Genomic DNA, 461,373 nt, shown 5'->3' with positions numbered 1-461,373 from the left:
CAGCGTCACCCGGACGATCTCCAGCTCCCGGCCGCTGAGCAGGGTCAGCGTGGCCCCGCAGGCGGGGCACCACAGCACCGGAGGCATCCCGGTCGGCGCCTCGCGGCCGCAGCCGTCGCAGTGCGCCCGTGCCTCGACAGTCTCGATCAGCAGGCGCGCCCCCGCCAGCGCGGTGCCCTCCGTCGCCAGGCCGAACGAGAAGTCCAGCGCCTCGGGCACCACCCCCGCGAGCTCGCCGATCCGCAGGGTCAGTGACGCGACCGTGCCGCCCTGCTCCCGCACGGCCTCCTCGACCTGTTCGACGACCGCCACGGCGATGGACAGCTCATGCACGGCCCTCACCTCCCGCCGCCGGGCCCTCGTGGGGCCGTCCGGCGCCCAGGTGTGGGGTTCGCGCATGACTGGTTACTCTGAGAAGACGATGACTGGCCACGAGGTCGAGCGACGCGCTCTGCTCACCCCGGTGCTGCTCCTGCTGCTGGCCGAACGCCAAGGGCACGGTTACGAGCTGGTGCAGCGCCTGGGTGCTTTCGGCTGTGCCGACGCCGATCAGGCGCATGTGTACCGGCTGCTGCGGGGCATGGAGAGCAGCGGTGAGGTCACGTCGCACTGGCACGCCTCCGAGAGCGGCCCCGCGCGCCGCGTCTACGCGATCACCCAGCAGGGCGCCATGAACCTCGCCCTGTGGTTCGTCCGCCTGGGCGAGCTCCACGGCACCCTGCATCTCTTCCTCGAGCGGTACGTGCAGCTCGAGGACGTCGGTGGCCGCGCGGGGCGCTCGGGCGACGGCCCGGGCGCCGACGCGCGTGCGCCGGATCATGCGCGTACGCCGGATCACATGCGCCGCATGCGCAAGTAGCGGCGGATGTCCGACAGGTTCCTGGCGACTCCGTAGGCCAGTACGAGGCCCGCGGCCACGCCCACCCATTGCCATTCCATCCTTGCCTCCATCGTGGTCAGCTCCTCTGGGGTACAGAGGCAGCGCGGCGTACCAGGTCGAGCACGAGGTCGGCGGCGGCCTCCACGGCGTCGGCCACCGGGGGTGTCAGGCCCATGCCCTCGTCCGTGTCGCGGGGTTCGCAGCCGATGACGTAGACCTCCTCGGGGAGAGTGCCGCCCGCGCCGGCGTGCAGATCGTGCAGCAGGGCCAGCACGGTGGCGGGGTCCATGGCGTGAGTGTCCATCGGCCCCGGCTCGGGCCGCGCCGCGGGGGGCTCGGGGCCGACGTCGATCGTGTAGAGCGTGCCCGGCGGGCCTCCCCGGCTGACGATGTCCACCAGCACGAGGGTCCGATAGCCCTCCAGCAGTCGGTAGGCGAGGTGCACCCCGCGGATGCCGGCGTCCATCAGCTCGACGCCGGGCGGCAGTTCGGGTGTGCGGACGGCGAGGCGCTGTACGGTCTCCACCCCGAATCCGTCGTCCTGGAGGAACACGTTGCCGACCCCGGCGACCAGGACCCGGCGGGTCCCGTCGGGTTCCGCCGTACCGGAGGCGTCGGTGGGATCGGGTCCGGTCATGTCGCCTCCTCCTTCAGCGGAGCCACCTCGTCGGGCTTGAAGTACAGGAAGCGGCCCTGGGCGCGGCGTACGTCGGTGCCGGGATCGTCGTCCACGACGACGGCGAGGTGCGTCTCGCCGTCGAGGTCGCCGACCACGGCCTCGACCGTGGCGTGCCGGCCGAAGAGGAACGCGTCCTGGGCGTCGGAACGCCGGGCGCCCGGTCTGAGCAGGACTCTGCTGCCGGCCCGTACGCTCTCGCCGTCGATGACGACGACGGCCGGTACCTCGGTTGCCCCGGGGTCCTGCGCCGGGTCCCACCAGGGGTGCCCGGGGCCCTCGGGCAGGGTCAGTCCGGTGTCGGGAGCGGCAGGGCGTGCCGTGCCCGGAAGGTCGTCGCCGGTGATCTCGCGCAGCCCCCGGATCGCTCCGTGCAGCCGCTCGCGGACCGCCTCCGGCATGTCGTCCACCAGGTCGATGACCTCGGCGGCACGGGCGTCCGTGCCCCGCGCCTCGCGCTTCTCCCGTTCGGTGAGCGCGGCCGTGCGCAGCGAGAGGATCTCGTCGATCTCGGTGGCGTCGTAGAGGGGCCCCGGGCTCTCCTCGGCGACGGCCGGATGGTCCTCCAGGATGATCGGCGAGGACAGCATGACGTCCTCCGTACCGGGCGGTCCCGCGAGTACGGGCCAGGTGTGGTCGTTGTGGCAGCTCGCGGCGGCCGGGCGGGCCCACTCGGGCGGGTCGGTCAGCGACAGGAACCGTCCGCCGGGCACGCCGAACAGCAGATGGGTGCCGATCATGCTGTGGGCGAGGGCGGTCTCGCGGTCGGTGCCGGCCTCCTTCGGGGCGACGGTGGTGTTGTGCACGCTCACCGTGAGCCGCAGCACCCGGTAGGGTCCCGGCAACTCCTCGATGCGCGGGCGCAGTTCGCCCGTAAGTCGTTTCCTGCGCCGCACGAGACGGCCCAGCGTCCGGCCCTTCGCGTCGGTCACCGGTTCGTACTCGACGGAATCGGGCAGGTCGAACCGTACGGCGTGGACGGCCGCCTGATCACCCATCAGTTCGGCGAGCGACTCATGGATCAGTACGCGCTCCTCGTGACCCTCGTCCCACGGCACCAGCACCCGGTCGGGAAGGTCGAGTTCGGGCACCTCCGTGTAACCGCCGTCGGCGTCGAGCCGTTCGACCGTGCGCCGGCGGACGTGCAGGAAGCGCAGTTCGGTGTGGAGCCGGTCGCCGGCGCGGGGCTCCAGCAGGCACTCGGTGCGCTGGACGGCGTGTTCCCCGGTCGTCGCGGTCCAGGCGGGCGGCACCAGGACGCCGAACTGCCAGCGCAGTTGGTTCTTCGCGGCCGAGGCGCGGTAGGGGTAGAGGACATAGCCCTCGAACAGGACGGCGTCCGCCACCGTGCGGGCCTGCTCGAAGCCGCTCTCCAGGGGATTGCTCATCTCAGTCGGCCCCCTTCGCGTCGGCGGTGGCGAGGAGTTCCTCGAAGACCCGCTCCCAGGACGGCAGGGCGTGGGCGGAGCGGTAGCGGCGCAGCGCGTCCAGAACGTCCAGCCGGACGCGCAGCCAGCCCGAGTTGGGGAAGTACTGCTCGATCATGTTCCGCCAGACGTCCACCGGCATCCGGTACGACGTCTCCTTGTGCCAGGGCACCGGCTCGGCCCGGAAGCCGTCCCGGCCCGTGAACACCGTGCCGGAGAAGAGCAGGAGCAGCGGGACCTCGCCGCGGGACAGCGCCCGGAAGTACGACGCGGACGCGACCTCCGTGTCGTAGGTGCAGGGGACCGGGAGATCGACCTCGGTCGAACCGGTGAACCCCGGGACCGTGATGGAGGCGTGGGCGAACTGCAACGGCTTGAGCGTGCTGTTCCAGCGGCTCGGTTCGCCGAACAGGTCACCCAGCATGCCGACCTCCTCCGGCTCGTACGATCGCCCGGCGGGCTCGATACGGATCTGGCAGCGCAGCGCGACGGCGTGCACCGGCTGATGATCGGCCTCCTCGATGCGCAGCCCGAACAGCAACGTGGGCCCGGCTCCGTACGGTTCGGGGCGCACACCGGTACAGGTGAACTGGAGATCGGTCACGGGGCGCCCCCGGAGTGCGTGGCCGGACTCCCGGATTCCGGGGGAGCGGCGGGATTCCCGGGATCCGGGGGAGCGGCGGGGGTTCCGGGTTCCGCGGATGCGGCGGTGGGCCCGGGGTGCGCCGATGCGGCGGTGGGCCCGGTCTCCGATTCCAGCGGGCGGGCGGCCGCCGTGATCCGTTCGAAGAACTCCGCGATGTCCGCGCGTGCCTCGGCGCCGCCGTCGAAGCCCTTCCAGTGCAGCCGCATCCGGCCGACCAGTTCGTAGCAGACGTCGACCGGGACGAGCGTGCAGGTAACCGAGTCGCCGCGTCCGCGGTGCAGCAGCAGCGCCTCCACATCGGGTTCGAGCAGCTCCGCGAGCCGGCTGCGTCCGAGGACCGCGTCCCAGGTCTGCGGATCGAGTTCGCTCTCGGTGGCGCCCGCCGGGCTCGGGTAGAAGGCCGCGAGCCGGTCGAGTTCGGAGTTGCGGAAGAAGAAGGCGAGCGCGACCGGGATCTGCAGCCGGTTCCAGTCCGCCTCGTCCAGCTCGAACCCGGGATCGGTCAGATACCGGTCCGGGACGGCCCGGAAGCGGCCCTGCCCCGCGCCCGGCCGGGTGAAGAGCAGATGGCAGGGCGGGCAGGCGCATTTGAGGGACCGTCGCGAGGTGTCCACGAGATGCCGGTGCTCGGCGGGCAGCGGCTCCCCGCACAGGTCGCAGCGCTCACCGACGGGCGGCGGCCTCCGGGTGAACTGCTTGAGGACGTCGGTGGTCATGGCCCCGCCCCCAGCAGCTCACCGGGCAGGGCCACCCGTACGGATCCGTCCTCCTCCAGCAGCGGTACGGGCTCCAGGTGAGCCCGTTCGCCCCGGCCCGCCCGGTGCACGTCGAACTCGGCGGCGCATCCCGAGCACCGCAGCAGTTCGCCGTCCAGGACCGCCGGTGCGAGGCTCACGGCACAGACCGGGCAGCGGTCGCGGTAGGCGTACAGCTGTCCCGGCAGGCGGACGAGCAGCAGGGTGCGGCCGGCGACGTCGGTGACGCCGGTGGCCCGTTCGCCCAGGGGCAGCGCGCGGGGAGCGAGGGTGTACCAGCGGGCCGGGTCGCCCGGTCCTCCGGACGCGGCCGGGTCACCCGGAACGTCGTCCGGGCGGTGCGGCAGGATCTGGAGCAGTGCGGGCCCCGGGTTCTCCTCGGCCATTCCCTCGACCTCGATGTGCTCGACCTCGGGGGCGATCCGGGCGACCGCCTCCTCGATGGTCCAGCGCACGGTCTGGGTGGAGGACGGACAGCCGTCGCAGCTGCCGCGCAGCCTGAGCCGTAGTGTCGGGCCGTCGGCGGCCTCCATGTCGAGCCCGGCCACCTCGACGTCGCCCGCGTGCGAGCCGAGGTAGGGACGGACCTTGTCGAGGGCCCGGCCCACCCGGGTCGCGGTGTCCTCCGGATGCAGATCGTGCAGGATCAGCAGATCGCTGACGAGTTCGTCGGCGGTCAGGACGGCGAGGGGGTCCGCGCCGTCCGGGGCCGCGCGCAGCAGCCGTACGGCCCGGGCCAGGCCCTCGCCGTAGAACTCCACGAGGCAGCGCACGAGTTCGTCCGCCGTGTCGCGTGCCCGCGGTCCCGCCTGCTGCGCCAGCTCGTCGAGCAGCGCGCCTATCCGCTCACCCGTCTCCTGTCCGGCCATCGGCAAGCCCCTCTCCTGAGGAAGTCAGACCGCCAGTCCGCTCAGCCCCGTCGGCATGTGCGTCTGCTGGATGGTCCGCCCGCCGCCGACGTACATGTGCACGCCGCACGGCAGACACGGGTCGAAGCTGCGGACGGCCCGCATGATGTCGATGCCCTTGAAGTTCTCGGGCGGGTTCTCCTCGAAGATGGGGGTGTTCTGCACCGCGTCCTCGTACGGGCCCGGTGTGCCGTAGCTGTCGCGCACGCTGCCGTTCCACGGCGTCGGCGGATACGGGTGGTAGTTGGCGATCTTGCCGTCCCTGATCACCATGTGGTGGGACAGCACGCCCCGGACCGCCTCGGTGAAGCCGCAGCCGATCGACTCGTCCGGCACGTCGAACTTCTCCCAGGTCTGGGTGCGTCCGGCGCGTACCTCCTCCATCGCCTGCTCGGCGAAGTGGAGGGCGGCCGCGGCGGCGTACGCCTGGAAGTAGGTCCGGGCCCTGTTGCGTTCGAGGGCGTTGCTCCACTGCGGGATCTTCCACTCCAGCGCCATCTCCGGCTTGGTCATCGTGCGCGGCAGGTTGATCTGCACGCTGTGCCCGGTGGCCTTGATGTAGCCGATGTCGACGAGTCCGGACAGCGCCGTGGACCACAGCCGGGCGATCGGGCCGCCGCCGGTGTCCAGGGCCAGATGGTCGGTGCCGTCGAACCAGCGCGGCGACATGACCCAGCTGTACTTGTCGTCGAAGTCCCGCTTCTGCGGGGCCGGGATGGTGTGCTGGTTCCAGGGGTGCCGTTCGTCGACGGGGTTCCCGAGCGGGTCCTGCTCGACGAACTTCTCCATGCCCGACCAGTCCTCGTAGTACGAGCTGCCGAGCAGGATGCGGATGCCGAGGTTGATGTCGACGAGGCTGTTGGTGACCAGCTTGCCGTCCACGATGACACCCGGGGTGACGAACATCCGCCGGCCCCAGTTCTCCATGTTGGCGTACTGGAAGTCGCAGTACTCCGGGTCGTTCAGCGCGCCCCAGCACCCCAGCAGCACACGGCGCCTGCCCACTTCCTCGTAGCCGGGCAGTGCCTCGTAGAAGAAGTCGAAGAGGTCGTCGTGGAGCGGGACGACCCGCTTCATGAACTCCACGTAGCGGGTGAGCCGGGTCAGGTAGTCGGTGAAGAGCTGGATGGTCGCGACCGTGCCGACACCGCCCGGGTAGAGCGTGGAGGGGTGCACATGGCGGCCCTCCATCAGACAGAACATCTCCCGTGTGTAGCGGCTGACCTGGAGCGCCTCGCGGTAGAACTCGCCCTCCAGCGGGTTGAGCGAGCGCATGATGTCGGCGATCGTGCGGTAGCCGTGGTCGGCCGCGTGCGGGGCCTCGGTGCGCTCGGCGAGCTCCAGCACCCCGGGGTTGGTCTCGCGGACCATCCGCTCGCAGTAGTCCACCCCGACCAGGTTCTCCTGGAAGATGTTGTGGTCGAACATGTACTCCGCGGCCTCGCCGAGGTTGATGATCCACTCGCCGAGGTGCGGGGGTGCCACGCCGTACGCCATGTTCTGGGCGTACACCGAGCAGGTGGCGTGGTTGTCGCCGCAGATACCGCAGATGCGGCTGGTGATGAAGTGCGCGTCGCGCGGGTCCTTGCCGCGCATGAACACGCTGTACCCGCGGAAGACGGACGAGGTGCTGTAGCACTCCGCGACCCGCTTCGCCTTGAAGTCGATCTTGGTGTGGATGCCGAGACTGCCCACGATGCGGGTGATCGGGTCCCACGACATCTCCGTGAGGCCGTCACCGGCCGGCTTGTTCGTCGCCGTCGCCATGGTGCCGCGCCACCTTCCTGTCGAGTGTCCTGCTCAGCGGGTAACCGTGGTCACCACGGGGCCTTGTAGCCGGTCGTGAGCTTCTCGCCCTTGCCGCGCCACTTCGGTTCCTTGTCGACGGTCTTCGCGGTGATGTTCCGCAGTCGTCGGATGACGGATCCGTAGATGCCGCTCGCCGTCGCGGACACATGGCCGCCCGGCGGCTCGTCCATGAACGGCATGAACTTGTCGGGGAAGCCCGGCATGGTGCAGGCGATGCAGATGCCGCCGACGTTCGGACAGCCGCCCACACCGTTGATCCAGCCGCGCTTGGGCACGTTGCACTTCACCACCGGGCCCCAGCAGCCGAGCTTGACCAGACACTCCGGCGATCCGTACTCGGTCGCGAACTGTCCCTGCTCGTAGTAACCGGCACGGTCGCAGCCCTCGTGAACCGTGGCGCCGAACAGCCAGGTCGGCCGCAGCTCCTCGTCCAGCGGGATCATGGGTGCCGCGCCCGCCGCCTGGTACAGCAGGTAGAGCAGGGTCTCGGAAGCGTTGTCCGGGTGCACGGGGCAGCCCGGGATGCAGACGATCGGGATGCCCGCCTTGGACTTCCACTCCCAGCCCAGATAGTCCGGCACTCCCATCGCGCCGGTCGGGTTCCCGGCCATCGCGTGGATACCGCCGTACGTCGCACAGGTGCCGATGGCGACGACGGCGAGCGCCTTGGGGGTGAGCCGGTCGAGCCACTCACTGGTGGTGATCGGCTGACCCGTCTCCGGATCGTCCCCGAAACCGCACCAGTAGCCCTCCGGCTTGACCCGCTCGTTCGGAATGGACCCCTCGACGACCAGCACGAAGGGCTCCAGCTCGCCCCTGTCGGCCTTGAAGAACCACTCGACGAAATTGTCCGCGCCCTGCACGGGCCCGCACTCGAAGTCGATCAGGGGCCAGTGGACCGCCACCTTGGGCAGCCCTGGCAGGGCACCGAGTGCCAGCTCCTCGATGCTCGGCTGGGTCGCGGCGGTCAGCGACACCGAATCCCCGTCGCAGCTCAGCCCCGCGTTGATCCAGAGAATGTGGACGGTCGGATCGTCCTGCGCTTCGTCCTGCGCGACGGGGTCGGCCGTCGTCGCGGTCGGGGCGTCCATGAGCCCTCCTGGGAATCAGCTCATTCCGGTCATCAATGCACAAACAGCCTTTCCTATGGTTACCGACCGGAAGTGTCGTGGGTAAGTGCGAACGGGCCCTATCGTCGGGGCGCACTGTCGTCCCGTGCGCGCGGGTGGGCCGGAGCCGCTCGAGGTCCGGTCATCCTCCGCGACCAGGGGGCTGCTCAGCGTCGGCGAGAGCCTGCCGTGCCGCCCTGGGCATCGAGGCCCTCCTCCGCAGGCCCCGGGAGGCAGGGCGAGGCCACGGTGAGCCGCCGGTCGCGGACACTCGGTCTGTCCGCACGCGCGGACGGACTCGACGCTCCTCAGGGCTGGGCGGCCGGATCCAGGCCCTCGACCGCCGCTGCCGCGGCGGCGGAGTCCTGGCCGTAGAAGATGTCGATGTCGACCTCCTCGCCGCCCATGGTGAGTGTGTCCCAGGCGCCGCTGAGCACCAGCATGCGGAGCGTTATGCCCTCCAGGGTCCCCAGCCGTTCCAGGATCGCCTGGTCGTCCGGCATACCGGGCATGCGCGTCGCCAGTCGGGAGCGGATTCCGTGCAGTCGCTCCAACAGCGTCGCGGTGTCCGCCTCGCGATCCGGCTCCTCGGAGATTCCTTCGATGCCGTGGGCGATGATGTCCTTGATGGCCCACGTGGTGCCCTGGTCGTCGGTGGTCACCATCGCCTTCCAGGCGCGGCTCTTGTGCCGGTACTGGAGCATCGACATGGCGGCCTCGTGGCGCAGGAAGTCCGCGTCCCGGAAGGGCTTGCCCTTCCACGCTCCGTTGAGGGACCGTGCGAGCGAGATCGCGGAGGACAGACCGCTGTTGAGTCCCCGTCCCGGCCAGAAGTGGATGGCGTTTGCGGCGTCGCCCAGCAAAAAGCCGTACGTGCCGATGGAGTTGGCCGTGGGCGGCAGCAACTCGGCGGTGAAGCGCGGGCGTTGCACCATGTCCAGGCGGAAGGACGTGACCGCACTCAGTTCGTCCGGCTCGACACCGAACAGGCGCAGCCCTTCACCCACCCGCTTCCACAGGGCCGAGCCCCTGATGAGGGCCGGCAGGAACAGCGTGCTGTGCGTGGAACACCGGAAGTCGCCGTGCTCGTCGCGCCCCATCAGGCAGGGGCGAGAGGCGATGCACTCCTCGAAGACGCGGCGGACCGGATCGATACCGACGACCTCGGCGGCCTCCGCGTCCGTCAGACGCATGTTGAGGAAACCCTCGCCCCGCAAGGAGTTCAGCAGGAACCGGTTCTGCCCCACGGTCAGCAGCACCGCCATGGGGTCGGGCAGAGCCGATTTCACGCGCAGTCCGAGGATCACGTCCTGGAGATGGCGGTTCTTCAGCGAGTAGATGGAGGCGTCCGCCGTGCCGAACTTGGCGGCGAAGTGCTCGCGGGTGCGTGACCGTCCGCCGTCGCAGATCGCCAGTACGTGCTGGTCCGCGAGGGCGTCCTGCTGCTCATCGATGCCGAACCGGGCGGGGACGAGGCGGATTCGGCTCGGCTTCTCGTTCGCCACCTCCAGAAGCCGGTCCTCGATGTAGGCGATGCGCATGTTGCGCGGGTGGTGATCGCCGATGGAGTCGGGACCCGACGGCCACATCTCCGTGTAGCTGTCCGGGTCGAAGAGCCGGGCCTGCACCTCATCGGGCAGGCTGAGGTACTGGCGGCTCTGTACGGTCACCACCTGCTGGCGCCGAACATTGCCCTGACTCGCGTCCTTCCAGACGATCTTGCGGCCCTGCTTACGCCAACGGCCGTCATAGACGGTGATGTTCACCTGGGCGCCGAGGAAGTGCTCCAGCAGCAACGCGAGCGACAGGCCGACCGGGCCGCCGCCCGCGATGGTGACCCGCAGTACCGGCCCGTGCTCGACCTCCTCGTCGGCATGGGTCAGGGACCTGGGCAAGGAGAGCGCCATGATCGTCTCCATGGCGTCGGGAACCTCGAAACGGAACTCCTGGTCGCCGATGGTGATGTCGTCCCCGGGCTTGAGGAGCTGGGAGTCGATCTCCTCACCGTTGACCAGCGTTCCGTTGCTGCTCCCACAGTCGCGCAGCACGTAGCCCTGGGTGTCGTCGAGGACGATCTCCGCGTGGAAGCGCGAAACGCTCAAGCTGGAGATGACGACGCTGTTCTCCGGATTGCGCCCGAAGGTGACCCGGGTGCCGATCACCGGTATGCGCTCGCCGACCAGCAGTCCTTCGCGTCCAACGAGCACCGGCGCCACGGTACTTCCTTTCGAGGATGACGACATCGCTGTCGCCGCGGTGCCACTGGACCGCACCGTTGCGCGGGCGTGACCGGCAGCGTGGAAGGGGAGGGCGGAGTGGCTTCACTCGACGTGTGTGAGCGGCGACTGGTTCAGTTCCGACGGCAAGGCGGCGTTCATCGACCGGTGCAGATGATGCATCATGCCCGATTCCGAAGTCGTCCGGGAGAGGCCCTTCAGCGATGGAGCCCTGTGGAGCCCCGCGGCCGGTGCCGGTGCCCCGCGTGGGGCGCAGATCATGAGTGTCATCGATGGTGCGCCGTGCCGTGCCGGCTGGTGACGCCACGGTCTCGGGGCGGCGGGGCGGCGGGGCGGCGGGGCGGCGGGGTGGATGGTGGAGGGGTGGAGGGGCGGCGCGGTCCGGTCGTGGGCACGGCCGGGCAGGACGGGCGAGATCCGCAGCAGCTGCCCGGCAGGGGTGGACGCCAGGGTGTTCCGGTGCCCGCCGACCGCGCACACCTGGGCCCCGGCCCGTGAGTGACCGCACCGGTCGGGCGCCCGCCCGACGGCGACCTGCCGCCGGCACCGACGCACGGCCGACCGCCGGCTCACTGAACGTCAGACCCTCCAGCACCCCGCAATTCAACCCGTATGCCCGAATTATCCCTGGCGTGTCGGACGTCACTGAATCCGGCTCGAGTTGGCCAACTCGCTTGCACGGCAAGAATTTCCACGGCTCATAGGCATGTTTCGGCGTCGGTCAAGCACTTGCGGATCGAGTTCGCCTCGCGCAGAGTCCATGACCATTCAGTCCGCCACTGTTCACCTATTGATCATGGCCCGACTGTCGCATGGGGGGCGAAAGGTCACGCGTACATGCCAATGAATTGCACAACTGATATGCCGAAACACCGTCGTCCTCGCGCTGCGCGAACAAAGCTGGGAGCACTTGCGCTCGCCACTGCCGCAGTCGCCGGAGGCGTCCTTACGCAAACGGACCAGGCGGAAGCCGCCACCACCAACGTCGTGGTCGATTCCCTGTCCGTGTCGGCGCCCACGGACGGACAGATCAAAGCCACTGCCACGGTCCATGGCACCAGGACGGTCAAACTGCAGGCGCTGACTGTCGCCGTGCGATCCGCCAATGGTGGTCACTACGACTTTCCCGGAGCCACCGCGACCACCCTGGGGACCAAGCCCACCAAATACACCTCGGGCTCCCGCGCATTCCCGGCGGGCACCTATACCTATTTCGTCGCGTACAAGTCTCACGACACCTGGCGCAGTCTCTCTCCGGTGAAATCCTTCACCTCCGGCACCGGCTCCACCGCGACGCCGACACCGACCCCGACGGCTTCAACTCCTGCGCCCACCCCCACGCAAACCGCGTCCCCTGCTCCGACAGCGACGCCGACCCCCAGCGCGACGTCCTCTGCGCCGCCCACGAGCGCCGCTGCGCCTGTCGGTATTGCCGGCTCATGGCGCCCTGTGTTCAGCGACGAATTCAACGGCACCGGTCTTGACGGTTCCAAGTGGAACCCGAACTGGTTCGGTTGTTCCGGGTGTGACACCAAGCCGCCCAACTCCGCTGAAGGGTCCGCCTATTCCCCGTCGCAGGTCACTGTCAGCGACGGATCCCTCCACCTCAAGCTCATCCAAAAGCCGACCACCGTCAGTGGCAAGACGTATCCCAACGTTTCCGGCCTGGTGACCAGCAACGGAAAGGCCCAGTTCACTTACGGCGCTTTCGAGGCCCGCATCTACACGCCCTCGTCCGGGACGCAGATGGCCAACTGGCCCTCCTTCTGGCTGGACGGGCAGAACTGGCCGACGGACGGTGAGCTGGACGTCCTGGAGGGCCTGGGCGGCTCGGCCTGCTATCACTTCCATTCCACGGCAGGCGGTCCGGGAGGCTGCGCTTCCGGCAATTACTCCGGCGGCTGGCACACTTTCGGCGCCGAATGGAAGCAGGGTTCCGTCACGTACTACTACGACGGCAAGCAGGTCGGTCAGATCACCTCCGGGATCACGTCCGCCCCGATGTATCTGATCCTCAACAACGCCATCAACCCCAGTCACAGCGGAACCAACGTGGTCCCCGCGGACATGATGGTCGACTACGTGAGGGCCTGGCAGCACTGACCCCATCGACGCCCCCGGGCGCCGGGCGGCTCACGCCCCCGGCGCCCTTTGGGCGTCGGCCCCCGAAGCGCCGATCTCCATGTGGCCGGGCGGTGTGCGAGGCGAGTCGTCGTACGTCATGACGGCCCAGCCACGGCGGCCTGCTCCGGCGCCCGCACGAAGGTCTGTGCCTCGGCCGCGAACCAGTCGACGGTGTGCCGCAGCCCCTCTTCCAGAGGCACCCACGGCTGCCAGCCGAGCCCCTCGCGGGCCCGGGTTATGACAGGGCATCGACGGACGGGGTCGTCGACGGGCAGCGGAAGATAGCGCAGCGCGCTGCTCGATCCGGTGATCCCCGTCACCATCTCCGCCAGTTCCCGCACCGTGCGCTCCTCCGGATTGCCCAGATTGAACGGGCCCGGCTCGGCGGAGTCGAGCATGGCCAGCAGGCCACGGACCAGGTCGTCGACGTAGCAGAAGCTCCGCGTCTGGGTACCGTCGCCGAATATCGTCAGCGACTCCCCCTCCAGTGCCTGCCTGATGAAGCTCGAGATCACGCGGCCGTCATGCGGACGCATGTGAGGGCCGTACGTATTGAAGATCCGGACGATCCCGACATCGACCCCCCGGCTGCGCCGGTACGCCATGGAGAGAGCCTCCGCGAAACGCTTGGCCTCGTCGTAGACGCTGCGGGGGCCTATGGGATTGACGTGCCCCCAGTAGTCCTCGTCCTGCGGATGCACCGCGGGATCTCCGTAGACCTCGCTGGTGGATGCCAGGAGGAAGCGCGCTTCATGGCGCTCGGCCAGCCGCAGCATGTTCTCCGTTCCCCGGCTGCCGACCGCCAGCGTCTCGAGCGGATGGTGATGGTAGTCGGCGGGCGACGCGGGAGACGCGAGGTGCACGACGGCGTCGACCGCCCCGGAGACGCGGAACCGCTCCGTGACGTCGCACGGGGAGCAGTGGAAGCCCGGCTCGCGCAGCAGGCGGGCGATGTTGGCCTTTCGGCCCGAGGAGAAGTTGTCCAGGCAGCAGACACTGTCACCTCTGCGGAGCAGTTCCTCGCACAGATGCGACCCCAGAAAGCCGCTGCCACCGGACACCAGCACGCGCATGAGATTCTCCTGTCGCTCAGCCGAGCCGCGGACGGCCCGGAGCGCTCAGCCGCCAGCCCGCCGAGTGCCAGGCTTGGGCGTCAAGGGTGTTGCGGGCGTCGACCATGGCCGGGCTGCGCACCACAGTGGCGAGCGCGGCGGGATCGAGTTCCTGGTATTGGGGCCACTCGGTGAGGTGCAGGACGACATCGGCCTGCTCGCACGCCTTGGTCACGTCCAGGGCGTACTGCAGATCGGGGTACGCGGCTCGGGCGTTGTCGACCGCTTCCGGGTCGTGCACCCGGACCCGGGCCCCGCGTCGGCGCACCGCCTCCGCGACCGCGAGCGCCGGAGAGTCCCGTACGTCGTCGCTGCCGGGTTTGAAGGCGGCACCCAGAACCGCCACGTCGCGGTCCTCGAAGTTCCCGCCGACGAACCGCTCGGCGAGTTGGACGGTGCGCCGGCGCTGCCGTGTGTTGATCTCGTCGACCTGGCGGAGGAACGCCACCGACTCGCCTCGGCCGATTTCCTCCGCCCGGGCGGCGAAGGCTCGGATGTCCTTGGGCAGGCAGCTGCCGCCGAAGCCGAGGCCGGGGGCCAGGAAACTGGGGCCGATGCGGGAGTCGGTGCCCATCGCCTCGGCGAGAGTGAGCACGTCGGCGCCCATGACGTCACAGATCTCGGCCATGGCGTTGATGAAGGAGATCTTGGTGGCGAGGAAGGAGTTCGAGGCCACCTTGACGAGTTCGGCGGTGACGGTGCTGGTGGCGATGAACGGCGCGCCGGCCGCCACGAGGGGCGCGTAGACCGCGCGCAGCCTCGCCTCGGCCTGCGCCGAGCGAACGCCCGCCACGATGCGTTCCGGCCGCAGGGTGTCCTGGACCGCGGATCCCTCGCGCAGGAACTCCGGGTTCCAGGCGATGTCGGCCCCGGTCCCGCACAGCCGTGCGGCCAGCTGGTCAGCCGTACCGACCGGCACGGTGGACTTTCCGACGACCAGTGCCCCGTCGTGGCCCGCACCGCTCAGAGCCGCCGCCAGTCCGTCCACCACCGCCTCGACATGGCGCAGGTCGGCGGCGCCCGAGTCGGGCCGCTGCGGGGTGCCGACGCAGACGAAGTGCGTGTCGGCGAACAGGGCGGCCTCGTCCAGCGATGTGGTGAAGCGCAGCCGGCCTGCGGCCACCGTCCGCCGGAGCATCGCGGACAGACCGGGTTCATGGAACGGGGGGCGCCCGGCGGCGAGCGCCGCGACCCGCTCCTCGTCGACGTCGACGCCGAGGACCTCATGGCCTGTCTCCGCCATGCAGGCGGCGTGGACCGCTCCGACGTACCCGGTGCCGATGACTGTGAGGCGCATGTCACTCTCCGAGAAGTCCGTATATTTACGACGTATACGTACATAGTCACCCCATGTTGGGCTGAGGTCAACGCGCATCGTGGGGAGGAACATGAATCAGCGGCCTCACGGCCCGCCGGCCACGGAGGGAAACGCGCCGTCGGCACGACGTCGAGGGGTGCCGGTGGACCCTTCGGTCAACGGCACCCGGCGCGGCCGGAGCGCTCCGCCCGCAGCAGGCGCCATGTCACCAGCGCTGTGAACCGGATCGCCTCGGCCGCGGACGGCAGGGGATCGTCCCAGCAGAGCCAGGCCCGCTCGGTGGGTCGCTCGCTCAGGAGGCCGGGTGGCAGCCGGCGCTCGTGGCGCAGCCACGCCGCCGCCGACGCGAAGTCCAGCTGGCCGGCGACGAAGACCCGCCCCTCGACCTGAGCGCCCCCCGGCACGTCCCGGCCGGTCAGGTCGAGGTGCATGGCGCGGACGACATCGACTCCGTGGACATTCTCGAAGAGGCGGAACTGGGCGCCGGTACGCGGGTTGAAGTCGACGAGCTTGTACTGCCCGTCCCGCCGGTCGAAACGCCAGTCGAGATCCGCCAGTCCGCTGTAACCGATGCGACGGCAAAGCCGCTCCGCAAGGCCGGCCAGTTCGGGGTTGCGCAGCGCCACCGCTCTGGCGGTCATGCCCGCGTACGGAGGCCAGGAGCGCAGTTTCAAGCCGGTGAACAGGACGCGCGGCACACCGCCCGCACCGCAGTAGATATGGGTGATCCAGTCCTCCGCCTGCTGTCTGGGGATGTACTCCTGCACGAGGACGGGAGGCGGCGCGGCCTTCGGGAAGCGGTCGAGCAGCTCTCGCTCGTCGAGCACCACGGTGGTGGTGCCGCTGACGGCCGGGGTGCGGAGCCGGCTGAACGGTGCCAGGTTCTTGAGCACCAGCGGATAGCCGAGTTCGCGGCCCGCGTCGACCAGTTCGTCACGGCTCTCCGGTGCCCGTGACCGCGGCGAGGGCACGTCGGCCTCGGCGCAGATCCGGTGCAGGCCGGCCTTGCAGGCCAGCAGACGCGGCAGGTGGGCCGGTACGGGCGGAATCAGGAAACACTCCCGCAGCCGGTCGGCGTACTCCGCGAGCAGGATCGCCGCCTCGTCGTCGGTCGGCACCGCCACGCACCGGGTGCCGATCGTCCGGCCGATGGACAGCAGGCCGTCCGCGAGCCGCTCCGGTTCCTCGCAGCCGGTCGTCGGCCACACGATTCTGCTCGTCAGATGGCGTGAGACGGCGACCGGTGTGAAGCGGTCCTCGACAACGGCGTGGACAGGGACGCCCAGCCGCCCGACCGTGCGCACCACGCCCAGGCTGCCGTGGTGCAGCGGGTAGTTGCCGATTCTGGCGAGGAGCACGGGCACCTCGTTGTCCAGCAAGACGACCACCCGGCCCATTCCGGGAATCTTGTCCCGAAAGGTACTAATATGTACGGAGGTTCCAGAGCTATTCAATAGCTTCAATGGCTGCATATCGACCATGTTCATTGTCCCCCGCATGCGCGGGTCGTGCAGCGGAAGGCCCGGCAAGGTCTGGTATGAAGACTCCCGCCAAGATGTCCTCGATCTCCGGTTTGCTGCCCCTCTACTTCCCGCGCGCGCTGGCAGGGCTCGACGACCGTCTCCGGGCTCACTGGCTCATGCGCGGCGCCGGTCGCGGGGACATCACCGTGGTCCGGCGGCCCTCACTGCCCGAGGCGGGCCTGCTGGTGTTCGAGCTGCGACGCGGCGCGGGAAGCCTGGTGGTCAAACACCCCAGGAACGAGGCCGGGGCCGACGTCACGGCGCGGGAGCGGGACGTCCTGCAAGAGCTCGAGGCCGACAGCCGGCTCGCTCCCTGGCGTCCTCTCCTGCCCCGAGTCGTCGGCTCGTCCCAACCCGCGGGGACCCTTGCCCAGAGCCGGCTCCCGGGCGTCCCGGCGGAGCGACTGATCCTGGACACCCCTGAGGACCCATCTGCCGTCGCAGCTCCCGCCATGCAACTGCTGGCGGATCTGCGGGCCGCCACCGGGCGTCGCCGTAAGGCGGCCGACCGGGTCCCTGCCTGGTGCGAGTCGCAGCTGACGGCTCTCTCCGCAGGAATGCCCCGATACCGGTCCGGTCGGCGAGCGGCCGAATTCGAGGCCCTGCGCCACCGGCTGGACGCGGCCCTGGCCGGTGCCGTGCTGACCGAGGGCTGGACCCATGGCGACTACCACCCCGGCAACGTGCTGCTCGGCGGTGACCCCCTCCAGGTCACCGGTGTCTTCGACTGGAGCAGCGGCCGCGCCGACGGGCCGTGCGAGATCGACGCCTACTCCTTCGTACTGGCCCTGCGCAGTACCCTCACCGGCCGCCCCCTGGGTGGCCTGGTCGCCGAGACGCTGCGCGCCGGCCGGGTACCGGACGCCGACCGCGCACTGCTCGCGCTGGCCGGGCTGGACCCGGACCACGGTGTCGCCGATCCGGTGGCGATTCCCCTGCTGAGCTGGCTATGGCACGTGGCGAACAATGTCCGCAAATCTCCGAGGTTCGGCCGCAGTTACGGCTGGCTCACGCACACGGTCGCACCCGTGCTCGACGAATGCGCCCGCTGGGCCGGTGCGCGGCCGTGACCGCCTCGGCGCCGCGCGAGACCAACGAGATCAAAGGGAGTGACCATGCCCGCGAACACCGGCTTCGGCGCCCGGCGCAAAGCGGCCAGGAACGGGGGCACCCATGACTCCCGGCAGCGGCCGCCCACGGTCGTCATCGGGGCGGGCCCCTACGGGCTCGCCACGGCCGCCTGGCTGAGTGCGGCAGGAGCGCCACGGCGTGTGTTCGGTGAACCCATGGAGTCCTGGCACACCAACATGCCCACAGGTATGTTTCTGAAGTCTGTCCCCGCCGCCTCCTGCCTCTCCGCGCCGGAGCCCGGATACCGGCTGGAGGACTTCCGTGCCGCGCGGGGACTCGGACCCGTCGGCGACCGGTACCCCATCCCCGTCGAGGAGATGATCGCCTACGGGCGGTGGTTCCAGGAGCGCCGCGTGCCGGAAGTGGAGCGCCGGAAGGTCCGCACCGTCGAGCATGTGGACGGGCTGTTCGCCGTCACCCTGGACTCCGGGGAGGAGTTCCTCGCCGAGAACGTGGTGATGGCCACCGGACAGGTCCCGTTCGCCCACGAGCCCGCCGAACTGGCCGGCACCCTCCCCGGGGAACGGCTCTCCCACACCAGTCGGCACCGTGATCTGACCCGGTTCTCGGGGCAGCGGGTCGCCGTCCTCGGCGGTGGGCAGTCGGCTCTGGAGAGCGCCGCGCTGTTGCACGAGGCCGGGGCCCTTCCCACGGTGATCGCCCGCGCGGCGTCCGTCGCGTTCGGCAACCCGCCCGACACCGACCGTCCTTCCGACCGGCCGCGTCCGGTACGGATCGTCAAGCCGGGTTCGCCGCTCGGACCGGGCTGGTCGCTGCTGGCGTGCAGCTACGGCGGTGGCGCCTTTCGCCATCTGCCGGAGGGGCTGCGGATGCGGCTGCTGCACAGCGTGCTCGGTCCGTCCGGTGGGTGGTGGCTGAAAGACCGCGTCGACGGCCGGCTCCCGGTGCTGTGCGGCCGCACGGTCCGCTCCGCGGGGGTCGAGGACGGCATGGTGCGTCTTGAGGTCGGGGTCATGGACACCGGAGGACGTACGGAGACCTTGAGGGCCGACCATCTGCTGCTGGCCACGGGGTACCGGGTGGACGTCGACCGGCTCGGGCTGCTGGCACCCGAACTCCGTCGCGAGGTAGAGACGTTCCACGGAGCCCCCCGGCTGTCGTCCGGGTTCGAGTCCTCCGTGCCGGGGCTCTTCTTCACCGGACTGGCCGCCGCTCCCACCTTCGGCCCCGTGTTGCGGTTCGTCGCCGGCACCGGATTCGCCGCGCGCCGGGTGGCCGGCTCCGTCGCGGCCGGGATGCGCACCCGCCCATGACGTCACGGGGCGTGGTGCTCGGTGTGCTCATGTTGTTGCTGGTGGCATGCGGTGGCTGCGGTTCGACGCCCGGAACGGGGGCGCCGCGGCCTCCGGTACGCGGCGACTGGCGCATGGTGTTCCACGACGAGTTCGACGGCTCCCGTCTCGCCAAGGACCGCTGGACCACGTGCTACGACTGGAACGACCGCGGCTGCACCATCAGCTCCAACAACGAACTGGAGTGGTACCAGCCCGGTCAGGTCGCCGTGGGCGGGGGGAAACTGACCCTCACCGCCCAGCGCCGGGCCACTCGAGGCAGCGACGGAAAGGTCTACCCCTGGGTTTCCGGCATGATCTCCACCGGCCGGGACAACTGGTACGCCCAGCCACGAAAGACCTTCACCTACGGCTACTTCGAGGCGGCGATCCGCATCCCGGCGCAGGGCGGGATGGCACCGGAGTTCTGGATGATGCCCGCTAGCCGCTACACCCCGCCCGAGATCGACATCATGGAGTTCCTCGGCACCACGCGTGAACTGGCGATGTTCGTGCACTGGCGGAACGCCGAGGGCGCCAAGAGGAAGCAGAAGGGGACCTTCACCGCGTCCGGTTTTCCCGACGGCTACCACGTCTTCGGGCTGCTCTGGGAGAAGGACAGACTCGTCTGGTACGTCGACGGGATCGAACGGTTCCGAGTGACCGCCCCCGAGCGCATTCCGCACGTGCCCATGGAAGTCATCCTCAACCTGGCCGTCGGCCTCCCCTACACCCCGCCGCCGGGCACCGACTCGGCGCGCATGCTCGTGGACTGGGTCCGGGTCTGGCAGAGTTGACGGGCCTTCAGCGGTCCGGGCGACGGTGGCACCCGGACGGCGGGGTCACGCGGGGATCGCCCGGTACGGTCGCCCCGTCACCGCTCGCGCCCGGCGGTAGGCCCGCCAGCCCCTGGTCCGAAGTCCCTCGGGGAACGGCGCCACGGGGGCCCCCTCACCGCGCGTCCAGAGCGCGAAGCGGTCCCGTCCGGTGTCGGCCCGGACCATGAGCCGGGCGAACCACAGCGGGTCGTCCCTCTCCGAACTGAAGGCCGAGGCAGCGCGGATGGCGGCGGCCGAGGTCCAGCCTGCCTCCCGCACCAGCGCGCGGACGCCGCGGCTGGAATAGCCGTGCGGGTAGGCGAAGGAGTCGACACGGTGCCCGAGCTCGTCCTCGATCCGCTGCTTGCAGCCGGCCACTTCCTCCCGCACCGATGTCCGGGGCAGCGTGTCCAGTTGCGGATGGTTCACGGTGTGACCGCCGATCTCGACCCCGGCCGCGTCCAGCTCCCTGACCTGGGCCCAGCTGAGCGTCGCCACGGACGGGAACGGTCCGCCGCCCGACGGCCGGCCCGCGGCGCTCAGGGCGCCCGTGGTCACGTACAACGTCGAGCCAAGTCCCCGTGCGGCGAGCAGTGGAGCCACCGTGGAGGCGAAGTCCGCGTATCCGTCGTCGAAGGTCAGCACCGCACACCGCGGTGGCACCGGAGGGCCGCCGAGCAGTGCCGCGACGAGCCGGCGCAAGGGGATCACGCGCAGTCCGCTGTCGGCGATCATGTCCAGGTGCTCCATGAACGTGCGGGGACTCACCGTGAACTGCGCCAGCCACGACGGTGAGTCGTCCGACACCGCGTGATAGAGGAAGACGGGTACGACGCTCATGACGGGGCCGTCGTCGTCGGCTTCGCCACTCCGTGCCGACGCCGGGAGAAGCCCTGGGAACCCAACGGCCGGATCGATCCGACGAGGTAACCGGTGACGGTCGCGCACACACCCCCGGACAGCGCACCGATCGTGCGCAGCGCGCCGGGGCGCCGGATCCGGGTCACATTGCGGGAGAGGGCCCGCGGGATGGTCGACCGCACGTACACGCGCTCGTTGGCCAGCGCCGGTCCGCTGCCGCAGCGTCGTGCCACCAGTGCCTTGGACAGTCCTTCGATGTAGCAGCGGTTGCGGAAGTAGGACCAGCTGGTACGGGACTCGGGGACCCGGTGCCGTATCTCGGCGGCCGGCTCGTACAGCAGGACGGCCTCCGGGTCGCGGGCGGCGAGCCGCAGACACAGGTCCGTCTCGTCGCAGCTCGCCGCCGGTCGGCTGCCCACACGTCCGAGGGCGTCGAGAAAGCCGCCGACGGCGAGCAGTTCGCTTCTGCGGAAGGACATGTTGGCGCCGATGAAGTTGCGGACGGGGGCGGCCTGCCGGGGCTGTCCCCGGTAGGAGCAGCCGACCACCCAGTCGAACTCCGGCGGAAACCACACCGGTCGCTCGGTCGCCCACCACGGCCGGACGAACCCGCCGACGCCCACCACGCGGGGGTCGCGGTAGGGCGCCAGCAGACGGCCCGTCCATCCCGGTTCCGCGGTGGCATCGTCGTCGAGGAAGGCGACCACGTCGGTCCGCGACACCGACACTCCGGTGTTGCGGCCCCCCGACAGACCGCGGCGTCGCTGGTTGGGCACCACGTGGACGCCGGACAGTTCGCGTTCGGCGCGCTCCAGGAGGGCCTGGTTGTGGTCGACCACCAGCACGACCTCGTCGGCCGGCGGGTCCTGGACCAGTACCGACGCGATCGCGGCGCGCAGGTCCTCCCAACGGTCGAGGGTGTAGGCGCAGATGACGACCGACAGGGTGGGGACGGTGCGTTCGGGGGAGAGTGCGCTGTTCATGATGACCCTTCAGCGACGGGGGCGAGCCAGCGGGACCAGGACACGACCAGGAAGACGGCGATCACGCATTGGGTGACGAGCCAGGCGATGCCCGCGCCCGCGACACCGAACTCCGGCAGCAGCAGACGGGTGAGCCCGAGCACCAGGACGCACATCGCCACCTGCAGCCACACCGCCCAGTGCAGACGACGCCGCGCCCGGGCCACGTCGATGGCCACGCTCAGCACCAGGTTCGGCAGCGCGGACAGGGCCAGCAGCCGCAGCAGCGTGGTTCCTTCGGCGGCGTACGAGGCACCGAAGATCGACAGGATCTGCGGGGCCGCGGCGACCAGGACGACCGTGACGCCGCCCAGCAGCAGACCCGAGTGGCGCAGGACGCGCAGGGAGTGCTCCACGAGTCGTTCCGGTCCGCGCATCGACTCCGCGAGCAGGGAGGTTCCCATGTTGCGGGCGATCAGGTAGGGCACGTACGCGACGCCCCAGGCAACCGAGTAGAAGGCGCTCGCCTCGGCACCGCAGGTGTTCAGCACGATCAGCGGGACCAGGGTGTAGCCGGCGACCCGGAACAGGGAACCGACCCAGTCGGCCACGGCGTACCCGAGCATGCGGGGCGGTGGCGGCGTGGTCGTCGCTGCCTGCTCGTGCCGGGGAATGCCTCTGCTCATCAGGACGAAGTTGGCCACGACCAGCGAGACCACGAGAGCTCCCGCCCACGACAGCAGTATCCCGGAGAAGATGCCCAGAGCGGCGGCCAGAGCGAGCAGCACTATCTTCACGACGGCGAAGATCAGGTTCTCGCCCACGACCCAGCCCGGCATGCGGACCGCGGTGAGCGCGCCGTCCTGGAGGACGAATACGGCGTAGCCGGCGGTCGCCACCACGAAGGAGGTCGCGGTGACCGGTGTCAGCAGGAAGCTGAGCCCCGGTTCGACCACCGGCACCAGCGCGAGGAACGCCACGGCCACCACCACGCTGAAGGACGTGCTCGCCGCGTAGCAGGTGAGGACCATTCGGCGGGTGCGGCGGCCGGCGGTCGGCACGAACCGCACCAGGAAGTCGTTCAGGTTGAGCTGCCCGATGCCCGTGAGCAGGAGGGACGCCATGAGTGCCGAATAGCCCAGGCCCACGGTCCGCTCGTCGTACCAGTGCGTCGCGAAGGTCCAGAAGAAGAAGCCGAGGCCCGCGTTGACGAGGGAACTGACCGCGAGGACGTGTCCCGTGCGGAGTACGGGCTCACCCGGGAGCGCGGCGGCGACACCGGCGCGCAGCATGCGCAGGGGACGTCGTCGCATTCCGGCGCCTCTTGTGGCTGAGTCGGTGACCGGACTGGTGTCCAAGGGGCTCACCGTCAGCTTCCGGCGCCGGCGCCGGTGAGGCGTCCGCGGAGATAGCCGCAGGGGCCGTAGACCATTCCCCGTATTTCCAGGAGAGCCAGGCGCCGGGACCAGCCGGCCTCGGGGTCCGCGCCGCGGTCGCGCGATCTGGTCATGGCGTAGCGGATGCCGCGGGGCAGCCGCCGCAACAGCGCGGGCAGCCGACGGGGGTTGCTCAGCAGCGCGCCGGTGAGATAGGCACCGAGGCCGGCGCCGTAGCCGAAAGCCTGCGCGGCCAAGGCGTCCTGCGTGCGGCGATGGCAGTGCCAGACGATGGCACGCGGCTGGTAGGCGAGTGTGTGACCGGCCGTCAGGATCTCGAAGAAGGCGAGCAGATCGTCACCGCCCCGGCCGGGGGTTCCGGCACCGGTCGCAGGGTCGAAGCCGCCCAGGGCGCGGAGCACATCGGTACGGAAGGCCATGTTGGCGCCCGAGCCGAAGCGGCCGGCGGTGAACGGGAACAGCGGGTCCGCCGGCGGATCGAACAGTGACCAGGTGCGCGGCACGTACCCTTTCGCGAAACCGCCCTGCCGTTCGAGGGCGCTCTGCGCCGGGGTCTCCAGTTCGGCGGGCACGATCAGCCCGGTCACGCAGCCGATCCGCGTGTCCCGTGCGAAGGTCTCGGCCAGCGCCGACAGCCATCCGGGATCGACGAGTGTGTCGTCGTCCGTGAAGGCGACAACGGATCCGCGTGCCCGGGCGAGCCCCAGGTTGTGGGCGCGGGCGAGCCCGGCGACGGATTCGTGGACGTAGCGGACCCGTCCGGTGAAGTCTCCGCGGACCAGGGCTTCGGTCGCACCGTCGGCCGGGGCGTTGTCGACCACGATGATCTCGAACTCGGGGTATGTCGAGCGCAGCAGCGATCGCAGGCAGCGTCGCAGCTTCTCCGGCCGGTCACGCGTGGCCACGACCACGCTGATGACGGGTGCCTGGTGGAGTGCGTCGGGCCGGACGTTCCGGCACGCCTCGTCCGTGTCACCGTCCGAGGGTCCCGTCCCGTCCACGGCGCGGTGCCGCGCGAGCTGCCCCGCCAGTTCCACGTGGGCGGTGCCGGCCAGCGCCCGCCACAGGCCGTCGGGGCCGGAGGCGTTCGCGGCGCTGACCATGCCCAGGGGACGACCGTGCAGTCGTACGAGTGCCCGGGCCTGTCCCTGTGGCCGGACCTGCCCCCGGTCTCCGGGCAGCCGGAACTCGCCTGGACGGGCCAGGTCGATGTCGACCACCGGCACCGGGGGCCGGACGAGAGGGGAGCGGGCCGAGGCGGAGTTCACAATGCGCTCTTCTCGGGCCGGGCGGCGGAGGACCGGGCGCCCGGCCGTTCCGAGAACAGGGTGCGCAGCACCCGGCGCCCGTCGGATATGGCGTGGAGGTTCGAGCAGCCGCTGCGCCGGGGCAGTTCCAGGCTGGGGACCTCGGCGATGCGCAGACCGGAGCGCAGCGCGTGCACGATCATCTCGGCCTCGATCTCGAAACCGGCGGCGTGCAGGTCCAGCTGGTCGAGGAAGCTGCGCCGGAAGGCGCAGTAGCCGTAGCACAGATCGGTCAGGCAGGCGTCGTACAGCCGGTTGGCGGCGAGCAGGAGCACATGGTTGCCCATCTTGCGGATGGGGGTGATGTCGAGCGAGCCACCGCCGGCGACGAACCTCGAGCCCTTGACGAAGTCGTAGCCGTGGTCGAGGAAGTGCACGAAGTGGGGGATCTCCGCCGGCGACATGCTGCCGTCGGCGTCCATCATCACCACGTAGTCGCCCTTGGCCTCGAGGAAGCCGGTACGCAGCGCGTTGCCCTTGCCGGGGCCGCTCTGCCGCACGTTGCGCACGGTCGGCAGGCAGTGTTGCGCCATCGGGACCGTGGCGTCGGTGGAGTCGCCGTCGACGAGGATGACCTCGTCCACACATGCCGGGATCTGCTCGAAGACCCACGCGATGTTGCGCGCCTCGTTGAGGGCTGGGACGACCAGACTGACGGTGGCGTGTGCCCCGGCTTCCCGCTCGTTACTGATGATCGGTTCGTTGTACATGATCATGTATCTCCGAGTGCCCTACGGCATATATTTACAACGTATATCTACACCTTCGCCCGATTTGGGAGCGACGTCAAGCGAGCGACGGGGGACGACTCGATAACGCCCCCACCAGGCAGGCGGGGGCGAAGCCGGTGTTTCGCGGGCGTGCGGGGCTGCCGCGAGGCTTGTGCGGGACTGCCGAGATGCTTCACGTGGGCCGTTGCGGCACCTCTGCGAGGCCGCCGCGGCGCCTCACTCCGAGGCCGGCGGCTCGGGCCGACTGGCGTCAGCCGCCCGTGGGTCCTCGTCCGGAACGGCACGCGGCGCCCGGCGCCGGCGCCCGCCGGGCCTGGGCGGCAGGGCCAGCACGGAGGTGGCGGCGGCGAGTGCGAGCAGCGCCCGGGTGACGGTGAACGTGCCGGTCAGGAACAGGGGCTCCACGACGAGCGCCGCCATCGACACGCTGACCGTCACGGTCAGGACACCCGTCTCCAGCAGCGCCGTGCGGTCCGTGGCGCGCACCGCGACCGACCGGGCCCACCGGGAGGCCGCCAGGCCGGGACAGACGAGCAGGAACGCCGTCGTCACCGTGGCGCGCAGGACCAGGGCGTCCGGCAGGAAGGTGACCACTGCCAATGCCACCCAGCCGGACAGCGCGAGCCCCCAGCGTACGGAGGTCATGATCCCGTTCCGCTTCTCGCTCCCTGATACCGGTAGACCACCGCGTCCTTGGTGCGGTAGACGGGGAAGTAGTCCGGGTTCTTCGACAGGGCCGAGTCCATGCGTTGCACGGTGTCGCCGGGCAGGACCCCCCTCTGGTAGATGTCGGCGGCCTGAGCCCGGCTCAGGATGACGTAGGCGGGCTCTTGAGGGGTGGCCCGCTGGACGAACCCCGCCAGGCCCTTCACCGGATCATTCACCAGGCGCCGCCGGTCGCCGATGTCCTGCTCGTCCAACTGCACCTGGGTGTTCTCGTCGTAGTGCAGGTACAGGCCGGGTACGGCCGACGTGAGGGAGACGATCGTGGACCCGGGAGGAGCGGTGGCCGCGACGAAACGCCCCGCCGACACCTCGTCCTTCGTGAAGTAGTTCGCCGCTTCCTTGCCGTAGTAGCCGAACATGAGTCCCGCGAGCAGGGCGAGCAGCAAGGGATAGGCGGCCAGCACGTGAAGGCGCGGCCTGCTGCCCGGTTTGAGGAAGAGGGCCGCGATCAGGAGCGAGGCCGCAGGCAGGGCGAAGAGGTAGGCACGAAAGATCATCTCTCCGCCGTACGCGTTCGCCGTCAGGACCGGCAGCGGTGCCAGGACGAGCAGGGGCAGGCTGGTGCGGCGGACCCAGGGGCGCGCCGCGAAGGCGATGGCCGCCAGAAGGAAGACCGCGGCGGACAGGCCCCGGTCGACCCAGGCCACCACGACATGACCCGGGGCCGCGGTGCCGAGGGAGGCCAGCCCGGAGACGACGTTGGTGTCGGGTTTCAGCAGCGCGTCCAGGAAGTCGTTCAGGTTTTCCGAGATGTAGGGGCGGGCGACGGTGGCGTCCCAGGCCACGGTCAGCAGCACCGTACCGGCCAGGACGGGCAGCACGGCCCGTCGGTTGCGCCGCGGAAGCGACAGCACCACCAGTGCGCTGATGAGCATGAGCGGAGTCAGTGGGTGTGAGGAGATGATGACGGCTGCGATCACCATGACCAGCACGAATCGGCCGACGGGCCATCGGTCCTTGAGGGCGTCGCTCGCACCGTACAGCGCCGAGGTGGGCAACTGCCCCATGACCAGGGCGATCACCGTCACGAAGAGCAGGAACGCGAAGGCCTGGGGGGCGAAGTAGTCCTGACCCACCCAGGAGCACGAGTAGTAGACCCACGCCGCCCCCCAGATCAGCCGGCGGTCACGCGTCACCGTCCGGTAGAGCAGCAGCAGGGGAGCGAGCAGTACGGCGTTGAAGACGGGCGGGGTCCAGGTCGCGTAGCCGAGCGCCGAGTCCAGACCGGTGGCTTGCAGGAAGAACGCGTTGAGGTCGAAGAATCCGGGCCACTGGTTGTACAGGGCGAGCTTGTCCGCGTGGGGTACCTCGCCGCGGTGGCGGATCACCGCGTCGACGACCGCGACGTGTTTCCACGCCCAGCTGTAGCGCAGTGTCGGGTAGAGCAGGGTGGGGGTCGCGTGGATGACCGCGACCAGTCCCAGGACGTAGCCCGCGAACCATCCACCGGCGGTCCGTCGGTCGGTCAGCGCCAGGCAGAAGCCGAAGGTGAGCAGACCGAGGGCGACCCAGAAGAGCACCGGCAGTACCTGCAGCAGGCCGTAGTCGCGCATCTCGGTGAGGCGCACATGGCGCAGGGACAGCAACCAGAGGGCGAGGGCCGCGGGAAGGACGAGACGTGCCGTCCACTGGCGTGCCGTGATCCGGTCGGGGCGAGGTCGCTCTCCGGCGGCGGAACCGGGCCACCGCGCCACGGCGCTGGTGAAGGACGCCACGCGCCCGCTTGTCAGCGTCTGGAGCTTGCCCATGAAGGGGTCTCCCGGGGAACCGGTGCTCCGACGACGGTCCTCGCGACGCGGGACGCCGGCTCCTCAACAGGATCCGGCACCCTCCCGCCGCGGCAGACAGGGGCGTTGACTCGACGCATGTGGCACCTTCCGGATCCGGCCTGTTCGGTCTCCCACCCCGGCGAACGGCCCTCAGTGACACCGGCTGACGGCACTCCCCTCGTCGGTCCACATCAGTGTCCGGTGGGACCGATATGAGGTATTAATACCGATTGTGACGTTATTTCCGATCGCTGCAAGTGGCAGCTTGTAGCGATCACACTCAGTGCGCGTCGAAACGGTGCCGGAGGGAAGAGCGGTGAAGTCACGAGTGAGGGCCGCACGACCGGGGCCGGCACGTCTCCTCATGAGGTGGCTCGTGGCCTGGGCGGCCGTGATGGCGACGCTCCTGACCACAGCGGGTTGTGACCACTCATCGGCTCAGGCCCGGATTCCCCGTCCGGACCACATCGTCGTGGTGATCGAGGAGAACCAGTCGTACGACGGTGTCATCGGAAGCGCGGATGCCCCGTACCTCAACCAACTGGCCCGGCAGGGCGCCTCGCTCACTCAGTTCTACGCCCTCACCCATCCGAGTCAGCCCAACTACCTGGCACTCTTCTCGGGCTCCTTCCTGGGGGTCAGCGACGATTCCTGCCCCCACGCGCTCACGTCGCGCAATCTCGGCTCTCAACTCCGCCAGGCCGATCTGACCTTCGTGGGCTATGCGCAGACCATGCCCCGCGTCGGCTTCACCGGCTGCGCCAGCGGTGCCTACGTGCGCCGGCACAACCCCTGGGTGAACTTCAACAACCTTCCCGCCTCCGTCAACCGCCCTTGGACCGACTTCCCTCGCGACTTCAGGGATCTGCCGACGGTCGCGTTCGTCGTCCCGGACCTCGAGCACGACATGCACGACGGCAGCGTGCGGCAGGCGGACACCTGGCTGCGGAACAGTCTCGGCGATTACGCCGACTGGGCGATGACCCACAACAGCCTGCTGGTCGTCACCTGGGACGAGGACGACAGGGAAGGGCCCAACCGTGTCCCCACCATCCTGGTGGGTGAGCATGTCCGGCCGGGCGACCACGCCCAACCGAACAATCAGTACGGGCTGCTGCGCATGCTCCTGGACGCCTACGACCTCAACCCCCTGCACCACAGCGCCGACGTGGAACCCGTCGACGTGTGGGGCGACGACTGAGGCGAGCAAGCCTCAGGGGTCCTGAAAGCGGATCAGGCGTTTGACGGCCGTCCGCAGCCGGCGCTCGGCCGCCGAGACGGGAAGCCGTTCCCGGAAGTAGCGCGGGGAGGAGAAGCTCTCCGCTCCGAACCCCGCCTTGAACGTGGCGAGGGAGGAGTCCGGGGCGGACTCGCCCATGTCGAACGTCCGGCAGGCCGCCGCGCACGCGTCCTCGATCGCCAGCCGGTACAGCAGGGGAACAGCGTGGACCGGATGGGCCAGTTCCCGATCCATGGCACTGCGCCACAGCTTGGCGTGCTGACCGTGGCGCAGGACGACACATGCCCCAGCGGGCTCTCCGGCGCGCCAGGCCATCCAGATCGCGCACCCCTCACCGAACCGGGCAGCCACCTCTTCCAGCCGTCGCACGGGGAACTCCCGCGTCCTGCGCCAGCGGGCCAACGCCAGCGGCTCGTGCTGCTGTTCCGCCCAGCGCACGATCGACTTCTGGTACAGCTGGTAGAAGGCGGGAACGAGCCGGCCGGTGCGATCCACCTCGACCTCGACGTCCGAGCGCTCGCCATGGCGGACCTCCCGCCGCACATGACGGCTGAAGCGGCGCTCCCAGACGGTGCCGAAGCCGCCGTCGAGATCCACCATCTGTGTCATGTGGGGCTCGGGACGGAAGCCAGGGGCGGCGTCCGCCCACACGGCCTGGTCCGCCGGCCGCAACCGCACACTGACCCGAAGCGCGCGCAGCCGCGCGAGATCGGCGAAGACCGCGCGCGCTTCCGCCGGACTCACGCCTTCCGGGCACACCGGCCCTCCGATGCCCCAGTCGGCCGGCCAGGACTCCTCCGCGCCCAGGATCTGCGGGCGATGCCTTCTGCCGACGAGGGGGAGTACGAGCCGATAGCCTCGCTCGAACTCGTAGAGGCGGCTCACGTCCTGGTACGGCCCTGTGGCGCAGAGGCAGTCCAGCCAGAGCGGGGTCTGGGAGGGGTTCGTGTCCGGGTCCTCGCCCGCCAACTCCCACCAGACGTCACGTGGCGCAGGTGTGGTGATGTGCGCGGGACCGGCCGGAGTGTCGATCAGGAGCTCAGCAGGTGCGTTCACGAGCCTCTCCTCGGTGGGATCGGGCGTCACTCGTCCTTGAAACCGATGAGACGCTTCGCCGCGCTCCGCAGGAGCTGATCGATCGATGTCAGGGGAAGCACTTCCCTGCGGTAGCCGAACGATGGGTAGCCGCGAGCGCCGAGCCGTTCCTTGAAGACGCTGACAGAGGAACCGGGGACCGAGTCGCCCATGTGATAGAAGCGGCAACCGGCCGCACAGGCATCCTCGATGGCGAGCTTGTGCAGCAGCGTGGCGGCACGACTCGGACCAGCCAGTTCTTTGACCATGCCACTCCGCCAGTACTTCGCGTGAGGCCCGTGGCGGAGCACCATGATGGCTGCCGCGGGCTGACCTTGGTACGAGGCCAACCACACGGTGCAGGACTCCGCGAAAGTCTCGGCGACGGTCTGGAACTTGTGCAGCGGGTCGATCCGGTTCCTGCGCCAGCGAGCGAGGGCCAGCGGCTCGTTCTGCTGTTGCGCCCAACGAGCGATCGAATGCTGGTAGAGGGCGTAGAAGTTCGGCACCAGGCGCCCGGTGCGATCGACCTCCACGTCGACCCCTGTCTTCTCGCCCTTGCGTACGGCGGTTCTGACCGCCCCTTTGAACCTCCGCCCCCAGACGTCACCGAAGCCGCCGTCGAGGTCCAGGATGTACGTCGTGTGATGCAAAGTGGTGAAGTCGGACGGCACCGCTGACAGCCACGCGGGGTCGACGCCCGGCCCGAACCGCACGGACACGCGATTCGCGGGAAGGCGGGCCAGATCGCCGAAGACGGCGCGCGCTTGCTTCGGGTCGGGTGCCTCTGCGGCGACAGGCCCTCCGATGCCCCACTCGGAGGGCCAGGCGTCCTGGGCGATCAGATGGGCGGGCCAACCGCGTCGCCGGGCCAGCGGCACGACGATCCCGCCGGAATTGTCGAATTCGTAAAGGCGACTGGCATCCTCATAGGAATCGGTGGCGCAAATGCAGTCCAGCCAGCCCGGGGTCTGGGTAATCAGCGCCTCGTCGCTCCCGTCGACCAAGCGCTGCCACTTATCCCGAGGCGCCGGACTCGTTACATCGAGATGGTCCCAGGTCGACGAGGTTCGCAGGCCCGAAAAACGCATGACGCTACTTCCTTACGCGTCGTAAGCGGTAGGCGTTTTGAACCTTCACTCGTTCAAGCGTGCTCTATCACTCATCAGGCCGCATCTTGGTCACGGTCATCGACCGCGCGGCTCCTGACCCGGGGGGCAGGCTGCCTGGTGGGCTCTCACGAGCCCGGCCGAGAGCCACCACCGCGGTCGCACCGGGGCGAACGCAACCCCCGGTTTCTCTCCCTCGACGTCAAATTGCGGAACGCTATAGTGAAAGGTATTATCGCTTTAGAATGGGAATACCAGTGACCTGAATATCGCCAGTCGATAGAGGTACCCGTGGACCAATTGGACGGAACTCAGAGCTCGACGCGCATGGTGCGCCTCCATCAGCGATTTCCCTCGGTTCGGTTGATGAGCAGCACGCGTCGCAAGCTCGACGACGCGATCGATCTGGTCCGCCTCAAGCTCGATGCACTGCCCGACGGCATCTACCAGCCGGTCCCGGGCATCCCCGTGCGGAAGGCGAAGCGATCGGTCGGTACCGGGTCGCGATGGGCGGCGATGGAGCCGGTCGTCGAGCGGCTCGGGGTGGAGAGCGCGATGGATGTAGGCGCGAATGTCGGCTACTTCCCGATCAAGCTCGCCAAGCGCGGGATACCCTCCGTGGCACTGGAGTCGGATCCGAAATGCGTTCGGACAGCGATGACAGCCGTACGACGGAACCAGCTGGACAACGTCGCGGTGATGGACCTCGAGCTTCGCCCCGACACCCTCGGCCTTCTGCCGGAGACCGAATGCACCCTCCTGTTGTCCGTTTGGCATCACCTGGTGCGGGAGCTGGGTCTTGAAGCCGCCACTGACCTGCTTCGAGGGCTCTGGGCCCGGACCGGCAAGGTGATGTTCTTCGACAGCGGCGAGAACGAGATGCCCGAGTCGTTCGGACTGCCGCGCATGGTGCCGACGCCTGACGCCTGGCTCACGGAGTACCTGCAGACGACCTGCACCGGCGGGCGAATCGAACACCTCGGTCGGCACCGCGCCTTCGACGCCGACGGTCTCCCCACGGACCGGGCGCTCTTCGCCGTGATCCGGGAAGCGCCGCATGCGCAGTAGCCGGCGTCCACCGGTCCGTTCGGCCGGTCCACACCGCTCGGCTGTGCGCCGCGGAGGGCGCCTGACGGGGTCTTCCCTGGTCAGGCGCCCTTCTTCTGTGCCTAGAAGAAGCCCAGCTTCTTCGGCGAATAGCTCACCAGCAGGTTCTTCGTCTGCTGGTAGTGCTCCAGCATCATCTTGTGGTTCTCGCGGCCGATACCGGACTGCTTGTAGCCACCGAACGCGGCATGTGCCGGATAGGCGTGGTAGCAGTTCGTCCAGACCCGGCCGGCCTGGATGGAACGGCCCGCCCGGTACGCGGTGTTGATGTCCCGCGTCCACACACCGGCGCCGAGTCCGTACAGCGTGTCGTTCGCGATCTTGATGGCGTCGTCGAAGTCGTCGAACGACGTCACCGAGACGACCGGGCCGAAGATCTCCTCCTGGAAGATCCGCATGCGGTTGTCGCCCTCGAAGATCGTCGGCTGGACGTAGTAACCGCCCTTCAACTCCCCGTCGTGCTCGATGCGTTCACCGCCGGTGAGCACCTTGGCGCCCTCCTGCCGGCCGATGTCCAGATAGGAGAGGATCTTCTCCAGCTGGTCGTTGGAGGCCTGGGCGCCGATCATCGTGTCGGTGTCGAGCGGGTTCCCGGGCTTGATGAGCTCGGTGCGGGCGACCGCAGCCTCCATGAACTCGCGGTAGTGGCCGCGCTGGACGAGGGCGCGCGAGGGACAGGTGCACACCTCGCCCTGGTTGAGCGCGAACATCGTGAAGCCTTCGAGCGCCTTGTCGCGGAAGTCGTCGTCCTGCGCCCAGACGTCGTCGAAGAAGATGTTCGGGGACTTCCCGCCCAGCTCCAGCGTGACCGGCTTGATGTTCTCCGAGGCGTACTGCATGATCAGCCGCCCCGTGGTGGTCTCACCCGTGAACGCGACCTTCGCCACCCGTGCGCTGGACGCCAGGGGCTTGCCCGCCTCCACGCCGAAGCCGTTGACGATGTTCACCACACCCGGCGGGATCAGGTCCGCGATCAGGCTCATCCAGTAGTGGATGGACGCGGGTGTCTGCTCGGCCGGTTTGATGACCACCGCGTTGCCCGCCGCCAGCGCCGGAGCGAGCTTCCACACCGCCATCAGGATGGGGAAGTTCCACGGGATGATCTGCGCGACCACGCCGAGCGGCTCGTGGAAGTGGTACGCGACGGTGTCGTCGTCGACCTCGCCGAGCGAGCCCTCCTGAGCGCGGATCGCGCCCGCGAAGTAGCGGAAGTGGTCGATCGCGAGCGGGATGTCGGCCGCCAGGGTCTCGCGTACCGGCTTGCCGTTCTCCCAGCTCTCGGCGACCGCCAGCTTCTCCAGGTTCGCCTCCATCCGATCGGCGATCTTGAGCAGGATGTCGGCGCGCGCGGTCACGGAGGTGCGGCCCCAGGCGGGAGCCGCCGCGTGTGCAGCGTCGAGCGCGCGTTCCACGTCCTCGGCGGTGCCTCGCGCGACCTCCGTGAACGGCTGCCCGTTCAACGGACTCGGGTTCTCGAAGTACTGCCCGCGAGCCGGCGGAACGTACTCCCCGCCGATGAAGTGGTCATACCGCGCCTGGTAGGAGACGATCGCGCCCTCAGTGCCGGGCGCCGCGTAACGGGTCATGCTGTCTGCCTCCCGGAGAAGCGCTGCCCGCCGTTGGGCAGCTCTCGCCGCGAGGCTAGGAACCCGGACGTTGCAACGAGGTTGCGTGGCCCCGGAACCGCCCTACCCGTTCCGCAGGCGGGAACGTGCGTCCTCCGTCAGCGCGGCTCCGGCCGCCCACGGCCCTTCCTCGTGGAGCGCGCCCATCCGGCCGGTGCGGCCTGCTCGGACTCCAGCTCCGCCAGGCGCGCGTGTACGGCCGCTGCCGGGCGCACCGCGGACAGTGCCCGCCAGACGTCGAGATCGTCCTCGCCCCACGGTGTACGGGCCCAGTCGGCGAGCAGGTCGGGATCCCGCCGGGCGATCAGCGCCGTCCGCAGCCCGTCGGCGAGCCTGCGCCGCAACCGCACCACCGCGGGCGCCGTCGACCCCGGCAGCAGCGGACCGGCGTACACCGCCGCGGCAGCCGTCACCGCGCCGGCACCGAGCCGTCGCTCCACCACCGTCACGTCGGTGTCCACCGGCCGGGTGAGCCGGTACGGACGCGAGCCCAGCAGGCCCGGACCGAGGATTCTGCGCAGCCGCGCCAGCTCGGCGCGCAGCGTCACCGGCGTCACCGACTCGTCCTCGTACAGCGCGCACAGCAACTCGTCGCCCGTCAGGCCTTCCGGATGACGGGCCAGCAGCACCAGGATCTCGCTGTGCCTGCGGCTGAGTCTGATCTTCCGTCCCTCCGCGACGAGTTGAGCCTCGTCGCGCCCCAGCGCGGTCAGTTCGAGGGCGCCGGCCATGGCCTGCGGCGGTGCGAGCAGCGCCAGATGGGCCTCGGCGGCCCGTGCCACCGCCTGCACGAAGGCGAGGCTGTGCGGATGCGCGAGCCCGTCCCCGCCGGTGATGTCGACCGCGCCGAGCACCCGCCCGGTGCGCGGATCGTGCACCGGGGCCGCCGCGCAGGTCCACGGCTGCACCCGCCGGATGAAGTGCTCGGCGGCGAACACCTGGACCGGACGGTCCACGGCGACCGCCGTGCCCGGCGCGTTCGTACCGACCGCCGTCTCCGACCACCGCGCGCCCGGCACGAAGTTCATCCGTCCGGCCTGCCGCCGCGTCCCCGGATGGCCCTCGACCCACAGGAGCCTGCCCTGCGCGTCGCACACCGCCAGAAGGTGTTCCCCGTCCGCGGCGAACGTCCCCATCAGCTCGCGGAACAACGGCATCACCCGGGCGAGCGGATGTTCCGCCCGGTAGGAACCGAGTTCCCCGTCCATGAGCTCCACGCTCGCGGTGCCGTCCGGGACGACGCCCGCCCGAGCCGAACGCCGCCACGAGTCCGCCACCACGGAACGCACCGGCCGCGGCACCGTCCCGGCCTCGGTGAACGACTCGTACGCGCGGCGCAGCAGCCGAACCCGCTCGGCGGGGTCGGTCCCCGGTTCCAGGGCCACCCAAGGATCGGTCAACTCGGCCTCCCGGAAGGCGATGCGGCTGGGTCCCATCGTCACTCCCGGTGCGGGCCTCGACAACCCGTGTGACGCTCACCTTCCGGTCGGTGCCTCCGGTCGGTGCCTCCGGTCGAGCCTCGCGGCGCGCCCGCCCGGGCTCACCGAGAGGCCTCCCCGGGTCAGGCGAAGTTGACGAGCCTGATGTACCGCGTCCAGTCCCAGAGCGGACCGGGATCGGTGTGATCCGTGCCCGGCACTTCGTAGTGGCCGAGGATGTGGGCGCGGTCCTTGGGAATCCCGTACTGGTCGCAGATCGTGGCGGTGAGCCTGGCCGACTCCTCGTAGAGGGCGTTGGTGAAGTAGGCGGGATTGTCCACCCAGCCCTCGTGCTCGATGCCGATGCTTCTGGTGTTGTAGTCCCAGTTGCCCGCGTGCCAGGCGACGTTGTGCTCTCTCACGCACTGGGCGACATGGCCGTCGGCCGAGCGCACGACGTAGTGCGCGGACACCTTCTTCTGCGGATTCTGGAAGATGGCCAGGGTGTTGGCGTACGTCGCCTGAGTGACATGGATGATCACATAGTCGAGCTGATAGCTGTCGGGGCGATCGGACGCCGTGTAGTTGGAGCTGGTCGCCGGAGTCCACTCGGCGTCCGGATAGTCGACGGCCGCGGTCTGTGCCGTCGCCCTGACATCGGGGAGTAACGCGTAGGGGAGGGCGGCGAGGGCAGCGCCCTTGAGCAGCCGCCGCCGGCTCGGGAACGACCGTGCTCGCTCCATGGAGTGCTGGCCTTTCGTCGGTGGGGGGGTGGGGTGGGGCAGTGAGGACGGATGGTGGGGGACCGGAGGCGGAGTCGGAGAGCCGGTCCGGGTTCCCGCGGGTCGCGCGGTCAGTGCCGGAGCGCCGCGGCCGTCTCGCGCAGTCGGGCGTGCAGTCCGCGATGGGTCTCACGCGCGGGCAGCCATTCCTTGCGCAGCTTGGCGACGCATGTGTAGTTCGTGTCGCAGACGTTGGCGAGGGGTGACTCGACCGTCTGCGTCGCGAACTGGTACGCGTCCAGCTCGCTGAACCCGTAGTCGCGCACCAGCCACCGCACGAGGTCGAGCTGGGATATCCGGAACGCGTCCTCCAGGGGCCGAGCCGAGCCGGTCGAGATGATGTGGGTGTCGGACTCGATGCGCGGCCACGGGGTGGCGACCCCCTTGAGGAGCTCGACGATCACCACCGTGTTCATCGCGCACTCGACGGCGACTCCGCAGGTCTCGCCCTCACCCTGCCGGGCGTGCCCGTCACCGAGACTGAGCAGGGCTCCCTCGACGTTCACACCGAGATAGCAGGTCACCCCGGCCCGCATCTCCGGAGTGTCCATGTTCCCGCCATGAGCGTCGGGCACCAGGGCGGAACGCACCTCCAGGTTCGCGGGCGCCACACCGACGGTGCCGTGCATCGGATCCATCGGCAGCTCGATCCGGATGTCGCTGTCCCGCGCGCTGAACAGCGCGGTTCGCCGCTCCCGGTCGAGCTGCCAGATCCACACGGTCTCCGGCAGCGGCGCTTGAAGCGTCGCGGTGGTGTGCGTGGAGGTCAGGGCCCCGAACAGGGGGACCGTCGTCGACGCCGCCCAGTCCCGGGCCGGCTCGATCGAGACGAAGTGGACCGCGACCGTGTCACCCGGCTCCGCCCCCTCCACATGGAAGGGACCGGTCTGCGGATTGAGGAACGGGAACTCGCACACCTCGGACACCAAGTCCTTCTCGGAGCGCACCCGTCCGGCGAAGCAGTCCTCGGTGTAGAGATCCAGCACGGTGCCCGGCGCGATGCGTGCCACGGGCGGTGCGCCGCCGAACGTCCAGGCGAACTCGCCCGGCTCGGGCCGCACGGTCAGGATCCGGGGGTCGCTCATGGCTGCACGGCTCCGCTCTGCCGAGGGGCGGGGGTGGAAGTCTCGAGGTGGACACGGGCGGTCCCGGCTGTCCGCCCGGGGCGGCGGAGCAGGATGATCAATATCACGACACCGGCCGACATCCGGACCGCCACGACCGGCCCCGCGCACGACACGGGGGCGGGCGGCGCGGTCGGGAGGTCGAAGACCCGCAGGCCAGCGGCCGTCGGCGGGGCGAGGACGAAGGCGATGACGCCAGGCAGCGACAGGACCCGAATCCGGCCCAGGACGAAGGCCGTTCGCGTGGGGACGCCGGCTCGCGTTCCGGCATCGGCGATCGTCGGGCCGACCACCGTGAGGAACACCGACATCCAGAACAGCGCGTCCGACATGTGCCCCCCGATCCGCCCGGAATGCAGCCATCGGCAGGACGGCTGCGCCTCGCGTGAATTACGGTACGGCGCCCGCCGGTTGGGCAGGAAGGGCGAGGCGCGGGTCGGTGGACGGCCCGGCGATTGTGGACAAGACGATCACCCGCAAGGGGGAACGACCCGGCTTCCGCCGCCTATGACCGCCCGGCCACCGCCGCCGGGTCGTCGAGCACCCCTCGCACCACCGAGTGAGCCGCGCCCAGCAGGGGTCCCTCGGATCCCAGTCGGGAGACGGAAACGGCGCAGGCGGGACCCGCCGTGCGTCCGGCCAACTCGCGCTCCAGCGAGGGAAGCAGCCACGGTGCGAGACCGGCGAGCGCCCCGCCCAGCACGACCGTCTCCGGGTCCAGCAGGTTGACCGCCCCCGTCAGGGCGATGCCGAGGGCGGTTCCGGCGTCGCTCAGAGCACGGCGTACGTCCGGATCGCCCTCGGCGGCGCGTCGGCTCAGCAGCCCGACCCGGTCCTCGCCGAGTTCCAGACCTGCGGCACGCAGCACGGCTTCCTCGCCCGCGTACTGTTCGAGGCACCCGCGTCCACCGCAGGGGCACTCCGGTCCCTCCGGACGTACGGGCACATGGCCCAATTCGCCCGCGAAACCACGGGTACCGCGCAGCAGTCGCCCGTCCACGAGCACCGCGGCGCCGATTCCGATCTCCGCGGACACGTGCAGGAAGTCACGTGGGGTCGCGTCCCCGAGCCAGAGCTCGGCGAGACCGCCGAAGTTCGCCTCGTTGTCCACGGTCAGTGGCAGTTCCGAGGGCAGCAGCGCGCCGAGGTCCGTGTCGTGCCAGTCGAGATTCGGGACGCGGACCACGGTCCGGGCATCGCGTGCCACGAGTCCGGGGACGGCGACGGCGAGGCCCGCGGGCCACAGACCCTCCCGCTCGGCCTCGGCGACGACCTGGCGTATCAGCGTGGTCAGCTCGCGGATCACCGGCTCGGCCGGCCGCCCGCGGTTCGTGCCGTGGCGTACCGCCCGGGCCCGCACGGCGCCGCGGAGGTCGACCGCGCACACCGCGAGATGGTCGACGCCCACCTCCGCGCCGATCCCGGCGGGACCGTGGCCGCTGACCGCGAGCGCGGAGCCGGGACGCCCCACTGTGCCCGGCCGCTCGGGCCCCAGCTCTTCGAGGAACCCCGCGCGGATCAGCTCGTCGACCAGCGTCGACACGGCCGCCCGGGTCAGGCCGATATGGGAGGCGACGGCGGCGCGTGACAACGGTCCCTCGGCGCTGACGGTGTGCATGACCCGGGAGAGGTTGCGGCGGCGCATGCCCTGCTGGGTGTCGGGCAGCCGCCGGCCGGAACCGGTGGGGTGGGCCTCGTGCAGCGGTGCGGTCATGCCTCCGTCAATCCTCGTCCGGCCGTTCCCGTCGGCCTCTGTCGGTGCCGGTCCCCACCAGGCGGTCCCTCGTCGTGAGGGGCCCGGTGGGTGGCCCCACAGCCGGACCGGCTCACGTCGGACCGGCATGCGTGGGAGCCGGTCCCCGCCGGGCGGCCTGGTCGACCCTGGTCAGTTCTTGTTCGGCTCCCGTTCGAGCAGCGGGGCCGCGTCGGAGAGTACCCCGGTGATCCTCGCGAGTGTCTCCTCGTCCCGCTCCACGGCGTCGAGCACCGGCCCGCGGGCGGTGCCCCAGCGCCGGGCGACCGCTGCCGGGTCCTCTCCGGTCAGCAGACCCGCCGCCTGGGCGGCGGCGCCGAGCGCGACCAGCTCCCTGGCCTCGGGCACCTGGACGGGCCGGCCCGAGAGCCGGCGTACGGTCTGCTGCCAGGCCCTGCCCCGCGCACCGCCGCCGATCAGCAGCAACGGCGCCGAGCGGTCGGCGTCCGCGTCCAGCACCAGGTCCAGGGCGCCCAGCAGGGAGTGCACGGCGCCGTCGTACGCGGCCTGGAGCAGCTGTCCGCCCGTGGTGTCGTGCCGGAGCCCGTGCAGGAGCCCCGAGGCGTGGGGCAGGTTCGGAGTGCGCTCGCCGTCCAGATAGGGCAGCAGCGTCACCGAGGCACCCGGCTCGACGGCCTCGCGGTCGAGGCCGAGCAGCGCGGCGATCCGGTCGACGGCCAGCGTGCAGTTCAGCGTGCAGGCCAGTGGGAGCCAGTGGCCGTGCGCGTCCGCGAACCCCGCCACGGTGCCGCTCGGGTCGGCGGGACGGCGCGTCGAGACGGCGTACACCGTGCCCGAGGTGCCGAGGCTCACGACCGGGGTGCCGGGGCGCAGCCCGAGGCCGAGCGCGGCGGCCGCGTTGTCCCCGGTCCCGGCCGCCACCAGAGTGCCCCTGGAGAACGGGAGCTCACCCTTGGCGTGCACCGTTCCGGCCACCTCGCCCGGCCGGACGACGCGGGGGAGCAGGGCGGGGTCGAGGCCGATGTGGGCGAGGACCTCCTCGTCGTACGCCTCCGTCCCGGAGGCCCACCAGCCGGTGCCCGAGGCGTCGCCGCGGTCGGTGGTGCCCTGCCCGGTGAGTCGTTCGGTGAGGTAGTCGTGGGGCAGGCGGACCGCCGCCGTCGCCCGGACGGCGTCCGGCTCGTGCTCGGCCAGCCAGGCCCACTTCGTGGCCGTGAAGGACGCGGCCGGCACGCTGCCGGTCCGTTCGGCCCAGGACTTCGGGCCGCCGAGTTCCTCGACCAGCCGACGCGCCTGCGGTGCCGAGCGCACGTCGTTCCACAGCAGGGCGGGGCGTACGGGTTCGCCCCGCGCGTCGAGCGTCACCAGCCCGTGCTGCTGCCCGCCGATCGACACCGCCGCGGCCTCGTGCGCGGCGTCACCGCACTGGCGCAGCGCTTCGCAGAGCGCGTCCCACCACTGGCGGGGGTCGCTCTCGCGGCCCGCCCCGGTGGAGACGGTGTGCGGCGCCTGTCCGCTCGCCACCACCTGTCCGGTCGACGCGTCGACGACCAGGGCCTTGGTGGACTGGGTGGACGAGTCCACCCCGACGACGAGCGGACCCTCGGCTGCTGACATCGGGCTCTCCCTCTTCCGCGGTTCCGCGGGATCTGTCCTGGTCACGGGGCTGTCCAGGCCGCCACGACCCGGATCCCGCGCTTCGTCCCTGGACCGACGTGACCAGGGTTTCGTACTTCGTCTCTTCCCAGGGAAGCGTTCGCATACTAATTTGTAAACTGCCATGACGAAATAGTCGGAGCTAGCAAGGAGCCGCGGCATGAACTACCAGCCCACCCCCGAGGACAGGTTCACCTTCGGCCTGTGGACCGTCGGCTGGCAGGGGAGGGACCCGTTCGGCGACGCCACCCGGCGCGCCCTGGACCCGGTCGAGTCGGTGCAGCGCCTGGCCGAGCTCGGCGCCTACGGAGTGACCTTCCACGACGACGACCTGATCCCCTTCGGATCCTCGGACAGCGAGCGCGAGTCGCACATCAAGCGGTTCAGGCAGACCCTGGACGCCACCGGCCTCAAGGTGCCGATGGCCACCACCAACCTGTTCACGCACCCCGTCTTCAAGGACGGCGCGTTCACCTCGAACGACCGGGATGTGCGCCGCTACGCGCTGCGCAAGACCATCCGCAACGTCGACCTGGCGGTCGAACTCGGCGCCGAGACGTACGTCGCCTGGGGCGGCCGGGAGGGTGCGGAGTCCGGGGCCGCCAAGGACGTACGCGTCGCCCTCGACCGCATGAAGGAGGCTTTCGACCTCCTCGGCGAGTACGTGATCTCCCAGGGTTACGACCTGAAGTTCGCGATCGAGCCCAAGCCGAACGAGCCGCGCGGCGACATCCTCCTCCCCACCGTCGGTCACGCCCTCGCCTTCATCGAGCGCCTCGAGCGCCCGGAGCTGTACGGCGTCAACCCCGAGGTCGGTCACGAGCAGATGGCCGGGCTGAACTTCCCGCACGGCATCGCGCAGGCACTGTGGGCGGGCAAGCTCTTCCACATCGACCTCAACGGACAGTCCGGCATCAAGTACGACCAGGACCTGCGGTTCGGCGCGGGCGATCTGCGGGCCGCCTTCTGGCTGGTCGACCTTCTGGAGAGCGCCGGTTACGCGGGCCCGAAGCACTTCGACTTCAAGCCGCCGCGGACCGAGGACTTCGACGGCGTATGGGCGTCGGCCGAGGGCTGCATGCGCAACTACCTGATCCTGCGCGAGCGTTCGGCCGCCTTCCGGGCCGACCCCGAGGTCCAGGCGGCGCTGCGCGCCTCGCGGCTGGACGAGCTGGCGAAGCCCACCGCGGAGGACGGCCTGGCGGGGCTGCTCGCCGACCGCGCCGCCTTCGAGGACTTCGACGTCGAGGCCGCGGCCGCGCGAGGGATGGCCTTCGAGCACCTGGACCAGCTGGCGATGGACCATCTCCTGGGCGCGCGAGGCTGATCGGGATCGCTCCCCGGGCGCACGGACCCGCCTTCGGGCGGGTCCGGTCCGCCCTCTTCGGCTGTCGATCTTCGCGTGGAATTCACCGGAATCATGCGATCCATGGCATGAGTCCGTATCAACTTCCGCACAGGGGTCGCGCCATGACCGGTTCGAGGCGACTCTTGGCGGTATGGCCATGCCGCCCGTACCGCCTCAGCCTTCACGGCCGCCGGGAGGCGTGCCGCCTCCCGGCGGTGATGTTCCGGACCCGCCGTCCGGGGTCTACGGCCCTCCGCCCTCGGGTGGTTACGGCCCGCCGTCCTCGGGCGGCTACGGTCCCCCGTCCTCGGGTGGTTACGGCCCTCCGTCCTCGGGGGGCTATGGTCCGCCGCCTGGTGGCTACGGCTTTCCTGCGGGGGGAAGCGGACCTCCCTCGGGGGACTACGGTTCGCCGTCACAGGGGGGCGATCGGCCTCCCGGGCAGGGCGGCGGGGGATGGCCCCCAACGCCGCCTCCGGGTCCGCCTCCCGGACCGCCGGGCGGACCCGGCGGTCATCGCGGAGGGCGGCGCCGCAACACCCTGCTCCTCGTCATCGCCGTGATCGTCGGCATAGGCGTCATCGTCGCCGTGGCGGTGGCGGCCACCGGCGGCGGCACCGAGGACAAGAAGTCCCCCACCGAGAGCACAGGGCGTTCGCCGAGTCCCTCGCTGAGTCTGCCGTCCGGACTGCCCTCTCTTCCCTCGGGCCTGCCCAGTGTCGTGCCTTCGCTTCCCTCGGACCTGCCCACCGACCTCGTGCCCACCGACCTCGTGCCCACCGAACTGGTGCCCACCGATCCGGAATCGTTCTTCCCGTCGCTCGCGGACGACGAAGTGCCCTACTACATGCTCCAGAAGGGCGATTGTTTCGACACGGACGACGGCCTGCCGGGGCAGGCGGTCAAGCGCCCGTGCACCGAACCGCACGACGCGGAAGTCGTGAAGGTCGCCGAACTCAACGGCACCTACAAGACGAACGCGGCTCTCAAGAAGGCCGCGTCCACGCTGTGCCAGGGGCCTCTGGAGCGAAAGGCGGCCGGCCAGGCCGCCGGCACGGTGCGGGACACGCTCGTGCAGTACCCCGACACCGGCGGTTACAAGATCGGCATCGACAAAGTCGCCTGCAGCCTGGCCGCGGACGTCGGCAAGGGCACCCACAAACTCACGAAACCGTTGAAGTGATCGGCACGCGCGCGTGGCCGCCGTCCATCGTCCCCGCGCGCGTGCCGAGCCCGAAGGGCCGGGATCAGATCCCGCGCGGCAGTCGTACGTAGGTCACGCTGGTCTCGATACCGCTGTCCACGAGCCGGCCCTGTGGGTCGAAGGCACCGGTCCCGTCGGTCATTCCGAAGTCGTTGTCGTTGATGAGGGCGAGTGTGTCGTGGTCCACGCGCGCGACGCCCTCGATCTTGCCGGGGACCCCCGCGACAGTGCCCAGGTCGACGACCAGACGCTTGCCCAGCACCGGGACACCGGCCGACGCCGGGTCGTCCAGCTGCTCCAGGGAGGGCGATGTCGTGTCGCTGTCCCACGGGCCGCCGAGGATGTCGGCGTCGCGCGTGAGCCGTACCGTCTGCAGACGGGCCGCCTTGTCGGTGCGCTCCTCGACGAGCAGCCGGTCGCGGCCGACGGCCACCACGGAGGAGATCTTCAGCTCGGAGGTGTCGTCCTCGCTCGGGTCGACCACGCTCACCGGGTCGAAGCGGTAGGCGTACTCGGCGGTCACGGCGCGCTTCTTGGGTGAGAAGCGCAGCAGCCGCGTCGTGCGCGAAGCGTCTCCCGCGTTCCCGTCAGGCAGTGAGAGCGGACTCTGCAGGGCCATCACCAGGTCGCCGTCGGGGAGTTGGGCGAGCCCTTCGAGGCCTCGGTTGATCTTCCGGTGGAGCAGAACGGCGGGCAGCGCCTCGACGACCGGGTAGTCCGTGCCGGTCAGGCCGAGCCCCTTGGGCACATAGCGCGTGAGCACCTTCCCGCGCGCGGAGACATGGATCAGCGACGGGCCGTACTCGTCGACGAGCCAGAACGAACCGTCCTTCGCCCGCACGATGCCCTCGGTGTCCACGCCGTTCGGGTTGTACGCGAGCGGGGTCTGCGCGTCGAAGGAGTACGGCGCCTCGTCGCGTCCCGCCTGGTCGGACAGCCCGGTGACCGGCTTCCCGGAGGACGTGGTGATCGCCATCGCGTCGAGCACGGTCACGCTGTCACCGCGCACCCGGATCTTCACGATCGCCGGGTCGAAGCCCGGCACCGGGAACGTCCGTCGCTTCTTGCCGTCCACCTTGATCTGGCCGTTGGGCCCCCGGTCGGTGACCGTCCAGAACTCGCCCTTGCGTCCTGCCGGGTAGAGGTCGCTGCCGATGCCGCCGAGGTCGACACCGCGGTCGTCGTTCACCGTGCCGGGCAGCAGCGTGTTGCTGAACGTGCCGAGGGGCAGGTCTCCCAGCGTCGCGGTGTGCGTGACCCGCGGCTGGGCGGGTCCGGGCGTCGCGCCGGCGGTGCCCGCCACCACGAAGGCGGCCAGCACGGCGAGCGGCATGCCCAGGGCGACGGATCGGTGGACGGGGCGCCGGCCGACGGCATGCGGGGACATCAGGCCTCCTGAGGCACAAGTTCATTGACAGCGGCCAGAGTTGGCCCCGGCGTCGAACGGCGTGCGACCTGAGGGTGAACGCCGGGTGTCAACCACTCATCGGGTCTTCCTCGGTCGTGGCCAGAGCGGTCGCCGGGTCCCTGACCGCCGGCCCCGCAGGCGTCCAGTGGCCCCGCTCCTTGCGGTAGGGCCACCACCTGCCGTCGTGTCCGAGCCGCAGCTGCGTGGAGGTACCGACCGCCGTCCAGCGGTTGTGGGCTGCGCGCAGCCTCGGGCGTTCGCCCTCGTCCCAGGCCGCCTGCAGGGCCGCACGCGCGCGTGTCAGTGCTTCCCCTTCGACGAGCCACTCGTCCTCGAGGACCGACAGCGCCGCGACACCCCCGTACCGCCAGGCCTGCACGGCGAGGCGCAGGTCCTCGCGTTCGCGCCCCGAACCCGCGGCGAGCCGCCCGGCGGTCTCGTCGTCGGGGTCGCCGGCGGCCAGCCGAACCGCGTCCTGGGCGAGGGTCGGTCCCGCCTCCACCGGATGCTCCCCGTGTCCGGGCGACAGTGCCTCGGCCAGCATTCGGTATGCCTCGCCCACAGCCGCGGCGGCGACGAACTCCAGGGCGGCGGGATCCAATCCGGGAGCGGGCGCCGCGTCGGTGTCCAAGGACGGCGGATGTCCGGGCTCGTCGGGCAGGTGGGGAACGCCGGGCAGCGAGGGCAGGATGTCACCGGCCGCGTACGCCTCGGCGGCGTCCACGCCTTCCTGACGGTCGTCGCGCGGCTCGTGGACGGGCTGCCTGCCGCGCTCCTGGAGGTCGTCCAGGAGGGTGTGTTCACCGCGCCCGCGCATCAGGAGCAGTACGAACGGATCCTGGTCGAGCAGCCGGGCCACCTGGTAGCAGAGCGCGGCCGTGTGGCCACAGTGGTCCCAGGCGCCGCAGTCGCACTCCGCGTCGAGATCGCCGAGCCCCGGCAGGAGTTCGACTCCGGAGGCCGCCGCGTCCTCGACCAGGTGCGGTGGCATGTCTCGGTCGAGGAGCGCCGCGATGTGACCGGCGCGCTCCACGGCCATGTCCAGGAAGCGTTCCCACTGCTCCTCGGACAGCTCCTGAAGCAGGACGTCCGCGCGATGGGCGGTGCCGTCACGGTCCTTGACCACGGCGGTGACCCGCCCGGGCCGCACCGACACCGCGCCGACCGCCCCCGCTCGCGCGAGCCGGCGCCCCGTCTTGAGCTGCCCCAAGTCCAGCGCCGCGTCCTCCAGGGCCGTCAGCCAGGCCCGGCCCCACCACGTCTGCGCGAAACCCCGTCCGCCCGCGGGCGGCAGCGGCTCGAAAGTGCGCTCCCGGTCGTGATCCGTCATCGTGCGCCCCCTCGCAGTTCCACCAGGTCGGCCAGTTCCGTGTCGGTCAGCTCGGTGAGTGCCGCCTCGCCCGAGCCCAGGACGGCGTCGGCCAGCCGCTGTTTACGGCGCAGCATGTCGGCGATCCGGTCCTCGATCGTCCCCTCGGCGATGATCCGGTGCACCTGGACCGGCCGGTTCTGGCCGATGCGGTACGCGCGGTCCGTGGCCTGCGCCTCGACGGCCGGGTTCCACCAGCGGTCGTAGTGCACGACGTGCTCCGCGCGCGTCAGGTTCAGCCCCGTGCCGGCGGCCTTCAACGACAGGAGGAAGACCGGGATCTCGCCCTCCTGGAAGCGCTCCACCATCGCCTCGCGTGCAGGGATGGGCGTTCCGCCGTGGAGGAACTGCGTCGGCACGGCACGCGCGCTGAGATGGCGCTCGATGAGGCGTGCCATCTGCACGTACTGCGTGAAGACCAGAACACTCGCCCCCTCCGAGAGGATGGTGTCGAGCAGTTCGTCCAACAGCTCCAGTTTCCCGGACCTGCCGGGAATCCTCGGTCCTTCCTCCTTGAGGAATTGCGCGGGGTGGTTGCAGATCTGCTTCAGGCCGGTGAGCAGCTTCACGATCAGACCCCGCCGCGCCATGCTGTCCGCGCCCGAGATCTCCGCGAGGGTCTCGCGCACCACCGCCTCGTACAGGCCGGCCTGCTCCTTGGTGAGCGCCACGGCACGGTCGGTCTCGGTCTTCGGCGGCAGCTCGGGTGCGATGCCGGGGTCCGACTTGCGGCGGCGCAGCAGGAACGGGCTTACGAGCCGGGCGAGTCGCTCGGCGGCCGAGGGGTCCTTTCCGCTCTCGACCGCCTGCGCGTAGCGGGTGCGGAAGGTGCCGAGCCGGCCCAGCAGCCCCGGTGTCGTCCAGTCGAGGATCGCCCACAGTTCCGAGAGATTGTTCTCCACCGGGGTGCCGGTGAGCGCCACGCGCGCGCGTGCCCCGATGGTGCGCAGCGCCCGCGCGGTCGCCGAGTACGGGTTCTTGACGTGCTGGGCCTCGTCCGCGACCACCAGACCCCAGGACACCTCTCCGAGCCGTGGCGCGTCGAGTCGCATGGTGCCGTACGTCGTCAGCACGAACTCGCCGCCACCGAGGCCCTCCAGGCTGCGCCGGGAACCGTGGAAACGGCGTACCCGGGTACCGGGGGCGAACCTCTCGATCTCGCGCTGCCAGTTGCCCATCAGGGAGGCCGGGCAGACGACGAGCGTCGGACCCGCGGCCGATTCGTCGGTCTGCCGGTGCAGATGCAGTGCGATCAGCGTGATCGTCTTGCCGAGGCCCATGTCGTCGGCCAGACAGCCGCCCAGGCCCAGGGAGGTCATCCGGGCCAGCCAGTTGAGGCCCCGGGACTGATAGTCACGCAGGGTCGCGCGGAGTGCCGCGGGCTGCCCGACGGGCCGCTGCCCCTCAGGGTCGGCCAAGGCCTCTCGCAGCGCCGCCAGCCACCCCGTGGGCTCGACGTCGACCCGGCCGCGGTCGACCTCCACAGAGCCTGTCAGAGCGGCGCTCAGCGCCTCGACGGGTGTGACCCGGCGGTCCCGCTGCGCCTGCGCGCGGCGTACCTCCTCAGGGTCGACGAGGACCCACTGGTCGCGCAGGCGCACGATGGGACGTTTCGCCTCGGCCAGCCGGTCCAGCTCCTGCCGCGTGAGCTGCTGGTCGCCCAGTGCGAACCGCCAGTCGAACGAGAGCAGGGCGTCCGCCGACAGGAACGACGGGGCGTCCGAGAGAGCTTTGGCTCGGGAGCCGTCCTCGCTGGCCGACGCGACCCCGCCCGGACTACCGGCCTCCTCGTGCGGGCCGACGACCGCCCGGGCCGTCAACTTCCGTGCGAGCTCCCTCGGCCAGTGCACGTCGACACCGGAGAGTGCCAGCAGCCGGGCGCCGGCTCCGAGGAGTTCACCGACCTCCTCGTCGGCGAGCTCGACGGAATCGGGCACGGCGGCCGAGAGCAGTGGAGCCAGGGGCGGCCAGGCCCGGACGGCGCGCCGCAGCGCGAGCAGGGCGTCCATCCGCGCGCGCGGGCCGAGGGGCGAGGACCCGGCCCACACGGCCGCGGCGTCCGCGACGAGAGCGGGGTCACTCACGCTGTGCAGTTGCAGTACCGCGCGGAACGGCGTCCGCGTCTCCTCCGGCACGGCCGACGCCAGCCCCGGCACCTCCACACGCAGAGAGATCCGCACGTCCGCGTCGTGAACGGCGGCCACTTCCCTGGCCCATGCGCGATGCTGCGGTACGGGCTGTGGCTCCGGCGCCGCGAAGGGCGGACCACCCGCCGCGATCGCCGCCGCCGGAGACCGCGGAAGGGCGTCGGCGACGGCGTCCAGGAAGGCACGCACCAGCCCTTCCGGATCGGGCAGCAGCGGTGGTTCGGTGCCCGCCACCGGCACGGCGTGCGCCTCCGGCGGCATCGCGGCGGCCAGTTCACGCACGCGCTCCAGGTCCTCCGCGCGCAGCGGGCCGGCGCGCCAGACGTCATGGTCCTCGGCCGTGAGCCCGGGCAGCAGCAGCCCGCGAGCGGCGAACTGGAGGGCGAGGACGGCGGCCGCGCCCCAGAACGAGGTCGCCCGGTGGGCGTGTGCGGCGGCACGCGCGCGCGTGAGGACCGGCAGGGCGTCCCTCACCGGCAGCAGCAGGGCGGGTACGGACACGGCTTCGACGCCTCCGCCCTCCGCGGGCAGGACCACTGTCAGGTGCTCGGCGGAGCCGGACGCCACGACGGAAGGCCCGTCACCCGTCGGATGCCAGAACGCGATGCCGCCCGTACGTGACGGACCGGCGGGCACGAAAACGGCGTGGCAGCGTGCCAGCTCGGAGATCTCGGCGGGTGTGGCCGCGGGAATCCTCTGCTCAGCGATGATGCATTCCTCAAGTTTGACTACTGGGGGCCGGGTCGCCGAGGGTACAGCACGCCGGGGGGTGTACGAGAACCCGTTTCGGTCATGATCCGCGGCTTCCGCGCGCACTTCCCGGACGCGTGCGTGACAACCGGGCGCCTCGCACCCGGCCGTGCCCGACCCCTGGTGCGCGGGCGCTGCCTGGAGTTGGCTGTTCTCAGGGTCGCGTAGGGGGCAAGCGTCAGGGACGTATCAGGGTCGCGGTCCGGAACCGTGGGACACGGGGACCCGTTCTCAGGACAGAGAGCGGCAGCAGCCGCGGAGGAGGCGACACATGTCGAAGAACGCGAAGATCGCCGCAGGGGGTGTGGCGGTCGGCCTGATCCTGTTGATCTGGCTGCCCTGGTGGGCCGCCTTCTTGATCGTGCTGGGAGTCCCGGCGGCCGCGTACCTGGCGCTGGACCCCTCGCAGCGGCGCAGGTTGCGCCGTGCCACCCGTAAGGAGCTCGGTCGCTGAGGAGCGACCGCCGCCGCGCCGGCCGCCCTTCGGTTCACCGTGGCCGGAGAGGTCCGGTGACGCCCGTTGAGGGCCGGAGAGGCTGACGCGACGGACCGGCAGGGGCCGCGCCACGCGGATTCCGCGTGGCGCGGTCACTCAGCTGGGGCGGACCGCCATCTTGTCCAGGGCTTCCAGGAGGCCGGGCAGTTCCGGTCCGCGGCCGACGGGCAGGACCTCGCCGGGTTCCTCGTCGAGCAGGACGAACGCGATGTCGTCGGTCCTGGCGACGAGAGACCAGCCGGGGCCGTCGGCTCGCAGGGTGCGAGCGTCGCCCGTGGCGAAGGACGAGCGGACACGGCCCAGCGGAGGCGGTGTGTCCACATACGAGCGCGCCTCGGCGAGAACGCGGCGAACACCGGTGCGGTCCGCGCCGTCACCGCTCTCGTCCCCGCCCTCGGCGTTGTCCGGGGTCTCGGACGCCTCGGCGCCGTCCGAGGGCGCGAACTCACTGTCGTCGATCTGCTCGCGCCATGTCGCCCACTGGAGCGCGATCTCGTCCGCGCCGAGGCGTCGCTGAGCCGGCCCCCAGGTGGCGGTGTCCGGCGGGCTGAGCGGGGGCCGCTCCGTGAGCTCGGTCGACGGATCGTGCGGAGCCGGGATCCCGGGGGCCGAGACGGCCACGTCGAGGGGCCAGCCGGGCAGCGCGGCGACGACCGTCCGCTCGTCCGGCGACAGCTCGTGTTCCATCCCGCAGTCCCAGGAGGCGATGGCGACGGCGACCAGTGAGACGTCGTCGATCACCACGGTCCACCGCGCGCCCTCTCCGTCCTGGCCGAGCACCAGTCCGTACCCCTCGGCGAGCGGGGCGAGGTCGAGCGTCGCGCAGGCCTCCGGATAGTCGTCACCCAGCACGCTGGGGAACTTCGCCGGTGTCAGCAACACCGCCGTCAGCACGTACAGCGCGTCGTCGTCCCCGGTGGCGACGGCGTCTTCGTCCGTCCCGGCCATTCCAGCCTCCCGATCGCTCCATCTGTCGGCGCACCTTAAGCGACCGGAAGGCGCTTGTCACGGGCCCGAAACACATGCGGAGCTGCAGTTATCCGGCTGGACGGGGGCGAAACGCCCTCGTGGGCCCCACCCTGTCAGGCCGCGGGCAGGCCGAGCAGTGTTCGGGCGACCGCCTGTGGCGACTCGTCGCGCTCCCGGGCGAGAGCGATCACGGCCCGGCAGGCGAGCTCGTTCACACCGAAGGACAGCGCCTCGGGCGACACCCAGGCGGCCGCCTCGTCGATCTGCTCCTGATTGTCCTCCGCGCACGCGGACACGTACACCGCAGCCGCCTCGAAGAGGTTGTAGGTGCGTTTCCTCTCCTGCCGTGCCCTTGTCGGCGGGTTCCCTTCGGGCAGTTCGGCCGTCTTCTTGCGTCCCATCGTGCGGAGCCTGCCGAATATGCCGGACATCGGGTCACCTTTCCCCTGTGCGATCGATCGCTGACCGTCCATCTGCTGCTACTCAACGTAGAGTTGGAGTCGCGGAGACAGAAGGGGGACGGCCCGGTGAAGCCTTACGAGCGGCTCGAACAGATCCGCCGGACGGATCCGGATCAGGAGGCCTCGGGCATCCCCCGGCTCAACTCCGCGTACGAGTTCCCCCGGCGTGCGGTGCTGCCTCGTCTCACCTGCCGACCGCGTCGAGTGAGTCGAGGGTGGTCCGCAGCCAGGTGAGTTCGGCCTGGCTCGTGGCCCGCGCGATGGTGAGGATGCCGCGACGGAAGGGGTCGTCCAACTCCTCGGCGCGCAAAGGACGGTCGCCGTCGTAGAAGAAGCTCGCGGGCTCGTCCAGAAAGGCCAGCCTGCGACGCAGTACGGCGGCCTGGGCCTCGGGGTTCTCCAGGTGTCTCAGGAAGGCGAGCACCGTGAACCAGCGGTTCTCGTCCGTGATGTCGCGTCGCGCCGGTTCCGCGAGCCTGCGGCGCAGTTCGCGCCCGCCCTCCTCGGTGAGCGTGAGGACGTGACGCGGGGCGGCCACCGAGCCGGGCTGTGTGGTCCGTTCCAGCAGATGCGCGTTCTCCAGCCGCTTGATCGCGGGGTACAGCGTGCTCTCCGCCACGGGCTTCACGTGTCCCGTCAGGGCGGTGATGCGTTTGCGCAGCTCATAGCCGTGCAGTGGGGCGTCGTACAGAAATCCGAGGATGGCCAGCTCCAGCATGACCACATTCTGCCGCACCAGCGTTGTACATCGCTATCGCTATACCTCGGAACCGATGTATTCTCCTGGTGCTGAGAGAAACGAAGGAACGGCGAACAGGGGAGTGCTGTGCGGCAGGCAGAGTTCGACGGCAGGGGAAGCCGGATCCGCTGGACCGAGGCGGCCGGCGACGGACCGGCGCGCGTCTACGTGCACGGACTCGGATCGGCCTCCACGGTCTACAACGCCCATATCGCGGCCCGCCCCGAACTGGCAGGCCGGCGCACCCTGTTCGTCGACCTGCCCGGGCACGGCATCAGCGACCGGCCCGCGGACTTCGGCTACACCCTGGAGGACCACGCCGCGGCGCTGGCGGTCGCCCTGGACGACGCCCGTGTGACCGGAGCGGAACTCGTCGCGCACAGCATGGGCGGTGCCGTCGCCATCGTGCTCGCCGACCGGCGGCCCGACCTCGTCTCACGGCTCGTCCTCGTGGAGGCCAACCTCGACCCGTACCCTCCGGTCACCGCGGGCAGCAGCGGCATCGCCTCCTACGAGGAGGACGACTACGTCGAGAACGGCGGCCACGCGCGCGTGCTCGAGAAGGTCGGCCCCTCCTGGGCCGCGACGATGCGCCTCGCCGATCCACGCGCTCTGCACCGCACGGCGAAGGGCCTCATGCAGGGCACCAGCCCCACGATGCGTCAGTTGCTCGTCGGACTGACGGCGGAGCGCGTCTATCTCCAGGGCGAGCTGAGTGGTGAACTGCCGGGCGCCGAAGGCCTGGAGGCGGCGGGGGTGCGCGTCGTCACCGTGCCGGGCGCCGGACACAACATCATGTTCGACAATCCCGATGCCTTCGCCGCGGCCGTCGCCGGCCCGGCCTGACGGGCAGGGTTCTACCGGCGATCATCCCGGCGTACGGCGAGGGCGAGGAAGCGTGCGTCCTCGTCCACGTACGAGGTCATGTCCCAGCCCGAACCGGCCAGCAGGTGACGCAGATTGACCTCGGCACGCAAGTCGTCCGGGGTGATCTGCCGTCCCTGGCGGGCCGCGAGCGCCGCCCGGCCGATCGGGTGGAAGAGGGCCAGCGTGCCGCCGGGCCGCACCACCCGGGCCAACTCCCGCAGATTCTCCCGCGGGTTCGGCAGATGTGCGACGAGTCCGGCCGCGAACACGGCGTCCAGCGACTCCGTACGCAGGGGCAGTCCGGTGACATCGGCCAGGAGCAGCCGCCCGTCGCGGTCCCGTCCGGCCCGGACGGCGGCCTCCAGCATGGCCGGGGTCAGATCCGCTCCGAGGACCACCCCGGCGCCACCCACGGCCGCTCGCAGCGGAGGCAGGGCGCGCCCGGTGCCGCAGCCCGCGTCGAGCACGCGGTCGCCCGCGCGCAGCCCCATGCGCGCCACCGCGGCCGCGTACGCGGGCCCGTCGTCGGGAAACCGGGTGTCCCAGTCGGCGGCGCGCGCGGCGAAGAACTCCTGGACGTGTGTGTGGTCGTCGCTCATGTGCCGCATGATCTCTCACCGACACGAAGGATGACGCGGTGCACACGTTCGAGCCTGACACGATCGCTCTGGTGCACCTCTTCGCCACTTTGCAACAGCTTTCGAAATGCGCCCCAGTTGTGCGCCCCCGTGCGCACTAGCGTCCCTGGGTCATGGGACACCTGGACCACGCCGCCTTCGGCTGGCTGACCCCCGTACTGTCGTACGCGATGGCCTGCATCGGTGCCGCACTGGGACTGCGGTGTACGGTCCGCGCGCTCGACGCAGCCGGACGGTCGCGCCGCAACTGGCTCCTCGCCGCGGCCTCCGCGATCGGCACGGGCATCTGGACGATGCACTTCGTGGCGATGCTGGGCTTCGGCGTCACCGGTACGGAGATCCGCTACAACGTGCCGCTCACCCTCTTCAGCCTGCTGATCGCCATGGCCGTCGTCGGCACGGGCCTCTTCGCCGTCGGATACGGCCGCGACAGGAGGCGCGCACTCGTCCTCGGCGGGCTCACCACCGGACTCGGCGTCGCGAGCATGCACTACCTGGGCATGGCGGCGCTGCGCATGCACGGCCAGGTGCGCTACGACCCGGCGCTCATCGGGCTCTCCGTCGTGATCGGCGTGATCGCTGCGACCGCCGCCCTGTGGGCCGCGCTCTCCATCCGGTCGCCCGTCGCAGTGGCCGTCGCCTCTCTCGTCATGGGCGGTGCGGTGAGCAGCATGCACTACACCGGAATGATGGCGGTGAGCGTGCGCGTCAGCCCCTCCGGCGGCGCCCTGCCCGGGGCCACGGCGATGCAGTTCATCTTCCCCCTCGCCGTCGGTCTCGGGTCCTACCTCTTCCTCACAGCGGCGTTCGTCGCGCTGTCCCCGATGTCCGACCGGCGCGAAGCAGCCGCGCCGGACCGGCGGCCGGTCGAGAGCGTCGCCCGCTGACGGCGGGCCCGGAGCCACGCGGCCCGGACGGCACGCCCCGAATCTCTCCGATCGAGGAGGCCATGCGTACACCCCGTAGGACCACGACAGCCGGCGGCCAACCACCGCCCACGTTGCGCGGCCGCCGCGCACACGCGGGACCGCCTGCCGACGAAGGCGCCGACGTCGGCGAGCCGGCCGCCGGGCCTTCGCCGGAAATACTCCGCGGAGGGCGGTGGCACATCAGGCCCCGCACCGTCCGGGCCAAGATCGTCAGCCTCCTGATGGTGCCGATCGTCTCCCTGCTCGCCCTGTGGGCCTTCGCCACGGTGAGCACGGCGCAGGACATCGCCCGGTTGCGCCAGCTGCAACGCGTGGACTCGACGGTCCGGGCTCCCGTCGACACCGCCGTCGCCGCGCTCCAGGCGGAACGGGCAGCGGCCGTCCGCTACGCGGCCGACCCCGCCACGGTGCAGCCGAGTGAGTTCAAGGACCTCTCACGGCTCACCGACCGCGCCGTGGCGAAGCTGCGCCTGGGGGACCACAACACCGTCGCCGACGGCGCCGACCTGCCCGCCGGAGTCGCCGGGCGGCTCGGCACCTTCGTCACCGAGGCGCAGCGACTGCGGCCGCTGCGCACCGCCGTCCTGGACCGCCGTACCGGATGGGGCGAGGCGTACGGCCAGTACACCAGGACCATCGCGACGGCATTCAGCGTCGACGGAGCGCTCACCGGCATCCCCGGCACGGGCCTGCGCTCCGACGACCGCGTCCTGCTCGAACTCTCCCGGGCGGGAGAGGCGCTGGCCCAGGAGGACGCCGTGCTCGGCGCAGCCCGGCTCGCCGGGACCCTCGACGGTGAGCGGCTACGGCTGTTCACGGGGGCCGCCGGCACCCGCCGCACACTGACGGACGCAGCCGCGACAGATCTGAGCGGGCCCGAACGAGCCGCCTGGAACGACCTCGTGGAGGGAAGCGCGTACGGGGACGTGCGTGCCGTCGAGGACAAGGTGCTCGTCTCGCGCCCCGGGGCCAAGGCCCTCGACGCCGCGCCGGAGACCGTCTGGAACCTCGCCCACGCGCGTGTGCAGGACGCCATGCGCGCGATCGGTGCCGAAGCGGGCCGCGGTGACGCGGACCGGGCCGACCCGTTCGGGAAGGCGCTGCTCACCCCCGCCGGTGCCGCGGTCCTCTTCGGCCTCGCCGCCGTCGTCGCCTCGCTGATCATCTCCGTGCGCATCGGACGAGATCTCGTCGTCGAGCTGGTCGGCCTGCGCGACAGCGCCCTGGACATCGCCCGTCGGAAACTCCCCGCGGCCATGCGCAGACTGCGTGCGGGCGAGTCGGTCGACGTGGACGCCGAGGCCCCGCTGGGAGGGCCTTCGGAGGACGAGACCGGACAGGTCGCCGAAGCGCTGAACACGGTGCACCGAGCCGCTCTGCGTGCCGCCGTCGAGCGCGCGGAACTGGCCGGTGGCATCTCCGGGGTCTTCGTCAATCTCGCCCGGCGCAGCCAGGTTCTCGTGCACCGCCAGCTGAATCTGCTGGACACCATGGAGCGCAGGTCCGAAGATCCGGACGAGCTGAGCGACCTCTTCCGGCTCGACCACCTCACCACACGGATGCGGCGTCACGCCGAGAGCCTGATCATCCTCTCCGGAGCCGCGCCCGGCCGGGCCTGGCGAAGGCCCGTCCCCCTGACGAACGTGGTACGGGCCGCCGTCTCCGAAGTCGAGGACTACGCGCGCGTGGAGGTACGGCAACTCCCCGAGGCGGCCGTGGTCGGAGGTGCGGTCGCCGACCTCACCCATCTGCTGGCGGAAGTCGTCGAGAACGCCGCCCAGTTCTCGCCCCCGCACACCAGAGTGCGGATCACCGGCGAACCCGTCGGAAACGGCTATGTCATCGAGGTCGAGGACCGGGGCCTCGGCATGGGCAAGGAGAGGCTCGACGAGGCCAACCGGCGTATCGAGCAGTCCGAGGCGCTGGACCTGTTCGACAGCGACCGGCTCGGCCTCTTCGTGGTCAGCCGGCTCTCGGCCCGGCACGGCATCAAGGTGCACCTGCGGACCTCGCCCTACGGGGGCACCACCGCGGTCGTCCTGCTGCCCACGGCGCTGCTGCACGACGGTCCGACGGAACGTTCCCTCCGTCAGGCCGACGCGGACAGGCCGGTGGAGAGGGAGTACGCGCGCGTGTCGGCCGTCCCGGAGCAGGACGCCGTCCAGCCCGTCGTCGAGCGGCCCGCACTGGTCCCACCGAGACAGAAGGCCACCGAAGCCCCGGCCAACGGTTCGCGGGAGACCCCGCCTTCGGGAGTCGCGGCCCTCAGGCTGCACCGTCCCCCGGAGGATCCCGAATCCGACCAACTTCCCCGGCGTGTCCGCCAGGCGAACCTGGCCCCCCAGCTGCGCGGACAGCGTGCCGAGGAGCAGATGGAGCCCCCGGTGCCCGGGGTGGACGACGAGCGCACACCCGAACTCGTAAGGGCGCGTATGGCCGCGTACCGAGCCGGCTGGGTACGCGGCGGAGGCCGGTCACCCGGCGTCGGCGCCACCCCCGACCCGGAAGCGGGCAGCGACAGCAGCGAAGGAGACCCCGCATGATCCAGGACCCGAGTACGAGAGCCGCCCACCGGTCCGGCGAACTCGACTGGCTGCTGGACGACATGGTGCTGCGCGTGGCGGAAGTACGACACGCCGTGGTGCTGTCGAACGACGGACTGGCGGTGGGCGCGTCCACCGGTCTGCGGCGTGAGGACGCCGAACACCTCGCCGCTGTGGCCTCCGGATTCCACAGCCTTGCCAAGGGAGCGGGCCGCCACTTCGGCGCGGGCGGGGTGCGCCAGACGATGGTGGAGATGGACGAGGGCTTCCTGTTCGTCGCCGCGGCGGGGGACGGTTCCTGCCTTGCCGTCCTGACCGCCGTGACCGCCGACATCGGCCTCGTGGCGTACGAGATGGCGCTCCTGGTCAAGCGCGTCGGCGAGCATCTCCACGCCCCACCGCGCGTCGCCGCACAGCCGCCGGCCGCGGGATGACCGAGGACGGCCTGTGCAGATGACCGAGGACACTCCGGGAGCCCCGCCGCAGCCGGGCAGCCAGTGGTACGACCAGGAGGCAGGACCGCTCGTCCGCCCCTACGCGATGACGGGCGGCCGTACCAAAGCCGGTCCGACCGGGGTCCAGTTCGATCTGATCGCCCTGGTCACGCTCGACGCGGGCGCACCCGGAGCCGACGACGACACCTCGCTCGGTCCGGAGCACCGCACCCTCATCGAACTGTGCCGTACCGAGACCCAGTCGGTCGCCGAACTGGCCGCCGACGCCGATCTTCCCCTGGGGGTGGTCAGGGTGCTCCTGGGCGACCTCCTGGAACGGAGCTGCGTCACCGTGAGCCGCCCGGTGCCCCCCGCGCAACTGCCCGACGAGCGAATCCTCCGCGAGGTGATCGAGGGACTGAGGGCGCTCTAGGGCGACCCACTTCGGTCGGCACTGTGGCTCATCGCGTTCACACCTGGGCACCGAAAGGGCGGGTTCCGATCGCAAGGGGCAATGTGCGGTCCAACCCCGTCCGGCGGCGCCGCGGTTGTCATGATGCTGACTTCGCTCACCGCTACCGAAGCACCGATGCCGACGGTTGTCGGCACTCCCGAGAGAAGTGATCGATGGTCTCCGAGTACTCCGACGCCTCGGGTGGCGACTCGACCGCCCTGGCGCTGAAGATATTGGTCGCCGGTGGATTCGGCGTGGGAAAGACCACCCTGGTGGGCGCGGTCAGCGAGATCCGACCGCTGCGCACCGAGGAACTGCTCAGCGAGGCCGGTCAGTCGGTGGACGACACCGACGGAGTGGACCAGAAGGTCACCACGACCGTGGCCATGGACTTCGGACGCATCACCATCAGGTCAGGCCTGTCGCTCTATCTCTTCGGAACACCCGGGCAGGACCGGTTCTGGTTCCTGTGGGACGAACTGTCGACGGGCGCCCTGGGCGCTGTCGTCCTCGCGGACACCCGACGGCTCGAAGACTGCTTCCCCGCGGTGGACTACTTCGAGCACCGCCACATCCCGTTCGTGGTGGCCGTCAACTGCTTCGCGGACGCTCGCGCGTACGGCGCCCAGGACGTCTCCCGCGCCCTCGACCTCGACCGGGGTACACCGGTCGTCCTGTGCGACGCGCGAGACCGTGACTCCGGCAAGGAGGTGCTGATCCGGCTCGTCGAGTACGCCGGGCGGGTACACACCGCCCGGCTGCTCGACTCCGTCGGCTGACACCGCGGGGGACCGACGGACGCCCTTGCTCAGCCCCTGGGCGCCCACGCCTACGTGGCCGCCGTGTTCAGTCGGCCACGGCCGCGTAGGCCAGAACCTTCTCGATCCTCACGCGCACGAGCAGTTCACCCGGGACCCCGTTGCGCCTGCCGAACTCCTCCGCGCGCTCCTCGCCCATGTAGCGGCCGCCGATCCGGGCGGCCCAGCGTCGCAACTCGTCGACATCCTCCGACAGCACCGCCCGGCCCTCCAGCACCACGAAGTCGAAGGGCGGCCGGTCGTCGTCCACACACAGGGCGACGCGGCCGTCCCGGGCCAGGTTCCGTCCCTTGACGCTGTCCTTCGCGGTGTTGAACACCACGTCGTCGCCGTCCAGCAGGAACCAGATCGGTGTCACGTGGGGACTTCCGTCGGCCCGGACGGTGGACAGCTTCCCCGTGCGGGTCCCCTGCGAGACGAATGCTCGCCACTGCTCGTCGGTCATCTTCTCTGCCATGCCGCCCATCCTCCTTGCCCGGACGGCGGCTGTGGGGAAGGCTTGCTGGTCGAATCCTCCGGCCAGGGGGAACGACGCGGGGGGAGACCGGATCATGGAGCAGAACACGGGACTTGGCTGGTTGCTGGACGACCTCACCGAACGGGTCGAGCACGTCCGGCACGCGCTGGTGCTGTCCAACGACGGGCTGGTGACGGGCGCGAGCTCCGGACTCCGGCGCGAGGACGCCGAGCACCTCGCCGCCGTCTCGTCGGGGCTGCACAGCCTGGCGAAAGGCTCCGGCCGCCATTTCGGCGCCGGACAAGTGCGGCAGACGATGATCGAGTTCGACGAGGCGGTGCTCTTCGTCACCGCGGCCGGAGCGGGCAGCTGTCTGTGCGTCCTCAGCGGCGCGGAGTCGGACATCGGCCAGGTCGCCTATGAGATGACGTTGCTGGTGAACCGCGTCGGCCAACACCTTCGCGTGGACGTGCGACAGCCGGAAGGCAAACCCATCGTAGACCTCTGACGTGCGGATATGTCGTCGTGGGCGGGGTTGTCCACAGGCTCGACACGATGTCCGGCAAGCCGGATACGGTTTTTCCCGGAGCGAGCGCGCACCGGCGCGAGCGCCCGACAGCCCGGGGGAGACAGCCATGTCCGCAAGCACCATCACGCAGTCCGCCACCTCGTCGCTCAGCCGCGCGGCACGAGAACTGGATCTCAGGCGCGGCGAGTTCGATCTCGCCCTGCACCTCGGCTGTGTGCGCTCGGTTCCCGACGAGGGAGGCGGGGGACGCCGGGTCGCGCGCGCCGAGATCGACCGGGTGCGCGCCGAGGACGGCTTCCCGGAGGTGCTGCGCGAGCGGGTCAAGGCTGTCGGCACCACGGAGGGCGCCGCTCTCATGGGCGTCACGACCACCCGGTTCACCCGACTCGCGCGCCTGGGACTGGTGGTGCCGGTCAAGTTCTATTTGAACCGCTACCGGGCGGTGGTCTGGCTCTACCTCGCCGAGGAACTGCGGCAGTTCGCCGCGGACCAGCAGAACGCGCCACTGATGACCGGCCGGACGCCCCAAGGACTCCGAGATCAGCTGGACGAAGGCCTGGACCTCCGGCCGCGCAACTGGCGCGGCCGCCACCTGGGCTTCCTGCTGAGGCAGACCGAGGATCCCTGGGCCCAGGCAGCCGTGGTGGCGTCCCTGCTCGATCCCGTCGAAGTGGCGGAGATCGTCAAGGATCCCCACGAGCGCGCCCGCCTCGACAGCCTGCGGCCCGAACGTGTTTCGCGGGCAGCCCCGGAATCGCCGGCGGCGCGGATCGCCGAGCGCATCGCGACGGCGGATGATCCCGACGAGATCGGCTGGCTCAGGGCCGACCTGGCTCAGAGCCTTTCCGAAGCCAGGCAGGACCGCCCCGTGCCCCGCCCGACACCGACCGCCTCATCCGCAGCGGACTCGGCGTCGGCGGATCCACCATTCGTGGTTCCACGGTCAGCAGCCGCGCCGTCACCGATCAGTGCTCAGCACGCCTCGCGACCACGGCACCCCGGGCCGGATGACCGGCTCACGACGCCGGAGTCCCCGCGAACACAAAGGCTGCTCGGATGGCTGCGCCGCAGGAAGCCGGACGCGTGTCCGCCTGCAGCGCTCTGAACAGCCCCTCCTGGGATGGTCGGACACTTCCTACAGTGCCCTGAACAATCCCTCCTGCACGACCGAGACGAGCAGACGTCCCTTCAGGTCGTAGATGCGTCCGCGGGCCAGTCCGCGGCCGCCCGTCGCGATGGGGGACTCCTGGTCGTACAGGAACCACTCGTCCGCGCGGAACGGGCGGTGGAACCACATGGCGTGGTCCAGCGACGCCATGTCGAAACCCCGCTGTCCCCACAGCGGTTCCACCGGGATACGGACGGCGTCCAGGAGGGTCATGTCGCTCGCGTAGGTGAGGGCACAGGTGTGCACGAGCGGGTCGTCGCCGAGCGGTCCGACGGCACGCATCCACACCGCGCTGCGCGGTTCGGCGCCCTTGGTCTCCTCGGGCGTCCAGCGCAGCCGGTCCACATAGCGGATGTCGAACGGCTGGCGCCGCGCCATGCGCTCCAACGCTTCGGGAAGAGCGCCCAGATGCTCCTTGATCTCCTCTGTCACCGTCGGCAGTGACTCGGGATCCGGCACCTCGCGGGCCGGCGGCAGCTGGTGCTCGAAGCTCCCTTCCTCGGGCTTGTGAAAGGAGGCGGTCAGATTGAAGATCGTGCGGCCCTGCTGCACCGCGGTGACCCGGCGTGTGGTGAACGACCGCCCGTCCCGCACCCGTTCGACCTGGTACACGATCGGGACGCCCGGCCGGCCCGGGCGCAGGAAGTACGCGTGCAGCGAGTGCACCGGCCGGTCGCCCTCGGTGGTACGGCCGGCGGCGACCAGCGCCTGGCCCGCCACCTGGCCTCCGAAGACCCGCTGCAGGGACTCCTGCGGGCTGCGGCCTCGGAAGATGTTGACCTCGATCTGCTCCAGGTCGAGCAGGTCGACGAGCTTCTCGGCGGGGTTCGTCATCGGTGAGATTCTCCTGTGCTCACAGCTGTCCGACGTCGGTGACCTTGACGATGGCACGGCCCTCGGCGTCGGAGGCCACGAGGTCGACCTCCGCGCTGATGCCCCAGTCGTGATCGCCGTTCGGGTCGGCGAAGGTCTGACGGACACGCCACAGGCCGTTCTGCGGCTCCTCCACGATCGACAGCAGCTTCGGGCCACGGGCATCGGGACCCGTACCGAGGTCCTCGTACTCGTCCCAGTACTTGTCCATCGCCTCGCCCCAAGCGTCGGCGTCCCAGCCGGATTCGCCGTCCATCTCGCCGAGTTCGCGGACATGGTCCAGCGCGGCCAGCTCGACCCTGCGGAACATCGCGTTGCGCACGAGGACACGGAAGGCGCGGGCGTTCGAGGTGACCGGCTTGACCTGGTCGGCCTTCTCCTGGGCCTCCTCGGCCGTTACCACCTCGGGATTGGCGAGCTGCTCCCACTCGTCGAGAAGGCTGGAGTCGACCTGGCGCACCATCTCGCCGAGCCAGGCGATCAGGTCCTCCAGGTCCTCGGACTTGAGGTCGTCCGGGACGGTGTGCTCAAGGGCCTTGTAGGCACTGGCCAGGTAGCGCAGGACGATGCCCTCGGTGCGGGCGAGCTCGTAGTTGGAGACGAACTCGGTGAACGTCATCGCCCGTTCGTACATGTCACGGATGACGGACTTCGGCGACAGCGGGTGGTCGCCGACCCACGGATGGCTCGTGCGGTAGGTGTTGTAGGCGTGGAAGAGCAGCTCCTCCAGCGGCTTGGGGTACGACACCTCCTGGAGCCGCTCCATGCGCTCCTCGTACTCGACGCCGTCGGATTTCATCGCGGCCACGGCCTCGCCACGGGCCTTGTTCTGCTGGGCGGCGAGGATCTGCCGCGGATCGTCCAGCGTGGACTCCACGACGGACACCATGTCCAGGGCGTACGAGGGGGATTCGAGGTCCAGCAGGTCGAAAGCGGCGAGCGCGAACGTCGACAGGGGCTGGTTGAGCGCGAAGTCCTGCTGGAGATCGACGGTGAGCCGCACGATACGGCCGGTCGGGTCGGGCTCGTCGAGCTTCTCCACGATGCCGCCGTCGAGGAGCGAGCGGTAGATCGCGATGGCCCGCCGGATGTGCCGCAGCTGCTGCTTGCGCGGCTCGTGGTTGTCCTCCAGCAGATGCCGCATCGCGTCGAAGGCGTTGCCGGGCCGGGCGATCACCGAGAGCAGCATGGTGTGCGTCACGCGGAAGCGCGAGGTCAGCGGCTCGGGATCGGAGGTGATGAGCTTGTCGAAGGTGCCCTCCGTCCAGCCGACGAAGCCCTCGGGGGCCTTCTTGCGCACCACCTTGCGACGCTTCTTCGGATCGTCGCCCGCCTTGGCGAGCGACTTCTCGTTCTCGATGACGTGCTCCGGCGCCTGAGCCACGACGTAGCCCGCAGTGTCGAACCCCGCGCGACCGGCCCGGCCGGCGATCTGGTGGAACTCACGGGCGCGCAACGTGCGCACCCGCGTGCCGTCGTACTTGGTCAGCGCGGTGAACAGCACGGTGCGGATGGGCACGTTGACACCGACACCGAGGGTGTCCGTACCGCAGATGACCTTCAGGAGACCGGCCTGGGCCAGTTTCTCCACCAGTCGCCGGTACTTGGGCAGCATGCCGGCGTGGTGCACACCGATCCCATGACGTACGTAGCGCGAGAGGTTCTGGCCGAACTTGGTGGTGAACCGGAAATTGCCGATCAGGTCGGCGATCCGGTCCTTCTCCTCACGCGTGCACATGTTGATGCTCATCAGCGCCTGTGCCCGCTCCACGGCCTGCGCCTGGGTGAAGTGCACGATGTAGACCGGGGCCTGCTTGGTGGCGAGCAGTTCGGTGAGCGTCTCCGTCAGCGGAGTGAGCATGTACTCGTAGGACAGCGGGACGGGCCGGGTCGCCGAGCGGACCACCGAGGTGGGGCGGCCCGTGCGTCGCGTGAGGTCCTTCTCGAACATCGAGACGTCGCCGAGTGTCGCCGACATCAGGATGAACTGCGCCTGGGGAAGTTCAAGGATCGGGATCTGCCAGGCCCAGCCTCGGTCGCCCTCGGCGTAGAAGTGGAACTCGTCCATGACGACCTGGCCCACGTCGGCGTGCTTGCCGTCCCGCAGCGCGATGGACGCCAGGACCTCGGCGGTGCAGCAGATGACCGGGGCGTCGGAGTTCACGGAGGCGTCGCCGGTGAGCATGCCGACGTTCTCGGTGCCGAAGATCTTGCACAGTTCGAAGAACTTCTCCGAGACGAGTGCCTTGATCGGCGCCGTGTAGAAGGTGACCTCGTCGCGGGCGAGCGCCGCGAAGTGCGCAGCCGCGGCGATCATGCTCTTGCCCGAGCCGGTGGGCGTCGAGACGATCACGTTCGCACCCGAGACCACCTCGATCAGCGCCTCCTCCTGATGGGGGTAGAGGGTGAGACCGCGTTCCCCGGCCCACGACTCGAAGGCTTCGTAGAGGGCGTCGGGGTCTGCGGTCTGCGGCAGCTGATCGATAAGGGTCACGCCCCCATCTTGCCTGTCGATACACGTGATGGGGGAATCGGATGCTCAGGGAAAGATCACGACCGCTACGCTGTGGCGCCGGCGACGCGTCCGCGCGCCCGGGCAACTGGACAGCGGTACAAGAGGAATGGGGCGGGGAACGGCCATGATGGGACCAGCACACTCACTGTCGGGGGCCGCGGCCTGGCTCGGCGTCGGAGCTGCGGCCGCCGCGGCCGGCCACACCATGCCCTGGCCGGTCCTGCTCGTCGGCGCCCTGATCTGCGCCGGCGCCGCTCTCGCCCCGGACCTGGACCACAAGGCCGCCACCATCTCGAACGCCTTCGGACCGGTGTCGCGAAGGCTGTGCGAGATCGTCGACAAGCTCTCCTACGCCGCCTACAAGGGGACCAGGAAGCCGGGCGACCCCCGGCGCAGCGGCGGTCACCGCACGCTGACCCATACCTGGCTGTGGGCGGTGATGATCGGATCGGGTACGGCGGTGCTGGCGATCACCTGCGGCCGCTGGGCGGTCCTGGCCATTCTCTTCGTGCACATGGTGCTCGCCATCGAGGGTCTGCTGTGGCGGGCCGCCCGTGGTTCCAGCAGCGACGTCCTGGTCTGGCTGCTCGCCGCGACGAGCTCGTGGATCCTCGCGCAGACCCTGGACAAGCCGGGCAACGGCGCGGACTGGCTGTTCACGGCACCGGGCCAGGAGTACCTCTGGCTCGGCCTGCCGATCATCCTCGGCGCGCTGGTTCACGACATCGGGGACGCGCTGACCGTGTCCGGCTGCCCGATCCTGTGGCCCATCCCGGTCGGCCGCAAGCGCTGGTACCCGATAGGCCCGCCCAAGGTGATGCGCTTCCGCGCGGGCAGCTGGGTCGAGATCAAGGTGCTGACGCCGGTGTTCATGCTGCTGGGCGGCGTGGGCTGCGCGGCCGCGCTGAACTTCATCTGAGGCCGTCTCCTTCCCGGAGACTCCGACGTCCGGCGTCGCCGGTCCGGCTGCCGGTATCGGGCGGCCCCCGCCTGCGGCGACCGTCCCGCTCAGGCGTTCTCGCCCGCGCCCGATCCCGGCTCCTCGCCGCCGTAGCGCCGCTCGAACTGGGCGATGCGGCCCTCAGAGTCCACCGTGCGGGCCTTGCCCGTGTAGAAGGGGTGGCTCTCCGAGGAGATCTCGACGTCCACGACCGGGTACGTCTCGCCGTCGTCCCAGTCGATGGTCCGCTCGCTCGTCGCGGTGGAGCGCGTGAGGAAGGCGTAGCCGGCGGTGCGGTCGCGGAAGACCACCGGGTGGTAGTCGGGCTGCTTGTCCTGCTGCATGAGTGCTCCTTGGGGCAGGGGCGGGCCGGGCGCCGGTCAGCCGGACACGGCGTCCTCGTCGACGATGTGCATCGCGGCCTCCTCGGCCGAGGCCGCGGCGCCGTCGATGCCGATGTCCGTGGCGATGAGCCCGCTCTCCTCGTCCTCGTGCGCGCCTTCGTTCGGGGCGACCAGACGGCCCGAGCGGAGGGCACCCACCTCGTTGTCGAGGGGCTCTCCGTCGGTGCCCTGGCAGTCGCCGATGCCGTCACCGTCGGGTTCGGCGACATCGGGCAGTTCCTCGGAAAGGCGCTGGTCCAGGGTCTCGCCCGCCCGGCGCTCCGAGGCGGTCACCCCGCGATTCTCCACCGCCCACGGCCGCTCCGGCGGGGACCAGCCACGGTCCAGGGGGTCATTGACGCCGTCGGCGACCAGTGTGTCCTCGCCGTCGAGCAGCCCCGCGTCGTCCTGTACCTCGGATCCGTCGGGCTGGTAGACGTCGTCTCCCCATCCGTCGGCGCTGTCCACGGCTACCTCCAGGGGGTGCGGACGGGACCGGTGCCGCCGTACTCGACGACGGGCCCGCGGGCCACAGGACACGGGCGCCGCCCCGAGCGAACCGGGTGGTTCCCGGGTGTCCCCCGAGCGGGTGCCCACGTCCAGGGTTCCACCCCCCTTCGCCACCGCGCAACGCCACAGGGGCCGACCAGCAGTGCGACAAGGGCCGACGTCCCGCCCCGCGGGCGTCTTGCGGGGTGCGCGGAGGGCCGGTGCGACCGGCTCCGGCGGGAACGCGACCCGGCTCCCGGCGAGAACGCCACCCGGCTTCCGGCGCGAAGCGGGACGCAACCGACCGGAGCCCACTGCCGGGCCCGGTCCGCGTCGGCCCACTCCGATGAGAGACGGGCCGAGAGCGGCGCGGGACGCCCGGCGGGCGGGTGCGCGCCGGTCCGGTCCACCGTGCGGGCGGGAGCGGAACGGCGCGTCGGCCGCCGGGCCGGGCGCGGCCCGGCCGGCGACCTCCGTTCACCCGTGCCAGGACCTCCACAGAGCCGCGTACGCGCCGTCCGCCGCGACCAGTTGCTCGTGGCTGCCGAGTTCGCTGATGCGGCCGTTCTCGACGACGGCGATGACGTCCGCGTCATGGGCGGTGTGGAGGCGGTGGGCGATGGCGACGACGGTGCGGCCGTCGAGGACCCGGGCCAGCGAGCGTTCCAGATGGCGGGCCGCCCGCGGATCCAGGAGCGAGGTCGCCTCGTCCAGGACCAGGGTGTGCGGGTCGGCCAGCACCAGCCGGGCCAGCGCGATCTGCTGGGCCTGGGCCGGAGTGAGCGCGAACCCGCCCGAGCCGACCTCGGTGTCCAGGCCGTCGTCCAGCGCGCGCGCCCAGCCGTCCGCGTCGACGGCGCCGAGAGCCGCCCACAACCGGGCGTCGATCGCGTCGGCCGTAGCCTCGGCCGGCGTCTCCTCGTCCGCGCCGTGCCGGGCGTGCGGGACGGCGAGCAGCAGGTTGTCGCGCAGGGAGCCCACGAAGACGTGGTGTTCCTGGTTGACCAGGGCCACATGCGTGCGGACCTTCTCGGCGGGCATCCGGGACAGCTCGGCGCCGCCGAGCGTGATCCGGCCGTCCCGGGGTGCGTAGATCCCGGCGAGGAGCCTGCCCAGCGTGGACTTGCCCGCGCCGGACGGGCCGACCAGGGCGAGCCGGGTGCCGGGCGCGACCGCCAGGGAGACCTCGCGCAGGACGTCCACTCCCTCGCGGTAGCCGAAGTGCACCCGGTCCGCGTGGACGTCGCGTCCCTCCGGCGCTACTGCCGGATCACCGGCGGCCGGCTCGATGTCCCGGACACCGACCAGCCGCGCCAGCGAGACCTGGGCGACCTGCAGCTCGTCGTACCAGCGCAGGATCAGTCCCACCGGGTCGACGAGCATCTGCGCGATCAGCGCACCCGTCGTCAGCTGGCCCACCCCGATCCAGCCCTGGAGGGCGAGGAACCCGCCGATCATCAGGACCGAGCAGAGCACCGTCACATGCGTGATGTTGACGACCGGGAAGAGGACCGACCGCAGCCAGAGCGTGTACCGCTCCCATGCCGTCCATTCCTGGACCCGGCGGTCCGACAGCTCGATGCGGCGCCTGCCCAGGCGGTGCGACTCGACGGTGCGGCCGGCGTCGACCGTCTCGGCCAGGACGGCGGCGACGGCGGCGTAACCGGCGGCCTCCGAGCGATAGGCGGACGGCGCGCGCTTGAAGTACCAGCGGCACCCCACCACCAGCAGCGGAACGGCGACCAGCACGGCGGGGGCGAGCGCCGGGGCGGTCACGGTGAGCCCGGCGAGCAGCAGCGCCGCCCACACCACACCGATGGCCAGCTGCGGCACGGCCTCACGCATGGCGTTGGCGAGCCGGTCGATGTCGGTGGTGATGCGGGACAGCAGGTCGCCCGTCCCGGCCCGCTCCAGGACGCCCGGCGGCAGCCCGACCGACCGCACGAGGAAGTCCTCGCGCAGATCGGCCAGCATGCGCTCGCCGAGCATCGCGCCGCGCAGCCGCACCTGCCGGACGAACACGGCCTGGATGACCAGCGCGACGACGAACAGGGCGGCGGTGGCCTCCAGATGGAGTTCGCGCGCGTGGTCCGAGACCCGTTCGACGACCGAGCCCAGCAGATAGGGCCCGGCCATCGAGGCCACGACGGCCACGGTGTTGACGGCGACCAGGAGCAGGAAGGCCCTGCGGTGCCGTTGGAACAGTTCGGTCACGTAGGCGCGTACGGTCGCGGGCGCGCCGACGGGCAGCGTGTTCGCCGTCGTCGGGGCGGCCGGGTCGTACGCCGGTGGCGCCACGCCGATCATGCGGTCTCCTCGATTTCTTCCAGTACGCCGTCCAGAACGGCCTCGTCGTCCACGCTCACGCCGCCGAGAGCGGCCTGTGCCGCCGCCTCGGCGGCGGCCTCCTCATCGGTCTCGCGGGTCACCACGGCCCGGTAGCGCGGCTCGTCGCGCACCAGATCGCGGTGCACGCCGACCGCGACGACCTCGCCGTCGTGGACCAGGACGACCCGGTCGGCCTGGTCCAGGAGCAGCGGTGAGGAGGTGAGGACCACGGTGGTGCGCCCGGCGCGCAGGGAGCGCACCCCATCGGCGATGCGGGCCTCGGTGTGGGAGTCGACCGCGGACGTCGGCTCGTCCAGGACGAGCACCTCCGGGTCCGTGATCAGCGACCGGGCCAGCGCGAGCCGCTGACGCTGGCCGCCGGACAGGGAGCGCCCGCGTTCGGTGATGCGGGCGTCCATCGGGTCCTCGGCGTCCAGCGAGCCCTGCGCGAGCGCGTCCAGCACGTCGCCGCACTGCGCGGCGGCCAGCGCCGCCTCCGCGCTCACGAGACCCGACGCGGGTACGTCGAGCAGCTCGCGCAAGGAACCGGACAGCAGCACCGGGTCCTTGTCCTGGACGAGGACCGCGGTGCGGGCGGAGTCCAGGGGCAGGTCGTCCAGCGGTACGCCCCCGAGCACCACCGAGCTGCTCCGCGGCACGCCCCCGACGAGCACCTCGGGGCTCCGCTCGGAGGCGTGCCCGCCGAGCCGCTCGGCCAGCAGCCCCGCCGCGTCCGGGTCGCCGCACACCACGGCGGTGAACCGCCCCGAGGGAGCCAGCAGCCCGGTCACGGGGTCGTACAGATCGCCGGCCGGGGCTTCAGCGGCGCGCGAGCCGTCGCTGTCCATGGCCCGTTCCAGGGACAGCACCCTGGCGGCCCGCCGGGCCGACGGACGCGAGAAGGAATAGGCCATGGCGATTTCCTCGAAATGCCGCAAGGGGTAGGTGAGCAGCATGACGGCGCTGTAGGCGGTGACCAGTTCGCCGACCGTGATCCGGCCGTCGCGGGCCAGCTGCACACCACGCCAGACGACGACGATCATCAGCAGACCGGGCAGCAGCACCTGGATCGCCGAGATCAGCGACCACATGCGGGCGCTGCGCACGGCGGCCCGGCGGACCTCCTGGGAGGCGCGGCGGTAGCGGTCGAGGAAGAGTTCCTCGCCGCCGATGCCACGCAGCACCCGCAGGCCGGCGACGGTGTCGGAGGCCAGCTCGGTGGCGCGGCCCGCCTTCTCCCGCTGGAAGTCGGCGCGCCGGGTGGCACGGGGCAGCAGTGGCAGCACGGCGACCGCCAGCACGGGCACGCCCACGGCGACGATCACGCCGAGCGCCGGCTGATAGACGACCAGGCCAGCGCAGACCAGCACCACGGTCACGGCCGCCGCCGTGAAGCGCGACATGCCCTCCACGAACCAGCCGATCTTCTCGACGTCGCCGGTGGAGACCGCCACCACCTCGCCCGCCGCGACGCGCCGGGTCAGCGCGGAGCCCAGCTGCGCGGTTCTGCGGGCCAGCAGCTGTTGCACGCGCGCTGCCGCGGTGATCCAGTTGGTGACCGCCGCGCGGTGCAGCATGGCTTCCCCCAGGGCGATGCACGCGCCGCACAGCACCATCAGAGCGCCGGTCAGGGCGAGCCGGGTGCCGGAGTGGTCGATGACGGCCTGGACGGCCAGACCGACACAGAACGGCAGTACGGAGACGGCCACGAAGTGCAGCAGGCCCCAGGCGAGGGCCTTGAGCTGACCACCGAGCTGGTTCCGCCCGAGCCACCACAGGAAGCGGGGACCTGAGCGCGTGTCCGGCACGCCCGGGTCGGGATACGGAAGGTCTTGGATCTGCATGACGTCCCAGTGGCTCGTGTCAGGTGGTGGAGGGAGCCGCGGATTTCGGCAACCTTCCGGCCGTGGGGGCCGGTAGCAAACCGTGAAAGGTTCGCGTCGCAACGTGGTCGGTAGCAAACGATTTTCCGGGCAGGGGGACGGAATCGGCCCCACCGGCCCCGACCGGCCGGGACGGGGGGAGCGGGCGATTCGTCCGAGACGTGGTGCGAGGATGGGCGGCATGCAAAAGAACGGTGCGATGCGTACGGGGCTCGCGGCATTGGTCTGCGGGGCCGTCGCGGTCACTCTGTCGGCCTGCGGTGGCTCGGCGGGCGGGAGCGGGACGAAGGGGCACGCGGGATCGGACGGCGCGGCGGCCCGTACGAGCGCGCCCCCGGTCGATCCGAGGCGCATCCCCGATGTGGGTGACAAGCTCCAGCGGAAGATCCCGTCGGAGTCCCGCCAGGTCCTCGCGGTCTACGGCGAGGGCAAGGATTCCGCGAACTCCACCGTGGTGCTGTACACGAAGTCGGGTTCCACCTGGAAGAAGTCCCGCAGCTGGGCGGCGCACAACGGGAAGAAGGGCTGGACCACCGACCATCACGAGGACGACAAGCGCAGTCCGGTCGGCGTGTTCACGCTCAGCGACGCCGGTGGTGTGCTCGACGACCCGGGCGCCCGGCTCCCGTACACGCAGTCGGAGGACTTCCAGGCACCGCACTACTGGGCGAAGTCGCACTGGCACGACTTCGACTACGTCATCGCCATCGACTACAACCGCCTCAAGGGCAATCCGCCGGACGACCCGACCCGCCCGTGGGGCGACGAGAAGGGCGGCGGCATCTGGCTGCACATGGACCACGGCAGCGGTACGTCGGCGTGCGTGAGCCTGTCCAAGCCGGCCATGGAGTACCTGCTGCGCACACTCGACCCGGACCAGCACCCCGTCGTCGTGATGGGGGACAAGGCGGACCTGAAGGCCTGACCCGTCGCGCCGGGGCTCCGCCGTTTCGCCGCTTCGGCCGCCGGGGCACCATTGCGGACGGCTCAACCGCCCCGTAGAACACCGCACATGAGTAGACCGGTCATCATGTCCATGCTCGCCGGGGTGATCCTCGTGGCGGGCGCCCTCCTCGGGGCGGGCCCGGCCCCGGCGGCCCCCGCGTCCGCCGCGGCTCATGCGTCCGGCGCGCCCGCCGTCGCTCGATCCGCCGACGTGCCCGCCGAGTTCGGCAGCGACTGGCACGACCCCGTCACCGCTTCCCCGCCCGTCGGCAGGCCCGCCGGTACCTCCTGCGAAGTGACCCTCGCCGAGGCGCAGTTCCGTGACTTCACGCCCTACACGGGCACCTACACCCCGCCGAAGGGCTGCGGCGACCGCTGGAGCAAGGTCGTGCTCCGCCTTGAAGGCAAGGTCAAGGGGCGCCAGTTCGACCGCCTCGGGTATCTGCACGTAGGCGGGGTGGAGATCCTCCGTACGTCCACCCCGGAGCCGTCGCCCGACGGGATCGCGTGGTCCGTCGAGAAGGACGTGACGCGCTACAGCGACACGTTCCGGCGCGGCCGCGACGTCGAGATGCTCATCGGGAACGTCGTCGACGACACGTACACGGGCGTCCTCGACGTCAGGGCCACCCTGACGTTCTACGCGGGCGGGTCCGCCGCGACCCCCGACCGTGTCCTGACCCTCCAGGACGGCACCCTGACCACCCCGCGCAACAGCGAGCGCGTGATCGCCGAGGTGTACGCGACCGGGTCCGGCGGCGGCTGCGAGGAGTACTGGTATCTCACGGTCCCGGACGAGGCTCCCTACTCCTGCAAGGCGGACAAAGGTCCCTACCGCGAGGTGCAGATCAGTGTCGACGGCCAACTCGCGGGTATCGCCGAGCCGTTCCCGACGGTGTGGACCGGCGGCTGGTCCAACCCCTTCCTCTGGTACGTGATTCCGGGGCCCCGTGCCTTCGACGTCAAGCCCGTCGAGTACGACCTGACTCCGTTCGCCGGTCTGCTCAACGACGGGCGTCCGCACCGGATCGACGTCTCGGTCGTGGGTGTCCCCGAGGGGCAGTCCGGCTGGAGCGTGCCGGTCAACGTACTTGTCTGGCAGGACGCGCGTCGCGCCCACGTGGGCGGTGCCCTCACCCGGGCCGAGGCCGGCGACCTCGCCAACTCTTCGACGTACAAGCCCGGTTCGGAGAGTCGGCTCGACACCGAGGGAGGGCACCGTCTGACGGTCGCCGGATACCTCGACACCTCGCACGGCCGGGTGCGGACCACCGTCAGCCGGACCCTCGGGAACACCTCCGCGCACCGCTGGACCGACGGCGAGACCACGGACGGCCTCGAGGCGAAGTGGACCGACGACGAGACGGTCACCGTCGACGGACGCGGCCCCGCCGCGACGACGTACACCCGGCGCACGTACACGATGGACGGCACGACCGTCCTCGGCGCGGACGACCGGCTGCGGACCGTGCTGACACTCGGCGACCGGACCGCCGTGACCGAGACGTCGGCCGGCCGGCGCACCGCGTGGTCACGGCTCGAGGACACCTACACGGGTGACGCCACGTACACGGCGAACGTGTCGCGCGACCAGCGTCACGCGGTCGCCACGACGAGCGAGCGCTATCGCCGGTACGGGTCGCCAGGCTGCTACGACCGCTCCCTCACCACCGTGCAGGGGGTGTTGACGGAGGATCGCACCGGCTGCTGAGGCGGGCGCCGAAGGGCCGCGGTTCCCCGGGCCGGCGGCCTGGACGAGGACGGACGGCGGACCCGGGACGCCCCTCCACGGCGCCCGCCGTCCGGTATCCCGTGCCCGGCGCCCGGTGGAGCCGTGTCCGGAGGGGCAGTGTCCGGAGGGCCCGCCGGGTCACCCGGACCGGCCCTCGGTCACGGGACGGGTCGCGTGCTCCAGCGCCAGCAGGGCGGAGTAGTAGCCGCGGCCCGTCGCGTGATCCATGCCCACCTCGCACATACGGTTCGCCGACAGATGCGCGTCGAAATCGCGGGAGGTCACGAACGCCGCCTCCTCACGGGTGGCCGACTCGGTGAGTTCCCTGTGGAGCATGCCGCGGTCGCCCGCGAAGGCGCAGCACCCGGCGTCGTCGGGCACCACCACCTCGTCGGCGCACGCCTCGGCCACCGCACGCAGCTGTGCCTCGTCGCCCAAGTGCCGCATGGAGCAGGTCGGGTGGAGCACCGCGGAGCCGAGGGTCCGGCGCACGGTGAGGTGGGGGAGGAGCTCCTCCGCGGCCCACACCAGCGAGTCGACGACCGTCAGCCCTGCGTGCAACTCCCGGTTGTCGGTGGTCAGATACGGAACGACCTCACGCGCGATGCCGAGCGTGCAGGACGAGGCGTCCACGACGAGCGGCAGTCTGCCGCCGGCGGTCCAGCCCCAGGCGGCCTCGACGACGCGGTTGGCCATCACGACGTTGCCCGCGTCGTACCCCTTGGAGTGCCAGATCGTCGCGCAGCACGTCCCCTTCACGTCGTCCGGGATCCAGACCGGCTTTCCCGCCCGCTCCGAGACCGCGACGACGGCCCGCGCGAGCGACACGTCTCCGGGGCCGGCGAAGATACGGTTGACGCAGGCCGGGTAGTAGACGGCGACGGCCCCCACGCGAGCGGTGGCGGGCAGGGCGGAGCCGGCGGCTCCCGGCATCCGCGGCAGCCATTCGGGCACGAGGTCCGGGCGTACGACCCTGCGCGCCGCGCGCGTGACGGCGGTGACCCGCCGACTGCCGATCCGGTCCGCTGCGGCGACGGCCAGCCGGGCCGAGGCCTCGAGGGCGCGGAAGTGCCGCGCGGCCAGCGCGGCCGCCTTCTCCTCGCGCCGCGAGTGCCGCGCGTGCCGGAACTCCTTCATCAGGGCGCCGGTGTCGATGCCGACCGGGCAGGCGAGTCCGCAGGTCGAGTCGCCCGCGCAGGTGTCCACGGCGTCGTATCCGTACGCCTCCAGGAGGCCTTTCTCGACTGCGGAGTTGCCGGGCTGGCGCATCATCTCGCGGCGCAGCACGATCCGTTGGCGCGGTGTGGTCGTCAGGTCCTGGCTGGGGCAGGTCGGTTCGCAGAAGCCGCACTCGATGCAGGGGTCGGCGATGGCCTCGACCCGCGGGATCGTCTTCAGGCCTCGCACGTGCGCCCGCGGATCACGGTCGAGCACGACGCGCGGCGCGAGCACTCCGTCGGGATCGATCAGCCGTTTCGTGCGCCACATCAACTCCGTCGCCCCGGTGCCCCATTCGAGCTCCAGGAAGGGCGCGATATTGCGTCCGGTGGCGTGCTCGGCCTTCAGCGATCCGTCGAAGCGCTCGACGGTGAGGCGGCAGAACTCGTCCATGAAGGCGGCATAACGCTCCACATCGGCCGGCTCGGACGCGTCGAAGGCCAGCAGGAAGTGCAGATTGCCGTGGGCGGCGTGGCCCGCGACGGCGGCGTCGAAGCCGTGCCGGGTCTGGAGTTCCAGCAGCGCCTCGCAGGCTTCGGCGAGCCGCTCGGGAGGCACCGCGAAGTCCTCCGTGATCAACGTCGTGCCGGACGGACGGGCACCGCCGACCGCCGTGACGAACGCCTTGCGGGCCTTCCAGTAGCCGGCGACGATCCGCTGGTCGCGGGTGAAGGAGTTCGCCACCGAGGGCACGGGGGACACCAGGGGGAGCCGCTCCAGCGTCGCGCGGGCCTTTGCCTCGTAGGCGTCCTGCGTGGCTTCGTCAGGGGCGCGGAACTCGACGAGCAGCGCGGTCGTCGGGCCGGGGAGACCGGCCCAGTCCGCGGGTACGCCCTCGACGCTCACCGAGGCGCGCAGTGTGTTGCCGTCCATCAGCTCGACGGCCGAGGCGCCCGCGGCGGTGAACAGGGGCACGGCGGCGGCCGCGGCCGGCAGCGAGGCGAAGAAGAGCAGCGCGGCGGAGACCCGTCGCTCCAGCGGCAGAGTGTCGAAGACGACCTCCGAGATGAAGCCGAAGGTGCCCTCCGAGCCGACCATCAGACCGCGCAGGATCCCGACGGGGGTCGAGCCGTCGAGGAAGGCGTCCAGACGGTAGCCGTTGGTGTTCTTGATCGCGTACTTGGCGCGGACGCGGGCGACCAGCCCGGCGTCGGCCTCGATCTCCGCCTTGAGCTCCATGAGCCCGGCGCACAGGGCCGGTTCCGCACGCGCGAGCCGTTCGTCGGCGTCCGGCTCCGCCGTGTCCACGACCGTGCCGGTGGGCAGGACGAAGGTGAGCGAAGCGAGCGTTCGGTACGAGTTGCGGGTGGTGCCCGCCGTCATGCCGGAGGCGTTGTTCGCGACCACGCCGCCGACCGTGCAAGCGATCGCGCTGGCCGGATCGGGACCGAGCACGCGCCCGTGCCGGGCGAGCGCGGCGTTGGCGCGCGCGACGGTCGTGCCCGGCGCGATACGGGCCTGCGCTCCGCCGTCGAGGACCTCGACGCCGGTCCAGTGCCGGCGTACGTCGACGAGGATGTCCTCGCCCTGCGCCTGGCCGTTGAGTGAGGTCCCCGCCGCGCGGAACACCACCTCGCGGCCCTTGCCGTGCGCGTACGAGAGCACGGCCGAGACGTCGTCGATGTCCTCGGGGACCACGACGACCCGCGGCACGAAACGGTAGGGGCTGGCGTCGGAGGCGTAGCGCACGAGGTCGGAGATCCCGGTCAGCACCTTGTCGGCGCCGAGCAGTGCGATCAGGTCACGGCGCAGTGGCTCGGGGGTGCCCCCGGCCCGGTCCTCGGGGACCCGGTCGGCCGCGGGGGCCTCGCGGTGACCGTCGGGGCGCAGTGCGTCGGGGTCGGGCTCCAGCAGAGGCATCGCGCACCCTTCCCTCTCGGGCTCATCGAGCGGCGCGCTCCCGTGCTCGACCGGTCCGGAGGCGGTGTTCCGCCCCCGGGCGGTCTCAGCGGCGGAGTTCCGTCCTGAAGCGTCTCAGCAACGGTGTTCCACCCTCGGCATGCCGTCCACCAAGGTGTCCAGCAGCCCGCCGAGCACCTCGCGCTGCTCGTCCGTCAATGGAGCCAGGATCTCCTCCGCGGCGCCGCGGCGCGCGGCGCGCAGTTCGCGCAGAGCCTTGCGTCCCTCGTCCGTGACCTCGATACGGATCACCCGGCGGTTGGTGGGGTCGGGCGCCCGGCGCACCCTGCCGCTCGCCTCCAGGCCGTCGACCAGCGTCGTCACGGCGCGCGGTACCACTTCGAGGCGCTCCGCGAGATCGGCCATGCGAGGCGGTGAGCTGTAGTGCGCGAGCGTGCGCAACAGCCGTGACTGGGCGGGTGTGATGCCCAGCTCGCGCTGCTCCAGATGGCGCTTCTGGATGCGGTGCACGCGGCGCGTCAGGCGCAGCAGCTGCTCGGCGAGCAGACCGTCGGCATCGGGGGTGGTCATGCGGGAACAATATCAGGATGCCGTTCATTGTGAGTATAGGTAACAATGAGCTAGGCTCCGTCAGCCGTCGGAACCTCTCTGATGTCCCCGTGGTCCCATTTCCCTAGGAGTCCATTGCGTCCCGACCAGTCAAGCTGGAGCCCGCCACCTGTCGACAAGGAACAGCCACGACAGGTGCGCCGCATCCTGAGTCTCTTCCGGCCCTACCGCGGCCGCCTCGCGATCGTCGGCCTGCTGGTGGGCGCCGCGTCCCTCGTGTCCGTCGCCACGCCCTTCCTGCTGAAGGCGATCCTGGACACCGCGATCCCCCAAGGCCGTACGGGTCTGCTGACCCTGCTCGCCCTCGGCATGATCCTGAGCGCCGTCCTGAGCGGCGTCTTCGGCGTCCTGCAGACGCTGATCTCCACGACCGTCGGCCAGCGCGTGATGCACGATCTGCGCACAGCGGTCTACGGCCGCCTCCAGCGCATGTCGCTGGCCTTCTTCACCAGGACGCGCACGGGCGAGGTCCAGTCGCGCATCGCCAACGACATCGGCGGCATGCAGGCGACCGTCACCTCCACCGCCACCTCGCTGGTCTCCAACCTCACCAGCGTGGTCGCCACGATCGTCGCGATGGTCGCCCTGGACTGGCGCCTGACCGTCGTCTCCCTGCTCCTGCTGCCGGTGTTCGTGTGGATCAGCCGCCGGGTCGGCAACGAACGCAGGAAGATCACCACTCAGCGCCAGAAGCAGATGGCGGCGATGGCCGCCACCGTCACCGAATCGCTCTCCGTCAGCGGCATCCTGCTCGGGCGCACCATGGGGCGGGCCGACTCGCTCACGAAGTCGTTCGCGGAGGAGTCCGAGGGCCTCGTCGACCTCGAGGTGAGGTCGAACATGGCGGGACGCTGGCGCATGTCCGTCATCGGCATCGTCATGGCCGCCATGCCCGCCGTCATCTACTGGACCGCGGGAGTCGCCCTCCAGTTCGGCGGCCCCTCGATCTCGATCGGCACGCTCGTCGCCTTCGTCTCGCTCCAGCAGGGCCTGTTCCGGCCGACGGTCAGCCTGCTGTCCACCGGTGTGCAGATCCAGACCTCGCTCGCGCTGTTCCAGCGCATCTTCGAGTACCTCGACCTGCCCATCGACATCACCGAGCCCGAGAGCCCCGTCCACCTCGACCAGGTCAAGGGCGAGATCCGCTTCGAGGACGTCGAGTTCCGTTACGACGACAAGGGTGCCCCGATCCTCGACGGCATCGACATCACCGTCCCGGCCGGCGGCAGCCTCGCCGTCGTCGGACCGACCGGCTCCGGCAAGTCCACACTCAGCTATCTGGTGCCGCGGCTGTACGACGTCACGGGCGGGCGCGTGACCCTCGACGGGGTCGACGTCCGCGACCTCGACTTCGACACCCTCGCGCGCGCGGTCGGCGTCGTCTCCCAGGAGACGTACCTCTTCCACGCCTCGGTCGCCGAGAACCTGCGCTTCGCCAAGCCGGACGCCACCGACGAGGAGCTGCACGCGGCGGCGCGGGCGGCCCAGATCCACGACCACATCACCTCGCTGCCCGACGGGTACGACACGGTCGTCGGCGAGCGCGGCCACCGGTTCTCCGGCGGCGAGAAGCAGCGCCTCGCCATCGCCCGGACGATCCTGCGCGACCCGCCCGTGCTCATCCTCGACGAGGCGACCAGTGCCCTGGACACCCGCACGGAGCACGCGGTCCAGGAGGCCATCGACGCTCTGTCGGCCAACCGCACCACGCTCACCATCGCGCACCGGCTGTCCACGATCCGGGGCGCCGACCAGATCGTGGTCCTCGACTCGGGCCGCGCGGTCGAGCGCGGCACGCACGAGGAACTGCTGGCGCAGGAGGGGCGCTACGCCGCCCTGGTGCACCGGGACGCCCAACTGGAGCCGACAAGATGACGATATGCCGGGTTTGTGGGCTTTAGCGGGTTACCGTGCCCGTTATGCAGATGAACACTCCGCCACCGAGCACGATTCGACTGACGCGCCGGGGCCGGGTCGCCCTCATCGCGACCGGAGCCGTCGTGGCGGCCACCGCCGTGGCGGTGCCGCTGCTGAGCATGGGAAACGAGGACGCGCCCCCGACGTCGCTCGTCATTCCGGAGGGCTGGCGCTCCGGCCAGGTCTACGCGGCCGTCGACAAGGCCCTCCGGGTGCCCGCGGGCACCACCAAGAAGTCCCTCGTCAAGGCCGCCCTCAAGCTCCCGAACGACGCCCGGGGCAACCCCGAGGGCTATCTCTTCCCGGCGACGTATCCGCTCGGGGAGAAGACGACCCCGGAATCGCTCCTGACGTTCATGGTCACCACCGCGAACAAGAAGTTCAACGGAGCGCCGATCGCGGCGGGCGCGCAGCGCAACGCGATGAACGTCTATCAGGCGGTCACCATCGCGAGCATCGTGCAGGCGGAGGCGGCGACCAAGGCGGACATGGGCAAGGTGGCCCGGGTCGTGTTCAACCGCCTGGAGCGCGGTATGCCGTTGCAGATGGACTCCACCATCAACTACGCGCTGAACCGCTCCACCCTGAGCACCAGCCAGGCCGACACGAGGATCAACAGCCCCTACAACTCGTACCAGCGCATGGGCCTGCCGCCGACACCGATCGCCAACCCCGGCGAGGAGGCGATGCGTGTCGCGATCAACCCGCCCCCGGGCGACTGGCTGTACTTCGTCACGGTCAAGCCGGGCGACACGCGCTTCACGGCCAGCTACGAGGAGCACCAGCGCAACGTCGCCGAGTTCAACCGGAACCACCGTGGCGCGTCCCCCACGGCGGGCGATTCCGCCACAGCCGCTCCCACGTCGGCCGCGTCCACCGCGGCTGCTCCCACCGCGGTTCCTCCCACGGCAGCTGCTCCCACCGCGGTCTCTCCCACGCGTTGAGCACCGCGCGTCGAGCACTGTGCGGGGCGTCACCGGTGGGCACCGCGCGGGGCATCACGCGGCGACCGGCGCGCCCGCCAGCAGCCGCCTGATGTCCCGGACGGCGGCACGTCCGGCCCGGTTGGCGCCGATGGTGCTCGCCGACGGTCCGTAGCCCACCAGGTGGATCCGCGGATCGGCGACCACGCGTGTCCCCTCGACGCGGATGCCGCCACCCCGCTCGCGCAGCCGCAGCGGCGCCAGATGGTCGATGGCGGCCCGGAAACCGGTCGCCCACAGGATCACGTCGGCGTCCACCCGCTGCCCGTCCGCCCACACCACGCCGTCCGGGGTGATCCGGTCGAACATCGGCCGCCGCTCCAGTACTCCGTCGGCCAGCGCCTGCCGGATCGCGTCGTTCAGCGGCAGCCCGGTGACCGACACGACGCTCCGGGGCGGAAGTCCCTGGCGGACCCGCTCCTCGACGAGCGCGACCGCGGCGCGGCCGAACTCCTCGGTGAAGGGGCCCTCACGGAAGACCGGGGCGCTCCGCGTGACCCAGGTGGTCGTGGCGGCGTGGGAGGCGATCTCCATCAGATGCTGGGTGCCGGAAGCGCCGCCGCCCACGACGACCACGCGCTGCCCGGCGAACTCCTCGGGGCCCGGATACTGCGCCGTGTGCAACTGCCGCCCGCGGAAGGTCTCCTGGCCCGGATAGCGGGGCCAGAACGGGCGGTCCCAGGTGCCCGTCGCGTTGATCAGAGACCGGGTCGACCACGTGACGTCGCCGGTCTCCACCAGCAGGCGCCCGTCGGGTCCCTCCCGGACGGCCCTGACATCGACCGGCCTGCGTACGCGCAGGTCGAAGGCGCGCTCGTAGGCGTCGAAGTACTCCGAGACGACCTCGGACGACGGACGGGCCGGGTCGGCGTCCGTGAGTTCCATACCGGGCAGAGCGTGCATCCCGTGCACCTTGCCGTACGTCAGCGACGGCCAGCGGAACTGCCAGGCGCCGCCCGGGCGCGGCGCGTGGTCGAGGACGACGAAGTCCCGTCCGGGCTCGAAGCCGGTGCGCCGCAGGTGAAAGGCGGCGGCCAGCCCGGCCTGTCCGGCGCCGATGACGACCACATCGACCTCACGCGCGCGTACCCCTGTGTCGTTCACCCTTCTACCAACCGGACCGGTCTCCGGGATCTTCCCGCCGGGCGCCCGACTGTGAGCCACCCGACGGTCCCACGCCTGGTGGCCGCCCGCGGCCGGCCGACCCCGCCGTCACTGTCACCTCCGGTCAGGACCGGCCCTGCTTCGCGCGCGGGACCCGTGAGGTGCAGGGGGTCCCGCATCCCTCCGCGCAGCGCCCTGGATCACGTGCGGAATCCGTCGTATGGGAGAGGATTGAGGCATGTCCGATGCCTTCACCACGCACGTCCTGAACATCTCCTCCGGTTCGTCGGAGGCGGTCGTCGACCTCACCCGAGACTGCGAGGCCTTCCTCCGCGAGGTCGCGGCGGGCCGTGACGGTCTCCTGAACGTCTTCGTACCCCACGCCACCGCCGGAATCGCCATCATCGAAACGGGCGCGGGCAGCGACGACGACCTCCTCACCGCGCTGCACTCCCTGCTCCCCGCGGACGACCGCTGGCAGCACCGTCACGGCAGCCCCGGTCACGGCCGTGACCATGTCCTCCCCGCCATCGTCCCGCCGCACGCGACGCTGCCGGTGGTCGACGGGAGCCTGGAGCTGGGGACGTGGCAGTCGGTGTGCCTCGTGGACACGAACCGGGACAACCCCCACCGTGAGGTCCGCTTGTCGTTCCTCGGGTAGCCCGGGCATGGCCGGGACCGCGGGGCCCTTCCGGGCCGCGAGGCCCTTCCCGGCCTCGGGCGGACTTGGGCCACCCTCAGCCCGGCTTGCGCCACACGGAGATGTGCTTCGCGGAGTCCTGGGTGAACGGCGCCCCGTCCCAGTCCGCCACGCGCCGTTCCGGTTCGAGCCCCGCGATCCGTGCCATCAGGTCGAGTTCGGCCGGCCACGCGTACCGGTGCCGGGAGGCGTCGCGGCGATAGCGGCCGTCGTCGCCGTCGCGGGTCAGGTGGTGCGAGACGAGGATCTGCTCCACCAGGTCGAAGGTGTCGAAGCCGAGGTGCCCTTCCGAGACGTCGAAGGGCACCGCGACCTGACCGGGAGGCAGGAACCGCAGTGGCGGAACACCCAGTTCGATGACGAACCGGCCGCCAGGCGTCAGATGGCGCGCCGCGTTGCGGAAGCACTCGACCTGTTCGTCCTGCGTGAGCAGGTTCGTGATCGTGTTGTAGACGAGATAGACCAAGGTGAACTCGCCGGGGACGACGGTCGTGGCCATGTCCCCGATGACGACCGGGAGTGTGTCCTCGTCCAGCTTGCGCCGCAGGACCGCCGCCATGTGCTCGGACAGTTCGATGCCCGCCACCGGCACGCCGCGTTCCCGCAGCGGGACGCCGACGCGTCCGGTTCCGATCGCGAACTCGAGTGCCCTGCCGTCTCCGGCGAGTTCGGCGAGGAAGGCGAGAGCCGGTCCGAGAGCGGCGGGCGAGGAGTTCTCGCTCTCCTCGGCGTCGTAGCGGTCGGCGGTCGCACGGGTCCACAGCTCGCTGCTCGTCATGGGAGGCCACTTTGGCGGGCGGGACGGGTTCTGTCGACGCGTTTTCGCTCCGGCTCCGAGCACACCCGGGGGACGTGCGGGAGGGACCGACTCGGCGAGGGCGCCACTACGTGGGGAGCGACGACAGCGCCGCCGTTTGACTTCGAGTGTGCTTCACGCCCTAGCGTCACGGTGATCGGCGTGTCGACGCTGCTGAGGAGACCGGCTCGGTGTCGCGGGCCGGTCGTTCCCGAAGCGGGAGGAGCCCCATGAAAGTGCTGGTGACCGGCGGGACGAGCGGGCTGGGACTGGCCATGGCCTCCGCTCTGGCCGAGGCCGGGGCGGCGGTGGCGCTGACCGGGCGATCCGGCCGGCGGGCGGAGTCGGTCGCCGGCGGACTGCCGGGAGCGATCGGCATCGAGTTGGACGTGCGGGACGAGACCTCGGTGGCCAGGGCGATCGACCGGGCGGAGGCACGGCTCGGCGGCATCGACATGCTGGTGAACAACGCCGGGATCGGCATGCGCACGGTCGACCCGCACTTCATGACACGCCCGCAGGGCTTCTGGGAGGTACCGGTCGACGGCTTCCGTGCCGTGGTCGAGACCAACCTGACCGGCTACTTCCTGGTCGCCCGCGAGGTCGTGCCGCGGATGCTGGCAGCCCCCGGGGGCGGGCGCGTCGTGAATGTCGCGGTGAGCGAATCGACGATGTGCCGGGCCGGGTTCGTCCCCTACGGGCCATCGCGGGCCGGCAGCGAGTCCCTGTCCCGGATCATGGCCGCCGACCTGCGGGACACCGGCGTCACGGTCAACCTGCTGCTCCCCGGAGGCGCGACCGTCACAGGGATGCTGCCGCCGGAGGCGGTGCCCGGGGACCGGGCGTTCCTGGAGCCCGCGGTGATGGGCCCTCCGATCGTCTGGCTGGCGTCCGACGACGCGGCCGGGGTGCACGACGAGCGGATCGTCGCCGTCGAGTTCGAGAGCTGGCTGCGCGAGAGGAACGGCGGACGGTAGCGGGCGGTCGAACGGCCGGATCCCGCCGGTTCTCCCAGGGCCGGCAGACGCATCACGTCCCATCCCTCGGCTGTCACGGGACAGCGCATTAGCATCCGCCGGGCACCCGAACCGACACGAGTACCAACGCGGGTACCGACACGCGTACCGACACGAGTGAGGTTTTGATGTCCCCTCGGCGTTTCCTCGTCTCCCTGGCCCTGGTTCCGATGCTCGCCTCGCCGGCGATCGCTCGGGCGACACCGGCCGACCGCTCCGGAGTGCCGCCCCACAGAACCTCCTTCGATCTGCAGGCGCACCGTGGTGGCATCGGTCTGACGACCGAGGAGTCCCTGGCCGGGTTCGGCAAGGCGATGCGCCTCGGGGTCTCCACCCTGGAGCTGGACACCCAGATCACCAAGGACCACAAGGTCGTCGTCAACCACGACCGGCAGGTCAGTGCCCAGAAGTGCCAGGACACCGCTCCCGTCACGCCGGGGGACCCGATGTACCCGTACGTCGGGAAGTACATCAAGGATCTGACCCTGGCTCAGATCAGGACGATGGACTGCGGCTACCGGCAATTGCCCGGCTTCCCCGAGCAGGAGGTCGTCAAGGGCTTCAGGATGGTCGAGCTCAAGGACGTCCTGAACCTGGTCAAGAGCTACCGGGCCAGGAAGATCACCCTCAACATCGAGACGAAGGTCGAGGCCGGCGCACCCCAACAGACGGCGCCGCGCGCGCTGTTCGTGCGCCGGGTGTACGAGGAGATCCACGCCTCGGGCATCGAGCGTCAGGTCACGATCCAGTCCTTCGACTGGGGTGCGCTCAAGGAGATGCACCGGCTCGCTCCCAAGTGGCCGCTCGTGGCCCTGACCAACTACGACTTCCTCCAGGTCGGTCAGCCGGGTGCCTCGCCGTGGCTGGGCGGGATCGACGCGGACGACTACGACGGCGACTTCGTGAAAGCCGCCGCCACCGTTCCCGGCGTCAGGGCCCTCTCGCCCAACTACGGTTTCCCGCAGAGCGGGAAGGTCGGCGACCCGGGCTTCCGTTTCTATCCGGACGCGTCGATGATCTCCGAGGCTCATGCCCGAGGTCTGAAGGTCGTCCCCTGGACGTGTGACGACCCGGCCACCGTCGAGGCGCTCATGGACATGGGCGTCGACGGCATCATCACCGACTACCCCGACCGGGTACGGCAGATCATGGCCGACCGCGGCATGCGCCTCCCCAGGGCCTACCGGCCGCACTGACACCGGCTGTCGTACGGGCCACCGGGCACGCCGAGCGGGGGAGAGGCGGCCCCCACCGGCCGCCGGTGGCTCAGTGCGGCTACTTCGCCGGGATCTTCTGCTCGAACCAGACGACCTTGCCGCTGCTGAGCCTCGTCGCTCCCCAGCGCAGGGCGAGTTGATTGACCAGGAACAGGCCACGGCCGCCCTCGTCCCCGAGGTCGGCGTGGCGCATCCGGGGGACCTGGGGCGAGTCGTCGGTCACCTCGCAGCGCAGCACATCGGTGCGCAGCAGCCGCAGCGAGAGGGGCCGCGAGGCGAAGCGCACGGCGTTCGTCACGACCTCGCTGACCATGAGTTCCGTCGGGTCGATCAGCGACTCGAGGCCCCAGCGGCGCAGGGCCCTGCGGGTCAGCCGGCGCGCCTGTCCCGCGGTCATCGGGTGCGGGGCGAGGTACCAGTACCCGACGCTGTCGGGCGGGAAGCCCTCGAACCGGGCGGTGAGCAGGGCGATGTCGTCGTCCCGGGCGCCCGGGGTCAGGGTGCCCAGTACGTGATCGCACAGCATTTCCAGGGAGGTGAGCCCCCGGGCGGTGCCCTGCAGCCGGACCCGCAGCGCCTCGACACCGCTTCCGATGTCCGTGTCACGGGACTCGACGAGTCCGTCGGTGTAGAGCACCAGGGTCGCCCCGGTGGGAGCGGCCATCTCCACCGATTCGAAGACGACGCCGCCGACGCCGATCGGAGCACCGGGCGGGACGGCCAGGACCTCGGCGCGGCCGTCCTCGTACAGCAGCACCGCGGGCGGGTGACCCGCGTTCGCCATCAGCAGGCGGTGCGATATCGGGTCGTAGATCGCGTAGAGGCAGGTCGCGATGTGGTCGCTGCCCAGCCGCTGGGCCTGCTCGTCGAGGTGGTGCAGGACCTCGTCGGGCGGCAGATCGAGTCCGGCGAGGGTCTGCACGATGGTGCGCAGCTGGCCCATGATCGCGGCGGAGGTCATCGAGTGGCCCATGACGTCGCCGACGATCAGGGCGACGCGGTTGCCGGGGAGCGGGATCGCGTCGTACCAGTCGCCGCCGACCTGGGCGGTCTTCGAGGCGGGCAGGTAGCGGCTGGCCAGCCGGATGCCGGTGGGCTCGGGCAGCGACGACGGGAGCATGGTGTGCTGGAGGGTGTCCGCCACGGCTGCCTCGTGGCCGTACATCACGGCCTTCTGGACCCCGAGCGCGGTGTGCGTCGCGAGCTGCGAGGCGACGAGCAGGTCGTCGCGGGTGAAGACGGGGCGGTTCGTCCTGCGGAGCAGGACGACCGTGCCCATGACGTGATGGCGGCCCTGCAACGGAGCGATGATCATGCGGTGGCCCGGTGGCGGCTTCACCGGTGGGTCCGTCCCCGCTCCGAGCAGCTCGGCGACGGCGGGCGCGTTGCCCGGCGCGTCACCGAACGCGGGCCGCCCGTCCCGCAGCAGGTGCGCGAGCCGGCCGCTGCCGGCCGGTTCGACCCGCTCGGCGACCTCGGGGAGCGGTGGCACGGGCGGAGCCCCGGCGGGGTGCGGCGCCGGCGGGGACGCGCGGTCCGCGCTGTGCAGCTGGAGGACGATGGGTGCCGCCGACTGCTCCGTGCCCAACGGCAGCGGATCGTCGAGGTGGATGAATATCGCGTCCGCGAACGCGGGCACGGCCGCCTGCCGCAGTTCCCGGAGCGTCTCGTCCAGGTCCATCCCGCGGGCGATCCGGCGCGTCGCGACATCGAGGTACCGAAGACGGTCCGTCTGCGGCAGGGCGCCGTCGGTCACCGCGGCAGGTGCGGCGAGGCCCTGCGGCGGGTTGTCCTCGTGGGGGGTGTGGTGCTCGGTCACACGTTCTGTCCCGTCCAGTGGGTGGCGCGGTCCGCGGCTCGGACCGGGCCTCCTCAGTCACACCTTCTGCAGCAGAGGAAGACCTGTTCCTCGGGCGGGACGTCGGCCACCGCGGGGGCGTACGTGTACGAGGTCTCCTTGACGATCTCGAAGCCCGCCGCCTCGATGACCTTGTGCAGGTCCTCCCGCAGGTAGCCGGAGACCCTGATCGTGTTCCCGAGGAACGGGATCGAGAAGTCGTCCACATCGGCCTCGACCATCGAGAGGACGAACAGGCCTTCGGGAGCGAGCAGATGACGGACGGTCCGCAGGGCGAGAGGAATCTCCGCGCGCGGCAGCATCAGCAGCGAGAAGAAGGCGGCGACGGCATCGAAGCGGCCGAGGTCGCGCGGGCCTCCCGGCCGCAGGTCGGCGAGGTCCAGCTGGTGGAACGTCGCGTCCGGGACGTATTGGCTCGCGAGTGTCACCATGCCGCCGGAGAGGTCGACGCCCACGACCTCGAACCCGGCGTCCGTCATCTGGCGCGCGGTCGGCACGCCCGTGCCGCAGCCGAGATCCAGGACCCGCGATCCTTCGGACAGCGATCCGATCAGCCACTCACCCGCGGCGACCTGGCCCTCCTTGTGGGGAAAGGCCTCGTCGTAGCGGTCACCGATGGCGTCGAAGGCTTCGGCCTGGCCGCTGCGATCGAGCCGGATGCTCTCGTAATCAGTCCCGTGATTGCTGTTGATCACGAAAGGAACCTTTCATGGGGCCTGTCGGATTATTTCACAAAGTGGATGAAAGCGGCCATGACGGGATCTCCGAGCCTTATCGGTCGCTCAGGAGACGTCAATTCGAGACGATAGTCGTTCAGCGTTCGGCGAGATGCCCAAGTGTCCGAAATTGCTCGGTCCGCGGGAGAGCTCCGGCCCGGGCGCGCGCCCATGACCGGTGTCTGAACTCGCCCTGGCCGTAAGGATGTTGGCGCATCCGGTCGATGATGACACGGCCGGAATCCGTCCGGGCGGCACGGGTGGCCGGAGCGAGTCTCCGGGCAACTCGTCGCCATGATCGGGGAAACGGCGAAGTCGCCGCCCCTTGGGCGGAGTTGGAGCCCAACGGTGGCACGCCCCGCCGGCCCGCTCCGGGGCCGGACGCGACGTACGCGCCAGAGGTACGCCGGCCACCGCCTCGCCCGGCGGGGCTCCCCATCCGATCCCGGCAGGGCGGGCCGGCCCGCCTCGCCGTACCGGAACGCCGCATTCGTGGAAGGATCGTGTTCAGTCCCGGGTCCGAGTTCCGGCAGGGGCCGCCACGGTCCGCCCGTCGAAGGCCCCGGGCCTGCGGTACGTGCTCGCGTGGACCCGGAGGTTGCTGTGCCCGTACACCGCGTCGGACTGGTCGTCCACCAGGGGCGGAGCGCGGCCCGCGACGTCGCTCGCGCCGTACACGCCTGGTGCGACGCGCGCGACATCCGGTGCACCGAGATCGACGTCTGGGCCAAGGACCAGCGGCGTCGTGGTGGGCGTGAGGAAGCGGAGGCGGCCGGCAACCCGGACCTCGTCGTCACGCTCGGCGGCGACGGCACCTTCCTGCGCGGTGCCCGGATCGCCGTCAAGAGCGGCGCGAACGTGCTGGGCGTCGACCTCGGCAAGGTCGGGTTCCTCACCGAGGTACCGGCGGCCGACGTCACGCGGGCGCTGCAGGCGGTCCACGACGGACAGGCCACCGTCGAGGAGCGCATGACGCTGACCATGCGCGCCTCCCGGGCCCTGGAGATCCCCGGGGGCATGGAGGCCCTGCTCCAGTACGGACGGGGTGCCGGGCTGCCGCCGCCGCAGGTCAGAGCCGAGACGACGGAGGGGGACGGCTGGGGGGTGGCCCTGGACGTGACGGCTCTGAACGACATCGTCCTGGAGAAGCTGGCCCGGGACCGCCAGGTCGGCGTCGGCGTCTATCTCGCCGGACGGCGGCTCGCCTCGTACTCGGCCGACGCCTTCGCCGTCGCGACCCCCACCGGATCGACCGCCTACAGCTTCGCCGCCGGCGGTCCCGTGCTGTCCCCGCACATGGACGCCGTCGTCTTCACGCCGATCGCGCCGCACATGACCTTCAACCGCAGCGTGGTCGCCGCACCGGACGAGCCCGTCGCCCTGCGGGTGCTGCCCCACTCCGGTCAGGCCGCCGTCAGCATCGACGGCCAGCTGCGTGGAGTGCTCGACCCCGGCGACTGGATCGGTGTCTTCCGGGCTCCGCAGCGGGTGTGCCTCATCCGGCTGGGGCCCACCGACTTCTACGGCCGGCTCCGCGACCGCTTCCGCCTCACCGACGCTCCCGCGGCGGCCGTCGACGGCGAGCCCGCGCCCTTCTTCCGCCCCGACACCCCGATCCCCCCGGACCTCGCCGAACTGCGCCTGCCGCCTCCTTCGGCGGCTCGCTGACGGTGCCGGGCCGCACCCGTGCGAACCCGCGCCGCTCGGGCCCGGCTGCCGACGTCGGATGCGGTCACGCCCGGGATTCCGGGGATCCCGGGAGAAGCTGTCGATCCAGGAGTGTCCCGTTCGACGCATGGGTGAGAACGCAAACCACGGACCCGAGGAGCACGGTCATGCCCGAGCTGCGCGCACACAACATCACGGTCTCGGTGGACGGCTACGCGGCCGGTCCCCGTCAGTGTCTGGAACACCCGCTCGGTGAGGGCTTCGGGGACATGCACGATTGGATGTTCGCGGCCCTGCGCGACCGGGCCGACGGGAAGGGGGGAATCGATGTCGAGTACGTGGAGCGCAGCGAGGAGAACATCGGCTCCACGATCATGGGCCGCAACATGTTCGGACCCCAGCGCGGACCGTGGGAGGACGAGTCGTGGACGGGCTGGTGGGGCCCCAATCCCCCCTTCCACCATGACGTGTTCGTGCGGACGCACCACCTGCGGCCCTCGGTCGTCATGGAGGGCGGAACGGCCTTCCACTTCACCGACGAGTCCCCCGAGCGGGTCCTCGCCCGTGCTTTCGAGGCGGCGGCGGGCCAGGACGTCCGGGTCGGCGGCGGAGCGGCCACCGTGCAGCAGTATCTGCGGGCCGGCCTGATCGACGAACTGCACCTGGCCATCGTCCCGACCCTCCTGGGCCGGGGTGAGCGCCTGTTCGACAACCTCGGTGACGGCATCGACGGCTACCGGGTCGCCGAGCTGGTCGGATCGCCGAGCGCCACGCACGCCCGGCTGGTCCGTCGCTGACCGTCACGGGGGCGGCCCGCGTCCGGCCCGTGAACCCGCCCCCGCGTGAGCAGGCTCAGTTCTCCTCTGCGGGGGTGCCCGGTCCGGTCTCCTGCGCGGGGGTGCCCGGTCCGGGGGCGCCCACGCGCAGGCCGTCCATCACCAGGTCCAGCAGGCGCCGGGCACGCCCCTGCCAGTCGCCGTGCGGGTCGAGCTGCCAGAGCCCGGCGATGGCCAGCAAGAAGTCGTCGGGGGTCACCCCGGGCCGGATGGTGCCCGCCTCCTCGTTGGCCCTGAGCAGGAGCGCGACGGCCGAACTCATCGGCCCGTGTCCCAGCTTCGTGAGCGTGCCCCGCGGCGTGCTGGTGGCCGTCCGCAGCGCCTCGGCCAGGCCCGCCTTGGCCATGGCGTACTGCGCGAGCCGGTCCATCCACTCCCGCAGCGCCTGATCCGGTGCGCGGGTGGCGAGCAGGTGCGGCGCCGTGTCGGCGACCTGCTGCACCTCGTAGCGGTAGACCTCCAGGACGAGGGCCTCGCGATGGGGGAAGTTGCGGTAGAAGGTCCCCTGTCCGACCCCCGCCTTCTTCGCGATCGCGCTCAGCGGTGTGTCCGCCGAACGGGTCAGCTCCGCCAGGGCCACGGCCAGGATGCGCTCGCGGTTGCGCTGCGCGTCCGAGCGCAGGGGGCCGTCCGGACGTGCGGGCGTGCCCGAGCCCGCCGGTGCGTCCTTGCTGGGGTGCACGCGTACTCCTTCCGGAACGACGGCCGGAATCCTCCCGGGGCCACGGCCGGACCGCCCTTGCTAACCGGACAGCTGTCCGCTAGGTTCGTCGATAGTGGACAGCTGTCCGCTTGGAGCCCACTTTAGTGGCTGGCCCGCCCCGCGCGGATGGCCGGAACCTGTCGCCGACCGGCATTCTCGCGCACCCGGTGGATTTCCGGCCGAGACCTCTCGATTTCCCTCACGCCCTCGACGCTCCCGTACGAGTCCGGATCTCTCCTCGACGACTTCGACGCGCACCGCACAAGCGGCTCGACGCGCGCACCGCACAGGCGACTTCGATGTGCGCCCACCACGCGAAAGAAGGCTGACCATGGCCCTATCGACGGCCCCACCGACGTCCAGCGCCATCACCTTGCAGATCAACGGCGAGAAGTACACGCTGCGGGTCGACCACCGCACCACCCTGCTCGACGCCCTGCGCGAGCGCCTCGATCTCACCGGCACCAAGAAGGGCTGCGACCAGGGGCAATGCGGTGCCTGTACGGTGCTGATCGACGGGCGCCGGGCGGTGTCCTGCCTGCAGCTCGCCGTGGCCGCCGAAGGGCGGGCGATCACCACCATCGAAGGCGTGGCGGACGGGGAGCGCCTGCATCCGGTGCAGCAGGCTTTCCTCGAACTCGACGGCTATCAGTGCGGCTACTGCACTCCGGGGCAGATCTGTTCGGCCCTCGGGGTGATCGCGGAGCACGCGGCCGGCTGGCCGAGCGCCGTGACCCCCGACGTCCGGCCGGAAGCGGGGCCACCGTCGCTCGACGCCGAGGAGATCCGGGAGCGCATGAGCGGCAACCTCTGCCGCTGCGGTGCCTACGTGTCGATCGTCGAGGCCGTCGCGCGGGCCGCCGAGGCGCAGGCGGAGAGCGCCGTCGAGCCGCAGGCCGAGGTCATCGAGGAGCGCGTCGCATGAGGGAGTTCGGCTATGAGCGCGCCGTCGACGTCTCCGGCGCGGTCGCCCTGCTCGCCGACGACCCCGACGCGTGCTTCCTCGGTGGCGGCACCAACCTCGTCGACCTGATGAAGGCCGGGGTGGAGCGACCGGCCAGGCTGGTCGACGTCCGTGAACTGCCCCTGGACCGGATCGACTTCACTCCGGCGACCGGGCTGCGGATCGGAGCGACCGTCACCAACGGCGACCTCGCCGCCCATCCCGAAGTGCGCCGTCATTACCCGGCGTTGGCGCAGGCCGTGCTGGCGGGCGCCTCGGGGCAGCTGCGCAACATGGCGACGGTCGGCGGGAATCTGCTCCAGCGCACCCGGTGCGGCTACTTCACCGACCTGTCGAAGCCGTGCAACAAGAGGGAGCCCGGGAGCGGTTGCCCGGCCGTCGCCGGTGAGCACCACAACCACGCGATCCTCGGCGCCTCCGCACACTGCGTGGCGACCCACCCCTCCGACATGGCGGTCGCGCTCATCGCGTTCGACGCGGTCGTCTCGTACGAAACGGCCTCCGGTACAGGTGAGTTGCCGCTGGCCGACCTCTATCGGCCCGTCGGTGACACCCCGGACCGGGAGACCGCGCTGCCGCCCGGGGCCCTGATCACCGCCGTCACCCTTCCGGCCGCCCCCCTCGCCGCCCGGTCCCGCTACCGGAAGGTGCGCGAGCGCGCCTCGTACGCCTTCGCCATCGGCTCGATCGCCGCCGCTCTCGAAGTCCGGCACGGTGTCGTCCACGACGTGCGGCTGGCCTTCGGGGCCGTGGCGTCCCGGCCGTGGCGGGCCCGGGAGGCGGAGCGGGCCCTGCTCGGCGGCCCGGTGAGTGCCGAGGCCTTCGCCGCCGCCGCGGACGCCGAACTGGCGGCCGCGGAACCGCTGCCGCACAACGGCTACAAGGTCCAGCTGATGCGGAACCTCGTCGTCGCCGTGCTGTCCGAACTCGCAGAGGAGGCCTCGCGATGAGCACCACCACCGACAGCGTGACGGTGACGAAGGCGGTCGGCACGGCGCGCACACGGGTGGAGGGCGTCGCCAAGGTCACCGGAGCGGCACGCTACGCCGGAGAGGTTCCCCACCCCGAACTCGCGCACGGATGGATCGTGTTGTCCACGATCGCGCGCGGCCGTATCCGGTCCGTGGAGGACACGCCCGTGCTCGCCATGCCCGGTGTGCTCGCCGTTCTGCACCACGGGAACGCGCCCCGGCTCGAGAGCAACTACATGACCCTGTTCGGTCCGCCCGACCCGGGGCTTCAGCTCCTTCAGCACGACCGGGTGCCCTTCGTCGGCAGGCCGGTGGCGCTCGTCGTCGCCGAGACGCCCGAGCAGGCCAGGGAAGCGGCCGAGGCGCTGGTCGTCCGGTACGACGAGGAGCCGCACGACGTCGCGTTCTTCGCCGGGCGTCCCGGGTTGTACACACCGGACAGCGCCGAGGAGGGCAAGGGCGACGCCGCGGCCGAACTCGCCGCGTCCGCGGTCGTGGTGGACGCCCGGTACAGCACCCCCGAAGAGCACCACAACCCGATGGAACCGCACGCCGCGACCGCTCGCTGGGACGGCGGTCGGGTCGACGTGATCGACTCCAACCAGGGCAGCAGGTGGGTGGCGGACGAACTGGCCAAGCTGTTCTCGCTCGACCCGGAGTCGGTGCGCGTGCGCTCCGAGCACATCGGTGGCGGCTTCGGGTCCAAGGGGACCCGCCCGCACGCGGTGCTCGCGGTCATGGCTGCGTCGGTCCTGCGCCGCCCGGTCCGCGTCGTACTGACCCGCCGGCAGATGTTCTCGCTCGTCGGCTACCGCAGCCCCACGGCGCAGCGCGTCAGGCTGGGTGCCGACCCCGACGGGCGGCTGCGCGTGCTCGATCACGAGGCGGAGTGCCTCACCTCGACCGTGCACGAATTCGTCGAGCGCGCCGCCGACTTCGGACGTCCGCTGTACGACGCGAACGCCCACCGCACCGTGACCCGGGTGGTCGCGCTCGACGTTCCGACTCCGACGTGGATGCGTGCGCCGGGCGAGGCGCCGGGGTCGTTCGCCCTGGAGTCGGCGCTCGACGAACTCGCCGAGAAGTGCGGCATCGACCCGATCGCCCTGCGCCTGCGCAACGAACCGGCCGTGGGTCCCCTGTCCGGACTGCCGTTCAGCAGCCGCAATCTCCGTGGCTGCTTCGAGGAGGGCGCCCGCCGGTTCGGCTGGGCGGACCGCGATCCGCGGCCCGGTGTTCGCCGCGAGGGCCGCTGGCTGCTCGGCACCGGCACGGCCGCGGCGGCGTTCCCGACCCTGTCGGCCCCCTCGACGGCGGCCGTGACGGCGGAGGCGGACGGCACCTTCACCGTACGGGTCACCGCGATGGACATCGGGACGGGTGCGCGGACCGCGCTGACCCTGGTCGCCGCCGACGCGTTGGACGTGCCACCGGACCGCGTCCGGATGCGCATCGGGGACAGCGAGTTCGGGTCCGCCATCATCGCCGGTGGCTCGATGGGCACCCGCTCCTGGTCCTGGGCGATCATCGCCGCGGCGCGCGAACTGCGGGACCGGCTGGTTCCGGGCGTGGCCGTCCCGCCCGAGGGCATCACCGTGCGGTCGGACACCTCGGCCGCCGTGGGCGCGCTTGCGAACATGGAACGGCACACCTTCGGGGCCCAGTTCGCCGAGGCGGCGGTCGACGTCACCAGCGGGGAGGTGCGCGTGCGGCGGATGCTCGGCATCTTCTCGGCGGGCCGGATCGTCAACCCGCTGACCGCGCGCGGGCAGTTCATCGGCGGCATGACCTGGGGGCTGTCCATGGCCCTGCACGAGGAGGCGATCCGTGACCAGGCCTCCGGCGGGCATGTCGGCGCCGATCTGGCCGGCTACCACTTCTCCGCGCACGCCGACGTACCCGCGATCGAGGTGGACTGGCTGGACGACCCCGACCCGCACGACCCGATCGGCATCAAGGGCATCGGCGAGATCGGGGTCGTGGGAGCGGCCGCCGCGATCGCCAACGCGGTCTGGCACGCGACCGGCGTACGCCACCGGACCCTGCCGATCCGGCCCGACCGGGTGCTGACGGCGGGTGCGGGCGGACATGCTTGACATCGCCCGCGAGCTGAACCGGTGGATCGAGGAGGGCCGGGACTTCGCGGTGGCCACGGTGGTGGCCGTCGGGGGCAGCGCGCCGCGCCGGCCCGGAGCCGCGCTCGCGGTGGACGCCGGGGGCACGGCCGTCGGCTCGGTCTCCGGCGGTTGCGTGGAGGGCGCGGTGTACGACCTGTGCGTGCGGGCGCTCCAGGACGGCAGGACGGTGCTGGAGCGGTTCGGGTACAGCGACGACGACGCCTTCGCGGTCGGCCTCACCTGCGGCGGGGTCATCGACGTGCTGGTCACGCCGGTGAGCGCCGCCGTGCCGGTGCTCGCGAAGTGGCCCGCGGCGGTGGCCCGGGGAGACGCGGTCGCACTCGCCCGGGTGACCCGGGGTCCGGCCGAACTCCTGGGCGGGGCCATGCTGTTGCGGCTCGACGGGTCGTACGACGGTGGTCTGGGCGGTGGTGCGGAACTGGACCGGAGCGCGGCCGGGGAGGCGCGGGCGATGCTCGACGCGGGGCGCACCGGCACGGTCGAGATCGCGGAGGACGGTTCCCGCTGCCCGGGCGGGGTGACGCTGTTCGTCGAGTCGAGCGTGCCGCCGCCCCGGATGATCGTGTTCGGGGCGGTGGACTTCGCGGCGGCGCTGGTGCGGACGGGGACGTTCCTCGGCTACCACGTGACGGTCTGTGACGCCCGTCCCGTCTTCGCCACGCGCGACCGCTTCCCGGAGGCGGACGAGGTCGTGGTCGACTGGCCGCACCGCTACCTCCGGCGCACCGGGACCGACCACCGCACCGTGGTGTGCGTGCTCACGCACGACGCGAAGTTCGATGTCCCCCTGCTGGAGGTGGCGTTGCGGCTTCCGGTCGCGTTCGTCGGCGCCATGGGCTCGCGCCGCACCCACCGGGACCGCGACCGACGCCTGCGCGAAGTAGGCCTCACCGGGGCCGAGTTGGCCCGGCTGCATTCCCCGATCGGCCTCGACCTCGGTGCCCGTACCCCCGAGGAGACGGCCCTGTCCATCGCGGCCGAGATCGTCGCTGCCGCGCGCGGCGGAACGGGGACACCGCTGACCGGGTCAGCGACGCCGATCCACCACGACCGGACGGGAACGCCGACGGCGGCGGCCGGTTGAGTCGGTCGTGGCGGGCGCGGCCGTGGCAGGCCCGTCAGGCACGGCCGCCGGAGGTCGGGGACACGGTCCTGGAAAGCCAGTCGTACGCGGCGCGTGCCGTGAACTCGGCCTGGCCGCCTCGCAGGAGCAGATCGGCCCGCGCGAAGGCGGGGTCGTCGGCCTGCGCGACGACATAGGGGACGGCGACGCAGCGCATGCCGGCGGCGTGTGCTGCGGCGGCGCCCGGTGCGGCGTCCTCCAGGACCACGCAGTCCGCGGCGGCGGCGCCCAGCCGCCGCGCCGCCTCGAGGAACACGTCGGGGGCCGGCTTGCCGTGCGCCACCTCGTCGGCCGAGACGACGGTCGTGAACCGCGGGGCGAGGCCCGTGCCGGCGAGGATGGCGTCGATGGCCTCGGGCGAGGAGCCGGAGGCCACGGCCATCGGGACGCCCGCGGCGGCCAGCAGTTCCACGAACGTCCGCATCTCCGGGTACACCGGCGTGGAGGCGCGGGCCAGCTCCAGATAGCGGCGGTTCTTCTCGGCGAGCAGGGTGTCGAGCGGGGCCGTCAGACCGTAGCGCTCCTTCCAGAGCGCGATCGTCTCCTGGGTGCTGATGCCGACGTACCGCTCGTGCTCGGCCCAGGTGAAGTCGGTGACGCCCTGCCCGGCGAGAGTTCGGCGTCCCGCTTCGAAGTAGTTCGGTTCGCTGTCCACGAGCGTTCCGTCGAGGTCGAAGATGACCGAGGTGCTGCCGAAGGTGCTCATACGGTCAAGGATGCCCGGGGAAGATCCCGCACAGCCGCACAGCCGCACAGCCGCGCTCACCTCGGTCGTCACCGGCGCTCCGGAACGTGCCCGCGGGCGCCGGACGTTCCGCGGTGGCGGGGGTCAGCTCTTCGCGGCCCGCCCGATCGACTCCACCAGCGGCAGCAACCGGTGCGGGACGCGCTCGCGGAGTGTCACCTCGGTCCGGGTGCGGACCACGCCGGGCAGGCTGATCAGTGCCTGGATCACATCCTCCAAGTGGGCGTTGTCGCGTGCCGCGACCCGGGCGATCAGATCGCCCCCGCCGGTGATCGAGAACGCCTCGATGATCTCCGGTACGGCGGCCAGCGCGTCGCCGACATCGTCCAGATGGCCCTGCGTGACCTCGATGTGCACGAAGGCGAGGACGGGGTGACCCAGGGCCGCGGGCGACAGCGACGGGCCCGTCCCGGTGATCACTCCGTCCCGCTCCAGCCGGTCGAGGCGGGCCTGGAGCGTGCCGCGGGCGACGCCGAGAATGCGGGCGTACTCGCGGACGCTGGTGCGCGGCTGCTCCAGGAGCAGCTTCAGGATGCGGGTGTCGAGCTCGTCCACGGCCATGGTCCGTTGGCCTCCCTGTGGCCGACATTGATCATCTCCAACTGTACCAATGGCCCAGCTGGAATCGTGCCGGTTGAGCCAGTTCCGGGCTCCCGCTTACCTTGTGCGTATTGATGGCGCTGCGCAGCGCCGGACGGCAAGGACGCCGTACCGGACCCGCGGCGCCTTTCGCATGTGCGCTGCGCATGCCGAACCTGATCTGAGACGCGAAGTGGGGGCGGGCCGCCGACGGTGAAGAAGATGTTCATGGCTCCGGATCCGGGACTGTTCCGGCTGCGGGTCTCGCTCCGGGCGGTCCTCGGTATCGGGCTGGCGGTGACCCTGTGCGAACTGGCCGGGCTCTCGCTCCCCGCGTCGATCACCGGCGGGCTCGCGGCGCTCCTCGCCCTGTTCACCGTCGGCGACCCGACGGTGCGCGGCCAGGCCGGAACCACCGCGCTCCTGCCGGTGGCCGGCTTCCCGGTCCTCGCGGTCGCGACGGCCCTGCACGGGGTGCCGACACTGCGGGACGCGACCTGGCTCGCCGTGGTCTTCTGCGGGGTGTACGCCCGCCGCTTCGGACCGCGCGGGCACGCGCTCGGCATCTTCGCGTTCATGATGTTCTTCACCACCCAGTTCCTGCACGCGGTGCCCGGCCAGCTCCCGCAGCTCTACGCCGCCGTCGCGCTGTCGCTCGTGGCGTCCTCGGTGGTGCGATTCGGCGCCTGGTGCATCGAGCGGCGCAGCCCCCTGCCCGCCGCGCCGCTGCCGCTGGACGGACGCGGGCTGGCGCGCCCCGCCACCCGCCAGGCCTTCCAGGCGACCGCGGCCTGCGCCTTCGCGCTCACCGCGGGCCAGCTGCTCTCGCACGACCGCTGGTACTGGGCCGTCGGCACCGCGTGGTGGATCTTCGTGAACACGGCCTCGCGCGGCGAGACGCTGGTCCGCGGTTTCCGGCGCGTGCTCGGCACGGTCACCGGGATCGCCGCCGGGCTCCTGATCGCCGTGCCGCTGCACGGCGCCCCGGCGCCCACCGCCGTCCTCGTCGCGGTGTGTGTCTTCGGGATCTTCTACACGGCAGCGCCCTCGTACAGCTGGATGATGTTCTTCGTCACCGTCATGGCGGGCTCGCTCTACGGGCTGCTCGGCGTGCTGCACCCCGGACTGCTGGCTCTCCGGCTCGCCGAGACCGGCGTCGGCGCGCTCGGTGCCGCGCTCGCCGTCGCGCTGGTCCTGCCCATCACCACGCACACGGTCACCGACCGGTGGATCGAGCGCGCCCTGCACGCGGTGCACGGCTGCACCGCTGCGGCGGCCCGGCGCCTCGCGGGCGACGCCCAGGCGGACCCGGCGCCGCGCGCGGGGGAGCTCGAAGCACTTCTGGGGCGCGTACGCATGGCTCTCGCGCCCCTGGTGCATCCGCTCAACCCGATGCGTGAGCGCAAGGAGAGGGCCCGCGCGATCCTCGCCCTGCTCGACGACTGCGCGCGCGAGGTGCGCGGTCTCGCCGCTGTCGCCGCCGACCCCGAGGCCTCGCACGACGCCCGCCTCACGGCGGCCTGCGGACGCGTCGAGACGGCGATGGAGTCGCTGGTCGGCGCCGTACCGGGAGGTGCTTTGACGGCCCACCACGGCACCCCGGGCCACCACCCCGGTGCCGAGCAGGCGCTCGTCCACCTGCACGGCCTGGAACAGGCGCTCGTCGAACTGGCGACACCGCTGCGCGGCTCGCAGGTCATCGCCGCCTGAGGCCCCTCGGGCCGTTTCCCGGGGCGTCGGACCGCCGTCCGTTCCGCTCCATGGCATTCCTGTGTCTGTGGACACGGACGCCCGGAATGAGGCAGATTTACCGGCCATCTACAGGGTGGATCACCGCACTCGCCGGGTAACTCCGCGGCTATCGGACGCACGGACTCCGCGGACCGGGCGGGAGCGGCCCGCGGGCGGAACTCTTGGGGGCGGCACATGCGTGATTTCCCGCGCAGAAGTACGGACGAAGAGCGCACCACCGACGCCGCGCACCCGGCGCACCCGGCCCCCGGAGGTGTCGGCCCGGGCGGCTGGCTGGACCGGATACGGCACGGTGACGCGTACGACGGCGAAGATCCCGAACGGTGGCGCAGACGCCCGCTGGAGGGCCTCGCGACGGCGCCCGCCGCCGACGGCCCGGTGTACCGCCGCGAAGCTCGTGACGGCCGCCGTACGGACGCCACGGAGCCTCACGACCCGTACGCGCCCGACGCCCCGGCCGACCGCCACGGGGACCCTGGGCTGTCGCGTGCGCCGCACGAGGTCCCGGAGCCCCGCCGGGCGGACGACGTGTCCCTGTCGGCGCCTGGGGCCGACGCCCGCCTCGGGGAGGCCGCCGCGGAGCTCCGCGCCCTCTCCGTGCAGGTCGACGCCCTGGCACGGTTACGGACCGACCGGGGCGCCACCCCGATCCCGGGACTCGGGGGGCGGCTGACCGCCGGGGGAGCCGCGGCCGAGGCCCTGACCCGACCCGCGCCGGACACCGGCCGGAACGGGCCGGACCCGCGGGCCGGCGTCCGACGGACCGGTCCTGCCCGGAACGAACCGGGCTCGGCCCCACTCCCGCCCCCACGCGCGCCGGAAGCGAGCCCCGGCGACCTCCCCGGCGCCGCCGCCGAGTTCATCACGCTCCACCACATCGAGGAGCGGCTGGGGAATCCGGCCCGGCGGATCGCCGCCGTCCGCGCGGAGATCGCGGACACGGGCACGTACCGGCACACCACGCGGGAACTCGTCTTCGGCGCGCGGGTCGCCTGGCGCAACGCCAACCGCTGCATCGGCCGGCTGTACTGGCACTCGCTGAGCGTGCGCGACCGCCGGGACGTGCGGGACGCGGAGGAGGTCGCCGAGGCGTCCGCGGACCACCTGCGGGAGGCCACGCGCGACGGCCGTATCCGGGCGCTCATCACGGTCTTCGCGCCGGACACGCCGCAGCGCCCCGGCCCCAGGATCTGGAACGAACAGCTCATCCGGTACGCGGGCTACGCAGGCCCCGACGGCGGTGTGACCGGCGACCCGCGCAACGTCGGCCTCACCGCGGCCGCCCGCGGGCTCGGCTGGCCCGGCGGACCGGGAACCCCCTTCGACGTGCTGCCCCTGGTGATCGAGGACGCCGGCGCCGGGCCACGCTGGTTCGCGCTGCCCGAGGACGCGGTCCTCGAAGTCGAGCTCACGCACCCCGAGCACCCCTGGTGGCACGCGCTCGGCCTGCGTTGGCACGCGGTTCCCGCGCTCGCCAACATGTGCCTGGAGATCGGCGGCGTCTGCTACCCGGCCGCGCCCTTCAACGGCTGGTACATGGGCACGGAGATCGGCGCCCGCAACCTCGCCGACACCGACCGCTACGACCTCCTGCCGTTCATCGCCGAACGACTGGGGCTCGACACCAGCACCGACCGCTCCCTGTGGAAGGACCGCGCCCTCGTCGAGCTCAACCGCTCCGTCCTGCACTCCTTCGACCGCGCGGGCGTCACCGTCACCGACCATCACACCGAGTCCCGGCGCTTCCTGACGCACCTGGGACGCGAGGAGCGCAAGGGCCGCCCGGTGGGCGCCGACTGGTCCTGGATCGTGCCCCCGATCTCCGGCAGCGCCACGCCGGTCTTCCACCGCACCTTCGAGACCGTCGAACGCACTCCGGCATACGTCCACCACCCGGAAGCCCTCGACCGGGCGCGGGGCGTGGCACCGCGCTGCCCCGCCGATCCGGCCGCCCCGCCCCGCCCGTCCGGTCTGGTCTAGACCGCAGCTCCCCGGCTGCTACCGTCGCCCCCGAGGACGCGGGACCGAGAGGGGACAGCAGTGACAGACGGCGGCAGGGCGCAACAGCGGGCGTTCATCGGCTCGTTCACGGCGGCGGGAGGCCTCGGCGTCCTCACCGCGGCGATGGATCCGAGCAGCGGCGCGCTCACCGTGCTGAGCGCGGTCGACGGCGTCCCCGACCCCTCGTACCTCGCGCTGTCGCCCGCACGAGACGTCCTGTACGCGGTCAGCGAGACGGCCGAGGGCGCGGTGGCCGCCTACCGCGTACACGCCGACAGACCGGAGCTGACCGGTCCGCCGATCCGGACCGGCGGCAGCGGCCCCACCCACCTCAGCGTCTTCGACGGCCACGTCCTGACCGCCAACTACGGCTCCGGCAGCGTCACCGCCGTGCCGATCCGTCCCGGCGGCGGGCTGGCGGGCACCGCCTCCAGCGTGCTCCAGCACACCGGTTCCGGCCCCCACACACCGCGGCAACAGGGCCCGCACGCCCACCAGGTGCAGCCCGACCCCACCGGCCGCTGGGCGGTGAGTGTCGACCTCGGCACGGACTCCGTCCGGGTCTGCGCCTTCGCCGGCGGAACGCTCACCCTGCACCGCGAGATCGCCCTGCGCCCCGGCTCCGGGCCGCGCCATCTCGTCTTCCATCCGCGCGGCGAGCACGCCTACGTCCTCAATGAACTCGCCCCGACCGTCACCGTCTGCCGCTGGGACGCCGCCGAGGGCTCGCTGCGGCCCGTCGGGGAGACGCCGGTGCTGTCCGGTGTCCCGGACGGTGACGCGTACCCCTCGGGCATCGTCGTCTCGCCCGACGGCCGCTTCGTGTGGACCGCCACCCGGGGGCAGGACGTCCTCTCCGTGCTCACGCCCGACGCGGTGGGCGAGGGGCTCAGGCTCGTCGCCACGGTGCCCTGCGGCGGCGTCTGGCCCCGTGCGCTGGCCCTCGATCCCTCGGGCCGCTTCCTGTACGCGGCGAACGAGCGCTCCGGCGACGTGACCTGGTTCACCGTCGATCCGGACACGGGCGTGCCGCGCCGCGGCGGCTCGGTCCGGGCGCCCGCGGCGTCCTGCGTGGTCTTCGGCTGACCCGGCCGGGACGTTCGGGCGTGGTGCGCCCCGCGCGCGGCCGGACGCGTCTCCCATCCACGGGAAAGGGCCCCCTCCTGCCACAGGAGCGGGCCCTTTTTTCGATGTGCGGTCGTACGGGTCGTGCGGGTGTACCGGCCGACTAGAAGGCCGGTGCCCCCTGGGTCTGCGGCGGGGCGATGCCCAGCGCCGACGTGTACTGGGCCAGCGCGAGCTTGCCGATCGCCGGGTACGGGCCGAGAGCCTCGGCGGCGCTGCAGCCGGCTTCCTTGGCGGCCGCGTCGAGCAGACCCGCGTCGAGCTCCGGACCGATCAGGTACGGGGCGAGCGCGAGGTTCTGCGAACCCGAACCGCGCAGCTGCTCGGCGATGGCCGCGATCGAGCCCTCCGCGTCGAGCGCCGCCGCCATGACCGGCACGGCGAGCCGCGCGGCGAGCAGCATGCCGGTGATCCCGGCCGCCTGCACGGCCTCCTCGCCGCCGACGGTGGCGAGCACGATGCCGTCCGCGGCGGTCGCCACGGTGAACAGCCGGGCGCGGTCCGCGCGGGCCAGACCGGCCTCGGACAGGCGCACGTGCAGCGCCTCGGCGAGCAGCGGGTGCGGGCCGAGCACATCGGTCAGCTCGGCCGCGACGCGGCTCTCCATGACCGCCTGGCGGACCCGGCGCAGCAGCGCGTTGTCCGGACCGGCGAGCAGCGGGACCACGATGCCGACCGGGCCGTCGGGCTCGGCCACGTCGGAACCGGCGGCACGGGCCTGCTCGAAGCGCGCGGTGCGCTCTTCGGCGGCGTGGGTCAGCACGGACTGCAGCGTGGGGAACTCGTCGTCCCCGTCCAGGTACCCGATGCGGGCGTCGAGGCCGGGGAGCTCGGAGCGCGCGATGCTCACGACCTCCTCGGCGAGGCTGCGCGTTGCGGCGCTGGGAGTGCCCGGCACCGCGAGGACGAGCGCGGGCGCGCCCTCGGGAGCCGCCAGGGGTTCCGGACGGCGGTGCCGCCCGGGCTGGCGGGGTCGCGGCATTCGTACTGGCAGGCCGGACGCGGGCCCAGTGGGGGAGCTCATGGCGCCGCATGTTACTGGCTTCCTGGGCTCCCCTGTTCGGGGAGGGTGCAGGTGAGCGGTATCCGTCCGCTTTTGTCTGATGAGTTACGTACGGATCAGAAATGGTCAGTACTCGCGGACTTGTCGGGACTACGGCGAAATCCGGCCATTGGCTTCCGGATACGGCTTTTCGGTCACCACGTACAACATCCGCTCGTCCCGGGGCAGTACGAGCCGGCCGTCCGCCAGGTCGGCGGCGATCCGGAGCGCGCCGTCGAGCGGGTCGCCCGCGGCCGGAACCTGCCGGGCGTGCGGCAGCCGCTCGGCCAACTCCTCGCGCAGGGGCACGAGGAGCGGGTCGCCCATCTTGAACAGGCCCCCGGTGAGCGCGAGACGGGGTTCGCCCGTGACCGGGCAGGCGGCCGCGGCCGACTCGGCCAGGTGCCGTGCGGCGGCCCGCAGGATGTCCGCCGCCACAGGGTCGCTCCCGGCGCGGGAGGCCACCTCCGGAGCGAAGGAGGCGAGCACGGCGGGCCGGTCGGTGCGCGGGTACAGCCGGCCCGGCAGTCCCGGCATCGGGCCGAACATCTCCTCCGCCCGCGCCAGCAGCACCGCTGAGCCGCCCGGTCGGCCGTCGAACGCCCGCAGGGCCGCCTCCAGGCCCGCACGGCCGATCCACGCGCCGCCGCCGCAGTCGCCGAGCAGATGACCCCACCCGTCGGCCCTGCGCCACGACGTGAGGTCGGTACCGATCGCGATCAGGCCGGTGCCCGCGGCGATCACCGCGCCGGCCCGCGGACCGAGGGCGCCCGTGTACGCGGTCACCGCGTCGGCCGCCAGGGCGAGCCGCCGCACCGCGAGTTCACGCTCCAGAGCCGTCGGCAGCTCGGCCCGCAGTTCGTCGCCGAGCGTGGCGAGACCGGCCGCGCCGACGGCGACGGCACCGAGCTGCTCGACGCCTGCCTCGCTCATCAACCGTCGTGCCATCGGCAGCAGTTGATCCAGCAGATGCCCGGCCGAGATCCCGCGCGGACCGGTACGGACCGGCTCCTTGGAGGTCAGGGGGTCACTGAGCGGCGCCGGGGGAGCGGATGGCGTCGCATCCTGCCGTACGGCGGAGCCGGCGTCGCCCGCCACCCCGTGCGCGGCGAGAGCCACGCGCAGTCCGGAACCTCCGGAGTCCACGCCCAGCACCGCGGACGGGCCCGGACCGCCCTGCCGTGTGCCGTGGACGCCGTCGCGGGTCACGGCAGGCGCCAGTCCACCGGCTCGGCTCCCTGCCTGGTCAGCAGGTCGTTGGCGCGGCTGAAGGGGCGTGAGCCGAAGAAGCCGCGGTCGGCCGACATGGGCGAGGGGTGCGAGGACTCCACCGAGGGCAGATCGCCGAGCAGGGGACGCAGATTGCGGGCGTCACGGCCCCACAGGATCGACACCAGCGGGCGCCCCCGGGCGGCCAGCGCCCGGATCGCCTGTTCGGTGACTTCCTCCCAGCCCTTGCCGCGATGCGCCCCCGGGTTCCGCGGAGCCGTGGTGAGCGCCCTGTTGAGCAACAGCACGCCCTGCTTCGTCCAAGGGGTGAGGTCACCGTTCGACGGCTGGGGCACCCCGAGGTCGGTGTTGAGCTCACGGAAGATGTTGATCAGGCTGGGAGGCAGCGGACGCACTTCCGGGGCCACCGAGAACGACAGCCCCACCGCGTGTCCCGGGGTCGGATAGGGGTCCTGCCCGACGATGAGGACGCGCACCTCGTCGAAGGGCTGCTGGAAGGCCCGCAGGACATTCGCCCCGGCCGGTAGATAGGTGCGTCCCGCGGTGATCTCCCCGCGCAGGAAGTCGCCCATCTGGGCGATCTGTCCGGCCACGGGGTCCAGGGCTTTCGCCCAGCCCGGTTCGACGATCTCATGCAACGGTCGTGGTGCCACGGGCGTCACCCTACTGCCGTACACGCGGCGGAGATCAAACCGGTGTCCGCCGTGCGACCGAGGATGACCGATTCGTCGTCGAATCGGTCATCCCCGGCACAAGGCGCCTGTCGCGGTGGGCCGTTGGACACCTCCGGGGCTCAGGCCACCACCGCCGCGCGGACGCACAGGACGTCCGGCAGGTGCGAGGCGAGCTGCCGCCAGCTGTCGCCGTCGTCCGCCGACGCGTACACCTCGCCGTTGCGATTGCCGAAGTACACGCCCGCCGGATCCGCGTCGTCCGTGCACAGCGCGTCGCGCAGCACCGTGCCGTAGTGGTCCTCGGAGGGCAGTCCCGCCGTCAGTGGTTCCCAGTTCTTTCCGGCGTCCGCCGTACGGAAGACGCGGCACCGCCGGTCGGCCGGGACCCGGTCCGAATCCGCGGTGATCGGGAAGAGGTAGGCCGTGTCGCCGCGGTGCGGATGCGCCGCCGCCGCGAACCCGAACGTGGACGGCAGGCCCGCACCGATGTCGGTCCACTGCCCGCCCGCGTCGTCGCTGCGGTACACACCCCAGTGGTTCTGCAGATAGAGCCGGTCCGGGTTGGCCGAGTCGCGCGCGACCTTGTGCACGCACTGCCCGAACTCCGGGTTCGGATCCGGCAGGAACACCGCGGACACACCGGAGTTGGCGGGCTCCCAGCTCGCGCCGCCGTCGCCGGTGCGGAAGACGCCGGCCGTGGAGACGGCGACCGTCACGGCCCGCGGGTCGCGCTCGTCGGTGAGGATGGTGTGCAGCCCCTCACCGCCTCCGCCAGGGACCCACTTCGAGCGGGTGGGGTGTTCCCACAGGGGACGGACGAGTTCGAAGGACTCGCCCCGGTCCTCCGAGCGGTACAACGCGGCGGGCTCCGTCCCCGCGTACACCACGTCCGGTTCGGCGGCCGACGGGTGCAACTGCCACACCCTCTCCAGCGAGGCGCCGGTGTCCTTGGGGAATTTGACGGCGGGCCGCGCCGGTTCGGTCCACGTCAGGCCCAGGTCGTCGGAGTGGAAGACGGACGGGCCCCAGTGGGCGCTGTCCCCGCCGACCAGCAGCCGCGGCCGGTGGCCCCGGGTGTCGATCGCGACGGAGTACACGGCCTGGGCGTTGAAGTAGGGATGGTCGTCGAACTCCCAGGCGCCACCGCGCCGTCGCCCGATGAAGAGGCCCTTGCGGGTGCCTACGGTGAGCAGTACGTCGGCCATGGCAGGCCACCTCCGCGACGTCGTTGTCTGCGATACGGGCCAGTCTGCACCCCGGCACTGACAGTCTCCTCCGGGAGCGCGTTTCCGCAGCTCGGACGGGTCGCGTCGGCCGGTGGCACGGATTCACGGCGCCCGGCGCAGGGCGGGCCGCGCGGCACTGTGGCCCCTGGGCCGGACGAGCCGACGGGCACGGCGTGAGCATCGTGGGGAGCGGGCGCGTAAGGGAGGGAGATGTGGTGTGTCCGTGCGGTGGTGAGGAGGATGCCTCGATGGCGGCATTCCGTGGTCCGAAGGTCTGGCTGTGGCGGTGGCGGCGCAACCCGCTGCGGCGGCGCAGCGATGCCCTGGAGGCCTGGATCATGCTCACGGCCTGGGCGTTCACCGTGCTCGGCGGAGCGGTCACGGGCCTGGCGGCGTCCCAGGCGGTGGAGCACGGCCTCGCCCTGGATCGCGCGCGGTGGCACGGCGTTCCCGCCCGGCTGACCGAGGACGCGCCGGACTTGAGCGAGACCGAGTCCGGCGCCGGCGTCGTGTGGGCGAAGGTGCGCTGGACCGCGCCGGACGGCACCCGCCGCTCGGGCCGGGTACGGGTCTACGCGGGAACCCCGGCGGGCACCCCGGTCACGGTGTGGACCGACCCCGAGGGCCGTCTGGTCACCAGACCCACCACCGCCGCCGAGGCCCGTGTGCGGTCCTCCCTGGTCGGCGTCCTGGTGGGTGTGGGCGCGGCGGGCGTCCCCTTCGCGATTGGGCGGCTCCTCCGCGGCCGCCTGGAACAGCTGCGCATGGAGCAGTGGGACGAGGAGTGGGAACGGGTCGGGCCCCTGTGGGGGCGCATGACGAGCTGAGCGGGCGGTTCAGGACGCGGCGTCCAGGGCCGCACGGCAGTCGCCCAGGAGCCGTTCGTCCTGTAGGACGTCGTCGCCGCCGTGGCCGCCTGAACGGGCACGGTGCCGCCGGGGCGAGGCGAGTTCCGTGCGGACCAGATCATGGACGGGCGCGCCGGCGCCGCCCATCCGGACGAGACATGCGGTGACGGTGCCCCGGACGTACGGGTTCTGGCGCCAGGCGGCACGGAACACCGGCAGGACGGGTTCCGGGTCACCGGAGATGTCCCACAGGGCGCACGCGGCGGCCGTCCGCTCCCACACCTCGGTGGAAGCGGCCAGGCCACGCAGTCCGGGGAGCGCGGGTGCGGCGAACGCCCCCATGCGGCCGAGGGTCTCGGCCGCCACCCGGGGACCACCGGTGTCCCTCTCCGAACCCAGCGCCCGCAACAACGGGGGCAGGACCGCCTCCGCGTCCGCCTCCACGGACCAGAGGGCGTCGGCCGCCGCCGCGGCGCTCTCGCCGGTCAGCAACTCCCGCAACGCCGGTATCGCCTCGTGCGCTCCCGCCCCGAACGCGCCGAGCGCCCGGGCCAGTGCCTTCACCAGTGCGTCCCGGAGCCGCAGTTCGCGTGGTGTGCCGTGCAGCAGCCGCAGCACCTCCGGCAGGGCGGCGGCGTACCGCAGTGTGCCGAGCCCGTACAGCAGGGGCGCGGCACGGCTGTACGTCTCCGGGCTGTCGAGGGGAACAGCGCCCAGCCGCTCCCGCAGCAGCGGGGCCAGGGGCGCCGCGGCCGGGCCCAGATGGCCGATCGTGTACCCGGCCTCGTTGGGCACCACGGGGTGGCGCAGGACCTCCGCGAGGGCCGGGACCGCCCGCGCGTCGCCGGACCTGGCCAGGGCCTTGAGGGGACGGCCCAGCGTCGCCGTACCGCACCCCCAGGAATCCGGGTCCGACTCCACCAGCGTGGCCAGCCGGTCGGCCGCCGGGGCCGCGAGGGTGAAGAGGAACTCCAGGACGGACACCGCGGCGTAGCGCAACTGCTCTTCTTCCGAGCCGAGTTGCTCACCGATCAGCGCGACCGGCTCCTCGTACGCGGCACGCCACTCGCGGAACAGTCCCGCCGACATCCACACGGCGTTGCACCGGTCGGCCGTGTCCTGGCTGCTCAACTGTCCCTCGATCAGGGCGATCCGGTCCGCGGTGCGGGCGCCCAGCGCCTGGTGGAGCGTCCGGAGCAGCTGCGCGCCCTCCTCGTCGGCGGGGCGCATGCGGCGCAGTCGGCCGATGAGGGTGTCGGTGGACGTCCGTGTGGGCTCGACGGACCGCCGGAAGCGCTGTGACCGGGTATGGAGCAGTGCGATGACCGTGGGCACGAGATCGGCGGGCAGTCGATCGGGGGCGCACGAGGCCAGCTGTCCCAGCGCCGCGAGCTGCAGCCCCGGTTCGTTCGGGGTGGCGCACAACGACACCAGGCGGTCCACCGCCGGGGCCGCGGACTCGGCGTACAGCCGGGCGAACAGCCCGAGGCTCGCGACCAGTGCCAGCCGGACGCTCTCCTCCGTCTCGTCCGCCAGCCGCTCCCTCAGCAGGGTCAGCACGCGCGGCGGTTCGTCGTGGAAGCGGACGAGCGCCGACGGCACGGCGCGGCGCACCTCCGCGTCCCCGTCCGCGACGAGGTCCAGGAAGACCCTGGCACCCGCGCGGATCGCGGTGCGCGCCATCGCCCGGTTGTCGTCCTCGGCGTCCGCGGCGTCCCCGGTGTCCTCGCCCGGGCCGACGCCGTCCTCGCCGTGCTCCCCGGAATCGTCCCCGGAGTCCGCTCCTCCGATGCTGGCGAGCAACTCCACGATCCCTCCCCGGTCGGGGAGTTCCCCGTGTGCGGCCAGGGAGAAGAGGAAGGGGATGGAGGCCAGGGTCGAGTCGTACACATCGCCCTGGTGGTGCACGGCCCCGTACATCCCGTCGAGCGCGGTCTCCCGCTCCCGGGGGCGAGGCGAGGCGAGTCCCCGCAGCAGCACAGGCACGTCCGCGGCGCTTCCGTAGGCATGCTCCATCGAGGCCCAGTCGACCTCGTCGATCCCCCTGAACACGGTGTCCTCCCCAGGCGTACGGCCGTTGATCGTGAGTGTGCACCACAGCACTGACAGTGACGCCCGGCAGCGGCCGCGTCGATGGCGACAACCCAGCCAACTACGGCGCGAACGGCCGCTTTACGACGGTCGGAGGGGGTGAGGAGGCCGAGATGGCCCGGCGGGGGAGGGGGAATCCCGGAAACAGCCGGTGTCCGCCGCCGCGGCTAGGGGCGCGGCGCGGACGACGCGGGGTGAGTGCGACGCGCCCCGGGCGCCGTGAGCGGTGGCGCGGGGGGCCGTCGAGGCGGGTGCGCCGCGCGGCCGGAGGTGAACCGGGGCAGGGCCGGCGGTGCGAGGAAGCCCTCCGCGCGGGCCGCGGCGACACCGATGCGGGGAAGGTCGGCGCTCTTCTCGAAGAGGAGGTAGCGGGGTTCCCAGACCGGCCGGTACTTGGCGTTGGCCCGGTAGAGGGATTCGAGCTGCCACCAACGCGAGAGGAACGTCAGCACCGAGCACCACAGGCGCAGCACCGGGCCCGCCCCCAGCCGGCCGCCGCGTTCGAAGACGGACCGGAACATCGCGAAGTTCAGGGACACCCGCTCGACGCCGAACTCCTCGGCACGCAGCAGCAGTTCGATCACCATGAACTCCATGAGCCCGTTCTCGGAGCTCCTGTCGCGGCGCATCAGGTCCAGCGACAGTCCCCGCTCGCCCCATGGCACGAAACTGAGCAGGGCCCGGGGTTCCCCGTCGCTGTCCTGGCACTCCAGCATCACGCACCGTCCGTCGGCCGGGTCTCCCAGCCGTCCGAGCGCCATGGAGAAGCCCCGCTCGGTCTCGCTGTCGCGCCACTGGTCCGCCTTTTCCGTCACAGCGGCCATCTCGGCGTCGGGAATGTCCTCGTGCCGTCGTACGCGGACCGTGTGACCGGCGCGCCGGATCCGGTTGTGCGCCTGCCGGACGCCCCGCATGGCGCGCCCCTCCAGAGTGAAGTCGGACCGGTCCACGACGGCTTCGTCGCCGAGCTCCAGGGCGTCCAGGCCGTGCCGGGCGTAGACGGTCCCGGCCTCCTCGCTCGCGCCCATGACCGCGGGCGTCCACGCGTGCCGTCGTGCCTCCCGCAGCCAGGCCTCGATCGCGCCGGGCCACGCCTCCGGGTCGCCGATCGGGTCGCCGCAGGCGAGGGTCACACCACTGCCCACGCCGTACGCGATCGCCGCCTTGCCGCTGGGGGACCAGATGACCGCCTTGTCGCGGCGCAGCGCGAAGTAGCCCAGCGAATCGCGTTCCCCGTGCCGGGCCAACAGGGCGCGCAGCCGTGTCTCGTCCTCCTCGCCGAGGAGTTCGAGCCCGCGCGGGGAGCGGAAGCACGCGTAGAGCACCAGGAGGAAGGTGGCGGCCGTCAGGGCGTTGATCAGGATGTCCACCCAGCGGGGCGCGACGACGGTGTCGAAGCGGTCGGCGAGCGGGCCGACGCTGATTCCCCGCAGCAGGGTGTACGCGATCCGGTCGCTCAGCGGTGTTCCCGTCACGCGGTTGGTGGCGCTGACGAGCAGGGTGCCGAGGGTGACACCGCCCAGGAGACCACCGGCGCCGACGGCCAGCGCGAGACGGGGATTCGAGCGGTCCCCGACGGCGTGGAACTCCGTGCGTCCCACCAGCAGGGCGGCGACGAAGAGTGCGGTGAGCAGCGCCGAGAGCCAGTTGAACCAGTGCCGTTGGTAGCGGTCCTGGGTCAGCGCCACGGTGTAGAGCGCGAGGAGCGGCCCGGCCAGCAGCACGTTGAAGATCCACGCGGCCCGTTTGCGGCGCCGCATCACCAGCGCGAGAAACAGGGCCAGCGCCGCCGAGATCAGCCCGGCGGTGGCCAGATACGGGGTGAAGTACTCGCCTCCGTTGTGCTCGTGCACCTCTTCGCGGAACGGCAGCGAGACCACCGCGGCGATGTTGAGCAGGGCGAGCAGCCGCAGGTACCAGACGGTGCACGCGGCCGCTCGTGGCCGGATTCCGGAGCCCGCTCGTCCGGCCGGGGCCACCCGGCGTGAGCTCGCGTTCCGTTGTGCCGGGATGAGCGCTGACTGTTGTACGGACACCGTGGAGCATCACCTTGGGGAGGAGCCGGGAACCGGTGGGGGAGGGAGGCCGGAACCCCTACATGGTGTAGGGAAGGGCGGGGCTGTCGCCAGCCGGAAGGGGGATGACGGGGTAAGGAGGTGGTGAGAATCAGGGCTCGCAGGTCGGCGCCACGCCGGTGCGCGAGCGCGGCGGATTCCTCAACGGCCGCCCGAGGCGGGCCGGTTGCGGCCCGTGCTCCCGAAGTGCCCGCCCGGGCGCGGCTCCTCGCCCTCCCCGAGCGGGCGATCGCGTGTGGTCATCCGCCACAGGAGGTCTCCCAGCGCCGCGCCCGCCGACACCAGGGCCGTGATGACCCCGGCCATGGTCAGTCCGTCACCGAGGTGCGGGCGCTCGTGCAGGGCGTGCAGATCGAACCCGCACAGGTGGTACACGCCCAGCGCGGCGATCCCGAGACTCGGTACGAGCAGCGCCGGCGCGGACATCGGTCCGCGTCCCGTACGCCCGGCGTCACGTTCCCTCACGGACTCTCCCCCTGTAGGACGCTCACCGCGGCGACCCTACAGCACGTAGGGTCAACGGTTCCGGCTGTGCTCCCGCCGCGTTCCGACCGGTACCCCGGGCGACGCCCTCCACACGGTTCGGGCGAATCCGGGCCCGTCGTGACGCGGATCACGGGTGGGCCACCCACCGCACGCGCGGCTGATTTCCGTACCTGTCCAAGACGTCCGAACCCCGGATGCGAGGATGAGGGCCGTCATGACTGCTGGGTGGGGTACTCGCACGGTGCGGGCCGCGATGTTCGCGGCCGTCTGTGTAGTGCTCGCGGCCCTCGGCCACGTGATGATGTCCGGTTCTCCGGTGGCCTGGTGGGCGTTGGCCTGTGCGGGGGCGGCCACGGCCGGCACGGGCTGGTGCCTGGCCGGCCGCGAGCGTGGACTACCGCTCATCGTGTCCGTCGTGGTGCTCGCTCAAGGCGTGCTCCATACGGCGTTCTCGATCGCGCAGTCGCTCACCGCGGACGCGCAGGCGGACATGGGCTCGGCTTCCGGGCCGGGCCGGTCCGGTACGGATGCCATGCATGCGATGAGTGGCATGAGCGGCAGGTCGACGGGCGCCATGGGTCACGACATGGGCTCCCTCCATATGGGTTCCGTGCACATGGCTTCCATGGACATGAGCTCTGCGGACATGGGCTCGATGGGTGCCATGGATGTGGGGTACATAGGGTCCGGCGCCCTTGCCCACCTGCTTCCCATGGGGCATGAGGCGGGCTCCCCTTCCTCGTTCGGCATGCTCGCCGCCCATGTGCTCGCGGCGCTGCTGTGCGGCCTCTGGCTCGCGTACGGCGAGCGCGCCGTGTTCCGTACGCTGCGGGCGCTGGCCGGCCGACTGGCCGCGCCGCTGCGGCTTTTGCTGGCGCTGCCGACGCCGCCGCACCGGCCGAGGGTCCGCTCGCGCCGAGCCTCCTCTGACCGCGCTCCGCGCCGTCTCCTTCTCGTTCACGCGATCACTTCGCGGGGCCCGCCCGTGGGGACCGCTGTCGCCTGAGACAGCCGGTCCCCCGGAGCGCCTCCCGCGTGCTCCGGGCTTCGGCCGTACCTCATGTACGGCCGTACCCCCAGCACCGGACCCTGGCCTCGCGCCGGTCCGGATCACGGATGACCCGAGAAGGACACCTGGTGATCACTCCTGTCCTGCCTGTTTCGCGCCGTGGAGGCGAGAAACGGGACGAAGGCAACAGAGCGCTTTCGGCCGACGACTCGATAACGGCCTGGGCGCTGGCCGCCCGGGCCGGCGACCCGGCAGCCGTCGACCACTTCGTCCGAGCGCTGCACCGCGATGTCGTGCGCTTCGTCGCCCACCTGTCCGCCGATCCGCAGGCCGCCGACGACCTCGCCCAGGACACGTTCCTGCGGGCGCTCGGCAGTCTGCACCGGTTCGAGGGGCGCTCCTCGGCCCGGGCCTGGCTGCTGTCCATCGCCCGCCGCGCGGTGATCGACAGCCTCCGGCACGCCGCTGCCCGGCCGCGGTCGAGCGACGCCGCGGACTGGCAGAGCGCGGCGGAACGCGCGCAGCCGTGTGGCCTGCCCGGCTTCGACGACGGCATCGCGCTGCTCGACCTGCTGGCCGCGCTCCCCGACGACCGGCGCGAGGCGTTCGTCCTCACCCAGGTGATGGGACTGCCCTACGCCGAGGCCGCGTTGGTCAGCGACTGCCCGGTCGGAACGGTCCGCTCCCGCGTGGCGCGTGCCCGATCGGCCCTCGTCGCGCTGCTCGCCGAGGCGGAGGACCGGGCCGCCGCCGAGGTCGAGGCGACGACCACGCGGGCCGCCGCCTGACATGCGAAGGGCCGGTGTCCGCTGCGATCGACGGACACCGGCCCTTCGGACCATCCCGACGCGCCGGAAATCGACGGGAGTTCACCCAAGTTCCCGGCGCGGGCCTGGGCCTGGGCATGGGCCCGGGCGGGAGGCGGGGGTCCGCCTCGGCCACCGGCTGCCGGAACCCGCCTCGGCACCTTCGTGGCCCGACGCCTAGACGGACCGGTGGTACTGCTCCGGTACGTGGACCTCGGCCCCGAGCTCGCGCGCCGCGAGGCGGGCGAAGGACGGGTTGCGCAGCAACTCGCGGCCCAGCAGCACCGCGTCGGCCTCGCCGTTGGCGATGATCTTCTCGGCCTGCTCCGCCTCGGTGATGAGACCGACGGCGGCGACGGGCAGCGACGTCTCCCTCTTCACCCGGGTGGCGAACGGGACCTGATAGCCCGGCCCGACAGGGATGTGCCGGCCGCCCGGGACGTTCCCGCCCGTGGAGACGTCGAGCAGGTCCACGCCGTGCTCGTGCAGTCGGGCCGCGAAGCGGACGGTGTCGTCGGCGCTCCAGCCGGCGTTCTCCAGCCAGTCGGTGGCGGATACGCGGAAGAAGAGCGGCTTGTCGTCCGGCCAGACCTCCCGTACGGCGTCCACGACTTCGAGGGCGAACCGCGTGCGGTTCTCGTACGAGCCGCCGTAGGCGTCGGTGCGGTGGTTGGAGTGCGCGGAGAGGAACTCGTTGATGAGATAGCCGTGCGCGCCGTGGATCTCGACGATCTCGAAACCGGCGGCCAGTGCGCGGCGGGCCGCGTCCGCGAACTGCCCCACGATCTCCTGGATGCCGGCGACCGTCAGCTCGTCGGGGACGGGGTGCGTGTCGTCGAAGGGGAGCGGACTCGGGGCGACGGTCTGCCAGCCGTACGCGTCCGGGCCGAGGGGTCCGCCGCCCTTCCAGGGGCGCTCGGTCGAGGACTTGCGTCCACCGTGCCCGAGCTGGACGGCCGGCACCGCGCCCTGTGCGGTGAGGAAGCGTGTGATGCGGCGGAACGCCTCGACCTGGGTGTCGTTCCAGATGCCCAGGTCGTACGGGGAGATCCGGCCCTCGGGGGAGACGGCCGTCGCCTCGACGATGATCAGTCCCGTTCCGCCGGTGGCGCGGGCCGCGTAGTGGGCGAAGTGCCAGTCGTGCGGGGCGCCCTCCGAGGGGCCCTCGGGCGCGGCCGAGTACTGGCACATCGGGGGCATCCACACTCGGTTGGGGATGGTGACGTCGCGCAGGACATAGGGCTCGAAGAGCGCGCTCACGGCCGACTCCATTCGTCGCGGGACCGGGGTACGCTTCGTACGATAAGCATCGTAGTACGGTGAGTGTCAAACTACGACAGGTCTCGTACTATGCAGGCGTCGGGTGAAGTCCCCGGACGAAGACGAAGGTCCCCGGAGAAGTGGAGCCGCCGTGACGACCGCCGCGACCAGTGGCCGTGATCTGCCGCACCCGGTGCGCGAGGAGATCCGGCTTGAGTCGGTGCTGCACGCGCTGTCCGACCCGATGCGGCTCCAGATCGTGTGCGAGCTGGCCGCCGGTGGCGTCGAGCTCTCCTGCTCGGACTTCGTCCTGCCGGTCACCAAGTCCACGACGACGCACCACTTCCGGGTGCTCCGTGAGAGCGGGGTGATCCGGCAGGTCTACCGCGGCACGGCGAAGCTGAACGGCCTGCGCACGGACGACCTCGACGCGCTCTTCCCCGGCCTCCTCGACCGTGTCCTGGAGGCGGCCACCCGGCAGGCCGGGCGCCCCACGCCGTGACGCCCCACGCAGTGACGCCCGACGCCGTGACGTTCACGTCAGGTGACGGGCCACGACAGCCGACGGTGATGTTCCCGGGCGGTCGGGGGAGAGTGCGTGCGGACCGGGGGGCGACCAACGGAGTCGACGGCACCGGACCGCTGGGGCCGACAGAACCGGTGTACGCGGAGCGCGGCTGCCGTACGAGTTGATCCTGCCCGTCGATGGCGGGCGACAGAGACAAAGGGGAACACCCACCCCTTGCCACTCTCAACTTATAGCGCACCAGGGGGCTTGCGGCAAGGCCCGGGTGATGCCGCACAATCACTCGCCGAGGCCACAACCTGCGGAAATGGGAGATTCACCAAGTGCGTGTGCTGTTGTCGGTTTACAGGTCGTGCGGTGATGGCGAAGGGGGAATCGCGCTGCGGTCGAGGCCGTCCGGCGGCGAGGCGCGGGTGGGTGCGCCGGCTGCCTTCGCGGGCACGACCCCGGATCGGAGCCGCTGACATGAACCCCTTGACCACCAGCGCGTTCTGCCTCCCCGACCATCTCGATCCCAAGGCCGACCCGACGCTGATCGGTGCTGACGAACGGCACTTCGCGGCCATCGCGGAGAGCCTCGAGCAGGCGATCGCCGAACTGTCCGACCGTCTCGACGCCGAGCGCAGGGCACCCGGCGGACTCGGCCGCGAGGCGATGGAGCGGGACGCGGAGATCCACCGGCTGACCGCACGTCTGCGCGCCTTGCGCCGCTTCGGTCTCGACCTGTGCCTGGGGCACATCGTCCGCGCGGACGACCCCGAGCCCGTGTACATCGGACGGCTCGGCCTCACCGACACTGACGGCCGCCGGCTGCTGACCGACTGGCGCTCTCCCGCGGCTGAACCGTTCTTCGCCGCGACCCACGCCGACCCGATGGGCCTGACGAGCCGTCGCAGGTATCGCTGGACCCGGGGCCGGATCAGCGACTACTGGGACGAAGTGTTCACCGCCGACGGGCTGGAACAGCACGCGGCGCTCGACGACCAGTCCGCCTTCATTGCCAGTCTGGGCGGCAACCGGTCGGCCCGGATGCGCGACGTCCTCGCCACCATCCAGTCCGACCAGGACGCCATCATCCGGGCGGGATCCCGTGGCGCGCTCGTCGTCGACGGCGGTCCGGGCACGGGCAAGACGGTCGTCGCCCTGCACCGCTCCGCCTACCTCCTCTACTCCGACCCCCGTCTCGGCCACCGTCGGGGCGGCGTGCTGTTCGTCGGTCCGCACCAGCCCTACCTGGCCTACGTCGCCGACGTCCTCCCCAGCCTCGGGGAGGAGGGCGTGCAGACCTGCACCGTGCGGGACCTCGTCGCCGAGGGAGCCGGAGCGAGGATCGAGCCCGACCCGGACGTGGCCCGTCTGAAGTCGTCCGTGAACATGGTGAAGGCGATAGAGAAGGCCGTCCGGTTCTACGAGGATCCGCCCGCCCAGGGAATGACCGTCACGACTCCTTGGTCCGACGTCCGGCTGAGCGCCGACGACTGGGCCGAGGCGTTCGAAGCGGCGGAGCCGGGCATCCCGCACAACGAGGCGCGCGACCTGGTCTGGGAGGCGCTGGTCACGATCCTGATGGACAAGCACGACGGTGACGTCCCGCCCGAGCTGCTCCGCAGGTCGCTGCTGCACGACCGTGAGCTGGTCGGGACCCTGGACCGCGCGTGGCCGCTTCTGGAGGCCGCCGACCTCGTCGGAGACCTGTGGTCGGTACCCGCCTACCTGCGGATGTGCGCTCCCTGGCTCGGCCCCGACGACGTTCGCCGGCTTCAGCGCGCGGACGCCCAGGCCTGGACGGTGTCCGACCTGCCGATCCTGGACGCGGCACGGCAGCGGCTCGGCGACCCGGAGGCGGCACTGCGCACACGCCGGCACGAGGCCTCCGTCGCCGCCGAACGCGAGCGCATGGCCGGCGTCATCGACAACGTGCTCGCCGCCGATGACGACGGTGAGGGCGCCGTGACGATGCTGCGCGGACGGGACTTGCAGGACACTCTGATCGACGAGACCGGACTGCCCGCCGCCGAACCGGACCTGCTCGCCGGTCCGTTCGCCCATGTCGTGGTCGACGAGGCTCAGGAACTGACCGACGCGGAGTGGCAGATGCTGCTGCTGCGCTGCCCGTCCCGGAGCTTCACCATCGTCGGGGACCGAGCCCAGGCCAGGCACGGCTTCACCGAGTCGTGGCAGGAACGGCTCGGGCGGATCGGGCTCGACCGGATCGACGTGGCCCCCCTGACCATCAACTACCGGACGCCGGAAGAGGTCATGGCGGAGGCCGAGTCGGTCATCCGGGCCGCGCTGCCGGACGCCAACGTGCCGACGTCCGTCCGCAGCGCGGGCCTCCCCGTCGTCCACGGATCGACCGCGGAGCTGGACTCGATTCTCGACGACTGGCTTCTCACGCATGCCGAGGGGATCGCCTGCGTCATCGGCGATCCCACGTTCCGGGCGACGCCCCGGGTCCGGTCGCTGACCCCGGAGCTGTCGAAGGGGCTCGAGTTCGACCTGGTCGTCCTGGTCGACCCGGAGGAGTTCGGCGAGGGTGTCGAAGGAGCGGTCGACCGCTATGTCGCGATGACCCGGGCGACCCGGCAACTCGTCGTCCTCACGAGCTCCTGAAGCCGACCGGCACCGCGTGACCGCCGCCTGACGGCCAGATCGACCGGACCCGTGGTGCGCGGGACCCGCCGATCGATCAGGAGGCGCCGCAGGCACGGCGGTTGCCGGTTGTCGGCCTCCCCCGGTGGGCAGGCCGACAACCGGCAGGCGGGAGACCGATCGGCGGGAGACCGATCGGCGGGACGCGACCGACGGCCTAGGCGCCGGACGGGGCGGCCTCGGGCGCGGGTTCGACTCCGGCCTCCGCCGAACTCGCCCTGCCGGGAAGGTGATTGAACAGAAGGTTCAAGGCGATCGCCGTCAGGCACCCGGCGCTGATCCCGCTGTTCATCACCGTCTGGAACGAGTCCGGGAACTTCCCGTAGACCCCCGGCACCCCGACCGGCAGCATGCCGATCGCGACCGAAACAGCCACCACCGTCAGGTTGTTGTTGCCCTTGAAGTCCACTTCGGCGAGCGTGCGCAGACCGCTCGCGGCGACCGTTCCGAACATCACGAGACCCGCGCCGCCGAGCACGGGCGCGGGTATCGCCGCGACCACGGCACCCAGCTTCGGCAGCAGGCCGAGCACGACGAGCATGCCGCCCGCGGCGGCGACCACCCAGCGGCTGCGCACCCGGGTCATGCCGACGAGGCCCACGTTCTGCGCGAACGCGGTGTACGGGAAGGTGTTGAAGACGCCGCCGAGCACGGTGGACAGGCCGTCGGCGCGCAGGCCGTCCGCGAGGGCCCGCGATTCGACCGGGCGGTCGGTCATCTCGCCGACGGCGATGAAGTCACCGGTCGTCTCGGTCATGGTCACCAGGGCCACGACCAGCATCGAGACGATCGCGGAGGCGTGGAACGACGGCGCTCCGAAGTGGAACGGCGTGCTGATCCCGACCCAGTCGGCGTCGCCGACCCCGCCGAAGTCCGTGAATCCGAACGGCACCGCGACCGCGAGTCCCACGGCGATGCCGATGAGGACCGCGACGCGGCTCAGGAAGGCCGGAGCGAACCGCTGTACGCCGATCACCACGGCCAGGACGAAACCGGCGAGCGCCAGGTTCTTCGGCTCCCCGAAGTCCTTCGAGCCGACGCCTCCCGCGGCCCAGTTACCGGCCACCGGCAGCAGCGAGACTCCGATGATCAGGATGACCGTGCCCGTGACCAGCGGCGGGAAGAAGCGCAGCAGCCTTCCGAAGACCGGGGCGAGCAGGACGATCGCGAGGCCCGCGACGATCACCGAACCGTAGATCGCGGGCAGTCCGCCGTCCGTCGTACCGATGAGCACCATAGGGGAGACGGCGGCGAAGGTGCACCCCTGCATGATCGGCAGTCGTACCCCGAAGCGCCAGAAGCCCACGCACTGGATCAGCGTCGCGATTCCGCACACGAGCAGGTCAGCGGTGATCAGGTAGGCCAGATCGGCGGGGGAGAGCTTCATCGCGCCGCCCACGATCAGCGGAACGGCCACCGCGCCCGCGTACATCGCGAGCACATGCTGAAGTCCGAAGGCGGCCAGCCGGCTTACAGGTGGAACCTCGTCGACGGGATGCACGGGAGCGGTGGTTGCCATGGGCACTCCAGAGGGCTGCGGGAGAGGGGAAGGGTCCGCGCGACACGTGTTCGCCCGGACAGCACGAGACCGTAGAGGGTTTAAACAGTTTGTTGATTTCCGGTCTGTTGCCGATATGTGTCATGCCCACGGAACTGCCACGGACTCCGCTACGGCCCCGCGCGACGCGCCGGAGACCGACCGCGCCACGACAGCTTTGCGTCGACCGGACGCCGGCCCCGCCTTGCCCTCGCCGGGTTCACCAGGTCCTCGCCGGGCCCTCGCCGGGTCCTCGCCGGGTCCTCGCCGGGTCCTCGCCGGGTCCTCGCCGGGCCCTCGCCGGGTCCTCGCCGGGTCCTCGCCAGGTCCTCGCCGGGCCCTCGCCGGGTCCTCGCCGGGCCATCGTCGGGCCCTCGTCGGGCCGTGGCTGGGTCCGCGTCAGGCTCCCGCCGTCCCTGCCGCCGTCCACAGTGCGTCCCAGTCGGGAAGCTTGACGACGCGGCGGCCCAGTTCGGCTCCGAGTTCCGCCTCGGCCCGCTCGATGGCCTGCCACCCGGCCCATTCGACCGGTCGTACCCCCTCGGCCCGCAGCGTCGCCAGCGGATCTTCGGCGACCTCTCGTCGTACGAGCGCGGGGGCGTCCTCCAGCAGGGAGGCCACCGTCTCCTTGGCGCACGGGCGATTGGTTCCGATGACCCCGGTCGGGCCGCGCTTGATCCAGCCCGCCACGTACTCGCCCGGCGCCACCACGCCGTCCCGCAGGACCCGCCCCGCCAGCTGCGGCACCGTGCCGCGGCCGGGGTCGAACGGCAGCCCCTCCAGCGGCACCCCGCGATAGCCCACCGAACGCAGCACCAACTGGGCCTCGATGTCCTCGAATCGGCCGGTTCCCGTCACCCCGCCCGCTCCGTCCGGCACCGTCCGCTCGAAACGCACCGCGCCCACGCGCCCGCCGTCGGCGAGGAGTTCGACGGGGCGCAGGAAGAAGCGCGGGCGGATCAGACGCGGGCGGCCCAGCGGCGCGGCCGCCGCCCATCCCCGGAGCACCTCCACGTTGCGGCGCTGCGCGGCGGGCAGTCCCGACGGATCGAGATAGGCCGGATCGAATGCCAACTCCGCCTCGTCCACCACGATGTCGGCCTCGGGCAGGGAGCCCAGCTCGCGCAGTTCCTTGGTGGTGAAGCGGGCCTGCGACGGTCCGCGCCGCCCGACCATGCTGATCTCGGTGACCTCGCTCGCGGCCAGTGCGTCGAGCGCCGCCTGCGGCATGTCGGTGGGGCTCAGCTCGGGTGCGCCGCGGGCCAGGATCCGGGTGACGTCGACGGCGACGTTCCCGATGCCGATGACCACGGCCGAGCGCGCGCCGCGCACGAATCCGTCGGCCACCGAGTCGGGATGCGCGCTGTACCAGGACACGAACTCGGTCGCCGACCAGCTGCCGGGCAGGTCCTCACCGGGCACGCCGAGATGACGGTCGGTGGCGGCGCCCACGCAGTACACGACCGCGTGATACAGCTCCCGCAGCCGGGCCACCGGCACCCCGCCCGGGCCCACCTGGACACCGCCGAGGAACCGCACCCGCTCGTCCTCCAGCACGGTCCGCAGATTGTTCTGGAGCGACTTGATCTTCTCGTGGTCGGGTGCCACGCCGTAGCGCACCAGGCCGTACGGGCAGGGCAACCGGTCCAGGACGTCGACCCGGACGTCGGGCGGTCCGCTCCGCTGGACAAGACCCTGCGCGCTGTAGACCCCACTGGGCCCCGAGCCGACGACGGCGACATGCAGCACTGCGGAACTCCTCACCCGAGGGATCAGGAAGATCGCTGACAGGACATCGCTGGTGCTTCCAGGATCGCACCACCGGTGCTCCGCTGACAGGGTGCGGTGCGTGGTGTCTGCGTGCGTGTCCGTTCGTATGGAATGTGATGATGCGGTTACGTTCCGTATGTGCTGGAAGCATCGTTTCTCAATCTGTCCGACCGCTGCCGCACGGACGGCGCGGTGTCCGTGCGGCCGGCCTGGGAGGTGCGGGAGTCCGAGGCCGGGGCCACGTCCTGGTTCGACGTCCGGCTGGCCTTCACCGACGGTGCCCGGGTCGATCTGCTCGCCGTGCTGTCGGACGCGGGCCTGTCGATCGAGGACGTACGCGCCGAGCCGCCCCTCTCGCTGGACGACCTGGCGGCGGTCGCCGACTGGATCGAGGAGCCGCTGTTCGAGGCGTGCGGGAGCGGCCTCGGCCCCGGTCCCGACCAGGAGCGCGAGAGTCAGGCGCGTCGCGCCCGGCCCGCCTGGCCGCGCGGGGTCGAGGGCCGGCTGCTGGTCGCGCGGGAGTACCGGGCGGCGCAGGAGGACGGCGTGGACCCGGTGCTCGCCGTCATGGGCGCCACCGGACACAGCCGCCGCAAGTCCCTGAGGCTGATCGCGGGGGCGCGTGACGCCGGGTTCCTGACGCCCCGGCACGCCCGCCGGTGACACCGTCGACGGGCGGGCCCCTCAGGACATCTCGCGCATCCTGGTGATCTCGCTCGTCTGCTGCGCGATCACGTCGTCGGCCATCTCCTCGATCTGGATGTTGTTGCCCTGGGCCTTCACCTCCGTGGCCATGGTGATCGCCCCGTCGTGATGCGTGATCATCAGCTTGAGGAAGAGCCGGTCGAAGGTCTTCCCCTTCGCCGCCCGTAACTCCTTGAGCTGGGCCTTGGTCGCCATGCCGGGCATGGCGGCGTGCTCGTGTCCCTGGGCGGTACCGGCGTCGTCGTGCGCCTCGAGCCAGCTCTTCATGGTGGTGATCTCCGGCCCCTGCGCGGCCGTGATCCGCGCGGCGATCCGCTTCACATCGCCCGACTTCGCCCGGTCCGGGGCCAGTTCGGTCATCTCCAGGGCCTGGGTGTGATGCGCGATCATCATCCGCGCGTAGGCGAGGTCCGCGGAATTGGGGGAGTCGTCGTCCGCACGCCGCTCGGCCGCGTCCTTGGCGGAGAGTGTTTCGGCCGCTTCTCCGGGCTTGCCGGGCGCGATCACCGAAGGTCCTCCGGTCTCCGCGGACTCGGCCCCGGAGCCGGAGTCGCAGCCTGCCAGCGCGAGCACGGCGGCGACCAGCGACGCCGTGACCAGGGACGTACGGGACGTATGACCAGCGAGCACAGCGGCCTCCTGCGGCACACGAATCGGCGGGCATCTCACGAGTGTTGATAACCGTCCTGGCGCCTGCCCGAACGTGACTGATCAAAAAACGTTCGTTGCGGGTACGTTGCCATCTGTTGATCTGCCCATGGTGCGGACGATACTTCAGGGGTCCGTGAACCGTTCAACTGCGAACGGCTACAAGGGAGAACACAGTGACCCTGTTGAACAACCCCCGAACGCGGCACAGACGACTGGGAGTTGCCGTAGCCGCGGCCGGACTTCTGGCCGCGCTGTTAACGGCCGGCCCGGCGGCCGCCACCCCCGACCCCGGGGACGGGCCCACCGCGCGGCAGCAGATCTCCAAGAGCGACGAGGCCGAGGCGAGGGCGGCGATCGCGAGCGGCGAGATACCCGGGACGGACGAGGTCGTCCACTCCGACAACATCGAGCACCTCGCCAACGTTCCCAAGGAGGCCTTCACCGGCCTCAATTCGGACCTGGCCTTCCAGGGCCGGTACGCGTTCGCCGGCAACTACGACGGCTTCCGCATCTTCGACATCAGCGACCCGAAGGCTCCGAAGACGGTCGCGCAGGTACTCTGCCCCGGCTCGCAGAACGACATCTCCGTCTCCGGAGACCTGCTCTTCGTGTCGACCGACTCCTCGCGCAGCGACAACTCCTGCGCCAGCACCTCGCAACCCGCGACGGAGAAGTCGTCGTGGGAGGGCATGAAGATCTTCGACATCAGCGACAAGGCGAACCCGAAGTACGTCGCCGCCGTCGAGACGTCCTGCGGCTCGCACACCCACTCGCTGGTGCCCGAGCGCAAGAACGTCTACATCTACGTCTCCTCGTACTCGCCGAGCGCCACCTTCCCCGACTGCCAGCCCCCGCACGACGGCATCTCGGTCATCAAGGTCCCGCGCAAGGCCCCCGAGAAGGCTGCCGTGGTGAGTTTCCCCGTGCTCTTCCCGGGCGAGGGCCCGGACGGCGGCGGGAACCCGGGCGGGCCCACCAACCCGGGCGTCTCCAAGACCACCGGCTGCCACGACATCACGGTCCTGCCGTCGAAGGACCTGGCCGCGGGCGCCTGCATGGGCGACGGCATCCTGTTCTCCATCAAGGACCCGGAGAACCCGAAGGTCATCGACCAGGTCGAGGACAACGTGAACTTCGCGTTCTGGCACTCGGCGACCTTCAACCAGAAGGCCGACAAGGTCGTGTTCACCGATGAGCTGGGCGGCGGCGGTGCGGCCACCTGCAACGCGGCGATCGGTCCCAACCGCGGCGCCGACGGCATCTACGACATCGTCGGCAAGGGCGACCACCGCAAGCTCGTCTTCAAGAGCTATTACAAGATTCCCCGCCACCAGGCCGACACCGAGAACTGTGTGGCCCACAACGGCTCGCTGATCCCCGTCAGGGGCAAGGACCTCATGGTCCAGGCCTGGTACCAGGGCGGCGTCTCCGTCTGGGACTTCACCGACTCCGCGAACCCCAAGGAGATCGCCTACTTCGAGCGCGGCCCGCTGTCCACGGACACCCTCCAGATCGGCGGATCCTGGTCGGCGTACTACTACAACGGCTACATCTACTCGAACGACATCGCCAAGGGCTTCGACGTCCTGAAGCTCAGCGACCGGCGCACGGATCCGGCCAAGCGGGTCCACCTGCGCGAGCTCAACGTCCAGACGCAGCCGGACTACTTCGACTGACCGTCCTGCGGTTCCGGTTCGGTCGCGAAGAAGCGGGACAGATCCGTCTCGCGGGTGCCGCCGGACGCCTCGGCGTCCGGCGGCACCCCCATCTCCCAGTCCAGCCGGTACCGCTTGAACAGCTCGGCCCGCAGCACCGGAACGCTCATCGGCACCCCCGGGACCAGCGCCGCGTACACCGCGCCCATGAGCAGTGCGCGCAGCATCGGGTAGTCGTTCGTGACCTGCTGCGAGCCGTACCGTGCGACGGTGTCTCCGAGGAGCTCGGAGAGCCGCCGCTGCTCGGGGCACTGCACGAACCCCTCGGCCTGGAGCAGTCCGGCCATGTGCTGCCGCATCAGCACCGGCTGGTCCTGGGTGAGGCCCAGGATCGCGTCGATGGCCCGCGCCATCCGCTCCCTGCCGTCCTCGGTGCGCGGCTCGCGTTCGAGGGCCTCCTCCAGCGTGCGGTGCATCAGCCGGTGCACCGCGGACTGCAGGAGCTGTCGTTTGCCGGGGAAGTAGTACGACACGAGCCCGCGCGCCGAGCCCGCGCGATCGGCGATGTCCCCGAGCGTCGTGGCGTCGTAGCCGCGCTCGCTCACCAGCTCCACCGCGGCCTGCAGCAACCGTTCCCGGGAACGCCGCCGCAACTCTTCATTGACCGAGGCGCTTCGCGGGGACATGCTGTAACTCCTGCGTTGACTGGCTGCCAGCCAACTATACTCAACGCGTCCGGAGCAAGACCCTCCGCGGGTCGGTCCGGGCTGCCGCCGACCTGGGGCGACGCGGGGGATCGCCTCAGGTCGGACGCGCGGCAGCGCGCGGCCGTGGAGCTGTGCGATCGCCTGCCGGCCACCGGCTCATGAACCGGCCTCCCGCTCCGCGCCCGCCTCCCCGTAGGACGGTCGCCGGTAGGTCGCGAGATGGACGCGCCACCAACTCGTGACCATGTACCAGCCGACCGACAAGCTCAGCAGCACGTTGCCGACGAGGGTTTCCCGGTCGTGGCTGCGGGCCGCGTTGTACAGGGCGGCGGCGGTGACGTACGTGAGCAGGCTGGCGAGGAGAATCCAGAACGCTGTCTTCATTGCGGACCTCGGAAGTGTGCGGCGGGGGCGCCAACTTAGCCATGGCCAACGCATTTGGGACCCATTGCACTCTCTTGGTCTTCTCTTGACCGGGCCGGGTCGCTTGGGACCGGAAGCCAGCGGTTCCGCGTCGAGATGCCTGGCGCGTTGTGATCTCGGAGCGCGAACAGCCGTTCCCGGGCTGACGTGGGCGTTCGTATGCCGGCCTCGCCTGCCGGGGCGGTGCGGGCGATCGCCCCGGATCGGACGCGCGGCTGCGCGGACGGTCGCCCGGGGCCGCTTTCCATCACTCGCAGCCGCCCCGAGTCCTCTTTAGAGTGGGCTGGAGCCCCGAGGAGGATTACGGACATGGATCAAGATCAGATCCTGGCCAGGATCACGGCGATGGTGGACGACGAGCGGCGGCTGCGCGACGCGCTCGCGGCCGGGCAGATCGACGGCGCCACGGAGCACGCGCGGCTCGGACAACTGGAGCGCGATCTCGACCAGTGCTGGGACCTGCTGCGCCAGCGGCGCGCGAAGTCCGAGTTCGGCGAGAACCCGGACGAGGCACAGGTGCGTCCGTCGTCGCAGGTCGAGGGCTATCAGGGCTGACGCCGGAGCCTCCCGGCCCGCGTGTCACGAGGGCCGCTGGGCGCGCCGCCGAGCGCCCAGCGGGCGGCGACTGCGAAGGCCTTCGACGGAGGCGCCCGCACCAGGGTGTCGCAGCCGGCGAGGCCCGCCGGCCGTCCGCCCTCTCCTGAGACCCTGGCCCGCCGTGTCAGTCCGCCAGGTCGAGAACCGGCCGCAGGCCGTCCGGGCGATCCGCCACCGGCAGATGGTCCACGAAGTGCACCGCGCACCCCAGGGCCGCCGCACCGCCGTCCGCCCGCCGGTCGTCGCCGACCATCAGGGCGTCCGCCGGAGCGACGCCGAGTTCGGCGCAGGCGATCGCGAAGAGCCGCGGATCCGGCTTCTGGATGCCGTGCTCGTACGACAGGACGTACGTACCGACGTACGGGTCGAGACCGTGCTCGCGGAAGACGGGCCGCAGGTCCCAGCCGATATTGCTGACCACCCCTACCGCGAGGCCCCGCTCGCGGAGCGCGCCGAGCACCTCGGCGGCGTCGGGATAGGGCTTCCAGGCGGCGGGCCTCATATGGCGGTCGTAGAGCGCGTCGTGCAGACGGGGATCGGGCAGCGGCACCTGCCGGGAGAGGCCGGTGAACGCCGCCCTGTGCTCCTCGGCGCTCCGGTCGCGCACCTCCCATGGCGCCGCGAGGTGCGCCGGCACCGGCCGGACCGGGTGGGCACCGCCCGGGAGCGCGCCCGCCGACTCCAGATCCCGCGCCTTCTGGGCCAACTCCCGCTCCGGGAGCGTGTGACCGGTCTCCGCGAGCACCGCGCGCAGCCATGCTTCGGTGGGCTCGACTCGGAAGAGGGTTCCGGAGAAGTCGAAGAGCACGCCCTTGATCGTCATGAGGGCAATCCTTCGCGGCGCGGCCGGTGCCGGTCAAGGCGGCCTCGGTCGCCCCACCGTTCGTATGCCGCCACCGACAGGGCGACGATCAGGGCACCGATGAGCCAGCCGCCCACGACGTCGGACACCCAGTGGACGCCGAGCCAGACGCGGGTCAGTCCGACCCCCGCGGCGCTCATGACGGCCAGAGCCAGTGCTGTACGACGCAGGGCGCGCCCTGCGTCGTACAGGCGCAGCAGCCACAGCAGGAGGCCGCAGGCGACGGTGACCGTCAGGGCGTGGCCGGAGGGGAAGGCCGCGTAGTGGGCGGAGTCGACGGGGTCGGGCCAGACCGGGCGCTCGCGTCCGACCGCCGCCTTCATCCCTTGCTGGACCAGTGTGCCGAGCGCACACGTGGCCACCACCCACAGGGCCGGTCCCCAGGCCGAGTGGCGCCAGAGCAGCCACACCACGGCTCCCGCGCTCAGTGCTCGCATCGTCCAGGGGTCCCACACCCAGTCCGTCAGGATCCGGAAGCCGTGCGTGACGCCCGAGGCGTCGACCGCCCAGATGTGCGTGGTCCGGGCGATGCCGGCGTCGAGGCCGATCAGCGGGTCCCAGGAGAACGCGACGAGCAGGAGAAGGACGACGACGACCGGGGCCAGCGCGGCCGCTGTGAGCACCGCCGCGCGGGCGCCCGGCGTGGGGGAGTTCATGGAACGATCCTCGCCGACCCGATCCGCGCGAGGTCGAACGTTGCCGCACAGAGGCTCATGGGCGGCCCGCCCCACACATCCGCGGCCGCCCTCGCACGGATCCGACCCGCCCACGGAGCGCGGCGCCGCCCACGGAGGCGCAGGTGACACCGGCGCCGCAACTGCTAGCCCAGTGCTCGCAACCCCGGCACGAACGCCACCAGGACCGGGACCACCGGCACCAGCGCGGCAGCCGCCGTCAGTTGCAGCCGACGGGCCGCGGTGAGCCGGTGCCGGGGAGTGAGGAGGCGGTCGACCCGCTGCGGGACATGCGCGCCCGGGGTCGGGCAGGGGCCGAACACGCCCCGGTCCTCGTTGAGTTCGACGAGCGCCAGAGCGATCGTGAGCCGGCCGAAACGGTGCGACGCCACATCGTCGGCGGCGAGTTCGACCAGTCGGTGCATCTCGTCGCGGAACGCGGCGAAGACGGGCACCTGGGGGAAGCCGTTGGCCAGCGCGGCCGAACAGTGCAACAGCCAGTCGTGCCGGGCCCGAGCGTGCCCCTGCTCATGGGCGAGCACGGCGTCCAGCTGGCGCCCCTTGAGGCGACGCAACGCGGCGGTGGTGATGACCAGTTGGGGAGCCGCGCCGGGCAGCCACCAGGCGTCGGGGCGCTCTCCCTCGAGGACGACGAGACGATCGGCTCCGGACTCCTCGCCGGGCAACAACGGGGAGTGCACCAGGAGTTCGGACCGGCGCTGCCGACGGCGCAACCGCGCCCGGGTGATCTCGCGGGCCAGCATCGCCGCCGTCCAGGCGCCGCCGCACGCGAGCGCCACGGCGGTGGTGGCGGCCCAGGGGCTTCCCGCGCTCAGCGCGTAGGCGTCCACGACCGACGCCGGTGCTCCGCCGAAGACATGGCCGCGCACGACCGCCCAGGCGGCGGACGCGCTGAGCGTCATCGACAGGGCGCAGCACAGCAGAACACCCGCCACGACGCATTGCCACACCCACAGGGCGACCACCGGTTCCCGGTCCGGCCAGTCCGCCCGGGCGAGCAGTCGCGGAGCGACCACGGCGGCCAGGGCGCCGAGCAGCAACAGTGCCGCGGGGACCATCATGGGCCGAAGCCTATGAGCGGGGCGTCGCCGCTGGATACGGGCAGCGACGCCAAGTGACGTACGCCACGGCTTCGGATCAGAGCGTGACCAGCATCGCCAGCATCGAGATTCCCATCGACAGGCGGCAGGCCTGGGAGAGTTCGGGGCGGTCGCCCCAGCCGACGGCGCGCGGTCCCCCGCCCGAGGCGACTGTCCCCGACGCGACGGCCAGGGGCAGCAGGCGGACACCCGAGCGGAGTACGTAGCCGGTGAAGTAGAGCAGGAGCACTCCGGTGAGGACGGGGACGCCGGCGCCGCCGTGGACGTGGTGCGCCGGGGAGGTGGTCATCACGGCCGCCATGTAGACCATCGCGAAGGCGCCCATCAGATGGTGCAGGTGGTGCCGGCTGCTCCTGGCCGCCCGGACCGCGCGCAGCGCGGCGACGCCGAAGACGACCGCGCAGGTGAGCCAGACCCAGCGCGGCGGGGACGCCACGGCCGCGGGTACGGCCATCGCGGCCATGCCGAACCCCATGAGCGCCTCGCCGCCCGCGGTGCGGCGCTGTTCCTCGACCGGGCTGCGCATCCGCAGCAGGCAGTAGGCCCCGGTCGCCGCGCACAGTGCGACGAGCAGCCAGCCGGGCGAAGCCGGTCCGTGCACCGTGTACCTCCCCGTTCGACGATGTCGGACACGCGATGCCGGTGGGCGGTGCGGGTCGGGCTCCGCCGGACATCGGCCAGTCGGTCAGGGCATGCCCCAGGAGGTCGGTGCGCATACGAGCGCAAGGGTGTACACGGGGGAGCGTGCGGGAGTGCACCGCAGGTGGGAGTGATGGTGAGCGAAATGCTTTACAGATAAAACACCTGCTAAGGTTAAAGGTATGAGCAGTGCGACCCCTTCCGTCCCCTCGCGTGCACGCCGCCTTCCGCTGGCCGGTGTGCTGCGCCTCGGCCGGCCCTCCGACATCTGGTTCAAGCCCGCCCTGAGCGTCGTCGGCGCGGTCGCCCCGCCGAATCTGACGCTGCTGGCGCTCGGCCGTCTGGACCTCGCGATGTACACCATGGCCGGGTCGCTCTGCGCGCTCTACGCCCACAACCGTCCCTACGCGGCCCGGGCCCGCGCCCTCGCCTGGGTCGTCGTCGGGATGCTCACCGGGCTCGGCGTCGCCCTGGTCGCGGCCTCGCTCACCACGAACGCCGTCGTGCTGGTCACCGTCGGCGCGCTGCTGGCCGCCGCCCAGAAGGCCCTGTGCGACGCCACCCGCATCGGCCCGCCCGGCCACGTGGTTCTCGCCTTCATCTCCTCGGCGTCCCTGTTCGTACCGCAGACCCTCGGTCAGGTGCCGGGCCATCTCGCGCTGGGCGCGACGGCGGGCGCCTGGGCGTGGATCGTGGGCATGGCCCCCGGGCTCGTCCGCCCGCACGGCCCGGAGCGGCGTGCCACCGCACACGCGCTGAACGCCGCGGCGGTGTCCGCCGGGGCGCCGGACGACCCCCGTGCCCGCGCCGCCGCGGCCGCCGCCGCGCACGCCGCCTGGCAGTCGCTGCTGTCCACGGGTGCCCGCTCCGCGGCCCGGCGCGCCCTCGAACGGCTCGTCGTGCGCGCCGAGGTGGCGATCGCCGCACCCTCCGAGACGGACCCCGGGCGGTTGCGCGGCTGGGCCCGGGACCTGGCCGGCACGGGACCCGTCCCGCGCCCCGACGGCCTCGGGGACGCCGCCGACGAACTGCTCGGTGTCGAGGCCGCTCTCGTCTCCATGGAACAGTCGCTGCTCAGCCGCCTCGGCCCGCTCGCCCCCATCGCCCTGCGCACCGCGCTCGGCTGCGCCCTCGCCGGTTACGTCTCGCTCGCGCTCGGCGTCGGCCGCCCCTACTGGGCGCTGGTCACCGCCGCCTCCCTCTATCAGGCCAACGTCACCCTGACCTGGAGCCGGGGTGTCCAGCGCGTGGTCGGCAACCTCCTCGGCGTGCTGGCCTTCGCCGCCCTCGCCCCGCTCGCCCATGTCGGCCAGGCGGCCCTCGTCCTGTGCTGCCTCGCCCTGAACTTCGGTGCGGAGGCGCTGATCGGCCGCAACTACTGGCTCGGCAGCGTCTGTGTCACCCCCATGGCCCTGCTGATCACCGAGTTCGCGCGCTCCCAGCAGCCAGGAGAACTGATCACCGCCCGGGTCCTGGACACCCTCGTGGGCGCGCTGGTCGGCTTCGCCGCCGCCGTCGCCGTCACCAACCGGAGGGCCGGCGACCGCATCGAAGGCGCGCTTTCCAAGGTGGAGCGCGCCCAGGAACACGCCGCCGGACTGCTGGCCGAGGAGCGCCCGGAGCCCGGCGCCCTGGAGGCCGCCCGACGCGGTCTCTCTGCCGCCGTCGTGGACCTGCGCTCCGCCGCGGACGCCGCGGCCGGCGAATGGTGGCAACGCGCCTTGCCGGAGGAGCGGGTGATGCGGGCCGAGCAGGCCGGACACCGTACGCTCGCGGCGACGGTACGACGCCAGGGACTGCACTGCTGGGAGGGCGCACAGGCATGACGACAGCGGACGGGCGGAGCGCGGCGGACGGCGACCCGGCGACGGACCGGGCGGTGCCCGCCGACACGGTGGCGGCCGTGGTGCGCCAGTGGGAGACCGTACGGCCGGATCTCGACACCGGGCCCATGGAGGTCATCGGACGGGTCAACCGCTGTGCCGCGCTCCTTCAGCAGGCGGAGGACGCGCCGCTGCGCCGGGCCGGGCTCACCCGCCCCGAGTTCGACGTGCTCGGGACGCTGCGCCGTACCGGGCACGAGCTGACCCCGAGCGAGATCGCCCGGGAGACCTTCTCCTCGGGTGCCGCCGTCACCAAGCGGCTCAAGCAGCTGACGGAGCGCGGTCTGGTCGAGCGGCGCGGTGACACGCGTGACCGCCGGGTCGCGCACGTCCGGCTGACCGACGCGGGACGCGAACTGGTCGACGACGTCCTCCCCGATCAACTCGCCTACGAGACGAAGGTCCTGTCCGGGGTCGACCGCGATCGGCAGCGTGAACTGGCCCTGCTCCTGGGCGAGTTGCTCGGGCAGCTCGAAGGCCGCCTGAGGCTGCCGCGCGCCTGACGCCGTTCCGGCCGCTCCGGCCCCGACGTGGCACCTCGTGCGCGCCGCCCCGCACCGTTTTTGTGCGGTCCGCCGCTGTCCGGGCCCAGGCCGACCATTGACATGCTTCGCGGTCCCTCCTACGTTCGGCCGCATCGGTTCGGCCATTCGGTCTACGTGCGAGATATCGAACTCGGCTGTAGGGCTCTGGGGCTCTGGGGCGCCGAGGCCGCGGGGACGGGAGGCGGCGTGACGCTCACCATCGACCTGGGGACCGACACCGGGCCCTTCCACGGCGGTGCGAGCGGCACCCTCTACGGCCTGTACGGCGACGGCGTGCCCAGCCGCAACGTCGTCGAGGGCATGTACCTCCGCACGGTGTCCACCAAGGCCCAGGACGGCGCCCAGCACCCGGGCGCCGACGCGCTCGACATCCTGGCGCCCTTCGTCGGCTGCGGCGGCCGGGACGTCTACGTCTACCTGACCGACATCTACCGCGGCTTCCCCTACGAATGGCCGGGTGCCACCGGGGAGGAGCGGCTCGCCGGGTATCTGGCCCTCGTCGAGAAGCAGGTGCGGCAGGTCCGGACGGCCGGCGCCCTCGCCTCCCATGTCGTGTACGTGCCGTTCAACGAGCCCGAAGGGAACATGTTCGGCACGGGCGAGTGGAGCTACGACCGGGTCTCCTGGCGCACCGACCCGCGTCACTACTTCGCCGCCTGGAAGGACGCCGTCCGGCTCATCCGGCGCCTCGATCCCGACGCGCGGGTCGCTGGCCCCAACACCAGCCTCCTGTACGACGAGGTCAGGGGCTTCCTGGAGTTCGCCGCGGCCCACGACGTACTGCCCGACGTCATCACCTGGCACGAACTGTCCACGCCCGACGCGGTCCGCGCGAACGTCGCCCGGTACCGCCGAACGGAACGGGACCTCGGGATCGGCCCGTTTCCCGTCAACATCAACGAGTACGCGCACAACCGCCACTTGTCCGTACCGGGCCGGATGGTGCAGTGGATCTCCGCCATCGAGGAGGCCAAGGTCGACGCCGACATGGCGTACTGGAACATCGACGGCAACCTCAACGACTCGGTGGTCGAGGCGAACAAGGGCAACGGCCAGTGGTGGCTGTTCAACGCCTACGGCCGGATGACCGGCCGCACGGTCCGGGTGACCGCGCCGCGGCCCGACGTCCCGGACACCCTCCAGGGCGTGGCCACGCTCGACCCGGACAAGCGGCAGGTCCGGGTGCTGTTCGGCGGTGAAGGCGGAACCCGGGACCTCGTCCTGACGAACGTCCCGGCCGGGATCTTCGGCGAGACCGTGCACCTGCGGCTCCACGAGATCCCCTGGACCGGCCAAGTCGGGCCATCCGCACAGCCGTTGCGCCTCCGGGACTGCGAAGTGGCCGTGACGGAGGGCCGGGTGGTCCTGCGGGTGACCGGCCTCGACCCGATGTCCGCCTACGAGGTCATCGCCTCGCCGGGCGGCCGGGGTGCCGTTCTCGCGCCGCCTTCGGTCGGGCACCGGCGGACCTACGCGGCCGAGAACGCCGGCTGCGCGGGGACGGGTTGCACGAGGAACGGACCCGAAGGCCCGGTCGCGGACGTCGAGCGGTTCGCCTCCTTCGGCACCCACCACATCGGCGGTCTGCGCACGGGCTCCGACGCGGTGCTCGCCTTCGAGGTCGAGGCCCCGCGGGACGGGACGTACGACCTGACGGTGTTCGCGAACTCGTACAACCTCGACGAACTGGTCCGGGAGCAGGGGCCGACCCATGTCTTCCTCCGCGTCGACGGCCGGGAACCGCGGGAACTGCGGCTGCCCCTCGCCTACAAGCGGGGGGTCTGGGGCCGCACCGACACCCGGGTCCGGCTGACCGCGGGCCGGCACGGCATCACGCTCGCCGCCCAGGACCCCGACCTCGGCGAGACCAGAGGTGACGCGAGCATCGACAGGATCGAACTGGCGCTGCGCGACGAGCACGTGGACGCACCCGCGCTGTACGAGGCCGCGTACGCCGTCCTCGACGGCGGCGCGCGGGTGAGTCACACGCACAAGGGAGCCGCCGGACCCGGTGCCGCCGTACTGCCCGCCGGCGGCACCGCCACGTTCTGGGTGCACGCCGACGGCGACGGCGAGGCGACCGTGACGGTCGGTCAACTGGGGGAAGGGGAGGGCACCTTGACCGTCAACGGCGAGAATCTGGGGAGTTCGGCGAACCTGCGGCGTCCCGGGGCGCGGACAGACATCCCGCTCTTTCTGGCCGGGGGTGTCAACAAGCTTACGGTCACCGCGACTTCGGACCGGATCGTCCTGGACCGGCTGCTCGTCGGATCCGGAAAGGGCGCTCTGAGGTCCACCGTGCATCCCGCTGAGGAGGGCGTGGTGACGGGCACCGCCCACGTGACGGGCGCCCACGGTCTCGCCACCGGCGGAAAAGCCGTCGACGGCATCGGGGGAGGAGCCGCCAACGCGCTCACCCTCACCGTCACCGCCGCCCGCGCCGGCCGCCACGCCCTCACCGTCCGCTACTCCAACGGCGAACAGGCACCGGCGACCCACTACAACCCGGACCCGGTCTGCCGCCACGCGGACCTCTTTGTCAACGGGAAGCCGGCGCGGCGCGTGCTCTTCCCCACCACGTTCCACCTCAACGCCTTCTGCGACCTCACCGTCCCGGTGACCCTGCGGGAGGGCCCCAACACCCTCACCTTCACCGCCGACGCCCCGCCCGACCGCGACCGCACCCGTCCCCACCCGGACCGGCACCGCGGCGCCCACGCCCCCGTCATCGACCAGGTCACGGTGACGCCGGTCGCCTGACGTCCCTTCGGCACACCTTCCGCGACAGCGGCTCGCTCGTCATTCGTCCTCGGGCGACGCGTAGATCCCGAAGGCCGCGCCCTGCAGGTCCCGCGCGACGGCGATGCGCCGGCCGTGGCCTTGCGACACGGGCTCCATCAGCAGGTGGCCGTCGGCCATGAGCACCGCGTTCGCCGTGGCGTCCACGTCCTCGACGGCGAAATAGGGCAGCCAGTGCGAGGGGACCTCGTGCGGGAAGTTCTCGTCCATCGTGATCATGCCGCCGAAGTCGGCTCCGTCGATCCCCCACTGCGGGTAGCTCTCCGACGCTCGCACGGTCCAGCCGAACACCGTCGTGTAGAACTCCGTCACCCGGTCCGGGGCCCGGGTCAGGAGTTCCACCCAGCCGAGCGCGCCCGGCGCGTTGAACAGCCCCGCACCGGAGAAGGCCCGTGCCTGCCACATCTGGAAGGCGGCGCCGCCCGGGTCGAAGGCGACCGCGAACCGGCCCACGTCGAGCACGTCCATCGGGGCGAGGACGATGGTCCCGCCGGCGGCCCGCACGGCCTCCGCCGCCGCGTCCGCGTCGTCGACGGCGAAGGACACGTTCCACGCGACGGGCTGCGACTCCTGGTAGAGCGGGGTGATCGCGGCGACGGCCGCGTCCCCGATGTGCGCGACCGTGTACCCGCCCGCCTCCTGGCGCGGATCCGTCTCCGGGCGCCAGCCGAACAGATCGGCGTAGAAGCCCTTGGCGCTCTCCAGATCGCTGGTGCCGAGCTCCGTCCAGCAGGGTCCGCCGGTCACCGGCCTGTCGAGCTTCATGAGGTTCCTTCCGCAGCGAGCCCCCTCAGCACGCTAAGCCCGCCACGGAGCACCGGCCAACCGGACGCCGCGTCCGGCATGCGGTCACCGCCCGCCCGGCGCCGTGCTGGACACCGTATAGGCCCCATATAGCGACCGAACCCACGCTCGACTCACTCGAACGAATGAGGGGGCTCGGACATGGGGCGGGACGGGAGCGCGACACGAGTGGCGGTGGTGACCGGCGGGTCGCGGGGCATCGGACGCTCGGTCGCCGTACGGCTGGCGCAGGACGGTTTCGACGTGGCGATCTGCTACCGGTCGGACGAGGCGGCGGCGCAGCTCGTGGCGAAGGAGATCGAGGACGAAGGCAGCAGGGCGCTGGCCCGCAGGGTCGACGTGGCCGTCCGCCAGGAGGTGCAGGAGTTCGTGTCCGCCGTGGAGACGGAGCTCGGCACTCCCGACGCGGTCGTCACCTCGGCGGGCATCACCCGGGACCGGCCCCTCGCTCTCATGGGGGACGAGGACTGGCACTCGGTCCTGAGTACCAATCTGAGCGGCACCTACCATCTGCTGCGCTCGGTGATCCGGCCGATGATCCGCGAGCGTGCCGGAGCCGTCGTCACCCTCTCCTCAGTCGCCGGGGTGGCGGGCAACGCGGGCCAGGCCAACTACTCCGCGTCCAAGGCGGGGATCATCGGCCTCACCCAGTCGCTGGCCAAGGAGGCCGGGCGCTACGGGATACGGGCCAACGCCGTCGCACCCGGCTTCATCGAGACCGAGATGGTGGCGGGGCTGCCCGACAGCGTCGTCGAGGGAGCGCTCACCCGCATCCCGCTGGGGCGGTTCGGACAGCCCCGGGAGGTCGCCGACCTGGTCTCCTTCCTGGTCTCCCCGAAGGCCGCCTACATCACCGGACAGGTGCTGCGCGTCGACGGGGGCATGGCGCTGTGACCCCCGACGCCCCGTGGTTCCGCCGCTATCCGGCGGCGCGTTCTCCGCGCGTCCGCCTGGTGTGTCTTCCGCACGCCGGCGGGAACGCGCAGCTCTTCCACGGCTGGCCGCACCGGCTGTCCGGCGACGTCGAACTGCTCGCCGTGCGCTACCCCGGGCGCCAGGAGCGGATGGCCGAGCCGTGCGCCACGTCGATGGAGGAGCTCGCCGACCCGATCGCCGCGGCCCTCTCCGCATACCGGGACGTGCCGCTCGCGCTGTTCGGGCACAGCATGGGCGCCGCGGTGGCGTACGAGGTCGCGGCCCGCCTGGAGAAGACCGGTCCCGGGCCCCGCCACGTGTTCCTCTCCGCGCGCAACGCCCCGCACCGCGCGCCCCGCACCACCCTGCACCGCGCGGCCGACGACGTCCTGCTCGCCTCCGTACGACGGCTCGGCACCCTCGGCGGCGACCCGTACGGCGTCCCCGAACTGCGGGAACTGCTGCTGCCCGTGCTGCGCGACGACTACCGCCTCATCGAGACCTACGCCCCGAGGAACCCGCCCATGCTCCGGACCCCGGTCACCGCGTACGTCGGTGCCGCCGATCCGGGCTGCGACGTCCGACGCGTGACCGCCTGGGCCGACCTGACCACCGGCGGCTTCGACCTGCGGACCTTCCCCGGCGACCACTTCTATCTGGCCCCGCGGGAGGCCGAGCTGACCGCGGACATCTCCGCGCGGCTCGCCGCACCGCCGCAGGGGCTCACCGCATCCGCCCGCCAGGCCGCACGACCGGCGGCCACGACCGCGAGGACAGCTCCATGACCGACACCGAGACCTGGGCACCACTGGAGATCACGGCCGAGGACGGTGGTGGCGCCGACGAACTGCTCCACCGGCTCGACACCCTGGACCCCGGCCTGGACGACCTCCTGGTCCGCGAGAAAGGCCTGGTCCTCCGCGGCTTCGGCATCACACCCGAGACGCTCGACACGGCGTTCGACCGGCTGCTGCCGCACCGCCTGGCGTACGTCCACGGCAACTCGCCGCGCACCAAGGTCGGCGGGAACGTGTACACGTCGACCGAGTACCCGCAGGAGTACACCATCTCGATGCACAACGAGATGAGCTACGCGCACGCCTGGCCCACCAGGCTCGCCTTCTACTGCGAGGTGACGCCCGGCGGCGGTGGCGCGACTCCCGTCTCCGACGCCGCCCGCTGGCTGGCAGCGCTCGACGACGAGGTGCGCGAGGCCTTCGCGGGCGGCGTGCGCTACCTCCAGAACCTGCACGACGGGTACGGCCTCGGCAAGAGCTGGCAGGACACCTTCGAGACCAAGGAGCGCGACGAGGTCGAGGAGTTCCTGTCCGGTACCGGCGCCGAGTGGACCTGGCGCCGTGACGGCAGCCTGCGCGTCGAGTCGGTCCGCCCGTCCACCACCCGGCATCCCGTCACCGGTGCCGAGGTCTGGTTCAACCAGGCCGACCAGTGGCACCCGGCGGGGCTCGGCGACGACACCGCCGCCGAACTCGCCGCGATCCTCCCCGAGGACGAGCTGCCGCAGATGGTGAAGTTCGCCGACGGGAGCCCCATCCCCGCCGCGCACGTCACCCAGATCCGGGACCGGGGTCTGGCCGTCGCCGTCGACGTCGAATGGCACCGCGGCGACCTGCTGCTCATCGACAACGTCCTGCTGGCGCACGGACGGCGGCCGTTCACCGGCGACCGCCGGGTCCTCGTCGCGATGTCCGACTGAGCCGGGGGACGACGACATGACGACCCCGGACCAGAAGCCGCTGCCCGGCTGGGCAGGCACCGGCACCGCACCCGCCCTGTACAGCGCGGCGGGCGACGGCGCGTCCGTCCTCGACGACATCCGCCGGCATCGCGCCGAGCTTCGGCAGTCCCTGACCCGGCGGGGCGCGCTCCTGCTGCGGGGCTACGCCGTCGGCGGAGTCGACGGCTTCGACGCCGTCGTACGCGCCTTCTCCGGCACCCCGCCCCTGGCCTACGCCGAGCGCTCCTCACCCCGCAGCACCATCAAGGGCCAGGTCTACACCTCGACCGACTACCCGCCGGCCGAGGAGATCTTCCTGCACAACGAGAACTCCTACCAGGCCGTATGGCCCGGCACCCTCTACTTCTACTGCGCGGAGCCGCCCGTCACCCAGGGCGCCACCCCGCTCGCCGACACCCGGCGGGTGCTGGCGGGACTCGACGCCCAGGTGCGCGAGGAGTTCGAACGGCGCGGCTGGCAGGTCGTGCGCAACTTCCACACCGGCTTCGGCGTGCCCTGGCAGGAGGCGTTCGACACCACCGACCCGGACGCCGTGATCGCGTACTGCAAGGAGCGCGACATCGTCGCCGAGTGGCGGCCCGACGGCGGACTGCGCACCACCGCGCACCGCGCGGCCGTGCAGCGCCACCCCGTGACCGGCGAACGCGTCTGGTTCAACCACGCCACCTTCTTCCACGTCACCACGGTCGCCGCCGAGGTCGGAGCGGGCCTGCGCGCGATCTTCCCCGACGAGGACCTGCCCACGAACACGTACTACGGCGACGGGGGAGCCATCCCGGACGAGGTGACGGACCATCTGCGCGCCGTCTACCGGGCCAACTCCGTGCGCTTCGACTGGCAGCGCGACGACGTGCTGATCGTCGACAACATGCTCACCGCGCACGCGCGCGAGCCGTTCACCGGGCCCCGGCGGATCGCCGTGGCCATGGCCGAACCGTCCGACACCCGTTCGGACGAGGGGAGTTGAGGACGCCATGTCACAACCCGAGGTGAGGAAAGCTCCGTTGGACACCTATCTGACCCCGCCGACCCACGGGTCCCGGATCACCGGCATCGCCGCCTACCGGCCCGCGCGACTGCTCTCCAACGAGGAGCTGTCCCCGCGGACGACCGTCTCCCCGGAGTGGATCGAACAGCGCACCGGTATCAAGACCCGTCACCACGCGAGCGAGGCCGAGGACCTGGTCACCATGTCCGTCGCCGCGGGCGAGAAGGCCCTCGTGATGGCCGACATCGACCCGGCCGAGGTCGACCTGACCGTCGTCGCCACCGCGACCCGCAAGCGTCGTATGCCCGGCATCGCCCCGGAAGTGGCCAGCCGTATCGGCCTGCCCAACTCGGGCGCCTACGACCTGAACGCGGTGTGCGCGGGCTTCACCTACGCGACGGCGATGGCCTCCAACGCGGTGCGGCTCGGTGAGGCGCGGCACGTCCTGGTGGTCGGCGCCGAGCGCACCAGCGACTGGATCGACCCGAACGACCCCGACACCTTCGTCATCTTCGGCGACGGCGCCGGCGCCGCGGTCATCTCGCGCTCCGACCGCACCGGCATAGGCCCCGCCGTATGGGGCAGCGACGGCGCCCGGCACAGCGTCCTCGGCCTGACCGAGCGGCCCGACGGACGCGAGTACGTCGCCATGAACGGGCCCCTGGTCTACAAGTGGTCGACAGCCACCATGCCCGACGTCGCCCACCGGGCCTGCGCGGCCGCCGGGATCACCATGGCCGACATCGACTGGTTCGTGCCCCACCAGGCCAACAACCGCATCATCAAGACCCTCACCCGCGAGCTGGAACTGCCGCCCGAGCGTGTCGTCAACGATGTCGTCGACACCGGCAACACCTCCGCCGCCTCGGTGCCGCTCGCGCTCAGCCGCCTCTACGACAGCGGCCGCTCCACTCCGGGCGAGCACGTCCTGCTGCTCGGCTTCGGCGCCGGACTCACCTACGCCGGACAAGTCGTCCGCATGCCCTGACCAGGCCCCTTCCTCGGCACGCGCGGCACCACCACTCCTCCAGCGCCACCGCACATCCACACAGAGACGGAACCTCACATGACCACGCACGAGCCCACCACCGATGTCCTGACCGCCGAGGTCATCGCACTCGTCAAGCGCACCGCCCCCGACCTGGAGGGCGACATCGACGCCGACTCCAGCTTCGAGGAGATGGGCATGGACTCACTCACCCGGGTCGACCTGCTGGCCGCCGTCGAGAAGACCTACAGCCTCTCGGTGCCGGACGAGACGGTCGCCGACCTGCTGCGGGTGCGTGACGTCGTCGCCTTCCTCGCCACGGCGAAGGCGGAGGTCTGACCGTGCGACTCGACCACGGGGGGTCGGCGATGGAATCCGCCCACGGAGCGCCGACGGCCGAACCCGTCCTCGACACCCGACTCCCGCTGTCCGTGGGGCAGGAGGGCCTCTGGCTCCTCCAGCGCCTGACCCCCGACAGCGCGACGTACAACCTGGCCGGCGGCGCCCGGATGACGCCCGCGCCGGACCCCGCGATCCTCGCCCGCGCCGTCCGCGCGCTGACGGACCGTCACCCCATGCTGCGCTCCCTCTACACGGAGACCGACGGCCAGCCCTTCCGTGTCGTCCAGAAGACCGGCACCCTGGGCGAGTTGACGGTCCACGAGATCCCGGACGCCTCGGACGAGGAGCTCGACGAGCTGGTGAGGGCCGAGGTGCGACGGCCGTTCCGGCTGGACACCGAGGGCCCCTTCCGCGCCGTACTGCTGCGCCGGCGCGGCGACGCGGTGGCACTCGTCGTCACCCATCACATCGCGACCGACGCCTTCTCGCAGTGGCTCCTGTGGCGCGACCTCCTCCAGGCCTACGAGGCCTTCGCGTCCGGCGCCGGGCACCCCGGCTGGGAACCCCTTCCCGTCACCTACGACGACTCCGTCGAGCGGGAGCAACTGCTCCTCGAGTCCTCGCGCGGCAAGCGGCAGGCGGAGTTCTGGCAGGAGGAGGCCGCCGGCGCCCGCGCCGCCGAACTCCCCACCGACCGGCCCCGCCCCGCCGTCTCCTCGCAGTCGGGCGCGAGCCTGCTGCGCCGACTGCCCGACCGGCTCTCCGACAAGGTGCTGCGCACCGCCGCGAGCCGCGGGGTCTCCCCGTTCGCCCTCGCCCTCGGCGCCTTCCAGGCACTGCTGCACCGGTGGGGCGGCCAGCGCGACTTCCTGCTCGCCTGCCCCGCGTCCACCCGGCGCTCCTCCGCGGCCCAGGTCGTGGGCTACTTCGTCAACCCGGTGCTCATCCGCGCCCGGTTCGACCGGCAGACCACGCTCGCGGACGCGATGGCGCAGGCCGCCGACCGGGTCCGGCAGGCCACCGCCCGCGTCTCCTACCCGTACCCGCTGGTCGCCCGTGACGCGGGTACGGCGGGTCCGCTGTACCGGATCTCCGTGACGATGGTCTCCACCGACCGGTTCGGATCCGGCATGGGCGGAGCCGCCTCGGGCGAGCCGATGAACGTGGCCGGCATCGAGACGACGTACATGGAGATCCCGCATCTGGAAGGCCAGTGCGACCTCTCGCTGGAGATCACCCGCGATGTGTACGGCCTGACCGTGGCCCTGCGCTACGACACCGATCTCTTCGAACAGGCCACGGTGGAGCGGCTGTTCGACCTCTTCGTCCGGTTCGTCGAGGCGGCCGCGGACGACCCCGACCAGCGCGTCTCCCGCATCCCGCTGACCGACGACGCCGAACGCCGGGCCCTGCTCGCGCTCGGCGGCACCGGCGGCTCCTCATGAACGACCCCTCGGGGCGCCGGCAGACCCGCCCCGCACGGCGCCCCGCGACCGACCACGACCCCGGCAGGAGTCCGCGGCCATGACGCCACGACCGGTGCTCGACGGCATCCTCGACGCCATCGGCGACACACATCTGGTGGAGCTCGGCGGCCTGCTGCCCCGCTTCCCCTCCCGAGTCCTCGCCAAGCTCGAAGGGTTCAACCCCGGCGGCAGCGTCAAGGACCGGTCCGCGCTGTCCATGCTGCTGGGCCGGATCCGGGGCGGCGAACTGATCCCCGGCCGGTCCACGGTCGTGGAGTCCAGCTCCGGCAACCTGGCCATCGGCATCGCCCAGATCTGCCGCTACTACGGGATCGACTTCATCTGTGTCGTCGACCCCAAGACCACCCGGCAGAACCTGGCGATCCTGCGCGCCTACCAGGTCACCGTCGACATGGTCACCGAACCCGACCCGGACACCGGCGCCTACCTCCCGGCCCGGCTCGCCCGGGTCCGGGAACTGGTGGCCGCGACACCCGGCGCCTACTGGCCCAACCAGTACGCCAATCCGCTCAACCCACGGGCCCACACCCGCACCATGCGGGAGATCGCCGAGACGCTCGACGACCAGGTGGACTACCTGTTCTGCGCCACCGGCACCGGCGGCACCCTGCGCGGCTGCGCCGAGTACATCCGCGACAGCGGCCTGTCCACGACGCTGATCGGCGTGGACGCCCTCGGCAGCGTGCTGTTCGGCGGGCCTCCGGGACCCCGGCTGCTGCCCGGACACGGCGCGGCGGTCCGTCCCGCTCTCTTCGACCCGACGCTCGCCGACGAGGTGGTGCTGGTCTCCGACCTCGACTGCGTGGTCGGCTGCCGGACCCTGACCCAGCGCGAGGCCATCCTCGCCGGCGGCTCGTCCGGCGCCGTCACGGCCGCGCTGCGCAGGTTCGCGGACCGTGTCCCGGCCGGCAGCACCTGCGTGCTGATCTTCCCGGACCGCGGCGACCGCTACCTCGACACGATCTACGACGACGAATGGGTGCGCCGCCAGTTCGGCGAGGTGAGCCACCTGTGGAAGGAACCGGAGCACACCATGGCGGTGGGAACATGCTGATCATCGGCCACCAGACGGTCGCGGGGCTCCTCCAGGACCGCGAGAAGGAGGTCATGGACCTCGTCGCCGACGCCTACCGGCGCCACGACGAGGGCCGCACCAGCCTGCCGCACTCCGTCTTCCTGCGTTTCCCCGACCGGCCCCGGGACCGGATCATCGGTCTGCCCGGCTACCTCGGCGGCAGCGTGGGGGAGCGGGGTGCAGGCACAGGAGCGGACGCAGGCGACGACGGGATCGCCGGCATGAAGTGGATCGCCTCCTTCCCCGGCAACATCGCCGACGGAGTCCAGCGGGCCAGCGCCGCCATCCTGCTCAACTCGCTGCGCAACGGACAGCCCGAGGCGCTCATCGAAGGCTCCCTGATCTCCGCCCAGCGCACCGCCGCGTCGGCGGCCGTCGGCGCCCGCATGCTGCTCGGCGGCCGCAGGCCCTCCGGGATCACACTCATCGGCTGCGGAGTCATCAACCGCGAGGTGCTGCGCTTCCTGGGCGTCGAACATCCCGGACTCGACCGGCTCACCGTGTACGACACCGACCCCGAGCGGGCACGGAGGTTCACCGAGGACAACGCGCGGCTGCTCCCGTCCGCCGCCGTCCGCCACTGCGACTCGCTCGACGACGCGCTGGCCGTCCACGACCTGGTGTCCATCGCCACCACCGCCGCGACCCCGCACACCGGACTCGACGCCTGCCCGCCCGGCACGGTGGTGCTCCACGTCTCGCTGCGCGACCTGACCACGAGCGCCGTGCTCGAAGCCCACAACGTCGTCGACGACCCGGACCACGTCTGCCGCGAGAACACCTCCGTGCACCTCGCCGAACTGGCCACCGGCGGACGGGATTTCATCGACGCCAGCATCGGCGCGCTGCTGCGCGGCACCGCCCGCCTCGACCCGCGCCCGGGCAGGCCCCTCGTCTACTCGCCGTTCGGGCTAGGCGTCCTCGACCTCGCGCTCGCCCGCTTCGTACGGGACCGGGCCCGCGCCGGCGGTCTGGGCACCGACGTGACGGATTTCCTGCCGGCACCCGCCGCGTAACCGCCGGCTCCCGCCGCACCCGCCTCCGCCGTACGGGCCCCTGCCGTGCAGGGCCGCCGCACCGCCGCACGTGCGTTCACCTTCCCTGGAGAAGAGATGACTGTCCCGCTGCACGAACTCATCGCCCATCAGGCCGTGTCGACCCCGCTCGCCGTCGCGGTCGACGGCGCCCAGGGGCCGCTGAGCTACGAAGCGCTCGACCGGCGCGCCAACCGCGTCGCACGGCTGCTCGCGGCCCGTGGCATCGGCGCCGAGGACCGGGTCGTCGTCTGCCTGCCGCGCGGTCACGACCTGGTCGCGACCCTGTTGGGTGTCTGGAAGGCGGGCGCGGCCTATGTGCCGCTGGACGCCGGGCATCCGCAGGAACGTACGGCCTGGGTCGTCGCGGACAGCGGTGCGGGCGCCGTGGTCACGACCGCGGCCGATGCCGGGACGTTCGAAAAGCTCCTGCCCGGTGGCGTGGTGACCCTGGACTCCGAGATCTTCGACGAACTCCCGGACACAGCACTCCCGTTGAAGGTGACCGCGGACCACGCCGCCTACCTCACCTACACATCGGGCTCGACCGGCCGCCCCAAGGGCGTGCTCGTGCAGCACGGCGGCATCGCGGGGCGCGTCGCCTGGTCGCTGGACAACCAGGGGCTGACGGCGACGGACCGGGTGCTCCAGAAGACCGTGCTGACCTTCGACGCCGCCGGCTGGGAGCTGTTCACCCCGCTCGCCGCGGGTGCCACCGTCGTCATGGCGCCGCCGGGGGCCGAAGCCGACCCGGCGCTGCTCGTGGCGACGGTCGCCGACGCGGGGGTGACCGTCCTCCAGGGCGTGCCGTCCGTGCTGCGGCTCCTGGTCGCCGAGCCCCGCTGGGCGGACTGCGCGGACCTGCGCATGGTGTGCTCGGCCGGCGAGCCCCTGGACGCCGAACTGTGCCGCCGCCTCGCGGAACCCGGCGGCGCCCGGGTCTGGAACACCTATGGGCCCACCGAGTGCTCCATCGACGTCACCGCCCAGCTCTTCGACCCCGAGCGGCACACCGAGGCGGTCCCCATCGGACGCCCGATGGACCACATGCGGGTGTACGTCCTCGACGCCGAGTTCGACCCGGTGCCGATCGGCGTCGTGGGGGAGCTGTACGCGGCGGGCGACGGCACGGCGCGCGGCTACGCGGGCCGCCCGGGACAGACCGCCGAGCGCTTCCTGCCCGACCCGCACGGCACCCCCGGCGGCCGGATGTACCGCACCGGGGACCTGGTGCGCTGGCGTTCCGACGGCGCCCTGGACTTCCTCGGCCGCGCAGACCAGCAGGTCAAGGTCAACGGCGTCCGGATCGAACCGGCCGAGGTCGAGGCCGCGTTGAACGCCCACCCGGACGTACGGGGCGCGGTCGTCGACGCCCGGGTCGCGGGCGAGACCAAGAGGCTCGTCGCCTATGTGACGACCGGGCGCCGCATACCCAGGGACGAACTGCGCACCTTCCTGCGCGGCCGACTGCCAGAGCCGATGATCCCCTCGGTGTTCGTGCCGCTGGACGCCTTCCCGCTGACCAGCAGCGGAAAGGTGGACCGCGGAGCCCTGCCCGACCCGGTCCAGGAGCAGGCACGCGACGCCGAGTACGTCGCCCCGCGCACACCCGCCGAACGGCTCGTCGCCCAGGTGTGGGAGCAGCTTCTCCAGATCGAACAGGTAGGCGCGCACGACGACTTCTTCGCCCTCGGCGGCTCCTCCCTCGTCCTCACCCGGCTCGCGGACGCCCTGCGCAAGGCGTCCGGCGACGACATTCAACTCCGCGGCCTGTTCGGCGCGTTCACCGTCGAGGCGCAGGCGAGGCTCCTGGAGGACGCACGGCCCGCGGTGCCCGGTGTGACCCCGGTCGGCCGGGACCGGCCGCTGCCGCTCTCCTTCGGGCAGCACCGGCTGTGGTTCCTGGACCGGATGCACCCGGGCAGCCCCGAGTGGGTGGCACCCTTCTTCCTCCGGCTGCCGGCGGGTACCACCCGCGACGCCGTGCAGGCCGCGCTCGACGCCCTGGAGGCCCGCCACGAGTCCCTGCGCACCCGCTATTCGGTCGAGGGTGAGGAACCCCGTCAGGTGGTCGTCGCCCCGGGGACGGTCGAACTGCGCGTCGAGGACGCCTCGGAAGCGCACCTGGAGCGGCTGTTCGGCGAGCAGTTCGCCCGCGGCTTCGACCTCACCGACGGCCCGCTGTGGCGGGCGCTGCTGGTCCGGGTGCCCAAGGGCGGCCCGGTCCTGTTGGTGACGACCCATCACATCGCCACGGACGGCTGGTCCACCGTCCTCCTCGACCGCGAACTGCGCGAGCTGTGCGCCGCGGCGCGCGAGGACCGTTCACCCCGGCTCGATGAACTCCCGCTGCAGTACGCCGACTTCGCGGCCTGGCAGTCGGAACACGCCGACGACATCGCGTCGTCGCGGGAACTGGACCACTGGAAGCAGGCCCTCGACGGCCTGCCCGAACTCCGGCTCCCCACCGACCGGCCCCGGCCCGCCCGGCGTGACGCGCACGGCTCCGGCGTCCGCTTCTCCGTGCCGGCCTCGCTCGCCGACGCCCTCACCGGCATCGGACGCCGGCACGGCGCCACCCCCTATGTGACCCTGCTCGCCGCCTTCGGCGCGCTGCTCGGCCGCTACAGCGGCCAGGACGACTTCGGCATCGGCAGCCCGGTCACCGGCCGCACCCGCCCCGAGACCCAGAACACCGTCGGCTTCTTCCTCAACTCCCTGGTGATGCGCTGCGACCTGACCGGCGACCCGACGTTCGCCGAACTCCTCCAGCGCGTCCGCGGCACGGTCATGGCCGGCTTCGCCCACCAGGAGCTGCCCTTCGAGCGCCTGGTGGACGAACTCCAGCCCACCCGTGACCTCTCCCGCACCCCGCTCTATCAGGTCGCCTTCGACCTCCAGGACGACGGCGCCACCTCCGTGGCCGCCGACGACGTCCTCATGGACGCCTTCCAGGGCGCCTGGCGTGTGGCCAAGACCGACCTGACCCTCTTCGTCTGGCGCCAGTCCGACGGCTCCCTGATCGGCGCCTTCGAATACGCCACCTCGCTCTTCGACCACGACACCGTCGAGCGCCTCGCCCACCACTTCGTGCAACTCCTCGAAGCCGTCGCGGCGAACGCGGACACCTCCCTGTCCGCCGTCGACATCACCTCCGTCCAGGAACGCCGACTCCTCAAGGCCTGGAACGACACGGTGGTGTCGGTGCGTGGGGTGTCGGTGCCGGAGTTGATCGCGGAGCGTGCGGTGGTGTCGCCGGGTGCGGTGGCGGTGGAGGCGGGGGGTGTTCGTCTGACTTTCGGGGAGCTGGAGGTGCGGGCGAACCGGCTTGCGGGTGTGCTGCGTTCGCGTGGTGTGGGTGCGGAGTCCTCGGTGGCGGTGTTGCTGGATCGTTCGGTGGATCTGGTGGTGGCGTTGCTGGGGGTGTGGCGGGCGGGTGCGGGATATGTGCCGCTGGATCCCGCGCTTCCGCAGGAGCGGATCGCCGGGATGTTGGTGGATGCGGGTGTGTCGGTGGCGGTGACGTCGGCCGGTTATGCGGATCGGTTCGTGGTGGATGTGGTCCGTGCGGACGTGGATCACCCGGAGACGTCTGTTCCGTTGCCGTCGGTGGATCTGGATGGTCTGGCGTACACGATCTTTACGTCGGGTTCGACGGGTCGGCCGAAGGGTGTGCAGGTCACGCATCGGGGTCTGGTGAATCATGTGGACTGGGCGGTGCGGGAGTTGGCGTCGTGTGGTTCGGGTGGTGCGCCGGTGTTCTCGTCGGTGGCGTTCGATCTGGTGGTGCCGAATGTGTGGGCGCCGTTGGTGGCCGGTCAGCGGGTGTGGCTGCATGACGGTGAGCTGACCGACCTCGGTGAGGCGTTGGCGGGGGCGGGTCCGTTCTCGTTCCTGAAGCTGACGCCTGGGCATTTGGAGGTGCTCGGTGGGCAGTTGTCGGATGAGCAGATTGGTGCGTTGACGACGCGGATCGTGGTGGCGGGTGAGGCGTTGCCGGGTGCTCTGGTGGAGCGTTGGCGGCGGTTGCTCGGTGACGGTCGGGTGGTCAACGAGTACGGTCCGACCGAGGCGACCGTCGGTACGTGTGTCTTCCCGATCGAGACGGCGTACGAGGGTGTGGTTCCCATCGGCCGGCCCCTGCCCAATGTCCATATGCGTGTCCTGGACGCCGAACTGCGTCCTGTGCCGGTGGGCGTGGTGGGGGAGTTGTACGTGGGCGGCTCCGGGGTGGCCCGTGGCTACACCGGTGATGCTGTGCGGACGGCTCAGCGGTTCCTGCCCGACGTCTACGGCGAGGCCGGCTCGCGGCTCTATCGGACCGGGGATCTGGCGCGGTGGCGTGCGGACGGTGCGGTGGAGTTCCTGGGCCGGATCGACGACCAGGTGAAGGTGCGTGGTTACCGGATCGAACTCGGTGAGATTCGGGCCGCGTTGACCGCGCATCCGGCGGTGTCCGACGCGGCGGTCATCGTGACCGAGGATCAGCGTCTGGTCGCGTATGTCGTCGGTGAGTTGGACGGGTTGCGCGAGGCGGTCGCGGGTGTGCTGCCCGAGTACATGATCCCGTCCCTGTTCGTGGAGCTGGAGAAGATCCCGCTGACCGCGAACGGCAAGCTCGACCGGCGTGCTCTGCCCGACCCGGAGACCGGCGCCACCACCGACGCGTACATCGCGCCGCGCAGCGAGACCGAGGAGAGCATCGCGGGAATCTGGGGCCAGGTCCTGGGCCTGGACAAGGTGGGCGTCGAGGACAACTTCTTCGACCTCGGCGGCCACTCCATTCTCGCCGTCCGCCTGATCTCCCGGCTCCAGGCCGAGTACGACCTCGATCTCCCGGTACGGGTGGCCTTCGAGCGGCCCACCGTGGCGCAGCTCGCCGTGGAGATCGAGGACCGGGTGCGGGCCGAGATCGACGCGCTCCTCACCGAAGCGCCCTGAGCCTCCCCGCCCCGGCGGCCGGCCATGGCCGATCGCTCCCGCGCCGCCCCGCCATCAGCCCACGAGAAGGGACCCCCATCGTCATGGGATCCGTGCGACACCTCATCTCCATCACCGACCTGACCGACGACGAGCTGCGCGGGATAGTGGCGCGAGGCGTCGCGTTCGCCTCCGGAGAGCGGGCCAGGACCATGGACGGCGCCGTCGTCGGCGTCTACTTCCGCCGTACGTCGACCCGGACCCGTACGGCGTTCACCGCCGGTGCGCTGCGGCTCGGCGCGCAGACCGTGACGTTCGGGCCCGCCGACCTCCAGACCAACACCGGCGAGACCAGTGAGGACACCGGTCGGGTGTTCGCCGGGATGCTGGACCTGCTGGTGGCCAGGACCGCCGACGCCACCGAGGAACTGCGGACGTGGGCGGCGGCCGGGGACATGTCGGTGGTCAACGCCATGAGCGCCGAGGAGCACCCCACGCAGGGGCTCACCGATCTGACCACGCTGCAACGGCACTTCGGGCGGGTGGACGGCATCCGGCTGCTGTACGTCGGCGAGGGCAACAACAGCGCCGCCGCCCTGGCGCTGGCCCTCACCCGCTTTCCCGGCACCGAACTGGAACTGCGCACACCGCCCGGCTACGGAGTCGCGACCGACGTGCTCGCCCGGGCCACGGAGCAGGCCGCGCGAAGCGGCGCGAAGATCGTGGAGCGGCACGACATGAGCGCGCTGCCCGCCGATCTCGACGCCGTGTACACCACCCGCTGGCAGACCACCGGGACCAGCAAGCCCACCGAGGACTGGCGGGAGGTCTTCGCCCCGTTCCAGGTCACGCGTGCCCTGTGGGAGGGCAGCCCGAAGGCCGTGTTCCTGCACGACCTGCCCGCCCACCGCGGCGAGGAGGTCACCGCCGAGGTCCTCGACGGGCCGACGAGCATCGCCTTCACCCAGGCCACGCACAAGCTGCACAGCGCGATGGCTGTCCTGGAGTGGTGCTGGGCGGGCAGTCGATGAGCACGGAAGTCCAGGTGCGGGACGGCGGCGAGGAGAAGCCGCCTCCGCTGCGCAGCAACGTACGCTTCCGGTTGCTGTGGGGGGGATCCGCGCTCTCGGTCATGGCGGAGCGCTCCTCCACCATGGCCTTCACCCTGCTCGTCCTGTGGCACACCGGGTCGAAGAGCGCCGCCGGACTGGTCGGCTTCAGCGCCCTGTTGCCCATGCTGGTCATGCAGTTGCCGGCCGGTGTGCTGGTGGACCGCTGGGACAGGCGGCGGGTGATGCTCTTCTGTGTGGCGGGCCGGGCGCTGGCCATCGGATCGGTCGCGGTGTCGCTCGTCGGGGACGACGTGCGCGTCTGGCACATCGCCCTGGTCGCCTTCGTCCAGGGCAGCCTCACCGTCTTCTACCAGTTGTCCGAACGCGCGGCGGTACGCGGTGTCGTACCACCGCAGCAGGTGTCGACCGCGATGGCACAGAACGAAGCGCGGTCCCGGGCCGTGAACTTCGTCGGACACCCGGCGAGCGGTGTGCTCTTCGGCCTGTCGGCGTGGGTACCGTTCCTGTCCAGCACCGGCCTCTATCTGCTGTCCCTGCTGACCCTCACCCGGCTGAGGATCCCGAAGCGGCAGTCCGGCGGAGCGGGCAAGAGCGCCCGGGGGATGCGTGAGGAGATCTCCAGTGGACTGCGCTGGGTGTGGGAGCGCGCCTACTTCCGCTCGGCGCTGCTCGTCATCGCGGGGAGCAACCTGGTCTTCCAGGGGCTCATTCTCACGGTCGCCGTGCTCGTCAGGGAGCAGGGCAGACCGGCGAGCACGGTCGGTCTGATCATGGCGGCCGGAAGCATCGGCGGACTCCTCGGGGCCTTCAGCGGAGGGTGGCTGACCAGGCGGCTGCCGATGCGGCGCGTCATGATCTACGCCCATGTCGCCTGGGCTCTGATCATGCCCGGAACGGTATTTCTGCTTCATCCGGTGACACTTGGGATTCTCTTCTTCATAACGTCGCATATAGGAGCGGCTGTTACCGTCTGCGGCATGTCCCATCAGGTGCGCATCACACCCGACGCCATGCAGGGGAGGGTCGGCAGCGTCGTCATGCTCCTGGTTTCGGGGGCGAGTTCGATCGGCGCGCTCGGAACCGGCTATCTCCTCGAAGGTGTCGGCACGCGCGGGACACTGGCCATCGCATCCGGAGTGATGGCCCTGCTCGCCGTGGTGGCGACCGTCGTGTTCACCCGCCGAGGGGCGGAGCTCGAAGACCGGAGCGCCCAGGACGAGGCGTCCGGACATCAGCGGGAGCTGACGGCCGGTCCCCCCACCACCATGACGCTACGGAGAATCGATGAATGACGCAGTGCGGCTGGAGTCGCTCAGCAAGACCTATGGCTCGGGCAGCGGCGCGGTCAGCGCGTTGCGCGACGTGGGCCTGTCCTTCCCGCGCGGCAGTTTCACCGCCGTCATGGGGCCCTCGGGATCGGGCAAGTCCACACTGCTGCAGTGTGCCGCCGGGCTCGACCGGCCCACGTCCGGGCGGGTGTTCATCGACGGTACGGACATCGGCGGCCTGAACGAGACCCGACTGACGGAATTCCGCCGGGAGTCCACCGGCTTCGTCTTTCAGGCGTTCAACCTGTTGCCCTCGCTGACAGCGGCGCAGAACGTCGGTCTGCCGCTGCGGCTGGCCGGCCGCAAACCCGGTCGCCAGACCGTGCTGAAGGCCCTTGCCCAGGTCGGCCTCGAGGATCAGGCCGCCAAGCGTCCCAGCCAGCTCTCCGGCGGTCAGCAGCAGCGGGTCGCGGTGGCCCGCGCGCTGGTCACGCGCCCGGCCGTGCTCTTCGCGGACGAGCCGACCGGCGCGCTCGACATCACGACCGGCCGCGAACTGCTGGAAGTCTTACGGAAGCTGGTGGGCACCCCGGTGACGGGGGAGCGGAGTGTCGACGACCCCGAGCCCGACCAGCCGACCACGATCGTGATGGTCACGCACGACCCGAACGTGGCCGCCTACGCGGACCGCGTGGTCTTCCTCGCCGACGGCGCGCTGGTCGGCGAGCTGAAGGACCCCACGGCCGAGGCGGTCGCCGCCCGCATGACCGATCTGGCGGTGTCGTAGTGCTCGGCATCGCCTTCCAGACGCTCCGGGCGCGCTGGGTGTCCTTCCTCGGCACCATCGTGGCCCTCGTGCTCGGCGTGGCACAGGTCGCCGCGATGGGCATCCTGCTGATGACCATGCTCGACCTGCCCGACCGGCCGCCGGAGCGGTTCTCCCAGGCCTCCGCCGTCGTGCTGCCCACCGACCCCGACTGGGACCCCGCCCACCACGACCTCGGTGTCCGCTCGCTGCCCGAGGCCGAAGGCGTCTCCCCGGACCTGCTCGACCGCGTCCGGGCCACCGGCGAGACCGTCGTCGACCGGGCCTTCTACGCACAGCTCCACGACGGCCCGCGCAATCAGGTCGGCCATCCCTGGGCGGTCGCCCGGTTCGGCGGCTACAAGCTGACGAGCGGCTCGCAGCCGTCGGGCGACCGCGAGATCGTCGTACCCTCCGACCAGGCGCACACCGGCGACAAAGTGACGGTCATGACCGCCGCCGGCGTCTCCCCCTACACGGTGTCCGGCACGGTCGCCCCCGTCGGCTGGGAGAACGCGGTGTTCTTCGGCGACGCCGAGGCGGCCCGGATCTCCCCGCGCATCCAGGCGCTGGTGGCGCTCGCCCCGCCCGCCCAGGTGCGCGAGGCCGTCGGCAAGGACGCCGAAGTGCTCACCGGCAGCGACCGGCACAAGGCCGACGCCAGCGAGGCGGAGGACCGCGAGACCCTCGACAACACCATCACGCTGGTCCCGGTGATGGCGTCCGTCGCGGGCACCACCTCCGTGTTCGTCGTCGCGTCCACGTTCGCCTTCGCCGTCATCCAGCGCCGCCGCGAGGTCGCCCTGCTGCGCACCGTCGGCGCCACGCCCAAGCAGGTCCGCCGCATGATCCGCGGCGAGGCCCTGCTCGTCGGCACCCTGGCCTCCGCGCTCGGCGCGGCCCTCGGCCTGTACGGGGCCCAGCTGCTCACCGACATGCTCATCGACCTCGACATCTCACCGCCCTGGTTCCAGGTGCGAACGTCGCTGCACTGGACGGTTACCGCCCCGCTGGCCGGCGCGTTCCTCGTGGGAGTGCTGGTCGCGCTCTGCGGAGCCGCCACCGCCGCGTACCGCGCCGGACGGGTGCGGCCCGTCGAGGCGCTGCGCGAGGCCGCCGTCGACGACTCCGGGATGACCCCGTCGCGGCTGCTGATCGGCGCCCTCGGCATCGGAGCGGGCGTCGGCCTGGCCGCGTGGATCGCGGTCGGCAAACCGGCCACCATCCTCTCGCCCAACACCTACGTCACCGAACTCCTCGTCCCCGTCCTGGCCGCCGCCGTCATCGCCCCCCTGGCGATCGGCCCGCTGGCCCGGCTGCTGATGTGGCCGTTCCGCAACACGGCGGGACCCACCGCGATGCTCGTGCGCGAGAGCGTGCTCAGCTCACGACGCCGCACCGCCGCCACCGCGGCACCCATCCTGCTCACCGTCGGACTCGCCCTGTCGCTGCTCGCCGCCACCGACTCGCTCGGCGCGGCCCGCGACCACGGCCTGCGCAACCAGATCGCCTCCCCGTACGCCCTCGCCCCCGACGGCACCCCGGGCATCAGCCCCGAAGTCGTCGACAGGGTCAGGAAGATCGACGGCGTACAGATCGCGGCACCGCTCCTGACCACGGTCTACACCCGCGACGAGGACCGCTACGACGAGAACGACGGCATGGTCGTGGACACGTCCGTGCTCAAGTCGACGATGGACCTGACCATCACCCAGGGCTCCCTGGACAAGCTCGACGACAACAGCATCGCCGCCCCCGACCTGTGGGGCTGGGACGCCGGCACCTCGCAGAAGATCCTGCTCGGCGACGGCTCCGAAGCGACGCTGAAGGTCGCGGCGGTCTACAAGGCCATGCGTGGCGAGGACGTCGCCTACCTCCCGCAGCGCTTCGCCGCCTCGGCGGCGTACGCCCGGGACGGACTGGCCCGGCGCGCCTACATCAACCTGGAACCCGGCACGGACAAGGCCGCCGCGACCGCGGCGATCACCCGAGCCGTCCGGGGCAGCGGGGCACACTTCCTGACCCGGGCCGAACTGGTCGCCTCGGAAGCCGCCTACGCCCGCCATCTCATCGAGGTGCGGCAGCGCTCCACGGCCGTGATCGTCGTGCTGTTCTGCTTCATCGCGATCCTGAACACCCTCCTCATGGCGACCGCCGACCGCCGCCGCGACCTGGCGGTCCTGCGCCTGGCCGGAGCCACGCCCCGACAGGTCGTACGGTTCTTCGTCGCCGAATCCCTGCTGGTGGCCGCGATCGGTGTCGTCCTCGCCCTGATCGCGTCCGCCCTCAACATCGCCGCCCTGTGGGCGGCACTGCTCCAGCTCTTCGGTACGACCCCGATCGTGGCGCCCTGGCTCGTGGTCGTCGGCATCGCCGCCGTCTCCACGGTCCTCGCCGTCATCGGCACGGTGCTGCCGGTCACGGCGGCACTGCGCTCCCGGATCGTCCAGCTCGTGGGCGCCCGGGAGTAGCCCCGGCCGGTGGTGCTCGCGCGGCGCGCGAGCACCCGTCCCGAAAGACCGCGCGCGGCCTGGTCCCTCCCCCCGTGGGGACCGGGTCGCGCGCTTCGTCGTGCCCGGCGCGACACCCGCAATCCCCTTCGCCCGTACGACAGTTCGCGTAGAGGCCCGGTATAGGCCCCCACCGGAAGCTGACGGCGGATCCGGAATCGCCTTCCGGTCCGCTGTCCGAACAGACATCCGAGAGGGAGAGCCGACATGGCTGACGAGCAGACCGACGACCGCGTGTACCGGGTGGTCCTCAACGACGAGGAGCAGTACTCCATCTGGGCCGCGGACCGGGACCTGCCCGCGGGCTGGCACGCGGAAGGAACCGAGGGGACCCGGCAGGAGTGCCTGGACCGCATCGAGGAGGTCTGGACGGACCTGCGCCCGGCCGGCCTGCGCCGCCGCATGGCGCAGGCGTCCGCCTGACCCGCGCACTCCGCAGAGCCAGGCACACGCACACAGCACCACGGCCGGAAACAGAGAAGCACACGGTGGGGGAGGAGCGCTCAGCATGAGCACGGGCGAAGTACGTACGGGCCAGGAAGCCAGGGACCAGCGCGAGGAACTGGTGCGCGCCCGGCTCGCCGGCGCCCGCCGGGGGCGGCGCGCCGCACTGCGGCGGGCCGACCGGGACGGCCCGCTGGCCCTCTCCCACGGCCAGCAGCAGATGTGGTTCCTCAGCCGTCTCGACCCGGACAGCTGGGAGTACAGCGTCCCGGTCGTGCTGCGGCTGAGGGGACCGCTCGACACCGACGTGCTGCGCCGCGCCTTCGAGGCACTGCGGTCCCGCCACGAGATCCTCCGCACCCGCTACCGCCTCGACGGCGCGGAACCGGTCCAACTCATCGACGCTCCCGGCCCGTTCGACCTGCCCGTCGATGACCTGACCGGACTCGCCGACGGTCCGGAGCGGGAGCGGCGGGCACTGGCCCTTGCCGAGGCCGAGCCCGGCCGCCCGTTCGACCTGGAGCACGGCGGCCCCCTGCGCGCCCGGCTGATCCGCGTCGCGGACGAGGACCACATCCTCGCGGTCGTCCTGCACCACGTGGCCTGCGACGAATGGTCCGTCGGGCTGCTCCTCGGCGAACTCGGCGCCCTGTACGAAGCGTTCGGCGCGGGCCGGCCCGACCCGCTCGCCCCCGTGGACTTCCAGTACGCCGACTACGCGGCCTGGCAGCGCTCCCGTCTCGCCGACGGCACGCTCGACACCCACGTCACCTACTGGCGCGAGCAGTTGCGGGGCATCACCCCGCTGGAGGTGCCCACCGACCGGCCCCGCCCCGCCACCCGCAGCTGGGCGGGCGACGCCGTACCGGTCACCCTGCCCGCCCCCCTCGCCGAACGGCTCCGCGCCCTCGGCTCGGCGCACGGCGCCACCCTCTTCACCACTCTGCTCACCGGATACCAGGCCCTGCTGTCCCGCTACACCGGACGCGACGACATCCCCGTGGGCACCGTCGTCTCCGGCCGCGGCCGCCCGGAACTCGAGCAGCTCGTCGGCTACGCCGTCAACACCCTTGTCCTGCGCGGCCGCTGGCAGGGCGACCCGTCGTTCCGTGCCCTGCTCGACGGCACCCGCGACACCGTCCTGGACGCCTTCGACCATCAGGAGTACCCCTTCGCCCGGCTGGTCGACGAGCTCCAGCCCGAACGCGACATGTCCCGCACCCCCCTGTGCCAGGTCGCCTTCACCCTGCACCAGGAACGCACCGCGGGATTCCGGCTCCCCGGCGTGGCCGCCGAACCGCTGCGCGCCCCCTCCCGCGTCTCCCGTTTCGACCTCACCCTCCAGCTCGGCGAGCGCGCCGACGGCTCCGTCCACGGCACGCTGGAGTACAGCACCGCGCTCTACGACCGGGCCACCGCCGAACGGCTCGCCCGCCACTACGTACGCCTGCTGGAATCCGCCGCGGCCGACCCGGACCGCGCGCTCTCCCTGCTCGACCTGCTCGACGACACGGACCTGGCCGTCCTCGTCCCCGAACCGCGTCTCTTCCCGGACCCGGACCGCTGCCTCCACCAGGTCTTCGAGGAACGGGCCGCCGCCACCCCGGACGCCACCGCCGTCGTCTGCGGCGGACAACGGCTCAGCTACGCCGAACTCAACGCCCGCGCCAACCGGCTCGCCCACCATCTGCGCGAACTCGGCTCGGGACCAGGATCGTTGGTCGGCGTCAGCCTCGACCGCGGACCCGACCTCCTGCCCACCCTGATCGGCGTCCTCAAATCCGGCGCCGCCTACCTCCCGCTCGACCCCGAGCACCCGGCGGAGCGCCTCGCGAGCACCCTCCAGGACGCCGGCGCCCGCATCGTCGTCACCGACGACACCCACGCCGCCCACCTCGCCGCCGCCCACGACGGCCACCTGGTGAACCTCGACGGCGAGCGCGAGAGCGCCGCCCTCGCCGCGGCTCCCACCACCGCCCCGGCCGTGGACGTCCGACCCGACGACCTGATCTACACCATCTACACCTCGGGCTCCACCGGCCGGCCCAAGGGCGTCGGACTCACCCACGCGAACGTGCTCCGCCTCTTCACCATCACCGAGGAGCACTACGGCTTCGACGAACACGACGTCTGGACGCTCTTCCACTCGTACGCCTTCGACATGTCCGTCTGGGAGATGTGGGGCGCCCTGCTGTACGGGGGCCGTCTCGTGGTCGTACCGCCCGACATCGCGCGTTCCCCCGAGGACTTCCTGCGCCTGCTCGCCGACGAGCGCGTCACCGTCCTCAACCAGACCCCCTCCGGCTTCCGAGGCCTGGTGGCGCTGGCCGGCGACGGCCACCCGCTGATCGACGAACTCGCCCTGCGCGTGGTCACGTTCGGCGGCGAACGCCTCGACATGCCCGCCCTGCGCCCGTGGGTCGCGCGCCGCGCCCTCGACCGTACGGCCCTCATCAACATGTACGGCATCACCGAGACCACCGTGCACACCACCTACCACCCGGTCACCGAAACCGACCTGGACGCCGACCACGGAAACGACATCGGCGTCCCGCTCCACGACCTTCAGGTGCAACTGCACGGGCCGCACGGCGAGTTGGTGCCCATCGGTGTCCCCGGCGAGATCCACGTCGGCGGACCCGGAGTCGCCCGCATGTACCTCGGCCGCCCCCGCCTCACCGCCGAACGGTTCATACCCGACCCGTACGGCCCGCCCGGCACCCGTCTCTACCGCAGCGGCGACCTCGCCCGCCGTCGCCCCGACGGCGGCCTCGACTACCTCGGCCGCATCGACCACCAGGTCAAGATCCGCGGCCACCGCATCGAACTCGGCGAGATCAAGGCCGCGTTGAGCGCCCACCCGCTCGTCCGTGACGCCGTCGTCGTCGCCCGCGAGGACACCCCCGGCGACAAGCGGCTCGTCGCCTACGTCGTCCCCGCCGGCGAGGCCGTCGCCGCGCCCAGTGAACTACGGGCCCTGCTCGGCCGCACGCTGCCCGCCTACATGATCCCCACCGCGTTCCTCGCGCTCGGCAGGATCCCGCTCACCGTCAACGGCAAACTCGACCAAGCCGCCCTGCCCGCCCCCGACCGCGACGCGCTCGCCGTCGGGCGCACCCAGGTCGCCCCGCGCACCGCCGCCGAGGAGCGGATGACCGACCTCTGGCGCGAGGTCCTGGGCGTCGACCGCGTCGGCGTCACGGACAGCTTCTTCGACCTCGGCGGCGACTCGCTGCGGGCCGTGGCCCTGGCCGCAGCCCTGCGCGAGGCCGACCACGACGTCACGGTCCGCGACGTCTTCGCGCACCGCACCCCGGCCGACCTGGTCGAATACCTCACCGGCCGCCCGGCCCCGGCTCGCCCCGAGCCCGGCGTGACCCCCTTCGAGCTGCTCGCCGACGAGGACCGGGAGCGCCTGCCCGAAGGCGTCGTGGACGCCTATCCGCTCGCCCAGGTACAGCTCGGCATGGTCGTGGAGATGCTCGCCGACGACGGCCGCAACCACTACCACAACTCGACCTGCTTCCGGATCCTCGACCAGGGCACCTTCTCCGCCGAGGCACTCCAACAGGCCGTACGGGTCGTCATCGGCCGCCACGAGATCCTGCGCACCTCCTTCGCCCTGGACGGCTACTCGGTACCGCTGCAACTCGTCCACGACCCGGCACGGGTCGACACCATCGTCCGCACCCGGGATCTGACGTCCCTCGACGCCGCGGCGGCCGAACGCTCCCTGCGCGCCTTCATGACAGAGGAGCGCGCCGAACTCTTCGACCTCACCCGTGCCCCGCTGATCCGCTTCACCGCGCACACCCGCGACGACGGCGGCTGGTGGCTCACCCTCACCGAATGCCACGCCGTGCTGGAGGGCTGGAGCCATCACTCCCTCCTCATGGAACTCGTCAGCGCCTACCGGGCCCTGCGCGACGAACAGCCGCTCCAGGAGCCGGAACCCGCCGCCGTGCGCTACGCCGACTTCGTGGCCGCCGAGCTCAGGTCCCTCGACTCCGAGGAGGACCGCGCCTACTGGCACGGCATCGTGGAGAGCCACCCCAAGTTCGTCCCGCCGGCCGGATGGGGCGACGACCCGCTCACCACCCCGCGCGGTCTGCACCGCGCCTGGGTCCCCTACCACGACCTCGAAGCAGGGCTCCGCGCCCTGGCCTCCGAGGCCCAGGTCCCGATCAAGAGCGTGCTCCACGCCGCACACCTCAAGGTGATGAGCCGCCTCACCCCCGACGAGACCTTCCGCACCGGCCTGGTCACCAACGCCCGTCCCGAGGCCGTCGGCGCCGATCGCGTCCACGGCGTCTACCTCAACCCCCTCCCCTTCGCCTTCCGGCGCGGTGCCCGCACCTGGCGCGACCTCGTCCGCCAGGTCTTCGACCAGGAGATCGAGGTCTGGCCGCACCGCCGCTATCCGCTCGGTGCCATGCAGCGCGAGTTCGGCGCCACGGAACGCCTCGTCGACGTCCGCTTCAGCTATCAGAACTTCCGGCAGGTCGACCAGGACGTCATCGACTACGCCGCCACCATCGACGACAGCCCCACCGAGTTCCCTCTCGGCGTCTCCACCCGCGCCGGCTTCATCGTGATCACCGCCAACCGCCACATCATCGGCCGCACCGGCGTCGACCGACTGGCCTCGATGTACCGCACCGTCCTCGAAGACATGGCCACGAACGCCGACGGGGACGCCGAACAAGCGATCCTGCCCGGCGGTGAGCGTGAGTTGGTGCTCTCCGCTTGGAACGACACGGTGGTGTCGGTGCGTGGGGTGTCGGTGCCGGAGTTGATCGCGGAGCGTGCGGTGGTGTCGCCGGGTGCGGTGGCGGTGGAGGCGGGGGGTGTTCGTCTGACTTTCGGGGAGCTGGAGGTGCGGGCGAACCGGCTTGCGGGTGTGCTGCGTTCGCGTGGTGTGGGTGCGGAGTCCTCGGTGGCGGTGTTGCTGGATCGTTCGGTGGATCTGGTGGTGGCGTTGCTGGGGGTGTGGCGGGCGGGTGCGGGATATGTGCCGCTGGATCCCGCGCTTCCGCGGGAGCGGATCGCCGGGATGTTGGTGGATGCGGGTGTGTCGGTGGCGGTGACGTCGGCCGGTTATGCGGATCGGTTCGTGGTGGATGTGGTCCGTGCGGACGTGGATCACCCGGAGACGTCTGTTCCGTTGCCGTCGGTGGATCTGGATGGTCTGGCGTACACGATCTTTACGTCGGGTTCGACGGGTCGGCCGAAGGGTGTGCAGGTCACGCATCGGGGTCTGGTGAATCATGTGGACTGGGCGGTGCGGGAGTTGGCGTCGTGTGGTTCGGGTGGTGCGCCGGTGTTCTCGTCGGTGGCGTTCGATCTGGTGGTGCCGAATGTGTGGGCGCCGTTGGCAGCTGGTCAGCGGGTGTGGCTGTACGGCGGTGAGCTGACCGAGCTGGGGCGGGCACTTGCCGAGGCGGGTCCGTTCTCGTTCCTGAAGCTGACGCCTGGGCATTTGGAGGTGCTCGGTGGGCAGTTGTCGGATGAGCAGATTGGTGCGTTGACGACGCGGATCGTGGTGGCGGGTGAGTCGTTGCCGGGTGCTCTGGTGGAGCGTTGGCGGCGGTTGCTCGGTGACGGTCGGGTGGTCAACGAGTACGGTCCGACCGAGGCGACCGTCGGCACCTGCGTCTTCCCGATCGAGGAAGCCCATGACGGTGTCGTCCCCATCGGCCGGCCCCTGCCCAACATGACCATGCGCATTCTGGATTCACGTCAACTGCCGCTTCCGGTCGGTGTTGTCGGTGAGTTGTACGTCGGTGGTGCTGGTGTGGCCCGTGGCTACACCGGCGATGCCGGGCGGACGGCTCAGCGGTTCCTGCCCGACCCCTACGGCGAGGCCGGCTCGCGGCTCTATCGGACCGGGGATCTGGCGCGGTGGCGTGCGGACGGTGCGGTGGAGTTCCTGGGCCGGATCGACGACCAGGTGAAGGTGCGTGGTTACCGGATCGAACTCGGGGAGATCCGGGCCGCGTTGACAGCTCACCCGGCGGTGTCCGACGCGGCCGTGATCGTGACCGAGGACCAGCGTCTGGTCGCGTATGTCGTCGGTGAGTTGGACGGGTTGCGCGAGGCGGTCGCGGGTGTGCTGCCCGAGTACATGATCCCGTCCCTGTTCGTGGAGCTGGAGAAGATCCCGCTGACCGCGAACGGCAAGCTCGACCGGCGTGCTCTGCCCGACCCGGAGACCGGCGCCGCCACCGACGCGTACATCGCGCCGCGCAGCGAGACCGAGGAGAGCATCGCGGGAATCTGGGGCCAGGTCCTGGGCCTGGACAAGGTGGGCGTCGAGGACAACTTCTTCGACCTCGGCGGCCACTCCATCAAGGCGATCGCCCTCGTCGGAGCCTTGCGGGCCCAGGGTTTCGAGGCATCCGTCGGCGACGTGTTCCGGCACAGGACCGTGGCCGGACTCGCGGCAGCGCTCGGCACGCCCGCCGGCACCCCCGAGGAAGCGCCCCCTGTCGTGGCCCCCTTCTCACTGCTGTCCGAGGTTGACCGGGCCGGCCTCCCTGAGGGACTGGCGGACGCCTTCCCGCTCGCGCAGGTGCAACTCGGCATGCTGGTGGAGATGCTGGCCGACGACGGCCTGAACAAGTACCACAACACCACGACGTTCCGGATCAGGGACGGCAGGGCCTTCGACCCGAGCGCGCTGGAACAGGCCGCTCGGGCCCTGGTGGAGCGCCACGAGATGCTGCGCGCGTCCTTCGCTCTGGAGGGCTACTCGTTGCCGCTCCAGCTGATCCACCCCACCGCGGAGATCCCGGTCACCGTGCACGACCTACGGGGCCAGGACGAGGAGAGCCAACTGGCCACCCGGCGCGAGCACATCGCCTCCGAACGCGCGGCCACGTTCGATCTCGAACGTCCGCCCCTGCTGAGGATCTCCGCGCTGGTGGAGTCCGACGAGGCATGGTGGCTCTCGGTCAGCGTCTGCCACCCGATCACCGAGGGGTGGAGTCACCGCTCCCTGCTGAGCGAGATCGTCGAGAACTATCTGCGCGTGCGCGGCGGCGGGACGCTGCCCACGCCCGAGCCGCCCGCCGTCCGCTACGCGGACTTCGTCGCGGCCGAGCGTGCCTCCCTGGAGTCGGACGACGACCGGTCCTACTGGCGCGGTGTGATCGAGGGCCACGCCAAGTTCGAGCTGCCGAGTGGTTGGAGCGGTGACCTCACGCCGGGCGGCGCGGCGCACACGGTCCGCGTTCCGCTGGCCGACCTCGCGCCGGCGTTGCGTGCCGCCGCGAGCGACACCGGCACCTCGCTCAAGGCCGTGCTGCACTCGGCGCACCTGAAGGTGATGAGCCTGCTCACCCCGGAGGGGTCCTTCCACACCGGGCTGGTGTGCAGCGGTCGCCCCGAGATCCTGGGTGCCGAGCGCGTCTACGGCATGTATCTCAACACCGTGCCGTTCGCCTTCCGGAGCGGCGCCCGCACCTGGCGCGAACTCGTGCGTCAGGTCTACGACCAGGAAGCCGCCCTCTGGCCCCACCGCCGCTATCCGATGCCGGTGATGCAGCGCGAACTGGCCGACGGCACGCGTCTGTTGGACGTCCGCTTCAGCTATCTCGACCTCAAGGACGCCCAGGCCGCATCCGACATCGTCGACGCGGACTCCGGCATGGGCGAGGGCGCCACGGAGTTCGGCCTCGCCATCGCGGCCCGCGCGAGCGGACTGCTCCTCACGGCCGACCCCGGCCGACTGGCCCCGGACGCCGTGGACCGACTCGCCTCGATGTACCGCACCGTCCTGGAGGCGATGGCCCAGGACGTCGACGGCGACGCGGAGTCCACGTACCTGCCCGGCGGTGAGCGTGAGTTGGTGCTCTCCGCTTGGAACGACACGGTGGTGTCGGTGCGTGGGGTGTCGGTGCCGGAGTTGATCGCGGAGCGTGCGGTGGTGTCGCCGGGTGCGGTGGCGGTGGAGGCGGGGGGTGTTCGTCTGACTTTCGGGGAGCTGGAGGTGCGGGCGAACCGGCTTGCGGGTGTGCTGCGTTCGCGTGGTGTGGGTGCGGAGTCCTCGGTGGCGGTGTTGCTGGATCGTTCGGTGGATCTGGTGGTGGCGTTGCTGGGGGTGTGGCGGGCGGGTGCGGGATATGTGCCGCTGGATCCCGCGCTTCCGCGGGAGCGGATCGCCGGGATGTTGGTGGATGCGGGTGTGTCGGTGGCGGTGACGTCGGCCGGTTATGCGGATCGGTTCGTGGTGGATGTGGTCCGTGCGGACGTGGATCACCCGGAGACGTCTGTTCCGTTGCCGTCGGTGGATCTGGATGGTCTGGCGTACACGATCTTTACGTCGGGTTCGACGGGTCGGCCGAAGGGTGTGCAGGTCACGCATCGGGGTCTGGTGAATCATGTGGACTGGGCGGTGCGGGAGTTGGCGTCGTGTGGTTCGGGTGGTGCGCCGGTGTTCTCGTCGGTGGCGTTCGATCTGGTGGTGCCGAATGTGTGGGCGCCGTTGGCAGCTGGTCAGCGGGTGTGGCTGTACGGCGGTGAGCTGACCGAGCTGGGGCGGGCACTTGCCGAGGCGGGTCCGTTCTCGTTCCTGAAGCTGACGCCTGGGCATTTGGAGGTGCTCGGTGGGCAGTTGTCGGATGAGCAGATTGGTGCGTTGACGACGCGGATCGTGGTGGCGGGTGAGTCGTTGCCGGGTGCTCTGGTGGAGCGTTGGCGGCGGTTGCTCGGTGACGGTCGGGTGGTCAACGAGTACGGTCCGACCGAGGCGACCGTCGGTACGTGTGTCTTCCCGATCGAGACGGCGTACGAGGGTGTGGTTCCCATCGGCCGGCCCCTGCCCAATGTCCATATGCGTGTCCTGGACGCCGAACTGCGTCCTGTGCCGGTGGGCGTGGTGGGGGAGTTGTACGTGGGCGGCTCCGGGGTGGCCCGTGGCTACACCGGTGATGCTGTGCGGACGGCTCAGCGGTTCCTGCCCGACGTCTACGGCGAGGCCGGCTCGCGGCTCTATCGGACCGGGGATCTGGCGCGGTGGCGTGCGGACGGTGCGGTGGAGTTCCTGGGCCGGATCGACGACCAGGTGAAGGTGCGTGGTTACCGGATCGAACTCGGGGAGATCCGGGCCGCGTTGACAGCTCACCCGGCGGTGTCCGACGCGGCGGTCATCGTGACCCAGGACCAGCGCCTGGTCGCCTACGTCGTCGGGGGTGACCCGGAGGACTTGAGGGAGTGGCTGGGCGGCACGCTTCCGGAATACATGGTCCCGTCCGCGTTCGTGGAGCTGGACCGGATCCCGCTGACCGCGAACGGCAAGCTCGACCGGCGTGCTCTCCCTGACCCGGAGGCCATCGCCACGGACACGTACATCGCGCCGCGGAGCGAGACCGAGGGGACGATCGCCGAGGTCTGGGGACGGGTCCTGGGCCTGGACAAGGTCGGAGTGGAGGACAACTTCTTCGACCTCGGCGGCCACTCCATCAAGGCGATCGCCCTGGTGGGCGCCCTGCGCGCCGAGGGCTTCGAGGCGGCGGTCAGCGATGTGTTCCGGCACAGGACCGTGGCCGGACTCGCGGCAGCGCTCGGCGCGCCGGCCGGCACGCCGGGAGGGGCTCCCGCCGCCGTGGAGCGCTTCGCCCTGATCCCCGCTCGGGTGCGGGACACGCTGCCCGAGGACGTCGTCGACGCCTACCCGCTCTCGCAGGTGCAGCTCGGGATGGTGCTCGAAATGCTCGCCGACGACGGCCTGAACAAGTACCACAACAGCTCGACCTTCCGGATCAAGGACGGGCGCCCCTTCGACCGGGACGCGCTCGCGCGTGCCGCGCGTACGGTCGTCGGCCGGCACGAGATGCTGCGGACCTCCATCGAGTTGGAGGACTTCGAGGTGCCGTTGCAACTGGTCCACGCCGCGGCCGAGGCGCCCGTGGTCGTACGCGATCTGCGGGGCGGCACGGCCGAGGAGTTCGAGGAGGCACGCCGCCGGCACATCGCCCAGGAGCGCCGTGACCTGTTCGATCTCAAGAGGGCGCCGCTGCTGAGGATTTCCGCGCTCGTCGAGTCGGACGAGGCCTGGCACCTCGGATTCACCCACTGCCACGCCATCACGGAGGGCTGGAGCCAGCAGTCCCTTCTGATGGAAGTGCTCGGCCTCTACCAGGCCTACGGGAAGGGAGAAGAGCCCGCGGAGCCGGAGCCCGTGGCCGTACGGTACGCCGACTTCATCGCGGCCGAACTCGCCTCCTTGGAGTCCGGGGCGGACCGCGCGTACTGGCAGCGGATCGTCGACGAGCACCATCCGTGGAGCCTGCCGGCCGACTGGGGCGACGAACCCGGCACGCCGCGTGAGGACTTCAAGCTGTCGGTCGAGTTCCGCGACATCGAACCCGGGCTGCGCGCGCTGGCGGCCGAGACGGAGACCTCGTTCAAGGCCGTGCTGCTGGCCGCGCATCTGAAGGTGCTCAGCACCCTCACCCATGAAGAGGCCTTCCAGACGGGTGTGTTGTACAGCGCGCGGCCCGAGGTTCCGGGCGTGGAGCGGGTGTACGGCATGTACCTCAACACGCTGCCGTTCGCCCACCGGCGGGGCGCCCGCACCTGGGGCGAGCTCGTTCGCCAGGTCTTCGACCGCGAGGCCGAGGTGTACGAACGCCGACGCCATCCGCTGCCTGCCGTGCAGCGACTCGCGGGCGGCCGACGGCTGTTCGACGTCATGTTCCGCTACCAGGACTTCCACCAGGTCGACACCGGAACGGTCGACGTGACGGCCGGCGCCGGAGACAGCTCGAACGAGTTCACGCTCTCCCTCGCCAATGTGCCGGGGCGGCTCGTCCTGCGGGCGGTCAGCACCGGGCTGAACCGGTCCAACGCCGAGCGGCTCGCCGGAATGTACCGGGTCGTGCTCGAAGCCATGGCCGCGGGCCAGGGCGGCGACGCTCAGGTGACGGTCGTCCCGGAGGCGGAGCGCGCACAGATCCTTGAGGACTGGAACGACACCGAGGTGGAGTGGGAATGAGCAATCCGCGACAAGGACCACGCCGCGTGCACCAGGTGTTCGCGGACACCGCCGCCGACCGCCCGGACACCGTGGCCGTCGAGGCGGTGGACGGAACCCTGACGTACGGCGAACTCGACCGGCAGGCCAACCGTGTCGCCCACCGGCTGCGGGCTGCGGGCGTCGGGCCCGAGTCCGTGGTGGGCGTGCTGCTGCGCCGCCGTCGGGGCCTGCTGCCCGTGCTCCTCGGCATCTGGAAGGCCGGCGGCTCCCACCTCCCGCTGGACCCGGCACTCCCGCGCGAACGCCTCGTCTACATGCTCGGCGCGGCGGGCGCCCGGCTCGTGGTGACCGAGACGGACCTGGCGGAGCGCGTGGGGGCCGACCAAGTCCGGCCGCGACCAGACTCATCGCGCCCCGACGCCCCGCGTGTAGATCGCCCGCGGTCAGATCACCCGCGTGCGGATCACCCGCGTTTCATCGAGCCGAGGCCCGTCGAGCGGGGTCACGTCGAGCCGGGGTCCGACGGGCCGGGGCCGGCCGTCTCCGGCCGCTTCGACGGCGTTCTCCTGGATCTGGACCAGGAACGGGAGGTGATCGCCGGACAGCCGGACACGGCACCCGAGTCGGCCCTCGGGGCGGCCGACGGACCACTGGACAGTCTGCAACACAGCCTCGCCTACACCCTCTTCACCTCCGGCTCGACCGGACGCCCCAAAGGCGTGCAGATCGCCCACCGTTCGCTCCTGAATCTCCTCTTCTCGATGCGGGAGCGCTTCCGGTCCGGACCCGATCACATCTGGCTGGCGGCGACTTCGCTGTCGTTCGACATCTCCGCGGCCGAGCTGTACCTGCCGCTGATCACCGGTGGCAGGATCGTGCTCGCCGGTGACGAGCAGACGGGCGACTCCGGGGCGCTGCTGGAGCTGATCGACGGCCGGGGTGTCACTCATGTGCAGGCCACCCCCGCGGGCTGGAAGCTGCTGCGGGCCGCCGGGTTCGAGCACCGGGCCGTCACCGCCATCACCACGGGCGAGGCGTGTCCGCCGCCCCTGGCACGGGAGTTGCACGGGCAGGTGGATCGGCTCGTCGACCTGTACGGGCCGACCGAGACGACCATCTGGGCCACCGGATGGGAGGTCGAGGCCGGAGTGGCCACGGTGCCGATCGGCCGCCCGATCCACAACATGCGCGCCTATGTGCTCGACACGGCGCTCCAGCCCGTCCCGGTGGGCGTGGTCGGCGAACTGTATGTGGGCGGCGCCGGGGTGGCCCGCGGCTATGTGGGACGGCCCGCGCTGACCGCCGAGCGGTTCCTGCCGGAGCCGTTCGGTGGGGCGCCGGGCTCGCGCATGTACCGGACCGGTGACCTGGCGCGTTATCGCGCGGACGGTGAACTGGAGTACCTGGGCCGCGAGGACCACCAGGTGAAGATCCGCGGTTACCGCATCGAACTCGGGGAGATCGAGGAGCGGTTGCTGCGCCGGGACGGTGTGCGGGACGCCGTCGTCGTGGTCCGTGAGGACCCCGGCGGGGAGAAGTGGCTGGCGGCGTACGTGGCGGTCGACCCCGCCTCGGCCACGGACCAGGAGACGCTGCGCGCCGGCCTGACGGCGGAACTCCCGTCGTACATGGTGCCCGCGGCGTTCGTCCTGCTCGACGAGCTCCCGCTGAACGCGGCCGGCAAGATCGACCGCAAGGCGCTCCCGGCCCCCGGCCGTTCGGCGTTGGTCTCCGACGGGGCGTATGTCGCGCCGCGCACCCCGACCGAACAGCGCATGGCGGACGTCTGCGCCGAGGTGCTGGGCGTGCCGGACGTGGGTGTCCGCGACCGGCTGGCCGATCTCGGAGCCGATTCCATGCGGATCGTCCATGTTCTCGCGGCCGCCCGCCGAGCGGGGCTCGCCCTCACCCTGCGCATGCTTCTCGACAACGGAACGATCGAGGACCTCGCGACGGCCCTCGAAGAGACGAGAACGACCAGGGGAGAGACACCGACGATGACGACCGGCGCCGGCAGTGGCCCCTCCTCGGCCGAGATCGAACGGGTCATGGCAGAGCACCGGATCCCGGGCGCGGCCGTCGCGCTGCTGCGCGACGGCGAACCCGTGGGCGTGCACGCCCACGGAGTCCGCTCGACCGGGACGGGCGCTCCGGTCACCCTGCGCACCCGATTCCAGGCCGGTTCCATCAGCAAGCACATCTCGGCCTACGCCGTGCTGCGCCTCGTCGACCGCGGCGCGCTCGACCTCGACGGGGACCTGGACGGCGTCCTCATCAGCCGTACGCTGCCGAAGGCGCCCGGCGGGCGGCCCGTGACGCTGCGCCAGTGTCTGTCCAACACCTCGGGCCTCGCGGGCGCTCAGGCCACCTGGTGGCGTCCCGACGAGGTGATGCCGGACCTCTCCGGCATCCTGGACCAGGTCCGTGCGGAACACGAGCCCGGCTCCCTGTTCCGTAAGGACGGTGCCCAGTGGGCGGTGGTCGAGCAGGTCGTGGCCGATGTCACGGGCCAGGGCTTCGACAAGGCCGTCCAGGAGCTGGTCTTCGAGCCGCTGGGTATGCGAGACAGCGCCTTCGGGGCACCCGGCGGCGCGGACGCGGCGACGGGACACGACCAGCACGGGCGTGAACTCGCCGGCGGCCACCGGGTACGCCCGGTGCGGGCGGGCAGCGGTCTGTGGTCCACCCCCGCCGACCTGGCCGTCTTCGCGGGGGCCCTGCGGCGCGCGCACCGAGGCCTGTGCGACCTGTTGTCCGCACGCCTCGCGGGCGTCATGCTCACCGAGGCCTTTCCCGGCAGCTTCTACGGATTGGGCGCCGTGATCGACGGCACGCAGGGTGAGCCCGAATTCGGCCACGGCGGCCAGACCGCCGGATTCCGCGCGCTCTCCTCGGTGCGGCTGCGGTCCGGCACCGGCCTCGTCGTGATGACGAACTCGGACAACGGCAAGGAGGTCCACCGGGCCGTCGCCGCCGCTCTCGGAAGGATCATCTCCGCCTAGGCCTGTCCGGCCGATCCCGGCGGAGAGGCGGGCGCTGTCGGTCTCCTCCGCCGTGATCGAACGGACAGGTTCTGGCACAAGGCGCCGCCAAGCCAAAGAAGGCGACGGATAACGCAGGAATAACGGTCCTCCATAGCTTCTCCACCGAGTCAAGTTCCGCACATGTCAGAACGGGGGGTGCCGAATGGACTTCCAAGTCCTCGGCCCGGTGGAAGCCCGCAAGGGTGGCGTAAGAATCGCACTGTCCGGATCCAAGGTGCACACGGTCCTCGCGAGCCTGCTGCTCGCCCGGGGACGCGTCGTCTCCGACGATCGACTGAGTTCCATGCTGTGGGGGTGGGAGCCGCCCGCCACGGCCGGAGCGCAGATCTACACCTACATGTCGCGCCTGCGCAAACTGCTCGGCGCCGACGTCGAGATCGACCGGCGCCCGCCGGGTTACGTCCTGCGGGCGCCGCACAGCACGATCGACCTCCTGGAGTTCGAGCAGCTCGACCGGGAGGGACGCACGGCTCTCGGCCGCGGCCGCCATCGTGAGGCCAGCACCCAGCTGAGCCGGGCGCTCGGCCTGTGGCGCGGCGCCGCGCTCGGCAACGTGACGGAGTACCTGGCGGGCGCCGAACTGGCCCGCCTCGAAGAACTGCGTCTGCACGCCCTGGAGAGCCGGGTCGAAGCCGACCTGGAGCTCGGCCGGCACGAGCAGCTCACCGCCGAACTCACCGGCCTGGTCGCCGAGTTCCCGCTGCGGGAGAAGCTGCGCGCCCAGCTGATGACGGCCTTCTTCCGCTGCGGCCAGCAGGCCGACGCGCTGCACACGTACCACGAGGGCCGCAAGGTGCTGGACGAGCAGCTGGGCATCGAGCCCGGTGAGGCCCTCGGCGCCACCTATCAGGCCGTCCTCGTCGGCAGCCTCGGTGCCAGGAGCCGGAACGTCACCCCGCTCCGGCCCACCGTCTCCGCCGCGTACGCCGACGGGGACGGCGGCGACCTCTACGGGCCGAGCCCTGCCACCCTTCCTCCGGACATCGAGGACTTCATCGGGCGGGAGGAGGAACTGGCCGCTCTGTGCGGGCAGTTGGCCGAGTCGCGCAAGGGCGGCGGACCGCGTGCCCTGTTGGTGACCGGCATGGCCGGCGTCGGCAAGACGGCGCTCGCGGTACGGGCCGCGCATCGCAGCGCCGGACACTTCCCCGACGGTCAGCTCTTCGCCGAACTCGCCCACTCCGACGGCCGCCCCAAGCGGTTGGAGGAGGTCCTGACGGTCCTTCTCAACGCTCTCGGGGCGCCGGTGGAGGGCACGGGGCGCGGCGCCGGGATCGACGAACTGATCCGCCGCTACCGGACCCGTACGGCGGGCAGGCGCCTGCTCGTGGTCCTCGACGGCGCCGTGGACAGCCGGGAACTGGACCTGCTGCTGCCGGGGTCGGCCGCGGCCGCCGTCCTCATCACGGGGCGGGCGAGGCTGACCAGAGTGACCCAGGCGAGGACCACCGTCCTCACCCCCTTCGAGCCTGACACCTCGTACGAGCTGCTGGCGGCCGGCGTCGGCCGGCGAAGGCTGCTCGCCGAACCCGAGGCCACGAACGCGGTTCTCGCCTACTGCGCGGGGCTGCCGCTCGCGGTGCGCATCGCGGGCAGCCGGCTGGCCGCCAGGTCGCACTGGCCGGTCTCCTGGCTGGCGTCGCGGCTCGCGGAGCCCGAGCATCGGCTGCGCGAACTCTCGTACGGAGGGCTGGAGTTACGTCGCTCACTGCTTCCCTCCTTGCGGCAGCTGCCCGGACCGGCCGGGCGCACGCTCGTCCGCCTCGCGGGGATCGGCACGGAGCCCTTCCCCGCCCAGCGGGCCGCCCGCCATCTGGCCGAGCCGGAGTCCGCGGCCGAGGAGAGTCTGGAACACCTGGTGGACGCCGCGCTGCTCGACATCTGCGGAGTCGACCGTCTGGGCCGGCCGCTGTACCGCTTCCACGAGCTGGTCCTGCTCTTCGCGGAGTCTCTTGCGAGTGCACATTGCGAACGGGAGAGGTCCGCCGCGGCGAGCTGATGACAGCGTTGCCCACGGTTCGAGATAGGGCCTGAATCGGGCCGACACAGGTCCGGCTCCGCCGATGCGGGGCCGGACCGGTCTGTCGGCGGTGGCTGCTCAGTGCCAGTCCTCTTCGTCGAGGCCGACGACCGTCGAACTGGCCGGACCGGCGGCGGTCGTGGTGGCACCGGCTAGGGGTCCCGCCGCACCGAGCGCGCAGAGCGCGATGATCCAGACCGTGACTATCTGCCTCGCGGCCGTGCTCCAGTCGTGCTGCATGGCGACTCTCCATTCGTCGGTGGTGGCGGGTGCGCCGGGTGACGGTGTTCAACACCCGCGCCCTCGTTCGCAATCGAAACTACGGGCGCCGGGCTTCGGCCCCCTATCGATCCGCTTTCGTCCCGCACCTCACCGACCCCCGGCGCACCGGAAACCCGCCGCGACCGCCCTCCGGTTCGGCACCGACAACCATCCGCCGGCCCACCATCCGTTGCCGGGTTGCCGGGTTGCCGGGTTGCGGGTTGCCCCACTGGCCCACGACCCGCCGGCCCCCGACCCGCGCGGGGCCGCGCCCGAATCCCGTTCCGGGAGCACCCGACGGTCCCGCTCGTGCCGTACCGCACGGACGAGGGGACGAGCCCGGGCCGGCTCCGGGGAGCGAGGCGGACGCCGGTCGGGGTCCCGCTGCGGGGCGAACCGCGCCTCAGCGTCGGCGGGTCGGCGTCGTGGCCGCGGTGCGTGTCGCGCCTCCGCGGTCCTGGGAGTCGCCCGACGACGCCCGAGCCGGAGGCTGCGACGAAGCGCTCTCCGGACGCAGCGCGTCGAGGGCACCGTCGACCCGTTCCAGCCAGGACTTCACATCGATCCGGGCGAAGCAGTCCCGGGCCTCCGTCAGATGGCGCAGGGCGCGGGCCCGGTGACCGCACTTGGCGCAGGCCTCGCCCAAAACCAGCTTGATCCTCCCCTCCACCAGCGGATTACTGACCTGCTCCGCCGCGTCGAGGGCCTGCGTCAGCGTCGTCCGGGCCTGCTCCCAGCGGCCCGCCCCGAGCCGGACCTCGCCGAGCGCGAGGAGCCCGTGCGCGAGCCCCAGGGTGTCGGAGTTGTCCTGCACGATCCGGACCATGCGCAACAGGGCCTCCTCCGCCCGGACGAAGCGCCCCTGGGCGAGCAGCACCCGGCCCAGCCGGTGGGTGGCGAGCGCGAGACTGCGTGAGCAGCCCTCCCCGATGACCTCGGCGACCCGGACGGACTCCCGGGCCAGCTCGGCCGCACGGCCGACGGAGCCGCGGTCGAGCTCGATCTGCGCCATGTTGTTGAGCACATGGGCCTCCGAGGAGAGGTCGCCCACCGCACGGAACACCTCGAGGGCCTCCGTGCTGCGGCTCATCGCTCTCCTCAGCTCGCCGCGCATCTCGTCGATCATCGCCATGCTGCGCAGCACCAGCGCCCGGCCGTGCCGCTCCCCGGCCCGGGTGTGCAGGGCCAGTGCGGCGGCGAAGTTCTCCTCGGCCTCCGGGAAACGCCGCAACCGCATCTCCAGAGCGCCCAGAATGTGCAGCATCGCGCCCTGCCCCCGGACGTTCCCGGCGGCCCGCGTCGCGACCAGGGCGTTCTCCGCGCAGGCGCGCCAGTCGTCGGTGTGGTCCCGGGTCTCGAAGAGCACCACCGTGGACATGGCGAGATCCCAGGCCAGTTCGTCCAGGCCCAGCTCCGCCGCCTGTTCCACCACGGCGGACAGGGTGAGCCGTTCCGCCTCCAGCCACTCCAGGGGCCGGTTCGCGAGATCGGCGGTCACGTCGGCGGGCAGCGGACGGCGGACGGCGGTGCCGTGGATGATGCTGAAGTCACCGCCGTAGAAGCGCCGGTGGGCCTGGTCGGCCAGGGACAGCGCACCGCTGAAGACCCGTTCGCGCGCGGCCTGCCGCTGCGGCTCGGACTCCTTGTCGTGGGCACGCTCGTGGGCGTACAGCCTGAGCAGGTTCTGGAAGCGGTACCGCGGCCGGCCCGTCGCGTCGGTGCCGGCGACATCCAAGAACTGCGCGTCGACCAGCTGCTCCAGGAGACGCTCCGCCGTCGCGGAATCCGTGTCGAGGGCCGCGGCGCCGAGCCACGGAGCGAAGTCGGGTATCTCCAGCAGGCCGAGCAGCCGGTAGAGCCGGGCGGCCTCGTCACTCAGGCAGCGATAGCTCAGCGCGAAACCTGCTCTGACCTGTGACTCGCCCTCGCTCAGCTCGTCCAGCCTGCGCCGCTCGTCACTGAGCAGCGCGACGAGCCGCGCCACGGTCCAGTGCGGTTTGGCGGCGAGCCGGGCTCCGGCGATCCTCAGGGCGAGCGGCAGCCGGTCGCAGAGCTCGGCGACCCGGGCGACGGACGCGGGGTCGTCCGCGACACGCCGTTCGCCGACGATCCGCCCGAGCAGCTCGACCGCCTCGGGTTCGGTCAGCCGGCCCAGCTGCACCCGGCAACGCGGTGGCCAGGCCACGAGCTCGGCGAGCTGCTCCCGGCTGGTGATCAGCACGCAGCAGCCGGGGCTGCTGGGCAGCAGCGGCACGATGTGCGGGTAGGAGTGCACATTGTCGAGGACCACGAGGACCCGCCGCTCGGCCAGGATGCTGCGGTACAGCGCGGCCCGCTCCTCGAGGCCGACGGGTATGCGGTCGGCGGGCGCCCCGAGCGCGCGCAGGAACCGGCCGAGAACCTCACCGACCGGGGTGGGTTCGTGGTTCTCGTCGTAGCCGCGCAGATCGGCGAAGAGATGGCCGTCGGGGAAGTGCTCGGCGACGCTGTGCGCCCAGTGCACGGCCAGGCAGGTCTTGCCCAGACCGCCGACTCCGGTGATGAGACCGGCCGTCGGCCCCCGTACTTCCTCCGTGCGATCCAGCAGAGCGTCCAGCAGGGTCATTTCCTCCGTGCGACCGGTGAACCCCGCGACGTCCGGCGGTAGTTCGAACGGCTTGGCCTGCGCGTCGCGTGGCCGCTCGTGCTCCGGGGCCGCCTGCTCCCGGTCGCGCGCGGCGGGCACGAGGTCGTCGTGCAGGATCGCGTCGTGCAACTCGCGTAGAGCCGGGCCGGGTTCGAGCCCGAGTTCACTGACGAACAGCCGCCTCCCTAATCGGAACGTCTCCAGTGCCTCGGCACGACGGCCGGAACGATACTGCGCGGTGATCAGGTGGTGCCGGGTGCGCTCCCGCATGGGGTGCGCGCGGACCGTGGCGGCCAGTTCCGGAATGACTCTCTGGTGATGGCCGAGTTCCAGCTCGACGGCGATCGCGTCGTCATAGGTGTTGAGACGCAACTCCTCCAGTCGCCGCGCCTCGTCCTCCACCGCCGCTCCGGTCACCCCCGCGAGCGCGGGGCCGTGCCACAGACGCAGCGCGTCGGAGTAGTGCCGGGCGGCGTCGGCGAGCCGCTTCTCCTGGACGGCGTGTTCGGCCCGGGAGACGAGCGCCGAGAATTCGAGGTTGTCGAGCTGATGACCGCCGACACGCAGTAGATATCCCGGATGCGCGGTGACGATGACTTCCCCGGTGATTCCAGCTTTCCTGATTGATTTGCGCAAGGCGGCTATGCAAATCGAAACCTGCGTGCGCGCCGTGGCGGGCGGCTGGTCTCCCCAGACCGCGTCGACCAGTTTGTCTACAGATACGGTCCTCTCCGGATTGAGCAACAAGAGTGCCAGAATGGTGCGATGGCGCGGCCCGCCCACCTTCACCTGTACATCGTGTGCGAGTACGCCCAGCGGACCGAGAATCTTGAAGCGCAACGGCTTCTCCACTTGCCCTCCCCTGCTTCGAAGTCCCTGTCGAAGCTCGCGGGTGCCCCGTGACGGGCCATGGTTGATCCATTCTATGCACCCGGGGATGTGGAATTGTTAATTCCAGAGGAAGGGCCGGATTTGGTTGTTTCTGAATACGCGTCAGTAGGGTTGATGTTGAGTAAAGGATTCTGTTTGCGGATCAATAACCCGGGCGAAAGTTATTTCCTGAACAAGTCTCAGCTTCTTCCGGCGGAGTTCGGTTCTATCGGCCGCCCTTCTTGGCCGGCCCCTTCACGGCCGGTGCCGCAAGGGGTGATCGGCCGGGATCTCGACGAGCACGATTTCGGTTCCGTCCGGGTCCGCGATCCACATCTCGATCAGCCCCCACGGCTCCCGCACCGGCCCGCGTACGACCTCGACACCGGCGGCCGTCAGCTCCTCGTGGGCCACTGTCAGGTCCGCGACCTGGAGCCACAGCTTCAGCGCGGGGGAGGGCGGCGTCTCGGACCGGCCGGCGACTTCCAGGAAACCGCCGCCGAGGAAGTACACGGTCCCCCGCTCGGGCCCCGTACCGAACTCGCGGTAGATGTCCAGGCCGAGCTGCCCGCCGTAGAAGGCGCGCGAGCGCTCCGGGTCGGTCGGGCGCAGAAGGGTCCGGCTGCTCAGTACATGCACCATGCACCCGGAGCCTAGAGGAGGGTTACGCTCGGGCGTGCCCAGCCGCGCCACTGAATGGAGAACCGCTTCCATGGAAACCGCCGCCGCCACCGGACTGACCTTCCGCGACGCCACCGACAGCGATGTGGACGCCCTGGTCGCGCTGATCGACTCGGCGTACCGAGGTGACTCCAGCCGGGTCGGCTGGACCACGGAGGCGGACATCCTTCAGGGTCAGCGGACCGACGCCGAGGCGGTGCTCGTCGTCGTGAAGGCGCCCGACAGCAGGCTGCTGATCGTGGAGCGGGACGGCGCGCTCGTCGCCTGCTGCCAGCTGGAGCATCGCGGCGACCACGCCTACTTCGGCATGTTCGCGGTCAGTCCCGCACTCCAGGGCGGCGGGCTCGGCAAGGTGATCATCACCGAGGCGGAGCGGACGGTCCGAGAGACGTGGGGCGTCACCGAGATGCACATGACCGTGATCTCCGTGCGCGAGGACCTCATCGCCTGGTACGAGCGGCGCGGCTACCGCCGTACGGGACAGATGACGCCCTTCCCGTACGGCGACGAGCGCTTCGGCATCCCGCAGCGGGACGACCTGCGCTTCGAGCTGCTGGTCAAGCCGCTCGCCCAGGTCTGATCCGGGCGGCCGCGGCGGAGGCCGTCCGGGGAGGTCGGGCATCCCGCCCCCGACGAGGCTCGCGATCACGCGTGACCCCGGCTGCCCTCGGCCCGACCGCCGGCCACCGACCGCGGCCGGCGGTCGAGCCGTTCGGGCCGCTCGGGCCGTCCCGCCCGAGCGGCCCTCGTGGTGCCGCCGCTCGCCTCGTCCCCGTCAGGCCGTGAAGCGGCCGGTGCGCTTGATCTCGGGGTAGTCGGTCGTGGCGCCGTCCAGCTCCAGGGCGCGCACCAGCCGGAGCTGGTCCTGGGTGTTCACCACCCAGCCGATGATCCGAAGGTCTGCCTTGCGGGCCGCCTCGACGACCTCCAGGCTCAGCCTGCGGATGTTGAGACAGACGGTCGCGGCACCGACCTCCACGGCACGGTCCACGACATCGATGCCGTAACGGCTGGCGATCAGCGCGGTACGGACACCCGGCACCAGCCGGGCGATCTCGTCGACCGCCTCGTCGTGGAACGACGACACCTCGACCCGTCCGACCAGGTCGCGCCGCTGCATCACCTCGGCGAGGGCCCTGGCCGCCGCGACATCCTTGATCTCGGCCTGCAACGGCGTCCTGACGGCTTCCAGCACCTCTTCGAAGACGGGGACACGCTCACCGCGCCCCGCGTCCAGCGTCCGCAGCTCCGCGAGCGTCTTGTCGACGATCGGCCCCGAGCCGTCGGTCGTACGGTCCACGTCGAAGTCGTGCATGACGACGAGTGCGCCGTCCTTGCTCAGATGCAGATCGAGTTCGATCAGGTCGAGGCCCGCGTTCTGGGCGGCGACGAAGGAACGGAGGGTGTTCTCGGGCTCTACACCCATCACTCCGCGATGACCGATGGTGAGGAAGTTCAAGATTCGACTCGCTTCCGTCGACGGCGGCTCGGCTCGCGCGTGGTTCCGACGGGGGCGTCCACGCGGCAAGGCCGCAGCCTAATGGCCTGACTGTGCGATGTACCCGTTCCTACGCGGGTCAATGGGAGTGTCGGGCTCACTCGGGGCACGGGGGGTGTCGGACGGGACGGAACGGGGGAGACATGCCCCGCGCCGCCGGACGGGCCGTTCCGGCGCGTTCGCCGAGTCCCTCCGCCCGCCCCGAAGCCGAGTCCGTCGGTCCTTCGGGAAGACGAGTCCGTCCGTCCACCCGGAAGACGAGTCCCTCCGTCCGTCCCGGAAGAGGTGCCGCGATGCCGACCGAACCCGCGCCCGACGTCCTCGCGCTCATCGACGCCATCAAGGCCCACTTCCCGGACATCGGCGGCACCGTGACCGAAGCGGCGGAGGCCCGCCGCATCCTCGCCGCCGCACCCGCTTGGCCCTTCGAGCCGCCGGCGGTCGGCTCGGTCGAGGACCGGGCGATACCCGGACCCGAGGGAGCGCCGGACATCCCCGTACGTGTCTATCTGCCCTCCCCGGCGCCGGCGACCGGAGCCGGACCCGTGTCCCCCCGCCCCACCGTGGTCTTCTTCCACGGAGGCGGCTGGGTCATCGGCGGTCTCGACACGCACGACCCGGTCGCGCGCCCTGTGCCGGGACGCCGGTGCGGCCGTCGTGTCGGTCGGCTACCGGCTCGCCCCGGAGGCACGCTTTCCCGCGGCCGTCGACGACGCGTACGCCGCGCTGTGCTGGGCCGCCGAACACGTCGGTGAACTGGGCGCGGATCACGGCGCGTTGGTCGTCGCCGGCGACAGCGCGGGCGGCAACCTCGCGGCCGTCGCCGCGCTCGTCGCCCGCGACCGGGGCGGCCCGGCGCTCGCGCTCCAGGTGCTCCTCTACCCGGCGACGGACGCGCGGCCGGGAGCGGCCGCGCCCTCCACGGACGGCTCCGCGTACTTCCTCACGGCGACGCACGGCCGCTGGTTCGCCGAGCAGTACTTCGGTCCCGACGGCGACCGCGCGCACCCGTACGCCTCGCCCCTCGTGGCCGATCCGCAGGGTCTGCCGCCCGCCCATGTCGTGACCGCGGGCTTCGATCCCCTCTGTGACGAGGGCCACGCGTACGCCGTCAGGCTGAGGGAAGCCGGAGTACGGGTCACGGAGATCCACTACCCGGGCATGTTCCACGGATTCTTCGGCTTCCCCGAGCTTCTCGCCGACGCCCGTGCCGCCCGGGCGGCTGTGGCGGATGTCATTGTCTCGACGGTGTCTGGCAGGAAAAAGAGCGGTGAAGGTGGGGGGTGCGCAGGATAATCTCCCGGGTTCCCACTTGCGGGAAGGATCCTCGCAAACATACGGTGTCCATACGCGAGGTTTTCCTGTGGAGGATGGGACATGACGGAAGTTCTTGTGCAAGTGGGTACGGAGGAGCGGGTTCCTCCCGTGGCCAGGGTGGTGGAGCACCCGGCATGGCCCGTGCTCAAGGCTGCCGTGGAGGAGATCCGGCCGTGGCAGTCCAAGGACGGCTCCGTCGACTTCGAGGGTGACGCCGCCCCCGACGCCTCCGACATCGATCTGGCCGTGCGCCGGGTGATAGACGCGATCGAGCAGCTCTCCCCGCTGGTACCTCACGACGTGGCCTACCACGAAGCGCTCGTGAAGGACCTGCGCGGCTGGGCCGACGGCGGCTTCAAGGTGCCCGACTTCCTCGACTCGCTGCTGGCCTTCCAGCCCGCCGCGCACCGTGAGGACGGCCTCCAGCACCTGGTCGTCTTCCCGATGTACACGCAGAACGGCAATCTGGACCGCAATTTCGAAGCGGTCGTGCTGCGCATGGTGTGGCCCGAATGGCTGGCCGATCTGGAGCGCACCCGCTACGACAATCCGCTGTTCTGCGGCATCACTTTCGAGGACTTCACCGCGGGTTACGACACCAATTCGGCCGTTCTCTTCCCGGAGACGATCGCGGTCCGCGAGGCGCCCGAGCGCTTCTCCTGGGGCGGCATCTTCTGCGACCGCGAGGCCGCCCGCTTCCGTGCCGTCACCGACGCCGCCGTGGACATCCTCGGTCTCGAGCTGCCCGAGGACATCGCCGCCATGGTCCACGACCAGGAGCGCTGCGAGCAGGCCTTCGTGCTCTGGGACATGGTCCACGACCGCACGCACAGCCACGGTGACCTGCCGTTCGACCCGTTCATGATCAAGCAGCGCCAGCCGTTCTGGATGTACGGCCTGGAGGAGCTGCGCTGCGACCTCACCGCCTTCAAGGAGGCCGTGAAGCTGGAGTCCGAGGGCAACGAGCACGGCCGCGACGTGCAGTACGCCGTGCTCTTCGACCGGATGTTCCGCTTCCCCGTCACCGGCGACCGCGTCCGCAACTACGACGGTCTCGGCGGCCAGCTCCTCTTCGCCTACCTGCACAAGCACGACGTCGTCCGCTGGACCGACAACAAGCTGCACATCGACTGGCAGCGCGCCCCGCAGGTCACCAACCAGCTGTGCTCCGAGATCGAGGACCTGTACCGGGCGGGCATCGACCGGCCCAAGCTCGTCCACTGGTTCAAGGCGTACGAGCTCGTCTCCACCTACCTCGCACCGCACCCGGGCTCCCGCTGGGCCAAGGGTCCGGACGCCCTGGACCTGTCCCAGCCGCCGCGCAAGCTCGTCGACGACGTGCTTCCGGACGAGTTTCCCCTGAGCATGTTCTATGAGGCGCTCTCCAAGAAGCTGAAGAACGTGATCGCCTCCACCAAGGGCATCACCGCGGCCGACTCCGAGCGGATCGCCGCGTGACCGACCGCGGTACCGAGAACATTGCTCAGGAGGCGAAGACCATGGGGAACGGGGCTCTCAGCGGTGCGGTGATCGCGGTGGCGGGTGCGGGTGGACCCGCCGGCCGGGCGGCACTGCTCAGGCTCGCCGAGGCGGGCGCGACCGTCATCGGCGCGGACAACGACGCGGAGCGGCTGGCGGAGGCCGTGGACGCGGCCCGCTACGCCCACGGCGGTTCCACCGTCGTAGGCGACACAGTCGACCTGCTGGACCTCCAGTCGACCCGCGACTGGGCCGCGCGCATCCAGAAGGACTTCGGCCGGGTGGACGGCCTCGTCCACCTCGTCGGCGGCTGGCGCGGCAGCGAGACCTTCACCAAGACGGTTCTCGACGACTGGGACCTGCTGGAACTGCTGCTGATCCGCACGGTGCAGCACACCACGCTCGCCTTCCACGAGGCGCTGCAGAGCAGCGAGCGGGGCCGGTACGTCCTGATCAGCGCGGCCGGCGCGAGCAACCCCACCGCGGGGAACGCCGCCTACTCCGCGGCGAAGGCCGCCGCCGAGGCGTGGACGCTGGCCATGGCGGACTACTTCCGCAAGGCCGGGAACGCCGAGGGCGCGGAGGGCCCGACGTCCGCCGCTGCCATCCTGGTGGTGAAGGCGTTGGTGCACGACGCGATGCGCGCCGAGCGACCGAACGCGAAGTTCGCGGGTTTCACGGACGTCAAGGAACTGGCCGAGTCCATCGTCGACGTCTGGGACCGGCCCGCCGGTGAAGTGAACGGAAAGCGTCTGTGGCTGACCGAGAAGCCGTGAATCCCCCGAAGACCGACGCCCGGCGTCATCACGACCCAGCCGTCCGCGGCTTCGCCAGCGACAACTACGCGGGGACCCACCCCGAGGTGCTCGCCGCCCTGGCCCTGGCCAACGGCGGGCACCAGGTCGCGTACGGCGAGGACGCCTACACGGAGAACCTCCAGAGGATCATCCGGAGTCATTTCGGCGCGACCGCGGAGGCCTTCCCGGTCTTCAACGGCACCGGTGCGAACGTGGTCGCGCTCCAGGCGGTCACCGACCGCTGGGGCGCGGTGATCTGCGCGGAGAGCGCGCACATCAACGTCGACGAGGGCGGCGCTCCCGAGCGCATGGGCGGCCTCAAGCTGCTCACGGTGCCCACGCCCGACGGCAAGCTCACGCCCGACCTCATCGACCGGCAGGCGTTCGGCTGGGACGACGAGCACCGCGCGATGCCGCAGGTCGTGTCGATCACCCAGAGCACCGAACTCGGTACGCTCTACACCCCCGGCGAGATCCGCGCGATCTGCGACCACGCCCACGCGCACGGCATGAAGGTGCATCTGGACGGGTCCCGGATATCCAACGCGGCCGCCTCCCTGGACGTCCCGATGCGGACGTTCACCAACGCGGTCGGCGTCGACATCCTGTCGCTGGGCGGCACCAAGAACGGCGCCCTGTTCGGCGAGGCGGTCGTCGTCCTCAACCAGGACGCCGTCAGCCACATGAAGCATCTGCGCAAGCTGTCGATGCAGCTCGCTTCCAAGATGCGCTTCGTCTCGGTGCAGTTGGAGGCGCTGCTCGCCAAGGACCTGTGGCTGCGCAACGCCCGGCACGCCAACGAGATGGCGCAGCGCCTGGCCGAGGGTGTCCGCGCCGTGCACGGGGTGGAGATCCTCTATCCGGTCCAGGCCAACGCGGTCTTCGCCCGGCTGCCGCACGACGTGAGCGAGCGGCTGCAGAAGCGCTTCCGCTTCTACTTCTGGGACGAGACCGCCGGCGACGTCCGCTGGATGTGCTCCTTCGACACGACCGAGGACGACGTCGACGGGTTCGTGGCCGCGCTCAAGGAGGAGATGGCCCAGCGGTAGGCGGGGCACTCCGAGCACGCGCGCACGACGCAGCGATGCATAGATATGCGGTCACCTGAAAAGTCATTGACTCTCGGGTGATCGCATTCCTATGCTCTACGGGTATGGAGCTGATCCAGGAAACCAGCGACCTGTCCGCGTACTTGGCCGCCGACGAGGTTGTCGACCATCATCATCCGCTGGTCCGCGAGACCGCCGCACGGCTCGCGGAGGGGGCTGCGGACTCGTATGCCTATGCGCGCTCGGCGTTCGAGTACGTGCGTGACGCCATCCCGCACTCGCATGACTCCGGTGATCTGCGCGTCACCTGGCGTGCCTCCGACGTGCTGGAGCGGCGTACCGGCATCTGTTACGCCAAGGCCCATGCCCTGGCCGCGCTCCTGCGGGCCGAGGACATCCCGACCGCTTTCTGCTACCAGAAGTTCGACGAGGTGCACGGACTCGTCGCCGTGCGCTTCCGCGGCGCCTGGCACCGGCAGGACCCCCGTGGCAACAAGCCCGGCGTGAATGCCCAATTCTCCCTCGACGGCGAGCGGCTGGCCTTCGCACCCGACCCAAAGTCCAATGAGTTGGACTACCCGGTGTTGTACGCTGAACCTCACCCGGCCGTGCTCAGCGCCCTGAAGGTCGCCCCCGACCGGCTGTCCCTGTGGCGGACGCTCCCCACCGCACTCTGAGGCGAGGCAGACGATGACTCTCACGCTCACCGTGTCCGACGAGGTGCGCGTCCTCGCGCCCGGATTCACCCACGTCGCCGTCGAGGCGGACGGACTGGTCAACGGGCCCAGTACCGAGGGGACTTCGGCGCTGCTGGACGACGCGGCCCGGCGGCTGTCCGGACGACTGGCCGGGCGGGCTCCGCACGAGGACCCGCACATGGCGGCCTGGCGGGAGATCTACACGGCGTTCGGCTCCAAGCCGTCGCGCACCCGCAACTCCGCCGAGGCGCTGGCCAAGCGGGCACTCTCGGGGGCGGGTCTGCCGCGGATCAACGTCCTCGTGGACGTCTACAACGCGATCAGCGTGGCCCACCTGATCCCGGTCGGCGGCGAGGACACCGATCACATCCGGGGTGCGATGCGTCTGGTGCGCGCCACCGGCGACGAGGACTTCGTGACCGTCTCCGGCGGTGAAGAGGTCGTCGAACACCCCGACGCGGGCGAAGTCGTGTGGCGCGACGACACCGGCGTCACCTGTCGCCGCTGGAATTGGCGCCAGGGACCGCGCACCCGGCTCACGGAGGAATCCACCGCGGCGGTCTTCCTGCTGGAGAGCCTGGCTCCGATGCCGGTCGCCGACGTCGAGGCCGCGGGCGCCGAACTCGCCGAGCTGCTCCAGAAGTTCAGCCCCGGGGCGCGGATCACCGTCCACGCCCCGGAATGACGGCTCGGCGCGCCGGGCGCGCCGTTCGAGAAGGTTCAGCGCTTCTCGGCCGCGCGCACCTCTTCGGGGGTCGGCGCGGTGCCACCCAGGTGGGCGGGCATCCACCAGGTGTCGTCCGGCCCCTTGGGGCGTACGGGATAGGCGCGCTGTGCCGCTTCGAGCAGTTCCTGGACCCGCTCGCGCAGCCGCCGTGTGATGGCCCCGGCGTACTGGTCCTGCGGGGCCTCCACCGGCTCGCCGACCCGGATGGTGATCGGGGTGTGGCTGCGCTTGAAGTTGCGCGGGTGGCCCTTGGTCCACAGCCGCTGGGTGCCCCACAGGGCCACGGGGATGAGCGGGACGCCGGCCTCCTGGGCCATGCGCGCGGCGCCGGACTTGAAGCTCTTCAGGGTGAAGGACTGCGAGATGGTCGCTTCGGGGAAGACGCCGACGATCTCACCGGAACGCAGCGAGTCCAGCGCGTGCTGGTAGGCGGTCTCGCCCTGCTGACGGTCCACGGGGATGTGCTTCATGCCCCGCATCAACGGACCGGAGATCTTGTGCCGGAAGACGGATTCCTTCGCCATGAAACGCACCAGGCGCTTCTGCGGAAGGGCCGCCAGGCCGTCGAAGATGAAGTCCAGATAGCTGATGTGGTTACTGACCAGCACGGCGCCGCCCGAGCGCGGAATGTTCTCCGACCCCTTGCAGTCGATCTTGAGGTCCCACGCCTTGAAGAGCGTTTGGGCGAGGCCGACGACGGGACGGTAGACAAGCTCTGCCATGGACGGGGTGGACCCTTCTCTCTGCCTGGGAAGGGGGCTCCCGGCGGGAAAGTTACGCAGCCGTAGGTTTACGGCATTGCGCAGATCGTGCCCGAAGAACGGACGGGAGGCCAGCCCCGGTGCCCCGGAACGGCGAGATCCTCGTCACGTCGTCCCCTTGATCCACCTCGGAGTTTTAACCCGCCTTTACTCGGCGCGTACCGTTACGCGACGCACGAACAGGTACATCTCACACCCGAGGCAGTACCCGAACGCCGCATTGAGAAACGCCGCGGCGAGCGCGCACCCGGTTGCCGCCGACCCCAGCCACTGCGGGCCCACGGTCCAGCCGATCAGCGCCACCACCGCGAAGGCGAGCCCGACCGTCTGCGCGAACCGCGGCGGCTGCGGCGGCTCGAACTCCGTCGGCGGCCCGAGCCGTGGCCGCACGGCCTTCTTGAAGATCCAGCCGTAGGGCGAGCGCGTCACGCCGCCCGCCGCGCCCAGCGCGAACGCCAGCGTCTGCCACGCCAGCAGCCAGACGCTCCCGGTGATCAGCGTCACCGCCAGCACGACCGTCGTCACCGCCGCACCGAACCGCGGCCCTCTCGCATCGATGTCCATGAATCAAGCATTCCGTATGAAGGGCTCAGCGCGGACCCGGGAATCTTTGCGGTCTCATGAATGCTTGTGCATGTGATGAACGGACTTGTGGTGTGCGTGGTGGTGCTCGCGGCGGCGAGCGTCTACGGAGTGCTGCACCGGTGGCGGAGCGGGAGGGTCGGAGTGCGCGGGCGCGACGGCGGAAAGCGGCTCGGTGCGGCGGAACTCGGGGAGGGGCTCGGTCAAAAGGCCACGCTCGTGCAGTTCTCCAGCGCCTTCTGCGCCCCCTGCCGGGCGACCCGGCGGGTGCTCGGCGAGGTGGCGGGCATGGTCCCCGGCGTGTCCCATGTGGAGATCGATGCCGAGGACCACCTGGACCTCGTACGCGATCTCGGCATCCTCAAGACGCCCACCGTGCTCGTGCTCGACGCGGACGGGTGGATCGTGCGGCGGGCCACGGGCCAGCCGCGCAAGGCGGATGTCATCGCCGCGCTCGGAGAGGCCGTGTGACCTGTGACGATCATGGTGAGGGATCTCCCATCTGCTGGTACGCCCTTGACTGCGCCCGTCGCCTCTCGTCAGCCTGACCGTATGCCCCCGGAACTCCTTCTCCCCGAGCCCGTCCAGGCGGACCCGGCCCGCACCGCGAGTGCGCGCTGTCCGGGCTGTTGAGCAGCCAAGGACCCCTCCCCGCACTCGGCGCCGCCCACGCGGGGGGACGCCCACGCCGGCCCTCGCAGAAGGACATCTCCATGACGGCCACGCCCCGCCTCGGTACTCCTCGGCCCGCCTCCCCTGATCTGCTGCGATCCGCGTTCCGGCGGCACGCCGCCGGTGTCGCCGTGATCACCGCTTCCGGCGCCCGCGGTCCCGTCGGGTTCACCGCCACCTCGCTCACCTCGGTCTCGGCCGAACCCCCGGTCGTCTCGTTCGGCATCGGCACCGGTGCCTCCAGCTGGCCCGCCATATCGGAGGCCGACCATGTCGGCGTCCACGTGCTCGGCGAACACCAGCGGGAACTGGCCGCCACCTTCGCCCGCAGCGGCGCCGACCGGTTCGGCTCGCCCACCCGTTGGAGCAACGGGCCCGAGGGAGTTCCCGTGCTCGACGACGTCCTTGCCTGGCTGGTGTGCCGTGTCGTGGCGCGGGTGCCGGCAGGGGATCACCGCATCGTCCTGGCGGAGGTCGTGCAGGGCGATCCGACAGGCGCGGGCAGTCCGCTCCTGTACCACCAGGGGCGTTTCAACGGCCTGCGCGACTGAAGAGGCGGCCGGGGCTACTCGCCGGTTCTACTCGCCGGTTACGCAGAGTTGCGAAGGTCACAGTCCAAAGCGCTTGCTTAGTGGGCGTCCAGTGGGTGTACTGGCGAGTAATATTTCGGTCGGAGCGCGGGCCGCCCCGACCGGGATCGGCCGCTTCAGGCGCCTATGCTGCCTGAAAGAAGGCAGCCCAGAAATGACGATGCAGTAGGAGAGCCGGCGTGAGCTTGAGGATCGTTGTCACTGTGAAGTACGTGCCCGACGCCACTGGCGACCGGCACTTCGCCGATGACCTGACCGTCGACCGTGACGACGTGGACGGTCTGCTGTCCGAACTCGACGAGTACGCCGTCGAGCAGGCGCTGCAGATCGCCGATGACGCGGACGACGCAGAGATCACCGTGCTGACCGTCGGCCCCGAGGACGCCAAGGACGCCCTGCGCAAGGCGCTGTCCATGGGCGCCGACAAGGCCATCCACGTCGAGGACGACGACCTGCACGGCACCGACGCCATCGGCACCTCCCTGGTGCTGGCCAAGGCGATCGAGAAGGCCGGCTACGACCTGGTCATCTCCGGCATGGCGTCCACGGACGGCACGGCGGGCATCGTCCCGGCCCTGCTGGCCGAGCGTCTGGGTGTCCCGCAGGTCACGCTGCTCTCCGAGGTCTCCGTCGAGGACGGCGTGGTCAAGGGCCGTCGCGACGGCGACAGCGCCTCCGAGCAGCTGGAGGCCTCCCTGCCCGCGGTCGTGTCGGTGACCGACCAGTCGGGTGAGGCGCGTTACCCGTCCTTCAAGGGCATCATGGCCGCCAAGAAGAAGCCGGTTCAGTCCTGGGACCTGTCCGACCTGGAGATTGAGGCGGACGAGGTCGGCCTCGAGGGTGCCTGGACCAAGGTCGACTCCGCCACCCAGCGTCCGGCGCGCACCGCAGGCACGATCGTCAAGGACGAGGGCGAGGGCGGCAAGCAGCTCGCCGAGTTCCTCGCGGGCCAGAAGTTCATCTAGTCGCCGAGGGTCCGGGGCTCGCCTCCGGACCGTCGCAGCGGCCAAGGCCCACCCCGCTCATCGCCCTCAGACTTCGCAATCCGCAGGAGCATTCCCATGGCTGAAGTTCTTGTCTACGTCGACCACGTGGACGGTGCCGTCCGCAAGCCCACCCTGGAGCTGCTGACGCTGGCCCGCCGCATCGGCGAGCCCGTCGCCGTCGCGCTGGGCTCCGGTGCCGAGAACACCGCCGCCGCGCTCGCCGAGCACGGCGCGGTGAAGGTCCTCACGCACGACGCCGCCGAGTACGCCGACTACCTCGTCGTGCCGAAGGTGGACGCGCTCCAGGCCGCGTACGACGCCGTCTCCCCGGCCGCCGTGCTCGTCCCGTCCTCCGCCGAGGGCAAGGAGATCGCGGCCCGCCTCGCGATCCGTATCGGCTCGGGCATCATCACCGACGCCACCGACCTGGAGGCCGGTGACGAGGGTCCGGTGGCCACGCAGTCCGCGTTCGCCGCCTCCTTCACCACCAAGTCCCGCATCGCCAAGGGCACCCCGGTCATCACGGTCAAGCCGAACTCGGCCGCCGTGGAGGCCGCGCCGGCCGCCGGCGCCGTCGAGGCCCTCGCGGTCTCCTTCTCCGAGAAGGCCACCGGCACCAAGGTCACCGCCCGCACCCCGCGCGAGTCGACCGGCCGCCCCGAGCTGACCGAGGCCGCGATCGTCGTCTCCGGCGGCCGTGGCGTCAACGGCGCCGAGAACTTCTCGATCATCGAGGGTCTCGCCGACTCGCTCGGTGCCGCGGTGGGTGCCTCGCGCGCCGCGGTCGACGCCGGCTGGTACCCGCACACCAACCAGGTCGGCCAGACCGGCAAGTCCGTCTCGCCGCAGCTCTACATCGCCTCCGGCATCTCCGGCGCCATCCAGCACCGCGCCGGCATGCAGACGTCGAAGACGATCGTGGCGATCAACAAGGACGCCGAGGCGCCGATCTTCGACCTGGTCGACTACGGCGTGGTCGGCGACCTCTTCGACGTCGTCCCGCAGCTCACCGAGGAGATCAAGACCCGCAAGGGCTGATCGCTCAGTGCCGTACGAGGCCCCCGTGACCGCGCGCCGGTCACGGGGGCCTTCGTTCGTCCCGGGCCCGGGTTCACCCAAGGGTCAGGGACGCCTGCACGGGCAGATGGTCGCTCGGGAACTGGCCGTTCCGCGAGAAGGTGCTGATCGACGCCCGGTGCACGGTGACGCCCGGGGTGGCGAGGATCCAGTCGATGCGTTCGCCGTCCGGCGTCAGCGGTCGGTAGCCGTGGAAGGTCGCGTAGAGCCTGCTCCGCTCGGCTGCCGTGTCCCAGGTGTCGGCGAGTCCGGCGCCCAGCAGGATGTCGTAGGCCGCGTTCCCGTGCGCCGCCGCGTTGAAGTCGCCGGTCACCAGACACGGCAGGGAGGCGTCGAACTGCGCGATCCTCTCGGCGATGAGGGAGGCGCCCCGTGTACGCGCGTACTGCTTCGCGTGGTCCAGATGGGTGTTGAGGACGTGGAACTCCCGTCCGCCGTCCCGCAGATCGCGAAAGCGCACCCAGGTGGCGATGCGGGGAAGCGTGTTGCCCCAGGTCCTCGAGCCGATCACCCCGGGCGTGTCGGAGAGCCAGAAGGTCTCGTGTCCGACCGGGGCCAGGCGGCGCGTGTCGTAGAAGATCGCGACGGACTCGTCGCGGCTGCCGCCCTCGCGGCCGGTGCCGATCCACTCGTAGTGCGGTGCGAGATCGGACTCGATGTCGAGCAGCTGCCGGTAGAGGCCCTCCTGCGTGGCGAGGACGTGCGGCGTCTCGCCGCGCAGCAGCTCACGCATCACCGGGCGGCGCACCTTCCAGCTGTTGGGTCCGACCCTGCTCGCGTAGCGCAGGTTGAAGGTCATGACGTCCAGGCGGGGGCGGGCCCGCCACGTGGCGGAGGCCGACTCCGTGCCGAACAGGGGCACGGCGAGCAGGGGCATGGCGAGGGTGGTGACCACCGCGGTTCTGAGCCCCACGCGTCGGGTCACTCTGCTGGAGTCGGGCACGCGTGCTCCTTCGGTCGCGAGTCAGGATGGGGGTGCGCATCACCGGAGGGGAAGGAACCGAGACAGGCTGCCCGAAGCGACCGAGGCGCGAGTGAACGCTGCGGGGCGGCGGAGTGTCCCGCGATGCAAGAGGGTGTTGACCCGCGGGAAGCTCGCCGGATAACTTCGTTCTACGGATTGTTGATTCCGCACTGCGGAAAACGGGAGGGTGTCGGATGGGTCAGGGTCAGCAGGAGAAGGTGGCGACGAGCCTCGCGGGCGCCGTCAGTGAAGCGATCAGCGCCTCTCTCGCCCCCGTCGACGCCGAACTGGAGCGCCTCTACCCAGGAGACCCCGGCACCCGGCAGCCCGTCCATACCGTGTACGTCCCCGGAGACGCCTTCGCCGCCGACACCATCCGCACCTGGGGTGACCGTGCCCTCGCCGCCCTCGACGAACACGCCCCGGACGCCGCGTCCTTCGCCGCGGTCCTCGGCCTCACCGACGAACTCGCCGGACCCGTGTACGACCGCGTACGCGCCAAGCTGGAGCGCGAACCCGTCGAGGACCTGCGCGTCGACTTCGAGGACGGCTACGGCCCGCGTCCGGACGCCGAGGAGGACGCGACGGCGGCCCGCGCGGCCCGGCTGATCGCCGAGGCGTATGCGAACGGCACCGCGGCCCCGTACATGGGCATCCGCATGAAGTGCATGGAGGCACCGGTGCGCGACCGGGGCATCCGCACCCTCGACATCTTCCTGACCGGTCTCATGGAGGCGGGCGGCCTGCCCGAGGGTCTCGTCCTCACCCTGCCCAAGGTGACGTACCCGGAGCAGGTCACGGCCATGGTCCGGCTCCTTGAGGAGTTCGAGAAGGCGCGCGGCCTGGAGCCCGGCCGGATCGGCTTCGAGATCCAGATCGAGACGAGCCAGTCCATCCTCGCCGCCGACGGCACGGCCACCGTCGCCCGCATGATCCAGGCCGCCGAGGGCCGCGCCACCGGTCTGCACTACGGCACCTTCGACTACAGCGCCTGTCTCGGCGTCTCAGCCGCCTACCAGTCGAGCGACCACCCGGCCGCCGACCACGCCAAGGCGATCATGCAGGTCGCGGCCGCCGGCACGGGCGTACGCCTCTCGGACGGCTCCACCAACGTCCTGCCCGTCGGCCCCACCGCGAAGGTGCACGACGCCTGGCGCCTGCACTACGGCCTCACCCGCCGCGCCCTGGCCCGCGCCTACTACCAGGGCTGGGACATGCACCCCGGCCACATCCCGACCCGCTACGCGGCCGTCTTCGCCTTCTACCGCGAGGGCTTCGAACAGGCCGCCGCCCGCCTCGCCCGCTACGCCGGCCACGCGTCCGGCGACGTGATGGACGAGCCCGCAACCGCCAAGGCCCTCAGCGGCTACCTCCTGCGCGGCCTGGACTGCGGCGCCCTGGACGTCCCCGAGGTGGCCCGAGCGACCGGACTGACCCGCCGCGACCTGGAGAACTTCGCCGGTCCGCGGCGGGGGGATCTGACGGTTTCGGGTCATTGACATCCTCCCGGGCCCGAGGGCCCGGGATTCCCGTCTGTTCCCGCACGGTCTGCGGACCGGTCGGGCGCCGGGACGGCTCCGCCCAACGGCATGCGGAGCCTCCGCGCGGCAGCGCCCTCAGGGCGCACGGAGACCGAAGCGGCCACCGGTTCAGCGCGCCGGCGGCAGTTCCCCCGATCCCCGGGTGATCAGCCGGGTCGGGAGTTCTATCCGTTCCGGGGCGATGAGGTTGCCGTCGAGCTGGCGGAAGAGGCGTTCGGCGGCGGTGCGGCCCAGGGCGGCCGCGTCCTGGGCGACGACGGTGACGCCGGGCTCCAGGAGGTCGGCGAGCTCGATGTCGTCGAAGCCCACGAGGGCGACGGGCCGCCCGCGCTCGGCGATGACACGCACGACGGTGACGGTGACACGGTTGTTGCCCGCGAAGACCGCGGTGACGGGCGAGGTGCCGGAGAGCATGTCCTCCGCCGCCCTGCGCACCCGCTGCGGATCGGTGACGCCGAGGGACATCCACTCGTCCTCGACCGGTATGCCGGCGTCCTCCATCGCGGCCCGGTAGCCGCGCAGCCGCTCGGCGGCGGTGTGGATGCGCGGCATGTCGCCGATGAAGCCGATCCGGCGGTGGCCGTGGGCGATGAGGTGGGCGACGCCGTCGCGGGCGCCGCCGAAGCTGTCCGACAGGACGACGTCGGCGTCGATCCTCCCGGCCGGGCGGTCCACGAACACCGTGGCCACGCCCGCCTTTATCTCCGGCTCCAGATAGCGGTGGTCGTCGCCGGCCGGGATCACGACCAGCCCGTCCACGCGGCGCGCGCACAGAGCGAGAACCAGTTCCTGCTCGCGGTCCGGGTCCTCCGCGCTGGAACCGTTGATCAGCAGCGCGCCGTGGGCACGGGCCACCTCCTCGACCGCGCGGCTCAGCGGGCCGTAGAAGGGGTCGGCGAGATCCTCCAGGACCAGCCCGATGCTCGCGGTGCGGCCCTTGCGGAGCACCCGGGCGCTGTCGTTGCGGCGGAAGCCCAGCGCCTCGATGGCCTCCTGGACGCGCCGCTCGGTGTCCGGGGTGACCCCCGGCTCGCTGTTGACCACGCGGGAGACCGTCTTCAGGCCGACTCCCGCACGCGCCGCTACGTCCTTCATGGTCGGACGGTTTCCGTAGCGGTTATCGGATCGGCGGGCGGTCTCGGCCACGATGTGCTGTCCTGTCCTGTCGTCCACGGGGATGCGTAGGTCCATGGGGTTGTATGAGGATGTGGCGTCGAGCATAGAGCCTGGACAACGTTGTCAGATGCGGGAGACACTGTCCACCGCAATCTCCGGCCTGCGCCTTCCCCAGGGCGCACGGTCCCCGTCGTCCGCCGACGCCCTCCGCGCGGCGTGCGACAGGGCCCGATCCTGCCCGGTTCCCGGCCGGGGACCCCGGGCCCGCGGCGGGGCGGGCCCGTTTCGACACCCCATGGGAGACCTGACTCTGATGCACACCGACCTCGTGGCCGCGCTCGACATCGGCGGCACCAAGATCGCCGGAGCGCTGGTGGACGGCCACGGCCGGATTCTCCTGCGCGCGCAGCGCGCGACGCCCGCGCGGGAGGACGGCGACACCGTGATGCGCGCCGTCGAGGACGTGCTCGGCGAGCTGACGGTCTCCCCGCTGTGGAGCAGGGCCGGAGCCCTCGGAATCGGCAGCGCGGGCCCGGTGGACGCCTCCGCCGGCACGGTGAGCCCGGTGAACGTGCCCGGCTGGCGCGGCTACCCCCTGGTCGAGCGGGCCGCCAAGGCCACCGGCGGACTGCCCGTCGAGCTGATCGGCGACGGCGTGGCCATCACGGCGGCCGAACACTGGCAGGGCGCCGCCCGCGGCCACGACAACGCGCTGTGCATGGTGGTGTCCACCGGTGTGGGGGGCGGTCTTGTGCTGAACGGACAGCTGCACGCCGGCCCCACAGGCAACGCGGGCCACATCGGACACATCAGCGTCGACCTGGACGGCGATCTCTGCCCCTGCGGTTCCCGCGGCTGCGTCGAGCGCATCGCCAGCGGCCCGAACATCGCCCGCCGCGCGCTGGACGACGGCTGGCAGCCCGGCCCCGACGGCGACACCTCGGCCGCCGCGGTCGCCGAGGCGGCCCGCGCGGGCGACCCGGTCGCCGTGGCCTCCTTCGAGCGGGCCGCGCAGGCCCTCGCGGCGGGCATCGCGGCGACCGCGACCCTGGTCGAGATCGACATCGCCGTCATCGGCGGGGGAGTGGGCAAGGCGGGCGAGGTGCTCTTCACGCCGCTGCGCAAGGCGCTGGCCGACTACGCGACGCTGTCCTTCGTCCGGCGGCTGACCGTGGCGCCCGCGCTGATGGGCACGGACGCCGGGCTCGTCGGCGCGGCCTCCGCCGCGCTCAGCCGGAAGGCACACGCGCCCGCCTCCCGCGTCTGACGGCGACGGTCCCACCGGCGGGACCACGACGCGGTGGCTTCTCAGGTGGAGCACCGCGTCCGTCCGGCTCGGCCGGGTCGAGTGGATCTCCGTCGTACTGATCTCCTCCGAACCGAGCTCACTCGTGCCGTCGGCGGGTCTTCCCGGAGTGCCGGGCATGCCCGGGGTGCCGAGCGCCGGCCCGGATGAAGGTGCCTGATCCACCCGTGACTCCGTCCGGCCTTCGTAGTTGAACCGGGCATGAAGAAGCGCAGCATGCTCGCCATCGCCTCCCTCGCCACCGGGTTCGTCGTCGCGGCGATCACCCCCTCCCACGCCCTCGGCGCGGACGCCCTGAGCGATCTGAACGTCAACGACACGCTCAGCACCGTCGATCACACGCTCAGCAGCGACAGCCTGGCGGTCGACGAGGGCGCCCTCGGCGGTCAGGAGAACTGAAGGACCGCACGTCGCGCCGGTGTCCCCGCCATGGGGCACCGGCGCCGCGCTTCCGGCGCCCTCATCAGCGGCTGGTTTCCATGGCAGGGTGGAGCGGGCAAGCCTCAGGGGGCCAACAGAAGAGGGGGAATCGTGATCGTCTGGATCAACGGTTCAACCTGGAAAGTCGCTGGTCAGCGGCTTTCCTGCTGGAACGCCCTCCAGGAACCTAGCCTGAGTTAGCTTCAGTTAGCTTTACTTAGCCTTGGTGGGCAAGATCGTTCTCCCATTCGTCTCCCATGGAGGCACGGAGCGAGCCCGGGCGCTGGCTGTGCTGGACGTTGGTGGCACGCGTGCTGGGTGCTTGGACAGGTGAGGGCCTTCTGTGTTCGGTGTGGATTGCGACATCTACACCCGACCGCAGGAGGCCCTCGTGTTCCACCGTAATGCCCCGCTGACGCCGACCGGCAGGTTGCGTCTGGCGCGCTGCGTCGTCGAGGGCAGCTGGCCGTTGCGGCGGGCCGCAGAACGTTTCCAGGTCAGCCGCACCACCGCCGCCCGCTGGGCGAATCGGTACCGACGGCACGGCGAGGCGGCATGCAGGAACGCTCCAGCCGCCCTCACGCCAGCACCGCCGGGCGTCTGCCGCGGACAAGCAGCAGGTCGTGCGGCTGCGACGCGAGCACCGGATCGGCCCGGTGAAGCTGGCGGCTCGGTGCGGCGTCGCCGCGTCCGCGGCCCACCGCATCCTCGTCTGGCACCACCTGCCCGCCCTGGCTGCCTGCGACCGGGCCACCGGCGAGCCGGTCCGCCGCTACGAACGCAGCCGACCCGGCAAGCTGGTCCACATCGACGTCAAGAAACTCGACCGCATCCCCGACGGCGGCGGCCACAAAGTTGTGGGGGGCCCAGGGCGCCGCAACAGGACCGGCACTGGATGCGCCCCCTGCGCGGTCGAGCGGCGCCTGGCCCAGTTTTGAAGCGTCAGCCGCTCGGCCTCCGACAGCATTACAGGTTCCAGCCGGGTATCGCCCAGGCCCACAGCACAGCGTGAAAGCGCGACCTGCCGCAGCCGAACACTGCAATCTGAAACCGAAGACGCCTCCCGTGGCGACCCACGACTTAGCTGAGCAATTCGGCCGGACAGCAGCAACCGACTGGGGAGGCCGCACCGATCACCGAGTTGTCGCAGGTCGCACTCCCCTCTGCGGCGCCGAGTTCCTGCAGCGGGCGGGGTTGCCCGACCCGGACCCGGCATGGGTGGAGGCGTCGACGCTCATCGAGTGGCGCGGCGGTGGCCCGGAAGCCTGGGCGCACTCACCAACCGGTCGTCGCTCGGCCACTCCGTGAGCAGGATCCCGGTCTCCTCATCCGCGAGGGAGATGTGGGCGCCGGGTACGCCCCAGGTGCCGATCCAGGCAGGGATCTGGTCGCGGGCCGCCGCCTCGCTCCCCCATCAGCCGTGCAGCACGCTCTTGTCGCGGAGGGTCAGGGTGAGGTGGAACCGCTCGGCTGCGTCGGTCACGTCAGCCGGATCCCGCGCGGCCGACGCGGCTCTCGGACGATGGCGCCTTTCGTCTCCAATTCACGGAGCTGATAGTGCACTGAGCTGCGGCTGGTCATTCCGACCGCCGCGCCGATCTCGACGACCGTGGGTGCTTCGCCGCGGTCGACGATGGATTCGCGGATGGTGCGGAGGATGTGCTCTTGGACGTCGGTGAGGTAGTCGACCCTGTGTCTGGCCATACACCAAATTAGAGCGCGTGTTCGATTTATGGCGCAAGCTGGACGCATGCACGACCTGCCACCCGACCTGCCCAGACTCCGCACCCTACGGACCTGGCACGCCCTCTGGGTGGACCGCCTCGACCAGGCGATCGCCGCGGCCGAGCAGGGCGAAGCGGAACGCGAGCACGGACGGCAGGCCCGGCCACCGCAGCCCGACTGGATGATCGAGCACGGCCTCAACGGCGGTCGGCCCGTCTACGTACACCTCGGCCACTGCCACATGAAGGGGAAGCGCAGCAGGAACGCCTCCCGCGACCAGGCACGCCAGGCACTCGCCGAGGGAGTGCCCGCGTGCACGCACTGCCGGCCGGACACGGAGCTCGGCGTGCTGGAGTAGCCTGCCGGGCGGCCACCGGCCGTGCGGATCATGGTGATGACATGGAGTTTCCGGTGGATGTCGCGCTCGCCGAGGCGGTGCCGCGCCTTCCGGTGGGAAGCGGCTGGTGGTACGAGATCAAGTTATGGACAGGGGTTTGACATTGTCCGCTGTCCACACACCAGAGTGGGAAGAAAAGTGCCCTGGGTTCATGGTTGCACCGTGCACTTTCGGTGATTGTGCAGCCGTCCCGTATCGCGTGTGGGGGCCAATGGCATTGGGGCTGCCCACGTACCGCGTTCCTGCGGTACGTGGCCAGGGCCACAACCGATAAACCCCATAGACGCGTTGGAGAACACCGGGGCCAGCGTGATTGCCGGTCCAGTTATGACGACAGTTGTTGCAGGAGCCAGTTGGTGACGGCTCGGGCGACGCCGGAGACGGCGCCGCGAAGCACGGCGCGGGCCAGTGCTAGCCGCTCGGGGCGCGTCAGGCGCTCCTTGGACATGAGACCTCCACGGATGCAAATGGGGTGGACGGTGGATAGCCGGCCGGCTTGGAATCCACAGTCGAGGCATCTGCAAGATCCACTCCAAGTTGCGACAAGCAGACAACAAGTCGTGGGATAAGGGCTGTTCACCCCGTATGCCAGACAACATCCGGTCATGATGGTGCGATGAGCGGCGACACGGTGGGCCGTCCGGACAGGCGCCCGAAGAAGCTGAAGCGAGCTGTGATCGGACCAGGCCCGCTGCGACAGCTGAAGGATCTGCTCTTCGAGGCATACACGGCGGCAGGCGAGCCGACCCTGAATCAGATTGCCGCGGCCATCGAAAAGGACGAGACCCTATCTGGGGCGCCGGGGCGTGACACAGTCCGGCGGTGCATCAGTGACCCGAACGTGCCGGCTGAGCAAGCAGACGTGGTTGCCGTCGCCGTTGTCTTGGCGCGCTGGGCCAGCTGGGACAGCGGCCACACGGCTTCTCGCATCGCCGATCTCTGGGTCGAGGCCCGGCTGGCAGCCCCGCCGCCAGGCAGACCACTGCACGAAGTGACTGATCCGTTTGAGTTGGAGGTCCACCGCGCCATCAGCGCTGACCTGCTCACTGCCCCTCCCAGGCTTCCCGTCCTCCCGGTCTACATCAAACGGGATCACGACGCGAGGCTGCGCGTCATCGTCGAGGCCGCCCAACGCGGGGAGAGCCAGTTTGTGATGCTGACAGGCGGATCATCCACCGGTAAGACACGAGCGTGCTGGGAAGCGGTGCGCCAACTGCCCACCGGATGGCGCCTCTGGCACCCGTACGATCCCACCCATGCCGAAGCCGCTCTGGCCGGCATTGAGCAGCTCGCCCCCAATACGGTGGTCTGGCTCAATGAGTCCCAGAACTACCTGCTGACTACGTCCGACCTCGGTGAGCGGGTCGCGGCGAAACTGCGCACCCTGCTTACCGACCCCGACCGTAAGCCCGTGTTGGTCCTGGGCACCCTGTGGCCCGAATACTGGAGCACGCTCACCGCTCTCCCTGAGCCCGGAGCCCGCGACGACCCCTGCCGTCAGGCCCGTGTACTGCTGGCAGGCCGCGATCTACCGGTTCCGCCGAACTTCAGTAGCGTCGACCTGCGTGCCCTGGCAGGCCGCACGGACGAGGACCCACGTCTGGCCTACGCTGCCCACCATGCGGAGCAGGGTGCCATCACCCAGTACCTTGCCGGCGCGCCAGCCCTGTTGGAACGGCTGCGCGCCGCACCGGACGGCGCACGTGCACTGGTTGAGGCAGCTATGGATGCCCGCCGACTCGGCCACGGCCCCGCCCTCCCACTGGCACTCCTCGCGGCCGCAGCCCCGGGATACCTCGACGACGCCCAATGGGACCATCTGCCCGAGAGCTGGCTCGAACAGGCACTCGCATACAACGCGCACCCAGTACGCGGCGCACACGGACTCCTAACCCGCATCCGCCCACGCCCCGGACAACCCGCTTCCGCCCAACCTCACTACCGCCTGGCTGACTACCTGGAACAGCATGGCCGCCGTTACCGTCGTACCGCCCCCACCCACTCCGCGCTCTGGAACGCCCTGATCACCCATGCCCTGACGTCCGACCGTCTGGCCCTCGCCACCGCAGCGCATAACCGCTCCCTGCACCGAATCGCCTTTGCCCTGTACGCCAGCACAGCCGATGCCGACAAGGCTGAATCCCTGGGAAAAGGAGCGAACTGGTTGGCGCGCGCTGGTCGACTGCAGGATGCGTTGCCCTGGTTCGATCATGCCGCCGAGGCCGGGGACACTCGAGCTCTGGCATCAGCAGCCGAGTATTTGGCAGAAGCAGGTCAGCTGGAGGAGGCGTTGCCCTGGTTCGAGCGCGCCGTCGCCGCAGGCCACACTCGTGTTCTTGAAACGGCGGCCAAGCACCTGGTGGACGCTGGCCGGGTGGAGGAGGCGCTGTCCTGGTTCAAGCGCGCCGCCAAAGGCGACACCCATGCGCTGTGTACGGCGGCCGAGCACCTGGGGCGTGCTGGCCGGCTGGAGGAGGCGTTGCCCTGGTTCAAGCGCGCCGCCGCCGCAGGCTACACCCCTGTTCTTGAAACGGCGGCCAAGCACTTGGCGGACGCGGGTCGGTTGGAGGAGGCGTTGTCCTGGTGCGAGCGCGCCGCCGCCGCAGGCGAGACCCCTGTTCTTGAAACGGCGGCCAAGTACCTGGTGGACGCGGGTCGGTTGGAAGAGGCGTTGTTCTGGTTCGAGCGCGCCGTAGCCGCAGGCAACACCAGTGTTCTGTCAACGGCGGCCGAGCACCTGGTGGACGTGGGTCGGTTGGAGGAGGCGTTGCCCTGGTTCGAGCGTGCCGCCGCCGCGGGCAGCACCCATGCGCTGTGTACGGCGGGCGGGCACCTGGGGCGTGCTGGCCGGGTGGAGGAGGCGCTGTCTTGGTTCGAGCGCGCCGCCACCGCAGGCGACACCCATGTCACAGGGATAGCGGCCGGGTATCTGATGGACGCGGGTCGGTTGGAGGAGGCGCTGTCCAGGTGCGAGCGCGCCGCCGCCACAGGCCACACTGGTGATCTGCGAGCGGCGGCCAAGCACCTGGTGGACGCAGGCCGATTGGAAGAGGCGCTGCCCTGGTTCGAGCATGCTGCCACCACAGGCAACATCACGGCTCTGCGGACGGCGGCCCAGTATCTGGTGGACGCTGGCCGGATGCCGGAGGCGCTGTCCTGGTGCGAGCGCGCCGCCGCCGCAGGCAACACCCATGCTCTGCGGATGGGGGCCGGGTATCTGGTGGACGCTGGTCGGCTGGAGGAGGCATTGGCCTGGTGCGAGCGCGCTGCCGCAGGCGACACTGGTGCCCTATGGACAGCGGCCGGGTGGTTGGCGTGGGCTGGTCGGCTGGAGGAGGCGTTGCCCTGGTTCGAGCGTGCCGCCGCCGCAGGCGATACCCACGCCCTGCGGACAGCGGCCGAGTGGTTGGGGCATGTTGGCCGGATGCCGGAGGCGCTGTCCTGGTGCGAGCGCGCCGCCGCCGCAGGCGACGCCGGTGCTTTGTGGTGGGCGGCCGGGCGACTGGCGAGGGCCGGACGGTTGGACGAGGCATTGTCCCGGTTCGAGCGTGTCGCCGAGGCCGGCGACATACGCGTCCTCTGGACGGTGGCCGAGCGACTGGCGAGGGCCGGACAGTTGAACGAGGCATTGTCCTGGTGCGAGCGCATCGTTGCCGCAGGCAACACCCATGGTCTGCGGATGGGGGCTGGGTATCTGGTGGACGCGGGTCGGCTGGAGGAGGCGTTGCCGTGGTTCGAGCGCGCCGCCGCCGCAGGCAGCACCTATTCTCTGCACAGCGCGGCCGGGTCTCTGGTGGACCCCTATCCTCTGGCAACGGCGGCCAAGCACCTGGTGCACGCAGGGCGGCTGGAAGAGGCGCTGTCCTGGTTCGAACGCGCCGCCGCCGCAGGCAACACCCACGTTCTGCAGACGGAGGCCGTGTATCTGGTGCACGCCGGGCGGCTGGAAGAGGCGCTGCCCTGGTTCCAGCGCGCCGCCGCCGCAGGCGACACCCATGCACTGGAAACGGCGGCCAACCACCTGGTGCACGCCGGGCGGCTGGAAGAGGCGCTGCCCTGGTTCCAGCGCGCCGCCGATGCGGGCATCGCCGGCAATCTGTCAACGGCGGCCAGGCACCTGGTGAAAGCGGGCCGACTGGAAAAGGCGCTGCCCTGGTTCGAGCGCGCCGCCGATGAGGCCGACCTGATGGCTCTGATCGGCGCCGTTGATTGTCTGGTGAGAGCCGGACGACGCAATGACGCCCGGCAGCTTGAACGGTACGGCTGGGAACCCGAGAGATCCATAGCCGACCCATGGACTCCACCAGTACCTGCCCCGAGCAACTCTTGAGTCCACCCGTAGCTACAGCGGAGTGCCCTGTCCGGACCGGATCGCCCCAGATGACTTCTGTCTGCGCAACCGAGCGAGATCGCAGCAGAGGCGCAGAAGCACCGTCAGTCGATGATCGCGATACCGTGCGAGTATCTGCGGACAGCTCAACAGCGCATAACCGAAGTTCGATGGTCACCGGGCGGTCATCTGGCGCGAAGGTGAGACAGCCCGCGTGCAGGCCCGGTCCGGGCGGGACGTCACCAGCGTGTGGATGGACCTCGCGCTGGCCGCGGTCCGTACGCTGCCGCCCGGTACGGTCTTCGACGGGGAGGCGGTCATCTACCGCGACGGGCGGGTGGACTTCGGGGCCGCGCAGTCCCGGGCTGCTTCCGCTCTGCCGCGCGCCCGCGACCTTGCCGACCGGTGTCCGGCCACGTTCGCCGCGTGGGACCTGCTCCAGCACCCGACCCAGGGTGATGTCCGGAGCCGTACGTATTCCGAGCGCCGGGCTCTGCTCCTGGACGTCCTCGCCGATGTGCCACCGCCGCTCCAGGCCGTGCCCGCCACCGATGATCCGACCGTGGCGCAGGTCTGGTACGACACGCTCCAAGAGCAGGGCATCGAAGGGATCGTGGCGAAGCGGGCCAGCTCTACGTACCGGGCCGGGCGGATCTGGCAGAAGGTCCGGCACGCCGAGACGGTCGACGCTGAAGTCGTAGGACACACCGGGCCCGGGGCGCGGCCGCGCGCCGTCGTAGTCGAGCTCGCTGACGGGCGGCGTTTTCTGTCGCGGGCCCTCACCGCTCCGCTCGCTGCGGCAGTGTCCGCGCACGTGGCTGTCACCGGTCCGGGGAGGCGGGCGCGCAGCCGGGCCACGGGCAGCTACACGACCGTCGCGCCGGGCCTCACGGTGGAAGTCCTCGCCGGCACGACACGGCACGTGGTGGTCACGGTGACCCGCGTCCGCTGATTGCCCGGACAGAGCACCGGACACCAGACGACCGCCGGACAGGCCCGGGACTTCCTGCCCTGCGGCATCGATCCGACCCGTCCGTCCACTCACGGGGCAGACACAACTGCCACTTCAAAGGGGCTACAGAGGCGGGTTGGGAGGGAAGAACCCGAAGATACTCCGCGTCAGTCGGGTGGCCTCGGAAAGCCCGTACCGGAACGCGAGCCGAGCGTAGACGAGCACGGGGAACACCACGAATGCCGGCGGCACGAAAAACTCCGCTGGCGCCCCCAAAGACGACAGGACAACGAACGAGACGGTCACGATAACTACCGCCCACCGGCAGGCGGTTGCCAGGCGCCGCCCGTCGAGCCGGTCGGGTTCAAGTGTGGCCTGCTCGGCCAGTGCCTCCGCTGGCAAAATCGCGGTGAAGTGACCAGCGGCGATGTTGTTGGCGGCAAGAGCTGCAAGTTCGGCCAGTTGTTTGGCGGAGGCCGTGCGGTCGGCAGCCAGCAGGTCTGCCACCTCGATGAAAGCGGCGTCGACACGGCTGAGATGTGTGGTCAGTGCTCTACGCAGGGCACGGCGCTGGCCGAAATCTTCGGCCACGTGGCGGGCTAACGCCCGCAGCAAGGGACCTAACTCGGAGACCTGCTGGCCGAGCTTGATCGCTTCCCCGTGTCGGGCGTTCCGGCGGGCGACGGTTGCGCTGGCCGTGAGCAACTTCAGCAGAGGATAAATCGGCTGTGAGCAGCGCGGTACGGTCTCGCCCATCGCTGCCATTTGAATCCAGCCGAAGCCGAGGGTGAGCACATTGAAGATGAGGAGCAGGTGGACCACGTTGTCCCAATTGAGCACACCCAACGTGCAGTCCATGTCGGTCTCCGGTTCCAACACTCCCCCGGGCGTACACAGGCCGCGGTTCAAGGCCCAAGCCAGGGCCGTGAAGGCGTCAGTAATGACGGTGATCTTGAGCATTTCCCGCAGATACGTTCGCCGCTCATACGCCAGCGCGGCACGGATGGTGTCGCCTTCCAGCTTGACGTTCAACTCCACTGCTGCTGCCTCACCTGCGGCTACACGTTTCTCGACGCTCCGGTGATGCAGCCGCAGTATCGGGCGTGCCCAGGAAGGTCGACCTTCAGAAGCCACGCGTCTCCCCCAAGCCATCAACCGGTGGAGGCAGCATAGGAGTATCCACAGGCGGCAGGCACGCAGTCGTCTGACTACGACAACACCAGACGGAATTTAGGTTCTCTTGTCCGCTCGACCTGGACCGACCCCGACGGCACGCCCCGCGCGTCCGCCGTCAGTTACTACAGGCCCAGCGCAGAGCACCGGAAGGCTCGGCTCGAGGGCGAGGGCTGCACCGCGTACGGATCGTCGAGACCAAGCCGGGTGAACTGCCAAAGGCCTGACGCTCGACGGCCAACGCCGCTACGTTGACGCCTTCACCACGCACATCTGGGGGCGCAATGAAGGCCGTCTGGTACCTGCTCGCTACCGTCCTGGGCGGCTTGGCCCTGGTTGGCCTGCAGCGGATCGCGCACTACTCCGACGCCGCGACGCTCACCGGCGACGTCGGCATCACACTGCTCTGCCTCGCAGGGGCATGGGGCTGTCTCAGGCGCGTTGCGGTCATGCGGGAGGTTCCTGAGCAGCCGCCTCAGGGCTGAGCCGGGGCAGCCGCTTGGCCTCCCGTGGGGAGCCGGGAGGAGCGGCGGGCCCCGCCGCCCGGAAGACGTGGCGGGACCCTGCGGGGCCCAGGGGGTGGGCTGTTCTCACCCGGGGAGGGGAGGACCGCCACACGCACACCATGTACCCGGAACCGGCCATGGGGATAGATCGCGGCTGAAAGTCTTCGATCGTGGTCGCCCCCGTGCTAGGCGGCTTCCGGCGTGCGCCTCCGACTGGGTGACATGCCCAGGCGAAGCCGTGCCGCCTCGGTCGACCGGGCGTTGGCACGGCATGGAGCCCGGAGGCGAGGAACTGTCAAACCTGCTGGACGAGCCTGGAGAGCTGCTGCCGCTGCTGACCGTCGGGGAAGCGCGGGCGCTGCACTACGTCGCCCACCTACTCGGTCTGGGTGATGCCGCCGGGGCGGACGCGGCTCGGGAGATGGAGACGCGGCTTGAGCGTCGGCTGAAGGTGATGTTTCCCGGGCAGGACATCCTGCTGAGTTCGGTGTCCTATCACTGGTGAGGGCGCGCTGTCAGACCCACCAGCGATGATGGCGTCATGACGATCACGATGACGAGCTTTGGCCTGACCTGGACCGATCCCGACGGCACCGCGCAGGCGTCCGTCGTCTCCTACGACCGGGCGAGCGCCGACGATCGGAAGGCGCGGCTTGAGGCTGGTGGGGCCACGGACGTGGAGATCGTCGAAATCAAGCCGGGTGAGCGGCTCCAGCCGAAGGGCTGAGGGCGTGGCATCCGGGCTCTGGGCGTGGTGATCGTCGGGGCGTAGCGTCGCCTTCGCAGTACAGGGGCCACCCGCATCGGCCCGCCGTCCCGATGGGATGGCGGGCCGTCTGCGTTTCGTCTGGCGGTCCGGGCGGGTTTCCCCGTGTCCCAGCGGCACCGGTCGCTACCCGGCCTTCCGGACCGCCATCCTTAGGAGACGTCCCGGAATTGCGCAACAGAGTCGCAGATGTAGGCAAAGATGACCAGGTATGACCCTCCGTAAAGAGGAACGCCCTGATGCGGCGGACGACGGCCCCGAGATCAAGCCCTGGCATGGGTCGGAGCTGCTTCAGGACCTCCACGCGCTCCGGGCGCTCCCCAATCCACAGCGTCGTGGTTACAAACTGGAAGAACTGCTGGAACGCATGTTTCGGCAAGCCCACTTCCACGCCACTCGCAATCCGAGGATGGCCGGCCCCCGGCAGACCGATTTGGCGGTCGTCTCCCACAATCACCGCTACCTCGTCGAAGCGAAGTGGAAAAATCACCCCGCCGGAACGAACGACATCGACGCGGTCCGCAGCCGCCTGCGCGATCACGACGGCACTGTCGTGGGCCTACTGTTCACGATGGCCGGGATCACTGAGCCGGCAGACAAGAGGATCACCGATCTTCGCAGGGACGGCCTGATCCTCGTTTTCGACGAGGTGGACATCCTTCTTGCGTTGCGGGACCCGCAGGAGTTGGACCGCCTTCTTCGCCTGAAGCACGATGAACTCGTTGTCCGCGGGCGTGTCCATCGCGGCGAAAAGGAGCGGGAGGCCGAGAAGGCCGCCCGCAGTTCGGGCCAGAAGGCAGGGAAGCTGCCTACAAGCCGCTACGGGCTGCTCAACGGCAGCGGGGACACGGTGCCATGGTTCTACGGAGCAGGAGGGTTCAGCCCCGGGGTCTTCTGCCTCGACCTGCCCGATGTCGACTGGGTGCCGGCTGCGGGAAGCGGCGTGTGCCTGGATATGCCAGTCACCGCATGGGGCCAGCCTGGCCTCCTCCGCCTCCTTGACGCGCTGAACGAACTGGGGTGGATGGGAGAGCGGAGTCAGTGGAGCATCCAGCAGCATGGCCGGAACTGGCATGGCTGTGGCGCCGATGGCTTTGCCGAGGCTCTCAGGAACTGGGAAGAACGGACCAGTGAGCTTGAAGATCCCCACCACAGCGAGGAGTTCGTCTACTTCGAAGTTTGTGACGGCGGTTTCTACACCGTGTCAGGCAGCATCTCCGCAGAAGAAACGCGCCATGTCATGCGCTGCAATGTCTCCTTCCAGCTCATCGGAATACCGCTGGACCCTGGCTCGCTGCAGCAGCTCTACCGGCAGTTCGACGTCCCCAGCCGCGGCTACTTCCGTCCGTTGGTCGAACGGTCAGTCACCCGAGAGCGATTCGACGGCCGCATCCCGCTGCAAGTGCTGGGGTACATCATCGAGCCCGCCGATCAAGGCTGGGACGAGGAAGACTGGGTCGTCGGCCTTCTGGCGGCGAATCCCTTCTACGGTACTGACCTCCAGCCGCCCGACGATCTGGCAAGCGACCTGGACCGCACAGGCGTGATCGTATGCAACCTGCGCTCGTACCATCCCCTCAGCAAGCCGCAGGAGCGCTACGAACTGTGGTCGTACGAGCGGGCTAGGACCTCAGACGCCCACGCGCTGCGCATTGTCGCCGAGTGGTGGGAGTCCGAGGACAACGACGAGCAGCGACCGGCTGTCGGGCGGGCCAGAGCCGGGTACTTCACCGACCAGGTTCGGGAAGTTTCGGTTCAGGGGCCTTTGCTGGCATAGGTGGAACAGTCCGGACGCGTCGGGCGTGGCCGTGAACAGAGTGGGTAGGGGCGGCCGGGACCGTCATCCGTTCCAGCCCATCTCGTACACCTCGATGCCGCCCTCGTACGCCGTGTACGCCACCCACGCGCGCCGCCCCTGCTGCACCGCGGCGCCCGGGTCTGCGCCTGAGAGCATTGCGTCATGGGTGTGAGCGGAGCCGTACCGCAAGGTGATGATCATGATGCAACACAGGAATTCATCGGGGAGCCCCCGCTGGACACTGCGCAGCAGTTGCGAATCCGGGCCACCCATCGCGGGTTCACGTATCAGAATCTCTACGCTGTTGGCTGCCTGCTGAGACTGCGGGACGCGGGCGCTGAGAGCTTGCTGGTGGAGCGCGACGAGGACCTGGAGGTGGTGCTCCCAGGCCGCCGCCTGTATCTCCAGGTCAAAACGCGCAAGAGCGGCGCCCTGGTCTGGAGCGACATCCGCGACGCGCTCGATCAGTACCGTGGAGTTCGGGCCGAGCATGATGCAGGCCGGCGCAGCGGCAGTCCCTCGCTGATCGTGATCACCAATGCCCAGCCTGGACCTGACCTGCTGGGCAGGACAGTCGCCGTGGACTGGCCCAGCGACGTTCATCTGCTGTACCCGGGCAGACCTTCTGAGGCTGAGGCGTGGCTGCCGACGCCGGCGCCCGACCTCAAGGCCATGATGCAGTGGTGCACGGCCGAGGCCAGCAATGTCCGATTCGCCTCGCTCAAACCGCGGACGCTGGTGGAGAAACTGGCGGCCCGGGTGCAGTACGCGTCCACGGGCGCTCTCGGTCAGGGCTTCGCAGCAGCGGACCTTGCCCAGTTGTTCGAGCAGTTCGTGCAGGAGCTGCAGGCGTTCCCGGAGACCCCCGATACCTACCGACCCCAGAAGACCGATCCCGAACTGGTCGGCGAGCAGCCGGTGCGGCTGGTGGTCGGGTACTCAGGCGCAGGGAAGACCACTTGGGCAGCGGATGCGGCTAAGCGGTGCTCGCTGCCCGTGACGTACTGCGATGTGGCAGATGGCGTGTCGGCCGATGCTCTCGTCGAGTCGCTGGCCCGGGAACTCGCGGCCAGGCACCTCAGCGGTCCGGCGGGAACGGAGCTGCCCTACGGGTCGAGCCTGGATGTCCTGCGAGCGGTCCATCGGCGGCTGGAAGAAGCGGGGATCATCGTTGCTGTCGTCCTCGACAACGCCCACCGCGTTCCCGTCGACGGACTCCGCGCGCTCATTGCCGCGCTGCCCACTGCACAGTTGGTCTTGTTGGCGCACCCCTGGCCTGACCAGCCCGTTCTTGAGACTCATCTCGGAATCGCCTCGCAGGTGCTGCCCGGATGGAGTGTCGACACCGTGGTTGAGGTCTTCGCGGCTGAAGGCTGCCGGACTGACTACGCCACGGCGCAGCGCGTCATCACGCTCACCGGCGGTCTGCCCTTGTACGTCGGTCAGGCCGCCGTGCTCGCCCGCAGCCAGTACGGCGCCGACGTGGCCGAGTTCTGCGACGCGTTCGGGGAGGGGACGCACGCAATGTCCACTGCTCAGGAGCGCATCCTCGAGCGGGCCTTCGCAGGCCTCGGCGAGACGGCTACGGCACTGGCCGGCCTTCTCGCCCTGGCCGAGGTCCCACTGAAGCAGGACGAGCTGCAGCTGTTGGCTGCGGGCATGGGGCTGGCGAGCCGGTCGGTCAACGGCCGTGCTCTTCGAGAGCTTGTTGGCCCCGGGCTGACGCAGTCGTTCGGGGACGGTCACCTGAAGCTTCATGACGCCGCACGCCCTGTCGTCCCGCAGGTGCTTGAAGGTCTCGACGAGGAGACGGCCGACCGGTTGCAGCGGATCTTGTGCCAGATCGTGGAGGGTGACTGGGATCCCGCGCGACGTTCCCGCTGGATGCGACTGCTGGGCTCAACGGGACAGATCGGGGTCCTGATCGCCCTCACCGAGGAGGAGGGGTTCTTCGAGCGTGACTACCCCCGTGAGGTGCGCGCCGACCTCGCTGACACGGCGCGTGATCCGGCCTCGGATCCCGCACTGCGGCTCGACGCTCACAACGCGCTGGCCGCATGGGCGTTCAATGAACGAGACATGGAGGCGCTAGCCTCACATGTCCACGCGATGGAGACGATTCATCGAGCCGGACACCCGGACTTCGGTCCGCGAGAGGCCATGCTCGTTGCCTCCCGACAGTTCCGTCTCTACGGCCCAGCGGGAGCCCTCACACAACTTCGCCGAGCCTTCGCCGAAGCACACGCCCAGACGCCTGCTCCCTCCCGGTTCGACCGGGGCTTGCGCTACGAGTACGCCGGCGCTTTGTGGGAGGTGGGAGAATACCGGGAGGCGGGCAAACTCGCTGCGGGACTCACCGACACCTACATGGACCACCTCGGGCTCACACATCCCGACATCCTGCTACCGGTCGAGGTGCTCCACGAGCGATGCGTCAGCCACGCCACACCAGACGACTTCAAGAGGCTCGCCGACTGCTTCGGCCTCCTGGTCAAAATCGCGCGAAAACTCAACAGAATGGACTTCGAACCCTGGGCACTATGGGCGTTTAAGCTCTACAACGCCTCCGGCGCCACGCGGTCGGCCATTGACTCGGGGCAGGACCTCGCAGACGTGGAATGCTGGACAAATCCCGCCGGGGCGCTGAAACAGCTCGACTCACTGCTGCGCGCGGCCCAGGAGAACAACCTCCTGGACATGATCGTCGGGATTCGTTCACAGCGTGCCTTCGTTCTAGCTCTCGCGGGCGACGTACCTGGTGCCCGTGCGGAGATGGAAGCCCTCGCCCGGTACGACCTCACCCCCAGCGAGAGCGACGACATCCGGCACCAGAGCCAGCTCATCGAAGAGATCGCCAATCCATCTCCTCGATGAGGCTGATCGCCTTCGCGCTCGCGTGCCGAAGAGGTCATTGCACGCTCAGGTGGGCTTGCTCGACGGCGCGCGGCCCGGCCCGCTGCCACGGGGCGACACGCCGAACTGGGCGGCAGGCACGAGGAACTGACGGCGCGACACGGGCAGCTGGAGCAGACCCATACCGCCCTCGAAGGCCAGCACGGCGCCCTGCGCACCGAGCACGGACGCCTCCAGGGCGAGGCCAAGGCGCTGCGCACCCGTACCGAGGAGCTGTCCGGTGAGAACGACCGCCTAGCGGAGGCGCAGAACCGGCTGATCGCCGACCTGGCCCGGGTGCAGAGCGAGAACACCGGCCTGCAGGCCCGGCTCGGACAGGACGAAGAGCACCGTGCGGAGCTCAGGGAGACGATCAGGCGGCTGGAAGCCCGGCTCGATGCGGAACGGGAGTGCCACCGCCAAGAGGCGGCCGCACTGCGCGAGCGGCTCGACGCCCCCGGTGCGGCGGCCGGACCGGCAGCGGGTCCCGGCGACGACGGCCCGGTCTCCGCACCCGCCCCGGGCCGCGCGGCGGAGCCGGAGCCGGACGCCGGCGGCGAGAGTCCGGGGCGCGGGCCGGTAGCGGTTGTGGACCTGGGCGTGCACGGCGGATCCGGCTGTGCGCTGGTGCGCTACCCGGACGACCTCGGCTCGTGGCGGGTGCTGCGCGACGGCGAGATCGCAGGGACGCTGCGGCCCGAGCACTCCCTGCACGGCACCTCGCTGCTGGGCTGGTCCGCCCGCACCAGCCACGCGATCCCGCCGCACCCCCCATTCCGCCAGAATCACTTCGCCAACCGTGAACAGGCCGCAGGCGCGGTCATCCGCCACCACCTGACCACGGCCAGCACCCGCCCGGCGGCCGCCGCGGTGATCCCGCTGGCCACCGCCACCGAGGAGCGCGGCGGCCGGCTGGCCCGGCTCCCCGAAGAGGTCCGGGCCGCCGCCCTGCGCACCGCGCTGCGCGTGCCCGGCGAGGATGACCTCACCCGGCTCACCGCGCTCGACGAGGCGGCACTGGGCCGGGGCAAGGAGGCCCAGGCGCTGTTCCGCGCCCTGGAGGACCTCCGTCCCCAGAGCCCCGTGCAGGAGGCGGGGCCTATCGACCTGGGCGTCATCGGCGGCCGCGCCTGGCGGCTGGAGCCCCCACTACGTGGGCGGCTACCGGGTGCTGGCTGACGGCACCGACGTGGGCGCCGTCGCCCCGCTCCGGCGCCGCAAGACCGACGTACCCCGGTGGACGGCGGTCCACTGGCGGCGCTCCCTCGGCCGCGGCCCGGCCCACGCCAGCCGGAACGCCGCCGTCGGTGCCGTGATGGCGGCGGAGGTGGCCTGGGTGCCGCCGCCGGACCTGGACGACGAGGCCTACCGGCGGATCCCGGCCGCACTGCGCTCCGTCCTGCACGACGCGGCCGCCCGGATCGACCTGCGACGCGGCCGGCTCGCCCAGATCCAGCCCGGCGCCTACCGCCAACAGCTCCACGCCGCCATCGGCCAGGCCCGGCGCACCGACACCGTCCGGATCCGAGGCCAGTACCTGACCGTCCTGCTCGACGCCGCACGCGAAGACCTCGGCGCACCGAGCAGCGCGCCCGCACAGGGGCAGTCGGCGTCGATGCCGCCTGCGCGAAGGCCGCACCGCCTGTCTCCTGAGATGCTTCGGCACGTGCATGAGCAATTCGGTTCCCACGGTTCGCTCAGGTGCCTCCGGACGTGGTGAACATCTGCTGTCCGCTCTTGCTCTCGTGAACAAGGCCACGCCGTATGAACGGCGTTATAGCGTGCCGGGCGGGGCGTATTCCGACGGTTGCCATGGGGGTGTCGGCGTGCCGTCCGGGTCGAAGCCGTGCGGCCACAGTGTTTCGAGGATGTCGTCGGTACAGCCGTGGTCGACGGCCTGCCGGAGGAGGCGCTGCGCTCCTTCCTTGTCCCCGGCCTCTTCCCGCATCATGACCAGGCGGTAGGGGGCTTCTGGGTCGCGATGGTCGGCGGCTTTCAGGGCGAGGGTTTCGGCACCTTCTCGATCCCCGGCCGCCTCCGCCATCAGCGCCAGGCGGTCCAGGGCCTGGGCGTTGCCGCCGTCGGCAGCCTGCCGAAAGAGGCGCTCCGCTCTTTGCTTGTGCCCGTGCTCGTCCTGTCTCACGGCCAGGCGGTACAGGGCGTCGATGCTGCCGCCGTTGGCGGCCCGCTGAAAGAGGTGCTCCGCTCTTTGCTTGTGCCCGTGCTCGTCCTGCCTCACGGCCAGGCGGTACAGGGCGTCGGCACTGCCGTGGGCAGCGGCTTCCTGTGCCAGGGTTTCGGCGTCTTCCTGATCCCCGGCCGCCTCCCGCGCGATCGCCAGGTGGAACAGGGCGGTGGGGTTGCCGTGGTCGGCGGCCTGCCGGAGGAGGTGTTCCGCCCTCCCAGCGTCGTTCCGTCCCAAGGCCAAGAGGAGCAGGGCACCGGTGCTGCCGTGGGCGGCGGCTTCCTGTGCCAGGTCTTCGGCGCCCTCCCGGTCCCCGGCGTGCTCTCGCATCTGCGACAGGCGGAACAAGGCCCCGATGTTGCCGCCGGCGGCGGCCTGCCGGAGGAGGGGCTGCGCCCCTTCCCGCTCCCCGGCCTCGTCCAGCATCACGGCCAAGTCGTGCAGGGCGTCGATGCTGCCGCCGTCGGCGGCCAGCCGGAGGAGACGTTCCGCCCTTTCCCGGTCCCCGGCCCTCTTGCACTGGTCGGCCAGGAGGCGCAGGGCGTCGGTGCTGCCGTGGTCGGCGGCACGGTGGCTGAAGAGGTGGGCCCATTGCAGGCGGTGGCGCTTCCCGGCTGCTTGGGCGAGGTTGTACAGGTCGTCGGGGTGGGTGAGGCAGGTGTGGGCGGCGTGCCAGAAGGAGGCGGGCGGGCACAGGCGGCTTCGCGTGGTGCGGCCGTGTTGTTCGAGGTAGTCGGCGAGCCGGAACACCGGCCCCTCATACGGCGGGGCAGGAGTGTCAGCATCGATAAAAGAGACGGGCGGGCGTCGTGGGGCTCGGGGGGTTGTACGGCGCAGGGGGGCCTGTTTGCCGTGGACGAGTTTCGCGAGCTCGGCGTAGGCCTGTTCCGCCCAGTCGTCGGTGAGCTGGTCGTAGTCGGTGTCGGTGAGGTAGTCGGTGGCGGCGTCGATGAGGAAAGCCTGCGGGAGGTGGAGGCCGACGCCGAGGCGGCGCGCGTCCATCGCTGCTTCCAGCAGCGCTTTGGCGGCCGGGCTTGCGTGCTGGTAGCGGTTGAGGAGCTCGGGGGCGCCGGCCAGGTCCTGGGTCACTCGCCCGTCGGCGCGGGCCCGGCTGAGGGCGTCGGCCAGCAATCGGTCACCGCCCTCGGCGACGGCAGTCGCAACGGCCAGGGCATCGACGTCGAAGACGTCGGGGACGGTCAAGGTGTGGCCAGAGAGCAGTTCTCGTACCCGGCTGTGCGGATCTTTCCCCTTATCTTTCCCCTTTGGGTCGGGCAGGGCGGTGTACTGGCAGGCGTAGTCGGGCCAGAGCGTGCCCAGCACGAGGACCGGCCCGCGCTCCGGGCTGACCAGCAGGTGGTGCACTGCCGCCGCGATCTCCTCACCCGCCGTCCGGCTCCCGAGGTAGTGCTGGGCCTCGTTCAGCCACACCACCGTGCGCGGCCCGACGCGGTGCAGATCCGCCAGCGCGGCCTCGGCCCGGGTCGGATCGAAGGGATGCCACAGCCGCCATCCCTTCCCCGCCAGCGGCTGCACGGCCTCCCAGCAGGCCCGTGTCTTCCCGGTCGACGAAGCGCCCACCAGGACCACGATCCGGCTGCTGCCGGCCGCCCCGTCCTTCACCGCTTCGGCCAGCACCCGGTCGTGACTGCGCTCCACGTATCCGGGCAGGGCCCGCACCCTGGACCTACCAGAGCCTGAAGCGGTCTGTCCGGGCCCCGCAGGATGGACCTCCAGATCGTGCGGATCCCACTCCCCGATCGGCCTGCCGGGCACCGACTGCTCACCGCCCCCACTCTTGCCGACTCCGGCCGCCTCGCGCTGTAGCGTCAGCAACTCCTCGACCGGCAGCTTCAGTACGAGGGCCAACGCCGTCACGGTCCTCTCCGAAGGAACCGGCCCGTCGGCCTGGAAAGCCTCCGAGACCGTCGTACGGCTCAGCCCCGCCAGACCGGCCAGAGCCTTCTTGTCCAACCGCTTGCGCTTGAGCCCGGCATCGAGTCTCCGGCGCAGTTCGGCCAGTGCCGGATTGTTCCCGTCTTGCTCGTCGCGCACGTGCTTGCCCCCGGGCCGTGATGGTGTTCGCCGTGTTCAATCTTTGTCCCGGCGAACACCGGCGCACACGACTTCCGCGACCTTCGATCACGTCAACACCTCATCGTGTAAAGGGAGCTTGCCGTGATCGTCGCCGTTGTCCTCCTCGCTGCCGCGCTCGTCATCGTCGTCGCGCTGATGACGGCCGCCGGCGCGGCCACGCTCGCCCGCATGGACGGCGCCACCTACCCCACCGCCCTCACCCGCGCCGCCACCGCCTTCGCCGCGGTCATCACCCTCGCTGCCGCTGTGACCGCGGCCATCGCCGCTCTGCTGACCTAGTCGAGCCGAGCCGCTCTCGGGCAGGCCCGGCGCACCGACACCGTCCGGATCCGCGGCCCCCACCTGGCCGTCCTGCTCGATGCCGTCCGCGAGGACCTCGGCACCCCGGGCAGCACGGCGGCACAGGGGCTGTACGAGGTACTTCAGGAGATCCGTTCGTCCGTGCTGACCGTGCAGGGCACAGCCTGAGGCGACCGTCGCCCGGCGGGAAGCACTCTGCCGATTCCATGATCGTCACTACCAACTGTCTACCGCTCACGGCAGGATGAGAGACGTGAACGAAGCATGGGGGGCGGTCGTTGCTGCGGTGGCTGCGGGTGTGTTCGGCATCATCGGCATCCTGGCCGGCATTGTGGTCGGCCGTCGACAAACCGCCGACCAAGCCACCGTCGAACATGGCCAGTGGCTCCGCGGGCAGCGGCAGGAAGCCTTCGTCGCGTACCTGGACGCCTGGGATCGGGTGCTGGACGCTTTGAAACAGGTGGCGGAGGACATCGACGAACATACGCATCCCGGGCGGTTTCACCCGGAAATGTACGAGGAGGAGCTGGCTGAATACGTCACCCAGCTGGTCTGGGGTATCTATGAACCGAGTCTGAAGCTGCGGGAGCAGCTCATGTTGCTCGCTCCGCAAGCCGTCGAGCCACTGGCCGACGAAGCGGGTACGGCCTTGTTCGTAGTGCAGAATCGGCTGAAGCAGTGGGCCCTGTGTGCAGGCTCCGAGGACGCGATCCGAATTGGCAACGCCAACTACGAGACGGCGTTGACCCGTGCGAAGACCGCTCGCCGAGCACTGTTCACGGCCGCGCGAGCCACACTGCTGACACCTCCGAGCCCGAAGCGTCCCTGACCGCCTCTGCGTCGTGCCAAATGCTACGGGTGGGTCGAGCGGGGAACTTTGATAACCGGTGGCCGTCTGCTGGGGGTGAGAACGGGCATGCTGGAGAACTCCCGGGACGTGCTGGTCCCATAGCTCTAACGTCGGTGCATGAAGCAGGAGTTGAGAGTGGCGGCCTACGCCGTGTGTGCGCGAGACGGGGCGATACTCCTCGCACGCCTGACATTGAGGGACGGCAGCAAACGCTGGACGCTCCCCGGCGGGGGTATGGACCACGGCGAGGACCCGTACGACACCGTGATCAGGGAGGTCGAGGAGGAGACCGGGTACGCGACCGAGCCGGTGGCGCTGCTCGGTGTCGACTCGCAGCGGCACACCTATCCGCGCCGTCTCGGCGCCACCGCCGACTTCCAGAGCCTGCGGATCGTCTACGAGGCCCGGGTCACCGGCGGCGAGTTGCGCCACGAAACGGACGGCTCCACCGACATGGCGGCCTGGCACCCGTTGAAGCAGGTACCCGCACTGGAGCGGGTGGGCCTCGTCGACGTCGGACTCACGCTCTGGCGGGAGCGGCCGGCGGTCGGCCGCGTCCCGGGGATCTCCGAGCCACCCCCAGCACCCCTGCCCGGCAGGGCGGACAGAGAGTGACCCCTCTCGCCTTTGCTTGGGGAGCGCAGCATCTGTAGGAGGTCTCCGGGAGATCCGCGGCGCTTTCGTGACCGGGGTGCACACCACCTGACGGCCCGCAGCCGGCCCGAGGGTGCTCACCGCGATCCGGCCGCCGACGGTCACGTGATCGTGGACATCGACGGCGTGCTGGTCCTTACGTACTCCGAGAAGCAGGACGCCACCGCGACCTGGAAGAAGACCTTCGGCCATCATCCGCTCGTTGCGTTCGTCGACCACGGCCGGGCCGGGTCCGGAGAGTCGGTGGCCGCCCTGCTGCGGCCCGGCAACGCTGGCTCCAACACCGCGAGCGATCACATCACCACCACCCAGCTCGCCCTGGCCCAACTCCCCAAACACCTGCGGCGGGGCCGGCAGACACTGATCCGCACGGACTCCGCCGGCGGCACTCATGTCTTCCTCGACTGGCTTTCCCGCCGGGGCCCGCATCGCCCTGCTCTTCCTGGGCTGTATGGCGCTATGGGCCGGATCCTTCGTCGGCGCCCTCGAACTGGCTGACGCCATGCACCTGACCGACTCCGGCGCCGCAGGCGCACGGGTCGGCGGAGTCCTGACCGGGTTCGCCGCCGCCGGGTGCCTCATGGTCGCCGTCCGGCACTACATCGCACCCACCCGAGCCTGACCTGCACAGCGACGACCACGGCGCCCGAAGCCGTTAGAGGTGGCTTCGGGCGCCGCTCGCGACTGTAGCGGCATCCCTGGCACGGCCGCATGCAGTTCCGTACCGGAGATCCAGAACAGGCCCAAGTCCAGGTCCGGTTGCCGAAAACCATGGTCAGCCCCGCCCAGCCGATGAACTCCCGGGCGGGGCACTGGCGGTTCGAGTGGGCGTCTACCGCATGGCCGCGTAGTCCTGCGGCGCCTTGCGGAGGATCTCGAGCATCCGGTCTTCGGTCAGTTTCCGGAACGCCACCGCGGAGGAACTCGCGATCTTCCGGAACAGGATGTCGGCAGGGATCAGTGGCAAGTCGGCGAAGAGCGGGTGATGCTCGGCTCCGGTGCCCTCGCTGAACTCACGGTGCAGCAACCACACCGCCTCGGCGAACATGGGGTAGCTGGTCTCGTGTTTGCCCCACAGGCACCGCAGTGTGTCGCCGCCGAAATCCCGGTTGATGAATCCCCAGACGTACGCCATCTCGGCTGTCTTGTCCGGGTGCTTGTCGTCGTTCAAGTACCGGACCCACTCATTCAGGATGTCCCAGCGCAGCGCGCTGACGATCACCCCGGTTGGTGCCTCGCTCAGTCGTAAGTCGGTTGCGAGCTCATCCTCGAAGGTCATCTGGCGACCGTAGCGACAAGCATCGTCGTCCCGCCACAGCGCCCACGCCCAACGTCCCCGAACCGCCCGCGGATCGCATCGCCCCTCGCTACCGGCCCACCCTGGTCGACCCCTACCGCGACCACCTGCGCCGGCGCCGGGCCGACAATCCGGCCGTCCCCGTCACGCACCTCCTGCACGAGATCAGGGAGCTGGGCTACATCGGCAGCGCCAACCTGCTGGTCCGCTACCTCAACCAGGGCCGCGCCGAAGGCGACCGCCCCGTGACAACCCCCCGCCGCGTCGCCCGGCTCCTGCTCACCCACCCCGAGCACCTGTGGACCAAGGACACCGACTTGCTCGGCCTCCTCACCGCGGCCTGCCCGGAGATGACCGCACTCGCCCGACTCACCGGCGAGTTCGCCGCGCTCCTGACCCCGGCCCAGGCCAACAACGACAAGCTCACCCAGTGGATCACCACAGTCCGCACCGCTGGCCTGCCCCACCTGCACAGCTTCTGCAACGGCCTCGAACTCGACTGCGCCGCCGTGAACGCCGGCCTCACCCTGCCCCACCACAACGGCCGGACTGAAGGCGTCAACACCCGGACCAAGAAGATCATGCGGCAGATGCACGGCCGAGCAGGATTCGACCTCCTCCGCCACCGCATCCTCCTGCAATAGGGAGAACGCACCGTCACCACCGACTACGGAACAGAGCCGCTCGTTTGACAGGCCCGGGTGGGGGACTGGGTCGGGAGGTGGCGGGCCCAGCATCCAGGGGAGGGCGGGCTTGTAGCACACAGGCCATCACAAGGAAGGGAACATATGTTTCATTTTTGGGGTAGTGAGTACGGTACGGGCGTCGGATGGTTGGATGCCGGTATCCGGTGGTGCGGCGGTTCGTTGGGGTTACAGCGGGCCGCGGCTGCGCCGTCGGAGATGAGGCTCGGTTCGAGGGGATGGAGGGCCGACCGGTGAGTGATCGCAGTTCGATCGAGTGGACCGAGGCGACGTGGAACCCGACCACGGGATGCGACCGCGTCTCCGAAGGGTGCGACAACTGCTATGCGCTGACGCTGGCGAAGCGGCTGAAGGCGATGGGGTCGCCGAAGTATCAGGCCGACGGTGACGCGCGAACTTCCGGGCCCGGGTTCGGGCTGACGGTGCATCCGGACGCGCTGCGCGTGCCGTACGGGTGGAAGAGCCCGCGCACCGTCTTTGTGAATTCCATGAGCGACTTGTTCCACGCGCGGGTGCCGCTCGACTACGTGCGTCGTGTCTTCGATGTGATCGCGGAGACTCCGCAGCACACTTACCAGGTGCTCACCAAGCGGGCACGACGTCTGCGCCAGGTCGCGGACCGGCTGGAGTGGCCGGATAACCTGTGGATGGGGGTGTCGGTCGAGTCCGTCAAGGAGTTGCCGCGCGTCGACGACCTGCGGCAGGTTCCGGCCGCGGTCCGCTTCTTGTCCTGCGAGCCGCTGCTCGGGCGGCTGGACGGCCTGGACCTGGCAGACGTGCACTGGGTGATCGCCGGCGGCGAGTCCGGCCCCCGCTTCAGGCCGGTGGAAGAGGAGTGGATTACCCACATCCGGGAGACCTGCCAGGACGCTGGCGTCGCGTTCTTCTTCAAACAGTGGGGCGGGCGTACACCGAAGGCCTCCGGCCGCCTGCTGGAGGGCCGTACGTGGGATGAGATGCCGCTGCCAGTCGCAGTGTGATCCTGCGCCGGGTCGTCGGTGGCGGCCTGGCGCAGGTTCAGGCCGTCGGCGGCTGCACGATCAGCTCGCGGGTCTTGTCGCCGCCGATGCCCGTACTGGGTGTCTTGCCCTCACTGTGCAGGTACTTGACCGCTTTGCGGGCCGCGGGTTCGGTGACCTGTCCGTAGTACTGCCCGAACAGTTCCAGCGTGTGATCGACAAGTTTGACGGCGCGGCCGCTCTGCAGCAGCCGCTCCAGGTTGGCCGCGATGATCGGAACCGCTTCCTTCTCCACCACGGACGGGTCCGGGCGCAGGATCGATGTCGTGGAGAACAGAGCGTCCGGTTCCTCCTGCTCTTCCTGCAGCTCCAGTGTCTTCCACCATTCGCTCCGGGCACGGGCGACCGCGTCGCCGAACACCCACAGGCCATACGGGCTGCGAGTGGCGAAGACGAGATAGTAGACCGGCTTCCACGTGGGATGTTTGGCCACCGGAACGAAGTGGACGAACATGCCGGTGCGCTGTTTGAGGCGACGGGCGTACTCGGCAGCCACGGCCTCTGCCGCGTCCTCTTCGGCGCTTCCGCCAGTGAAGTACTCCCGCCACCAGCGGCCCCCGCAGACTGCGTCGAAGCGCTCCAGGCTTTTCTCGTTGCCCTTGGGAGAGCGGACGTGGCCTCCCAGGCGGCGCACCGCCATCATGCTGAAGTTCATCAGCAGCTCGGTCGCCGGACGTCGCTGCGGCCGACGCTGTGCCAGTACGTCGACAAGCCGGTCCATGGGCAGGCACAGCCCGCACGGATCCAGGAAAAGGAACAGGGGCACGCCCATGGCACGCTGCACCACGTCGTCCAGGACGTCGTTGACCTCGCCGTGGTGCGCGCGGGCGTCAACCCCGCGGGCCTGGTAGCCGCGCAGGACCTGCTGCAATCGCACGAACGACCTGGCCTGCTGTTCCACGAAGAAGCACGACAGGTTCAGTCCGCGTGATCGGTAGTAGGAGGCGACTTGCAGCGCGATCTCTGCCGAGCCCGGTTCGCCGTTCTCGTATCGGCCTTCGCCGGCGTAGCCGTCCAGGTACACCACACGCCGGTCCTGAGCCTGTGTGCCCGTCATGCCGCCGAAGGGCGGAATGTAGCGGCGCAGCAGGTCGTGCTTGAACACGCTGGGCAGCGCCTTGCCTTGCCAGTAGGTCCCGCCCGTCCCTGTCGACATGATCCCCCACCCTGTTACCAGTCAACTACCTGCCGTAACGCATAGTGAGTCACCGGCCCACGCTCGGCAAGAGGCCCATCACGCCAGACGCCTGACGTACGCGGCGCCGCCGGGCGCTCGCACGTGACTTGAGAGGCCAAGGGGGTAGGGCTCGGTTCCGCCCCTACCCCCTACGAGAGGAGCGCGCGTAGGTCGGAGCTGCCGAGAGCAGCTTGACGCATGTGCACTCTGGGCATGGCCTAGCGCTGAGGCGGGGCGACGAGCTTGGCCTCGCAGACGTTGCACAGGGGGCTTGAGTGTCGCTCCGCGGTGGCGGGGCCGTAGCGCTGCGTCTTGGCTCTGTTCTGTAAACCGGAGTCCGGCTTTTGGTGCCCAGCCGGGGTAGGTGCACGCGCACATCTGCGTGAGGGCCAGGGCGAAGCCGTCGGGGACGCCTTCCAGGCCTTCGAGCTCCCGGGCCACGCCGCAGTGCGGGGCGTGGTCAACGGGGCGGAACTCGTCCACGGCGGCGTGGGGTGCGAGGCGGGCGGCGATGGCGACCAGGCGTTCGAGGTAGACCGGCCCGCTGTCGCGGCGCAGCGCCCGCCACAACTCCCAACCCTCCTCGTAGGCCGCCGCGGTGGGATAGGCGTAGCGATGGGGGCCCTCGGTGTGCTCGGCCGGCTCCTGGAGCGTGTAGGGGCGCGTCGAGTCGGTGTGGGCGGGGTCGTAGCCCCACATGATGTGGCAGTCCGGCCCGTGCAGGCGGCAGACGCGCGAGGCGCTGAAGTAGACGTTGCACTGCGGCACGGTCATCTCCTCGGCTCGCCGGTGGATGGAGGAGCGCGCCCGCCGGGACCTGGTGCCCCGACCTCCGCTAGGCAGTTTTCAGGCCTGGCGGCGCGCTCCGTCGCCACATAGACGGAGTAAGACGGCCAGGCGTTACAGGTTGCGCAACCCTTACTCTTCGCAGCACAGCAACGAGCCAGGGGGCGGCGTGAGCAGCAGTACGGGGAAGCAGACGCTCGGCACGATCGCGGTGGCGGTCATCAGCGGTGTTCTGACCAATGCGGTATGGGAGATGCCGTGGGCGCACTGGTCGCAGACCACGCCCGGCAGGTGGATCAGCGGTCTTGCCCTCGGTGCGGCCGTGGCCGTGCTGCTGTTCTTCATGAGCGACAGCCTGAGCGACCGGGCTGACACGTTGCAGGACCGAAACAGGCCGGGCGCTGCCAGGGCGGTGCTGGGCCTCATGGCGCTGAACGGCCTGTTCCTCGGCCTCGGCGGACTCCTTGCCGTGCGCTACGTCATCACCCGCTGACGGATGCGGCTAGGCCTGCTCGCCGCGGACCTTGCGGCGTACCGGGTCCAGGTCGGCGACGGGGATCTGGCCCTGCAGCGGGAGGCCTGCCGCGCGCCACGCCTGTTGCGCTCGGTTCTCGTCGCTTCCGGCGTCGCCGACGAGGAGCTGTCGGGCGACGTCGTTGGACAGCGTGCCCTCCCCCTGGTCGAGGAGGCGGACGACGACGTGCACGTTGTGGAACTGGCTGCCCGCCTTGGGCTCGTTGGTGCGGTAGACGAGCACTCAGCGGCTTATCAGGGCCTAGGACCGTGTCCTATGTGGTGAGTCGGCGGTAGCAGATGAGGGTGCAGGCGATGGCGGCGAAGGCGAGGAAGTGTTCGGCTTTGCGTTCGTAGCGGCGATGGAGTCGGCGGCAGCCTGCGAGCCAGGCCACGGACCGCTCTACGACCCAGTGGTGGCGGCCCAGGCGCGTGGAAGACTCGATGCCTCGTCGGGCGGGACGGTGTTGTCACAGCCTCCCGCTGTGCCTCCCCGACCTTCCAAGCGCGCAGTCGTCCCTGCCGAAGCGACGCTCGCCGACTTCCCGTATCTCGCCGCGCAGCTGCATCCCGACGAAGGCCCGGCGGCGAGCATTTCCGCTCGAGGCCGGCAGCCCTGCAGGTGGCGTTGCGGGAAGGCTGACGACCACGTCTGGGAGGCGCCTGCCTACCGGCGAGCCGCCGCCGGTGCAGGCTGCCCGTTCTGCGCCGGAAAGTACCCTTCCAAGACCAACAGCCTGGCTGCGCTCTGCCCGGACGTTGCCGCCGAGCTTGACCTCGATGCCCCTGCCACGGCAGGCCTGACCGCCGACCGGATCGTTGCTGGATCGCACCGCAAGGTCGGCTGGTGCTGCTCGACCTGCGATCACCGCTGGGTGGCCAGCGTCGGGCCGCGCACCGACAGGCGTAAGGCAGGGTGCCCCAACTGCGCCGGCCGCGTACTCACATCGACCACGAGCCTCGCCGACGTGCGCCCTGACATCGCCGCCCAGTGGCACCCCACCCGCAACGGCGAAACGCGGCCCCAAGACGTCATGCCCGGCAGTGCAACGAAGTTCTGGTGGAAGTGCCCGGCAGGCGGTGATCACGAGTGGGCAGCCAGCCCGAGCGCCCGCACCCGCGCGAAGAACCCCACAGGATGCCCGTGCTGCGCCGGGTATCAGCTCTCCGCCACAAACAGCCTGGCCTCCCTCTACCCGGACGTCGCCGCGCAACTGTGCCCCGAGCGAAACGATGGCCTGCTCCCGGACCTGGTGCTGGCCGGCACAGCGCAGGTCCTGTGGTGGCGCTGCACCGGGGGGCCGGACCACGTGTGGGAAGCGTCCGTCGTAGCCAGAACAAAAGGCGGCACCGGCTGCCCCTACTGCGCGAACCGCCGGACGTCCCAGACGAACACTCTCGCGCTCCTTCCGGAACTGGTTGCGCAGTTCGACTTCGCCAAGAACGCGCCGCACACACCGCAGTCACTGCACCAGTCCGCCCGCCAGAAGGTGCACCAGCGGTGCCCGATGGGCCCCGACCACCGCTGGTGCACGACCGTCGCCAGCCGGGCCCGGACCGGTCACGGCTGTCCCTTCTGCCTGAACCAGCGCGTGTCGGTCACCAACAGCCTCGCCACCCTGTTCCCTCAGATCGCCGGAGAGCTGGACCCCGCCCTCAACGGAGGCCGCACAGCGCACCACTACGTCGCGACCTCGAGCACGACGGCGACCTGGCGTTGCGCGTTCGGACACACCTGGACCGTCCCAGTCGTCGCTCGGACCCGGGCCGCGGCGAACGGGGGCGGAGGGTGCCCCGACTGCTATCCCACGCGAGCCTCGCTACGCCAGCTCGCGCTCGCATCGGCCCTCGCCCAGGCGCTTCCGGGCCTGATGATCGACTCCCGCCCCGCACGGGTCCGCGGGCTCGACGGCCGGACCCGCGAACCGGACATCACCATCCCCGCGCTGCGCCTGGCCCTCGAATACGACGGGTCCTTCTACCACCGCGGCCGCGACACACACGACGCCGCCAAGTCGCAGGCGCTGCGCGCTGTCGGCTGGCAAGTCGTCCGACTCCGGGAAACGCCACTTGTCCCGACACACGACCACGACCTGGTCGTGCCGGTCCTGCCTGCCGCCCAGGCGGACACCCTCATCCCCGAGCTGCTCACGCACCTCCTCACAGTCCTCGACGCGCCCAGTCGCGCCCTGCTGGCCGCCGAGATCAACGCAGCCCGGACCGTGGAACGGCCGGCGTGGCAGTGGACCAGCCCGCCCCCGCGATTCGAGGAGCGACTGCAGGCCCTTCGCACGTTCGCGGGACGGGAAGGGCACGGCCATCCCACCAGCACCCATTGGGAGGGCGACTGCGCGCTGGGCGGGTGGGTCATGGAACAGCGGCGCCTGTACCGCGCCGGGAAGCTTCCCCCAGTGCAGATCCAGCTACTCGAAGCGGTACCCGGGTGGGTATGGGACTGGAGCGCGTTTCGCTGGCAGATGTTCACCGATGCCCTGGATTCGTTCGTCGCCCGAACCGGCCATGCCCGCGCCCCGTACGGACACATTGAGGACGGGTACCCGCTCGGGGCCAAAGTCGCTTCTATCCGTGCCGAACATCAGCAGGGAAAGGTTCCGGCTACCCGGGTCGCGGAACTCGAAGCGCGCCCGGGGTGGAAGTGGCGGCCGGAGCGGACCGAACAAGCTGCCGAGCACGTCGACTTGCAGCTCTTCTGACAACATCTGCGCGAGCGCACCCCCTTTGATGAGCGGGCGCGTACACAGCGCCGAACCTTGTTGGCCGGCTGACAGAGCGGCCGAGGTGATCGGGGCAGCGCGAGCAAGCAACAGTTCAGCCCCTGTCACCTATGCCCGGCAGCTCCGCAAGCAACTGACCGACCCGGATCCGGTGGTGCATGTCCTGCCCACTCGGCCCCGGCCGCCCGCCTGCGGCTGAGTACGTTCCGTCCGGCGGTGCTTCACGCTGCGACGCCGAGTTCCTTGCGGGGCCGGTGGATGAAGTCGCGGACGGACGGCTCGCACTGCCACGGGGCGAGGGTCGTGTTGAACTCGCGGACGTAGTCCAAGCAGGGCGAAGCTCGCCAAGTAGTGACCCGATCAGGTCGCCTGACCGGGTCGCTTGGATAGGTCAACATCTGTCCCATATGGCCTCTAGTCTGCGGTTTATGCAGCAACACGAGGACGGCGTCGAGATCCTTGTCCCCGCGAGCCCGGCCGAGCTGGAGGCGTGGCTCGAAGAGCATCACGGGGAGAAAGCCGCGCTCTGGGTGAAGATCGCCAAGAAGCATACCGGCATCCCGTCGCTCACCTGGGAAGAGATGGTCGACACGGTGCTCTGCTTTGGCTGGATCGACGGTCAGCGGCGAGGCTTCGACGACTCGTACTTTCTGCAGCGCACGACACCCCGCCGCCCCCGCTCCGCCTGGTCGCAGGTGAACGTCGACAAGGCCGAGGCCCTGATCGCGGCAGGCCGGATGCGCCCCCGCGGCCTGGCCGAGGTCGAGGCGGCGCGGGCGGACGGCCGCTGGGAGACGGCATACGCCTCGCAGAAGAACGCCACCGCACCACCGGATCTCGTCGAAGCCCTCGACGCGAACCCTGCAGCGCGGGTGTTCTACGACATGCTCGGCAAGTCCGACCAGTTCACCCTCTACCTCGGTCTGGTCACCGCCCGTACCGAGAAGACGCGGCTGGCCCGCTTGGAGCGGATGGTGGCGTCGATGGCAAGGTCCGAGCGGCCATCATGATCGACCGCTCGGTCAACGCGCAGATCAAGGGCATCAAGGCCCGCGGAGGTTCATAGGGAACCCCAAGAAGGCTCGGCGACGGCTCCCGCACGCTGGTGACGACCGGCACCGGATACGGCGCTGCCCTGGCCGGCCACCGGCTCAGCGCCGAGCTGGTGGCGAGTGTGGACGTCGACCCCTACCTCGTGGAGGCCGCGGCCGGCCGGCTGGCCGTCATCGGACTGCACCCGCACACTTCTGTCTGCGATCTCACCCAGGCGCCCCTTCCCGGCCGGTTCGACCGCATCGTCTCCACCGTGTCGGTCCGGCCCGTCCCCGCCGTCTGGCTTCACGCGCTGCGCCCCGGCGGGCGGCTGGTCACCACCATCACCGGCACCGGGCTGATCCTCGTCGCCGACAAGACACCGGACGGTGGCGCCCGCGGGCACATCGCCTATGACGGGGCCTCGTTCATGAGCACCCGTCACGGCGACGACTACGACGACACCACCCCGGCGGCCGCGATGTGGGAGACGGCGGACGGCGACGGCGACGACGTGATGATCAGCCGGTATCCACTGCTGTACGTGCCGGACTCCTGGGCGGTGCGCTCGATGCTGGAACTTGCGGCCCCCGGGATCGAACAACGTACCCAGCGCGGCGGCAACGGAGAACGCACCGTCTGGATGGCGCACCCCGACGGCGCCTGGGCACGGGCCTGCGCGGACGGCCCACGCCAGTCACCGATGGTCCACCAGGGCGGCCCGCGCCGTCTGTGGGACATGCTGGAGGAGATCCGCGACCGCCTCAACACCGCGGGCGAACTGCCCGTCTACGGCGCCGCAGTCACGATCACCCCCGACGGCGAGACCACGCTCTCCCGCGGCCGGTGGTCAGCCACCCTGTGACGACGTTCGACGTCGCCCAGCCCGCGACCCCGATCGAGGCTCCTGCCAGCCCTGACCTCGGCCCGGCGGGTCACGCTGCGCCGACTCATCGTCCGGGCCCTGGAAGCCGAGTCGAACCGGAAAGTGCGCACGGCCCAGGGGCTGTTACTCACTTTCGGGTGACGGCCAGCTGTCCGGTGGGGTGGCGGTACCTGGCGGATAGTGCGTGAGGGCCAACTGCGGCAAGGCTGCTGAGAGCGGGCGCGCGTCAACTTCGTACACCGGCGGAATGGATGGCTGTTGCAGTCAAGTGTCACGGCGGTGCGGTTGATCGGTAACGCACCCCGGATGGCGTTCACATCCCGACGAGTCGGCGGGCATGGTGTGAATCCGCGGCCGGCCGGCCGCCACCCGCACACCGCACAACCCGGCACCCACCAGGGCGTTTTGAGGCTGTGCCCGCACAATGCAGGGGGATTCCTGTGACCGTATCCACGTCTGCCCGTCGTCTGACCGCCGCCGCGCTGACCACTGCTGCCATCACCGCCGCGATCGCGGTCCCGGCATCCGCCGCCGCCCCCCGGCCGCACCGCCAGGCGGTGGAGATCAGCCAGGTGCAGTACGACTCCCCGGGCCGTGACGACCGCTCCAACCGCTCCCTGAACCAGGAATGGGTGGAGATCACCAACAACACCCGCCGCAGCGTGAACCTGGACGGCTGGACCCTCTCCGACGCGGACGGCCACACCTACACCTTCGACCACTACCGCCTGGGCGGCCGCTCAACCGTCCGCGTCCACACCGGCATCGGCCGCGACAGCCGCACCGACCTGTTCCAGGACCGCCGCGCCTACGTGTGGAACAACGACCGCGACACCGCGACCCTGCGCAACGACCACGGCCGCTTCATCGACGACGCCTCCTGGGGCCGCCGCCACTTCCACCACTGACCCGACTTGACCCGGTCCCGCCTGCCCCCGGTCCTGTTCCTGGCCGGGGGCAGGCGGAGACCAGGGCGAAATATGCGTCTCTCTGTGCCAGCGTCCGTTCCTCAGCATCACCGGAGGGACGGACGCTGCACTGTGTTCGCCAGCAGTGTTCGCTGGCGTACTTACCCTCGCCTGCGCCGTCATCGCGACCCTGTCCGCAGCGATCCGGTGAGCACCAGGCCACGGGGCGCACACGCGCGGACCCTTTTTTGCGGGTCCGTCGTCGGCGCGGTACGTCAGTCGGCAATCTCTTGAGCCGGGGTCGTCTTCGGCCGGACGGCAGTCAGGATCAGGTCGCGGACGGGCGGCGCCAGCACCCCCGGCATCTCCAAGACCGGCCACTGACAGCCGGGCACCAGCCCGTCGAGCACGACGTACATCTGACACTGGAACAGCAACAGCAGCGTCGAGAGGGCAGCGCCGGAAGGTGTCCAGCGGCGCTCGCGCAAGGTCTCCAGGACAGACACCCCCGACGGCAGCCCCCTCCCGGTCAGCCACATGGTGACGGCTTCCGCGGGCTGGCCGGCATCCAGTTCGGCCTCGACCCGCTCACACAGGTCCAGGGCCCACTCACGCACCTGCTGGGCCGTGCGCCAGCCGGCGCGGAGGTCTTCCTGCGAGGCGGTGTCGGCCAGACCGCGCAACCGGTCGCGGGCGTCGCCTTCGGCGAGGAAGGAGAGCGAGCCGTCGTCGGCCGTCACCAGGTCCGCGGCTTCCGGGGCGTCCTGCTGGGTGGTCTCGACGAGCGAGGCGAACGGATGAGCCGTCATGCCCGGGTTCATCCCGCGCAGCAGGTCCCCGATCTCCTGCACGGACATGGTGCCGCCGAGGACGGCGGTCACGGCGGCCAGCGACGCGTCGGACGGAGTCATCGGCGTGGGTTCGGTGTTCTTGTCCAGCTCGGCCAGTTCTTCGGGGAGTTCGCCCAGGATGCGGGCGATGCGCTCGTCGATACGCCTGGCCCGGGCGGGAACGAGGACGAAGGTCTGGCCGGCCTCGGCAAGGCGGCTCGCGACATGGTCCACGTGATCTTCCAGGTCCAGATCATCGCCCAGGCTGTCGTCCTCGCCAGGCAGGGCGACGGAGTCCACCGCTGCGCGGAAGGCGGCCCGCACCGTCGTCTCCGGCACCGGGTGCCCGTCGGCGAACAGGAGCAGCGCCAGGTCGGTGGGCCGTTTGCCCCGGCCGGCGCGGCGGGCGAGGGCGAGGACCAGGTCGAAGCTCTCGGTCGGCGGGGTGGATGTGCTGCCCCGGCCGCGGCCGAGGCCTCCGCCGGGGATGTTGCCCGGGAGCAGTCCGGCACGACGCCAGACTTCGAGCTGCTTGGCCGTGATGGTGAGGCTGTGACGTGCCGCGTGGTCGATGAGCTGCTGGTCGGCCGAGCTGGGACCGTCGTTGGAAGGCATGACGCGAAGCTAGCGATGCCCGCATCGGCGGCAGGTCGGTTTTGGAGACCCCCCACCTTTGTCCGGTCGCTCTGCTATCCGTCCTCTGGAATGGCAGTCACACGGCATACGGACGGCATACCGACGCCGTGGCGGTTCCGCCACTGTTGAAGCCATCCGGCCCGCTGCCCGCACAGCGCGCCCGACCCTGGGCGCTTCCACGCCGTGCCCGATCCGCAAAGGACTCAACGATGACGACGGACACGGACGCATCCCGTCCTCAGGACCGCAGCCTCCGGGAACTGCGCCTGGTGCTCCTCCTGCTCACCCTGCTGGTGGGGCTGCTCATCACCACGGCGGCCGTCTACGTGGCCCGTGTGCACCCGGGTCTCGCGCAGCCTCTGGGGGTAGGAGCCGCCGTCATGAGCGCGCTCGCCGCTATCGCTGGTGTCGTCACCCGCGCCATCCGTAGGTGATCGTCTCTGGTTCGACCGGCAGACTGGCGCCGGACGGGCCGCGGGTGCTGGACTTCGGCATCGCCCACACCCTGGACGGCACCTCGGTCACCCGGACCGGCGCTGCGCCGCACCCCTTCGTATCGACGCAAGCTGCGGCGACCGGAGCGACACTGAGACGCTCTGATTGGCTGGCGACCTGCGCGACGACGACTTTGAGGACCGCTTCATCGACGACATCATCGGCGAAGGCACCGACGGCTGGGCGTTCAGCGGCGACTCCTACGCTGTTGAGCTCAGGTGACCTGCCCCGGGGCAGCCGGTGCGGGACGTCTCCCGGTCCCGGAGCAGTGCGGCGATGGCGGCCGGCACCGCGATGAGTACCCAGTTGATCACCGCCATGACCACGGCCGTCCCTGTGTCCCAGAGGCGACCGGATCAGCCGGAGTTGTAGCCCCACCGGGCCCGGCCGTCGCTGCCCATGAAGCACTTCGCGGGTCGCCCGTCGGCGGTGGTCGCGATGGCGCCCACGGGAGAGCAGTACCCCCCGAACTGGATGCCGGGCTGACTTCCCGTGCCACCGGTGGTTCCGCCCGAGGTCCCGGAAGAGCCTCCACTGGACCCACCGCTGCTGGAGCCGCCGCCTGACGTGCCACCTCCTGTAGCGGAGCCGCTCGTTCCCCCGATGCGCGGCTTCGGTTCAGGCTTCGGCTTGGGTTTGGGTTTGGGCTTCGGCTTCGGAGTGGGCTTCGGACTGGGTTTGGTGCAGGAGTCACCCTGGCTGATCAACCAGAGGTCGGCCGAGGTCGACAGCAACACCTCGTGGCCGGCTTCCGGCTCCTGGCGGCACACCTGCCAGTCGTCCACGTCCTGAGCGCCGTCGTCCAGGCGCTCACCCGTGTGGGCGTGCAAGGCGGTCGTGTGCGCAAGCCCGAGGTCGTCCAGGGCGCGTGAGGCATCGTCGAACCGCTCGCCAACTATGTCCGGCATGATCACCCGTCGTGGGGCGAGCAGTCGCGACGGGCACGCTTCCTTCTCGGGGACCGCGTAGAGCTTCAGCGCGCTCACGGACGGGCGAACCGTCTCATCGTGGGAGGGCGTCTGGAAGCAGACTCGCCAGCCGGGCGCCCCGTCGGCCACCGGCCGCAGGGACGAGGAGGCATCGGCGGCCGACACCGTCATCCAGGACTGGCGTCGTGCGTCCGCGACGGCCGTGGTGAGAGCCGCTCCCGCGAAGTCCGGCACCGCCACGGAGCGGTCTTCAGTACCCGCGCGGGCGGGTGTCTCGTGTCCCGCGCCCCAGGCGGCGAAGATCAGCGTCGCCGCGACCACGGAGGCGAGGACGGGGCGTCTGCGGACCCATGCGGACAAACGGGCCCTGCCGCGGGGGCGTGCGGAGGAGTCGGCGGGCAGGACTTCCCCGGCCGCCGCGGCCAGGCGCGGATCACCGGCAGGGGAGCCGGATCTCGCCTTTCGGGTCCCTTGCAAGAGCGTGCAGGAACCGTCGATCCGCGATCCCCACAGGGTGATCCGTCGTCCGTCCACGGACACGTCCACGCGTGAGGCGTCCACGCGTGAGGAGTCTTCGTACGCGGGGCGCAAAATCACCAGGGGCCTCGCGACCCGCGAGGGCGCCACCCCCCCCGATGCTCAGGAGAATGAGCGCCTTCTCGGTGAGCGCCGCGTACCCCAGTCCGTGGTAGTAGAGGGCCAGCACCCGCTCCCTGGGCCGAAGCGTACGGTGCAGAGCCTGTGCCATGTGGAACGGAGGGAGGACGACCTCGCGTGTGGCCACAATGGCGGTGCGCGGGTCACTACGCAGCAGCCACTGCGCATCGAATGGGGACATACGGGGAGAATAGTGGCTGTCGATCTTCGGTCGTGGTCCGCTTCCCGAACTGATGTACGACCGTGACCTGCACAGATGATGTCTCCCCGGGGTCGTTGGCGCAACCGTCGCGGCGAGCGCTGATCCTACGGAGGGCAGCTGGCGCTGCCAGCCGGCCCAGGGTGACGGGAGCGGCGCCGCCTCCCTCGACGAAACCCCGGGCAGACGAACGCGACCTACGTCAACGCGTCTTCGCGCTCCACGTGCCCGAGCCCCGAGTGCGCGGAACCGGTGAGATCGAGCGGTTCCGGAAGGTGCGCACCGGCCCCCGCTGCCGGGGCCGCCAGCTCCAGCTGCGCCTCGGTCGGCGGGCGCACAACGCTTGGCGCCGAACCCGTGACGCCGGTGTCCGATGAGGGCGGAGATGCCTCATGCTCTCCGCTCCTCGCATCCTCGGCGTAACCGTCGCTGCCCTAGCCCTTGCTGGCGGTGGCTTCACCGCTGGCCGCCTCACTGCCCCAGACTCCAGCTCTAGCGCGTCCCAATGCTCGGAGCCTCGGAAGCTGTACCGGAAGTATGTCGACGCCATCACCCCAGAGCAGGACGTGGCGGAGAAGCGGACCAGCGGTCGAATGCTCGCCAACGCAATCCTGCAGAACCCCGACTGCTTCAGCAGCGAGAGCCGGGCGTTCGCGCAGACGACCCTCGACACGATCGAGCAGGGCGTGCAGCAGGACTCGATCGAGGGCCTCAAGGAGTGTGTCGACAGCGCCACCGACGACTACTCCTGGAACGACTGCTGACGCGTACCGGCACGGTCAGGCTCTGCGCACACTGCCGTCAGCTGATAGTCGGCCCCCACGGGACAGCCGGGCGCCGCTGCAGGGCGGCGTCGATGTCCGGTGCCAGCCGCCATTGCGTCCGAGGAGTCAGGTCCGGTGGTGCAGGGGATCGCGGAAACGCCGTCAGCAGCAGGTCGGCCACAAGGCCCCCCGCTGAAGCACCGGACCGGATCGGCGTCCGGCCGGCTCCCCAGCCGAGGCCATCGTCCGTGCCCACTCCGGCGACGGCGCCGGGCCGGGCCGAGGGATGAGCCACCACTACGGGAGCCTCTCAGCTTGAAGGCCCGGGACCGGGCAAGGGGCTTGAGCCTCCAGCGCGCGCACCGGCAGGTGGAACCGATGCGCGCTGCATTGCCCAACATCTCGACCGTCCGTCGCGTCACGGCCGCATTGGGCATACTCCTGGTCATGAGCTTCCCGCCCCGCACCCGCCTATGGGCGGCGATGGCACTGTTGACCGTGTGCGCGATAGCCGGGGGAGCCTGTGCGGGCTTCCTCCTCGGCGGCTGGTGGGTTGCGCAGGCGGGTGCGCTGGCGGGCGCGGTCACGGTCGTGTTGAGCGCGAGGATCACGATCTGGCTGTGCCACCTGCAGTCGCAGGATGCCTGGAAGAGCATCGTGGTGGGCGACGGGCGAGCGGAAGGGGCCGCAGAGATGGCCCTCTGGGGGGCCATCTTGTACGAGGCCGCAGCGTTCCCGCTGGCTCCCGGCGGCGTGAGCACCCAGGAGCGACGATCCCGGCGCACGATCGCCTACCGGATGGCCGCCTACGACGACCTGCCGCGCCCCGTGCAAGTGGCGGCAGCCGAAGCACTCGACGTCATCGACCAGGGCCAGGACAGGAAACAAGCACAGGCCGCAGTCACAGCGCTGAGTCACGCGGTCCGTGAATGCCGCGCGGGCTACGTCCACATCCGCGATGACCAGACGTCCTGACCTACGACGCGCAAGCTGGGGCCGAGGCCGGGACGACCGTCATCGTTGCCCGGTCGGGACCGGACCACCACCAGACAGCACGGGGGCCAGCCGTGGGGACGCGGCCGGCCCCCGTGCTGCCTGCACCTGAGAGCTACCGGTACCAGTACTTGACGCCCCGGTGGTGCGAGCAGGTGCCGCGGGCGTGGGCGCTGTAGGACCAGGTGCCGTCTTTGCATTTTGCCGTTGCCCCGCGCGGGTGCGGCGAGTTGGCCTTGCAGACGCCTGTGGTGTGCCGGGCGCACGTCGCCGCTGCCGCGTCGGTCGCCACCGCGACCGGGGCAACAAGTGCGGCCGAAAGTACGGCCGCCGCGACTGCGCTCCGGAATGTGGTCAGCATCAGAGCTTCCCCCTCCTGTGGATTCGGAGAGGCGATCATGGACCGGACGGTCGGGAAGAGGCGGCCGGCCGGGTGTGCGGTCACCGGGCTGTGACGGTTGTGGCCCGGCCGTTGCCGCACGTTCGAGTCGCGCGTACGTATGCGCGAACTGTACGGATGGTGAGCACGCGCTGGCCGATGGGCGCGTGAGAGGGTTGCGGTTCCGACCGACGTGGGTTGGGGTGTTCTTGCCTGTGGGGGGCGTCGTTGTCTGCGCGTGTTCATCCATCACGGCCTGGTGATCCGGGCCGGATCGGCCCGTACCGGGTCATCGGCCGGCTGGGTTCGGGCGGTATGGGAACGGTCCATGCGGCCCTGGATCCCGGCGGTCGGCGGGTGGCGGTGAAGGTCGTCCACCCGGCGCAGGCCGGCGACGAGGAGTTCCGGGCCCGGTTCAAGCGGGAGGTCGAGCTGTCCCGGCGGGTCACGGGGCCCTGTCTGGTGCCGCTGCTCGCCGCAGACCCCGGCGCAGCCGATCCCTGGCTGGCCACCGAGTACGTGCCCGGCCTGACCCTCGGCGAGCACATCGCCGTGCACGGCCCGCTCTCCGGAGCCCGGCTGTACGCGCTGGCGGTCGGGACGGCGGCCGCGCTGGCGGCGGTCCACGCGGCCGGGGTGGTGCACCGTGATGTGAAGCCGGGGAACGTCATCTTGGCCCCGGACGGGCCGCGGGTGCTGGACTTCGGCATCGCCCACGCCCTGGACGGAACCTCGGTCACCCGGACCGGCGTGATGACCGGCACCGCAGGGTGGATCAGTCCTGAGGGCTATCGCACCGGCGTCGCGGGGCCGGCCGGGGACGTCTTCGCCTGGGGAGCGCTGATCGCCTACGCCGCCACCGGACGCCTCCCGTTCGGCAGCGGCGCCCCGGACGCGGTCGCGGCCCGGGTGATGTCCGCCGACCCCGACCTCGCCGGGATCCCCGACGACCTCCTGGCCCTGGTGACGTCCGCACTGGCCAAAACCCCGGAAGAGCGGCCCACGGCCGCCGCGCTGGCCGGACAGTGCACGGCGCTGCTCGCCTCCCAGACCACTCAGGTCCTGCAGCCAGGGGCCGAGGCGCCGACGCTGGCGGGTGATCTGGTGGCGGCCGGTTGGGAGGGCCTGCCGTCGGCAGAGGATGATCCGGCCTGGACCCTGGCCCGGCGCCGGTTTGCCCGCCGCCGCACCTGGCTCGTGGCCGCGGCCGCCGTCACTGGGTTCGTCGTGGCCGCAGCCAGCACGTACCTGATCGCCGATCAGATCCGGGACGGGCAGCGGGGCAGCACGCGGGCCGGTGCGGGCACTACGGCCTCCCCGGGCCAACGATCTAGCGCCGTGACTGCCTCCCCGGCCGCAGGCGTTCCGGAAGGAAGGCCAGAGACGAAGACCCCGGCGACCGAGTCCGCCACGTGCCTGCCGGTCACCTACAAGCTGCCCACGGGTCCGGCGTCCTGCGAGTCCAAGAAGGACATCTGCGCGATCGGAGCCCCGTACTACATCATGGACATCAACCGTCTGTGCGGCGGCCCGCCCACCCTGCAGCGGGTCAACATCATCTCCGAGCCGTCCACCGGCGGAGACCCAAGCGTCTTCTACTGCGTGGCCTGGACCGGCAGCGCCAGCGACACCACCCGCGACGGCGTCCTCCTGATGAACGCCCCTGGCGTCCAGTGCGGCGCCGACCTGGTGAACCCCGCCGGCACCGGGGATGCACCGGGGGAGTACACCGTCTTCTACGACACCGAGCAGGACTGCACACCCCTGCACCCGGGAACGCGCCAGACCTACCCGGCCGTCCTGGACTACAGCGGCGTCGGCGACCAGGAGGCCCCCACGTACGTCTGTCTCAGCGAACATCTCGGCGCCTGACACTCCTGCACCTGTCACCCAGCTGGGCCTTCCCCGGCGGGTGATCACCTCAGCGAAGCCGTAACAGCTGGTCTCGGCAGCGGTTGTCCAGGCATGACTCGACACCAACGCATGTCCTCCTGGGCTGCTGCGACCGCGCTCGTCCTCGCTGGCGTGCTGGCGGCGCCGCCAGCTTCAGCGGCTTCGTCTCAGCACGCGTCGGCCCGGGCAGTGTGTGCGACGAAGTACCGGGTGACGGGACGGGCGGTCGCAGTGCGGCGGCCGGCATGGAACGACGGCCCGGTGGCCAAGCCGAACAGCCCGATCGACCACTACGTCCACCGCGGCGACGTCGTCCTGTCGTGCGTCGAGGCGATCGCACGGACCCAGAGCGGCCCGGCGTACCGCAAGTGCGGTCGCACCGGCTCGGTCTGGCGCGTGGTGCACGGCGGGTTCCCTATCAAGTTCTTCTGTTCTGTCTCCCAGCGACTATTGACCCACTGGAAGGACGAGCTCTGGCTGGGCATGGCCGCGGATGATGGCATCGGCCCGCGGCCGTCGCCTCTCACGGCAGCCGCCTTAAAGACGCTTCCGTTGGCGCTTGGGCTGGCGTCCTTGGTCAGGCAACCGAACGGCAAGCGGGAGCATTGCTGCGCTTCAAATCCCCGTGACCTGCAGAGAGATCCGAACTACTGGGGGGGCGGGTGCCCGTGCGGTAGACAGCGGACGGACGGTCGGAATGCACGAGCCGACTCGCACGATCACCAGGACAGAGTGACCATCGAGATATGCGAGTGCGGTACATCGCCGCCGTATCGGCTGGCTGGCTGGTTCTCCGACGTCTGCGAAACGTGGACGGCGCTCCAGCACCGCCCGTCGACGCTGACGACGCTCCCTCACGGCGCCTGATGTTAGACATCTCTCTGCAGGAGCGTTCACACCAGACCACTGCCGTTACCGGGCTCAATGCCTTCGCGGCCGCGCTTCTCGGTTTTGATGCCGTCCTCGGTGTTGTGGGCCTTGGCATTGAGTCCTGCCCGAACTGGAAGGGAGCCGCGCTCGCCTCCCTTGCGACAAGCATGTTGTTCGTCCTGCTGTCGCTGGCGGACTTCGTGGTTCCCTCCAAGAAGCTACGCCGCGAGCCCCCAGGACTGTTCCGGAAGTTCTTTCCCCGGCGGCCGTGGTCCATCTCTCCTGAGAGTCTCATCAAGCACTTCGACAAACCGTTGACGAAGAGCGAGAAGATCGCGTTCACGACAGCTGCTCAGGTCTATCTCAACACCACCCAGTACGTGATCAAGCCCAAGAAGCGCTGCCTTACCTCCGCGGTACTCTTTCTAGTATCGGCCCTGGTCCTAGGGGGCATCGGGGTAGGTGTGAAGGCTGTGAGGTGATCCCATGAGTCTGAAGAAGAGGATTCAAGCATCGCGAATGCAGCGTGTTCGCACCCACATCGGCCTCAACCGCAAGAAGGGCCTATCCGGGAAGAAGGCTGAAGCATCGCCAACGCCCACCCTGGACGAACTCTCCAAGAAGTATTTCGACGAATCCCTGCTCACTCACGGGGAGTAGCGAAAAAGCAGGCACTCGGCAACCCTGAGTAAGCAGCATGTGACCATTCCCGCTGGCCGACCCACAGGAGCTGGATGCCGGCCTGGCCCCTCAGTCGGCAGGGTCCCCCTCTACCCCGGATCCGGCACCCACACCACATGCCACGCGAGCAACCTGCGCCTCCCCTGACGCTTGAACTTGCTCAATCATCAGGGAAGGTGGGCAGATCCCGGCGACCTGCGTAAAACGTATGTGAGGCCCGGCCGCTGACGGGCGCCCCGGGCCTCTGCGCGATCGGGGTCTGCTGATGCGGACCGCCTCGATGGTGATGGCGCCGCTGGCGCGACCGGTCCAGCCGCCGCCGCAGTGGGCTTCCGACTTCCGCGACGGTCTAGGGTCTGACGGGCAGCCCGGCCCCCGTAACGCTCTGGCGGGGTCGGGCTCGCTCGCTCCTGATGCCTCCCGAAAGGGCACTGGAGGACACCGTCGGCAGCCGGCTCTGTACACGAGAACCGATCCCTGCTGGAGGTCGCGGTGCCCCCGTTTGCTCTGCCTGCCCCGCTTGCTCTGGCGCGCGCGGTCGAGGCCGTTCCCGAGTCGTCGGGCTGGATGCTGGAGCCGAAGTGGGACGGATGGCGTTGCCAGATCCACACCGCGACCGGGCGAGTGTGGAGCCGCCACGGCACTGATCTGTCCCGACAGTTCAGCGACATCGCACGCGCTGCGTCGAGCCTGCCGGACGCAGTCCTGGACGGCGAGCTGGTTGCGGTCCTCAAGGACGGATCCGGGGTGGCCTTCGACCGGCTGCAGAGCCGGACCGGCAGCCGCGGCCCTCGAACAGGTGCCGACTTCACTGTCCACGTCGCGCTCTTCGACGTCCTCGCGGTCGGCGAGCAGGACTGGCGGCAGCACCCTTACACCGAACGTCGTGCCGAACTGCTGCACCTCCTCGAGCAAGGACCGCCCACGCTGCGCGCGGTACCGGCCACCGAGAACCACGAGCAGGCCCTGGACTGGGTCGGTGCGCTGGCTGGGGTGGAAGGGCTGGTGTGCAAACGGGCCGACGGCCGGTACGCGGCGGGCCTGGCTTCGGGGTGGGTGAAGTGGCGCCTGCGCCACACCACCGAGGCGGTGGTCATCGGGGTGACCGGCCGGACTCCGGCGGCCCAAGCCCTCGTCCTGGGCCGGCCTCACGGCGGGAGGATGCGTGCCGTGGCTGTGAGCCTTCCGCTTCCTCAGCACGTCCGTGCCGCCGTGGCGCCGCTGCTACGCGCGGCGGGCGGGGAGATGCGCGAGCTGCCGGGCACGGTGGGCGGACTTCCCGGCGCCGACCCGGTGCGCTTCCTGCCGGTGGAGCCCGAAGTGGTGGTCGAGATCGAGGTCGACCAGGACCGGCTGGAGTTCGGCCGCTATCGGCACAGGCCGCGCGTGCGGCGCGTACGCGGCGACCTCACACCGGACCTCATCGACGACGGAACGTAGCCTCTACATCCGAGCCTCGGGGCAGGAAGTCGACGACTCCTTCGAGCCGTGGCGAGACCTGATCACCGACATCCGCGCGCTACGACTCACCGTCTACGACATTGCCGACCGGCTGCGCTCCTGGCAAAGCACCGCGGGAGCCGAAGTTGTTGGGCAGATGGGCAGAGCGGCAGTACTTCACGCTTCCGTCCTCCTCGAGGGCCTCAGCGGTGGCGCCAGTGGTGATGAACCTGTTGTACGTCGGCTTCCACGATGTCGCGCAGGTCGTCGTCGTTCGGGGGTATGTCCAGGCCTAGGGTTCCGGCGATCTGGCGGTAGGACGTGGTCAGGTCCGGGTCCCCGGCGGCGACGAGGGAGGATAGGAGTGCTTGGTCGCTGGGAGTGCTCTGGTCAACGAGCGTCAGGACTTGCACGCGGTCGGCGAGGGTCATGCGGGGGAGTGCGGTTCCGAGTTGCTGTTCCAGGTGGGCCCAGGTGGTGGTCTGTTGCTTGCGTGCGGTCTTCTTCAGTGCCCCGCGCACGGCGGCGGCCGCGGCTTGAAGCACGTCCGGAGGGAGTTCTCGACGGGCCGGGTTCGGGCGGTCCTTCTTGGCCGGCCGCGACGTCTTCCTGATCCAGTAGCGGGCATCGCGCTGCTCGTCGGCGGACAGCCAGTCGCCGGCGGCGTCCGCGACGGTTTCCAGCTCTCGGCCGAGCTCGCGCTGTTCGTCGCGGGAGAGGTGGAAGCGCTGTGTGTCGAGGTGGTCCAGGATGAACCGGGCCCGGCGCAGGGCCTCACGGCGGTCCCGTCGTTCCTGACGCGAGGCGTTCGATGTTGCCGTCTGCTGCGGCTTCTCCCTCCTCTTCGGCGCGGGCTGGGGCGGTTCTCTCCGTGGGGGCTCAGGCCAGGCAGCCGCTGTCGCCTTGCCGGGTGCACGTTTGGGGCGTGGGGCCAGCAGCGGGTGCAGCACGGACCGCGGCGGGGTGTCGGGGAGGTGGTCCTGGCGGCGAACGAAGGCGCGGGCCGCGGCCAGGACGCGCTGTTCCTCGGCGCTGGCTCCGCGACGGGTGAGGGCGGTGGCGGTCTGCAGCTGGGAGCGCACGTCCCAGGCCCGGCGTTCGGCGACGGCCGTTTCGAGGTCGGCGAAGACCCGCTGCTGGTAGTCCTCATGGACGGCGAGCCAGGACCGGGCTTCGGCCAGGGCCTCTTCGGCTTCCGCCCGGACCGCGGGGTCGAGCTGGTCGAGGAAGTCGGTGCTGCCGCCGCACAGCCGTCGGACATGCTCGACCGTTCCGGCACGTTGGGCGGCCTCAAGGCCGCGGATGAACCGGATGACGTTCTCAGGCAAGGCGCCCGGACGGTGCACCTGTTCGGCCGGGGCGGGCGTGGGGCCGGTGGGGGCGGGCTGGCGGCGCAGGATGTCTGTGGCGGCCGGGGTGATCAGGCCGTCCTCGTTCCACGAGCAGTCGGCCAGCGGCACCCACTCGGTGGGCCGGGCCAGGCTCTGCGTACCGATCCACACCTGTCGGCCGGCGCCGTGGTTCTCGCACCGGACCCGGTACACGTATGGGCAGCGGGACAGGATCCCCGGCTCCGGCATCACGCCCGGGCCCAGAACGGGAGTGCGGCCGGCCGCCCAGTCCGGCGCCACGGAGCCGTCCATGTGGACCCGCAGCGCCACGCCGTCGTCGAGGTCGACGTCCAGGAGCGAGCCGATCGGCGCCGGGTAGGCGAAGCGGCCGGTGCGACCGTAGTCCAGGAGGGAATGGGCCATCGCCGCCTTCACGTACAGGTGATCGGCGCTGGACTGTCCGACCTTCGGCCGGCGGCAGTCGTGCGGGGCACCGCCCGGCTGCGGTTGATGCTGGAAGTGGCACTGCCGGTCGAGGTACAGCTTGTGCGCGAGCTGGGCACCGCAGCCGCCGAGCAGGAGCCCGCACCAGAACGTGTCGTGGTCGTGCAGGCGGCGGAAGGCGTCCAGTTGGACGGCCTCGGTCGGCAGGACGACGGGCACGTCCGAGTGCTCGTCACCGATCACCGCCGTCTGCACCAGCCGTGTGTCCCGCACGTCGACGCCCCCCAACAGCCCGCCGACCACGATAGATCCGCAGGCAGCACCGCCAACAGGGGGCGAACCGTTCAGGTCGCCGGGCCAACTTCGGTACGCGCTACGACGCCCAGAACCCGGGCGTCAGTGGCTGTAGTCGCTGCTCGACCAATCGGAAGGAAACGTCCCGGCCTCTTGACGTTGGTCTGAGCGCGGGCGGATCGTAGCGGTTCGCTCACGTTCCACCCCGAGAGGGGGCATCTATGGCGCTCACCTGGCGCTACGTCGTGCAGCCCGACGGCGACTTCTGTCGCGTCGCCAACATCGACGGCAGCCTCGACAACACCAGCGACGAGGAGCTCGCCCGGCTCTGGGCCGGCCGGGACAAGGACGAACAGCCGAACCGGCCCTGCTCCCGCTGCGGCGCCACGCTCCTGCTGCAGTGGAACGGTCCGCTCATGACTGGCGTGTGGATGGAGCTGTGCTCCGTCTGCGACGCTCACCGGCTGGCCGCCCGGGCGTTCATCGACTGGTACGGCGATCCGGACCGCGATCTCACGGCCGTGGCCCGGCTGTTCGAGGACTGGGAGGCCGAGACCATGCGCGCCCACGGCTGGGCCCGCGCTCCGCAGCCCGAAACCGCACCCGGTGCGAGACCGCACCTGAGCCTTGTGCCGCCGGGTTCCGGTGCGAGGGCAGACGCCGAAGCCCCTGAGACCGACTGACCGGCGGCCCGCGGGGATGGACGCGAGCGTGGTGGGACTAGCGGGTACGGCGATCGGCGCGCTGGGGGCTGTGGCCGGCGGCTGGGTCTCCGTCCTCGGTCAAGGTCGCCAACAGCAGAGGCAGTTGCACGCCGACCGCGAGCATCGACGTGAAGCCGCACGTCGGGAGGCCTACGGCGCATGTATCGCGAGCACGAAGCTGCTGTCGAACGCGTGGTGGCGGTTCGCCAACCTGGTGACCAACGAGCAGTCCACGCCGGACCAGTGGCGGGCGGCGTTTGCGGAAGCGCACGAGGCGTGGACCCAGTTCAGCACCTCCGTCGCCTCCGTCGCCGTTGCCGGGCCGGTCGCCGCCGCGGAGGCGGCCGAGCATCTGCGTGTGGTGATGTACGACTGGGAGAAGGCCGGGATTGACTGGCTTGCTGCGGCCTTGCGGGAAGGTCATGGTCGTCTCGATGAGCACTCCGAGCGTTTTCAGGAGGCGTGGCAGGCGAAACGTGCCCCGGACCGCGCTTTCCAGGAAGCCGCCCGAAAAGCCCTGGGAACCGAAGCGCCCTAGCTGTAGCCAGGGACATCGCAGTCGGCGATCCGTCCGGCTGACGTGCAGCCGGGGAAGCCCCCGGGATCAACTGACATGGAGTGCCCCGGCAGATGGCACTACGCCTCCGCCTGGTGAACGACTCTGAGGGATAGCAGGCCCTCGGTCGTGCACAGGCGGTCCGACGCCCCGCCGACTTCGGTCTGGAGGAGCTGGTAGTCCGCGCCGTGCTCCCCTCCCCAGTGCATCGCCGCACGCCACAGGGTCCGGCCGTGGCCGCGCCCGCGGTGCTCGGGCAGGACGCCGAAGTACTGGGCAGCAGGCGGACGGCTCCGGTCGCGTCGGGCAGGGTCTCCATCGGGCCGATGGCACCGGCCACCCGGCCGCCGTCGCGGACAACGAGAACGGGCCCGACGGTGCCGGCCCGCATCCGCGCGTGCAGGAACACGACCCCGTGCGAAGCCATGGCGTCCGCGAACTCCGCGAACCCCGCCGTCTCGGGGAGCTGCGCGGCCTCCAGGACGGTCCCACCGGGCGCCGGTCCGGCCCCGGCGGTGAAGTCCTTGTACTGGACGCGCGTACCACCCCGGGCGCGTTCCTCGGGCTCGCCGGGACCCAGGAACGACACCACCCGGGCACGCGCTGCACCTTGGGCGTCGGCGAGCTGCCGGGCGAGGTCCGCAACGTCGTCCAGGCCCTCCCCGTACACGTGTACGCGGATCGTGCCGGCACCGCGCTCCAAGAACGTCGGGATCAGCGTCCGCTGCCGGTCGTGCTCGATCGCGTCGACCAGGACGCGCACCGCCTTCCTCTCCGACCAACGGCGGTCCTTGTCGTGCGGGAGGCACCGGCCGTCGAGGCCGCCGCCACCACCGCGGCGAACAGCTCGGGGAGCGGACTGCCGGGGTGTACCGGCCCGAGGGTCGGCACGTACGGCACGGGCATGACGCGCTCGACCACGTCCCAGCGGAAGCTGCGGAAGCTCATGGCCGCTCGCTACGTCCAGTCGTCAGCGACCGTTTAGGGGTGCTGCTCAGCCACCCGGCGAACCTCGATCGCCGTTCACTCGTAGCCCGTCGGCCCGAGAGGAGACCGGAGGGAACGTGGTGGAGATTGTGCGGTACACCGGTAGACATGAAGCTGGCCGACCTCAGTCCGCTGTTCGCCCGCCGCATCGAGCGGGGACCCGCCTTCGCCTTTCAGGAATTTCGTGCCGACCCTGTGCTGGCACCGCTTCGCTGGCCGGACTGTGTCCTGGAGCAGTTCCTCTACGAGCACGGTGGCAGCCACCTGCCCTTTGAGGAGGACTATGGGCACATCGATCTCGAGGGCATCACGTGGCGCCTAGAGATGATCTCGCGTACAGACTTCCGCGACATGCCCACCGGAGCGTCCGAGGCTGGTCTCATCGACCACATTGCCGAAAACCCGGTGTACTGGGTCAGCGTTCGTCCCGAACGCATCGGCTGCCACTGGGAAGATCACGGCACCTGGATGCGTCCTCCGCTCCTGATCGACCGGCGTCTCCTGGCACCGCCGGACGGGGGTCTTCAGGTCCTGGAGGGGCGGACCCGCGTCGGTGTTCTCCGAGGCCGCCTGCGCGAGGGCTTGAAGGTGGCGCCTTGCCACCAAGCGTGGGTCGGACGCCCGCGGGAGGCCTCCGCCTAACGCTGGCTGTCCCGGACAGGCCGAATGGGCCATCCGTTGTTCTGCTGCCCCAGAACAACCCGGTTCACCTGGTGCTACCGGCGTGCTCATCCCCGGGCCTGAGGAGGGCGCTGTCGCTGGTCGTGAAGCGCCTTGAGGCCCTGAGCAGCGGGAAGGGAGGGGCGCGGCTGTCATCTGGCGGCGAGGAAGTGGGACTCACTGATCGCGTTCTGGGGGGCAGATCAGATGCACGTAGGAGACGCCGCCCTGATTCACGCAGTCCTGCGCCAAGTCGTGAACGTGCCAGAAGTAGTCGAGATCAGGTTCTACGGCGTTCACGGTTGTCGCGACGGGCGTGAATCTGTGCAGAGGGGTCGATGTGTCGGTGTAGGTGAAGCCAATCTGGTCTTTCGTCAGGATGGCGAGGGGTTCGCTGCCGGTCCATTCGATCCCGACGCGCAGGTCGTACTCGTCGTTGCTGGTTGCCTCCGCCGTGGCCCGGAGCAGTGCCATCAGGTCGGCTACCGCGCACTCGATGGCGTAGGACTCGATCTGGTGGCCGTCGAAGTGTCCTGGACCCGCTTCCGGTGTTGGATGACCACCGACTGCTGCGGCCAGAGAGACCGAGCCGTCGTGGTGGATCGCGAGCCACGCCTCCTTCCATCGTGACCGTTCGCTCGTTGCGGTATTCACGCAAACCCAGCGGCGCAGGCCTGGACGTGGATTGAGCATGTCCACGTTCTCCAGTGGGTGCATCCCTCGCCTGCTCGCGTACTTCAGTGCGAGTTTTTCCGTCTGGTTGAGCACCGCTCGGGCGCCCTCGCGTGTCAGTCGCTCTGACAGGCGGGGAACGCGCGGGTGAGCGACGCCCATGAGCCAGGCTCTCTTGTGCATATCCCGGCCGGCGGACACGTCGGTGAAGAGTGCGTCCAGGGCCTCTGTGGCATGGCGGCGCTCCTCGAACCGGGCGCGATACATCGCCTCGATCTGCCGCTCCTTCATCCAGACCGTGTCGGCGTCGTTGCGTACGGGCGCGCCGAAGTAGTCGCCTCTGTAGATCAGATGGGGTCCGTCGACGCTTGCGGGGATCTCCACCACGACAGCCCGGTTTCCTGTGGTCCCAAGGCTATGGATGTTCAGTCCGAACACCGGCGGGGAGATGGCTGTGATGGCGACGCTTCGCAACGAGCGCTCATAGACCTCGGTGAGCTCGCCGGCATCCATCCTCCCAGCGGCCGCCTTCTGAGACTCGCAGACGCCGTAGATGATCACGCCGCCGCCGCTGTTGGCCATCGCCGCAACGTCCTTGGGGAAGTCCGTCTGCGACAACCCCTTGGCTGGGGGCAAGTTGGTCTTCCAGTCCAGATCATTCGTTTCCATCACGCCTGCCGCTACCGCGGCATCAAGAAGATCCTCGGTCCACGGTCCTGGAGGGACTCCGAGTGCACGGTGAAGCGCAGTGAAGCTCATTCACTCACTTTAGAGACAAGGAGGCCACTGGCCCGCCTTGCGCACCACGGTGCCGGGCGCCTGGTCGACGAGCTGCTTGCCACGCTGGTCGCGGTCATACCGGCAGGCCGCCGTGTGCGGGTCGATCCTGAAGTAGTGGGAGGTGAGACTGTCCGGATCATCAGCGTTGCCGTGCCGGGCACTCACCCGGGCCCCGCACCCGCCACACTTCAGGGGCGCCATATACCGCGGCTCGGGCTGGCGATCGATCTCGGACCGGTCGTAGCGGTCCCCGCGGCTGTCCGTGCCCCACGGGATCCGCACCCCCCGCTTCTTCGCCTGCTTCGGCACACACTCTCCCCTGCAGCGCCCCCAACCGACGGGGCGCCCTCCCCTGATCCTGCCCTCCCATCGGCGGGGCCCGTACCGGAACCTCGCGAAATCAGGATCTCGTAGCGCGCAGGCTCTGACTTGATCAGGCCAGCAGGGCGCTGGTCGAGGTGCGCTTCGGTGTAGTGGGTGAGGACTCAGCGCCGCCACGGTCCCGGGTCCTCACCCTTCGCGCATCGACCGGTGCGCCCTGCCCGATGTACGTGGCCGGGGGCAGCGGACACGTAGTTCGGGCCGGAGCCGGCCACAGGGATCGCGTCGGGCCGACTGCACTCCACAGTGAGCCCGTTCGGCAGGCGTCGCACGCCGCGTCCGTACGTACGAGTGAGGCCAGCATGCGATTCCACCTCTGTGGTGGCATGGGGCGGGCCAACGGTCATAGACGGTCATCTCGCGCCGCGCGGAGGACAGCGACGTGAGCGACTGAGACGTAGAGCGCTCAGGGAGATGACGGCGAGTGTTCCTCGGGGTGGCGAAGGAGCGGACCTGGGCCGGCAGCTCGGCGACCAGGGACTGCGGGGGACAGGTAGCCGCGTTCCCGGGCTGCTTTGATCCAGTCCTTGATGGTGGGCTCTGGCCGGTCGAACAGCCTGGCCAGGCGCCGGGTAAGCCCCGGTCCGTTGATGGCTTCGCGGAGATATGCGTGGGCCACCCTGTGCAAGAGGCTTTCGTCGAGCTGCGGTCGCCCTCGCTGCGCCGGTGTGGCGAGGAGGTGTGCGTTCTCCAGCGCTTGCACGGTTCGGGGCGCCAGGTCTGGTCCCGCCGCCCGGGATCGCCCGAGGACGATGACGCCCTCGTCTCTCCAGGACTGGTCAGCCAGTTCGGCTTGGGCTCGGGCGAGGATCTGGCCCACAGGGATGCGACGCAGCACGTCGCCGGTGACCGGCACCAACACTGCCGGCCGCTCATCCTGGTCCGGCGCGTCTTCATTGTTTTCTGGCGGCCCGACGAAGTCTCCGAAGTCGTCCCAGTACCCCCAACCCGGGCGCCACAGTTCCAGTTCGATCAGGCCGAGTCCGGAACCCTGGTTGGCCAGGATTCCGTGCACCGTGACCGGCAGATCGGCTGCCTTGTAGACGAAGTCCGCGACGTAGCCTGGCCCGCGGCTGCGCTCTTTGATGAACAGGGTGAGCGACGGGCCTGGTACGGCATCCTCGGGGATCTCCTCCAGGCTGACGTAGGCGTCCCAAGGTTCCATCACCGTCGAGACGAGTGATCCCTTCCACAGGTCCAACTCCTGCGTGCTGCGCGCACAGTCGTAGGAGTGGTCGCGCACCCGAGGATGGTCGGGCCGCAAGCGTCGCTCGTCTTCGGGGGCCTCGGGGTTGACGTAGTCCTCTGCACTGAACTGTGGCTTAGGCATGCCCCCACAGTAAAAGTCACCGGTTCGCATACTGGAGGGGAAAAGCGGGTGAGTAGGTCAGCGGAACAAGTCACCCGCACCGGCCTTCGCTGGCGACGTCGAGGCCAATGGCTTCGGCAAGCCGGTTGCGTCAGGTTCCAGGCTTGAAGCGGCGGAACATGTCTGGGAGGAACTGCTGCAGAAGGGCCTCCGCAGCGTCGAGGTGCTTGAGTTCACTGTGGCCGAAGCGGAACACCTCATACCCTCTGAGTTTGAGATCTCGGTCGGCGGCGACCATGTCTGCGTACTTGCTGGAATCGGGAGTGCGGCCGCGGTCGCGGGTGTAGTGCTGGGATCCGTCGACCTCCAGGACGACGCGCTGGCCGTGAGGCAGCAGCAACAGGAAGTCCATGCGGGAGCGCAGCAGTGCTTCGGGGCCCCGTTCCTTGACAGTGCGGTGGTCCCAGTGCAGCCACACTTCGGGGAGGAGAGCTGGATCCTCAGGAGTGGGCCCGAGAATTCGGTGGTAGGCGATGAAGAGGTTCTTCTGGCCTTCCGAGTTGTCCGGCAGGCTTTGGAGGAGCCTCTGGTGCAGATCGCTTCGTGCTTCAGCCTCAGCACTGATCTTGTGGGTGTCCTGCCACCAGGCGTGGAGATCGCGCCATCGCAGGCCCTCTATGGGGATCTCACGGTCATAGACGAGGGTGTCGTCCGGACTCTCTCCGACGATCTCGATGTCGTTGTCGACCGAAGACCGGAAGCGGATGTCCGGCTTGGTCAGTGAGGCGAAGATGATGTTCTTCGGCCGCCGGTGGCCTTGCAGGCGCGTGGACACCACGGCGAATACTGGGTAACCGCCGTCACTGCCGACTGCCCTCAACTCGACTCCAGCGGCCCGGAGACAGTCGTTGATCGTGCTGACAGTCTTGTCCTGGAGGTGCTCGTCCAGGAGGACGTCGGCTGACACCAGGCCCTCCAGGAAACGGGCGAACCTGGCGTCCCCGGCCTCGAACGCACCGAGGGTGTCGAAGAGGTCCTCGGTCGACCAGTCTCCAGGGTTACGGAAGACATGCCGCTCGATGCGGTCCCGCAGTGTCACCTGACGCATGCCGTTCAGGAGCAGGCCCTCAAGCGCCTCGAAGGAGAGGCCCGGGTCTTCGGCTGTCCAGAGTCGGTCAAGCAGCTGCAGGAACCGGTCGTGATGTTGGGCCAACTCCGACAGGTCGAGGGCACGTGCCAGTTCACGGCGGATCTTCTTGGGTATCTCGGGCGACGACCCTGCCCACAGCAGGTCCTCGAGTTGATACCGGATCGACGGACTCACCTGAACTCGACTCTGTTCCAGGATGCGTCGCGTGACCTGTGGAAGATCAGCGTCGGGCACCTTGCCCAGGCTCAGTTGGATCCGCTCACGTTTACTCCCGGCATCCTCCGGTACCGGGGGCATTCCCAGTTGTTCGAAGGCCGGATTCAGTTCCCGGTGCGTCAGAAAGCCAAGCCCTGCGACCACCTCGCCGACCAGTGCGCGAAGCGTTGAACGATCAGTACTGTCGACCATCCACCGATGGTCGCAGAGGCGGCCTGGCAGCGTGGCTCATCGGCCCGCCTCAGTCCATGGACGAAGGCGAGACGGTGGAGTTGACGACCGACTCAAGCCCCGCCGATCATCTGGCACGTCCCATCCCCGAGGTCTCTCCCCCCTCGGACTGGCATCCTCACCGACCGTGGGCGGCGCAGAGCTCGACGAGAAAACGCATGGCCCTGCGCCGTGCCCTCCGCCAACTCCTGCGCACCCTGCCCGGCGCCTGACTTGCCGCGCCGACCTCAAGGAGGTCGGAGGCGGGAACATCCCTCTTCGAGCTGTTGGACAGGATCGGAAGCCTGACTGACGAGGGCCGATACGGAGTGAGCTTCCGCCGAGCCCTCACGTCGCACTGGCGCGGGGCAGGTTGGGACCCGAGGCCCACCCGCACGTAATGGCTGCTGCTCTGCCTGGGTTACAGTCCCGCATGGGCATTGCAGACACTTCCATCGCGGCTCTTTCGGCCGCGTTCAGCGGACTCGCTGCTTTCGGGGCTTGGAAGGCGTCGCGTGAGGCGAACGATGCCGCGGCTTCCGTTGTTCGGATCGAACGGGACCGCTGGTACGACGCGCTGACTCCTCAACTCCGTTTGAAACTGCAGCAGTCGGACGGACTGCTGCTCTACGTCCGCTTTGACGGTCCGGCCCAGCTGGGTCGGCTCAGCGTACGACTCACCATCCGTGACGACTTCGACCGTTCCCAGGTGCCCAGCCTTGCCGGCGGTCCGACACCGGACGAGATCGAACGGACCATCTGGGGCCCCTACCGGTTCCAGCCCGGGATCAACGGTGCCGACCCACTAGGGCGGAGTGTCCCACCGTTTCCACTGGAGGCGGGCGACCGCACCAGGCTGGCTCTTGACCCGTCTGTAAAGCCGACTTGGTACGAAGGCGCTGATGGTGAGGAGCGCTGGCGGCAGCAGTACCAGGACGCGACGATCAGGCTGTGGGTCGACTGCGAAGCCGAGGGACACAAGCCGTGGCGACTCAGCTTCGGAGTCACGCCGGACGGCCGGTGGGCGCAGACGGGCCGCACCGTCGGCAGCTGAGATGTCGGTGTCGCGAGTCTGCGATACGAAGAGCTGCGCGCCGCCTACGAAGGGGCCACCGCTCTTCTCGGGCACGAACCCGGCGGGCTGGAGCACGCCGTATGGCGGTTCAAGTCACAGGCCGGCTGACGGCTCGAGTAGTCACATACCGGTTTGATCTCCGTGGAGCCAGTGTTCGCGAGGGAGGGCCGGGCAAATGCCGAGTGGGCTGCTTATCGAAGGGCTGGGCTGGTGGTCAGGGCTACCGAGTGCAGGTGGGGGCAGGGTTTCGCTCGAGCGGAGATGCGGGGGAGTAGCGCGCGGCGTGCGTGCGGGGCACGGGGGTTCGGGGAGCAGGAGCGGCGGCGACCGAACCACGGAGCAGTCCCGCGCGCGGCGATCTGCGGACACCCCGGCCTGCGCGCCTGCCAGTTCGGCATTCACTCGCACAGTCTCGTGCCCCGCGAGCGCTGACACAGCAAGCCCCGGACCTGTGTGTCCTGGGCGGCAATAGCGCCTGGACCCGTTGCACGGGTTGCGAGAACTTCGGCTGCTCGTTGATCAATTGGGTGCATGATTCGGCCATGCCACAGCTCACGCCTATATCCCTCGTGAAGGCCTCTGGAGCCGACGTGATCGTGCAGCGCAAGCGGCGCATCACGTTGATCGCTGCCGGGGGCCTGCTCCTTGCTATCGCCGGGGCGGTGCTCTTCACGTGGGAGCCGTGGGTCGACAGAACGCCGTTCGTGGCCCGCACCTACGTCGCGGCAGGCACAGCGCACTTTACGGACGAGGGCGACGGCGTATGCCGTCCCAAGGAGAGCGCCGTACTGCTTGACCGTGTCCGGCTTGAACTCCCCCGCCTTGCCCCTGCGGATCAAGTGCAGGGCGTACGAGGTGTACGTCCTCGCTGTGCACGGGGACGCGAGGAGCGGCGGCTGTATCTGCCCATGTCCTGGACGGACGACCGCGAACGCTGCCGTCGCGCAGGCATCGACGACGCCGTCGGGTTCGAGACGAAGGTGGCGATGGTCAAGGCGATGGTCCGCAAAGGCATCGCGGAAGAGATCCTTTCAGTTGGGTGACCGCGGACGCCGCATATGGGTTCAGCAAGGTCTGGCGGTTCGAGCTGGAGCAGGCGGATGTCTTCCACATCATGGCAACCACGCGGCATGACACCGTCGTCACCCGTTGGGCCATTGACCACCCCGTCAATGACCTGTTCCCCAGCCTGCTGCGGCAGAAGCGGAAATGCCGTTCATACGGCGCAGGCGCCCACGGTCGGAGAATCTATGACTGGGCCCGTGTCGAGATCCGGCCCTGGCACCGCTGGGACCGCCCGCACTGGGTTCTCGCCCGCCGCAGTGTGAGCAGGCCCGAAGGGAGCTCCTATTGCGGCCCAGACCACGCTGGACGAGCTGATCCGCATTGCCGGCAGCCGATAGGCGGTGGAGGGGTGCTTCCAGACGGCAAAGCAGGAATGCGGCCGCTGATGCCCGGCGCGGTCGTCGCCTTGGGGGCGGCGCCGACCTTGATGGCACGAGCCACGTTGCTTCTCGCGTAGACCTTGCGGGGAGGGCACTCCGTCGTTGTGGTCAGCGCTGGCAGCAGGATCGGGTGGTCGGCTCGCTGCCGAGGCGGCCGCTGAACCGGAAGAAGGTAGCTCCTCCCGATCGCCACGGTCACTGGACCGTGGCGATCGGAAGTGTTGTAGTCCGGCCTCGCTGCATCGTTTCCGCCCCTGATGGCAGCAGAAGCCATTGAGGTTGAATGTGTGCAGCTATTCCAAGATCCTCAATAAGGTCACTCAGGCTTGAGCTTGGTGCGGGCTCGCGGGGCGGACTGCACCTATGCGACGCCGACGAGTACTGCCGCGGCCGAGGCCGGTGTCGGCAGGAGCGGGCAGAGCTGCCCTGTCGCACTTCCCGTTGGCAGTGACGGGGAAGGTCGTGAGAGAGATGATCGCAGCAGGGATCAGCAACTCCGGCAGCATTGCGGCAAGATGGCTGCGTAGTGCGGCGGTCTCCTCCTGGTCGAGGACGGGCGTCACATAGAGCACGAGTTTCGGACTACCGGCAACGTCCGAGCGAACCATCGCGACGGCCGAGTCCGCCGAAGGGTGCTCGCAGGCCACAGCCTCAATCTCGCCTGGCTCGATTCTTAGCCCGCGAAGCTTGATCTGATGGTCACGGCGGCCATGGAACTCTAGGAATCCGCCATCCGACCACCGGACCAGGTCGCCGGTGCGGTAGAAGCGCTCACCCGAGGCGTCGGGATCGTCGAAGAAGCTTGCCGCAGTTAGTTCCGGCTGACCGATGTAACCACGAGCAAGGCACACCCCACCGAGGTACAACTCGCCCAGTTCACCAGCTGCAATCGGTTTCCCAGCGTCGTCACGAACGGACAGATGCACTCCCCGGATCGGCCGACCGATCGGAACACCGGGACCGGGTTCGGACGCTCGGCAGTCCCACCAAGTCACGTCGATCGACGCTTCGGTAGGTCCGTAGAGATTGTGCAATCGAGCGTTGTGCGAAGCGATGAACCGGTTGGCGAGCCCATGGCTCAGCGCCTCGCCGCTGACCATGACGTGTCGCAGTGAGGGGCACGGAGCTGTTGCCGTCTCGGCCAGGAAGGCCTCGAGCATCGTAGGAACGAAGTGGACAACCGTGATGCCCTCGCGACGGATCGTCTCGGCCAGGTATTCCGGGTCCCGGTGGCCGTCTGGCCTGGCCATGACCAATCGGGCACCCGCGGTCAGCGGCCACAGAAACTCCCAGACGGAAACGTCGAAGGTGTAGGGGGTTTTCTGCAAGATCGCGTCGCCGGGGCCGATCGGAAACTGCTCCTGCATCCAGCGCAGCCTATTGACCAGGCCGCGGTGAGGTACTCCGACTCCCTTGGGCCGGCCGGTAGAGCCCGACGTGTAGATCACGTAGGCGAGGTCCAGATCGTCGACTTCACGGTGCTGCGGTGGAGTGCGTTCGGCCGCGGGTTCAGTCGATGAATCGGGAGCGCCGTCCAAACCCAATACCGAAGGGCCGAGGCTTGGCGGCAGCAACGGACGGCAGCGGTCGTCGCCCAGGATCACCAGCGGTGCGGCCTCGTTGACTACGTGCTCGATTCTGCTGGCTGGCCAGGCCGGATCCAGGGGCAGGAATGCTCCGTCAGCGAGCAGAATGGCAACGATGGCGACGGCAAGACTTACGGATCGTTCCGCGCAGACAGCGACGGTCACATCAGATCCGACCCCTCGGTCGCGCAACTGCTGCGCCAAGTCGTCAGCGCGCCGTCGGAGTTCGCGGTACGTGATTGATTCAGATTCGTCCGAGATTGCCGATGCGCTGTCCGCCAGGTCGAACCCACGCCTCAGCAGCTCCACCATGCGTGCTCCGTCCTCCCACGCCGGCTCACCGTACTCCGACGGCTTGGATGCGAGCGACGTTGGGGCGATGAGCTGGCTCAGAAGCCGGGCAGTCTGCGGATCGTCGAGCAGGGAGCCCGTCGGTAGCGGCAACTGCTCTGTCTGGATCCGTTCATCCGCCCAATTCGGGTGAGGGAATCGGAGTGCGTCGTTGCCGACGATGACCGCGTCCGGCCGTATGCCGGGGGGGATCGGAGTGTTGAGCGTCTGCAGGAGAAAGGTGAACCAGGCGCGATAGCGATCGCTGAGCATGCCAAGGCACAGATCGATGTCGTCCTCGGGAAGCCCGTCGGCGCGCAATCTGCTGACCAGAGCCAGACGCAACCAGTCCATGACGGGCTCGATGGACAGCTCGCCGCGGAAGTCCTCCCGCGCAGTCGCGTCCAGGCTCGCCCGGATCCCTGCCGCATCGGCCCGGACCAGATCCGGTGTCAACCAACTGGGCTCCACCAGGATTACTCGCGGCCCGGGAGAATCAGGGACGGTGAGTTCCGCAGCAAGATGCATGCTCAACGTCGCGGCACTGCAGTATCCGATGACGGTCTCCGGATACACCCCCTGGCGCCTGAGCTCCTGAGCGCACGCCTGCGCGAGTTCTTCGATGCCGGCTGTGCCCGTGACAGGTGCGGTTACCGCGTCGATTCTGTAGAGGCCTCGTTCGGCGGTGATCGCGGACGCTACGTCGGCCAGCGTGGTCTTGGCGGTGAACTCGTTGAAGTCCACGACCACCACGGGCTGCACAGCACTGTCGTGCAATGCCGCAATCCGTGCCAGCGGCTTTCCTTCGGAACTCATGGGGCGATTGTGTCCTCTCCGGCATGGCCGTCGGCGGGTGTGAAGGATTCCGTCGAACGCTCCCGGACAAGTGCCACCTGCGCAGCAAGGACCGGGTGTTCGAGCACTGTGTCGAGATTCAGGGTCACAGCGAACTCGCGCCGGATCAGCGACAGAAGACGTACTGCGAGCAGGGAGTCACCGCCCAGGCCGAAGAAGTCGGCGTCATCCGAGATCGGCTGATCGCCGAGCAACTGCTTCCAGATGGCCTGGAGCCTCGATTCAACCGTGGCCGGTTCCGGTCCCTCTCGCATGGGCTCCTGCTGTTGAGCGACAAGCTCGGTGGCCTCTTTCGGCGCAGGCAAGGGCTCGGCTCGGGCAGGTGCGGACCGCTCCACCCAATGCCGACGACGTTGGAACGGGTAGGGCGGCAGGACGATTCGGCGTCCCTGCCCACCGCTGAAGGCCGTCCAGTCGACCTCAGTGCCGGCGGTCCACAGCGCGCCGACTGCTGCCAGGAGCGCTGTATAAGGGTCCGTGCCCTCAGTGCCTGGCATCATCGGCTGACACGGCAGTGCTGCGTCCCGCTCATGTGACCTGGCAAAGCTGGTTAGGGTCCGCCCGGGGCCGACTTCCGCGAGCATGGGATCGGCCATGTCAAGCACTCGGGCCAGCCCGGCGGAAAACCCCACTGGTTCGCGCAGATGCCTGGTCCAGTACTCCGCCGAATACGCTCTCACCGGTTCTCCGGTGAGGTTCGACATCACCCTCAGCCGTGGACGCCGGTAGCGCACGGCAGACGCGTGATCCCGGAACTCGTCGAGTACCGAGTCCATCAGCACGCTGTGAAACCCGTGGGAGACTCGCAACGGCCGAACGAAGATGCCGCGCTTAGCGGCTGTCTCGGCGAATTGCTCCACGGCCTCGCATGGTCCCGAGACCACGACCGCCTCGGGAGCGTTGCAGGCCGCGATGGAAACGCCTTCGGGAAGCAGTGGTTCGACCTTGTCCCCCGCAGCGTGAACAGCAAGCATGGCCCCGGGCGGGGCACCGTCCATGAGGCGGCCACGCACCGCGACGAGATCCAGAGCATCCGGCAATGAGAGCGCTTGCGCCACGCAGGCGGCGGTGTACTCACCGAGGCTATGGCCGATGAGCACTCTGGGCCTCATGCCCCAGTCGAGGAGCTGGCTGGCGAGCGCGTACTCGGTGACAAATAGTGCTGGCTGGGCCAACCGGGTTCTGCGCAGGGTCGTTTCGAGGCCGGTGTCGCCGGTCGTGTCCAGCAGCAGGGTGCGCAGATCGATGCCGAGCTGTCCGGCGAGGTGCTCGCTGCACTCGTCGACAACCGCCCGGAACCGTGGCAACTCATCGTAGAGCCCTGATGCCATGCCGAGTCGTTGTGCCCCTTGGCCGGGGAACATGAACCCGAGTGTGCCTGCGCGGTATGCGCGGCGCGGCAAGGCCGATCGCAGCTGATCACGCAGGGCGTGAGGGTCGCCGCCGACCACTGCGGTGCGCCAGTTGTTGGTGACTCTGCCGACTTGGAGTGTGTACGCGATGTCCGGAACATCTGCCGCGACTGCTGTGTCCAGGCTCTGCGCGAGCAAGTCCGCGGATGCCCTGGCAGCTTGCGGATCGCGGGCGGATAGCACCATCAGGGACGGCCTGGAGCGCTGTGCAGGCGGCACCGGCTGTGCCGGTGCCTGCTCCACGATCACATGAGCGTTCGTACCGCCGATGCCGAAAGCGCTGACGCCGGCCCGCCGCGGCCCGCCCTCGGCCAGCCAGGTGCGAGTCCCGGTATTGACGAAGAACGGTGTGGATGACCAGTCGATTTCCGGGTTCGGTTCCGGGCAGTTAACCGCTGGCGGAATCGTTCCTTCGCGAACGGCGAGAACTGCCTTGATCAGCCCGGTCACACCGGCTGCCGCGTCGAGGTGCCCCAGGTTCGCCTTGAGGCTGCCAATCGTGCAGAAGCCGGTCTTGTCCGTGTAGTGCCGATAGGCTTCTGTCAGGCCGGAAATCTCGATGCCGTCGCCGATCTCGGTGCCCGTGCCGTGCGCTTCGACGTAGCCGATCGTATCGGCGGCAACTCCCGCGGAGCGCAGTGCCGCGCCGATCACCTCAGCTTGGCCTTCGGCGCTGGGAGCCGTGTATCCGGCCTTGCGTCCGCCGTCGTTGTTGATGGCTGATCCGCGGATCAGAGCATGCACGGTGTCACCATCGGCGTACGCGTCCCTGGCCCGCTTGAGAACCACCAAGGCGGCTCCGTGACCCACGACCGTGCCGCGTGCATCACGATCGAAGGGGCGGCAGTGACCGTCGGGTGAAAGGATCCCGTTGCGGGAGTATACGTATCCGGAGTGCTGAGGGAACTGGACTGAGGCGCCGCCCGCGAGGGCGATGTCACATTCACCCATCAGCAGGCTCTGCCTCGCGAGATGCACCGCGACCAGGGAGGTGGAACAGGCAGTTTGGACAGCCACGGCAGGGCCGCGCAGGCCGAGCTTGTATGCGATCCGGGTAGCTGCGTGGTCCTTCTCGTTACCCAGCATGAGTTGAAGGAGGTCTGTGTCCTTCGGCCCATGCGGATCGGCCAGCAGGTGATGCAGGAGATAGCTGTTCATGCCCGTTCCGGCGAACACGCCGCCCCGGCCTTCGAATCCGCCGTATCCGGCAGCGTCCAATGCATGCCACGCGCATTCGAGGAGCAGTCGCTGTTGCGGATCTGTCAGCTGCGCCTCTCGTGCCGAGTACCCGAAGAACGCGGCGTCGAAGAGGTCTACATCGCTCAGAATTCCGCGCACTGGTACGTAGTCGGGATCTTTGTATTCGTCCGCTGGTACCCCTGCGGCAATGAGTTGTTCGGTGCTGAATCGGGTGAGGGATTCCTCGCCGGCCAGAAGATTGGACCACATCTGGTCGACGGAGTCGGAACCAGGGAACCGTCCGGCGAGGCCTATGACGGCGACAGCGGTATCGGCGTCCGAACCCATGAAGGTCGCGTCACTCATGCGACACACACCTTTGCGTGCATGAAGGCGGCCAGTTGCCTGACGGTTGCGTACCTGAACATGTCGGCGAGCTTGACCTCATGGCCCGGGTAGGCGGCAATCAGGTGTTTGCGGACCTGGGGTATCTGCAGGGAGTCCCCGCCTACGTCGAAGAACCGATCGTCGTAGCCGAAATCGATTGTCCCCAGGACTTCTTCCCAGATCTCTGCGACTCGGTCCTCGATCGCTTCGAGTTCCTCAATCTCGTCGGACGTATCGGCTTCGTCGCTGTCGGGAGCAGACGCGGTGTGCTGGGATGTGGAGAGTGCCCAATCAGTCAACATCGCCGCGTCCACCTTGCCGTTCGATGTGACCGGAAGGCGTTCGATGACGGCCCAGAGGGAGGGCACTGCGTAGTCTGGGAGCTGTTCGGACGCCAGTGCCCGCAACCGCAGTGGGTCGACAGCATTTCGGCCGGCGATGACTCCCGCCACGATCCGTGTCTCGCCCCCGTCAGTGGTTGTGGTCACCGCAACGGCGTCCGAGACATCAGGGAGTTTCCGCAGAACCGCGGCTACTTCTTCCAGTTCCACGCGGAATCCCCGGACTTTGACCTGGCGATCCCGGCGGCCCAGAATCCGCAGGTTGGCCTCCCCGTCCCAGCGCACAAGATCGCCAGTGCGGTAGTAACGACGTTGGTCCTGTCCCACTACGAAGCTGCGCTCGGTTTCTGCGGGATCGTTCAGATAGTCGAGGGCCAGGCCGTCTCCCGACGCGTACAGTTCGCCGATCACGCCTTGTGGAACTGGCAGACCGGCTTCGTCCACCACGAGCACGTCCGTTCTGGCGATCGGCCGGCCGATGGGTACCGCATCGCCGACTGCGGCGGCATCGTCCAGGTGATGCACTGTGGTGAAGGTCGTGTTCTCCGTTGGTCCGTAACCATTGGTGATTCGCAGTCCGGGGCAGCGCTGCAACACGCGGCGCACCTGTGCTGCGGGCACAACGTCTCCGCCGGTCAGCAAATGATCGACTGCGCTGAAGGCCTCCGGTTCGTGATCCGCCACCAGGCGGAACAGCCCGGCGGTCAACCAGAGCCCGGTCACCGCGTGATCGTGCAGGAAGCGAGCCAGTGCCGCGGTCGTCGGCTGCTGGTTCGGGTAGACCACGATGGATCCACCTGCGGCCAGTGGAGAGAAGAGTTCCAGCGTTGAGGCGTCGAAGGAGAGCGGGGCGAGCCTGAGGAATCGCCCGAGTGCCTTCGGTCGCACCACATCTGGGTCAAGGATCAGTCGGAGCACGGCGCGGTGGGGGATGCGTACTGCCTTCGGCAGGCCGGTCGAACCGGAGGTGAAGGCGATGTAAGCGACCCGTTCCGGGTCGGGTGCGGCGCATGAAGGTGTAGCAGCGGTCGAGTCCGAGGCCGACCACGGGTCAAGGGGGTCGACGGAGGTGGTCACGAGCCCTGAGGAGGAGAGTTCGGCCGCACGCTCAGGGCGAGCCAACACAGCAGCGGGTCGGGCCAGTTCGGCGACGCGCTGTATGACCGTTGCCGGTGCCGCCGGCTCCATGCCGATGTATGCGGCTCCAAGCCGGATTGCAGCCAGCACCGCGACGATTTCCTCGGCCGATCGAGGAACAGCGATGACGACGCAGTCGCCCGTTCGGACGCCGGCGTCGTACAACGCAGCGGACTGGGCTTCCACGGCACGCAGAAGGGCAGCGTAAGAAAGCGGCGTGCGGCCAGGTAGCGTCACCGCCGGCGCATCGGGGTTCTGCTCCGCCACCTGCTCGATCAGCTGCCACAGGCCCGTATCCGTATGCGGGGTCTCATCGGCTCCACTCACCGCAACCGGCATGGACGTCACCGCCGAAGGCGGCAGGAGGCCACTTTGCTGCGCTGTAACGGTCCGGATCCGACGCTCCGGGTTCTCGGTCGTCTGTCGCAACACTGTGAGGAAGTCTGCGATCAGTAGTGCCGCTTCACCAGGAGAAATGACGGACGACGCATACTCGACGCACAGGCGCGGCTCTTCGCCCCATCGCTGCACGTAGAGCAGGGCATCGAGTGTCGCGCCACCGCAGTGCCCCTCGTGCAACCGGACTTCCAGACCCGGGACATCGAGCCGCTCGGGCACCATCTCGTCATGTGCGGCGAAGCCCACCTGGACCAATGGGTTGCGCCGGGCGTCCGCTTGAACGCCGACCCCGGTGGCGAGCCGCTTCGGCGGCACGTCCCGGGCGCCGATCGCGGCCCGGACGTCGCGGCCGACGTTCTCGATGTAAGCGCGAACGGTCGCTGTGCCGTCAATCTCGCATTTCACCGGGAGCATTGATGTACCCAGTCCGACCGTGGACTGCTGCGCCGACGTCGATCGGCCGACCCAGGACAGACCGACCAGCAGTCGGGCATGACCAGCCCGACGCGCAATGGCCAGCGACCACGCCGCGAGCAACACAACGTTGCGAGTGACGCCACATACCTGCGCCACCTCGTTGCATCGGTCACGGATGTCAGCGGCGAGGTGAACGGGGATACGCGCTCCTCGTCCGTCGAAGACATCAGGCCGACCCAAGTCACTGGGCAGCTCGAGCACGGTCGGCGTGTCGGACAGCTCGCCGGTCCGGCGGACCGCGATGTGTTCGGTGCCCGGGTCGGGCTCCGGCCACTCCGAGAATGCGGGCGCCGCCGCATCGGGCCCGGTGCCCTGGTAGTACGAGAACAGTTCTCGCCACAGCAGCCCAATGCTCCAGCCGTCGGCCACCACATGGTGAATCAGCAGACTCAGCACACGGCGTCCGCTGCCGCTCTTGGTCAGGCAAAAGACAGCAGGCGGACACTCGAACGGCGCCAACAGGGAGGGTGAAGCCGCGCCGAGCATGGCGTGGACGGTGTCCACACCGGCTTCTCCCTCGGCAAGCTCCAATTCGTTGACATGCAGTCGTGCCCGCCATTGCGGGATGACGCGGGCACGTAGCCCCTCAGGTCCGCGGAAATACACGGTGCGCAACGCCTCGTGCCGGTCCGTGAGCGTCTGAACGGCATTGAGCAGCGCGTCTTCGTCCAGTTTGCCGTACAGATCAACGCTGAAGAGCAGGCGCCAGGGATGGCCAGCACCCAGGTCCTCGCTCATCAGCATCGCACTCTCGCCCACGGTGGCGGCTCGGTCGGCACGTGGTGTCAGTGTCCGGTTCCGGACCTGGTCTGGGACCGGACGTGCCGCTGACAAGACCTGGGCCAGTGAGTCGTTGCTCAGCAGAGCCGGCAACTCAATCTCCAGGCCCAGCCGTTCGGCCCGCGCAACGAGATCGACTGCACTGAGCGAGGTGCCGCCCAAGGCGACGAATGAGCAGTGCTGTGCCGCGGATCGTGTGTCATCGGGATCCCGCCCCAAAATCTGCGCCGCGGCAGTCAACAATGGTGTCAGCGCAGGGGCTTGCGCGTAGGTGCTCATCGATTCTTCCGATCCTGCATAAACTCACCCTGTAGTAGGCGTGAAAACTTTCGGGAAATCTGGCGGACATAGGTCCTGAGGCGCGACGAAGCCGCCGCTGCGCGACAGGGCCGCCCTGGGACAACCGCGTGCCGCGGACGACGCTCGCCGCCGCCTATCGGACGTCTGGGCGCGGTTCTCACCCTCGCCGGGACGGGCAATCCAGCGCGTCGAATCCCCGAACTGGATAGGTCGGGGAAACCTGCGAGCTCACCTGGTTGTGAAGGGGCGTCGCTGCCAACTTGGCAGGGGCCACCGCCCGGTGCCGCCTGTGGCACCGCGGACTGCCGCCGGGATCATGTAAATGGTGAGGCGCCGCTCAGGCGAAACCGTGACGCTCGCGCAGGGTCCGCAGACCTTCCAAGGTCACGCCGCCCTCCACCAGGAGTTCGACGGACGTCGCGAGTGACGCCGAGAAGGCCTCGGCCATCGGGGCCGCCCAGGCCTCAACTTCGTACTGCAGCACCACCGACGTCGACTGCGGCCCGACCACGATGCCGATGGACACTCCAGGGCGCAGCGCCGGCATGAGTTCGGCGTCAGCCTCAGCAACTTGCACATCGGTCAGTTGGAGAGCCGGTTGGTCCGAGACCTCCTGGACATCCAGGTAAAGCCAGGGCCGCCAGAGCTGGACGGTGTCGCGGCCTGGCTGCAGGTGGTCGACCAGGAGCGGCAGCGGCAGGGCGTGAGAGATACCGTCCAGCACCGTCGCCCGTGCCGAGCGCAGCACCTCGGACATTGCGAGTTCTGAGTTGATCCGGAACCGGTAGATCGACAGGGTGGAGAACCAGGCCACCTCGCGCTCCCAGCCCTCGGGCCGGATGGAAGTGGGGCCGACGACTCCCACGACGCTGCTGCCATTGTTCGCCAGCACGCTCAGCGCGAGGGCACCGAGGAAGCCGCTATACAGGCCGCAGCCGTTCTCCGCGCACCACTGTCGCAGTCGGTGGACGAGTTCGGCACTGATCGTCGTGACAGCCTGCGCGGGGCTGGTCGGGCGGCTCGTGGGCTCGTGCATGCCCGCCAGCCGAACCTCAGGAAGCGCCTCCAGCGGGTCCAGGTTGCTGCGCCAGTAGTCGAGGTTGGCTGCCAACCGCTCATGGTTCAGCAGCTGTTCGACCTCGCCCCAGGCCCGGCCGCGGGCGTCAGGCCACCCCAGGTCGGGTTCCGCGCCGGCCTGCCGTGCGGCGTATGCGGTGGACAGGTCTTCGAGAAGGAGCTTGAAGGATTCGCCGTCGGCGACCAGATGCTCGGTGGTGACGATCAGTCGCGCGTTGGTCTCGTCACGCTGGAACAGGGTCACCCGCAGCTTGACGTCCCGGGCCAGGTCGAAGAGCCGGGTCGCCTCCACCTCGGTGAGCCCGTCGAGTTCCTGCGCGCTGTGGTCGTAGGCGGGGACAATGCGGAACAGGTCGTCCAGACACAGTTCAGCCGGGTCGACGAAGCTCGCGCCATGGTGCTCCTCGTTTGACCGGAACAAGGTGCGCAGGGACGCGTGCCGGTCAACCAGATCGAGGCACGCCAGTCGAAGGGCCGTGGTGTCCACCGGCCCCGACAGGTCAAGCACCGCGGAGATGTGGTGCGGGATGCGGTCGCCAGAGGAGGAGACGTCCCGCACGCGACGCCGCTTCTGACTGTAGGTGAGGGGGATGGCTTGCCCGGGCAGGCCCAGCACGGTGGCCCGCACAGATGGGACCTCTCTGCTGTGCTCATCGATCGCGGTCAGCTGCTCTATGGCCGGTTCCTGTTTGGACTGGGCCTGTGCCTGGCTGGAGGTCGTGGCAGCTCGGCTGTGCAGTCGCGCGATGAGGTCCTTGAGCACGGGTGCCTCGAACACGTCGTTCAAGGACACCTCGATGCCGTCCAGGCGCTTGAGGAGCAGTGCGGTGAAGCGGGTAGCCAAGAGCGAGTTGCCGCCGAGCGCGAAGAAGTTGTCGGTGGGTGCGGCTGCGGCGCCCAGGAGTTCCTCGGCCCCGAGCAGCACGGTCGCTTCGACCTCTGCGTCACCCAGACCGCTCGCGACGGTGGTGTTTGTGCTGGTGGTGTTCGTCATCGTTGTCTCTATTCAGTCCTGGTCAGTCCGGCCACACGGCGTCACGCAGACTGCGCTGGAACGTGACCAGCGACAGCGGTATTACCAGGAGGGCGCAGACGACCAGGATCGAGGTCTGTGGGGAGAAGTGGTCCAGCAGCTTGCCCGCGATCAGGCTGCCGAGGGGTGCGCCGACGGTGAACGCCATGAATGTCCCGGCGATCACCCGCCCGCGGACCTCGTCGGGTGCCTGACGAAACACCAGGATGTCAACCATCACCAGCAGCGCAGGCCCGCCGGCGGCGAACGAGAACATCAGGGCGAAGATCCATAGCGGGCCGAGAGGCACGGTGAGCGCGGCCATCAAGGGCAGGCAGAGCCAGCAGACGGTGAGCAGGAGCTTGCCGGGCTGCATCCAACGGTGCAGTCGGCCGGTGACCGTGGCACCGGCGATCCCGCCAAGGGCCTCACCGGCGAGTGCGAAGCCTGTGGCTGCGCTGGAGAAATGCTGCTCCTTCAGCATGACCACGACGATCAGCACCACGGCGGCACCAGCGAGATTGACCATTGCCGCAGCAGTGGTGATCCATCGCAGCGCGCGGTTGCGCCACAGGATGCGCAGTCCTTCCAACGCGCCGCCCTTGGTTCTGCCCTTGGCGTCGCCGGTGGGACGTCCGTCGAACGGCACCAGGCAGGCGGTACAGAGCGAAACGAGGAAGCCGGCCATGGAGGCCAGGAACGGCGCGATGCGCGCGACGGCGAACAGGGATCCGGCTGCCATCGGGCCGAGCATCCCTGCGGCGTTGACGCGCACCTCGTCCTGGCTGAGGGCTTGGGTCAGTTGGGAACGCGGCACGATCGTGCGCAGGATCAGGGCGCGGGCCGGGCCGCCCAGTGCCTGGGCGCAGCCGATGGCGACTGCGGTGGCGAGCAGTTGCAGCCAGGTAAGAGCATTCAGCCACAAGGCTGCGGCGATGCCCGCGAGCGCGGCAAGCCGTACGAGTTCGGCGGTGATCAGTAGCCCGCGCCGGTTCATGCGGTCGGCCAGCGCCCCTGCCGGAATGCCAAGGACAATCTGGGTACCGGCCTGGATCGCGCCGAACATCGCTGCCCGGCTTGGTGAGCCGGATGTAGAGAGGATCAGCAGGGGGAAGGCCAGGTTGGTGATGCCGATTCCGGTTCCGCCGGCCGTTGCCCCGATCCAGTAGGTCTGGAACTTCAGGTTACGGCGCAGAGGTAGTTCGGGTGTCTCCTGGGGGGCCGACTCTGCGGTGAGGTCAGTGACCATGGGAGATTTCCTCGATGTGGGCGGCCGACGTGTTCATGTGCGGGTGAGCGATGGGGTCGGTTGGCTCCGGGACTGTGTGCGTCGGCGGCTCGTAGAGGCACCACACCATCGTCGGCCGGAAGACGTCGTGGACCATCAGGTTCGAGGCCTGGGTGACGACGTCCAATGAGCCAACGCACGCGTCGACGGTCCCCTGGCTCGCGCACTCCACGGCAATGGGTTTGGCGTTGACGTATACGACTTCGGCCTGAGGCGTGTATGTGCGCGCGAACACGGCCGTGGCGGGGTGGATGGCTATCCTGCGGACGGCATCCAGTGTCTCTGCATGCTGCGGGTTGGTGGCGATACACATGGCCTTGGTGTTCTGCTCCCAGACCGCCGCGAGAGTCATGCGGCCGTACGCCCTGAAGTGCAAATCAACCCAGCTGTCGGTGATGTCGCTCGCACTGCGTTCGATGAAGCCGGCAGCGACGAGTGCGTAGCTCTGGTGCCGTTCCCCGTAGGCGACGGCTTCGGCGAACGAGTCGGTCAGCACGATGTCGTCAAACAAACGGCTGGCCTCGGCGTGTGCGTCGGTGCCGACCGGCCCGAGGGTCGCGACCCTTGCTCCCGAGGCGAGTTGGAGGCGGTCGGTGGTTGTATCGGACAGAAGACGCATCACGACCGGTCCTCCGTCTCTTGGGCCAGAACCGGGAGGACGTCCCGAATCGTGAAGGTGTCCTCGATCACATAGAGCTGACTGATGGTCACTTTGTGGCCGGAGACCGTCTGCACGGCACGCTCGGCGGCCAGAGATCGGACCTGCCGACGGCAGTACGCGTCGATGTCGAGCGTCATGAAGCCGTGGGAACGAGCGGGCCCGACGGAGTAGTCCGTCCACAGCAGCATCGGGTAGTCCTGCTCCGGCGGCAACTGCGGTGTGGGCGAGGGATCCTCGGCCGCAGCCCGGAAGTCCAGGTCGTGGTCGGCGAACACCAAGGCGAGGGGATCGGCATCCTGCCGCTTCGGAGTGAGGAGCTTGTTGAAGCCCATGAGATAGCCCCGCACGAGCGAATATTCGTGGTCGACGTAGGTCACGACGGGAAACAGGAAATCCCGTCCGCCCAGATTCACCGGGACCTTGAACAGCGTCTCAACGAAACTGATGGAGTGTTCGGCCGACACGGTGGAGGTGACGACGGAGGTTGTCACCAGGAAGCGGTGTGCAGACAGTTGCTCGAGCAGGAGCTCGGGCAGACCGGGCTGGGCCAGATGCTGGAAGTCGATGGGGATCGGCTCGTCGAAGACGGCAGTTGTCGCCGTACAGAGGAAATTGTTGGGCAGGTTGATGGGCACAGTGCTTACTCCGTTAGCATCGCGAGGTCGGGCGGGCCGCCATGGACGACTTCTCGAACGGCAGCCCCTGGTTCTCCAGGAAGGCCTGTTCGCGAACGGCGAGAAAAATGGTTTCGCCTGCGTCACCGGCGGCGTGCCGCCGCAAGAACTCCCGTGACGACGGCAGGAGGTCGATCTCGTGTCGGCCTGTCAGGGCGGTGAGGATGCTGACGCAGTCGTCGAGAAGGGTCGCGGCTTCGGCCGGGTCGAGAGGAACTCGCGGATCCGACGGTACGGCCGGCAGCTCGCCTGACACGTCACGCAACACGGCGTCGTCGCCCGCCAACTCGCTGATCAGCAGACGAGTTGACGTAAGAGCCTTGCCGAGATTCTCTTCCGGCTTGGTCCAACCAGCCTTAGCCAGGTAGTACGTTACGGGCTGCACCAGCCAGGGGAACGCGTCCTGCGTGTTCGGAGTCGTCAGCCGGTCCAGTTCGTCCTGCAGACGAAGGGGGTCGCACAGGAACGGCCGATTGGACATGCTGGTCACGTAGGCCGCATTGCGGACCCGGAGGAAGTTGTCGGCGAGGGTGATTGCCGCAGTGCACGTGAGCTCGAACTCGTCCGCGAGGGTCCTGAGCACCGGGCCGATCCGGTTCCGGGCGATCCCGACGTCGGAGACGCTACGGATGACGGGGATGAGATCCAGGTCGGAGAGCACCTGGCCGCCGTGGGCGCGGTAGTCACCACGCGCCATGGACCCCGACAGAGCGACCGAAACCTCGCTCACTCCGGCGAGTTCGGCATCGAGTCGGGTCCTGAGCCGTTCCATCTCGGTGATCTTCATTCGCTCGCCCCGCCAGCAACCGCGGTGTAGTCGGCATCGCCGCCGAAGGCAGCTGCCGCCGTACGGAAGGAGTGGTGAACGAGGTCAAGCAGAGCATGCGGGGCGCCCACCATGTCGCGGGCGTAGCTGAGGTCCTTGACCATGTGCCGGACTGCGAAGTCGGGATCGTCGAAATCCGCAGCGACCACGCGGCTCAGTTTGCTCGCGCAGACCAGAGCCATCCAGCCGTCGCTGCTGAGGATCTCCTGGGCGACATCGAAGTCCCTGCCCAGGCGGTCCTGCAGAGTCGGCACATACGCTGCAACTGAGTGCAGCAGCGAGGCCCCCCAAGCGTTGTAGACAAGCTTGAAGCACGTCGGGTTGCCCGGCAGGTGAAAGTCGTAACGCTTGCTGACGAAGCAGTCCAGGACACGTCGGACCCTGGGGTCAGGGGCGCTCTCGTAGACGAACGCCGAGAGCGTGCCGCTCGTCGCCCCGGGGCGGCTGCCGGTGACCGGCGACTCAACACTGATGCCCCCCGCTGCAGAGACGGCCCCGTGCCAGTCACGAGCCCAACCCAGGCTGAGTGTGGACATCTCGATGCAGCCTGCGCCCCGCTCGGCCACGGCCTGCCCAACCCGCTGGTCCAGCCAGAACTCGCGGCTGCGCTCGTCGGTCTCGAAGCATCCGATGATGACGTCGGGGGGCGTTGACACCATGGTGTCCAGCGTGGTGAGTTCCACTCCTTCACACGGCGGCTCCGACAGGTGCCGGCTTAGCAGGACCACTGATACGTCATCCTGGCGAGCCAAATGCGGGATAACCCCGCGCGTCATTACCCCATAACCTGACACAACAACACGTATCACGTGTTCCCCCTTGTACTCCCGATCGTTTGCCCGGTGGCGGACGACAGCTGCCGCTGCTCCGCCGCCACCGCCGCTGCCATGGCATCAAGCGCCCGCTCCAGCTGTGCCTGCGGAAGGGCGAAGTTCAGCCGGACGTATCCCGGTGAGCCGAACTCCTCGCCGTCGCAGAGCGCCACTCCGGCGTGCTCGTGGAAGAGCCGGGCCGGATCGGCGACCCCGAGACGGGTGCAGTCCAGCCAGGCGAGATAGGTGGACTCTGCTGGACGGCAGGAAATCCCTGGCATCTCGCTGTTGACTCGTCGCACGACCGACTCGCTGTTGCGCCGAAGACGCTCCAGAGTCGCCGACAGCCATTCCTGCGACTCCGGCTCCTCGTAGGCGGCCCGCAGAGCCGCGACGCCCAGCCGGGACACCGACCGGACGTAGTGGCCTGCCACGCCTTGCCACGTCTCGGCGTCGCGCGTGGCAGAGAAGAGGAGCTGGGCGCACTTGAGCCCTGAGATGTTCCAGGCTTTGGAGGCAGACGTGGCAGTGATCGTGTGCTCTGCGGTCCGCGCAGCCACAGCCGCATACGGCAGATGGGGCCGGCCGGAGAGGTTCAGCGGCGCGTGCACCTCATCGCTGAAGACCCGCGCCCCGTGGGCTTCGACCGCATCTGCCAGGGCGGCCAGCTCCGTCCGGCGGTAGGACCGGCCGGTTGGATTGTGCGGATTGCAGAGCACGACCAGGCGTGCACCGGCGTGCAGGGCTCGCTCGATGCCGTCAATGTCCATGGCCGGGCCGAACGGCCCCTCGCACATAGGTACCCGGATCACCGGGTGACCGAACAGCTCTGGGACCGTCAGGAACGGGCCGTAGGCCGGAGTTGGGACCACCACGGGGCTGCCTGCAGGGACGAAGTGTCGCAGCACCGCCGCGAAACCGCTGACGACATCGCTGACGAAGCCGACGGATGTCGGCTCGACGTCCCAGTCATACGAGCGCAGCAGCCACGCGGAAACCGAATTACGGCCCTGAGCAATACTGATGGGATCGTTGTAGCCGAGCGTACCCTCATTAGTTTCGCAGAGAATAGCCTCATGAATGGGGGTGGCTACGTCATAGGCCATTTCAGCCACCCACGCCCCGATTTTGCCGGGATATTTTGCGCTTAAGAGAGACCTCGGGCGGGTCATGCCCCTCCAGTTCCAAGCTCCCGCCGCAAGGGCGAGGAGATTTCTTACCTGAGAGGGGGCAACAAGTGACAGTTCACCCATGTCTACGTACAGCCCCCGTGTTACGTTCCCGCAACGAACGAAGATCATACTGACTCGTAGGAGGCTTTGCAAAGCGCATATTTCTTGACGTGTTCTACTGCCGTTTGTCCGATATTTTCCTGCTTGTCATCTATGGTCTCCGCATTCCCGCCGAGAGTCGCGGCCGCCCTTATCTCAACCTTTACGCTGACTATTCCTTCTGGATGTACTGCCTGTGATATGCCACGTGAAGCGCGCGAACGCCACTCGTCTGGCAGTGACTTGACGTGCTGTCATGAACTTGGCGTGCTACTTTCAGTGGAGGGTGAACTCGTTGCGCGATCGCCTGCCCTAAAGTCCGCGAGTCCTCCTATGCGGCAAGTGAATCGCCGGCCGGCCCGTACTGGGAGCCAGGGAGAACTCGGCAATCGCTGTGCCTCGAAGGGGAATGCCGCGTTGCGGCTGGCCTCTCCCCGGGAGGCGGGCGCCCGCGTTCCCGCTCCATGGCGGCCAGTTGCTCCCTACGGACGTGTCAGGCTTAAGATCGCTAGGATTGCCTGCACGCCGTCCGTCCAGTTTCTGGGTGCACAGAAAGGTCACTACTAGGCTATGAAGGTCCTGATCTCCGGCGGTGCCGGGTATATCGGAAGCACAGTCGCCTCGGCCTGTCTCGACGCCGGCATCACCCCGGTGATCCTTGACAGTCTGGTCACCGGTCGCCGCGAGTTCACGGAGGGGCGTACCTTTTACGAAGGTGACATCGCCGACAGTGCACTGGTGGACCGAATCTTTGCCGAACACCCGGAGATCGAGGCGGTCGTACACTGCGCCGCCCTGATCGTGGTGCCGGACTCGGTGGGTGACCCGATTGGCTACTACGAGGCCAACGTGGCCAAGAGCCTGACCTTCGTCCGCAGCCTGATCCGTAACGGCTGCGAGAAGATGATCTTCTCGTCCTCCGGGTCGATTTACCTGCCCGGCGAGGACTTCAGCGTGGACGAGGAGTCCAGCCTTGCTCCGCAGAGCCCGTACGCCCGCACCAAGGCCGTATGTGAAGGCATGTTCGCCGACATTGCCGCCACCCAGCCGATCCGCGTCCTGTCGCTGCGCTACTTCAACCCGATCGGCTCCGACCCCGAGCTGCGGACCGGCCTTCAGCTGCGTCGCCCCAGCCATGCCCTGGGCAAGCTGATCGAGGCACACGCCGAGGGAGTTGCCTTCTCCGTCACCGGGACCGATTGGCCCACTCGTGATGGCTCCGGCATCCGTGATTACATCCACGTGTGGGACCTCGCCACCGCCCACATTGCCGCGCTGCGCAAGTTCGACGAAGGACTGGCCGGTGCGCGCTCGTCGGTCATCAATCTCGGCACCGGCACCGGCACCACCGTCTTCGAGTTGGCCGACGCCTTCAACAGCGTGGTTGAGCCGCCCGTGCAGATCGTCGAGACAGACCCGCGCCCGGGTGACGTCGCCGGCGCGTACACGCGCAGCGACCGGGCCCAGCTGTTGCTCGGCTGGAAGCCCCAGTACTCCATTGCCCAAGGCATTCGTGATTCCTTGAGCTGGGCCGAGATCCGCGACGACCGGCTCGGAGGGACCACCGACTCCTGAATACTCGGGCGGTGGGCCTGGACGGGTTCGCCGCCCGAGTTCGCATCGACGAAGGGGAACCGGTTTCGCTGGCTCACTGTCTGACGGTAAGTCGACCGCACGCGAGGACCCAGGGCCGGCGCGGGCTGCGAACGGAGCTGCGCCTCCGAGTTTTGCGCACCAACCGATCCAGCAGAACGGGTCGAATGCCACGATGACCACATGAGTACCGACGCTGGCCCCGACCATCGGCAGTCACGGGGCGAGCTGCGGCGAGCTCTGCAGCATGTCGATCCTGACGTGGAGTGCGGTTGTGAGAAAGTCTAAGCCTGCCTTCCCATCATGGCCTCGGACTGCCTCCCATTGTCCGCCAGAAGCCCGGCCAAGTCGGGGGAATGCCGTGGTGGAGCCGCAGTGGCTGGAGCCGTCTCCCGGTGGGCAACAACCGCTGTGGGTGGGGCGCGTCAGGCGATGGTCCCGAAGATGGCCACAACTCCCACGCCTTGCAGCTCCAGTTCCGATGCCGCCGAAATGTTCCTGCGCGACTTCCACAACAACGGACCCGGGCGCCAGTCGGTCAACATGGAGCGGGCCCCGCTTGCCGATGGCCGCACCGGCTGCCAGGTTCCGGCCGCCGAGGTTGCCGGAGTCCGCGGGGTGCCCGACCTGGGATGTGCGGACGGCGCCCTGCTGGAGGTGCTGGCCGAAGCTGGTGCCGAGGAGTTGGCGGGCATCGACCTGGCGGATCAGGAGCTGGCGCTGGCCCGGATGCGTCCCGCGCTCACTGGCGCGGACCTGCGGCAGGGGCGGGCCCAAGAACTGCCCTTCGCCGACGGCTCCTTCGAGGCCGTGGTGTCGCACATGGCGCTGATGCTGATGCACGACGTGGACCGGATAGCCGCCGAGGCGGCTCGGGTCCTGGCGCCCGGTGGCCGACTCGCCGTCGCCGTTGGGGGTGGGCCCGTCGAAGGCCAGGCCATGAGCCTGTTCTGACCCTCGCCCGCCCCTATTTCAAGGCAGTACCGCCGGAGCGGTCCATTCCGCGGCTCGGTGATGGCAGGGCTCGCAGCCGGGAAGGCCTGAACGAATTGTTCGGCCCAGCCGGATTCGCGCCGGTGAGCTGGAATCCGTGATCATCGACATGTGTGGCACCCCAGAGCAGGTCTGGGGTGCCGCCACCGAAGCCTTCTACGACCTGGCGGTGCTCGATCCGGAGCAGACCGCGAGCCTGCGTGCCGAGTTCTTGGCCGCTGCCCCGGCCCTGCTAGACACCGCCGGCCGGATCCCTTCCGGCATGCGCCTCAACATCGCCAGTTCTCGACTGCTCCCCACTCACCATGCGTGATCGGTCTTCTCAACCTTCACCGGCAGGCGGCAGGCATGGGGTTCCCGTAAGGACGTTACGTGCGGGAGCACCTTCTGCTGGCGAACCTCCGCGCTGAGCGTGCCCCGGTCGATTGTTTAGGCACAGCGCTACACCGCGCACTCTTTCTGTCGTGTCGCTCCGTGCCTGCCCGGCCGCACTACTGGTGTAGCGCCACGGCGAGTGGTCCTACCAGACGTGTCAGTGCGAACAGGGCTCCCGCGACGGAAGTCGAAGTCCGGGCACGCGGCGGGCGGTTACAACATCTGTTCGGCGCAGCTGACCTCGGGATTCGACGGAGGCTGGGAAGGCTGATCCGCACGCGGCGGCCCCACTCGGCGATCCGGGCGGGGCCGTTCGTGGGCTGGCTCTACCTGGCCACCGTCATCGACTTTCTGCCGTCGGCGCCTCGTCAGTGCCGGCGCCCCTGCGCCGGGCGGAGTGCCCGGCTCTGTGTACAGGAGAGCGCAGTGTACGTGCCTCTCTCAGGAACCCGCGTGGATGAAATCTCTGCGAACCGAGCGCGTGGGGGCGGGCGTTGCGCCTTACTGCCTTCAGCCAAGAGCCCGCGGTCCGTCGCGGGTGGGGGAGGGATCAGTGAAGTACAGGCTGAACGACAAGCAACTCGAGCTGCTCAAAAAGGTAGCGGCCGTACCGAAAGCATTCGACGCGACCGGTGCGCACAGCGGTGTTCTGTGGGCGCTTCGGCAACGGACTCTGGTGACGACCAGCTGGGCAACGGGGCGCCAGGTAGTGACGCTCACAGCAGACGGCCGCTTCTACCTCAAGCACGGCAAGCATCCCAAAGAGGTGGAGGAGGAGAAGCAGCGGCTGAAGAACGATCCTGCCCAAGCCGCTCTCGCACCGGCTGACGGGCCCGAGCTCCTCACCCGGATCCGCGAGTCCAACGGCACGATCACCGTGCCGGGCCCCGGCCCCAAGACACGCGCACGCTGGCGCGCCGCCTACTACCACGCTCTGCACCACGGCCACGTCCCCGAAGACTGCAAGCTGCGCTTCAACGGCCGGGACAAGGGCGACGTGATCATACGGCTCCTGGACGAAGCCGCGCTCAAGGCCGCAGAACCGCCCGTCATTCCTGCCATCGAGGTCCCTGACCAGCTCCCGACGAAGCCACACGCCCTGATCACCCGCACGCTCAAGGCACTGGGACGCTCGAAGACCACGGTGGACACCCGCGACCGCGCCGACGTCGTCCCGGTCCACGTCTCCCGCCACCTCGCCGACCGGGCCCTGCGCATCGCCCACGTACTCATCACCGAAGCCGAACGACGCGGCTACGAGGTCACCACCGTCACCAGCCACCACCGTGGCGAGGAAACACACCAACTGGTGGTCCGCATCGGAATCCACGAATACCCCTGGGAGATCGCGGAACGCACGGCCAAAGTCCCCCACGAGCCCACCCCCCAAGAGCTCCGGGACCACGAGAAACACCCCTGGAACCGCATCCCCAAGTACGACCACAACCCCAATGGCCAGCTCATGATCGCCTCGCCGCACCGCGACGCCTACTACAGGCCGTCCTACAGCCACGCGGACGGCGCCAGATGGGTGCTGGAAGACCGGCTCGGCCACTTCCTGCGCGACCTGGAAGAACGTACCGAACGCGCCGAGGAACAACGCCTTGCCGCAGAGCAGGCAGAAGCAGCGCGCAAACGGAACTGGTACAGCACCCTCCGACAGGCCCGGGAAGCGCAGATCACCCAGCACCGCAGCGTGATCATCGCCGAACAGGCCACGAACTGGCGCCTGGCACAAGACATCCGCGCGTTTTGCGCCGCCGCCCGTCAGGCGGACAGCGCGGCAGACTGGGTGCAATGGGCCGAGCAGTACGCGACGGCGATCGACCCGCTCGCCCGCTCCCTCACCGCACCTGCCGACCCTCCGGCCACACAACAAGCCCTGCAGGAATACTTCGGGCGCGATACCTACGCCCACGCATGGCCGTTCGACAAGACCGGTCAGTGGACCCTGGCCGCCGACACGACACAAGCCGCCGACGGCTGAACATCCCTCATCCGCAGCCCGGACCGGGCGCCCCGCACCCCCACCCCGCAGAAGAGACCATAGCCGCGCTTCAACCACCGGCACGCGAGCTCACACCCAGCCGATGCTTGGCGTCCGCAGCACGGAGCACGTCCAACTGCTCCGCGTGGCGCTTGCCGGGCCAAGCCTTGGTGTTGCTGTGCGGGTTCTTGCCTGCAACGTCGGCCCATCCCGCCGTCGTGCCGGTATCCGCTACCGGCACAGGGGCCCTGGCCTGGCGATATGCATCCGACAGCCGCCCCCACGCCGAGAGGGACAGCTCCGCCGGCGGCAGCGCAGGACGCAGCCGTCGGCCAGCTGGTCAGCGCCGGGAGGGAGCCTCGGGGAGTGCTCGGCGGGTCATGCCTCGCTCGATGCGGATCTGGGTGAAGACAGCGACTTTGGCGCCCAGGGCCCAGGGATCGCGTTCCTCCCGCGTCACCACAGGCTTGAGCACCCCGAGGTCTGGACTCTGCCCCAGGCTTCATCGGCCGCATGGTCGCGTGGACCGCTCAGGTTCTCGGCGGCGAGCTGGAGGCCGTCCGCGAGGCCCGGTCAGCGTGGCTTCTGTGTGCAGCCCGGCCTGAGCAGCATGGGGTGGAGCGCTCTCCTCGTAGCTCGCTACCCGCCGCTGCCTCGCCCCAACGCCGGTCACCAACCGATCTCCATCTGTGTAGGGGCGCTGAATTCGACCTCGTTGCGCACCTGTGGCGTGCCCGAAATTGGAATGTTGAGCTGGTTTGCGATCGGCGTGTACAGATCGGCCTCCACCTCGGGCGTCGTCAGTGACACGAGAAGTGCGTATCGCACCGGCCGGCCTACTCGGTCGGCGCGGTTATGGGTCTTCCACCAACCGCCGGAGGGGAAGACTGCGAGGACACCGCAGTCAGCCAGCTCTGTCGCGGATCCCTGCCAGATGTCGGAGTGCAGCGACCCCTGATTCCGGTTGCGTGGACCGACGAGCCAATTCGCATCTCCTTCGAACGCCTTCGCGGAAGAGGGAGTATCCGTCTCGGTCTCGGCCTGGGCGGTAATGCGCCGTTCGAAGCCGTCTGCGGACTCATTGGGTGACTTGATGGCAAAACGCAGCCTGTGGGACGCGTAGGTATAGCGACCGCGCATGCCGCGGCGCCCCGGGTTCGGCTCGACGAAGTAGGACAGGGTCACCCGCAGCTGCACCGCGGCGGCACCCAGCTCTCTCAACTGCGCCAGAGGCCAGGGGAGCTCATGGAGTTGCAGTTCCGCCAGACGCGCACCGCCGCTTTTGTCCCGGCGGAAGGGGACCAACTGGTTTTGCACGATCAGGGTGACGGCGTTGGAGGCGCTGGACAGCACCCGTTCCTCGCTGGGAACCCCCCAGCCGTACCGTCGGATGACCTGCCGCATCAGCTGATTCTTGGTCAGTCTGGGGCTTCCCGTGCGTTTGTACAGGCCGTCACCCATCATCGCGGGCGTCCAGCGCGCCTCATGCACCAGCAGGGCGCGCACGGCTTCCGCAGACAACCCCGGGTATGCGGCAAAGGCGAGTGCGCCTAGCCGTGCTGCCTGAGCAGTTGCGGCGCTGGTGGCATTCGCGGATGACACCAACCGGAACGGGTCCTTGTGGGTGGTTGTCACGCTGACGACGTCGTGGGGATCCAGCAGCGTCTCGGAGGAGTCGACGAGGAGGTTGCCGCCTTCCATCACGATGTCGGGCTTCACCACCGGCATCCCGGTCAGTGCGACAGACGTCCGGCTGAAGGGCGAGAGCTGCCCTGGCATCGCAAGCGCCCGAAATCCTGCGAATGAGGCGTCCTTGGGTGTTCCGGTGAGCTCGGTGAATGCTCCAACGGCCAGGATGTTGTGTGCTTGGGCCGGCTCCTCGATACGCGACAGGTCGCACATGATCAGGTGGTCAAGGGTGCCATCGGCACCGCGGATCTGTTGTGGCGTCAAGTCTCTGATGTTGCCTGCGCTGACCACGATCAACCGTGAGGCGTCTGGGTCTGGTGTGCCCATCAACTCGATGCGGTCGTCATGGGTGACCACGTCCGTCCCTGCGGCAAGCGCATCCAAGGCGGCGGACCACAAGGTCGGTGCCCCGTCGACCCCGTTCTCGCCGTCACCGGACTGGCGGGTGACGGCCATGGAGAACACGCGTGCTCGTGGCGGCGTCGCGCCATCGGCCCCGATCTCCGCTGACGCCACCGCGTTCGCGGTCACCTCGGCGTATGTACGCGGGTGCGCGGCATCTCTCGGATTGCCGTCCAGAATCTTCACGGACTCCAGGCCGTGCCTGAGTGTCACGGCGTCCTGGCGTTCCAGCGGTACGGCGAGATCTCCGTACAGAGCGATCCCTGCCATCTCCGTGCCATGTCCATGGCGGTCGGCGGGCGACTGCTGCGGCAGAGCGCTGTGCGTTCGCCCGTGCAAGGCAGGCTTGAGAAGGGGGTGCTCCTGGCTGACGCCGGTGTCCAGAACACAGACGGCCGGGGCATCTGGTGGGGCAGCCTCCACCCGCGCCGCGAGGTCGTACACCAGGTCTTTTTGGAAAGAACGGTCCGAGGCATGCAGCTCCTGGGCGAAGCTGGGGCGCCGGATCTCCACCGGACAGGCATTGGTGGCCAGCAAGGCCTGCAGTTCCTCGGACGTGGTCTGGACGTGGGCGACGAGACGGTCACCGACGGCGATGGCGACCTCGGTCATCGGCCACTGACGCTCTGCGGCCACCTCCCGCAGCGTAGTGACAGGGTCCGACTGCACGATCTGAGGGTCGAACCACAGCTCCCACCAGCGGGTTTCTGCCGACGGGGGCAGCGGGTCGTCCTCCTGCCACAGGTGCTGAAAGAGCGCTCGCTGGACCGCCTCCATGTTGGCGACAAGGGCTGCCTGCTTGGGTGCGCCGGTGGGGGTGTCCTGGGTGAACTGCTGGATGCGGCGGGAGAAGTCTGCGACCTTCTCGTACGGCAGCCACACGATCGCGTTCTCGGGACTCTGCTCAGTACCCGGGTGCACGCTCATCAACGTCAGCCCGGAGTTGTCGAGAGCGTCCAGCTTCAGATCATGTCCCGCCGCCGCCTCGATTCGGATGGCGAAGCCGTCTGCCCGATACGGCTCCGGGGCACTGTTGCGTGCCTCCGTCGCCTCCTCCTGGGCCTGTTCCAAGCCGTCCACGAGACGGGACGCGTGTCCTTGCCGGTCGGCTGAGCGATCCATGGCGCTGCCTCCCACGGCTGGCTGGGGAGGCTTGGGGGTCAGAGTCCTGGACCGCCAGGTGACGAGGAGGTGCGGGGTGCTGGGTGGCGTGTGCGGTTCAGGCATGGTGCAGGGCGTGCCGATCTCTCAGCGCATCCAGCAAGAGACGATTGTCGATCATTTCGGCACCCCCCAGGATGGCCTGCTTGGCGGCGGACTCGGCAGCTTTCACCAGTTCCGCATGGCTCAGCCCGGCCACACTCTCAGTTACTGAGGACCACCGTACTGTCCTGGTGTCCATTCCCGCGAGCCTCCTGCGCATCACTTCCACCGCCTGCTCAGGCGTGGGCGGCTCGTACGGGATCACCAGATCGAAGCGCCTGAACAGGGCCCGGTCCAAGATCTCGTGATGGTTGGTGGCAGCAACGACCAGGCTCTCCGAGGGAGCCTCGTCCAGAAAGAGCAGGAAAGAATTAAGGATGCGGCGTGCCTCGCCCACATCGTTGCCGATGGCACGCTGCGCGCCGAGTGCATCGAACTCGTCGAAGAGATAGACAGCGCGCGTCTGCGCCACAGCGTCAAAGACCTGCCGCAGCTTTGACGCCGTCTCGCCCATGAAACGGCTGATCAACCCATCCAAACGAATGGTGAAGAGCGGCAGAGAGAGCTCGCCGGCCAGCGCCGCCGCCGTCATGCTCTTGCCAGTGCCGGGTGGCCCTGACAACAGGATGCGGTGCGCCGGGGTGAAACCGAAGCGCTCCAGCCGGGCACGCTGCCGCTGCTCGTGCAGGACCCGGTCCAAGGAAGCCCGGAGCTCTGCTCCGAGGGTCATGTCGTTGAGTCGAAGATCGTGATACCCCGCGCTTAGAAGGTTCGCCAACTCCCCGCGGGGCTGGACCACCGGTGTGGGACTGACCGTGCTCAGGGGCCTCGCCCCCTGTTCCCGCACCGACTCGACAAGGTCACGAAGCTCCACAGCCAACTTGCCATGCCCCTGCCGTGCGGACTTGGCCGCTACCTGGAGGGCAATACTGTAGAACCTGTCGTCATCCGCCTCAGCGTGAGCCCGGACGAGGGCCTTCAGATGTTCAGCGCTGGCCGCCATCCGCGCCACACCTCCCCGTAATCCCGGTGCGCTACCACCGTAGCTGCTTCCACTGACAACGCATCGTACGAGGATCCGACCCCGTGCACTCAATGAGCATGCAGAGGGATTACGCTCCATGCACTGCCAGGTCGGACGTATCTTCGACGCGGTGTGATCGTCTGGTAGCCGCCCAGCTCATAGACGCACGATCATCAGTGTTGTTCCCGCCATAGCTGGCAGTGCCACGCGCGGGGCTGCCCCGCGACCGAGTATGGTCCGTTCGCCTACTGAGGTTCCCAGGTGTCACGGCGTGCCGAAGTTCCGACCGACGCTGATACCGGCACGGAGCTAGACGCCTCATTCCCTGGTAGAACCGCCGACACGGTGAGAGGTCGTGTACCGCAGCGCTTCTCCGCACTTCACCCGTATCCGTGATTGTGAAGGTCGAGCGCGACGTGGCGGATGTCATCCTGCTCCCGGCTCGTTAGCGTCCTGGTGCGCGGAGGATCGGACGCGGAGTGTGGACTGGCAGGGCCTGAGCGCCTGAGATCCTGGCTGTCATGACCTATCGCCGCCCCAATCGTGAACGGGCCTTCAGGCAAGCCCGGCGGACTCTCGCCACGCGCCGTCGGCCGACCCCGCCCTACTTGATCGAAAATGTTGCAGCACCGCTGAGCCTGCCCAGCCTCACCGCAGAGCAACTGCTCCAGTCCTGGGCCGCAGCAGCATCACCCCGCCGTGTCTCAACGCGCTGACTCTCGCGTTTGCCTCGATTGCTGCCCAAAGTCGACTGGGTGAAGGATTGCCTACGGCTCTGCGGATGATGCATTTACACACTGCCGCCGGGAGCTGGCATTGCCTGCGGTATGCCCCTGACACCTCCCATCTGATGGGCATCACGGTAGGCGGCGTAGCAGTGGAGTACCTGCGTGAGAGCACAGGGGGAGCGCCGCGCGTTCTTCGGTACCAAGCGCGGTTCGAACTCGCCGTTGCGATCCCGCGGCACCGCCAGAGCGATCGCGCCGGCATCGGTGAGAACTGTCTTGGGCGAGGTGCCATTGCGGGAGTTCCCCGATCCGTGACCAGCGAGATCGCCCCGCTCATAGCCAAGATGCTCGCTCATCTCGGCTTCCAGAGCCCGCTCCAGAACAGCCTTGGTGATCTCCGTCAGCAGCCCGCCCTCACCGAGGAGAGCCAGCCCGGAAGCATCGGCCTTGTCGAGCAACCGCCCGGCGACCTCATTCACCATCTCGTCCCCGGCCGTAGAGGCAACCGGTTCCGTCTTGTCTGCCATGACTCGTCCGATCCGCCTGGCCCAAGAGCCCGAGGCCGAGCCTCGGGCCAGGCTGTCACATCACGGACTTACGCGATCTTTCAGACACGCTCGCGATACCGAGATCACCGACAGAGTCAAGGGAGTGCGGCGTAGCCTCCCGCCAGCGTGACGCGACAGCGGTTCCGCAACGTCTCGCAGATCGGGCCCATCAGGTGCGGTAGGGGTGTGTCAGGGACATGGGGGTCCGTGCGATGTGGATGGCGTCCTGGGGGAACTGGGGGCCGGCAGTGTAGTAGCGCGCCCGGGTGCGGCCGACGGGCTGGAGGACGCCGCTGGCCGTGAGGTCTCGGAGGTCGCGTTGGGCCTGCTGGAGGCTGAGGTCCTCGGCGTGCTGGTAGCGGGAGCGGCGCACGCGTCCGGCCATGGCGACGTCATGGAGTGCGGTGACGGTGCGTTCGTCGAGGCCCTGGCTGTCGGCGAAGTCGGCGAGGGAGGTCCAGGCGCGGCCCGAGCGGGTGAGGCGGCCCTGGACGGTCTGTGCCTGCTGGTGGTAGGCGGTGAGGTTGAATCTGATCCAGCCAGAAACATCCTGGTCGGGCTGGTACTGGCTGCCCCGGTCGTTGAGCTCGCGGTAGTACTCCCATGTGTTGCCCGGTCGACCCAGCCAGCCCTCGATGGAGGAGAATTCCGGTGCGAGGACTCCTTCTCTGGCGATCATGAGGGTTTGCAGTGAGCGGGACATACGGCCGTTGCCGTCGGCCCAGGGGTGGATGGAGACCAGATGAAGGTGGGCCATGGCGGCCCGCACCAGGGCGTGTGTGCCGTCGCTCTCGTTGAGCCAGTCGACGAGTTCCTGCATCAGACCGGTGACGAGCGGTGCGTCAGGGGCGGTGTAGGCGGCGATGCTCGGATCGCGGGGGTCTGTGACGTAGACGGGGCCCTTGCGCCACTGGCCCGCTGGCCGGCGGATGCTGTGCCGGTGGCCTTGCAGCATCCAGTGAAGACTGTTGAGCAGGCCCTTGCTGTAGGAGAAGTCCTCGACGTCGTGGAGGGTCTGGATGTAGGTCATCATCCGCTGGTAGGCGAGAGTCTCCTCCCGGTTCTCCTCCGAGACGTCGACCTCGGTCTCGCCTTCCATGAGATCCTCGACGTCCACGGTCGACACCTTGAAGCCCTCGATAGAATTCGAGGCTGCTACCGCGTCTGCGGTGAGGAACTTCCGTAGGCCCTCCCTCCACTTCACGGCGGAGGTCTGCACGGCATGCCGCATTGTCTCGCGCATCTGGTCGATCTGATCTAGGACCCGGCGGTCGTCCGTGGTGAGATCAGGCATGGTGAAGAGCATCACCCGATGATATAGTGACGCAATCATCACGTCAATCGGTCGCTTCCGTTTACGGCCCGGGGACTGGCAGGCTCGCACTTCGCGGGGTCGCGTATTCATCGGCAAGGCCGTGTTCACGCCCTGATGGAGTGACGGACGGTGAACCTCTTTCATGCTGGGGTCTGAGGAGTGAAACAGGCTGGTCAGGTGGGGTGACGTAGCAAAGCCCCTCGTCGCTGGTGTGGTGATCTCACTCAACACGCCGACGGCCGGGGGGCTTCGTTGGTTCCGTATCCTTCCACGCTCGACGTCCCGCACGAGCTGGTCGAGCATGTCTCCTGGCTCATCTACACCCGAAGGCGTGAACTTCGCTCGCCGTGGCGGAAGTCGAGCTGCTTCAAGCAAGCCTTGCCGACACTGGCCCATCTGCGGAAGAACGAGACGTTCGCACAGGTCGGCGCTGGGTTCGGGGTGTCGGAGGCGACGGCATGGTGCTACGTCGACGAGACGCTCGAGGTCCTGGCCGCCTGGGCGCCGGGCCTGCGCGAGGCCTTGGTGGGCCTGGGGGAGGGGGACTTCGTCATCGTCGACGGGACCCTCATCCTGACCGACCGCATCAGGGCGGACGAGCCGTACTACTCGCAGAAACACCAGCAGCACGGCATGAACGTACAGGTCATCGCGGCCCCGGACGGAATCCCGCTGTGGTTCTCGCGCGCGACACCGGGACGGACCCGCGACCTCACCGCGGCCCGCGCCCACGGCATCGTCCAAGCGTGCCTGACCCGGCAGATCCTCGTGCTTGCCGACCGGGCCTACCAGGGTGCCGGCGCCACTGTCCGCACCCCCTACTACCACTACAGCGAACAGCCCGAGCACTACCAGCAGTTCAACCGCGACCACGCGCGGCTGCGGGCTCCCGGCGAGCGCGCCTTCGCACAGCTGAAGTCCTGGCGACTGTTACGGCGAGCCCGATGTTCAACCCGGCGTATCGGCACCGTCATCCGAGCCATTCACACACTCTTGAACTGCGACTATTCAAGATGAAAGAGGTTCAGTGAGGTAACGGTCGCGATGGAGGAGCGGATTCTGGCTTATCTCCGAGGCGTGTGGGAGAAGGAAGTAGTGGGCGAGGGCCTGTGGACTCCTCCTTTTCCCGCGTCGCTCCCGGATGACCTTGTGAAAGCGGCTCCGCCGCTGTTCAGCGGCCTTGAAGTTTTGGAGTACGAATGATCCTCTGGATCAACGGTGCGTTCGGTGCGGGGAAGACCGCCACCGCACGGGAACTGATCGAGCTGATCCCGAACAGCACGCTCTTCGACCCCGAGGTCATCGGGGGCACACTCACGCACCTGCTCCCGCCCAAACACCTCGCCGAGGTCGGCGACTTCCAGGACCTGCCGATCTGGCGGCGGCTCGTGGTCGACACCGCGGCCGCCATGCTCGCCGAGCTCGGCGGCGTACTCGTCGTCCCGATGACACTGCTGCGCCAGGAGTACCGCGACGAGATCTTCGGCGGGCTCGCCGCGCGCCGGATCCCCGTCCACCATGTGCTCCTCGCCCCGGCGGAAACGATCCTGCGTGAGCGAATAGCCGGGCGCGAGGTGCCTCCGGAGCTGCCCGACGGCGAGATGCGGGTGCGCCAGTGGTGCTACGACCACATCGAGCCGTACCGTGCCGCCCTCGGCTGGCTCACGGCAGACGCCCACCCCGTGGACACCAGCGCGCTCACCCCGTACGACACCGCCCTGCGCATCGCCGAGGCCGTACGCACCGGGGAGGCACCCGTGTGCGCCATCGTGCAGACCCCCGAACCCACCGCCGAGACGGTCGCCGCCGGGGTGCTCCTCTTCGACGAGAACGACCGGGTCCTGCTCGTCGACCCGACGTACAAGGCCGGCTGGGAGTTCCCCGGCGGAGTGGTCGAGGCGGGCGAGGCCCCCGCCCGCGCCGGGATGCGCGAGGTCACGGAGGAGACCGGCATCACCCTCGACGAGGTGCCCACGCTCCTTGTCATCGACTGGGAGTCGCCCGCACCCCCCGGCTACGGCGGTCTGCGGCTCCTGTTCGACGGCGGACGCCTCGACGAGCAGGCCATCGGCGGACTCCTGCTGCCCGGACCCGAGCTGCGCGGCTGGCGCTTCGTCACCGAGCAGGAGGCGGCCGACCTTCTGCCGCCCGTGCGCTACGAACGACTCCGCTGGGCCCTGCGGGCCCGCGAGCGCGGCGCGGCGCTGTACCTGGAGGCCGGAGTCCCGCTCGGCTGACCCCGCCACCTCCGTCGACGGCATCCTTGACCGGCCGCGGCGCGCACGACGGGTGCCTACGGACCACGGGTCGGTCCGCGCAAAGGGGTGTCGCGGCCTACGGGTCGCCTGCACGGCAGGGGCCCACGTCCGACGACGTGGGCCCCTGCCGTACCGCTGCGGATCAGCTCGCCGCGTAGTTCCGCAGGAACAGCGCCTCCGCGACCGACAGCCGCTCCAGCTCGTCCGGGGAAACGCTCTCGTTCACCGCGTGGATCTGCGCCTCCGGCTCGTTCAGGCCGATGAGCAGGATCTCCGTCTGCGGGTACAGCGAGGCCAGCGTGTTGCAGAGCGGGATCGAGCCGCCCATGCCCGCCGACTGCATCTCCTGGCCCGGGTAGGCGACCGCCATGGCCTCGGCCATCGACGCGTACGCGGGGCTGGACGTGTCGGCGCGGAACGCCTGGCCCTGACCGATCTGCTCGGTGCTCACCCGCGCGCCCCACGGCGTGTGCGCCTCGATGTGCGCCTGCAGCAGCTTCGTCGCCTGGGCCGCGTCGACGCCCGGCGGCACCCGCAGGCTGACCAGCGCTCGGGCACCGGCCTGCACCGACGGCGTCGCGCCGACGACCGGCGGGCAGTCGATGCCGAGCACCGTGACGGCCGGACGCGCCCACACGCGGTCGGCGACGGTGCCGGAGCCGATGAGCTCCACCCCGTCGAGCACCTTGGCGTCCGCACGGAACGCCTGCTCCTCGTACTGCAGGCCGTCCCAGGCGAAGTCGCCCGCCAGGCCGTCGACGGTCGTCGAACCTTCCTCGTCCCGCAGCGAGTCCAGTACGCGGATCAGCGCCGCCAGCGCGTCGGGCGCCGCCCCGCCGAACTGTCCCGAGTGCAGGTTCCCTTCGAGGGTGTCCACCTGCACCCGTACGAGGGTCATGCCGCGCAGGGTCGCGGTGACCGTCGGCAGGCCCGCACGGAAGTTGCCCGCGTCGCCGATGACGATGGTGTCGGCGGTCAGCAGTTCCGGGTGCTCCTCGGCGTACCGCTCCAGACCCCCGGTGCCCTGCTCCTCCGAACCCTCGACGATCACCTTGACGTGCACCGGAACGCCGCCGTTCGCCTTCAGGGCGCGCAGGGCCAGCAGATGCATGACGACGCCGCCCTTGCAGTCGGCGCTGCCCCGCCCGTACCAGCGGCCGTCGCGCTCCACCAGCTCGAACGGCGGTGTCGCCCAGGACCCTTCGTCCAGCGGCGGCTGCACGTCGTAGTGCGCGTACAGCAGGACCGTCTTCGCGCCCTCGGGTCCGGGAAGGAAGCCGTACACCGACTGCGTGCCGTCCGGGGTGTCGAGCAGAGCGACGTCCTGGAAGCCCTCGGAGCGCAGCGCGTCGGCGATCCAGTTCGCGGCGCCCTCGCTCTCGCTTCTGGGGAATTGGTCGAAGTCCGCCACCGATTTGAAGGCGACCAGCTCGGTGAGCTCCGCCTTCGCCCGGGGCATGAGCGAGGCGACGGTCTCGGCGACCGGATTCGACGACATGGGCACGCTCCTCGTAGGTGCGACGTTGTACTTCTGTGTACAGATGATCGGGTGATGCGTATTGGTGTGCAGGACGCATACGCTGCCGATCCTCCCACAGCGGCCTGCGGCGATGCCCGCCGTAGGATGCGGGAGACAGGTGCGGCAGACGGCTGGACTGGGAGCAGTAGACCAACGTGAGCAGCGAGAACTCTTCGGCGGACGACGGGCGACGTACGGCGGACGACGGGCAGCAGGTGTGGGACGTCGTGGTCGTCGGCGCGGGACCGGCGGGCGCCTCGGCCGCCTACGCGGCAGCGGTCGCGGGACGCAGCGTCCTGCTGCTGGAGAAAGCCGAACTGCCCCGCTACAAAACGTGCGGCGGTGGCATCATCGGCCCCTCGCGCGACGCCCTGCCACCCGGCTTCGAACTGCCGTTCAGAGACCGGGTGCACGCGGTCACCTTCTCGATGGACGGCAAGTTCGCCCGCACCCGGCGGTCCCGGCACATGCTGTTCGGGCTGATCAACCGGCCGGAGTTCGACCAGCAACTCGTCGAGTTCGCGCAGAAGGCGGGCGCCGAGCTGCGTACGGGTGTCACGGTCTCGCGCGTCGAGCAGCACGGGTCGGCGGTGCCGGACCGGCGCACCGTCGCCGTGGTCCTGCAAGGCGGTGAGACCGTGCTGGCGCGTGCGGTGGTCGGCGCGGACGGCAGTGCGAGCCGGATAGGAGCGCACGTCGGGGTGAAGCTCGACCAGGTCGATCTCGGTCTGGAGGCCGAGATCCCGGTGCCGGAGACGGTCGCCGAGGACTGGCAGGGGCGCGTCCTGATCGACTGGGGCCCCATGCCCGGCAGTTACGGGTGGGTCTTCCCGAAGGGGGACACGCTCACCGTCGGCGTGATCTCAGCGCGCGGTGAAGGTGCCGCCACCAAGCGGTACTTGGAGGACTTCATCGCCCGGCTCGGCCTCGCCGGCTTCGAACCGGCCATCTCCTCGGGCCACTTGACGCGCTGCCGCGCCGACGACTCGCCGCTGTCACGCGGCCGGGTCCTCGTCTGCGGCGACGCGGCGGGACTGCTCGAACCCTGGACCCGGGAGGGCATCTCGTTCGCGTTGCGCTCCGGGCGACTGGCGGGCGAGTGGGCGGTCCGGATCGCCGAGGCGCACGACGCGGTGGACGCCCGCCGACAGGCCCTCAACTACGCCTTCGCGATCAAGGCCGGGCTCGGCATCGAGATGAGCGTCGGAAAGCGCCTGCTCGCGGCCTTCGAGCGTCGTCCCGGCATGTTCCACGCGGGACTCACCGGCTTGCGTCCGGTGTGGAAGGCCTTCACGGGGATCACCCGCGGCTCCACCACGCTCGGCGAGATCATCCGCTCCCACCCGATGGTCGGACGCGCCCTGACGGCGATCGACCGCGGGCCGCAGGCGGCGGACGGCGAGCAGGAGTAGGCGAACAGCCGGAGGGGAGCAGGAGGAGGGGAGCGGCGGTAGGGGAGGTGGCCGCCGTCGACCGCACTCGATCGTCGGCCGCCCTCGAACCTCGAACCTCGGCCCTCCCTCGATCCTCCGCCGCCTCGAAGGTGGGGCCGCCGAGGTGGAGGAGCGGCGGCGGCGACCGTCGTCAGCTCGTGACCGTGATCCGGAAGACCGGGTGGTCGGGAGCGATGCGCCGCAGCTCCTCGTCGGACGAGTCGGGGCCGACGCCGCCGAAGAACACCCCGACCTCGGCCTTCCAGCGCTTGAGGTAGGCGCGCAGCAGGGAGACCTTGTCGTCGTCGGCGACCTCGACGGCGGTGAAGGTGTCGACCTTCTTGCCGAGGCGCAGCTCGCCGGCGCCGGCCGCCCGCATGTTGTGCGTCCACTGGACATGTCCGCGAGGGGCCACGAGGTACTGCTCGCCGTCCACGGTAAGCAGGTTGACCGGCGTCGTGCGCCACTCGCCGCTCTTGCGGCCCCGGACGGCCAGGACGCGTGAACCCCAGACGCTGATGCCGCGCCTGGTCACCCAGGCCACGGCGCGGTTGAAGACGTTGACGGTGAACCAGCCCGGCTTCTGGACGTGTGTGGACACGGTGACCCCTCGAGATCTGTGATGAGAGCGCCGATCTCTTTTGTGAGCACCGCTCTCGCTTGAGAAGAGTCTGCATCAGATCGGTGATCCAATGCAAGAGCACTGCTCTCGTTTTTGTGCGCCGCTTTCCCCGGTGGGCGCTGATCCCGAAGTGGAGCACTGATCCAGATTCGGATCACTGCTCACTTTTGTGTGCACCGCTCTGGATTCGTGGGACACTGCTCCCCATGAGTACCGCGCGAGGGGCACGTGCCCGAGCCAGGATCGAGGTCACCGCCGCCATCAAGGAAGAGGCGCGCAGCCAGCTCGCCGCGGAGGGCGCCGCCAAGCTCTCGCTGCGGGCCGTGGCCCGTGAGCTCGGGATGGTCTCGTCCGCGCTGTACAGGTACTTCCCCAGCAGGGACGACCTGTTGACCGCGCTCATCATCGACGCCTACGACTCCCTGGGTGAGGCCGCCGAGTCGGCGCACGCCGAGGTGGCCGCCGCCGGTCCCCGCGAGCGCTGGATCACCGTGTGCGTGGCGGCTCGGCGCTGGGCGCTGGGGCATCCGCACGAGTACGCGCTCATCTACGGTTCCCCCGTCCCCGGGTACACGGCGCCGCAGGAGACGGTTCCGGCCGCCTCCCGGGTCGGCCTGCTCCTGATCGGCATCGTCCGGGACGCGTACCGGGGCAAGGGTGTGGCCCGTACGCCGCTGCCCGACGAACTGAAGGCCGAGGCGCAGCGGATCTCCGCCGATCTCGCGCCCGATCTGCCGCCCGAGGTGATCGTGGCGCTGGTGGCCGCGTGGGCACAGCTCTACGGGCTGATCGGATTCGAGCTGTTCGGCCAGTTCAACCGGGTCGTGGAGGACCGTGAACCGTTCTTCCGGCATGCCGTGGGCCGGCTCGCGCACGACGTGGGGCTCGTCCATCCGGAGCCGGGCGCGACCGCCGGCGGTACGCCTTCGTCGTAGGCCGGGACCACCTCCGGCGTGGGCCCGGGCTCACCGACGCCGTACTCCGCGGGGAGTACGGGTGATCACCTCGCCCGGCGGACGCCGTAGGAGTGTCCGTCCGTCTAGCGTGACGGTCATGGAAGAGCAGCACACGCCCGCGGGTCCGACGTGGGGCGGTCCACCGCGGCGGTGGCACGGGCCGCCCGGGTGGAGCCGGTGGAACGACGAGGAGCGCCGCGCGCGCTGGCCGTGGCGTTCCACGCTGCTGCTGACCGCGTTCGTGCTCCTCGGCTCCAACTTCGCGGCCCACGCCCAGCACGGCGACCGGCTCGCCCTGGACTTCTTCGCCAGGGCACTCCTCGTGGTGGGCTCCGGTCTGCTGCTCTGGCGGCAGCGGTACCCCGTGTTCGTCGTGTTCGGAACCGCTGCCGTCGCCCTGGTCTATTTGGCCGCGGGATACCCGTACGGTCCGGTCTTCCTTCCTGTCGCCGTCGGCTGCTTCAGCGCCGTGGTCGCCGGGCACCGCCGGGCCGCCTGGACGGCGGTCGGCCTGCTGTGGGCAGGGCATCTCGTGGTGGCCCACTGGCTGTACCGCGGACTGCCTCCGACGGGCGACGGCCCCCCTTCCTGGATGCAGGAGATCGGCATCGCCACCTGGGTCGTGGCGGTGCTGGCGCTGTCGGAACTGGTCCGGGTGCGCCGTGAGCAGTGGGCCCGCGACCGCGCGGAGCGCGCGCAGGCCGCCCGGCGGCGCGCGGACGAGGAGCGGCTGCGGATCGCCCGAGAACTGCACGACGTGCTGGCGCACAGCATCTCGGTGATCAACGTCCAGGCGGGCGTCGGCCTGGCGCTGCTGGACTCCGACCCCGAGCAGGCGCGTACGGCGCTCACCACCATCAAGGCGGCCAGCAAGGAGGCGCTGGGCGAGGTCCGCCAGGTGCTCGACACGCTGCGCGCACCCGGTGAGGCGCCGCGCGCGCCCGCGCCGGGGCTGGACCGGCTCCCCGAACTGGTCGAGCAGGCGGCGGACGCCGGTCTGACGGTCGAGATCGAGGGCGAGGTCCCGACGCCGTCGCCCGGCACGGATCTCGCCGCGTTCCGCATCGTCCAGGAGGCGCTCACCAACGTCGTACGGCATTCGGGTTCGCGCCGCGCGCGCGTGCGGCTCGATCACGCGGAGGGCGCGCTGCGACTGCGGATCGACGACGACGGGCCGGCCACCGGCGTGGACGCGGGCGGCAGCGGCAATGGGCTCGCGGGTATGCGGGAGCGGGCGGCGGCACTGGGTGGCACGATCGAGGCGGGTCCGCGCGACGACGGAGGGTTCCGGGTGCTGGCCGTACTGCCGTGGAAGGTCAAGGAGGACCGGTGATCCGCGTACTGCTCGCCGACGACCAGTCACTGGTCAGGGCCGGCTTCAAGGCGCTTCTCGACGCGCAGCCGGACATCGAGGTGGCCGGAGAGGCCGCCGACGGCGAGGAAGCGGTGCGCGCCGTCCGTGAACTGCGTCCCGACGTCGTCCTGATGGACATCCGGATGCCCCTGCTGGACGGCCTCGCCGCCACGCGCCGCATCACCGGCGATGCGGACCTGAAGGAGGTCAAGGTGGTCATGCTCACCACCTTCGAGCTCGACGAATACGTCTTCGAGGCCATCCGTTCCGGTGCTTCCGGCTTCCTGGTCAAGGACACCGAGCCCGAGGAACTGCTGCGGGCGGTACGGGCGGTGGTCGAGGGCGACGCCCTGCTCTCGCCCGGGGTGACGCGCCGGCTGATCTCCGAGTTCGCGGCCCGTTCCAAGGAACCCGAGTCCGCCGGGTCGCTCGCCGAACTCACCGAACGGGAGAGGGAGGTGATGGCCCTGGTCGGCATCGGCCTCTCGAACGACGAGATCGCCCGCCGCCTGGTCGTCAGCCCGCTCACGGCCAAGACCCATGTCAGCCGGACGATGGTGAAGCTGGGGGCCCGCGACCGGGCCCAACTGGTCGTGCTGGCCTATGAGTCGGGGTTGGTGCGACCGGGCTGGCTGGGCTGAGGCTCCGCTTCGTCGGGGAAGCGGAACAGTACGGTGGCCACCCGTAGGGCGAAGAGGACGGCGGCCAGGCCGGCCCCCGCGGTGACGAGGGCCCGTACCGTGCCGTGCGACAGGTCCAGGAAGAGGGCGGGCCCGCTGACGACCCCGAAGGCGACCGCCGCGACGAACGCCGCGCTGGCCAAGGCGTATCCGATCTCGACAGTGGCCGCGTCCCGCTGCGCCTGGGTGCGCCGAGCGCGTGTCCCTTGCGTGTGGGCGCGGTAACTGTCGGCGCTCTCCCCGTTGTTGCTCATGCGTCGAGTCAACAGGCTTGCGCCCGGCGGGGCAAGGACCCGCCGGGCGCGTGCGTCGGAAGCGTCCCCTAGTCGCGGACGGCGACACGCTCCGACTCCGACTCCGCCGCCTTCCGGACGGACTGGGCGACGACGACGGACTCCTGAGGGCGTCGTGTCCGCAGGCCGGGCAGAGTGATCAGCAGCCCCACGAAGGCGATGCCGGTCACCACCATCAGGCCGGGCCGGTAGCTGTCGAGAACGTCCTGGGGCGAGGAGCCCTCGGAGGAGTTGGCGGTGACGACCGCCGTCACGACCGCGAGGAAGATCGCGCCGCCGACCTGCACGGAGGTGTTGAGCAGGCCCGAGACCATGCCCTGCTCGTGGTCGTCGACGCCGTTGGTCGCCTGGATGTTGAGGGACGGGAAGACCAGGGCGCACGCGGCGCCGATCAGCAGCATGGTCGGCAGGATGACCGCCGCGTAGACCGGGTCGAGGTCGACGCGGAGGAAGAGCGCGTATCCGACGACCATCAGGGCGAAGCCCGTCGCGATGAGCCGGGGTGTGCCGAACCGGTCGACGATGGCCCCCACCTTCGTGGAGGACAGCGCCACCAGCGCGCCGGCCGGCAGGAAGGCGAGCGCGGTGTGCAGGGCCGACCAGCCCAGCAGCGACTGCATGTACAGCGTCACCAGGAACTGGAATCCGACGTACGAGCCGAAGAACGCCATCGCGCCGAGCTGGGCCCGGATCTGGCTGCCGGAACGCAGGACGCCGAGCCGGATCAGCGGGCTCGGGCTGCGTCGCTCGACGCCGACGAAGACGGTGAGCAGTACGGCGACGGCGAGGAAGGACAGCAGGGTGCGGGCCGATCCCCAGCCGGCCTCGGGCGCTTGGACGACCGTGAAGACGAGCAACAGCATCGAAGCGGTGCCGAGGATGGCGCCCGGGATGTCGTAGCCGCGGTGGTCCTTCTCGCGCTCGCTGCGCGGGATGAGCTTCAGGCCCGCGAACAGGGCGACGACGGCGATGGGCGCGGGAAGCAGCATGGTCAGCCGCCAGCTCGCCTCGGTGAGCAGACCGGACAGGACCAGGCCCATGGAGAAGCCGGTGGCCGCGCAGGTGGTGTAGATGGAGAGCGCGCGGTTGCGCAGCGGGCCCTCGGCGAAGGTCGTGGTGATGATCGACAGGCCCGCGGGCGCGGTGAACGCGGCGCTCAGGCCCTTGATGAAACGGCTGGCGATCAGCAGCGGGCCCGAGTCGACGAGCCCGCCGAGCAGCGAGGCGAGCGCGAACACTCCGAGGGCCACCAGGAAGACCTGGCGGCGGCCCAGCAGGTCGGCCGTGCGTCCGCCGAGGAGGAGCAGCCCGCCGTAACCCAGGATGTAGCCGCTGACGATCCATTGAAGTGTCGAGGTGGAGAGGTCGAGTTCGGAGCCGATGGACGGCAGTGCGACGCCGACCATCGACACGTCCAGCGCGTCCAGGAACATCGCGGCGCAGAGCACGAGCAGGGTGCCCCACAGACGGGGGGTCCAGCGTCCCTGGGGCGCGGGGTGGGTGAGCGGAGAGGTCATGGGTCCGACAGTACATGCACATGCATTCAATGCAAGCGCATTTAATTCCGATGCAACAAAGTCGATTCTTTGCTACGGTGCGGGCATGGCGGCGAAGAATGCCGAGCAAGGGCTCGTGGACCAGTGGCGCGACATCCTCGCGGTGCACGCCCGCACCCTCTGTGAGCTCGACCGCGAACTGCATCGACACGGCCTGGGCGCCAGCGACTTCGAGGTCCTCGACGTGCTGGCGGAGGGCACCGCGGCGGACGGCGGCCCCTCCTACCGTGTCCAGGAGATCGCCGAGCGCGTCCACCTCAGCCAGAGCGCCCTGTCCCGGCTGATCGGCCGCCTCGAGAAGGACGGTCTCGTGACGCGCGGAATGTGCCCGGAGGACCGGCGGGGTGTGCGCGTGTGCATCACGTCGAAGGGGCGTGAACTGCACGGCGAGGTGAAGCCGTTGCAGCGCGCGGTCCTCACCCGGATGCTGGCGGGCGGCCCGGCGGCCTCCTGCGAGTGACCGGGCGGTCCCGCCGCCGTGGTCGCCAGGGCGGCCCGTTTCAGGCCGGGCGAGGGGCCACGGCCGTGCGTTCGGGCGCGAGGGGAGCCACGGCCCTCCGGTTGCGGGCGCCCAGGCCACTCGTCGGCCGTCTCCGGGCGCCCCGGACCCCGGCTTCGGGCGCCCAGCACCCGGCTTCGGCTATCAGCTCCAGGTGATTCCGGACGTCTCCCGCCACAGGCCGGCGAGCGAGGGGTCCCCCGTCACGCTCGGGAACGGCACACGGTTCCACAGCGCCAGGTAGAGCCGAGCGGCCGGACCTGCCAGCTCACAGTCCACCTCCGCATGTACGTCCACCTGGGCGTGCTCCCCGCGTTCGCTGAGCGGCGGCCGGGACGAGAGCCGTACGGTCCACACGGCGTCCGGGCGGTCGGTGGCGCGCACGCGCAGCACGCGAGGCTCCTCGGTACGCACCCTGCTCCTCGAGCGCCCGTGGAACCCGCGCAGCAACTCGTCGATCCCGTCGACCGCGACGTCCGTTGGGATCACGGTCGCCTCCCCGCCGAGCGCCGATTCGGCGTCGACCCTGTGCACGGTGGTCTCGTGCGCCTGCCTGCGCGCCCAGAAGGCGAGTGGCGAGGGCGCGGGCAGGAAGCTCCAGCACCGCAGGTCCGGCGAGGCGCCCGCCAGGGTGTCCACGAGCGTTCGGTGCCCCTCCTTGAACCAGGTCAGCAGCTCGTCCTCGTCGAGATCCGGCAGTCCGCCGTCGGGGTGGTACGAGGTGTATTCCTCCGCGACGAACGCGGTGGCCCAGCGGTGGACCATGCCCGTGTGCCGCACCAGATCCCTGACCTGCCAGCCGGGACAGGTCGCGACCTTGGCCTCGACACCCGCCTCCACCGCGGCCGCGACCAGCAACCGGCCTTCCCTGTCCAGGGTTTCCACGAATTCCGGAATCTCCATGCCGCGAGTGTGCCGGATGCGGGGCCGTCGGGGGAGTAGGGGGCGGCGGAGCGGGGAGCCTGGCGCTCCGCCCTCACCCGACTTCTTGAGACCGACACCTCTACGGCCGGTCGTGCCGCTTATCTCGTCCTGAACGAGGCGTGGCCCTGGTAGGCCCTGGCCTTCTGCGTCGGCCTCGCCTGCGCATCGGGGGCGCGTCCGCCGCCCTGGCCGCGGCGTCCCTGGCAGTGGCTGTCACCGCCTGCTGCGCGGTATACGCCACCGCACACGCGGTGCTGATCCACCGGCCGCAGCGGCGGGAAAGGTAACGCCACGGCGCGATGTCGTCGGGGTCGGCCAGGTTGCGCGGACGACTGAAAAGGATCCGCTCGGGCGGCCGCCGACGCCCCGTCAGGACGTAACAGGCCAAGGACCTTTGCGTCCATGGGTCTCCTCTTCCAACCCCCGTGACCTGCGGCGAAAGTAGTTCCTGCCACCGGGCGTCACACCCGAGACATCCTTCACAGCTGCACCTGCAGGGCAGCTGTCTGGGCCGGGGAAATGCCTTCGCCCGCTCGACTCACATGCCGCAGGAGACACCATGAAGCTGAGCCATGCCATCCGCCGTACCACCGCCGCCGCGGTCGCCGTCGGCGCGATGTCCCTCGGACTGGTCGCGATCACCGGCGGCGCCGCACACGCCGTCGCCTCGTGCACCGGCAACGTGTCGATCTACGGCACACTGTCCGACGGCCGGCTGACGTACACGCAGATCGAGCCGAACACCGGCGACCGCGTCAAGACGCTCATCGGCCCGAACCTCGGCTTCACGCCCAAGGCGATGGCGACCCTCAACTTCAACACCGTCCTGGTCACCTCGACCACCGGTGACCTCTACCGGGTCGACGTGCAGACCAACAACACATCCCTCGCGGTCGCGGGCGTCGTCAAGATCTGGGACGGCGGCTGGACCTTCGACAAGATGGTCTACGACGGCGCCGGCCATCTCTACGGGACGGTCGACGGACAGCTCCACCAGTACTTGGTGTCGCAGGACAAGCCCTCGGGGTCGGCCCACATAGGCCAGCACGTCGTGATCGACACCGGCTTCGTCCTCAAGACGCTGGCCGCCGCGGGCGACGACCGCATCATCGCCTCGACCTCGGACGGCCGACTGCTCAGCTACAAGATCAACGGCGTGAACGACTGGGACCGCTCGGTCCTGAAGTCGAGTGGCTGGTCGGCGGTGGACTCGCTCTCCTCGCCGGGTGGAGGCCTCTACTACGGCCGTACCGGCGGCGGCATGTACTGGTACCACGACTCGGACCCGACCGACGGTGACGGCAGCGACATCGCCTACCACCCCAACGACCCGGTGGACGCGTCCGGTTGGACCCAGACCCTGTTGTCGGCCTACGCGGACAACTGCGCCTACGTGGCACCGGCCCCGCCGAAGTCCGTGCAGGGCGGCACGATCTACCGCAACGAGGTCATGACCCGGGCCAAGGACTGGTACAACCGCAACGTCCAGTACAGCCAGACCGCCTACGCCACCGACATCGAGGGCGACGACTCCTATCGCACCGACTGCTCCGGCTTCGTCTCCATGGCCTGGCACCTCACCACCTCGCTGACGACCGAATCCCTCCCCAGCGCGGGTACGCAGATCTCCAAGGCCGACCTCAGGCCCGGTGACGCGCTGAACGACTACTCCGAGCACGTGGTCCTCTTCGCGGGCTGGAAGGACCAGGACGCGGGCACCTTCTACTACTACTCCGAGGGCAGCCCGTCCTCGGACATGAACTACTCGACCGCGAACGTCTACAGCGGCACCATCGACAGCCACCCGGCCTCGTCGTACATCGCCCTGCGCTACGACAAGATCGCCTGACGCCCCTCCCGCTTCCTCGAAGGCCCCGCCGGTTCCCGGCGGGGCCTTCGAGGCGTCCGTGGCCCCCCACCGGCCGAGGCGGCGGACCTCACCACCGTGCCCGCCAGGGCCGAGGGCCGCATTCCTGGCGGTGCGGAGCCGGCCGGGGCTGGGCGGGGCGGTGCGGAGCCGGCCGGGGTGGCGCCGTACTCGGCAGACGCTCGCAGCGCGTCCGACGCGGGCTGGGCTCCCACCGTCGACCACACCGCCGAGTCCGGCGGGGCTTCCCGGGCTGACTTGTGAGCAACGTCGTCGGCGGTGCCCGGGGTCGTGCCGGGCCTCGTGCACACCACCTCCTCGGCCGACACGCCCCGGAGACCGTCACCTCCGGTTCGCGGTCGACGCGAGCTGTTCGACGTGCCGGGCGGTCGCCGGTAGCAGGGGAGCGGGGAGCGGGGAGCGGGGAGCGGGGAACGGGGGATCGCCGGAACCCTGCTCACGGTGAAGCTCGGGGTGGGCTCCATGGACTCGTCGAGGGACGAGTGGATCCGTGTCATGGAAGGCCGCCGAACTCCGTGGGCCCATGCCAAAGGGCGGCGCCCCCTCGGTCCGAGGGGGCGCCGCCCTTTTCAAGTCCTTCGGTGTCAGTACCAGTTGTTCGCCTGCCAGAAGTTCCACGCGTTGCAGGGGGAGCCATAGCGGCCGTCGATGTAGCTCAGACCCCACTTGATCTGGGTGAGAGGGTTTTCCCTCCAGTCGTCACCGGCGACGTCCATCTTGGTCGCGGGGAGCGCCTGCGGGATGCCGTAGGCGCCGGAGGAGGAATTCGTCGCGTTCCAGCGCCAATTGCTCTCGTGGTCCCAGAGCGTCTCCAGGCAGGCCCACTGCGCGGAGGTGGCCCAGGAGGCGTCCTTGTTGTTCATCATCTGCCTGCCGGCGGCCTTGACCTCGGTGATGTCGTCCCGGTCGACCGTCTCCGTGGTGGTGGTGCAGGTGTACGTGACCGGCTGGGCGGACAGCAGTTTCTGCGTCCAGCCGCTGGTGTTGACCGGGTCGTCGAGGTGGTACGAGATGTCGGAGCCGGAACCGTCGGTCGGGTTGGCGTCCTTGTACCAGTACATGGCGCCGGTGGACAGGCGCCCGTAGTAGAGGCCGGCGCCGGGCGAGACGAGCTGGTTGAAGCCGGACCAGCCGGAGGACTTGAGGGCGTTGCTCTTCCAGGAGCCTGCGCCCGCTACGGAGTAGTCGAGCAGCCGTCCGTCCTCGGTGGTGGCGCTGAGCCGGTCGTCGCCGGTGGCGGTGAGGGTCTTCAGGACGAACCCGGAGTCGATCTCGGTGCGCACGCCGATGTGCTGGGAGCCGGCCGGCTTGTCCTCGGTCACGTTGTACCGCAGCAGCAGCCCGGCGGCGGTGGTGCCGTAGAGGTGGCCGTGGCCGTCGTAGGTGAGCTTGTCGTGGGTCCAGCCGCTGTCGGCGATCTTCACCGGTGCGTTCAGCAGGGCGAGGCTGGTGTTGTTGGTCCTGATGTCGACGCGGTAGAGGGCGCCGGAGGTCGACGTCACCAGGACCGTGTTGAAGTTGAGGGTCGCCATGGCCTTCGGCTCGAAGCCGAGGTCCGGCCCGACGAGCACCTTGGCGAGATCTCCGGTGGCCGGGTTGATCTGGCTGAACGTCAGCCTGCCGTCGTCGAGCACGCCGTAGATGTTGACCCCGCCCGAGCAGGTGGTGGCCGCTTCGGCGGTCGGGGCGGTCACGGTGAGGAGTGCGGTGCCGAGAGCACCGGCTGTCAGCAGACCCGCGATTCTCCGGCCGTTCTTGCGGATGTTCTTCACTTTTCGGTCCCCCGGGGGCGGTTGTGGTCGGTCGGGCAGGCGTCGGACGGTGGCCGAACGGCCGGTGCGCGGACGTCGGCCGCGGCGAGTGGCTGTTACGGGAGAGGGGCGTACGTGTGCGGAACAGGACGGCGCTGGGGGCGGCCTACTGCCAGCCGGCGTCCGTCGGGGCGACCTGCCAGCCGGCGTCGGCGACGACGACGGAGGCCGGGACCGTGGCCGCCGTGGACCGGAGCGTGATCACCGGGGCGGCGAGAGCCGCGGCGACGATGAGGGAGGAGACCGCGGCGACCTTGGCGATTCGGGTGCGAAGCATGGCTGTTTCCGTTCCTTCCAGGGATGAGTTGCGGTGTCCGGCCCGCTGTCGCGTCCCGCGGTGACGCTCGGCTCGGCCGGTGATCAATAGGTTCGCCGCAGCTCATGTCCGTGAAAAGAGTTCAGGGATGGACGGAAAGGGCCTTGGACTGATGCGTCCACGCGGGCCGCTTCAGTCCACCCTGTGCGGTGCGAAGGCCAGCGGCATCAGCGGCACCCCCGCGCCGGTCAGGCGCGCCGTGGCCAACTGTGGTACATCGCACAGCAGTCGATGGCAGACCCGTACCGCACGCTCCTCCGCCTCATCCAGTGACTCGGTCAACAGATAGAAGCCGAGCGTGAGGTGGGAGGGAGGGGTGGGGTGCACGGCAACGTGCTCGACGAGGTCTCGGGAGACGATGGCCGATCGCACCAACGCCCTGATGTTCTGCGGCAGTTCTTCGCCGGAGGGTAGTTCCAGATGCGTGTGGACCAGGTACATGCGCCCCAGAGTCTCAACCGAAGGTGTGAGCAAGTCACCTTGTGGAATGGACGGTTGAGGCCATGACCGGTTCCGTCCTGCCCCCGTGACGATCCCCGGCAGCTCTGCAAAGATCATCGACGAACAGGGGATGCTGTGTGCAGGAAACTGGGGGGAACCAGATGCTGACCGCTCTCGGGCTCGACTCCGTCGCGGAGACGGTGTACCGCGCCATGCTCAGACACCCGGCCGCCGGTGTCGCGGCCCTTGCCGAGGACGTGGGGCTGTCCGGAGAAGAGGTGCGCGACGCCCTCGACACGCTGAGCGAGCTGGCGCTGGTGCGCCCCGCGGCCGGGGACGCGGGCAGACTCAGGGCGGTGTCCCCGGACATCGGCATGGAGATCCTGATGGGCCGTCAACAGGCCCAGCTGGCGGCCCATCAGCAGCGGCTCGAAGCCTCGCGGGCGGCCGCGGCCCAGCTCATCTCCGAGTACGCCGAGCTCCGTCCCGCCACCAGTCATCCCGGGGTGGAGCAACTGGTCGGCCTCGACCAGATACGCGACCGGCTGGCCGTGCTCACCCGAGAGGTGCGCGAGGAGTTCCTGACCTTCGCCCCGGGCGGGCCGCAGACCGCGGAGAACATGGCCGCCTCCCGGCCGCTCAACCAGGATCTGCTCGGCCGCGGGGTGCGGATGCGCACGATCTACCTCGACAGCGTGCGCACCAACCGGCCCACCGTCGAACACGCCACGTGGCTGGCCGGACTGGGCGGCCGGATCCGGACGACTCCGTCCCTGCCGACCCGGATGATCCTCATGGACCGGGTGACCGCCATGATCTCGGTCAGCAGCGACGACACCGCCGCGGGCGCCGTCCTGCTGACCGGCCAGGGCACGCTCACCGCGCTGTGCGCGCTCTTCGAGACCACCTGGGAGGCCGCCCGGCCGCTCGGTGAGGCCGTCCCCACCGACCCGAACGGGCTCACCGGCCAGCAGGCGACCGCCCTCCGTCTCCTGGCAGAGGGGCACACCGACGAGGCGATCGCGAAACGGCTCGGGGTGTCGCACCGCACGGCCCGGCGGATCGCCTCCGAACTGATGGACCGCCTCGACGCGCGAAGCCGCTTCGAGGCCGGCGTACGCGCCGTCCAGCAGGGCTGGTTGCCGGTCCGCCCCTGAACCGCGGTCCAGGGGACGAGGCGGGACGACCGCTTCCGGGGCGGCTGAGGCGCTGGGTCCGCCGGCGCGGCTCGCGTGCGGGGATCGTTCTTCGGGTGGGGGTCGGAGTTCGGGCCTTCGTGGATGGAGCCGGTGCGGGCCGGCGGAGAGGCGAAGGGCTCCGCGGAGCCGCCGGGGCAGCGCTCGGGGCCCCGTGCCTCGGGGCCCCGAGCCTCCTCATCCCACCGCGGCCCGGCGCGTCGCGAATCCGATGAGGGCGGCCACGGCCGCCAGTGCCGCGACGCTCGTGAGCGCCGTCGGCAGGGAGTACCAGTCGGCCATGAACCCGATCGCGGGCGGCCCGAGCAGCATGCCCCCGTAACCGAGGGTGGAGGCGATGGCGACCCCGCCCGCTCCGGCGAGGGCTCCGGCTCGCTCGACCGCGACAGGGAAGATGTTGGCGAGGCCGAGCCCGGTGACGGCGAAGCCGAGCAGAGCGGCCCAGGTGGAGGGCGCGAGCGAGCCGAGCAGCATGCCGAGCGCGGCCGTCGTGCCGCCCGCCACCAGGGTGCGGGTCCGGCCGAGCCGTTCGAGCAGTGCCGTCCCGCTGAGGCGGCCGATCGTCATGGCCAGGGCGAAGCACGAGTAGCCGGCGGCGGCGATCCCCGGGTGTGCTTCCAGATCCTGCTCCAGGTGGAGCGCGCCCCAGTCCGCGAGAGCGCCTTCGCCGTACGCCGTGCACAGGGCGATCAGGCCGAAGACGACGACCAGACCACGGGTACGGCCGTCGAGACGCGCTCGCGCCGGGCTCCCGTCGCTCCGTGGGCGGTCCGGTGCCGCGGGGGCGTCCTGCCGCCGCAGCGCGCGTCCCGCGACGGCGGTCACGAGCAGGCCGAGGACGGCGATGCCGAACAGATGGCGCGTCGGTGACAGATGCGCGGCCACCAGCCCCCCGAGCCCCGCCCCGAGCATGCCGCCCAGGCTGTACGCCGCGTGGAAACTGGGCATCACCGGGCGCCGCAGCGCGGCCACGAGATCGACGGCCGCGCTGTTCGCGGCGACGTTCATACCGCCGTACGCGGCGCCGAAGAGCAGCAGGACGAGGCCCAGGGCCGGTACCGAGTGGGTGAGCGGGGGCAGGATGACGCTCAGGGACAGCAGCACGCCGCAGACCACGGTCACCGGGTGACTGCCGAACCGTCGGCAGAGCCGCCCCGTCAGCATCATGGTGATCACGGCACCGGCGGAGACGCCGAGGAGAGCGAGACCGAGAGCGCCGGCGGAGGCACCGGTCTGGTGCTTGATGGCGGGGATGCGGACGACCCAGCCGGCGAAGACGAATCCGTCGAGGGCGAAGAACGCGGTGAGGACGACGCGGAGTCGGGTGAGGGAGCGGTCCGGCACAACGCTGTGCGGGCTGGTTTTGTTTATTAGCGGCACAAACTCACGTTAGACGGGTGCCCGGCTCAGGGCAAGGGAAGCGTTGGACGGGTGCAGCGCTGCGGCGCGAAGGGCGTACGAGAGCGGTGGCGGGTCGGAGCGTGCCGGACGGGGCACCACGAAGGAACGGGGCGACCGGGACCCCGATCAGAGGGGATTCCCTGTCGCCCCGCGGCCCGGCGTTCGCCGTCCCACCGGCCCGGACGGCGAACCACGCGCTGCTTCCGGCTCAGACCGCCGGAGCCGGGTACGTCGGGTACTCCACGCCGGAGACGTGCTGGACGACCCGGATGACCTGGCAGGAGTAGCCGAACTCGTTGTCGTACCAGAGGTAGAGGATCGCGTTGTCGCCGTCGACCTTGGTGGCGCCGGCGTCGACGATCGAGGCGTGACGCGAGCCGATGAAGTCGCTCGAGACCGCGTCGGGGGCGCTGATGAAGTCGATCTGGCGCTTGAGCGGCGAGGTCAGCGAGACGTTGCGGAGGTAGTCGAGGACCTCCTCGCGGGTGGTCTCGCGGCCCAGACGCAGGCTGAGGATCGCGATCGAGACGTCCGGCACCGGGACGCGGATCGAGCTGCCCGTGATGGGCGCCTTCAGGTCGGGCAGCGCCTTGGCGACCGCGGAGGCGGCACCCGTCTCGGTGATGACCATGTTGAGCGGCGCGGAGCGGCCTCGGCGGTCGGAGCTGTGGTAGTTGTCCAGCAGGTTCTGGTCGTTGGTGAACGAGTGGACGGTCTCCACGTGGCCGCGCAGAACGCCGTACTCCTCCGCCATCGCCTTCAGCGGCGGCACGATCGCGTTGGTGGTGCAGGAGGCGCAGGACAGGATCTGCTCGTCCGGCTTGATCGTGTCGTGGTTGACGCCGTGCACGATGTTCGGGACGTCGCCCTTGCCCGGCGCGGTCAGGACGACCTTGTCGATGCCGGGGCGCAGGTGGTTCGAGAGGCCCTCGCGGTCACGCCACTTGCCCGTGTTGTCGACGAGGATGGCGTCCTTGATCCCGTACGTCGTGTAGTCGACCTCGGACGGGTCGTTGGCGTAGATGACCTTGATCTCGTTGCCGTTGGCGATGATCGTGCTGTTCGCCTCGTCGACGGTGATCGTGCCCTGGAACTGCCCGTGGATGGAGTCGCGGCGCAGCAGCGAGGCGCGCTTGACGATGTCCTGGTCCCCGCCCTGGCGTACGACGATGGCGCGCAGTCGCAGGCCGTTGCCGGAGCCGGTCTTCTCGATGAGCAGGCGGGCGATGAGGCGGCCGATGCGGCCGAAGCCGTAGAGGACGACGTCGCGTCCCTCGCGGCGCTCGATCTTGTTGTCTCCCATGGCGCCGGCGACGGCCAGGGCGGTGAACTCCTCGACCGACAGACCGCGGTCGTCGGCCCGGTACGTCGCGGCGAGCATGCCGAGATCGATCTGGGACGGGCCGAGGTCGAGCGTGGTGAGCGCCCGCAGGAACGGCAGGGTGTCGGTGACCGAGAGCTCCTCGCCGGCGATCTGACGGGCGAAGCGGTGGGTCTTGAGGATGCTCACCACCGACTTGTTCACCAGGGAGCGGCTGTGCAGGAGGATCGTGACGTCCTGCTCCCGGTGCAGCCTCCCGATGATCGGGATCATCGACTCCGCGATCTCTTCGCGGGTCTTCCAGTTGGTGAACGCGTCGTCGTTGACAGTCACAGAATCATCTTTCGAGCTAGGTGGCGCTCATATGCTAACCGGCCCTCGTTCCGATCGTTCACGTGGTGTCCACTCACACGGAACGCGGCGTCGGCGGGGGCCGTTCGCGGCCTCGGATTCCGCCCCTCCATGGGGGCTCGCCGTGGGCCTCACGATGTCGTCCACCAGTACGACAAAGCCCCTGTCTTCCGACCTGGGCTCATTCGTTGCGGTAGGCACCCTTGACAGCGTGCGTACTGTTTCGCGACGTTTGAGCCCCCGCCGATTGGCTCGGATCTCGGTGCTCGACCGGGAGACGAGTCCATGCGCGGTGCGGGACGGCGGAAATCAGAAGAGTGGCAGGACGCGGACAGCGCGTCATGGGGGGAGCTGTCGCCCATGCGATCCAGCAGCAAAGATCCACACGCCCTACTGGCCTGTGCTGTGACCGGTACGTTCCTCGCAGCGCCCACGGAAGGGTGGTTGATCTGAGGTGGAGATCACGATCCACAGACTCGACGGCTTGAGCGTCCAGCTGCGCGAGGCCTGGCACCGGGCGATGGACGAGTCGCCCGAGTACGCCAATCCGTTCCTGGCGCCGGAGTTCGCGACGGGGGTCGGCAGATACCGGAGCGGTGCGCAGGTCGCTGTCCTGCGCGAGGACGGGGAGCCCGTCGGATTCCTGCCGTACGAGCGCAACGTCTTCGGCGTCGGCAGAGCCATCGGCCTCGGACTCTCCGACTGCCAGGCCCTGGTGCACAGACCCGGGGTCACCTGGGACGCACCGGAGGTGCTGCGCGCCTGCGGGATGTCCATCTTCGAGTTCGACCATCTCGTCGAGGAGCAGAAGCCGTTCGGACGCTATGTGACGGGCACGTTCGCCTCCCCGGTCGTCGACCTGAAGCCGGGGGACAGCGGCTACCCGGAGTGGCTGCGCGGCGCCTACCCGGGGCAGGCCAAGACGACCCTGAAGAAGGAACGGCGGCTCGGGCGTGACGTGGGCGAGGTGCGGTTCGTCTTCGACGAGCGCGACCCGCGCATGCTGCGCACGCTCATGCGGTGGAAGTCCGCCCAGTACCGCAGGACGGGACGCATGGACCGCTTCGCGCGGCCCTGGATCGTCGATCTGGTGAACCACCTGTTCGATGTCCGCGAGGAGCACTTCACCGGCGTGCTGTCCGTGCTCTACGCGGGGGACCGGCCGGTCGCCGCCCACTTCGGACCCCGGTCGCGCACGGTGCTCGCGGCCTGGTTCACCGCGTACGACCCCGAGTTCCACCGGTACTCGCCCGGGCTGATGATGCACCTGCGGACCGCCGAGGCGGCCAGTCGGCACGGCGTGAGCCTGCTGGATCTGGGGCGCGGGGACAAGGAGTACAAGGACTGGCTCAAGACCCGCGAACTGCGCGTGGGGGAAGGGTTCGTGGCCCGCCCCCATCCGGTGGCGGCGGCCCACCGGATGTGGCGCAGGCCCGTGCGCGGTCTGCGGAACACGGTCCTCGCCCATCCGACGCTGCGTGACCCGGCGGACCGCCTCCTCAAGACCGTCGGCACGCTGCGCGCGTCGCACCGCGCTCAAGCCGGCGGAGCGGGACCCGGGGAACGCTGACCGGGCGGCGCGGCAACCCCAGGGAGTGGGATTTTCGAGGCCGTACGGCACGGCGAGCCGTACGGCGCAGCGAGGTGTCCCTCGGGCGCGCCTCGAGAGCGGCCGTGCCTGGAGGCGGCCGTGCCTGGAGGCGGCCGCCCGAGGAGCGGGCGCGGCTGTGCGGCGCGGTTCGGCGCCGCTTGCTGAGATCCGGCCCTCGGGTGTGGGGCCTTTTTCGGGTGGAGAGGGGCCCGCGGGCGTCCACACCGGCTCGCGGTCGCGCCTGGGTGTCAGGTCGGGCCCGGGGAACGGAGAGACGAGAGGCGGAACCACACGCCCATGACGGGCGCGGGCGATGGCCCCGGAGGCAAGCCATCGCTCCGAAGTCAGGCGATGGCCCCGAAGTCGGGCGATCGCTCCGAAGTCAGGCGATGACTCCGAAGGCAGGCCATGGCTCCGAAGGCAAACGATGGCCACGAAGTCAGGCGATGACCTCGAAGCCGGGCGACGGCCTCGAAGCCGGGCGACGGCCTCGGTGTCATACGGCGATGACCTCGATGCCCGCCTCCTCGAACCGCCCGATCGCCTCCGGCCCCGCCGCCACGTCAGTGACGAGCGTGCCCACCGACTCGGCCGCGCAGATACGGGCGAACGCGCGCTGTCCCAGCTTGCTGGAGTCGGCGGCGACGATCACGCGCTCGGCCCGCTCGCACAGGAGGCGGTTGATCGCGGCCTCCGCCTCGTCGTGGGCGGCCGCGCCGTGCGTGGCGTCGAACGCGACCACGCCGAGCACCGCGACATCCAGGGTGATCTGCCCGAGTACGCCGTCCGCGAGCGGCCCGATGAGCTCGTAGGACTGTGGGCGCGCGACCCCGCCGGTCACCACGATCTTGAACTGGGGACGCACGGCGAGTTCGTTCGCGATGTTCAGCGCGTTCGTGACGACGGTCAGCGCGGGGGAGCCCGAGGCCAGATCCGGGCGTACGGCCAGGGCGCGGGCCACCTCGGTCGTCGTGGTGCCGCCCGTCAGGCCCACCGCCTCGCCGGGGGCGATGAGGTCGGCCACCGCCTTCGCGATGCGCTGCTTCTCCGAGGCGTGGCGGGCGGTCTTGTAGCGCAGCGGCAGTTCGTAGGAGACGCCGTGCACGACCGCGCCGCCCCGGGTGCGCACGAGCATCTGCTGCTCGGCGAGCTGGTCGAAATCGCGCCTGATCGTCGCCGCCGAGACCTCCAGCTGCGTCGCCGCTTCCTCGACATCCAGGCGGCCCCGCTCCACGAGCAGTTCCAGCAGCGCCTTCCAACGGGCGTCGCGCGACATCCGCACCCTCCAGTCCTCGATCTTCCGCGACCCTAGCGCACCCCACCTCCGCTCGAATGCTTGATTGTGCTCGAAACTTCGCTATATCTTGCAAGAACGAGCATCCGTGGGAGGGGTAAGGCATGACCCATGTCGAGGACGAGCTGAGCAGCCAGCCCGAGTGCTGGATCCGCGCCGCGCGGGAGGCGGAGGTGCACAGGGCCGCGCTGCCCGCGGCGGGGGAGCGTGTCGCGATCGTGGGGTGCGGCACCTCGTTCTTCATGGCGCAGGCCGCGGCGGTACTACGCGAAGAGTCCGGGCAGGGCGAGACGGACGCCTTCGCCGCCTCGGAGTTCCCGGCCGGCCGCTCCTACGACCGCGTGGTCGCCCTCACGCGCTCCGGTACGACCACCGAGGTGCTCGAGCTCCTCGGGCGACTGCGCGGACACACCCGTACGACCGCCGTCACCGCCGATCCGCACACGCCCGTGATGGAGTCGGCCGACGACGTCGTCGTGCTCGACTTCGCCGACGAGCGGTCCGTCGTGCAGACCCGCTTCGCGACCACCGCGCTCACCCTGTTCCGGGCCCACCTCGGACTGCACAGCGACGCCGTCGTCGGCGACGCGCGCACCGCGCTGGACACCCCGCTGCCCGAAGAACTCGTGGGCTGCGCGCAGTTCACCTTCCTCGGCCGCGGCTGGACCGTCGGCCTCGCCAACGAGGCCGGGCTCAAGATGCGGGAGGCGTCCCTCGCCTGGACCGAGGCCTACCCGGCGATGGAGTACCGGCACGGCCCCATCAGCATCACCACTCACGGCACGGCCACCTGGATGCTCGGTGAGGCACCCGAGGGGCTGGCCGAACAGGTCCGGCGGACCGGTGGACTGTGGGTGGACGGCGGCCTCGACCCGCTTGCCGAACTCGTCCGCGCCCAGCGCCTCGCCGTCGCCGTCGCCGCGGCACGCGGCCTGGACCCCGATCAGCCGCGCCACCTCACCCGCTCCGTGATCCTCAGCGACTGAACCGGCCCGACCATCCACGGAGAAGGAGGAGTTGTGCCCCTCGCAGCAACCGGTGAGCTGGTCGCCCGGGCCGCCCTGGCGCGGACCGCCGTCGCCGCGTTCAACGTCATCACCCTGGAGCACGTCGAGGCCGTCATCGCGGGGGCGGAGTCCGTCGGCGCGCCGGTCGTGCTCCAGGTCAGCGAGAACGTGGTCAAGTTCCGGTACGGCCGGCTGCTCCCGCTGGCCCGTGCCGCGACCGCCGCCGCCGAACGGGCCTCGGTGCCCGTCGCGTTGCACCTCGACCACGTCCAGAGCGACGACCTGCTCCGGCAGGCGCCGGGTGCCGGGTTCAGCTCCGTCATGTACGACGCGTCGCGCCTGCCGTACGAGGAGAATCTCGCCTCGACCCGCGCCGCAGCCGACTGGTCTCATGCCCAAGGCCTCTGGATCGAGGCCGAGTTGGGCGAGGTCGGCGGAAAGGACGGTGAGCCGCCGCGGGACGCGCACGCGCCCGGCGCCCGCACCGACCCCGGTGAGGCCCGCGCCTTCGTGGCCGACTCCGGCGTGGACGCGCTGGCCGTCGCGATCGGCAGCTCGCACGCGATGACCACCCGGACCGCCGCCCTCGACCACGGCCTGCTCAAACGCCTGGCCGCGTCCCTCGGTGTCCCTCTCGTCCTGCACGGCTCCTCCGGGGTCCCGGACGACGAGCTCCGGGCGGCCGTCGAGGGCGGTATCGCCAAGGTCAACGTCGGCACCGCGCTGAACATCGCGATGACCGGCGCCATCCGGGAGTTCCTCGCCTCCCGCCCCGAAGCCGTGGATTCACGGAAATACCTCAGTGTGGGACGGGAGGCGATGGCGCGAACGGTGGCGGGACTCATCGGCGTGCTCCAGGGGTGAGTGTCGGCTCCGCCCAGGAGCCGCGGAGTCGACCTGGTCGCCCCCGGGCCGGCTCCCGCCCGGCGAACAGCCGGCCGGACCTCCGCCGCGGATGACGTCCGCTCCGGTCCGCGAACCCGCGAACCCGCGAACCCGCGAACCCGCGAACCCGCGAACCCGGCCCGTGAACCCGCGAACCCCCGCTTCGTCGCGGACCGTTCGACGGCGGTGGTCCTCCCGCCGCACCGATCCGCCCTTCGCATACCTGCCTCTACGGCCTGATATACGGGCCAAAGCGTCACCTTGCCGCTGGCGGCTCCGTCCGGGGCCGCTTCTGACGCATGTGCTTTTGCACCCACGGCAGTTCGAGTGGGTGACAAGGTGGCTAGGGTGAACAAGTATGAGAAGGCCGAAAGGGCACGGCAGGCTCGCGGGCGGGACATCGGCCCCAAGGCCACTCGGACAGGCGTCCGTATGCCCCTTTGAGGCGGGGAGCAGGGGTTGGCGGTGTTTTCGGGGCAGAGCCGGCGCTGGGCCGGGCGCGGAACGGAGGAGGCCTTGAGCGGTCAACTTCTGGCCGGAACCAGCACATCGGTGCGCGGCTCGAACATGTGCACCCTGGTGAACATCGCGCTGTCCGTGACCGGTCCGCGAACCGGCGCGCGTCGACACGTGCGCCGCCGATCGTCCCTGGGCCCGATGTGAACGGACTGATCTACTACCTGGCCGCGGCCATCCTCTGGATGGGACTCGCCGCCCAACTCCCCGACCTGCGTCGCCACTGGAGAGACCCGCTGAAGAGGTCCTTCTGCGCCGTCATCCTCCTGTCCGGTCTTTGCTTCGTGCTCGGCGCGCCGCCCACCGTCGCCCTGGTCAACAGCCTCACGGGCATACCGAATGTGGCAGCGCCCCTGACGTACGGCGCGGTGACCGCCTTCGGCGCGGCCTCCCTCATCCTCATCGTGCACTGGCGGGGCAGCGACCCCGTCCGGGTCCGACGCACCTCCCGGGCATGGCTGTTCAGCTACCTGGGAGTGATCGCCGCCGAGGGCGTCCTGTTCACGCTGGGCGACGCGCCCGTGGAGCGCCGGGCCGACTTCGACACCTACTACGCCTCGACTCCGTTCATCCGAGAGATGATCGTGCTGTACCTGGTGGCGCACATGGTGGCCGCGGTGACGACGACCCTGCTGTGCTGGCGCTGGACGCGGAAGGTCAAGCGCTGGACGCGTGGGTCGCTGGCCCTGCTCGTGGTGGGCTGGCTGTTCACCAGCGCCTACAGCGTCGTCAAGGCCGTCGCGCTGACCGCTCACTGGCTCGGGCACAGCTGGGACGGTCTGAGCACCAGCGTCGCACCGCTCGTGGCCGTCGGCTCCTGTCTCGCCTCGGCCGGCTACATCCTTCCCCTCATCGGTCCGCGCATCGATTCCGCCATCACGTTCGTACGCCTGCGTCCGCTGTTCTGCCTTCTGGCGGGGCCGAACAGCCGTCGGCGCTGCGTCACGGCGCTGTCGTGGCGGACGATCGGCGACGTCGAACTGCAGCTCACCACGCGGGAAACGGCCATACGGGACGGCCTCAAGCGACTGGCCGGTCAGCTCGACGACCAGGTGCGGCGCCGCGCCTACCGGGAGGCGCTCGCCGCCGGGTCCTGTGCGGCGGACGCCGAGGTGATCGGGCTGGCCGCGATGGTCGCCGTGGCCGCTCTCGCCGAGGCTCCGTCCCCCGCAGCGGAGACCGGCACCATCGGCATCTCGGTCGGGGACGTCGACGTGGTGGTCTCGGTCAGCGCGCGCGTGCGACGTCCCGCCGCCGGTTCGCGGTCGTTGGACACGCGTCAGCCGTCGTTGCTGAGTCTGTCCCGGGCGGTGCGGACCCCCATCGTGGATGCCGCGATCCAGTCGAGGAGAACCACGGTGCGCCAGCTCTCCTGACCCCGGTGCCGCGGTGACCTACGTATCCGCTGCCCGACCGCACTGTCGGACCCGCGACCGGAGCGAGGACCCTTGCCCCGCGCTCGCACCGCGGACGCCGTCACACGGGGCCGGGGCCCAAGGCGTCGACTGTCACACGGGGCCGGGGCCCGGGGCGTCGAACGTCATACGGGGCCGGGGCCCGGGGCGTCGAGCGTCACACGGGACCGGGGCCCGGGGCGTCGAGCGTCATACGGGGACGGGGCCCAGGGTGTCGAGGAAGCCGCTCTCCTCAGGGGTCAGCGGCGGCCCGGACAGGGGCTCCATGACGGGCCCTCTCAGAGTGGCGAGCAGCAGCTTGGGGTGCACGAGACGGCTCGCGTCGGCCTGGAGCGTGATGACCGAGCACATGGCCGCGGACACCGGGTAGGAGGTGGTCGCCACGCGTGCCATCCGGCCCATGTAGCGGCTGAGGAGCCGGTCGACGAGCGTCGGAGCCTTGCCGATGACCTCAGGGAACCACTGGTCCTGGGAGGTGCTCAGGGTGTACGCGGCCGAGACGGACTTGGCGGCCGCCCGCTGGACCTCGCGGGCGAAGCCCGGAGCGGTGACATCGGCCTGCTGCAGCCGCCGGCTCAGAGCCAGGGCACCCAGGGCCGCGACGGACATGCCCTGCCCGTAGACGGGGTTGTAGGTGGCGACGGCGTCACCCAGCACCACCAGGCCCTCGGGCATGGCCGCCTTGTCGAAGTCGCGGCGCCTGTTGCGGGTGCTGCGGCTGAGGGACACCTCGTCGAGCGGCTCGGCACCGGAGATGAGCTGCCCGATGAGAGGGTGGCGCAGGCCGAGCGCGAAGCGGGTGAACTCCTCGGGATCGGCGGTGGGTTCACCGCCGCGGGTACCCGCCAGGCTGACCAGCCAGCGGCCGCCCTCGATCGGTACCAGATTTCCGGAACGCCCCGGCCGGGAGTGGTCGGGCTCCGCCTCGACCTGGGTCAGCGGGAAGTTCTCCGCGCCCGGCGGAACGCGGAAGACGCGGCTGGCGTAGACGAGTCCCGAGTCCACCTCGTCGGTGGGTATGTCCGTCACGCCGAGCGACTCGAGCCAGTGTTCGACGCGTGATCCCCGTCCGCTCGCGTCGACGACGAGATCGGCCGGCAGATCCTCCTCGGTGCCGTCGGCGAGGACGCCTATGCCGGTGACGTGCCCGGCCGTTCCCCGGAGGGACACCACCTCGCCCCGGCGGACCGTGACCGAGGTGCTGCCGAGGACGGCTTCACGGACGGTCCATTCGAGCAGGTCCCGGCTGCACAGGGTGAGAAGCAACTCGTCGACGACGGGCGGCCAGCGCCGGAACCAGCCCTGCGGGCCGAAGCCCAGGATGTCGGTGAGGGACTGTTCGTGAGCTCCCGACGCGAGCAGGCGCTCGCGGACGTCGACTCCGGGAAGCAGCTCCTGGACGGCGTCGCGTCCGCTGGGCAGGAGGACGTGAGCGTGCCGAGCCTGCGGAATCCGCCTGCGCGGATGCGGCCCGTCGCGGAGCTCGTCGCGTTCCAGGACGGTCACCTCGTCCACGGACCGGGAAAGTGCCGCGGCGGCGAGCAGGCCGGCCACGCTCCCACCGATGACGACAGCACGGCGCGACATGGTTCCCCCAGTTGTCATGGACGAGCGCCCACACTCTACGTTCGTACACGTGGGCGCATACGGGAGATCAGAAAGTGTGCCGATTCTGTCTCCCGGCGACGATCAGGGGTGTCCACGAGCCGCCGGACCTCCCCGTGAGCCGGTCCGGCGAGCAGGTGGTGAAGGGGGCTTGCCCGCCGCCGGGCGGAACGCCACCGGAGGTCACGTCACCCGAGGTCACGGCCCCGGGGGCGTCTCACTCCCGGGCTCGCTCCCGGTGTCGACCAGCCTCTCGAAGAAGAACTCGTGCTTGAGGAACGACACGTCGTACTCGTGTCCCGGATACGGCGGGATCAGCTGGGCCGCCTGGAACAGCCGCCAGCCGTCCCGCAGGGCGTGCACGCCCGATGTGTACGGAGGCTCGTCGCCGTCGCCGGTCGTGGGGGAGGTGCGGCCGGTGCCGTCGTAGAGCGACCAGCCCACCACATCCGCGTCCAGCGCCGAGGTGGCCAGATAGAGGACGAGAACCTGCTGGCGGCCCGTCATGCGAGCTTCCCCTCGGGGCGGTTGGAGACCCGGGTCACCCAGTGGTCCAGGTCGAAGGAGTCGTTCCCGGTGAGCGAGCGCCACAGCAGGACGCGGTTGTAGACCTCCAGGCGGCCGGTGGCGGGCTCGTACCAGGGGAAAGTGGTGGCCAGTTCCTCGGCGACGCCCGGATCGGCCAGGTCAGAGGTGTTCCACAGCCGCCGCTGTCGTACCGCCGGGTTGAAGCGGATCTTGAACATGTAGCGTGCGGTGTCGCTGTCGTTGCGTCGTCCACCGTGCCACAGGCCATGGTGCAGAAACACCACGGTCCCCGCGGGGCAGACGAGCCGGCTCTGCCCGCGCAGGTTCTGGTAGCGGCCGGTGTCCGACTCGTTGGTGCGGCGCAGATGGCTGCCGGGAACGCTGAGGGTGCCGCCCATGTCGAGGGTGACGTCGTGCGGGTAGTACATCAACTGGACGTCGAAGGCGTCGGTGCGCACATCGATGATCGCGTCACCGTGCAGCGGCTGGGCCTGACCCGCGTGCGGCTCGCGGATGTGGACCGCGTGGTGGTCGACGGCGGGTCCGGGGCCGACCAGACTCAGCAACACGCCTGCGACCAAGGGAAGTTCGAGAAGACGGCGGACGAACGAGCCGTCGGCGTAGGCCTCCGGGACAGGGGTTCCGTACGGCACGGCGGGCAGTCCCTCGCGCAGCACCTCCATGCCCTCGGCGTTCATCTCGGGCGGCACCGCGGCGTCCAGTCGCAACGAGCCGTGAGCAACGAAGTGCGCCATGCGCACCGAACTCAGAAGCTTGGCGTCGGTCATGGCCCCACCGTAGGAGCGGCGCCCTCCGGGGCGCGTTGGCCCCAATCACCATCACTGGTAATTTCTCACCATGCGGGAGACGCGTCTGCACCTCGGCGAGCCGCCGGAGGTGGCCGGCGCCGGAGTCGGCGTGCACGGGGTCGCGAGCGCGACGGACGTCTTCCGGCTGCCGGAACTGTGGCAGCTGCACCTCTATCAGTACGACGCCGAGCTGACCGTCGACGGCACCCCGCACCTGATCCGACCCGGACGCGTCAGCCTCGTACCGCCCGGCACCACGGTCCGCTACCGCTACCAGGGCCGCTCGGAGCATCTGTACGCGCACCTGCGCGTCGCCCCCGTCGGACCGTCGAGGACCGTCCCCGTCGTCCAGGACGCCGGACCCGAACTTCCCTTCTTGTCCGGGCTGTTGCTGCACGCCATCGCGGCGGCCCCCGGAGCGCCCGAACGCACCAGGTCCGAGATCTGGACCGCGCTGTGGCGCGTCGCCGGCCTCACCCCGGCCGTCGTCGCGAGCCAGGGTCCGCACCCCGCGGTCGGCACGGCGATCGCCCACATCGAGGCCCGGCTGGCCGCTCCGCTCACCGTCCCGGAGATCGCCCGCGCAGCCGGGATCTCCCACAACCACCTCACCCGGCTCTTCCGCGCCGAGACCGGCACCACGGTCGTGGCCTACATCCGCCGCCGCAGACTGGAACGCGCCCACCACCTGCTCCGCGCCTCGACCCTGTCCATCCCGGCCGTGGCGGCCTCGGTCGGCATCCCCGACCTGCAGGCCTTCAACAAGGCCTGCAGGCGGGAGCTGGGTGCCCCGCCCCGCGTGCTGCGCGGGGCTACGGGCTGACGTCCTTCTTCACGGCCCGCAGAACCACGAACTTGGCGTCACCCGCGACCAGTTCACTGTTGCCGAAGAGCCGGCGCAGCTTCAGGTGGTAGCCCAGGTGGCGATTGCCGATCACCCACAGCTCGCCGCCCGGCCGCAGTGCGCGCCGCGCGTCCGAGAACATCCGCCAGGCGGTCGTGTCCGTCGTCGCCTGGTGGGAGTGGAACGGTGGATTGTTCAGGACGAGGTCGACGCTCCCGGCGGGGACGCCCGCCAGTCCGTCGGCGACACGGAACTCGGCGACCCCGTCCGCGTTCGTCCGGTAGGTCGCCTCGGCCGAGGCCACCGCCTGGTAGGACTCGTCGGCGAACAGCACCTCGGCGTCGGGATTGGCCAGCGCCATCGCCGTACCGATCACGCCGTTGCCGCAGCCCAGGTCCACGACCCGTTCGGCTCCACGGCTGCGCGGCAGGTGCTGGAGGAAGAAGCGGGTGCCGATGTCGAGGCGGTCGGCGCAGAAGACGCCCGCGTGGTTGACGACCGTGCGGCCGGACACCACGCCGACGCCGTCAGGAAGCTCGTAGCTGTACGGCCAGGGGTTGGCCTTCCGGGCGATCCCCTGGAGCGGCGTGCAGAAGATCAGCCGGGCCTTCTTCTCGGCCAGCGAGGTGCGGGTCGGACCGAGGATCCGCTCGAAGAGGTGCAGCGTCGAGGTGTGGATCTCCTTGACCATCCCGGTGCCGATCACGACCGTGCCCTCGTGCACACCGGGCGCCAGCCGGTGCAGCTGATCTTCGAGCAGGGCGAGGCTCTTCGGCACCCGCACGATCAGCACGTCGATCCGCTCGGGAGGCGGGTCCTGGGTCGTGAGGAGCCGGACAGCGGACTCCTCGACACCGGCCCGCGCCAGATTCGCGCGGGTCGCCTCCTGCGCCAGGAGGGAGTCGGTGATCTGCGTCGGCCGCCGCGGCGCGAGCGCCGTGGCGAGCGCGCCCCACCGGTCGCCGACGATCACGACCGAACCCGTCAGGGAGATGTCGCTGTCCGCGAGGTGCTGCAGCACATAGGTGTCGGCGGCGTCCCAGGCGCGCAGCCGCTCGCGAGGGTCCTCGGGATGACGGGCGAGCTCGTAATCGCCCCAGGGTGTGGTCATACGGTCGTTCATCGTGGGTCCAGGCTATGCGACGCGGAGCGGCCCGGGTGCGCGAGGATGGGGGCATGTCGATGGACGCGGAGTTGTTCCCCCGCGGCCGGACGGAGATCGCGCCCGGCGCGGTGCACCTCCCGGACTGGCTGGACGCGGACCGTCAGCGACGGCTTCTGGAGGCCTGCCGGGGCTGGGCCCGCCCACCGGCGGGCCTGCGCACGGTCCCCACCCCCGGCGGCGGCACGATGACCTCCCGGCAGGTCTGTCTGGGCTGGCACTGGTACCCGTACGGCTACGCCCGCACCGTGGTCGACGGCGACGGTTCCCCGGTGAAGCCCTTCCCCGACCTGCTCGGCGGCCTGGCCCGGGAGGCGGTCGTGGACACCCTCGGCGCCGACTCCCTGGGCACCGACGATGCCGCCAGGTACGACATCGCACTGATCAACTTCTACGACGCCGATGCCCGCATGGGCATGCACCGCGACAGCGATGAATCGTCCGACGCCCCGGTGGTGTCGCTGAGCCTGGGCGACAGCTGCGTCTTCCGCTTCGGGAACACGGAGTCCCGGACACGGCCCTACACCGACGTCGAGCTGCGCAGCGGCGATCTCTTCGTGTTCGGCGGCGCGTCACGGCTCGCGTATCACGGGGTACCGAGGGTGTACGGGGGCACGGCGCCCCCAGAGTTGGGACTGGCCGGGCGGCTGAACGTCACGCTCCGGGCCGGCGGCTTCTAGGACCTGTCCGGTCGGGCCCGCCTCGGACCGCAGCGCCCGGGAGCGATCCGAAAGCCAGGCACGGCGCCCGCGTGTCTCCTCACCGGAGCCGCCGGGACCGGACGGGCCTCGCGGGAGCGGATCATGGGAGACTCGCCCTCATGAACGGCAAGGCGGGCCCCCGGACGGCGGGGGATGGGAACACGCGGACACGGCTCGACCGGGGGCGCGGAGCGCTCGGACCGGCGCTGGAGCTCGTGCACACCGGGCGCGCGCCGACACGTGCCGTGCTCACCGCCGAGCTGGGGGTCACCCGGGCGACCGCGGGCGCGGTGGCCGCCGAGCTGGAGGCGCTGGGACTGATCCGGGTCGACGCGAGGCCCGGTGCCGCCGCCGGTTCCCAAGGACGCCCCTCGCACCGGCTGGAGGTCGCCGAGGACGGGCCCGTCGCGCTGGCCGCGCAGGTGCACGCCGACGGGTTCCGCGCCGCGCTGGTCGGCCTCGGCGGCCGGATCGTCGCGACCGCGCCCGGCTGCGAGGCCGTCGACGCCGATCCGGCCAAGGTCCTCGGCTCCGTCGTCGACGCCGGGGCCGAACTGCTCCGCGAGACCGGGCGCCGCTGCGTGGGCGCCGGGCTCGCCGTCCCCTCCGCGGTCGCCGAACCCGAGGGGCTGGCCCTCAACCCCCTGCACCTGGCCTGGCCCGCGGGCGCCCCCGTCCAGCAGATCTTCGCCGAGCGGGTGCGCGCGGCCGGTATCGAGGGGCCGGCGTTCGCCGGCAACGACGTCAACCTCGCCGCCCTCGCCGAGCACCGGCACGGAGCGGGCCGGGGCGCCCGTGACCTGCTCTGCGTGGCCACCGGGCACCGTGGTGTCGGTGGCGCGCTGGTGCTCGACGGGCGCCTGCACACAGGCAGTTCGGGGCTCGCCCTCGAAGTCGGCCATCTCACCGTCAATCCCGAGGGCCGCCCCTGCTACTGCGGCAGCCGGGGCTGTCTCGACGTCGAGGCGGACCCGCTGGCCTTCCTCGACGCGGCCGGCCGCGCCCCGGGCCCCGAGGTGTCGCTGCTCCAGCAGGCCAACGAGCTGATCCGCGACGAGTACGCCGATCCGTCCGTCCGTACCGCCATCGAGGCGCTGATCGACCGCCTCGGCCTCGGCCTCGCGGGCCTGGTCAACATCCTCAACCCGGACCGCATCATCCTCGGCGGACTGCACCGCGCCCTGCTGGACGCCGACCCGGACCGGTTGCGTGCCGTCGTCGCCGACCGCAGCCTGTGGGGACGGAGCGGCGGGGTACCGATCCTCGCGTGCACCCTGGACCACAACAGCCTGGTCGGGGCTGCCGAGTTGGCGTGGCAGCCGGTGCTGGACGATCCGTTGACGGCGCTGCCCGTCTGACGCTCAGGAGCTCCAGGCGACGGCGAAGGCGCGCCCGGCGTTCTCGGTGAGGATGCGGTCCACCAGGTCCGTGCCCAGGGCGAGTTCGAGCCTCGGGCGGACCCGGCGCAGCAGATACGGCATCCCCGGGCCGCCGTTGACCGAGCGCGCCGCCGCGGTCGTCGTGTCGCCGCCGAGGAGCAGCCGGTGGCCGAATCCGGCGTCGGCGAGGGCGCGTACGGCGTCGGGCATGCGCCAGTCCGTGGCGTGGTGGGCGCGGGACGGGCCGTCGAAGGCGAGGAAGGCGCCCGTCGCGGCGGCCTCGCGCTGCACCACGAGGTCCGGCGACCGATTGAGATGCCCCAGAATCACCCGGTGGGGCGGCACGCCCAACTCGCCGCACAGCAGGTCGAGTACGTCGAGGGCGCCGGTGCCCAGCTCCAGGTGTACGGCGATCGGCGCGCCGGTGGCGTGATGAGCCTCCGCCGCGGCGGTCATCGTCCAGCGAGCGTGCGCGTCCAGGGCGTGGAAGCCGCCCGCGACCTTGATGAGCCCGGCCCGGACGCCGGACGTTCCGATGCCCGAGGTGAGCTCGGCGACGAAGACGTCGGCCAGCCTTCCGCGCAGCCGGTTCAGCAACTCCGTTGTGTAGTGCGCCGCTTGGTGCAGTCCGGTCGCCGCGACGACGTGGACCCCGGCGTCGCGGGAGATCAGCGGGAGATCCGCGGCCCGCCGGCCCAGGCCGTACGGCGTCCACTGGACCACGCCGGCGCCGCCCTGCGCGCGGAACGCGGCGAGTTCGGCCCGTGCGGCGGACGCGGCGCGCAGTTCCTCGCCCGGCAGCAGGGGACTGCCGAAGAAGAGATGGTCGTGCGCGTCGCACACCCCGAGCCGCTCGGGGAGCACGTCGCCCAGGACCGTACGGACGGTGGCGGCCGGGCTCACCACTGCCGGCCCCGCGGCAGCCGCTCGTGTTCCGGCTGCGACAGGTGCAGCACCTGGAAGACCTCACCCGACGCCTTGGGAGAGTCGTGGTCCCAGAGCGAGAAGTGCACGACCTCCCAGTGCCGGGGATCGACGGCGGCGGCCGCGCCCACGGCCCCGTCCATCCCGGCGAGCCGCCCGGCCTCGCGCACCGCGTCCTCCATCGCCTCGGACAGTTCCACGCGCTCGGCGACCGGCCGGCGCCGACGGACCGCGACCCTGGCCGGCGATCCCGCGGCGCCGCCCTCCTCGTACGCGAGACCGGTCCAGTGCTGCACGACGGGGCGCCCGAAGTCGTTCACCAGGCCCTGGAAGGCCCCGCCCCAGAGAAAGGAGTTCATGCCCTCGGTGGTGTTCCACAGGTAGAACGGCGCGTACTGGTTGACCGGGGAGCCGTCCACCCCGCGCTCGCGGATCAGGTACGCCTTGAACCCGAGCCCGTCCCACGCGTCCAGCAGACGGCCTTTGCGGGAGACTCGGTCGCGGATCACGGTCATGTCGTAGTCGGCGGGAAGCGTGAGCTCGTACTGCATGGCGTGCATCGGAAGGTCCTTCCTCGAGCTTCCTGGGTCATGCCCGGAATGCCGGGTGCGCCCTCTGCCGGTCGTCCTTCGCGGGGAGGGGCGGACACACGTCCGGGAGGTTCGGCGCGGCGGTGTCAGCGGGCGGGCGCCAGCAGGGCGAGCAGTCCCCGAACTCCCGTGTCGAACGCGGCCGGTGAACCGGAGGCGCGCGCCAGGACGTAGCCGCCCTGGACGGTGGCGAGGATCGTCGCCGCGATCTCCGCGCCGTCGAGCGTGGCCGCGAACTGCCCCTGTTCCTTGCCCTCTTCGACGATGGTGGCCAGCCGCCCGAGCAGCCAGTCCAGGGTCTCGTCGACCGGTGCGCGCAGCTCGTCGCTCGCGACCACGTCCGGGTCCATCGTGAGGCGCCCGACGGGGCAGCCGCGCAGGACGTCGCGTTCGCGGCGCAGATAGGCCTCGATCCGCTCGTACGGCGATCCGGGCGAGCCGAGGACGGCCTCGGCGCCGGCCCGCATCTCCTCGGCGGTGCGGCGGATCGCGGCGAGCGCCAGGTCGGGCTTGCCCCGGAAGTGGTGGTACATGCTGCCCTGCCCCGCGCCCGCGTGCTCCAGGATCGCCTTGGGGCTGGTGCCCACGTACCCGCGCTCCCACAGCAGCTCGCGCGTGGACTCGATCAGTCGGTCCGGAGTGCTCATGAATCCACTGTACATACCAGTAGGTACAGAGGCGAGGTCCGTTCCCGGCCGTCCGAGCCCGGACGCGCGATGGAGCGTGCGGACCACCGCGCCACCCGGGGGAGAGCCGCCGCACGAAGCAGCCCGAGACGCCCGGCGTACTCCCCGGGAGGTACGCGCACTGCCGCTGGCCGTACGACGACTGGGACCCCCTGCCTGGGCGAGTCTCGAAGCATCGCAAGGAGACCCCGCGGAAACGCGCGGTTCCCACCCGCGATCCCCACCGAGGAGATGACTCGAGATGCAGACCCTGGCGAACTGGGACGGCGGCCCCGGCCCGTGGATCCTGTTCCTTCCGCTGATCTGGGCGGCCGTCGTGATCGGCGTCGTGACCGTGCTGCGCCGCACCGCCTGGCGTGGACGCCGTGGCCCGTGGCGTGCGACGGGCGGATTCGGCCCCGGCGGCTCCCTCCCGGCCGGTGACTCGCCGATCGCCGTGCTCGGCCGCCGTTTCGCCTCCGGAGAGATCGACGAGGACGAGTACTGGCGCCGGCTCTCCGTCCTCGACGAGCAGTTCGGGCGCACGGGCAAGGGCGGTGCGGCATGACGGCCACGACCGCCCGCCGGGACGCGGCACGCGTCACCGACGCCGTGAAGGTGTACGGCGGCGGCGACACCGCCGTGAGGGCCCTGGACGGGGTGAGCGTCGGCTTTCCGGCCGGCCGCTTCACCGCGATCATGGGGCCCTCGGGCTCCGGCAAGTCCACCCTGATGCACTGCGCGGCCGGCCTGGACACGCTCACCTCGGGGGCCGCGTACATCGGCGACACCGAGCTCGGCACCCTCGACGACCGGCGTCTGACCCTGTTGCGCCGCGACCGGATCGGCTTCGTCTTCCAGGCGTTCAATCTGATCCCGACGCTCACGGTCGCCGAGAACATCGCCCTGCCCATGGACCTGGCCGGAACCAAGGGCTCCCGTGAATGGACCGACGCCCTCGTCGACGTCGTCGGCCTGCGCGACCGGCTCCATCACCGCCCCAGCGAGCTCTCCGGCGGCCAGCAGCAACGCGTCGCCGTGGCAAGGGCGTTCGCCGGACAGCCCGACGTCGTCTTCGCCGACGAGCCCACCGGCAACCTCGACTCCCGCTCCGGCAACGAGGTCCTGAACCTTCTCGGCCGGGCCGTACGCCAGATGGACCGGACGGTCGTCATGGTCACGCACGACCCGGTCGCCGCCGCGCACGCCGACGAGGTGGTCTTCCTCGCCGACGGACGCCTCGTGGACCGGATGGAGAACCCGACGGCCGACAAGGTCCTCGACCGCATGAAGGCCTTCGACGGCAAGGGGGTACCGGTATGAACGCCGCCCTGCGCCTCAGCGCCTCGTCGCTGCGCTCCCACAAACGCCGTTTCGCGGGCACGTTCTTCGCCGTGCTCCTCGGCGTCGCCTTCCTGGCCGGCACGCTCGTCATGGGCGACACCCTGCGCGCAGGGTTCGACACGATGTTCGGCAACGCGACCAGAGGCACCGACGCCGTCGTCCGCAGCGCCGACACCATCACCACGCCGGGGGAGAGCCAGGGCGTACGCGCGCCCGTCGCCACCGATCTGGTGAACACGATCGAGCGGACCCCCGGTGTCGCGGCCGCCGCGCCGGACATCCAGGGCGCCGGCCAGCTCATCGGCTCCGACGGCAAGCCCATCGGCGGCCAGGGCCCGCCCACACTGGCGGGCAACTGGATCGACGACCCGAAGCTCAACGCGTACCGGCTCGCCGAAGGCCGCGCCCCGTCGAAGTCCGGCGAGGTCGTGGTCAACAGGGGAGCCGCGAAGAAGGGCGACCTGAAGATCGGCGACACGACGGTCCTGCGCACGCCCGACCCCGTCCATGTGACGATCGTGGGCCTCGCGACCTTCGGTGGCGAGGACGGCATGGCCCAGGTGACCTTCACCGGGATGACGCAGGCCGACGCGGAGAAGTATCTGACCGCGAAGCCCGGCGAGGCCGCGAGCATCCGGGTGCGCGCGGGTCCGGGAGTCGGTCAGGACGATCTCGTCTCCGACCTGACTCCCGTGCTTCCCAAGGGAGTCGAGGCCATTTCCGGGCAGGAGTCCGCGCAGGAGAACACCGACATGATCTCCAGCCAGTTCCTGACGATCTTCACCACGCTCCTGCTCGTCTTCTCCGGCATCGCGCTCCTCGTCGCGACCTTCTCCATCCACAACACCTTCGCGATCGTCGTCGCCCAACGCACCCGTGAGAACGCGCTGTTGCGCGCCCTGGGCGCCTCGCGCCGACAGGTCACCGTGTCGACCCTGGCCGAGGCGAGCGTCGTCGCCGTGACCGCCTCGGCCGCGGGACTCCTCGGCGGCATCGGGATCGCGGCGGGACTCCAGGCGCTGTTCCCGGCCATCGGGTTCCCGTTCCCCGAGGGCGACCTGGTGATCAGCGCTCTCTCCATGGTGCTGCCGCTCGGCGTCGGCATCGTGGTCTGCCTCGGCTCCGCCCTGCTGCCGGCCGTCCGGGCCGGGCGCATCGCGCCGCTCGCCGCGCTGCGCGAGACGGCGGTCGACGCCTCCGGTGCCTCCCGCGGACGCGCGGCCGTCGGCGGGGGACTGGCCGCCCTGGCCATGGGCGTCACCCTGACGGGCGTCCTGTTGACCCCGTCGCTGTGGCTCGCCGGACTCGGCGCCGTGCTGGCCCTCGCCGCCTTCGTGGTCCTCGGACCGGTCGCGTCCTCGACCGCGGTACGGGTCCTCGGCGCACCGCTCGTCAAACTGCGCGGGGTCACCGGCGGACTCGCCCGGCGCAACGCGCTGCGCAGCCCCAAGCGGACCGCCGCCACCGCCGGCGCCCTCATGATCGGCGTCGCCGTCGTCTCGCTGTTCACGGTCTTCGGCGCCTCGCTCAAGGCCACCATGGACCAGACGGTCTCCCGCTCCTTCGCGGGTGATGTCGCCGTCAGCACACCGTCGTTCGGCGCGGGCGGCAGCGGACTCAGCCCGAAGCTGGCCCCCGCCATCGCGGGTCAGCCGACGGTCGAGAACGCCGTCGGGCTGGGCAAGGGCGTCGCCGAAGTCAACGGAAAGGGCCGCGCGTTGACGGTCACCGACCCGGTCACGCTCGGCAGGGTCTTCGACCTCGGCGACGTACACGGCTCGCTGAACGCCCTCGGCACCGACGGCATCGCCATCACCCGCACGGAGGCCGACAAGCAGCACTTGGCGACCGGTGACACGGCCCGGCTCGCCTTCACCGACGGGCAGAAGGCCGACTTCACCGTCCGTGCCGTCTACGGCCGGTCGGAACTGGCGGGCGACTACGTCATCACCCGCGCCGCCTGGGCCCCGCACCGCACCCAGGACTCCGACACGCTCGTCGCCGTCTCCTTCAAGGACGGCGTGGGCACGGCGGAGGGCAAGGCCGCGGTGGAGAAGGTCGCGGAGCGGTACGGCAGTCCCGAGGTGCAGACCCGGGACGAGTACGCGCAGTCCTCGGCGGGCGGCATCGACATGATGCTGACCCTGGTCTACGCCCTGCTCGCCCTCGCCGTGCTGATCGCACTGCTCGGCATCGCCAACACCCTCACGCTCGCGATCCACGAGCGCACCCGGGAACTCGGTCTGCTGCGGGCCGTCGGACAGACCCGGGCGCAGCTGCGCGCCATGGTCCGCTGGGAGTCGGTCCTCGTCGCCGCGTTCGGCACGGCGGGCGGGCTCGCCCTCGGTGCCTTCCTCGGCTGGGTGCTCGTCGAGGCCTCCGACGGAGCGTCGGACAGTGCCTTCGCCTTCGCGATACCGCCGCTGCGGCTCGTGGTGGTGGCGTTGGTGGGCCTCGCTGCCGGAGCCCTCGCGGGACTGCGCCCGGCACGGCGGGCGGCGCGCCTGGACGTGCTGCGCGCCATCGCCACCGAGTGAGCCACCCGCGGCCGTACGACGCCCGCGAACGAGCGGCGTACGAGGCGGGGGTCACCGCCCGGTCAGCCGGCAACGGCTGACCGGGCGGGAGCGTGTTCCGGCCTGCGTACGTCGACGGTGTGCCTGAGAGTGGCCTCGCAGGCGATCTCGTACGGCGAACGGAGGGCGGCCGTCACCGCGGGCGACGACGCCGGAAGCGTGAACCACACGACCTTTCCCGACTCTCCGTCGGGCTGTGCACCCCAGTTCTCGCTGACCGCCGCGACCATGGCGAGGCCGCGTCCGCAGGTGGAACCGGGGTCCGCCTCCCGTACTACGGGAAGCCGGGGGTCGTGGTCGTGCACCGAGACGGTGAGCCGGTCGAGCAGCAGCTCGATCTTCACGGTGCACTGCTTGTCCGGCTGGGCGTGCCGGTGGACGTTGGTCAGCAGCTCGGTGACTCCGAGTGCGGCCCGGTCTATCAAGGGGTCCAGATGCCAGTAGCGCAACTGCGCAGAGACGATTCTGCGGACCTGGCCGATCCGCGACGGCAGGGCTTGGAGCTCCACCGTGCAATGCCTGCTTGGCTGGCTGATCACGGCTGCGACTCCCCGAATTGAGGTCCGGAAGAAGACGGAGATCGGATCCAGCAGAGTGGCTGAGGGGAACGGCCGCCTGCTGTGATGGCCGGCGGGCTGGTTCGCAGCGTTATCGCCGGTAAACCCAGAGTGATGTGACAACAGAGTGACGCAGGGGGCGCGGTCCTGCAACTCGCGGCGCTTCACGAGGGGTAGCGGGCGGGCACACTTCAGCCGTTGCGTCCCGCCGCCCTGCGGACCGCCTCGATGAAGCGACGTGCCGAGGGCGGCCCCGGCCTGCCGGGCGCCGGATCGTGCTCGCCGAGCGTCAGGGAGTAGCGCGTGCCGTTGACGTCCGCCAACGCGCGGTCCTCGTGCGCGAACCAGGGCTTCGACGCGCGCACCGCCTGCACCGGCGCGCTGTCGATCTCGCTGCCGTAGCTGGTGAGCAGTTCCAGCCTGCCGTCGCTGATCCGGACCTGTCCGGCCCGGGTGAGCGAGCGCAGCCTCTTCCCGATCCGCACGCCCGTGGCTGTGAACTCCGGCTCCGCCATGATGCCCCGCCCCCTTGTGCGCTCCGGCCGTGTCTTGACGTGACCCAGTGTGCATCCCCGCCGGGGGCGGACGCCCCGTGCGGTGCAGTCTGCCCGTGGGCGGCGCCGAGCACCAGTGCGCACGACGAGGTGGTGGAGGCGGCGGGAGCAAAGGCCGGGATGCGCCCCCTCCTTTCCCGCTCCGCTCCATTCCCCCAGGGGTGCCTTTGGGGTGCTCAAAGGTGTGTTTATGCAGGTGAGAAGCGTGTGGAAGATGTCTATGATCGAGGCGTCCGGCCGGCTGAAGCGGTGTCGGCGCCATGCGTTAGGAGCCTTCCCGTGAGCACTCCCCAGCAGTCCCGGACCGGCGAGACCCTCGATGTCGACCACAGTGACGCGGAGTACCGGAGCTGGCTCAAAGAAGCCGTCCGCAAGGTCCAGGCCGATGCCAACCGCTCGGCCGACACCCATCTGCTCCGCTTCCCGCTGCCCGAGGAATGGGGAATCGACCTGTACCTCAAGGACGAGTCGACCCACCCCACCGGCAGCCTCAAGCACCGCCTCGCCCGCTCCCTCTTCCTGTACGGCCTGTGCAATGGCTGGATCCGGCCGGGCCGCCCGGTGATCGAGGCGTCCAGTGGTTCGACCGCCGTGTCCGAGGCCTATTTCGCGGGGCTCATCGGCGTGCCTTTCATCGCGGTCATGCCCCGCACCACGAGCGCCGAGAAATGCCGCTTGATCGAATTCCACGGCGGGCAGTGCCATTTCGTGGACGACGCGCGAAAGATCTACGAGGAGTCCGCCGCCCTCGCGGTCGAGACCGGCGGCCATTACATGGATCAATTCACCTATGCGGAACGGGCCACGGACTGGCGCGGGAACAACAACATCGCCGAATCCATCTTCCGCCAGCTGGCGTTGGAGCGATTCCCGGAGCCCGCCTGGATCGTCACAACGGCAGGCACCGGCGGTACGTCGGCGACCCTCGCGCGCTATGTCCACTACATGCAGGCGGACACCCGTATCTGTGTCGCCGACCCGGAGAACTCCTGTTTCTTCGAGGGCTGGACCACCGGCGATCCGGACGTGACCTGCGACAGGGGCTCACGCATCGAGGGCATCGGCAGACCGCGCATGGAGCCGAGCTTCGTGCCCGGGGCCATCGACCGCATGATGAAGGTGCCGGACGCGGCGAGCGTCGCCGCCGTACGCGCCCTGGAGCAGTCCATCGGCCGCAAGGCGGGCGGCTCGACCGGCACCGGTCTGTGGAGTGCCCTGAAGATCGTCGCCGAAATGGTGGCCGAGGGGCGCAGGGGAAGCGTGGTGACGCTGCTGTGCGACCCCGGGGACCGTTATCTCGACAAGTACTACTCGGACGCGTGGCTGGCCGAACAAGGCCTGGACATCGCGCCGTACACCGCGGCGATCACCTCGCTGCTGGAGACGGGCGTCTGGCCGTCCTGACCCGAACCCGGCGTCCGGGCACGCCTTTTGGGCCCGGGCTCTCCAACACCGGCCCGGGGGAGCGCAGTTGGTCTGGTAGCTGGTAGCTGGTAGCTGGTAGCTGGTAGCTGGTAGCTGGTAGCTGGTAGCTGGTCGCCGTGGCGGCGGGAGGGGGAGGCCGGACGCCCGACCTGCGCGGGGTCAGGGCGGGCCTCCGGGTCGGTCGGTTTACGCAGGACGGCGCGCGTCACGCCTGATGCGGTGCGCCAGGATTCAGGCCGGGTGTCGGCGCCAGTCGCCGGTCCAGTGCCGTGACCGCGCCGCGGAAGGCGCGGCCCAGGCCTCCCCGCCCCACGGTGAGAGCCGCCCGGAAGAGGGCTGTTCCGTCGGCGGCGAATGTCCACTGAACGCGGGTCCCCTTGCCCGCGGGGGTCAGCCGCCACTCCTCCACCAGGGCGCGTATCCCCGGCGCGTTCGTGACGTCGACCCGGTACGCGTACACCTCGGGAGCCTCGGCGACGAGGACGGTCTCCTCGAAACGAGTCCCCCCGCGAAGCCGCACCTCACGCCCTGTGCCATCAGCGGTGGGCCGGGCGAGTGTCACCGCCGCGAACCACTCGCTCCAGCCGGACACGTCCTCGGCGAGCGCGGAGAACACCGCCTCGGGAGGGGCGGTCACCTCCCGGGCGAACACCAGACGCACCGGAGCCGTCTCGACGAAGTCGGGTCCTACCGGACGCAGGTGACGTGCCATGAGCGAACCCCCTTGCGGGAACCGGGTCCTGGCTCCCGTGTGTGGACGGAGCGCCCGTGACGGGATCCGCCCGGCCGCCTCGCGGAACCGACCCCGGTCGGCGGCGACGACGACCGGGTCGCACCCGCGCCACGGACGGCGCCGGCTGTCTCACCGGCGGCGCGGGCAGCGTCACCCTAGCTGGCGGACCGTCAGATGTCTGTATCGTCCTCGGGTTCACCGGCCACCACCAGGCGCCGCAGGTGCTCCGCGATCTCCGCGCGGGCCTCGGCGGGCATCCCGCTGTCGGTCACCAGCGTGTCGACCTGCTCCAGCGCGGCGAACGAACTGAGGCCCACCGTGCCCCACTTGGTGTGGTCGGCGACGACGACGACACGTCGCGCGGACTGGACGAGCCGCCGGTTGGTCTCCGCCTCCGCGAGGTTCGGCGTCGACAGTCCGGCCTCGGCCGATATGCCGTGCACGCCGAGGAAGAGGACATCGAAGTGCAGTGCCGCGATGGCCTGATCGGCCACCGGACCGACCAGGGAGTCGGACGGTGTGCGCACCCCACCCGTGAGGACGACGGTCGCGGCGCCCGGCCGCTGACCGGAGGTGCGCTGCGCCGAGTGGAACACGTCCGCCACACGCACCGAGTTGGTGACCACGGTCAGGTCCGGGACGTCCAGGAGCTGATGGGCCAGCGCGTACGTCGTCGTACCACCGGAGAGGGCGATCGCCGAGCCCGCCGCGACCAACTCGGCGGCGGCCCGCGCGATGTCCTCCTTGGCGGTCAGCTCCAGGCCCGACTTGGCCTCGAAACCCGGTTCGTGCGTGCTCGCCTCGACCACCGGCACCGCGCCGCCGTGCACTTTCTCGACGACACCCTGGCGGGCCAGCGCGTCGAGATCGCGGCGGACTGTCATGTCGGAGACGCCGAGTCTTCGCGTCAGTTCGTTCACGCGGACACCGCCGCGGCGGCGCACCTCGTCGAGGATCAGAGCGCGCCGCTGCTCCGCGAGGAGGTTCTGATTCTCACTCACGACCGCTCCGGTCCTTTCGCCGCTGCCTGCCCGACACTCCGTCCGAACCCACTCCCACGTGGACATTCTCCTTGTCCGAGGTCTGGAGGACGACCCATCCTCGCACGGGACACCGACAGTCGCGCCACTGCCCGCACGCCCACGGTGTCCCTTCCGTGCCGCCACTTTCACACGTATCGGGGAGATTCCGTGAGTTCGGGTGTGCGCGGAGCCCGGAGCGCGCGATCCTTGTGCCTGCACATGACACATGCGACAGGCGTGGCACGGGGGAAGTGCGGAACAGTGGAACGTGCACGGGAACATGCCATCGACGGGGAGCCCGGCAGCCCCGTACAGCCGTCCGAAGCGGCCGGAACCGCCCTGGAACTCCTGGTCCACGGGGTCGGCGGCGCCACGCCGGAGGACATGCTGGACGATCCGCGGACGGTCCGGATCACCGGCGACGCGACAGCGGCCGTCTTCCGGCGCGCCGAGGACGTCGATGCCGAGGCCCGGCCAGGCGACCACCGCGGTGGGCCGGTGCGCGAGGCATACGTGTGGTGCAACCTCACGTCCGGCAACGGCGCCCGCGCGTTATGGCTCCTGTTACTGCCCTTCATGGTGGTCAACCTCGCGCACTGGATGCGCCCCGCCTCGCAGGGCCGCGGACGGGCCGTGCGCCTGTACGGGCTGCTCGTCCGCCTCGCCGGACTCACCCTCACGGTGCTGCTGGTCGCCGCCGCCTGCGAGGTCGCCCTCGACCTGGCCGCCTGGCAGTGCGCGGGCACCCGCGCGTGCGTGCGCAACCACTCCTGGCTCGGCTTCCTCTCCCCGGACCGGCCCGACGCGGGCTGGTGGAGCCAGCCGGGCCGCCGCCTCGCCCTGGCCTGCCTGGTGCCCGCGGCGCTCACCGCCCTCCTCTGGTACCTGTCGCACCGCACCTGGAGCGCGTACGAGTCGCAGCAGCCGATGTCCCGCGCCGCCGAGCCCGACGAGGAGACCGACGGCACCGGACTGGGTCGCCCCGGCTTCTGGTACGGGCGCCGACTGGTGGCCCGGCTGCGTGCCGCGCACACCGCCGCGGGCTTCCTGACCGTCGCCGCAGCCGTCGGCTCCTCGGCGGCCCGCTACGACCGCAGGCCCGGTGGGCCCGCCGCACTCGAAGCGCTGGGCGAGCTCCTGAACGCAACCCTCGTGGTGGGCGGGGCCGTTGTGCTGTGGGTGGTCTGCCGTCGCGGCCGTACCGAGAACCGGATCGACCACGCGCGCGACCGGACGCTCGTACGCCGACTGGCGCTGGGCTCGGTCGTCCTGCTCGTCCTCGCCCTGGTGTACGCCGGCTGGTCACGACCGGAGTGGCACTCGACGGGGCGCCTGCCCGGCGACGCCACGTTCGGCGGCCTCGCCCTCGCGCAGGGCCTGCTCGTGATCGCGCTCGGCGTCGTCGCCCGCATCCTGTACCGCGCGAACCCCCAGGTCCCGGGCTCCCGCGGAACCGGGACCGGCACCGAGGACACCCGCACCGCGATGCGCGGGTTCGCGGGCCCCGCCGTCGCCATGCTCGCCTGCGCGCTCGGCGGCGTGATGTCCGGAGGAGTGTCCCAGCGGGTCGCCGACTGGCTCGACGGCACCCGCCACTCGATTCCCGGCCCGCCCGTCCTGCTGACCTGGCAGGCCTCCGCGATCCCGCCACTGCTCGTGGTCCTGCTCGCCCTCATCGGCTGGCTCGCCCGGCGCACCTGGCAGCTGCGCCGCCGCGAGACGATCGCCGTGGAACGCGACTACCCGAGCGAGGCCAAGGACATCGCCCGCACCCGCCGCATCGCCGGCACCCGTGCGATGGCCGCCCTCACCGACCGTGCGCCGCTCATGGTCGGCGTCGTCTCCTCCGTGACGCTGCTGCTCGGGGCCGGCGCCCTGGCCGGGGCCTTCGCCACCGGGGACGCCCCGAGCGAGGCAGCGCGGGGGACGTACGGCGTCGTCCGGGGCACGGCCGAGACCGCGCAGGCACTCGGCTCCTGGCTGATCGGCCTCGGCTTCATCCTCTTCGTCACCTGGGGCCGCCGCGCCTACAAGGACCCGGCCGCCCGCCGCACCATCGGCATCCTCTGGGACGTCGGCACCTTCTGGCCGCGCGCGGCCCACCCCTTCGCGCCGCCCTGCTACGCCGAGCGCGCCGTGCCCGACCTCACCTGGCGCATGGCCACCTGGATCCGTGCCACCGGCGGACGGCTCGTGCTCTCCGGACACTCCCAGGGCAGTGTGCTGGCGGCCGCCGCGGCCTGGCAGCTCAAGCCCGCGGTCCGCAGGAGAATCGCGCTGCTCACCTACGGCTCACCGCTGGAGCGTCTGTACGGACGCTGGTTCCCGGCCCACTTCGGCCCCGCCGCCCTGGCCTCACTGCACCGAGAGGTCGCCTGCTGGCGCAATCTGTACCGTCCGACCGACCCCATCGGAGGACCCGTCCGGCTGCCCGGCGACTGCGGCCCCGAAGTCGACCACGAGCCCTTGAAGGACCCGCTCGCCTACGGCCGCACCGAGCGGCAGCCGCTGCCCGCGCCGGTCCTCGGCCACTCCGACTACCAGGCGGACCCGGCCTTCGCCGACGAGCGGGAACTGCTGCTGGCCCGGCTGCTGCCCGAGGTGCCGGGCCAGCGTCCCCGGAAGGACGCTCACGGCAGCTCCGGCAGGTCCTCCGAGTAGAGCAAGGTCAGGTCGTCCGTGCTCGGCTCGTCCAGCTGGGCGACCCGGCCCGCGTGCCGCTCCACCATCGCCTCGAACGTCTGCCGCGCCGTGCGTCCGTTGCCGAACGCGGCCCCCTTCGGAATCGCCGTGAAGTACTTCAGGAGCGCCTCGGCCGCGCCAGGGCCCAGGCGGTACTCGTGTTCCTCGGCCTGCTGCTCAACGATGCGCAACAGCTCGTCGGGGAGGTAGTCGTTGAACGTGATGGTCCGTGAGAAACGGGACGCCACACCGGGGTTGACCGACAGGAACCGCTCCATCTCGGCGGTGTACCCCGCGACGATCACCACCACCGCCTCCCGGTGGTCCTCCATCAGCTTCACCAGCGTGTCGATGGCCTCGCGCCCGAAGTCGCGGCCCGAGTCCTCCGGCGACAGCGCGTACGCCTCGTCGATGAACAGCACGCCGCCGCGCGCCCGGTCGAACGCCTCCTGCGTACGGATCGCGGTCGACCCGATGTGCTCACCGACCAGGTCCACCCGGGACACCTCGACCAGATGCCCGTTCTCCAGCACACCCAGCGAGGCGAGGATCTCGCCGTACAGCCGGGCGACGGTCGTCTTGCCCGTACCGGGGGAGCCGGTGAAGACGAGATGGCGCCGGGCTGACGCCGCCTTGAGGCCCGCCTGCTGCCTGCGGCGGCCCACCTCGATCATGTCGGTGAGGGCCCGCACCTCGCGCTTGACGTTCTCCAGGCCGACCAGCGTGTCGAGTTCACCGAGGACGACTTTGGACCCGCGGGCCGGCTGCGCGGGTTCCGCGGCGGTGACGAGCGGCTCCCGCTCGGTGCTGCGCTGACCGGGGATCGCCCCCAGCAGACTCGCGGACGAACCGGACGTCTCGACCGCCGCCTCGTGCGCCGGGGCGCGCAGTCCGGTGCTCTCGTCGCTCGCGCAGTCCTCGACGATCGGACCTCCGCCGGGCGCCGCGCCCGCGTCGGCGAACTCGAAGCCGCCGCGCGCGCACCGCTCGGTACGGCACTTGCGCAGGGTCGCCCGGCAGCCGTCGATCACATGGAAGCCGTAGCCTCCGCTGTCCGCCACCCGGCAGTTCAGGAAGCTGCCCCGGCCGTCGGCGGACACGTAGATACCGGCTTCGGTGGGCGAGGTGACCGTGCAGCGCTCGATCGTCGGATCGGCGCCCTTGGTGACGATCACTCCGGTCTGCGTGCCGTCCACGATGCAGCCGGACAGGTTTCCCCCGCTGCCGTGGTCACGGAACCAGGCACCCGTCGCGGCGTCGCGGATGCGGCAGTCGTCGAGCTGCGCGGTGGCGCCGTCGCTCACCGACACCGCGGTGTTGCGCACCTGCGAGATGTCGCAGTCGACGACATCCGCGCGCGAGCCCCGGTCCAGGACGAAGAGCGCGTCCGGCACGTCGTGCACCCGGCACGAGTCCAGCACCGCGGTCGCGCCGTCGCTCACCCACACCGCGGGGTAGTCGCCCGTGCTGTCGAAGATCTCGCACTGGTTGGCGTCCACGCGCGTGCCCGGGTCCCAGACCGAAAGGCCGTTGCGCCCGAACTGCCGCACGCTGGTGCGTGTCAGTGTCAGCACCGAACGCGAGCGCAGATCGACCGCGTTCTCCGGGATGTCGTGGATGCGGCAGTCGGCGAGCGTGAGCACCGCGTCCGTGTCGAGGGTGACGCCGTCAGCGGTCGTCCGGTGGACATCGCAGTCGGTGAGGTGAGCCGTGGCCCGGCCGGTGATCTGCACCCCGGAACCCTTGACCTCGTACACCTCGCAACCCACCGCCTCCAGCGACGAGTTCTCGCCGGTCGCCGACAGGCCCGCACCCGAAGTGTGGTGCACCCGGCAGCGCTCGAGGCGCGGATGCGCGCCCCCGCGGACCACGACGCCCGACTGACCGGCCGCGACGACCTCGCACTCCTCGAACACCCCGCCGCCGCCGTCCAGCACGGCGATGCCGACGCCCGCGGGGTTGTCGACCGTGCAGCGGCGCACGGTCGGGCGGGCGCCACCGCGCACCTCGATCCCGGCGGCGGACCGGGTGACGATCCGCACGTCCAGCAGTTCCGGTGTGCCGTCCTCGACGAGCAGCGCGGGCGCGGCGGAGTCCTGGCCCTCGACATGCAGGTCCTGGACCACGGCGGAGGCGCGCACGGTCAGCGGCACGCCGTCGACCGGTGCGATGCGCACGGAGCCGGGGGAGCCCTCGGGGCCGCGCAGCGTCACCGCCCGCTCCACCACCAGGTTCTCCCGGTAGGTGCCGGGAGCGACGGTCAGGACGTCACCGTCGGCCGCGGCCTCCAGGGCGGCGGCCAGCGATGCGTACTCACCCGTGCGGCGCCGCCACCGCGAGGTTCCGGTGTGCGTCACCTGGACCGTGCCCTGTGCCATGGCGCTGTTGTGCCCCCACCTCGTCGTACGCGGGTCCTGCGAGGTCGTGCTGATGCCCCGTCGGTCGGGATCCCGGTCCCTGCCGGACAGCCTCTCACGACGGTGCCGAACAGTTCGGCCGGTCCACCGTAGCGTGCGCGGAGACGCCCGGTTGACCGGAGCGGGAAGGCGTCAGCTGCCGGTGCCTGCCTTGCCCCAGTCGGGACCTGCCTTGTCCCATGCCTGGTCCCAACGGGCATGACGCCGACGGATCATGTGCCCCACGATCAACCGTCTGGCTCCCGCCACCAGTCCCGCCGACAGCACGGCCGCGCCGAAACCGGCCAGAACGGCGTGTGTGGCCGCGGTGGCACTGTCCAGCGGGCGGCCCACTATGCCGCCGTGCAGATCGGTCCAGAGCGGGAAATGGTCCCCCGGACGGGGGGACTTGAGGGCGGCGATCACCGTGCCGTGCCGCGGGGTGCCGTCCGGTGCCGTCCAGTCGGCCACGACGCGGCTGCGGGTGTCCCGTGCCGACGACGTCTCGGGGTCCGGCGCCAGCGGGCCTCGGGAAAGCTTTCTGACCACGGTGGCGGCGACCTGCTGACGGTCCTCGCGCTGCTCCCGCACGGACCGCAGCAGCGCCTCCTGGGCCGAGGCCCCCACGACCGCTCCGACCAGGGGCGCACCGACGAGCACCAACAGGAGGGCGGCCAGGGCCAGCCAGGCCTCCACGAGATCCGTCGTGCGACGCAGCGGATTGTGCCGCCAGCGCCAAAGACCGATGATCGCGTGCACCGTCCCGCACCCCCTCCCGCGTCCGTGATAACCCGCAGCGGAGCCGTTCACTCGAGACGCGGGGGAAGAGAGAGCGAAATCACCCTCCCCCGGGCCCTGCGTGAACATCTCACGCCGACTCAACGATCCCGCCCGGGGCCGGGGTTCCCCGTGCGCGGCTTCTGGCGAAATGTGATCGCTGGGCTAGGCGAGGACCGTGACCGGGTCTCCGACGCGCAGCGTGCCGCGGGACTCGGGCACCAGGTTCTGCCCGAAGATCAGCCTGCCGGCGAAGCGTCGGTGGCGGGCGAGCGTGCGCAGCGGCTCCTTGCCGCGTGCGGCGGTGTCCTGGTCGGTCGTGGTGACGACGCAGCGACCCGACATCCTGGTCACCCGGAAGGTCACCTCGCCGATGGCGATCCGCGACCAGTCGTCCTCGGCCCAGGCGTCCGTGCCGGAGACGACGACGTTCGGCCGGAAGCGATTCATCGGCAGGGGCCCCTCGTCGGCGTGGTCACCCCGCGCGATCAGGGAGTTGAGCGCGTCCAGCGAACCGAGCGTGGTGACGAGCAGGGGATAGCCGTCGGCGAAGTTCACCGTCTCGCCCGGCAGGGCGAACTCCGGGTCGACGGGCCGGCGCGTGGCGGGATCGTCCATGTGGACGAGGCGCACATCGGCGCGCAGGTAGCCGCTGCACCAGTCGTGCGCGGCCGGGTCGGCGAGGACCGCTTCCACCTTGTCGCCGAAGATCTGCACGGTCGTGGTGCCGATGGGCTCGGGCACGGGAACGCTCACCGGCTCACGGCCCTCGGCGGACAGACGAAGGCCGCCGCCGGAGAGAATCTCGGCGGCGGCCAGCGCCATACGCGGCTGCTCGCGTTGCGTGACGACCTTTCCCCCGTCGTCGATCAGGACCCAGCGTCGGTCTCCGGCCAGCCCCCAGGGCTCCACCTCGGCCTCCCGGGGTGACTGGCCCCGGAACGCCTTGACCGGATGGACGTGGATCGAGTGCAGTTGCGCGTTCCCCATGACCGCCATGGTGCCAGGAAGCACCGACAATCCGGTTCGGGGAGGTCAGTACCCGCGGTACTGCTGCCCGTTGTAGGGGTCCTGGTAAGGAGCCGGGGCGGGCCGGGGAGCCGCGGGGCGCATCGCCTCGTAGCCCGTGCCGCTCGCCATCGGGCGGGGCTGCTGCTGGGGGCCGGGATAGCCCCGAGGCGCGGCGGCCTGCTGCGGGATGTACGGCGCGGGGGCCTGCTGCAGCGGCGAAGGCTGTTGGGCCTGCTGGTAGCCGTACTGGTGCGAGGGGCCGGCCGGCAGCGCGGGGAGCGCGGACGGCAGCGCCGGGAGGTTGCTGCCCGAGTCGTAGGCGGAGGGGACCCGGATCGGGGCGATCTGAGGGGTACCCCGCTCGGCGACGAGGGAGTCGTAGATCGGGGTGTCCTGGAAGGCGGAGTAGTAACCGCCGCCATAGGTGGAGCGGGGGGAGGTCATGGCACATAAGTTAAGCCCACGATGTGCTGGTTGGGGAGACCGATAAGAGGGTTGTTTTCCGTGTCGGCAGTGACGCGGGATCCCCAATGCGAGCGAACTCGGCAAAAAAGGACGCCAAAGATGGTTGAGATCGTGTAAAGGCCGAGCTGCGGACGGGTTACCGGCGGTTGACCAGGATCTTCCAGTGCGAGTCATGGGAGTTCGACGGGCCGGGGGATTAGGTTTGGCGGGAACGGAGCCGGCGGTCCGCTCGGGACGCGCACCGGCGCGGAGACACGTGATGGGGGCGTACATGTCAATGCCTAAGGGATCGAATGTTCCTGTCCCGACGACCGCACTGCGGGTGGAATTGGGGTGGCGATCAGGACCGGGGGTGCCCGACGTGGATGCCTCCGCCCTTCTGCTGGTGTCCGGAAAGGTCCGTTCGGACGCCGACTTCATCTTCTACAACCAGCCGGCGCACTCCTCGGGCGCTGTGCGTCACGAGGGGAAGCGCAACGACGGCGGCCAGGTGAGCGACGCGCTGCTCGTCGACCTCGCGCGCGCGGAGCCCGTCATCGAGACCGTCGTCCTGGCCGCCTCCGCGGACGGTGGCTCCTTCGGGCGCGTTCCCGGTCTGTACATACGGGTGCTCGACGCACAGCAGGGCACGGAACTCGCCCGCTTCGACAGCGCCGACGCGACCGTGGAGACCGCCTTCGTGCTGGGCGAGTTCTACCGGCGCCAGGGCGCCTGGAAGTTCCGTGCCGTCGGACAGGGCTACGGAAGCGGTCTCGAAGGACTGGCCACCGACTACGGGATAACGGTGGACGAGCCGCAGCACGCGGCACCGGCCGCCCCCGCACCGCAGGGGCCCGCCACTCTCGTCCAGGGGCCCCCGCCCCCCGTGGCGGCCCCGGTCACCGTGCCACCGCCGGTCGCCCCGCCCGTGACCATGCCGCCGCCCATGGCTCCGCCCATGACTCCGCAGCCGCCCGCGGCCCCTCCGGCGCCGGTCCGCCTGACCAAGGTGACGCTCACCAAGGAGGCGCCCTCCGTATCGCTCAACAAACAGGGCGGAACGTCCGGTGCCATGCGCGTGAACCTCAACTGGGAGGTGCGCAAGCAGTTCAAGGGGTGGGGCAGCAAGCGCGGCCGGGCCGTCGCCATGCACGCCGACCTCGACCTCGACCTGTGCGCGCTGTACGAGCTGTCCGACGGCCGCAAGGGAGTCGTCCAGGCGCTCGGCAACGCTTTCGGGGCGCTGCACCAGCCACCGTTCATCCATCTCGACGGGGACGACCGCACCGGGGCCGTGGCCAGCGGCGAGAACCTCACCATCAACCTGGATCACAAGCAGAGCTTCCGGCGCATCCTCATCTTCGTGACCATCTACGAAGGCGCGCGGTCCTTCGCCGACCTGCATGCCACGGTCACCCTGCAGCCGTTGAACGGCGCGCCGATCGACTTCTCGCTCGACGAGTGCACGGTGCCCTCCACGGTCTGCGCGCTCGCCCTCATCACCGGCAACGGCACCGACATGGTCGTCCAGCGCGAGGCCCGGTACCTCATTCCCGAGCGCGGCGTGAGTCCGCAGCGCACGGTCGACTACGCCTACGGCTGGGGCATGAACTGGACGCCCGGCAGGAAATGACCGTCGGGCCCCTGCTCCTCAGTTCTCGTCGAGGGCGGTGTCGGGGCGGGCGTAGGTGCGGCCCTTCCAGGCCGCACCGCGCCCCCTGTAGTGCTGCACCGCGGAATCGACCGTCATGAGGAGATAGAGGAACGCGGTGACCGGCAGCAGGGGAGCGAGCCACAGTGGCTGCCGGTAGTACCGGAGCATCGGCACATACGTGGCCGTCATCAGCAGCCAGGCGAGCCCTCCGGCCGCCGCCGCCCACGTGCTTCCCGTAGCGAGGCCCGCCAGAAGGGCGACCGGCGGCACCAGATACACCATCGCGAGCCCGGCGACCGTTCCGGCGAGCAGCGGCGGGCTGTGCCGCAGCTGGGCGTACGCGCTGCGCGAGACCATGCGCCACAGATCGTGGAGCCGCGGATACGGGCGCACGCTGTCGACCCGCTCGGCGAGGCCGAGCCAGATGTGGCCACCGCCCCGCTTGACCGCGCGGGCGAGCGCCACGTCGTCGATGACGGCATGCCGGATCGCCTCCGGGATCCGCGCCCGCTCGGCGGTGTCCGCGCGCAGCAGGACGCAGCCGCCCGCCGCGGCCGCCGTCCGTGAGCCCTTCACCGCGATCCGGCGGAAGGGGTAGAGCTGGGCGAAGAAGTAGACGAACGCCGGTACGACGAGCCGCTCCCACAGGCTCTCCACCCGCAGCCGCGCCATGAGCGAGACCAGGTCGAAACCGCCCGTGCGCGCCGCCGCCACCAGTTCCCGCAGACTGTCCGGCGCGTGCGCGATGTCCGCGTCGGTCAGCAGCAGATATTCGGGGTCCCGCGCGCGGGCGAGGCCGATGCCGTGGCGCACGGCCCACAGCTTGCCCGTCCAGCCCGGCGGCGGTTCACCCGGTGAGCCGACGGTGAGCGGCAGTCCGCCGTGTCGGCGCGCCAGCTCGCGGGCCAGCTCTCCCGTGCCGTCCGAGCTCCCGTCGTCGACGAGGAAGATCTCGGCCCGCCCCGGATAGGCCTGGGCGAGGAGCGACGGCAGGCTCTCGGGCAGGACGGCGGCCTCGTCCCGGGCCGGCACCACGACGCACACGGAAGGCCAGTCGACGGGATCGTGGCGGGCGGGCAACCGCACGTCCGTACGCCAGAAGAAGCCCTGGCCGAGCAGCAGCCACAGCCACGCGGCCAGTGATCCGACAGCGATCCACACGAGGGCGCTCACCTGTCGAAGTCTGCCCCACCGCAGACTCCCGTCGAGAGGGATCGTCTATGGTGACCGGGTGAAGATCGCGCTCATGGACTCCGGAATCGGACTGCTCGCTGCTGCCGCCGCGGTGCGTCGACTGCGGCCCGACGCCGATCTCGTCCTCTCCTCCGACCCCGGCAGCATGCCCTGGGGGCCGCGCACACCGGAGGACGTCACCGCACGCGCCCTGGCCGTCGCCGAGGCCGCCGCACTGCACCGGCCCGACGCCCTGATCGTCGCCTGCAACACCGCCTCCGTACGCGCCCTGCCCGCCCTGCGCGCCCGCCTCGAGCCGGAAGTGCCCGTCATCGGCACCGTCCCGGCGATCAAGCCGGCCGCCGCGGGCGGCGGGCCCGTCGCGATCTGGGCCACGCCCGCCACCACCGGCAGCCCGTACCAGCGGGGACTCATCGACCAGTTCGCCGACGGAGTGGACGTCACCGAGGTGGCCTGCCCCGGGCTCGCGGACGCGGTGGAGCACGCCGACCAGGCGGCCATCGACGCCGCGATCGCCGAGGCCGCCGCGCACACCCCCGAGGACGTAAGGGCCGTCGTCCTGGGCTGCACCCATTACGAACTGGTCGCCGAGCGCATCCGCGCCGCCGTGCAGCGCCCGGGGCGCCCGCCGCTCGTCCTGCACGGTTCCGCCGGGGCGGTCGCCGCCCAGGCGCTGCGCCGGATCGGCGAGATGCCGGACCCCGCGGCCCCCGCCGGCTCCACGGTCACGGTGCTGCTGAGCGGGCACGAGGGCACGCTGCCGGCGACCGCGCTCACCTATGAGGAAGGCCGCATCCTGTCGGCCGTCAGCCCCGCGCGCTGAGCGACGACCGCACCCCACTCCACCCCCGTGACGCCTGCTCGTCGGCGAAGGCGTCCGGCTGGCGGACACCTGCGGTGAACGTGCGGACACCCGGCGTACGGGCACGGTCCGTCACCGCTCGGTCTCCCACAAGGAGAATCTCGTCCACCCGGCGGAGTAACGCTCCGCGACCCGGTGCCCGCGCAGCGGAACCTGAGTACTCTCATGGACATGAGGGACCACCCCCACGGCGAAACCTCACCGCACCCGGCTCTGTGGACCGGGCACGCGAGGAATCGCGTTCAGTTGCTGCCCGCCCTGGGCGGCCTGGCCTGCCTGGCGCTCGGGATCGAGCTGGCCGTCGACTCCGGCTGGACGTCGGGAACGGCCCCGCTGATCATGTCCGTCATCGGATGCATCGCTGCCGGACTGCTCATCCTCTTCGGCACGCTCGCGTTCGTGCATGTCGCCGTGACGGTGGACAAGGACTGTCTGGAGGTGCGCTGCGGCCACATAGGGCTGCCGCGCCGCCGCATCCCCCTCTCGACGGTCGTCGGCGCCGACTTCGCGCCTCAGGTCACCCCGCGCCAGTGGGGCGGCTGGGGATATCGCTGGCGGCCCGAGCAGGGAACCGCCGTCATCGTCCGGCGTGGTGAGGGCGTGGTGCTGCGCCTGGGCGACGGCCACACGTTCACGATCACCGTGGACAACGCCGAGGCGGCGGTACGGATCATCCGCGGCCATCTGCGCCCGGACACGACCGGTGTGGTGCGCTGACGTCCCACACGGAGGTCGGCTCATGACTCCCGACGATCGTCGGAGCGCCGGGCCGGGGCCGGGACGACGTCCGGCTCGGTCGTGGTGAAGGGCCGCGCGGTCGCGAGCCCGGCGAGCAGTCCCGCCCCCGCGGTCACCGTCATGAAGCTCAGCGCGTTGCCGATCGAGGCGATGGCGGCCAGCGCCGTCAGAGCCGCGCCCGTGGTCAGCGCGATCGGGGTGGAACGCGGCGAGCGCAACAGCGCGTACAGGACCCAGCAGAAAGCCGCCGCGAGCAGGGCCACACCGACAAGACCCTGCTCGGCGGCCTGCTGCAGGGGCGCGGAATGGGGTTTGCCGTCGGGCACCAGCGACTGGGCGACGGTGGGACTGAACTCTCCGTAGCGTCCGGGTCCGACCCCCAGAGCGGGATCGGTACGGGCCATGCGCAGGGCGTCGTGCCAGAGCTGGACCCGGTGCTCGGTGAGCCGGCCCTCCAGGGACGCGGTCAGTCCGCCCGGCAGCGCGTCCTCGCCGATGGCCCAGGTCGCCCCGGTCACCAGCACCGCGGCGGCCGCCAGGCCCGTGAGGGCGAGGGCACGACGTCGCACACGGGCGGCGGCGAGTGAACAGAGAAGGACCCCGACGCAGGTGACGAATCCGGTGGTCGATCCCAGGACCGCGGCCGTCACCACGATCCCGGCGGCCAGCAGCCGCAGCGCGAGACGCAGGGCGGGCGGGCGTGCTGCCCAGGCGGCGCAGCACGCGGCGCCGCAGGAGAGGATCAGCAGGGCGGCCGTGGCGCCGCTGTGGCCGAGTTCCAGGCTGATCTGCGGGCCGGGTGTGGCGATCGCGAGGCCGAGCCCGGCGAGCGCACCGGCACAGGGGGCGGCGACCGGCAGGAGTGCCCCGAAGATCCGCCCCGAGGCGTAGCCCGCCGCCACGGCGAGCACCGCCAGCAGCATGCCCTCGGGCCGGCCGTCGTGCGCGGTCGCCGTGATCAGCGACCAGGCGGCACACGCGGCGAGCACGGCCACGCCGGCGCCGTCCGCGCCGCTGCGTCTTTCGCCCGTGGCCGCCGAATCGGCCGTGGAGACCGTCCCCGTGGAACCCACCCCGTCGCCCCCCGACTCCGCCTGACCTCGGGTGCCGTCACCGCATCAGGCCGCACGTCAGAGGCTCGGGCACACCGTAACGGGTGATGCGCCGGTTTGGGGACATGTTGTGCAGGAACGTTGCAGCAGGCGCGTAGGAGGGAACCCGCCAAGCGGCGTTCCGCCCATCGGGACCGATGAGGCCGAACTGTCGGCGCCCAGGTCAAGCGCCGTACACTCCCCAAGTGACCGCCACCGCAACCACCGTAGACGAGCCGGACCAGCTCGAACCCCAGGCCGTGCCCGCTTCGCGTGGGGCAGCCTGGGTGCGTCGCCTCCTTCCGGCCGCCGCCGCGGCGCTCTCCGGAGTGCTGCTTTACGTCAGTTTCCCGCCACGGACCCTGTGGTGGCTGGCCCTGCCGGCCTTCGCGGTCTTCGGCTGGACCCTGCGCGGTCGCAGCTGGAAGGCCGGTCTCGGCCTCGGCTATCTGTTCGGCCTCGGATTCCTGCTGCCGCTGCTGGTCTGGACCGGCGTCGAGGTCGGCTCCGGCCCCTGGCTCGCGCTGGTCGCGGTGGAGGCGGTCTACGTCGCGCTCGTCGGCGCGGGGATCACCTTCGTCTCCCGGCTGCCGGGGTGGCCGCTGTGGGCGGCGGCCATATGGATCGCGGGAGAGGCGGCACGCGCGCGTGCGCCCTTCGGCGGCTTTCCCTGGGGCAAGATCGCGTTCGGGCAGGCCGACGGTGTGTTCCTGCCGCTCGCCGCGCTCGGTGGCACTCCGGTGCTCGGCTTCGCGGTCGTGCTGTGCGGCTTCGGGCTCTACGAGATCGTCCGCCTGGCCGTCGAGGCGCGCGGCACCCGGGTCCTGCGCCGTGGTGCGGCCGCGGTGGCGCTGCTCAGCGTCGCCGTCCCGGTCGTCGGGGCGCTGGCAGCGCGGACGCTGGTCAGCGACAAGGCCGAGAACGGCACGACGACCGTCGCGCTGATCCAGGGCAACGTGCCGCGGGCGGGACTGGACTTCAACTCCCAGCGGCGTGCCGTCCTCGACCACCACGTGCGGGAGACCGAACGCCTGGCCGCCGAGGTCAAGGCGGGCAAGGTCGCCAAGCCCGACCTGGTGCTGTGGCCGGAGAACTCCTCCGACATCGATCCGTTCGCCAACGCCGACGCGCGCTACGTGATCGACGGGGCCGCCAAGGCGATCGGCGCCCCCATCTCCGTCGGTGGGGTCGTCGAGCGGGACGGCAAGCTCTACAACGAGCAGATCCTGTGGGACCCGGCCAAGGGCCCGGTCGACACGTACGACAAGCGGCAGGTCCAGCCCTTCGGCGAGTACCTTCCGCTGCGTTCGCTGCTCGGTGCCATCAACGAGAACTGGACGTCGATGGTGCGCCAGGACTTCAGCCGCGGCACCGAGCCGGGCGTCTTCACCATGAACGGCACCAAGGTCGGCCTCGCCACCTGCTACGAGGCCGCCTTCGACTGGGCCGTGCGCAGCACCGTCACCGACGGCGCGCAGATCATCTCGGTGCCCAGCAACAACGCGACCTTCGACCGCAGCGAGATGACCTACCAGCAGCTCGCCATGTCCCGCATCCGCGCCGTCGAGCACAGCCGCACCGTCACCGTGCCCGTGACGAGCGGTGTCAGTGCCGTGATCATGCCGGACGGGAAGATCACCCAGAAGACCGGGATGTTCGTCGCCGACTCGCTGGTCCAGAAGGTGCCGCTGCGCTCCTCCGAGACCCCGGCCACCCAGCTCGGCATCATCCCCGAGATGTTCCTGGTGCTGGTCGCGGCGGGCGGTCTCGGCTGGGCCGCGGCGACCGCGGTGCGCGGGCGGCGGAACGCCGACTCCTAGGAGCCTCCTGGGACGCGGTCCGGGGCCCGTGCCGAGGTGACGGAATCGCGCCGTTAGGGTCGGGGCCATGGCTACTCCCGACTTCATCCGCGAGATCCGGGCCTTCGCGGGCCACCAGCTCCTCTGGATGCCAGGGGTGACCGCCGTGGTCTTCGACGACGAGGGCAGAGTTCTGCTCGGGCAGCGTTCGGACAACCACCAGTGGGCGCTCATCTCCGGTATTCCGGACCCGGGAGAGCAGCCGGCGGCCTGCGCGGTGCGCGAGGTGTACGAGGAGACCGCCGTGCGGGTCGAGGTCGAGCGCGTCGTCCTGGTCCGGGCGGGGGAGCAGGTGGCGTTCGCCAACGGCGACGTCTGCCAGTTCATGGACACCACGCTCCGGTGCCGCGCCGTCGGAGGTGAGGCCCATGTCAATGACGACGAGTCGCTTCAGGTCGGCTGGTTCGACGTGGACGCACTGCCGAAGCTGAACGAGCAGGCCCTCTTCCGGATCAAGCAGGCGCTGGTTGACGCACCCACATGGTTTGAGCCCATGTCCTGAGTGTGAAGTGTGTGGGCTGACCACATCGGTTGGGGCGTGGGTGCTGCCTAGGGTCGAGGCATGACCGCGCCCAGCGCCCTCCCGGGCCCCCACGCTTCCGCACTCGACCTCGGCGGCCGCACCGCCCTCGTCACCGGCGCCGCGAGTGGCATCGGCCGCGCCTGCGCGCTGCGGCTCGCCGCCGCCGGAGCCAAGGTGAGAGCGGTCGACCGGGATGCCGGAGGCCTGGAGACCCTGGCCGACGAGATACACGGCCTGGCCGGGACCGTCGAGCCGCACGTCCTCGACCTCACCGACCTCGACGCCGCGGAACAGGCCGCGGGGGGCACCGATGTCCTCGTGAACAACGCCGGGCTGCAAATGGTCCGTCCCATCGAGGAATTCCCGCCCGAGGTGTTCCACACGGTGCTCACCGTGATGCTGGAGGCACCGTTCCGCCTCATTCGCGGGGCTCTGCCCCACATGTACGGACAGGGCTGGGGCCGCATCGTCAACATCTCCTCCGTCCACGGGCTGCGCGCCTCGGCGTTCAAGTCGGCGTACGTAGCCGCGAAACACGGACTGGAAGGCCTGTCGAAAACTGCGGCCCTCGAAGGCGCACCCCACGGAGTCACCTCGAACTGTGTGAACCCCGCCTATGTGCGCACCGCACTCGTCGAGAAACAACTGGCCGACCAGGCACGGACACACGGCATCCCGCGGGAGCGCGTCCTGACCGAGATCCTGCTGAAGGACAGCGCCGTCAAGCGACTCATCGAGCCGGCGGAGGTCGCCGAGGCGGTGGCCTACCTCTGCGGACCGCAGGCGGCCTTCATGACCGGAACATCGCTGACTCTGGACGGGGGCTGGACCGCGCACTGAGCGAGGCCGAAGCCCGCCCCGCGTCGAGCCGTATCGGAGCAGGTCGTGAGTTATCCACAGGGCCGCGGCGCCGATCCGCGGATGCGCCATCCTGTTGCCATGTCCCGCGATCACCTGCCATCAGCCGAGCGCTCCGCCGACAGCGTGGAAGCGCCGTTCCTGGAACTCCTGGCCAGAGGAGCGACCGCCGACGCCTACGAGCGGCCGGTGCTGCTCGCCCGGGCCGAGGGCCTGCCCGCCGACCGCGTCGCCGCGCTCGAACAGGCCAAGCTGCTCGCCCTGCGCGTGCGCACGGAGATAGAGGGACGGCGCCGCCGCGAGGCCGAACTCTCCGCGCTCTTCGAGACCGCGCACGACCTCGCGGGCCTGCGCGACCTCGACGCCGTGCTGCAGGCGATCGTGCAGCGGGCCCGGTCCCTGCTGGGCACGGACGTGGCATATCTCAGCCTGAACGACACGGCCGAAGGCGACACCTACATGCGTGTCACCGAAGGCTCGGTCGCGGCACGCTTCCAGCAGTTGCGGCTCGGCATGGGGGAGGGCCTGGGAGGGCTCGTCGCGCAGACGGCCCGCCCCTATGTCACCGACGACTACTTCAAGGACGCGCGCTTCCAGCACACCCGCACCATCGACGCGGGCGTACGGGACGAGGGGCTCGTCGCGATCCTCGGCGTGCCGCTGATGATCGGACCCCAGGTCATCGGTGTGCTGTTCGCGGCGGACCGCAGGGCGCGCGTCTTCGAGCGGGAACAGATCGCACTGCTCGGCTCCTTCGCGGCGCTGGCCGCGGCAGCCATCGACACGGCCAACGCACTGGCGGACACCCGATCCGCCCTCGACCGCCTGGGCCGCGCCAACGACATCATCCGGGACCGCAGCGGAGTGATCGAGCGCGCCTCGGACGTCCACGACCGGCTCGCCGAACTCGTCCTGCGCGGCGGGGGAGTCCATGACGTGGCCGCCGCGGTGTCCGAAGTCCTGGACGGCACGGTCGAGTTCGCCGAGCCCGGTGCCACACCGGCCATCGCGGTGGAGGCCGCCCGCGCCGACGGCCACGCCGTGCGACACGGTGACGACTGGGTCACCGCGGTGGCAGCCGGCGGCGAGCTGCTCGGCGCCCTGGTGCTCCGCGGGCACCCGGGCCTCGACCCCGTCGACCAGCGCACCCTGGAGCGCGCCGCCATGGTGACCTCCCTGCTCCTGCTCGCCAGACGCTCGGCCTCGGAAGCCGAACAGCGCGTACGCGGCGAGCTGTTGGACGACCTGCTGGACGCCCGGGACCGCGATCCGAGGCTGTTGCGCGAGCGGGCCGCGCGGCTGCACGCCGACCTCGACGGCCTTCACGTGGTGCTCGCGGCCCGACTCGACGTCACGGCCGCCGACGCCGACCAGGAGGCGAGCGCACGCAGACGGCTGTGGTCCGCCGCGTCCCATCTCGCCACCACCCGCCACGGACTGGCGGCCGCCCGCGACGGTGGCACCGTCCTGCTGCTCCCCCTCGGACCCGGCGACACAGCGACGACACTGGCCCGCCGCACGGCCAAGCAGCTCGGTACCGCCGTCCACGAAGCGGTAAGCGTCGGTGCCTCGGCACCCGTCGACCGGCTCGCGGCGCGACCCGAAACGGTGGCCTCGGCGTACACGGAGGGCCGACGCTGCCTGGAGGCACTGCGCCTGCTCGGCAGGGCCGGCGACGGCGCGGCCGCCGAGGACTTCGGGTTCCTGGGACTGCTCCTCGCAGGGGACCGGGACATCTCCGGGTTCGTCGACCGCACCATCGGCGGAGTCGTCACCTACGACGAACGGCGCGGCACCGACCTGCTGCACACCCTCGACGCGTACTTCGCGAGCGGCATGAGCCCTGCGCGCACGAAGGACGCCCTGCACGTGCATGTGAACACCGTCGCACAGCGGTTGGAGCGGGTGGGGCGCCTGCTCGGGGACGACTGGCAGAGCCCGGCCCGCGCTTTGGAGATCCAACTCGCTCTGAGACTGCACCGGTTGTCGTCGGACGCACCGCGCTGATCCCCGCACGCGGATCGCGTACGGGGATCAGGGGCGCGGCCTCGGTCAGACGGTACGGGCGTCCGCCGGCGTCGCGGATGCGGGCCGCTCGTCGGTCGTGGCCTCGACGTCGGACAGGTCGCGGCTGCGGGTCTCCTTCGCCAGGCCCACGGCGATCAGGGTCAAGACGACCGCCCCGATCACGTACAGGGAGATGGGGGTCGAGCTGCCGTACGAGGAGAGCAGCGCCGTCGCGATGAGCGGTGCGGGCGCGCCCGCCGCGACGGAGGCGAACTGGGCGCCGATGGAGGCACCCGAGTAGCGCATCCGGGTCGCGAACATCTCGGAGAAGAAGGCGGCTTGGGGTGCGTACATGGCGCCGTGCAGGACCAGACCGACGGTGACGGCGAGGACCAGGTTCCCGAAGCCGCCGGTGTCGATCAGGGAGAAGAACGGGAACATCCAGAGGCCGATTCCCGCGGCGCCGAACAGGTATACGGGGCGGCGGCCGACGCGGTCGGAGAGCGCGCCCCAGGCCGGGATGACGGCGAAGTGCACGGCCGAGGCGATGAGGACGGCGTTGAGCGCGGTCTGCTTGGAGACGCCGGCGGAGGTGGTGGCGTACACGAGGATGAAGGCGGTGATCACGTAGTAGCTGATGTTCTCGGCCATGCGGGCGCCCATCGCGACGAGTACGTCCCGCCAGTGGTGCCGCAGGACGGAGACCAGCGGAAGCTTCTCCGGCTTGTCCGTCCCGGCCGCCTTGCGGGCCTGCGCCCGGGCCAACGCCTTCTTGAAGACGGGCGATTCATCGACAGACAGACGTATCCACAAACCGACGACGACCAGGACGCCGGAGAGCAGGAAGGGAATGCGCCAGCCCCAGGAGACGAAGGCGGCGTCCGACTGGGTCGCGGTGAGCAAGGAAAGGACGCCGGTCGCCAGGAGCTGTCCGGCGGGTGCCCCGGTCTGCGGCCACGACGCCCAGAACCCTCGCCGCTTGGCATCGCCGTGCTCGGACACCAGCAGGACGGCGCCGCCCCACTCGCCGCCCAGCGCGAAGCCCTGCACCAGACGCAGTGCGGTCAGCAGGACCGGGGCCGCCACGCCTACGGTCGCGTGCGTGGGCAGCAGACCGATCGCGAAGGTCGCCCCGCCCATCAGCAGCAGGCTCAGTACCAGCAGCTTCTTGCGGCCGAGCCGGTCGCCGTAGTGCCCGAAGACGAGCGCGCCCAGGGGCCGGGCCGCGAACCCGACGGCGTAGGTCAGGAAGGACAGCAATGTGCCGACGAGCGGGTCGGATTCGGGAAAGAACAGCTTGTTGAAAACCAGGGCGGCGGCCGAGCCGTAGAGGAAGAAGTCGTACCACTCGATGGTGGTGCCGATGAGGCTGGCGGCGACGATGCGCTTGAGGCTGGCGGGGGGTGGGGGAGCGGTGGTTCCGGAGGCCATGTGCGCCACTTCCTCGTGTGCGGTGGGGACGGGTACGTGTTGGCACACGGTAGGAAGACGCACGTCAGGGGCACATGTGGTGGGGCAACATAGTTCGAGGGTTGGCTATGCGTGCGGCCACCATGCCGGTTCGCGGACGGGCGGTTCAGGGGCTCGTAGGTGGGCGAATCGAGTGCCGTCCGGGACGCGAAGTCGGGGGTGACTTGACGGTGCGGTGCTGACTCCCGTGCTGGTTCGGTGTGGAACTAAAAGCCCACGTCATCGCCCGTCTTCACCTCTCCCGTGCTGACTTGGTGCTGACTACGCTCCGTTGAACTCGGAGGCACAGCGGTCATACCGTGAGCGCGCTGCTCGCTGACGCGCGTCCGGACTGGGAGCTACTCCTGTCCGGGGACGGCCATCTCACCAAGGAGCGACCAGTCGAACCACAGGCAGCCGGGCTCGGCGCGCGTGGCCCGGGTGAAGTCGGCGGTGATCTCGGGCCAGCGGTCGGCTTGGCGGTAATGAAGATCATGGGATTCCTTCGCTGATGTGCGTTCTGCATCAAACGGGCGTTGCGTACGGCGGATCGTAGGACCTCGGTTTGCTGTCGCCGGCTCGCCGACCCCACGACAGCGGACGCGTCGCGGCATTCCGCCGCACGGCTGCGGCGCCTCACGCGCCCCAGCGGGCCCCCGATGGGCGGCCCGCTGGGGTGGAGCGGGTAGGTGGCGCGGGCGTGCCCGACGGATCGTTACGACTGGAGTACCAACTGACCGTCCGCGTACGGAAGGACCTTGGCGCGCGGCAGATGCACGAGGACCTCCTCGCCGACCGGAACTCCCTCCTCCCGCGGCGTCTTGGCCCTGACGAGTTGCCCGGCGACCTCGACCTCGAGCACGCGCTGCGCGCCGTGGTCGCTGACGCCCCGCAGCCGGCCGGGGAAGGTGTTGGGACCGGGGTCCGTGACGACCTTGACGTGTTCGGGCCGGACGCCGACCTGGACCCCGGTCGTGCTCTGGGGGATGTCCCAGGCGACGGACAGCGTCCGGCCGCCCAGCGCGAAGGGCCCGTCGTTACGGTCCACGGTCAGGAAGTTCATCGCCGGTGAGCCGATGAAGTAGCCGACGTAGGTCGAGGAGGGCGCCTCGAAGAGCTGCTCAGGGGTGCCTTGCTGCACGGCGCGGCCGTCCTTCATGACGAGCACTTCCTGCGCGAAGCTCATCGCCTCGTACTGGTCGTGCGTCACGTACATCACCGTGGGCCGGAACTGCTCGGTGATCTCTCGGATCTTGCGCCGCAGCGAGTGCTTCAGCTGCGGGTCGATCACGGTGAGCGGCTCGTCCATCAGGAGGGCCGCCACGTCATCACGGACCAGGCCGCGGCCGAGTGAGATCAACTGCTTGTCGTCGGCGGTGAGCCCGCGAGCGGGTTGCCCCAGCCGGTCGTGCAGGTCCAGGGCCTCGGCGACCTGCCGGACCTTGGCGTCGATCCTCGCCTTGTCCCAGCGCCGGCACTGCAGTGGGAAGGCGAGGTTCTCGTAGACCGTCATCGACTTGTAGATGACGGGGAACTGGAAGACCTGGGCGATGTTGCGCGCCTTCGTGGGCAGAGCGGTGACGTCGACGCCGTCGAACAGCACCCGTCCCCGGGATGGTCTGACCAGGCCGGACAGGATGTTCAGCAGCGTCGTCTTGCCGCAGCCCGAGGGTCCGACCAGCGCATAGGTCTTGCCGGACTCGAAGGTCAGCTTCAGCGGCTTGAGAGCCCAGCGCTCCTCCTCGGCACCCGGTGCGTACGCGTGCCCGACGTCGACGATGTCCAACTGCGCCATTTCAACGCCCTTCCACTGAAGCGAGATCGTATGAAGGTGTTCGCACGAGCGTCCCGTGCTCGTCGAAGGCGAACAACCGGTCGGGACGGAGCCGAAGTTTGACCAGGTCGCCGAGGGCGACGTCGAGGATGCCCTCGATCTGTACGACGAAGGGGGTCTCGGCGACGACCACATGGACGAAGGTCTCGGAGCCGGAGATCTCGACGAAGGTGACCCCGCCCTCAACCCCGCTGGAAGCCAGGCTGACATCGGTGGCACGCAGGCCGAACTGGTAAGTGCCGTCGGGCAGGTCGGCCAGGTGCGCGGAGACGTGCGTGGCCTGGAAGCCGGCCACCGTGACCTGGCCGCCCTCGATCCGGCCCGCGAAGATGTTCATGGGCGGGTCGTTGATGATGGACGCCACCGTGGTGGTCGCCGGGCGTTCGAAGACCTCCTGCGGGGTGCCGGTCTGGAGGATCCGCCCCTCGTGCATGACCAGGACCACGTCGCCGAGCATCATCGCCTCGGCGGGTTCGGTGGTCGTGTAGATGACTATCGTGTCGCCCTGGTCCGAGAAGAGGGCCTTGAACTCGTCGCGCAACTGTTCGCGCAGCTTGTAGTCCAGGTTCGCCAGTGGCTCGTCGAGCAGGAGGATGCCGGTACCGCGGGCCAGGGCGCGAGCCATCGCGACGCGCTGCTGCTGGCCGCCGGAGAGCTGGGAGGGCTTGCGCTTCTCGAAGTCCGCAAGCCCCACGCTCGCCAGGTTCTGCCGGACCCGTCGCTGGATCTCGTCCCGTGACAGCCCGGCCCGCTTCAGCGGAAAGGCCACGTTGTTGTACACATTGAGATGCGGGTAGTTGATGAACTGCTGGTAGACCATGGCGGTGTCGCGCCGCCACACCGGCGTCTTCAGGAAGTCGGCTCCCGCCCGGGTCAGCGAGCCGGAGTCCACTTTCTGCAGGCCGGCCAGGGCTCGCAGCAGAGTTGTCTTCCCGGCCATCGTCCTGCCGATGACGGTGTGGAGCCGTCCTTGCTGGAAGGTGACGGTCACGTTCTTGAGGTGGCCGACGCCGTCGACGGTCAGGCACAGATCAGTGGCGCTGAGGTTCATCGGACCGCTCCCGACAGGTTCCCCTTGGACAGTAGGCGCTCCACCCAGAGGGCGAGCAGGATCAGCGGTGCCACGCCGAAGAGCGCGGCGGCGGACAGCGTCCACCATGGTGGAATGGAGGAGTTGAGGGCGACGACCGCCTGGGGCAGGGTCTGGACCTCGGTGAAGGTCAGCCGGAAGGCGAAGAAGAAGTCGTTCCAGCCGAACACGGCGCAGAACATCGCCGCCACGGTCAGCCCGGGCAGGGAGTTCGGCAGGATCGCCCGTACGAAGGTCTGGAACGGGGGGCAGCCGTCCAGCATCGCCATCTCGTCGATTTCCCGGGGGATGCCGTTGAAGAAGTCCACCATCACCCAGACCGCGATGGGCAGCAGCAGCGCGACCGTCACGATGACCAGGCCCGGGATGCTGTCCAGGAGGCCACCCCACTGCAGGAGGTAGAAGAACGGGATCACCAGGACGACGGGCGGCATGATCCGTTGGGAGACGAAGAAGAAGACGATGTCGCTGTTCTTGATGAAGCCCAGCTTGAACCGGTAGCGGGACAGTGCGTAGGCGGCCAGGGACCCCAGGGCGAGGCTGATGGCGGACGCGGCAATGGTGATGATCGCGCTGTTGATGAACGGGTCGACCACATCGATGCCGCCGGCTCCGCCGAAGATGTTGCGCCAGCCGGTGAGTGTGGGTTTGTACTGCACCCAGGGTATGTAGGTGGGGCCGCCCTGGACGGCGTTGGCGTCCTTGAAGCTGGTCGTCATCGCCCAGAAGAACGGTCCGGCGACGAAGCATGCCCACAGTGCGATCACGGTGTACTTGAAGACGGGATATAGGTGCGACCTCATGAGTCCCCCTTCAGTTTGAGGGCCCTGGTGAGCAGGGCGGCAACGGCCGTGAGCGTGGCGATCATGAGGACGAGGTAGGTCAGGGACATCGCCCCGCCGTAGCCGGTCTGCTGATCGCGGAGCCCCTGGATGTAGAGGTAATAGCCCGGGGTTTCCGTGGAGGACCCCGGCCCGCCGGACGTCAGTACGTAGACGCTGTCGGAGAGTTTGGACGCTTCGATCAGCCGGATGATGACCGCGGCGACCGAGACGGGTGCCATCAGCGGGAAGGTCACTTTCCAGAAGGTGCGCCAGGTGCCGGCGCCGTCGATCGCGGCGGCCATGAACGGTTCCTTGGGAAGGCTGAGCAGGCCGGCCAGCAGCAGCAGGAACATGAAGGGGGTCCACTGCCAGACCTCGACGGTCATCAGCGCGACCAGCGCCGGCCCGGACTCGGTGAGCCAGGGAACATTCGTCAGGCCCAGCATCCCCAGCAGATCGTTCGCCGGACCCAGCGACTCATGGAAGATCGTCTGCCAGATGGCGGCCATCACCACGGGCGTGGTCATCATGGGGACGAGGAACAGCACCCGCCAGAATCTGCGGCCGCGTGCCTCGCGCCAGACCAGCATGGCCATACCGAACCCGATGACGTACTGGATCAGGACCGTGCCGCCCGCCAGCAGGATCAGCCGGGTGATGGAGGCCCAGAAGCGGCTGTCGTGCAGCATCGCGGTGTAGTTGGCGCCTCCGATGAAGTCCATCTGAGGGTTGCTGACGTTCCAGCCGGAGAAGCTGACCCGGATGGTGAACAGAAGCGGGAAAATGATGATCAGAAAGAGCGTGAGCAGTCCCGGCAGCAGGAACATGCTCTTGTGCCGGCGCAGGCCGTCCATGGTTCTCCTTGCGGAAGCGGGCGGGCGCCCCCGGGTGGCCGGTCCGGTCCGGCCACCCGCGGCGTCCTACGGTCGGATCGAGTTGTCCTCGAGCGCGACCACGTTGCGATAGGCGCTTTGGACCTTGTCCTTGCCGATCTGGCCGGTGATCTTGGACCATTCCTCGGCCACGCCGTCCAGCGCGTCCTGAGGGGAGTTTTGGCCGGCAAGGGCCGCGGCGACGCCGTTGGCCAGCGCGGACATGTACTGGTTGACACCAGGAACGCGCAGGTCGAAGACGCGGTTGCGGCTCTGCTCCATGTCGGAGAGCGTCTTCACGTACGACTTGGCGACCTTCGGGTCCCAGCCCAGCCTCTCCCAGAAGTTCGGGTCGAAGTGGGAGTAGCGGTAGGGGTTGACGCCGAACCGGCCGATGCTCAGGTCGAGGGCGGAGTTGGCCTCGTTGCTGAAGAAGCACAGGTAGTCGAACGCCATTTGCTGGTGGCCGGAGGCCCTGGCCACCGCCGAAGTCCAGCCCCAGGTGAAATAGGGAGCCTGGTTCGCCTTTGTGTCCCACGAATTGGTGGTGCGGTTGTAGACCTCGCTGGATCCGGGCAGTGGCGCCGCCTGCACCTTGTTGCGGATCCTGCTGTCGGGCTGCTGGGCCTGGATGAAGGCGTCGTCCCACGAGTACGACATCAGCGTCTGGCCGCCGCCGAAGGAGAAGATCTCGTCTCCCAGGCCGAAGTTGGCGCCACCGGGTGCCCAGGTCGACTTGGCCTTCACCATGTCTTCCAGGGCGCGGACGAAGCCGGGCGTGTTGATCAGCGGCTTCATGGTCTCAAGGTCGAAGAAGACACCGCCCTTGACGTCCGGGTTCTTCACATACGGCGCCGCCCGGCTGATGAAGGCGGAGAACGTCAGGTCGTCGCGCTTGGTCACCTCGGCGCTGCCGTAGTTGCGCTTGCCGTCGCCATCGAAGTCCTTACCGTTGAAGAACTTGGCGACGTCCTGGTATTCGGCCCAGGTCTTCGGAACTCTCAGCTCCTTGCCTGTGGCCGCCTTGTAAGCCGCCTGCTGCTTGGGGTCGTTCAGCACGTCGGCGCGGACCTTGAGGTAATGCCGGTCCCCGTCCATGGGGTACTGCACGACCTTCCCGTTCCAAGTCGCCACGTCCATATAGGTCCCCGTGACGTCCTTCATGCCGGGAGTGTCCAGATACTTCTTCGGCACCGGCGCGAGGTACGGGGCCATGTCGCCGATCCACAGCGAGGGGTAGAACATCACGTCGTAGGCGGGCTGGCCCGCCTGCAGGGGCGTGAGGATCTTCTGGTGCAGTTCACCGAAGGGAACGTTGACCACCTCGACCTTCGCCCCGGTGATCTCCTCGAACTGCTTGGCGTGCAGCTGGGTCGGCTCGCCGATGACCGGGACGGCGTGGCTGATGATCTTCAGCGTCTGCCCGGAGTAGTCCTTCCGGCTGATTGCCTCATAGCTGCACGGCCCCGGGAAGTCCTCCACCTTGGTGTCCGGGTAGTCCTTGCCGTACTTCTTGTAGCTGATCTCCGAGCCGAGCTTGAAGAGCGGGGCCTTCTCCTTCGGCTTGTCCTGTGCCTGGTTCGGGGCGGTGCACGCGGTGGCGGTCAGGGCGGCGACGGCTGCGACGGCGGCGAACCGCTTATAAGGTCTCGTACGCATGGAATTGCTCCTTGGACGTGTCAGGGGATCAAGATCGCTCGGCCGCGTACGGCCCCGGTGTCGAGGTCGTCGAGGGCCTGCCGGAAGCAGGCGAGGGGGTATCGCTGGGTGTGCAGGGTGACCTTGTCCTGGGCCGCCAGGACCATCAGCTCGGAGAGGTCGTTGTAGGACCCCACGAGGTTGCCGATGAAGTTGATCTCCGTGGAGATGACGTCGATCGTCGGCACGTGGAGGTGGCCGCCGTAGCCGATGACGTAGTAGTTGCCGTTGCGGCGTAGGCAGGCCACGCCCGTCTCGACGGCACCCCCCTCGCCGACGAAGTCCAGGACGGCCTCCGCCCCGTGACCGCCGGTGAGGTCCCGTACGCGGTCGGCTTCGCTTCCGTCCGCGACGAGGGTGTGGTCGGCGCCCAGTTCCTTGGCCAGAGCCAGGGCCTCCGGGCTGCGGTCGATGACGATCATCTCCACCGGCGACAGGGCCCGCAGCACCTGAATTCCGATGTGTCCGAGTCCGCCGGCGCCGATGACCACGGCCTTGTCGCCGGGCCGCAGCACCCGGGCCGCCTTGGCGACGGCGTGGTACGCCGTGAGCCCGGCGTCGGCCAGGGCCGCCACCGAGGCCGGCTCCAGGGACGGGGCGAGAGGCACGACCGAGCGGGCGCTGGTCTTCAAGTACTCGGCGTAGCCCCCGTCGGCGTCGATGCCGGGGAAGGCCGAGTTCATGCAGTGCACGTCGTCGCCGGCCCGGCAGGCGCGGCACAGACCGCATGTCACCAGCGGGTGCAGGATGACCGGGTCACCGACCTTGACGTTGGTGACGGCCTGCCCGACCTCCGCGACCCAGCCGGCGTTCTCGTGACCGATCGTGTACGGAAGGGCGACCCCGCTCTTGTCCTTCCACTGTCCTTCGAGGATGTGCAGATCGGTCCGGCAGACTCCGGCGCCCCCGATCTTCACGATCACATCCAGCGGGCCGGTGATCTGCGGGTCCGGCACGTCCACGAGCACGGGCGGCTCGTCGTACTCGATGACCTGCACGGCTTTCATAGCGGCTCCCTGCGAGTCGGCGGGTGGGGTGGTGCGCCGATTACACAGGCCGCCGACCGCAGGTCGATGTCTCAGAATCCGTCCGCGGATGTCTCAATGTGGTACACGCCGTAGGCGCCACGCTGTCGAGCTGGTCCAATCACTGCACCGAGGGATGTAACGCGCGCCGTACGGGAGTGTTAATGCCCCGCCAGCAACCCGAAAGCTCACTGAGAGTGGCCAGAGAGCTCTACCTGGAAGTCACCAAGGATCCAAGCGCCCGGCCGCTTGTGGTGGCCTCATGGCATCGCTCGATGGAGTACAAGGTGAAGTCGGGCAGCCTCGACGCTCCGTACCTGGACAACCCCAATCTGGACAGCCCCCTCGCAAGGGCCGGGCTGCCGATCCTGGACAGGCTGCACGAGCAGCTCGCCGACGACCCGGTCTCCACGATGATCACGGACCGCAATGGAGTGGTCCTCTCCCGGAAGGTCTCCCACGAGGGGCTGACGACGAACCTCAACCGGGTGCACCTGGCCCCGGGCCATGTGTTCGCCGAGCGCTATGTGGGCACCAACGGCATCGGGACCGCGCTGGCCAGCGGCCACCCGGTCATGATCGCCGGGATGGAGCACTACGTCGAGGCGCTGCGGGACTTCCACTGCGCGGCCGTGCCGATCCTGCATCCCACCCGGCGCACCCTGCTGGGAGCCTTCAACCTCACCACCATCCGTCAGGGCTCCGACGGCATGCTGATGGCCTTCGCCCGCTCCGTCGCGGCCCAGATCGAGGCCGAGATCGCGGCGATCACCTCGCGGCGCGAGCGGGCTCTTTTCCAGGACTACATGGAGGCGTGCTCCTCGGCGCGCCCAGGACCCGTGCTCGCTCTCAACCGCGATGTCGTCATGATGAACGAGCAGCTCAGCGCCACCGTGACCGGGCCGGATCAGTATGCGCTGCTCGACCACGCCCGTGAGATCGCCGACCATCCCCGGCCTGAGGGGACCCGCAGCATCGCCCTGCCCTCGGGACGGGTCGCCGAACTCAGGGTCAGTCGCTGTCGGCGCGAGGACAGCGACGCGGGCGCCGTCTTCCGAGTCCGGCTGATCGGAAGGCCCCAGCCCACACCTGCGGGTACCGCCGCGCCCGCCCGCTCCAACCTGGGACTGGTGGGCTCGTCCCCGCACTGGCTGCGCGCGGTCGCCGACAGCGAAACAGCGTTCGTCGCCGGGACATGGCTTCATCTCCTGGGCGAAGCCGGCGTCGGGAAGAGGACGTTGGTCGAGGCCCTGCACCGGGCCCGCGGCGCCGGACGGCGACTGGAGATGACGCAAGCGCCGCTGTCGGATGCACCGGCCGTCATGGAGCGTTGGCTGCACGACATCGGAGAGCTGCTCATCGTGCCGTCCAACGTGCTCGTCCTGAGCGATGTCCACCTGTTGGGCGACCAGCTGCGGCAGCGGTTGAGCAACCTGCTGGTGCAGCTGGACGGCAGCGCGACCGGGCAACTGGTCATGATCTGCCAGCCGTCGATGGTCAGTTCCGACGACCAGCTCGACCAGCTCTGTGGCGCCTCGGTGGAGGTGCCTCCCCTACGTCATCGCTATGGGGACATCGAGCACCTGGCGCGGTTGTTCCTGCGCAAGTACCGGCCGAGCGGCGAGTGCACGTTCTCCCCGGATGCGCTGGCCCTGCTTCAGCGATGCCCCTGGCCGGAGAACGTCCGGCAGCTCGAGTCGGTGATCCGCGGCCTGGCGCGGCGGCCTTCCGGCCGGGTGATCCAGGTGGAGGACCTGCCGCCGGAATGCCGGGTGTCCTCGCACAAGGTCCTGACCACCATCGAGGCGCTGGAACGCGACGCCATTCTGCGTGGGCTGATGGACCGCAACTCCAACGTCCAGCGGACCGCGCAGGACCTCGGGATCTCCCGCGCCACGATGTACCGCAAGATGCGCCGCTACGGAATCGTTCCGTCGAGCCTGACGTGACGTGACGTGACGTGACGTGACGTGACGTGACGTGACGTGACGGGCCGTTCCGGCACGCCGGCCGTGGCGTGCGGCGCCTGCGCGGCGTCGCCGCTCGGGCGGCCACACAGCATGGACGAGGCCGGTGACCCCAGCCCCTGAGGCATGGAGGCAGGGCCGTCGTGGGATGCGGGTGATGGTCACCGCGTCGTGACATCGCGCCCGCTGGGTTGCCGACGGCCAGTGAGGTGCCGGCACATCACATACCGCGGCACATACCTGGCTCGGTGAGGCCGCCGCAGTGGACCTGGAACCGGACGGCGAACGTCGGCAGTGAGAACATCGAGAAGTCTTAGGCGATGGCGTTGTCCTGCTCCTCCTACGAGGTGACGGCGACGCAGTCGGTCAGAGTGATCACCCGGAAGCCGTGCTCGTAGCCGGTGCGCATGGTCGACTCCACCTTCAGCGCGGCTTCCCAGTGATGGGGCAGGTCTTGAGAAGGAGGGCGGCGGCCTCGGCTTCGACACCTGCAACCGCGACACAGGGGACCCGGCCGTCAACTGCCCCTGAACAATTGCCCCTCGACGGGCACCGCTGGATGGCCGGAAGGTGCCGGGCCGCGCGGCTGCGCGGTCCGACCCCCCGACCCGGGTGCTCACGACCTGGCCGCGTGCTGCGTGATCAGGGTGGTGTTCCGCAGCGTCGACGGTGATGCGACCGCTGTCGCCGCGTCGGCCCCGGCAGTCTGGCGCGCCTCACCTCCATGCCGGTCAGTGCTCAATTCTGGTTGCCCTCCCGCGGTCTGGCAGGTCTCGAAGGTGGGAGCAGACTCGGCGGCCCCCGAGACGACCGGCTGTGGTCGCAGTGCGGTTGCTGCTGCCCGTGGGACTTTCCTCAGCCTGACCACCTTGGCCCAGGACATCGCAGGAGCGAAGAAATTGCGCCCAGGGGGCGTCGAGCCGTGGGAAGTGAGCAGCACTCGGCCCGGATCGAGCCGCAACCGTTCAGCTCGTACGCCGCGGCTGCCGCGGCGTCCCGGTCATCAACGTCCCTTCCAGCAGAGTTACATACCCCACATTTCAGCCTGCGGGTGAGCACTCATTCGATGCGCCCCGTTGACCCCAGTAACCGGTAACCCACCTGTAGACCGGTAAGTGAGGTTCGTGCATGTCAAAGATCGGTCCGAAACAAACCAAGCGGCGTCTCCCCACCGCTGACTGCTGCCCGGGTTGGGTACACCTTTGCTCCCGTCAACTCAAGAACTGAGGACGGTCGCTTCATGGACTACTGCATCCCGTGCAGCCGCACGCTCAACGGCGCCGTTACCTGCCCAGAGTGTGGGGCATACGACCCCGGCATGGCACAGCTGAGCGATCGGAGAGGCGGTGCTCCGGCCGTAGAGGCCGCGATGCCGGAGGTCCGCTCGAGTCGGGGACCGAGCTCCTCCGGGTCGCCCTTTCCCGGGTCACCGACTGCCTCGCAAGACCTGTCGGCTGACCGGTACGATCGTCCGGCGCGGCTGAAGAAGTATGCCGTCCGGTCTCTTGCCGCAGCCGCCTTCACTCTCCTCGGAGGCCTGGCTACCGCATCGGTGGTTCCCCAGTCGACGGCCCCACGGGCAGCCTCGATCCCGGAACAGCCGTCCCCCGAAGAGCCCGGGGTCCGCGTTCCCGATTCACAGGCGTCACCGGAGCGTGTGACCACGCACCCGGCCCGAAAGGGCGTCCGGGATCGAAACGGTGACAGGATCCGGCGTCCTCTGCCAACGGCGACTCGCAGCACGTCACCGGTCTCTCGTCCTCCCGCCACCACCACGCCGCCACCAGTGAAGGCGAAGCCGACCCCCCGAGCCTCCAGCGGCCGCCGCCCCAGCTCGCCCTCGCAGACGGCAACCCCTTCCGCGAGGCCCTCCGCCAGTTCCTCCGCCAGTCTTTCCGTCAGTCCTTCCGGCAGCATCAGCGCCTCTTCCACCAGTTAGTGGCTCGCCGAGCAGCAAAAGGGAAGCCGATGGCTGAAACACTGGCAGGGCTCCCCAGCACAGAAACCTCCAGCTGGTCCGCGCACGGCATCCGCCTGATCGGCAGCGGGCTCGCCAGCGCCGACAGAGACCACAACTACGCCCATCCAGTGGTCATGGGGTTGCGGCGGCCGCCCAGCGGGCGGCACACCAGGTTGGCAAGGCGGCTTGGTGGCAGGTGGCGCAGACACGGTCCAGCACTTCGGAACGTCCCGGAGGGTGTCGAGGACTCGGCTTTCGAAGTGGTCCGGGCCCAGGCCGTGTTGAGTTCGCGGTAGTCGTGCTCGATGCGCCGGCGGACCTTGGCTGGACAGACCAGGTAGTGACCGGACTGCTTGTGGGAGCCGTTCATTTCTGTCCGTCGTCCCTACGAGCCGCATCCCACGCACGGGGCACCGACGAGTAGCCGGCACCGACGATCCGGTGCTGGGAACGTGCGATCGCCCACAGTTATGTTGTGCACAATTAAATTGCGTACTAGCGTCTGTGTGCAGGACACCAACGAGAGGGAGTCGGCACAATGAATCCTGTTCGCTACGAGGACTACCGACCCATCGAACGCCCTTCCTACCAGGAGGAGATGGAAGCGGTCATCGCCCAGGTGGCGCGTCGTACGCGCGCCTCGGTCGAGCGCGAGACCGTCGGCCGCGCTGTCCGCACGGCCCACGGCAAGACCTACGGCCTCCTCAAGGCCACGGTCACGGTTGGTGACAATCCTGGCTTCTACCGGCAGGGAATCTTCGCGCGGCCGACCGCGTACGACGCCGTCGTCCGCTACTCGAACGGCTTGGGTCACGACCGCCCCGACCACCAGCTGGGCGCGGCTTGCGGAATGGGCATCAAGCTGTTCGGCGTTCCCGGCCCCTCGCTGCTGGACGACGAACGAGACAGCGGCACCTTCGACCTCAACCTGATCAACAACGATGTCTTCTTCGCGAACACGGCCTACGACTACATGGTGATCGAGGATTTGTTCGCCGAATTGCCCGAGGCCCTCGTGGACCCAGCCCGCCGCAAGACCTGGATGGCGGAGTTCCTGACCCGCCGGCTGACGCTCACCGATCCCGACAGCTGGCTGTGGGACGAACTGCTCGCCATGCTGTCGTTCACCGGTGTCCCGCGCAGGAACCTGCTGTCGTACAGCTACAACAGCATGGGCGCCTTCCGGTACGGCGAACACATCGCCAAGATCCGTACCGTGCCGACCGCCGCGTCCTTGGCCTCCATCACGCAGCAGATCGTGGACGTGCGCGCGGACAATGAGGCATTCCGCCGCACCCTGGTGGCCGAGGCCGCGGAGCGAGACCACTCCTTCGAGCTCCAGGTCCAGCTCAACACCGATCTGGCCCGTATGCCGGTGGACAACACGTCCGTCAAGTGGCCCGAGGACCTGTCCCCCTGGGTGACGGTCGCCCGGGTGGATCTCCCGCGCCAGGCCATCGGCGGGTACGACAACCTGGCGGCTGCCGACGCCACGTCGATCACGCCGTGGCGTTCACGCGAGGACCACCGGCCCATCGGCGAGATTCAGCGGGTGCGGCAGGAGGTCTACCGGCGCTCGTCCATCGAACGGCACCGCATCAACGGGCAAGAGCGGCGCGAACCGGCCGGCAGCGCTGAGCTGCTGGGCTGAGTTGCCTCGGTCGCGCCCGCCGTCGCGACTGAGTTGCCTCGGTCGCGCCCGCCGTCGCGCAGGTTAAGGGGGCACGGCACGCCGTCCACCGGCCCGCTGGACACCCAGGGGTGCGCGGCAGCCAGGTGGTGGCCGGCGGATGGATGGCCGGCAGGTGTGTGGTGCCCCGGAGGCCGGCGGTTACTCCCGTGGCTCGGACCGGTTGAACCCGTGCACGAACCGCTCGTGCCCAGCATCCAGTTCACTTGCCCACAGCCTGACGTCAGCAAGGTCCCCATCCATGACCACGCACGTCATCTGCAAGCACCTGCGACTTCAAGACCCTGGGCGTCGACTTCGCAGGGCCGCCTGTCTTTGACCGGATCGGGCCCGGCCAGTCGAGTCTGACCCAACTGGTGCGGGACCAGGAGGGCCGCAGGTGGGTGCTGCGGTGCCCACCGCTGGGTCGTCTGCCGGCGTCGGCGAACGACGTGGCCCGCGAGGCGCGGATTCTGACCGCGCTGGAGGGCGCTGCCGTCGATCATGCAGTGCGCGCGCTTGCGCTGATCCTGGTCGGTGCGCAGGGTGGTGGTCAGCGCGCCGGGGTGCGGGGTCGAGGCGACCGGCAGGGTGCGTACGCGGCCGGGGTGGGAGTGAGCGGTCCACCAAGCCGCCGCGCCTCCCCGGTCATGGCCGACCAGGTCGAACGCCGCCCAGCCCAGTTCCTCGGTGGTCGCGACCACATCGTCGACGAGAACGCTGATGCGATAGTCGCTGGGCCGGGCGCCGGGGGAGTACCCCTGCTGGTCGGGTGCCACCACCCGGTAGCCGTGCGCGGCCGAAGCCGCGATCCGTCGTTTCCAGACCAGCCCGGTCTGCGGGAGGCCGTGCAGCAGCACCGGGCGGCCTCCGGGCGGACCCGCCACGATCGCATCGAACACGCCCGCACCCGTGGAGAGGCTCAGGCGTGTCACGATCCACCTCTTCATACCGACTGGTCGGTAGCCTTCAGGTGAGGAGGGCGGCTGTCAAGACCTGCCTGCTGTTGAACATGACGCCGAATTCAACTATAACGATCGGAAGGCCGACTCCCTGTCGCTGCCGCGGCCGTGACTCACGTCGAAGGCCGCTCGAGGAGACGCTCAATGAGCCATCTCCGCACGACAGTTGGCGTTCGGCGCCCCCTGCCGGCAATAGAGCCGGCGCACGGCGCTCGGAATCCCGGCCCCGAGGCTCCCGGACGAACCGGACCAACAGGAAACAGTGAGGCGACATGAGGGAAGCAGTCATCGTTTCGACGGCGCGGACGCCGATCGGAAAGGCTTACCGCGGCGCGTTCAACGACACCCAGGCGCAGGAGCTTGCCGCTCATGCCCTTTCACACGCGGTGCAACGCGCCGGGCTCGAGGGAGGTGAGGTCGAAGATGTGATCTTCGGCTGCGCCGTGCAGCAGGGGGCCTCGGGCTTCAATGTCGCGCGTCAGGCTGCTCTCCGTGCCGGACTTCCGGACGCGGTGTCAGGGATGACGATCGACCGGCAGTGCTCGTCGGGTCTGATGGCCGTGGCGACGGCCGCCAAGCAGATTGTCACGGACGGCATGCAGGTCGCTGTCGGCGGCGGTGTCGAGTCGATCTCCCTGGTGCAGAACGACCACATGAACACCCACCGCATGGCGGATCCCTGGCTGGTCGAGCACAAGCCGAGCATCTACATGCCGATGTTGCAGACGGCGGAGATCGTCGCCGAACGCTACGGCGTGAGCCGGGAACGTCAGGACGAGTTCGCGCTGGTGTCACAGCAGCGCACCGCGGCGGCGCAGGAGGCCGGCCGGTTCGACCGGGAGATCGTCGCGCTCACCAGTACCAAGAAGGTTCTCGACAAGCAGTCCGGGGAGGTGCGGGACGAGGAGTTCACCCTGGCCCGGGACGAGGGCAACCGCGCGTCGACGACGCTCGAAGGCCTGGCCGGGTTGGCCCCGGTGCTGCCCGACGGCCGGGTGAGCGCGCGTTCCAGCGTGACGGCGGGCAACTCCTCGCAGTTGTCGGACGGGGCTTCGGCGTCGGTGCTGATGGAGTCGAGGGAGGCCGAGCGCCGCGGACTGGAACCGCTCGGTGTCTACCGGGGAATGACCGTTGCCGGATGCGGGCCGGACGAGATGGGCATCGGCCCGGTGTTCGCCATTCCGAAACTGCTGAAGCAGCACAACCTCACCATCGACGACATCGGCTTGTGGGAACTCAACGAGGCGTTCGCCTCCCAGGCGTTGTACTGCCGGGACGAACTGCACATCGATCCCGAGCGGTTCAACGTCGATGGCGGCGCCATCTCGGTCGGTCATCCGTACGGAATGACCGGTGCCCGGCTGGTGGGGCATGCCCTGGTCGAGGGGAAGCGCCGGGGCGTTCGGTATGTGGTGATCTCGATGTGTGTCGGCGGCGGAATGGGTGCAGCCGGACTGTTCGAGGTCGCCTGAGGTCCCATCCCGGCTGGAGAACGTGGCTGCCGTCGCATTTGCGCGGCAGCAGGCCGACCGTGAGAGAGAGATGTGGATACCGTGTCGAAGTCAGCGGCAAAACCCCGAACCGCGGTCCTGGTGGACTTCGGAGGGGTCATCACCTCCAGTGTGCTGCAGGCTTTCACCGACTTCGGCGCCTCGCTGGGCGGCGACCCGCGCCTGCCGCTCGACCTCCTCGGCCGGGACCAGCGATCACGCACCCTCCTGGCCGATCACGAGTGCGGCCGTATCGATGCCGGGGACTTCGAGCGGGGATTCGCCGAACGCCTCCGCGTCCACGGCGCAGACGTACCGGCCGAGGGGCTCACGGCCCGGATGCAGGCGGGCATGTCGATCGATCAGGACATGCTCGCGCTGCTCGGCGAACTTCGAGCCGTCGGCCGTCCCGTCGCGCTCGTGTCCAATTCGTTCGGTACCGGAACCTACGACGGCGTCGACCTCTCCGCCGTTGCCGATGCGGTCGTGATCTCCGCGGAGGTCGGGATCCGCAAGCCCTCCCGGCGGATCTACGCGATCGCATGTGAACGCCTGGGCATCGGCCCCGAAGCGGCCGTCATGATCGACGATCTGCAGCAGAACCTCGACGGAGCGGCACGGATCGGAATCGGTGGCGTACTGCACACCAGCGCCGCCGACACTCGCCGCCAACTCGCCGAGCGCTTCGGGATCACCGTCTGATCGCTGATTCGGCGGGGATGAGACCCGCACGGCCACCTGCTCCCATCCTCGGCAGGCGCCGCCCACGATCGGCGATGTCGGTCCTGTGTGCCGCCAAGGGCCGTCACTGTCGACACCATTGCGCTGCGCGGCGCCGGGGATCAGTCTCACGTTTGTGACTATGGCGTCGGATTCAAGTACCGTTTCCGGAATGGACACCACCGCGCCCGAGGAGATCGACGGCGAGTACGCACCTCCCATGGCGCCCCTGTCGAACCTTCGCGAGCCGCCGACGACGAAGCGCGGAGCGCGGACACGGGCCGCATTGGTGAAGGCCGCGCGGAAGGTGTTCGAACGGGACGGCTACCTCGACACTCGCCTGACCGACATCACCAAAGAAGCTCAATGCGCGGCGGGATCCTTTTACACCTACTTCGCCAACAAGGAGGAGGTGCTCGCCGCCGTCCTCCTGGAGGCGCAGGAGGACATGATGCACCCCGGCATGGGCCGGGTGCAGGGTACCGACGATCCCTATGCGGTACTCGAAGCGAGCAACCGCGCGTATCTCGAGGCGTACAAGCGGAATGCGAAGCTGATGGCCCTACTTGAGCAGGTCGCACAAGTGGAGCCGGAGTTCCGCGAGTTCCGAAGCCGGCGCGCTGACGCGTTCATCCGCCGCAACGCCCGCGGCATCGCCGATCTGCAGGCGCGGGATGTCGCAGACCGTGGGGTCGATCCGATGATGGCCTCCCGCGCCCTGTCGGGCATGGTCAGCGTCTTGGCCTACAACGCCTTCGTGGTCGGCGAACGGCAAGAAGAGGGTGCACCGGTGGACTTCGAGGAGCTCGTGTCCACGGTCACCCGTCTCTGGGCGAACGCCCTGCGGTTCCCCGGCCACCGCTGACCCGGGAGCCTGGACCGCCTGGCTCACCGCACCCGGTACTGCCGGGTGCTTTTCATTCTCGTCCCCCTTTGCCGTCTCCTCCGCTTTGCCGTCTCCTCCGCGGGAGGTGGGCGGTCTTCTTCGCGCGTCGCCGTGCGCCTCACTGTTGAACTTGACGCCAGATTCAATTATAAAGTTCGGCAAGAGCATGGTCACGCCGGCTCTCGGCCGTGCCCCGGCTTCGCACGCCAACCCGTCAGGAGCTCAGATGTCCCTGTTCGAGATACGGGATCGCGCCAAGAAGTACCAGGCGGATCTGCTCGAGTTCATGGATGCACACGTCTACCCCGCTGAGGCGGTGTACCACGTGCAGATGCGCGCGTCGGGTGACCCGCACTTCCACCCGCCGATCATCGAGGAACTCAAGGCGGAGGCGCGAAGGCGCGGACTCTGGAACCTGTTTCACCCGCACCCGGAATGGGGCCCCGGGCTGACGAACCTCGAGTACGCGCCGCTGGCGGAGATCATGGGGCGCAGTCACATCGCCCCCGAGGCGTGCAACTGCAACGCTCCCGACACCGGGAACATGGAGGTGCTCACGCTGTTCGGCAGCGACGAGCACAAGGAGAAGTACCTCAAGCCCCTGCTCGACGGCACGATGGCCTCGGCCTTCGCGATGACCGAGCCGCGTGTCGCCAGCTCCGACGCCACCAACATCGAGTTGCGGATGGAGCGCGACGGTGACGAGTACGTGCTCAACGGCCGCAAGTGGTTCGCCTCCAATGCCCTGCACCGCAACTGCAAGGTGCTCATCGTCATGGGGAAGACGGAACCTGGCGCTGCTCCGCACAGGCAGCAGTCGATGATGGTCGTCCCCATCGATGCCCCCGGGATCACGGTGATGCGCGGCCTGCCGGTGTTCGGCTACCAGGACCGTGAGGGGCACGCCGAAATCGACTTCGCCGACGTACGGGTGCCGGCCAAGGACCTCCTCAAGGGCGAGGGCGAGGGTTTCGCGATCAGCCAGGCCCGGCTCGGGCCCGGTCGTATCCACCACTGCATGCGGGCCATCGGCGCGGCCGAGCGGGCGCTGGAGCTGATGTGCCGGCGCGCGCAGTCACGGGTGACATTCGGTAGTCCGGTCGCCGAACGGTCCAACATCCAGGACTGGATCGCGGAAGCGCGCATCGACATCGAGATGATCCGGCTGCTCACGCTCAAGGCCGCGTATCTGATGGACACGGTCGGCAACAAGGAAGCGCGCACCGAGATCGCGGCCATCAAGGTGGCCGCCCCGAACATCGCTCTGAAGATCATCGACCGCGCCATCCAGGTGCATGGAGCAGCCGGAGTGACCGAGGACTTCCCGCTGGCGATGATGTACGCGCAGCTGCGGACACTGCGGCTGGCGGACGGTCCCGACGAGGTCCACAAGCGGGCCATCGCCAGGCAGGAACTGCGGCGGTACCGCGACGGGGCCACCACGGCGGCGAGCGGCACGGGCACCCGCGGCGGCCACAAGGCAGAGGTGAGCTGAAATGGCAGGGCTGGACCTCAGCGGTCGCACCGCCGTCGTCACCGGCGCCTCCCGGGGTATCGGGTTGGCGATCGCCCAGGCCATCGCCGCCGCCGGCGGAAACGTCGTCCTCACGTCCCGGTCCCAGGAGGCGGCGGACGCCTCCGCGGCCCAGGTCGGGGGCACGGCGATCGGCGTCGGTGTGCACGCGGTCGACGAAGAAGCGGCCCGGCGCTGTGTCGATCTGACGCTCGATCGCTTCGGAAGCCTCGACATCCTCGTCAACAACGCGGGGACCAACCCGGCCTTCGGACCCGTCATCGACCAGGACCACGTCCGGTTCGCCAAGACCTTCGACGTGAACGTGTGGGCTCCCGTCCTGTGGACGGGGCTGGCCGTGCGGGCCTGGATGGGCGAGCACGGCGGCGCCGTCGTCAACACCGCCTCGGTCGGCGGCATGACCTTCGAGGCGAACATCGGGTTGTACAACGCGTCGAAGGCCGCACTGATCCACCTCACGAAGCAACTTGCGCTGGAACTCTCGCCCAAGGTTCGCGTCAACGCGGTGGCGCCGGGGGTGGTGCGCACGAAGCTGGCCGAGGCCCTGTGGAAGGACCATGAGCAGGCCCTGTCCGCCGCCACGGCACTCGGGCGCATAGGGGAGCCGGCCGACATTGCCTCGGCGGTCGCCTTTCTCGTCTCGGACGCCGCGAGTTGGATCACCGGCGAGACGATGGTGATCGACGGCGGACAGGTGCTCGGTGACGCGATCCCGTTCCGGCAGGGAGCCGACACCGGTGTCTAGCTAGGGCCTGGCCGGCCGATCCCGCCGCGGACGCGGCGCTGGACAGGCACCGTCCCTTTCCGGCCACTTGATCGGCCGGAAGGTCCTGGCCCGGACAGCGTCGCGATCGACGCCGAGGCGTACACCCTCGTGGCCGCTGTTGTCCTGAGGCAGCGCTCGGCGCGGGCTGTCCGGGGAGTGAGGCGTCGTCGGGCCGGTGCCGGTCCCGTCGCCTCGGCCCGGTGCCCGCGCGTTTCAGCCGGGCGGCGCCGACAGATGGATCAGGATGCCGCACACCTCGTCCACGATCTCCCGGGCTTCCGTCTCGTCCCCGCAGTCGCCCAGCTCGCGCGCCGTTCCTCCGATGACGGTGGTCAGCACGCTCACCCTGACCCGGCCGGCGCGCCGCCGCTCGTCGATCTCCAGGAGCCGGGCGTTGCGCCGTACCCATACGCGGTCCCACTGGCGGCGCAGCGCGTCGAAGCCCGCGGGGCCGTCGTCTTCCACGAGGAGTCTGCCGAGCCTCCGGTTGTCCCAGGCACCCTCCAGATAGGCCCTGGCTCCCGCAACGAAGAGGGCGACGGGATCCTCCACGCCGCGGTTGCGCTCGGCGGTCAGTGTGGCCGCGGTTCGACGCTCCTGCTCCTCCCGGAACTCCTCCCACAGGGCGAGGTACAGCCCTCGCTTTCCGCCGTAGTGCTGGAAGAGGCTGCCCACCGGGATGCCGCAGCGCGCCGCGATCTCGCTGAGACCGGCGTCGGTGTAACCGCGCTCGGCGAACACCTCCAGCGCGGCGTCGAGCAGCGTGCTCCGGAGGCTTCCGTCCTGCCCGGCGTACCCCTCCGGCAGGCCTGTTCCCCCCTGCCCGCCCGGCTGACGTGCCGCCTCGGGCCCGGCAGATTCCCCGATGCCGCTCACTCGCCATCCCCGCTTTCCTCGGCCCCGTCGCGGATGGCGAGGGCGACCAGTAGTTCCAGGAGGTCGGCGATCCGGCGCGGATTGCGGCCGCTGCGTTCCTCGATCCGGCGCAACCGGTAGTGCGCCGTATTGTGGTGCACCCGCAACCGCTCGGCGGCCAGCCGCAGATTGAGGTCCGCCGCCGCGAAGGCCCGGATGGTGACGGCCAGCGTGTCGCCACGTCTGCGGTCCTCGTCCAGCAGCGCACGCACCCGGGGATCGACCAGCTGGCGGGCGACGTCGTCGGCGCGCAGCGCCAGATAGTCGAACGGGGACAGCCGCGGCAGCGCCGCCACCCCGCCCTCGCTCGGCACCAGGTCGAGGGCGGCTCGCGCCTCCTGGTAGGCACGCGGCAGTTCACCTGCGCCCTGGGCGACCGTACTGATCCCCATGGAGAGCAGGGTTCCGGCGCGCGCGAGCCGCCGCTGCACGGTCTCGAAGTGGGCGCAGATGTCCTCCGCGGCCATGCCGGCCCGGACCACGGGCACGGCCACCACCTCGCCGTGGCGCACGACGACGAGCGTTCTGCCTGCCCAGGGCCCGGCGACGCTGATCGACGCGCTGGCGGCATACCCGTTCTCGGCCGAGGTGGGGTCCCCGGCGCGGGCGTCGTCGACGTACACCGCCACGACCGCCATCATCGGCGAGCGCGGTCCGACGCCGTACGCCTGCGCCGCAGCGAACAGCGGACCGCGCGTCGGTGCCACCCCGGCCAGGAGCTGGTCCAGGAGATCCCGGCGCTCCCGGTCCGCGTCCGCCACCACGTGCTGCTGGTACTCGACGTAGGCCTGCGCGGCATGCGTGCTGGCGTAGTCGACGTACCGCATCAGCGGGGTGACGAGGGACAGTGCGGCCTGCTGGGCCCCGGCGGACGTGCCCGCGCAGTCCAGCAGCGCGTCCCACAGCACCTGCCGGCCGACCCGGAAGGCACTGATCCAGTCCTCCAGGGCGAACCCCGCGCGTGCTCGGCGCATCGCTGCCGCGCGGCTGAAGACCAGGTCCTCGGGGTCGATGTCGCGATCTCCGGCAAGCGCCGCCAACTGCATCCGGTAGTGCTCGAGCACCTGGTCCCGTACGTCGCCGAAGAACCGTTCGTCCTGCAGCGCGTACGACGGGATCTCCGCACGCATCACCTCGACGGCGGTCTCCGCCACCTCCTCGACCCGGTCGTGGACGGCGTGCAGGATCCGCCGCCGCTCCAGGCGGAGCGGTTCGGACAGTCGGGGAGTGCCCATGGCAGGACCGCGAGGCATGGCGCCGATCGTCGCCGCCCACTTCGTGCTTCGTCAACAGGCTGGGCGTGAGACATATCCCGGCACCTGTGTGCCGCGCACAGTTTCGTGACCGGGAAGTTGGGTGCTCACACCCAATGTGCGCCTGGAACCTCCCCGCCTACTGTGACGCTCGCCCACCCCCCAGCACGTCGGAAAGGGCGTCACTCATGCTCGCGGTCGAAGACATCACCGTGCGCTTCGGCGGGATCACGGCCTTGGACGGTGTCGCTTTCACCGTCGAGCCGGGCACCGCCGTAGGGCTCATCGGGCCGAACGGAGCCGGCAAGACCACCTTGTTCAACTGCCTCACCAGGCGCTGCGCTCCCGACGGAGGAGACGTGCGGTTCGAGGACGAGGACCTGCTCGCCCTCCCCCCGCACGCCGTGGCCGGGCGCGGCATCGCCCGCACCTTCCAGAACCTGGGCCTGTTCCCGCAGCTCACGGTCCAGGAGAACGTCATGGTCGGCGCCCACAGCCGGGGGCGCACCGGACACCTCGCCGCGGCGCTCCGGCTGCCTCGCGTCCGGCGGGAGGAGAGGACACTGCGTGACCTGGCGGACGACCTGCTACTGCGGCTCGGGCTGGCGGACGTCGCCGACCACCCCGCCTCCGGACTGCCGTTCGGCACGCTCAAACGCGTCGAACTCGCCCGGGCCCTCGCGGTACGGCCCCGGCTGCTGTTGCTCGACGAACCCGTCAACGGGCTCAGCCACGGCGAGGTGGACCAATTCGCGGATCTGGTCCGCTCGGTGCGCCAGGAGTTCGACCTCACGCTCGTGGTGGTCGAACACCACATGGCCTTCGTGATGGGCCTGTGCGACAAGGTGGTCTGCCTCGATTTCGGCCGCAAGATCGCCGAGGGCACACCGGAGGAGATCCAGCGCGATCCGGCGGTCGTCGAGGCGTACCTGGGGGTGGCCGCATGAGCGATCCGACCACCGACCGCACCGAGGACGCGGCGACTGCGGAGCCGGACTTCCTGAAGGTTGCCGACCTGCACGCCGGATATGGCCAGGCCCGCGTGCTCCAGGGCCTCGACTTCTCGGTCGCGCGTGGCGAGGTGTGCGCGATCCTCGGACCCAACGGCGCGGGCAAGACCACGACGCTGCGGGTGCTGAGCGGCATGGTCCGCGGCCGGGGCTCGGTCACCTTGAACGGCACGGAACTGCTGGGCCGCTCGCCCGAGCAGGCCGCCAGGCTCGGCGTGGCGCATGTGCCCGAAGGCCGGGGCACTTTCAACGACCTGACCGTCGAGGAGAACCTGCGCATCGGCGCCCATCTGCGCACCGGCCCGCGGCGGCGGGGCCGCACCGAGCGTGCGGCCGTGGTGGCCGACCTGGAACGGATCTACGACTACTTCCCCAAGCTGCGCCAGCGGTCGCGGCAGGCCGCCGGCAGCCTCAGCGGCGGCGAGCAGCAGATGCTCGCCGTCGGCAGGGCGCTGATGCTGCGGCCCTCGCTGCTGCTCCTGGACGAGCCGTCCCTGGGGCTCGCGCCGCTGGTCACCCGCGAGCTGTTCGAGATCGTCCGTGCCGTCAACGAGGAGGAACGAACCACCGTGGTCGTCGTCGAGCAGAACGCCCAGCTCGCGCTGGATATCGCGCACCGGGCCCATGTACTGGAGGCCGGTCGCCTGGTGCTGTCCGGACCCGCCGCACAGATCCGCGAGGACAGGCAGGTCGCCGAGGTGTACCTCGGTGTCTCCGTCCTCTCCCGGAAGGCCGGGTGAGGACGGTGACCGATCTGCTCCAGCAAGTGGTGGAGGGACTGGGCTCAGGCGCCGTGTACGCCAGCCTGGCGCTGGCCCTGGTGCTGATCCACCGGTTCACGGGGATCGTCAACTTCGCGCAGGGCGAGCTGGCCATGCTCTCGGCGTACGTCGCCTGGCAGCTGGTGGCGTCCGGGATGCCGTACTGGCTGGCACTGCCGGCCACCCTCGCGGTGTCCTTCGCCGGCGGCATGCTGCTCGAGCGGATCGTCATCCGCCCCGTACAGGGCGCGCCCGAGCTGACGGTGGTCATCGTCACGGTCGGCCTGTTCATCTTCGTCAACGCGCTGGCCGGCCTGATCTGGTCGTTCACCGTGAAGGACTTCCCGCAGCCCTTCCCCGACGGCGGACTCGACCTGAGCGGTGTGCGTATGGACTGGTCGACGCTCGGGATCATCGGTGTGGTGGCCGTCGTGATGGGCCTGCTGTACCTGCTGTTCCAGCACACCTCCATCGGTCTGGTGATGCGGGCGGTCGCCTGCAATCCGGCCTCCGCCCGGCTGTCGGGCATCCGGGTGGGCCGGGTGCTGATGCTCGGCTGGGGCCTGGCCGCGACGGTCGGAGCGGTGTCGGGCGTGCTCGTCGCCCCGGTGCTGTTCCTGGAGCCCAACATGATGGGCGGGGTGCTGATCTACGCGTTCGCCGCGGCCACTCTCGGGGGCTTCGACAGCCCGGTCGGTGCTGTCGTCGGCGGCCTGTTCGTGGGTGTCGCCGAGACCCTGACCGGGGCGTACGTGGACGTGATCGGCGCCGATCTGAAGGTGGGCGTCCCCTTGGTGATCATTCTGGCGGTGCTGTTGGTGCGGCCCCAGGGCCTCTTCGGACGGGCGGCGGTGGAGCGCGCATGAGCACCATCACAGCGTCACTCGGCACCGACCGGGTCCGGTGGCTGCGGCCCACGCTCACTGTGCCCGTCGCGGCGGCGGTCGCCGTCGGCGCACCGTTCTACTTCGCCCCCTTCCAGGTCTTCCAGCTGACCATGGTGCTCGTGTACGCCGTGGCGCTGTCCGGCCTGAACCTGCTGACCGGATTCGGCGGGCAGATCTCGCTCGGGCACGGCGCGTTCTTCGCGGCGGGCGCCTACACGGCGGCGGTCATGCTCGACCGGTACGACACCGGCCACCCGGCCACGCTGCCGGTCGCGGCCGCCGGATGCTTCCTGCTGGGCCTCGGGTTCGGCGTGCCCGCGCTGCGACTGCGCGGGCTGTACCTGGCCCTGGTCACCCTCTCGTTCGCGGTGTTCCTGCCGCCCCTGCTCAAGCGGCTCGAACCGGTGACGGGCGGCTCCATGGGACTGACCGTGGACAAGCTGCAGCCGCCGGCGTGGAGCGGGCTGGCCGAGGACCAGTGGATGTACTTCGTCGTCCTCGCCGTCACTGCGGTGGCCCTGACGCTCGCCCGCAACCTGCTGCGGTCCCGGGTCGGCCGGGCACTGCTGGCCGTGCGGGACAACGAGAGCGCCGCCGAGGTCATGGGCGTGCGGCTGTCGCTGCACAAGACCCTCGCCTTCGCGTGGAGCGCGATGTTCGCGGGGGTCGCCGGGTGTCTGTACACCTGGGTGATCGGCTTCGTCTCGCCCGACTCCTTCAGCTTCGTTCTGTCCATCACCCTGCTGGCCGGCCTGGTGGTCGGGGGTCTCGGCTCTCTGTACGGACCCCTGCTGGGGGCGGCGTTCGTGATGTACGTGCCGAGCGTGTCCCAGGACGTCAGCGAGGCGGCGCCGGGAGTGGTGTTCGGCCTGCTGATCATCACGGTGATGTTCGTGGCCCCGACGGGACTGGCCGGTCTGCCGGGCCGTCTCCTGGGCGCAGTCGCCCGTCGCCCGCCTCGCACCACCGCTGCCCTCGACCGGATGCCAGAGGCCGAATCCGCGCCCGATGCGGAGCCGGAGTCCCAGGCCCTGTCCGGACCCTCCGAGACCCACACTCCTGCGGACCCCGCAGGTGTCGACGCCGAACCCGTGGGCGCACCGCCCCGCACGGAAAAGGAATGAACCACATGCGCAAGACGACCGCTCTGCGGGCGGCCGCGGCCGCGACCGCCGCCCTGCTCACCGCGACCGCCTGCAGCAGCCAGCGAGGTCAGGACGCCCAGGACACCGCCGCCGGTGGCGCGTGCAAGGGCCAGCAGACCACGGGCATCACCGACAAGACCATCAAGCTGGGTGGGATCTACCCGCTGTCGGGACCTGCCTCCGCGTACGGCACGATCAGCAAGGGCGTGGCCGCCTACTTCAGTCACGTCAACGACAAGGGCGGCATAGACGGCCGCAAGGTCGAGTTCGTCGTCCGCGACGACGGCTACCAGCCGCCCAAGGCGGTCGAGGAGGCCCGCAGACTCGTCGAGCAGGAAAAGGTCTTCGCGGTGTTCCAGACCCTGGGCACCCCGTCCACGGCAGCCGTGTGGGACTACCTCAACAAGCAGAAGGTGCCGCAGCCCTTCGTCGCGACGGGCGCCTCCGCCTGGGGCACGGGCGACCAGCACCCCTGGACCATCGGCTGGCAGCCCAACTACGTGGCCGAGGCACGTGTGTACGCCAAGTACCTCAAGGACGCGAGGCCCAAGGCCAAGGTCGCGGTCCTCTACCAGAACGACGACTTCGGCAAGGACCTGCTCGGCGGGTTCAAGAAGGCCGTCGCCGACAGCGGCGTCAAGGTGGTCGCCGAGGAGAGCTACGAGGTCACCGACCCCTCCGTGTCGGCACAGATGGCGAGCCTCGCGCGCTCCAAGGCGGACGTGCTGCTGGATGTCACCACCCCCAAGTTCGGCAGCCAGGCCCTCGCCGCCGACGCCAAGAACACCAAGTGGAACCCGCTGCACATCGTGAACAACGTGGCCTCGTCCGCCGCCGTGCTCAAGCCGGTCGGGTTCGCGAACGTCCAAGGCGTGGTCTCGGCCACCTACTTCAAGGACCCCGCCGACCCGCGGTGGGCCGCCGACCCGGAGATGAAGGCGTACAAGGACGCGCTGCACACGTACGCACCCGACGCCGACCCGGCCAACCAGTTCAACGCCTACGGCTGGGCCGCCGCCTCCAGTCTGCACCAGGCCCTGGACGCGATGAAGTGCCCGACCAGGGAAGGACTGCGGGACGCGGTGCGCAGCCTGAAGGACGTGAAGGTGGGCATGCTCCTGCCCGGGGTCACCATGTCCACCGGCCACGGTGACGCCTTCCCGCTGGAGACGATGCAGCTGATGCGGTTCAAGGGCGAGCGGTGGCAGCTGTTCGGCAAGCCGGTCGACACCCGCAAGGAGTTCGGCCCGGCGGCGAAGTGAGGCGGCGAGGGCGGTCCGCGTCGATGCCCCGACGCCCGGGGACCGCCCTCGCCCCGTCACGGGAGCCCGGAGCCGTGCGGGCCCGCCGTGATCACTCGCGTCGGCCCCGGTGGGGCCGCGCGCGGCCCCACCGGGTTCACTAGGCTTGGTCGTATCAGCGGGTCAGCCGGCGGTGGAGATGCGGATGACGGAGCTCAGCGCAAGCTACGACGATCCGTTCGCCCCGCGCCTCGCCGCCCTGGCGGTGCTCGACGACCGGGGTGCCGTGGTCGGGTGGAACCGGCGGGCCGAGGAGCTCCTCGGCCATTCGGGTACAGCCGTGATCGGTCGTCAGGCCTTCGAGGTCCTCGTCGATCCGCGTGATCTGCCGGCCGTCAGGGAAGCCGCGGGGAGCTGCCGGAGAGCCGGGGCCTGGTTCGGGGTGCTCAACGTGCGGCACCGCGACGGGCGGCTTGTGGAGATGGGGCTCAGGGCCCAGACGTTCTCCCGCGCCGGCCGGGTCCGTGAGTGGCTTGTCGCCGGGGCACTCGCGGCCGACGTCGTGGACTGGCAGAGGGACCGCGCGATTCTCGACGGGTTGTACCGCCAGTGTCCGATCGGCCTGGTCGTCCACGGCCCCGACCTGAAAGTTCTCCGGGTCAACCGGGCCGTCGAACGCTTCACCGGTGTCCCGGCAGCGGATTTTCGAGGTCTGCCGACCGGCTACATGCTCCTTCCCGACGACGCGCGCAAGGCCGTGGACCGTGTGCGTCAGGTGATGGAGACCGGCAGACCGCTGATCTACTCCGAGCAGTTCGCTCGCCTCGAGGCGGATCCGGCACGAGAGCGGGTCGCCTTGGTCTCGGCCTTCAGGATGGAGGATCGCGCCGGCCGCGTCCTGGGCGTGGCCGAGATGATCGAGGACATCACCGAGCGCCATCGGGCCCAGCGTCGGCTCGCCCTCCTCGACCAGGCCGGCAGCCGCATCGGAACCACGCTCGACGTGGCACAGACCGCCCGGGAACTCGCCGAGGTGATGGTGCCGCACCTCGCCGACCACGCGTCGGTGGACCTGCTCGAGTCGGTCACCTGCGGTGAGGAGCCGGCTCGGGCACTGGCGGGACCCGTGGTTCGCGTGGGGGTCTGCGGCATCGGAACTCAGCAACCCGGCCCGCCCCACGGCCAGGGCGCCCCGGTGGAGTTCGCACCCGACACACCCCAGTCGCGATGCCTGGCCGAAGGGCGGCCCGTCCTGGAACCGGTTCTGTCGGCCGGCTCCGTCTCGACCGGAAGCCGCCAGGACGCCCACGCCCCGGACCCGGGCGCCCACTCGCTGATCGTGGTACCTCTCGCCGCACGTGGCCTGGTGCTGGGTGTGCTGACCCTGTGGCGTTCGAGCCGCCCCGATCCCTTCGAGGCGGACGACCTCACCCTCGCCCAGGAACTCGGCTCGCGCGCCGCCGTCGCCATCGACAACGCCCGGCGCTTCACCCAGCAGCAGCAGACCGCCTTCACGCTGCAGAGCAGCCTTCTGCCCCGGACGGTTCCGGACCAGTCGGCCGTCGAGGTGGCCCTGCGGTACCTGCCGGCCAGCGCGGCCCCGGGCCTGGGCGGCGACTGGTTCGACGTCATTCCGCTGTCCGGGGCTCGGGTCGCTCTCGTCGTCGGCGACGTGGTGGGACGCGGCATCCACGCCGCAGCCACGATGGGCCGGCTGCGTACCGCCGTACACACGCTCGCCAGCCTCGACCTGGAACCGGACGAGGTTCTCTCCCGCCTGGACGACCTGGTCACCTTGCTGGCGGCAGAACAGGAAGCATTCGGCGAACAGCCCGTGGGCGAGCAGGTCGTCGGCGCCACCTGCCTGTACGCCGTGTACGACCCTGTCTCCCGGCGGTGCTCCGTGGCCCGCGCGGGCCACCCGCCTCCGGTGGTGACCGGCCCGGATGGACACGTGGCGCTGCTCGATCTGCCCGCAGGCCCACCTCTCGGCCTGGGGGGCCTGCCGTTCGAGGCCCGGGAGATCGATCTGGCCGCGGGAAGCCTGCTGTGCCTGTACACCAACGGAATCATCGGTGAACGCAACATCGACGCGGACATCGGCCTGAGCAAGCTGTGCGCAGCGCTCACCCGCCCTGCGGACGAGCTGGAACGGACATGCCAAGCCGTGGTCGACTCGCTCGTGCCCGAACACCCCAGCGACGACATCGCGTTGCTGATCGCCCGCACCCGCATGCTGCCACCGGAGGATGTCGCCTCCTGGCAGCTGACGCTGGAGCCCGCCGGCGCCGCCCGGGCCCGGGCATTGACGTCGGCCAAGCTGACCGAATGGGGCCTGGAGCACTTGGCGTTCAGCACGGAGTTGATCGCCAGCGAACTGGTCACCAACGCCTACCGGTACGCCAGTGGCCCTGCGACCCTGCGGCTGATCCGTGAACGGTCTCTGGTGTGCGAGGTCAGCGACGCGAGCCACACCGCACCCCACCTGCGCCGCGCCCGTACCACCGACGAGGGCGGGCGCGGCCTGTTCCTGGTGGCCCAGATGGCCGAACGCTGGGGCACTCGCTACACCCGCGAAGGCAAAACGGTGTGGACCGAGCAACCACTGGCCGGCACGCACCCCTGACCGTCCCAGGCCATTGCTGTCGGCTCACCCATCGGCGCGCGTGGAGGCAGACGGCTGTCATGGGGCTCCGTGCAGGGCCCTGGGCGGACTGCGGCGGCGGCAGCGAGGCCGCCTGCGCGGTCCGCCCCGCCACCTCGGTCATTCGGCTGCGGCGAGCAGACGCTCCTCGCTCTCCTCGTACAGCAGCCGGCTCTCCCGGCTGTCGGCGGCGCGGCGCCGGTGGTCCAGACGGCTGCCCAGCCAGCCCGCCAGGTATCCGAACGGGATGGAGACCAGTCCGGTGGACTGCATGGGGAACCAATGGAAGTCGGCGTTCGGGAAGACGGCCGACGGCGTGCCCGAGACGGCCTTGGAAAAGACCATCAGCACCAGTGCGCAGGCCGTGCCGCCGTAGAGGGTGGCGAGCAGGCCGGTGCGCGTGAATCCTCTCCAGAACAGGGAGTAGGTCAGCGCGGGAGCCACCGCGGATGCCCCGATGCAGACGGCCAGAGTGGTCAGCACGCCGACGTCCCATTTTTGGACGAGGGTGGCGAGCCCGATGGCCACGGTTCCCACGGCCACACTCGTCCACGCCGCCACCGTCATCTCCGTACGCGGCTCCGCCTGTCCCCGTCGCGCCGCATGGGCGAACAGGTCGTGGGCGAGCGTCGAGGCCGCGGCCAGCGTCATCCCCGCGACCGAGGACAGCAGAGTGATGAACACCATGCCCGCCACGGCCGAGTAGAGAATCGTCGCACCCGCGGAGGCGGGGGCCCCGCCGAGCACCTGCGACAGCATGAGCACCGCCGTCCTGCCGTGCGGGTCGACCGCAGTGATGGACCGCGATCCCACCAGGGCTGCCGCGCCCGTACCCAAGATGATCACGAGCAGGCAGAAGGTGGTGACCGTGCCGACGGCCCACGACATGGAGCGACGCACGGCCGGTGCGTCCTGCGCGGAGTACAGACGCATGGTGATGTGGGGCAGGCAGGCCACGCCGAGGACCACGGTGATCTGGAGACCGACGAAGTCCAGCCGGTCGCCGGCCGAGGTGCCCAGCTGAAGGCCCTGCTGAAGGAAGGCGGGGCCCGTACCGCTGCCGTGCTGGGCGGCCCTGAGCAGGTCTCCGGGGTTCCAGCCGAAGCGGTTCAGGACCAGGGCGGCGACGACGAGGCTGGTGCCGAGCAGGATGACGATCTTGATCATCTGAAGGAGCGCGGTACCCCGCATACCGCCGAGCGCCGCGTAAATGATCATCAGACTGCCGACGATGACGATGCATGCCGTCCTGGCGCCCGCCCCGTGCGGGATGTTCAGGATGAAGGTGAGCAGCGACCCAGCCCCGGAGAGCTGGACGACCAGGAAGGGCAGGGTCGCCGAAAGCGTCACGACGCAGGAAGCGATGCGCACGGCCCGCCCGGGCATGGTGCGGGCCAGGACGTCGCCCATGGTGAACCTGCCGGCGTTGCGCAGAGGTTCGGCCAGCAGGAACATCAGCAGCACCAGGGACAGGGCGGTGCTGACCGTGAGGACATAGCCGTCGTATCCGGCGAGCGCGATGATGCCGCTGGTACTCAGCACCGTGGCCGCGGAGATGTAGTCGCCCGCGATGGCCAGGCCGTTCTTCAACGGGGTGAGCGAAAGGTAGCCGGTGTAAAAGTTCGTCAGGTCGTCGCGGTCCGGTCCCGTCATCACGCACATCAGCAGCGTGACGGTGACCAGGGCGGTGAAGAGGACGAGGACGGTGGCCTGCGACCCGGCGTCGAAGTCGGTCATCTCGCCACCCCCGTGGGCCGGCCGGCCGCCCGCTCTCTGACGACGCGGGCCAACGGGTCCACCGAGCGTTGTGCGCTGCGCTCGTACGAGAAGACCGCCGCGAAGGTGACGACGAGCTGAAGGATCCCCAGGGCTATTCCCAGGCTCAGCTCCCCGGTGATCCTGGTCCCCATCAGTTCCGGTGCGTAGCAGGACAGCACCACGTACACCACGAAGGAGCCGAGTGCGGTGATCGTGGAGACCCGGCGGAGTACGCGGTAGGCCGAGCGAAGGGCGGCGAGGTCGGCGCTGTGCCGAGGCGTCTCGTGCGCGTACGGTTCCTGCCGGGCGGCCTGCCCGTACCAGTCGTACGGGGCGTCGTCGTATCCGGACGGGGAGGGGTCCTGCGCCGGATCGCGTCCGTACGACTCGTACCGAGGGGCACGGCCGTACGGCTCGGCCCGCGGCCATTCCTGCTGCGGGTACCACTGGTCATGGGGATATGTCATCGCGTGACCTTCCGGCTCGGCTCGGTTCCGTCGAGGGCTGGGGGAGAGGAGTGGCGGCGCACGATACCGACTGGTTGGTATGCGGCACAGTCTGTGGGGTGTCACGTTTTGGGCTCGACGCGACATCCGGCGGGCGCTGCCGGTTCACGGCTCGACGGTCCGTGAACCTTAGGTGCCCGCCGGGCGGGGCGGACTATGGCGCATATCACGGCCCCCGGCGTACCTACTGGTCGGTATGGTCAGGGGAGCCGCAACGACAGGAGGCGCGATGTCCGCGACCAACCGCCAGATCCGTCTGTCAGCCCGCCCCGTGGGCGAGGTGCAACCCGATGACTGGGAGCACTGCGCGGGGCCCGTCGAGGAACCGGGCCCTGGCCGGTTCGCGGGTCGCACGCGCGTCATCTCCCTGGACCCGGCGATGCGGGGCTGGCTGGACGACCGTCCCTCCTACCTGCCGCCGGTGGCGATCGGTGAGGTGATGCGCGCCGGATCGGTCATCGAGGTCACCTCCTCCAGCCACCCCGACTTCCAGGCGGGTGATCACGTGGTCGGAATGTTCGGCGTCCAGGAGCACGTGGTCTCCGACGGCAAGGGCGCCATGAAGATCGACACCTCCCTCGCCCCGCCCTCGACCTATCTGGGCGCACTGGGTATGCCCGGTATGACCGCCTATTTCGGCCTGCTGGACGTCGGGGCGTTGAAGGACGGCGAGACCGTCGTGGTGTCGGGGGCGGCCGGCGCGGTCGGTACCATCGCGGGTCAGATCGCGAAGGCCAAGGGCTGCCGGGTCGTGGGCATCGCCGGAGGGCCGGAGAAGTGCGCGTTGCTCACCGAAGAACTGGGATTCGACGCGGCGATCGACTACCGCGCCGACGACGTCAGGAAGGCGTTGCGCCGGCACGCCCCCGACGGCATCGACGTCTACTTCGACAACGTGGGCGGCGACATCCTCGACGCCGCCCTGACCCGGCTGGCGATGCACGCGCGCGTCGTGGTCTGCGGTGCGATCAGTCAGTACAACAACGACACCCCGGTCAAGGGCCCCTCGAACTACCTGACACTGCTGGTGCGCCGCGCCCGGATGGAGGGATTCGTCGTCTTCGACTATGCCGAGCGCTATCCACAGGCCGCGCAGGACATCTCCGCCTGGATCGCCGACGGCCGCATCAAGGTCAAGGAACACGTCGTGAGAGGGAGCGTGGACGACTTCCCCGAGACGCTGCAGATGCTCTTCCGTGGCGAGAACGTCGGCAAACTCGTCCTGGAGCTGGCATGACGGCCGCCGGGAACGGGGCCGCGCACTGAGGGCCGGCGAGGCCACTGCGGTGGCCTCGCGGCAGTTTGACTCTCTGCGGTGGCGGCCTGACGTACTCACCTCGCGTACGGCTCGCTCACGCACTCGTCGGGGTATTTCCGCAAGCGCACGGACGACGCGGGCGATCCTGCGGAGGCTGCCCTCGATGATCCGCAGCCGGACCCCGTTGATCCGTGTCGGATACGTTCCGTCGGGCGGCGGCGCCCGGCGGGGCGGAGTGCGGGCCCCTTTGAGCCGGACCGGCAGCCGGGCGGGCGACCGGCCCCGATCGGTGGGCCATCTCGACCATGTCCGAGGGCCTTTGACCCCCGTGGCCGCAAGGCGGGCCGGCAGCGGGCGGGGTCCGTGGGCCCATGACCCGCGCGGCCGGTCGTCGGCAATTCCGTGCTCGGTCGGTCCGGTGGCCCGTGTGTGCCTGTCGTCGAAGCGGTGGGTGAGGTCGTCCACGACGTCGACGACACCGTCCGGCGGGCGCGTCGGACCCACCGCGACGGCGGCGCTGCGCCGCTTTCCCGCTGCCCGGTGAGCGTGACCGCACCGTCGAGGACGGCGACTTCGGAGATCCGGGGGCTGAGCCGGAGCGCCCCGGACCAGCCACCCCCCCCCACTGACGGTGAGTCAGGTGAGGCCTGTGGTGCCGCTCTGAGGGCCCCTCTGCTTCAGCGGTGTGTGCCGTATCACGCCCTTCAAAGCCCGCCCAAGTTGCCTTAGTCACAGCGGAAATGTCCCTTTCGCGTCCATGCTCGATCCGGACAGCGACTCCCGAAGTGGAGCCCGTCGGCATGGGCGCGAAGTTCCGAAGCGGCCCATGGCGCAGCCCTCGTGACGTTCCTCCTTGTTCCCCTGGAAAGGTGCCCATCATGGCCGCTTACCTCTGTCCTCCTGCCGTGATACACGGCGAGCACGCCGTGGAGACCAGCCAGATCGTGGCGGAGGTGCGCGACCGGCACCCGCATGCGGCGTGGGCGCCGCGGATCGACGGCATCGCGGCCAGTACGGGCATCGAGACCCGCGGGTGGATGCTGCCCCTGGAGACCGCCGTTGCGCCCGGTCACGGCAGCGGCCTGCAGGCTGTCGGCATCGGGACCGCCCAAGAGGCGCTGGCACGCGACGGGTTCACCCAGCAGGACGTGGACCGCGTGATCGCCGCCCTCGAGGCGATACCCGCGCCGCAGACCGTCCAGGAGCGCACCGCGCCGGCCTGGGAGGCCGTCCAGTCCTACGGGGAGCGTGCGGCGCGCGGGGCCCTGCAGATCGCCGGCCTGGACGCCGCCGACATCGACTGCCTGATCACCAGTCACTCCACCACCCCGGCGCTCCCCGGCCTGGACATCGCCCTGGCCAACAGACTTGCGCTCCGCAACGACGTGATGCTGCTGCCGGCCACGCAGTGGGCCTGTGTCGCGGGGACCCGCTCCCTGGCCCTGGCGGCCGACCTCGTGGCCGCGGACCCCGATCGGGTGGTCCTGGTCGTGATCGCGGAGGCGCTGAGCACGACCTACCAGCCCGCGGACGACACCCTCGAGTCCCTGATCGTCCGGTTGCTGTTCGCGGACACCGCGGTCGCCGCGGTGGTCACGGGCCGCCCCAGGCGCGAGTCGGTGCTGCGGCTGGACGCGGCCTGGCACCACACCGTGCCCGACACCCAAGACCTGCACTGCCTGGAAACGCGGGCGGACGGCACCCACTTCGTGATGGACCGGCGCGGGCCGCGCGCCGTACAGGAGACGGTCACCGCGATGTGGGAGTGGCTGAGCGCCCGAAACCAGGACGACCCCGACTCCTGGCACCCCGACGTGCTGCTCGCGCACCCCGGCGGGACCCGGGTGCTGGAGTACATGGAGCAGACGATGCCCGACGCGTGGCCGTCCGGGCTGCTGGACTACAGCCGGGACAGCTACACCAGCGGCAACCGCGGAGGCGCCGCCGTGTTCGACATCTTGAGGCGGGCGCACGACGCCGGGCAGAAGTCGGGCAGTCGCGCCGTCCTGTACGCGGCGGCACCGGGCCTCACCGCCACCGCCCTGGAAGGGGAGTGGCTGTAGTGCGAGCCCGCGCCACCCGTAGCGGGGAACGGGCCGCCCGCATCACCGGTCACGCCACCGGTACCGCTGAGGGCGCCGTCCGTAGCGTCGGTGGCGCCGGCTGACGCGCACGCCGCCGCTGCCCTCGCCGCTCTCGCTTGCGCCTGGCCGCACCCCGCCCCGCAGCCGCGTCATCTTGCGACTTCCGCCCAGACCACCTTGCCGGTGTCCGTCCACCGCACCCCCCACCGCGTGGTGAGCCGGTGCACGACGTGCAGGCCACGCCCGCCGTCGTCGAGGAGGCCGCCCCGGCTCAGACGCGGCCTGCCGTTGCCGGTGTCGCCCACCTCGCACAGCAGGCCGTGACCACCACCGGCCCTGATCAGTCGTATGGTGATGGGACCGGTGGCAAAGCGCACCGCGTTCGTGACCAGCTCGCTGACCAGCAGCGGCACGTCGTCCTGGGTGTCGCTCCTGGTGTGCCATTGCCGTAGCAGTGCGGAGACGTGGGCGCGGGCACGGGCGGGCGCGTCGTCGCGAGCGGGCAGCCGCCAGGTCGCGGTGTCCCCCTTGTGGTAGCCGATCATGCGCGCGAGCAGCAGGGTCACGTCGTCGCGCTGGCGTACGGGCGCCAGCGCGGAGACGACGTGCCGTGCGGCCTGCTGCAGGGCGTCCCAGGGGTGCACCGTGGACACGGCATCGGTCAGCCTGCCGATGCCCTCGTCGATCGACAGGGCCGGATCCTCCACCAAGCCGTCGGTGTAGAGGGCGAGCAGGGAGCCCGGGGGCGCGCCGAACGTGTGCACGTCGAACGGCTCCCGCAGCGCGAACTCGGCGCCCAGGCCGGGGTGAGGGCGGACCGCGAGCGGGCCTGCGTGCCCGTTCGGAAGCACCAGGACCGGAGGGAGGTGGCCCGCGCTGGAGAGCGTCACGTGGTGGCTGACCGGGTCGTAGAGGGCGATGCAGCAGGTGGAGCCGAGGGCGCTGTAGCCGGCCGCCAGCCCGGACTCCGCGTCGTCCAGCAGCGTCACGGTCTCGTCCAGGTGCTCCAGCACCTCGTCGGGTGCCAGCCCCGCGGACAGCAGCGCGCGGGCCTCCATGCTCAGCTGGCCCATGGTTGCCGCGGCTCCCAGGCCGTGCCCGACGACGTCACCGACCACCAACGCGGTACGGCCGTCCGGCAGCGGAAAGCTGTTCACCCAGTCGCCGCCGACGCCCGCGCTGTCGGGGGTGGCGGGCTGGTAGACGCTGGCGATCTCAATGGTGTGGCCGCCGCTCCGGGGCAGCAGCCGGCGCTGCAACGCCAGCACCTGCGTGTGCTCGCGCTGGTGTTGACGGGCCAGGTCGACGTGATGGGCGGTCCTGGCCACCAGTTCCTGCAGGTCGAACAACTCGCTGTCGCGGAAGGGGCGGTCCGCCCGCCGCCAGACCTCTGCCAGGCCCAGTACGACGGGTGGGGTGCCGTCCAGGACCAGCGGCACGCACGCCACACTCGCCGACCGGTCACCGGGCACCAGGGCGCGGATCACTCGCTGACTGCCGAGCAGCCGCTCGACCGCTTCCCGGTCGGGTATGACGATGGCCTGCGGGGCATCGTTCCGCCGTACCGCCTGTGCCAGCAGGCGACTCGCGTCGATCGGAAGATCGCCGCCCGGAGTCACGTAACCCTCGGGCCACGCCCGGTCCGGCACCAGAGCCGCCCGCCGTAGCCGGATGCGACCCTGCGCCTGCTCGGTGACTCCCTCGCCCGTCCACACGGCGAAGTCGAGGTCGACGGCGGCCACGTCTCCCCAAGCCAGCAGGGACTCCGCCAGCGACTGCGCGGTCTCGCCGATGTCCAGCGAGGTGCCGATCGCGGTCTCGGCGGCGTACAGGTGCAGCCTCCTGGCCATGGCGATCACGGAGACGGTCAAGCCCTCCTGAGGCGCCGCGGCGGGCAGGATGCTCAGCGAGACCACCAGCTCCGACCCGTCGCCGCGCCGCAGGCGCTGGATCCGGGCGACGTGCGCCTCACCGATCTCCAGAACCTGCCGCAACCGCCGTGTGACCGTCGGTACGTCCCCGGCGGGCAGGAGATCGGCGAAAGGACTCCCGGCCACGGCGTCCAGACCCGCGAATACGGGGGCGTCCAGATTGCTGCGGGTGATTCTCAGATCCCTGTCCAGGTTGACCACGCCGAGAATCTGATCCTGACGGTCGGCTGCCGGGTTGTCGGGTACGCGTTGGCGGGTGGCGCGGTCACCCTGCGCGTTCGCGGAACCGGCCGCCGCTGCCGCTCCGCCGCGCGGGATGTAGCGCCCCAGGGCGCTGCTGACCAGCTCGAACGGTGAAGAGGACGAGGGGGAGGGTGTGGAGTCCATGCGGCTCTCTCAGCAATCCCCGGCACAGCGCCGGGGCTGTACTCGAACCCGTGCGTCGGGGCACCGAGATCCCTGACCGCACACCTCATTGAATAACACCGGGGGTCGCTTCGCCCACACCAGCGGATCGCGCGGTGAACGCTGACCAGGAGGGGATGCCGCGGCCGGTGGGGCCGTGCTCACTTTGCCGAGGGCGTCGCCCACCAGGATGCGACGACCGCCGCGGGACCACCGGGCGCCGGCGGTGATGGCCGGTCCGAGTTCGCTGTAGAGGCGCGAACAGGAGCAGCATGATCAGGCCGCCCCACGTCATGCAGACCTGTCGCCCCCTCCGAGATGCCGGCCGTGCGCTCGGCGGGGCGGTGGCCGGACTTCTCATCAGCGTCTCCGACGGCGCCGCGATGCAGTGCGCGCGCCCACCATGGTGCGGATTCCGGTGGGTGACTGGACGGCCTGCCCTGCCCGGTGATCATCTGGTGCGGGCAGTCGCGTCGGCACGTAGACTCCCGCGATCTTTCCCCCAGCTTGGAGGTCCGTCATGGCCATCGACTCCCGCGGTCGGACAGCGGCGCGGGTCGCCGGTGCCGGTGCCGCTCTGTGCCTGACGCTGCTCACGGCCTGCGGCGGCCAGGTGCGGGACGCGGACGGCAAGGCGCCTGCGACGACGCGGCCGAAGACGGCGTCCCCGAGTCCTTCCGCGAAGGGGGGAGCGTGGAGGATCGCCTATTCCAGCAAGGCGGACAACGCGGAGCTGAGAGCTCTGTCTGTCGCTTCCGACCGGGACGCATGGGCGGTCGGTCTCGCCGGAGACGACTGGGACAAGACCTTCTTCGTCCACTACGACGGCCGGCAGTGGCGGGACTACGACGCCGCTGCCGACCTGCCGAAGCTCGGTCGGCTGCCCCTCGTCGAACTGGCGTCGTCCGGGCCGCGGAACACCTGGTTCTTCGGCACCGACAACCCGGTGGGCACCCAGGACGTCGCCTCGGTCATCGCCCGCTGGGACGGCAGCCGTTGGCGGGACGTGCCGCTGCCACCGCGGATGACCGACCAGATCAAGGACGCGGCCGTCTTCGGCCCCGACGACGTGTGGCTGCTGACAGGGACGCAGGCCGGCGAGCTCCCGGGGCGATGGCCTGTCGAGGAGCAGACGGTCTGGCACTGGACCGGCGCGCACTGGACCGAGGTCCGGCTGCCGGCCCGGGCGGACGCGATCGCCGGGCGGGCGGGCGACGACATCTGGGCGGTCGGCAGCGCCCCCGGCGCGCAGGTGGACAACAACACCCCAGGTCGCCGTGCCACGCCGGCCGCGATGCACTACGACGGCCGCGGCTGGCGGCTCGTCCCGGCCCCGCAGTTCCAGCCTCCGGTGAATGCGGGCCCGGGCGACGACCGGAGCGCGGTCCTGAACGACGTGGTACCGGCCGGGCCGGACGACGTGTGGGTGATCGGCACGCAGACCTACCCGGGCGACGATCCCGATGAGGGACAGGACGAGGCGCCCGTCCTCGCCCACTGGGACGGCAGCCGCTGGGAGGAAGGGCCCACATCGGACCAGCTCCCCGGGCCCCGACCGGTCGCCCCGGACGGCGCCCACGGCCTGGTCTTCCGGTGGGGCCGGCTTCGCGCCGACGGCACCTACGAAAGAATCGACAAGGCGCCCTTGCTGCCGGGCAGGACCGGCCAGGTCACCGAGTTCGACCGGGCCCAGCAACTGGCCCTCAGCGAACTTGTCCAGGTACCGGACACCCATGAGGTGTGGGGCGCCGGATCCATCGCGGCCGGTGGCGGAGGCTCCGAGCTCAACTTCTCGCACGGGGTGGTCGTGGTCCATGAAGTGCCCGGCGTGTAGGCGGGAAGTGGGCCGGTCGGCTGGGTAGTTGCCGCGGGCCGTGGATGTCAGGCAGGCCGGGGCACGATGCTCAGCGCGCGGTAGTCGTAGCCGTCCTGTTTGAAGCCGGGAGCTTCCCAGGTGAGGTCGACCTGCTGTCCGGGCGACAGCGTACGGAAGCCGGTCGCCTCGATGTTGGAGAAGTGTCCGAAGCAACCGCCGGGGGTCTGGGGCGAGTCGAGCACGCCCCACCCTTCCTCGTCGCTCCACTCGCGGACAGTCGCAGTCACCATGGGAGGAATTGTACGAGCGCCGGCTGCCCGAACCGGTGCGCTTGTGGTGCGGTCGCGGGCGGTGCGGGCTCAGGGGCGCCGCATGACATCGCATCCGCCGTTCACCACAGTCCTGTTCCACGGGGCTGCTCCAACCGGCACGATGATGTTCGGGCGACCACGCCCGGACGCGGACGGAGTCAGGAGGACACCCGTGGCAGAGCCCATCGGGTCCGGCGAGTGGCCTGCGCGCAGCCTGCTGGGGGTGCTATCGCCTTCTGCCAGGCAGGACCTGCTCGGCCTGGGCACGGAGGTCCGGTTCGACGCGGGTGCCGTGCTGCTGAGGGAGGGGGACAGCCACCAGCACATCTATCTGCTGGTGTCCGGCTTCACCAAGGTCACGGCCACCGTGGAGAACGGTGAGACCTCACTCCTCGCGGTCAGGGCCGCTGGGGACACGGTGGGCGAGATGGCGGCCATGACCGGAGCCCCGCGCTCGGCGACGGTCACCGCCTGTGGCCCGCTGACGGCCCGTGTGTCGCGGCGCGATGAACTGCGGGCCCTGCTGGAGGACCGGCCCGTGATCTCCATGGCCCTGACCGGGATGGTCGCCGACCGGCTGCGCTGGGCGAACCGGCGGCGGCTGGACTTCCGTGGGTATCCGGCGAAGGTGCGACTGGCCCGGCTGCTGGTGGAACTCGCCGAGTCCTACGGGTCGTTCGGGGCCGGCGGAGTGGAGATCGGCTGTCGGCTGACGCAGCCGGAGCTGGCGACGATGGTCGGTGCCGCCGAGACGACGATCCACAAGGTGCTGCGTGAATTGCGTGCCGACCGTCTGCTGGAGACCGGCTACCGCTCCACCATCATCCGGGACCTTCCCCGCCTCGAACGACTCGCGGACCTCATCCGAACGACTCACGGACCCGTTGCCGAGGCCTGATCCGCGACACCTGAGTCGCGATGCCTGAGCCGCGACGTCAGGCCAGCAGCGGCAGCAGAGTCACGCCAAGGCCCGCGCACGCACCCATGACGGCCGTGCACATCACTGCCGCCGTCACCCAGCGGTACTTGCGCACCGCGACAAGCGCGAGGAACCGTACCGTGCGCGACAACTCTCGGCGATCCGCGGCCTCCGCCGGTGCGGCCTCCTCCTCCGGTCGCGCGCCGTCGACGGGCGGCGGGATGTCGGGCCCCGACGCGAGATGGACGAAGCTGTACCGGTTGACGTCCGGATCCCTCAGCAACCGGGGCGTCAGCGAAGCCGCCACGCTCACCACGCCGCCGATCAGGGCGCACAGGAACACGGCCAGCAGCGCCCCGGCGAACACCCCGGCCGGTCCGCCCCTGTCCCAGACGTGCGCGGCCCGCTGACTCCACGTTCCCGCCGTGCCGCCCAGTGCCACCTGCGTCGCCGCGAGGATGCCGGCCTTCGCGTCCGCGTGCTGATGGGTCGTGTGGAGCACGGTGAACATGTTCTGTGCGGGACGGCTTTCGGCGGCCTGCCCGGTCCTTGCCATGGAGGTCTCCTCCGATCGACGACGGCGCGTGTTCGGTCACGCGGTGGGTGATGGGGCGTCCGCAGTCCAGTAAGGACCGCCGTCCTTGACGGGACCAGCCACTTCTACGGGTTGTCGAAACACGCGGACCGTTTGGGGCCCTGAGAGGGTCACGCGGACCCCACGAGGGGTCACTCATCCCCGCGTTCCGTGAAACCACGCCGAACCACGTAGAAGTACGGGGTCCTCACGGGGAGCCGGATGTAGTACTGCATTGCCGGCGCCCGCAAGGGGGGCGGGCGCCGGTCTGTCGTGTTACACCCCCGCTGATTCATGGGGGGGTTGAGTGAAGTGACGGAGTTTCCCCCCGAAGTACGTGTACCGAGAGGTGTCATGGCGAAGAACGGTGAGGACGGGATGGGCGGAGCGGGCGCCTTCAGGCGCAGACTTCTGCTGGCCGTCGACGCGAAGGGATACGGCGGCTCCGGCACCATCCGGCAGCACCAGTTCCAGGAAGCGATCGTGCGGTTGACGGAACTGGCGGCCGGCGCCGCCGGGTTGGACCGCGAGGCGTGGCTGACACAGGAGGGCGGGGACTCGCTGTTCGCGGTCCTGCCCGAAGGCGCCTCCGAGCCTGCCCTGGTCGACTCCTTCATGCGAAGTCTGGAGACCGGTCTGCGGGCCTTCAACCTCGACCGGGCGCAGGAGGCGCGGCTGAGGCTCAGGGCAGCCGTCCACTTCGGCGAGACCTCGCCGGCCGCCAACGGCTTCGCCGGCAGCGCCCCCGTCGAGATCGGCCGCATCCGTGACTGCGCGGCCCTGCGTGCCGCCCTGGACCAGTTGCCGGAGGCCCCCCTCGCGGTCGGACTCTCGGCGACCGTCTTCCGGGACGTCGTACAGGGAGAGGCGTACACCACGATCCGGGAGAACGAGTTCCGCGAGGTGCCGGTCAAGGAGAAGGAGTACCGGGGGGCGGCCTGGATCTGGGTTCCGGGGGCCGACGTACGGCAGGTGGACCTGGGTCCCGCCGTACTCGAGGGTGCGCGGCACGACACGAACGTGGTGCGGGGCAGCGTGGACGTGGGCGACGTGGAGGAAGAGGCAGAGGTGACCGGGGTGCACACGGATCGGGCCACGGGCGACTTCGAGGGCTACGTCAAGGCCGGGCGAGTGGGCCGCCGCGCGAACGTGACCGGGTTCAGGCAGACGACCCCCGGAGGCGAGTCGTGACCGTCGGCGCCCGCCGCCCGCGCCCACGCCGCGCCTTCGAGGAGGTGATCCGGGCCCGTACGGGGGCGGACTTCGTCGAACGTGAGTGGCTGTACGACGAGATCGAGCGGGCCCTGAAGTCCGACGAGGGCCAGTACGTCCTGGTGACGGGCGAGCCGGGAGCGGGCAAGACCAGCCTGCTCGCCGGTATCGCGCGGGCCCGTCCCGACCGGCTGCGCTACTTCTTCCGACGGGACAGCCGGACCGCGGTCACCGGCGGCGACACAGAGTCGTTCCTGCTGAGCATCGGACATCAACTCGCCCAGGAGCGCCCGGAACTCTTCGCACTGGAAAGCCTCTCGGTCGTCGTCCAGCAGCACATCGACTCCGTGGCGGCCGAGGGCCGGCTGACCGGCATCAGGATCGAAGACCTGAAGGTCTCACCCTTCCACCGCACCGCAACCCTGAAGGTCGAGCAGCGCGTCCGTGACGTGGCGGGCGAGGCCATCGGCGTGGAGATCGGCACGGCGCACCTGGAGCCCCGTCTCCTCGACCCCGACAACCTGGCCCACCTGGCGCTGATCGGACCCGCGCAGGTAATGGCCGAACAGGATCCCGAAGCCACGATCGTCATCCTGCTCGACGCGCTGGACGAGATCGCCGACGACCGCACGACGGAGCCGAGGAAAGGGCTTCTGCACTGGCTGACCCGTTCCCCCGAACTGCCCGCCAACGTCAAAGTGATCATGACCTCCCGTCCGCACGCCGGGCTCCGGCTGTTCCGCTCGGCCCGGGAGGAGAGGCTCACCGACGTGGTCATCGACGCCGGCTCACCCCAGGTCGTGGGCGACCTCCACACCTACGCGAACCTCGTCCTGGAACGGCCCGCCGTCCTGGCCGCCGAGCGAGCCAGGGGCAACCTCCCGGGCAGCACGAAGCGGCACGCCGTCCGCCGGGCCGCCGGAAACTTCCTGTATCTGGCCACCTACGCACAGGCGTTGATCGACGCCGCCGAGGAACAGGACGACGCCCTGGTCGACCGGCTCCTCGTCTTCAACGGAGTGCCGGGCCGGCTGCCGGGCCTGTACGGCTTCTTCGTGGAACTGGTCCGTGAGGAACTCGCGCCGAGACGGACGTCCGGCACCGTTGAGCAGACCGGCAGTTGGGCGGGGGTGGGCCTGCCGATCATCGGTGTACTGACCGTGGCACGAGAGGCGCTGACGGAGGAACAACTCGCCGTCATGTCCGGTACCTCGCTCCGGGACCGGCCCGCGCAGAAGGTCCTCACGAGCCTGCGTTGGCTGCTGGAGCGCCGGAGCGACCGGTTCGCCTTCTTCCACACCTCCATCGGCGAGTTCCTGGCCGGGGCGGAAGCGCGTGAGAAGCATCCCGAGTGCTGGGTCGACGAGACCGGATGGCACGAACAGATCGCCCGCGCATACCGAGGCACCGCGCCCACCTGGGCGGACGTGGACTGGTCCCGGGTGGACCGCTACGGTCTCTCCCACCTGGCCGTGCACCTCCTGAAGTCCGGCCCGAGCGTCTCCGCCGAGGCCGCCGACCTGGTCTGCGCCGGTCTGCGCCGCGCCGTCAGAGCCGAGTTCGGCGCCGAACGCCGATTCCTCGAACTCGTCGACAGCATCGCCCACCACATCGCCGACACCGCCCCCGTGGCCACCGGGCTGCAGGCGATGGCGTACCTCGGCGTCGTACGCCACCAGGCTGCCCGGACCAGTGGTGCGCTGCCGCCGCGGGTGATCGGGCTGCTCGCGCGGGTGGGGAGGGTGAGGGAGGCGCTGGAGCACGCGAACGGGATCAGTCCGTCGCTGTGCCGGGTCATGGCCTTCGCGGAGATCCTGCGGTACGCCCGTCCCGGACCCGGAACGCCCCCGGCCGACGAACTCCTGGACATGCTCGGGGAGTCCGCGGTGTCGGTTCCGAGCACCGGCGTCGGCCGCAACAGCGACATCGACGCCTGGAGAGCGATCGAGGTGGCCGCGGGCATGCTGGCACCTCACGACGTCGAACGCGCCCTGCGGCTCTGGCGGCACGGACAGGAGACGGCTCCGCATTCCAAGGGCCCCGAGAGGGAGCCGGACGCCGTGTACCGGGCCGCCGCGATCGGCGCCGCCGAGCAGGACGTGGACAGGGCCCGCGCACTCATCGACGGCATCACCGGTGAGCGCTGGGCGGACTACCTGAATCTCGCCGAGCGGGCCGACCCTGGAAAGGCCGTCGAGTTGCTGTGGGAGGCCGAGGAGGCCCTGGAGGGCGTGGGCCCGGCAGTCCGACTTCTGGGCCTGGCGAGGCTGGCCTCCGCATGGGCCCCATACGATCCGGACACCAGCCGGACCGTTCTCGCCGAAGTGCGCGCACAGCTCTTCCTGGCCGAGGGAGAGCGGGAACTCGCGCCCCAACTCGCGCGGGCAGCCGAGGTGTTGGCCGACGTCGACCGGACCACCGCCCGTCTTCTGCTCGCCCGCCTCGACACGGTCGTGGTCAACGGCATCACAGAGCGCGCCGTCCTCGACGGCGCGAGGCTCTGGACCCGTTTCGGCGCGCCCGATCGTGCGCGGACCCTCCTGCGCCGGTACCAGGCCAAAGGCCTGAGCTCTTGGGCCAGGCTCGATGCCTCGACCGTGCTCGGGGAGTCGAACCGAGCGGAGGAACTGGCCCTCGTCGAACGCGCCCACGCGGCCGTTCCCGGGCCGTCCGCCGATCCGGAGGCGAACGGATTTCGCAGCATGCGGCGCGACGAGGAACTGATCGGCGTCGTGAGGCGTATGGCCGTCTACGACCTGGCCAGGGCGGCGCAGATGGCCAAGGGCATCCAACGGACCGACTGGAGGAACGACTGGAGCGACCACTGGACGGCCACCTGGTCACGGCACGCCGACGCCGGGGACGGGACCCCGGCCATGTACGGCGGCTACGACCGGTACTCGGTTCTCGCCGGCGTCGCCCACCTCCATCTCGGCCGGGGCCAGGAGACCCAGGCCGCCGCGATCCTGGAAGAGGTGCTGCGGAGCGTGGAGGAGCCGGCCCCGCTCAGAGGGGGCGGCGGTGTCGGCGCGAGTTTCGCGAGCTCCGCCGACGAGTCGCGTGAGCCGTCTGCCAGAAACCAGGCGGAAGAGGTGAACCCCTTCGGATTCTCGGCCTTGGTGAATGTCGACCAGCACTGGGCCGCACACGCGCGAAATCACTTCTTCCGCGCACCGGCCGACGTGGTCCGTGCGGTCGAGCTGGGCGCACGCGGCAGCACGGCCGGAGTCGTACGCCGGTTCGCGGGGCGGTTGGCGGACCAGGATCTCTCCTGGGCGGGCGCCCTCGTCCGCTCGATCACGGATCCCGCCGAGCGTGCCATCGGCTTCGCCGAACTGCACCGGGCCGCCCATGGCCCCGACCACAGCGATTCCCATCACGGCCCGGAAGCGGACACCTTCTCGAAGGAGATCGATCGGGCCCTCGGTGACCTGCCGCGCCATCGATGGACCGTCGGCGTCGCCGGGGCGCGGGAAACGGTGGGGGACGACTACGCGCTGGCCTACGTCCGTCCCGACCACCGCGTCCGGTTCGAGTTGGCAGTGCGCGCCCTGGGCTGCCGAAAGCAGGACATGCTGGGACTCGAGGGGCTGGCCTACCTCCGCCACGCCTTCGGACGATCCATGCTCCTGTGGGCCTCCGTGGTGCACGCCAACGACATGATCGCGGGCAAGCGCCCTCATCCGGACTTCGCGCAGATGCATCTGCGCAATCTGAGCCCCGTCGAGGGCCTGAGCCAGGCCGACGCGCCGACGAAGAGCACCCTGGCAGCGGTCGCCTACCAGGAGCACCGGATCGCTCGAGAGGTGCCCGGCCACCGCTCCAGGGCGCGGCACCTCCGCTTCGACGATCCGGTCTACGACGCGGCCGTGGACCTCGTCGTCCCGGAGCCCGGAGCGCCGCTCAGCTCCGAGTTCACCCGGCGCATACGGAAGATGCTCGACGACGGTCCGCTGCCGGCAGCCGCCGACCTGCTGGTCTTCGCCGCGGAGGCCAGGCCGGAACACGAGCGCGAACTCCGCGCGCTGGGCGAAGAAGTCGTCGCGAAGGCAGGCGATGGTTCCACGATCGGGGTGGACGCACTGGCCACCCTGGCGGCCTCGCCGCTCTTCGGCGACCTGGTGGATCCCGTCGACCTCCTGCACGAGTCCCGCCACTGCGTATCCCGCTGGCCGGGCGAGGAATGGATCCCGGACCACGTGGTGGTGCGCCTGTTCCCCGCCCTGCTGGAGCGTGCGCCGACGGTCGCGCTGCGCACGTTCTATGACCTCGCCTCCAAGGACTGGTCCTCCGCCATGGCGCTGCTGGAACACGGGCGGGACGCCGTGATCGACGCACTGGGCGCCGACGCGGCGGCCACCCTCGGCTCGGCCATCGCTCGTGCTCTCGCCTGTACGTCTCCCGACGGCAGGGCGCCCGAGGTCGTGGACGGCGTCCGGCTGGCGCAACTCGTCGCCACCGGCCGCTCGGACGGGCGGCGGGCGTCATGACGCATCCGGTCGACCCCGCGGTCGAGAAGGCGCATACGGACGTCGTGAACCTGTTCCGCAAAAGCACCACCCGGGACCCGGCCGGGCCGGCCGCGGTGTGCCGAGCGGCCCGGGACCGGCTCGCGGAGCTGCCGACCCTCGATCCGGACGATCCGAGCACCTGGACCTCGTACGAACTGGTCACCGCCGACGTACGGACGCTGGTCGGCTGTCTGCGTGAGACGGACGTCCCGAGCAGTGAACCGGAGCCGTTCCGTTCCCTGGTGATCCGCGTCCTTCGGTACCTCCGCAAGGCCGATCGGGCGGAGCCCGGCGTCCTCTTGGCGGAGAGCGTCCACCGGGACTGGGTGGCGCGTATGGGGGAGTTGCACGCCGACACGATCGATGCCGCTGGACGACTCGCCGCGTGCCTGCTCGCCCAGGGTGACGCGAAGCAGGCCCGACCGGTGTTCGAGAGAATCCTTCGACTGCGGTCGAGTGAGTACGGAGACGACCACCCCGACACTCTCCTCGCCGCCTGCAACCTGGGGGCGTGCCTCAACGCGCTGGAGGACTTCCGTGCGGCGTCCCGGCTGAACACCGACACCGTACAGAGGTGTCGGCGGCGACTCGGCAAGCGCGACAGGACGACCATCCTGGCGACCGGCAACCTTGCGGGCAGCCTCTTGAGGCTGGGGGAGGCGGACCAGGCCCTGAGTCTGTACCGGTACATCCATGAGTGGCACAGAGAGAGGTCGGGAGAGAACTCCCTCGTGACACTCGAAGCGGCTGCGGGCATCGCCGTCGGCTTGGACGGCCTCGGCGACCACGAGGCGGCACGTGCCGTGAACGCCGACCTGCTGCCGAGGTTCGAGAGAGCGGCAGGAAAGGACTACTCGGGCACCAAGAACACACGCTCACGCCTGGAGCGGAACCTCCGTGCGCTCGGGCGCGACGAGGAAGCCGATGAAGTCCACGGCGGAATCCCGAAGTTCCTGTCTCCTCCTAGAGGCACAGGGTCTCGCTGAACCGATCGCCACAACGGGCTCACGCTCCTTGGCCGATGGGGTCTTGGTGGGGGCTGGGCGGCTGACCGCCGCCCAGCCCGCGTCACGTCCCGATGTGCCCTACTTCTTCACGGGGTCCAGGCAGAGGACGAACTTGTCGGCGTCCCACTCCTGCGCGAGCGCGGCCTCGCCGACGGTGCAGGCGTTGACGTCGAAGGTGTCCTTGACGACCTTGACGACCTTGTAGTTGGCGTCGGCGTCGCCGCAGCCCTTGGTCTCGACGTCGGGGTTGTTCTCGGAGCCGGTGACCTTCACGCAGTCGCCGACGTCAGCGCGTACCGGGGAGTTGAAGACGTAGCCGATGCCGAGCTTCACCGCCACCGCGACGACGATCATGACGACGACGGTGAGGAACTTCTTCAGCTTGCTCTTCTTGGCGGGCGCGGGGGCGGGCGCGGCCTCGGGTATGGGCCCGCCTTGCGGGGACTGAGGGTCTTGCGGGGCGGCGGAGGGCGTCGGAGCGCTCATCGGCGGTCTTCCTAGAGGTTGCATGGAGATCGAACGCGCGCACGCTACACGAAGGATAAGAACCAGATAAACGCGAGGTGCGACGGAGTCCAATGTCTCCCTGTCTGACACCCTTCTGATCCCCTGACCAGCGGGGAGAGGCCGCGCCCCGGCCGCAGCGGCAAGCCGTGAGCGTGGTGATGGGGGCGTCCCGCCGCGGTCTCGTGCCCGTAGTACGAGAGGCTGGAGCAACGCCCCTTTCTCCGGACGGTGTTCGCGGACCTCGAAGGCCTCGGACGTCAAAGGCCCCGGACCACAAGGGGCCGTTCAGTTCCTCAGCGACGACAGCGCCGCGCCAACCCGCTCGGACGCTTCCGCTGGGGTCGAGGCGTGCGGGGAGAACCTGAGCGAGTCGGTGCGCGCCGTCGCAGTGACCCCCTCGGCGTGCAACGCCTTCGCCACGACGGACGGATCGTGGTCCGGCATCGTGAAGGAGAGGATGCCTGCCCGTCGCGCCGGGTCCGTGGGGGAGAGGATGTGACCGCCCTGCCTCTCGACGACGTCGGTGAGTTCGGTGACCCGCGTGGCGACGGCGGCCTCGATCGCCGCGACGGTGTGCCGCTCGACGAGGTCCAGTGCGGCGACGAACGCGGCGGCCGTCACCGGGCTGAGGTTGGTGATCGACCACCGTTGCGCGTGTGCGGCCGGCGGGTGCTCGATTCCGTCGAAGAGACCCACGTCCTCGACGCCCGTCCAGCCGGTGAGGACCGGCTCGAGGGACTCCAGCGCGCGATCGGACAGGGCCGCGAAGCCGGTGGCCCAGCCCGCGCGCAGCCATTTCTGACCGCCCGCCACCACGACGTCGGCCGCGTCCCAGGCCATCTCGGCCACGCCGAACGCCTGGATGGCGTCCACGATCAGCAGCCGGTCCGGTCCGATCGCCTCGCGCAGAGCCGCCAGGTCGGCGCGGAAGCCGGTGCGGAAGTCCACGGCGCTCACGGACACGGCGACGACGTCGTCGGTCAGCGCGGCACGGACCAGTTCGGGTGTGACCCCGCTGCCGGGCGTCGGCTCGAGCCAGCGCGGGGTGGCCCGGCCCAGGTCCGCGGTACGGCGCCATGGATAGTGGTTGGCCGGGAAATCGGTGCGCGGCGCGAGGACGACCCCCTCCCGGATGCCGAGAGCGGCGTGGAACAGACCGGTGGACGCGTTCGGGAGCAGCACGGTGTGCTGGGCGTCGGTGCCCGCGAGGCGGGCGGCCGCGTCCCGTGCGGCCGCCTCCGCGCGCATCAGGCCGTCCACGGTGGAGTGATCGGCGCGCGCGGATTCCTCCATGGCCAGCGCGGTGGCGGCCACGGCATCCCGCGACGGCGGACCGAACCGTGCGAAGTCGAGGTACCCGGGGGGCGTGTTGAAGTGGGCTGCGTACGACGTGAGCACGGGGCTCGGTCCTTCCGGGACAGAACGGGTTGGGCTGGTCGCGCTGGTCGAGGTGGTGGCGCGGGTCGGGCTGTTCGGGCTGCGTGACGGCGTGTGCGCCAGGTGAGATGCGCCGCGTGTGAGGCGGACCGGTGTCCGCCGTTCGCCCACGGCGCGTGTCTCCACCCGCTCGCACGGTACGCGTTTCCCACCGCGCTGACCGGCCCGGGGTCCATGGCCCGACCGGACCGGGCAGGCGGAATGGGTGTGGTGTCGACGACGGAGACGGGACGGGCGGGCATCCCTGAGAGGGTGCCCGGCCGTCCGCCTCGCCGATGCCTGCGCTGCCTGGGCTCAGTGTCCGGCGGCTTCCTCCGGGCGCGCGTGGCGCGGCAGGAGGAAGGCGAGGAGGAAGGTCAGGGCGAGCATGCCGTCGACGATCCAGAGCAGCGTCTTCATGACGGAGCCGAAACCGCTCTGGAAGGCGGACGACGCGGTGGTCCCCAGCGCGGCGGAGATACGGCCGCCGGCCTGGGGCGAGGTCGCGGCGGACCGGGCGTCCTTCTCCAGGCGCGCGCAGGATACCGGGGTCGCGGCAGGGTCCTTGGCGACGGCGCGGTCCGAGGCGCACTTACGCAGGTCCGCCACGACGCGATCCTGAGCCGCGGGTGAGACGTGCGCGGCGGTCAGCTGCCCCCGCAGGTGGTCCGAGCGATGGTCGACCGCGGTGGCGATCCCGCCGCCCAGCAGACCGAAGAACACGGTGCCGAGGATGGCCACGCCGAAGGCGCCGCCGAGCTGCTGCACCGCGGTCATCGTGCCGGACGCCGAACCCGTCTCGTGCTGCTCGACGCTGGCGAGCACGATGTCGAAGAAGGGCGCCATGAGCAGGCCCATTCCGATGCCCGTGACGAGCAGCGACGGCAGGAGCTGCCAGGGGCCGACACCGGTTCCCACCTGGTCGAGGGTCAGCCACACGCCGAACACGCCGACCGCCATGACCAGCGCGCCCGCCTGAAGGACGGCGCGTCCGAAACGGACCACACCCTGAGCCATCCCGAAGCCGACGATCATGCCGCCCGACCAGGGCACCATCACCAGTCCCGCCTTGAGCGGCGAGTAGCCGAGGCCGATCTGGGTGTAGAGGTTGAAGACCAGCATGAAGCCCTGCATGGCCGAGAAGAAGACCAGTCCGAGGATCATGCCGCCGCTGAAGCCGCGCTTGCGGAAGAGGCTGGGGACGACCAGCGGGTCCCGCCCGGCCTTGCTGCGGTGCGACTCGTACCGGGCGAAGACGACGAAGACGATCACCGCGGCGCCCATCATCAGGAACGTCCACACGGGCCAGTCGTACTCGCGGCCCTGCACCAGCGGGAAGATGATCAGCAGCGCGGCCAGCGAGACCAGGAGCATGCCGGGGATGTCGAGGCGCGGCTTGCTGTCGGACCGGGTCTTCGGCAGATAGCGCAGGGCACCGAGAAGCGCCGCGGCACCCAGCGGCAGGTTGATCAGGAAGATCATGCGCCAGCCGGTGCCGAAGTAGTCGGCGTCCACGAGCCAGCCCGCCAGGATCGGTCCGCAGACCGCTGACAGACCCATGACCGGGCCGAACATGCCGAAGGCCTTCTGCGACTCCTTCGGCGGGAACATCTCCTTGATCATGCCCAGGCCCTGCGGCAGCATCACCGCGCCGAACAGTCCCTGGACGACACGCGCGCCGATCAGCATCTCGGGCGACACGGATATCGCGCAGAGCAGCGAACCCAGGGTGAAGCCGGCCGCTCCCACCAGGAACATGTTGCGGCGCCCGTGAATGTCCCCGAGCCGCCCTCCGGTGACGAGCCCGACGGCCATCGAGAGGGTGTAGGCGGCGGCGAGCCACTGCAGGGTGGAGGCGCTGCCGCCGAGGTCGGCCCGCATGGAGGGACCGGCGATGTTCGTGACGACGGCGTCGAGGAGATCCATCACCTCGGCCGCCAGGATCACGAAGAGCGCAGCCCAGCGCCACCGGTACGGCGCTGGTGAGTCGATGGTCGTCTCGGCGGACGCGACACCGGTGGTGGACATCGGAACTCCTCGTGAAGAGGCCGCCCCGCGGTGAGGATCGACGGGGGCGGTGGGTGGACGGATGCGACTGCCCGGCTCGCCGGCACGGAGGGAGAGACGGGCGACGAGACACCGGAGAACACTGTTCAATCTAGCAGAACAGTGCTCACCAAGAGAACAGCGTTCATTAAGATATAGCGCAACCCGGCGACGCGGACAAGATATATCGCGTTCTGTCTGGGTGAACGCCGCTCACCGAGAGAGAACACTGCTCTCCGGACGCCTAGACTGTCCTCATGAGCGACGCGGCCGCCGGCACCCCCGCACCACCTCCGCCGTCTCCTTGGGAGCGCGAGCGTCCCGTTCGCGGCCGCGCCGCCAGTGACCGCGCACCGCTGTCACGCGAACGCGTCGTCGAGGCGGCCTTCACCGTTCTGGACCGCCAGGGACTCGACGGCCTGTCGATGCGCCAGGTGGCGGCCGAACTGGGTGTGACGGTCTCCGCCCTCTACGCCTACGTCAGCTCCAAGGACGACCTTCTGGAGCTGATGTACACCCGGCTCTTCGACGGCTTCGCGATCCCCGAAGCCGACCCGGAGCGGTGGCAGGAGCAGGTGCGGGACTACGCGCGCTCGTGGCGGCAGCGCCTGTCGTCCCATCGCGACATGGCCAGGATCTCCATGGCCCACGTCCCCTTCACCGCGGAACTGCTGCCGCACGTCGAGGCGTTGCTCGCCGTCTTCCGCACCGCCGGACTGCCCGACCGCATCGCGGCCGAGGCCGGTGACCTCATCTCCACCTACATCGACGGGTTCGTCCTGGAGGAGGGCATGTGGCAGGACCGGGCCGCCCAGCACAGCGGTGAGGGTTCCTCCCTGGCCCGTCCGGACTGGCGCGTGATGGCCGACGAGATGCAGAACTACTTCGCGTCCCTGCCCCCGGCGGACTTCCCCCATCTGCGTGCCCTGTCCGGGGTGATGGTGACGGACTCCTCCGACGAGAGGTTCGACATCGGTCTGGAGATCATGCTGCGCGGCCTGGCGAGCTATCTGCCGGACCCGGCGGCCTGAGCGACCCCGACCTGCCCTCGCCGGCCCCTGCGATCAGTTGTTCCAGCTCTCGTCGTACGGATCGTGCGGTGTCGCGACCGGCCTCGCCGCACGGACGTCGAGGAACGGGATGATGCCGCCGTTGACCGGGTCCTTCGTGCGCCTGCCGGTGTAGGTACCGGTGACCTCGAGCCAGGTGTCCGGCCGGAGGACGGGCGGAATCCGCCCGGTCAGGCCGATCTTGACCGGTTGGGCGTCTGCGGCGCAGCAGTTGAGGGCCATGCGGACGAGATACGGCGTCCCGGCATGGTCGAGCGCGAGGAAGCCGGAGATCTTCACCTGGCGCCCGCCGAGGGAACGGCCGTGGTCGTACGCCGCCCGGCTCGCGTAGTCGACCAGGCCGAGCGGGACCGGGTCGCCCGCGGGCAACTTGGCGTAGCCGAACGGCGCCTGGAGCGCCGTACCGGTGCGCATCGCGCTGTAGGAGCCGAGGGCGGGCGGGGCGACCAGGATGAGCGCGAGCAGAGGCAGGACGAGGAGCCATGAGATACGCGGCTCGCGATGCGTGTGCCCGTGCCCTTGCGCGTCGTCCGTGGACCCGTCCCCGGGCGCGTCCATGTCCGTGTGGCCCGGAGCGTCCCCGTGTCCGGGTCCGTTCGTGAGTCCGCCCGCGTCTGCGTGGCCCGGCGCGTTCGAGCTCGCGACCGCCGGCCCTTCAGCGACCGCGACCGCGTTCGCGGCAGTGGTCGTGTGCACGTCCTCCCGCCCGTGCGCTTCCTCGCTGTCGCTGTCGCTGTCGCTGTCGCTGTCGGCGTCGGGACGGCCGGCGGAAGCCGTTCGGTGCTCGCGCACCTCGTACCAGACCGTGGCCAGGGCCGTGACGATGAGCACCACGCCCGCCGCGAGCAGCAGGGGCTGCAAACCGGCCTTGACGTACCGCAGATAGAGGTCCGTGACGCTCGCGTGCAGCACCGCCGCTCCGAGGAGGAAGAGCACGGCCGCCTGTGCCTGCCGGTTCACAGCAGCACCGCCCCGATCAGAACGGACATGAGGATCGCGAGGGCGAAGGTGGTGGGCGCGAACCGCAGGGCGAATCCGCGGCCGAACGTGCCGACCTGCATGGCGAAGAGCTTCAGGTCGATCATCGGTCCGACGACGAGGAACGCCAGCCGGGCGGTGAGCGAGAACTGGTTCAGCGAGGCGACCACGAACGCGTCGGCCTCCGAGCAGATCGACAGCAGCACGGCCAGGATCGCGAGGGCGAGGATCGACACCACCGGATTCCCGGCGGCGGCCTGCAGCCAGCTCGCCGGGACGACGGACTTGAGCGTGGCCGCGGCCATCGCGCCCAGCACGAGGAACCCGCCCGCGTGCATCACGTCGTGCCGCACCGAGCCCCAGAACGCCGCCCCCCTGCCGAGGCCTTCGTGGGCCGGGCGGCCCGGCGGGCGCAGCCAGTCGGTACGACCGAGACGCTGCCACAGCCAGCCCATCGCGCAGGCCACGAGGAGACTCGCCACGAAACGGGCGAGGACCATCTCAGGGTTCCGGGGGAAGGCGACGGCCGTGGCGGTCAGCACGATCGGGTTGATCGCCGGTGCGGACAGCAGGAAGGCCAGCGCCGCCGCCGGGGTGACACCGCGGCGCACCAGCGCCCCGGCGACCGGCACGGAAGCGCACTCGCAGCCGGGCAGGATCGCCCCGGCCATCCCGGCGACCGGCACCGCGAGTGCCGGGCGCCGGGGCAGCGCGCGGGCGAAGAACGACGGCGGGACGAACACCGCGATGACCGCCGACAGCAGCACACCGAGCACGAGGAAGGGCAGCGCTTGCACCACCACCGCGACGAACACGGTCATCCAGCTCTGCATCACCGGTGTGGACAGCGCCCCGCGGATCGGGCCCTGTGACGCGATGACCAGCAGCAGGAGCATCGTCAGGGCGAGCGGGGAGCTGATGTTCCAGCCCTGCCGGCCCTGGCGGTCGCCTCCGTCCGGCAGGCCTCGGCCGTCGTCCCCGTCCGGCCGGTGAACCGGTGGCGGGGCTGCCTTGGTCATGGTCACGCTTGAGGTACCTCCGGTCGGGGAAGGGCTCGGGCTCGGGCTGCTGATGCCCCTCCGCCTTGAATACGCCGGTTCGGCCACAGCTTCTCACCGGGTGTCGCCGGGATTGCCTCCGCCCGGGTGAATCTTGACCTGCGCAGGACCGAGCAGCGGCGACTCACGCCCCTCGGTCGTCGTGAGCGGCCGGTTCACCCTCGGTTCCGCGCTCGGGGCGACGACTACCACCCCTGGTCCGATTTCGCTCCGCGATCCGGTCGTTGCGAGATCTCTTTACGTCGCTGTCATGTACCTGTAGCTTCCGGCCGCAAGGGCTTTCAGGAACTTGCCGGTTCTTCTTGCAATGCAACTCCCCCTCCCCGGAACCGCATTGGAGACGCCCCATGAGACGCAGACCCCAACGCCCGCCGCTACGAACGCTGATGGCGCTCGTCGCGGTGACCGGACTGTTCGGACCGACCCCGCCGGACGCCGCCTCCGTCCCCCTGGAGAGCACGGCCGCCACCTCCGCCATGGCGACCGTCTTCTACTACACCAAGTCCAAGAACTGGCCCACCACCTACCTGCACTACGCCCCCGACGGCGGCTCCTGGACCACCGTGCCCGGCGTTCAGATGGAGGCGGCCTGCACGGACTGGGTGAAGAAGACCGTCGACCTCGGCTCGGCCGCCGGACTGCAGGCCACCTTCAACAACGGAAGCGGCACCTGGGACAACAACGGCGGCAGCAACTACGCGCTGGGCACCGGCACCATCACCGTCAAGGACGGCGTGATCGCCCACAGCGACCCGTGCGCCGACACCGGTACGGGCAGCGGCAACCAGGCCACCGTCTACTACTCGACCGCCACGTCCGGCTGGACCACGGCCAACATCCACTACGCGCCCACGGGCGGCTCCTGGACGACGGCCCCCGGCGTCGGCATGGAGACCGCCTGCACCGGCTGGTGGAAGAAGACCCTCGACATCGGTACGGCGACCTCGCTCAAGGCGGCCTTCAACAACGGCAACGGCGTCTGGGACAACAACAACGGGACCGACTACACCGTCGCGGACGGCACCACGACCGTGAAGGACCGGACCGTCACCGCCGACGCCAAGGACCCGTGCGCCGCCGAAGAGCCCGACACCGAGGCACCGACCGCGCCCACGAAGGTCACGGCCACCGCCACCAACACCTCGGTGGTGGTGAGCTGGGACCCGGCGACCGACGACACCGCCGTGACGAAGTACCAGCTCACACGCGCCGGCGGTACGAAGGGAACGGTCGTCACCGACGTCGTCTCGACGGTGTACTCCGACACGGGACTGGAGGAGAAGACCGACTACACCTACACGGTCAAGGCGGTCGACGCGGCCGGGAACACCTCGCCCGCCTCCGCCGGCGCCACCGTCACGACCGGGGAGAAGGCCCCCGCCCCGGCCTCGGGGACCCCGCTCGGCACCGACCCGCGCAAGGACCCGATCTACTTCGTCCTCACCGCCCGCTTCTACGACGGCGACAGCTCCAACAACCGCGGCGGCAGCCAGGACGTCAAGTCGGGCAACGCCAACAACAACGACCCCATGTTCCGGGGGGACTTCAAGGGTCTCGTCGACAAACTCGAATACATCAAGGCGCTCGGATTCTCGGCGGTGTGGATCACCCCGGTCGTCCTCAACCGCTCGGACTACGACTACCACGGCTATCACGGCTACGACTTCTACAAGGTCGACCCGCGCCTGGAGTCCGCCGGAGCCTCCTACCAGGACCTGATCAACGCCGCCCACGCCAAGGGCATGAAGATCTACCAGGACGTCGTGTACAACCACAGTTCCCGCTGGGGTGCGAAGGGCCTGTTCACCCCGACCGTCTACGGCGTGCGCGACTCCCAGTGGAGTTGGTACTACGACGAGAAGAACGAGGGCTTCGAGTACGACGGCCTGACCGTCGAGCCCAAGTCCGGGAAGTCGTACTACAACGGTGACCTGTGGTCGACCGCCGAACCCTCCGGCAACACCTGCCTCAACTGGGGCAAGCCCACCGGAGGAAAGAGCGCCGAGGGCTACACCGTGTACAACTGCCAGTGGCCCAGCCCGACGTCGGGCATGTTCCCGAAGGCGTACTACCACCAGTGCTGGATCGGCAACTGGGAGGGCGAGGACTCCCGTTCGTGCTGGCTGCACGAGGACCTCGCCGACTTCAACACCGAGAACGCCACCGTCCAGAACTACTTGATCGGCGCGTACGACAAGTACATCGACATGGGCGTCGACGGATTCCGCGTCGACACCGCCGTCCACATTCCGCGCGTCACCTGGAACCGCCGCTTCCTGCCCGCCATCTACGACCGGGTCACCCAGCGGTTCGGCGCGGAGGCGGCGAAGAACTTCTTCGTCTTCGGCGAGGTCGGCGCCTTCGTCAACGACAAGTGGAACCGCGGCTCGGTGAACCACTCCGCGCAGTTCTTCACCTGGAAGGAACGCAAGGAGTACAGCGCGGACGACGTGACGGCGGCGATCGAGCAGTACAACTATGAGGAGCAGCTCGGCACCGGCAACCAGCCCACCTCCGCCAACGCCTTCCTCAGCGGGAACAGCTATCACACACCGGACCGCAGCCAGTTCTCCGGCATGAACATCATCGACATGCGCATGCACATGAACTTCGGCGACGCGCAGAACGCCTACAGCAACGGCAAGGACTCCGACGACTCCGTCAACGACGCCACGTACAACGTCGTCTACGTCGACAGCCACGACTACGGCCCGAACAAGTCGAGCACCCGCTACAGCGGCGGCACCGACGCCTGGGCCGAGAACATGGCGCTGATGTGGACCTTCCGCGGCATTCCCACGCTGTACTACGGATCGGAGATCGAGTTCCAGAAGGGCAAGCAGATCGACTGCGGGCCGACCTGCCCGCTGGCGACCACCGGACGCGCGTACTACGGCGGTCATCTCGCGGGCAGCGTCACGGCCTCCGACTTCGGCAAGGCCGACTCCGCGAGCGGCGAGGTCGCGACGACCCTGGCTCAGCCGCTGGTCAAGCACCTCCAGCGGCTCAACCAGATCCGCCGGGCGATCCCGGCCCTGCAGTCGGGCCAGTACTCGACGGACGGCATCAGCGGCTCGATGGCCTTCAAGCGCCGCTACACCAGTGGCTCCACCGACAGCTTCGCGCTCGTCACGGTCACCGGCGGCGCGACGTACAGCGGCATCCCCAACGGCACGTACACGGACGCCGTCACCGGGGACGTGAAGACGGTGTCCGCCGGCACGCTGTCGGTGGCCGCACCCGGGACGGGAAACCTGCGGGTGTATGTGCTGAACGGGCCCGGCAAGATCGGAGCGGCCGGCCCGTACCTGAAGTAGCCGCCGACTCGCGCAGCGCCTGCCTCAGGCAGCCCGCGCCCGGTGTGCGGGCGCGGGAGCGGCGATCACCGTGGTCACGCCGGGTGCCTCACGCCCGAGCACGACGCCGTGATCGCCGCTTCCGGTCCCGGGGTCGACAACGGATCGCCGCTCCCGGCCCCGGGTGGGACACCGGATCGCCGCTTCCCGCCCCGGGCGGGACAAGGGATCGCGGCTCCCCGCGGCGGAGGAGAAAGGGCCGGGATGAATGGCGTGGTGTGCGTTGGGTACGCGTCGGTCGATGCGCCCGGGAGCGAGACCGGCCCGGGTGGCCGCCCGCCCGCCACTACCCCCGGGATCTGCCATGGACACGCCCTTGAACAACCACCACCCCACCGCAGCAGCGGCGACACCCGCCCAGGAGGCACTGAACACCCTCGCGGAGAACACAGAGGACACCGCGGCGCTGGACACCCTCGCCGGCAGCGATGTGCTGGTGCCCGTGCCGGAGGATGCCACCGACGCGGACGTCGCCGATCCCACGGCCGTCGCTCTGCCCGTCCTGGAGCAGCCGGGCGGCGAACAGGTGGTTCCGGTGTTCACCTCCGAGCTGGAGATGGCCGAGCTGCTACCGTCCGTCTCCCGCTACCGTCTCGTGCCGCTCGGAGCGCTCGCCTCCCAGTGGCCTTCGGACGATCTGTCTCTCACGATCGACGCCAGCTCACCGCACGGACTGACCCTCACCTCCGAGGGTGTGCGCACCCTGCTGGTCCGGCCGCAGGGCTGACGGCAGCGCCGCCCCGGGGCGGCGCACTCATGCGAGCCCCGCCCCTCCCTCCGCCGACGGCTGCCCCCGTACGACGAGCCGCCGCCGTATGTCCGTGGCCGTCCCGGGTGCCACCGAGGCGGGGCAGGGGGTCGGGTGTCGCTCCTCGCGGACGCGCCCCGAGAGGCGGTCAGTCGCGCAGCATGCGGGCGAGCACCGACCGCTGCAGGGGGAGCACCTCGGCGTGCAGGTCGCGGCCCTTCGAGGTGAGGGCGACCCATACTCCGCGGCGGTCCTCCTGGCAGACGGTGCGCTCCACCAGGCCGTCCTTCTCCAGGCGGCCGATGAGCCGGGACAGCGCGCTCTGGCTCAGATGGACCCCGCCCGCGATGTTCTGTACCCGGCACTGCTCGCCCGGCTCCGAGACCGTGCCCGAGGCCAGGATGTCCAGGACCTCGAAGTCACTGGCTCCGAGGCCGTGCGGATGCAGCACGCGGTCGATCTCGCACATCGTGCGTGCGTGCACCGAGAGGATGTCCCGCCACTGGTCCTCCAGGCGGGCACTGGGCGTCTTCGTTGCCATAACTGAACGGTAACAGAGATCCGGCCAGTAGTTGAGTGTGCAACTAGTGCGTCCGCATCCAATCGCCGGTATCGCCGGTCGCGATGGCTGTTCCCCCGCAGCCGGTCGCTCGGCCGTCCCTAGGCGGCGGGGTCCTGGATCAGGCCGACGAGGTTGCCGTCCGCGTCCTTGACCGACGCGATCAGCCTGCCGTTTCCCACGTCCTGGATCTCCTGGAGGGTCTCGGCGCCGGCGCCGAGCAGGGCCGACAGCCGCTCCTTGATGTCGTCGACGTGCCAGAAGGGGACCGGGCCGGTCAGGCCCTTGGAGTGGCCGTTCGGGTCCAGGCCGACATCCTGGCCCGCGTCCTTGAAGCCGACGTAGTACGGCTCGTCCACATACGGCTCCACGCCCAGCAGTGCGCTGAACAGGGCCTTTGTCTGTGCGAGGTCCTTGACGGGGTAGATGATGGTCTTGAGCCCGGCGGTCATGGCGACTCCTCCGTGGTGCGTGGTGGCCGTGTCGGCCCACTGTCGTGCCGTCGGCGTTCCGACGGTGCGTTCACGCTAAGCCGGGGGAGGCGGGTGTGGCTTCTCGAATCCTGACCGGTGCGCCCGCCCGGAGCGCGGCGAGGCCCCGGGGAGGGTCGCCCCGCGGGGCCTCGTGGCATCGGGGCCGGCCCCGGCGGCTTCCGGCGCCGGCCTCAGGTGGACTCGCGGCGCACCAGTTCCGTCGGCAGGATCACCGCCGCCGGGTCCTCGCCGCCGATCTGGGCGAGGAGCACCCGGACCATCTCGGAGCTGATGCGGTCCCAGGGCTGGCGGATGGTGGTGAGGGCCGGAGTGGCGGCCGTGGCGGCGGGGGAGTCGTCGAAGCCGCCGACCGCGACGTCCTCGGGGACCCGGCGGCCGGCCTTGCGCAGTGCCGCCAGCACACCCTGGGCCATCAGGTCGGAGGCGACGAAGACGGCGTCCACGTCCGGGGCGCTCTCGAGGAGCCGTTCGGCGCCCGCCTCACCGCTGGCGCGGCTGTAGTCGCCGGAGGCGATGAGGCGCTCGTCGGCCTCGATGCCCGCCTCGGCGAGCACCTCCCGGTAGCCGGCGAGGCGCTCGACTCCGCCGGGGGTGTCCAGCGGGCCGGTGACCATACCGATCCGGCGCCGCCCGAGGGAGAGCAGGTGCGTGACCATGTCCCGGGCGCCGTCCCGGTCGTCGGCGGCGACGTAACTCACCTTGGACCCGAGGCCGATGGGCTTGCCGCACGCGACGAGCGGCACGCCCGCCTCGCGCAGTTCCTCGGCGACCGGATCGCCGGAGTGGCTGGAGACCAGCAGCACCCCGTCGACATGGCCGGCCGTGATGTAGCGCGTGATGCGCCGCCGTTCGTCCTGGGTGCCGGCGAGCATCAGCAGGAGAGGCACGTCGTGCGCGGCGAGCGCCTGGGTGCAGCCGCGCAGCAGGACGTTGAAGTTCGGGTCCTCGAAGAACCGCTCCTGGGGCTCGGTCAGCAGGAAGCCGACCGAGTCGGACCGTCCGGTGATCAGTGAGCGGGCGTGCCGGTTCACGACGTAGCCCGTCCTGCGGATGGCGGCGTTGACCGCCTCCTGTGCCGACGGGCTCACATAGTGCCCGCCGTTGAGCACGCGTGACACGGTGCCGCGTGAGACACCGGCCTCGCGCGCGACGTCGTGGATCGTCGGCGGCCTGCGTCGGCCCCCCGTGTTGCTCATGGTCATGACTTTACGGCTCCGGACAGCAGGTCGAGGCTCCAGAAGCGTTGGATGACCAGGAACAGCGCGACCAGCGGGATGATCGCGAGCAGAGCCCCGGTGATCACCAGGGTGTACAGCGCCGGGGTGTTGGAGCCCTGTTCGAGGAGCGTGAACAGGCCGAGCGTGATCGGGAACTTCTCGTCGTCGCTGAGCATGATGTAGGGGAGCAGGAAGTTGTTCCACACGGCCACGAACTGGAACAGGAACACCGTCACCAGACCGGGCACCATCATGGGCAGCGCGACCCGGGTGAAGATCCGCCACTCGCCGGCGCCGTCCATCCGCCCGGCCTCGACGACGTCACCGGGGACGGCCGCGGCGGCGTAGATCCGGGCGAGGTAGACGCCGTACGGGGAGAGGACGAGGGGCAGGAGCACCGAGGCGTACGAGTCCGTCAGGTCCGCCTTGGCGAGCAGCAGGTACTGCGGGATCGCGAGGATCACCGGCGGCATCAGCACGCCCGCCATGAGGACGCTGAAGATGGTCTCGCGGCCCCGGAAGCGGTAGATCGCCAGGGCGTAGCCGCTGATCGCCGAGACGGCGGTCGACAGCAGGGCGCCGAGACCGGCGTAGAGGGCGGAGTTGCCCATCCACGTCCAGTAGATGCCGTCGCGGTAGGCGTTGAGGTCCTGGACGTTCTGGGTGAAGCCGGTGCCCGGCAGGAACGTGAACGTCGAGAACAGCTCGCGGCCCGACTTGGTGGCCGCGATCACCACCCAGGCGACGGGCAGCAGACAGTAGAGCGCGCCGAGCAGCAGTGTGAGGGTCGGGACCAGGGCGATCCGCCGGCGCAGGGGCGGTCCCTGAGCGGTGCCGGGCGTCGTGCCCGCGGCCGGCGCCGCCTTGCGGACGGCAAGAGAACTCATCGTGCTTCCTCCTGCTTGGTACGGGAGTTGGCGGCGCGCAGGAAGCCGAAGGACAGGACCAGTGTGACCACGGCGATGATCACGGCCTCGGCGGCGGCCGCGTAGATGTCACCGGCGCCGAACGCGTCCCGGTAGACCTTCATCAGCGGACTCCACGTCGTGGAGACGGAGTTGGTGAGCGGCTTGAGCGTGGTCGGCTCGCTGAACACCTGGAGGGTGGCGATGATCGAGAAGAAGAAGGTGAGCACCAGGGAGGGCGCCACCATCGGGATCTTGATCCGCAGGGCGGTCTGCAGCGGGGTGGCGCCGTCCAGCTTCGCCGCCTCGTAGACCTCGGCCGGGATGGCCTGGAGCGCGGTGTAGATGACGATCATGTTGAAGCCGGTGCCGCCCCAGACCGCGATGTTCGACAGCGCGAAGTACAGCGGGCCGCCGTCCAGCAGGTTCGGCTGCGGCATGCCCAGCTTGTCGAGGACGAAGTAGAAGGGGCTGACGTCCGGGAGGTACAGGAACCCCCACAGCAGGGCGGCCACCACACCGGGGATGGCGTACGGCAGGAAGATCGCCAGCCGGGTGAGGGGAGCGAGACGCACCTTGTCCGCGTCGAGCATCAGCGCGAACAGCAGGGCGAGGCCGAGCATCACCGGCACCACGATGGCGCCGTAGCCGGCCACGCGCAGCGCGCCGTCGATGAGTTCGCTGTCGGTCAGGGCGTCGGTGTAGTTCCTGAGGCCCGCCCAGACCTCCTTGCGGGCGCCGGCTCCCAGACCGAGGCCCTTGACCTGGACCTTGTGCAGGCTCAGCCAGAGCGCGTAGCCGATGGGCAGCGCGAAGAAGAGGACGAAAAGGATCGTCGCGGGGAGGAGAAAACCGTACGGGGCCCCCTTGACCCCGTACGGCTTCCGGCGTGCGGTCGTCACTGAGCGACCCCGAAGCCCTGCTTCTTCAGGTCGGCGACGGTGGCGTCCTGCATGGTCTTCAGAGCGGCACCGAAGTCCGACTTGTTCTTGGCGGCGGCGCCGAAGGCGTCGTTGAAGGACGTGTAGGCGACGTTGACGTTCGGGCCCCATGCGGACGGGGCGGTGGTCTTGGCGATCTCCGAGGCCTTGGTGTAGAAGTCCGGCTGGTTGGAGAAGAAGGCCGGCGGCTGCGAGAAGGCGTCACTGAGCTGGGCGTTGGTCGAGGCCGGGTAGATGCCGCTCTCCTTCGCGAGCGCGGCCACCGCCTGCGGGTCCGTGTTGAGCCAGGCGGCGAACTTCGCGGCCGCCGCCTTGTGCGCGGAGTCCGTGGTGACGGCCGTCGAGGAACCGCCCCAGCTGCCGGTGACGTTGTCGCTGTCCGACCACTGCGGCAGCGGGGCCATCGCCCACTTGCCCTTGGTGTCCGGGGCCGCCGTGGTCAGGGTGCCGGGAGCCCACACCGCGCTGACCCAGGCGATCTGCTTGCCGGTGTTCAGCGCCTTGTTCCAGGCGGGCTGGTACATCGGCTGGTTGTCGATCGCACCCTCCTTGACGAGACCGCCCCAGAAGTCGGCGACCTTCCGGGTGGCCGCGTCGTCGATCCCGACCTTCCACTTGTCGCCGGACGTGGTCCACCACTGGGCGCCCGCCTGCTGGGCCAGGCCCGCGAAGAGGCCGGAGTCGTTGGCGGAGAAGGTGGTCAGCGCCTTGTCCGGCGCCTTCTTCTTCAGCGCGCGGGCGGTCTCGGCGAACTGCTCCCAGGTGGTCGGAACGGTGAGGCCGTACTTCTTGAAGAGGTCCGCGCGGTAGTAGAACATCATCGGGCCGATGTCCTGCGGGATCGCGTAGACCGCGTCCGTCCCCAGCGTCGTCTGCTGCCAGACGCCGTCGGCGAACTTGCTCTTGGCCTCCTTCGACTCGCCGGCTATGTCGGCGAGGGCGTCGTTGCTGACCAGCGTCGGCAGGGCCTGGTACTCGGCCTGCACCAGGTCCGGTGCCTTCTTCGCCTTGTGCGCCGTGAGGATCTTGGTGACGAGCGTGTCGCCGGACGCCTGCTTCTTCACCGTGACGGTGATGTGCTGCTTCTTCCCCGGACCCTTGTTCCAGAGGTCGACGACCTTGTCCATGCCCGGCGCCCAGGTCCAGTACGTCAGCGACGCGGGTCCGGACTGGGTTTCGCTCTTGTCGTCGTCCGACGAGCCGCAGGCGGCGAGCGAGGTGGCGCCGAGGACGACGGCGATGGTGCTGGCCACGAGGCGGCTGTGCTTCGTGTTGGGCATGGAACGTTCTCCCCTGACCTGGGCCCCCGCCTGCTGCGGAGGCCTGCCCTGTTCTTGCGCGGTTCGCCTTCGGGGGCGTGCCGCCGGTACCGGGACAGCGACCCCGCGCCCGGCCTTTCGGGCCTTCGCACGGTCGCCTCTCGACACCGGAGCTCCCCCTTCGGCACACTCGCGGTGCTTCTGTGAGCGTTCACAGTAGAGAAACATCCCGGACACTTGTCAATGGTTGTTGCTGTGCGGTTATGTTGGACTCACGCCGCTGGCGCTGTGTGTGCACGTTCCCAAATGATCGATTACACGGGAGAGATCCATGCCGGAGACCAACCCCAAGGGCCTCACCGGGCTCGCCTTCGGTGGGGACTACAACCCCGAGCAGTGGCCGGAAAGCGTCTGGCCCGAGGACGTCCGGCTGATGCGCGAGGCGGGCGTCACGATGGTGAGCGTCGGGATCTTCTCCTGGGCGCTGCTCGAACCGGTTCCGGGCACCTACGAGTTCGGCTGGCTCGACCGCCTGCTCGACCTCCTGCACGAGAACGGCATACGCGCGGACCTGGGCACCCCCACCGTCGCGCCGCCCGCCTGGTTCTACCGCGAGCACCCCGAAGCGCTTCCCGTGGCCCCGGACGGCACCCGCTACTCCTTCGGCTCACGCGGCGCCATCTGTCACAGCAACACCGACTACCGCGCGGCCGCCGCCTCCATCACCACCCGGCTCGCGACCCGCTACGCCGATCACCCCGCGCTCGCCCTCTGGCACGTCCACAACGAGTACGGCGTCCCCGTCTCGGCCTGCTACTGCGCGTCCTGCGCCGCGCACTTCCGCCGATGGCTGGCCGGCACCTACGGCACCGTCGACGCGCTCAACGAGGCCTGGGGGACGGCCTTCTGGGGCCAGCGCTACGCCGACTTCGACCAGATCGACCCGCCGCGCGTGACCCCCACCGTCGGCAATCCGGCCCAGGCGCTCGACTACAAGAGGTTCGCCGACGCGACCATGCGCGAGAACTTCGTGGCCGAGCGGGACATCCTGCACCGCCTCGCCCCGGGCATCCCGGTCACCACCAACTTCATGACGGCCCTCAGCCAGTGCGACTCCATCGACTACTGGGCGTGGGGCCGGGAGGTCGACCTCGTCACCAACGACCACTACCTGATGACCGACGGCCGCCGCACCCACGTGAACCTCGCGATGGCCGCCGACCTCACCCGATCGGTCGCGGGCGGCGCTCCCTGGCTGCTCCTCGAACACTCCACGTCGGGCGTCAACTGGCAGCCCCGCAACCCCGCGAAGGCGCCCGGACAGATGGCCCGCAACTCCCTCTCCCACGTGGCGCGCGGCTCCGAGGGTGCCATGTTCTTCCAGTGGCGGCAGTCCCGGCGCGGAGCCGAGAAGTTCCACTCCTCGATGCTGCCGCACGCCGGCACCGACTCACGCGTGTGGCGCGAGGTCGTCGAACTCGGCTCGTCCATCGACTCGTTGGCCTCCATCATGGGCACCCGCACGGTCGCCGACGTGGCCGTCCTGTGGGACTGGCAGTCCTGGTGGGCCCAGAGCCTCCAGTGGCGCCCCAGCGAGGACCACGACGCACGCGAGCGCGCCGACGCCTTCTACGCCGCCCTCTACGACCGCCACCTCACGGTCGACTTCGCCCATCCGGAAGCCGACTTGTCGGCCTATCCCCTTGTCGTCGTACCCGCCCTCTACCTGATGACCGAGGCGGCGGGGAACAACCTGAGGGAGTACGTCGACAACGGCGGCACCCTTGTCGTCTCGTACTTCTCCGGCATCGTCGACGAGCACGACGCCGTGCACGAGGGCCCCCACCCCGGCGCCCTGCGGGACGTACTCGGCCTGACCGTCGAGGAGTTCTCCCCGCTGCTCCAGGGCGAGCTGGTCCGGATCACCGGGCCCGACGGCTCCGAACTCACCGGTGACGTATGGACCGAGTTCGTGGTGCCGCGCGGCGCCGAGACCGTCTGGACGTACGCCGACGGGCTGACCGCCGGTCATCCGGCGGTCACCCGGCATCGCCTCGGCGCCGGTTCGGCCTGGTACGTGTCGACGCGCCTCGGTGCCGAGGGCCTGGACGCCCTGATCGGCTGGGCGGCCGACGACGCCCGCGTCGCGCCGCGCGCCGATCTGCCCCGCGATGTCGAAGTGGTGCGCCGCACCGGTGAGTCGGGCACCTACGTCTTCGCCGTCAACCACACCGCGTCGGACGCCAAGGTGCCGCTGGACGCGCACGGAACCGAGCTCCTGACGGGCGAACGCGCCGCGGGCCGCCTCGCGGTCCCGGCGGGCGCGGTGCGGGTCGTACGCCTCGACGACTGACCCGGGTCACCGGCCGCGCGGGCCGTCCGACGCGCGCGGCCCGGACAGCCGACCGGCCTCCGGTTCATGGGACGTGCCCGCGATCCGGCCGGCTCCGGTGTTCGGCCGGGGCGGGGACCCGGGTGACCACGCCAGATGCCGCCGGGTCCCGATCCGTCCGAACCGGAACACGCCGCCGGGTCCGCCGATCCGGTGGCGGCACCGAGGCCGTCCGGGCCATCTCCCGGCGACGTTACCGACAACGCAGGGTCTTCCGGCCCGGCGCGAGGAACCGACCATCGCCCGGGTCGCGGCCCCGGCGACGGACCCTCGGCCGTTGGTGTCGCACCCGGCGACCGCCGACAGCCGTCGGGCTCGCGGCCCGGCGACCACCCCGAGCTGTCGGGCTCGCGATCCGGCGACCACCCCGAGTCGTCGGGCTCGCGATCCGGCCGCCGCTCCCCACCCCGTCGGGGTCGTCATCCCGGCAACCGCCCCAGCCGTCGGGGTCGCGATCCGTCGGCCGCTCCGCATCGAACCGAGCCGTCCGGGTCGCGCAACCCGGTGACCGCTCCCGATCCCACCGGGTCACCACCCGGTGATCGCCCCGCCCGGACGGGTTCCGCACCCGCCGGTCGCTCCACCCGCCGTCCGGGTCAAGGTGCTCGACGGCGCCCCGACTCCCCTCCGCCCGTGTGAGCCATGAAGCCGCGGGCGGAGGGGTTCGCCCCCGGACCCATCGGGGGCACCTCCTCCCCACCACGTCGAAGGGACGACGGACGATGATGTTCCATCCCAGACGCACACTCAGGGCTCTGCTGCTGCCGCTCGCGGCCGGGCTCGCCCTCACCGCCCTCCCCGCGCAGACCGCGCAGGCGGCGAGCACCCTGACCAACGCCGGATTCGAGGCCGACGGGACCGGCGCCGCCGTGCCCAGCGGCTGGTCGGAGTCCGGGAGCACCGGCGCCTCGTACGTCGAAGCCGGTGGCCACGGCGGGAGTTACCGCCTCAGCCACTACTCCGCCTCGGCGTACAAGGTGGAGACTTACCAGTACCTCTCCGGGCTGACCAACGGGAACTACAAGCTCACCGCGTGGGTGCGTTCGGGCGGCGGGCAGAACTCCGCCTACCTCGCGCTGAAGAACTGCGGCGGCACCGAGCAGCGCACCGATCTGCCGGTCTCCGCGAGCGGGTGGATCCACCTGGTCGTGCCCGTCGCCGTGACAGGCAACCAGTGCACGATCAGCGTCTACTCCGACGCCAACGCCGGAAACTGGATCAACGTCGACGACCTGACGTTCACCTCCGGCACCACCGGACTGACCGTCAAGGGCTCCGACATCTCCTCGCTCGCCAAGAGCGAGGCCTACGGCGGGGTCTACAGGACCAGCTCCGGCACCACCGGTGACGCGCTCGCCATCCTCAAGTCCTCCGGGATGAACTACGCGCGCCTCAAGGTCTGGGTGAACCCGGCCGACGGCTACAACAACAAGGCCCGCGTCCTCGCGATGGCCAAGCGCATCAAGGCGCAGGGCATGAAGCTCCTGGTCGACTTCCATTACTCGGACACCTGGGCCGACCCCGGTACCCAGACCAAGCCGGCCGCCTGGTCCGGACATGCGTACAGCCAGCTGAAGACGGACGTCTACAACCACACGTACGACGTCCTCAACGCCCTGAAGGCGCAGGGCACCACGGCCGACATGGTGCAGATCGGCAACGAGATCAACGGCGGCATGCTCTGGTCCGAGGGCTCCACCGACAACTTCGCGCAGCTCGCCGGTCTCCTCAACTCCGGCTACGACGCGGCCAAGGCGGTCAGTTCCTCCACCGTCGTGGCGCTGCACCTCGCCAAGGGCGGCGACCTCGCCGGAACCCGCTGGTGGTTCGACAGCGCGGTGTCCAACGGCGTGAAGTTCGACGCCATCGGCCTGTCGTACTACGGTTACTGGCACGGCTCGCTCTACGACTTCCAGACGACCCTGGACGACGCGGCCGCCCGCTACGGCAAGCCGGTCTTCCTCGCCGAGACGGCCTACCCCTTCCGTCTGGACAGTGACGACGCCCTCGTCAACCAGATCGACACGACCGGTGAACTGGTCTCCGGCTACGCGGCCACGACCGCCGGGCAGTCCAACTGGCTGCGGGACGTCATGAACGTCGTCGAGGCCGTGCCGAACGGCCGCGGTCTCGGTGTCTTCTACTGGGAGGCCACCTGGACGGCCGTCACCGGCAACGGCTGGGACCCGGCCGACTCCGACTCCGGCAACGGATGGGAGAACCAGGCCCTGTTCGGCTTCGACGACAAGGCCCTTCCGGCCATGTCGCTGTTCAGTCACCGCTGAGCGTGACGGGGCCCGGCCGCCGGTGCGGCCGGGCCCCGTGCCTTTTCGGAGCCGTTCGGCTCCGGCCAGGGTCGTGGAAGGCCGTGCGAGCTGCCCCGGGCTGCGGGACAGTAGCGGGAGACCGTCACGACGGAGGGGGACGAGAGATGCTCAAGGGGCCCGTCAATGGGCAACGGCTGGACATCCTGGAGTGGTTGCGCGACCCCGCGGTCCACTTTCCGCCGCAGCGCCGCGGCGATCTCCTCGAGGACGGCGTCAGCCCCGAGGCCCTCGCCGTCAAGCTCGGTGTGAGCCGGGCCGTGGCGCGCACCCACCTCGACCTCCTCACCGGAGTCGGACTGCTGCGCGCCAAGAAGGTCGGGCGGCGGACCTACTACCGCCGCGACGAGTTCCGCATCGCCGAAGTCAGCCACTACTTCGAGAAGGGCTGGTAGGCGCGTGGGACACCAGTCCACCAAGACGGGGGCTCCCACCGCGCTCCTGCCCCGGCGCCTGGTGGAGCTCGGCGGCCGCGGCCCAGAGGACGTGGTGGCCGACTCCCGGGGCGGGGTGCTGACCGGTCTGGAGGACGGCCGCATCGTCCGCGTCGACGGGCTCGGCGATCCCGCCCGCACCGGCGTCCGGGTCGTCGCCGAGACGGGCGGCAGACCGCTCGGCCTCGAACTCCTCCCGGACAATGCCCTGTTGGTATGCGACGCCGAACGCGGACTGCTGCGGATCGGGCTCGACGACGGAGTCGTCCGCGTCCTCGCCGACCGGGTCGCCGGTGCGCCCCTGCGTTTCTGCAGCAACGTCGTCGCCCTCTCGGACGGCACGGTGTACTTCACTGTCTCCAGCCGCAGTTACCCCCTCGGGCAGTGGATCGGCGATCTCGTCGAGCACACCGGTACGGGTCGCCTGGTGCGGCTCGTACCGGGGGAGACGGAACCCGAAGTGCTGCTGGAGGGGCTCCAGTTCGCCAACGGTCTCGCCCCCTCGGCCGACGAGTCCTTCCTCGTCCTCGCGGAGACCGGTATGTCACGCCTCACCCGCTACTGGCTCACCGGGCCGTCGGCGGGCCGTGCCGAGACCTTCCTCGACGACCTCCCCGGCCAGCCGGACAACCTCTGGCGCGCTCCGGGCGGTCCGATCTGGGTGGCGCTGGCGGGACCCCGCGTCGGCGCCCTGGAACTCCTGCACCGGCGCGGCCCCGCCGTCCGGCGCACCGCGGCCCGCATCGCCGTACGCGCCCCCTTCCGCCCACCGGGCACCATGGGCGCTCTCGCGGTCGACGACGCAGGCCGTGTCCTGCACCATCTGCAAGGCCGCCGTGCGCGATTCCGCATGGTCACCAGCGTCTGCGAGGCCGACGGCCTGCTGATCCTCGGGAGTCTCTGGGAGCGCGGCCTCGCCGTCTGTGATCTGCCCGGCGCTCCGGGCTGAGCCGCCGCGCGGGGCCTGTCACGGCACGGTCCGCGTATGCGCGGCCCGCACCTCCGGCGTTACCCTGTTGACCGGCCGCGATCTTGCGTCGTGGCGCGGCGGTGGGGCCCGCCGTACCCGAACCGCGGCACGGATGCCGCCAACGGTCCCTGCTTGCGATGCCGTGCGCCCGCACCGGCCCGGCGAGTAGGAGCCCAGGTACATGACAGTCCCGCATCCCGAGCGCGTCGACGAATCCGGCACCCCCCTGCGCGCGCCCGCGCGCAGGGCGTCCCCCTGGCGGGGCCAGGGCCCGGTCGTCGCGATGGTCTCCCTCGGCGGAGCCATCGGCGCCACGGCCCGCTACGGAGCGGGCCGGCTGTGGCCCACGCAGACCGGCGCCTTCCCCTGGACCACGTGCGCGATCAATGTGGTGGGCTGTGCCGTGATCGGCGTCTTCATGGTGCTGATCACCGACGCGTGGGCGGCGCACCGCCTCGTACGGCCCTTCTTCGGCACCGGGGTCCTCGGCGGCTTCACCACCTTCTCGACGTATGCCGTCGACATCCGGACACTGGTCGGCACGGGCCACCCGGGCACCGGGCTCGGCTACCTCGCCGCGACCCTGTGCGCGTCGCTCGCGGCGGTGTGGCTCGGGACGACGGCGGCCCGCCGGGCCCTGACACGGAGGCGGCGATGACGAGGCTGACGGGCAGCGCCCTGCGGGTGACGATCTTCATCGGCGAGAACGACACCTGGCACCGCAAGCCGCTCTACGCGGAGATCGTGCACCGCGCCCACGCCGCGGGCCTCGCGGGCGCCAGCGTCTTCCGGGGCATCGAGGGGTTCGGCGCGTCCTCCCTCATCCACACCTCGCGGCTGCTCTCGCTCAGCGAGGACCTTCCGGTGGCGGTGATCGTGGTGGACACCGAGGAACGCGTACGGGCCTTCCTGCCGCAGATCGACGAACTCGTCACCGAGGGGCTGGTGATCCTCGACGACTGCGAGGTCATCCGCTACGTCGGGCGGGACGGCACATCTGGGGACACATCCGGCGCCGGCGGTGGCGGAACGCCTGGGAAAGGTGAGAAGTCGTCGTGAATTGGCTGCTGGTGATCCTCGGTGCCGCGGTCGGCGCGCCCCTGCGCTATCTGACCGACCGGGCGGTGCAGCTGAGGCACGATACGGTCTTCCCCTGGGGCACCCTCGTCGTCAACGTGACAGGGTGCCTGATCCTGGGCCTGCTGACCGGCGCCGCCTCGGCCGGTCAGGTCTCCGAACACCTGCAACTGCTGATCGGGACCGGTCTGTGCGGGGCGCTGACCACGTACTCGACGTTCTCGTACGAGACCCTGCGGCTGACCGAGACCGGTGCGGGGTTCTACGCTGCCGCCAACGTGATCGTGAGTGTGACGGCGGGCCTCGGCGCGGCGTTCGCCGGGGTCTCGTTCGCGCAAGCTTTGTGGACGTAGGTGCCGGGCGCCGTCGCGCATAGGCGACACTGTCTCCTGCACCGTCTACAGCACTGTCGACCAACTCCTCAGAACTGGATCCCATGAGCGTCATCAACGTCGGTCAGGCCGTCGTCCTCGGAGCCGTCGAGGGGGTGACCGAATTCCTCCCCGTCTCCTCGACCGGCCACCTCAAGATCACCGAAGGGCTGATGGGAATCCCCGTCGACGACAACGCGGTCGTCGGCTTCTCCGCGGTCATCCAGGTCGGCGCGATCGCCGCCGTGCTCGTGTACTTCTTCAAGGACATCGTGCGGATCGTCTCCGCCTGGGGCCGCGGGCTGCGCGACAAGGAGGAGCGGCACAGCCACGACTACAAGTTCGCCTGGTGGGTCATCTACGCCACGATCCCGATCGTGGTCGTGGGCCTCGCGGCCAAGCCGCTCATCGAGGGTCCACTGGCCTCCCTGTGGGTGGTCGCGGGCTCGCTGATCGCGGGCAGCGGTGTGATGTGGGCGGCCGACCAGATGGGCCGCCACAAGCGCGGTGAGGACGACACCTCGTTCAAGGACGCGATGCTGGTCGGCAGCTCCCAGATCCTCGCCCTGCTCTTCCCGGGCTTCTCGCGCTCCGGCGCCACCATGTCGACCGGGCTCATCCTCGACCTGGACCGCGTCGCCGCCACCCGGCTCTCCTTCTTCCTCGGCATCCCCGCCCTGACCGGCGCGGGCCTGTACGAGCTCAAGGACGCCCTCGGCACCGGTGTCGGCGCCGCCCCGCTGCTCGCCGGCACCCTCGTGTCGTTCGTGGTCGCCTACGGCTCGATCTCCTGGCTGCTGAAGTTCGTCGCCAAGCACTCCTTCAACGCCTTCGTGATCTACCGGATCGTGATCGGCCTGGCGCTCTTCGGGCTGCTCGGCGCGGGAGTTCTCGACAGCTGATCCCGCCCGGGTGCCGGGTGCGAGCCCGCCCCGAGGACACGAACCAGCCGCTCCCAGGGGGCGCGAAGCCGAATTCCGGGCTTCGCGCCCCCTGTGTGCTTCCCGCCGGTCCGCTTGACATCCCGGCAGGCCACCCGGAGTATCGCGTCCGTGAACCTGTCAGACAGCCAGACAGGTGGGGCGATGCCGCGGCGTGTCAGTGCCATGGAAGCGGTGCTCACCCACCTCCGCGACGCCATCGAGCGCGGCGACCACCCCGTCGGCGACAAACTCCCCTCCGAGGCGGAGCTCTGCCGCCGTCTCGAGGTCAGCCGCCCCGTGCTGCGCGAGGCACTGCGGGCCCTCCAGGTGATGGGCCTGACCGTGTCCCGTACCGGCAAAGGCACCTTCGTGGTCGCCGACGCGGTCCAGGACCCCACCTTCGGCGACTACGCGGCCGGCGACCTGCTCGAAGTGCGGCGCCACGTCGAGATCCCCGTCGCGGGCTACGCGGCCCTGCGCCGCACCGCGGAGAACCTCGACCACCTCGCGCATCTGCTCGACCGGATGGAGCGGGAGACCGACACCACGGCCTGGGTCGCCATGGACACGATCTTCCACATCGCCATCGCCGAGGCCTCCCAGAACCCGGTCTTCCGCCGTGTCATCGAGGAGATCCGTGACGCGCTGGCCCGTCAGTCGGCCTTCCTGAACGACCTCGGCGGCCGTCGAGAGCAGTCGAACCGGGAACACCGGGCGATCGTCGAGGCGCTGGTCGACGGCAGCGAACACGACGCCACCGAGGCCATGGCCCACCACCTCGACCGTGTGGACACCGCACTGACCTCCATCGTGCGCCCCGAGCGCGCGGACACCCTCACGAAAGGCGGCCCCGAGGCATGAGCGCGCACTCCCCGCGACACGACATCCCAGCGGCGTCCCGTACGTCGGCAGCGGGTCACCTGATGACCTCCCGGACGTCCGCGCAGGACATCCGGGTGGCGTTCCGGGCGTCCGCGCCCGTCGGCTCTCGCCGTTCGGCCGGGCCGCGCCGTGCGCCCATCGCCGCCGCGCCGGCCGCGGGCCGGTACGGCACCTGCCGCCCGCACGCCCGGATACGGGTCGGGGCCGACGCGTGAACCCGACCATGACGCACGGCGGTCCGCTCGCCGTCGAGGCCCCCGTGATCCGCGAACCCCTGCACGCGCCCGTCGCCCACCTCGTGCGCGGCGGCGTGATCGAGGGCATCCACTACGGTTCCGTCGTCGTGCTCGCCGCCGACGGGAGCGTGGACCTCCAGATCGGCGACATCGAGGCCGCCTTCTACCCGCGCTCGGCACTCAAGCCCGTGCAGGCCGTGGCGATGCTGCGCGCCGGCCTCCCGCTGGACGGCGAACTGCTCGCGCTCGCCGCGGCCAGCCACTCCGGCGAGGAACGGCATCTCGCCGGCACCCGCCGCATCCTGGAATCCGCCGGGCTGCCCGAGGAGCGGCTGCGCAACATCGCCGACCTGCCGTTCGACCCGGTCGTCCGGGAGGCCTGGATACGTGAGGGCCGACTGCCCTCCCGGCTCGCCCAGAACTGTTCGGGCAAGCACGCGGCCATGCTGTACACCGCCCGCCTCAACGGCTGGTCGCTCGACGACTACCTCGACCCGGCCCACCCGCTCCAGCGGACGATCGCCCAGGCCGTCGAGGACCTCACCGGACAGGCCGTCGCCCAGGTCACCGTCGACGGCTGCGGCGCGCCCCTGTTCTCCGTCTCGCTGCACGGCCTCGCCCGCGCCGCCGTCCGGATCGCGGGCGCCGCGCCGGGCACCCCGGAGGCCCGGGTGGCCGACGCGATGCGCGATCACGCCGAGATGGCCTCCGGGTCCGGGCGTGACGTCGCCGCGCTGATGAGGGCCGTGCCCGGGCTGCTCGCCAAGGACGGCTTCGAGGGCGTGCAGGTCGCGGCGCTGCCCGACGGCCGCGCCGTCGCCGTGAAGATCGCCGACGGCGCCGACCGGGCACGTGTCCCGGTGGCCGCCGCGGCCCTGGCGCGGGCCGGGGTCGACCCGGCCGCCCTCGCCGAGTTCGCTGGCGCACCCCTCCTCGGCGGCGGTGCGGTGGTCGGCAGCGTCCGTCCCGTCCGCGCCCTCGATCCGCTCGCCCGGCCGGCGTACGCCTGACGCCCTGCGGAAGTCCACGCGACCCCCTGCGGGCAGGCCGAAGTCGCGCTGAAGAGAGCCCTGTTGCGGTCCGAGCGGCTTGCCGGACCTGCGCGGCCCGAGGTCGTCGCGAGCACGCCCGGGACCGCCCGGGCGATGAGCGGCGGGACCGGGCGGGCGGCACAATGGTGATCATGCCCGCGCCTTCGTCGTATCCCTCTTCCCTGACCTTCCAGCCGGTCCTGGAGCGCATCGCCACCGAGATCGCGCAGACGCCGGGACGGGGGCGGCCCGCCGACTACATCCCGGCGCTGGCCGCCTGCGACCCGCGCCGCTTCGGCATGGCCGTCGCGGAGCTCGACGGCACGGTGTACGGAGTGGGGGACTGGCGGCAGCCGTTCTCCACGCAGTCCATCACCAAGGTCTTCACGCTCGCCCTCGACCTGGCCCGCGAGGGCGACGCACTGTGGGAGCACGTCGGGCGCGAACCATCCGGCAACCCGTTCAACTCCCTGGTCCAGCTGGAATACGAGAACGGCATCCCGCGCAACCCGTTCATCAACGCGGGAGCCCTCGTCGTCACCGACCGGCTGCAGACCCGGACCGGGGACGCGGCCGGCACCCTGCTGGAGTTCCTGCGGGCCGAGAGCGGCAACCCGCAGCTCACCTTCGACAGGGACATCGCCGCCTCCGAGGCCGCGAACGGCGACCGCAACGCGGCGCTCGGCCACTTCATGGCGTCCTACGGCAACATCGACAACCCGGTGCCGGTCCTGCTCGAACAGTACTTCCGGCAGTGCTCGATCGAGGCGTCCTGCGCCGACCTCGCCCTCGCCACCGGGTTCCTGGCCCGGCACGGCATCCGCGCCGACGGCGGCCGGCTGCTCACCCAGAGCCAGGCCAAACAGGTCAACGCCATCATGCTGACGTGCGGGACGTACGACGCCGCGGGCGACTTCGCCTACCGGGTCGGGCTTCCGGGCAAGAGCGGGGTGGGCGGCGGCATCATCGCCGTGGTGCCGGGCCGCTGCACTCTGTGCGTCTGGAGCCCGGGTCTCGACGAGCGGGGCAACTCGGTGGCCGGCGTGGCGGCCCTGGACCGCTTCACGACCCTGACCGGGGTATCGGTGTTCTAGCCCCTGCCGCGCCACCCGCAGACCCCACGTCACCCGTGGGCCCGGGCCGATCCGCCCGGCTTTCGCGCCACCGCACGGAGGTCATACGCCCGACCCCGCGAGGAGAGCGCCGCGTCGCCTTCCGGCCACCCGGCGGCGACACGCTTGCGGAGTGTTGGCCATGGCTTTCCCCGTCGATCTCCGCCGCTGCCAGGCTCTGGGCCTGGCCGGAACCGCCTTTCTCGCGCTGGGCGGCGAGACCGCGGGAGCCCTGCCCGCGCGCGAATTCCTCGCCCCCGAGTCGGGGCGCGCCGTACTCGGCCTGGTGGGGGTGTACTTCGGCGTCGTTCTGCTGATCGCCGCCTGGGCGCTGCTGGGCACCGTCGTACGCGGGCCCGAACCGCCGGTCCCGCGTTCCCTGTTGCTCGTTCTGGCCGTCTGGGCGGCGCCGCTGCTGCTCGCGCCGCCGCTGTTCAGCCGGGACGTCTACAGCTACCTCGCGCAGGGCGCCATGGTCGACGCCCACATCGACGTGTACGCGTACGGACCCGCGCGGCTCGGCGGCCCGCTCGCCGACGAGGTGGCGCCCGTCTGGCAGCAGACGACGACGCCGTACGGCCCGGTCTTCCTCGCCGTCGCCTCCGCCCTGTCGGCGCTGACCCGCGGGGAGATACCGGCCGGACTGCTCGGCATGCGCCTGGTGGCCCTGCTCGGCGTCGCCCTGATGGCGGCGGCCCTGCCCCGCCTGGCCCGGCACAGCGGCGCCGATCCGGCCGCCGCGCTGTGGCTCGGCGCGCTCAACCCCCTTGTCCTGCTGCACCTGGTGGCCGGCGCGCACAACGACGCCATCATGCTCGGTCTGCTCGGTGTCGGCCTGGTGGCCGCGCGCGGCCGATGGCACGTTCTCGGCGTCGTCCTGATCACCCTCGCGGCGCTGGTCAAGGCGCCCGCCGCGCTCGGCCTGCTGGCGGTCGTCGCGCTGCGCGGGCGAAGGCGCCGGGGGACGGCGCGGGCCACGGTGACGACCCTGGTGGTCGCCGCCGCCACGACGGTCGCCGCGACGGCGGTGGCCGGTACGGGGTACGGCTGGATAGCCGCCCTGAAGACGCCGGTCTCGCCGCACAACTGGTCACCCACCAGCGTGCTCGGCCGCGCCACAGGCGCCGTGCTCCACAAGCTCGGCAGCGGCCTCGCGCCGCTCGCCATGCCCGCCTGGCACGCGGCCGGACTCGCGGCGACCGCGTGCCTGCTGCTGTTCATATGGCTCCGGCTGCGACCGCACCCGGTCTACGCGCTCGGCCTGAGTCTGGCCACGGTGGCGGTGTTCGGGCCCGCCATCCGGCCCTGGTACGCGCTGTGGGGCCTGTTCTTCATAGCGGCGGCGGCCCCCACCGGTTCGCTGCGGGGCCGCGTCGCCGCCGTCAGCGCGGTGCTCGCGCTCGCGGTGCTGCCGAGCGGGGCACCGGCGGACGTCGGACAGGTGCTCCTCGCCGTCTCCGGGGGAGTGCTCGCCCTCGTCGTGCTCTGGCAGGCCCACCAGGCGGCACAGCCCAACGCACCGGTACGGGAGCGGACGGCATGACAGAGGACCGGAGGTCCGGGACGGGTCCGAGCGGGTCGAGGGGACGACGGGAGTGAAGATGCCGAGCGGCGTACGGGGTCCGCGCGGCGTACGGGGTCCGAGCGGCGAGTTGCCGGGCGGGCCGAGAGGGCCCGGCGGCACGGCGGCGATGCTGAGCACCGATCGCCGGCGCCTCGCCCTCGTCCTCGGACTGGCCGTCGTCGTCGGCGTGTTCACGGCCACCGTGCCGCTGCTGCGCGACTGGTTCGACCTGCGTGTGTACTACGGGACGGTCGACACCTGGGTCCACCACGGCGGCCGGATCTACGACTACCGGGTGCCGGGGACGACGTACGGGTTCACCTATCCGCCGTTCGCGGCCCTCGGCATGCTGCCGATGGCCCTGGTCGGGCTGCCCACGGCGATCGCCGTCGCCCTGCTGCTCAACCTCGCCGCGCTGGCCTCCGTGGTGGCGATCCTGGTCGGACCCGCACTGCGCCGCTACGGCTGGTTCGGCTTCGCCCTGACGGCCTGCCTGCTGGCCCTGTTCGAACCGGTCCGCGACACCGTCAGCTTCGGTCAGGTCAACCTGGTGCTGCTCGCGCTCGTGCTGAGCGACGCCTGGCTGCTGTCGAGCGGGCGCGGCCGCTGGGCGGGCGTCGGGATCGGCCTCGCCGCGGCGGTCAAACTCACGCCGGCGCTCTTCATCGTGCTGCTCCTGCTCGGCCGCCGTCGGCGTGCCGCCGGTGTCGCGACGGCCGTCGCCGCCCTGGCCACAGGGCTGGCGGCCTGGGCGGCACCGGGGGCGTCGCGCTTCTACTGGACCGACGCGCTGTGGGACACGGCCCGCGTCGGACGTCTGGCCTACGTCTCCAACCAGTCGTTGCAGGGCGTCCTGGCCCGGCTCACGGCCCCCGAGGACCCGAGCCGGGCCCTGTGGGCGGCGGCTTCCCTGCTGGTGCTGTGCGTGTGGGCCCGGCGGGTCTCGCGGGCTCTGGCCGACGAGGACTGGACCGCGGCGTTCGCCCTCACCGGTCTCGCCGCCTGTCTCGTCAGCCCGATCACCTGGGTGCACCACTTGGTGTGGCTGCTGCCGTCCTTCGCCGTGCTGCTGCACAGGCACCGACCGCGGGTCGCGGCGGCTCTGTACGCGGTGCTGTGCAGCAGCGTGGTGTGGCTGTGGTTCGACGACGCGTCGGGCCTCGACGGGTTCCTCGGCAGCAACACCTATACGTGGGTCACGCTCGGGCTGCTGTCGTGGCTGCCCGCCGGTCAGCCGCGCGGGGGCCGGGCCGCCTTGATCCGCAGGGCGAGAGAGACGCTCGCGGCACCCAGACCGGCGGCGCCCCCGATCCCGGCCGCGGCGGACCAGTCGAACCCCTCGTCGTCCGGGAGCGCGGCGGCCGCGGGCCGTGCGGTGGCCTCGCGCCGTGCGGTGGCACCGGGCCGGGCGGCGGCGCCGGGCCGTGCGGTGGCGCCGGCCGAAGTGGCCGGACTGGCCGGATTGGCCGGGGCGGACGGGCCGGCGGCGGGTACGGCACGTGTGTCGAGCAGTGTCCCCACGGGCTCGACACGGCCGGCCGCCTCGAATCCCCAGTCGAGCAGCGAGCGCGCCTCCTCGTACACGGTGAACCCGCCGCCCGCCTGAGGGTTCATCAGCGTGACGACGAGGGTGCGCCCGTCGCGGCGCGCGGCGGCGACCAGGGTGTTGCCGGCGTTGGTGGTGTAGCCGTTCTTGACGCCGATCAGACCCGGGTAGGGCGCCACCCCGTTCGCGCCGGTCAGCAGCCGGTTGGTGTTCTGGATGCCGTACGAGGAGCCGCCGTCGCCGGGGAACATCGACTCGGCGGTGGCGCAGTACCGCGCGAAGTCGGCGTTGCGCAGCCCGGCCCGTCCGAAGACGGCGAGGTCGTACGCCGACGAGACCTGCCCGGGTGTGTCGTACCCGTCGGGCGAGACGACGTGGGTGTCGCGGGCGCCGAGCGAGCGGGCCTTGGCCTGCATCCGGGCGGTGGTGGCCGCCCAGCCGCCGTTCATCGCGGCGAGCACGTGCACGGCGTCGTTGCCGGAGTTGAGGAACACCCCGCGCCACAGGTCCGCCACGCTGTAGGTGTGGTTCTCGGCCACGCCGACCAGGCTGCTGCCCGCGCCGATTCCTTCCAGCTCCTCCTCCTTGACGGTGTGCTGGAGGGTGCCGGGCAGCGACGGGAGGACGGTGAGGGCGAACAGGGTCTTGAGGGTGCTGGCGGGCGGGAGCCTGCGGTGGGCGTTGTGCGCGGCGAGCACGTCGCCGGTGCGGGCGTCGGCCACCACCCACGACAGCGCGGAGATGTCCTCGGGGACGTCGGGTGCCCCGGTCCGGGGACGTACCTGCGTCCCTGTCCGGTAGAGCGTCGAGGACTGTGACGCGGCGGGCCGAGGTGCTCCGGGGCCCGCACCGGCGAGTGCGGCGGCCGGGCTCGCCGCGGCGGCCAGAACCCCGGCCACGCAGACGGCGGAGCAGGAGAGGGCGGCGCGCGTGACCGAGGAGCGAGAAACGGCGGTCCGGAATGAGAATCCGATGGTCATACCGCAAACGTAGGAACGGAGTCACGACACGCCGGGCTGCCCGGGCCGAGTGGCGGCGTTGAGCACCCGGATGCCACAGGCGCGGGGGTCAGGAGGGGAGGGTGGGCTGAACCTGGCGCAGGAAGGCGGCGTTGTCCGGGGTGGCGCGCAGCCGCTCCAGGAGCGTTTCCAGGCCGGCCTGCCCGTCCCGCGTCCCCAGGGCGCGGCGAATCCCTCGTGCCGCGGCCAACTCGGGCGCTGGAAGCAGGAGTTCCTCGCGACGGGTGCCGGAAGGGGTGATGTCGACCGCGGGGAAGACCTGTCGGGCGGCCAGGGTCCGGTCGAGCCGGAGCTCCATGTTGCCGGTGCCCTTGAGCTCCTCGAAGAAGAAGTCGTCGGCACGGGAGCCGGTCTCCACGAGGGCGGTGGCGAGGATGGTCAGCGAGCCGCCCTCCTCGGCGAGACGCGCCGCTCCGAAGACGCGCTTGGGTCCCTGGAGCGCGGCGGCGTCGACACCGCCGCTGAGGGTGCGCCCACCGGCGGCGGCCGCGTTGTTGTGCGCCCGGCACAGCCGGGTGAGGGAGTCGAGCAGGATCACGACGTCCTGGCCCGCCTCGACGAGCCGCTTGGCCCGCTCGATGACGAGCTCGGCGAGCGCGATGTGCTGCTTGGGCGACTGGTCGAAGGTGGAGGCGAAGACCTCGCCTCGTACGGAGCGCCGCATGTCGGTGACCTCCTCGGGCCGCTCGTCGAGCAGCACCACCATCAGATGGCATTCGGGGTGGTTGCCGGCCACGGCGGCGGCGATCTGCTGGAGCAGTACCGTCTTGCCGGTCTTGGGCGGGGCGACGATCAGGCCGCGCTGGCCCTTGCCGACCGGCGAGACCAGGTCGACGACGCGTCCGGTCAGTCCGCTCGCCGGGTGTTCCAGCCGGAGCCGGTCACGTGGGTGCAGTGGGGTGAGGTCGGCGAAGTGCGGGCGGCGGCGCAGCTCTTCGGGCGTACGGCCGTTGATCCGCGCCACCTCGGTGAGGATCCGGGGCCCGCCGCGCACGCCTTCCACGGTGTCGCCCTTGCGCAGGCCGTGACGGCGGATCAGCGCGGGGGAGACCTGGAGGTCGGTGGCCGAGGGCAGGCAGTTCGCGGAGCGCAGGTGCCCCTTCCCGTTGCCGTCGATGTCGAGGACACCGGTGGCGACCTGGGTCTGGGACCGCTGCTGTACAGGGGGGCGTTCGAGTGTGGTGGTCATGGGATGTCCTTTCACGGACGGGAATGCATGGGTCATGCGGAAGGAAGGGGGAGAGGCCGCGAACGGAGGGCGCGGGGCGCGCCTCGGTGCGGCGGGAACATCACCTCGGGTACGACGGGAGAGATCCCCGGGTCGTGCTCGGGAGGTGATGCCGAGAAGCTGGTCCGCCGGTCGGAATCGACAGCGTGACAGCGGGAGAAGGAACTGGCACCGGCGCCTGGAACAAGCGGCGTACACGAGTGCTGTTGAGACAGTACCACTGGTTGGGCGCGTTCCGCTGTGATCCGCCTCTCGGCGGCTCGCGCAGGGGGCCGGCGGAAGGGGGATCCGTGGGTTCGGCGGCAGTCGCCGGCCGGACGCCTCCCGGTCATCCGGCCCCTCTGGGGCCGGAGAAGTCGGCCGCTCTCCGGTCGCCGCCGGATCCACCGCTCACTGCCTCAACGCGTTCTCGGCCTCGTCCATTCCGAGAGCTGACGCTCCGGCGTCAGCGCAGGCGCCCGAGGACGTCCGGCGACAGCCGTTCGGCGAGTTGTTCCAGCAGGGTGACCGTCTCGGCGATCGAGGCGCTGTCCTCGGTGCCGAGGGCGGCGCCCAGCGCGTTGTCGATCGGGCTCGCAGCGACCTCGGCCCGGCGGCCGGTGATCTCAGGGTTGCGCCGGATCAGGGAGCGGCGGCGGTCGGCGGGGTCGGTCGCGGTGAGGATCGAGCCCGCTTCCCTGAGGCGTGCGACGCACGCGGACACGGCGCTCTGCGGCAGGCCGGTCCGCAGGGCGACCTCACCGACCGTCGTGTCGGTGTGGGCGTACACGTCGAGCATCACGATCAGCATGGACCGGGTGCTCGTGGACCGAGGGCCGACCCCCTCGGTGGGGATGGCCTCCTCGCCGATCTTCATCAGGGTCCGGCCCAGAAGGAAGAGTTCCGCTCCGTTCATGACCACAGATCATATCAAGGAAGATGCATCAGAAATAATGCATCGGTATTGATGCATCAAAAATGATGGAGTACGTTCGGTGAGGGAGGGACGCCGAAGGGCGTCCGTGTTCATCCACGTGAGGAGCCCGCCATGCAGGTCACCCGTACCGGCACCCTGTCCGTCCCCGGAGCCGCCCTCCACTACGAAGTGCGCGGCACAGGACCCCTGTTGCTCGTCTCGCAGAGCGGAGAGGGCGACGCCAACCGCAGTGACGCGATGGTCGACCACCTCGTGGACGCCTACACCGTCGTCACGTACGACCGACGCGGCCTGTCCCGCAGCGTCCTCGACGATCCGGCCCGCGGTGTCACCCTCGACGAGCACGTGGACGACGTGTACCGGCTGCTGGCCCGCCTCACCGACGAGCCCGCGCTCATGCTCGGTTGCAGCATGGGCGCCGTCATCGGGCTCCGCCTCGCCCAGCGGCATCCCCAGCGGCTGAGTGTCCTGGTCGCGCACGAGCCCGCCATTCCCGGCATGCTGCCCGAGGCCGAGAAGCTGCGCGCCCGGCGGGAGCTGGACGAGATGCGTGAGGTCTTCCGTCGTGAGGGATGGGTCGCCGGTGTACGCAGGATCGGCGAGATCCTCGGCATCGACCCGGCCCGCCAGGAGGTCGAACCCGGCGCCAGAATGGCCCCGTTGGACGCCTCCCGCGAGGCGAACTTCACCTTCTTCGTCGCGCACGACGCACTGACCATGAGCCGGGCCGAACTCGGACAGGACGAGATCGGAGCGCTCGGGCGCGGGCCGGTCCGCGTCGTGCCGGCGGCGGGACGCACCACGCCGCGCCAGGTGTTCGACTACCGCTGCGCCGAGGAGTTGGCCGCCGGACTCGGTGTCGCACCGATCCACTTCCCCGGTGGCCACAACGGCAACCTGACCCACCCGAAGGGCTTCGCCGAGCTGCTGCGCACGCTGCTCTGAGCAGGCAGAATCGATCGTCGTACGGCGCCCGACGGTGTCGTACGACCGCCAACTCGGCCCCGTAGCAAGGAGAACCCGGTGGACACCTCGCCCGTCACGCCGCACCGCATGGACCCCGCGGGCGGCTGCCCGCACGCCGACAACGAGCGCCTGCTCGCGCGGGGCGCCGTCGCGACGGTGGAGCTGCCCGGTGCGGTGGAAGGGATGGCGGTGCTCGGGCACGACGCGTTGAAGGAGTTCCTCGCCCACCCGGATGTCGCGAAGGGGGCCCGGCACTTCACGGCCCTGCGCGAGGGACGGATAGCCGATGGCTGGCCCCTGCTGACCTTCGCCACCGTGCAGGGGATGACGACCGCCGACGGGGACGACCACCGGCGGCTGCGCTCCCTCGTCAGCAAGGCGTTCACCACACGACGTGTGGAGCAACTACGCCCCCGTATCGAAGAGTTGACGTCCGGACTGCTCGACGGCCTGCACGCGGCGGCACAGGAGGGCGGGGGAGTGGCCGATCTGCGGCGGCACTTCGCGCTCCCGCTGCCGATGGGCGTCATCGGCGAACTCCTCGGCGTCGAGGCCGAGTACCTCGACCGGCTCCACCATCTGTCGAACCAGGTCGTCGCCACCGACATCGGTCCGGAGCAGGTCGTCGCGGCGAACCGCGAACTGGTGGCCGTGCTGGTCGCCGTCGCGACCGCGCGCGCGGAGAACCCCGGCGACGACCTCACCAGCGCACTGATCGCCGCCCGGGACGAGGAGGGCGACCGCCTGAGCCAGCAGGAACTCATCGGCACGCTGGTGCTCATGATCATCGCCGGGCACGAGACCACACTGAACCTGATCACCAACGCCGTACGGGCGTTGTGCGGCCACCGGGACCAGCTCGAGTCCGTCCTCAAGGGCGAGTCGAGCTGGGCGGACGTCGTCGAGGAGACCCTGCGCTGGGACGCGCCCGTCAGCTATTTCCCGTTCCGCTATCCGGTGCGGGACCTCACCGTCGACGGGACCGTCATTCCGCAGGGAACGCCGGTCCTCGCCGGCTACTCGGCCGCGGGCCGTGACCGGGCCGCCCACGGACCGGACGCCGACCGCTTCGACATCACCCGCCCCGGGCGGCCCGGTGCCGTCCGCCACCTCTCCCTCGGGCACGGCGCCCACTACTGCCTCGGCGCCCCGCTCGCCCGGATGGAGGCCACCATCGCCCTGGAGCGGCTGTTCACCCGCTTCCCCGACCTCGACCTCGCCCTGTCCGAGGCGGAGCTCACCCGTCACGCCAGTTTCGTGGGCAACAGCGTCCGCGCCCTTCCCGTGCGACCGGGAGCCTCCCGCCTCTGACGGCGTGCACGCGCCCGCGTGCCCTGTGGCGCCGGCCGGAAGAAAGAGATCACCGCCGCGTGTCGATTCGCCGTGCCGCCGTTCGTCGGTGGGGTGTAGGAAGCTCATGAGCACCGGGAGGAACCATGAAGTACATGCTGCTGGTCTGCGGCGACGACACCGCCGACGCCTCCGGCATGGCGCCCGTCGAACCCTGGGTCGAGGAGCTGGGCGCCGAGCGCGGCGTACGGCTGCACGGGCACCGGCTCCGGCTGCCCGCCGACGCGGTCACCGTCCGGGTACGGGACGGTGAGGTGCTGCGCACCGACGGCCCCTTCGCCGAGACGAAGGAGTACGTCGCCGGTTTCGACATCCTCGACTGCGCCGACATGGAGGAGGCGATCGAGGCCGCGGCGAAACACCCGGTCGCGGCCATCGGCGCCATGGAGGTCCGAGCGTTCTGGGACGAGGAGGACGCCGAGCCGGAGATCCGCCGCCTCGACGCGGAGCTCACCGAGGCCGCCCGCGAGCGTGACATCGACCGGGCGATGGCCTGTTACGCCCCGGACGTCGAGGTGTTCCACCCCGTGAGCGGCCTGGAACAGAGCGGCGTCGACGCCCTGCGCAAGGCGGAGGAACTGTGGTTCGCGACGCTCGCCGGCCCCGTCGACCGGCAGGTGCTCGACTTCCGCCTGCGCGTCGACGAGAGCGTCGCCTTCAGTCACGCCCTGGTGCGCACGCGCGCCACGCTCGTCGACGGCGGAGCGCTCGACACCACCGCACGCGTCACCACGGGCTACCGCGCGGCCGGCGACCGCTGGCAGATCGTCCACCAGCACACGTCGGTTCCGGTCGCCGCCGGCATCGCGGGAGCGGCGGAGGTCCCGTCGTGAAGTACGTCCTGTTCATCTGCGCGCCCGTCGGCGGCGAGGAACTCGGTCCCGAGGACATCGCCGACGACCCCCCGTTCACCTCGTACGTCCAGGAGGTCCGCGACCGCGACATCGTGAAGGGCGGCGCCCGGCTGCGTCCCCCCAGCGACGCCACGACCGTCCGCGTCCAGGGCGACGAAGTCCTGCTCAGCGACGGCCCGTTCGTGGAATCGAAGGAGTACGTCGCGGGCGTCGACATCATCGAGGTCGCCGACCTCGACGAGGCCATCGCCCTCGCGTCCCGGCATCCGGCGGCGCTGAGCGGCGGTTCGGTGGAGGTGCGGCCGGTCTGGGAGTGAACGACGACATCGAGCAGGCGGTAGCCGCCGCGTTCCGCGAGGAGTGGGGCCAGGTCGTCGCCACCCTCATCCGGGTGACCGGCGACTGGGACCTCGCCGAGGAATGCGCGCAGGACGCCTTCGCCCAGGCCCTCGACCGGTGGCGGCGCGACGGAGTGCCGCGCCGCCCCGGCGCCTGGCTGACCACGACCGCGCGCAACCGAGCCCTGGACGTGCTGCGCCGCGAGGCGGTCGGGGCACAGAAGCTGCGGGAGGTGGCGGTGCTGGCGCGCGACGAGGGTCCGTACGACCCGGAGTTCGACGAGGACAGCGGGGCCGGGGACGACCGGCTGAGGCTGATCTTCACCTGCTGCCACCCGGCGCTTCCCATCGAGGCCCGGGTGGCGCTCACCCTGCGCACCCTGGCCGGGCTGACCACGCCCGAGATCGCGCGCGCCTTCCTCGTCCCCGAGGCGACGATGGCGCAACGGCTGGTGCGCGCCAAACGCAAGATCCGCAACGCGGGCATCCCGTACCGCGTACCGCCCGCGCACCTGCTGCCCGAACGCACCACGGGCGTCCTCGGCGTGCTCTACCTGCTCTTCAACGAGGGGTACGCCGCCACAACCGGCGCAGATCTGGTGCGCACGAACCTCTGCGCCGAGGCGATCCGCCTCGCCCGCGTCCTGTCCCGCCTGATGCCCGACGAGCCCGAAGTCCTCGGTCTGCTCGCGTTGTTGATGCTGCACGACGCCCGGCGCGGCACGCGCGTCGACGCGGCGGGCGACCTGGTGACCCTGGAGGACCAGGACCGAAGCGCCTGGGACCGGCCGGAGGCCGACGAGGGCGCCGCACTGCTGGAGACCGCCCTGCGCCGCGGGCGCCCCGGGCCGTACCAGATCCAGGCCGCGATCGCCGCCTGCCACACCACCGCCGCCACGGCCGAGGAGACCGACTGGGCCGACATCGCGGCCCTCTACGGCGAGCTCCGGCGCTTCGTGCCTTCCGCCGTGGTCCGGCTCAACCGCGCGGTCGCCGTCGGCATGTCCGAAGGCCCCGACGCCGGGCTCGCCCTGGTCGCCGAACTGGAGGAGGAAGGTGAGCTGGACGCCTACCACCTGCTGCCCGCCACCCGTGCGGACCTGCTGCGTCGCGGCGGTCGTCCCGCGGAGGCCGCCGCGGCGTACGAGCGGGCGCTCGAACTGGTGGAGAACGCGTCCGAGCGGAGATTTCTGGAGAAGCGGCTCGCGGAGTGTCGATCGGCCTAGGGGCCTTTCGTCGGTGGGGTGAAGACACCCCGGGCGACTGCCGGCCCGGGGTTGCCGACACCGGCCACCCGACGCCCCCGGAGGTTCCGATGACCGCCCCAGCCCACACGACCGCATCCACCCCGACCGCATCCACCCCGACCCCCCTTTCCCCCGCCTCGGCAACGACCGCGCCCGCCTCGACCGCCCCTGCCTCGGCAACGACCGCGCCCGCTTCGACTGGCCCTGCCTCGGCAACGACCTCGACCGCCCTGACTGGCCCTGCCTCGGCAACGACCGCGCCCGCCTCGACCACCCTTGCCTCGGCAACGACCTCGACCGCTCCGACCGCCACCTCGGCCACCTTCGCCCCCGCAGCGACGGCCTCCACCCCGGCTCCCCCGTCGAGCGTCCCCGCCCCGGCCCTCGCCCCCACCCCGCGCGGCAGGAGTGCGCTCCGTCTGCTGCTCGCGCGCCGCGCACGCCCCAAGGACGTCAGCCCCGCGCCGTCGGCCCCACCGGCGGAAGCGGGCCCGGGCACCCCGGACGTCTGGCTGGCCGGCCTGCGCCTGGGGAGCTGACCATGTCCGTCACCACCGCTTCCTCGGCCACCCTCACCACGCCGGGCTGCCGCCGGGGCGCCCTCGTGCTGCTCTGCCTGGCCGGGTTCATGGTGATCCTGGACGCCCAGATCGTCGTGCTCGCGCTGCCGTCCATCGCCGAAGGGCTCGACTTCGCCCCGGGCGGCGCGCAGTGGGTGATGAGCGCCTATCTGCTGGGATTCGGGGGCCTGTTGCTGCTCGGCGGCCGCGTCGCGGATCTGCTGGGCCGCCGTCGGGTGTTCATGACGGGCACGCTGCTGTTCGGGCTGTCGTCGTTGCTGTGCGGGTTCGCGTGGAGCGCCGGCGTCCTGGTGGCGGCGCGCGCCGTGCAGGGGGTCTCGGCCGCCGTCATGGCACCGACCGCTCTGGCACTGCTGATCGACACGTTCGAGGAGGGCCCCGAGCGCAACAAGGCCCTCGCCATCTGGTCCGGCAGCGGCGGATTCGGCGCCACGGCCGCCCTGTTGATCGGCGGACCGCTCACCGATGTCCTCGGCTGGCGATGGATCTTCTTCCTGAACGTGCCGGCCGCGCTGCTCCTCGTCACCCTCAGTCCGCTGCTGCTGCGCGAGAGCCGCGCCGAAGCACGCTCCCGCTCCTACGACCCGTCCGGAGCGCTCACGGTCACGGCCGCACTCGTCGCCTGCATCTACGCCGTCGTCGAGGCACCCCGCGCCGGATGGCTGTCGGCGCAGACGGTCGGGCTGCTCGCTCTCTTCGCCACGCTGGCGCTGCTCTTCGCGCGCATCGAGACGCGGGCGCCGGAGCCGCTGGTGCCGCCGCGACTGCTGCGCTCGAGGTCGGTGAGCGGCGGCAACCTCGTGGTGTTCCTGCTGGGCAGCTGCGCCTTCGGCATGTCGTTCACGCTCTCCCAGTACGGTCAGGGCGTCCTCGGCTACTCGCCGCTGTGGTTCGGCCTCTGCAACGTCGTGATGCCCGCGACGGCCGTCATCGGCTCCTACGCCGGTCAGGCCCTGGTCACCCGCGTCGGCGCCCGCCCGGTCGCGGCCGTCGGGCTCGCCTTGGTCGGCGCTGGCAGTGTGCTGCTGGCCGGGGTCCCGGTGGACGGCGGATTCGTACGCGACCTGCTCCCCGGCTTGCTGCTCTTCGGTCCCGGCCTCGGAGCCTGCGCGGTCGCCGGATCCATCGCCGCGCTGACCGGCGTGGCGGAACGCGAGTCGGGCGTGGCGTCCGGCATCAACACCGCGGCCTTCCAGATCGGGGGCGCTTTCGGTGTCGCCGTCGTGTCCTCGGTGGCCCTGTCCGTCGCGGACGGTCCGGGCCCCGCGGGCCTGACGGCCGGCTATCGGGCCGCGTTCGCCGCATGCGCGCTGCTCGCGGCGGTCGGGCTGGGATGCGCGTCGACGCTGCTCCGGGGGACCCGGCGGCCGACCGGGTGACCCGGCCGGCCGGACAGGCACGCGCGAGGGGTGGTCCCCGGCCCTTGCCAGGACATTCAGGAGGATTCCCGGACGCCGCCGCGAACTGCCAATTCCGTCAACCTCCCTGTGTGGAAGTGGATTTCCGGCTCGCCGGTACGGCGGTGTCGTTCGCCGGGCTCGTGCGCCGGCGTTGCCACCACGGCGCGAGCTGGAGGACACCGAACACCACCTCGACGGCGAAGAACGGCCACAGAATCCGAGAGGCTCCCTGGGCCAGCGCGTACGCCTGCCACGCCGCGAACAAGGTGCGCGCGACGCCGTCGAACAGTCCGTGTTCCGGCTGGGTCCGGACGATGCGCAGGAGCGACCAGACGACCACGACCGAGCCCATCAGATTCGCGAACAGGGTCTGCCACGTATCGGGTTGGGGCAGAGTGCCCAGTCCGAGCGCGTTGCCAGACGACGACAGCGCGTCGTGCACCAGCCTGTAGGTCCACGGCGTCGCGAATCCCGCCGTGACGGCGAGGTCGTACCAGGCACTGGCTCGTACGAGGCGGAGATAGGCGGGTTGCCCGGGGTCGGGAAGACGGATCACGGCGAGACTCCTGCTGGTCTTGTGGCGGCGACGCCTCACGCTAAACAGTGGAGTACGGTCCAAGGTCAAGCCCCAACCCGAGCCCCGATCTCCGACGGAGGGTCATGCGCATCGGTGAACTCGCCGCGCAGGCAGGCATATCCAGAGACACGATCCGGTTCTACGAAAAGGTCGGCCTGGTCGAAGGCCGCCGCCTCGCCAATGGATATCGCGACTTCCCGCCCGAGGCGGTGCCCTGGCTGCACTATGTCCGCACCGCGCAGGCCCTCGGGTTCTCCCTGGCCGAGATCGCGCGGCACGGCGAGGAGCTGCGTGAAGCGCCGGACACCGCGGAATCACTGTCCGCGCTGTTCGAGGAGAAGATCGAGGTCATCGACGCCCGCATCGCCGAACTGGTCACCCTGCGGACCGAACTGACCACACGCGTCGGCACCGGCTGCCCGCTGCGGACAGCCGGCCGGCTCGCCTGAACCACCCTGCCGCGATGGCCGACCGGGCAGGGTGCGCCGAACACGACGGGCAGAGGGGGAACCCTCCCTCAGTGCTCAGTGCTCAGTGCTCAGTGCTCAGTGCTCAGTGTTCAGCGCTCAGCGCTCAGTTCTCGGCCCGTCGAGTTCGAAGACGCCGTAGCCGAATCCCTGGGCGTCGATGACGCCGTCGGCGACACGGACGCCGTCGCCTTCCAGGAGGCGGGCCTCGGTGGCGCCGTCGTAGCGGCAACTCGCCTGCTCCCGCCGTGGATTGATCACGACGAGGTAGCGGCCGCCCCGCACGTACACGAACGGGTACCCGGCGTGCACCACCTCCACCGAACCGCCCGGCCCCAGCTCCGGGGCGCTGGTGCGCAGGGCGACGAGGCGGCGCACGAGATGCAGGAGCGAGGTGTCGTCGGCCAGTTGGGCGGAGACCGTCGGGCGGTCCGGGGACGGGTCGACGGGGAGATAGAGGCGGTCGGCGGGGGCGGTGGAGAAGCCGGCGTTGGGGCCCTCGTCCCACTGCATCGGTGTGCGGGAACCGGCGCGGTTGTAGCGAGGCCCCAGCACGCTGCCCTCCTTCCCGGGCAGTCCCGGAAGGTAACGCATGCCGATCTCGTCGCCGTAGTAGATCGCCGGAAGGGTCGGCCAGGTCATCTGAAAGGCGAAGGCGGCGGGGAGCTGAGCTGCCGTGCGGGGGCCGCAGTTGAGGCGGGAGAAGTCGTGGTTGGCGGTCGGGAGCGCGATGGATCCGCCCTCGCCGAGCACGGACACCGCCCGGCTCCACGCGTCCACGAAGGGGCGTGGGGAGCCCCGGCCCTCGGCGTCGAAGAAGCAGTCGAGCGGATCCCAGGCCTCGTTGACCGTGCCCTCGCCGTTGCTCCACAGCGAGCGCAGGGCGAGTCCGTCGGTGGGCCCGCCGAACTGGAGGAAGAAGTCCGCGTGGAACCCCGCGGGAACGGACACCTCGGGGTCGCCCCACTCCGAGAGCAGCACGGCGTCCGGATGCGCGTCGTCCAGCCAGTGGCGCAACTCCGTCCAGATCGCGGCCGTCTCCTTCTTGCCCGGGTCGTCCTTCACGAGCGAGGCGGCCATGTCCACGCGGAAGCCCGACAGGCCGAGGCCCAGCCAGTGGTCCATCACGGAGCGCAGCGCGGCACGGTTGGCGCGCGGGCCCTCCGCGTCGACCGGCCCGCGCCACGGCTCGTCCGGGTGCGTGCGCGCGTAGCCGAAGTTGAGGGCGGGCTGAAAGGCGAAGAAGTTCGGCAGATACGCCCCCGGTCGGGTTCCGGGGGAGGGAACGAAGCCGTCCGGGGAGCCCTCGGGCGCCCAGATGTACCGGTCGTCGGCCGGATCGTCCATCGCGGCCAGGAACCACGGGTGCTGGTCGGAGGTGTGACCCGCCACGAGGTCGAGGAGGACGCGGATGCCGCGGCGGCCGGCCTGGTCCACGAGGCGGGCGAGGTCGTCGGAGGAGCCGTATCGGGGTGCGACGTCCAGGTAGTCGGCGACGTCGTATCCGGCGTCGCCGAACGGTGACACGAAGCACGGGTTGAGCCATACGGTGTTCACGCCCAGCCACGCGAGGTGGTCGAGGTGCTCGGCGATCCCGTCGAAGTCGCCGATGCCGTCGCCGTTCGAGTCGGCGAACGACTGCGGATAGATCTGGTAGAAGACGGCGTCGGCCAGCCAGGCGGGGGCGGGGCGGAACGAGGTCATGCCGGGGACGATAGATCAGCACACCCGGCGTTCGCTGCCCCTAAGCTCGGCCAGATGTTCACGCCGCAAGGTCCCACCCTCCGCGAACTGGCCGTGCAGGGCCTCTCGTCCATCGAGCACGGCTACGACCTGCTCGCCCCCAAGTTCGATCACACGCCGTTCCGGACACCGGACGCGATCCTCGACGCGGTCGGACGGGCCCTCGCGCCGATGGGACCGTTCACCGCGGGACTCGACCTCTGCTGCGGCACCGGCGCGGGCATGGAGGTCCTGCGGGACCTGTGCCGGGAGAGCGTCACCGGCGTCGACATCAGCACGGGCATGCTGACGGTCGGACGCGAGCGCCTCGGTACCGAAGCCGACGGTTCGCCCTCCCCGGAGGGGCTCCGCGACGACGGGCCACCGCCGGTCGCCCCGACGCCGGGAGGCAGGTCGCCGTCCGTCGCTCCGGCGCAGGGCGGCACGCTGCCCTCTGCGGCCTCCGTACGGGGGGCCGGGGCACCCTCCGTGCTCCGAGTCCGCGGCGACGGCGCACCGTCGGTCGCCTGGGTGCGCGGTGATGCCCGCACCCTCCCCTTCGGGTCCGCGTTCGATCTGGTCGTGAGCTTCGGCGCCTTCGGGCACTTTCTGCCGCGCGAGCTGCCCGGCGTGTTCGCGGGGGTCCACGCCGTACTGCGCCCCGGCGGACGCTTCGCGTTCCCGATCATGGCTCCGCCGCGGCCCAGCTCGCCGTGGTACTGGGCCCTGCTGGGCTTCGACACGGTGATGCGGGTGCGCAATGCCGTCCGGCGTCCGACCTTCGTCATGTACTACCGCGCGTTCCGGCTCGGTGACGTGGAGCGAGAACTGGCTCGGGCCGGCTTCCGGACGGAACTGCACGCGCTGCCCGAGTTCGGCCGCCGACGGGACGGCAGCCCGCGGGCCCGGATGGTCGTGGCCACGCGCGAGGACACGTCGGTGAGGACACGTCGGTGAGGTCCTCCGTCGCCGTATGACGGGAGCGCCCGGGAGCGGCCCTCTCGGCCCTCTCGGCCTGCGGGGCGTACGAGGACCGGCTGCCGGGGCCGAGTCGCCTCCCCGGCAGCCGGAGCGCGGACGCGCCTCCGCCGCACCCGGTCCCGCGCCCTCGGACGGCCTCCCGAGCGCTGACGAGAGTCCCCCGGGCCCCGCGGACCCGGGGGACTCTCCTGCCTTGGCGGACGTCGGCCCGCCCCCGCCTGGCGAACTCGCCCGCCGCCTACTCACCCGGGCCGGTCACGGCGTCCAAGCCGGTCACGGCGTCCGGGTGGGCTGCGTCGCCCGTCAGGCGCGGATGAAGTCGAGCAGATCGGCGTTGAAGGCCTGCTCGAACGCGCCCACGAGGCCGTGCGGGGCGCCCGGGTACACCTTCAGCGTCGCGTCCTTGACCAGCTGAGCCGTCTTCAGTGCGGCGGCGCCGATCGGCACGATCTGGTCGTCGTCGCCGTGCGCGATGAGCGTCGGGACGTCGATGTTGGCGAGGTCCTCGGTGAAGTCGGTCTCCGAGAACTGCTTGATGCAGTCGTACGCCGCCTTCAGCCCGGCCTGCATGCTCTGCAGCCAGAACTCGTCGCGCTTGCCCTGCGAGACCGTGGCACCCTCGCGGTTGGCGCCGTAGAACGGTGTGGCCAGGTCCTGGTAGAACTGCGAGCGGTCCGCCTCGACCCCGGCGCGTATGCCGTCGAAGGCGTCGATGGGCGTGCCCTCCGGGTTGGTGTCCGACTTCAGCATGACCGGGGGAACCGCGCCCAGCAGGACCGCCTTGGCGACCCGCCCGGTGCCGTGCCGGCCGATGTAGCGGGCCACCTCGCCGCCGCCCGTGGAGTGCCCGACCAGGATCACGTCGTCGAGGTCGAGCGACTCGATGAGCTCGGCCAGGTCGTCGGCGTACCGGTCCATGGTGTTGCCCTGCCACGTCTGTGCCGAACGGCCGTGCCCGCGGCGGTCGTGCGCGATGCCGCGGAAGCCGTTCTCGGCGACCAGCCGCAACTGACCCTCCCAGGCGTCCGAGTTGAGCGGCCAGCCGTGGCTGAAGACGACCGGCTGCCCACTGCCCAGGTCCTTGTAAGAGATGTCGGTGCCGTCGGAGGTCGTGAAGGTGCTCATGGGTCGATCCCTTTCGAGAGATGGCGCGATGGTGCGGTGCGGCGTGCGGGCGCCGCACGGCTGAGGTGGTGGTCAGACGAAGCGGCGGACGAACTCCAGTGCCGTGTCGGCGACTTCCTTCCAGCCGTGGTCGATGGTCAGCGCGTGGCCGCGGTTCTTGATCTCGGTGATCTCGGTGACGCCGGGGTTGCGCTGCTGCTTCTTGTACGACGCGTTGGCGATGGCCCACGGCACGGTGTGGTCCTTCTCGCCCGAGATGATCAGCAGGGGCCCCCGGTCCGGGTTCTCGGTGTCGACCTTGACCTCGGTCCAGGGGTTGAAGTTGGCCGTGGCCGCCTGGAAGAGCGGGGCGCCGGGCGCGGGCACGGCGAAGGTGTCGTACAGCTCCTTGGCCTCCTCCTCGCCGACCGCGTTGGCGAAGCCGTAGCGGAACTGCTCGAAGGTGAGCGGGACGGCCCGGTTCCGGTTCGCCGGGTTGCCGAGTACGGGCGCGGCGGAGCGCAGGGACGAGACCGGAAGAGGCAGCACGCCGCGGAACGGAGCCGGGTCGATGGCCACCGAGACGGCGGACCGGCCGCGGCCGGCCAGGATCTGGGAGAGGAGACCACCGAAGGAGTGGCCGACGACGGCGGGCTTCTTCCGGAGGCCGCCGATGAGGCTCTCCAGGTGGTCGGAGACCTGACCGACCGTCTTGCCGGCGAAGACCTCGGGGTGAGCCTTGGCCTCCTCGACCGTGTCGGGGTCGTCGGGCCAGGACAGCGAGACCGGAGCGAACCCTGCCTGCTCGAAGTGGGTCGCCCACCGGTCCCAGCTGCTGGGCAGCAGCCACAGACCGTGGACGAAGACGACCGGTGTCCGGCCCGTCGCGTTGGCCCGCTCGATCTGCTGCGCGTCGTTGGAGGTCATGTCTCGACGCTAGACGCGAACAGCCCCGCTGGGATCGGTCAGATGACTGCATTCCAGCTCCGGACAGGTGGGTGACCCCGGGCGAGGCCCCCACCCCTCCGGTCATGTTCGCCGCCGCGACCGTCTCTCGTCACTCGTGGTTCACTCGGCCGCCGGAAGCGTGAACTCGTAGACCAGGGCGTCCTGTTGCGCGTCCACGGTCAGGTCGGTGATCTCCAGAGGCCGGTCGTACTGGTCGTGCACGCGGCGGGTGACCCGCACCGACTGCGGGAGCCGGGTGATCGCGTCCCGGTGATGCAGGGTCAGACCCGCCTTGCGCATCCAGTCGTAGGCCCGTGACAGCTGCGCCGAGGCGTGGCCGTCCGCACGGTCGCGGTAGCGGGCGAGTTCCTCGACCTCGGTCACCGCGATCGCGGAGAAGGACGTCACGGCTGTGCGCAGCCCGCTGCCGTCGGCGGCGGCCGACTCGTAGCGGTGGACCAGCGTCGCCCGCCGCGGGGCGAGCCCGAGGGCCTTGGCGTGCTCGGGTGGGGGAGTCTCCCAGGTCACGGAGGTCCGTTGGCGTGCGCACGGTTCACTGGTGTGCGCGCCGACGGGGAAGTCCAGGGACGGGACGGGCTCGGCGCCGGTGGCGGGCAGCGTCGCATGGCTGCCGCGCCGGTCGGTGGAGACCTGGCCGCCGCGTCGCAGCATCTGCAACGCCTGTCGTACGGTCTCCCGGCTGACGCCGAAACGGCCGGCCAACTCGCGCTCTCCCGGCAGGCGTTCGCCGGGCGGGATGGTCCCGTCGCGCAGCTCGCCGAGCAGTTGTACGGCGATCCGCGCGTAAAGCGGTTCCTGGTCGGATGAAGGGGTGGTGCGGGCCATGTCCGCTCCTGCGTGGTGACTAGACGTAGCCGTGCGGGCTCATTGCGCCACCACATCTAGCATTGGTCTAAACCACCAGGAAAGGGCGGCCGGAGACTTCGGCCGAATTCAACCCGCGTCCAGGGCGGGCGCGGTGTGCTCACGGAGGGCGCTGTACAGGGCGTCGACGAGCGCCATCTTCCTTGGGTCGTCTGCGATGTGCGGGCCCATGCGGTTCATCACGTACCCCAGCGAGACCCCCGCTTCCGGGTCGGCCAGACCGCAGGAGCCGCCGAACCCGTCGTGTCCGAAAGCCCTGGGGTTGGGTCCGTACGATCCGTTGACCCCGCTCAGCCACAGCCCGAGTGCGGCCTCCGTCTCACTCGCGAACCCGGCGCCCAGCACCAGGTCGCGGCAACTGCCCTGCCCTTCGCGCACCCGCTCGGCCGCCTCCGGGGACAGCACCTGCCGGGAGCCGTATGCGCCCTTCAGTGCGAAGATTCCGTACAGCTCGGCGATCGCGCGCGCCGTTCCGTGGCCATTGGCGGCCGGTATCTCGGCGGCCCGCCACCGCGGTGTGTTCGCCTCGGCGGCACCGACCGAGGGGTTGGCGAGCGCCGCCAGCGCCGCGGGCGCCAACTCCGCGAAGACCGCCGCCTGTTCGCTGCTCGACGCGACCGGAGGGTGGACGAGCTCGGCCGCCCGCCCGGCCTCCTTCTCCGGCAGTCCGATGGTGAAGTCGATACCGAGCGGCCCGGTGACCTCCCGCTCCAGGAACGCGCCCGGCAACAGCCCCGACACCCGCCGCACCAGCTCACCGACCAGGTGCCCGAACGTCAGCGCGTGATAGCCGGACCGGGTCCCCGGCTCCCACCAGGGCTCCTGCTCCGCGAGACGCCGGACGGTCAGCTCCCAGTCGCAGAGCTGCGCGAAGGTGTGCGGCTCACGCAGCCCGGACAACCCCGCCCGGTGGGACAGCAGATGCCGTACGAGGACGCCGGCCTTGCCCGCCGCCGCGAACTCCGGCCAGTACGCGGCCACCGGGGCGTCGAGGTCGAGCAGGCCCTGGTCGGCCAGGATGTGCGCGCACAGCGCCGTCGGCCCCTTCGAGGTCGACCACACATTGACCAGCGTCTCGCGCTCCCACGGGCGGGTGCGGGCCGCGTCGGCCCAGCCGCCCCACAAGTCCACCACCGTCTCCCCGCCGAGCGTGACGCACACCGCCGCGCCCAGTTCCCCGAGGTCGCGGAAGTTCGCCTCGAACGCGGCGCGCACCGCCGCGAAGCGCGGGTCGCAATGGCCTTCTGTCAGGGGGGTTTGCCGGGTCATGAGCCCTCCGTGATGCGTCCGCGGGTGGTCGGGAAGAGGTCGGGCCGGTTGAACATACCGACTGGTCGGACTGAAGGGAAGCGGTGCGACGACAACGCGCCTCGCCCCGCCGCCGGCGTCCCCGGCGTCCGCTGCCCGTGCGGTTCCCCGCCGGGTGAGGCCAGGGGGAGACGACAGCGCCTGGTGGAGCCCCGAGCGCCGCACGGACTGTCAGAGGCGGGTGAGAGTCTGGGCCGGTGCTGATAGAGGGATTCGAGAACGCCCCTGTTGTCGTGGGAGAGGAACTGCTGGCCCTGCCGGGGTTCTGGGCGGCCTACCTGATGTGGCTGAGCCGGACGGAGGACTGCGACCCCGAACCGGAGTGGTTCGGGGTCGACGGGGCCGACGCCGACGCGGCCTGGGACGCCCTGAGCGACGAGGACCAATGGCCCGTCTTCCGGATCCCGTTCGCGGGCGGTCACACCGCGATGGTCCTGGGCTGCAACATTCCCGAGGATCCGGGAACGGAGTACTTCATCACCCACCCCGGATGGGGACGGCACGGCCACCTGACGACGCTCGGCGGCCACCACGCCGGCCCGGGACTATCCTGGCGGGAACTCCACCACATCGCCCGCACACCCGACCTCAGCGCCCCGGGAGTCCACGCCGAACACGCCCGCCTGCTCCTGCTGCTGCCCACGCTCGGCGACCAGGGCATGCCCGAGGACGCCGTGGACATAATCGGCGACGCGCTGGAGCAGGCGGGCCTTCCCGTGACGGAGACGCGGGGCACCGCGGAAGCGCTCCTCGTGGACCACCCCCTGTGGGAGCCGGCCGAGTGGACGCTTTCCGGCGCCTCCCCGCTCTCAGGAGGAAAGGACCCCTTGCCCTTCCACGGAATCCTCCACTGCGACGGGCCCATGAGTCCCCGGTTCGGAACTCGCCTCGCCCAGGGCATCACCCGAGAGCAGAGCGACCGGCTGGCCCACGCACTCGGCACCTGGTCCGCCGCGTGAACAGCCCACCCACAGGACGCGCTCCGGGCGGACCTGCGAGCGAGACCGACGGACGAAATGTTCGTTCGTCCCGGGGGCGGCAGCCGACCGAAGGATTCCTCGTGAATCCGGAGCCGCTGCGGTCGCTCTACGGGCAAGTCCCGGACGTCATCGGCGTGCGGATCCGATCGATCCATCTGAACTGGCGCGGACCCACGGTGGCGCTACGCGTCGACCTGCCCTCCTTTCCCGAATCGGCGCCACAGGAATGGACCGACGCGGGCCTGGACACGGTGCAGTGTCAATTCCAGTTCCTGGCGGTGGAAGGAATCTCCCTCGCCGACTGGACTCCACCGGTCGTCGGCAGCGTCGAGATGGTTCCGTGGGGAACGGAGCGACGCATGCGGGTGAGTGTCGGAGGCAGAGGGCTGTCCCTGGACTTCACCTGCAGCGAGTCCGTGAGCGTCGGCCACGTCAGCGCGTTCAGGATCGGGGAGGACGGAGCCGACGACGGGCCGCATCTGTTCATGAGCAGAGTCGACGCCCGACGGCACAACTCTCTTCCCGGCACCGCGGACAGGACGTTCTATGAGCGCTGACTGGTCTCGTCTCCTCGCGTACCCCGAATACCTGGGGGACCTGTACGGCTGCACCCCGCCTCCGGCCGGCTCATGCGATCCGTTTTATGTACACGTGGACGAACGTGAGAACTCGGTGACCCTGGGGTTCGACACACGGACCCTCCCGGTGAACGCCCCTGCGGAATGGCACGAGAGGGGATTCAACGCCTTCGAGTTCATTCTCGTCTTCGGAGGAGTGGAGGGACTCCGGGTGACGGGTTGGGATGCCGCTGCCGCCGGAACCATCGACATGACCGTCCGTCAGGATCTCTTCGACGTGACCCTTGGATCACGCGAATCGGGAATCGCGTTCCGAGCTTCTACGGCGCGGTTGGCCAGGGCACGCGGTTATCTCGCCTCGGGCAGTATCTGAAGAAGGCATCTTCCGTGGCGCCGTACGACTACTTCGTCAAGGAGCGGGAGGACCGGGGACTCCCGCCGGGGGATCGCGTATCTTGGCCGTCGTCGAGGAAGGAAACCGACCGCATGGAGCTTGTCTTTTCCGGCCGAGTGATCGAATGGCGCGGACCGTCGCCCTACTACTTCGTTCGTGTGCCGGACGAGGAGGCCGCCGACATCCGTGAGGTGGCCGCGATCGCCACCTACGGCTGGGGCGTGATCCCGGTCGAGGCTCGGATCGGCGAGGTCGCCTTCCAGACGTCGCTCTTCCCCAAGGACAGCGGTTACCTGCTGCCGCTGAAGGTCGCCGTGCGCAGACCGAGCGGCCTCTCGGCGGGGGACGACGTGACGGTGAGCATGACCGTCCGCCTCCAGGAACCGCAACCCCGCTAGGTTCCCCGGCACCGGCACGAGCGCTCGGGCTCCGTCATCCGTGGTTGTCATCACGAGCAGACCGTGCGAAGGACGTACGAGAGGCCGCTCAGCGAGCGGCTGATTTCCACGGCCCGATTGCGAACGAACGGCAGTAGGCCTTTCCCATCGCGATGCCGCCGCCGATGAGGCGTGACGGAGGCGCGCCCTCGCCGAGGGCGCGCCCCGCGGGCCACAGGGCTACTCGGTGCCGCCGTCGCCGAACGTCCACACGGCGCGGCTGCCCGGGCCGACGACGAGCTTCGAGTGACCGATCCGTTCCACGCGACGGTCCTTCACGGGCCGGTTGAGCGACAGTTCGATCCGCTTCAGGCCCGCATCGTCGCGCGCGACGGCGTCGAAGCGAATCCTGGTGCCGCCGCGCTCCGCGACGACGCCACCGTCCGGCACGGTCCGGACGGCGAACCCGCCGGCCCGGAGCAGCGGCACGGTGTCGGCGAGGTCGCCTTCGGTGACCGCGAGCTCGACGGCGGTCACGTCACGCATCAGATGGGTGCGATAGTCGTCCGACAGGTAGCGCTCCCGGCCGACGTCACCCGGGAAGCCGGCCGGCTCGGTGTTGCCGCGCGGATCGGCGAAGTACTCCGGCCGGTACTCCATCGCCCAGGCTCCGAAGGCGTCGTACTCGGTGGTGGTGAGGATGGCGTCGAACCACGGAACGGGGACGCCGTCACCGAAGTCACGCGTCTGGAGGAACTCGACGGGGTCGGCGACGCCCTCGTCCTTCAGCCGTTCCGTGACCGTCGCCATGTCTCCGGCACGCTCGGTCGAGAGGCCCAGCCCGGCGGAGCCGAGGGTGCCGTCCTGGCCGGCGATGTCACCGACCCCGAACAGCTCGAGGTAGGTCTCGCGGCCCATCAGATAGCGACCGGTCCAGGTCTGTCCGTCGGTACCGGTAGTGGTGCGGACCTGGAAGTTGGCGAAGTCCCGCAGATAGTCGGAGTGCTCGATGGCGTCGGCGGTCTCCCGGTCGAAGACACCGTAGGAGTGGTTGTAGAACAGCAACTGCCGATCGTGCGACGACCGGCTCTCCTCGGCCTGCGCCGTCCCCACGCCACCCCCGATCGCGCCGGTGAGGGCCACAGCGAGCACGATGATCATCCGTAATGTCCGGCGAATCAACATGCGAGGGATCGTAGGTCGGGGAGCGCCCGTTCGCCGTTCTTTTCGAACCAGGCTGAAACGACGACGTCCTGACCTCCGACGCGGTGGTGCGGCCCCGCGGGTCCGGGCGTGAGGTGTCACCCCATCAGCCAAGCCCTGGTCGAGCCTGACGCCGATGCCCCCCACGAGCAGCTCCGCTGTGAGGGTGCGTGTGCGTCGCCGCGTCCGGCCGTCCTCGCTGCCCCAGAGACGCGACTGACCATCGTGGCAGGCATCATGGGGTCCGACGTTGGAGGAATGACACCCATGAGACTGGTCTCCGACCCGAGGTACGGCGAGGTGGATCTCTCCGCCTCGGCGGAAGAGTTGACCTTGCTGGCAAGCGTGGTGGTCCAGGGTGAGGGGCTGCTCGGCTCCACACTCTCGCCGGGCGACAACGGCCTGGCCGGGGTCGAGGTCAAAGGTACTTCCGGCCCCGGCGTCCTCATCCACAGGGACGCCGAACGGCAGATCCTCGTGATCAGCGGTGACTCCGCCGGCAGGGCAGTACTCGCGGAGAATCTGAGGGACCTGGCCAGTGCCGAGGACGGTGGTCACCTCCACATCGACTACTTCCCCGGGCACTTCTACCTCGCCGAAGGGTCACTGCCCTTGGTGGTCAACAGCCCGCACGGAGGCATGCCGGGCCGGTGAGTGGGCAGTCGGTCGCCGCGATCAGTGATGTGGGGGTCCCACTGGGCATTCGCCTTCCATGCAGCGTCACCTGAAGCGAAGTCGGCGAAGACCGCAGTCGTCTGATCCTTCGAAGCTACGTACGGGACGGTGAGCGGCGGCGTAGCAGTATCCGGGAAGTGGCGGAGGCCTGTTCGAGGTTGAGGCGAGCACCCACTGTGTAGGGATGCTGCGGGCCCATGACGCGCTCATAGTCGAAGAGGACTGATCTCAGGCAGGCCATCCCGCGAGATCGTCGACCGGCAGCCAAGAGGGCGAGGCCAAGATTGCGGCGAGCGTTCAGTGTGGCCCTGCTGTCGGAGCCGAATACACGCTCTCGGTCGGCGACGCAGGTCTTGAACAGCGTCAGCGCCTCCGGGTAGTTGTGAGCGGCGAGGTATGCGCGGGCAAGGAAGATACGAATGCACAGCGATTCTGGGTGGTCCACGCCGAGCTGCTGCTCGCTCCTCCTCAGAAGCCGGCTCAGGTTCGCGATGGATTCGTCAGTACGACCAGCGCTTTGCAGGGCGAGAGCGTGGTAGCGCCCCCACCACAGATGTGTCTGGTGATTGGGTGGGTAGAAGCCGGCCAGGGCTGCCAGCACACGCCCGTACAGGGCCAACGCCTCGGCAGGGCGCCCTACTCGTTCGTACATGCGGGCCAATTCGCCTCGTGAATTGGCCGTGGACGGGTGATCGTCCCCCATGAAGCGCTCGTTGTCCGTGACGTTCTTCTCGAAGACGACCAGAGCCCTCTCGTTGTCGCCCCGGGATCTGAGAGTGCTGGCTATGTTGATCTGCGCCTTCAACGCAGTCTGGTCATGAACTCCGTTCACTCGCAGACAGTCCGCCAGATTCTGCGAGTGCAGCGACAGAGCGTCGTCCAACTCTCCGGCGCACTCCAACGCGAATCCGAGACTATTCACGGCGCTCAGTGTCCGGGGATCGTCGCGGCCGAAGGCAGCCTGGCATTCGTCGCGGCTACGCCTGCACAAGGCGACAGACAGATCGAACTGATTCGCTTCGTGGTAGACATGGTTGAGTGCAGCGACGGCCGCGAGCGTTGCATCGTCTTGATGTGGCATGAGCCGTTCATGGTCCACCAAGACGTCCTGGCCCAAGCGTTGGGCCCGATCCAGTTCATTCAGTGTTGCAAGGTTGAAGACAGCGGAGCGGCGGAGGTCCAGGAGGCCGCGCAGGGCGTCGTCACCGAGCGGCTCAGCCGCAGTCCAGAGGGCGAGAGCGTGATCCGGGAGGGCGCGGTCGGCACCATCACTCAGAAGGCCGCCGTACGGTTGGGGCAGCATCTCCCGAAGCGCCGCGGCGGCTTCCTCGATCCGGGCGCCAAGGCGTCGTCCACGGTAGAGCCGGTCGCGGACGACACGCTGCACCAAGCGGTGCATCAGCACCACGCTGCCGTCGAGGCTGAGAGTCACCACCGATGCCTCGGTCATGCGCCCGATCGCCGCATCGATCTCGAGGTTGGAGCGCTCCGGCAGCATGGCCCTCAGATGCTGACGGTGCACGCCGGAGGGCGACAGGAGCGCCACCAATTCGATGCCGCGTCGCACCGTCTGTGCGTGCTCTCCGGTCACAGCCTGGGCGACGGCAAGTGACAGGGCCTCCGCCACACCAATGGGATACGTTTCTCCCGGCACGCGACGCATGGACTGGCTGGCCTGGACGGAGCGAAAACGTTCGCGATATTCAGCAAAGGTCAAACCCTGGGTCCGAATGAACCACGCGGCCTGCGCCAAGGCCAAGGGGAGATGCCCTAGATCCGTGACGAGTTCACCTGCCGTCACATCATCCACCAGGCCGGTTCTCTCCTGGAGGAAACCGACGGCTTCAGCAGGTGTGAACACGTCGATGTCAACGGCGGACCCGAGATGGGTGACCGAGCGTACGGTGCTCGTGATCAGTGTGCGGGTCTGGCCTGCGCGCGGCAGCCACCGGGCCACCTCATCAGGATCTACGACGTTGTCCAGGACCAGAAGGGCGGGTTCAGGAAGCCGTTCGAGCCACTGGCGAACCGCCATGGCGGCACGCTCGGCGTCCTGGATACCGCCCTTGATCCCTGCGGCTTCCGCGAGGTTGTCGAGTCCAGCTACGATCTGACCCGGTTCCTCCGCAATGATCCAAGCGACGACGCGCCATCCCGCGTCGATGCGAGAGCGGGCATACGCGCCGGCAAGTTGCGTCTTGCCCACGCCCCGACCACCGGTGAGCGCACAGACGACACCCACCCTGTTTCGCTTCATCGCCTCGTCAACGGCCTCGACCAACTCAGCGCGTTCTTGGAAGGCGACCGGCTCGCGAGGCAGCGGGCCGACGACCAGCGTCCCCTCCAGCCGGGAGAATGGGGGTGCCTCCGCTCGGGCTTCCGACGGGTCGCGCGCCGCGAACCAGCCTCCGGCGCTCAGTACCGCAGCACTGGCTGTCGAGGCGAGAGCGAGAGAAGCTTCCGGCCCCGCTCCCGCGAGTGTCATCACTGTCCACGGCAGCGCGAAGGCGCTGAGGGTGGACATGACGACGACGGTCCATCGAATTCCATGACCCACGGCGCCCCCCTGCCCGGGCCGATTCCCCAACTCACTCGATGTCGCCAGTGTGCCCAATCGGCGGGCCGAACAACACAGCCCGGCCGACGGCACGTCCGGATGGATCGGGATCGCCGCGGCGCTCATTCCTTACGGCGCCTCGCGCGGCAGGCGTGAGGCAGCGGGCTGCCGCTACGGGACGTTCCAGGAGGCGATGAAGGGTTGCTCGCCCTCGGTGGCCAGGAAGCTGAGCGTGCCTGGATGTGGGTGGCCGAGCAGTCGGGCGGCGGACGCGTCGAGGCCGAGCCAGCGCACGGTGAGCACGCGAGCCAGATGACCGTGGGCGACAATGGCGACGTCGCCATCGTCCAACAGCGGCCGGATCCGGTCCAGCACCGCGTCCGTGCGCGCGGCCACCTGCTGGAGCTTCTCGCCAGGATGGGCGGCGTCGCCGGGAATGACGCCGTCCCGCCACAGGTCCCAGCCCGGCCTCGTTTCCTGGATCTGCGCCGCGGTCAGGCCCTCATAGCCGCCGTAGTCCCACTCGATCAGGTCGGCATCGGGTCTGACACCGGTCAGGCCCGCGAGCTCGGCCGTCCGCACAGCGCGGCCCAGCGGGCTGCTGAACACGGCGGTCAGAGGGCGTCGGGCAAGCCTCGGAGCGAGCGACTTGGCCACGGCCTCGCCCGCGTCGGTCAGTGGAATGTCGGTCCGGCCGGCGTGCCGGCCCGACAGGCTCCATTCGGTCTGGCCGTGCCTGATCAGTATCAGTTCACCCATGGCTGCGCACGATATCTGATCATGCGTCACGGCCCTTTCCAGGGCCTGTTTCAAGAAAGCTGACCGATCACGCCACAAGAAGCGGCGCCTAAAGCCCCAGCACCTCACCGTACTTGATGGCCCCGTAGGGCAGCGCGAAGCCGAACGGGGTCAGCGACTTGCCCTGCGGGTACGTTTCCTCGGCGCTGCTGGGCGCGAACCAGACGCCACCTGACCTGGGCTCACCGGCGTTCTCCCCGGGCGCGCTCACCGCGGTGTCCCACAGTCCGTCGCGGTTGTAGTCGCCGACGGCCACCTGGGCGCCGAAGCGGTCGCCGGCCTCGGCCGTGCCGGGCATGTTCGTGGTGCTCTGGCTGCGGGCCAGACCGCCGTAGAGGCCGTGCTCCGTGCCGTTCATGGTGACGTACCCGCCCGCGTCCTTGACGGTGCCCACGTCCTCGCCGGGCACGCCGACCACCAGTTCCGGACGGCTGTCGCCGTTCAGGTCGCCCGCGGCCAGCGCGGCGCCGAAGTCGTCGCCCTCCTCGGCGGTGCCGCCGACCTCCGGGTTCGACTGGGTGATGCACTCGCTCTCGGTGCCGAAGTTCGCGGTCTTCGAGCCCTTGAGCAGGAGCACCGCACCGCCGAGCCGGTCCTCGCAATGCGTGGTCTCCGACTCGGGGTTGGGCTGTACGAGGCCGACCGCGAGGTCGTCCGTGCCGTCCCGGTCGAAGTCGGCGGCGGCGAGCGAGCTGCCCCGGTCGGCGTCGGCGTACCACTGGGCCGGCTTGGCCTGGTCGTCCCAGCGTGTGATGAAGGTACTGGAGTCCTCCGTGCCCTGCCAGCTGGCGGCGAGGTCGTCCCGGCCGTCGCCGTCGAAGTCGCCGGTGACCAGGTCGCGGGTGGCGCCGCCCATGCTGTAGCGGCGCAGGGTGGTGGTGGTCACCGGGTCGGCGGTGAGCGGGCCCGGGCGGAACCGGAGCGCGCCGTGCTCCTCGCCGTTCTCGCCGTACGCCAGGTCGGTGTCGCCGTCGCCGTCGTAGTCGCCCGTGGCGATGGTGCGGCCGATGCTGCTGTACTCGGACGTGCCCCTGGCCACGGTCACGCCCTTGGCGTTCCACTGCGAGCCGTCCAGGACGGTGATGGTGCCCTCGTCCTTGAGCTGATCGGAGGTGAGCGACTCGCCGCTCGCGCCGACGACAAGCTCGAAGACGCCGTCGCCGTTCACATCGACGGGTGCCACGGAGGATCCGAACCGGTCGCCCGCCTCGGGCGTGCCGGGTATGCCGGCCTCGGCCTGGCTGATGACACCGGTGGACTGGTACGGGCTCTGCGGGCCGCCATAGATCACGCTGACATAACCGGCCTTGGCCTTGCCGTCCACCGTGGCGTTGGGCATGCCGACCGCGATGTCCGCGTATCCGTCGCCGTTGAAGTCGAACCGCGGAGTCGTCGCGGCCGCGGCGCTTCCGGCGAAGGGCAGGGTCAGACCGGCGGCGGTGAGGGCCGCTACGGCGGCGGTGGCGGTCAGGGTGCGTACACGCACGGGCAACTCCCGTAGTCGTAAGGGGAAACAAGAGGGGGAAGGGCTTCCGGGGCTGTGACTCACGAGGCGTACGAAGGGTTGTGCGAAGGTGTCCGCCCGGTGAATACGCCCTGCTGCAAAACGAGTTCGCCCCCGAGGTCCGCCGAAGTGAAGCGCCGCGCAAGCTCTAGTTGACACCGGATTCAGGGAGTGTCCGACCGATCCGCCACGCCGGACACGTCCAGGTCGACCACAGCCGACCGGGACGCGCCCGCCGACTGGCGAAGCGTTCGAGAACACCACCACGGGCTGGCTCCAGGTCGCCTGGATCGCAACCACGCTGAGCGCGCCTGCCGGCTGCCCGGGCGGACGGGCGGACGGGCTTGTCCGCGAGGGCGCGCCACTTGGCCACAACGCGGACTGCCTGGCCGGCCACGCGGTCGGTGAACCGAACATCGGTCGTGCTCTCGGACACAACGGATCGGCGGATATACGCGGCGAGTTCGTTCCCGCCGCGGTGCGGCTCCGTGAACCGGGTGACGGACGGGTGGAGGGACGCGTCCGCGTGCAGTTCCGGGGCGCCTCGACGTCATGGGTCCCGCCGGTCCCACCGTCCCCTCCGGTCCTCGCACCGGTGTGAAACCTGGTGTCGCCCGTCGTGTCCATCGTCGGCGTCAGAGGCGGGCGGGCAGCCAGCGCAGCTGCTCTGCCTGCTGGTAGGGGCCGCCGCCCTCGTGGTCGTTGAAGTCGTACACCTCGATCTGCTTCTCCTCGTGGGCCCAGGCGTTGAACGCCGCGAAGACCGTCGAGGGCGGACAGGTCTGGTCTTCCAGCGCCGCCGAGAACAGGGCGGGCGCCCGGCCGCGCGCGGCGAAGTGGACCCCGTCGAAGTAGGAGAGGGTGCGCAGCGCCTGTTCGGTGCGGCCGCGGTGGGTCTTGAGGTAGTTGCCGATCTCCCGGTAGGGGGCCCGGTCCGTGATCGTCATGGCGCGCGGGAAGTCGCACAGGAACGGCACGTCGGGGGCGATCGCCGCCAGATCGGGCACCAGGCCGCCCACCGCGATGGTGATGCCGCCGCCCTGGCTCCCGCCCAGCGCCGCGACGCGCGCGGAGTCGACGAGGGGATGCGAGCGAGCCGCCTCCACCGCGCGCACCGCGTCCGTGAACAGGCGCCGGTAGTAGTAGTTCTCGGGGTCCTCGATCCCCCGCGTCATGAAGCCGGGGAAGGCGGGCGCGCTGCCCACCGGGTCCGGGGTATCGCCGCCGCCCCAGGTGCTCGCCTGGCCGCGTGTGTCCATCACGAAGTGCGCGAACCCGGCCGAGGCCCACAGCAGATGCGTGTGCGGGAGTCCGCGCCCGCCGCCGTACCCGATGAACTCGACGACCGTGGGCAGCGGGGAGTTCGCCCACGCCGGTACGGTCAGCCAGCCCTTCACCGGATGGCCGCCGAACCCTGCGAACGTGACGTCGTGGACCGCGACCGTCTTCAGCGGGATCTCGAACGGCACGAAGCGGGCGGAGAGGTCGTGCTCTCGGGCTTCCTGGAGAGTCTTGCCCCAGAAGGCGTCGAAGTCCTCGGGCTCGGTGGACGAGCTGCGGTAGGTGCGGAGTTCGTCGAGAGGGAGGTCGAACAGGGCCATCAAGGACCACCTTTCGGCATACGGCGTGCGGTGATCACACCGTACGTGCGCCCTAAAGAGCCCGCCACGATCCCCGGGAAGCCGACTCTGCTGCCTGCTGCCCGAGCAGCCCGGCCGTCCGCGCCTGTGGGAACTCGCCCTAGCCGAACCGCTCGATCCGGATCCGGTCCACCGGCTGCCCCGCCTCCACCAGCAACCGCGAGGCGTGCTCGGCGAATCCGTTGGAACCGCAGACGTAGGCCTCCCACCCACCGGGCGGCTGCTCGGCCAGGAGCGGCGTCACATGTGCGGCGGCCATACGTCCGACCCGCACACCCTCAGGGGCACTCCGCGTGAAGACGGCTGTGGTCTCCTCGCCGTACTCCCTTGCGTAGATGAGCTCTTCGGGGCTGCGCGAGGAGACGAGAAGCCGCACCGGTACGTCCAGGGCCTGCGCGCGGTGGTGACGCAGCATCGACATCAGCGGCACGACACCGGAGCCGGCGCCGACGAGGAGTGCGGGCCGGTCCCCGGGCCAGGCGAAGAAGCCGCTGAGCGGGCCGCGCACCTCGACGGAGTCGCCGGGCCGGGCCACGGTGTGGAACCAGCCGGAGACCTCGCCGCCGTCGACGTGGTCCAGAGTCAGTTCGATGTGACCGGTGTCGTCGGGTGAGGACGCGATGGAGTAATGGCGCTGCGCCACATACCCGTCCCCGGCCCTGAGCCGCAGCATCAGATGCTGGCCGGGCAGATGCCCCTCCCACGCGGGCACGGCGAACCGGAAGGTCGCCGCGTGCGGGGTCTCGCGGCGGATGCCGGTGAGGGTGGCGGTCTGCCAGGTGGTGGCCGTTCGGGTGTTCACGGCGATACGTCCGGGCACGGCGAACCGTGTCGGCGGCACGAACGTCGCTGTCGTCGTCGCTGTCACCGGGTGGCCTCCCTCATCCTGCTCGTCCCCGTCCCCGGCGCCTTCCGCGCGGTGATGTCCGTCGTCGGGATCGTCTGGATCGTCTCAGTCACCGGAGTAGCGCTGCTCTTCCCAGGGGTTGCCGCGGGCGTGGTAGCCGTTCTGCTCCCAGAAACCCGGCTCGTCGTGGTCGAGGATCCGGATGCCCGCGATCCACTTGGCGCTCTTCCAGAAGTACAGATGCGGCACGATCAGCCGTGCGGGGCCGCCGTGTTCGGCGGGCAGCGGTCTGCCGTCGTACTCCCACACGATCCAGGCGCGGCCGCCGGTGAGGTCGGCCAGCGGGAGGTTCGCGGTGTACCCGGTGTGCGCGTACGCGACCGCGTGGGTGGCGGCCGGGTCCGGTCGTACGGCCTCCAGGAACGTGTCCAGAGACACGCCCCCGAACCGCACCCCGAACTTCGACCAGCTCGTCACGCAGTGGATGTCTCCCTCGTACGCCGAGGGGGGCAGCGCGTGTGCCTCGTCCCAGTCCCAGGTGTGCGGCTCGGCCACCAGGCCGTCGATCCGCAGGGTCCAGTCGGCGGGGGCCAGGTCCGGGGTGACCTCGGCGGACAGGACGGGCCAGTCGTCGCCGGCGTCGTACTGGCCGGGGGGCAGTCCGGGGTCGTGGGCGCGCGGGCGCCCGGTGAAGCCTCGCGTGACGTTCATACGGGTGGTGCCTCCAGGACCGCCGGGGACCGCGGCCCGCGGCCCGCGGATCGAGCGTGATCGGCGCGCACCCACGGGTCGGTCTCGCGGGTGCGCACCGGTGCTTAACCATTCAACCGTACGCGCAGACGGACCGTTCTCCGAGCCGGCGCGGAGCGCTGATCATTGCGGCCGTATGAACTCTCCCGGCGTCCGGGAATAGTCGCGCCGCGATCTTCCTTGCTGCTGATGCCGACTCCGGTGGCCTGTACACGCACAGACGGTGAGCGGGGCCGCGACGACCGGTGACGACAGCGAAGGAGAGTGAGGGACCAGATGCCCAAGGCGTACGTCTTCACACGGTTCGGGGGGCCGGAGACCGAGGCCCTGGTGGAGCGGGACCGCCCGAGCCCCGGCCCCGGAGAGGTCCTCGTCGCGGTGCGCGCGGCCGGTGTGAACCCCGTCGACTGGAAGCAGCGCACCGGCCACCGCCGCCCGGGCGGTCCCCAGCGTTCGTTGCCCGCCGTCTTCGGCAACGAGGTCGCCGGGGTCGTAGTGGAAGCCGGCACCGGGGTGACCGGCCTGGCCGTCGGGGACGAGGTCTTCGGGAACCCGGTGGACGGCGGATACGCCGAGTACGCCGTGCTGCCCGTCGCCGTCACGGCGCACAAGCCCGCCGGGCTGTCCTTCGCGGACGCCGCTGCCCTGCCCGTCGCGGCGGCGACGGCGTACGACGGAATCCGTCAGCTCGGCCTGCCCGCGGGCGCGACCCTGCTGATCACCGGCGCGGGCGGCGGAGTCGGGGTCGCCGCCCTCCAGATCGCGCGGGCCTCCGGGCTGCGGGTCGTCGGGGTCGCGAGCGAGGGGAAGAAGGACTTCGTCGAGTCGCTCGGAGCCGTGCACGTCCCGTCGGGGCCGGGCTTGGAGGAGCGACTGCGCGCGACGGCGCCGACCGGGGTGGACGCCGTGTTCGACCTCGTCGGGGGAGAGGTGCTGGAGGCCGCGGCGACGCTGCTGGCCGACCGTACGAAGCTGATCACCGCCGCCGACCGCGAGACGGTGGCGAAGCTGGGCGGCGCGGGCGTCGAGCGGGCCCGTACGGCCGCCGTGCTCGACGAGGTGGGCCGGCTCGCCGCCGACGGCAGGCTGCGCCCCTTCGTGACCCGGACGTTCCCGCTCGACCGCGCCGCCGAGGCGCTGCGCACCGTCGAGGACGGGCACGCCCGCGGCAAGATCGTGATCGAGGTGACCGCGTGAGCGCCCATCCCCTGGACAACCCGGCCCTCGGCTCGCTGACCGGGCCCCACGCCCACTTCGCCGAACGCCGTGGACGCGTCCTGCGCTACCCCGTGGACGTGTCGCCCTGGCTGGCGCTGCCCGACGATCCCGGTGCCGAGGACTGGGCGGATCTGGCCGCCCTCGTGGGGCCCGGCGGCGAGGCCCCGCTGGCCGGGTTCGGGGGGCGGACCCCGGACGGCTGGGAGGTGACCTTCAGCATCGACGGTGTCCAGCTGGTCGACGACGGACTCGCCGCGGCGCCGGACGCCGAGGCGGTGCCGCTCGGCCCCGCCGACGTGCCGGAGATGCTCGACCTGGTGGAACGGACCCGGCCCGGCCCCTTCCTGTCGCGCACCGTCGAGCTCGGCACGTATCTGGGGATCCGCCGGGGCGGCGTCCTCATCGCCATGGCGGGGGAGCGGCTCCATCCGCCAGGCTGGACCGAGATCAGCGCGGTCTGCACCGACTCCGCCCACCGGGGCGAAGGCCTGGCCAGTCGCCTGATCCTGGCCGTCGCGCACGGCATCCGGGAACGCGGCGAGACCCCGTTCCTGCACACCGGCGCGGGCAACGCCAACGCCATCCGCCTGTACGAGTCCCTCGGGTTCACGCTGCGCCGCAGGACCCGTTTCATGGCCGCGCGGGTGCCCGAGCATCTGGGCGACGAGCGGACCGTGGGTGTGGGATGACACCGCGCCGCTGAGTTCACGACCGGCCGCGGGGACGTCCGTTCAGTCCCCCGGCGACCTGTCGTCCGACGTCTCCGGGGCGGTGGCCGTGGCGTTGTAGCGCGTCAGATACGAGGCGAAGCGGGCTAGGTCCTCCTCGGACCAGCCCGTGAGCCGCTCGCGGAACGCCGTACGGCGGCTGCGGGTCACCTGGGCGAGGATGTCCGTGCCCGCGTCCGTCAGATGCAGCACCTGGACGCGGTGGTCCTCGGGGTCCATCCGGCGTTCGATCAGTCCGGCCCGCTCCAGCGCCGCCACCTGACGGCTCACCGTGGACTTGTCCAGCGCGTAGTGCGCGGCGAGGTCCGTGGCACGGCAGCCGCCCACCTCCTCCAGATGGCCGAGGAGCGTGTACGAGACCAGGGACAGCTCGGGATGCATGCGTCCCGCCGAGGCGCGGGCCCGCCGCGCGAACACCGTCATCTCCCGCTGGATGGTCTCCACGGAGGCGTCGGCCGTCGGACCGTCCACTCGCCCGGCCTCACCGGCCGCTTCGGACGTCATCGCGGGACCTCCCTTCGCCACCCTGGTTGCATAGTACAACTCGGCCGGGTGCGGAGAGAGTCGCGCATGTCGGCGGAAGGGGGGCGCGAAGGTCACCGGCCCCGGGCTCACCGGCGCGCGCGACGGCCCGCGCGCAGAGTCTCGCGCCGTGCATCGGCTCCCGCGTCGGAGGGCCGCAGCAGCCCGTCGCCGACTGATCGTTCCTGTAAAGTGGCCGTCCCGGCCGTGGACTGTCTCGGCCGACGAGCTGCCGAGGAGGTGGGACCCATTACCGCTGTGTCAGGTCGGGTGCTCTCCTCTCCAGGCAACGCGGTCACCTTCTCCGGGTGACCGTGGGAGCGCCCTTCGGCTCGTCGAAAGGCTCTCGGCTTCATGCCTCCCTTCTCTCCTGATGTCCCTGATTCCACAGACCCCGTGGTCGCCGCGCTCCGCTCCGCCGGTTGCGTCTTCGCCGAGGACGAGGCGGAGTTGATCCTCTCCGCCGCCCGTACCCCGGACGAGGCCGCCGCGATGGTGGACCGGCGCGTCGCGGGACTGCCCCTCGAACACGTCCTCGGCTGGGCGGAGTTCCACGGACTGCGCATCACCGTCGAACCCGGGGTCTTCGTGCCGCGCCGCCGCACCGAGTTCCTCGTCGACCAGGCCGTCGCGCTCGCGCGGGGCGCGTCCCTCGTCGTGGACCTGTGCTGCGGCTCGGGCGCGGTCGGCGCCGCGCTCGCCGCTTCCCTCGGCGGGCCCGAACTGCACGCCGTCGACATCGATCCGGCCGCGGTGCGCTGCGCCCGTCGCAATGTCGCGCCGTACGCCGGCCGGGTCCACGAGGGCGACCTCTTCGCCGCGCTGCCCGACACCCTCCGAGGCCGCGTCGACGTCCTGGCCGCCAACGTGCCGTACGTCCCCACCGACGAGGTCGGGCTGTTGCCGTCGGAGGCCCGTGACCACGAACCCCTGGTCGCCCTCGACGGAGGCACGGACGGACTCGACCTCGTGCGCCGGGTCGCCGCCGAGGCGCCGCGGTGGCTGGCCCGCGGTGGCTGCCTCCTCGTGGAGACGAGCGAACACCAGGCGCCCGTGGCCGTCGAGGCCTTCGCCCGCTGTGGTCTGATCGCCCGGCTGGCCGTCTCGGAGGAGGGGTACGCCAACGTGGTGATCGGCGTGAAGCCCTGACGCAGGGGGCGGGGCGACACGGGCGACATGCCGCGTTCGGGCCCTGATCTGCTGATTGTCCCGCCCCGCGCGCCACACTCTGGCTTGACCGCAGACGCCGGAGGAAGGCCCGAACGTGAGCAGTGCCCCCGAGAAGTTCGACGCGTGGGACATCAAGGAGTCGGGGCCCGCCGACGCGGGCACGAAGGTGCTGCTGCTGCCCGGTGGCATGTGCAGCACCGCCTTCTACGACGACCTGGCCGCCGCACCGCCGCTCGCCTCCGCGCCGGTGCGGTTGGTGGCCGCGACCGTTCCGGGTCATGCGGGCACCACGCCGCCGCGCGATCTCGGCATGGAGAACTACGCGGCACTGGCCGGTGCCCTGGCCGCCGAGCGGGGCTGCGCTGTCGTGGTCGGCCACAGCATCGGCGCCAACATCGCCCTGGAGATGGCGGCCGGCGGGCACTTCACCGGTCCCGTCGTCCTGCTCTCCCCCACGTTCTCGGCATCCGACGAGGACAAGGCGCTCACGATCGCCAACAGCCTCGGGCGGGTGCCCGGCATCGGGGCGCTGGCCTGGTCCGGTCTGGTCAAACTGACGCCCCGCGTCATGGTGAGCGAACTGCCCCCGGCCCGCCGGGAGGCGCTGACCGCCGAGTTCGAGAAGAACGATCCGGCGTTCTGCCGCCAGGCGATCCGGCACTACTTCGACTACCTGGACCGGTACGGATCCCTCGTCCCCCGGCTTCGTGACTCGGGCGTGCCCGCCTGGGTCGTGCGCGGCGACCACGACGACGTCGGACTGGCGGAGGAGGAGCGGGCCGGGCTCGAAGCCAGCCCCAACGTGACCATGGTCGCGGTCGCCGACGCGGGTCATCTGGTGATGGTCGACCAGCCCGTCGTGATCGCGGAACTCGTGGCCCGGGTGGCCCTCGGCTGAGGGGCCCTCCGGAGCCGGCTCGAGTGATCCTCGTCATTGTGCAACTAGTTGCACAATGCGCGGCCCGTCGTCTACAACAGTCGTACGACACCGCGCACGGAGGGCCAGATGAGCCGTTACCCGCACCTGCTGAACCCGCTCGACCTGGGCTTCACCACCCTGCCCAACCGCGTGCTCATGGGCTCCATGCACGTGGGTCTGGAGGAGGCCGAGCGCGGCTTCGAGCGCATGGCGGAGTTCTACGCCGCCCGCGCGCGAGGCGGCGTCGGCCTGATCGTCACCGGAGGCATCGCGCCCAACGACGCGGGCCGGCCCTACGAGGGCGGCGCCAAGCTGACCACCGAGGCCGAGGCCGGGCGGCACGCCGGGATCACCGCCGCGGTGCACCGCGAGGGCGGGAAGATCGCGATGCAGATCCTGCACTTCGGGCGGTACGCCTACCACCAGGACCTCGTCGCCCCCAGCGCGCTGCAGGCCCCGATCAGCCCCTTCCCGCCGCACGAGCTCAGCGACGCCGAGATCGAGCAGACCATCGACGACTACGCGCGTGCCGCCCGGCTCGCCCGGCAGGCGGGCTACGACGGCGTCGAGATCATGGGCTCCGAGGGCTACCTCATCAACGAGTTCATCGCCCTCCAGACCAACCGGCGCGAGGACCGCTGGGGCGGCTCGTACGAGAACCGGATGCGCTTCCCCGTCGAGATCGTCCGCCGCGTACGCGAGGCCGTCGGCGACGACTCCATCATCATCTACCGCCTGTCGATGCTCGACCTGGTTCCCGGCGGCTCCTCGCTGGACGAGGTCATCACGCTCGCACGGGCCGTCGAGGCGGCCGGGGCGACGATCATCAACACCGGCATCGGCTGGCACGAGGCCCGTATCCCCACGATCGCGACCTCGGTGCCGCGCGGCGCGTACGCCTGGGTGACCAAGAAGGTCATGGGCTCCGTCTCGATACCGCTGGTGACCACCAACCGCATCAACACCCCCGAGATCGCCGAGCAGTTGCTCGCCGACGGCCATGCCGACATGGTCTCGCTGGCCCGGCCGATGCTCGCCGACCCCGACTTCGTCGCCAAGGCCGAGGCCGGACGCCCGGAGGCCATCAACACCTGCATCGGGTGCAACCAGGCCTGTCTCGACCACACCTTCAGCGGCAAGATCACCTCCTGCCTGGTCAACCCGCGCGCCTGCCACGAGACCGAGCTCGTCCTCGCGCCGACCCGGCTGCGCAAGACCGTCGCCGTCGTGGGCGCCGGGCCCGCCGGACTGGCCTGCGCCGTCAGCGCCGCCGAACGCGGCCACGACGTCACCCTCTTCGACGCCGCGGGCGAGATCGGCGGTCAGCTCAACGTGGCCCGCAAGGTCCCCGGCAAGCAGGAGTTCGACGAAACGATCCGCTACTTCCGCACGCAGCTCGAACTGCACGGCGTGGACGTCCGGTTGAACACGCGGGCCACCGTGGACACGCTGGAGTCCTTCGAAGAGGTCGTCGTCGCCACCGGTGTCAGCCCGCGCACCCCGGAGATCCCGGGCGTCGACCACCCGAGCGTCGTCGGCTATCTCGACGTCCTGCGCGACGGAGCCCCCGTCGGCGACCGTGTCGCCATCCTCGGGGCCGGCGGCATCGGCTTCGACGTCGCCGAGTTCCTCACCGACAGCGGCGACAAGGCGAGCGAGGACCCGGCGACGTACTTCCGCAGCTGGGGTGTCGACATGGACTACCGGACGCCCGGCGGTCTCGGCGCCCCCGAGCGGCCCACCCCGCCGCGCACCGTGCACCTCCTCCAGCGCAAGGCGTCCAAGGTCGGCGCCGGACTCGGCAAGACCACCGGCTGGATCCACCGCACCGAACTCAAGCACCGGGGCGTCACCATGGTCCCGGGCGTCCAGTACGACCGGATCGACGACGCCGGACTGCACGTCACCGTCGACGGGCACAGCCAGGTCCTGGAGGTCGACACGATCGTGCTGTGCACGGGACAGGACCCGCGCCGGGACCTGTACGAGGCGCTGCGCGCCACGGGCCGCGGTGTCCACCTCATCGGCGGCGCAGACGTGGCCGCCGAACTGGACGCCAAGCGGGCCATCAAGCAGGGCACCGAACTGGCGGCGGCGCTCTAGGGCACCGGAAGAGACGAACCACGGAAGGACTGTCGCGGTGTCCGGCGGACCACGGCCGGGCACCGGGCGGCACTTCCGGCCCTCCCTAGGATGACCCCATGTCACTCCCGCACGCGATCCTCACCGCCCTGCTCGAGAAGCCCTCGTCGGGCCTCGGACTGACCCGGCGGTTCGACAAGTCGATCGGCTACTTCTGGTCGGCGACGCATCAGCAGATCTATCGCGAGCTGGGAAAACTGGAAGCCGAGGGATACATCCGGGCCTTGGCGCCGCAGCAGCCGGCCCGGGGCCAGAAGAAGAGCTACGAAGTCCTGCCCGCGGGCCGTGCCGAACTGGCCCGCTGGACCGCCGCCTCCCAGGACCCGAAGCCGCTGCGCGACACGATGCTGCTGCGCCTGCGTGCCGCCGCGGTCGTCGGCACCGAGGGCCTCGAGGCGGACCTTCGCCGCCATCTCGACCTGCACCGAAGCCAGTTGGCCGAGTACCAGGAGATCCAGGAGCGGGACTTCCCGCCGGGAAAGGACACCCCGGAGGACCGTCTGCGGCACCTCGTGCTGCGGGCCGGCATCGACCTGGAGACCTTCTGGACCCAGTGGCTCACCCACGCCCTGGCGGAGCTCGAAGCACTCCCGGGGCGCGACTAGGCGGCCCTCCCGCGACCGGAGTCGACGGAACGGCCGCCCGACGTGACGGACTTCGGCTCAGAGCCGGTGGGGCTTGGACCGGCGGCGCAGGAACCACGCCGCCGCCACCGTGCCGGTCACGACCAGGGCCCCGCCGCCCACGACGGTGGCCGTGCCGTAGTCCTTCACGGCTCCGCCGAGCCCGCCCATGACGCCGCGCGACGGGGAGGCCGTCGCCGTCGGCGTGGTCGTGGTCGAGATCGTGGGGGTCGCCGCGGGGGCCGAGACGATGATCGACTGGGTTCCGGCCGTCGAGCCGTCCTGGCAGACCACGATGACCGTGTAGGTGCCGGGGCCCACGCCCGTCCAGGACGCCGACTGACTGGTGCTCGTCCCGGTGAGCGACATCTGGCGCCCCTGGGCGAAGTTCGCCTGCCCGTTGGACAGCAGCGAGGCGTCGCCGAAGCTGCTCCCGTTGCTCGGGCAGGCACTGGTGGTGACCGAGACCGTGGTGCCGCTGGTGCTCACGGAGATCCCGGAACCCCAGGCGACGGCCGCCGGGGCGGCCAGGGCGAGCGGAAGCGCAGCGGCGGCGGCCACGGTCAGGCCGAATCGGAGAAATGTCTGAGTGGTACGCATAGGAACTGCCCTCCAGCGGCACGGTTGGCGGTACATCCCATGCGCCGCCGAGGATTGGAAAGGCCCGTGCTGCCTCAGAGCGAGCCAATGTGCCCCGGGCCGGGCCCGCATGCGGACGGGGACCGGGCAGGTGACGAATTCCATCGTCCGGCGCACTGCCGGCGGATATCGCGGGCCTGACGGCGCGGTGTGCCGGTGGCCCCGCAGGTGCCGGATCCGGGGCGTGTGCGCGCGTGGTCACCGGGCCGGGCCGTACCCGTGAGGAGTCACCCGGCGGCGCGGCTCGCGGCGGATGTCACCCGGCTCGGGCCGCCCCGGCCGTGGTCACCAGGTGCGGGCCACGCGCAGCAGCCGGTCCCGGACCAGGGCGACGTGCGGGTTGTCGGAGGGCCCGGGGCGCTGGGTGAGATAGCCGGTGTTGATCGGCGGATCCTCGGGCGCCAGCAGCGCGACCAGGGCGCCGGAGGCCAGCTCGTCCTGGCACAGATAGCGGGGGAGCACGGTGATCCCGGCACCGGCGACGACCGCCGCCAGGACGCCGCGCAGATCGGGCACCGTGATCGCGGCCTGCCCGGACAGCCGTACCCCGAAGACATGCCGCCAGTAGCGGCGGGCGATGGGCAGATCCTCGGCGTACGTGACCAGGGGCAGCCCGTTCAATGCCGCGGCCCCCTCGGCCGCCACCCGGTCGGGGCCGATGCGCTCGGCCCAGGCGGGGGAGGCGACGAGCACGAACTCCTCGTCCATCAGCGGGACCGACGCGAGGGTACGCCCGCGCGGCCGGCTCGTGGCGATCACCAGGTCGAAGCGGCCGCCGCGCAGGCCCTCCAGGAGTTCGTCGGTCAGCCCGGTGCTGATCCGCAGCCGCACACCCCGGGCCGTCAGCGGCGCCAGCGCGGGCAGCACCCGCGCGCACAGCAGCTCGGCCGGGCCCGCCACCTGGACCGGGTCCGGCGGCTGGCCGGCGCCGGGGCCGCCGCGGTCCGCCACGGACGCCAGCGCGTCCAGCGGCGCCGCCACCTGCGCGGCCAGCTCGTCCGCCACGGATGTGGGAAGCACACCCCGCGGCCCCCGCTCGAACAGCTCCCGGCCCAACTGCTCCTCCAGGGACCGCATCTGGGTGGTCACCGTCGGCTGGGAGAGACCCAGCAGCCGCGCGGCCGCCGTGAACGAACCCGCCCGGTGCACCGCGAGGAACGTGCGCAGCAGAGTCAGGTCGAGCGGCGCGCCGGCATTGGATTCCCTATGGGCCATACGTCCAACCCTATGCGGGCCTATGGCCGGGCCCGCCCGCCGGGCCTGTCGCCGTCAGCCCACGGCTCGAGGCCACCCTCCGCCGCGCCCCCTCACCGCCGGCCCGTCGTCACGGAACGCTCCGCGGAGAACCCTCCCCACGTCCCGTCGGGCAGCTTCGCCCGGATCCGCACCCGGTGCGCCTCGTCCGCCTCCCGGCCGACGTAGAAGCTGTAGGTGGAGGTACCGCGGGGCGGACCGGCCCCCCAGACGAGCGAGGTCGCGGGACGCCCGTCGAGATGGACCTGATATTCCGTGATCACTCCGCCGGCGCGGGCGCGGTCCACCTCAGGTCGATGTAGTACGCGCCTTCGCTGCGGTGCGTCGTCGCCCGGAAATCGGTCGGCGCCGTGCCTCGGCCGTCGTCCGTCCCCGCTGCCGTGGTGACCCGGACGGTGGCGCTCGGCGGTGAGAGGTTGTCCGCCGCGTCGCGGGCCCGCACGGTGAAGCTGTACGCCGTGCCGGGCCGCAGCCCGGTGACGACGGTGGCCGTCTGCGCGCCGCCGACGCTGTGGATCTTCGAGGTGCCCTGGTAGATGTCGTACGACGCCACGCCCCGCGCGTCGGCCGACTTCGCCCACGACAGCTGGGCCGCCCGGCTGCCGACCGCCTTGCCGTGCGAGCTGCCGGGGCGCGTGGGCGGGGTGCGATCGGCCGCGGCCGCAGCCGGGGTGGTGGCCCGCACCCGCTTGCTGAGCGGCCCCGGGACACCGGCGGCGTTCCGGGCCCGGACCGTGAAGACGTAGGCGGTGGACGGTTCGAGCCTGGTGATGTCCACCATGTGCTCCGAACCGGGCACTTCCTTGATTTTGGTGGTGCCGCGATATACCTCGTAGCGCGTGATCTTCGGGTCCTCGGCGGCCAGGTTCCACATGACGTGCACGCTGGTCGCGCTGCCCGCGGCGGCGGTCACGCCCATCGGCGCGGCGGGCTGCCGTTCGCCCTGGCCCGAGGCCGGTGCCCCCCATCCGCAGGACGCGAGCAGGAGCAGCGCGCCGCACACCAGCACGCGCAGGACGGTGGGGGGAACGCGTCGCACGGGTCTGCCTTCCCTCGGCGGGATTGGTCTGTACCTATAAGACACGGCTGACGCGGCCACATCAAGAGGAGGGGCGGGCTGTCGGCCGGACCGTCTCGGAGGTACGTATGCTGATCCGTGACACGGCGTGAACTCGCCCCGTTGTCAGGGGAGTTCGTGTCCACGGCGCGGACCGCTGTCGTCGCTGATCCCGCGCCGGCGCGTGCGGTCGAGTGGCCGGAGCCGGCTGTGGCTCGGGCCCTCGGCCGTACGACGGCCGGAAAAGTGACCGTGCACCGTCCGGCCCCCTCCCGGTGGACGCGCTCTCGGACGCCCCCCAGATTTGGGCAAATGAGCGTCCATGTCCCCCAGGAGAGGGTCTCCCATCGTGCGTGCCCACTCGCTGGCACTGGCCGCGGCCGCCGCGGCCGTGCTCGTCCCGGCCCCGGCGTTGCTGTCCACCGCCCCCATCGCAGGCCGCCCCGGCAGCCATGGCGTGGTCACGCGGGAGGGCAGTGTCCAGGCCGCGGACCTGCTGGCGAAGGTGCGTGGCTGCGCCGTCGTCTCGAACGGGCGCTACCGCAGCGACGACGGCACCCGGGCCGACATCCCGGTCTGCGGTGCCGAGGGAGCCGTCTTCTGGAAGGCCGACATGGACATCGACTGCGACGGCAGACCGGGCCCCCTGTGCAACAGCCGTACCGATCCGCTCTTCTCCGACGCCACGGCCTTCCAGCAGTCCGACGGCCGATACCTGAGCGCCGAGACCCTGCCCTACATCGTCGTCCCGGCCCCCAGCGGCATCTGGAACTACCGGGACCACGGCATCGGGGCGGGCTCGGTGGCGGCCGTGATCTATCAGGACCGCGTCCAGTACGCCGTCGTCGGTGACACCGGTCCGCAGGACATCATCGGCGAGGCCTCGTACGCGACGGCCAGGGTGCTCGGTATCCGCCCCGATCCGCACGGCGGCGGCACCCCCTCCGGGGTCACCTACATCGTCTTCAAGAACTCCCGGGTGTCGCCCATCGAGGATCACGCCGCCGCGGTGGCGGCGGGGGAGCGGCTGGCCCGCAAGTTCGTGAGCGACGTGAAGGAGCGCTGAGCCGCGGCGCCCGGCGCCCGAAGCGCCGGCCGCTGGGGCGGAGTGCCGGGCCCCCGGCTCCTGGCCCTCAGCTCCAAGCCCCGGCGGGCGTGGCCCACGGACCGTCCCCTGGAGGACGCCCTGGACCGGGCGTCCACGAGCGGCGAGGGCCCGATGGCGGCTCCCCAACCGCCGAGGGTCCGCACGCTGCTGAGGCTCACCCGGACCGAGCCGGGACTGCGCGCCGTCTGGCTCCAGGCCCACGACGACGCCGAGCCCGTGTTCGCCCGCGCCCTCGCCGACCGCGCAGGGCTGGCCGCCGTCGATCTGCGCTCGGAGATCCAGGCCGCCAGGCTCAACGCGGCGCTGCGTGCGGCGGTCGAGCACTACGCCGGCCGCACGGACGAGGAGGAGCCCGACCCCGCGACGGCTCAGGCGGAGCTGGCTGCGACTGTTCGCTCGGCTCTCGTCGTCGCGGCGAACGGAATCTCGTGACGCGGCGGAGACACCCCCCGCGCTGACCACGGGTCGGCGGGATGGTCCGGTCCGATGAGGGCCGACTCCGGTGAGTGACGGCAGTGCGGCCCGGTTCTCACACCTTCCGGTACGTGTACGCCTCCGCTGCCGCCGCCTCCACCGCCGCGAGGTCGGCGCCCGCCGAGGCCGTGACGACCGCGGCCACCGTCCCCTCGACGAACGGGGCGTCCACCAGACGCGTGTCGTCGGGGAGTTCGTCACCCTCGGCGAGCAGCGTCTTGACGGTGAGCACGGCACTGCCCAGGTCCGTGAGCACGGCGACCCCGGCGCCCCGGTCCACGGAGGCCGCGGCGGCGGTGATCAGCTCGGCGCTGGTGCCCAGGCCCCCGTCCACGGTGCCGCCCGCCGGGGCGACGGGAGCGATCGTGCCGCCGCCGGCCAGACCCGTCGCCAGCTCGGCGACGGACGCGGCGACCGCGGCGCTGTGGGAGACCAGCACTATGCCTACGAGTTTGCCTTCGGTGTCACTCATCGGCCGCCTCCACGAGTGCCGCGATCAGTAGCGACGAGGACGTGGCGCCCGGGTCCTGGTGCCCGATGCTGCGCTCGCCCAGATAGCTCGCCCGGCCCTTGCGGGCCTGCAGGGGCGTCGTCGCGACGGCGCCCTCCTCGGCGGCGGCCTTCGCCGCGGCGAACGACTCGGCCAGCGCGTCGACCGCGGGCACCAGGGCGTCGATCATGGTCTTGTCGCCGGGCGCGGCTCCGCCCAGCGCCATGACCGCGTCGACGCCCGTGCGCAGCGCGTCCGCGAACTGCTCCTCGGTGACCTCGGCGCGTCCCCGAGCGCCTTGCCGGTCCGGCGCAGCAGGGTGCCGTACAGCGGCCCGGACGCGCCGCCGACCGTCGAGATCAGCTGCCTCCCGGCGAGTGTGAGAACAGCGCCGGGAGTCTCCGGAGCCTCCTT

Annotated in this window: 379 protein-coding genes and 12 pseudogenes (2 of these 391 cut by a window edge); 204 read left to right on the top strand and 187 right to left on the bottom strand. The window is 70.4% G+C overall.

The genetic code is table 11. From position 1 onward, the window contains the following. Window positions 1-333, bottom strand: the 5' portion of a protein-coding gene (locus OG788_RS08755; RefSeq protein WP_406369953.1) for a hydrogenase maturation nickel metallochaperone HypA. 105 nt of this gene lie to the left of the window's left edge; 333 of the gene's 438 nt are visible here — the first part of the coding sequence; the start codon lies at window positions 331-333; the stop codon falls past the left edge of the window. A gap of 64 nt (window positions 334-397) precedes the next feature. Here OG788_RS08755 and OG788_RS08750 point away from each other — a divergent pair, with 64 nt between their 5' ends. Beyond that, on the top strand, window positions 398-859 hold the full coding sequence (locus OG788_RS08750) for a helix-turn-helix transcriptional regulator (RefSeq protein WP_406369951.1): 462 nt from the start codon (window positions 398-400) through the stop codon (window positions 857-859). On the opposite strand, the gene OG788_RS08745 is transcribed toward OG788_RS08750, so the two are convergent. The 9 genes and pseudogenes from OG788_RS08745 to OG788_RS08705 form a co-directional block, all read right to left on the bottom strand. After that, window positions 835-939 carry a DUF6893 family small protein gene (locus tag OG788_RS08745; RefSeq protein WP_398392185.1) on the bottom strand — a complete coding sequence of 35 codons (105 nt, stop codon included), beginning with the start codon at window positions 937-939 and terminating at the stop codon, window positions 835-837. The genes OG788_RS08750 and OG788_RS08745 overlap by 25 nt on opposite strands. Window positions 940-956: 17 nt before the next feature. Continuing rightward, complete coding sequence (locus OG788_RS08740) at window positions 957-1,517, bottom strand: hydrogenase maturation protease (RefSeq protein WP_406369949.1); 561 nt, start codon at window positions 1,515-1,517, stop codon at window positions 957-959. After that, window positions 1,514-2,944 (bottom strand): hypothetical protein, encoded by a 1,431-nt coding sequence (locus tag OG788_RS08735; RefSeq protein WP_406369947.1) that lies wholly within the window; start codon window positions 2,942-2,944, stop codon window positions 1,514-1,516. Before OG788_RS08735 ends, OG788_RS08740 begins: the two co-directional genes overlap by 4 nt. A 1-nt stretch (window position 2,945) precedes the next feature. After that, a complete protein-coding gene (locus OG788_RS08730; protein ID WP_351535134.1) occupies window positions 2,946-3,587 on the bottom strand; it encodes a DUF6084 family protein in 642 nt (213 codons plus the stop codon). A 134-nt stretch (window positions 3,588-3,721) separates the two neighbouring features. Then, window positions 3,722-4,345, bottom strand: a pseudogene (locus OG788_RS08725) (DUF5947 family protein); the annotation flags it as partial. Beyond that, window positions 4,342-5,253, bottom strand: a complete 912-nt coding sequence (locus tag OG788_RS08720) for a NifU family protein (RefSeq protein ID WP_406369945.1) — start codon at window positions 5,251-5,253, stop codon at window positions 4,342-4,344. The pseudogene OG788_RS08725 and the gene OG788_RS08720, both read right to left, overlap by 4 nt. A 24-nt stretch (window positions 5,254-5,277) precedes the next feature. Further along, window positions 5,278-7,059, bottom strand: coding sequence for a nickel-dependent hydrogenase large subunit (locus tag OG788_RS08715; protein ID WP_406369944.1), 1,782 nt, complete (start codon window positions 7,057-7,059; stop codon window positions 5,278-5,280). Between the two features lie 50 nt (window positions 7,060-7,109). Continuing rightward, window positions 7,110-8,192, bottom strand: a complete 1,083-nt coding sequence (locus OG788_RS08710; protein WP_406369942.1) for a hydrogenase expression protein HypE — start codon at window positions 8,190-8,192, stop codon at window positions 7,110-7,112. A 326-nt stretch (window positions 8,193-8,518) separates the two neighbouring features. Then, window positions 8,519-10,417 (bottom strand): FHA domain-containing protein, encoded by a 1,899-nt coding sequence (locus OG788_RS08705; RefSeq protein ID WP_406369940.1) that lies wholly within the window; start codon window positions 10,415-10,417, stop codon window positions 8,519-8,521. Window positions 10,418-11,434: 1,017 nt separating this feature from the next. On the opposite strand from OG788_RS08705, the gene OG788_RS08700 reads away from it, so the two are divergent. After that, window positions 11,435-12,550 (top strand): family 16 glycosylhydrolase, encoded by a 1,116-nt coding sequence (locus OG788_RS08700; protein WP_406369938.1) that lies wholly within the window; start codon window positions 11,435-11,437, stop codon window positions 12,548-12,550. A 116-nt stretch (window positions 12,551-12,666) separates the two neighbouring features. Here OG788_RS08700 and OG788_RS08695 read toward each other — a convergent pair whose 3' ends face one another. From OG788_RS08695 to OG788_RS08685, 3 genes are all read right to left on the bottom strand, one after another. After that, on the bottom strand, window positions 12,667-13,644 hold the full coding sequence (locus tag OG788_RS08695) for a UDP-glucuronic acid decarboxylase family protein (protein WP_406369936.1): 978 nt from the start codon (window positions 13,642-13,644) through the stop codon (window positions 12,667-12,669). Window positions 13,645-13,660: 16 nt separating this feature from the next. Then, the gene (locus OG788_RS08690; RefSeq protein WP_406369934.1) at window positions 13,661-14,980 is read right to left on the bottom strand and encodes a UDP-glucose dehydrogenase family protein; all 1,320 of its coding nucleotides are present in this window, start codon (window positions 14,978-14,980) and stop codon (window positions 13,661-13,663) included. Window positions 14,981-15,156: 176 nt separating this feature from the next. Further along, window positions 15,157-16,398, bottom strand: coding sequence for an ATP-grasp domain-containing protein (locus OG788_RS08685; RefSeq protein ID WP_406369932.1), 1,242 nt, complete (start codon window positions 16,396-16,398; stop codon window positions 15,157-15,159). 140 nt (window positions 16,399-16,538) lie between these two features. On the opposite strand from OG788_RS08685, the gene OG788_RS08680 reads away from it, so the two are divergent. From OG788_RS08680 to OG788_RS08670, 3 genes are read left to right on the top strand one after another with little or no spacing between them, the layout of a single operon-like run. After that, window positions 16,539-17,594: a phosphotransferase gene (locus OG788_RS08680; RefSeq protein WP_406369931.1), complete on the top strand. Its 1,056-nt coding sequence runs from the start codon at window positions 16,539-16,541 to the stop codon at window positions 17,592-17,594. 45 nt (window positions 17,595-17,639) lie between these two features. Continuing rightward, window positions 17,640-18,929, top strand: coding sequence for an NAD(P)-binding domain-containing protein (locus tag OG788_RS08675; RefSeq protein WP_406369929.1), 1,290 nt, complete (start codon window positions 17,640-17,642; stop codon window positions 18,927-18,929). Beyond that, window positions 18,926-19,744 carry a family 16 glycosylhydrolase gene (locus OG788_RS08670; protein WP_406369928.1) on the top strand — a complete coding sequence of 273 codons (819 nt, stop codon included), beginning with the start codon at window positions 18,926-18,928 and terminating at the stop codon, window positions 19,742-19,744. The genes OG788_RS08675 and OG788_RS08670 overlap by 4 nt, the downstream gene beginning before the upstream one ends. 45 nt (window positions 19,745-19,789) lie before the next feature. On the opposite strand, the gene OG788_RS08665 is transcribed toward OG788_RS08670, so the two are convergent. From OG788_RS08665 to OG788_RS08635, 7 genes are all read right to left on the bottom strand, one after another. Beyond that, the gene (locus OG788_RS08665) at window positions 19,790-20,605 is read right to left on the bottom strand and encodes a polysaccharide deacetylase family protein (protein WP_406369927.1); all 816 of its coding nucleotides are present in this window, start codon (window positions 20,603-20,605) and stop codon (window positions 19,790-19,792) included. Then, window positions 20,602-21,609 carry a glycosyltransferase family 2 protein gene (locus tag OG788_RS08660; RefSeq protein ID WP_406369925.1) on the bottom strand — a complete coding sequence of 336 codons (1,008 nt, stop codon included), beginning with the start codon at window positions 21,607-21,609 and terminating at the stop codon, window positions 20,602-20,604. The genes OG788_RS08665 and OG788_RS08660 overlap by 4 nt, the downstream gene beginning before the upstream one ends. After that, a complete protein-coding gene (locus tag OG788_RS08655; RefSeq protein WP_406369923.1) occupies window positions 21,606-22,901 on the bottom strand; it encodes a lipopolysaccharide biosynthesis protein in 1,296 nt (431 codons plus the stop codon). Before OG788_RS08655 ends, OG788_RS08660 begins: the two co-directional genes overlap by 4 nt. Window positions 22,902-22,957: 56 nt before the next feature. Further along, entirely contained in the window at window positions 22,958-24,253 is a 1,296-nt protein-coding gene (locus tag OG788_RS08650) for a glycosyltransferase (RefSeq protein ID WP_406369921.1), read from the bottom strand. Beyond that, window positions 24,250-25,002 (bottom strand): glycosyltransferase family 2 protein, encoded by a 753-nt coding sequence (locus OG788_RS08645; RefSeq protein WP_356748507.1) that lies wholly within the window; start codon window positions 25,000-25,002, stop codon window positions 24,250-24,252. Before OG788_RS08645 ends, OG788_RS08650 begins: the two co-directional genes overlap by 4 nt. A gap of 237 nt (window positions 25,003-25,239) precedes the next feature. After that, window positions 25,240-25,668: a hypothetical protein gene (locus OG788_RS08640; protein ID WP_406369920.1), complete on the bottom strand. Its 429-nt coding sequence runs from the start codon at window positions 25,666-25,668 to the stop codon at window positions 25,240-25,242. Beyond that, entirely contained in the window at window positions 25,665-27,497 is a 1,833-nt protein-coding gene (locus OG788_RS08635) for a glycosyltransferase (RefSeq protein WP_406369918.1), read from the bottom strand. Before OG788_RS08635 ends, OG788_RS08640 begins: the two co-directional genes overlap by 4 nt. A gap of 385 nt (window positions 27,498-27,882) precedes the next feature. Here OG788_RS08635 and OG788_RS08630 point away from each other — a divergent pair, with 385 nt between their 5' ends. Continuing rightward, window positions 27,883-28,719 (top strand): alkaline phosphatase family protein, encoded by an 837-nt coding sequence (locus OG788_RS08630; RefSeq protein ID WP_406369916.1) that lies wholly within the window; start codon window positions 27,883-27,885, stop codon window positions 28,717-28,719. Window positions 28,720-28,731: 12 nt separating this feature from the next. On the opposite strand, the gene OG788_RS08625 is transcribed toward OG788_RS08630, so the two are convergent. Together OG788_RS08625 and OG788_RS08620 are read right to left on the bottom strand one after the other, a co-directional pair. Continuing rightward, window positions 28,732-29,814, bottom strand: a complete 1,083-nt coding sequence (locus tag OG788_RS08625) for a GNAT family N-acetyltransferase (protein WP_406369915.1) — start codon at window positions 29,812-29,814, stop codon at window positions 28,732-28,734. A 26-nt stretch (window positions 29,815-29,840) separates the two neighbouring features. Then, entirely contained in the window at window positions 29,841-30,923 is a 1,083-nt protein-coding gene (locus OG788_RS08620) for a GNAT family N-acetyltransferase (RefSeq protein ID WP_406369914.1), read from the bottom strand. A gap of 384 nt (window positions 30,924-31,307) precedes the next feature. Here OG788_RS08620 and OG788_RS08615 point away from each other — a divergent pair, with 384 nt between their 5' ends. Continuing rightward, a complete protein-coding gene (locus OG788_RS08615; protein ID WP_406369912.1) occupies window positions 31,308-32,009 on the top strand; it encodes a hypothetical protein in 702 nt (233 codons plus the stop codon). 101 nt (window positions 32,010-32,110) lie between these two features. Here OG788_RS08615 and OG788_RS08610 read toward each other — a convergent pair whose 3' ends face one another. The 7 genes from OG788_RS08610 to xylB form a co-directional block, all read right to left on the bottom strand. Beyond that, window positions 32,111-33,634, bottom strand: coding sequence for an aldehyde dehydrogenase family protein (locus tag OG788_RS08610; RefSeq protein WP_406369910.1), 1,524 nt, complete (start codon window positions 33,632-33,634; stop codon window positions 32,111-32,113). A 137-nt stretch (window positions 33,635-33,771) separates the two neighbouring features. Continuing rightward, window positions 33,772-35,109 (bottom strand): GAF domain-containing protein, encoded by a 1,338-nt coding sequence (locus OG788_RS08605; RefSeq protein WP_406369908.1) that lies wholly within the window; start codon window positions 35,107-35,109, stop codon window positions 33,772-33,774. A 125-nt stretch (window positions 35,110-35,234) separates the two neighbouring features. Beyond that, window positions 35,235-35,834 carry an N-acetylmuramoyl-L-alanine amidase gene (locus OG788_RS08600; protein ID WP_406369907.1) on the bottom strand — a complete coding sequence of 200 codons (600 nt, stop codon included), beginning with the start codon at window positions 35,832-35,834 and terminating at the stop codon, window positions 35,235-35,237. Window positions 35,835-35,944: 110 nt separating this feature from the next. After that, a complete protein-coding gene (locus tag OG788_RS08595) occupies window positions 35,945-36,958 on the bottom strand; it encodes an acetamidase/formamidase family protein (protein ID WP_406369905.1) in 1,014 nt (337 codons plus the stop codon). Continuing rightward, complete coding sequence (locus OG788_RS08590; RefSeq protein WP_406369903.1) at window positions 36,955-37,329, bottom strand: hypothetical protein; 375 nt, start codon at window positions 37,327-37,329, stop codon at window positions 36,955-36,957. Before OG788_RS08590 ends, OG788_RS08595 begins: the two co-directional genes overlap by 4 nt. A gap of 173 nt (window positions 37,330-37,502) precedes the next feature. Further along, entirely contained in the window at window positions 37,503-38,711 is a 1,209-nt protein-coding gene (locus OG788_RS08585; protein ID WP_406369901.1) for an ROK family protein, read from the bottom strand. Between the two features lie 171 nt (window positions 38,712-38,882). After that, complete coding sequence (xylB, locus tag OG788_RS08580) at window positions 38,883-40,328, bottom strand: xylulokinase (protein WP_351535212.1); 1,446 nt, start codon at window positions 40,326-40,328, stop codon at window positions 38,883-38,885. A gap of 199 nt (window positions 40,329-40,527) precedes the next feature. Here xylB and xylA point away from each other — a divergent pair, with 199 nt between their 5' ends. After that, window positions 40,528-41,694, top strand: a complete 1,167-nt coding sequence (gene xylA, locus OG788_RS08575; protein WP_406369899.1) for a xylose isomerase — start codon at window positions 40,528-40,530, stop codon at window positions 41,692-41,694. A 580-nt stretch (window positions 41,695-42,274) separates the two neighbouring features. Next, window positions 42,275-42,898: a hypothetical protein gene (locus OG788_RS08570; RefSeq protein WP_406369897.1), complete on the top strand. Its 624-nt coding sequence runs from the start codon at window positions 42,275-42,277 to the stop codon at window positions 42,896-42,898. A gap of 64 nt (window positions 42,899-42,962) precedes the next feature. Here the strand turns inward: OG788_RS08570 and OG788_RS08565 are convergent, their stop codons facing one another. The 3 genes from OG788_RS08565 to OG788_RS08555 form a co-directional block, all read right to left on the bottom strand. Next, complete coding sequence (locus OG788_RS08565) at window positions 42,963-44,306, bottom strand: esterase-like activity of phytase family protein (protein WP_406369895.1); 1,344 nt, start codon at window positions 44,304-44,306, stop codon at window positions 42,963-42,965. A gap of 88 nt (window positions 44,307-44,394) precedes the next feature. Further along, window positions 44,395-45,657, bottom strand: coding sequence for an SWF or SNF family helicase (locus tag OG788_RS08560; protein WP_406369893.1), 1,263 nt, complete (start codon window positions 45,655-45,657; stop codon window positions 44,395-44,397). Next, complete coding sequence (locus OG788_RS08555; RefSeq protein WP_406376708.1) at window positions 45,654-48,551, bottom strand: SNF2-related protein; 2,898 nt, start codon at window positions 48,549-48,551, stop codon at window positions 45,654-45,656. Before OG788_RS08555 ends, OG788_RS08560 begins: the two co-directional genes overlap by 4 nt. Before the next feature lie 313 nt (window positions 48,552-48,864). Between OG788_RS08555 and OG788_RS08550 the strand changes: the two genes are divergently transcribed. Beyond that, window positions 48,865-49,047 (top strand): hypothetical protein, encoded by a 183-nt coding sequence (locus tag OG788_RS08550; protein WP_261703155.1) that lies wholly within the window; start codon window positions 48,865-48,867, stop codon window positions 49,045-49,047. 138 nt (window positions 49,048-49,185) lie between these two features. On the opposite strand, the gene OG788_RS08545 is transcribed toward OG788_RS08550, so the two are convergent. The 3 genes from OG788_RS08545 to OG788_RS08535 form a co-directional block, all read right to left on the bottom strand. Beyond that, window positions 49,186-50,037, bottom strand: a complete 852-nt coding sequence (locus tag OG788_RS08545; protein ID WP_406369892.1) for a hypothetical protein — start codon at window positions 50,035-50,037, stop codon at window positions 49,186-49,188. 134 nt (window positions 50,038-50,171) lie between these two features. Continuing rightward, window positions 50,172-50,459 (bottom strand): hypothetical protein, encoded by a 288-nt coding sequence (locus OG788_RS08540; protein ID WP_406376707.1) that lies wholly within the window; start codon window positions 50,457-50,459, stop codon window positions 50,172-50,174. Window positions 50,460-50,703: 244 nt separating this feature from the next. After that, complete coding sequence (locus OG788_RS08535) at window positions 50,704-51,237, bottom strand: PadR family transcriptional regulator (RefSeq protein ID WP_406369891.1); 534 nt, start codon at window positions 51,235-51,237, stop codon at window positions 50,704-50,706. Window positions 51,238-51,345: 108 nt separating this feature from the next. Here OG788_RS08535 and OG788_RS08530 point away from each other — a divergent pair, with 108 nt between their 5' ends. Beyond that, window positions 51,346-52,104, top strand: coding sequence for an alpha/beta fold hydrolase (locus OG788_RS08530; protein WP_406369890.1), 759 nt, complete (start codon window positions 51,346-51,348; stop codon window positions 52,102-52,104). Window positions 52,105-52,115: 11 nt separating this feature from the next. Here OG788_RS08530 and OG788_RS08525 read toward each other — a convergent pair whose 3' ends face one another. Next, window positions 52,116-52,733, bottom strand: a complete 618-nt coding sequence (locus OG788_RS08525; RefSeq protein WP_406369889.1) for a class I SAM-dependent methyltransferase — start codon at window positions 52,731-52,733, stop codon at window positions 52,116-52,118. A gap of 143 nt (window positions 52,734-52,876) precedes the next feature. Here OG788_RS08525 and OG788_RS08520 point away from each other — a divergent pair, with 143 nt between their 5' ends. The 5 genes from OG788_RS08520 (at window position 52,877) to OG788_RS08500 (ending at window position 57,902) form a co-directional block, all read left to right on the top strand. Beyond that, window positions 52,877-53,650, top strand: a complete 774-nt coding sequence (locus OG788_RS08520; protein ID WP_406369887.1) for an MHYT domain-containing protein — start codon at window positions 52,877-52,879, stop codon at window positions 53,648-53,650. Window positions 53,651-53,712: 62 nt separating this feature from the next. Next, the gene (locus OG788_RS08515) at window positions 53,713-56,235 is read left to right on the top strand and encodes a nitrate- and nitrite sensing domain-containing protein (protein WP_406369886.1); all 2,523 of its coding nucleotides are present in this window, start codon (window positions 53,713-53,715) and stop codon (window positions 56,233-56,235) included. Then, a complete protein-coding gene (locus OG788_RS08510; protein WP_266755904.1) occupies window positions 56,232-56,669 on the top strand; it encodes a roadblock/LC7 domain-containing protein in 438 nt (145 codons plus the stop codon). The genes OG788_RS08515 and OG788_RS08510 overlap by 4 nt, the downstream gene beginning before the upstream one ends. Window positions 56,670-56,688: 19 nt before the next feature. Then, window positions 56,689-57,102 carry a DUF742 domain-containing protein gene (locus OG788_RS08505; RefSeq protein WP_406369885.1) on the top strand — a complete coding sequence of 138 codons (414 nt, stop codon included), beginning with the start codon at window positions 56,689-56,691 and terminating at the stop codon, window positions 57,100-57,102. 194 nt (window positions 57,103-57,296) lie between these two features. Continuing rightward, entirely contained in the window at window positions 57,297-57,902 is a 606-nt protein-coding gene (locus OG788_RS08500; protein WP_351535247.1) for an ATP/GTP-binding protein, read from the top strand. Window positions 57,903-57,969: 67 nt separating this feature from the next. On the opposite strand, the gene OG788_RS08495 is transcribed toward OG788_RS08500, so the two are convergent. Next, window positions 57,970-58,398: a PPOX class F420-dependent oxidoreductase gene (locus tag OG788_RS08495; protein WP_351535249.1), complete on the bottom strand. Its 429-nt coding sequence runs from the start codon at window positions 58,396-58,398 to the stop codon at window positions 57,970-57,972. Window positions 58,399-58,492: 94 nt separating this feature from the next. Between OG788_RS08495 and OG788_RS08490 the strand changes: the two genes are divergently transcribed. Together OG788_RS08490 and OG788_RS08485 are read left to right on the top strand one after the other, a co-directional pair. Further along, the gene (locus OG788_RS08490) at window positions 58,493-58,906 is read left to right on the top strand and encodes a roadblock/LC7 domain-containing protein (protein WP_406369883.1); all 414 of its coding nucleotides are present in this window, start codon (window positions 58,493-58,495) and stop codon (window positions 58,904-58,906) included. Between the two features lie 127 nt (window positions 58,907-59,033). After that, window positions 59,034-60,032 (top strand): DUF6397 family protein, encoded by a 999-nt coding sequence (locus tag OG788_RS08485; RefSeq protein WP_406369881.1) that lies wholly within the window; start codon window positions 59,034-59,036, stop codon window positions 60,030-60,032. 30 nt (window positions 60,033-60,062) lie between these two features. On the opposite strand, the gene OG788_RS08480 is transcribed toward OG788_RS08485, so the two are convergent. Together OG788_RS08480 and OG788_RS08475 are read right to left on the bottom strand one after the other, a co-directional pair. Next, on the bottom strand, window positions 60,063-60,929 hold the full coding sequence (locus tag OG788_RS08480; RefSeq protein ID WP_266755898.1) for an acyl-CoA thioesterase II: 867 nt from the start codon (window positions 60,927-60,929) through the stop codon (window positions 60,063-60,065). 19 nt (window positions 60,930-60,948) lie between these two features. Next, a complete protein-coding gene (locus OG788_RS08475; protein WP_406369879.1) occupies window positions 60,949-63,462 on the bottom strand; it encodes a DEAD/DEAH box helicase in 2,514 nt (837 codons plus the stop codon). Window positions 63,463-63,607: 145 nt separating this feature from the next. Between OG788_RS08475 and OG788_RS08470 the strand changes: the two genes are divergently transcribed. Then, window positions 63,608-64,402, top strand: coding sequence for a metal-dependent hydrolase (locus OG788_RS08470; protein ID WP_351535261.1), 795 nt, complete (start codon window positions 63,608-63,610; stop codon window positions 64,400-64,402). A gap of 89 nt (window positions 64,403-64,491) precedes the next feature. Here OG788_RS08470 and OG788_RS08465 read toward each other — a convergent pair whose 3' ends face one another. The 4 genes from OG788_RS08465 to OG788_RS08450 form a co-directional block, all read right to left on the bottom strand. Continuing rightward, entirely contained in the window at window positions 64,492-64,767 is a 276-nt protein-coding gene (locus tag OG788_RS08465) for a type B 50S ribosomal protein L31 (RefSeq protein ID WP_406369877.1), read from the bottom strand. A gap of 36 nt (window positions 64,768-64,803) precedes the next feature. Beyond that, window positions 64,804-65,274, bottom strand: a complete 471-nt coding sequence (locus OG788_RS08460; protein WP_406369876.1) for a DUF5709 domain-containing protein — start codon at window positions 65,272-65,274, stop codon at window positions 64,804-64,806. Window positions 65,275-65,772: 498 nt separating this feature from the next. Continuing rightward, window positions 65,773-67,602, bottom strand: coding sequence for an ABC transporter ATP-binding protein (locus OG788_RS08455; protein WP_406369874.1), 1,830 nt, complete (start codon window positions 67,600-67,602; stop codon window positions 65,773-65,775). Next, window positions 67,599-69,467: an ABC transporter ATP-binding protein gene (locus OG788_RS08450; protein WP_406369872.1), complete on the bottom strand. Its 1,869-nt coding sequence runs from the start codon at window positions 69,465-69,467 to the stop codon at window positions 67,599-67,601. Before OG788_RS08450 ends, OG788_RS08455 begins: the two co-directional genes overlap by 4 nt. Before the next feature lie 220 nt (window positions 69,468-69,687). Here OG788_RS08450 and OG788_RS08445 point away from each other — a divergent pair, with 220 nt between their 5' ends. Together OG788_RS08445 and OG788_RS08440 are read left to right on the top strand one after the other, a co-directional pair. After that, the gene (locus OG788_RS08445; RefSeq protein WP_406369870.1) at window positions 69,688-70,431 is read left to right on the top strand and encodes a L,D-transpeptidase family protein; all 744 of its coding nucleotides are present in this window, start codon (window positions 69,688-69,690) and stop codon (window positions 70,429-70,431) included. A gap of 87 nt (window positions 70,432-70,518) precedes the next feature. Further along, entirely contained in the window at window positions 70,519-72,162 is a 1,644-nt protein-coding gene (locus tag OG788_RS08440; protein WP_406369868.1) for a peptide-N4-asparagine amidase, read from the top strand. Between the two features lie 159 nt (window positions 72,163-72,321). Here OG788_RS08440 and OG788_RS08435 read toward each other — a convergent pair whose 3' ends face one another. After that, window positions 72,322-75,261 carry an FAD-binding and (Fe-S)-binding domain-containing protein gene (locus OG788_RS08435; RefSeq protein ID WP_406369867.1) on the bottom strand — a complete coding sequence of 980 codons (2,940 nt, stop codon included), beginning with the start codon at window positions 75,259-75,261 and terminating at the stop codon, window positions 72,322-72,324. A gap of 114 nt (window positions 75,262-75,375) precedes the next feature. Then, window positions 75,376-75,831: a MarR family winged helix-turn-helix transcriptional regulator gene (locus tag OG788_RS08430; protein ID WP_406369865.1), complete on the bottom strand. Its 456-nt coding sequence runs from the start codon at window positions 75,829-75,831 to the stop codon at window positions 75,376-75,378. Between the two features lie 114 nt (window positions 75,832-75,945). Between OG788_RS08430 and OG788_RS08425 the strand changes: the two genes are divergently transcribed. Both OG788_RS08425 and mltG read left to right on the top strand, forming a co-directional pair. Next, window positions 75,946-77,745 carry an ABC transporter ATP-binding protein gene (locus OG788_RS08425; RefSeq protein WP_406369863.1) on the top strand — a complete coding sequence of 600 codons (1,800 nt, stop codon included), beginning with the start codon at window positions 75,946-75,948 and terminating at the stop codon, window positions 77,743-77,745. 44 nt (window positions 77,746-77,789) lie between these two features. Further along, window positions 77,790-78,731, top strand: coding sequence for an endolytic transglycosylase MltG (mltG, locus tag OG788_RS08420; protein ID WP_406369861.1), 942 nt, complete (start codon window positions 77,790-77,792; stop codon window positions 78,729-78,731). A gap of 54 nt (window positions 78,732-78,785) precedes the next feature. On the opposite strand, the gene OG788_RS08415 is transcribed toward mltG, so the two are convergent. Beyond that, entirely contained in the window at window positions 78,786-79,874 is a 1,089-nt protein-coding gene (locus OG788_RS08415) for an NAD(P)-binding domain-containing protein (protein ID WP_406369859.1), read from the bottom strand. Between the two features lie 238 nt (window positions 79,875-80,112). Between OG788_RS08415 and OG788_RS08410 the strand changes: the two genes are divergently transcribed. Then, complete coding sequence (locus OG788_RS08410) at window positions 80,113-80,535, top strand: secondary thiamine-phosphate synthase enzyme YjbQ (protein WP_351535297.1); 423 nt, start codon at window positions 80,113-80,115, stop codon at window positions 80,533-80,535. A gap of 76 nt (window positions 80,536-80,611) precedes the next feature. Here the strand turns inward: OG788_RS08410 and OG788_RS08405 are convergent, their stop codons facing one another. Continuing rightward, window positions 80,612-81,352 (bottom strand): class I SAM-dependent methyltransferase, encoded by a 741-nt coding sequence (locus OG788_RS08405; RefSeq protein ID WP_356748422.1) that lies wholly within the window; start codon window positions 81,350-81,352, stop codon window positions 80,612-80,614. A 248-nt stretch (window positions 81,353-81,600) separates the two neighbouring features. On the opposite strand from OG788_RS08405, the gene OG788_RS08400 reads away from it, so the two are divergent. Both OG788_RS08400 and OG788_RS08395 read left to right on the top strand, forming a co-directional pair. Continuing rightward, window positions 81,601-82,347, top strand: coding sequence for an SDR family oxidoreductase (locus OG788_RS08400; protein WP_406369857.1), 747 nt, complete (start codon window positions 81,601-81,603; stop codon window positions 82,345-82,347). A 167-nt stretch (window positions 82,348-82,514) separates the two neighbouring features. Further along, window positions 82,515-83,582 carry a glycerophosphodiester phosphodiesterase family protein gene (locus OG788_RS08395; protein WP_406369855.1) on the top strand — a complete coding sequence of 356 codons (1,068 nt, stop codon included), beginning with the start codon at window positions 82,515-82,517 and terminating at the stop codon, window positions 83,580-83,582. A gap of 79 nt (window positions 83,583-83,661) precedes the next feature. Here OG788_RS08395 and OG788_RS08390 read toward each other — a convergent pair whose 3' ends face one another. Together OG788_RS08390 and OG788_RS08385 are read right to left on the bottom strand one after the other, a co-directional pair. Next, a complete protein-coding gene (locus OG788_RS08390; RefSeq protein WP_406376706.1) occupies window positions 83,662-85,284 on the bottom strand; it encodes a SpoIIE family protein phosphatase in 1,623 nt (540 codons plus the stop codon). A 191-nt stretch (window positions 85,285-85,475) separates the two neighbouring features. Then, the gene (locus OG788_RS08385) at window positions 85,476-86,156 is read right to left on the bottom strand and encodes a class I SAM-dependent DNA methyltransferase (RefSeq protein ID WP_406369853.1); all 681 of its coding nucleotides are present in this window, start codon (window positions 86,154-86,156) and stop codon (window positions 85,476-85,478) included. 624 nt (window positions 86,157-86,780) lie between these two features. Here OG788_RS08385 and OG788_RS08380 point away from each other — a divergent pair. Both OG788_RS08380 and OG788_RS08375 read left to right on the top strand, forming a co-directional pair. Then, window positions 86,781-87,845, top strand: a complete 1,065-nt coding sequence (locus OG788_RS08380) for an NAD(+)/NADH kinase (RefSeq protein ID WP_406369852.1) — start codon at window positions 86,781-86,783, stop codon at window positions 87,843-87,845. Between the two features lie 167 nt (window positions 87,846-88,012). Further along, window positions 88,013-88,642 carry a dihydrofolate reductase family protein gene (locus OG788_RS08375; RefSeq protein WP_406369850.1) on the top strand — a complete coding sequence of 210 codons (630 nt, stop codon included), beginning with the start codon at window positions 88,013-88,015 and terminating at the stop codon, window positions 88,640-88,642. A 55-nt stretch (window positions 88,643-88,697) separates the two neighbouring features. Here OG788_RS08375 and OG788_RS08370 read toward each other — a convergent pair whose 3' ends face one another. Continuing rightward, entirely contained in the window at window positions 88,698-89,363 is a 666-nt protein-coding gene (locus OG788_RS08370; RefSeq protein ID WP_406369849.1) for a TetR/AcrR family transcriptional regulator, read from the bottom strand. Between the two features lie 352 nt (window positions 89,364-89,715). Between OG788_RS08370 and OG788_RS08365 the strand changes: the two genes are divergently transcribed. The 4 genes from OG788_RS08365 to OG788_RS08350 are packed head-to-tail and all read left to right on the top strand — an operon-like array spanning window position 89,716 to window position 94,541. Beyond that, window positions 89,716-90,309 (top strand): 2Fe-2S iron-sulfur cluster-binding protein, encoded by a 594-nt coding sequence (locus OG788_RS08365; RefSeq protein WP_406369847.1) that lies wholly within the window; start codon window positions 89,716-89,718, stop codon window positions 90,307-90,309. Continuing rightward, on the top strand, window positions 90,306-91,298 hold the full coding sequence (locus tag OG788_RS08360; protein ID WP_406369846.1) for an FAD binding domain-containing protein: 993 nt from the start codon (window positions 90,306-90,308) through the stop codon (window positions 91,296-91,298). Before OG788_RS08365 ends, OG788_RS08360 begins: the two co-directional genes overlap by 4 nt. Next, entirely contained in the window at window positions 91,295-93,415 is a 2,121-nt protein-coding gene (locus OG788_RS08355; protein ID WP_406369844.1) for a xanthine dehydrogenase family protein molybdopterin-binding subunit, read from the top strand. The genes OG788_RS08360 and OG788_RS08355 overlap by 4 nt, the downstream gene beginning before the upstream one ends. Beyond that, a complete protein-coding gene (locus OG788_RS08350; protein WP_406369842.1) occupies window positions 93,408-94,541 on the top strand; it encodes an XdhC family protein in 1,134 nt (377 codons plus the stop codon). Before OG788_RS08355 ends, OG788_RS08350 begins: the two co-directional genes overlap by 8 nt. Window positions 94,542-94,575: 34 nt before the next feature. Here the strand turns inward: OG788_RS08350 and OG788_RS08345 are convergent, their stop codons facing one another. Both OG788_RS08345 and OG788_RS08340 read right to left on the bottom strand, forming a co-directional pair. After that, window positions 94,576-95,286, bottom strand: coding sequence for an HAD family hydrolase (locus tag OG788_RS08345; RefSeq protein WP_406369840.1), 711 nt, complete (start codon window positions 95,284-95,286; stop codon window positions 94,576-94,578). A 123-nt stretch (window positions 95,287-95,409) separates the two neighbouring features. After that, window positions 95,410-95,886, bottom strand: coding sequence for an Lrp/AsnC family transcriptional regulator (locus tag OG788_RS08340; protein ID WP_406369838.1), 477 nt, complete (start codon window positions 95,884-95,886; stop codon window positions 95,410-95,412). Window positions 95,887-96,126: 240 nt separating this feature from the next. Here OG788_RS08340 and OG788_RS08335 point away from each other — a divergent pair, with 240 nt between their 5' ends. The 3 genes from OG788_RS08335 (at window position 96,127) to OG788_RS08325 (ending at window position 100,743) form a co-directional block, all read left to right on the top strand. Continuing rightward, window positions 96,127-97,614 (top strand): FUSC family protein, encoded by a 1,488-nt coding sequence (locus tag OG788_RS08335; RefSeq protein WP_406369836.1) that lies wholly within the window; start codon window positions 96,127-96,129, stop codon window positions 97,612-97,614. Window positions 97,615-98,517: 903 nt separating this feature from the next. Beyond that, the gene (locus tag OG788_RS08330; RefSeq protein ID WP_406376705.1) at window positions 98,518-99,636 is read left to right on the top strand and encodes a nitric oxide synthase oxygenase; all 1,119 of its coding nucleotides are present in this window, start codon (window positions 98,518-98,520) and stop codon (window positions 99,634-99,636) included. 60 nt (window positions 99,637-99,696) lie between these two features. Then, window positions 99,697-100,743, top strand: coding sequence for a lactonase family protein (locus tag OG788_RS08325; RefSeq protein WP_406369835.1), 1,047 nt, complete (start codon window positions 99,697-99,699; stop codon window positions 100,741-100,743). Between the two features lie 142 nt (window positions 100,744-100,885). On the opposite strand, the gene OG788_RS08320 is transcribed toward OG788_RS08325, so the two are convergent. From OG788_RS08320 to OG788_RS08305, 4 genes are all read right to left on the bottom strand, one after another. After that, on the bottom strand, window positions 100,886-101,806 hold the full coding sequence (locus tag OG788_RS08320) for a hypothetical protein (protein WP_351535336.1): 921 nt from the start codon (window positions 101,804-101,806) through the stop codon (window positions 100,886-100,888). A gap of 129 nt (window positions 101,807-101,935) precedes the next feature. Beyond that, complete coding sequence (locus OG788_RS08315; RefSeq protein ID WP_406369833.1) at window positions 101,936-103,033, bottom strand: N-acetylglucosamine kinase; 1,098 nt, start codon at window positions 103,031-103,033, stop codon at window positions 101,936-101,938. Continuing rightward, window positions 103,030-103,707: a uracil-DNA glycosylase gene (locus OG788_RS08310; RefSeq protein ID WP_406369831.1), complete on the bottom strand. Its 678-nt coding sequence runs from the start codon at window positions 103,705-103,707 to the stop codon at window positions 103,030-103,032. Before OG788_RS08310 ends, OG788_RS08315 begins: the two co-directional genes overlap by 4 nt. Window positions 103,708-103,847: 140 nt before the next feature. Further along, a complete protein-coding gene (locus OG788_RS08305; RefSeq protein ID WP_406369830.1) occupies window positions 103,848-104,933 on the bottom strand; it encodes a WD40/YVTN/BNR-like repeat-containing protein in 1,086 nt (361 codons plus the stop codon). A 269-nt stretch (window positions 104,934-105,202) separates the two neighbouring features. Here OG788_RS08305 and OG788_RS08300 point away from each other — a divergent pair, with 269 nt between their 5' ends. Beyond that, on the top strand, window positions 105,203-105,781 hold the full coding sequence (locus OG788_RS08300) for a hypothetical protein (protein ID WP_356748394.1): 579 nt from the start codon (window positions 105,203-105,205) through the stop codon (window positions 105,779-105,781). A gap of 9 nt (window positions 105,782-105,790) precedes the next feature. Here the strand turns inward: OG788_RS08300 and OG788_RS08295 are convergent, their stop codons facing one another. The 3 genes from OG788_RS08295 to OG788_RS08285 all read right to left on the bottom strand — a co-directional run bounded on the left by OG788_RS08295 (window position 105,791) and on the right by OG788_RS08285 (window position 110,433). After that, window positions 105,791-107,854: a HEAT repeat domain-containing protein gene (locus tag OG788_RS08295; protein WP_406369828.1), complete on the bottom strand. Its 2,064-nt coding sequence runs from the start codon at window positions 107,852-107,854 to the stop codon at window positions 105,791-105,793. A gap of 206 nt (window positions 107,855-108,060) precedes the next feature. Beyond that, window positions 108,061-109,929 carry a phosphatidylglycerol lysyltransferase domain-containing protein gene (locus OG788_RS08290; protein WP_406369826.1) on the bottom strand — a complete coding sequence of 623 codons (1,869 nt, stop codon included), beginning with the start codon at window positions 109,927-109,929 and terminating at the stop codon, window positions 108,061-108,063. A 180-nt stretch (window positions 109,930-110,109) separates the two neighbouring features. Beyond that, window positions 110,110-110,433, bottom strand: a complete 324-nt coding sequence (locus OG788_RS08285; protein ID WP_406369825.1) for a hypothetical protein — start codon at window positions 110,431-110,433, stop codon at window positions 110,110-110,112. Between the two features lie 235 nt (window positions 110,434-110,668). Here OG788_RS08285 and OG788_RS08280 point away from each other — a divergent pair, with 235 nt between their 5' ends. Both OG788_RS08280 and OG788_RS08275 read left to right on the top strand, forming a co-directional pair. Next, window positions 110,669-111,460: a hypothetical protein gene (locus OG788_RS08280; protein WP_406369824.1), complete on the top strand. Its 792-nt coding sequence runs from the start codon at window positions 110,669-110,671 to the stop codon at window positions 111,458-111,460. Between the two features lie 131 nt (window positions 111,461-111,591). Further along, the gene (locus tag OG788_RS08275; RefSeq protein WP_406369823.1) at window positions 111,592-112,251 is read left to right on the top strand and encodes a sigma-70 family RNA polymerase sigma factor; all 660 of its coding nucleotides are present in this window, start codon (window positions 111,592-111,594) and stop codon (window positions 112,249-112,251) included. Window positions 112,252-112,446: 195 nt separating this feature from the next. On the opposite strand, the gene OG788_RS08270 is transcribed toward OG788_RS08275, so the two are convergent. Beyond that, window positions 112,447-113,529 carry an NADH:flavin oxidoreductase/NADH oxidase gene (locus tag OG788_RS08270; RefSeq protein ID WP_406369821.1) on the bottom strand — a complete coding sequence of 361 codons (1,083 nt, stop codon included), beginning with the start codon at window positions 113,527-113,529 and terminating at the stop codon, window positions 112,447-112,449. A gap of 151 nt (window positions 113,530-113,680) precedes the next feature. On the opposite strand from OG788_RS08270, the gene OG788_RS08265 reads away from it, so the two are divergent. Next, window positions 113,681-114,031: a helix-turn-helix transcriptional regulator gene (locus OG788_RS08265; RefSeq protein ID WP_266755857.1), complete on the top strand. Its 351-nt coding sequence runs from the start codon at window positions 113,681-113,683 to the stop codon at window positions 114,029-114,031. Between the two features lie 489 nt (window positions 114,032-114,520). Then, on the top strand, window positions 114,521-116,668 hold the full coding sequence (gene helR, locus OG788_RS08260; protein WP_406369819.1) for an RNA polymerase recycling motor ATPase HelR: 2,148 nt from the start codon (window positions 114,521-114,523) through the stop codon (window positions 116,666-116,668). 196 nt (window positions 116,669-116,864) lie between these two features. Here helR and OG788_RS08255 read toward each other — a convergent pair whose 3' ends face one another. Both OG788_RS08255 and OG788_RS08250 read right to left on the bottom strand, forming a co-directional pair. Then, window positions 116,865-118,226, bottom strand: a complete 1,362-nt coding sequence (locus OG788_RS08255) for a nucleobase:cation symporter-2 family protein (protein ID WP_406369818.1) — start codon at window positions 118,224-118,226, stop codon at window positions 116,865-116,867. A gap of 417 nt (window positions 118,227-118,643) precedes the next feature. Next, window positions 118,644-119,993, bottom strand: a complete 1,350-nt coding sequence (locus OG788_RS08250) for an FAD-dependent oxidoreductase (protein ID WP_406369816.1) — start codon at window positions 119,991-119,993, stop codon at window positions 118,644-118,646. A 213-nt stretch (window positions 119,994-120,206) separates the two neighbouring features. On the opposite strand from OG788_RS08250, the gene OG788_RS08245 reads away from it, so the two are divergent. Further along, window positions 120,207-120,677 (top strand): DUF6214 family protein, encoded by a 471-nt coding sequence (locus OG788_RS08245; protein ID WP_351557466.1) that lies wholly within the window; start codon window positions 120,207-120,209, stop codon window positions 120,675-120,677. A gap of 21 nt (window positions 120,678-120,698) precedes the next feature. Here OG788_RS08245 and OG788_RS08240 read toward each other — a convergent pair whose 3' ends face one another. Then, complete coding sequence (locus OG788_RS08240; RefSeq protein ID WP_406369815.1) at window positions 120,699-121,349, bottom strand: DUF305 domain-containing protein; 651 nt, start codon at window positions 121,347-121,349, stop codon at window positions 120,699-120,701. Window positions 121,350-121,543: 194 nt separating this feature from the next. Here OG788_RS08240 and OG788_RS08235 point away from each other — a divergent pair, with 194 nt between their 5' ends. Then, window positions 121,544-123,046, top strand: a complete 1,503-nt coding sequence (locus OG788_RS08235; RefSeq protein ID WP_406369813.1) for an LVIVD repeat-containing protein — start codon at window positions 121,544-121,546, stop codon at window positions 123,044-123,046. On the opposite strand, the gene OG788_RS08230 is transcribed toward OG788_RS08235, so the two are convergent. Then, a complete protein-coding gene (locus tag OG788_RS08230) occupies window positions 123,034-123,711 on the bottom strand; it encodes a TetR/AcrR family transcriptional regulator (protein ID WP_406369811.1) in 678 nt (225 codons plus the stop codon). The two genes, OG788_RS08235 and OG788_RS08230, sit on opposite strands and share 13 nt — an antisense overlap. A 177-nt stretch (window positions 123,712-123,888) precedes the next feature. Next, on the bottom strand, window positions 123,889-124,116 hold the full coding sequence (locus OG788_RS08225) for a hypothetical protein (RefSeq protein ID WP_406369809.1): 228 nt from the start codon (window positions 124,114-124,116) through the stop codon (window positions 123,889-123,891). Between the two features lie 348 nt (window positions 124,117-124,464). Between OG788_RS08225 and OG788_RS08220 the strand changes: the two genes are divergently transcribed. Further along, window positions 124,465-124,710: a DUF2630 family protein gene (locus OG788_RS08220; RefSeq protein ID WP_351555251.1), complete on the top strand. Its 246-nt coding sequence runs from the start codon at window positions 124,465-124,467 to the stop codon at window positions 124,708-124,710. A 166-nt stretch (window positions 124,711-124,876) separates the two neighbouring features. Here the strand turns inward: OG788_RS08220 and OG788_RS08215 are convergent, their stop codons facing one another. From OG788_RS08215 to OG788_RS08200, 4 genes are all read right to left on the bottom strand, one after another. Continuing rightward, window positions 124,877-125,575, bottom strand: a complete 699-nt coding sequence (locus tag OG788_RS08215) for an HAD family hydrolase (RefSeq protein WP_406369807.1) — start codon at window positions 125,573-125,575, stop codon at window positions 124,877-124,879. Beyond that, complete coding sequence (locus OG788_RS08210) at window positions 125,572-126,270, bottom strand: phosphatase PAP2 family protein (RefSeq protein ID WP_406369805.1); 699 nt, start codon at window positions 126,268-126,270, stop codon at window positions 125,572-125,574. The genes OG788_RS08215 and OG788_RS08210 overlap by 4 nt, the downstream gene beginning before the upstream one ends. 164 nt (window positions 126,271-126,434) lie before the next feature. Then, a complete protein-coding gene (locus tag OG788_RS08205; RefSeq protein WP_406369804.1) occupies window positions 126,435-127,370 on the bottom strand; it encodes a M56 family metallopeptidase in 936 nt (311 codons plus the stop codon). Between the two features lie 76 nt (window positions 127,371-127,446). Beyond that, complete coding sequence (locus tag OG788_RS08200) at window positions 127,447-128,010, bottom strand: DUF5134 domain-containing protein (RefSeq protein WP_406369802.1); 564 nt, start codon at window positions 128,008-128,010, stop codon at window positions 127,447-127,449. Window positions 128,011-128,230: 220 nt separating this feature from the next. Here OG788_RS08200 and OG788_RS08195 point away from each other — a divergent pair, with 220 nt between their 5' ends. From OG788_RS08195 to OG788_RS08185, 3 genes are all read left to right on the top strand, one after another. Beyond that, complete coding sequence (locus OG788_RS08195; protein WP_406369801.1) at window positions 128,231-129,874, top strand: FUSC family protein; 1,644 nt, start codon at window positions 128,231-128,233, stop codon at window positions 129,872-129,874. After that, complete coding sequence (locus tag OG788_RS08190; protein ID WP_351555229.1) at window positions 129,871-130,434, top strand: MarR family transcriptional regulator; 564 nt, start codon at window positions 129,871-129,873, stop codon at window positions 130,432-130,434. Before OG788_RS08195 ends, OG788_RS08190 begins: the two co-directional genes overlap by 4 nt. Before the next feature lie 102 nt (window positions 130,435-130,536). Further along, window positions 130,537-133,236 carry a cellulosome protein gene (locus OG788_RS08185; protein WP_406369799.1) on the top strand — a complete coding sequence of 900 codons (2,700 nt, stop codon included), beginning with the start codon at window positions 130,537-130,539 and terminating at the stop codon, window positions 133,234-133,236. A 39-nt stretch (window positions 133,237-133,275) separates the two neighbouring features. Here OG788_RS08185 and OG788_RS08180 read toward each other — a convergent pair whose 3' ends face one another. Beyond that, window positions 133,276-134,040: a VOC family protein gene (locus OG788_RS08180; RefSeq protein ID WP_406369797.1), complete on the bottom strand. Its 765-nt coding sequence runs from the start codon at window positions 134,038-134,040 to the stop codon at window positions 133,276-133,278. Between the two features lie 180 nt (window positions 134,041-134,220). On the opposite strand from OG788_RS08180, the gene fabG reads away from it, so the two are divergent. The 18 genes from fabG to OG788_RS08090 all read left to right on the top strand — a co-directional run bounded on the left by fabG (window position 134,221) and on the right by OG788_RS08090 (window position 169,708). Continuing rightward, window positions 134,221-134,973: a 3-oxoacyl-[acyl-carrier-protein] reductase gene (fabG, locus tag OG788_RS08175; protein ID WP_406369795.1), complete on the top strand. Its 753-nt coding sequence runs from the start codon at window positions 134,221-134,223 to the stop codon at window positions 134,971-134,973. Then, a complete protein-coding gene (locus OG788_RS08170; RefSeq protein ID WP_406369793.1) occupies window positions 134,970-135,779 on the top strand; it encodes a thioesterase II family protein in 810 nt (269 codons plus the stop codon). Before fabG ends, OG788_RS08170 begins: the two co-directional genes overlap by 4 nt. Further along, a complete protein-coding gene (locus tag OG788_RS08165) occupies window positions 135,776-136,711 on the top strand; it encodes a TauD/TfdA family dioxygenase (RefSeq protein WP_406369791.1) in 936 nt (311 codons plus the stop codon). The genes OG788_RS08170 and OG788_RS08165 overlap by 4 nt, the downstream gene beginning before the upstream one ends. A 16-nt stretch (window positions 136,712-136,727) precedes the next feature. Next, window positions 136,728-137,720 (top strand): TauD/TfdA family dioxygenase, encoded by a 993-nt coding sequence (locus OG788_RS08160; RefSeq protein ID WP_406369789.1) that lies wholly within the window; start codon window positions 136,728-136,730, stop codon window positions 137,718-137,720. A gap of 37 nt (window positions 137,721-137,757) precedes the next feature. Further along, window positions 137,758-138,729, top strand: a complete 972-nt coding sequence (locus tag OG788_RS08155) for a beta-ketoacyl-ACP synthase III (protein ID WP_351555204.1) — start codon at window positions 137,758-137,760, stop codon at window positions 138,727-138,729. Window positions 138,730-138,807: 78 nt separating this feature from the next. Further along, the gene (locus tag OG788_RS08150) at window positions 138,808-139,068 is read left to right on the top strand and encodes an acyl carrier protein (RefSeq protein WP_266755827.1); all 261 of its coding nucleotides are present in this window, start codon (window positions 138,808-138,810) and stop codon (window positions 139,066-139,068) included. A gap of 29 nt (window positions 139,069-139,097) precedes the next feature. Then, a complete protein-coding gene (locus OG788_RS08145) occupies window positions 139,098-140,516 on the top strand; it encodes a condensation domain-containing protein (protein WP_406369787.1) in 1,419 nt (472 codons plus the stop codon). 79 nt (window positions 140,517-140,595) lie between these two features. Next, a complete protein-coding gene (gene sbnA / locus OG788_RS08140; RefSeq protein WP_351555196.1) occupies window positions 140,596-141,612 on the top strand; it encodes a 2,3-diaminopropionate biosynthesis protein SbnA in 1,017 nt (338 codons plus the stop codon). Next, a complete protein-coding gene (gene sbnB / locus OG788_RS08135) occupies window positions 141,606-142,649 on the top strand; it encodes a 2,3-diaminopropionate biosynthesis protein SbnB (RefSeq protein ID WP_406369786.1) in 1,044 nt (347 codons plus the stop codon). Before sbnA ends, sbnB begins: the two co-directional genes overlap by 7 nt. A gap of 96 nt (window positions 142,650-142,745) precedes the next feature. Continuing rightward, the gene (locus OG788_RS08130; protein WP_406369784.1) at window positions 142,746-147,608 is read left to right on the top strand and encodes an amino acid adenylation domain-containing protein; all 4,863 of its coding nucleotides are present in this window, start codon (window positions 142,746-142,748) and stop codon (window positions 147,606-147,608) included. A gap of 83 nt (window positions 147,609-147,691) precedes the next feature. Then, window positions 147,692-148,618, top strand: a complete 927-nt coding sequence (locus OG788_RS08125; RefSeq protein ID WP_356759490.1) for an ornithine carbamoyltransferase — start codon at window positions 147,692-147,694, stop codon at window positions 148,616-148,618. Continuing rightward, window positions 148,615-149,952 (top strand): MFS transporter, encoded by a 1,338-nt coding sequence (locus OG788_RS08120; RefSeq protein ID WP_406369782.1) that lies wholly within the window; start codon window positions 148,615-148,617, stop codon window positions 149,950-149,952. Before OG788_RS08125 ends, OG788_RS08120 begins: the two co-directional genes overlap by 4 nt. Then, window positions 149,945-150,715: an ABC transporter ATP-binding protein gene (locus OG788_RS08115; protein WP_406369780.1), complete on the top strand. Its 771-nt coding sequence runs from the start codon at window positions 149,945-149,947 to the stop codon at window positions 150,713-150,715. Before OG788_RS08120 ends, OG788_RS08115 begins: the two co-directional genes overlap by 8 nt. Beyond that, a complete protein-coding gene (locus OG788_RS08110; RefSeq protein ID WP_406369778.1) occupies window positions 150,715-153,204 on the top strand; it encodes an FtsX-like permease family protein in 2,490 nt (829 codons plus the stop codon). The genes OG788_RS08115 and OG788_RS08110 overlap by 1 nt, the downstream gene beginning before the upstream one ends. Before the next feature lie 246 nt (window positions 153,205-153,450). Continuing rightward, complete coding sequence (locus OG788_RS08105; RefSeq protein ID WP_406369777.1) at window positions 153,451-153,666, top strand: MbtH family protein; 216 nt, start codon at window positions 153,451-153,453, stop codon at window positions 153,664-153,666. An 85-nt stretch (window positions 153,667-153,751) separates the two neighbouring features. Then, window positions 153,752-164,683: an amino acid adenylation domain-containing protein gene (locus OG788_RS08100; protein WP_406369775.1), complete on the top strand. Its 10,932-nt coding sequence runs from the start codon at window positions 153,752-153,754 to the stop codon at window positions 164,681-164,683. Beyond that, window positions 164,680-167,667, top strand: a complete 2,988-nt coding sequence (locus OG788_RS08095) for a non-ribosomal peptide synthetase (protein ID WP_406369773.1) — start codon at window positions 164,680-164,682, stop codon at window positions 167,665-167,667. The genes OG788_RS08100 and OG788_RS08095 overlap by 4 nt, the downstream gene beginning before the upstream one ends. 184 nt (window positions 167,668-167,851) lie before the next feature. Next, window positions 167,852-169,708: a BTAD domain-containing putative transcriptional regulator gene (locus tag OG788_RS08090; protein WP_406369771.1), complete on the top strand. Its 1,857-nt coding sequence runs from the start codon at window positions 167,852-167,854 to the stop codon at window positions 169,706-169,708. Window positions 169,709-169,807: 99 nt separating this feature from the next. Here the strand turns inward: OG788_RS08090 and OG788_RS08085 are convergent, their stop codons facing one another. The 3 genes from OG788_RS08085 to OG788_RS08075 all read right to left on the bottom strand — a co-directional run bounded on the left by OG788_RS08085 (window position 169,808) and on the right by OG788_RS08075 (window position 174,128). Beyond that, complete coding sequence (locus tag OG788_RS08085) at window positions 169,808-169,969, bottom strand: hypothetical protein (protein WP_406369769.1); 162 nt, start codon at window positions 169,967-169,969, stop codon at window positions 169,808-169,810. A gap of 424 nt (window positions 169,970-170,393) precedes the next feature. Then, window positions 170,394-173,399 carry a BTAD domain-containing putative transcriptional regulator gene (locus tag OG788_RS08080; RefSeq protein WP_406376704.1) on the bottom strand — a complete coding sequence of 1,002 codons (3,006 nt, stop codon included), beginning with the start codon at window positions 173,397-173,399 and terminating at the stop codon, window positions 170,394-170,396. Window positions 173,400-173,741: 342 nt separating this feature from the next. After that, window positions 173,742-174,128: a VOC family protein gene (locus OG788_RS08075; protein WP_351542202.1), complete on the bottom strand. Its 387-nt coding sequence runs from the start codon at window positions 174,126-174,128 to the stop codon at window positions 173,742-173,744. Between the two features lie 70 nt (window positions 174,129-174,198). Between OG788_RS08075 and OG788_RS08070 the strand changes: the two genes are divergently transcribed. Continuing rightward, window positions 174,199-174,747, top strand: coding sequence for an N-acetyltransferase (locus OG788_RS08070; RefSeq protein ID WP_356750276.1), 549 nt, complete (start codon window positions 174,199-174,201; stop codon window positions 174,745-174,747). Between the two features lie 195 nt (window positions 174,748-174,942). Here OG788_RS08070 and OG788_RS08065 read toward each other — a convergent pair whose 3' ends face one another. Further along, window positions 174,943-175,626, bottom strand: coding sequence for a glycerophosphodiester phosphodiesterase family protein (locus OG788_RS08065; protein WP_351542204.1), 684 nt, complete (start codon window positions 175,624-175,626; stop codon window positions 174,943-174,945). A 332-nt stretch (window positions 175,627-175,958) separates the two neighbouring features. Here OG788_RS08065 and OG788_RS08060 point away from each other — a divergent pair, with 332 nt between their 5' ends. The 7 genes from OG788_RS08060 (at window position 175,959) to OG788_RS08030 (ending at window position 181,690) form a co-directional block, all read left to right on the top strand. Beyond that, window positions 175,959-176,420 (top strand): hypothetical protein, encoded by a 462-nt coding sequence (locus OG788_RS08060; protein WP_406369766.1) that lies wholly within the window; start codon window positions 175,959-175,961, stop codon window positions 176,418-176,420. Beyond that, window positions 176,323-176,961: an alpha/beta hydrolase gene (locus OG788_RS08055; protein ID WP_406369764.1), complete on the top strand. Its 639-nt coding sequence runs from the start codon at window positions 176,323-176,325 to the stop codon at window positions 176,959-176,961. Before OG788_RS08060 ends, OG788_RS08055 begins: the two co-directional genes overlap by 98 nt. Before the next feature lie 81 nt (window positions 176,962-177,042). Further along, window positions 177,043-178,440 carry a DUF6421 family protein gene (locus OG788_RS08050; protein WP_406369762.1) on the top strand — a complete coding sequence of 466 codons (1,398 nt, stop codon included), beginning with the start codon at window positions 177,043-177,045 and terminating at the stop codon, window positions 178,438-178,440. A gap of 41 nt (window positions 178,441-178,481) precedes the next feature. Beyond that, window positions 178,482-179,237, top strand: a complete 756-nt coding sequence (locus OG788_RS08045; RefSeq protein ID WP_351542207.1) for an SDR family NAD(P)-dependent oxidoreductase — start codon at window positions 178,482-178,484, stop codon at window positions 179,235-179,237. Further along, window positions 179,234-180,307, top strand: coding sequence for a low specificity L-threonine aldolase (locus tag OG788_RS08040; RefSeq protein ID WP_351542287.1), 1,074 nt, complete (start codon window positions 179,234-179,236; stop codon window positions 180,305-180,307). The genes OG788_RS08045 and OG788_RS08040 overlap by 4 nt, the downstream gene beginning before the upstream one ends. A 104-nt stretch (window positions 180,308-180,411) precedes the next feature. Next, on the top strand, window positions 180,412-180,984 hold the full coding sequence (locus OG788_RS08035; protein ID WP_406369761.1) for a transglutaminase domain-containing protein: 573 nt from the start codon (window positions 180,412-180,414) through the stop codon (window positions 180,982-180,984). Window positions 180,985-180,997: 13 nt separating this feature from the next. After that, a complete protein-coding gene (locus tag OG788_RS08030) occupies window positions 180,998-181,690 on the top strand; it encodes a phenylalanine--tRNA ligase beta subunit-related protein (protein WP_351542209.1) in 693 nt (230 codons plus the stop codon). Between the two features lie 35 nt (window positions 181,691-181,725). Here OG788_RS08030 and OG788_RS08025 read toward each other — a convergent pair whose 3' ends face one another. Then, a complete protein-coding gene (locus tag OG788_RS08025; protein ID WP_351542210.1) occupies window positions 181,726-182,454 on the bottom strand; it encodes a lysophospholipid acyltransferase family protein in 729 nt (242 codons plus the stop codon). A gap of 186 nt (window positions 182,455-182,640) precedes the next feature. Beyond that, window positions 182,641-183,057 carry a DUF4395 domain-containing protein gene (locus tag OG788_RS08020; protein ID WP_351542211.1) on the bottom strand — a complete coding sequence of 139 codons (417 nt, stop codon included), beginning with the start codon at window positions 183,055-183,057 and terminating at the stop codon, window positions 182,641-182,643. A gap of 75 nt (window positions 183,058-183,132) precedes the next feature. On the opposite strand from OG788_RS08020, the gene OG788_RS08015 reads away from it, so the two are divergent. From OG788_RS08015 to OG788_RS08000, 4 genes are all read left to right on the top strand, one after another. Next, on the top strand, window positions 183,133-183,546 hold the full coding sequence (locus OG788_RS08015; protein ID WP_351542212.1) for a thioredoxin family protein: 414 nt from the start codon (window positions 183,133-183,135) through the stop codon (window positions 183,544-183,546). 242 nt (window positions 183,547-183,788) lie between these two features. Then, window positions 183,789-184,298, top strand: a complete 510-nt coding sequence (locus OG788_RS08010; protein ID WP_406369759.1) for a flavin reductase family protein — start codon at window positions 183,789-183,791, stop codon at window positions 184,296-184,298. Between the two features lie 218 nt (window positions 184,299-184,516). After that, a complete protein-coding gene (locus OG788_RS08005) occupies window positions 184,517-185,302 on the top strand; it encodes an electron transfer flavoprotein subunit beta/FixA family protein (protein WP_351542214.1) in 786 nt (261 codons plus the stop codon). A 96-nt stretch (window positions 185,303-185,398) separates the two neighbouring features. After that, complete coding sequence (locus OG788_RS08000) at window positions 185,399-186,361, top strand: electron transfer flavoprotein subunit alpha/FixB family protein (RefSeq protein ID WP_351542215.1); 963 nt, start codon at window positions 185,399-185,401, stop codon at window positions 186,359-186,361. A gap of 73 nt (window positions 186,362-186,434) precedes the next feature. Here the strand turns inward: OG788_RS08000 and OG788_RS07995 are convergent, their stop codons facing one another. Beyond that, the gene (locus OG788_RS07995; protein WP_406369757.1) at window positions 186,435-187,343 is read right to left on the bottom strand and encodes an endonuclease/exonuclease/phosphatase family protein; all 909 of its coding nucleotides are present in this window, start codon (window positions 187,341-187,343) and stop codon (window positions 186,435-186,437) included. Window positions 187,344-187,558: 215 nt separating this feature from the next. On the opposite strand from OG788_RS07995, the gene OG788_RS07990 reads away from it, so the two are divergent. Further along, complete coding sequence (locus OG788_RS07990; RefSeq protein WP_406369755.1) at window positions 187,559-188,863, top strand: DUF6986 family protein; 1,305 nt, start codon at window positions 187,559-187,561, stop codon at window positions 188,861-188,863. A gap of 150 nt (window positions 188,864-189,013) precedes the next feature. On the opposite strand, the gene OG788_RS07985 is transcribed toward OG788_RS07990, so the two are convergent. Then, window positions 189,014-190,096 carry a LacI family DNA-binding transcriptional regulator gene (locus tag OG788_RS07985; RefSeq protein ID WP_406369753.1) on the bottom strand — a complete coding sequence of 361 codons (1,083 nt, stop codon included), beginning with the start codon at window positions 190,094-190,096 and terminating at the stop codon, window positions 189,014-189,016. Window positions 190,097-190,334: 238 nt separating this feature from the next. Here OG788_RS07985 and OG788_RS07980 point away from each other — a divergent pair, with 238 nt between their 5' ends. The 3 genes and pseudogenes from OG788_RS07980 to OG788_RS07970 all read left to right on the top strand — a co-directional run. Continuing rightward, a complete protein-coding gene (locus OG788_RS07980) occupies window positions 190,335-191,288 on the top strand; it encodes an ROK family protein (protein ID WP_406376703.1) in 954 nt (317 codons plus the stop codon). A gap of 240 nt (window positions 191,289-191,528) precedes the next feature. Further along, the gene (locus OG788_RS07975; protein WP_406369751.1) at window positions 191,529-191,726 is read left to right on the top strand and encodes a hypothetical protein; all 198 of its coding nucleotides are present in this window, start codon (window positions 191,529-191,531) and stop codon (window positions 191,724-191,726) included. 412 nt (window positions 191,727-192,138) lie between these two features. Continuing rightward, window positions 192,139-192,649, top strand: a pseudogene (locus OG788_RS07970) (leucine zipper domain-containing protein); the annotation flags it as partial. Window positions 192,650-193,226: 577 nt separating this feature from the next. Here OG788_RS07970 and OG788_RS07965 read toward each other — a convergent pair. After that, window positions 193,227-193,451, bottom strand: a complete 225-nt coding sequence (locus OG788_RS07965) for a hypothetical protein (protein ID WP_406369750.1) — start codon at window positions 193,449-193,451, stop codon at window positions 193,227-193,229. 46 nt (window positions 193,452-193,497) lie between these two features. Here OG788_RS07965 and OG788_RS07960 point away from each other — a divergent pair, with 46 nt between their 5' ends. Continuing rightward, the gene (locus tag OG788_RS07960) at window positions 193,498-193,830 is read left to right on the top strand and encodes a DUF6233 domain-containing protein (RefSeq protein ID WP_406369749.1); all 333 of its coding nucleotides are present in this window, start codon (window positions 193,498-193,500) and stop codon (window positions 193,828-193,830) included. A 364-nt stretch (window positions 193,831-194,194) separates the two neighbouring features. Here the strand turns inward: OG788_RS07960 and OG788_RS07955 are convergent, their stop codons facing one another. Then, complete coding sequence (locus tag OG788_RS07955; RefSeq protein ID WP_406369747.1) at window positions 194,195-194,317, bottom strand: hypothetical protein; 123 nt, start codon at window positions 194,315-194,317, stop codon at window positions 194,195-194,197. Between the two features lie 168 nt (window positions 194,318-194,485). On the opposite strand from OG788_RS07955, the gene OG788_RS07950 reads away from it, so the two are divergent. Then, window positions 194,486-198,199, top strand: a complete 3,714-nt coding sequence (locus tag OG788_RS07950; protein WP_406369745.1) for a tetratricopeptide repeat protein — start codon at window positions 194,486-194,488, stop codon at window positions 198,197-198,199. A gap of 175 nt (window positions 198,200-198,374) precedes the next feature. Continuing rightward, window positions 198,375-199,151, top strand: a pseudogene (locus tag OG788_RS07945) (DNA ligase); the annotation flags it as partial. A 123-nt stretch (window positions 199,152-199,274) separates the two neighbouring features. Here the strand turns inward: OG788_RS07945 and OG788_RS07940 are convergent. Further along, window positions 199,275-200,189, bottom strand: a complete 915-nt coding sequence (locus tag OG788_RS07940; RefSeq protein ID WP_406369744.1) for a hypothetical protein — start codon at window positions 200,187-200,189, stop codon at window positions 199,275-199,277. A 419-nt stretch (window positions 200,190-200,608) separates the two neighbouring features. Here OG788_RS07940 and OG788_RS07935 point away from each other — a divergent pair, with 419 nt between their 5' ends. From OG788_RS07935 to OG788_RS07915, 5 genes are all read left to right on the top strand, one after another. Further along, window positions 200,609-200,809: a hypothetical protein gene (locus OG788_RS07935; protein ID WP_406369742.1), complete on the top strand. Its 201-nt coding sequence runs from the start codon at window positions 200,609-200,611 to the stop codon at window positions 200,807-200,809. 292 nt (window positions 200,810-201,101) lie between these two features. Further along, window positions 201,102-201,335: a hypothetical protein gene (locus OG788_RS07930; RefSeq protein ID WP_406369740.1), complete on the top strand. Its 234-nt coding sequence runs from the start codon at window positions 201,102-201,104 to the stop codon at window positions 201,333-201,335. Between the two features lie 36 nt (window positions 201,336-201,371). Next, window positions 201,372-201,557: a hypothetical protein gene (locus tag OG788_RS07925; RefSeq protein ID WP_406369738.1), complete on the top strand. Its 186-nt coding sequence runs from the start codon at window positions 201,372-201,374 to the stop codon at window positions 201,555-201,557. A 250-nt stretch (window positions 201,558-201,807) separates the two neighbouring features. Further along, on the top strand, window positions 201,808-203,373 hold the full coding sequence (locus OG788_RS07920) for a restriction endonuclease (RefSeq protein WP_406369736.1): 1,566 nt from the start codon (window positions 201,808-201,810) through the stop codon (window positions 203,371-203,373). Window positions 203,374-203,556: 183 nt separating this feature from the next. Then, window positions 203,557-206,268 carry an AAA family ATPase gene (locus OG788_RS07915; RefSeq protein WP_406369735.1) on the top strand — a complete coding sequence of 904 codons (2,712 nt, stop codon included), beginning with the start codon at window positions 203,557-203,559 and terminating at the stop codon, window positions 206,266-206,268. A 45-nt stretch (window positions 206,269-206,313) separates the two neighbouring features. Here the strand turns inward: OG788_RS07915 and OG788_RS07910 are convergent, their stop codons facing one another. Then, a complete protein-coding gene (locus OG788_RS07910) occupies window positions 206,314-206,472 on the bottom strand; it encodes a hypothetical protein (RefSeq protein WP_406369733.1) in 159 nt (52 codons plus the stop codon). A gap of 111 nt (window positions 206,473-206,583) precedes the next feature. Here OG788_RS07910 and OG788_RS07905 point away from each other — a divergent pair, with 111 nt between their 5' ends. Then, window positions 206,584-207,465, top strand: coding sequence for a hypothetical protein (locus OG788_RS07905; RefSeq protein ID WP_406369731.1), 882 nt, complete (start codon window positions 206,584-206,586; stop codon window positions 207,463-207,465). Next, window positions 207,440-208,006, top strand: coding sequence for a hypothetical protein (locus tag OG788_RS07900; RefSeq protein WP_406369729.1), 567 nt, complete (start codon window positions 207,440-207,442; stop codon window positions 208,004-208,006). The genes OG788_RS07905 and OG788_RS07900 overlap by 26 nt, the downstream gene beginning before the upstream one ends. A gap of 54 nt (window positions 208,007-208,060) precedes the next feature. Here OG788_RS07900 and OG788_RS07895 read toward each other — a convergent pair whose 3' ends face one another. After that, window positions 208,061-210,526 (bottom strand): hypothetical protein, encoded by a 2,466-nt coding sequence (locus tag OG788_RS07895; protein ID WP_406369727.1) that lies wholly within the window; start codon window positions 210,524-210,526, stop codon window positions 208,061-208,063. 123 nt (window positions 210,527-210,649) lie between these two features. Between OG788_RS07895 and OG788_RS07890 the strand changes: the two genes are divergently transcribed. From OG788_RS07890 to OG788_RS07875, 4 genes and pseudogenes are all read left to right on the top strand, one after another. Continuing rightward, window positions 210,650-210,847 (top strand): hypothetical protein, encoded by a 198-nt coding sequence (locus OG788_RS07890; protein WP_406369725.1) that lies wholly within the window; start codon window positions 210,650-210,652, stop codon window positions 210,845-210,847. Between the two features lie 274 nt (window positions 210,848-211,121). Next, window positions 211,122-211,697, top strand: a complete 576-nt coding sequence (locus tag OG788_RS07885) for a hypothetical protein (protein WP_406369723.1) — start codon at window positions 211,122-211,124, stop codon at window positions 211,695-211,697. Window positions 211,698-211,835: 138 nt separating this feature from the next. Beyond that, on the top strand, window positions 211,836-212,333 hold the full coding sequence (locus OG788_RS07880) for an NUDIX hydrolase (RefSeq protein ID WP_406369721.1): 498 nt from the start codon (window positions 211,836-211,838) through the stop codon (window positions 212,331-212,333). A 138-nt stretch (window positions 212,334-212,471) separates the two neighbouring features. Beyond that, window positions 212,472-212,795 (top strand): annotated as a pseudogene (locus tag OG788_RS07875) (transposase); the annotation flags it as partial. A gap of 409 nt (window positions 212,796-213,204) precedes the next feature. Here the strand turns inward: OG788_RS07875 and OG788_RS07870 are convergent. Then, window positions 213,205-213,651 carry a hypothetical protein gene (locus OG788_RS07870; RefSeq protein ID WP_406369719.1) on the bottom strand — a complete coding sequence of 149 codons (447 nt, stop codon included), beginning with the start codon at window positions 213,649-213,651 and terminating at the stop codon, window positions 213,205-213,207. Window positions 213,652-213,704: 53 nt separating this feature from the next. On the opposite strand from OG788_RS07870, the pseudogene OG788_RS07865 reads away from it, so the two are divergent. Both OG788_RS07865 and OG788_RS07860 read left to right on the top strand, forming a co-directional pair. Beyond that, a pseudogene (locus OG788_RS07865) lies at window positions 213,705-214,313 on the top strand (transposase); the annotation flags it as partial. Between the two features lie 293 nt (window positions 214,314-214,606). Further along, the gene (locus tag OG788_RS07860; protein ID WP_406369717.1) at window positions 214,607-215,353 is read left to right on the top strand and encodes a DUF5131 family protein; all 747 of its coding nucleotides are present in this window, start codon (window positions 214,607-214,609) and stop codon (window positions 215,351-215,353) included. Window positions 215,354-215,390: 37 nt separating this feature from the next. On the opposite strand, the gene tcmP is transcribed toward OG788_RS07860, so the two are convergent. Next, on the bottom strand, window positions 215,391-216,548 hold the full coding sequence (tcmP, locus tag OG788_RS07855; RefSeq protein WP_406369715.1) for a three-Cys-motif partner protein TcmP: 1,158 nt from the start codon (window positions 216,546-216,548) through the stop codon (window positions 215,391-215,393). Between the two features lie 976 nt (window positions 216,549-217,524). Here tcmP and OG788_RS07850 point away from each other — a divergent pair. Then, window positions 217,525-217,848, top strand: a complete 324-nt coding sequence (locus tag OG788_RS07850) for a hypothetical protein (RefSeq protein ID WP_406369713.1) — start codon at window positions 217,525-217,527, stop codon at window positions 217,846-217,848. 9 nt (window positions 217,849-217,857) lie between these two features. Here the strand turns inward: OG788_RS07850 and OG788_RS07845 are convergent, their stop codons facing one another. Together OG788_RS07845 and OG788_RS07840 are read right to left on the bottom strand one after the other, a co-directional pair. After that, the gene (locus OG788_RS07845; protein WP_406369712.1) at window positions 217,858-218,112 is read right to left on the bottom strand and encodes a hypothetical protein; all 255 of its coding nucleotides are present in this window, start codon (window positions 218,110-218,112) and stop codon (window positions 217,858-217,860) included. A gap of 31 nt (window positions 218,113-218,143) precedes the next feature. Next, a pseudogene (locus OG788_RS07840) lies at window positions 218,144-218,332 on the bottom strand (transposase); the annotation flags it as partial. On the opposite strand from OG788_RS07840, the gene OG788_RS07835 reads away from it, so the two are divergent. The 4 genes from OG788_RS07835 to OG788_RS07820 all read left to right on the top strand — a co-directional run bounded on the left by OG788_RS07835 (window position 218,282) and on the right by OG788_RS07820 (window position 223,429). Beyond that, window positions 218,282-220,582 carry a zinc-ribbon domain-containing protein gene (locus tag OG788_RS07835; RefSeq protein WP_406376702.1) on the top strand — a complete coding sequence of 767 codons (2,301 nt, stop codon included), beginning with the start codon at window positions 218,282-218,284 and terminating at the stop codon, window positions 220,580-220,582. The pseudogene OG788_RS07840 and the gene OG788_RS07835 sit on opposite strands and share 51 nt — an antisense overlap. A 449-nt stretch (window positions 220,583-221,031) precedes the next feature. Beyond that, on the top strand, window positions 221,032-221,613 hold the full coding sequence (locus tag OG788_RS07830) for a YdeI family protein (protein ID WP_406369710.1): 582 nt from the start codon (window positions 221,032-221,034) through the stop codon (window positions 221,611-221,613). 92 nt (window positions 221,614-221,705) lie between these two features. Further along, a complete protein-coding gene (locus OG788_RS07825; RefSeq protein ID WP_406376701.1) occupies window positions 221,706-222,500 on the top strand; it encodes a hypothetical protein in 795 nt (264 codons plus the stop codon). A gap of 455 nt (window positions 222,501-222,955) precedes the next feature. Then, the gene (locus tag OG788_RS07820; RefSeq protein WP_406376700.1) at window positions 222,956-223,429 is read left to right on the top strand and encodes a lamin tail domain-containing protein; all 474 of its coding nucleotides are present in this window, start codon (window positions 222,956-222,958) and stop codon (window positions 223,427-223,429) included. Between the two features lie 275 nt (window positions 223,430-223,704). Here OG788_RS07820 and OG788_RS07815 read toward each other — a convergent pair whose 3' ends face one another. After that, on the bottom strand, window positions 223,705-224,874 hold the full coding sequence (locus tag OG788_RS07815) for a hypothetical protein (protein ID WP_406369708.1): 1,170 nt from the start codon (window positions 224,872-224,874) through the stop codon (window positions 223,705-223,707). A 230-nt stretch (window positions 224,875-225,104) separates the two neighbouring features. Here OG788_RS07815 and OG788_RS07810 point away from each other — a divergent pair, with 230 nt between their 5' ends. After that, window positions 225,105-225,329, top strand: coding sequence for a hypothetical protein (locus tag OG788_RS07810; RefSeq protein WP_406369706.1), 225 nt, complete (start codon window positions 225,105-225,107; stop codon window positions 225,327-225,329). A 417-nt stretch (window positions 225,330-225,746) separates the two neighbouring features. Here the strand turns inward: OG788_RS07810 and OG788_RS07805 are convergent, their stop codons facing one another. Continuing rightward, window positions 225,747-226,880 (bottom strand): hypothetical protein, encoded by a 1,134-nt coding sequence (locus tag OG788_RS07805; protein ID WP_406369704.1) that lies wholly within the window; start codon window positions 226,878-226,880, stop codon window positions 225,747-225,749. Window positions 226,881-227,768: 888 nt separating this feature from the next. Between OG788_RS07805 and OG788_RS07800 the strand changes: the two genes are divergently transcribed. Together OG788_RS07800 and OG788_RS07795 are read left to right on the top strand one after the other, a co-directional pair. After that, window positions 227,769-227,939, top strand: a complete 171-nt coding sequence (locus OG788_RS07800; RefSeq protein ID WP_406369702.1) for a hypothetical protein — start codon at window positions 227,769-227,771, stop codon at window positions 227,937-227,939. 378 nt (window positions 227,940-228,317) lie between these two features. Further along, complete coding sequence (locus tag OG788_RS07795; RefSeq protein WP_406369701.1) at window positions 228,318-228,914, top strand: hypothetical protein; 597 nt, start codon at window positions 228,318-228,320, stop codon at window positions 228,912-228,914. Between the two features lie 133 nt (window positions 228,915-229,047). Here OG788_RS07795 and OG788_RS07790 read toward each other — a convergent pair whose 3' ends face one another. Continuing rightward, the gene (locus tag OG788_RS07790; RefSeq protein WP_406376699.1) at window positions 229,048-229,293 is read right to left on the bottom strand and encodes a DUF3761 domain-containing protein; all 246 of its coding nucleotides are present in this window, start codon (window positions 229,291-229,293) and stop codon (window positions 229,048-229,050) included. A 333-nt stretch (window positions 229,294-229,626) separates the two neighbouring features. Here OG788_RS07790 and OG788_RS07785 point away from each other — a divergent pair, with 333 nt between their 5' ends. The 4 genes from OG788_RS07785 (at window position 229,627) to OG788_RS07770 (ending at window position 234,195) form a co-directional block, all read left to right on the top strand. Further along, entirely contained in the window at window positions 229,627-231,183 is a 1,557-nt protein-coding gene (locus OG788_RS07785; protein ID WP_406369699.1) for a serine/threonine protein kinase, read from the top strand. A 767-nt stretch (window positions 231,184-231,950) separates the two neighbouring features. Next, window positions 231,951-232,556, top strand: a complete 606-nt coding sequence (locus OG788_RS07780) for a hypothetical protein (RefSeq protein WP_406369697.1) — start codon at window positions 231,951-231,953, stop codon at window positions 232,554-232,556. A 4-nt stretch (window positions 232,557-232,560) separates the two neighbouring features. After that, the gene (locus tag OG788_RS07775; RefSeq protein ID WP_319648369.1) at window positions 232,561-232,734 is read left to right on the top strand and encodes a hypothetical protein; all 174 of its coding nucleotides are present in this window, start codon (window positions 232,561-232,563) and stop codon (window positions 232,732-232,734) included. Window positions 232,735-233,247: 513 nt separating this feature from the next. After that, a complete protein-coding gene (locus OG788_RS07770) occupies window positions 233,248-234,195 on the top strand; it encodes a hypothetical protein (protein ID WP_406369696.1) in 948 nt (315 codons plus the stop codon). 203 nt (window positions 234,196-234,398) lie between these two features. On the opposite strand, the gene OG788_RS07765 is transcribed toward OG788_RS07770, so the two are convergent. Then, window positions 234,399-236,243 carry a hypothetical protein gene (locus tag OG788_RS07765; protein ID WP_406369694.1) on the bottom strand — a complete coding sequence of 615 codons (1,845 nt, stop codon included), beginning with the start codon at window positions 236,241-236,243 and terminating at the stop codon, window positions 234,399-234,401. A 242-nt stretch (window positions 236,244-236,485) separates the two neighbouring features. Here OG788_RS07765 and OG788_RS07760 point away from each other — a divergent pair, with 242 nt between their 5' ends. Both OG788_RS07760 and OG788_RS07755 read left to right on the top strand, forming a co-directional pair. Next, window positions 236,486-236,947: a DUF6300 family protein gene (locus tag OG788_RS07760; protein WP_406369692.1), complete on the top strand. Its 462-nt coding sequence runs from the start codon at window positions 236,486-236,488 to the stop codon at window positions 236,945-236,947. A 16-nt stretch (window positions 236,948-236,963) separates the two neighbouring features. Then, window positions 236,964-237,506, top strand: coding sequence for a hypothetical protein (locus tag OG788_RS07755; protein ID WP_406369690.1), 543 nt, complete (start codon window positions 236,964-236,966; stop codon window positions 237,504-237,506). A 98-nt stretch (window positions 237,507-237,604) separates the two neighbouring features. Here the strand turns inward: OG788_RS07755 and OG788_RS07750 are convergent, their stop codons facing one another. Continuing rightward, window positions 237,605-237,784, bottom strand: coding sequence for a GNAT family N-acetyltransferase (locus tag OG788_RS07750; RefSeq protein WP_406376698.1), 180 nt, complete (start codon window positions 237,782-237,784; stop codon window positions 237,605-237,607). A 155-nt stretch (window positions 237,785-237,939) separates the two neighbouring features. Here OG788_RS07750 and OG788_RS07745 point away from each other — a divergent pair, with 155 nt between their 5' ends. Together OG788_RS07745 and OG788_RS07740 are read left to right on the top strand one after the other, a co-directional pair. Beyond that, window positions 237,940-238,509 (top strand): hypothetical protein, encoded by a 570-nt coding sequence (locus OG788_RS07745; protein ID WP_406377037.1) that lies wholly within the window; start codon window positions 237,940-237,942, stop codon window positions 238,507-238,509. A 110-nt stretch (window positions 238,510-238,619) separates the two neighbouring features. Beyond that, window positions 238,620-239,153 carry a hypothetical protein gene (locus OG788_RS07740; protein WP_406369688.1) on the top strand — a complete coding sequence of 178 codons (534 nt, stop codon included), beginning with the start codon at window positions 238,620-238,622 and terminating at the stop codon, window positions 239,151-239,153. Window positions 239,154-239,348: 195 nt separating this feature from the next. On the opposite strand, the gene OG788_RS07735 is transcribed toward OG788_RS07740, so the two are convergent. The 4 genes from OG788_RS07735 to OG788_RS07720 all read right to left on the bottom strand — a co-directional run bounded on the left by OG788_RS07735 (window position 239,349) and on the right by OG788_RS07720 (window position 243,871). Beyond that, on the bottom strand, window positions 239,349-240,602 hold the full coding sequence (locus OG788_RS07735; protein WP_406369686.1) for a helix-turn-helix domain-containing protein: 1,254 nt from the start codon (window positions 240,600-240,602) through the stop codon (window positions 239,349-239,351). 9 nt (window positions 240,603-240,611) lie between these two features. Beyond that, window positions 240,612-240,932: a hypothetical protein gene (locus OG788_RS07730; protein ID WP_406369685.1), complete on the bottom strand. Its 321-nt coding sequence runs from the start codon at window positions 240,930-240,932 to the stop codon at window positions 240,612-240,614. Window positions 240,933-241,410: 478 nt separating this feature from the next. Then, window positions 241,411-242,334: a hypothetical protein gene (locus OG788_RS07725; RefSeq protein WP_406369684.1), complete on the bottom strand. Its 924-nt coding sequence runs from the start codon at window positions 242,332-242,334 to the stop codon at window positions 241,411-241,413. A 130-nt stretch (window positions 242,335-242,464) separates the two neighbouring features. Further along, a complete protein-coding gene (locus tag OG788_RS07720) occupies window positions 242,465-243,871 on the bottom strand; it encodes a hypothetical protein (protein ID WP_406369682.1) in 1,407 nt (468 codons plus the stop codon). Window positions 243,872-244,289: 418 nt separating this feature from the next. On the opposite strand from OG788_RS07720, the gene OG788_RS07715 reads away from it, so the two are divergent. Next, window positions 244,290-244,943, top strand: a complete 654-nt coding sequence (locus OG788_RS07715) for a hypothetical protein (protein ID WP_406369681.1) — start codon at window positions 244,290-244,292, stop codon at window positions 244,941-244,943. Between the two features lie 896 nt (window positions 244,944-245,839). After that, a pseudogene (locus OG788_RS07710) lies at window positions 245,840-246,364 on the top strand (transposase); the annotation flags it as partial. A 365-nt stretch (window positions 246,365-246,729) separates the two neighbouring features. Here OG788_RS07710 and OG788_RS07705 read toward each other — a convergent pair. From OG788_RS07705 to OG788_RS07660, 10 genes are all read right to left on the bottom strand, one after another. Next, window positions 246,730-249,141 carry an amino acid adenylation domain-containing protein gene (locus OG788_RS07705; RefSeq protein WP_406369679.1) on the bottom strand — a complete coding sequence of 804 codons (2,412 nt, stop codon included), beginning with the start codon at window positions 249,139-249,141 and terminating at the stop codon, window positions 246,730-246,732. Continuing rightward, window positions 249,138-252,137: a type I polyketide synthase gene (locus OG788_RS07700; protein WP_406369678.1), complete on the bottom strand. Its 3,000-nt coding sequence runs from the start codon at window positions 252,135-252,137 to the stop codon at window positions 249,138-249,140. Before OG788_RS07700 ends, OG788_RS07705 begins: the two co-directional genes overlap by 4 nt. Beyond that, window positions 252,134-255,571 (bottom strand): amino acid adenylation domain-containing protein, encoded by a 3,438-nt coding sequence (locus OG788_RS07695; protein ID WP_406369676.1) that lies wholly within the window; start codon window positions 255,569-255,571, stop codon window positions 252,134-252,136. Before OG788_RS07695 ends, OG788_RS07700 begins: the two co-directional genes overlap by 4 nt. Before the next feature lie 358 nt (window positions 255,572-255,929). Continuing rightward, window positions 255,930-257,663, bottom strand: coding sequence for a condensation domain-containing protein (locus tag OG788_RS07690; RefSeq protein WP_406369675.1), 1,734 nt, complete (start codon window positions 257,661-257,663; stop codon window positions 255,930-255,932). 22 nt (window positions 257,664-257,685) lie between these two features. Beyond that, window positions 257,686-258,930, bottom strand: a complete 1,245-nt coding sequence (locus OG788_RS07685; protein WP_406369674.1) for an MFS transporter — start codon at window positions 258,928-258,930, stop codon at window positions 257,686-257,688. Then, window positions 258,920-259,588: a hypothetical protein gene (locus OG788_RS07680; protein ID WP_406376697.1), complete on the bottom strand. Its 669-nt coding sequence runs from the start codon at window positions 259,586-259,588 to the stop codon at window positions 258,920-258,922. Before OG788_RS07680 ends, OG788_RS07685 begins: the two co-directional genes overlap by 11 nt. Next, a complete protein-coding gene (locus OG788_RS07675) occupies window positions 259,588-260,265 on the bottom strand; it encodes a hypothetical protein (RefSeq protein ID WP_406369673.1) in 678 nt (225 codons plus the stop codon). Before OG788_RS07675 ends, OG788_RS07680 begins: the two co-directional genes overlap by 1 nt. Before the next feature lie 13 nt (window positions 260,266-260,278). Further along, complete coding sequence (locus OG788_RS07670) at window positions 260,279-261,091, bottom strand: hypothetical protein (RefSeq protein ID WP_406369672.1); 813 nt, start codon at window positions 261,089-261,091, stop codon at window positions 260,279-260,281. Continuing rightward, window positions 261,088-261,924, bottom strand: coding sequence for an NAD-binding protein (locus tag OG788_RS07665; protein ID WP_406376696.1), 837 nt, complete (start codon window positions 261,922-261,924; stop codon window positions 261,088-261,090). The genes OG788_RS07670 and OG788_RS07665 overlap by 4 nt, the downstream gene beginning before the upstream one ends. An 11-nt stretch (window positions 261,925-261,935) precedes the next feature. Beyond that, window positions 261,936-263,048: a MalY/PatB family protein gene (locus OG788_RS07660; protein ID WP_406376695.1), complete on the bottom strand. Its 1,113-nt coding sequence runs from the start codon at window positions 263,046-263,048 to the stop codon at window positions 261,936-261,938. A gap of 735 nt (window positions 263,049-263,783) precedes the next feature. On the opposite strand from OG788_RS07660, the gene galE reads away from it, so the two are divergent. The 4 genes from galE to OG788_RS07640 all read left to right on the top strand — a co-directional run bounded on the left by galE (window position 263,784) and on the right by OG788_RS07640 (window position 268,161). Beyond that, window positions 263,784-264,788: a UDP-glucose 4-epimerase GalE gene (gene galE, locus OG788_RS07655; RefSeq protein WP_406369671.1), complete on the top strand. Its 1,005-nt coding sequence runs from the start codon at window positions 263,784-263,786 to the stop codon at window positions 264,786-264,788. Between the two features lie 462 nt (window positions 264,789-265,250). Further along, entirely contained in the window at window positions 265,251-265,760 is a 510-nt protein-coding gene (locus OG788_RS07650) for a class I SAM-dependent methyltransferase (protein ID WP_406369670.1), read from the top strand. A gap of 136 nt (window positions 265,761-265,896) precedes the next feature. After that, window positions 265,897-266,112 carry a hypothetical protein gene (locus OG788_RS07645; RefSeq protein ID WP_406369669.1) on the top strand — a complete coding sequence of 72 codons (216 nt, stop codon included), beginning with the start codon at window positions 265,897-265,899 and terminating at the stop codon, window positions 266,110-266,112. 615 nt (window positions 266,113-266,727) lie between these two features. Next, window positions 266,728-268,161 carry a hypothetical protein gene (locus tag OG788_RS07640; protein WP_406369668.1) on the top strand — a complete coding sequence of 478 codons (1,434 nt, stop codon included), beginning with the start codon at window positions 266,728-266,730 and terminating at the stop codon, window positions 268,159-268,161. A 669-nt stretch (window positions 268,162-268,830) separates the two neighbouring features. Here OG788_RS07640 and OG788_RS07635 read toward each other — a convergent pair. The 4 genes from OG788_RS07635 to OG788_RS07620 form a co-directional block, all read right to left on the bottom strand. Beyond that, entirely contained in the window at window positions 268,831-271,323 is a 2,493-nt protein-coding gene (locus tag OG788_RS07635; protein WP_406369667.1) for a S8 family peptidase, read from the bottom strand. 148 nt (window positions 271,324-271,471) lie between these two features. Beyond that, window positions 271,472-272,458 (bottom strand): AAA family ATPase, encoded by a 987-nt coding sequence (locus OG788_RS07630; RefSeq protein ID WP_406369666.1) that lies wholly within the window; start codon window positions 272,456-272,458, stop codon window positions 271,472-271,474. Between the two features lie 811 nt (window positions 272,459-273,269). Then, a complete protein-coding gene (locus tag OG788_RS07625; protein WP_406369665.1) occupies window positions 273,270-273,734 on the bottom strand; it encodes a transposase in 465 nt (154 codons plus the stop codon). Between the two features lie 190 nt (window positions 273,735-273,924). Then, window positions 273,925-275,061 carry a Fic family protein gene (locus tag OG788_RS07620; protein ID WP_406369664.1) on the bottom strand — a complete coding sequence of 379 codons (1,137 nt, stop codon included), beginning with the start codon at window positions 275,059-275,061 and terminating at the stop codon, window positions 273,925-273,927. 220 nt (window positions 275,062-275,281) lie between these two features. On the opposite strand from OG788_RS07620, the pseudogene OG788_RS07615 reads away from it, so the two are divergent. Both OG788_RS07615 and OG788_RS07610 read left to right on the top strand, forming a co-directional pair. Then, a pseudogene (locus tag OG788_RS07615) lies at window positions 275,282-276,087 on the top strand (transposase family protein). Between the two features lie 182 nt (window positions 276,088-276,269). Continuing rightward, window positions 276,270-277,307: an NUDIX hydrolase gene (locus tag OG788_RS07610; protein WP_406369663.1), complete on the top strand. Its 1,038-nt coding sequence runs from the start codon at window positions 276,270-276,272 to the stop codon at window positions 277,305-277,307. A gap of 163 nt (window positions 277,308-277,470) precedes the next feature. Here the strand turns inward: OG788_RS07610 and OG788_RS07605 are convergent, their stop codons facing one another. Then, window positions 277,471-278,826 carry a dipeptidase gene (locus OG788_RS07605; RefSeq protein WP_351542221.1) on the bottom strand — a complete coding sequence of 452 codons (1,356 nt, stop codon included), beginning with the start codon at window positions 278,824-278,826 and terminating at the stop codon, window positions 277,471-277,473. Between the two features lie 176 nt (window positions 278,827-279,002). On the opposite strand from OG788_RS07605, the gene OG788_RS07600 reads away from it, so the two are divergent. Further along, complete coding sequence (locus tag OG788_RS07600) at window positions 279,003-280,259, top strand: geranylgeranyl reductase family protein (RefSeq protein ID WP_406369662.1); 1,257 nt, start codon at window positions 279,003-279,005, stop codon at window positions 280,257-280,259. Window positions 280,260-280,431: 172 nt separating this feature from the next. Here the strand turns inward: OG788_RS07600 and OG788_RS07595 are convergent, their stop codons facing one another. Next, window positions 280,432-280,881 carry a nitroreductase family deazaflavin-dependent oxidoreductase gene (locus OG788_RS07595; protein WP_406369661.1) on the bottom strand — a complete coding sequence of 150 codons (450 nt, stop codon included), beginning with the start codon at window positions 280,879-280,881 and terminating at the stop codon, window positions 280,432-280,434. 227 nt (window positions 280,882-281,108) lie between these two features. On the opposite strand from OG788_RS07595, the gene OG788_RS07590 reads away from it, so the two are divergent. The 3 genes from OG788_RS07590 to OG788_RS07580 all read left to right on the top strand — a co-directional run bounded on the left by OG788_RS07590 (window position 281,109) and on the right by OG788_RS07580 (window position 283,853). After that, the gene (locus OG788_RS07590; protein ID WP_406369660.1) at window positions 281,109-281,837 is read left to right on the top strand and encodes a TetR/AcrR family transcriptional regulator; all 729 of its coding nucleotides are present in this window, start codon (window positions 281,109-281,111) and stop codon (window positions 281,835-281,837) included. Window positions 281,838-281,955: 118 nt separating this feature from the next. After that, window positions 281,956-283,191, top strand: coding sequence for a sensor histidine kinase (locus tag OG788_RS07585; RefSeq protein ID WP_406369659.1), 1,236 nt, complete (start codon window positions 281,956-281,958; stop codon window positions 283,189-283,191). Continuing rightward, window positions 283,188-283,853: a response regulator gene (locus OG788_RS07580; protein ID WP_406369658.1), complete on the top strand. Its 666-nt coding sequence runs from the start codon at window positions 283,188-283,190 to the stop codon at window positions 283,851-283,853. Before OG788_RS07585 ends, OG788_RS07580 begins: the two co-directional genes overlap by 4 nt. Here the strand turns inward: OG788_RS07580 and OG788_RS07575 are convergent. Both OG788_RS07575 and OG788_RS07570 read right to left on the bottom strand, forming a co-directional pair. Further along, window positions 283,814-284,146 (bottom strand): DUF6332 family protein, encoded by a 333-nt coding sequence (locus OG788_RS07575; RefSeq protein ID WP_406369657.1) that lies wholly within the window; start codon window positions 284,144-284,146, stop codon window positions 283,814-283,816. The genes OG788_RS07580 and OG788_RS07575 overlap by 40 nt on opposite strands. Before the next feature lie 68 nt (window positions 284,147-284,214). After that, window positions 284,215-285,702 (bottom strand): MFS transporter, encoded by a 1,488-nt coding sequence (locus tag OG788_RS07570; RefSeq protein ID WP_406369656.1) that lies wholly within the window; start codon window positions 285,700-285,702, stop codon window positions 284,215-284,217. An 85-nt stretch (window positions 285,703-285,787) separates the two neighbouring features. Here OG788_RS07570 and OG788_RS07565 point away from each other — a divergent pair, with 85 nt between their 5' ends. After that, on the top strand, window positions 285,788-286,201 hold the full coding sequence (locus OG788_RS07565) for a MarR family transcriptional regulator (RefSeq protein ID WP_356750236.1): 414 nt from the start codon (window positions 285,788-285,790) through the stop codon (window positions 286,199-286,201). Between the two features lie 183 nt (window positions 286,202-286,384). Here the strand turns inward: OG788_RS07565 and OG788_RS07560 are convergent, their stop codons facing one another. Beyond that, window positions 286,385-287,143 (bottom strand): maleylpyruvate isomerase family mycothiol-dependent enzyme, encoded by a 759-nt coding sequence (locus OG788_RS07560; protein ID WP_406369655.1) that lies wholly within the window; start codon window positions 287,141-287,143, stop codon window positions 286,385-286,387. A 580-nt stretch (window positions 287,144-287,723) separates the two neighbouring features. On the opposite strand from OG788_RS07560, the gene OG788_RS07555 reads away from it, so the two are divergent. Further along, complete coding sequence (locus tag OG788_RS07555) at window positions 287,724-289,013, top strand: hypothetical protein (protein WP_406369654.1); 1,290 nt, start codon at window positions 287,724-287,726, stop codon at window positions 289,011-289,013. Window positions 289,014-289,636: 623 nt separating this feature from the next. Here OG788_RS07555 and OG788_RS07550 read toward each other — a convergent pair. The 3 genes from OG788_RS07550 to OG788_RS07540 all read right to left on the bottom strand — a co-directional run bounded on the left by OG788_RS07550 (window position 289,637) and on the right by OG788_RS07540 (window position 291,620). Then, complete coding sequence (locus OG788_RS07550) at window positions 289,637-290,824, bottom strand: tachylectin-related carbohydrate-binding protein (RefSeq protein WP_406369653.1); 1,188 nt, start codon at window positions 290,822-290,824, stop codon at window positions 289,637-289,639. A 145-nt stretch (window positions 290,825-290,969) separates the two neighbouring features. Beyond that, the gene (locus tag OG788_RS07545; protein ID WP_406369652.1) at window positions 290,970-291,140 is read right to left on the bottom strand and encodes a hypothetical protein; all 171 of its coding nucleotides are present in this window, start codon (window positions 291,138-291,140) and stop codon (window positions 290,970-290,972) included. 171 nt (window positions 291,141-291,311) lie between these two features. After that, the gene (locus tag OG788_RS07540) at window positions 291,312-291,620 is read right to left on the bottom strand and encodes a hypothetical protein (protein WP_351542234.1); all 309 of its coding nucleotides are present in this window, start codon (window positions 291,618-291,620) and stop codon (window positions 291,312-291,314) included. Window positions 291,621-291,781: 161 nt separating this feature from the next. Between OG788_RS07540 and OG788_RS07535 the strand changes: the two genes are divergently transcribed. Further along, on the top strand, window positions 291,782-292,777 hold the full coding sequence (locus OG788_RS07535; protein WP_406369651.1) for a helix-turn-helix domain-containing protein: 996 nt from the start codon (window positions 291,782-291,784) through the stop codon (window positions 292,775-292,777). Window positions 292,778-292,993: 216 nt separating this feature from the next. Here OG788_RS07535 and OG788_RS07530 read toward each other — a convergent pair whose 3' ends face one another. After that, complete coding sequence (locus OG788_RS07530) at window positions 292,994-294,196, bottom strand: MFS transporter (protein WP_406369650.1); 1,203 nt, start codon at window positions 294,194-294,196, stop codon at window positions 292,994-292,996. 229 nt (window positions 294,197-294,425) lie between these two features. Beyond that, a complete protein-coding gene (locus OG788_RS07525; protein WP_406369649.1) occupies window positions 294,426-295,871 on the bottom strand; it encodes a glyceraldehyde-3-phosphate dehydrogenase in 1,446 nt (481 codons plus the stop codon). A gap of 472 nt (window positions 295,872-296,343) precedes the next feature. Here OG788_RS07525 and OG788_RS07520 point away from each other — a divergent pair, with 472 nt between their 5' ends. Beyond that, complete coding sequence (locus OG788_RS07520; RefSeq protein ID WP_406369648.1) at window positions 296,344-297,459, top strand: GNAT family N-acetyltransferase; 1,116 nt, start codon at window positions 296,344-296,346, stop codon at window positions 297,457-297,459. A 517-nt stretch (window positions 297,460-297,976) separates the two neighbouring features. Here the strand turns inward: OG788_RS07520 and OG788_RS07515 are convergent. Next, window positions 297,977-298,756 carry a DeoR/GlpR family DNA-binding transcription regulator gene (locus OG788_RS07515; RefSeq protein WP_406369647.1) on the bottom strand — a complete coding sequence of 260 codons (780 nt, stop codon included), beginning with the start codon at window positions 298,754-298,756 and terminating at the stop codon, window positions 297,977-297,979. A 122-nt stretch (window positions 298,757-298,878) separates the two neighbouring features. Between OG788_RS07515 and OG788_RS07510 the strand changes: the two genes are divergently transcribed. The 3 genes from OG788_RS07510 (at window position 298,879) to OG788_RS07500 (ending at window position 302,558) form a co-directional block, all read left to right on the top strand. After that, entirely contained in the window at window positions 298,879-299,760 is an 882-nt protein-coding gene (locus tag OG788_RS07510) for an SIS domain-containing protein (protein ID WP_406369646.1), read from the top strand. A 33-nt stretch (window positions 299,761-299,793) separates the two neighbouring features. Then, window positions 299,794-300,645, top strand: coding sequence for a ketose-bisphosphate aldolase (locus OG788_RS07505; RefSeq protein WP_406369645.1), 852 nt, complete (start codon window positions 299,794-299,796; stop codon window positions 300,643-300,645). Between the two features lie 680 nt (window positions 300,646-301,325). Next, window positions 301,326-302,558, top strand: coding sequence for an MAB_1171c family putative transporter (locus tag OG788_RS07500; protein WP_406369644.1), 1,233 nt, complete (start codon window positions 301,326-301,328; stop codon window positions 302,556-302,558). Between the two features lie 228 nt (window positions 302,559-302,786). Here OG788_RS07500 and OG788_RS07495 read toward each other — a convergent pair whose 3' ends face one another. From OG788_RS07495 to OG788_RS07485, 3 genes are all read right to left on the bottom strand, one after another. Beyond that, window positions 302,787-304,184, bottom strand: a complete 1,398-nt coding sequence (locus OG788_RS07495) for an FAD-dependent oxidoreductase (protein WP_406369643.1) — start codon at window positions 304,182-304,184, stop codon at window positions 302,787-302,789. Between the two features lie 216 nt (window positions 304,185-304,400). Beyond that, window positions 304,401-304,709 carry a hypothetical protein gene (locus OG788_RS07490; RefSeq protein ID WP_406369642.1) on the bottom strand — a complete coding sequence of 103 codons (309 nt, stop codon included), beginning with the start codon at window positions 304,707-304,709 and terminating at the stop codon, window positions 304,401-304,403. Further along, a complete protein-coding gene (locus tag OG788_RS07485; RefSeq protein ID WP_406369641.1) occupies window positions 304,706-305,518 on the bottom strand; it encodes a phytanoyl-CoA dioxygenase family protein in 813 nt (270 codons plus the stop codon). The genes OG788_RS07490 and OG788_RS07485 overlap by 4 nt, the downstream gene beginning before the upstream one ends. A 70-nt stretch (window positions 305,519-305,588) precedes the next feature. Between OG788_RS07485 and OG788_RS07480 the strand changes: the two genes are divergently transcribed. Continuing rightward, window positions 305,589-306,362 (top strand): helix-turn-helix domain-containing protein, encoded by a 774-nt coding sequence (locus OG788_RS07480; RefSeq protein ID WP_406369640.1) that lies wholly within the window; start codon window positions 305,589-305,591, stop codon window positions 306,360-306,362. Here the strand turns inward: OG788_RS07480 and OG788_RS07475 are convergent. Continuing rightward, window positions 306,352-307,494 (bottom strand): methyltransferase, encoded by a 1,143-nt coding sequence (locus tag OG788_RS07475; protein ID WP_406369639.1) that lies wholly within the window; start codon window positions 307,492-307,494, stop codon window positions 306,352-306,354. The two genes, OG788_RS07480 and OG788_RS07475, sit on opposite strands and share 11 nt — an antisense overlap. A 71-nt stretch (window positions 307,495-307,565) precedes the next feature. On the opposite strand from OG788_RS07475, the gene OG788_RS07470 reads away from it, so the two are divergent. Further along, on the top strand, window positions 307,566-308,225 hold the full coding sequence (locus tag OG788_RS07470; protein WP_406376694.1) for an alpha-ketoglutarate-dependent dioxygenase AlkB family protein: 660 nt from the start codon (window positions 307,566-307,568) through the stop codon (window positions 308,223-308,225). A 140-nt stretch (window positions 308,226-308,365) separates the two neighbouring features. After that, a complete protein-coding gene (locus OG788_RS07465; RefSeq protein WP_351542247.1) occupies window positions 308,366-309,604 on the top strand; it encodes an ROK family protein in 1,239 nt (412 codons plus the stop codon). Between the two features lie 3 nt (window positions 309,605-309,607). Here OG788_RS07465 and OG788_RS07460 read toward each other — a convergent pair whose 3' ends face one another. The 3 genes from OG788_RS07460 to OG788_RS07450 all read right to left on the bottom strand — a co-directional run bounded on the left by OG788_RS07460 (window position 309,608) and on the right by OG788_RS07450 (window position 311,786). Further along, window positions 309,608-310,528 carry a phosphotriesterase gene (locus tag OG788_RS07460; protein ID WP_406369638.1) on the bottom strand — a complete coding sequence of 307 codons (921 nt, stop codon included), beginning with the start codon at window positions 310,526-310,528 and terminating at the stop codon, window positions 309,608-309,610. Beyond that, on the bottom strand, window positions 310,525-311,109 hold the full coding sequence (locus tag OG788_RS07455) for a DUF4865 family protein (protein ID WP_406369637.1): 585 nt from the start codon (window positions 311,107-311,109) through the stop codon (window positions 310,525-310,527). Before OG788_RS07455 ends, OG788_RS07460 begins: the two co-directional genes overlap by 4 nt. 116 nt (window positions 311,110-311,225) lie before the next feature. Further along, the gene (locus OG788_RS07450; protein ID WP_406369636.1) at window positions 311,226-311,786 is read right to left on the bottom strand and encodes a TetR/AcrR family transcriptional regulator; all 561 of its coding nucleotides are present in this window, start codon (window positions 311,784-311,786) and stop codon (window positions 311,226-311,228) included. 280 nt (window positions 311,787-312,066) lie between these two features. Here OG788_RS07450 and OG788_RS07445 point away from each other — a divergent pair, with 280 nt between their 5' ends. From OG788_RS07445 to OG788_RS07435, 3 genes are read left to right on the top strand one after another with little or no spacing between them, the layout of a single operon-like run. Beyond that, the gene (locus OG788_RS07445; RefSeq protein WP_351542251.1) at window positions 312,067-312,372 is read left to right on the top strand and encodes an SHOCT domain-containing protein; all 306 of its coding nucleotides are present in this window, start codon (window positions 312,067-312,069) and stop codon (window positions 312,370-312,372) included. After that, window positions 312,369-313,127, top strand: a complete 759-nt coding sequence (locus tag OG788_RS07440; RefSeq protein WP_406369635.1) for an ABC transporter ATP-binding protein — start codon at window positions 312,369-312,371, stop codon at window positions 313,125-313,127. Before OG788_RS07445 ends, OG788_RS07440 begins: the two co-directional genes overlap by 4 nt. Further along, a complete protein-coding gene (locus tag OG788_RS07435; protein WP_406369634.1) occupies window positions 313,124-315,685 on the top strand; it encodes an ABC transporter permease in 2,562 nt (853 codons plus the stop codon). The genes OG788_RS07440 and OG788_RS07435 overlap by 4 nt, the downstream gene beginning before the upstream one ends. Window positions 315,686-315,747: 62 nt before the next feature. Here the strand turns inward: OG788_RS07435 and OG788_RS07430 are convergent, their stop codons facing one another. Next, a complete protein-coding gene (locus tag OG788_RS07430) occupies window positions 315,748-316,263 on the bottom strand; it encodes an ATP-binding protein (protein ID WP_351542254.1) in 516 nt (171 codons plus the stop codon). 209 nt (window positions 316,264-316,472) lie between these two features. Continuing rightward, a complete protein-coding gene (locus OG788_RS07425) occupies window positions 316,473-316,796 on the bottom strand; it encodes a hypothetical protein (RefSeq protein ID WP_266755738.1) in 324 nt (107 codons plus the stop codon). Window positions 316,797-317,114: 318 nt separating this feature from the next. Between OG788_RS07425 and OG788_RS07420 the strand changes: the two genes are divergently transcribed. Then, window positions 317,115-318,239: a PLP-dependent cysteine synthase family protein gene (locus OG788_RS07420; protein ID WP_351542255.1), complete on the top strand. Its 1,125-nt coding sequence runs from the start codon at window positions 317,115-317,117 to the stop codon at window positions 318,237-318,239. A gap of 226 nt (window positions 318,240-318,465) precedes the next feature. On the opposite strand, the gene OG788_RS07415 is transcribed toward OG788_RS07420, so the two are convergent. Both OG788_RS07415 and OG788_RS07410 read right to left on the bottom strand, forming a co-directional pair. Continuing rightward, window positions 318,466-318,972 (bottom strand): SRPBCC family protein, encoded by a 507-nt coding sequence (locus OG788_RS07415; protein ID WP_351542256.1) that lies wholly within the window; start codon window positions 318,970-318,972, stop codon window positions 318,466-318,468. Between the two features lie 191 nt (window positions 318,973-319,163). Next, entirely contained in the window at window positions 319,164-319,994 is an 831-nt protein-coding gene (locus OG788_RS07410; RefSeq protein WP_356750164.1) for a DeoR/GlpR family DNA-binding transcription regulator, read from the bottom strand. A gap of 282 nt (window positions 319,995-320,276) precedes the next feature. Between OG788_RS07410 and OG788_RS07405 the strand changes: the two genes are divergently transcribed. Further along, complete coding sequence (locus OG788_RS07405) at window positions 320,277-322,676, top strand: hypothetical protein (protein WP_406369633.1); 2,400 nt, start codon at window positions 320,277-320,279, stop codon at window positions 322,674-322,676. On the opposite strand, the gene OG788_RS07400 is transcribed toward OG788_RS07405, so the two are convergent. The 4 genes from OG788_RS07400 to OG788_RS07385 form a co-directional block, all read right to left on the bottom strand. After that, window positions 322,646-325,075, bottom strand: a complete 2,430-nt coding sequence (locus OG788_RS07400) for a right-handed parallel beta-helix repeat-containing protein (protein ID WP_406369632.1) — start codon at window positions 325,073-325,075, stop codon at window positions 322,646-322,648. The two genes, OG788_RS07405 and OG788_RS07400, sit on opposite strands and share 31 nt — an antisense overlap. A gap of 171 nt (window positions 325,076-325,246) precedes the next feature. Further along, the gene (locus OG788_RS07395; RefSeq protein WP_406369631.1) at window positions 325,247-325,852 is read right to left on the bottom strand and encodes a hypothetical protein; all 606 of its coding nucleotides are present in this window, start codon (window positions 325,850-325,852) and stop codon (window positions 325,247-325,249) included. A 183-nt stretch (window positions 325,853-326,035) separates the two neighbouring features. Continuing rightward, window positions 326,036-326,860 (bottom strand): MOSC domain-containing protein, encoded by an 825-nt coding sequence (locus OG788_RS07390; protein WP_406369630.1) that lies wholly within the window; start codon window positions 326,858-326,860, stop codon window positions 326,036-326,038. Between the two features lie 45 nt (window positions 326,861-326,905). Beyond that, complete coding sequence (locus tag OG788_RS07385; RefSeq protein WP_351542261.1) at window positions 326,906-327,325, bottom strand: DUF6643 family protein; 420 nt, start codon at window positions 327,323-327,325, stop codon at window positions 326,906-326,908. Window positions 327,326-327,617: 292 nt separating this feature from the next. Here OG788_RS07385 and OG788_RS07380 point away from each other — a divergent pair, with 292 nt between their 5' ends. Further along, window positions 327,618-328,958 (top strand): TerD family protein, encoded by a 1,341-nt coding sequence (locus tag OG788_RS07380; RefSeq protein WP_406369629.1) that lies wholly within the window; start codon window positions 327,618-327,620, stop codon window positions 328,956-328,958. A gap of 18 nt (window positions 328,959-328,976) precedes the next feature. Here OG788_RS07380 and OG788_RS07375 read toward each other — a convergent pair whose 3' ends face one another. Then, a complete protein-coding gene (locus OG788_RS07375; protein ID WP_406369628.1) occupies window positions 328,977-330,152 on the bottom strand; it encodes a glycosyltransferase in 1,176 nt (391 codons plus the stop codon). 58 nt (window positions 330,153-330,210) lie between these two features. On the opposite strand from OG788_RS07375, the gene OG788_RS07370 reads away from it, so the two are divergent. Together OG788_RS07370 and OG788_RS07365 are read left to right on the top strand one after the other, a co-directional pair. Beyond that, window positions 330,211-330,996: a glutamate racemase gene (locus OG788_RS07370; protein WP_406369627.1), complete on the top strand. Its 786-nt coding sequence runs from the start codon at window positions 330,211-330,213 to the stop codon at window positions 330,994-330,996. A 210-nt stretch (window positions 330,997-331,206) separates the two neighbouring features. Then, window positions 331,207-331,752, top strand: a complete 546-nt coding sequence (locus OG788_RS07365) for a hypothetical protein (protein WP_406369626.1) — start codon at window positions 331,207-331,209, stop codon at window positions 331,750-331,752. A 20-nt stretch (window positions 331,753-331,772) separates the two neighbouring features. On the opposite strand, the gene OG788_RS07360 is transcribed toward OG788_RS07365, so the two are convergent. After that, window positions 331,773-332,846, bottom strand: coding sequence for an O-antigen ligase family protein (locus OG788_RS07360; RefSeq protein WP_406369625.1), 1,074 nt, complete (start codon window positions 332,844-332,846; stop codon window positions 331,773-331,775). 224 nt (window positions 332,847-333,070) lie between these two features. On the opposite strand from OG788_RS07360, the gene lnt reads away from it, so the two are divergent. From lnt to OG788_RS07340, 4 genes are all read left to right on the top strand, one after another. Continuing rightward, window positions 333,071-334,684 (top strand): apolipoprotein N-acyltransferase, encoded by a 1,614-nt coding sequence (gene lnt / locus OG788_RS07355; RefSeq protein ID WP_406369624.1) that lies wholly within the window; start codon window positions 333,071-333,073, stop codon window positions 334,682-334,684. Window positions 334,685-334,751: 67 nt separating this feature from the next. After that, window positions 334,752-335,225: an NUDIX hydrolase gene (locus tag OG788_RS07350; RefSeq protein ID WP_406369623.1), complete on the top strand. Its 474-nt coding sequence runs from the start codon at window positions 334,752-334,754 to the stop codon at window positions 335,223-335,225. A 60-nt stretch (window positions 335,226-335,285) separates the two neighbouring features. Continuing rightward, the gene (locus OG788_RS07345) at window positions 335,286-336,086 is read left to right on the top strand and encodes a 3-hydroxybutyrate dehydrogenase (protein ID WP_406369622.1); all 801 of its coding nucleotides are present in this window, start codon (window positions 335,286-335,288) and stop codon (window positions 336,084-336,086) included. Window positions 336,087-336,185: 99 nt separating this feature from the next. Beyond that, the gene (locus tag OG788_RS07340) at window positions 336,186-338,111 is read left to right on the top strand and encodes a GAF domain-containing protein (RefSeq protein WP_351542270.1); all 1,926 of its coding nucleotides are present in this window, start codon (window positions 336,186-336,188) and stop codon (window positions 338,109-338,111) included. Window positions 338,112-338,156: 45 nt separating this feature from the next. Here OG788_RS07340 and OG788_RS07335 read toward each other — a convergent pair whose 3' ends face one another. From OG788_RS07335 to OG788_RS07300, 8 genes and pseudogenes are all read right to left on the bottom strand, one after another. Beyond that, entirely contained in the window at window positions 338,157-339,542 is a 1,386-nt protein-coding gene (locus OG788_RS07335) for an MFS transporter (protein WP_406369621.1), read from the bottom strand. A 413-nt stretch (window positions 339,543-339,955) separates the two neighbouring features. Continuing rightward, window positions 339,956-340,018 (bottom strand): annotated as a pseudogene (locus OG788_RS07330) (antibiotic biosynthesis monooxygenase); the annotation flags it as partial. A 257-nt stretch (window positions 340,019-340,275) separates the two neighbouring features. Further along, on the bottom strand, window positions 340,276-341,355 hold the full coding sequence (locus tag OG788_RS07325; protein ID WP_406369620.1) for an ABC transporter ATP-binding protein: 1,080 nt from the start codon (window positions 341,353-341,355) through the stop codon (window positions 340,276-340,278). 1 nt (window position 341,356) lies between these two features. After that, entirely contained in the window at window positions 341,357-342,445 is a 1,089-nt protein-coding gene (locus tag OG788_RS07320; protein WP_406369619.1) for an ABC transporter ATP-binding protein, read from the bottom strand. After that, the gene (locus tag OG788_RS07315) at window positions 342,442-343,287 is read right to left on the bottom strand and encodes a carbohydrate ABC transporter permease (protein WP_351542274.1); all 846 of its coding nucleotides are present in this window, start codon (window positions 343,285-343,287) and stop codon (window positions 342,442-342,444) included. The genes OG788_RS07320 and OG788_RS07315 overlap by 4 nt, the downstream gene beginning before the upstream one ends. After that, window positions 343,284-344,162 carry a sugar ABC transporter permease gene (locus tag OG788_RS07310; protein ID WP_351542275.1) on the bottom strand — a complete coding sequence of 293 codons (879 nt, stop codon included), beginning with the start codon at window positions 344,160-344,162 and terminating at the stop codon, window positions 343,284-343,286. Before OG788_RS07310 ends, OG788_RS07315 begins: the two co-directional genes overlap by 4 nt. 66 nt (window positions 344,163-344,228) lie before the next feature. Further along, window positions 344,229-345,839 carry an extracellular solute-binding protein gene (locus tag OG788_RS07305; RefSeq protein WP_406369618.1) on the bottom strand — a complete coding sequence of 537 codons (1,611 nt, stop codon included), beginning with the start codon at window positions 345,837-345,839 and terminating at the stop codon, window positions 344,229-344,231. 20 nt (window positions 345,840-345,859) lie between these two features. Next, the gene (locus OG788_RS07300) at window positions 345,860-346,885 is read right to left on the bottom strand and encodes an NAD(P)-dependent alcohol dehydrogenase (protein ID WP_406369617.1); all 1,026 of its coding nucleotides are present in this window, start codon (window positions 346,883-346,885) and stop codon (window positions 345,860-345,862) included. A gap of 293 nt (window positions 346,886-347,178) precedes the next feature. Between OG788_RS07300 and OG788_RS07295 the strand changes: the two genes are divergently transcribed. Together OG788_RS07295 and OG788_RS07290 are read left to right on the top strand one after the other, a co-directional pair. Continuing rightward, window positions 347,179-348,852, top strand: a complete 1,674-nt coding sequence (locus OG788_RS07295) for a sigma-54-dependent Fis family transcriptional regulator (RefSeq protein ID WP_406369616.1) — start codon at window positions 347,179-347,181, stop codon at window positions 348,850-348,852. A gap of 2,516 nt (window positions 348,853-351,368) precedes the next feature. Beyond that, on the top strand, window positions 351,369-352,481 hold the full coding sequence (locus tag OG788_RS07290) for a catalase family protein (RefSeq protein ID WP_406369615.1): 1,113 nt from the start codon (window positions 351,369-351,371) through the stop codon (window positions 352,479-352,481). A gap of 293 nt (window positions 352,482-352,774) precedes the next feature. Here the strand turns inward: OG788_RS07290 and OG788_RS07285 are convergent, their stop codons facing one another. After that, window positions 352,775-353,434 (bottom strand): alpha/beta fold hydrolase, encoded by a 660-nt coding sequence (locus OG788_RS07285; protein WP_406369614.1) that lies wholly within the window; start codon window positions 353,432-353,434, stop codon window positions 352,775-352,777. 299 nt (window positions 353,435-353,733) lie between these two features. Between OG788_RS07285 and OG788_RS07280 the strand changes: the two genes are divergently transcribed. From OG788_RS07280 to OG788_RS07260, 5 genes are all read left to right on the top strand, one after another. Further along, window positions 353,734-354,933 (top strand): acetyl-CoA C-acyltransferase, encoded by a 1,200-nt coding sequence (locus OG788_RS07280; RefSeq protein ID WP_406369613.1) that lies wholly within the window; start codon window positions 353,734-353,736, stop codon window positions 354,931-354,933. 81 nt (window positions 354,934-355,014) lie between these two features. Next, on the top strand, window positions 355,015-355,653 hold the full coding sequence (locus tag OG788_RS07275; RefSeq protein WP_406369612.1) for an HAD family hydrolase: 639 nt from the start codon (window positions 355,015-355,017) through the stop codon (window positions 355,651-355,653). 190 nt (window positions 355,654-355,843) lie between these two features. Then, window positions 355,844-356,536: a TetR/AcrR family transcriptional regulator gene (locus OG788_RS07270; RefSeq protein ID WP_356463577.1), complete on the top strand. Its 693-nt coding sequence runs from the start codon at window positions 355,844-355,846 to the stop codon at window positions 356,534-356,536. Window positions 356,537-356,783: 247 nt separating this feature from the next. Beyond that, on the top strand, window positions 356,784-358,052 hold the full coding sequence (locus OG788_RS07265) for an acyl-CoA dehydrogenase family protein (protein ID WP_406369611.1): 1,269 nt from the start codon (window positions 356,784-356,786) through the stop codon (window positions 358,050-358,052). Window position 358,053: 1 nt separating this feature from the next. Next, window positions 358,054-358,836, top strand: a complete 783-nt coding sequence (locus OG788_RS07260) for an SDR family oxidoreductase (RefSeq protein ID WP_406369610.1) — start codon at window positions 358,054-358,056, stop codon at window positions 358,834-358,836. A gap of 234 nt (window positions 358,837-359,070) precedes the next feature. Here OG788_RS07260 and OG788_RS07255 read toward each other — a convergent pair whose 3' ends face one another. Further along, the gene (locus OG788_RS07255) at window positions 359,071-359,733 is read right to left on the bottom strand and encodes a TetR/AcrR family transcriptional regulator (RefSeq protein WP_406369609.1); all 663 of its coding nucleotides are present in this window, start codon (window positions 359,731-359,733) and stop codon (window positions 359,071-359,073) included. Next, entirely contained in the window at window positions 359,730-361,025 is a 1,296-nt protein-coding gene (locus OG788_RS07250; protein WP_406369608.1) for a PucR family transcriptional regulator, read from the bottom strand. The genes OG788_RS07255 and OG788_RS07250 overlap by 4 nt, the downstream gene beginning before the upstream one ends. Window positions 361,026-361,213: 188 nt before the next feature. On the opposite strand from OG788_RS07250, the gene OG788_RS07245 reads away from it, so the two are divergent. The 6 genes from OG788_RS07245 (at window position 361,214) to OG788_RS07220 (ending at window position 368,695) form a co-directional block, all read left to right on the top strand. Continuing rightward, the gene (locus tag OG788_RS07245) at window positions 361,214-361,972 is read left to right on the top strand and encodes an ABC transporter ATP-binding protein (RefSeq protein WP_406369607.1); all 759 of its coding nucleotides are present in this window, start codon (window positions 361,214-361,216) and stop codon (window positions 361,970-361,972) included. Continuing rightward, window positions 361,969-362,775 (top strand): ABC transporter ATP-binding protein, encoded by an 807-nt coding sequence (locus OG788_RS07240; RefSeq protein ID WP_406369606.1) that lies wholly within the window; start codon window positions 361,969-361,971, stop codon window positions 362,773-362,775. The genes OG788_RS07245 and OG788_RS07240 overlap by 4 nt, the downstream gene beginning before the upstream one ends. Before the next feature lie 5 nt (window positions 362,776-362,780). Beyond that, window positions 362,781-363,662: a branched-chain amino acid ABC transporter permease gene (locus OG788_RS07235; protein ID WP_406369605.1), complete on the top strand. Its 882-nt coding sequence runs from the start codon at window positions 362,781-362,783 to the stop codon at window positions 363,660-363,662. Continuing rightward, the gene (locus OG788_RS07230) at window positions 363,659-364,807 is read left to right on the top strand and encodes a branched-chain amino acid ABC transporter permease (RefSeq protein ID WP_406369604.1); all 1,149 of its coding nucleotides are present in this window, start codon (window positions 363,659-363,661) and stop codon (window positions 364,805-364,807) included. The genes OG788_RS07235 and OG788_RS07230 overlap by 4 nt, the downstream gene beginning before the upstream one ends. A 5-nt stretch (window positions 364,808-364,812) precedes the next feature. Then, window positions 364,813-366,090, top strand: coding sequence for an ABC transporter substrate-binding protein (locus OG788_RS07225; RefSeq protein ID WP_406369603.1), 1,278 nt, complete (start codon window positions 364,813-364,815; stop codon window positions 366,088-366,090). Window positions 366,091-366,274: 184 nt separating this feature from the next. Further along, on the top strand, window positions 366,275-368,695 hold the full coding sequence (locus tag OG788_RS07220) for a SpoIIE family protein phosphatase (RefSeq protein WP_406369602.1): 2,421 nt from the start codon (window positions 366,275-366,277) through the stop codon (window positions 368,693-368,695). Between the two features lie 138 nt (window positions 368,696-368,833). On the opposite strand, the gene OG788_RS07215 is transcribed toward OG788_RS07220, so the two are convergent. Then, on the bottom strand, window positions 368,834-370,450 hold the full coding sequence (locus tag OG788_RS07215; RefSeq protein ID WP_406369601.1) for a cation acetate symporter: 1,617 nt from the start codon (window positions 370,448-370,450) through the stop codon (window positions 368,834-368,836). Then, on the bottom strand, window positions 370,447-370,938 hold the full coding sequence (locus tag OG788_RS07210; protein WP_406369600.1) for a DUF485 domain-containing protein: 492 nt from the start codon (window positions 370,936-370,938) through the stop codon (window positions 370,447-370,449). Before OG788_RS07210 ends, OG788_RS07215 begins: the two co-directional genes overlap by 4 nt. Window positions 370,939-371,206: 268 nt before the next feature. On the opposite strand from OG788_RS07210, the gene OG788_RS07205 reads away from it, so the two are divergent. After that, window positions 371,207-372,214 (top strand): NADP-dependent oxidoreductase, encoded by a 1,008-nt coding sequence (locus tag OG788_RS07205; protein WP_406369599.1) that lies wholly within the window; start codon window positions 371,207-371,209, stop codon window positions 372,212-372,214. Between the two features lie 899 nt (window positions 372,215-373,113). Further along, window positions 373,114-374,298 carry a type III polyketide synthase gene (locus tag OG788_RS07200; RefSeq protein WP_406369598.1) on the top strand — a complete coding sequence of 395 codons (1,185 nt, stop codon included), beginning with the start codon at window positions 373,114-373,116 and terminating at the stop codon, window positions 374,296-374,298. Window positions 374,299-374,468: 170 nt separating this feature from the next. On the opposite strand, the gene OG788_RS07195 is transcribed toward OG788_RS07200, so the two are convergent. Then, window positions 374,469-376,637 (bottom strand): SpoIIE family protein phosphatase, encoded by a 2,169-nt coding sequence (locus OG788_RS07195; protein WP_406369597.1) that lies wholly within the window; start codon window positions 376,635-376,637, stop codon window positions 374,469-374,471. 538 nt (window positions 376,638-377,175) lie between these two features. Here OG788_RS07195 and OG788_RS07190 point away from each other — a divergent pair. Continuing rightward, complete coding sequence (locus tag OG788_RS07190; RefSeq protein ID WP_406369596.1) at window positions 377,176-378,489, top strand: hypothetical protein; 1,314 nt, start codon at window positions 377,176-377,178, stop codon at window positions 378,487-378,489. 47 nt (window positions 378,490-378,536) lie between these two features. Here the strand turns inward: OG788_RS07190 and OG788_RS07185 are convergent, their stop codons facing one another. Then, window positions 378,537-378,761: a cold-shock protein gene (locus OG788_RS07185; RefSeq protein ID WP_406369595.1), complete on the bottom strand. Its 225-nt coding sequence runs from the start codon at window positions 378,759-378,761 to the stop codon at window positions 378,537-378,539. Between the two features lie 193 nt (window positions 378,762-378,954). On the opposite strand from OG788_RS07185, the gene OG788_RS07180 reads away from it, so the two are divergent. Then, complete coding sequence (locus OG788_RS07180) at window positions 378,955-379,680, top strand: Crp/Fnr family transcriptional regulator (protein ID WP_406369594.1); 726 nt, start codon at window positions 378,955-378,957, stop codon at window positions 379,678-379,680. A 37-nt stretch (window positions 379,681-379,717) separates the two neighbouring features. Here OG788_RS07180 and OG788_RS07175 read toward each other — a convergent pair whose 3' ends face one another. Next, window positions 379,718-380,257, bottom strand: a complete 540-nt coding sequence (locus OG788_RS07175; RefSeq protein WP_406369593.1) for a hypothetical protein — start codon at window positions 380,255-380,257, stop codon at window positions 379,718-379,720. Window positions 380,258-380,629: 372 nt separating this feature from the next. Between OG788_RS07175 and OG788_RS07170 the strand changes: the two genes are divergently transcribed. Genes OG788_RS07170 through OG788_RS07160 form a run of 3 tightly spaced genes read left to right on the top strand, consistent with a single transcriptional unit; the run spans window position 380,630 to window position 386,984 of the window. After that, complete coding sequence (locus tag OG788_RS07170) at window positions 380,630-381,466, top strand: hypothetical protein (protein WP_406369592.1); 837 nt, start codon at window positions 380,630-380,632, stop codon at window positions 381,464-381,466. Beyond that, window positions 381,463-385,977, top strand: a complete 4,515-nt coding sequence (locus OG788_RS07165; protein ID WP_406369591.1) for a hypothetical protein — start codon at window positions 381,463-381,465, stop codon at window positions 385,975-385,977. Before OG788_RS07170 ends, OG788_RS07165 begins: the two co-directional genes overlap by 4 nt. Then, window positions 385,974-386,984: a tetratricopeptide repeat protein gene (locus OG788_RS07160; protein WP_406369590.1), complete on the top strand. Its 1,011-nt coding sequence runs from the start codon at window positions 385,974-385,976 to the stop codon at window positions 386,982-386,984. The genes OG788_RS07165 and OG788_RS07160 overlap by 4 nt, the downstream gene beginning before the upstream one ends. A gap of 99 nt (window positions 386,985-387,083) precedes the next feature. On the opposite strand, the gene OG788_RS07155 is transcribed toward OG788_RS07160, so the two are convergent. From OG788_RS07155 to OG788_RS07145, 3 genes are all read right to left on the bottom strand, one after another. After that, entirely contained in the window at window positions 387,084-387,491 is a 408-nt protein-coding gene (locus tag OG788_RS07155) for a hypothetical protein (protein WP_406369589.1), read from the bottom strand. A gap of 306 nt (window positions 387,492-387,797) precedes the next feature. Further along, window positions 387,798-388,910: an aminotransferase class V-fold PLP-dependent enzyme gene (locus tag OG788_RS07150; protein WP_406369588.1), complete on the bottom strand. Its 1,113-nt coding sequence runs from the start codon at window positions 388,908-388,910 to the stop codon at window positions 387,798-387,800. A 333-nt stretch (window positions 388,911-389,243) separates the two neighbouring features. Continuing rightward, a complete protein-coding gene (locus OG788_RS07145) occupies window positions 389,244-390,956 on the bottom strand; it encodes an MFS transporter (RefSeq protein WP_406369587.1) in 1,713 nt (570 codons plus the stop codon). A gap of 275 nt (window positions 390,957-391,231) precedes the next feature. On the opposite strand from OG788_RS07145, the gene OG788_RS07140 reads away from it, so the two are divergent. Next, window positions 391,232-392,005, top strand: a complete 774-nt coding sequence (locus OG788_RS07140; RefSeq protein WP_351546106.1) for a TetR/AcrR family transcriptional regulator — start codon at window positions 391,232-391,234, stop codon at window positions 392,003-392,005. 33 nt (window positions 392,006-392,038) lie between these two features. Here OG788_RS07140 and OG788_RS07135 read toward each other — a convergent pair whose 3' ends face one another. Together OG788_RS07135 and OG788_RS07130 are read right to left on the bottom strand one after the other, a co-directional pair. Continuing rightward, window positions 392,039-393,004 carry a TIGR03943 family putative permease subunit gene (locus tag OG788_RS07135; protein ID WP_406369586.1) on the bottom strand — a complete coding sequence of 322 codons (966 nt, stop codon included), beginning with the start codon at window positions 393,002-393,004 and terminating at the stop codon, window positions 392,039-392,041. Further along, window positions 393,001-394,047: a permease gene (locus OG788_RS07130; protein WP_406369585.1), complete on the bottom strand. Its 1,047-nt coding sequence runs from the start codon at window positions 394,045-394,047 to the stop codon at window positions 393,001-393,003. Before OG788_RS07130 ends, OG788_RS07135 begins: the two co-directional genes overlap by 4 nt. A gap of 380 nt (window positions 394,048-394,427) precedes the next feature. Between OG788_RS07130 and OG788_RS07125 the strand changes: the two genes are divergently transcribed. Both OG788_RS07125 and OG788_RS07120 read left to right on the top strand, forming a co-directional pair. Then, window positions 394,428-397,397 (top strand): carbohydrate binding domain-containing protein, encoded by a 2,970-nt coding sequence (locus OG788_RS07125; protein WP_406369584.1) that lies wholly within the window; start codon window positions 394,428-394,430, stop codon window positions 397,395-397,397. A 343-nt stretch (window positions 397,398-397,740) separates the two neighbouring features. Continuing rightward, window positions 397,741-398,163, top strand: coding sequence for an SseB family protein (locus OG788_RS07120; protein WP_406369583.1), 423 nt, complete (start codon window positions 397,741-397,743; stop codon window positions 398,161-398,163). Between the two features lie 169 nt (window positions 398,164-398,332). Here the strand turns inward: OG788_RS07120 and OG788_RS07115 are convergent, their stop codons facing one another. From OG788_RS07115 to OG788_RS07090, 6 genes are all read right to left on the bottom strand, one after another. Further along, window positions 398,333-398,725, bottom strand: coding sequence for a MarR family transcriptional regulator (locus tag OG788_RS07115; protein ID WP_351546094.1), 393 nt, complete (start codon window positions 398,723-398,725; stop codon window positions 398,333-398,335). Between the two features lie 119 nt (window positions 398,726-398,844). After that, on the bottom strand, window positions 398,845-399,195 hold the full coding sequence (locus tag OG788_RS07110; RefSeq protein ID WP_351546091.1) for a VOC family protein: 351 nt from the start codon (window positions 399,193-399,195) through the stop codon (window positions 398,845-398,847). A gap of 212 nt (window positions 399,196-399,407) precedes the next feature. Next, window positions 399,408-400,439 carry a LacI family DNA-binding transcriptional regulator gene (locus tag OG788_RS07105; RefSeq protein ID WP_406369582.1) on the bottom strand — a complete coding sequence of 344 codons (1,032 nt, stop codon included), beginning with the start codon at window positions 400,437-400,439 and terminating at the stop codon, window positions 399,408-399,410. Beyond that, window positions 400,436-401,341, bottom strand: coding sequence for a carbohydrate ABC transporter permease (locus OG788_RS07100; protein WP_406369581.1), 906 nt, complete (start codon window positions 401,339-401,341; stop codon window positions 400,436-400,438). Before OG788_RS07100 ends, OG788_RS07105 begins: the two co-directional genes overlap by 4 nt. Continuing rightward, window positions 401,338-402,261 (bottom strand): sugar ABC transporter permease, encoded by a 924-nt coding sequence (locus OG788_RS07095; RefSeq protein ID WP_356750058.1) that lies wholly within the window; start codon window positions 402,259-402,261, stop codon window positions 401,338-401,340. The genes OG788_RS07100 and OG788_RS07095 overlap by 4 nt, the downstream gene beginning before the upstream one ends. Then, the gene (locus OG788_RS07090; RefSeq protein WP_351546079.1) at window positions 402,258-403,580 is read right to left on the bottom strand and encodes an extracellular solute-binding protein; all 1,323 of its coding nucleotides are present in this window, start codon (window positions 403,578-403,580) and stop codon (window positions 402,258-402,260) included. Before OG788_RS07090 ends, OG788_RS07095 begins: the two co-directional genes overlap by 4 nt. A 310-nt stretch (window positions 403,581-403,890) precedes the next feature. Here OG788_RS07090 and OG788_RS07085 point away from each other — a divergent pair, with 310 nt between their 5' ends. From OG788_RS07085 to OG788_RS07020, 14 genes are all read left to right on the top strand, one after another. Further along, on the top strand, window positions 403,891-405,912 hold the full coding sequence (locus OG788_RS07085; RefSeq protein ID WP_406369580.1) for a beta-galactosidase: 2,022 nt from the start codon (window positions 403,891-403,893) through the stop codon (window positions 405,910-405,912). A 764-nt stretch (window positions 405,913-406,676) separates the two neighbouring features. Further along, on the top strand, window positions 406,677-408,236 hold the full coding sequence (locus tag OG788_RS07080; RefSeq protein WP_406376693.1) for an arabinogalactan endo-beta-1,4-galactanase: 1,560 nt from the start codon (window positions 406,677-406,679) through the stop codon (window positions 408,234-408,236). A 146-nt stretch (window positions 408,237-408,382) separates the two neighbouring features. After that, the gene (locus OG788_RS07075) at window positions 408,383-408,670 is read left to right on the top strand and encodes a helix-turn-helix domain-containing protein (RefSeq protein ID WP_356750053.1); all 288 of its coding nucleotides are present in this window, start codon (window positions 408,383-408,385) and stop codon (window positions 408,668-408,670) included. A 4-nt stretch (window positions 408,671-408,674) separates the two neighbouring features. Continuing rightward, window positions 408,675-409,658: an SMP-30/gluconolactonase/LRE family protein gene (locus tag OG788_RS07070; protein WP_406369579.1), complete on the top strand. Its 984-nt coding sequence runs from the start codon at window positions 408,675-408,677 to the stop codon at window positions 409,656-409,658. Between the two features lie 202 nt (window positions 409,659-409,860). Beyond that, window positions 409,861-410,337, top strand: a complete 477-nt coding sequence (gene crcB / locus OG788_RS07065) for a fluoride efflux transporter CrcB (RefSeq protein WP_406369578.1) — start codon at window positions 409,861-409,863, stop codon at window positions 410,335-410,337. Then, window positions 410,334-410,738 carry a DUF190 domain-containing protein gene (locus tag OG788_RS07060; RefSeq protein ID WP_351546064.1) on the top strand — a complete coding sequence of 135 codons (405 nt, stop codon included), beginning with the start codon at window positions 410,334-410,336 and terminating at the stop codon, window positions 410,736-410,738. The genes crcB (OG788_RS07065) and OG788_RS07060 overlap by 4 nt, the downstream gene beginning before the upstream one ends. After that, a complete protein-coding gene (gene crcB, locus OG788_RS07055; protein WP_351546061.1) occupies window positions 410,735-411,109 on the top strand; it encodes a fluoride efflux transporter CrcB in 375 nt (124 codons plus the stop codon). Before OG788_RS07060 ends, crcB (OG788_RS07055) begins: the two co-directional genes overlap by 4 nt. 83 nt (window positions 411,110-411,192) lie before the next feature. Then, window positions 411,193-412,029, top strand: coding sequence for an undecaprenyl-diphosphate phosphatase (locus tag OG788_RS07050; protein ID WP_356750048.1), 837 nt, complete (start codon window positions 411,193-411,195; stop codon window positions 412,027-412,029). Between the two features lie 150 nt (window positions 412,030-412,179). Further along, window positions 412,180-412,911 carry a FadR/GntR family transcriptional regulator gene (locus tag OG788_RS07045; protein WP_406369577.1) on the top strand — a complete coding sequence of 244 codons (732 nt, stop codon included), beginning with the start codon at window positions 412,180-412,182 and terminating at the stop codon, window positions 412,909-412,911. Window positions 412,912-412,973: 62 nt separating this feature from the next. Then, a complete protein-coding gene (locus OG788_RS07040; protein WP_406369576.1) occupies window positions 412,974-413,147 on the top strand; it encodes a hypothetical protein in 174 nt (57 codons plus the stop codon). A gap of 8 nt (window positions 413,148-413,155) precedes the next feature. Then, window positions 413,156-414,178, top strand: coding sequence for an asparaginase (locus tag OG788_RS07035; RefSeq protein WP_406376692.1), 1,023 nt, complete (start codon window positions 413,156-413,158; stop codon window positions 414,176-414,178). Window positions 414,179-414,342: 164 nt separating this feature from the next. Beyond that, window positions 414,343-415,293, top strand: coding sequence for a glutaminase (locus OG788_RS07030; RefSeq protein ID WP_406369575.1), 951 nt, complete (start codon window positions 414,343-414,345; stop codon window positions 415,291-415,293). 160 nt (window positions 415,294-415,453) lie between these two features. Next, a complete protein-coding gene (mptB, locus tag OG788_RS07025) occupies window positions 415,454-416,854 on the top strand; it encodes a polyprenol phosphomannose-dependent alpha 1,6 mannosyltransferase MptB (RefSeq protein WP_406369574.1) in 1,401 nt (466 codons plus the stop codon). Between the two features lie 148 nt (window positions 416,855-417,002). Next, window positions 417,003-418,481 (top strand): glycosyltransferase 87 family protein, encoded by a 1,479-nt coding sequence (locus OG788_RS07020; protein ID WP_406376691.1) that lies wholly within the window; start codon window positions 417,003-417,005, stop codon window positions 418,479-418,481. A 14-nt stretch (window positions 418,482-418,495) separates the two neighbouring features. Here OG788_RS07020 and OG788_RS07015 read toward each other — a convergent pair. From OG788_RS07015 to OG788_RS07005, 3 genes and pseudogenes are all read right to left on the bottom strand, one after another. Further along, window positions 418,496-419,401, bottom strand: a pseudogene (locus OG788_RS07015) (D-alanyl-D-alanine carboxypeptidase family protein); the annotation flags it as partial. 88 nt (window positions 419,402-419,489) lie between these two features. Then, window positions 419,490-420,665 (bottom strand): transcription termination factor Rho, encoded by a 1,176-nt coding sequence (gene rho, locus OG788_RS07010; protein WP_406369573.1) that lies wholly within the window; start codon window positions 420,663-420,665, stop codon window positions 419,490-419,492. Between the two features lie 448 nt (window positions 420,666-421,113). Then, window positions 421,114-421,563: a MarR family transcriptional regulator gene (locus OG788_RS07005; protein WP_406369572.1), complete on the bottom strand. Its 450-nt coding sequence runs from the start codon at window positions 421,561-421,563 to the stop codon at window positions 421,114-421,116. Window positions 421,564-421,695: 132 nt separating this feature from the next. Here OG788_RS07005 and OG788_RS07000 point away from each other — a divergent pair, with 132 nt between their 5' ends. From OG788_RS07000 to OG788_RS06975, 6 genes are all read left to right on the top strand, one after another. Continuing rightward, window positions 421,696-422,529 (top strand): alpha/beta fold hydrolase, encoded by an 834-nt coding sequence (locus OG788_RS07000; RefSeq protein WP_406369571.1) that lies wholly within the window; start codon window positions 421,696-421,698, stop codon window positions 422,527-422,529. Between the two features lie 78 nt (window positions 422,530-422,607). After that, on the top strand, window positions 422,608-423,861 hold the full coding sequence (locus tag OG788_RS06995; protein ID WP_406369570.1) for a cytochrome P450: 1,254 nt from the start codon (window positions 422,608-422,610) through the stop codon (window positions 423,859-423,861). Between the two features lie 125 nt (window positions 423,862-423,986). Beyond that, window positions 423,987-424,733 carry a nuclear transport factor 2 family protein gene (locus OG788_RS06990; protein ID WP_406369569.1) on the top strand — a complete coding sequence of 249 codons (747 nt, stop codon included), beginning with the start codon at window positions 423,987-423,989 and terminating at the stop codon, window positions 424,731-424,733. Then, complete coding sequence (locus OG788_RS06985; protein ID WP_406369568.1) at window positions 424,730-425,071, top strand: YciI family protein; 342 nt, start codon at window positions 424,730-424,732, stop codon at window positions 425,069-425,071. The genes OG788_RS06990 and OG788_RS06985 overlap by 4 nt, the downstream gene beginning before the upstream one ends. Further along, window positions 425,068-426,318 (top strand): RNA polymerase sigma factor, encoded by a 1,251-nt coding sequence (locus OG788_RS06980; RefSeq protein ID WP_406369567.1) that lies wholly within the window; start codon window positions 425,068-425,070, stop codon window positions 426,316-426,318. The genes OG788_RS06985 and OG788_RS06980 overlap by 4 nt, the downstream gene beginning before the upstream one ends. 562 nt (window positions 426,319-426,880) lie before the next feature. Continuing rightward, a complete protein-coding gene (locus OG788_RS06975; RefSeq protein ID WP_406369566.1) occupies window positions 426,881-428,299 on the top strand; it encodes an MFS transporter in 1,419 nt (472 codons plus the stop codon). Window positions 428,300-428,396: 97 nt separating this feature from the next. Here OG788_RS06975 and OG788_RS06970 read toward each other — a convergent pair whose 3' ends face one another. Then, window positions 428,397-428,876 carry a hypothetical protein gene (locus OG788_RS06970; protein ID WP_406369565.1) on the bottom strand — a complete coding sequence of 160 codons (480 nt, stop codon included), beginning with the start codon at window positions 428,874-428,876 and terminating at the stop codon, window positions 428,397-428,399. Window positions 428,877-428,980: 104 nt separating this feature from the next. Here OG788_RS06970 and OG788_RS06965 point away from each other — a divergent pair, with 104 nt between their 5' ends. After that, complete coding sequence (locus OG788_RS06965; RefSeq protein WP_351546023.1) at window positions 428,981-429,346, top strand: MerR family transcriptional regulator; 366 nt, start codon at window positions 428,981-428,983, stop codon at window positions 429,344-429,346. Between the two features lie 117 nt (window positions 429,347-429,463). Here OG788_RS06965 and OG788_RS06960 read toward each other — a convergent pair whose 3' ends face one another. Next, entirely contained in the window at window positions 429,464-431,068 is a 1,605-nt protein-coding gene (locus OG788_RS06960; RefSeq protein ID WP_406369564.1) for an alpha-amylase family glycosyl hydrolase, read from the bottom strand. Between the two features lie 54 nt (window positions 431,069-431,122). Here OG788_RS06960 and OG788_RS06955 point away from each other — a divergent pair, with 54 nt between their 5' ends. After that, the gene (locus OG788_RS06955) at window positions 431,123-432,043 is read left to right on the top strand and encodes a methyltransferase domain-containing protein (protein ID WP_406369563.1); all 921 of its coding nucleotides are present in this window, start codon (window positions 431,123-431,125) and stop codon (window positions 432,041-432,043) included. Between the two features lie 327 nt (window positions 432,044-432,370). Here the strand turns inward: OG788_RS06955 and OG788_RS06950 are convergent, their stop codons facing one another. From OG788_RS06950 to OG788_RS06935, 4 genes are all read right to left on the bottom strand, one after another. Further along, on the bottom strand, window positions 432,371-433,192 hold the full coding sequence (locus OG788_RS06950) for an alpha/beta fold hydrolase (RefSeq protein ID WP_406369562.1): 822 nt from the start codon (window positions 433,190-433,192) through the stop codon (window positions 432,371-432,373). Window positions 433,193-433,264: 72 nt separating this feature from the next. After that, entirely contained in the window at window positions 433,265-434,098 is an 834-nt protein-coding gene (locus OG788_RS06945; protein ID WP_356750015.1) for an alpha/beta hydrolase, read from the bottom strand. 141 nt (window positions 434,099-434,239) lie between these two features. Next, window positions 434,240-434,965 (bottom strand): GntR family transcriptional regulator, encoded by a 726-nt coding sequence (locus OG788_RS06940; protein ID WP_406369561.1) that lies wholly within the window; start codon window positions 434,963-434,965, stop codon window positions 434,240-434,242. A gap of 108 nt (window positions 434,966-435,073) precedes the next feature. Next, a complete protein-coding gene (locus OG788_RS06935) occupies window positions 435,074-436,273 on the bottom strand; it encodes a serine hydrolase domain-containing protein (protein WP_406369560.1) in 1,200 nt (399 codons plus the stop codon). 236 nt (window positions 436,274-436,509) lie between these two features. Here OG788_RS06935 and OG788_RS06930 point away from each other — a divergent pair, with 236 nt between their 5' ends. The 4 genes from OG788_RS06930 to OG788_RS06915 all read left to right on the top strand — a co-directional run bounded on the left by OG788_RS06930 (window position 436,510) and on the right by OG788_RS06915 (window position 438,662). Beyond that, window positions 436,510-437,271, top strand: coding sequence for a hypothetical protein (locus tag OG788_RS06930; protein ID WP_406369559.1), 762 nt, complete (start codon window positions 436,510-436,512; stop codon window positions 437,269-437,271). A gap of 101 nt (window positions 437,272-437,372) precedes the next feature. After that, entirely contained in the window at window positions 437,373-437,849 is a 477-nt protein-coding gene (locus tag OG788_RS06925) for an Imm50 family immunity protein (RefSeq protein WP_406369558.1), read from the top strand. A gap of 94 nt (window positions 437,850-437,943) precedes the next feature. Further along, window positions 437,944-438,243, top strand: a complete 300-nt coding sequence (locus OG788_RS06920) for an Imm50 family immunity protein (RefSeq protein WP_406369557.1) — start codon at window positions 437,944-437,946, stop codon at window positions 438,241-438,243. A gap of 113 nt (window positions 438,244-438,356) precedes the next feature. Next, window positions 438,357-438,662 (top strand): DUF1905 domain-containing protein, encoded by a 306-nt coding sequence (locus OG788_RS06915; protein ID WP_406369556.1) that lies wholly within the window; start codon window positions 438,357-438,359, stop codon window positions 438,660-438,662. A 219-nt stretch (window positions 438,663-438,881) separates the two neighbouring features. Here the strand turns inward: OG788_RS06915 and OG788_RS06910 are convergent, their stop codons facing one another. Then, window positions 438,882-439,802 carry a DUF5829 family protein gene (locus OG788_RS06910; RefSeq protein ID WP_406369555.1) on the bottom strand — a complete coding sequence of 307 codons (921 nt, stop codon included), beginning with the start codon at window positions 439,800-439,802 and terminating at the stop codon, window positions 438,882-438,884. Window positions 439,803-440,111: 309 nt separating this feature from the next. Between OG788_RS06910 and OG788_RS06905 the strand changes: the two genes are divergently transcribed. Beyond that, window positions 440,112-440,498, top strand: a complete 387-nt coding sequence (locus OG788_RS06905; protein ID WP_351555563.1) for a hypothetical protein — start codon at window positions 440,112-440,114, stop codon at window positions 440,496-440,498. Window positions 440,499-440,613: 115 nt separating this feature from the next. Here the strand turns inward: OG788_RS06905 and fxsT are convergent, their stop codons facing one another. The 6 genes from fxsT to OG788_RS06875 all read right to left on the bottom strand — a co-directional run bounded on the left by fxsT (window position 440,614) and on the right by OG788_RS06875 (window position 448,576). Continuing rightward, window positions 440,614-443,043, bottom strand: coding sequence for an FxSxx-COOH system tetratricopeptide repeat protein (gene fxsT, locus OG788_RS06900; RefSeq protein WP_406369554.1), 2,430 nt, complete (start codon window positions 443,041-443,043; stop codon window positions 440,614-440,616). A 204-nt stretch (window positions 443,044-443,247) separates the two neighbouring features. After that, a complete protein-coding gene (locus OG788_RS06895) occupies window positions 443,248-443,835 on the bottom strand; it encodes a histidine phosphatase family protein (protein WP_406369553.1) in 588 nt (195 codons plus the stop codon). An 88-nt stretch (window positions 443,836-443,923) separates the two neighbouring features. Further along, window positions 443,924-445,360, bottom strand: a complete 1,437-nt coding sequence (locus tag OG788_RS06890) for an FG-GAP repeat protein (RefSeq protein WP_406369552.1) — start codon at window positions 445,358-445,360, stop codon at window positions 443,924-443,926. A 653-nt stretch (window positions 445,361-446,013) separates the two neighbouring features. Beyond that, window positions 446,014-446,979: an acetylxylan esterase gene (locus OG788_RS06885; RefSeq protein WP_406369551.1), complete on the bottom strand. Its 966-nt coding sequence runs from the start codon at window positions 446,977-446,979 to the stop codon at window positions 446,014-446,016. A gap of 139 nt (window positions 446,980-447,118) precedes the next feature. Next, window positions 447,119-447,886 (bottom strand): ferredoxin reductase, encoded by a 768-nt coding sequence (locus OG788_RS06880; RefSeq protein WP_406369550.1) that lies wholly within the window; start codon window positions 447,884-447,886, stop codon window positions 447,119-447,121. Window positions 447,887-447,970: 84 nt separating this feature from the next. Continuing rightward, window positions 447,971-448,576, bottom strand: coding sequence for a sulfite oxidase-like oxidoreductase (locus OG788_RS06875; RefSeq protein ID WP_406369549.1), 606 nt, complete (start codon window positions 448,574-448,576; stop codon window positions 447,971-447,973). A 315-nt stretch (window positions 448,577-448,891) separates the two neighbouring features. Here OG788_RS06875 and OG788_RS06870 point away from each other — a divergent pair, with 315 nt between their 5' ends. Together OG788_RS06870 and OG788_RS06865 are read left to right on the top strand one after the other, a co-directional pair. Further along, window positions 448,892-449,812, top strand: a complete 921-nt coding sequence (locus OG788_RS06870) for an NADP-dependent oxidoreductase (protein WP_406369548.1) — start codon at window positions 448,892-448,894, stop codon at window positions 449,810-449,812. Continuing rightward, window positions 449,809-450,522, top strand: coding sequence for a GNAT family N-acetyltransferase (locus tag OG788_RS06865; protein WP_406369547.1), 714 nt, complete (start codon window positions 449,809-449,811; stop codon window positions 450,520-450,522). The genes OG788_RS06870 and OG788_RS06865 overlap by 4 nt, the downstream gene beginning before the upstream one ends. 42 nt (window positions 450,523-450,564) lie before the next feature. Here OG788_RS06865 and OG788_RS06860 read toward each other — a convergent pair whose 3' ends face one another. Beyond that, a complete protein-coding gene (locus tag OG788_RS06860) occupies window positions 450,565-451,065 on the bottom strand; it encodes a MarR family winged helix-turn-helix transcriptional regulator (protein ID WP_406369546.1) in 501 nt (166 codons plus the stop codon). A 372-nt stretch (window positions 451,066-451,437) separates the two neighbouring features. On the opposite strand from OG788_RS06860, the gene OG788_RS06855 reads away from it, so the two are divergent. The 4 genes from OG788_RS06855 to OG788_RS06840 all read left to right on the top strand — a co-directional run bounded on the left by OG788_RS06855 (window position 451,438) and on the right by OG788_RS06840 (window position 455,919). Next, a complete protein-coding gene (locus tag OG788_RS06855) occupies window positions 451,438-452,232 on the top strand; it encodes a putative protein N(5)-glutamine methyltransferase (protein WP_406369545.1) in 795 nt (264 codons plus the stop codon). Window positions 452,233-452,347: 115 nt separating this feature from the next. Beyond that, window positions 452,348-453,151, top strand: a complete 804-nt coding sequence (locus OG788_RS06850; protein ID WP_406369544.1) for an alpha/beta fold hydrolase — start codon at window positions 452,348-452,350, stop codon at window positions 453,149-453,151. Between the two features lie 108 nt (window positions 453,152-453,259). Further along, window positions 453,260-455,275: an FAD-dependent oxidoreductase gene (locus OG788_RS06845; protein ID WP_406369543.1), complete on the top strand. Its 2,016-nt coding sequence runs from the start codon at window positions 453,260-453,262 to the stop codon at window positions 455,273-455,275. 98 nt (window positions 455,276-455,373) lie between these two features. Next, the gene (locus OG788_RS06840) at window positions 455,374-455,919 is read left to right on the top strand and encodes a PadR family transcriptional regulator (RefSeq protein WP_351555598.1); all 546 of its coding nucleotides are present in this window, start codon (window positions 455,374-455,376) and stop codon (window positions 455,917-455,919) included. A 57-nt stretch (window positions 455,920-455,976) separates the two neighbouring features. Here the strand turns inward: OG788_RS06840 and OG788_RS06835 are convergent, their stop codons facing one another. From OG788_RS06835 to OG788_RS06825, 3 genes and pseudogenes are all read right to left on the bottom strand, one after another. Further along, window positions 455,977-456,537 carry a hypothetical protein gene (locus tag OG788_RS06835; RefSeq protein WP_406369542.1) on the bottom strand — a complete coding sequence of 187 codons (561 nt, stop codon included), beginning with the start codon at window positions 456,535-456,537 and terminating at the stop codon, window positions 455,977-455,979. A 324-nt stretch (window positions 456,538-456,861) separates the two neighbouring features. Further along, window positions 456,862-457,791 (bottom strand): LysR family transcriptional regulator, encoded by a 930-nt coding sequence (locus tag OG788_RS06830; RefSeq protein WP_406369541.1) that lies wholly within the window; start codon window positions 457,789-457,791, stop codon window positions 456,862-456,864. A 92-nt stretch (window positions 457,792-457,883) separates the two neighbouring features. Further along, window positions 457,884-458,869, bottom strand: a pseudogene (locus OG788_RS06825) (fibronectin type III domain-containing protein). Window positions 458,870-459,236: 367 nt separating this feature from the next. On the opposite strand from OG788_RS06825, the gene OG788_RS06820 reads away from it, so the two are divergent. Together OG788_RS06820 and OG788_RS06815 are read left to right on the top strand one after the other, a co-directional pair. Continuing rightward, the gene (locus OG788_RS06820) at window positions 459,237-459,953 is read left to right on the top strand and encodes a glycoside hydrolase family 75 protein (protein WP_406376690.1); all 717 of its coding nucleotides are present in this window, start codon (window positions 459,237-459,239) and stop codon (window positions 459,951-459,953) included. A gap of 42 nt (window positions 459,954-459,995) precedes the next feature. Beyond that, the gene (locus tag OG788_RS06815) at window positions 459,996-460,427 is read left to right on the top strand and encodes a hypothetical protein (RefSeq protein ID WP_406369540.1); all 432 of its coding nucleotides are present in this window, start codon (window positions 459,996-459,998) and stop codon (window positions 460,425-460,427) included. A 97-nt stretch (window positions 460,428-460,524) separates the two neighbouring features. On the opposite strand, the gene OG788_RS06810 is transcribed toward OG788_RS06815, so the two are convergent. Both OG788_RS06810 and dhaL read right to left on the bottom strand, forming a co-directional pair. Next, on the bottom strand, window positions 460,525-460,941 hold the full coding sequence (locus OG788_RS06810; protein WP_406369539.1) for a PTS-dependent dihydroxyacetone kinase phosphotransferase subunit DhaM: 417 nt from the start codon (window positions 460,939-460,941) through the stop codon (window positions 460,525-460,527). Next, window positions 460,934-461,373 (bottom strand): annotated as a pseudogene (gene dhaL / locus OG788_RS06805) (dihydroxyacetone kinase subunit DhaL); it runs 159 nt beyond the window's last position. Before dhaL ends, OG788_RS06810 begins: the two are co-directional and overlap by 8 nt.

It is taken from the genome of Streptomyces sp. NBC_00647, from assembly GCF_045207245.1.
GTDB lineage: Bacteria > Actinomycetota > Actinomycetes > Streptomycetales > Streptomycetaceae > Streptomyces.
The sequence above is the reverse complement of the archived record's forward strand: the minus strand, read 5'-3'. Positions and strand labels throughout refer to the sequence as shown.

Excerpts from the sequence above, each read along its gene's own strand:
- OG788_RS08750 (WP_406369951.1), top strand. The coding sequence starts at position 398 with ATGACTGGTTACTCTGAGAAGACGATGACTGGCCACGAGGTCGAGCGA.
- OG788_RS08745 (WP_398392185.1), bottom strand. The coding sequence starts at position 939 with ATGGAATGGCAATGGGTGGGCGTGGCCGCGGGCCTCGTACTGGCCTAC.
- OG788_RS08740 (WP_406369949.1), bottom strand. The coding sequence starts at position 1,517 with ATGACCGGACCCGATCCCACCGACGCCTCCGGTACGGCGGAACCCGAC.
- OG788_RS08735 (WP_406369947.1), bottom strand. The coding sequence starts at position 2,944 with ATGAGCAATCCCCTGGAGAGCGGCTTCGAGCAGGCCCGCACGGTGGCG.
- OG788_RS08720 (WP_406369945.1), bottom strand. The coding sequence starts at position 5,253 with ATGGCCGGACAGGAGACGGGTGAGCGGATAGGCGCGCTGCTCGACGAG.
- OG788_RS08715 (WP_406369944.1), bottom strand. The coding sequence starts at position 7,059 with ATGGCGACGGCGACGAACAAGCCGGCCGGTGACGGCCTCACGGAGATG.
- OG788_RS08710 (WP_406369942.1), bottom strand. The coding sequence starts at position 8,192 with ATGGACGCCCCGACCGCGACGACGGCCGACCCCGTCGCGCAGGACGAA.
- OG788_RS08695 (WP_406369936.1), bottom strand. The coding sequence starts at position 13,644 with ATGCGCGTGCTGGTGTCCGGTGGCAGCGGCTTTCTGGGGTCGCATCTG.
- OG788_RS08690 (WP_406369934.1), bottom strand. The coding sequence starts at position 14,980 with ATGCGCCTCACAGTCATCGGCACCGGGTACGTCGGAGCGGTCCACGCC.
- OG788_RS08685 (WP_406369932.1), bottom strand. The coding sequence starts at position 16,398 with ATGGGCCGGGTGGTCGTCTTGCTGGACAACGAGGTGCCCGTGCTCCTC.
- OG788_RS08680 (WP_406369931.1), top strand. The coding sequence starts at position 16,539 with ATGAAGACTCCCGCCAAGATGTCCTCGATCTCCGGTTTGCTGCCCCTC.
- OG788_RS08675 (WP_406369929.1), top strand. The coding sequence starts at position 17,640 with ATGCCCGCGAACACCGGCTTCGGCGCCCGGCGCAAAGCGGCCAGGAAC.
- OG788_RS08670 (WP_406369928.1), top strand. The coding sequence starts at position 18,926 with ATGACGTCACGGGGCGTGGTGCTCGGTGTGCTCATGTTGTTGCTGGTG.
- OG788_RS08665 (WP_406369927.1), bottom strand. The coding sequence starts at position 20,605 with ATGAGCGTCGTACCCGTCTTCCTCTATCACGCGGTGTCGGACGACTCA.
- OG788_RS08660 (WP_406369925.1), bottom strand. The coding sequence starts at position 21,609 with ATGAACAGCGCACTCTCCCCCGAACGCACCGTCCCCACCCTGTCGGTC.
- OG788_RS08655 (WP_406369923.1), bottom strand. The coding sequence starts at position 22,901 with ATGCGACGACGTCCCCTGCGCATGCTGCGCGCCGGTGTCGCCGCCGCG.
- OG788_RS08645 (WP_356748507.1), bottom strand. The coding sequence starts at position 25,002 with ATGTACAACGAACCGATCATCAGTAACGAGCGGGAAGCCGGGGCACAC.
- OG788_RS08640 (WP_406369920.1), bottom strand. The coding sequence starts at position 25,668 with ATGACCTCCGTACGCTGGGGGCTCGCGCTGTCCGGCTGGGTGGCATTG.
- OG788_RS08635 (WP_406369918.1), bottom strand. The coding sequence starts at position 27,497 with ATGGGCAAGCTCCAGACGCTGACAAGCGGGCGCGTGGCGTCCTTCACC.
- OG788_RS08630 (WP_406369916.1), top strand. The coding sequence starts at position 27,883 with ATGAGGTGGCTCGTGGCCTGGGCGGCCGTGATGGCGACGCTCCTGACC.
- OG788_RS08620 (WP_406369914.1), bottom strand. The coding sequence starts at position 30,923 with ATGCGTTTTTCGGGCCTGCGAACCTCGTCGACCTGGGACCATCTCGAT.
- OG788_RS08615 (WP_406369912.1), top strand. The coding sequence starts at position 31,308 with ATGAGCAGCACGCGTCGCAAGCTCGACGACGCGATCGATCTGGTCCGC.
- OG788_RS08610 (WP_406369910.1), bottom strand. The coding sequence starts at position 33,634 with ATGACCCGTTACGCGGCGCCCGGCACTGAGGGCGCGATCGTCTCCTAC.
- OG788_RS08605 (WP_406369908.1), bottom strand. The coding sequence starts at position 35,109 with ATGGGACCCAGCCGCATCGCCTTCCGGGAGGCCGAGTTGACCGATCCT.
- OG788_RS08600 (WP_406369907.1), bottom strand. The coding sequence starts at position 35,834 with ATGGAGCGAGCACGGTCGTTCCCGAGCCGGCGGCGGCTGCTCAAGGGC.
- OG788_RS08595 (WP_406369905.1), bottom strand. The coding sequence starts at position 36,958 with ATGAGCGACCCCCGGATCCTGACCGTGCGGCCCGAGCCGGGCGAGTTC.
- OG788_RS08590 (WP_406369903.1), bottom strand. The coding sequence starts at position 37,329 with ATGTCGGACGCGCTGTTCTGGATGTCGGTGTTCCTCACGGTGGTCGGC.
- OG788_RS08585 (WP_406369901.1), bottom strand. The coding sequence starts at position 38,711 with ATGACCGCACCGCTGCACGAGGCCCACCCCACCGGTTCCGGCCGGCGG.
- xylB (WP_351535212.1), bottom strand. The coding sequence starts at position 40,328 with ATGTCAGCAGCCGAGGGTCCGCTCGTCGTCGGGGTGGACTCGTCCACC.
- xylA (WP_406369899.1), top strand. The coding sequence starts at position 40,528 with ATGAACTACCAGCCCACCCCCGAGGACAGGTTCACCTTCGGCCTGTGG.
- OG788_RS08565 (WP_406369895.1), bottom strand. The coding sequence starts at position 44,306 with ATGTCCCCGCATGCCGTCGGCCGGCGCCCCGTCCACCGATCCGTCGCC.
- OG788_RS08560 (WP_406369893.1), bottom strand. The coding sequence starts at position 45,657 with ATGACGGATCACGACCGGGAGCGCACTTTCGAGCCGCTGCCGCCCGCG.
- OG788_RS08550 (WP_261703155.1), top strand. The coding sequence starts at position 48,865 with ATGTCGAAGAACGCGAAGATCGCCGCAGGGGGTGTGGCGGTCGGCCTG.
- OG788_RS08545 (WP_406369892.1), bottom strand. The coding sequence starts at position 50,037 with ATGGCCGGGACGGACGAAGACGCCGTCGCCACCGGGGACGACGACGCG.
- OG788_RS08540 (WP_406376707.1), bottom strand. The coding sequence starts at position 50,459 with ATGGGACGCAAGAAGACGGCCGAACTGCCCGAAGGGAACCCGCCGACA.
- OG788_RS08535 (WP_406369891.1), bottom strand. The coding sequence starts at position 51,237 with ATGCTGGAGCTGGCCATCCTCGGATTTCTGTACGACGCCCCACTGCAC.
- OG788_RS08525 (WP_406369889.1), bottom strand. The coding sequence starts at position 52,733 with ATGCGGCACATGAGCGACGACCACACACACGTCCAGGAGTTCTTCGCC.
- OG788_RS08520 (WP_406369887.1), top strand. The coding sequence starts at position 52,877 with ATGGGACACCTGGACCACGCCGCCTTCGGCTGGCTGACCCCCGTACTG.
- OG788_RS08515 (WP_406369886.1), top strand. The coding sequence starts at position 53,713 with ATGCGTACACCCCGTAGGACCACGACAGCCGGCGGCCAACCACCGCCC.
- OG788_RS08510 (WP_266755904.1), top strand. The coding sequence starts at position 56,232 with ATGATCCAGGACCCGAGTACGAGAGCCGCCCACCGGTCCGGCGAACTC.
- OG788_RS08505 (WP_406369885.1), top strand. The coding sequence starts at position 56,689 with ATGACCGAGGACACTCCGGGAGCCCCGCCGCAGCCGGGCAGCCAGTGG.
- OG788_RS08500 (WP_351535247.1), top strand. The coding sequence starts at position 57,297 with ATGGTCTCCGAGTACTCCGACGCCTCGGGTGGCGACTCGACCGCCCTG.
- OG788_RS08495 (WP_351535249.1), bottom strand. The coding sequence starts at position 58,398 with ATGGCAGAGAAGATGACCGACGAGCAGTGGCGAGCATTCGTCTCGCAG.
- OG788_RS08490 (WP_406369883.1), top strand. The coding sequence starts at position 58,493 with ATGGAGCAGAACACGGGACTTGGCTGGTTGCTGGACGACCTCACCGAA.
- OG788_RS08485 (WP_406369881.1), top strand. The coding sequence starts at position 59,034 with ATGTCCGCAAGCACCATCACGCAGTCCGCCACCTCGTCGCTCAGCCGC.
- OG788_RS08480 (WP_266755898.1), bottom strand. The coding sequence starts at position 60,929 with ATGACGAACCCCGCCGAGAAGCTCGTCGACCTGCTCGACCTGGAGCAG.
- OG788_RS08470 (WP_351535261.1), top strand. The coding sequence starts at position 63,608 with ATGATGGGACCAGCACACTCACTGTCGGGGGCCGCGGCCTGGCTCGGC.
- OG788_RS08465 (WP_406369877.1), bottom strand. The coding sequence starts at position 64,767 with ATGCAGCAGGACAAGCAGCCCGACTACCACCCGGTGGTCTTCCGCGAC.
- OG788_RS08455 (WP_406369874.1), bottom strand. The coding sequence starts at position 67,602 with ATGATCGGCGTGGCGCCACCGGCGTACGACCCGGCCGCCCCGACGACG.
- OG788_RS08450 (WP_406369872.1), bottom strand. The coding sequence starts at position 69,467 with ATGCAGATCCAAGACCTTCCGTATCCCGACCCGGGCGTGCCGGACACG.
- OG788_RS08445 (WP_406369870.1), top strand. The coding sequence starts at position 69,688 with ATGCAAAAGAACGGTGCGATGCGTACGGGGCTCGCGGCATTGGTCTGC.
- OG788_RS08440 (WP_406369868.1), top strand. The coding sequence starts at position 70,519 with ATGAGTAGACCGGTCATCATGTCCATGCTCGCCGGGGTGATCCTCGTG.
- OG788_RS08435 (WP_406369867.1), bottom strand. The coding sequence starts at position 75,261 with ATGCCTCTGCTGGAGCCCGACCCCGACGCACTGCGCCCCGACGGTCAC.
- OG788_RS08430 (WP_406369865.1), bottom strand. The coding sequence starts at position 75,831 with ATGACCACCCCCGATGCCGACGGTCTGCTCGCCGAGCAGCTGCTGCGC.
- mltG (WP_406369861.1), top strand. The coding sequence starts at position 77,790 with ATGCAGATGAACACTCCGCCACCGAGCACGATTCGACTGACGCGCCGG.
- OG788_RS08410 (WP_351535297.1), top strand. The coding sequence starts at position 80,113 with ATGTCCGATGCCTTCACCACGCACGTCCTGAACATCTCCTCCGGTTCG.
- OG788_RS08405 (WP_356748422.1), bottom strand. The coding sequence starts at position 81,352 with ATGACGAGCAGCGAGCTGTGGACCCGTGCGACCGCCGACCGCTACGAC.
- OG788_RS08400 (WP_406369857.1), top strand. The coding sequence starts at position 81,601 with ATGAAAGTGCTGGTGACCGGCGGGACGAGCGGGCTGGGACTGGCCATG.
- OG788_RS08395 (WP_406369855.1), top strand. The coding sequence starts at position 82,515 with ATGTCCCCTCGGCGTTTCCTCGTCTCCCTGGCCCTGGTTCCGATGCTC.
- OG788_RS08390 (WP_406376706.1), bottom strand. The coding sequence starts at position 85,284 with ATGGACCTGGACGAGACGCTCCGGGAACTGCGGCAGGCGGCCGTGCCC.
- OG788_RS08375 (WP_406369850.1), top strand. The coding sequence starts at position 88,013 with ATGCCCGAGCTGCGCGCACACAACATCACGGTCTCGGTGGACGGCTAC.
- OG788_RS08365 (WP_406369847.1), top strand. The coding sequence starts at position 89,716 with ATGGCCCTATCGACGGCCCCACCGACGTCCAGCGCCATCACCTTGCAG.
- OG788_RS08360 (WP_406369846.1), top strand. The coding sequence starts at position 90,306 with ATGAGGGAGTTCGGCTATGAGCGCGCCGTCGACGTCTCCGGCGCGGTC.
- OG788_RS08355 (WP_406369844.1), top strand. The coding sequence starts at position 91,295 with ATGAGCACCACCACCGACAGCGTGACGGTGACGAAGGCGGTCGGCACG.
- OG788_RS08350 (WP_406369842.1), top strand. The coding sequence starts at position 93,408 with ATGCTTGACATCGCCCGCGAGCTGAACCGGTGGATCGAGGAGGGCCGG.
- OG788_RS08345 (WP_406369840.1), bottom strand. The coding sequence starts at position 95,286 with ATGAGCACCTTCGGCAGCACCTCGGTCATCTTCGACCTCGACGGAACG.
- OG788_RS08340 (WP_406369838.1), bottom strand. The coding sequence starts at position 95,886 with ATGGCCGTGGACGAGCTCGACACCCGCATCCTGAAGCTGCTCCTGGAG.
- OG788_RS08335 (WP_406369836.1), top strand. The coding sequence starts at position 96,127 with ATGTTCATGGCTCCGGATCCGGGACTGTTCCGGCTGCGGGTCTCGCTC.
- OG788_RS08320 (WP_351535336.1), bottom strand. The coding sequence starts at position 101,806 with ATGAGCTCCCCCACTGGGCCCGCGTCCGGCCTGCCAGTACGAATGCCG.
- OG788_RS08305 (WP_406369830.1), bottom strand. The coding sequence starts at position 104,933 with ATGGCCGACGTACTGCTCACCGTAGGCACCCGCAAGGGCCTCTTCATC.
- OG788_RS08300 (WP_356748394.1), top strand. The coding sequence starts at position 105,203 with ATGGCGGCATTCCGTGGTCCGAAGGTCTGGCTGTGGCGGTGGCGGCGC.
- OG788_RS08280 (WP_406369824.1), top strand. The coding sequence starts at position 110,669 with ATGACTGCTGGGTGGGGTACTCGCACGGTGCGGGCCGCGATGTTCGCG.
- helR (WP_406369819.1), top strand. The coding sequence starts at position 114,521 with ATGAACCCCTTGACCACCAGCGCGTTCTGCCTCCCCGACCATCTCGAT.
- OG788_RS08255 (WP_406369818.1), bottom strand. The coding sequence starts at position 118,226 with ATGGCAACCACCGCTCCCGTGCATCCCGTCGACGAGGTTCCACCTGTA.
- OG788_RS08230 (WP_406369811.1), bottom strand. The coding sequence starts at position 123,711 with ATGTCCCCGCGAAGCGCCTCGGTCAATGAAGAGTTGCGGCGGCGTTCC.
- OG788_RS08225 (WP_406369809.1), bottom strand. The coding sequence starts at position 124,116 with ATGAAGACAGCGTTCTGGATTCTCCTCGCCAGCCTGCTCACGTACGTC.
- OG788_RS08220 (WP_351555251.1), top strand. The coding sequence starts at position 124,465 with ATGGATCAAGATCAGATCCTGGCCAGGATCACGGCGATGGTGGACGAC.
- OG788_RS08215 (WP_406369807.1), bottom strand. The coding sequence starts at position 125,575 with ATGACGATCAAGGGCGTGCTCTTCGACTTCTCCGGAACCCTCTTCCGA.
- OG788_RS08210 (WP_406369805.1), bottom strand. The coding sequence starts at position 126,270 with ATGAACTCCCCCACGCCGGGCGCCCGCGCGGCGGTGCTCACAGCGGCC.
- OG788_RS08205 (WP_406369804.1), bottom strand. The coding sequence starts at position 127,370 with ATGATGGTCCCCGCGGCACTGTTGCTGCTCGGCGCCCTGGCCGCCGTG.
- OG788_RS08195 (WP_406369801.1), top strand. The coding sequence starts at position 128,231 with ATGAGCAGTGCGACCCCTTCCGTCCCCTCGCGTGCACGCCGCCTTCCG.
- OG788_RS08190 (WP_351555229.1), top strand. The coding sequence starts at position 129,871 with ATGACGACAGCGGACGGGCGGAGCGCGGCGGACGGCGACCCGGCGACG.
- OG788_RS08185 (WP_406369799.1), top strand. The coding sequence starts at position 130,537 with ATGCTTCGCGGTCCCTCCTACGTTCGGCCGCATCGGTTCGGCCATTCG.
- OG788_RS08180 (WP_406369797.1), bottom strand. The coding sequence starts at position 134,040 with ATGAAGCTCGACAGGCCGGTGACCGGCGGACCCTGCTGGACGGAGCTC.
- fabG (WP_406369795.1), top strand. The coding sequence starts at position 134,221 with ATGGGGCGGGACGGGAGCGCGACACGAGTGGCGGTGGTGACCGGCGGG.
- OG788_RS08165 (WP_406369791.1), top strand. The coding sequence starts at position 135,776 with ATGACCGACACCGAGACCTGGGCACCACTGGAGATCACGGCCGAGGAC.
- OG788_RS08160 (WP_406369789.1), top strand. The coding sequence starts at position 136,728 with ATGACGACCCCGGACCAGAAGCCGCTGCCCGGCTGGGCAGGCACCGGC.
- OG788_RS08150 (WP_266755827.1), top strand. The coding sequence starts at position 138,808 with ATGACCACGCACGAGCCCACCACCGATGTCCTGACCGCCGAGGTCATC.
- OG788_RS08145 (WP_406369787.1), top strand. The coding sequence starts at position 139,098 with ATGGAATCCGCCCACGGAGCGCCGACGGCCGAACCCGTCCTCGACACC.
- sbnA (WP_351555196.1), top strand. The coding sequence starts at position 140,596 with ATGACGCCACGACCGGTGCTCGACGGCATCCTCGACGCCATCGGCGAC.
- sbnB (WP_406369786.1), top strand. The coding sequence starts at position 141,606 with ATGCTGATCATCGGCCACCAGACGGTCGCGGGGCTCCTCCAGGACCGC.
- OG788_RS08130 (WP_406369784.1), top strand. The coding sequence starts at position 142,746 with ATGACTGTCCCGCTGCACGAACTCATCGCCCATCAGGCCGTGTCGACC.
- OG788_RS08125 (WP_356759490.1), top strand. The coding sequence starts at position 147,692 with ATGGGATCCGTGCGACACCTCATCTCCATCACCGACCTGACCGACGAC.
- OG788_RS08120 (WP_406369782.1), top strand. The coding sequence starts at position 148,615 with ATGAGCACGGAAGTCCAGGTGCGGGACGGCGGCGAGGAGAAGCCGCCT.
- OG788_RS08115 (WP_406369780.1), top strand. The coding sequence starts at position 149,945 with ATGAATGACGCAGTGCGGCTGGAGTCGCTCAGCAAGACCTATGGCTCG.
- OG788_RS08105 (WP_406369777.1), top strand. The coding sequence starts at position 153,451 with ATGGCTGACGAGCAGACCGACGACCGCGTGTACCGGGTGGTCCTCAAC.
- OG788_RS08100 (WP_406369775.1), top strand. The coding sequence starts at position 153,752 with ATGAGCACGGGCGAAGTACGTACGGGCCAGGAAGCCAGGGACCAGCGC.
- OG788_RS08095 (WP_406369773.1), top strand. The coding sequence starts at position 164,680 with ATGAGCAATCCGCGACAAGGACCACGCCGCGTGCACCAGGTGTTCGCG.
- OG788_RS08090 (WP_406369771.1), top strand. The coding sequence starts at position 167,852 with ATGGACTTCCAAGTCCTCGGCCCGGTGGAAGCCCGCAAGGGTGGCGTA.
- OG788_RS08085 (WP_406369769.1), bottom strand. The coding sequence starts at position 169,969 with ATGCAGCACGACTGGAGCACGGCCGCGAGGCAGATAGTCACGGTCTGG.
- OG788_RS08075 (WP_351542202.1), bottom strand. The coding sequence starts at position 174,128 with ATGGTGCATGTACTGAGCAGCCGGACCCTTCTGCGCCCGACCGACCCG.
- OG788_RS08070 (WP_356750276.1), top strand. The coding sequence starts at position 174,199 with ATGGAAACCGCCGCCGCCACCGGACTGACCTTCCGCGACGCCACCGAC.
- OG788_RS08060 (WP_406369766.1), top strand. The coding sequence starts at position 175,959 with ATGCCGACCGAACCCGCGCCCGACGTCCTCGCGCTCATCGACGCCATC.
- OG788_RS08050 (WP_406369762.1), top strand. The coding sequence starts at position 177,043 with ATGACGGAAGTTCTTGTGCAAGTGGGTACGGAGGAGCGGGTTCCTCCC.
- OG788_RS08045 (WP_351542207.1), top strand. The coding sequence starts at position 178,482 with ATGGGGAACGGGGCTCTCAGCGGTGCGGTGATCGCGGTGGCGGGTGCG.
- OG788_RS08035 (WP_406369761.1), top strand. The coding sequence starts at position 180,412 with ATGGAGCTGATCCAGGAAACCAGCGACCTGTCCGCGTACTTGGCCGCC.
- OG788_RS08030 (WP_351542209.1), top strand. The coding sequence starts at position 180,998 with ATGACTCTCACGCTCACCGTGTCCGACGAGGTGCGCGTCCTCGCGCCC.
- OG788_RS08025 (WP_351542210.1), bottom strand. The coding sequence starts at position 182,454 with ATGGCAGAGCTTGTCTACCGTCCCGTCGTCGGCCTCGCCCAAACGCTC.
- OG788_RS08020 (WP_351542211.1), bottom strand. The coding sequence starts at position 183,057 with ATGGACATCGATGCGAGAGGGCCGCGGTTCGGTGCGGCGGTGACGACG.
- OG788_RS08015 (WP_351542212.1), top strand. The coding sequence starts at position 183,133 with ATGAACGGACTTGTGGTGTGCGTGGTGGTGCTCGCGGCGGCGAGCGTC.
- OG788_RS08010 (WP_406369759.1), top strand. The coding sequence starts at position 183,789 with ATGACGGCCACGCCCCGCCTCGGTACTCCTCGGCCCGCCTCCCCTGAT.
- OG788_RS08000 (WP_351542215.1), top strand. The coding sequence starts at position 185,399 with ATGGCTGAAGTTCTTGTCTACGTCGACCACGTGGACGGTGCCGTCCGC.
- OG788_RS07990 (WP_406369755.1), top strand. The coding sequence starts at position 187,559 with ATGGGTCAGGGTCAGCAGGAGAAGGTGGCGACGAGCCTCGCGGGCGCC.
- OG788_RS07985 (WP_406369753.1), bottom strand. The coding sequence starts at position 190,096 with ATGGACCTACGCATCCCCGTGGACGACAGGACAGGACAGCACATCGTG.
- OG788_RS07980 (WP_406376703.1), top strand. The coding sequence starts at position 190,335 with ATGCACACCGACCTCGTGGCCGCGCTCGACATCGGCGGCACCAAGATC.
- OG788_RS07975 (WP_406369751.1), top strand. The coding sequence starts at position 191,529 with ATGAAGAAGCGCAGCATGCTCGCCATCGCCTCCCTCGCCACCGGGTTC.
- OG788_RS07965 (WP_406369750.1), bottom strand. The coding sequence starts at position 193,451 with ATGGCCAGACACAGGGTCGACTACCTCACCGACGTCCAAGAGCACATC.
- OG788_RS07960 (WP_406369749.1), top strand. The coding sequence starts at position 193,498 with ATGCACGACCTGCCACCCGACCTGCCCAGACTCCGCACCCTACGGACC.
- OG788_RS07955 (WP_406369747.1), bottom strand. The coding sequence starts at position 194,317 with ATGTCCAAGGAGCGCCTGACGCGCCCCGAGCGGCTAGCACTGGCCCGC.
- OG788_RS07950 (WP_406369745.1), top strand. The coding sequence starts at position 194,486 with ATGAGCGGCGACACGGTGGGCCGTCCGGACAGGCGCCCGAAGAAGCTG.
- OG788_RS07935 (WP_406369742.1), top strand. The coding sequence starts at position 200,609 with ATGAAGGCCGTCTGGTACCTGCTCGCTACCGTCCTGGGCGGCTTGGCC.
- OG788_RS07930 (WP_406369740.1), top strand. The coding sequence starts at position 201,102 with ATGGAGCCCGGAGGCGAGGAACTGTCAAACCTGCTGGACGAGCCTGGA.
- OG788_RS07925 (WP_406369738.1), top strand. The coding sequence starts at position 201,372 with ATGACGATCACGATGACGAGCTTTGGCCTGACCTGGACCGATCCCGAC.
- OG788_RS07920 (WP_406369736.1), top strand. The coding sequence starts at position 201,808 with ATGACCCTCCGTAAAGAGGAACGCCCTGATGCGGCGGACGACGGCCCC.
- OG788_RS07915 (WP_406369735.1), top strand. The coding sequence starts at position 203,557 with ATGGGTGTGAGCGGAGCCGTACCGCAAGGTGATGATCATGATGCAACA.
- OG788_RS07880 (WP_406369721.1), top strand. The coding sequence starts at position 211,836 with ATGAAGCAGGAGTTGAGAGTGGCGGCCTACGCCGTGTGTGCGCGAGAC.
- OG788_RS07870 (WP_406369719.1), bottom strand. The coding sequence starts at position 213,651 with ATGACCTTCGAGGATGAGCTCGCAACCGACTTACGACTGAGCGAGGCA.
- tcmP (WP_406369715.1), bottom strand. The coding sequence starts at position 216,548 with ATGTCGACAGGGACGGGCGGGACCTACTGGCAAGGCAAGGCGCTGCCC.
- OG788_RS07830 (WP_406369710.1), top strand. The coding sequence starts at position 221,032 with ATGCAGCAACACGAGGACGGCGTCGAGATCCTTGTCCCCGCGAGCCCG.
- OG788_RS07815 (WP_406369708.1), bottom strand. The coding sequence starts at position 224,874 with ATGCCTTCCAACGACGGTCCCAGCTCGGCCGACCAGCAGCTCATCGAC.
- OG788_RS07810 (WP_406369706.1), top strand. The coding sequence starts at position 225,105 with ATGACGACGGACACGGACGCATCCCGTCCTCAGGACCGCAGCCTCCGG.
- OG788_RS07800 (WP_406369702.1), top strand. The coding sequence starts at position 227,769 with ATGCTCGCCAACGCAATCCTGCAGAACCCCGACTGCTTCAGCAGCGAG.
- OG788_RS07795 (WP_406369701.1), top strand. The coding sequence starts at position 228,318 with ATGCGCGCTGCATTGCCCAACATCTCGACCGTCCGTCGCGTCACGGCC.
- OG788_RS07790 (WP_406376699.1), bottom strand. The coding sequence starts at position 229,293 with ATGCTGACCACATTCCGGAGCGCAGTCGCGGCGGCCGTACTTTCGGCC.
- OG788_RS07785 (WP_406369699.1), top strand. The coding sequence starts at position 229,627 with ATGGGAACGGTCCATGCGGCCCTGGATCCCGGCGGTCGGCGGGTGGCG.
- OG788_RS07780 (WP_406369697.1), top strand. The coding sequence starts at position 231,951 with ATGCGAGTGCGGTACATCGCCGCCGTATCGGCTGGCTGGCTGGTTCTC.
- OG788_RS07775 (WP_319648369.1), top strand. The coding sequence starts at position 232,561 with ATGAGTCTGAAGAAGAGGATTCAAGCATCGCGAATGCAGCGTGTTCGC.
- OG788_RS07760 (WP_406369692.1), top strand. The coding sequence starts at position 236,486 with ATGGCGCTCACCTGGCGCTACGTCGTGCAGCCCGACGGCGACTTCTGT.
- OG788_RS07755 (WP_406369690.1), top strand. The coding sequence starts at position 236,964 with ATGGACGCGAGCGTGGTGGGACTAGCGGGTACGGCGATCGGCGCGCTG.
- OG788_RS07740 (WP_406369688.1), top strand. The coding sequence starts at position 238,620 with ATGAAGCTGGCCGACCTCAGTCCGCTGTTCGCCCGCCGCATCGAGCGG.
- OG788_RS07735 (WP_406369686.1), bottom strand. The coding sequence starts at position 240,602 with ATGAGCTTCACTGCGCTTCACCGTGCACTCGGAGTCCCTCCAGGACCG.
- OG788_RS07725 (WP_406369684.1), bottom strand. The coding sequence starts at position 242,334 with ATGCCTAAGCCACAGTTCAGTGCAGAGGACTACGTCAACCCCGAGGCC.
- OG788_RS07720 (WP_406369682.1), bottom strand. The coding sequence starts at position 243,871 with ATGGTCGACAGTACTGATCGTTCAACGCTTCGCGCACTGGTCGGCGAG.
- OG788_RS07715 (WP_406369681.1), top strand. The coding sequence starts at position 244,290 with ATGGCTGCTGCTCTGCCTGGGTTACAGTCCCGCATGGGCATTGCAGAC.
- OG788_RS07705 (WP_406369679.1), bottom strand. The coding sequence starts at position 249,141 with ATGAGTTCCGAAGGAAAGCCGCTGGCACGGATTGCGGCATTGCACGAC.
- OG788_RS07700 (WP_406369678.1), bottom strand. The coding sequence starts at position 252,137 with ATGAGTGACGCGACCTTCATGGGTTCGGACGCCGATACCGCTGTCGCC.
- OG788_RS07695 (WP_406369676.1), bottom strand. The coding sequence starts at position 255,571 with ATGAGCACCTACGCGCAAGCCCCTGCGCTGACACCATTGTTGACTGCC.
- OG788_RS07690 (WP_406369675.1), bottom strand. The coding sequence starts at position 257,663 with ATGACGAACACCACCAGCACAAACACCACCGTCGCGAGCGGTCTGGGT.
- OG788_RS07685 (WP_406369674.1), bottom strand. The coding sequence starts at position 258,930 with ATGGTCACTGACCTCACCGCAGAGTCGGCCCCCCAGGAGACACCCGAA.
- OG788_RS07680 (WP_406376697.1), bottom strand. The coding sequence starts at position 259,588 with ATGCGTCTTCTGTCCGATACAACCACCGACCGCCTCCAACTCGCCTCG.
- OG788_RS07670 (WP_406369672.1), bottom strand. The coding sequence starts at position 261,091 with ATGAAGATCACCGAGATGGAACGGCTCAGGACCCGACTCGATGCCGAA.
- OG788_RS07660 (WP_406376695.1), bottom strand. The coding sequence starts at position 263,048 with ATGGCCTATGACGTAGCCACCCCCATTCATGAGGCTATTCTCTGCGAA.
- galE (WP_406369671.1), top strand. The coding sequence starts at position 263,784 with ATGAAGGTCCTGATCTCCGGCGGTGCCGGGTATATCGGAAGCACAGTC.
- OG788_RS07650 (WP_406369670.1), top strand. The coding sequence starts at position 265,251 with ATGGCCACAACTCCCACGCCTTGCAGCTCCAGTTCCGATGCCGCCGAA.
- OG788_RS07630 (WP_406369666.1), bottom strand. The coding sequence starts at position 272,458 with ATGGCGGCCAGCGCTGAACATCTGAAGGCCCTCGTCCGGGCTCACGCT.
- OG788_RS07625 (WP_406369665.1), bottom strand. The coding sequence starts at position 273,734 with ATGGCAGACAAGACGGAACCGGTTGCCTCTACGGCCGGGGACGAGATG.
- OG788_RS07620 (WP_406369664.1), bottom strand. The coding sequence starts at position 275,061 with ATGCTCTTCACCATGCCTGATCTCACCACGGACGACCGCCGGGTCCTA.
- OG788_RS07610 (WP_406369663.1), top strand. The coding sequence starts at position 276,270 with ATGATCCTCTGGATCAACGGTGCGTTCGGTGCGGGGAAGACCGCCACC.
- OG788_RS07605 (WP_351542221.1), bottom strand. The coding sequence starts at position 278,826 with ATGTCGTCGAATCCGGTCGCCGAGACCGTCGCCTCGCTCATGCCCCGG.
- OG788_RS07590 (WP_406369660.1), top strand. The coding sequence starts at position 281,109 with ATGAGTACCGCGCGAGGGGCACGTGCCCGAGCCAGGATCGAGGTCACC.
- OG788_RS07585 (WP_406369659.1), top strand. The coding sequence starts at position 281,956 with ATGGAAGAGCAGCACACGCCCGCGGGTCCGACGTGGGGCGGTCCACCG.
- OG788_RS07575 (WP_406369657.1), bottom strand. The coding sequence starts at position 284,146 with ATGAGCAACAACGGGGAGAGCGCCGACAGTTACCGCGCCCACACGCAA.
- OG788_RS07570 (WP_406369656.1), bottom strand. The coding sequence starts at position 285,702 with ATGACCTCTCCGCTCACCCACCCCGCGCCCCAGGGACGCTGGACCCCC.
- OG788_RS07565 (WP_356750236.1), top strand. The coding sequence starts at position 285,788 with ATGGCGGCGAAGAATGCCGAGCAAGGGCTCGTGGACCAGTGGCGCGAC.
- OG788_RS07560 (WP_406369655.1), bottom strand. The coding sequence starts at position 287,143 with ATGGAGATTCCGGAATTCGTGGAAACCCTGGACAGGGAAGGCCGGTTG.
- OG788_RS07555 (WP_406369654.1), top strand. The coding sequence starts at position 287,724 with ATGAAGCTGAGCCATGCCATCCGCCGTACCACCGCCGCCGCGGTCGCC.
- OG788_RS07545 (WP_406369652.1), bottom strand. The coding sequence starts at position 291,140 with ATGCTTCGCACCCGAATCGCCAAGGTCGCCGCGGTCTCCTCCCTCATC.
- OG788_RS07540 (WP_351542234.1), bottom strand. The coding sequence starts at position 291,620 with ATGTACCTGGTCCACACGCATCTGGAACTACCCTCCGGCGAAGAACTG.
- OG788_RS07535 (WP_406369651.1), top strand. The coding sequence starts at position 291,782 with ATGCTGACCGCTCTCGGGCTCGACTCCGTCGCGGAGACGGTGTACCGC.
- OG788_RS07515 (WP_406369647.1), bottom strand. The coding sequence starts at position 298,756 with ATGTCGCGCGACGCCCGTTGGAAGGCGCTGCTGGAACTGCTCGTGGAG.
- OG788_RS07510 (WP_406369646.1), top strand. The coding sequence starts at position 298,879 with ATGACCCATGTCGAGGACGAGCTGAGCAGCCAGCCCGAGTGCTGGATC.
- OG788_RS07495 (WP_406369643.1), bottom strand. The coding sequence starts at position 304,184 with ATGTCGCGCCGTGCTGTCGTCATCGGTGGGAGCGTGGCCGGCCTGCTC.
- OG788_RS07490 (WP_406369642.1), bottom strand. The coding sequence starts at position 304,709 with ATGACGGGCCGCCAGCAGGTTCTCGTCCTCTATCTGGCCACCTCGGCG.
- OG788_RS07485 (WP_406369641.1), bottom strand. The coding sequence starts at position 305,518 with ATGACCGACGCCAAGCTTCTGAGTTCGGTGCGCATGGCGCACTTCGTT.
- OG788_RS07480 (WP_406369640.1), top strand. The coding sequence starts at position 305,589 with ATGCGGGAGACGCGTCTGCACCTCGGCGAGCCGCCGGAGGTGGCCGGC.
- OG788_RS07475 (WP_406369639.1), bottom strand. The coding sequence starts at position 307,494 with ATGACCACACCCTGGGGCGATTACGAGCTCGCCCGTCATCCCGAGGAC.
- OG788_RS07470 (WP_406376694.1), top strand. The coding sequence starts at position 307,566 with ATGGACGCGGAGTTGTTCCCCCGCGGCCGGACGGAGATCGCGCCCGGC.
- OG788_RS07465 (WP_351542247.1), top strand. The coding sequence starts at position 308,366 with ATGAACGGCAAGGCGGGCCCCCGGACGGCGGGGGATGGGAACACGCGG.
- OG788_RS07455 (WP_406369637.1), bottom strand. The coding sequence starts at position 311,109 with ATGCACGCCATGCAGTACGAGCTCACGCTTCCCGCCGACTACGACATG.
- OG788_RS07450 (WP_406369636.1), bottom strand. The coding sequence starts at position 311,786 with ATGAGCACTCCGGACCGACTGATCGAGTCCACGCGCGAGCTGCTGTGG.
- OG788_RS07445 (WP_351542251.1), top strand. The coding sequence starts at position 312,067 with ATGCAGACCCTGGCGAACTGGGACGGCGGCCCCGGCCCGTGGATCCTG.
- OG788_RS07440 (WP_406369635.1), top strand. The coding sequence starts at position 312,369 with ATGACGGCCACGACCGCCCGCCGGGACGCGGCACGCGTCACCGACGCC.
- OG788_RS07435 (WP_406369634.1), top strand. The coding sequence starts at position 313,124 with ATGAACGCCGCCCTGCGCCTCAGCGCCTCGTCGCTGCGCTCCCACAAA.
- OG788_RS07425 (WP_266755738.1), bottom strand. The coding sequence starts at position 316,796 with ATGGCGGAGCCGGAGTTCACAGCCACGGGCGTGCGGATCGGGAAGAGG.
- OG788_RS07415 (WP_351542256.1), bottom strand. The coding sequence starts at position 318,972 with ATGGCACGTCACCTGCGTCCGGTAGGACCCGACTTCGTCGAGACGGCT.
- OG788_RS07400 (WP_406369632.1), bottom strand. The coding sequence starts at position 325,075 with ATGGCACAGGGCACGGTCCAGGTGACGCACACCGGAACCTCGCGGTGG.
- OG788_RS07390 (WP_406369630.1), bottom strand. The coding sequence starts at position 326,860 with ATGGGGAACGCGCAACTGCACTCGATCCACGTCCATCCGGTCAAGGCG.
- OG788_RS07385 (WP_351542261.1), bottom strand. The coding sequence starts at position 327,325 with ATGACCTCCCCCCGCTCCACCTATGGCGGCGGTTACTACTCCGCCTTC.
- OG788_RS07380 (WP_406369629.1), top strand. The coding sequence starts at position 327,618 with ATGTCAATGCCTAAGGGATCGAATGTTCCTGTCCCGACGACCGCACTG.
- OG788_RS07365 (WP_406369626.1), top strand. The coding sequence starts at position 331,207 with ATGAGGGACCACCCCCACGGCGAAACCTCACCGCACCCGGCTCTGTGG.
- OG788_RS07350 (WP_406369623.1), top strand. The coding sequence starts at position 334,752 with ATGGCTACTCCCGACTTCATCCGCGAGATCCGGGCCTTCGCGGGCCAC.
- OG788_RS07345 (WP_406369622.1), top strand. The coding sequence starts at position 335,286 with ATGACCGCGCCCAGCGCCCTCCCGGGCCCCCACGCTTCCGCACTCGAC.
- OG788_RS07340 (WP_351542270.1), top strand. The coding sequence starts at position 336,186 with ATGTCCCGCGATCACCTGCCATCAGCCGAGCGCTCCGCCGACAGCGTG.
- OG788_RS07335 (WP_406369621.1), bottom strand. The coding sequence starts at position 339,542 with ATGGCCTCCGGAACCACCGCTCCCCCACCCCCCGCCAGCCTCAAGCGC.
- OG788_RS07325 (WP_406369620.1), bottom strand. The coding sequence starts at position 341,355 with ATGGCGCAGTTGGACATCGTCGACGTCGGGCACGCGTACGCACCGGGT.
- OG788_RS07320 (WP_406369619.1), bottom strand. The coding sequence starts at position 342,445 with ATGAACCTCAGCGCCACTGATCTGTGCCTGACCGTCGACGGCGTCGGC.
- OG788_RS07315 (WP_351542274.1), bottom strand. The coding sequence starts at position 343,287 with ATGAGGTCGCACCTATATCCCGTCTTCAAGTACACCGTGATCGCACTG.
- OG788_RS07310 (WP_351542275.1), bottom strand. The coding sequence starts at position 344,162 with ATGGACGGCCTGCGCCGGCACAAGAGCATGTTCCTGCTGCCGGGACTG.
- OG788_RS07305 (WP_406369618.1), bottom strand. The coding sequence starts at position 345,839 with ATGCGTACGAGACCTTATAAGCGGTTCGCCGCCGTCGCAGCCGTCGCC.
- OG788_RS07300 (WP_406369617.1), bottom strand. The coding sequence starts at position 346,885 with ATGAAAGCCGTGCAGGTCATCGAGTACGACGAGCCGCCCGTGCTCGTG.
- OG788_RS07295 (WP_406369616.1), top strand. The coding sequence starts at position 347,179 with ATGGAGTACAAGGTGAAGTCGGGCAGCCTCGACGCTCCGTACCTGGAC.
- OG788_RS07290 (WP_406369615.1), top strand. The coding sequence starts at position 351,369 with ATGAATCCTGTTCGCTACGAGGACTACCGACCCATCGAACGCCCTTCC.
- OG788_RS07280 (WP_406369613.1), top strand. The coding sequence starts at position 353,734 with ATGAGGGAAGCAGTCATCGTTTCGACGGCGCGGACGCCGATCGGAAAG.
- OG788_RS07270 (WP_356463577.1), top strand. The coding sequence starts at position 355,844 with ATGGACACCACCGCGCCCGAGGAGATCGACGGCGAGTACGCACCTCCC.
- OG788_RS07265 (WP_406369611.1), top strand. The coding sequence starts at position 356,784 with ATGTCCCTGTTCGAGATACGGGATCGCGCCAAGAAGTACCAGGCGGAT.
- OG788_RS07260 (WP_406369610.1), top strand. The coding sequence starts at position 358,054 with ATGGCAGGGCTGGACCTCAGCGGTCGCACCGCCGTCGTCACCGGCGCC.
- OG788_RS07250 (WP_406369608.1), bottom strand. The coding sequence starts at position 361,025 with ATGCCTCGCGGTCCTGCCATGGGCACTCCCCGACTGTCCGAACCGCTC.
- OG788_RS07245 (WP_406369607.1), top strand. The coding sequence starts at position 361,214 with ATGCTCGCGGTCGAAGACATCACCGTGCGCTTCGGCGGGATCACGGCC.
- OG788_RS07240 (WP_406369606.1), top strand. The coding sequence starts at position 361,969 with ATGAGCGATCCGACCACCGACCGCACCGAGGACGCGGCGACTGCGGAG.
- OG788_RS07230 (WP_406369604.1), top strand. The coding sequence starts at position 363,659 with ATGAGCACCATCACAGCGTCACTCGGCACCGACCGGGTCCGGTGGCTG.
- OG788_RS07225 (WP_406369603.1), top strand. The coding sequence starts at position 364,813 with ATGCGCAAGACGACCGCTCTGCGGGCGGCCGCGGCCGCGACCGCCGCC.
- OG788_RS07220 (WP_406369602.1), top strand. The coding sequence starts at position 366,275 with ATGACGGAGCTCAGCGCAAGCTACGACGATCCGTTCGCCCCGCGCCTC.
- OG788_RS07215 (WP_406369601.1), bottom strand. The coding sequence starts at position 370,450 with ATGACCGACTTCGACGCCGGGTCGCAGGCCACCGTCCTCGTCCTCTTC.
- OG788_RS07210 (WP_406369600.1), bottom strand. The coding sequence starts at position 370,938 with ATGACATATCCCCATGACCAGTGGTACCCGCAGCAGGAATGGCCGCGG.
- OG788_RS07205 (WP_406369599.1), top strand. The coding sequence starts at position 371,207 with ATGTCCGCGACCAACCGCCAGATCCGTCTGTCAGCCCGCCCCGTGGGC.
- OG788_RS07200 (WP_406369598.1), top strand. The coding sequence starts at position 373,114 with ATGGCCGCTTACCTCTGTCCTCCTGCCGTGATACACGGCGAGCACGCC.
- OG788_RS07195 (WP_406369597.1), bottom strand. The coding sequence starts at position 376,637 with ATGGACTCCACACCCTCCCCCTCGTCCTCTTCACCGTTCGAGCTGGTC.
- OG788_RS07190 (WP_406369596.1), top strand. The coding sequence starts at position 377,176 with ATGGCCATCGACTCCCGCGGTCGGACAGCGGCGCGGGTCGCCGGTGCC.
- OG788_RS07185 (WP_406369595.1), bottom strand. The coding sequence starts at position 378,761 with ATGGTGACTGCGACTGTCCGCGAGTGGAGCGACGAGGAAGGGTGGGGC.
- OG788_RS07175 (WP_406369593.1), bottom strand. The coding sequence starts at position 380,257 with ATGGCAAGGACCGGGCAGGCCGCCGAAAGCCGTCCCGCACAGAACATG.
- OG788_RS07170 (WP_406369592.1), top strand. The coding sequence starts at position 380,630 with ATGGCGAAGAACGGTGAGGACGGGATGGGCGGAGCGGGCGCCTTCAGG.
- OG788_RS07160 (WP_406369590.1), top strand. The coding sequence starts at position 385,974 with ATGACGCATCCGGTCGACCCCGCGGTCGAGAAGGCGCATACGGACGTC.
- OG788_RS07155 (WP_406369589.1), bottom strand. The coding sequence starts at position 387,491 with ATGAGCGCTCCGACGCCCTCCGCCGCCCCGCAAGACCCTCAGTCCCCG.
- OG788_RS07145 (WP_406369587.1), bottom strand. The coding sequence starts at position 390,956 with ATGTCCACCACCGGTGTCGCGTCCGCCGAGACGACCATCGACTCACCA.
- OG788_RS07140 (WP_351546106.1), top strand. The coding sequence starts at position 391,232 with ATGAGCGACGCGGCCGCCGGCACCCCCGCACCACCTCCGCCGTCTCCT.
- OG788_RS07125 (WP_406369584.1), top strand. The coding sequence starts at position 394,428 with ATGAGACGCAGACCCCAACGCCCGCCGCTACGAACGCTGATGGCGCTC.
- OG788_RS07120 (WP_406369583.1), top strand. The coding sequence starts at position 397,741 with ATGGACACGCCCTTGAACAACCACCACCCCACCGCAGCAGCGGCGACA.
- OG788_RS07115 (WP_351546094.1), bottom strand. The coding sequence starts at position 398,725 with ATGGCAACGAAGACGCCCAGTGCCCGCCTGGAGGACCAGTGGCGGGAC.
- OG788_RS07110 (WP_351546091.1), bottom strand. The coding sequence starts at position 399,195 with ATGACCGCCGGGCTCAAGACCATCATCTACCCCGTCAAGGACCTCGCA.
- OG788_RS07105 (WP_406369582.1), bottom strand. The coding sequence starts at position 400,439 with ATGACCATGAGCAACACGGGGGGCCGACGCAGGCCGCCGACGATCCAC.
- OG788_RS07100 (WP_406369581.1), bottom strand. The coding sequence starts at position 401,341 with ATGAGTTCTCTTGCCGTCCGCAAGGCGGCGCCGGCCGCGGGCACGACG.
- OG788_RS07090 (WP_351546079.1), bottom strand. The coding sequence starts at position 403,580 with ATGCCCAACACGAAGCACAGCCGCCTCGTGGCCAGCACCATCGCCGTC.
- OG788_RS07085 (WP_406369580.1), top strand. The coding sequence starts at position 403,891 with ATGCCGGAGACCAACCCCAAGGGCCTCACCGGGCTCGCCTTCGGTGGG.
- OG788_RS07080 (WP_406376693.1), top strand. The coding sequence starts at position 406,677 with ATGTTCCATCCCAGACGCACACTCAGGGCTCTGCTGCTGCCGCTCGCG.
- OG788_RS07075 (WP_356750053.1), top strand. The coding sequence starts at position 408,383 with ATGCTCAAGGGGCCCGTCAATGGGCAACGGCTGGACATCCTGGAGTGG.
- crcB (WP_406369578.1), top strand. The coding sequence starts at position 409,861 with ATGACAGTCCCGCATCCCGAGCGCGTCGACGAATCCGGCACCCCCCTG.
- OG788_RS07060 (WP_351546064.1), top strand. The coding sequence starts at position 410,334 with ATGACGAGGCTGACGGGCAGCGCCCTGCGGGTGACGATCTTCATCGGC.
- OG788_RS07050 (WP_356750048.1), top strand. The coding sequence starts at position 411,193 with ATGAGCGTCATCAACGTCGGTCAGGCCGTCGTCCTCGGAGCCGTCGAG.
- OG788_RS07040 (WP_406369576.1), top strand. The coding sequence starts at position 412,974 with ATGACCTCCCGGACGTCCGCGCAGGACATCCGGGTGGCGTTCCGGGCG.
- OG788_RS07035 (WP_406376692.1), top strand. The coding sequence starts at position 413,156 with ATGACGCACGGCGGTCCGCTCGCCGTCGAGGCCCCCGTGATCCGCGAA.
- OG788_RS07030 (WP_406369575.1), top strand. The coding sequence starts at position 414,343 with ATGGTGATCATGCCCGCGCCTTCGTCGTATCCCTCTTCCCTGACCTTC.
- mptB (WP_406369574.1), top strand. The coding sequence starts at position 415,454 with ATGGCTTTCCCCGTCGATCTCCGCCGCTGCCAGGCTCTGGGCCTGGCC.
- OG788_RS07020 (WP_406376691.1), top strand. The coding sequence starts at position 417,003 with ATGCTGAGCACCGATCGCCGGCGCCTCGCCCTCGTCCTCGGACTGGCC.
- rho (WP_406369573.1), bottom strand. The coding sequence starts at position 420,665 with ATGACCCATGCATTCCCGTCCGTGAAAGGACATCCCATGACCACCACA.
- OG788_RS07005 (WP_406369572.1), bottom strand. The coding sequence starts at position 421,563 with ATGAACGGAGCGGAACTCTTCCTTCTGGGCCGGACCCTGATGAAGATC.
- OG788_RS07000 (WP_406369571.1), top strand. The coding sequence starts at position 421,696 with ATGCAGGTCACCCGTACCGGCACCCTGTCCGTCCCCGGAGCCGCCCTC.
- OG788_RS06990 (WP_406369569.1), top strand. The coding sequence starts at position 423,987 with ATGAAGTACATGCTGCTGGTCTGCGGCGACGACACCGCCGACGCCTCC.
- OG788_RS06975 (WP_406369566.1), top strand. The coding sequence starts at position 426,881 with ATGTCCGTCACCACCGCTTCCTCGGCCACCCTCACCACGCCGGGCTGC.
- OG788_RS06965 (WP_351546023.1), top strand. The coding sequence starts at position 428,981 with ATGCGCATCGGTGAACTCGCCGCGCAGGCAGGCATATCCAGAGACACG.
- OG788_RS06960 (WP_406369564.1), bottom strand. The coding sequence starts at position 431,068 with ATGACCTCGTTCCGCCCCGCCCCCGCCTGGCTGGCCGACGCCGTCTTC.
- OG788_RS06955 (WP_406369563.1), top strand. The coding sequence starts at position 431,123 with ATGTTCACGCCGCAAGGTCCCACCCTCCGCGAACTGGCCGTGCAGGGC.
- OG788_RS06950 (WP_406369562.1), bottom strand. The coding sequence starts at position 433,192 with ATGAGCACCTTCACGACCTCCGACGGCACCGACATCTCTTACAAGGAC.
- OG788_RS06945 (WP_356750015.1), bottom strand. The coding sequence starts at position 434,098 with ATGACCTCCAACGACGCGCAGCAGATCGAGCGGGCCAACGCGACGGGC.
- OG788_RS06940 (WP_406369561.1), bottom strand. The coding sequence starts at position 434,965 with ATGGCCCGCACCACCCCTTCATCCGACCAGGAACCGCTTTACGCGCGG.
- OG788_RS06935 (WP_406369560.1), bottom strand. The coding sequence starts at position 436,273 with ATGACCCGGCAAACCCCCCTGACAGAAGGCCATTGCGACCCGCGCTTC.
- OG788_RS06915 (WP_406369556.1), top strand. The coding sequence starts at position 438,357 with ATGGAGCTTGTCTTTTCCGGCCGAGTGATCGAATGGCGCGGACCGTCG.
- OG788_RS06910 (WP_406369555.1), bottom strand. The coding sequence starts at position 439,802 with ATGATCATCGTGCTCGCTGTGGCCCTCACCGGCGCGATCGGGGGTGGC.
- OG788_RS06905 (WP_351555563.1), top strand. The coding sequence starts at position 440,112 with ATGAGACTGGTCTCCGACCCGAGGTACGGCGAGGTGGATCTCTCCGCC.
- fxsT (WP_406369554.1), bottom strand. The coding sequence starts at position 443,043 with ATGTCCACCCTCAGCGCCTTCGCGCTGCCGTGGACAGTGATGACACTC.
- OG788_RS06895 (WP_406369553.1), bottom strand. The coding sequence starts at position 443,835 with ATGGGTGAACTGATACTGATCAGGCACGGCCAGACCGAATGGAGCCTG.
- OG788_RS06885 (WP_406369551.1), bottom strand. The coding sequence starts at position 446,979 with ATGGCCCTGTTCGACCTCCCTCTCGACGAACTCCGCACCTACCGCAGC.
- OG788_RS06875 (WP_406369549.1), bottom strand. The coding sequence starts at position 448,576 with ATGAACGTCACGCGAGGCTTCACCGGGCGCCCGCGCGCCCACGACCCC.
- OG788_RS06870 (WP_406369548.1), top strand. The coding sequence starts at position 448,892 with ATGCCCAAGGCGTACGTCTTCACACGGTTCGGGGGGCCGGAGACCGAG.
- OG788_RS06860 (WP_406369546.1), bottom strand. The coding sequence starts at position 451,065 with ATGACGTCCGAAGCGGCCGGTGAGGCCGGGCGAGTGGACGGTCCGACG.
- OG788_RS06855 (WP_406369545.1), top strand. The coding sequence starts at position 451,438 with ATGCCTCCCTTCTCTCCTGATGTCCCTGATTCCACAGACCCCGTGGTC.
- OG788_RS06845 (WP_406369543.1), top strand. The coding sequence starts at position 453,260 with ATGAGCCGTTACCCGCACCTGCTGAACCCGCTCGACCTGGGCTTCACC.
- OG788_RS06840 (WP_351555598.1), top strand. The coding sequence starts at position 455,374 with ATGTCACTCCCGCACGCGATCCTCACCGCCCTGCTCGAGAAGCCCTCG.
- OG788_RS06835 (WP_406369542.1), bottom strand. The coding sequence starts at position 456,537 with ATGCGTACCACTCAGACATTTCTCCGATTCGGCCTGACCGTGGCCGCC.
- OG788_RS06830 (WP_406369541.1), bottom strand. The coding sequence starts at position 457,791 with ATGGCCCATAGGGAATCCAATGCCGGCGCGCCGCTCGACCTGACTCTG.
- OG788_RS06810 (WP_406369539.1), bottom strand. The coding sequence starts at position 460,941 with ATGAGTGACACCGAAGGCAAACTCGTAGGCATAGTGCTGGTCTCCCAC.